This is a genomic window from Actinomycetospora soli, assembly GCF_021026295.1.
GTDB lineage: Bacteria > Actinomycetota > Actinomycetes > Mycobacteriales > Pseudonocardiaceae > Actinomycetospora > Actinomycetospora soli.
Genome location: NZ_JAJNDA010000005.1, coordinates 56694 through 408975, shown reverse-complemented (window position 1 = coordinate 408975; position 352282 = coordinate 56694). Strand labels below are relative to the sequence as shown.

Here is a 352282-nt window from a genome sequence, read left to right as displayed (position 1 = left end):
GCCAGCTGTACTTCCTGCTCGGCGGACTGCTCTCCCGACTGGTCTACCTGCAGTACGGCCTCGGGGTCATCCTCGCCTTCATCGGCGTCAAACTCGTCCTCGAGGCCCTGCACACCAACACGCTGCCGTTCGTCAACGCCGGCCGTCCGGTGCCGGTGCCGCTGATCGGGATCGAGCTCTCGCTGGGTGTGATCATCGGCGTCCTGGCCGTCACCACCGTCGCCAGCCTCCTGCGCACCCGCGGGCGGTCGACCGCGGCGGAGGAGGAGCGCGAGACGGTGCCGTCGGGGCGCTGAGCCCCTCCACGAGCGGCCCTGCCCGTCCGGCGAGTGCGGCGATGTGCACCACCGGTGACGCACACCGCCGCACTCGGCCGAGCGGCACCGGTCCCGCGCCGACCGTCTCCGCGAGTGCCCCGTCGGGCTGGTTTCCGGGCTCGGCTGGATGCGTCACGTGCCACTCGCGGGCCGGCGCCGGCGCGCAGGGCGGCCCCACCTCAGGGCGTCGCGGCCAGCAACCCCCGCACCCGGGCGCGCTCCGCGTCCAGGAACGCTCCGAAGGCCGGGCCGGACAGCGGGGCGTCGGTCCAGCCGTTGCGCGCGACGGCGGCCCGCCACGCCGCGGTCGAGCGCACCCCCTCGGCGAGCGTGACGAGCCGGTCGAGGTCGGCGGGGGCGAGGTCGGGCGGGGCGAGCAGCCCGCGCCAGTTCTCGAAGACGACGTCGACACCGGCCTCGCGCAGCGTCGGCGCGTCCACCCGCGGCGAGCGGGCCGCGGACGAGACGGCGAGGGTGCGCACGGTGCCGAGGTCGACCTGCGGGGCCGTCTCCCCGAGCCCGGTCACCGCGGCCGCCACGTCGCCGCGCAGGACCGCCGGCAGCAGCGCGTCGCCCGGCAGCGCCGCGTACCGGACGGCCGCGGCCGGGATGCCGGCGGCGGCGGCGAGCTGGGTGGTCACCAGCCAGTCGGGCCCGCCACGGGCGGAGATCCCACCGACGACGACGCGGGACGGGTCGGCCCGCCAGGCCGCCACGAGGTCGGACAGCGTCCGGTAGGGGGACCCGGCCGGGACGGCGACGAGCTCCGGCTCGGTGATCAGCCGGGCGACCGGCGTCGCGCGCAGCCCACCCGGCCCACCCCCGTCGTCGGGAACGGCCCCGAGCAGGCCGAGCCCCATGACCATCAGCAGGTCCGGGCGTGCGCGCTCCGCCGCGAGGCGCGCGAGGGCCGCCCGGCCACCGTCACCCGGCACGACGACGACCGCGGGACCGGGCTCGCCCTCCTGCTCGGCGAGGGCGGCGGCGACGGTGCGGGCGGTGAGGTCGTAGCCGCCGCCGACCTCGGTGGGGACGAGCAGGCGCAGGTCGCCGGTGCCGGTGCCGCAGCCCGCGAGGAGCGCCACCAGCACGGCGAGGACCAGGCCCGCTCGTCGCACGACGATCACTGTCCCATCCGCCGCGCGTGAATCTCGCGGGCCGAGGCGCCAGACTGCAGGGCGTGACCGATCCGCCCGCGACCCGCCGGTGGTCGCGGATCGGCCGGCGCACCCTCGCCGGGCAGGCGCTCGCCCTGCAGCTCGGGGTGGTCGCCCTCGTGCTCGTCGCGGTGGCCGCCGTGAGCGTCACGCAGTCGCTCGCCGCGTTCACGCGCACCGAGAGCCGGCGGGTGCTCGCGGTCGCCGAGGACGTCGCCGTCGACGGGGTGGTGCGCCAGGCGCTGGCGGCGCCGACGGTCTCGCCCCGCAACCCGGTCACGGCCGTGGCCGACGGCGCGCGGGCCGTGTCGGGCACCACGGCGGTGGTCGTCGCCGACGCGGACCTCGTCGTGGTCACCGCCACCGACCTGGCCCTCGTGGGCACCACGCTGCCCACCGCCGACGCCGACGGCGGGGACCCGAGCCGGGTCGCGGAGGGACGCAGCTGGACCGGCTACCTCCGGCTGACCCCGGACGGACCGCTCGCCGTCGCCGCGCAGGTGCCGGTCCTCGCCGCCGACGGCCGCCGCCTCGGGGCGGTCGCGGTGACGAGCAACCTGCCGGACGTCCTCACCCGGCTGGCCGCGTCGGCGCCGGACCTGCTCACCTACCTCGGGCTGGCGACCGCGCTCGGCGTCGTCGGGTCGTTGCTGCTGGCCCGGCGGGTGAAGCGGCAGACGCTCGGGTTGGAACCGCGCGAGATCACCGCCCTGGTGCAGCAGCGCGAGGCCATGCTGCTCGGGATCCGCGAGGGGGTGCTCGGCGTCGACGCGGACGGGCGGGTGGTGCTGGTCAACGACACCGCGCGGCGGCTCCTGGGCCTCCCGGAGCGCGCGGTCGGGCGCACCCTCGCGGAGCTCGGCCTCGACCCGGAGGTCCGGGCCGTGCTGACCGGTCCCGACCGGGCGGAGGACGCCGTGATCCCGCGCGCCGACGCGGTCGTCGTCGCGAACCGGCGGCCCTTCCTCGTCGACGGGACGGTGCGGGGATGGGTGACCACCCTGCGCGACCGCACCGAGCTCGCCGCCCTGCAGCGCGAGCTCGGCACCACCCGCGGCACCACCGAGACGCTGCGCGCGCAGGCGCACGAGTTCTCCAACCGGCTCCACACGATCTCCGGGCTGATCGAGATCGGGGAGTACGACGAGGTCGTGCGCTACGTCGGGACGCTGCAGGGCTCCGCGGAGGACGACGCGGCCGTGACCGGTCGGGTGGGGGACCCCTCGCTCGCGGCCCTGCTCGTCGCGAAGGCCCGCCTGGCCCGGGAGCGCGGTGTCGTCCTCGAGGTGACCGGGTCGCTCGGGCGGGTGTCGGACGACCTGTCGGCCGACCTCGTCACGGTCGTCGGCAACCTCGTCGACAACGCGCTCGACGTGCTGAGCGGCGGCACGGTCACGGTCGACCTCGCCGATCCCGACGGCGACGTCCACGTCGCGGTCCGCGACACCGGGCCCGGGGTCAGCACCGAGCCGCCGGACGCGGTGTTCGGCCGCGGCGTGTCGACCAAGGGCGACGGGCGCGGCATCGGGCTGGCGCTGGTCCGGGCGGTGTGCGTGCGCCGCGGGGGCGAGGTCGCGGTCGCGTCGCGGCCGGGGGAGGGTGCGGTGTTCACGGCACGACTGCCGAGGGAGAGGACAGCGGATGACCGGCGGGTCGGCGTCGGGCGGTGACGGCACCGAGGCCCTGCGCGTCCTGGTCGTCGACGACGACTTCATGGTCGCGAAGGTCCACGGCGGCTTCGTCGCGCGCACCCCGGGGTTCAGCCCGGTCGGGGTGGCGCACACGGGGGCGGAGGCCCTGACCCGGGCGGTCGAGCTGCGCCCCGACCTCGTGCTGCTCGACCTCTACCTGCCCGACCGCGGCGGCCTCGACGTCCTCGCCGACCTGCGGGCCGCGCTGCCGGAGGTCGACGTCCTCATGGTGACGGCGGCCCGCGACGCCGAGACGGTGCGGGCCGCGGTCCGGGGCGGGGTCGTGCACTACCTGATCAAGCCGTTCGGCTTCGAGGACCTGCGCGACCGGCTCCTGCAGTACGCCGCCGGGCGGCGGGCGCTGCCGGCCGAGCAGGAGGCCGACCAGTCGGCGGTCGACCGGCTCTTCGGCGGCGGCCCGCCGTCCGCCCCTGCCGCGCCGACCCCCGGGACGCGGACGGGCCCCCGGGCGTCGTTGCCCAAGGGCCTGTCGGGGGAGACCGCCGACCTCGTCGCGGCCGCGCTCCGCGGCGCCGACGGCGACCTGTCGGCGGCGGAGACCGCGGAGCGGGTCGGGATCTCGCGGGTGAGCGCCCGGCGCTACCTGGAGTACTTCACCGACGCCGGGCGGGCCGAGGTGCGGCTGCGCTACGGCACCGCCGGCCGACCCGAGCGCCGGTACCGCGCGCTCTGAGCCGCATCAGGCCAGGAACGGGATCGCCCCGACCAGCACGCCGACCACGAGCATCGCCAGCGACGCGAGGCCCGCCATCCACAGCGCCTTGCGGTGGTGGTCGCCGAGGTCGACCTTCGCGAGCGCGACCAGCAGCAGGATCGCCGGCACCAGCGGGCTCTGCATGTGCACCGGCTGCCCGACGATGGAGGCGCGGGCCATCTCGGCGGGGGAGATGCCGTAGTTCGCGGCCGTCTCGGCGAGGACCGGCAGCACGCCGAAGTAGAAGGCGTCGTTGGACATCAGGAACGTCAGCGGCATCGAGACGAGCGCGGTGACCACGCCCATGAACGGCCCGAACGAGGCGGGGATGACCGAGACCATCCACCGCGCCATCGCGTCGACCATGCCGGTGCCGTCGAGGACGCCGATGAGCACCGCGGCCGCGAGGACCATCGAGACGACCGCGACGACCGAGCTCGCGTGCGCCTTCAGCTCGGCGGCCTGCTCGTCGACCGTCCGGAAGTTCACGACGAGCGCGATCCCGCAGCCGATCATGAAGAGCACGGCGATCGGCAGCACGTCGAGGATCAGCAGCCCGAGCATGGCGACGGTCAGACCGGCGTTGAACCAGTACAGCCGCGGCCGCAGGGTGGGACGGTCCGGGTCCAGGGCGCCCTCGAGGCCGCCCCCGGTCGAGCCGGTCGAGCCCGTCGAGCCCGTCGGGTCGGTCCCCCCGGTGCCCACCGCGGGCGCGCCCGACGGCGGGGTGAGGACCGCCGTCGAGGTGCCGGTCCCGCCGGCGACCCGCTCCGCGCCGACCGACGCACGCACCTCGGCGAAGGCGTCCGCGCCCAGACGCGTGCGCTCCCGGCGGCCCAGCACGTACGCGAGCACGAGGACCGTCGCGATGCCGCCCAGCAGCGACGGGATCATCGGCACGAAGACCTCGGACGGCGAGAGCTTCAGGGCACTCGCCGCGCGGGCGGTCGGGCCGCCCCACGGCACGATGTTCATGACTCCGTTCGCGACGCCGGCCACCGCGGTCAGCACCACGGGCGAGAGCCCGAGCCGCCGGTACACCGGGAGCATCGCGGCCACCGTGATGATGAACGTGGTGGACCCGTCCCCGTCGAGCGAGACGACGGCGGCCAGCACCGCGGTGCCGACGACGACCTTCGCCGGGTCGTCGCCCACCACCCGCAGGATGCCGCGCACGATCGGGTCGAAGAGCCCGACGTCGATCATGGTCCCGAAGTAGATGATCGCGAACATGAGCAGGGCGGCCGTCGGCGCGAGGTCCTTCACCGAGTCGATGACCATGTCCCCGAGGCCGAGCCCGGCGCCCGCGAAGAGCCCGAAGATCGTCGGCACCAGCACGAGGGCGACGACCGGGGTGAGCTTCTTCGTCATGATCAAGGTCATGAAGACCCCGATCATGGCGAAGCCGAGGATGACGAGCACGGGGTTCCTCCTGGGGATCGACGGCGATCGCTCCGGCGTGACGGCGACCACCGTGCGGTCCGACCGACCGTGAGGTCGACGTTGGGAAAGCGAACCGCGTAGTGGTCGTAGTGGTCACGGGCGCGACCGTTCTGGTCACGCCCGCGATCGACGAGGCTCGACCCCGTGCGACGCGTCCCCCCGTGGTTCCTGGGCCTGCTGGTCTGTGTGCTCGCCACGCAGACCGCGCTCAACCTGGCGCGTCCGCTGGTCTCCTACCGGGCGATCGGGCTCGGCGCCGACGCCACGGCGGTCGGGATCGTCACCGCCGCCTACGCGCTGCTGCCGATCGTGGTGGCGGTCCCGCTGGGCCGGGCGACCGACCGGCTCGGACGCTCGGCGGAGGTGCTGCTGCTCGGCGTGCTCCTGCTCGGGGCGGCACCGCTGCTGCTCGCGGGCGCGGACGCGCTGTGGTCGGTGGGGCTCGCCTCGACCGCGCTCGGCTTCGGCCACCTCGCCTTCATGATCGCCGCGCAGGGCCTCGTCGCGGCCCGCAGCCCGTCCGGCGACCTCGACCGCGCCTTCGGCGTGTTCACCGCCGTCACCTCCGCGGGCCAGCTCGTCGGCCCGCTGCTCGCCGGCGCCCTGCTCGGCGACGCGAGCGGGGCCGCCCTGCTCCCCGCGAGCCGCACGGCGCTGCTCGTGGCGGGGGCCTGCGTGCTCCCGGCGCTGCCGGTCGCGGTCGTCATGGCCTGGCGTCGGCTCCGGCGCGCGATCCCCGTTCCCGACGGCGCTCCGGGGCCGGACGGCGGGCGCGCGGGCATCCCCGCACTCCTGCGCCGCCCGGGGATGCGGCCGGGCCTGCTGGTCAGCCTCGCGCTGCTCGCGACCGTCGACCTCGTCACCGCCTACCTGCCCCTGCTCGCCGAGGAGCGGGGGATCGCGCCGTCGGTGGTCGGTGTGCTGCTCGGGGCACGGGCCGGCGCCTCCCTGGCGTCCCGGTTGCTCCTGGGCCGCCTCGCGGCGCGGTGGGCGCGCTCCACGCTGGTCGTCGCGAGCGCGGCCGGGTCGGCGGTGTCGCTCGTCGTCGCCGCCTGGCCCGGCGCGGGCGTGCCGGTGATGGCGGTCGCCCTGCCGCTGTGCGGGTTCTTCCTCGGCATCGGCCAGCCGCTGACGATGACGCTGACCGTGCGCTCCGCCCCGCCGTCCGCCCGGTCGACCGCGCTCGCCCTGCGCCTGCTCGCCCACCGCGTCGGACAGGTGGCGGTGCCGGCCGGGGCGGGCCTGGTGGCCGGGGCGGCCGGCGCGGCGGGGGCGCTGTGGCTGGCGGGTGGCCTGCTGGCCGGGTCGGCCCTCGCGGCCGCCGACGCCACCCGGCGCGGCGCCTTCGACGACGGGTGAGCCGACGGGGTACTCCGGCGGCATGGACCTCGACCAGGCGCGCACCTACCTGCGCGAGCACCACCACGCCGTGCTCGCCACCACCCGCTCCGACGGCGCACCGCAGCTCTCACCCGTCGTCGTCGGGATCGACGCCGAGGGCGCCGCCGTGATCAGCACCCGCGAGACGGCGATGAAGGCGAAGAACCTGCGGCGGACCCCGCGCGCGTGGGTCTGCGTGTTCCCGGACGGCTTCTTCGGGGAGTGGGCGCAGGTCGAGGGCGACGTCGAGATCGTCGACCTGCCCGCGGCCCACGAGCCGCTGCGGGCGCTCTACCGGCAGGTCACCGGGGGTGAGCACGACGACTGGGACGAGTTCGACGAGGCCATGCGCTCCGAGCGGCGGGTGGCGGTGCGGATCCACCTCGACCGGGCGGGGCCGAGCGTGAGCGGCTAGATAGCCTGGGTGTCTCCCACCCGACGCGACCAGGAGATTCACCGCAGATGATGCGCACGCACCCCGCCGGCACGCTGCGCGCCGAGCACGTCGGCGCCACCGTCACCCTCGCCGGATGGGTGGCCCGCCGCCGGGATCACGGCGGCGTGGTGTTCATCGACCTGCGCGACGCCTCGGGGGTCGTCCAGGTCGTGTTCCGCTCCGGCGAGGTCGCCGAGGCCAGCCACCGGCTGCGCGCGGAGTACTGCGTGCAGGTCGTCGGCGCCGTGGAGGCGCGCCCGGCGGGCAGCGAGAACGCCGACCTGGCCACCGGCGCGGTCGAGATCAGCGCGACCGAGCTGACCGTGCTCTCCGAGTCGGCCCCGCTGCCGTTCCAGATGGACGAGACGCCGGGCGAGGACGTGCGGCTGCGCTACCGCTACCTGGACCTGCGCCGCGAGGGCCCGGCCCACGCGATCCGGATGCGGTCGCGCGCCAACAAGATCGCCCGCGACGTCCTCTCCGACCGCGACTTCGTCGAGGTCGAGACCCCCACGCTCACACGGTCGACACCCGAGGGCGCGCGCGACTTCCTCGTCCCGGCCCGCCTGCGCCCGGGCAGCTGGTACGCGCTGCCGCAGTCGCCGCAGCTGTTCAAGCAGCTGCTGCAGGTCGGCGGCCTGGAGCGGTACTTCCAGATCGCCCGCTGCTACCGCGACGAGGACTTCCGCGCCGACCGGCAGCCGGAGTTCACCCAGCTCGACATCGAGGCGAGCTTCGTCGACCAGGACGACGTCATCGCGCTGGGCGAGGCCATCATCGGCGCCCTGTGGTCGGAGCTGGCCGGGTACGCGCTCCCGTCGCCCGTGCCGCGCATGACCTACGCCGACGCGATGGCGCGCTACGGCTCGGACAAGCCGGACCTGCGCTTCGGCATCGAGCTCACCGAGCTCACCGAGTACTTCGCCGAGACGCCGTTCCGGGTGTTCCGGGCGCCCTACGTCGGCGCGATCGTCATGCCCGGCGGCGCCTCGCAGGCCCGCCGCACGTTCGACGGCTGGCAGGAGTGGGCCAAGCAGCGCGGCGCCCGCGGTCTGGCCTACGTGCTCGTCGGCGACGACGGCGAGGTCGGCATGGGCGGGCCCGTCGCGAAGAACCTGTCGGACGCCGAGCGCGAGGGCCTGGCCAAGGCGGTCGGCGCGAACCCGGGCGACTGCATCTTCTTCGCCGCTGGACCGCGCTCGTCGTCGCGGGCGCTGCTCGGCGCCGCGCGCGGCGAGATCGCCCGGCGCCAGGAGCTGATCGAGCCGGGCTCGTGGTCGTTCGTGTGGATCGTCGACGCCCCGCTGTTCGAGGCCGCGGACGAGGCGACGGCGGCCGGCGACGTGGCCGTCGGCTCGGGCCAGTGGACCGCGGTGCACCACGCCTTCACCTCGCCGACCCCGGAGTGGATCGACCGGTTCGAGGAGGACCCGGCCCACGCGCTGGCCTACGCCTACGACCTCGTCTGCAACGGCAACGAGATCGGCGGCGGGTCCATCCGTATCCACCGGCAGGACGTCCAGGAGCGGGTGTTCGCGCTCATGGGCCTCTCGGCGGAGGAGCAGCGGGAGAAGTTCGGCTTCCTGCTCGACGCGTTCTCCTTCGGACCGCCCCCGCACGGCGGGATCGCGTTCGGCTGGGACCGGATCTGCGCGCTGCTCGCCGGCGTCGACTCGATCCGCGACGTCATCGCGTTCCCCAAGACCGGCGGCGGCTACGACCCGCTCACGGCCGCCCCGGCGCCCATCACGGCGCTGCAGCGCAAGGAGGCGGGGGTGGACGCGAAGCCCGCTCCCGCGAACCCGGTGAAGCCGCAGGAGCGCCCGGTGGACGACCCGGGGGAGACCCCCGGGGACCAGCCTTCCTGACGGCGGGTCGGGCCCCGTCCAGCCGTTCGGTTGCGCGCCGTCGCTCTCACAATCGGTGACGCCGCGCAACCGAATCGTGGTCCTCGGTACACGGTCGTGCATCGATTCCGATGGGTCCGAGTTCGGGTTACTCGCGAGTAGTAGACGTCGCGGACGGTAGGCTCCATCGTCTGATGACCCCGCTGACGGCCGATGACTCAGACACCCCCTCCGTCCTCGACGCCACCGCCGGGCGCCCTGACCGTTCGGTCGAGCGCACCGTCGAGCTGGCCGAGGAGCTCCTCACCCGCCGCGCCGGCGCGCGGGTACGGCTCGCGGATGCGCAGGATCTGGGCGGCAGCACCCGCTCGTGCGTGGTGCGGGTGCGGGTCGCGCAGAACCCGTTCTCGCTCCCGCGCTCCCTCGTCGTGAAGCACTACCTCGGCGAGGCCGCGGCGTCGCCGCGGACCTCGGCGACGGAGCGTGTCGACCCGTTCCCGTACGAGGCCGCGAGCTGCCAGCTGTTCACGGCCATGCCGGCCGACGACCGCGCGACCCCCACCCTCTACGCCAACGACCCGCAGCGGCGACTGCTCGTGCTCGAGGACCTCGGGCGCGGGTCGACGCTGGCCGACAAGCTGCACGGCGACGACCCGAAGTCCGCCGAGCGCGCCCTGCTCGGCGCCACCCGGGCCCTCGGGCGGCTCCAGGCCGCCACGGCCGCCCGCGAGGGCGACTTCGGCGCGCTGCTGCGCCGCTCCGGGGTGAAGCACTGGCGCGACCCGCTGGCCGACGACGCCCGGTCCGCGCTCGCCGAGATCCCCGACCTGCTCGCCGGCCGCCTGCGCGTGGAGGCGGCACCCGCGGCGGTCCAGCACGCCCGCGCGGCCGCGGGCCTGCTCGGCGGCACCCGCTACCGCGCCTTCAGTCCCTCCGAGGTGTCCCCGGAGAACTGCCTGCTCACCGGCGCCGGGGCACGGTTCCTCGACTTCGAGTGGGGCTGCTTCCGCGACGTCGCCTTCACCGCCTCGTCGGTGCGGCTGCCGTTCCCCGGCTGGGCCGCGCCCTACGCGCTGCCGACCGGGATGGCGGAGGCGATGACCGCGTCCTGGCAGTCCGAGGTCGCCGGGGTGTGGCCCGAGCTGGCCGACCCCGCCGTCGCCGGACCCCGCCACCTCGCCGCGACGACCCTGTGGGTCTGGGTGTGCACGCGGTCGCTGCTGCCGACGGTCGTGGGCGACGACCGGGCACCCGAGCAGGTCGTCGTCGGGCGGCCGCCGGAGCGCGCGGCCGCCGTGCTCTCCGGCTACTGGCAGCGCCTGGCCACCGACGCCGCCCGCCAGGACGAGCCCGCCGTGGTCGACCTGGCCGAGGCCGTCGTCGGCGCGCTCGCCCCGTTCGGCGGGAGTCGTCCGTTGCCGTCGTTCCCGGCGTTCGCGGGACGCTGAGGAGCGCCCTCCGCCCGCCCCGACCCGGCCTCAGGCGATGAAGCGGGCGATCCGCTCGAGGGCCTGCTCGAGCTGGGGGAGGGCGGTGGCGTAGGAGCAGCGCACGTGCCCCTCGCCGGAGGGGCCGAACACGGTGCCCGGCACCACCGCGACCTTCTCCTGCGTGAGCAGCCCCTCCGCGAACTGCTCGGACGACATGCCGGTCGAGGCGATCGACGGGAACACGTAGAACGCGCCGCCGGGCACCGGGCAGGTCAGGCCGAGCTCCTCGAGCCCCTTGGAGAACAGGCGGCGACGGCGGTCGTAGTCGGCCACCATCTCGTCGACGTCGTCCTGGGCGGTCCGCATCGCCTCGAGCGCCGCGATCTGCGACATGTGCGGGGCGCACAGCATCGTGTACTGGTGGATGCGGTGCATGAGCTGCGCGAGCGGCTCCGGGGCGCAGACGTAGCCGACGCGCCACCCGGTCATCGCGTAGGACTTCGAGAACCCGCCGAGCGTGACCGTCCGCTCCGGGGCCGCCGCGGCCGCCGGCGTGTGGATGCCGTGGTAGGTCAGCCGGTCGTAGATCTCGTCGGAGAGCAGCCAGAGGTCGTGCTCGCGCGCCAGCGCCGCGAGCGCCTCGAGGTCGGCCGCGCTCTGCGCGCTGCCGGTCGGGTTCGACGGCGAGCCGAACAGGATCGCCTTGGTGTTCTCCGTGATCGCGGCGCCGATGATCGCGGGGTCGAGCCGGTAGGCGTCGCCCGGGTCGAGCGCGACCGGCACGGGGACGCCGCCCGCGAACGCCACGCACGGCTGGTACGCGACGTAGCAGGGCTCCGGGACGATCACCTCGTCGCCGGGGTTGAGCAGGGCGCGCAGCGTGAGGTCGAGCCCCTCGGACACGCCGCTGGTGATCAGGCACTCGTCGGCGGCGCGGTAGCGGACCCCGTAGCGGTCGGCGAGGTCGTCGACGACGGCCTCGCGCAGCTCGAGCAGCCCGCTGTTGCTGGTGTACGTCGTCGCGCCGTGCTCGAGGGCGTGGATCGCGGCCTCGCGGGCGCTCCACGGCGTCGGGAAGTCGGGCTCGCCGACGCCGAGCGAGATGACGCCCTGCATCGACTGCGCGAGGTCGAAGAACTTGCGGATGCCCGACGGCGGGATGGCCGAGACCGTGCGGGAGAACGGCTTGCCGGGCGCGCTCACGGCGTCACCGACAGACGCTGGTCGGGCTCGGGATCGGTGAGCAGCTGGCCGTCGTCCTTGTAGCGGCGCAGCAGGAAGTGGGTGCTGGTCGCCGTGACGCGGTCGATCCCGGAGAGCTTCTGCGCCACGAAGTCGGCGACCTCCTTCATCGACGCGCCCTCGACCTCGACCCGCAGGTCCTGCGCCCCGCTCACCAGGTGCACCGCCCGGATCTCGCGGAACCGGGCGATGCGCTCGGCGACGTCGTCGAACCCGCGGCCCCGCTCGGGCGCGACCGTGACGTCGACGAACGCCGTGACGCGCTGGTCGCCGTAGCGGTCCCAGTCGATCACCGCCTTGTAGCGCCGGATCACGCCGGACGCCTCCCACGCGGCGATGTGCTCGCGCACCGTCGCCTCGTCGATCCCGGTCAGCGTCGCGATGCGCTCAGCGCTCGCGTGCGCGTCGGACTCCAGCACGGTGAGGATCTCCCGCATGGTCACCGACCCTAGTGGGGCCACCCGATCATGCGGGCCTGGCGGTTCCGGGGGAGTGGCAGGCACCCCACCTCTCGTGGCAGGAAAGCGTCGTTGCTGTCGTCGGACGCCAGGAACGCCACTTCGTCGGGTCGTGCAGGGCTCCCCGGAGCCGAGCCGCCGATGTCCGTGGCACGACGGTCCCGTGGGGGCGCTCGTGCCACTGACTCCGCATCCCGGACACTGCCGTGGGCCGGGGTGTCGGGGGTGGGCAGTAGCGTCGGCCGGGTGAGCGAGGAGGGGCTGTTCGACGTGGCGCCGCCGGAGCCCGAGCGGCCCGCCGTCGAGGACCTGCGGCCCGTGACGCGGGGAGTGGTCGAGGACCGGCCCATGCCGGCCGGCAACGACGTCCGCCCGCCGCTCGCGGTGCGGATGCGGCCCGCGTCGCTGGACGAGGTCGTCGGCCAGGACCACCTGCTCGCCCCGGGCGCCCCGCTCCGGCGGCTGGTCGAAGGTGCCGCGCCGGCGTCGGTGCTGCTCCACGGCCCGCCCGGCACCGGCAAGACGACCCTCGCGCGGCTGATCTCCCAGGCCACGGGCCGGGCGTTCGAGGCGCTGTCCGCGCTGTCGGCGGGCGTGAAGGAGGTCCGCGGGGTCATCGAGGTGGCCCGGCGCCGGCTCGCCGCCTCCGACCCCCGGCGCACCGTCCTGTTCATCGACGAGATCCACCGGTTCAGCCGCACGCAGCAGGACGCGCTGCTCGGGGCGGTGGAGGACCGGGTCGTGCTGCTCGTCGGCGCCACCACGGAGAACCCCAGCTTCTCCGTGGTCGCCCCGCTGCTCTCGCGGTCCCTCGTCCTGGGCCTGCACGCGCTGGGGGACGACGCCGTCGCGACGCTGCTCGACCGCGCCGTCGCCGACGACCGCGGGCTGGCCGGCACGGTCACCCTCACCGACGAGGCCCGGGCCCACCTGGTCCGGCTCGCCGCCGGCGACGGCCGCCGCTCGCTCACCGCCCTCGAGGCGGCGGCCGACGCGGTGGGCGACGGCGGGACGATCGACCTGGCCGTGGTCGAGCAGGTCGTCGACGAGGTCGCGGTGCGCTACGACCGGGCCGGCGACCAGCACTACGACGTCATCTCGGCGTTCATCAAGTCCATCCGCGGCTCCGACCCGGACGCGGCCCTGCACTACCTCGCCCGCATGATCGTCGCGGGCGAGGATCCGCGGTTCATCGCGCGCCGGCTCGTGGTGCACGCCAGCGAGGACGTCGGGCTCGCCGACCCGACCGCCCTGCAGGCCGCGACCGCCGCCGCGCAGGCCGTGCAGCTGATCGGTCTTCCGGAGTGCCGCATCGCGCTGGCGCAGGCGACGATCCACCTCGCGACCGCTCCCAAGTCCAACGCCGTGATCACCGCGATCGACGCCGCCATGTCCGACGTGCGCTCCGGCGCCGCCGGACCGGTGCCGCCGCACCTGCGCGACGGGCACTACGCGGGCGCCCAGAAGCTCGGCAACGCGGTCGGCTACCGCTACCCGCACGACGAGCGCTCGGCCGTCGTCACCCAGCAGTACCCGCCCGACGAACTCGTGGGCCGAGACTACTACGCGCCGTCCGGACGGGGCGAGGAGCGGGCGATCGGCGAGCGCCTGGCCCGGCTCCGCGAGGTGATCCGCGGCCGGTAGGCGTCGGCCTCCGCCCGGGCCCGGCGTTGCCGGACGCGCACGGCAGGACGGCGTTCCGTCCGCGCGGAAACCCGTCGCGGCCGACGACGGGCCCCCGGCACCCTCGGGGCCCATGAGACGCACCGTCCTGGTCACCGGCGCGAGCCGTCGCCGCGGCATCGGTCAGGCGATCGTCCGCCGCCTGCACGACGACGGGTGCCGGGTCGCGGCCCACGCCTGGTCGCCCTACGACGCCGCCGAGCCGTGGGGCGGCGACGACGAGCCGCCGCTCACCGACCTGCCCGACGTCCCGGTGCTCGAGGCCGACCTCGCCGACCCCGCCGCCCCGGACCGGCTCGTCGACGAGGCCACGGCGCGCCTCGGGACGCTCGACGCGCTCGTCGTGAACCACGCCCGCTCGCAGCTCGGGTCGTTGGGCGGGCTGGACGCCGACACCCTCGACGCGACCTGGGCCGTCAACGTCCGCGCGACGCTGCTCCTGGTGCAGGCCTTCGCCCGGCGGTGCCCCGACGGCGCCCGGGTCGTCCTCTTCACCTCCGGCGCGCACCGCGGACCGATGCCGACCGAGATCCCCTATGCGACCACGAAGGGTGCGCTCGCCGCGATCACGGCCACGCTCGCCGACGCGCTCGCCGAGCGGTCGGTCACGGTGAACACCGTGAACCCCGGCCCCACCGACACCGGGTGGGCCGATGAGGCGACCACGGCCGCCGTCGGGAAGCACCTGCCCCGCGGGCGGTGGAACTCCGCGGCGGAGGCCGCCGACGTGGTGTCGCTCCTGCTCGACGAACGGTCGGCGACGATCACCGGCCAGGTCGTCGACGCGGAGGGCGGCTTCCGTCGGTACACGCCGTAGCCACGGAGCGCGCCGATCATGGGCTACCGGTAGCCTTCCGCCACCGTCCGGCCCGCGGGCCGGAACCGGACACACGACCACCAGCGATAGGGGAATGACCGTGTCGGTCGGGCAGATCGCGGCCATCATCGCCGCGGTGGCGTTCGTGATCCTGGTGCTGCTGCTGGCCGTTCCCTTGATCAAGCTGGGTCGCACGCTCGACGAGGCGACCATCGCGATCCGCAAGGCGCACGAGGGGTCGGCCCCGCTGCTGGACGACGCCCAGGTCACGCTGACCACGGTGAACACCCAGCTGGAGCGCGTGGACGGCGTCACGGCCAGCGCCCAGGCGGTCGCCGCGAACACACGGGCGCTGAGCTCGCTGTTCACCGCGACCCTCGGCGGGCCGCTGGTGAAGGCGGCCGCCCTGTCCTACGGCCTGCGCAAGGCGAGCCAGGCCCGGAAGCTGAAGAACGCACCGCCCTCGAAGCGGTCCACCAGGAGCAAGCGGAGCGCCCGCGCATGAAGCGTCTGTTCTGGGTGGGGGTCGGCGTCGCGATCGGCGTCAGCGCCACCCGCAAGGTCAACCAGGTCACGCAGAAGGCCACGCCGGCCGGGGTCGGCGCGAGTCTCGGCGAGGGGCTGCGCGAGCTCGGCGCGGGTCTCGGTGCCTTCGGCGCCGAGGTGCGCGCCGGCATGAACGAGCGCGAGCAGGAGCTCTACTCGCTCGTCGAGGACACCACCGAGATCCCGGTGCGCCCGCCGCAGCCGTACGTCGACCCGACGCCGAGCGGCCGGCACGCGCGAGCGCCCCGGCGGGGATCCGCCGGGCGCTGACGCGTCCGCCGTCGAGCAGGCCCCGCACCCGAGCCACCCACCACCGCGGGTGGCACCCGTCGCTGCCCGTCGGGCACGCGGAATGATGGGTGCTGCCCGCCCCACCGACGAGCAGGACTGACGTGCAGACCCACGAGATCCGCCGACGTTTCCTCGCGCACTTCGAGAACGCCGGCCACACCCCCGTCCCCAGCGCCTCGCTGATCCTGGACGACCCCACCCTGCTGTTCGTCAACGCGGGGATGGTGCAGTTCAAGCCGTACTTCCTCGGCGAGGCCCCGCCGCCCTACCGCACGGCGACCTCGATCCAGAAGTGCGTACGCACCGGCGACATCGAGAACGTCGGGGTGACCACCCGCCACAACACGTTCTTCCAGATGGCGGGCAACTTCTCCTTCGGCGACTACTTCAAGGAAGGCGCGATCCGGCACGCCTGGGCGCTCGTCACGGGCTCCCAGGACGACGGCGGGTACGGCTTCGACCCGGAGCGCATCTGGGTCACCGTCTACGAGAACGACGACGAGGCCGAGCGGATCTGGCACGAGGTCGTCGGCCTGCCGTCCGAGCGCATCCAGCGCCGCGACGGCCGGGACAACTACTGGGACATGGGCATCCCCGGCCCCGGTGGCCCGTGCTCGGAGATCTACTACGACCGCGGCCCCGAGTTCGGGATCGAGGGCGGCCCCGTCGCCGACGAGGACCGCTACCTCGAGATCTGGAACCTCGTCTTCATGCAGGACGTCCGGGGCGAGCAGAGCCCCAAGTACGGGGCGTCCCCGATCGGCGAGCTGCCCCAGAAGAACATCGACACCGGCCTCGGCGTCGAGCGCGTCGCGTTCCTGCTGCAGGGCGTCGACAACGTCTACGAGACCGACCTCGTCCGGCCCGTGATCGACCGGGTGCAGGAGCTCTCGGGGCGATCCTACGACGACGGGTCCGACGAGGACGGCGTCCGCTTCCGCGTGATCGCCGACCACGTGCGCACCGGCACCATGCTCATCGGCGACGGCGTCGTCCCCGGCAACGAGGGCCGCGGCTACGTGCTGCGCCGCCTGCTGCGCCGGGTGATCCGCAACGCCCGCCTGCTCGGCATCACCGAGCCGGTGCTGGTGGACCTCGTCGGGATCGTGCGGGACGCCATGGCGCCGTCGTACCCGGAGCTGGAGACCGGCTTCGAGCGGATCGCGGCCGTCGTGCGCCGGGAGGAGGAGGCCTTCCTCGCCACGCTGGCCACCGGCTCGCGCATCTTCGAGTCGGCCGTGGCCGACACCCGTGCCGCCGGGGCCACGACGCTGCCCGGTGAGTCCGCCTTCGCGCTGCACGACACCTACGGCTTCCCGATCGACCTGACGCTCGAGATGGCCGCCGAGGCTGGCCTCGCCGTCGACGAGGGCGCGTTCCGGCTGCTCATGGACGAGCAACGCGCCCGGGCTAAGGCCGACGCCGCCGCCCGCAAGCACGGCGGGGCCGACGCCAGCGCCTACCGGGAGGTCCTGGAGCGCTCCGGGCTCACCGACTTCCTCGGCTACACCGACCAGCGCGCCGACGCCACCGTCGTCGGCCTCGTCGTGGACGGCGTGGGCGTGCCGGCCGCCGCCGAGGGCGACCAGGTCGAGGTGATGCTCGACCGCACGCCGTTCTACGCCGAGGGCGGTGGGCAGCAGGCCGACACCGGTCGGCTGTTCGGCGAGGGATTCACCGTCGAGGTCACCGACGTCCAGACCCCGGTGCCGGGCCTGAGCGTGCACCGCGGCCGCGTCATCCACGGCGAGATCACCCGCGACGCCGCCGTGTCCGCCCAGATCGACATGGAGCGGCGGGCCGCGATCTCCCGGTCGCACACCGCCACCCACCTGGTCCACGCGGGCATGCGCAAGGCCCTCGGCGACTCCGCCGCCCAGGCGGGTTCGCTGAACGCCCCGGGCCGGCTGCGGTTCGACTTCACCTCGCCCGAGGGCGCCGTGCCGACGTCGGTGCTGGCCGACGTCGAGGACGAGGTCAACACGGTGCTGCTCGGCGACGACGAGGTCCGGGCCTTCGTCACGAGCATGGACGAGGCCCGCAAGCTCGGCGCCGTCGCGCTGTTCGGCGAGAAGTACGGCGACGCCGTGCGGATCGTCGAGGTCGGCGACTACTCCCGCGAGCTCTGCGGCGGCACGCACGTCGGCCGCGCGGGCCAGCTCGGCCTGGTGAAGCTGATGGGGGAGGGCTCGGTCGGCTCCGGGGTGCGCCGCGTGGAGGCCCTGGTCGGCATCGACGCGTTCCGGTTCCTCGCCCGCGAGCACGTGCTGGTCAACCAGCTCGCCGAGCAGTTCCGCGCCCAGCCCGAGGAGCTGCCGGAGCGCATCTCCGGCGTCGTCGACCGGCTGCGCGCGGCGGAGAAGGAGCTGGAGTCGATCCGCGCCAAGGAGGTCCTCTCCTCGGCCGGGGCGCTCGCCGACGGTGCCGACGACGTCGCGGGCACGGCCCTCGTGGCCGCCCGGACGCCGGACGGGGTCGGCGGGAACGACCTGCGCACCCTCGCCTCCGACGTCCGCGGGCGCCTCGGCGACCGGCCCGGCGTCGTCGCGCTGTTCGCGCCCGACGGCGACAAGCTCTCCTTCGTCGTGGCGACGACGGCCGCGGCCCGCGACCGCGGTCTCGCCGCGGGCGACCTGGTCAAGGCGTTCGCGCCCGCCGTCGGCGGCCGGGGCGGCGGGAAGGCCGATCTCGCGCAGGGCGGCGGCTCGCCCTCCGGCGGACCGGCCGGGATGGACGCGGGGATCGGGGCCGCGATCGACGCGCTGCGGGCGCAGGTGGCGGCGACCGGGGCGACCGGGGCGAGCGGAGCGACGGGACGAGGGACGGGCCGCTGACGGTGGCCGGTCGTGTGCTGGGGGTCGACGTCGGCGCGGTCCGCGTCGGCGTCGCCCTCTCCGATCCCGCCGGAGTGCTCGCGACGCCGCTCGTTACCCTCGATCGGGACGAGACGACGTGGTCCGACCTGGACCAGCTCACCGATCTCGTCGCGGAGCACGAGGTGGTGGAGGTGGTCGTGGGCCTGCCGCGCACCCTGGCCGGGCGTGAGGGCCCGGCCGCCGAGGCGGCCCTGGGGTACGCCGACGACCTCCGCGAGGTGTTCGACGAACGCGGGGTGTCGGGGGTACCGGTGACCATGGCCGACGAACGGCTCTCCACCGTGACGGCGGGGCGCATGCTCTCCGATCGCGGGGTGAAGGGGCGGGCCCAGCGGCGGGTGATCGACCAGGCCGCGGCCGTGGCGATCCTGCAGACCTGGCTCGACGCCCGGCGCGGGACGGCCCCGTGAGTCGGGAGCCCGGACGTCCGCGGCTGGTCCCGATGTCGTCCTCGGCCGGGGCCGAGCACCGTGAGGGGGCCACCGGCGGCGACGGCGAGGTGCGGATGCCGCGGCGCAGCCGCGGGCTGCGCCGCCCCGGGGAGCCGCCCGCCGACGGCCACCCCACCCGCCGTCGGGAATGGGAGGCGCCGACCACGGCCCTCACCGCACCGGAGCAGGACGACGACGGCGACGCGGTGACCGACACCCTGCGCCGCGGGCACGGCCCCGAGGTGCCCTCGCGGGTCGCGCTCCCGCACGCGACGGAGCGATCCCGCCGCCACGACGGCCACCGCGACCAGCGCACGCACCCCGTTCCGGCGTCGCCGGCCCGCGCGGCGTGGGCCCCGGCCGGGCCGGCCGGGCCGACCGCGCCCACCGCCGCCGACGACGGCCGCCGGGGTTCGACCGGCGACCTCGACGTGCTCGGGGGCCTCGTCCCCGGTACGCCGGAGCGCGCGCCGCAGGAGCGCCCGGCCCGGCGCCGCCTCGTCTGGCCGGCCGTGGCCGCGGTCCTCGTCCTCGCCCTGGCGGGCGGGGCGTTCTTCGCGCGCGACCTGTGGGGCGTCGTGTTCCCGCCGGACTTCGACGGGCCGGGCTCCGGTCACGTCGTCGTGCAGGTGGCCGACGGCGACTCCACCCGCAACATCGGGGCATCGCTCGTGACGGCGGGGGTGGTCGCGTCGGCGCGCGGCTTCGGCCAGGCCGCCGAGGACGACCCGCGCGGGCGCGGCATCCAGCCCGGCTTCTACGACATGGCGCGGCAGATGTCGGCCGCCGGGGCCGTGACCCGGATGCTCGACCCGGCGTCGCGCCTGGGCCGGCTCGAGGTGCGCGGCGGTACCCAGCTCGACGACACGGCCGGCGTCGGCAACGCCCGCGTCCCGGGCGTGCTGAGCCTGATCTCCGAGGCGACCTGCGCGGTCGACGAGGCCGGGACGCGGCGGTGCGTGTCGGTGGACGACCTGCGACGCACCATGGCCGACACCGACCCGGCGCAGCTCGGCGTGCCGGACTGGGCGCTGGAGGGGGCCCGCCGCGCCCCGCCCGAACGGCGCCTCGAGGGCCTCGTCGCGCCCGGGACCTACGACGTGCGGCCCGGCTCCGACGCCGTGTCTGCGCTGACCACCGTCGTGCGGACGTCGGCGGAGACGCTGGAGTCGGCCGGGCTGGTGACGAAGGCGGCCGCCAACGACGTGACGCCCTACCAGGCGCTGATCGTCGGCTCGATCGCCGAGCGCGAGGGCATCGAGTCGGACTTCCGCCGCATCACCCGCGTCGTCTACAACCGCCTGCCGATCCCGATGCGGCTGCAGATGGACTCGACCATCAACTACCCGCTGGACCGGCAGACGCTGCTGACCACGCCGGTCGACCGCGCGGCCCCCGGCCCGTACAACACCTACCTCAACTTCGGGCTGCCGCCCACGCCGATCGGGGCGGTGTCCACCCCGGCGCTGACCGCGGCGCTGAACCCCGAGGTCGGTGCCTGGGTGTACTTCGTGAAGTGCGAGAAGGACGGCGCGTCCTGCTTCGCGGTGACCCCCGAGGAGCACGACGCCAACCGCCGGCTCGCGCAGGCCCGCGGGGTCTACTGATGGCCGGACCCCGGCGGGCCGCGGTCCTCGGGTCGCCGGTGGCCCACTCGCTCTCGCCGGTGCTGCACGGCGCGGCGTACGCGGCGCTCGGCCTGCACGGGTGGACCTACGAGCGCCGCGAGTGCACCGCCGAGGAGCTGCCCGGGCTGGTCGGCGGGCTCGACGCGGCGTGGGTCGGGCTGTCGGTGACGATGCCGGGCAAGAAGGCCGCGCTGGCGTTCGCGACGACCGCGTCCACCCGCGCCCGGCGGCTCGGCGTGGCGAACACGCTCGTCCGCACCGACGGGGGCTGGTCGGCGGACTGCACCGACGTCGACGGGATCGCCGGGGCGCTGCGGGCCGCCGGGATCGTCGAGCCCGCCTCCCCGGCCGCCGGGGGGCACGACGTGGTGGTGCTCGGGGCCGGCGCCACGGCCTCGGCGGCGGTCGGGGCGCTGTCCGGGATCGGGACCGAGGACGTCCAGCTCGTGGTCCGTGACCCCGCCCGCGCGGTCGGGACGGCCGCCGTCGTCGACGCCTACGGCCTGCGCGGGCTGGTGGGCACCTTCGACCGCCTGGGCGAGGTCGACCTGTCCCGCGCGCGGGCCCTCGTGAACACGACGCCCGCGGGCGCGGTCGACGCCGCCACGGCCGACCGGCTGGTCGCCGGTCTCCCGGGTCACGCGGTCGTCCTCGACGCCGTCTACCACCCGTGGCCGACGCCGCTGGCCGCGGCGGCCGGGCGCCGGGGGCTCGCCGTCGCGACGGGGCTGGACATGCTGCTCCACCAGGCGTTCGGTCAGGTCGAGCAGTTCACGGGGTGCAGCGCACCCCGCCGGGAGATGCACCGGGAACTGGTCCGGGCGACCGGCTTCGACGTCCGTCCGGTGTAGCGCGCCGTCCCCAGCGGCACGCCCGGGGCGGCCTGTCCCCAGGCCGGGCCGCGCTGCATGACGGCAGCACGGTCATCGGCGCAGGCTCGGTCGCGTGGCGATGTGGTCGGACGTGGTGCTGGGGGTGCTGGTGCCCCTCGGAGCGGGGGCGGTGGTCGGGGCGGGCGTCCGCCGCGGCCTCGCGTCGCTGCGGCGCGGGGTGGCGGTGGCCCGGGGCTGGTGCGAGGTGGGGGTCGGATCCGCGTGGGCGGCGGTCGCGACGGCGGGGGTGGTCGGCCTGGTCGCGCCCGCAAGGCTCCCGGTGCTGCTCGTGGTGTCGGTCGTGGCCGTGGCGGGCTGCGCGACCGACCTGACGGCGGGCCGGCTGCCCGACGTCCTCACGCTGCCCGCGATCCCGGTGGGCTGGGCCGCGCTCGTGCCGCTCGGCGGGGCGGCCGTGCTCGCCGGGGTGGCCGGGACCCTCGTGCTCGGCGGCCTCCACGCCCTGGTCGCCGTCCTCGCCCCGGGTGCGGTCGGCGGCGGCGACGTGAAGCTCGCGGCCGCCCTCGGGGCGCCGCTCGCGGCGGTCGGGTGGTGGGCCGTCGCCCTCGTGCCGGTGGCCGCCGCGGTGCTCCTGGCCGCGGCCGCGGTGCCGCGGGCCCGGGCGGCGCTGCCGCTCGGGCCACCCCTGCTCGGGGTGAGCTGGGTCGTCCTTCTGGCCGCGGGCTGAGGAGGGGACGGAGGACGTGGAACGATGGCGCGCGTGTTGCGGTGGTTGACGGCAGGTGAGTCGCACGGTCCGGCCCTGATGGCGGTGCTCGAGGGCATGGTCGCGGGGGTGTCGGTGTCGTCGAAGGAGATCTCGGCGGAGCTGGCGCGTCGCCGACTGGGCTACGGGCGCGGCGCGCGGATGAGCTTCGAGGCCGACGAGCTGGAGATCCTGGGCGGGGTCCGGCACGGGCTGACCCAGGGCGGCCCGGTGGCGCTGCGCATCGGCAACACCGAGTGGCCGAAGTGGGAGACGGTGATGGCCGCCGACCCGGTCGACCCGGAGCTGCTCGAGGGCCGCGCCCGCAACGCCCCGCTGACCCGGCCCCGGCCCGGGCACGCGGACCTGGCGGGGATGACCAAGTACGGGTTCGACGAGTCGCGCCCGGTGCTCGAGCGCGCGTCGGCGCGGGAGACCGCGGCCAAGGTCGCGCTCGGCGCGGTGGCCAAGGCGTTCCTGGCGCAGGCGCTCGGCGTCGAGGTGCTCTCGCACGTCATCTCCCTCGGCACCGCGGACGCCACGCCCGACACGATCCCGATGCCCGGCGACGGCGAGCGGATCGACGCCTCCCCGACGCGGGCGGTCGACGAGGCCTCCACCGCGCGGATGGTGGCCGAGGTCGACGCCGCGAAGGAGGAGGGCGACACCCTCGGCGGCGTGGTCGAGGTCGTGGCGCACGGGCTCCCGGTCGGGCTCGGTTCCTACGTGCAGGCCGACCGTCGGCTCGACGCCCGGCTGGCCGGGGCGCTGATGGGCATCCAGGCCATGAAGGGCGTCGAGATCGGCGACGGGTTCACCACCGCCCGCCGCCGCGGGTCGGCCGCCCACGACGAGATCGACGCCGGCGACACGGGCGGCATCGACCGTGCCTCGAACCGGGCCGGTGGCATCGAGGGCGGCATGACCAACGGGGAGCCGCTGCGCGCCCGGGTCGCGATGAAGCCGATCTCGACGGTCCCGCGCGCGCTGCGCACGGTGGACCTCGCCACCGGCGAGGCCGCCACCGCGCACCACCAGCGCTCCGACGTGTGCGCAGTGCCCGCGGCCGGGGTCGTCGCCGAGGCGCTGGTGGCGCTGGTGCTCGCCGACGCGGCCCTGGAGAAGTTCGGCGGGGACTCGCTCGCCGAGACCGCCCGCAACGCCGCCGCCTACCGGGCGACGATCGACCCGCTGCGGGTCGTGGACCGATGAGCCCGGTCGTGGTGCTCGTCGGGCCGCCGGGGGCGGGGAAGTCCACGGTGGGCCGGCTGCTCGCCGGACGGTGGGGCGTGCCGTTCGCCGACACCGACACCCTCGTCGAGCAGAAGGCCGGCCGGACGATCGCCGACATCTTCACCACCGACGGCGAGCCGGCGTTCCGCGCCCTGGAGCGCGAGACCGTCGCCGAGGCGCTGACCACCCACGACGGGGTGCTGGCCCTGGGCGGGGGAGCCGTGCTGGCCGAGGAGACCCGGCAGGCGCTGGTCGGGCACCCGGTGGTGCTGCTCTCGGTCGGGCTCGCCGCCGGGGTTCGGCGCACCGGGCTGTCGACCGCCCGCCCGCTGCTCGCCGGGGTGAACCCGCGGGCCACGTTCGCGGCCCTGCTCGCGGAGCGGCTCCCCGTGTACCGCGGGGTGGCCACCCACGAGCTCGCCACGGACGCCCTGGACCCCGAGGCGGTCGCCGAGCACATCCACACGCTCGTCGGGTCGGAGGTGGCGGGCCGTGGGTGAGACCGTGCACGTCGCCTCCGGGAGCCCGTACGACGTGACCATCGGCCGGGGTGTCACCGGGACGGTGGCCGCGGCCGTCGCCGAGGGCGGCCCGCTGGCGGGCGCCACGAAGGTCGCCGTGCTGCACCAGCCCGCCGTCACGGCGGTCGCCACCGACGTGGCCGACGGGCTCGCGGCCGCCGGGGTCGAGGTGCACCGCGTCGGGCTGCCCGACTCCGAGGACGGCAAGGACCTGGCGACGGCGGGCCGGTGCTGGGAGGAGCTCGGCCGGATCGGGCTGACCCGCTCGGACGCCGTGGTGGCGGTCGGCGGCGGCGCGGCGACCGACCTCGCGGGGTTCGTCGCGGCCGGCTGGATGCGCGGCGTGCGGGTGGTGCACGTCCCCACCACGCTGCTCGCGATGGTCGACGCCGCGGTCGGCGGCAAGACCGGCATCAACACCGCGGCCGGGAAGAACCTGGTCGGGGCCTTCCACGAGCCCGCCGCCGTGGTCGCGGACCTCGACAGCCTGCGGACGGTGGGCGCCGAGGAGATCGCGGCCGGCATGGCCGAGGTGATCAAGACCGGGTTCATCGCCGACCCGCGCATCCTCGAGCTCGTCGAGGCCGACCCGAAGGCGGCGGTGGACCCCGACGGCGACGTCATCGCCGAGCTCGTGACCCGCTCGGTCCGGGTCAAGGCCGAGGTGGTCGCGGCGGACCTCCGGGAGTCGCACCTGCGCGAGATCCTCAACTACGGGCACACCCTCGGGCACGCGGTCGAGCGCCGGGAGCGGTACCGGTGGCGGCACGGTGAGGCGGTCGCCGTCGGGCTGGTGTTCGTCGCCGAGCTCGCGCGCCGCGCCGCGCGGCTCGACGACGCGACCGCGGACCGCCACCGCGACGTCCTCGCCTCCGTCGGCCTGCCGACCCGTTACGACGCCGACGCGCTGCCCGACCTCGTCGAGCACATGAAGGTCGACAAGAAGAGCCGCGGCGCGACGCTGCGGTTCGTCGTCCTCGACGGCCTCGCCCGGCCCGGGCGGCTGGAGGGCCCGTCGCCCGACGAGCTCGCCGCCGCGTACGGGGCCCTGGCGGGCTGAGGAGGGCTGAGGAGGGCCGGGGCGGGCGGGGCGACGGGAGCAGGATGCGGCCCCGCGCCGACGTCGCGACCGCGTTCGCCCGGACCGATCCGGCGCACTACCAGCGCACGGCCGACGGGAGCCGCTACCCGGCGAGCACCCGACCCGACGTCGTGCTGGCGATGCTGCGCCTGCTCGACCTGCCGCGCGGCGCGACCGTGCTCGAGATCGGGACGGGCTCGGGGTTCGCGACGGCCGTGCTGTCCCGGGCGGTCGGCCCGGAGGGCCTCGTGCGCTCCGTCGACGTCGACCCCGCCGTCACGGCCCGCGCGCGCCGGCTCCTCGCCGCGGACGGCCGCACCAACACGCGGCTGAGCACGGCCGACGCGCTCCGGCAGCCCGGACCCGACGAGCCCGTGGACCGCCTGGTCGCGTTCCTCTCGGTCACCGCCGAGGTCCCCGCGCCGTGGACGGCCGCGGTCCGGCCCGGGGGTCTGCTCGTGGTCCCGTTCCGGGGGACCGGGCGCGTCGTCGCCCACCGGCGCGACCCCGTCGACGGCGCACCGCACCCGGGCCGCTCCCTCGACGCCCGGTTCGACGACCCGGGGGACGCGAGCCGGTCCCCGGGGCGCTGACCGGGTGGCCGTCAGCCGACGGCCGGGGACGGCTCCCGCGCGACCCTCGGCCCGTCGTCGGGACGACGATCACCGCCCCGCGCCGCCCCGACGCCCGCCGTGACCACCAGCACGATCCCGGCCACCGCGAGCACCGAGGGCACCTGGCCCAGCACCACGGCACCCACCAGCAGGGCGATCGCGGGCTCGAGCGCCATGAGCGTGCCGAAGGCCCCTGCGGCGAGGCGGCGCAGGGCGAGCAGCTCCAGCGCGAACGGGACCACGGGCAGCAGCAGGGCGAGCGCGAGCCCGACGAGCACCACCGGCCACGTCAGGGACGCGCCGAGGTCGGGCACCAGCGCCGACGCGACGACGGCGCTCACGAGGCCCGCGACCGGCATGGACACCGCCAGGCCCTGCAGGCCGGTCACCGCGTCGCCGACCCGCTGGGTCAGCAGGATGTAGCCCGCCCAGCAGCACGCCGCGCCGAGGGCGAAGGCGACACCGAGGAGGTCGGTGGCCCCCTGCCACGGCTCGGTCAGCAGGAGCACGCCGGCCGCGGCGAGGACCGGCCAGAGCAGCGCCCGGCCGCGGCCGCGCAGCACCGCGACCCCGAGCGGGCCCAGGAACTCGATCGCGCTCGCCGTCCCGAGCGGGATGCGCGCGACCGCCGCCATGAACAGCATCGTCAGACCCGCGGTGACCACCCCGAGCAGCACCGCCGCCCCGAACGAGCCGCGGGTGAACGAGGAGCGGCGGGGCCGGGCGATCACGAGGAGGAGCAGACCCGCCCAGACCAGGCGCAGGGCGGCGACGCCCTCCGGCGGGACCACGGCGAACAGGCCGACCGACGCGGCGAGGCCGAGCTGGACGCAGGACATCGAGCCGAGGGCGAGCAGGGCGCCGGAGCGGGCACGCGGGGTCGTCACGGGGGCCGAGTCAACGCGGCCGGAACCGTCCGTGTCCACGTGAGGATCACGGACGATCCGTTCGTAGAATGAAGACGGTGGACACCCGTCGCCTGCCGCACCTCGTCGAGCTCGACCGGCTCGGGTCGATGCGGGCCGTGGCGGAGGCGCTGGGCACCTCGACCTCGGTCGTGTCGCAGCAGATCGCGGCGCTGGGCCGGGAGGTCGGGGCCCCGCTGGTCGAGCCGGACGGGCGCCGGGTCCGACTCACCCCGGCCGGTCGGCGTCTCGCCGAGCACGGTCGCGGCATCCTCACCGCGGTCGACGCCGCCCGCGCGGATCTCGACCCGGCGGCGGAGCCCGCCGGCCGGGTGCGGGTCGCCGGGTTCGCGTCGGCGGTCCGGCGCTCGCTCATGCCGATCGTGGCCGACGCCGCCGTCCGGCACCCGGCCCTGCGCCTGACCGTCCTCGAGCACGAGCCCGCCGAGGCACTCGCCCTGCTCGAGGCCGACGCCGTCGACCTCGCCCTCGTCTACGACTACGACCTCGCCCCGGCGGCACCGCTGCCCGCGACGCTGCGCGCGGGCCGCCGGCTCTGGGAGACGCGCTGGGGCCTCGGCGTCCCCGACGAGGGGTCGGTGCCGGACGGGCCGACGACCTCGGCGGAGGTCCTCGCCGCGTACGCCGGGCGCACCTGGATCGGGAACTCGCGGAACACGGCCGACGAGGAGGTGCTGCGGCTGCTCGCGTCGCGGGCGGGCTTCGAGCTGCGGATCACGCACGAGGCGGACAGCCTCGACCTGGTCGACGACCTCGTGGTCGCGGGCCTCGGGGTGGGCCTGCTCCCGCTGGAGCGGCCGGCGCGGCCCGGGGTGCGGGTGCTGGACCTGCCCGACCCGCCGGTCCGCCTGCGCGCCCGGCCGGTCGTGCGCCGGGGCCGGGAGAGCTGGCCGCCCCTCGCCGCGGTGCTGCGGGCGCTGGGGTGACCGTCAGGCGTCGTCGTCGGTGGGGCGCCGCAGCCCGAAGCGCCGGCGCGCCGCGGGGCGCTCCTCGGCGGGCTCGTCGTCGGCCGGGCGCGCCGTGTCCGGCAGCGGCGTGACCGGTGGGAGGACCGCGACGACGGGGGAGTAGGACCCCGGCCGCTCCGCGAACGGGCCGGTGCCGAACGGCAGCCGCGTGGGCTCGTCGTCCGGGACGCGTCGCGTCCGCACCGGCGCGGCCGGCTCGGCCTGTTCCGCGGTCGAGGGCTGCGAGGGCTGCGGCGCGAGGCCGCGGCGGGACCGTCGGGACGCGACCTTCTCCGTCGTCGACGCCGGGAGCACGGGCGGCTCCGACGCGACGCCCGCCACCGTCGACGGGGCGTCCGGCGCGTCCTCGGCCGGGAGGTCGACGTCGGCGCCCGGGTCGTCCCCGGCGCGCGGGTCGTCCGCGCGGCGCAGCGAGAGCCAGCCGAAGCGCGCCCCCAGGGACACCGAGGCGAGGACGAGCAGGACGGTGAACGACGCGCGGCCGACCAGGGCCGACCCGAGGTCCTCGACCCCGCTGGCGTCGACGAAGGAGGCGAGCAGCACCCAGCTCAGCAGACCGGCGGCCGGGCCCGTGGCGAGCGAGGCCTTGAGCCACGTCCACTCCGGCGGCATGCGGTCGGCGATGACCTCCGCGCCGCCCCACACGAGCCCGACGAGCAGGAGCACCCCCAGCAGCACGAGGGTCCACACCAGCGAGAGGGACACGTAGCGCGAGGACAGCGCGACGAAGGCGGTCTGACCGACGCCGTAGAGCACGGTCATGACGAGGGCCCGCAGCAGCCAGGGACGCACGGAGGCCACCGTACGGTGCGACAGGTCACGGTCCGGCACTACCCTCGGGTCGGTGAGTGCCCCACACACCACGGCCCGGCCCCGCCCCCATCCCGCGGGGACCCGCCGTCGGGAGACGCTGCGGGAGCTCCTGCGCGCGGCCGGGGTGGACGCGCTGCTGGTCACCGACCTCGTCAACGTCCGCTACCTGACCGGCTTCACCGGCTCGAACGCCGCGCTGGTGGTCCACGCCGCGGACTCCGCGGACGCCGAGGACCGCACGGTGCTCGCCACCGACGGGCGGTACACCACCCAGGCCGCGGCCGAGAGCCCGGACGTCCGGCTGCTCGTCGAGCGGGCCTGCGCGCCGGAGCTGCTGAAGGTGACGACGGCGGAGCGGGTCGGGTTCGACAGCGCCCAGGTCACCGTCGACGCCCACGACGTGCTGCTCGCCGCCGCGGCGGGCGAGCTGGTGCGCGCCCCGGGCCTCGTGGAGCGGCTGCGCGCGGTGAAGGACGCCGCCGAGGTCGACGCGCTGCGCCTGGCCTGCGCGGCCGGCGACGCGGCGCTGGCCGGGGCGATCGCCGACGGCGTGCTCGCGCCGGGCCGCACCGAACGGGAGGTCGCCCACGAGCTCGAGGAGCGCATGGTCGCGGCGGGCGCCACGGGACCGAGCTTCGAGACGATCGTCGCGGCGGGCACGAACTCGGCGATCCCGCACCACCGCCCGTCCGACGCCCCGCTGGCCCCCGGCGACCTGGTGACGATGGACTTCGGGGCGCTCGTCGACGGCTACCACTCCGACATGACCCGCACGGTCCTGCTGGGGCCCGCGCAGGACTGGCAGCGCGAGATCTACTCGCTGGTCGACGCGGCCGCCGCGGCCGGGCGGGCGGCCCTGCGACCCGGCGTCGCGACCAGCGCGATCGACGCCGCAGCCCGGGCCGTGGTGACCGAGGCGGGGTACGGGGAGCACTTCGTCCACCCGGTCGGACACGGGGTCGGACTGGTCATCCACGAGGCTCCGGCGATGTCGTCGAGCGCGACCGCTACCCTGGAGGCGGGCATGACGGTCACCGTCGAGCCGGGCGTGTACCTCCCCGGCCGCGGCGGTGTGCGGATCGAGGACACCCTGGTCGTCACCGATTCCGGCGCCGAACCGCTGACCGCGTCGACGCGGGATCTGGTGGTCCTGGGCTGACGGTGCCCCGGGAAGACCACACGATCACGAGCGCAGGAGACGACGCGGCAGTGGCGACGACGAACGACCTGAAGAACGGCCTGGTGCTGCGGATCGACGGCAACCTCTGGTCCGTCACCGAGTTCCAGCACGTCAAGCCGGGCAAGGGCGGCGCCTTCGTCCGGACGACGCTGAAGAACGTGCTGACCGGCAAGGTGGTCGACAAGACGTTCAACGCGGGCACGAAGGTGGAGACGGCGAACGTCGACCGTCGCGACATGACCTTCCTGTACCGGGACGGCGACGACTTCGTCTTCATGGACGCGGCCGACTACGAGCAGATCCCGGTCCCCTCGACCACCGTGGGCGACAACGCGCGCTTCCTGCTGGAGAACCAGGAGGTGCAGGTCTCCTTCAACGACGGCGTGCCGCTGTTCATCGAGCTGCCGTCCTCGGTCGAGCTGGAGATCACCCACACCGACCCGGGCCTGCAGGGCGACCGCTCGACCGGCGGCACCAAGCCGGCCACGGTGTCCACCGGCGCCGAGATCCAGGTGCCGCTGTTCCTCGAGACCGGGACGGTCGTCAAGGTCGACACCCGTGACGGCCGGTACCTCGGCCGCGTGTCGAACTAGTGCCGGGGGAGACGAAGCGCAGCGGAGCTCGACCCGCCGGGCAGCACGCGACGCGGCGGGGATCGCGGTCCAAGGCCCGGAAACGGGCGTTGGACATCCTCTTCGAGTCCGAGGCGCGCGCCGAGGACCCGCTCGACGTCCTGCGCCGCCGGGTGGCGGGCTCGGACGCGCCGCCGGTGTCGGACTTCGCGGTCACGCTGGTCGAGGGGGTCGTCGAGCACCGCGAACACATCGACGTCTCGCTCGGCGAGCTCGCGCGTGGCTGGTCGGTGGAGCGCATGGCCGCCGTCGACCGGGCGATCCTGCGCATCGGGGCCTTCGAGATCCTGTTCACCGACGACGTGGACGACGCGGTCGCCATCGACGAGGCGATCGGCCTGGCGCGGGAGCTGTCGACCGACGACTCGCCGCGCTTCGTCAACGGCGTGCTCGCCGCCCTCGCCTCGGGGGAGCGGGTGCCCGTGGCGGCGCCGGCCCGCGAGCGCGTGGAGCTGCCGCCGGACGCGGAGCCGGCGGGCGAGCCGGCCGCGTACGAGGACGCCGACGGCCCCACCCCGGAATGAGCGAAGGGCCCCTCCGGTCGACGAGATCGACCGGAGGGGCCCTTCGTTCGGGTCCGGCGGGTGGCGGGACGTCCTGGCGAGGGGCGCCCACGGCCCGTCCGTCCGACCGAGAGTGCCCTTCGCCCGGAGGAGGCGGTGAGCGGCGGCGAGATCAGTCCTCGCGCGACAGTCGCGCCTCGGGCGGCAGCACGCCCCACTCGACGAGCTGCTCGGACAGGTCGCCCGGGGTCATGTCGTAGATGATCGCGAGCGAACGCAGGTCCTCGTTGCGGATCGAGAGCACCTTGCCGTTGTAGTCGCCGCGCTGGCTCTGGATGGCCGCGGCGTAGCGGGCGAGCGGCCCGGCCTTGTCCGCGGGCAGCTGCTGCAGCCGCTCGAGGTTGATGACGATCTTGGCGGCCGGCTCGGAGCCCGACGGGATCCGGCCCTCGGGCAGCAGCTCGGCCACCGGTACGCCGTAGAAGTCGGCCAGCTCGGCGAGCTTCTGCACCGTCACCGCACGGTCGCCGCGCTCGTAGGAGCCGACGACGACCGCCTTCCACCGTCCGCCCGACTTCTGCTCGACGCCGTGCAGCGAGAGCCCCTGCTGCTGGCGAATCCCCCGAAGCTTGGCGCCGAGCGCCTTCGCGTAGTCGCCCATCTGGCGGCACCCCGTTCCCCGCGCGCCGAGCCCTGGGTGCTCCGACGCAGCCATGCTGAAGTCGATACGGAGAGTGATGATGCGCCCTCGGCGATCACGAGGTCAAGCCGGGGTTCCCCGCGGGTCCGTGCGGTGTGTCGCGCGGCACGCCGGTCCGGTCGGGTGGATTCGCTTGCACGCCACCGAACGCCGCCTGTGATCGACCGGCCGCGCTGCGCCCGTCGGGAGGGTGCGAGCGTGGCGCAACCGACGCGATCGGTCGCAGACCGTGGCTGATAGTGTCGTGATCGACCAACCCAGACGTCCTTTAAGAACCGTCCCGCGAGGCGGAGAAGGAGGTCCCCGAGTGCCCACGCGGCGCCGGGGCGGTCCCGTACCGAACGGTGCGTCGAACGCCGAGGGTGAGCGCGAGCTGCTCTCCCCGGCCGACCTCGCCCGGACGGTGGCACGGATCGCCCACGAGATCCTCGAGAAGACCGCGGACTCCGGAGCACCCGTCGTGCTCCTCGGACTCCCCACCCGCGGCATCCATCTGGCCCACCGGCTGGCCGAGCGCATCACCGCGATCGACCCCTCCGTCGGCAGCGTCCGCACGGGGACCCTCGATCCGACGCTCTACCGCGACGACCTCCGCCGCCAGCCGACGCGCCCGCTCGCCGAGACCGACATCCCCGCCGGCGGCATCGACGACGTGATCGTCGTGCTCGTCGACGACGTCCTGATGTCCGGCCGCACGGTGCGCGCGGCCCTCGACGCCCTGCGCGACCACGGCCGGCCCCGCGCGGTGCAGCTCGCCGTGCTCGTCGACCGCGGCCACCGCGAGCTGCCGATCCGCGCGGACTACGTCGGGAAGAACGTCCCGACGAACCGTGCCGAGGACGTGGCGGTCTCCCTCGTGGAGTCCGACGGGGAGGACGGGGTGAGCATCCGATGACGGACGCGACCGGGATCGGACTGCGTCACCTGCTCTCCACCGAGGGCCTGCGCCGCGAGCAGGCCGAGGCGCTGCTCGACACCGCGGCGAGCATGGAGCAGGCGCTCACCGGCCGGGCCGTGCGCAAGCTGCCGACCCTGCGCGGGCGCACCGTGGTCACGCTCTTCTACGAGAACTCGACGCGGACCCGGGTGTCGTTCGAGGTCGCCGGGAAGTGGATGAGCGCGGACACCATCAACGTCTCGGCGAGCGGCTCGAGCGTGGGCAAGGGGGAGTCGCTGCGCGACACCGCCGCCACGCTCGCGGCCGCCGGCGCGGACGCGATCGTCGTGCGCCACCCGGCGTCGGGCGCCCCGCACCGCATCGCGGGCTGGCTCGACCGGGTCGGCCACTCCCACACCGACGGCCACGTCGCCGTGATCAACGCGGGCGACGGGACCCACGAGCACCCCACGCAGGCGCTGCTCGACGCCGCGACGCTGCGGCGGCGGCTCGGCGCGGACCTCGTCGGCCGGCGGGTCGCGATCGTCGGCGACGTGCTGCACAGCCGGGTGGCGCGCTCGAACGCCCACCTGCTGGCGACCCTCGGCGCCGAGGTGACGCTCGTGGCGCCGCCGACGCTGCTGCCCGCGGGGGTCGACGCGTGGCCGGTCACGGTCACCCACGACCTCGACGGCCACCTCGCCACCGGCCCGGACGCGGTGATGATGCTGCGTGTGCAGGCCGAGCGGATGCACGGCGGCTTCTTCCCCAGCGCGCGGGAGTACGCGGTGCGGTTCGGCCTGAGCCAGCGCCGCGCCGACACGCTGCCCGACCACGCGGTCGTCCTGCACCCGGGTCCCGCGGTGCGCGGCATGGAGATCGCCAGCTCCGTCGCCGACTCCGACCGCGCCGCCATCGCCGAGCAGGTCACCGCCGGGGTCCACGTGCGGATGGCCGTGCTCTACCACCTGCTGGCCGGAGAGGACGTCGCGTGAGCACCACCCATGTCCGGAACGTCCGCCCCTACGGCGAGGACCCGACCGACCTGTACGTCCGCGACGGTGTGCTGGTCGACCACGTCGACGACCCCGACCAGGTCGTCGACGCCGACGGGCTGATCGCGCTCCCGGGCCTGGTCGACCTGCACACCCACCTGCGCGAGCCGGGCGGGGAGGAGGCCGAGACGGTCGCCACCGGCTCCGCCGCGGCGGCGCTCGGCGGCTACACCGCGGTGTTCGCGATGCCGAACACGAACCCGACGCAGGACTCGCCGGTCGTCGTCGAGCACGTGTGGCGCCGCGGCCGCGAGGTCGGGCTGGTCGACGTGCACCCGGTCGGGGCGGTCACCGTCGGGCTCGGCGGGGAGCGCCTCGCCGAGATGGGCATGATGGCGGCCTCCGCCGCCGGCGTGCGGATGTTCTCCGACGACGGCCGCTGCGTGAACGACCCGCTGCTCATGCGCCGCGCCCTGGAGTACGCCCGGTCGCTCGACGCGGTGGTGGCCCAGCACGCCGAGGACCACCGGCTCACCGTCGGCGCCCAGGCGCACGAGGGACCGGTCGCGGCCCGGCTCGGCCTCACCGGCTGGCCCGCCACCGCCGAGGAGTCGATCGTCGCCCGCGACGCGATGCTCGCCGCGGCCGCCGGCGCGCGGCTGCACGTCTGCCACCTCTCGACGGCGGGCTCGGTCGAGGTGCTGCGCTGGGCACGGGAGACCCTCCTGCCCGGCACGACGGCGACCGTGAGCGCCGAGGTCACCCCGCACCACCTGCTGCTCACCGACACCGCGGCCGAGGACTACGACCCGGTGCACAAGGTGAACCCGCCGCTGCGCCCGGAGGCCGACACCCGCGCGCTGCGCCGGGCGCTGGCCGACGGGGTCATCGACTGCGTCGCCACCGACCACGCCCCGCACGCGGTGGAGGCCAAGGACTGCGAGTGGTCCCAGGCCCGACCCGGCATGCTGGGACTGCAGACCGCGCTGTCGGTGGTCACGGCCACCATGGTGACGACGGGTCTGCTCGACTGGCGCGGCGTGGCGCGGGTCTGCAGCGAGGTGCCGGCCGCGATCGCCGGGCTGTCCGACCAGGGCCGCCCGCTCACGGCCGGCGAACCGGCGAACCTCGTCCTGGTCGACCCCGACGCCCGCTGGACGGTGCGCGGGGCGGACCTGGCGAGCATCGCCGACAACACCCCCTACGAGGGGATGGAACTACCCGCCTCCGTGGTGCACACGATGCTGCGGGGACGATGGACCGTGCAGGACGGAAAGGTCATGACCCATGAGTGAAGCGCTGCTGGTCCTGGAGGACGGCACCGTGCACCGCGGCGAGTCCTACGGGGCGACCGGCCGCACCCTCGGCGAGGCCGTCTTCACCACCGGGATGACCGGCTACCAGGAGACCCTGACCGACCCGAGCTACCACCGCCAGATCGTCGTCGCGACCGCGCCGCACATCGGCAACACGGGCTGGAACGACGAGGACGACGAGTCGACCCGGATCCACGTCGCCGGCTACGTGGTGCGGGACCCGGCACGGACGCCGTCGAGCTGGCGCTCCCGCCGGTCGCTCGACGACGAGCTCGAGCGCCAGGGGGTCGTCGGGCTCGCGGGCGTGGACACCCGCGCGGTGACGCGGCGGCTGCGCGAGCACGGCTCGATGCGCGCCGGGGTGTTCTCCGGCGACGGCCTGGCCACCGAGCGCGAGATGCTCGAGGCCGTCCGGGACAGCCCGCAGATGGCCGGGGCCGACCTCGCCGGCGCCGTGACCACCGCCGAGCCCTACGTGGTCGCGGCCGAGGGCACCCGCCGCTTCTCGGTCGCCGCGCTCGACCTCGGCATCAAGGCCAACACCCCGCGCATGCTCGCGCAGCGCGGCATCGAGACGCGGGTGCTGCCGAGCACCTCCTCCCTCGACGAGCTCCTCGACGGGTCCCCCGACGGGGTGTTCCTCTCCAACGGCCCCGGCGACCCCGCCACGGCCGACCACGCCGTCGAGCTCACGCGCGGCGTCCTCGAGCGCGGCGTCCCGCTGTTCGGCATCTGCTTCGGCAACCAGATCCTCGGGCGCGCCCTGGGGATGGGGACGTTCAAGCTGCGCTACGGCCACCGCGGGATCAACGTGCCGGTCATCGACCACACCACCGGCACGGTGGCCATCACCAGCCAGAACCACGGGTTCGCGCTCGCCGGCACGCCCGGTGAGCACGTCGACTCGCCGTTCGGCCGGGTGCACCTGTCGCACGGCTGTCCGAATGACGACGTGGTCGAGGGCGTGACCTGCACCTCGATCCCGGCGTTCTCCGTGCAGTACCACCCCGAGGCGGCCGCCGGCCCGCACGACGCCGCGGACCTCTTCGACCGTTTCGCTGCCCTGATGGGAGGGCGCTGAGCCCATGCCGCGCCGCGAGGACATCCACCACGTCCTGGTCATCGGCTCCGGCCCGATCGTGATCGGCCAGGCCTGCGAGTTCGACTACTCGGGCACGCAGGCCTGCCGGGTGCTGCGCGAGGAGGGCCTGCGGGTCTCCCTCGTGAACTCCAACCCGGCGACGATCATGACCGACCCGGAGTACGCGGACGCCACGTACGTCGAGCCGATCGACGTCGAGCACGTCACGAAGGTCATCGAGGCCGAGCGCCCGGACGCGCTGCTCGCCACCCTCGGCGGCCAGACCGCGCTGAACACCGCCATCGCCCTGCACGACGCCGGGGTGCTCGAGCGCTACGGCGTCGAGCTCATCGGTGCCGACGTCGACGCGATCCAGCGCGGCGAGGACCGCCTCAAGTTCAAGGAGATCGTCCGCTCGATCGGCGGCGACGTCCCGCGCTCCGAGGTCTGCCACTCCATGGAGGAGGTCCGCGCGACGGTGGCCGAGGTCGGCCTCCCGGTCGTCATCCGGCCCTCGTTCACCATGGGCGGCCTCGGCTCCGGCCTGGCCTACACCGACGAGGAGCTCGAGCGCCTCGCCGGCACCGGCCTGGCCGCCAGCCCCGTGCACGAGGTCCTCATCGAGGAGTCGGTGCTCGGCTGGAAGGAGTACGAGCTCGAGCTGATGCGCGACGGCAAGGACAACGTCGTCGTCATCTGCTCCATCGAGAACGTCGACCCGATGGGCGTGCACACCGGCGACTCGGTGACCGTCGCCCCGGCGATGACGCTGACCGACCGCGAGTACCAGGTCATGCGCGACACCGGCATCGAGGTGCTGCGCGAGGTCGGCGTCGAGACCGGCGGCTGCAACATCCAGTTCGCGGTGGAGCCGACCACCGGGCGCCTCGTCGTCATCGAGATGAACCCGCGCGTCTCGCGGTCCTCGGCCCTGGCCTCGAAGGCCACCGGCTTCCCGATCGCGAAGATCGCCGCGCGCCTCGCCGTCGGCTACACCCTCGACGAGATCACCAACGACATCACCGGCGAGACCCCGGCGAGCTTCGAGCCCACCCTCGACTACGTGGTGGTCAAGGTGCCGCGGTTCGCCTTCGAGAAGTTCCCCGGCGCCGACCCCACGCTCACGACGACGATGAAGTCGGTCGGCGAGGCGATGGCGCTCGGTCGCAGCTTCCCCGAGGCGCTGAACAAGGCCCTGCGCTCGAGCGAGACGAAGGACGCGAGCTTCGGCACCCGCCCCGACCCGCTGGGCCTGTCCCGGGACGACGCGCTCAAGCAGGCCGCGCTGCCCCGCGACGGCCGGCTCTACGCCGTCGAGCGCGCGCTGCGGCTCGGCGCCACGGTGACCGAGGTGGCCGAGGCCTCCGGCATCGACCCGTGGTTCGTCGAGCAGATCGAGGGCATCGTGGCGCTGCGCCGCGAGATCGCCGACGCCCCGGTGCTCGACGCCGGGCTGCTGCGCCGCGCCAAGCGCGCGGGCCTGTCCGACCTGCAGATCGCGACGACGCGACCCGAGCTCGCCGGCGAGGCGGGGGTGCGGGCACTGCGCCACCGCCTCGGCGTGCGCCCGGTCTACAAGACCGTCGACACCTGCGCGGCGGAGTTCGAGGCACGCACGCCGTACCACTACTCGGCCTACGAGTCCGACCCCGCGGCCGAGTCCGAGGTGGTCGCGCAGACCGAGAAGCCCAAGGTCATCATCCTGGGCTCGGGCCCGAACCGGATCGGGCAGGGCATCGAGTTCGACTACTCGTGCGTCCACGCCGCGACCGCGCTGCGCGCCGCGGGCTTCGAGACGGTCATGCTCAACTGCAACCCGGAGACCGTCTCCACCGACTACGACACCGCCGACCGCCTGTACTTCGAGCCCCTCACCGAGGAGGACGTGCTCGAGGTGGTCCACTCCGAGCGCACGTCCGGCGGGGGCGACGCGCAGCGCCGTCCCGACGGCGGGTACACCGGCGGCCTGGCGGGCGTGGTCGTCCAGCTCGGCGGGCAGACCCCGCTGAAGCTCGCGGCCGCCCTCGAGGCCGCGGGCGTGCCGATCGTGGGCACGCCGCCGGCCGCCATCGACCTCGCCGAGGAGCGCGGCGCGTTCGGGCACGTGCTCGACGACGCCGGCCTGCCCGCGCCGCCCTACGGCACCGCGACCAGCTTCGACGGGGCCCGCGAGATCGCCGCCGAGATCGGCTACCCCGTGCTGGTCCGCCCGTCGTACGTGCTGGGCGGGCGCGGCATGGAGATCGTCTACGACGACGAGACCCTCGCCGACTACATCGCACGGGCCACCGAGGTCACGCCCGACCACCCGGTCCTCGTCGACCGCTTCCTCGACGACGCGATCGAGATCGACGTCGACGCGCTGTGCGACGCCACCGGCGAGGTCTACCTCGGCGGGATCATGGAGCACATCGAGGAGGCGGGGGTCCACTCCGGCGACTCGTCGTGCACCCTGCCGCCGATCACGCTCGGTCTCTCCGACCTCGAGATGGTGCGCGCCTCGACCGTCGCGCTGGCCCGCCGGCTCGGCGTCCTCGGCCTGATGAACGTGCAGTACGCCCTCAAGGACGAGACGCTCTACGTCCTCGAGGCCAACCCGCGTGCCAGCCGCACGGCCCCGTTCGTCTCCAAGGCGACCGGCGTGCCGCTCGCCAGCGCGGCTGCCCGGGTGATGCTCGGTGCGACGATCTCCGACCTGCGCCACGAGGGCCTCCTGCCCGCGAGCGGCGACGGCGGGAACCTGCCCCCGCAGCACCCGGTGGCGGTCAAGGAGGCCGTGCTGCCCTTCCACCGCTTCCGCCGGCCCGACGGCCGCGGGGTGGACTCGCTGCTCGGCCCCGAGATGAAGTCGACGGGCGAGGTCATGGGCATCGACGTGGCCTTCTCGACGGCCTTCGCGAAGGCCCAGGCGGCCGCGTCCGGTCCGCTCCCGACGTCCGGGAAGATCTTCGTGTCGGTCGCGAACCGCGACAAGCGGGCGCTGATCTTTCCCGTGAAGCGCCTCGCCGACCTCGGCTTCGAGATCCTCGCGACGGCGGGCACGGCGAGCGTGCTGGAGCGCAACGGCATCCCCGCGCAGGTGGTGCGAAAGCACTTCGAGGGGCCGGACAACATCGTCGACACGATCCTCGCGGGCGAGGTCGGCATGATCATCAACACCCCGGTCGGGCACACCGGCCCCCGCATCGACGGCTACGAGATCCGCGCGGCGGCCCTCAACGTCGGCGTCCCGTGCATCACGACGGTGCAGGGCGCGGCGGCCGCGGTGCAGGGCATCGAGGCGGTCATCCGGGGGGAGATCACGGTCACCCCGCTGCAGGTGCTGCACGAGCGGCTGGCGAAGGCCCGGGCCACGGAGGGCGTGTGACGGCCGGGCCGACCGGGCGGTCGGCCTTCACCGACCGCCTCACCGCCGCCGTCGCCGCGCACGGCCCGCTGTGCGTCGGGATCGACCCCCACCCGGGCCTGCTCGCGCGGTGGGGCCACGAGGACGACGCGGCGGGCGTGGAGCGCTTCGGACGGGACGCGGTCGCCGCCCTGGCGGGCCACGTCGCCGTCGTGAAGCCGCAGGTGGCGTTGTTCGAGGTGCACGGCAGCGGGGGAGTGCGGGCGCTCGAGCGGGTCCTCGCCGACGCCCGTGACGCCGGCCTGCTCACCGTCGCGGACGCCAAGCGCGGGGACATCGGCTCGACCATGACCGCCTACGCGCGGGCCTGGCTGGCCGACACCTCACCGCTGGCGGCCGACGCGGTGACGCTGTCGCCCTACCTGGGCGTCGGCTCGCTGACCCCCGCCCTCGACCTCGCCGCCGAGACCGGCCGCGGGGTGTTCGTGCTGGCCCGCACCTCGAACCCGGAGGCGTCGGCGGTGCAGTCGGCCCAGTCGTGGACCTCGCTGTCGGACCCGTCGTCGCCGGGGATGCGGGAGGTCGCGCAGAGCGTGGTCGACGCCTGTGCCGCCGCGAACGCGGCGCGGGCCGGCGCGGGCGGCAGCGGGCCCGCGGGCGTCGTCGTCGGTGCCACCGGGGGCACCACCGGCCGGGCCCACGGGCTCGACCTCACGCGGCTGTACGGACCCGTCCTCGTCCCGGGGCTGGGCGCGCAGGGCGCCACCCCGGACGACCTGGCCCGCACGTTCGCCGACGGCACCGGACCCGTCGTCCCGTCCAGCTCGCGGGAGATCCTGTCCGCGGGCCCCGACCCGGAGGCGCTGCGCGACGCGTGTCGGGCGTTGAACGGTGCGCTGCGCTCCCTGGCGCTGCCCGCCGGACCGATCGGCGCGTAGCACCCGCCGACCGGCCCACCGCCTGCGGCCGGGCCGGACGGGACGCGCCCCGAAGCGGCTGCCCGCGGACCGCGACACCGTTCACGCCCCGGACACCCGAGCACTGTGGACTCGCACCCCAGACGGTACGTTCGCTGACGACGAGCGCGCCCCGCCGAGCGTGGGGGCCCGCACCCATCCCAGCACTGATATCGGAGGAGACCGTGGCACTTCCCGAGCTGACCGAGGAGCAGCGGGCGGCCGCGCTGGAGAAGGCCGCCGCTGCCCGCCGCGCCCGGGCCGAGCTCAAGGAGCGGCTCAAGCGCGGCGGTACCACCCTCGGTGACGTGCTCGAGCAGGCCGACTCGGACGAGGTGCTCGGCAAGATGAAGGTCTCGGCCCTGCTCGAGGCCCTCCCGGGCGTCGGCAAGGTCCGCGCCCAGCAGATCATGGAGCGCCTCGAGATCGCCCCCAGCCGCCGCCTGCGCGGCCTCGGAGAGCGCCAGCGCAAGGCGCTGCTCGCGGAGTTCGACGGGGAGTGACCCGGGACGACGGAGGCGCGGGCGGGCGGGGACGTCTGCTCGTCCTCGCCGGCCCGTCCGGCGTCGGCAAGAGCACCGTCGTGGCCGAGCTGCGCCGGATGGAGGCCCCGCTGTGGTTCAGCGTCTCGGCCACCACCCGGGCGGCCCGGCCCGGTGAGCAGGACGGCCGGGAGTACCACTTCGTCTCCGACGCGGACTTCGACCGGATGGTCGCCGAGGGCGAGATGCTCGAGTGGGCCTCCATCCACCGCGGCCTGCACCGCTCCGGCACGCCGGCGCAGCCGGTGGAGGACCACCTCGCCGCCGGGCAGCCGGTCCTCCTGGAGCTCGACCTCGCCGGCGCGCGGGCGGTGCGGCAACGCCGGCCGGACGCGCTGCTGGTGTTCCTGGAGCCGCCGTCGTGGGAGGTCCTGGTGGACCGGCTCACCGGCCGCGGGACCGAACCCCAGGACGTGATCGACCGGCGGCTCGCCACCGCCCGCATCGAACTCGACGCCCGCCGCGAGTTCGACGTCGGGCTGGTGAACCACGACGTCCGGGAGACCGCGCGCCGGTTGGTAGACTTGGCACACCCCTCCGACGAGCCTGCCTGCGGCGATGCCCGGGCCGGGGCGGTCGGACCCCGATCCGCAGGAGCCAGTGAATGAGCATCACCACCAGTCGCGTCACCGGTGGCTTCCACGACGTGCCCGAGGGCATCACCAACCCGCCGATCGACGAGCTGCTGGAGACGGTCAGCTCGAAGTACGCGCTGGTGATCTACGCGGCCAAGCGGGCGCGGCAGATCAACGACTACTACGCCCAGCTCGGCGAGGGCCTGCTCGAGTACGTCGGCCCGCTCGTGGAGCCGGGCCCGCGCGAGAAGCCGCTGTCGATCGCGATGCGCGAGATCCACTCGCACCTGCTCGAGCACACCGAGGGCGAGTAGTCCCGACGATCCGGATCGGGTAGCCGACCGCCATGGCTGAGATCGTCCTCGGCGTCGCCGGCGGCATCGCCGCCTACAAGGCCTGCGAACTGCTCCGCCGGCTGCGCGAGGCCGGCCACCACGTGCAGGTGGTGGCCACCCCGAACGCCCTCGAGTTCATCGGGAAGGCGACCTTCGAGGCCCTCTCCGGCCGCGAGGTCCTCTCGGGGGTGTTCGAGCACGTCCCCGACGTCACGCACGTCGCCCTCGGCCGCCGGGCCGACCTCGTCGTCTGCGCCCCCGCCACCGCCGACCTGCTCGCGCGGATGGCGGCGGGCCGCGCGGACGACCTGCTGACCTCGACGCTGCTCACGGCGCGATGTCCGGTGCTCGCCGCGCCGGCGATGCACACCGAGATGTGGGACCACCCGGCGACGGTGGACAACGTCGCCACGCTCCGCCGCCGCGGCACCGTCGTGCTCGAGCCCGCCTCCGGCCGGCTGACCGGCGCCGACTCCGGGCCCGGCCGCCTGCCCGAGCCCGTCGAGATCGCCGAGTTCGCCCGGCTGCTCCTGGAGAACCCCGCCGCGCTGCCGCGGGACCTCGAGGGCCGCCACGTGGTCGTCTCCGCCGGTGGCACCGCCGAGCCGCTCGACCCGGTGCGCACCCTCGGCAACCGCTCCTCCGGCCGGCAGGGCTACGCGCTCGCCCGCGTCGCCGCCCAGCGCGGCGCCCGGGTCACGCTCGTCGCGGGCACCACCGCCGCCCTCGAGCCGCCCGCCGCGGTCGACGTGGTGGGCGTCCGCACCACCGAGGAGATGCGCACGGCGGTCCTCGACGCCGCGAAGGGCGCCGAGGTGGTCGTCATGGCCGCCGCCGTGGCCGACTTCCGGCCGGTGGACGTGGCCGGTTTCAAGATCAAGAAGGGTCCCGGGGAACCGGACGCGATCCGTCTCACACGCAACCCCGACATCCTCGCCGAGCTCGTGGCCGAGCAGGTGCCCGGCCGGCTCGTGATCGGCTTCGCGGCGGAGACCGGCGACGCCGAGCACGACGTCCTGTCCTTCGGCCGGGCGAAGCTCGAACGCAAGGGGTGCGACTACCTCGTCGTCAACGCCGTCGGCGGCGTCACCGGGCACAACGCCTTCGAGGGCACCGACAACGAGGGCTGGCTGCTCGGGGCCGACGGGTCGTCGGTGCAGCTGCCGATGGGCTCGAAGGCGACGCTCGCGGCGCGCGTCTGGGACACGGTGGCCGATCGCCTGGCGTGAACGCCCAGCCACGCTCCGTGACGAAATCGGGCGTGAATTCCACTCCCACACCTGGTGACCGAGCACAACCGCACTGTGACGCGGTGCGCAGAAGCGCCGGTCAGTGGCCTGCCCGATGGGCCGGATGCCGTTAGTGTTGCCCGGTCCCACTGTCGAGGCAGGGAGAGATTGTGCCCGCTAGGCGTTTGTTCACCTCCGAGTCCGTCACCGAGGGCCACCCGGACAAGATCTGCGACGCCATCTCCGACGGGATTCTGGACGCCTTGCTGGCGCAGGACCCCAAGAGCCGTGTGGCCGTCGAGTCGATGGTGACCACGGGCCAGGTCCACGTGGCCGGCGAGGTCACCACCAACGCCCACGTGAACTACGTGGACATCGTCCGCAAGACCATCCTGGACATCGGCTACGACTCGTCCGCGAAGGGCTTCGACGGCGAGACCTGCGGCGTCTCGATCTCGATCGGCGCGCAGTCCGCCGACATCGCGCAGGGCGTCGACCAGGGCTACGAGTCCCGCGTCGAGGGCTCCGAGGACGAGATCGCCAGGCAGGGCGCCGGCGACCAGGGCCTCATGTTCGGCTACGCCGACGCCGACACCCCCGAGCTCATGCCGCTGCCGATCGGGCTCGCCCACCGGCTCGCGCGCAAGCTGACCAGCGTCCGGCGCGAGGGCGTCCTGCCCTACCTGCGTCCCGACGGCAAGACCCAGGTCACCATCGCCTACGACGGCGACAAGCCGGTCGGCGTGGAGACCGTCGTGCTCTCCACGCAGCACGCGTCGGACATCGACCTCGACGAGATGCTCGCGCCCGACATCCGCTCGAAGGTGATCCAGCCCGTGCTCGAGGGCATCGACCTCGACTCGTCGAACACGCGCGTCCTGGTGAACCCGACCGGCCGCTTCGTCGTCGGTGGCCCCATGGGTGACGCCGGCCTGACCGGCCGCAAGATCATCGTCGACACCTACGGCGGCTACGCCCGCCACGGCGGCGGCGCCTTCTCCGGCAAGGACCCGTCGAAGGTCGACCGCTCCGCCGCGTACGCGGGCCGCTGGGTCGCCAAGAACGTCGTGTCCGCGGGCCTCGCCCGCCGCGCCGAGGTCCAGCTCGCCTACGCCATCGGCAAGGCCGAGCCCGTCGGTGTGTTCCTCGAGACGTTCGGCACCGCGAACGTCGACCCGGCCAAGATCGAGAAGGCCATCGCCGAGGTGTTCGACCTGCGCCCCGGCGCGATCGTGCGCGACCTCGAGCTGCTCCGCCCGATCTACCAGCCGACCGCCGCGTACGGCCACTTCGGCCGCGACGACCTCGACCTGCCCTGGGAGCGCACCGACCGCGCCGACCAGCTGAAGTCGATCGCCGGCTGACGCCTGCACGACCCCACGGCCCGGCCGCCCCTGCAGGGGTGGCCGGGCCGTCGTCGTGCGTGCCCTCGGTGGCAGGAAAGCGTCGTTGCTGTCGTCCAGCAGCAGGAAATCCGCATCGTCGCCCGGGCGGTCGGGGCGCTCTGGTAGACCGGCGGCCGTGAACGGATCACCGGGCGACGAGGCGCTGCTGGCGCTGCCCGGGATGCCCGAGCCGGCACCACCCGCCGTCGCAAAACAGAAGCGGCCGCCGAAGCACAACGAGCGGCTGCCCGCGGAGCAGGACTCGGTCGCGTCGGTGGCGGTCGACGTGCCGCTGCCGCACCTCGACCGGCCGTTCGACTACCGCGTGCCGGTCCAGCTCGACGAGGCCGCCGTGGTCGGGGCGCGCGTGCGGGTGCGCTTCGCCGGGCGCGTGGTCGACGGCTACGTCCTCGCGCGCTCCGACACCACCGAGCACGACGGCCGGCTGCAGTGGCTGGAGAAGGTCGTCTCGCCCGAGCCGGTGCTCTCGCCCGAGCTCGCCGCGCTCTGCCGCACCGTGGCCGACCGCTACGCCGGCACGCTCGCCGACGTCCTGCGCCTCGCGCTGCCGCCGCGGCACGCGCGGGTGGAGAAGGAGACCGTCGCTCCCGACACAGCGACCGAGCACGCCGACAGGGGGTCGGGGCCGGTCCCGCCGCCGGCTCCCGACGACGGGTCGGGCTGGGCGGCCTACCCGCGCGGCCCGGCGTTCCTCGAGGCGCTGGTCGCGCACCGGCCCGCGCACGGGGTGTGGCAGGCGCTGCCCGGGGAGGACTGGGCGCGGCGGCTCGCGGAGGCCGCACGGGCGACGCTCGCCGCGGGTCGGGGCGCCGTGATCGTCGTGCCCGACCGGCGCGACCTGGACCGCCTGCACGCGGCGTGCGTCGAGGTCGTGGGGGAGGAGCAGGTCGCCGCGCTGGCCGCCGACCTCGGACCCGCCGAGCGCTACCGCCGGTGGCTGGCGGTCTCGCGCGGCCGCGCCCGGCTCGCGATCGGCACCCGCGCGGCCGCGTTCGCCCCGGTGTCCGACCCGGGCCTGCTCGCGGTGTGGGACGACGGGGACGACTCGCACACCGAGCCGCGCGCGCCGTACCCGCACACCCGCGACGTCCTCATCGCCCGTGCGCACGGCAGTGGCGCCGCCCTGCTCGTCGCCGGCACCACCCGCACCGCGGAGGCCGAGGTGCTCGTCCGCAGCGGGTGGGCGCACCCGATCGCGGCCGAGCGCTCGACCGTCCGCGAGCACGCCCCGCGCGTCACCGCGATCGGGGAGGACGAGCGGCAGCTGCTGCGCGACCCCACCGCGCGCGCGGCCCGTATCCCCTCGGTGGCGTTCGAGGCCGCACGGGCCGCACTCGGGGCGGGCCGCCCGGTGCTGGTCCAGGTCCCGCGCCGCGGCTACCTCCCCGCCATCGCCTGCGCGCAGTGCCGCGAGCCCGCCCGGTGCCGGCACTGCCACGGGCCGCTCGGCATCCCCGCCGGGACCGAGGACGTCCCCGCCCCGCCGACCTGCCGCTGGTGCGGCCGCCCCGCCACCAACTACCGCTGCCCGGCGTGCGCCTCCCCGCGCGTGCGGGCCACCGTCGTGGGCGCGGGCCGGACCGCCGAGGAGCTCGGGCGGGCCTTCCCGCAGACGGTGGTCCGCAGCTCCGGGGGAGGGGCGACGATCCTGGAGACGGTCGACGCGGCGCCCGCCATCGTCGTCGCCACGCCCGGGGCCGAGCCGGTCGCCGACGGCGGCTACGGCGCGGCGCTGCTGCTGGACGGGGCCGCCCTGCTCGCGCGCCCGGAGCTGCGCGCGGCCGAGGACACGGTCCGGCGCTGGTTCGCCGCCGCGAAGCTCGTGCGCCCGGGCCCGGAGGGCGGGCGCGTGGTCGTGGTGGCCGAGTCGAACCTGCCCGCCGTGCAGGCCCTGATCCGGTGGGACCCGGCCGGGCACGCCGGCGCGGAACTGGACGCCCGCACCGAGCTGGGCCTGCCACCCGCCGTCCGGATGGCCGCCCTGGACGGCGACCCGGAGGCGCTGCGCGACCTCGTCGACACCACCCGGCTCCCGGCGGACGCCGACGTCCTCGGGCCCGTCGAGCTGCCGCCGGGCACGCGGCTGCCGGGCGCCGACGAACGCACCGAGCGGGCCGAACGGATCCTGGTGCGCGTGCCGCGGCCGGTGGGCCGGGAGCTCGCGCGGGCCCTGCAGGAGGCGCAGGCGGTGCGCGGCGCACGGCGCGAACGCGAGCCGGTCCGGGTGCTGCTCGACCCGCACGACCCGCTCTGACCCCGTCCACCCCCGCGCGAGGGGAACCCTCGTGCCACAAGAGCGCTCGAATCCTCCCCTCACGGACCGGGGCGAACACCCCACGACGTGGGTCCCGACGATCCGACGCGCCACGCACACAGATCCGACGCCCCACGACCCGGGTCCCGAGAAACCAGCGCGCCAAGCACACATCCCCGGATACGTGCGGAGTGCGGGGGCTCGTCGTGGCGCCGTGCGGTCGCCGCGGTGTGTGCGCCACGCGCAGGTTCCCCGAGGCGCTGTGCGCGCGCCGGCACGGTGTGTGCGCCTCGCGTAGGTTCTCGTGAAGCCCTGCGCCACAGCCGCCGGAGTGTGTGCGCCCCGCGCGGCGCGGGCGAGGGGTGTGCGCCGACTCGGCCGGATCGGGCACGCGCCTAGACTGGACGACCGTGACCGTCCAGCCCGTCCGCTACTTCGGGGATCCCGTCCTGCGGGAGCGCGCCGCCGAGGTGACCACGTTCGACAAGGAGCTGCGCCAGCTCGTCGCCGACCTCGACGAGACGATGCGGGAGCAGGGCGGGGCCGGTCTCGCGGCGCCGCAGATCGGCGTGGGGCTGCGCGTGTTCACCTACCGCGCCGGCGAGGACATGCACGGCCACCTGGTCAACCCGACCTGGAACGTCCTCGACGACACCGAGCAGACCGGCCCCGAGGGCTGCCTGTCCATCCCGGGCTTCCGCTGGGACTGCACGCGGTACGACCACGTGGTCGCGACCGGCTGGGACATGCACGGCGAGCCGCTGCGGGTCGAGGGCACGGCCATGCTGGCCCGCGCCATCCAGCACGAGACCGACCACCTCGACGGGGTGCTCTTCCTCGACCGGCTGGACGCGGCGACCCGCAAGGAGGCGATGGCGGCGATCCGCCAGGCCGAGTGGTTCGACCCCACGGCGCCGCCGCGCATCAAGCAGAACCCGCACGTGGCCGACCCGTCGCAGAAGGTCAACCCGCTGTTCGGGGGCGTCCGCTAGATGCGGCTCGTCTTCGCCGGCACCCCGGACCCCGCCGTACCCTCGCTGCGCCGCCTGCTGGAGGGCACCGCGCACGAGGTCGTCGCCGTGGTCACCCGCCCCGACGCGCCCGCCGGGCGGAAGCGCCGGCTGCAGCGCTCCCCGGTGGGCCTGCTGGCCGACGAGGCCGGGGTCGAGGTGCTGACCCCGGCGAAGGCGTCGGACCCCGAGTTCCTCGCGCGCCTCACGGCGATCGCACCGGACTGCTGTCCCGTCGTCGCCTACGGGAACCTGCTGCGTCCGGCGGCCCTCGCGATCCCGGCCCACGGCTGGGTCAACCTCCACTTCTCCCTGCTGCCCGCGTGGCGCGGGGCCGCGCCGGTGCAGGCCGCGATCCGCGCCGGGGACGAGATCACCGGCGCCAGCACGTTCCGGCTCGAGGAGGGCATGGACACCGGCCCGGTGTTCGGGACCGTCACCGAGAAGATCGCCGACGACGACACCGCAGGCGCGCTGCTCGAGCGGCTCAGCCACAGCGGGGCGGGCCTGCTCGCGGCGACCCTCGACGGGATCGCCGACGGCTCCCTGCAGCCCGTGCCGCAGCCCGCCGAGGGCGTCTCGGTCGCCCCGAAGGTCACCGTCGACGACGCCCGGGTCCGCTGGACCGACCCGCCGCTCGCGATCGACCGGCACGTCCGGTCGGTCACGCCGGCCCCGGGGGCGTGGACCGAGTTCCGCGGTACCCGGCTCAAGCTGGGCCCGGTCACGACGACGGGCTTCGACGACCTGGCCCCGGGGGAGATCGTCGTGGAGCGCAGGCGGGTCCTCGTCGGGACGGCCGCGGCGCCCGTCGTGCTGGGCAGCGTGCAGCCGGCCGGCAAGCCGATGATGCCCGCGGTCGACTGGAGCCGCGGCGTCCAGCCGACGGCGGGGGAGCGGTTCGAGACGACGGGAACCGGATGACCGACAGCTCCGTCCCGCCCGGCGGCCACCGCTCCGGCAAGGGACCGCGCCGCAAGCCCGACCGACCGCACCGGTCGGGCCCGCCGCGCGGCCGCTCCGGGCCGAACCGTCCGCCGCAGGGCGACGCCGCCCGCGAGGCCGCCCTCGACACCCTGCGGGCCGTCCGCGAGGACGACGCCTACGCCAACCTGACGCTGCCGCGACTGCTGCGCGAGCGCCGCGTCTCCGGCCGCGACGCCGCCCTGGCCACCGACCTCGCCTACGGCGCGTGCCGGGCGCAGGGCCTGCTCGACGCCGTGCTCTCCGCGTGCGTCGACCGACCCCTCGACCGGCTCGACGGCGTCGTCCTCGACGCCCTGCGCCTCGGAGCCCAGCAGCTGCTGCGCACCCGCATCCCCGCACACGCCGCGGTGGGCGCCACGGTGGAGCTCGTGCGCTCGCGGGCGGGCTCGAAGCCGACCGGCTTCGTCAACGCGGTGCTGCGCAAGGTGGCGGAGCGCGACGAGGCCGGGTGGGTCGCCGAGCTCGCGCCGGACGCGGGGACCGACCCGGTCGGGCACCTCGCGTTCGTGCACGCCCACCCGCGCTGGATCGCCGAGGTCTTCGCGGCGGTCCTGCCGGAGTCCGAGCTCGACGCGGCGCTCGCGGCCGACGACGCCCGGCCCGCGGTCCACCTCGCGGCGCGCCCGGGCGAGATCAGCGCCGAGGAACTGGCTGCGATCACCGGGGGCGAGGAGGCGCCGTACTCGCCCTACGGGGTGCTGCTCACCGAGGGCGGCGACCCCGGCGACCTCGAGCCGGTCCGCGAGGGCCTCGCCGCGGTGCAGGACGAGGGCAGCCAGCTGGTCGCGCTCGCCGCCGCCCGTGCCCCGCTCGAGGGCCGCGACGAGCTCTGGCTCGACCTGTGCGCGGGCCCCGGCGGCAAGGCCGCCCTGCTCGGTGCGCTCGCCGCGATCTCCGGCGCCACCCTCGACGCCGTCGACCGCGCCCCGCACCGCGCGGCCCTCGTCGAGAAGGCCACCGCCGGCCTGCCCGTGCGCGTGCACACCGGCGACGCCCGCGAGATCGCGCTGCCCGAGGCGGCCTACGACCGCGTCCTCGTCGACGCACCGTGCACCGGGCTGGGGGCGTTGCGCCGCCGTCCGGAGGCCCGCTGGCGCCGCCGGCCCGAGGACGTCGTCGACCTGACGGCGCTGCAGCGCGACCTGCTCACCCACGCCCTGGAGCGGGTGCGGCCCGGCGGGGTGGTCACCTACGCGACCTGCTCGCCGCACCCGGAGGAGACGGTCGACGTCGTCCGGGCCGTCGCGGCGGCGACCGGCGCCGAGGTGCTCGACACCGCCGCCGCCCTGCCCGAGCTGACCGGGTCCGACGTCGGGACGGGGCCAGGCCTGCAGCTGTGGCCGCACCGGCACGGGACCGACGCCATGTACTGCGCGACCCTGCGGCGCAGCGGCTGATCAGGGGTGCGGGAGACTGGGGCCGTGCCCGCCCCGCTCATCGCACCCAGCATCCTGTCCGCGGACTTCGCCCGGCTCGCCGACGAGGCCGCGGCGGTGCACGGCTCCGACTGGCTACACGTCGACGTCATGGACGCGCACTTCGTGCCCAACCTGACGCTCGGCCTGCCGGTGGTGGAGAGCCTGCTGCGGGCCACCGACATCCCGCTGGACTGCCACCTGATGATCGAGGACCCGGACCGCTGGGCGCCGCCCTACGCGGAGGCCGGGGCCCACAACGTCACCGTGCACGCCGAGGCCGCGCACGACCCGCGCAAGCTCGCGAAGGACCTCCGCGCCGCCGGCGCCCTCGCCGGGCTCTCCATCAAGCCGAGGACGCCGCTCGAGGACTGGATCGAGGTCCTCGCCGACTACGACACGCTGCTCGTCATGAGCGTGGAGCCCGGCTTCGGCGGGCAGAGCTTCATGCCCGAGGTGCTGGACAAGGTCCGCACGGCGCGGCGGCTGGTCGACACCGGGCACCTGCGGGTGCTCGTCGAGATCGACGGCGGGATCAGCGCGGACACCGTGGAGCAGGCCGCCGAGGCCGGGGTCGACTGCTTCGTCGCGGGCAGCGCGGTCTACGGCGCGGACGACCCGGCGCGGGCGGTCGCGGCGCTGCGCGAGCAGGCCGCGGCGGTCTCCCCGCACCGTTCACGGTCTACTCGCGAGTAACCTGAGCAGTGGCGGTTGTCACCGGGAAGGGACCCGGTGAGCGACGGCCGCGCGAGGATGATGCAGGCAGCGTCGATCGTTCACGCGAGCGACGACCGGACGACGGGGCAGGGGAGCCAGGAGTGTTCACGGGGATCGTGGAGGAGGTCGGCGAGATCGTCGACGTCACCCCGCAGGCGGACGCCGCCCGGCTGCGCATCCGCGGCCCGCTGGTGGTCTCCGACGCCCGGCCCGGCGACTCGATCGCGGTCAACGGCGTGTGCCTGACGGTGGTCGACCCGGAGCCGGAGTCGTTCGCCGTCGACGTCATGGGCGAGACCCTGCGCCGCTCGAGCCTCGCGGGCGCGGCCGCCGGAACCCCGGTGAACCTGGAGCGTGCCCTGGCGGCGGGCGCCCGGCTCGGCGGGCACATCGTGCAGGGCCACGTCGACGGCACGGCCACGGTCGCGGCCGTCGAACCGTCCGAGCACTGGACCGCGGTGCGCTTCCGCACCCCGCGCGCGGCAGACGGGAGCGTCGGGATCGCGCGCTACATCGTCGAGAAGGGCTCGATCGCCGTGGACGGCGTGAGCCTCACCGTGACCGAGGTGGACGACGACGGGTTCGCCGTCGGGCTGATCCCCACCACGCTCGCCGAGACCACCCTCGGGTCGCGCGAGGTCGGCGCGACCGTGAACCTGGAGGTCGACGTGGTGGCCAAGTACGTCGAACGGCTGCTCGGCACGGGGTCCGTGCAGCAGCCGGCGGGAACGGAGTCGGGAGCATGAACCACGTGGACGGCTTCGAGCACATCGAGCGGGCCATCGAGGACATCGCCGCGGGCAAGGCCGTCGTCGTGGTCGACGACGAGGACCGCGAGAACGAGGGCGACCTGATCTTCGCCGCCGAGAAGGCGACGCCGGAGCTCGTCTCCTTCATGGTGCGCTACACCTCGGGCTACATCTGCGTGCCGCTGACCGGCGAGGCGTGCGACCGCCTCGACCTGCCGCCCGCGCACTCCATCAACCAGGACCGGCACGGCACCGCCTACACGGTGTCCGTCGACGCCCGCGAGGGCATCGGCACCGGCATCTCCGGCGCCGACCGTGCCCGGACCATCCAGGTCCTCGCCAACCCGGCGTCGGCGGCCACCGACCTCTCCCGCCCCGGGCACGTCGTCCCGCTGCGGGCCCGCGACGGCGGCGTCCTGCGCCGCCCCGGGCACACCGAGGCCGCCGTCGACCTCGCCCGCCTCGCCGGGCTGGAGCCCGCCGGCGCGATCTGCGAGATCGTCTCGCAGAAGGACGACGGCGAGATGGCGCGCTACGAGGAGCTCGCGGTGTTCGCCGACGAGCACGACCTCGCGCTCATCACCATCAAGGACCTGATCGCCTACCGGCGCCGGTCGGAGAAGCAGGTCGCACAGGTCGCCCACGCGCACCTCCCGACCGTCCACGGCGAGTTCGAGGCCTACGGGTACGACTCGCTGCTCGACGGCATCGAGCACCTCGCCCTGGTCTACGGCGACCTCGGCGACGGCGAGGACGTCCTGGTCCGCGTGCACTCCGAGTGCCTCACCGGCGACGTCCTCGGTTCCCGCCGCTGCGACTGCGGCCCGCAGCTCGACGCCGCGATGGCCGCCGTCGCCGCCGAGGGCCGCGGGGTGGTGCTCTACGTGCGCGGCCACGAGGGCCGGGGGATCGGCCTGATCCACAAGCTGCAGGCCTACCAGCTGCAGGACGCCGGGGCCGACACCGTCGACGCGAACCTCGCGCTCGGCATGCCCGCCGACGCGCGGGACTACGGCACCGGTGCCCAGATCCTCGCCGACCTCGGCATCAGGAGCATGCGCCTGCTGACGAACAACCCGGAGAAGCGCGCGGGGCTCGAGGGCTACGGCCTGACGATCCTCGACCGCGTCGCCCTGCCGCTGCGCGCGACCCCGGAGAACCTGCACTACCTGCGCACCAAGCGGGACCGCATGGGGCACGACCTCCAGGGCCTCGACGTCTACGAGGCCGGCCTGGCGAGCAGCGAGTCCGGCGCATGAGCACGCAGGGACGCCCCGACATCGCGGTGCCGGACGCCACGGGCCTGCGCCTGGGGATCGCGGCGACCCGGTGGAACGCCGAGATCGTCGAGACGATGCTCGAGCGGGCGCTGCTCGCGGCCGAGCGCGGCAACGTCGAGCACCCGACGGTGGTGCGGGTGGCGGGCGCGATGGAGCTGCCCGTCGTCTGCCAGGGCCTCGCGGCCGGGCACGACGCGGTCGTCGGGCTCGGCGTGGTGATCCGCGGCGCGACGCCGCACTTCGACTACGTCTGCGACGCCGTGACGGCGGGGCTGCTGCGCGTCGGGCTCGACGAGCGCACGCCGGTCGGCAACGGGGTGCTCACGACGGAGAACCTCGACCAGGCCTGGGAGCGCGCCGGGACCCCGCAGTCGACGGAGGACAAGGGGTTCGAGGCGGTCGTGGCCGCCCTCGACGCCGCGATCACCCTCAAGCAGTTGCGCGACGGGACGCACCGCGCGCCCGTCGGGTTCGCGCGATGAGCGCCGACTCCCCGGTCGTCGTCCCGCCCGAGGGTCTGGACCTCGGCCCGGTCGAGCTGGAGATCCGGCCGCGGCGCATCCGGTGGGTCGCCTGGGTCGTCGCGATCCTGCTGTTCGCGTTCTTCGCCGGCGGCGCGCTGCTGGTGTACGTCGAGTCGGCGGGCTTCAACTTCCGGCCCGCCGACCAGGTCGCCATGGTCGTCCTCGGGCTGATCCTCGCGGGCTGCGCGCTGCTGTTCACCCGGCCCCGGCTGCGCGCGGGCGCCGGCGGGGTGGAGGTCCGCGCGACGATCCTCACGCGACGCGTCGCGTGGGCCGACGTGGTCGGCATCAGCTTCCCCGACGGCGCCCAGTTCGCCCGGATCGACCTGCCCGACGACGAGTACCTGGTCGTCTCCGCGATCCAGGCCGTGGACAAGCTCCACGCCGTCGAGGCCGTGAAGGGTTTGCGGGACCTGCACGCGACGTACGCCCGGTGACGCTGTACGAGTCGCTCTTCCGGCACGTCGCGGTGCGCGTGCCGGCCGAGCGGACCCACCGCATCGGGATCCGCGCCCTCGCCGCGGCCACGCCGGTGATCCCGGAGCGCACCCCGGACCCGTCGCTCGCGGTCACCGCGATGGGCCTGACGTTCCCGTCGCCGCTCGGGGTCGCCGCGGGCTACGACAAGGACGCCGAGGGCATCCGCGGGCTCGCCCGACTCGGGTTCGGCGCCGTCGAGATCGGCACCGTCACCGCCCGGCCGCAGCCCGGCAACCCCCGGCCCCGCCTGTTCCGCCTGCCCGACGACCGCGCGCTGGTCAACCGCATGGGCTTCAACAACGCCGGTGCGGACGCCGTCGCCGAGCGGCTGGCGCAGCTGCGCGACGGCGGGCCGCTCGGCACCGTGCTCGGCGTCAACATCGGCAAGTCGAAGGCCGCCACGGGGCCCGAGCAGACCGTCGCCGACTACCGGTACTCCGCGCGTGCCCTCGGTCCGTACGCCGACTACGTCGTCGTCAACGTGTCCTCCCCGAACACCCCCGGCCTGCGCGACCTCCAGGGCGTCGACGCCCTCGAGCCGCTGCTCGCGGCGGTGCGCGAGGAGATCGGCGCGACGCCGCTGCTCGTCAAGATCACGGCCGATCTCGACGACGACGGGGTCGACGCGGTCGCGGACCTCGCGGTGACCGCGGGCCTGGACGGGATCGTCGCCACCAACACGACGGTCGCGCGGTCCGGGCTGCGCTCCGACCCCGCCGTCGTGGACGCCGCGGGCACCGGCGGCCTGTCCGGCGCCCCGCTCGTCGAGCCCGCCCGCGCGATCCTCGCGCGCCTCGTCGCGCGGGTGGGCGGCCGGTTGACGATCGTCTCCGTCGGCGGCATCGCCGATGCCGCCGAGGCCCGCCGTCGCCTCGACGCCGGCGCCACGCTGGTGCAGTCCTACACCGGGTTCGTCTACGGCGGGCCCGCCTGGCCCGCGCGGGTCAACACCGAGCTCGCACGCCCGCTGTCGACCTGACCTCCGCGCGTCCCGCACACACATCCGCGGGACCACGGCACCCGTCTACTGAACCCCGCGCGTCCCGCACACAACGCCGGGGGGGACCTCGATGCGGCCCGACGGGCTATCTGCCGGACCGAGTGTGGCGCGGGGGTCCCTCGACGACGAGCGTCCCTCCACGCGGAGCGTGTGCGCGACGCGCAGGTTCTTCCACGCGGACGCCCGACCCGCCTGAATATGTGCGCCACGCGCAGAAGTGCCGGACGACGGACGTCTCTCCCGGCCGACTGTGTGCGCCACGCGCAGAAGTCCCCGACCACGAACGTCCCTCCCGGCCGACTGTGTGCGCCACGCGCAGAGATCCCGGACCACGAACGTCCCTCCCAACCGAATGTGTGCGCCGCGCGCGAGCCGGCCGCACCGAGCACCCGGCGACCCGAGCCGATCCCGACTGAACGCGCCGAGCTACGGCACACCCGGCACGATGGGCGCCCGTGACCGCCCCGCAGCCCGCGCCCGCCCGCCGTCCGAAGGTCGTGCTGTTCGACCTCTTCGAGACCTGCCTGCAGCTGGAGGGCCTGCGGCCGCGGTTCGTCGCCCTGGGCCGCCCGGGTCACGAGCTGGAGCTGTTCTTCGCCCGGCTGCTGCACCAGGGCATGGCGATGACGCTCGCGGGCGAGGCGCCGCCGTTCCGGACGGTCGCCACCGACATGCTCCGACGCACCAGCGGACGCGACCTCGACGACGACCAGGTCGCCTCGGTCCTCGACGGCTTCCGCGAACTGCCCGTCCACGACGACGTCCGCGCCGCGTTCACGCTGCTCCGCGACGCCGGCGTGGCCGCCTACGGCTTCACGCACGGCTCGGCCGCCACGGCGAGCGCGGCCCTGGAGAACGCCGGCGTGCGCGACCTGCTCGACGACGTCTTCTCCTGCGAGGAGATCGCCTCGTTCAAGCCGCCGCGGCGGGTGTACGACTTCGCGGTGCAGCGCGTGGGCGGTGAGCCGGGCCGGACGGCCCTGGTCGCGGTGCACTCCTGGGACGTCCACGGTGCCCAGGCGGCCGGGCTCCTCGGCGGCTACTGCGAGCGGCTCGAGGGCCGGGTCCCCGACGCCGTACTCCGGCCGCACGTCGTGGCGGAGAGCCTGGACGACGTCGTCGCCGGGCTGCTCGCCCTGCCCGAGTGACGCCCCGAGTAGGTTCGACGACCAGCCGCGACCACCACCGCGACCCCGACGGAGGCCTCCGCCCGTGACCCTCGAGAACACGCCTGCGACCCCGGGCGGCCTGACCCGCCGTCGCGCCCTGTGCGGCCTCGTCGTCGCCCTCGCCGCACCCGCCGCCCTCGCCGCCTGCTCGTCGGGCGGCGAGAGCACGGCACCCGCCGGCGGCGGCAGCGGGGCGACCGGCGGCGCCACCACCGCCCCGCCCGCGGGCGGCACCCCGGTCTCCGCGGTCCCGGTCGGCGGCGGCGTCGTCGTGGAGGGGCCGAACGGGCCGGTCGTGCTCACCCAGCCCCAGGCCGGCGTCATCAAGGCCTTCGACGCCGCGTGCCCGCACCAGGGCACCCCGGTCGACCCGCCCGAGGGCGGCACCATCACCTGCCCGAACCACGGCAGCCAGTTCGACGCCACGTCGGGCGCCCTCAAGAAGGGCCCGGCGGAGAGTGGGCTCACCCCCGTCGCGACGACCGTCGTGAACGGGCAGGTGCAGTTCGCGTAAGTCTCCCGAGATGCTCGCGCTGCACGCCGCGTGGTCGCCCGGCCGGGGGCTCTGCCTCTGGGCCGAGGACCCGGCGCGCCGCGCGGGCGGGTCGACGCGGAGCCGGGCACGCGGCGCCCGCCCGCACCCGTTCGCGGCCGACCACGAGCAGCTGCGGGCCGTCGCGGCGGCGCTCGGCACCGCCGGCGGGGAGGGGCAGGCGGTCCTGCACCTGCCGTCGACGGCCGGTCCTGCCGGGGCGACGCGCGAACCCGTCCCGTCCGACGGCTCCGACACCCCAGCCGCCCTCGCCCCGTGGACGGTGCCGGTCCTCGAGCTCGACGCGGACGTCCTCCTGCGGTCCGAGCCGCTGCCGGGGGAGGGCGGGGAGTTCGCCGTGCTGCGGGCCCTCGGGCGGCTCGCGGCCGACCTCGTCGCACGCGGCCGGGTCCTGCCCGCCCCGCACCCCGACCACGACGATCCGCTCGGCTGGCGTCCCGTGCTGCAGGGACGCGACCTGGTCGCCGCCGACGCGTTCGCCGCGGCCCTGCCGCCGGCCGTGCGGGCCGAGGCGGTCGACGGGCGACCCGTCGCCGACGGGATCGGTCCCGACCCCGCCGAACTGGTCACCGAGGCGCTCACCGCCCTGGTCGACGCCGAGGCCCGGCACCGGCTCCGCGACGAGCCCGCCGCGCCCGCCCTCCTCGCGGCCACTGCACAGGGCGACCTGGACCCCGGGCTCGCCCGCTGGGAGGTCGTCGGCGCCCCGCACGCCGGCCCCGCCCGCGGGACCTTCCGGTTCACCGAGATCGTCGTCGACGACCTGGGCCATGCGGTCGAGGGCGAGCCCCGGTTCTGGCTCGAGTTCTCCCTGCAGTCCGCGCAGGACGCGAGCCTGCGAGTGACCGCGGAGTCGATCTGGCGCGACGCCGGGTCGCTGCGCCGCTGGCTCGACGACCCCAGCGAGATGCTGCTGGCCGAGCTCGGCCGCGCCGCCGCGATCTACCCGGAGCTGACCGAGGCGCTGCGGGTGCCGCGCCCGACGGGGATGGAGCTCGACCGGGAGGGCGCCCACCACTTCCTGCTCCGGGTCGCCGCGCCGCTCGACCGGGCCGGCTTCGGCGTGCTGCTGCCCAGCTGGTGGTCGCAGCCCGCGCGGCTCGGCGTCACGGCGAACGCCACGGGCGGCGCCGGGCCCGAGGGCGTCGTGGCGCTGCGCGGGCGGCTGCGCAAGGAGGAGCTGGTCGAGTTCTCCTGGAAGCTCGCCGTCGACGGCGACCCGCTCTCCGACGACGAGATGCGCGCGTTGGTCCACGCGAAGGCGCCGCTGGTGTTCCTGCGCGGCCGCTGGGTGGCCGTGGACGCCGAGCGGCTGCGGGCCGGTCTGGAGTTCCTCGACCGCGCTCCGGGCGAGGGCACGGTCGGCGACGTCCTCGCGCTGCACTCGGCCTACCACGACGACCTGCCGCCCGAGTGGGCCGCGCCGCTGCCCGTCGAGGACGTCACGGCGGCCGGCTCGTTGGGCGCGCTGCTCTCCGGCGCGGCGGACGCCCACCTCGAACTGCTCGACGACCCGCCGGCGCTCGAGGCGACCCTGCGGCCCTACCAGCGGCGCGGGGTCTCCTGGTTGGCGTTCCTCGCCGGGCTGCGCGTCGGCGGGCTGCTCGCCGACGACATGGGGCTGGGCAAGACGCTCCAGGTCCTCGCCCTCGAGGCCCACGAGCGGGGCGGCCCCGACGACGGGCCGGAGCGGCCCACCTCCGGGGCCGAGCTCCGTCCCGCCACGTCTCCCACGCTGCTCGTCGCGCCCACGTCCGTCGTCGGGAACTGGCAGAGGGAGGCCGCGCGGTTCACGCCCGGGCTCCGCGTCGTCGTGCACCACGGCGCGGGCCGGGCGACGGGCGACCTCACGGCGACGCTCGCGGCCGCCGACCTCGTCGTGACCTCCTACGGCACGCTGACCCGCGACGTGGCCGAGCTGTCCCGCCACCGCTACCACCGGCTCGTCCTCGACGAGGCGCAGCTGGTGAAGAACAACCGCTCCCGGGCGGCCCGGGCGGTCCGCACCATCGACGCCGGGCACCGCCTCGCCCTCACCGGCACGCCCGTGGAGAACCGCCTCGCCGAGCTGTGGTCGATCATGGACGCGGTCAACCCCGGCCTGCTCGGCACCGTCACCGCGTTCCGCGACCGCTACGCCGTACCGATCGAGCGGCACGGCCGCGAGGACGTCGCACGCCGTCTGCAGACCGCCGTCCGCCCGTTCCTGCTGCGCCGGGTCAAGACCGACCGCACCGTCGTCGACGACCTCCCCGACAAGATCGAGACCGTCGAGCGCTGCAGCCTCACCGCGGAGCAGGCCTCGCTGTACCAGGTGGTCGTCGACGAGATGACCGAGACGCTCTCCGGGCTGGAGACGGCGGGCCGCGAGGGCATCGAGCGGCGCGGCAAGGTGCTCGCGGCGCTGACGAAGCTCAAGCAGGTCTGCGACCACCCCGCGCTGCTGCTCCACGACGGGTCCCCGCTCGCCCGGCGCTCGGGCAAGCTCGCGCGGGTCGAGGAGATCGTCGCCGAGATCCTGGCCGCGGGGGAGAAGGCCCTGCTCTTCACGCAGTTCACCGAGTTCGGCGACGCGCTCGCGCCCTACCTGGCCCGTCGCTTCGGCGTCGAGGTGCTGTGGCTGCACGGCGGGACCTCGCGCAGGGCCCGCGACCGCATGGTCGAGGCGTTCCAGTCCGACGGCGGCCCGCCGCTGTTCCTGCTCTCGCTGAAGGCCGGCGGCACCGGGCTCACCCTCACCGCCGCACAGCACGTGATCCACCTCGACCGTTGGTGGAACCCCGCCGTCGAGGACCAGGCGACCGACCGCGCGTTCCGGATCGGGCAGAAGCGCACCGTCCAGGTCCGCAAGCTGGTCTGCGGCGGCACCGTCGAGGAGCGGATCGACGACCTCATCGAGGGCAAGCGCACCCTCGCCGGCCAGGTGATCGGCGAGGGCGGGGACGACCCGGACTGGCTCACGGGCCTGTCCACCGACGAGCTGCGCCGCGTGGTCGCCCTCGACCCGGGGGCCACCGACGACGGCGGCGACGACGGCGGCGACGACGACGACGACGAACTGGACGACGACGATGCCGCCTAGGCGCCGCCCGAAGGAGCCGTTCCGCGAGAAGTTCCCCGAGCCGGGTCCCGCGACCTTCGCCGAGTACGGCAAGCGGATCGCCGTCGAGGACGGCATCGCCGCGAAGAGCCGTCGCGGGGCGATCGGGGCGTCCTGGTGGTCGGGCCGGTTCCTCGCCGTCCTGGAGAAGCTCGGCGTCGGCGGCCGGCTCGACCGCGGGAAGACCTACGCGCGCGCCGGGCAAGTGATCGACCTGGCGATCGAGCCGGGGGAGGTCGTCGCGACGGTGCAGGGGTCGCGGGCCGAGCCGTACCGCGCGCGGATCGGCATCACCACCTTCGCCGACGAGGCCTGGGACGCCGTCGAGAACGCGTTCGCCGCCGACTCCTGGTACGCCGCCTCGCTGCTCGGCGGCACCGTGCCCGACGACCTCGAGGAGGTCTTCGGCCGCGTCGGTCTCTCGCTCTTCCCGACGGGGGCCCGCGAGATGCCGATGGACTGCTCCTGCCCCGACTGGTCGGTGCCGTGCAAGCACCTCGCGGCGGTGGCGTACCTGGTGGCGGAGCGGTTCGACGAGGACCCGTTCCTCATCCTGCGCTGGCGCGGCCGGGACAGGGCGACGCTGCTCGCGGGAATCCGCGACCGCCGCGACGACACCGGTCCCGCCGTCACCCCGCTCGCCGAGGTCGTCGACCGGTTCTGGACCGCCGGCGGCCCGTTGCCCGACGTCGGCGGGCCCGCGTCGGGCAACTCCGAGGAGCTGCTCGACCAGATGCCGCCGCTCGGCGTGACCGTCGACGGCGTCGATGCCCGGGAGGCGCTGCGCCCCCTCTACCGGCGTCTCGGCGCCTGAGCCGGTAGAACGGTGCGCGTGGCTCGTATCCTCATGATCGTCGCGCACCCCGACGACATCGACTTCGGCAGCGGCGGCTCCGTCGCCCGGTGGATCGCCGAGGGCGACACCGTCGACTACTGCATCGTCACCGACGGCGACGCGGGCGGGTTCGACGAGGCCGTCGGCCGCGTGGAGATGGCCGAGCTGCGCCGCAAGGAGCAGCGCGCCGCGGCCGACGTGTACGGCGTGGGCGAGATCGACTGGCTCGGCTACCCCGACGGTCGGCTCTACGTCACCCACGACCTGCGCCGCGACCTCTCGCGCGTGATCCGGCAGCGCCGCCCCGACCGGTGCGTCGTGCCCTCGCCGACCCGCAACCTGCGCAGCACCTACGGCAGCCACCCCGACCACATCGCCGCCGGTGAGGCCGCCATGTGCGCGATCTACCCCGACGCCCGCAACCCCTTCGCCCACCCCGAGCTCCTCGCCGACGAGGGCCTCGAGGCGTGGACGGTGCCGGAGACGTGGATCGCCAACCCCGGCGACGGCGCCGACCTCTACGTCGACATCACCGACACCCTCGAGCGCAAGATCGAGGCCCTCCGCGCCCACGAGTCGCAGACCGCCCACATGACCGACCTCGCCGAGCGCATGCAGATGTGGGGCTACTCCCAGGCCAAGGCCGCGGGCTGGTGCACCGACGGCACGCCGCCCGAGGAGCGTCGCTACGCCGAGGGCTTCCTCGTCCTCGACACCAAGTAGCCCGTTCCCGACGCCGGGTCGGCACGGGTCCGCGCTGCGCGCCCCGCGCACAACCGGCCCGGTCCGGCACCGAGTCCACCCGACACCCGCGCGCCCCGCACACAACCCACCCGGCCCGGCACCGAGCCCCCGGGACACCCGCGCGCCCCGCACACAACCCACCCGGCCCGACGCCGAACTCGGCTCGACCATGATCACGAGTTCGAGAGCGACGCGCGCAAGCCCTGATGCGACACGCTCACGACGTTGCGATCATGCGCGTCGGGCAGCCGACGTCGTCGTCACGCTCCCCGAGTTGTGTGCGCGGCGCGCAGAACTCGAAGGACCTCCTCGCCCCGGGCGCCCCACCATGTGCACGACGCGCAGCAGCGTCGCGATCTCCCGAACCGCCCCCACCAGGACGCGGAACGACCTGGCGTCCTGTCCGTGTCCGAGGAACACCCACCGCCGAGACCGCCGTGGGGCGCCGAGCTGGAGGCGGAGAATCTCGAGTTCGCGCTGTCGGTCCTCGACCAACTGGTCCCGACGGTCGTGCAGCTGCACCGGGCCGACGCCGCACGGCTCGGGCTCGATCCGACGGAGCTGACGATCCTCGAGGTGCTCCGGGGCGTCGCGCCGCTGTCGATCGCCGCGCTCGCGGGGCGCTGCGCGTTGAGCCACGCCGCCACCGCCCGGGCCGTCGACCGCCTGGTGGCCGCCGACCGCGTGGGTCGCTACGTGGACCCCGACGACGCCCGGGGCTGGCTGGTCGACCTCCCCGACCACACGGTGGCCGCGCTGCGCCACGCCCGGGCGACCCTCCGGCACGACCTCGCCGACCTCGCCGCCGGGCTGACCCCGGCCGGTCGGGTGGCGACGCTCCACGCGCTGGTCCAGGTCACCGGGGTGGTGATGCGGTCGGTGCAGGAGCAGGCCGTCGAGCGGTGCCGGCAGACCCGCCACCGCCGGTGGCTGGAGCACCGGGAACGGGCGGACGGAGGGCGCTGACACCGCAAGCCGACACACCGGAACGCAAGTGTCTCGGGACGGGACACGCCGAACGACACGCCGACACCACCCGCTTGGGTGCACGCCGACACGCTGAGGAGACACGCCTACGCTGGTGCTCGCCATGGCCGATCCGAGCACCTACCGCCCCGCCCCGGGAACCATCCCGGAGGCGCCTGGCGTCTACCGGTTCTCCGACGCGGGCGGCCGCGTGATCTACGTCGGCAAGGCCAAGAGCCTCCGCAGCCGCCTGAACTCCTACTTCGCCGACCTCTCCGGGCTGCACCCGCGGACGCGCCGGATGGTGACCACCGCGGCCGCGGTGCAGTGGACGGTCGTCTCCACCGAGGTCGAGGCCCTCCAGCTCGAGTACAACTGGATCAAGGAGTACGACCCGCAGTTCAACGTCCGCTACCGCGACGACAAGACCTACCCGGTCCTCGCGGTGACGCTGAACGAGGAGTACCCGCAGCTCAAGGTGTACCGCGGCCCCCGTCGCAAGGGCGTGCGCTACTTCGGCCCCTACGCGCACGCCTGGGCCATCCGCGAGACGCTGAAGCTGCTCACCCGCGTGTTCCCCGCGCGGGTGTGCTCGCCGGGCGTCTTCAAGCGGCACGGCCAGATCGGCCGGCCCTGCATGTTCGGCTACATCGGCAAGTGCGCCGCCCCGTGCGTGGGGCGGGTGTCCGCCGAGGAGCACCGCCAGATCGTGCTGGACTTCTGCGACTTCCTCGCGGGCCACACCGACCAGCTGATCAACCGCATCGAGAAGGACATGCAGGCCGCGTCGGCCGAGATGGACTTCGAGCGGGCCGCCCGGCTGCGCGACGACGCCGGGGCCCTCAAGCGGGTCGTCGAGAAGCAGGCCGTGGTGCTCGGCGACGGCACCGACGCCGACGTCGTGGCCTTCGCGCTCGACCCGCTCGAGGCCGCCGTCCAGATCTTCCACGTGCGCGGCGGCCGGGTGCGCGGGCAGCGCGGCTGGGTGGTCGAACGCGGCGAGGAGGACTCCCTGGAGGTCCTCACCGGCCAGTTCCTCTCGCAGTTCTACGGCGAGCAGGCCGCGCTCGCCGGCTCGGCCGACGACGCCGTGCAGCCCGTGCCGCGCGAGGTGCTCGTCCCCGCCCTGCCGGACGACCACGCCGCGCTCGCCCAGTGGCTGACCGGGCTGCGCGGCAGCCGCGTCAGCCTGCGGATCGCGCAGCGCGGCGACAAGCGCACGCTGGCCGAGACCGTGGAGCGCAACGCGAAGGAGGCGCTCACCCAGCACAAGCTGAAGCGGGCGGGCGACCTCACGGCGCGTAGTGCGGCCCTGGAGGAGATCCAGGAGTACCTGGAGCTCGACTCGGCGCCGCTGCGCATCGAGTGCACCGACGTCAGCCACGTGCAGGGCTCCGACGTCGTGGCGAGCCTCGTCGTGTTCGAGGACGGGCTGCCGAAGAAGTCGGACTACCGCCGGTTCGCGATCCGCGGCGGCGCGGAGGGCGGCGACGTCGCGGCGATCGCCGAGGTCGTCCGCCGCCGGTTCCAGCGCTACCTGCGGGAGACCGCGGAGGAGAACGAGCACGACCCGACGACGACGTCGTGCTCGGGCGAGACCCCCGACGGCTCCCCGGCGAGCGGCGAGATCGACCCGGTGGCCATCGACGGGCCGCTGCCGGGCATCGACCCGACGACGGGCCGCCCGCGGAAGTTCGCCTACGCGCCCAACCTGCTCGTCGTCGACGGCGGCGCCCCGCAGGTCGCGGCCGCTCAGGAGGTGCTCTCCGAGCTCGGCATCACCGACGTCGCGGTGTGCGGCCTCGCGAAGCGCCTCGAGGAGGTGTGGCTGCCGGGCGAGGACATGCCGGCGATCCTGCCGCGCACGTCCGAGGCGCTCTACCTGCTGCAGCGCGTGCGCGACGAGGCGCACCGCTTCGCGATCACCTACCACCGCCAGAAGCGCTCGACCCGCATGACGGCCTCCGAGCTCGACGGGGTGCCGGGGCTCGGGTCGGCCCGCAAGACCGCTCTGATCAAGCACTTCGGGTCCGTGAAGAAGCTGCGGGCGGCGACGGTCGAGCAGATCACCGAGGTACCCGGCGTCGGGAAGCGGACCGCGGAAGCGGTGCTCGACGCCCTCAATCACCACCAGGGGGAGGCGTCGTGACCGACGGGGGGAACGCACCCGACGGCGGGGTGGAGGTCGCGATCATCACGGGCGTCTCGGGGGCGGGGCGCAGCACGGCGGCGAAGGTCCTCGAGGACCTGGGGTGGTTCGTCGTCGACAACCTCCCGCCCGAGCTGCTCGAGACCGTGGTCGACCTCGGCGCGCGGTCGCAGGGGCAGGTGACCCGGATCGCCGTCGTGATGGACGTGCGCAGCCGGGCCTTCACCGCCGACCTCGGCGCCGCGATCAAGGAGCTCGACACCCGGGGCGCCCGCCCGCGGGTGGTGTTCCTCGACGCCGACGACAGCGTGCTGATCCGGCGCTTCGAGTCCAACCGCCGCTCGCACCCGCTGCAGGGCGACGGCCGGCTCGTCGACGGGATCGACGCCGAGCGCGAGCTGCTCGCGCCGCTGCGCGACCTCGCCGACCTCGTCGTCGACACCTCGAACCGGTCGGTGCACGAGCTGCGCAAGGCGATCGAGGAGGCGTTCCACGAGAGCGCCGCCGAGGTGACCTCCAGCGTCACCGTGCTCTCGTTCGGCTACAAGCACGGGCTGCCGCAGGACGCCGACCTCGTCGTCGACGTGCGCTTCCTGCCCAACCCGCACTGGATCCCCGAGCTGCGCGAGCACGACGGGCGCGAGGCCGTGGTCAGCGACTACGTGCTCACCCAGGAGGGCGCCGCCGAGTTCGTCGACCGGTACCTGGAGCTGCTGCGCATCGTCGGGGTCGGCTACCGGCGGGAGGGCAAGCGCTACCTGACGGTGGCGATCGGCTGCACGGGCGGCAAGCACCGCAGCGTGGCCATCGCCGAGGAGATCGCCCGGCGCATGGCGGGCGAGGACGGGGTGCGGGTGACCGTCTCGCACCGGGACGTGGGCCGCGAGTGAGCGGCACCAACGGCCGGACCAACGGCGAGGGACCCGGCTCCCCGTTCCGCGCGACCGCGCTCGGCGGCGGCCACGGCCTGCACGCCACGCTCCGGGCGCTGCGCCGGCTCACCGACGACGTGACCGCCGTCGTGACGGTCGGCGACGACGGCGGGTCCTCCGGGCGCATCCGCCGCGAGCTCGACATCCTCCCGCTGGGCGACCTGCGGATGGCCCTGGACGCGCTCGCCGAGCGCGACCACGCCGGCCCGACCGACATGTCCGCCTGGCGCCGGCTCTTCGAGCACCGCTTCGGCGGCTCGGGGGCCCTGGCCGGCCACGCGGTCGGCAACCTCGTGCTCGCCGGGCTGCTCGACGTGCTCGGCGACCCGGTCGCGGCGCTCGACGAGGCGTGCCGGCTGCTCGGGGTGCGTGGGCGGGTGCTACCGATGAGCACCGTGCCGGTGGACATCGAGGCCGACGTGACCGGGCTCGGCATCTCCTCCTCGGCCGCGCGCGACGACGACGTCGCCCACCGGATCCGCGGCCAGGTCGCGGTCGCGACGACGCCCGGCCACGTCCGGCAGGTCCGGCTCGTGCCGCGGCGGCCGAAGGCGTGCGCGGAGGCCGTCGCCGCGATCCGCTCGGCCGACGTCGTGACCCTCGGCCCCGGGTCGTGGTTCACCAGCGTCATGCCGCACCTGCTGGTGCCCGAGCTGTTCGCCGCGCTCACCGAGACCGACGCCCGCCGCGTCCTGGTGCTCAACCTCGCCCCGCAGCCGGGGGAGACCGCGGGCTTCTCGCCCGAGCAGCACCTCGACGCGCTGGCCGAGCACGCCCCGCGGCTGCGGCTCGACGTCGTGATCGCCGACCCCGACGCGACGCCGGAGCCCGACCGGCTCCGCCGCGGCGCCGAGGCGTTCGGCGCGACCACCCTGTTCACCGCCGTCGGCGAACCCGACGGCGCCCCGCGCCACGACGCCGTCGCACTGGCCGGGGCCCTGCGGGAGGCGGCGGGCAGTGCCGCCTCGCGCGAGCGCGTGCCCGACGACGAGTGGGACGCGCGAGTCGAGACCTGGGGGAGAGCGGCACGGCGCCGGTTCGGAGCGGACGTGTTCTTCACGCCCACCGACGGCACCTACCGCCACGACGAGGAGGACCTACGGTGGCCATGACCGCTGCGGTGAAGGACGAACTGAGCCGGCTCGCCGTCACGAAGACCTGCTGCCGGCGGGCCGAGGTGTCGGCCCTGCTGCGGTTCGGGGGTGGCCTGCACATCGTCAACGGCCGCGTCGTCGTGGAGGCCGAGCTCGACACGGGCAACGCCGCACGCCGCCTGCGCCGCGAGATCCACGAGCTCTACGGCCACCAGCCCGAGGTGCACGTGCTCTCGCAGGGCAACCTGCGCAAGGGCACCCGGTACGTGGTCCGCGTCGCGGCCGACGGCGACTCGCTCGCCCGCCAGACCGGCCTGCTCGACCCGCGCGGTCGCCCGGTGCGCGGGCTGCCGCCGCAGGTCGTCTCCGGCGGGGTGTGCGACGCCGAGGCGGCGTGGCGCGGCGCGTTCCTCGCCCACGGCTCGCTGACCGAGCCGGGCCGCTCGTCGGCGCTCGAGATCACCTGCCCGGGCATGGAGGCCGCGATGGCGCTCGTGGGCGCGGCCCGCCGGCTCGGCGTGGCCGCGAAGGCGCGCGAGGTGCGCGGCGCGGACCGTGTCGTGGTCCGCGACGGCGACGCCATCGGCGCGCTGCTCACCCGCATCGGCGCCCACTCCTCGGTGCTGCAGTGGGAGGAGCGCCGGATGCGCCGCGAGGTGCGCGCGACGGCGAACCGCCTGGCGAACTTCGACGACGCGAACCTGCGCCGCTCGGTCAAGGCGGCCGTGACCGCCTCCGCCCGGGTGAACCGCGCCCTCGAGCTGCTCGGCGACGAGGTGCCCGACCACCTGATCACGGCCGGCCGCCTGCGCGTGCAGCACGAGCAGGCCTCGCTGGAGGAGCTCGGCCAGCTCGCCGACCCGCCGATGACGAAGGACGCGGTCGCCGGGCGCATCCGCCGGCTGCTCGCGATGGCCGACAAGAAGGCCAAGGACCTGCGCGTGCCCGACACCTCCGCCGCGGTCACCGCGGACATGGAGGAGGACGACATGGTCGAGGTCCCCGCAGGCCGCGAGCACTGATCCGTCCGCACCCGGACCTGCTGGTCAGCGGCCGGGGTGAGGCGCTCGCGACGATGCGTGCCCCGCGTCGCCTTCGTTAGGGTCGGGCCTGCCAGCACGAACACCCGAAGAGACAGGACTGCGCGTGACCATCAAGATCGGCATCAACGGCTTCGGCCGGATCGGACGCAACGTCTTCCGCGCGCTCGAGGTCCAGCGCGCCGCCGGTACTGCCGACATCGAGGTGCTGGCGGTCAACGACATCACCGACAACAAGACGCTCGCGCACCTGCTCAAGTACGACTCGGTGCACGGTCGCTTCGACGGCACGGTCGAGTACGACGACTCCGCGCTGATCGTCAACGGCACCGAGGTCAAGGCCTTCGCCGAGCGCGACCCGGCCGACCTGCCCTGGGGCGACCTGGGCGTCGACATCGTCATCGAGTCCTCCGGCATCTTCACCGACGCCGACTCGGCCGGGAAGCACCTCAAGGCCGGCGCCAAGAAGGTCGTCATCTCCGCCCCGGCCAAGGGCGAGGACCTGACGGTCGTCATGGGCATCAACGACAAGGCCTACGACGGCTCGCAGAACATCCTCTCCAACGCCTCCTGCACCACGAACTGCGTGGCGCCGATGGCGAAGGTCCTGCACGACGCGTTCGGCCTGCAGACCGGCTTCATGACGACCGTGCACGCCTACACCGGCGACCAGCGCGTCCACGACGCCCCGCACAAGGACCTGCGTCGCGCCCGCGCCGCCGCGGTCAACATCATCCCGACGACGACGGGTGCCGCCCAGGCGACCGCCCTCGCGCTGCCCGAGCTCGAGGGCAAGCTCAACGGTGTCGCGATGCGCGTGCCGGTGCCGGACGGTTCGGTCACCGACCTCACCGCGACGCTCGACCGCGAGGTCACCGCCGAGGAGGTCAACGAGGCCTTCAAGAAGGCGGCCGAGGGCGAGCTCAAGGGCGTGCTGGTCTACACCGAGGACCCGATCGTCTCGACCGACATCGTCGGCACCCCGGCGTCGTGCACCTTCGACTCCGGGATGACGAAGGTCCTCGGCGGCAACACCGTCAAGATCATCGGCTGGTACGACAACGAGTGGGGCTACTCGAACCGCGTCGTGGACCTGACCACGCTCGTGGGCTCGAAGCTCTGATGAAGACCGTCGACGACCTCGTCGCGGAGGGCGTGCAGGACCGCTACGTCCTCCTGCGTGCGGACTTCAACGTCCCGCTCGACGGCTACTCGATCACCGACGACGGCCGCATCCGTGCGGCCCTGCCGACGATCACGAAGCTGCTCGGGGCGGGCGCCAAGCTGCTGGTGACGGCCCACCTGGGCCGGATCAAGGACCCGGAGCCGCTGGGCCGCGACAAGCGGTCCAGCCTCGCGCCGGTGGCCGGGCGGCTCGGGCAGCTGCTGGACCAGCGGGTGTCGCTGGCCGAGGACGTCGTCGGGCAGTCGGCCCGCGACGTCGCCGGCGCGCTGACCGCGGGCGGCGTCGCGATGCTCGCCAACGTGCGGTGCGAGCCGCGCGAGACCGGCTCGGCGTCCGAGCGCGACGCGCTGGCCGCCGAGCTCGCCGAGCTGGTGCCGGGCGGGGCGTTCGTGTCCGACGGGTTCGGCGTGGTGCACCGCGAGCAGGCCTCGGTCTACGAGATCGCCCACAAGCTCCCGGCCTACGGCGGCGACCTGGTCGCCCGCGAGACCGAGGTGCTGCGCCGCCTGACCGGTGACCCGGCGCGGCCGTACGTGGTGATCCTCGGCGGCTCGAAGGTCTCCGACAAGCTCGCGGTGCTGACCAACCTGCTGCCGACGGTCGACACGCTGCTGGTCGGCGGCGCGATGTGCTTCACGTTCCTCGCGGCCGAGGGCCACGACGTGGGCGGGTCGAAGCTCGAGTCCGACCAGATCGAGACCTGCCGGGACCTGCTGTCGCGGTACCCCGACACGCTGGTGCTCCCGGCCGACGTGGTCGTCGCCGACGCCTTCGCGGCCGACGCGGACACCCGCACCGTGCCGGTGAACGAGATCCCCGAGGGCTGGATGGGGCTCGACGTCGGGCCGGAGACGGTCCGCCTGTTCGGCGAGAAGCTCACCGACGCCGCGACCGTGTTCTGGAACGGGCCGATGGGCGTGTTCGAGATGGAGCCGTTCGCCGCCGGGACCACCGGGGTGGCGGAGGCCGTGGCCGACTCGCCCGCGTTCTCCGTGATCGGCGGCGGCGACTCGGCGTCGGCGATCCGCGCCGCCGGGCTCGACGAGGAGCGCTTCGGGCACATCTCCACCGGCGGCGGCGCCTCGCTCGAGTTCCTCGAGGGCAAGGACCTGCCCGGCATCGCCGTGCTCGAGGAGGGCTCCTGAGATGGCACGCACGCCGCTGATCGCCGGCAACTGGAAGATGAACCTCAACCACCTCGAGGCGATCGGGGTGGTCCAGAAGCTCTACTTCGGGCTGCCGACGAAGTACTACGACCACGTCGACGTGGCCGTGTGCCCGCCGTTCACCGACCTGCGCAGCGTGCAGACGGTGATCGACGCGGACTCGATGCCGATCACCTACGGCGGGCAGGACTGCTCGCCCGAGGAGTCCGGCGCGTTCACCGGGGACGTCTCCGCGGCCATGCTGAAGAAGCTGGGCTGCACGTGGGTGGTGCTCGGGCACTCCGAGCGCCGCACGATCCACGGCGAGGACGACGCCCTGGTCGCCCGCAAGGTGGCCAAGGCCCTCGAGCACGACCTGATCCCGATCCTCTGCCTCGGCGAGGGGGAGGACGTCCGCGAGGCCGGGAACCACGTCTCGCACTGCACCGCCCAGCTCGACGGCTCGTTGACGGGCCTGTCGTCGGAGCAGGTCGGCCGCGTGGTGATCGCGTACGAGCCGGTGTGGGCGATCGGCACCGGGAAGACCGCCACCACGCAGGACGCCCAGGAGGTCTGCCGGGCGCTGCGCGAGCGGCTGCGGGAGGTCCACGGCCCGGCGGTGGCCGACGCCGTGCGCATCCTCTACGGCGGGTCGGTCAAGTCCGGCAACGTCAAGGAGCTCGTGGCGCAGGCCGACGTCGACGGCGCGCTCGTCGGCGGCGCGTCCCTGGACCCGGAGGGCTTCGCCGAGCTGTGCGCCCTCGCGGCGGGCGGCCCCCTGTAGGGCCCCGCCGCCGCCCGTCCTGAGCGAAGGGCCCCTTCCGTCGATCTAGTCGACCGAAGGGGCCCTTCGGTCGTTCCGGGCCGTGCCGCCCGTGGACCGCACGGCCCACCTGTTCATGCTCGGACCCGCTCCGGTCGGGCCACGTCGTTTCCGGGCGGCCCGGTGATCGTTGGGAAGAGTGACCCCGGACCCTCCGGTCGGAGGGGCCGGGTAGTGTGACGCACGAACGCCCGCCCCGCATCCGGGGCGAGGAGAGACCTGGAGGTCACGGAGCCCGCGATGCGACTGTTCCTGGAGATCCTGCTCATCGTGTCCAGCGTGCTGCTGGTGCTGCTCGTGCTGCTGCACCGCGGACGGGGCGGTGGTCTCTCGTCGCTCTTCGGCGGTGGGGTGCAGTCGAGCCTCGCCGGCTCCAGCGTGGTCGAGAAGAACCTCGACCGGCTCACCCTGTTCGTCGGTGCGATCTGGTTGATCGCGATCGTCGGGACGGGCCTGCTCATCAAGATCGAAGGTTGACCGACCCGGACCCACACCCCGGGCTCGTGACGATGCGGAGGTAGCGCCGACATGGCCACTGGCAACGCGATCCGGGGGACCCGGGTCGGGTCCGGTCCGATGGGCGAGTCCGAGCGGGGCGAGAGCGCGCAGCGCGTCGTCGTCTCGTTCTGGTGCTCCAACGGCCACGAGACCCGGCCGTCGTTCGCCCACGACGCGGAGCTGCCCGTCACGTGGGACTGCCCGCGCTGCGGCCTGCCCGCCAACACCGACATGAAGAACCCGCCGCCCGCGCGGCGCACCGAGCCGTACAAGACGCACCTCGCGTACGTGAAGGAGCGCCGCAGCGACGCCGACGGCGAGGCGCTCCTCGAGGAGGCGCTCGCGAAGCTCCGCGCCCGTCGCGGGGAGAACTGACGTTCTGACAAGGTGTCCGGTGTGACCGCCGCCGAGATCACCGACACCCGTTTCTCGTTGAGCCAGGCCGAGATCCCCTCGGCCTGGTTCAACGTCGCCCCGCACCTCTCCAGCCCGCTGGACCCGCCGTTGCACCCCGCGACGCGCGAGCCGGTCGGCCCGGACGACCTCGCCCCGCTGTTCGCCGGGGAGCTCATCGGCCAGGAGATGTCGGCCGACCCGTGGATCGACATCCCGGGCGAGGTGCTCGACGTGCTGCGGCTGTGGCGGCCCACACCCCTGATCCGGGCCCGGCGGCTCGAGGCGGCGCTGAAGACCCCCGCCCGCATCTACTTCAAGGACGAGTCGGTCTCGCCCGCCGGCTCGCACAAGCCCAACTCGGCCGTGCCGCAGGCGTTCTACAACGCCCGCGAGGGCATCAAGCGCCTGTCCACCGAGACCGGCGCCGGCCAGTGGGGCACCGCGCTCTCCTTCGCCTGCGCGCAGTACGACCTCGAGTGCGCGGTCTACATGGTGCGCAAGAGCTTCGAGCAGAAGCCGTACCGCAAGGTCATCATGGAGACCTGGGGCGGCACCGTGGTCCCGTCGCCGATCGACGACCCCTCGAACGCCGGCTCCCTGGGCTCGGCGATCTCCGACGCCGTGCGCGACGCGGTCGGCCGCGACGACACCCACTACGCGCTCGGCTCGGTGCTCAACCACGTGCTGCTGCACCAGACCGTGATCGGCCTCGAGGCCCAGCAGCAGCTCGCGCTCGCCGGCGAGACCCGACCCGACGTCGTGATCGCGCCCTGCGGGGGCGGCTCGAACCTCGGCGGGCTCGCCCTGCCGTTCCTGCCCGACCCGTCGGTCCGGCTGCTCGCGGCCGAGCCCGCGTCGTGCCCCACCCTGACCCAGGGCACCTACGAGTACGACTTCGGCGACACGCAGGGCCTGACGCCGATGATGAACATGTACACGCTCGGCCACGACTTCATGCCGCCCGGCATCCACGCCGGCGGGCTGCGCTACCACGGCGACTCCCCGATCATCTCCAAGCTCGTCCACGAGGGGCGGATGGAGGCGGTGGCGCACCGCCAGCGCGCGGTGTTCGAGGCCAACGTGCTGTTCGCCCGCGTCGAGGGCAAGCTGCCCGCGCCGGAGGCCGGGCACGGGATCGCGTCGGCGATCGCCGAGGCGAAGGACGCGGCCGAGAAGAACGAGGAGCGGGTCATCCTCTTCAACTACTGCGGCCACGGCCTGCTCGACCTCAAGGCGTACGAGGACTACCTCGCCGGTGACCTCGGCGAGGAGCCCGAGCAGGCCTGATCCTTCCCGACGTCGGGTCGGTCGGGTCAGGCGCGCGCGGTCACCACCGCGTAGGGCGCCTGCACGTCGACCGGCCCGCCGTCGGGGGCGAACACCCGCTCGATGGCGGTGAACATGTCGTCCGCCCGCTCGCCGGCCGCCGCGGCCGAGGCGATGTGGGCGGGGGAGTGGTGGCGGAAGAACGTCGTGAGCTCGGCGGGGGAGCCGAAGCGCCACGGCAGCGTCCGGGTCTCGGTCGCGACCTCGGTGAACCCCGCCGCCCGGACCGCCTCGCCCGTCGTCCACACCGAGCCGTGGAAGCGCCTCGGGGCCCCGTCGGGCGGTGCCGGCATGAACTCGGCCATCACCGCCCCCATCCGACCGACGACGCCGTCGGGGTCCCAGGCGGTGTAGGCCAGGGTGCCGCCGGGGCGCAGGAGGCGGCGGACCTCGGCGAGGGCGGGCGCGGCGTCGACCGCGAAGATCAGGCCGAAGTTGGAGAGCACGACGTCGGCGGAGCCGTCGTCGAGCGGTACCGCCGCGAGGTCGCCCTCGAGCCACGTGACGGGGAGCCCGGCGGTGCGTGTCCGGCCGGCCGCCACCATCACCGGGGACACGTCGAGCGCCGCCACGGCGATCCCACGCCGTGCCACCTCGACGGCGATGCTGCCGTGGCCGGCCGCCAGGTCCACGACCCGATCGCCGGCCCGCAGGCCCGCCGCGTGGAGGAGGACCGGCCCCGCCGGGGCGAGCAGGTCGCCGAGCGGGCCGTAGTCGCCGCGGTCCCAGACCGCCCGTGCCGCGTCAGTCACGCGCCCTATCGAACATGATTGCCGTTTGCCGGGGAAGCGTCGATCCCGACGGGGCGCGGCTCGACCAGCGAGGTCTTGATCACCGCCGTGACCGTCGACCCCCGCTCGATCCAGAGTTCGAGGACCCGGTCGAGGTCGGCCACGTCGCGGACCTGGATGCGCACCAGCAGGCAGTCCTCGCCGGTGATCCGGTGCGCCTCGACCACCTCGGGCGTGCGGGCCACGATCTGCTCGAGGGCCTTGCCCTGCCCCAGCGCGGGCCGGACCCGCACCCAGGCACCGATCGGGTAGCCGACCGCGGCGGGGTCGACGTCGAGCCGGTACCCGCGGATCACGCCGGCGCGCTCGAGGCGCTGCACCCGCTCGGTGACGGCGGGCGCGGACATCCCGACGACCCGTGCGAGGGCGCTCATGGACAGCCGCGGGTCCTCCGCGAGGGCCCGCAGGATGGCCCGGTTGACGTCGTCGAGGAGGCCCCTGTCGTTCTCCAGGTGAACGCGGGCCCGCGGTTCCAGGGTTGAAGTCACCTGGCCACTATGTCCGTGGATCACCCATGTCGTCCAGCCCCGTGACCTCGCAGGATGGAGGCATGTCAGACGACGGTGGTGAGCGCGGCGGCCGGGGCGGAGCCCAGCGAGGCCCACGCGGCGGCGAGCCGCTCCACGGCGTCGTCGAGCACGTCGACCCGGTGGGTGTACGGCACGCGGAGGAAGCCCTCGAAGGCACCGCCGATGCCGAACCGGGGCCCCGCGGCGAGGTGCAGCCCCTGGCGCGCCGCGGCGTCGACGAGCGCACTGGACCGGGCCGCGCCCAGGTCGATCCAGGTGGAGAGCCCGCCCGTCGGGCTGGGCACCGTCCACTCGGGGACGGCGCGCCGCAGGGCCGCGACCAGGTGGTCGCGCTGCGCGGCCGCCGCCGCCCGGCGCTCGGGCAGCAGGTCGTCGAGGCGCGCGAGCAGCGCGGTCGCCACCAGTTGCTCGAGGACGGGCGAGGCGATGTCGTCGGAGGCCCGGCTGGTGGCGATGCGCCGCAGGACGGCGCGCGGGCCGCGCATCCAGCCCATCCGCAGGCCGCCCCAGACGGTCTTGCTCATCGAGCCGATGGTGAGCACGGGGGCCTCGCCGCCGGTCGTCGCCCAGGCCCCGAGCGGGGGCGGGACCGGCTCGTCGAGCCACATCTCGCGCAGGCAGTCGTCGACCACGAGGGGCACCCCGTGGCGGCGGGCCGCCGCGACGACCGCCCCGCGGGTCTCCGCGTCCATCACGGCGCCGGTCGGGTTGTGGTGGTCGGGCACGAGGTAGGCGAGGGCCGGGGACGACTCGCGCAGACCGGCCGCGAAGGCGGCGACGTCCCAGCGGGTGCGCCCGTGGGCGTCGCGGTCGAGGGCCATCGGGACCGGTCGGGCCGAGGTGTGGCGCACGAGGTCGACCGCGCCCGGGTAGGTGGGCTGCTCGATGAGCACCCGGTCGCCGGGGCGCACGAGGGCCCGGACGGCGAGGGCGTGCGCGTGCTGCGCGCCCGCCGTGACCATGACCTCGTCGGGCGCCGTCGGCAGCCCCTGCGCGGTGAGGCGCTCCGCGATCGCGGCGCGCAGCAGCGGGGTGCCGAGCAGGTCGTAGCCCGGCCCGACGAGGTGGGTGGGCAGCGCGGCCAGGGCCTCGGCGCCGGCCGCGGTCATCGCCTCGATCGGGGCCGCGGGCGCGGCGTGCGCCAGGTCGATCACTCCGCTGGGCAGGTCCGGCGGCACGGCGAAGGCGCCGCTGGGCGCGAACGGGGCGGGCGAGGCGGTCGGCGTCCCGGCCGGGAGCGCCGTCCAGGTGCCGGAGCCACGGCGGCGCAGCAGGTGCCCGCTCTCCCGGAGCTGCTCGTAGGCCGCGGCGACCGTGCCCCGCCCGATCCCGAGGGCGAGGGCCAGCTCCCGCTCGCTCGGCACCCGGGTCCCGACGGCGAGCCGGCCGTCGCCCAGGAGCGTGCGGATCCGGCCCGCGAGCGCGGCGTAGCCCACCGGCCCGTCGGCGAACTCGCCGAGCTGGCGGACGAGCGCGAGCCCCCCGAGGTGCTGTTCCACCGGTCACCTGCCACTTCTGCCACTCGGCCTGCCACTGGCCTGTCAGTGGCCGTGGCAGACCTGTCAATTCCCAGCCACTCTAGATGTACCACCTCCTGACGACGAAGGAAGTCATCATGTTCGAACTGGTCATCGTCCTGGTCGCCCTCGCGGCCGTGGCCGCTCTCGTCAGCCGGTACGGCGCCGACAGCCGCTTGAACGACACCGCGGACCACCGCGACCCCGCCCTGCCCCGGGGCCCGCAGTACAGGCACACCCCGGTCTCCGACCTCCGCCTGGTCGCCGCCTTCGCCCGCCGGGTGGCCGCCCAGCGCCAGGCGTGGGCCGCGTACGACCGGTCGCTGCGGCCGTGGGAGACCCAGCGCAGCTCCGTGCGCCCGGTCGGCTGAGCACGCCCGCCGGGAAGACACGAACGGCACTCCCGCGGCGTCCGGTGCGCGAGAGTGCCGTTCGTCCGTCCCTGGTCCGGCTAGATCGTCGCCGCGGCCGCCTCGTCGAGCAGCCACAGCGTCCGCTCCGTGCCGGCGAGCCCGGCGAGCGGGATCTCCACCTCGCTCGCCCCGTGGGCGGCCTTCGCCAGCGCCTCGGCCTTGCCCTCGCCGGTGGCCACCAGCCACACCTCCCGCGCGGACCGTGCGGCGGCCAGCGTGAGCGAGATGCGGGTCGGCGGCGGCTTCGGACAGTCGCGCACCGCCACCACCCCGGCCGCCGTCGCGTGCACGGCGGGGGAGTCGGGGAACACCGACAGGGTGTGTCCCTCCGGCCCGCAGCCGGCGAGCAGCACGTCGAACGCCGGGATGCCGGGGACGCCCTCACCGAGCCGGGCGGCCGCCTCGGTGAGCACCTGGGCGTAGGCCTGCGCCCCCGCGTCGGGGTCGGCGGAGTCCTCGGACTCCAGCGCCGACGGCCCGGGCGTCGACGACGCCATCGGGTGCACCCGGGCCGGGTCGAGCGCCAGCCGGTCGAGCAGGGCCGCGCGGGCCTGGGCGTCGTTGCGGTCCTCGGACCCGGCGGGGACGAAGCGCTCGTCGCCCCAGAACACCTCGACCTGCGACCAGTCGACGGTGTCGACGTCGGGCGAGGCCGCCACCGCCTCGAGCATCGCGATCCCGATGCCGCCGCCGGTGAGGACCACCGAGGCGACGCCACGGGCGGACTGGGCGGCGGCGAGCGCCGCGAGCAGCCGTGCCGCGCCGTCCGCCGCCACCGACCCGTCGTCGGGAAGGGTGATGACCTGCCGCCCGCTCACGATGGCACCTCCTCGGCCGACGATGCCGGCGTCTCGACGCGCGAGATGGCCTCGAGCGCCTCGTGGAAGATCTCGTCCGGGTCGAGCCGACGGAGCTCCTCGGCCAGACAGTCGCGCGCGGTCCGGCGGGGGAGCGCGACGCGACGGACCGGCTGGCCGGGCTGGGTGAGCTTCGCGGTCTTCGAGTCCTGCCGCGTGAGCTCCACCGTGCCCGACGGACGCTCGAGCCGGACCCCTCCGAGGTGACCGCCCGGGACGTCGACCACGCGACGGGTCACGGGCACGTCGAGCCGCGAGGACAGCCAGCCCGCGAGCAGGTCCGCCGACGCGGACTCCGCGAGCCCGTCGACCTCGGCCCGCGTCACCGCCTCGTACGGCGGCTCGTCGAGCGCGGACGTGATCAGCGCCCGCCACCCGGTGATCCGGCTCCACGCCAGGTCGGTGTCCCCGGCGTGGTAGTTCGCGCCGAGCTCGAGCAGCGTCCGCGCGGGCGACTCCGTCGTGGAGACGTCGGTGATCCGCCGCCCCGCGACCGCACCCACCGGGTCCGCGGACGGGCAGGTCGGTGGCTCGCCGGGCCACCAGGTGACGATCGGCGCGTCGGGCAGCAGCAGCGGGACGATGATCGACCCGCCGTGGTCGGCCAGCGGCCCGTACATCCGCAGCACGATGACCTCGCTGGCGCCGGCGTCCCCGCCGATGCGGATCTGCGCGTCCAGCCGGGTCGCGGCCTGACGCTGCCCGCGGGCCAGCACGAGGACCCGGCAGGGGTGCTCGCGGGAGGCGTCGTTCGCGGCCTGGATGGCCTGCTCGGCCTCCGGGCCGTCGACGGTGGAGATGACGAGGGTGAGCACGCGCCCGAGGGCCACCGCGCCCGCCGACTCGCGCAGCTGCACCATCTTGCGGTTGACCGCCGACGTGTCCGTCGAGGGCAGGTCGACGATCACGGTCGCCTCCAGACACGCCCGGTCCGCGAGAGCAGCTCGTCGGCCGACGGCGGGCCCCAGGTGCCCGCCGCGTAGTGGTCCGGGGAGCCCTCGCGGTGCCACTTGGTGATCACCGGGTCGAGGATGCGCCAGGACAGCTCGACCTCGGTGTTGGTCGGGAACAGCGACGGCTCGCCGAGCAGGACGTCGAGCAGCAGCCGCTCGTAGGCCTCGGGGGAGGCCTCGGTGAACGCGGTGCCGTACCCGAAGTCCATGGTGACGTCGCGGACCTCCATGCCCGAGCCCGGGACCTTCGAGCCGAACCGCAGCGTGACGCCCTCGTCCGGCTGCACGCGCACCACCAGGGCGTTCTGCCCCAGCTCCTCGGTCATCGTCTGGTCGAAGGGCAGGTGCGGCGCCCGCTTGAACACCACGGCGATCTCGGTGACGCGGCGGCCGAGCCGCTTGCCGGTGCGCAGGTAGAACGGCACGCCCGCCCACCGCCGGGTGTTCACGGCGCAGGTGATCGCCGCGTAGGTCTCGGTGACCGAGTCGGGCGGGAAGCCCTCCTCCTGCTGCAGGCCCTTCACCTCGGTGGAGCCCTGCCACCCGCCCGCGTACTGGCCCCGGGCGGTCGTCTCCTCCAACGGCTCCACGAGCGACGTGGCGGAGAGGACCTTGATCTTCTCCTCGCGCAGGTCGTCGGGGGAGAACGACAGCGGCTCCTCCATCGCGGTGAGCGCGAGGAGCTGCAGGAGGTGGTTCTGGATGACGTCCCGGGCCGCGCCGATGCCGTCGTAGTAACCGGCCCGGCCGCCCACGCCGATGTCCTCGGCCATCGTGATCTGCACGTGGTCGACGTGGTGGGCGTTCCAGATCGGCTCGAACAGCTCGTTGGCGAAGCGCAGCGCGAGCAGGTTCTGCACCGTCTCCTTGCCGAGGTAGTGGTCGATGCGGAACACCGACTGCTCGGGGAAGACGTCGTTGACGATCGCGTTCAGCTCCCGGGCCGACGCCAGGTCGTGCCCGAAGGGCTTCTCGATGACGACCCGCCGCCACGCGTCCTCGGTCGAGTCCGCCAGACCGGCCCGGGAGAGCTGCTTGCACACCGTCGGGAACGCGTCGGGCGGGATCGACAGGTAGAACGCGTGGTTGCCGTTCGTGCCGCGCTCGGTGTCCAGCTCGGCGACGGTGTCGGCGAGGCGGTCGAACGCGGCGTCGTCGTCGAAGGTGCCCTGCACGAACCGCAGCCCCTCGGCGAGGCGGTCCCACACCTCGGAGCGGAACGGCGTGCGCGAGTGCTGGCGCACCGCGTCGTAGACGATCTCGGCGAAGTCCTCGTGCGACCAGGCGCGGCGGGCGAAGCCGACCAGCGCGAAGCCGGGCGGCAGCAGCCCCCGGTTCGCGAGGTCGTAGATCGCGGGCATGAGCTTCTTGCGCGCGAGGTCACCGGTGATCCCGAACAGCACGAGGCCGCTCGGGCCGGCGATCCGCGGCAGGCGCTTGTCCCGCTCGTCCCGCAGCGGGTTGCGCCACGAGGCGGGGGCAGTCACCGACCGACCTCGGCGACCGCGTTCGTCAGGGCGACGAGCCCGGCGGCCCGGTCGGCCAGGTGCAGGCGCAGGACGGGGCGGCCGTGCTGCGAGATCACCTGGGCGTCCCCGGCGGCCTGCGCGTGCTGCAGCTCGCCGAAGGTGAACGGCTGGTCCGGGATCGCCAGGTCGTCGGCAACCGACCCCGTGATCTGCAGGAACACGCCGTTCTGGTGCCCGCCCTTGTGGTACTGGCCGGTGGAGTGCAGGAACCGGGGGCCCCACCCGAAGGTGGTCTGCAGCCCCGTGTTCTTCGCGATCTCCGGACGCAGCACCTCGGCCGAGGCGTCGTCGAGCCGGTCGAGATAGGCCTGGACCGCGACGTACCCGCCGTCGGGGGCCTGGTCGATCAGCTGCTGGAGCGCCTCGGTGAGGGTGGCGGGGGAGCGCAGCCACTCGCCGCGGACCTCCACCGCGCCCTCCACGAGCACGGGCGCCTCGTCGGAGCCGGTGGCGCCGTCCCCGCCGAGGAGGTCGCGCGTGGCCTGCTTGGCCGACTCGACGTCGGGCTGGTCGAACGGGTTGATCCCGATCAGGCGGCCCGCCAGGGCCACCGCGGTCTCCCACAGCAGGAACTGCGCCCCGAGCGACCCCTCGGTCGCGATCTTCGCGTTCCCGACGGCGGGTCCGATCGTCACGGTGGTCGCGTCGCGCCCGTGGTCGGCGAAGCCCGGGGCGTCCGGCGACTCGACGACGACGGGGAGCAGCCCGAGGCCCTGCTTGCCGGTGGACTCGGCGATGAGCTGCTCGGCCCAGTCCCCGAACCCGATCAGGCCGGAGCCCGAGTCGGCCAGCACGACCTTCTCCGCGCCCGCGTTGTGCGCGGCCGCCAGGGCGGCGCCCAGCTGGATCGCCGGGTTGTCGGCGGAGTCGCGCTGCAGCTCCGGGGCCGCCGCGGCGGCCTCGTCGAGCAGGCCGCCGACGTCGACGCCCGCGAGCGCGCTCGGCACGAGGCCGAACGCGGTGAGCGCCGAGTAGCGCCCTCCGACGTTGGGGTCCGCCTCCACGGTCGTGCGGTAGCCCTGCTCGGCCGCGAGGTCGCCGAGCTTGGTGCCCGGGTCGGTCACCACGACCATGCGGCTCGCGGCGTCGATCCCGTTCGCCGCGAACTGCTCGGCGAACACGCGACGCTGGCTGTCGGTCTCGACCGTCCCGCCGGACTTCGAGCTGACCACCAGGACGGTGCGCGCGAGGTCGCCGGCGAGGGCGTCGGTGACCTGGCCGGGGTCGGTCGTGTCGAGCACCGTGATCGGGTGCCGGCCGCCGACGGCCGAGCCCGACCGGGTGTGGCAGATGACCTCGGGCGCCAGCGACGAGCCGCCCATGCCGGCGAGGACGACGCGGTCGACACCCTCGGCGTGCAGGTCGCCCCGCAGCGCGGTCAGGCGCTCCACCAGCGGCTTCGACGACTCGTACAGCGTCACCCACGACAGCCGCTTCGACGCCTCGTCGCGCGCGTCGGGCCCCCACAGGGTGTCGTCCTGCCGGGCCAGCTTCGACGCGACCTCGTCGGTCACCAGCTTCTCGACGAGGGCCGACGCGGCCTCCGCGAGCTGCGCGTCGACCACGGAGACCGTCAGCGGGGCCTCGACGGGGGCGCTCACGACTGCTCCGGGCTGCGCCGCGTGAGCTGCTCGGAGATGGTCTCCAGGAGCTCCGTCCAGGCCTTCTCGAACTTGTCGACGCCCTCGTCCTCGAGCACCTGGTAGACGTCGTCGACGTCGATCCCGACGTCGGCGAGCGCGGCGAACACCTCGCCCGCGGCGTCGGCGGTGCCGGAGACGGCGTCGCCGTGCAGCTCGCCGTGGTCGGCGAACGCGTCGAGGGTCGCCTCGGGCATCGTGTTCACGGTGTCCGGGGCCACCAGCTCGGTCACGTAGAGCGTGTCCGGGTAGGCCTTGTTCTTCACGCCCGTCGACGCCCAGAGCGGACGCTGCACGGTCGCGCCGGCGCCCTTGAGGGTCGCCCAGCGCTCGGTGGAGAACGTGTCGAGGTAGGCCTGGTAGGCGAGCCGGGCGTTGGCCACGGCTGCCGTGCCGCGCAGGGCCAGGGCGGCGTCGGTGCCGATCGCCTCGAGCCGCTTGTCCACCTCGGTGTCCACGCGGGAGACGAAGAACGACGCCACGGAGCCCATGGCCGACAGGTCGTGCCCGTTGCTGCGGGCCTGCTCCATGCCGGCGAGGAAGGCGTCCATGACGGCGCGGTGGCGGTCGACCGAGAAGATCAGCGTGACGTTGACGCTGATGCCCTCGGCGAGCACGCGGGTGATCGCCGGGAGCCCCTCGGGGGTGGCCGGGATCTTGATCATCAGGTTGGGGCGGTCGACGGTCTTCCAGAGGTCGACGGCCTCGGCGACGGTCTTCTCGGTGTCGTGCGCGCTGCGCGGGTCGACCTCGAGCGAGACGCGGCCGTCCTTGCCCGCGGTCTCGCTGTAGACGTTGCGGAAGATGTCGCAGGCGTGCCGCACGTCGTCGGTGGTGATCTCGCGGACGGCGTCCTCGACCGAGGCGCCGCGGCGTGCGAGGTCGTCGAGCTGCTCGGCGTAGTGGTCCGCGTCGGCGAGCGCCGCCTGGAAGATCGACGGGTTCGAGGTGACCCCGACGACGTGCTTGCGCTCGATGAGCTCGGCCAGGTTGCCGCTCATGATGCGCTGGCGGGACAGGTCGTCGAGCCAGATGGAGACGCCGGCGGCCGACAGGTCCGCCAGGGGGGTGGAGCTCATGATGTCCTCACTTCGCGTCGCTCCGGAGGTCACTTCGACGCGCGCGCCAGCGAGCGGCGGGCGGCGTCGACGACGGCCTCGGCGGTGAAACCGAACTTCTCGAACAGGGTCTTGTAGTCCGCGCTGGCACCGAAGTGCTCGATGGAGACGGGCTCGCCCGTGGTGCCCAGCAGGCGGTACCAGGGCTGCGCCACGCCGGCCTCGACGGAGACGCGGGCGGTCACCGACGACGGGATGACGCTCTCCTGGTAGTCCGCGTCCTGGTTCTCGAACCAGTCGAGGCAGGGCATGGACACCAAACGGGTGGGAACGCCGTCGGCCTCGAGGGTCTTCCGGGCCTCGACCGCGAGCTGCACCTCCGAGCCGGTGGCCACGATGACGACCTGCGGGTCGCCGGAGGCGTCCTCGAGCACGTAGCCGCCGCGTGCGACGCCCTCGGCCGAGGTGTGCTCCAGCACCGGGAGGTTCTGGCGGGTGAGCGCCAGGCCGGCCGGGCCGGTCGGGTTGTCCAGGACCGCCTTGAACGCGTACGCGGTCTCGTTCGGGTCGGCGGGCCGCACGACCGACATGCGCGGGATGGCCCGCAGGCTCGCGAGCTGCTCGATCGGCTGGTGGGTCGGGCCGTCCTCGCCGAGACCGATCGAGTCGTGGGTCCAGATGTAGGTGGTGTTCAGGTTCATCAGCGCCGCCAGGCGGACCGGGGGCCGCATGTAGTCGGAGAAGATGAGGAAGGTGCCGCCGAACACCCGCGTGCCGCCGTGCAGGGCGATCCCGTTGAGGATCGAGCCCATCGCGTGCTCGCGGACACCGAAGTGCAGGACGCGGCCGTAGGGGCTCATCTGCCCCCAGTTGTTCGTCTCGACGCTCGCGGGCCCGAACGACGGCGAGTCGGGGATCGTCGTGTTGTTGCTCTCGGCGAGGTCGGCCGAGCCGCCCCACAGCTCCGGCAGCTGCGGGCCCACGGCACCGAGGATCTGCTGCAGCGCCTTGCGGGTCGCGAGCGGTTTGTCGTCGGTGGTCCAGGTGGGCAGCGCGTCCGCCCAGCCGGACGGCAGCTCGCGCTTCGCCATCCGGTCGAACAGCTCGCGCCGCTCCGGGTTGGCCTGCGCCCAGTCGTCGAACTTCTTCGTCCAGGCCTCGTGCGCCTGACGACCGCGCTCCTTGACCTCGCGGGCGTGCGCCAGGACCTCGTCCTCGATCTGGAAGGACTTCTCCGGGTCGAAGCCGAGGATCTTCTTGACCTCGGCCACCTCGTCGTCGCCGAGGGCGGCGCCGTGCGCGGCACCGGTGTTCATCTTCTCCGGCGCGGGGTAGCCGATGACCGTGCGCAGCGCGATGAAGCTGGGCCGGCCGGTCTCGGCCTTGGCGTTCTCGATGGCCTCGCGGATGCCGACGACGTTCTCGCCGCCGCGCACCACCTGGGTGTGCCAGCCGTAGGCCTCGTAGCGCCCGACGACGTCCTCGGACAGCGCGACGGACGTGTCGTCCTCGATCGAGATGTGGTTGTCGTCGTAGAAGACGATCAGGTTGCCGAGCTGCTGGCGGCCCGCGATCGAGCTCGCCTCGGCGGTGACGCCCTCCTCGATGTCCCCGTCGGAGGCGATCACGTAGACGAAGTGGTCGAAGGGGCTCTCGCCGGGCGCCGCCTCGGGGTCCCACAGCCCGCGCTCGCGGCGGGCGGCCATCGCCATGCCGACGCTGGAGGCGAGGCCCTGGCCGAGCGGCCCCGTCGTGATCTCGACCCCGGTCGTGTAGCCGTGCTCGGGGTGGCCCGGCGTCTTCGAGCCCCAGGTCCGCAGCTGCTCGAGGTCGGTCATCTCGAGGCCGTAGCCCGAGAGGAAGAGCTGGATGTAGAGCGTGAGGCTGGAGTGGCCCGCGGAGAGCACGAAGCGGTCGCGGCCCGGCCAGTCCGCGTCGGCCGGGTCGTGCGTCATCGTGTGCTGGAACAGCGTGTAGGCGAGCGGCGCCAGCGACATGGCCGTGCCGGGGTGACCGTTGCCGACCTTCTGCACCGCGTCGGCGGCGAGCACGCGGACCGTGTCGACGGCGCGCTGGTCGAGGTCGGACCAGTCGTCGGGACGGTGCGGGGTGGTGAGGGCTTCGATCTCCTCGGGCGACTCGCTCGCCGGGTGGGTGCTCTCGGTCGTGGTCACGAACCTGCTCTCCCTGTGTCTCACGTCGGTGGGCCGCGTTCGGGTGGTCGCGTCCCGGTGGTCCGGGTCGACTCGTCCGCAGGGCGGGCGCCCCGGTGGGCCGGGTCGCGCCGGTGCGATCTGGATCGATCCGGAATGTCCGTCGAGCCCATGCTGTCACGTCGGGGTGGCGCTGCGGTGGACCGTCGGAGTCCCTCACGCGCAGATACCCGCTCGGCGCTGCGCGGACACGCCGCGACGGGCGCCGACCGGGCACGACGCAGCGCCCTCTACGATCACGTCCTGCTCCCGTCACGCGCGTCCGCGCGGGTGACGTGTCCCGCACCACCACCCCCTGCCGGGGGGCGGGCGAGCGCGAGGGACGCCCGGGGTGCAGACTGCAATCCACGACAGCGTGTAGGAGGCGGCCCGCTGGGCCGCCGAACGCCTGAGAGGACCGGGTGATCGGGTGAGCACGGCGGTCGGTCCGACGCCGACGGGGGCGAGGACCAGGCTCGGCGGGTACTGGGCCCGCTCCGCGGCCACCGTCCGCGCGTACCTCGCGCTGACGAAGGCCCGGATCATCGAGCAGCTGCTCGTGGTCACCGTGCCGGCGATGATGCTCGCCCAGCGCGCGGTGCCGTCGCTGTGGTTGGTCCTGGCGGTGCTGCTCGGCGGGGCCGCCGCGGCGGCCAGCGCCCACGCGCTGAACTGCGTGATCGACGCCGACATCGACGCCAAGATGGCGCGCACCCGCAAGCGCCCCCTGGCGCGGGACGCCGTCCCACGCTCGCACGCGCTCGTGTTCGGCCTCGTGCTCGGTGCGCTCTCCGCGGTGTGGCTGGGCCTGACGGCCAACTGGGTCGCCGCGGCCCTGTCCGTCGCCGCGATCGCCTTCTACATCGTGGTCTACACGCTGGTGCTCAAGCGCCGGACCTCGCAGAACATCGTCTGGGGCGGCGCCGCCGGCTGCATGCCCGTGGTGATCGGCTGGGCGGCCGTCACGGGCACCGTGGAGTGGCCCGCGCTGGTGCTGTTCGGGATCATCTTCTTCTGGACGCCCCCGCACTTCTGGGCCCTCGCGATGCGCTACCGCGACGAGTACGCCGCCGCGGGCGTCCCGATGCTCCCGGTCGTCGCCGCGCCGCAGCGGGTCTCGCGCCAGATCGTCCTCTATTCGTGGGCGATGGTGGCGTGGTCGGTGTTGCTGGTGCCCGCGACCTCGTGGATCTACCTCGTGACCGCCGTCGTCGGGGGCGCGTGGTTCCTCGTCGCCGCGCACCGGCTCGACCGGGCCGTGCACCGCGACGAGGTCGTGAACTCGATGCGCCTGTTCCACCTGTCCAACACGTACCTCACGGGTCTGTTCGTCGCGGTGGCCGTGGACTCGGCGTTCGGGTGGCCCGTCTTCGGCTGGCCCTTCTAGCTCGTCCGCCGTCGGTTTCTCCGCGACCGGCACACCACGCAGGTCCGGCACCGCCCGAACCTGCCTGAGTGACCACTCGCGGGACCGGCCCGGGTTGGCTCGCGCACCCGCCGACCTCCACCCCCACGACTGGCACACCACGCAGGTCCAGCACCGCCCGAACCTGCCTGAGCAACCACTCGCGGGACCGGCCCGGGTTGGCTCGCGCACCCGCCGACCCCCACCCCCACGACTGGCACACCACGCAGGCCCGGCACCGCCCGAACCTGCCTCAGCGACCACTCGCGGGACCGGCCCGGGTCGGCTCCGGCGCCCACCGACCTCCACCCCCACGACTGGCACACCACGCAGGCCCGGCACCGCCCGAACCTGCCTCAGCGACCACTCGCGCAGCGGCCCGGGTCGGCTCCGGCGCCCACCGACCTCCACCCCCACGACTGGCACACCACGCAGGCCCGGCACCGCCCGAACCTGCCTCAGCGACCACTCGCGGGCCTCTCAGAGGACGCACCCACGCAGGGCGAGGGTCTTGCACAGTCGGCGGACGAACTGGAGCGGGAACCGCAGGTCGTCCGCCGTGCAGGGCACCACGATCCAGCCGCAGGACGCGAGTTCAGCGAACCGCGACTGATCGCGCCGCCACTGCTCCTGGTCCCGCCGGTGCACGTCACCCTGGTACTCGGCCGCGACTTTGAACTCTTCCCACCCGAAGTCGACGAAGGCGACGAAGAAGTCCTGCGCGTCGCGCACCTCGAACTGCAGGGTCGGGGTCGGGACGCCGAGCTGCGCCATCGCCAGCCGCATCACCGTCTCCGGTCGAGAGCCCGCCCGCGGATCCGACGCCTCCACGGCGGGGGCCACCCGTCGAGCACCCCGGGCGCCGGCAGGGCGGTCCAACAGACGTTCGGGCCTGAAACGACCGACCCGGGCGAGCGCGTCGAGAGCGACCACCCCGTCGACGAATCCGCGCCGCCGGACGAGGTCCCAGGCCGTCCGCTCCGGCGTCGTCACGAGAAGGCCGTCCACCTCGGCGATGTCGGCCGGAGCCAGGACGTCGCGCCGGATCGTCAGGCCCGGTCGTGGTCGGACCCGGCGCAGACCGACGACCAGCTCCACGGGTGTACCGCGCGGGGCGATGTCGGCCCCGTGGAGCTCGGTGGCCGCGTAGCCGCCCACCACGGGTGGCTCGCCGCGGACGTAGAGCACGGCCTCCCGTGTCCGGCCGATGAGGTCGTCGGGCCCGGCCACGCTGTCGGTGAGCTGGTGGACGTTCGGATACAGCCGTGTCGTGCCCAGACCGGCGAGGCGTCCTCGGGTGATCCGCCCGGCCGCCACGGCCTCACTGGCTCGGAAGGGTCCGCTGATGTTCTCCACATCAGCTCGGACTGCGCCGGCCGGCGACCGGTTCCACCTTTCTCGCGACTGGCACACCACGCATGTCGGACAGCCCCGGAACCTGCCTGAGTGACCACTCGCGCACGGCTGTGACGGGCCGGGCGCGCACCTAGGCCCACCGACGCCCCACGACTGGCACACCATGCATGTCGGACAGCCCCAGAACCTGCCTGAGTGACCACTCGCGCACGGAGGTGATGGGCGCATCCCGCGCCCCCTACGGCACCAGCAGCAGCTTCCCCGTGGAGGCCCGCCCCTCGAGGTCCCGGTGGGCGTCCACGGCCGCCTCGAGGGGGTACCGCGCCCCGACCCGCACCGACAGCGACCCGTCCGCCACCGCCGCGAACACCTCCGCCGCGCGGGCGCGCAACGACGCGGTCGTCCGCACGTGCCACCCCAGTGACGGGCGGGTCAGGTACACCGAGCCGGCCGCGTTGAGCCGCTGCGGGTCCACCGGCGGCACGGGCCCGGAGGCCGCGCCGTAGAGCGCCAGCACACCCCGCACCCGCAGCGCGGCCAGCGACCCGTCGAACGTCGTCGCGCCCACCCCGTCGTACACCGCCGCAACGCCGGCACCCGACGTCAGCGACCGGGCCTCCTCGGCGAAGTCCTCGTAGCCGAGCACCGACGACGCCCCCGCCGCCCGGGCGAGCGACGCCTTCTCCGGCGTCGACGTCGTCGCGAGCACCGTCGCACCCAGCGCCGAGGCCATCTGGCACAGCAGCAGCCCCATGCCGCCCGCCCCGGCGTGCACGAGCACGGTGTCCCCGGGCTGCACCGCGTACGTGTCGTGCAGCAGGTAGTGCGCGGTCAGCCCCTGCAGGAGCACGGCCGCCGCGAGGTCCACCGACACGCCGGAGGGCACCGGAACGCACCGCGCCGCCGGGATCGCCGCCGCCTCCGCGTAGGTGCCCGGGCCGTCGCAGAACGCCACGACGTCGCCCACCGCCAGGTCGGTCACCGCCGACCCGACCGCCCGCACCGTCCCGGCACCCTCCAGCCCCGGCACGGCGGGCAGCGTCGCGGGGTAGAGCCCGCTGCGCAGGTAGGTGTCGATGTAGTTCACCCCGGCCGCGGCGACATCGACCAGCACGTCCTCCGCGCCCACCTCGGGCTCGGGCACCTCGGCCGGGACCAGGACCTCGGGCCCGCCGTGGGCCTCCACGCGAACGGCACGCATGGAGATCAATCTAGGACTGCGCCACCGCCATCGCGCGCGAGGACGTTCCCGACGACGGGTCCGCGAGCGCGGGTCGGGTGGTCCCGGCCCACAGCCACGCCGTGGCCGCGACGACGAGCATCGAGCCCAGCACGTGCAGCGCCACGAGCACCTCGGGCACGCCGATCGCGTACTGGACGCCACCGAGCACGCCCTGCGCGAGCGTCACGGCGACGAGCACGCGGAACCGGACCAGCACCGACCGCGGCGCCGCCACGGCGTGCAGCAGGAAGCCCAGGCCCACGAGCAGGCCGAGGAACGCGAACAGCAGGTGCGCGTGAGCCATGGCGAGGTCGGCGACCGAGAACGCCGTCAGGCGCGGCGTGGCCGGGTCGCCCGCGTGCGGGCCGGCCGCCGTGACCAGCGTGCCCACCACCACCAGCGCGACGAGCACGGCCGCGCTCACCCCGACGAGCCCGCGCACCGCCCGCGGGACGACGGTCTCGCGCGCCTCGGTCGGGGACTCGAGGGCCCACGCGTCCCGCGCCAGCAGCACCGCGAGCCAGACGAGCGGCACCGAGACGATGAAGTGCGGCGCCACCGTGTACCAGGCGAGCCCGGTCAGCACGGTGATCCCGCCGATCACGGCCTGGGCGACCACCCCGAGCGGCATGGTGCAGGCCAGCAGGAGCAGCCGACGGCGCCGCGGCCGCACGAACAGGGCCGCGATCACGCAGGCGCCCGTCACGAGCACGAGCGCGATGCCCAGCAGCCGGTTGCCGAACTCGATCCACTGGTGCAGCGCCGAGATCTCGGCGTGCGCGACCGGGACCATGCTGCCGGGGAAGCACTGCGGCCAGGTCGGGCAGCCCAGGCCGGAGCCGGTGACGCGCACGGCGGCGCCGGTCACCGCGATCCCGCCCTGGCCGACCACGGCCGCGACCGCGAGCCCTCGCATCAGCGCCGGGGGAGTCCTCACGACCCCGAGCCTACGACAACGGGTAGTTGAGCACCCATCAGTCCCACTTCAGCGTGCGGCCCGCCACGAGACCCGCCACGACGCCCCACACGAGCAGGACGACGACGTGCCCGAGCCCCGGCGTCCCGCCGAGCAGAACGTCGCGCAGGCCCTCCGCGAGCGCGCCGCTGGGCAGCAGCATGACGAGACTCCCCAGGGCACCGGGGAGCTGGTCGGCCGGCACCACGATGCCGCCGACGAACAGCAGGACGAACCACACGACGTTGGCGATGACGAGCACGAGGTCCGCGCGCACCGACCCGCCGAGCAGCAGCCCGCACGCACCGAAGGCGCCGGCCCCGAGGACGACCAGCAGCAGCGCCCAGCCGAGCGACCCGGCGTCGGGACGCCAGCCCAGGGCCAGCGCGACCCCGCCGAGGACGACGACCTGGATGACGACCACCGCCGCCATGCCGCCCAGGCGTCCGGTGACGACGAGCCAGCGGGGGATCGCCGTCGCGGCGAGCCGCCGCATGAGGCCGTAGCGCCGGTCGAAGCCCAGCGCGATGGCCTGCGAGGTGAAGCCGGTGGACATCATGGCGAGCGCGAGCACGGTGCCGAGCGCGGCGTTCACCCGCGGCTCGGGCAGCTCGACGAGCCCCTGCAGCAGCGTGAGCCCGATCAGCAGGGCGAGCGGGATGACGAGCGTGAGCAGCAGCTGCTCGGAGTGCCGCAGCGCGAGCAGCGTCTCGGTGCGCGTGTGCACGGCGAGCATGCGTCCGCGCGAGCCCGCCCCGGGGTCGGGGGAGAAGGTGCCGGTGTCGAAGCCGGTGCTCACGAGCGCAGCTCCCGCCCGGTGAGGTCGAGGAAGACGTCCTCGAGGCTGCGGCGGCCCACCCGCACGTCGTCGGCGAGCACGCCCTGGCGCGCGCACCAGGCGGTGACGGCGGCGAGGACCTGCGGGTCGATCCGGCCCGACACGGTGTAGTGGCCGGGCGGCCCCTCCTTCGAGAGGTAGCCCTCGGGCAGCACGCCCTCGAGCAGCGTGAGGTCCATGCCGGGCGGCGCGCGGAAGCGCATCGTGTCCTCGGCACCGGAGGTGGTGAGCTCCTCGGGGGAGCCCGCGGCGACGACGCGGCCGTGGTCGACGATCACGACGTCGTCGGCCAGCGCCTCGGCCTCCTGCATGAAGTGCGTGGTCAGCAGGACGGCGACCCCGTCGGTGCGCAGGGCCCGCACGAGGTCCCAGACCAGGTGCCGACCCTGCGGGTCGAGGCTCGAGGTGGGTTCGTCGAGGAACACCAGCTCCGGCCGCCCGACGATCGCGCAGGCGAGGCTGAGCCGCTGCTGCTGGCCGCCGGAGAGCCGCTTGTAGGGCAGCTTCGCGCAGGACTCCAGCCCGAGGGTCTCGATCAGCCAGCCGGTGTCGAGCGGGTGCGCCGAGCAGGCGGCGACGAGGTCGAGCATCTCGCGCACCCGCACCATCGGGTACGCACCACCGCCCTGGGGCATCACCCCGATGCGGGCGCGCAGCGACTCCGGCGCACCCGCCGGGTCCTGCCCGAGCACCCGCACCGCACCTGCCGTCCGGGACCGGAAGCCCTCGCAGACCTCGACGGTCGTCGTCTTGCCGGCGCCGTTCGGCCCCAGCAGCGCGAGGACCCGCCCGTGCCGGAGCTCGAGGTCGAGTCCGTCGACCGCCGTCGTCGTGCTGTAGCGCACGACGAGGTCGTGCACCTCGACGGCCGGTTCCGCACTCACGAGGCCCAGCCTAGGTCTCCGTCCGCGGCGGGACCCGCGGGGTGTTCCCGCGCGCGGCGAGCAGCGGCACGATCGCGACCAGCAGCGCCGCCGTGATCGCCATCGGCAGCTGGTAGGCGCGGAAGGTGAAGTCGTTGCCCGTGGGCGGCACGAGCAGCGAGACGGCGGCGATCACGGCGACCGCGCACCCGCGCACGCGCGGCGCGGTCACCGAGCAGGCCAGCGGCACCATGAGCCACAGCAGGTACCAGGGGTGCAGCACCGGCCCCGCCAGGAACACCGCGCCGAAGCCGTACGCGACGCCCGCCACCGGGTGCAGCCGCCCGCGCAGCACCATGAACACGAGCAGCACGCACACGAGGGCGGCGACGCCGAGCCCGGCCGAGCGGGTGAGCGAGAGCACCGCGTCGGTGTGGTCGCCGAGGCCGAGCCAGATGCCGATCTGGCCGCCGAGCACCCCGAGGTCGGTGGTCACCGACAGCCACGAGCGCAGCAGGTTCGGCACCGACAGGGCGGTGATCCACCCGAAGCCCAGCCCGGAGCCGACGGACACGGCGACCACGACGGCGAGCCCCGTCGCCGCCACGCCCGCGCCGTACCGGACCAGCGCGATCACGCCGTCGCGCCCGGTCGGGTCCTTGCCCGCGGCCAGGCAGCGTTTCCGCGCGACGTGCGCACCCAGGAATGCGAGCGCGAGGATCGCCGGGATCTTCCCGGAGGCGCCGAGGCCGATCAGCAGCGCGCCGACGAACCAGGAGTAGCGGAAGCCGATCTCGAGGCCGAACAGGACGACGCCCATCATGATCGCGTCGTTGTGGATGCCCGAGACGAGGTGGAAGAGCACCAGCGGGCTCACCGCGAGCCACAGCGCCGCGATCGGCTCGACGCCGGCGCGGCGGGCGAGGTGCGGCGCCGCCCAGATCACGAGGCCGAGCCCGATCAGCGCCAGGATCCGGTGCAGGTACACGCCGAGCACGATGTTCTCGCCGGCGATCGCGGTGACCAGCCGCCCGAAGGTGAGGAAGCCCGGGCCGTAGGGCGAGGGCGTCGTCCGCCAGATGGTGGGGATCGAGGCGACCAGCGGGTCGTCGAGCCCGAGGGCCTGCGCGGCGCCGAAGACGTACGGGTCGAAGCCGCGGGAGACGACCTCGGCCTGCGAGAGGTAGCCGTAGACGTCGGTGGAGAACAGCGGCGGCGCCACGGCCAGCGGCGCGCACCACATGACGAGGATGCGGGAGAGCTGTCGCACGGTCAGCCGGACGCGGCCGGGCCAGGCGAGCCGCCCGAGCCAGAGCCAGGCGAGCACGACCATGCCCATGCCGACGTAGGCCATCGCGAGGGACACCGTCGGCAGTCGGCCGGGCAGGCCCAGGACCCGCATCCCCAGCAGGGGGTTGTACGCCGACGCCGGCGTCGCCCCGCACCCGAGCGCCCCGACGGCCATGAGGAGCGCCCCGGTGAAGCCGAACCGCCGGCAGAACCGCAGCCGGCGTCGTTCGTCGGGCGTCGCGGGCGCCTCCGCCGCGGACCGCGACCGGGTCGGCGGCTCGGACCCGGGGGGAGCCGTCGGGGCCGTCGCGGTCACCCCGGGGACGATACCGAGGGCCTTCCCGACGCCGGGTCGGGGCCGGTGGGCGTGACCCGTACCACGCCGGTCCGCCCGGCTTTGCCGGGTCGGGACATATAGGCAAGACTGGTGTTGTCAAAAGCGAGGGCCGATGTGTCATGATCTGCCGGAGTCGATCGATCGGAGGTGGGAGATGAGCCAGGGCGCGCACGACGTGCACCCGGCACACGCTCGCTCCGCCGCCGACGGGCGTACGCGGGACGCGGTGGTCCGCCTCCTCCTCGAGCGCGGACCGACGACCGCCGCGACGCTCGCCGACCAGTTGCAGCTCTCGGGCCCGGGGGTCCGGCGCCACCTCGACGCCCTGTGCGCCGAGGGCACCGTCTCCACCCGGGACGCCCCCGCCTCCGGCAAGCGGGGACGCCCGGCCCGTCAGTTCCTGCTCACCACGTCGGGACGTGCCCGCGCCGGTCGCGGCGAGCACGGTCCGGCCGACCTCGCGGTCGCCGCGCTGCGCCGCCTCGGCGACGCGGCCGGGGAGGACGCGGTCCGCGCGTTCGCCCGCGACCGCGCGCTGGCCATGGTCGGCGCGCACCGCGAGCACATCGAGTCCGGTGCCGACCGGGCCGACAGGGCCCGGCGGCTGGCCGGGGCCCTGACCGCCGAGGGGTACGCGGCCACCAGCCGCGGCGCCACCACGAGCGGTGCGGGCGAGCAGCTGTGCCAGCACCACTGCCCGGTCGCGGACGTCGCGGCCGAGTTCCCCCAGCTCTGCGAGGCGGAGGCCGAGGTCTTCGCCGAGCTGCTGGGCACCCACGTGCAACGGCTGGCCACGATCGCGCGCGGCGACGCCGCGTGCACCACCCACGTGCCGGCCCAGCGCGACCAGCGCACGGGCACCGGTGACTCCACGGAGTCCTCCTCCGCCGCCACCACCACCGGCGGAGCACCCGAGAACCAGGGAAGGCAGGTCGTATGACCACCGCGCCGGAGAAGGAGACGCTGACCCAGGAGGAGACCCTCGCCTCCCTGGGCAGCTACCAGTTCGGCTGGCACGACAGCGACGACGCGGGCGCCAGCGCCCAGCGTGGTCTCAACGAGGCGGTCGTCCGCGACATCTCGGCCAAGAAGAGCGAGCCGGACTGGATGCTCCAGCTGCGCCTGAAGGCGCTCGGCATGTTCGACAAGAAGCCGATGCCGCAGTGGGGTTCCGACCTGTCGGGCATCGACTTCGACAACATCAAGTACTTCGTGCGCTCCACGGAGAAGCAGGCCCAGAGCTGGGAGGACCTGCCCGACGACATCAAGTCGACCTACGACAAGCTCGGCATCCCGGAGGCCGAGAAGGCCCGTCTGGTGGCCGGTGTCGCGGCGCAGTACGAGTCCGAGGTCGTCTACCACCAGATCCGCGAGGACCTGGAGCAGCAGGGTGTCATCTTCATGGACACCGACACCGGGCTGCGTGAGCACCCGGAGCTGTTCGAGGAGTACTTCGGCTCGGTGATCCCGGCCGGCGACAACAAGTTCTCCGCGCTGAACTCGGCGGTCTGGTCCGGCGGCTCGTTCATCTACGTGCCGAAGGGTGTCCACGTCGACATCCCGCTGCAGGCCTACTTCCGGATCAACACCGAGAACATGGGCCAGTTCGAGCGGACGCTGATCATCGTCGACGAGGACGCCTACGTCCACTACGTCGAGGGCTGCACGGCGCCGATCTACTCGAGCGACTCGCTGCACTCCGCGGTCGTCGAGATCGTCGTGAAGAAGGGCGGCCGCTGCCGCTACACGACCATCCAGAACTGGTCGAACAACGTCTACAACCTGGTCACCAAGCGCGCCAAGGCCGAAGAGGGCGCGACCATGGAGTGGGTCGACGGCAACATCGGCTCCAAGGTGACGATGAAGTACCCGGCCGTCTGGCTGACCGGCCCGCACGCCAAGGGCGAGGTGCTCTCGGTGGCGTTCTCCGGCGAGGGTCAGCACCAGGACGCCGGCGCCAAGATGGTGCACCTGGCCCCGCACACGTCGTCGACGATCATCTCGAAGTCGGTGGCGCGCGGCGGCGGTCGGACCTCCTACCGCGGCCTGGTCCGCGTGAACAAGGGGGCGCACCACTCGCGGTCGACGGTGAAGTGCGACGCGCTGCTGGTCGACACGATCAGCCGCTCGGACACCTATCCCTACGTCGACGTCCGCGAGGACGACGTGACGATGGGCCACGAGGCGACCGTCTCGAAGGTCAGCGAGGACCAGCTCTTCTACCTGATGTCCCGCGGCCTCACCGAGGACGAGGCCATGGCGATGATCGTGCGCGGGTTCGTCGAGCCCATCGCGCGCGAGCTGCCCATGGAGTACGCGCTCGAGCTCAACCGCCTGATCGAGCTGCAGATGGAGGGCGCTGTCGGATGACCGACACACCTGTCGCTTCGACCGGGGGCGGTTCGACGACCGCCCCCGGGGCCCCGGTCCTCGACGTGGACCCGGGCATCAAGACCGCCTCGTCGCCGAAGATCGCGCCGTGGGAGGAGCGGTTCACCTCCTACGACGTCGAGGCCTTCGAGGTCCCGCGCGGCCGTGAGGAGCAGTGGCGGTTCACGCCGCTGCGGCGCCTCAACGGCCTGCACGACGGGGCGGCCGCCGACGGCGAGGTCGCCGTCACGGTCCGCTCCGGCTTCGGCGACTCGGCCTCCGACGACCTCGGGGGCGTCCGGGTCGAGCACGTCGGGCGCGACGACGCGCGGATCGGCGAGGGCGGCATCCCCGCCGACCGCGTCGCCGCGCAGGCCTGGTCCGCCTTCCCGACGGCGACCGTGGTCACCGTCGACCAGCCGCGCTCGGACGACGAGCCGCTGACCGTGCAGGTCGAGGGACCCGGCTTCGGGAAGACCGCGTACGCGCACCTGCAGTTGCGCCTGGAGCACCAGGCCGAGGCCGTGGTCGTCGTCGACCACCGCGGCTCCGGCACGGTGGCCGCCAACCTCGAGCTCGTGGTCGGCGACGGCGCCAAGCTGCTGGTCGTCGAGGTCCACGACTGGGCGGACGACGCCGTCTTCGTCGGCGCGCAGCACCTGTCGGTGGGCCGCGACGCGACGATCCGGCACACCTCGGTCACTCTCGGCGGCGACCTCGTGCGGCTCTCGCCGACGGTGAACTACCGCGCGCCCGGCGGCGACGCCGAGCTCGACGGCCTGTACTTCGCCGACGGCGGGCAGCACCTCGAGCAGCGCCTGCTGGTGGACCACACGGCCACCCACTGCCGCTCGCGCGTGATGTACAAGGGCGCGCTGCAGGGCGCCGAGGGCGACAAGGCCGCGCACACGGTGTGGGTCGGCGACGTCCTCATCCGCAAGGAGGCCGAGGGCACCGACAGCTACGAGCTGAACCGGAACCTGCTCCTCACCGACAACGCGCGGGCCGACTCGGTGCCGAACCTCGAGATCGAGACCGGCGAGATCGCCGGCGCCGGTCACGCGTCGGCCACCGGCCGGTTCGACGACGAGCAGCTGTTCTACCTGATGGCCCGCGGGATCCCCGAGGCCCAGGCCCGTCGGCTCGTCGTCCGCGGCTTCTTCGGCGAGGTCATCGCCAAGGTCCGCGTGCCCGCCCTGCGCGACCGGCTCGAGGCGGCCATCGAGGCCGAGCTCGAGGCCGTCGGCGTCTGACCACCACCACGGTTACGTACTGAAAGAGGATTGATGTCCACCCTCGAGATCCGCGACCTGCACGTCGAGGTCGAGACCGAGTCGGGTCCCAAGGAGATCCTGCGCGGCGTCGACCTGACGGTGAACTCGAACGAGACCCACGCGATCATGGGTCCGAACGGCTCCGGCAAGTCGACCCTGGCCTACTCCATCGCCGGCCACCCGAAGTACACGGTGACCCGCGGCGAGGTGCTCCTCGACGGCGAGAACGTCCTGGAGATGGAGGTCGACGAGCGCGCCCGTGCGGGCCTGTTCCTCGCCATGCAGTACCCGGTCGAGGTGCCCGGCGTCTCGATGTCGAACTTCCTGCGCTCCGCGGCCACGGCCGTCCGTGGCGAGGCGCCGAAGGTGCGCCACTGGGTCAAGGAAGTGAAGTCGGCGATGACCGACCTCGAGATCGACCCGGCGTTCGCCGAGCGCAGCGTCAACGAGGGCTTCTCCGGCGGTGAGAAGAAGCGCCACGAGGTGCTGCAGCTCTCGCTGCTCAAGCCCAAGTTCGCGGTTCTCGACGAGACCGACTCCGGCCTCGACGTCGACGCCCTGCGCGTCGTCTCCAAGGGCGTGAACGACTACAAGGCGCAGTCCGACGTGGGCGTCCTGCTCATCACGCACTACACCCGGATCCTGCGCTACATCGCGCCGGACCGCGTCCACGTCTTCGTGAACGGGCGCGTCGCCGAGTCCGGCGGGCCCGAGCTCGCCGAGGAGCTCGAGGCGAACGGCTACGAGCGCTTCACCAGCGCCGCCGCGGAGAAGGAGGGGCAGCCGGCATGACCTCGCTCGCATCCGTCCCCACCACGACGGGTGCGACCCTGGATGTCGAGAAGATCCGCGCGGACTTCCCCATCCTGAGCCGCACCGTCCGGGACGGGAAGCCGCTGATCTACCTGGACTCGGGCGCCACCTCGCAGCGCCCGCGCCAGGTCCTCGACGCCGAGCGGCACTTCCTGGAGACGTCGAACGCCGCGGTCCACCGTGGCGCGCACGCGCTCTCCGAGGAGGCCACCGACGCCTACGAGTCCGCCCGCGAGCGCATCGCGGCGTTCATCGGGGCGGACGACGGCGAGGTCGTGTTCACCAAGAACGCGACCGAGGCGCTCAACCTCGTGGCCTACGGGATGTCGAACGCGCTGACGTCCGACGACCCGAAGGCGGAGCGCTTCCGCGTGGGCCCCGGGGACGAGGTCGTCGTCACCGAGATGGAGCACCACGCGAACCTCGTGCCGTGGCAGGAGTTCTGTCGCCGCACCGGGGCGACGCTGCGCTGGTTCGGCGTCACCGCCGACGGCCGGCTCGACCTCGACCCGTCGGTGATCACCGAGCGCACGAAGATCGTTGCGTTCACCCACCAGTCGAACGTGCTCGGCACGGTCACGCCGGTGGAGCAGATCGTCGCGATGGCCAAGGCGGTCGGGGCGTACACCGTCCTCGACGCCTGCCAGTCGGTGCCGCACGCCCCGGTCGACGTGCACGCGCTCGGCGTCGACTTCGCCGCGTTCTCCGGACACAAGATGCTCGGACCGTCGGGGATCGGCGTGCTCTACGGCCGCCGCGAGCTGCTCGAGGCGCTCCCGCCGTTCCTGACCGGTGGCTCGATGATCGAGCTCGTCCGCACGGAGCGCTCGACCTACGCCGCCCCGCCGGCCCGGTTCGAGGCCGGCGTGCCGATGACCTCGCAGGCCGTCGGCCTCGGTGCGGCCGTGGACTACCTGAACGCGCTGGGCATGGAGAACGTGCACGCCCACGAGAACACGCTGACCGCCGCGGCGCTCGAGGGCCTGCAGGCCGTCGACGGCGTGACGATCATCGGTCCGCGCAACCTGGAGTCGCGCGGGGGAGCGGTGTCGTTCGAGATCGACGGCGTGCACCCGCACGACGCCTCGCAGGTGCTCGACGACTCCGGGATCGCGGTCCGCGTCGGCCACCACTGCGCGTGGCCGCTGCACCGGGCGTTCGGCGTGCAGAGCTCGATCCGCGCGAGCTTCTACGTCTACAACACCCTCGACGAGGTGCAGGCGTTGGTCGACGGCGTGCGCCGGGCCCAGGACTTTTTCGCCCGCGACGGCGTTTCCCTCTAGGAGGAGGTTCCCGCCGTGAAGCTGGAGTCCATGTACCAGGAGATCATCCTGGACCACTACAAGAACCCGCACGGTCGCGGGCTGCGCGAGCCCTACGAGGCCGAGGTCCACCACGTGAACCCGACCTGCGGTGACGAGGTCACCGTGCGGGTGCACCTGGAGGGCTCGGGCGCCGACGCGAAGGTCGTGGACCTGTCCTACGACTCGCTCGGCTGCTCCATCAGCCAGGCGGCCACCTCGGTGGCCTACGACCTCGTCGTCGGGCGGACCGTCGGCGAGGCGTTCGAGGTGCTCGCGGCCTACCAGGAGATGGTGCAGGGCCGCGGCAAGGTCGAGGCCGACGAGGACGTGCTGGACGACGCCGTCGCCTTCGCGGGCGTGGCCGCCTACCCGGCGCGCGTGAAGTGCGCGCTGCTCGGCTGGTTGGCGTTCAAGGACGCGGTGGCCCAGGCTGACGAGAACGCCCCCGAGCTGGAGGGACAGCGATGACGGAGACGACCGAACCCACCCGCGGTGCCGAGGGCATGCCCGCGACGGCCGCGAAGGCCGAGACCCCGTCGATCGACGACCTCGAGGAGGCCATGCGCGACGTGGTCGACCCCGAGCTCGGGATCAACGTCGTGGACCTCGGCCTGCTGTACGGCATCGACGTGCACCACGAGGACGCCGGCACGGTGGCCACGCTCGACCTGACGCTCACGTCGGCCGCGTGCCCGCTGACCGACGTCATCGAGGACCAGTCCCGCGCCGCCCTCACCAAGGGTCCGGGCGGGGGCCTCGTCGACGACGTGCGCATCAACTGGGTCTGGATGCCGCCGTGGGGTCCGGACAAGATCACCGACGACGGTCGCGAGCAGCTGAGGGCGCTCGGCTTCACCGTCTGACCCGGACGATCCCGAAGGCCCCGCCGGTCCCACCGGCGGGGCCTTCGTGCGTCCGGTGGACTGGCGCTCATAGCTCGTCATGCGATATATATCGCCCCATGGCACGGAGATCCCTCTCGGAACAGACGTTCCTGATCCTCACGGCGCTCGCGGCCGAGCCGCTGCACGGCTACGGCATCGTGCAGTCGACGCTCGCCCTCTCCGACGGCGAGGTGACGCTCAAGGTCGGCACGCTCTACGGCGCGCTGGACCGGCTCTGCGCCGACGGGCTCGTCGAGCCCGACCGCGAGGAGACCCACCAGGGCCGCGCGCGGCGCTACTACCGGATCACCGACAGCGGCATGGCCCGACTGGTGGCCGAGGCGAAGCGTCGTTCCCGGCAGGCCGACGCGGCCCTGCGCCGCACCGGCGTCGTGGCGCGGGCGGGGGAGGCGAGCGCATGAGCTACCGACGTCTGCTCCGGGTCCTGCCGACCTGGTACCAGGAGCGCTACGCCGACGAGATGGTCGAGGTGCACCGCGCGACCGGGGCCCGGGTCGGCCCCGGCGAGGTCGCGGCGACCCTGCGCCTCGCCGTGTCGACCCGGCTCGGTCGGGCGGGGCGGCCCTCGACGACGACCCTCTGGTTCGTCGCACTCGCCGCCGTCACCGCGCTGGCGGCCGGTGCGGCGCTCTCCACGGTCTCGGCCCTGCAGGTCCGTCTCGACGACGCGGGCCGGGGGTGGCAGATGGACCCGTCCGGCCGGCTCCGCGAGACCGGGTCCGGGTGGGACGCCTACGAACTGCTCGCCTCCGTCGGCCTCTACCGGGTCGCGTGGATCGTCGTGCTGCTCCTGCTCCTCTGCGGCTCTCGCCGGGCAGCCCTCGTGCTCGGTCTGGTCACCGCCGCGCTCGACCTCAGCGCAGGGCTCGGCCCGCTCCTGTCGCGGGACTCGGCATTCCTCGAGGTGGCCCTGGCCCGCAGCGACGTCCGGGCCGCGCTGTTGCCCGTGCTCGCGCTCGGCGCCCTCGCCCTGGTCGGACGCGAGGCCCCCGCACCCGCGGCCCGACGTCGGGCGGCCGTCTCGGCGGCCACGGTCGTCGCGTTGTACGCCGCGGGCCCGCTGTCCGCGGTGAGCGGCGCGATGCTCGTGTGGGGTGACGGCACGCTGTGGCCGACCACCGCGGTCGCCGTGGCGCTCGCGGCGGTCTTCGTCATCCTCGCAGCGCGGTGCCTCGACCCGGCCTGGGCCGCGACGGTGTTCGTCCTCGCCCTGACCGCGGTGCTCGCGGGCCCCTTGCCCGGCACCCCCGACCGGACGGGCGGCCCGGACGGGATCGCCGGCAACGTGCTCCTCGCCCTCGCGGCCGCGGCGCTGGCGGCCCTGGCGTGGGTCGCGTCCACCGGACGACGCGCGCCGGCGCACCTCGCCGGCGAGTCGTCCCGACGACGGGTCGCGGCAGGCTGAGCCTGCCGCTGACGATGTGGCGTTCCTGGCACTGGGTGCAAGCAATGACGCATTGCTTGCACCCGAGGGGCGCTCAGGACGAACGGCGGACCACGTGCGGCTTGAGGTGCTTGTAGCCGCGCACGTGCAACGGCGGAACCGAACGGAGCTCGACGTCGAGGTCGGCCGCGCGGACGGCGTCGGTCATCTCGTCGTCGAGCAGGGTCGTGCCCGGGCGGGCGTGCGAGGTCAGCCGGCTCGCGATGTTCACCGTCGGGCCGTACACGTCGCCGTAGCGGGGGAGGACGTCGCCGTACGCGAGACCGACGCGCAGGGCGAGGCGGTCGTCGGGATCGGGGACCTCCTCGTGCAGCGCGAACGCGATCATGCACGCGGACGACACGTCGCTGCAGACGAACAGGACCTCGTCGCCGAGGGTCTTCACGATGCGCCCGCCGAAGCGGGAGACGACGTCGTTGGACACGCCCTCGAAGCGCTCGAGCAGCGCCCGCAGTTCGTCGCTGTCGATGCGGCGGGAGAGCGAGGTGAAGCCGACGATGTCGGCGAACCCGACCGCGGCGGTGGCGCGCCGCCCGTCGTCCTCACCCTCCTCGGAGGCGAGGGCGGACATCATCCGGCCGGCGGTCACGAGCAGGTGCCGACGCCAGGTGTAGGCCTGCAGCTTCTCGATCAGCGGCACGAGCGAGCGCACCGACTCGACGACCGCCGCCGGGTCGTCGGCCGACCGGCGTTCGGCGATCACCCGGCGCAGCAGGTTCGCCTGCCACTCCGCGAGGCGAGCCATGCTCTGGCCGAGGGTCCGGGCGATCGCCAGCGCCTCGGCCTCGTCGAACGCGTCCTGCGCGAGCAGGTCCTCGACGTATCCCAGGGCGTCGAGGTCAGACTCGGCGAAGGCCTCGACGTCGTCGGGCACCCGCGGGAAGCCCAGCGCGCTCCACAGGCGGCCGGTCTGCTCGAGCGGGACGCCCGCCCGGTCGGCGACGTCCGCACGCCGCAGCGTGCGGTCACCGCCGATCAGGAAGTCCTCGACCTCCCGGCGCGCGTCGGCCCAGGAGGGATCGCTCACGTGGTGTGGACGATGAGCACGTCGGTCGGCGCCTTGCGCGAGATGCCCTGGGGCACCGAGCCGAGCAGGCGGCCGGAGAGGCTGTTCAGACCACGGTTGCCGATGACGAGCAGGTCGGCCTTGCGGTCGGTGACGACGGACGTGACGACCTCGATCGGGTCGCCCTCCTTGGCCACCGTCTCGACCTCGCCGACGCCCTTGGCGGACGCGCGCTCCTTCGCGGTGCGCAGCGCCTCCTCGGCCGGGGTGGACCCGACGACGTGGTACGCGGCGTCCTCACCAAGGGCCCGCTCGGCCTCCCCGGTGTTCTTGGCGGGGTGGTACGCGCTGATGATCAGCAGGGTGGCCCCGGAGTCCGCGGCGACGGTGGCCGCGCGGTCCACCGCGCGGTAGGAGGAGTCGGATCCGTCCGTGCCGACGGCGACGAGCTGATAGGCGCCCATGGTGGTCTGCTCCGATTTCTGGCGGTCTCATCCCGCCCGTCCACGAAACGAGCGAGAGCCGCGAATGGTCACGCGGTACTCCGTTCGGACGGACTAGTACCCGTCCTCACCGGTTCGATCGCGTCCGGCACCCAGAAGTGATCCGGCGATCAGGTGACGACGCAGGCGCGGCGAGAGGTGCGCGAACACCGAGAGCATCGCGCGGACCGAGCCGCCGACGTCGTCGTGCGCCCCGAGGTACCCGCGCTGGGCCGTCGCGGGAAGGCTGAAGAAGCGCTCGAAGAACTCCGGGACCTCGGCCGGCGGCATCCGGAGCAGCACGTCGAGGCCGCGCCGCCGCATGGCGTGGACGACCCGGCCCGCGGTCGGGCGCACCGCTCGACCGGCCGCGTCGACCCACCCTGCATGGTCGGGTCGAGCGACGAGCACCTCCGCCAGTCGAGTGGCGACCTCGAGCGAGCGTGTCAGCGAGTAGCCGGTGGCCGGGTGCACCAGGGACGCCGCGGCCCCGAGCGGGACCACCCCGGCGGGGGAGCGGTGGGTCGGCGTGTCCACCGCGAAGCGGACGTGCTCGACACGGGTGCGGTCGTCGAGCGGGATCTCGTCCGCGCCCAGCCCACAGGCGACCAGGCGACGACGCAGCCGGGTGGCGAGCTCGGGCAGCGGGAGGCCGGGCCGCCGGGCCAGCGAGGTCTCCTCGAGCAGCCAGTCGTCGCCGCCGAGCGGGATGGCGTAGAGGAAGGTCGGCCAGCCCGGGCAGCCGTGCAGCGGGCGCCAGTCCATGAAGACCAACCGGCCCCCGGTCACCCGTGCGGCGACCGCGGAGGGCACCACCACGCCGACCGCCGTCTGCTCGGCCGGCCGCGGCACCCGTCGTCGGGACCGGGAGAGCACCTGGGCGGCACCGCTGGCGTCGAGGACCAGGCCCGCGGGGAGGCGGGCGCCGCCGTCCAGGACGGCCGCCCCGTCCTCGAGGCCGAGGACCCGCCCGCGGTGCACCGTCACGTCCGGCTCGCGCAGCGCGTCCTGCAGGGCGCCGGTGTCCAGCACGGCGTAGCAGCCGGCGAGGGGGTGGGTGCGCCGGGCGATGGCGAAGCCGGGCCCCGAGGTGGCAACGACGGCACCGGGCAGCGCGTCGGGACCCGTCGTCGGGACCTCGTCGGCCCACGCGCCGTAGGTGTGCCGCCAGCGCCGGTCCGGGTGCGGGTCGACCAGCGTCACCGCGAGCCCCCGCCGGGCGCACGCCCGGGCGGCCGACCACCCCGCCGGACCGCCTCCGGCGACGAGGACGTCGGCCCCGCGTCCGGTCAGTCGTTGATCTCCCGCTCCCACGCGGCGAGTCTTTCGCGATCGGCCTTCGCCCGCGCGTTCCAGTCCCGCATGGCCTGGGGGTAACCGGTCACCTGCACGTCGTAGACCGGCACCTTGCACCGGCGCGCGAGCCGCTCGGCCGCCCGCGGCGTGCCCACCCGACGACGGGTCCACTCGCCGTCCTTGGCCACGGCCACGACGGTGGTGTCGGTCGCCGTGGTCTCCGGCTCGACGAAGAACTCCACGCCGGTGCGGCTCGCCGCGAAGGCACGCAGGTGCTCCAGGTCGGCCGGGCCGCCCTCGCGGTCGAGGACCTGGCGTCGGCCGTCGGCTCCGAGGCCGGACGACCCCGAGCGGCGAAACCAGTTGAACAGGCCCATACGCACCATTATCCGGGGCCGGTGTGAAGCAGCCCTACGACCGGGGCGCTGTCGTGGTCGTCACTCGCGGCGGCGGATCCTCACCGGCCGGGGGATCGGGCGCAACGCCTCGCCTACACTGGACCCCTGTGATCACCGCGTCCGACCTCGAGCTGCGTGCCGGCTCCCGCGTCCTGCTCGCCGGGGTGACCCTGCGCGTGCAGCCGGGGGACCGCATCGCGTTCGTCGGCCGCAACGGCGCCGGGAAGACCACCTCGCTGCGGGCCATCGCCGGGGAGTCGGAGCCGTACGGCGGCACGATCCGCTCCACCGGGCCCGTCGGCTACCTGCCGCAGGACCCCCGCGAGGGCGACCTCTCGGTGCTCGCCCGCGACCGCGTGCTCTCCGCCCGCGGCCTCGACCAGATCCTGCGTGACATGGAGAAGGTCCAGACGGCGATGGCCGAGCTGGCCGACGACGCCGAGCGGGACCGGGCCATCGCGCGCTTCGGCCGCCTGGAGGAGCGCTTCAGCGACCTGGGCGGCTACTCCGCGGAGAGCGAGGCCGGCCGCATCTGCTCGAACCTCGGACTGCCCGACCGCGTGCTCGCCCAGCCGCTGGAGACCCTCTCCGGCGGCCAGCGGCGCCGGGTCGAGCTCGCCCGCATCCTCTTCGCGGCCTCCGGCGACGGCGGCAACTCCGGTACCACCCTGCTGCTGGACGAGCCGACCAACCACCTCGACGCCGACTCCATCTCCTGGCTGCGGACCTTCCTCAAGGCCTACGACGGTGGCGTCGTCGTGATCAGCCACGACACCGACCTGCTCGCGGACGTGGTCAACAAGGTCTGGTTCCTCGACGCGACCCGCGGCGAGCTCGACGTCTACAACATGAACTGGAAGAACTACCTGCAGGCCCGGGCTGACGACGAGGCCCGGCGCAAGCGGGAGCGCGCGAACGCCGAGAAGAAGGCCTCCGCCCTCTCGGCCCAGGCCGCGAAGATGGGCGCGAAGGCCACGAAGGCGGTCGCCGCCAAGCAGATGCAGCGCCGCGCGGACGCGCTGCTGGCCAACCTCGACGAGGAGCGCGTGGCCGACCGGGTCGCCGCGATCCGGTTCCCCACGCCCCAGCCCTGCGGACGGACGCCGCTCACCGCCTCCGGGCTGTCGAAGAGCTACGGCTCGCTCGAGGTCTTCACCGGCGTCGACCTGGCCGTGGACCGCGGCTCCCGGGTGGTCATCCTCGGGCTGAACGGCGCGGGGAAGACGACGCTGCTGCGGATCATGGCGGGCGTGGAGAGCCCCGACACCGGGGGTGTGACGCCCGGGCACGGGCTGCGCACGGGCTACTTCGCCCAGGAGCACGACACGCTCGACATGGACCGCACGGTGTGGCAGAACGCCCGGTCCGCCGCGCCGGACACCCCCGAGCAGCAGCTGCGGACGCTGCTCGGCGCGTTCCAGTTCACCGGCGAGCAGCTCGACCAGCCCGCGGGCACCCTCTCCGGCGGCGAGCGCACCCGGCTGGCCCTGGCCGGCCTGGTCTCCAGCGCCGCGAACGTGCTGCTCCTCGACGAGCCGACGAACAACCTCGACCCTGCCTCGCGGGAGAAGGTGCTCGACGCGCTACGCCACTACGAGGGCGCCGTCGTGCTCGTGACGCACGATCCCGGCGCGGTCGAGGCGCTCGAGCCGGAACGGGTCATCCTGCTCCCGGACGGCACCGAGGACCACTTCAACGTCGAGCACCTGGAGCTCGTCGAACTCGCCTGATCCGGGGCGCCCGACGCGGTTGAGCGTCGAACAGCCTTGCTGAGCAGGAACGATGGTCATTGGTCCCTGCGGAGGCGATCCCGCTCCGATCGGCCCAACCGCTCACCGATCATGTGGATTGTGCCGTGGCGCACACCGCCTCCGGCGATCATCATGGGTCGACCGGGCACCGTCCGGGAGAGGGGTGGATGAACCATGGCCGACCTGAAGAAGGGCGCCCGCATCACGGGCGACCAGCGGGACAAGCTCGCGACGGACCTCAAGAAGAAGTACGAGAAGGGGGCGAGCATCCGCTCGCTCGCGGAGTCCACGGGCCGTTCGTACGGCTTCGTGCACCGGGTGCTCTCCGAGTCCGGGGTCACCCTGCGGGGGCGCGGCGGCGCCACCCGCACCAAGAAGACCTCCTGACGACTCCTCGTCGCGGCGTCTCCCGGGTCCGTCCAGCAGCGGGCGGTTCGGGTCCGCGACGCCACGCACGACGCTCTGCGCGAACACCGGTCCGGTGTCCGCGCATCGGTACGCCCTCCCGCGGATAATCGGGGGCCGGACCGGCGGACCACCACCCGCCGCGGCCGCCGGGACGTCCGCTTGACCTCGACCATGGTCGAGGTCGCACGCTCGGGGCCAGGTCCGAGCGAGGTGGGGAGAGCGGCGTGGAGAACGCCTGGATGTTGATGATGTCGATGTCGCAGGGCGACAAGCTGCCGCGGTCGGTGCCGAAGGGGACCCTGCCGCGGATCTGGCGGTTCGCTTCGCGGCACCACCGGATGCTCTTCGCCTTCCTGGCGCTCACCACGGTCTCCGCCGTGATCGCGGTCGGCGTCCCGGTGCTGGCGGGGCGCGTGGTCGACGCGATCGTCAACCGCACCGGCCTCGCCACGGTCGTCTGGATCGCGGTCGCCATCGCCGGTCTCGCGGTCGCCGACGCCCTCCTCGGGCTCGCCGAGCGCTGGATGAGCTCGCGCATCGGCGAGGGCCTGATCTACGACCTGCGCCGCGCCGTGTTCGGCCACGTGCAGTCGATGCCGGTCGCCTTCTTCACCCGTACCCGCACCGGCTCGCTCGTCAGCCGTCTGAACAACGACGTCATCGGCGCGCAGCGGGCCTTCACCTCGACCCTCTCGGGTCTGGTGACCAACGTGATCCAACTGGTGCTGACCGTCGCCGTGATGATCACGCTCGCGTGGCAGATCACGCTGCTCGCCCTCGTGCTCCTGCCGATCTTCATCCTCCCGGCGCGGCGCATGGGCCGCACCATCGCCGCGCTGCAGCGGGAGTCGGCGAACCTCAACGCCGCGATGACCGGCCAGATGACCGAGCGGTTCTCCGCGGGCGGTGCCACCCTGGTCAAGCTCTTCGGACGCCCGCAGGCCGAGGCCGAGGAGTTCGGCGACCGCGCCGACCGGGTCCGCGCGATCGGCGTCCGCACCGCGATGGCCAACCGCGTCTTCATGACGAGCCTGACGCTGGTCAGCGCCCTCGCGCAGGCGATGGTCTACGGCGTCGGCGGCTGGCTCGCGTTCACCGGGCGCATCGAGGCCGGCACCGTGGTGAGCCTCGCCCTGCTGCTGACCCGCCTCTACGGCCCGCTGACCCAGCTCGCGAACGCGCGGGTGGACGTCATGAGCGCGCTCGTGAGCTTCGAGCGGGTGTTCGAGGTGCTGGACCTGAAGCCCTCGCTGACCGAGCGACCCGACCCCACCCCGCTGCCGGCGACCCCGCTCGGGGTGCGCCTGCGCGACGTGCGCTTCACCTACCCCGACGCGTCGACGATCTCGCTGGCGAGCCTGGAGGAGGTCGCCACCCTGGAGCACACCGAGAACCACGAGGTGCTCCACGGCGTCGACCTCGAGGTGGCGCCGGGGCACATGCTCGCCCTCGTCGGACCATCGGGTGCCGGGAAGTCGACGATCGCGTCGCTGGTGCCGCGGCTCTACGACGTGGACTCCGGCGCGGTGGAGGTGGGCCGCCCCGGGGCGTGGACGGACATCCGGGACGCGAGCTTCGCCGACCTGCGCGGCGCGATCGGCGTGGTCACCCAGGACGGCCACCTCTTCCACGACACCATCGCCGGGAACCTCCGCTACGCGAAGCCCGAGGCCACCGATGCGGAACTGGTCACCGCCCTGCGGCGGGCCCGGCTCGGCTCCCTGCTGGCCGACCTGCCCGACGGGTTGCAGACCGTGGTCGGCGAGCGCGGCTACCGGCTCTCCGGTGGCGAGCGCCAGCGGCTGACGATCGCGCGCCTGCTGCTGGCGGCGCCGCGGGTGGTCATCCTCGACGAGGCCACGGCCCACCTGGACTCCGAGTCCGAGGTGGCGGTCCAGGAGGCGCTCACGGAGGCGCTGGTCGGACGCACCGCGATCGTGATCGCGCACCGGCTCTCCACGATCCGCAGCGCCGACACCATCGCCGTGGTGGAGGACGGTCGGGTCGTCGAGCAGGGTTCGCACGACGTGCTCCTCGCCCGCGCCGGGCGCTACGCGGACCTGCACCACACCCAGTTCGCCGGGGCGGCGTGATCACCGAGGGTGATGTCGTCGGGGGTACGTGATACGCCGAACACCGGCGTTCGTACCCCTGCAGCGGCCGGAACCCGCGTGTAGCGTCGTTCGCCGTGCCTCACGGGACCCGTGGGGCACAGGTGGATCACCTTCGAGCACCGAGGGGAGTGAGACGACATGGCTGCTCCCGCGATCGACCTCGATCCGGCCGCACCGGTGCCCGACCGGGCCGCCGCCGCGGCGTACGTCGCGTCCGTCTGCTTCAAGCACGGCCCGCCCCGACTGCTCGGCGCCGAACTGGAGTGGCTCGTGCGCTCCGCCTGGCGCCCCGCCGACGAGGTCGACCCCGCCCAGCTGCTGCGGGTGCTCGGGCCCCATGCCCCGAACACGCTGCGCACCTCCGTCCCCACCGTCACCGGCGCCCCGCCGTCCTCCCTGGCCCCCTCCGCTCCGGAACCGCTCCCCGCCGGGAGCACCGTCACCGTCGAGCCCGGCGGCCAGGTCGAGATCGCCTCACCGCCCCTGGAGAACCTGTCCACGCTGGTTGCAGCGGTGCAGACCGACGCCGCCGTGATCCGCGAGCGCCTCGCCACCGAGGGCCTCACCCTCGTCGACCGCGCGGCCGACCCGCTCCGCCCGCCGCGCCGCATCCTGCGCGTCCCGCGCTACGCCGCCATGGAGGCGGCCTTCGACCGCGTCGGCCCGCACGGCCGCACCATGATGTGCTCCACCTCGGCGGTCCAGCTCTGCCTCGACGCGGGGGAGGGCGCGCAGGTCGCCGCGCGCTGGCAGGCGCTGCACGAGATCGGCCCGACGCTGGTCGGGATGTTCGCCAACTCGCCCGCCGCGCACGGCCGGCGCACGGGCTGGAAGTCCGCCCGCATGGCCGCGTGGCTCTCGCTGGACCCCGAGCGCACGCGTCCCCCGGTCGGCCTGGGCGACGACCCCGCCGTCGAGTGGGCCGACCGCGCCCTCGGCACGCAGCTGCTGTGCGTGCGGCGCCACGGTCACTGGAACGCGCCGCCGGCCGTCACCTTCGGTGACTGGATCGACGGCCGTGGTGGCCTCGACGTCGCGCCCACCTGGGACGACCTGGATTACCACCTGACGACGCTGTTCCCGCCGGTCCGCCCGCACGGGCACGTCGAGGTCCGCTACGTCGACCAGCAGCCCGGCGGCGAGTGGGCGGTCCCGCTCGCGGTCATCACCGGGCTCCTCGCCGACCCGACCACGCTCGACCGGGCGCGCGACGCCGTCGCGCCGGTCGCCCACCGCTGGGTCGCCGCGGCCCGCCACGGGCTCGACGACGCCGAGCTCCGGCGCTCCGCCGCGCGCGTGGCCGAGCTCGCCGTCGGCGGCCTGCGCGACACCGACCCCGAGCTCGCGGCCCTGGTCGGCGACGTGGCCGAGCGCCGCACGCTGCGCGGTCGCTGCCCCGCCGACGACGCCACCGTCGAGCCCGGCGAGGGCGAGCTCGGACCCGCCGTCGAGAACCCGTACCCGTACCCGCGCGACCCGGACGAACCGGTCCTGCCCGGAGGCGATCCCGCATGACCCGCTTTCCCGACGAGCTCCGTATCCGACTGGCCCAGGAGCTCGCCACGGCCCGGCGCCGCACCCAGGCGCTGACCGACGCCGTGGACGACGTCGAGCTGACCCGCCAGCACTCGCCGCTGATGTCGCCCCTGCACTGGGACGTCGCGCACATCGCGAACATGGAGGACTTCTGGCTGGTCCGGCGGGCCACGCCCGGGGACGCCGTGGGCCCCGGGGTCCGCGAGGACATCGACCACCTCTACGACGCCTTCACCAACCCCCGCGCAGGCCGTCCGCAGCTGCCGCTGCTCGACCCCGTCGAGGCCCGGGCCTACGGGGCGACGGTGCGCGAGCGGACGTTGGAGATCCTCGACGAGGCCGGCCCCGACGGACGCGCCCTGCTCGAGGACGGCTTCGTCTACGGGATGATCGCCCAGCACGAGCAGCAGCACGTGGAGACGATGCTCGCCACGCACCAGCTGCGGGTCGGGCCGCAGGCGCTGCACGCCCCGCCGCCGCCCGCCTCGGAGCTGGCCCGGGAGCTGGTCGGCACCGAGGTGTTCCACCCGGGCGGCCGGTTCACCATGGGCGTCGACGCGACCGGACCCGACGTCTACGCCCTGGACAACGAGCGGCCGGCGCACCCGGTCGACGTCGAGCCCTTCCACCTCGGCGCGGCGCCGGTCACCAACGGCGAGTACGCCCGCTTCGTCGACGACGGCGGCTACACCCGGCGCGAGCTGTGGTCGGACGCGGGCTGGGAGCACATCACCGCCGAGGGCTGGTCCGCCCCGATGACCTGGGAACGGGTCGACGGCGCCTGGCAGCGGACGAGCTTCGGCGAGCGGCAGGCGATCGCCGACGTGGCCGACCAGCCGGTGGTGCACGTCTGCTTCCACGAGGCCGACGCCTACGCGCGCTGGGCCGGGCGACGCCTGCCCACCGAGGTCGAGTGGGAGTACGCCGCCCGGTTCGACCCGGCGACGGGGGAGACCCGGCGCTTCCCGTGGGGCGACGACGACCCGACGCCCGAGCACGCGAACCTCGACCAGCGCCACCTGCAGCCGGCCCCCGTCGGTGCGTACCCGAAGGGCGCCTCGCCGCTCGGGGTGCACCAGCTCGTCGGCGACGTGTGGGAGTGGCTGGACTCGGGCTTCGAGGGGTACCCCGGCTTCGCCCCGTTCCCGTACAAGGAGTACTCCGAGGTGTTCTTCGGCGGGGACTTCAGGATGTTGCGCGGCTCGTCGTTCGGCGTGGGCTCGATCAACGCGCGCACGACCTTCCGGAACTGGGACCTGCCGATCCGGCGCCAGATCTTCTCGGGGTTCCGCCTGGCGCGGTCGGCCGAGGCCTGACCCGCGATGTGCCGACATCTGGGCCACGTGGGCCCGCGCCCGGTCACCCTCGCCTCACGGGTGACCGAGCCGCCGCACTCGCTGCTCGTCCAGTCCTACGCCCCCGCCGACATGCGCGGGGGCGGGACGGTGAACGCCGACGGCTTCGGGGTCGGCTGGTACGGCGCGGACGCGAACACCGCGCACTCCTACCGGCAGCCGGTGCCGATGTGGACCGACGCCTCGTTCCTCGACCTCGCGACCGCCGTGTCCTCGACGGCGTTCGTGGCCGCCGTGCGCTCGGCGACGGTCGGGATGCCCGTGTCCACCGGCGCCTGCGCCCCGTTCCGCGACGGCACCCGCGTGTTCAGCCACAACGGCGTCGTCCGCGGCTGGCCCGGCTCGCTGCGCGACCTCGCCGCCGAGCTCGACCCCGAGACGCTCATGACGCTGGAGGCCCCGACCGACTCGGCGGTGCTCTGGGCACTGGTCCGCCGCCGCCTCCACGCCGGCAAGGACCCGGCCGACGCGGTCGCCGACGTCGTGACCCGCGCGCTCGCCGCGGCGCCGGGCTCCCGGCTCAACCTGCTGCTCCTGACGACGGGTCCGGCCGGGGAACCGGTGCTGGTCGCCACCGCGGTGGACCACGCCCTGTCGTGGCGGTCCGATGCCGACGGCGTCACCGTCGCCTCCGAACCGCTCGACGCGGGGGACTGGACCCCGGTCGAGGACCAGCGCCTGCTCGTTGTCCGCGACACCGCGACGGTCGAGGTCTCCGCCCTGTAGCGACCCGCCCGTCCCGCCCTGATTCCCGATGCCGTGAACCAGGCCCTCCACCGCGGTGGGCCGTGACCGATCGGACGTGAACCCCCGCCGTGAGCACGCATGGCACTCTCCCGACCGTCGACGTCCACCTCACCGAGGCGGACGCCGACGCCGCGCTGCGCGCCGACGCGCACCGCGGGCTGACCTCGACGCCGAAGGTCCTGCGTCCGCAGTGGCTCTACGACGCCCGTGGGTCGGAGCTGTTCGAGCAGATCACCGCGCAGCCCGAGTACTACCCCTTCGTCGCCGAGCGCGAGGCCCTCGCGGCGCACGCCGACGAGATCGCCCGCACGGCCGGGGCCGACACGTTCGTCGAGCTCGGGTCGGGCTCGTCGACGAAGAGCACCCTGCTCCTCGACGCGATGTCGCGGACCGGGCTCCTGCGCCACTACGTCCCGGTGGACGTCTCGGCCGCCGCGCTCGAGGACGCCGTGCCGGCGCTGGTCGCGGGCTACCCCGAACTCGACGTGCACGGGGTCGTCGGCGACTTCATCGCCGACCTGCGCAGCATCCCCGCGGTCGGCCGTCGGCTCGTGGTGCTGCTCGGCGGCACCATCGGCAACTTCGAGCCCGACGACCGCCGCGCCTTCCTCACCGCGCTCTCCGAGACGCTCACCAGTGGTGAGCACTTCCTCGTCGGGACCGACCTGGTCAAGGACGAGGACACGCTGGTCGCCGCCTACGACGACCGCGCCGGCGTCACCGCCGCCTTCGAGCTCAACGCGCTCACGGTGCTCAACCGCGTGCTGGGCGCCGACTTCGACCTCGACGGCTTCGACTACGTCGCCGCGTGGGTGCCGCAGTCGAGCCGCATCGAGATGCGGGTCCGCGCCCGCCGTGACATGACGGTCCGGGTCCCGGCGCTGGACCTGACCGTCGAGTTCGCCGCCGGCGAGGAGATGCGCACCGAGATCTCCACCAAGTTCACGCGGGCGGGCATCGCCGCCGAGCTCGACGCGGCCGGGTTCGACGCGGTCGCGTGGCTGCCCGACCCCGGGGAGCGCTTCGGGCTGACCCTGGCGCGCCGCCGGTAGTGGACTGGAACGACCGTTTCGCGGCGTCCGGGGTCGGGCGCCCCGGGCCGCCGTCGGTGCTCGTCGGTCGGGAGGACCTCCTCCCGACGACGGGTGCGGCGCTCGACGTCGCCTGTGGGCGCGGGACGGTGGCGGTGTGGCTCGCCGCGCGCGGCCTCACCGTCGACGCGGTCGACGCCGCCCCGGCCGGGCTCGCGCTCGGCCGCGAGCTCGCCGACGCCGAGGGGGTGTCGGTGCGCTGGATCGAGGCCGACCTCGACGCGGGGCTCCCGGTCGGCGGCCCGTACGACGTCGTCGTCTGCCAGCGCTTCCGTGACCCGGCGCTCCACCCGGCGCTCGCGGGAGTGCTGCGGCCCGGTGGGGTGTTGGTGGTGACGGTGCTGTCGACGGTCGGCGACACCGGCGGACGATTCCGGGCCGCCCCCGGCGAGCTGCGGGCGGCGTTCGGACACCTCGACGTGCTCGTCGACGAGGAGGGTGACGGTGAGGCCCACCTGGTGGCGCGGCTCCGGTGACCTGACCTGGCTGGTCGCGCTCGGCGCGGCGCTCTGGGGCACCGACGCGCTCCTGCGCACCCCGCTGGCCGGCGCGCTGCCCGCGTCGAGCATCGTGTTCTGGGAACACCTGATCATCGTCGTGGTGCTCCTGCCCTGGCTGCCCCGCGCGTGGCGGGCGTTCCGCGCGATGCACCCGCGCGCCCGGGCCGCGATGGTGGTGATCGGGGCCGGCTCCTCCGCCCTGGCGACCGTGCTGTTCACGCTGGCCCTGATGCTGGGCGACCCGATCACCCCGCTGGTGCTGCAGAAGATCCAGCCCCTCGTCGCCGCGCTCGGCGCCGCCTGGCTGCTCGGCGAGCGCCTGCGCCGCGGGTACTGGGCGTACGCGGTGCCGGCCCTGATCGGGGCGTGGCTGCTCGCGTTCGCCGACCCGCTCGACGTCGGGGTCCGCGCCCTGACCGCCGCCCTGCTCGCCGCGGCCGCGGCCGTGCTGTGGGCGGCGGGCACCGTGCTCGGCCGGTACGTGGGCGCCGCCTCGGCCGCCTCGCCGTGGGAGATCACGGTGCTGCGCTTCGCGATCGGACTGCCGGCGGCGCTCGTGGTGCTGCTCGTCGACGGCGGCCCGATCGCGGTGACGGCCGGACAGCTCCCGCCGCTGGTGGCGCTGGCCCTCGTACCGGGCCTGCTCGGACTGGCCCTCTACTACCCGGGGCTGCGCCGCACGCCGGCGGCGCGGGCCACCCTCGCCGAGCTCGCCTTCCCGGTCACCGCCACCGTCCTCGGCGTGACGCTGCTCGGCGGCACGCTCACGGCGACGCAGGTGGTCGGGCTCGTCGTCGTCGCGGTGTCGGTGACCGCGCTCGGGCTGCGCGAACGGTCGCGGCGACCGGTGGTGGCGGCGGTCGGGGTCAGGGCGCCCGGCAGATGACGTCCTGGCCGGGCACCGTGATCGTCTGCGCGGCGACCGTCTGCCCGTCCACCTGGATGCGGCACGACAGCCGCGACCCCGGCGGAACGCCGACCACGCCCGCCTGCAGCTTCGGCGACGGGTCGTAGGGCACCGTCAGCGTCAGCTCGTACGGCAGGCCGCTGAAGTTGACCTGCTGGTTGGAGCCCAGCTCACCGACCATCACGTAGCGGCCGAAGGCCTGCCCGCCGCCGGTCCCGGTCACCGAGAACTGAACGGTGTACTGCCGCGCCGGTGGTGGCGGCGGCGCGGACGAGCACGCGACCGCACCGACCAGGACGACCGATGCCCCGAGCAGCGCTCCCGCCGCCCGGCTCCACCTCGTGCCCAACATGATCCTCCCCGGGTGAGGGCGGCAGCCTAATCCGTGCTACCCCGCGCCCGGCGACCGAGTGGCGGACACGCCCGGCGGCATCCAGCCGAGCACCCCGTCGAGGGCCCGCACCGCCACCGCGCCCGGGACCAGCCGGCCCACGGCGTCCCGGCCCGCCGTCGGGAACGCCCCGGACAGACCCGCGACGAGACCGGCCAGCCGGGCGCGACGGGTGAGGCGCGCCGTGCGCGGCCGGCGGAGGCGGTCGTAGCGCGCCGGGTCGTCCGCGCAGCGCGACAGCACCGCGGCGTCCTCGAGCGCGAGGCACCCGCCCTGACCGAGATTGGGGGTCATCGCGTGCGCCGCGTCCCCGAGGAGCAGGTGCCGACCGCGCACGAAGCGGGGCAGCGGCGGCAGCCACGACAGACCCGCGACGTGCGCCGACCCCGGGTCCGCCGCGGCGAGCAGGCCGGGGATCGGCTCGTGGAGGTCGGCGAGGCGACGGCGCAGCGCGTCGAGGTCGCGGGCGGCCGGCTCGTCCTCGCGCACGACCGCCCAGAGGTTGACGCGACCGTCGCGCAGCGGGGCCACCCCGGCGTAGCAGCCGTCGGCCCAGGTCTCACCGCCCTCGGCCGGCGGGTCCGGGACGTGCGCGGCGAGGCGCCAGGCCACGGTGCCCGTCGAGCGCGGGCGAGAGTGCGGCGCGACCAGCCGCCGCACCACGGATCCGATGCCGTCGGCGCCGACGACGAGGTCGGCGTCGATCACGCCGGGCCGCACGACCGGCGCGCCGGTTCGCACGACGTCGGGCGGGAGCGCGTCGCGGAGGATCGCGAGCAGCCGGGCGCGGGGGAGCACGGTGATCCCGTCCCCGTGGCGCTCGATCATCCGGCGCTGGTCGGTGCGCACGATCCAGCGTCCGCGCCGGTCGCGGATGCCGCCCGCGGCCTGCACGAGACCCTCGTCGCGCACCGCGTCGCCGAGTCCGAGCACGTCGAGGGCCCGCAGGGCGTTCGGCCAGATCGAGATCCCGCCGCCGAGCCGGCTCGCGCTCCCGTCGCCCGGCGCGTCGTCGGCCAGCCGTTCCCGCACCTCGACGTCCCAACCGGCGAGGAGCAGGCCCCGCGCGGCCGCCAGCCCACCGATCCCGCCGCCGACCACCACCGCGCTGCGCACCCGGGGGACGTCCCCGCCCGCGCGGGGTCCGAATCTCAGGCGGCGGTCGGCCCGTCGATCGCGCGGCCGAACACCCCGCGGATCTCGTCGCGCCCGGGAGGCGGTTCGGCCATCGCGACCTGCATCAGCAGGCCGCAGAACAGGCCCGCCAGGACCCGCCCGGTGACGGGGTCGGTCCGGCGGCCGAACACCTCGACGAGCGCGGCGTCCCAGGCCGCGCCCACCGGGCGCAGCGCGGGGCGGTGCAGGGCCGCGACGTAGAGGTCGTACTCGACGACGGTGCTCGTCCGCGCCCCGACGTAGCCCATGACGAGGTCGGTCATCGCGTCGGCGAACCCGACGTCCGGCGCGAGCTGCTCCTCCCACGCCCGGATCGCCCCGATGTTGTCGTCGGCGGCGTGGCGCAGGGCCTCCTGCAGCAGGTCGTCGAGGGTCTGGAAGTGGTAGGTGGTCGAGCCGAGGGGCACGTCCGCGGCGGCGGCCACGGCCCGGTGGGTCAGGCCGTCGACGCCGCGCTCGGCCACCACGGAGATGGCAGCCCGGGCGATGCGTTCCCGACGGCGGGGGTCGGCGCGCGGGCGGGCCCGGGTGCCCCTGGGTGCTTCCGCCATCCGTCGATCGCTCTCCGTCGCCGTGCCGTCCCGGAGATCCTACCGGCGGTCACCTGTCTGTACAGACGTACACGACGGCGCTACGTTCGGGCCCGACCACACGTCGACCGCACATCGATCGCGACAGGAGGACCGTGGGCCAGCTCTTCATCGACGGGACGTGGACCGACGCCGCGGAGGGCGGCACCCGGGAGATCCGTTGCCCGGCGGACGGACGCCTCGTCGGCGAGGTGAGCGAGGCGACCGCGCAGGACACCGAGCGTGCCGTCGGCGTCGCCCGGGCGGCCTTCGACGACGGCCGCTGGTCCACCGTCCCGCCCGCCGAGCGCGGTGCGCTCCTGCTGCGCGTCGCCGACCTGCTCCAGCGCGACAAGGACCGGCTCGCCCGGGCCGAGACGCTCGACACCGGCAAGCGGATCGTCGAGTCCGAGATCGACATGGACGACATCACGAACTGCTTCCGGTGGTTCGGGCACCTCGCCGCCAGCGACGACGGGCGGCTGGTGGAGACCGGCGTGCCGACCGCGCGCAGCAAGGTCGTCCACGAGCCCGTCGGGGTGTGCGGGCTGATCACGCCGTGGAACTACCCGCTGCTGCAGACCGCCTGGAAGGTCGCACCGGCCGTGGGCGCGGGATGCACGTTCGTGCTCAAGCCGAGCGAACTCACCCCGCACACCTCGATCATCCTCATGGAGCTGCTCGCCGAGGCCGGCCTGCCCGACGGCGTGGCCAACCTCGTGCTCGGCGCGGGCGCGACCGCGGGCGGCCCGCTCTCGACCGACCCCCGCATCGACATGGTCAGCTTCACCGGCGGCCTCGCCACCGGCCGCACGATCATGGCCAACGCCGCCGCCACCGTGAAGAAGGTGGCGCTCGAGCTGGGCGGCAAGAACCCGTTCGTCTGCTTCGCCGACGCCGACCACGAGACGGCCGTCGACAACATCCTCACGGGGATCTTCCTGCACTCCGGGCAGGTGTGCTCCGCGGGCGCCCGGCTCGTGGTCGAGGAGTCCGCCCACGACCGCATCGTCGACGACCTCGTCGAGCGCGCGCAGCGCATCGTGCTCGGCGGACCCGACGACCCCGGCACCGAGACCGGCCCCCTCATCTCGGCCGCGCACCGCGAGAAGGTCGAGGCCTACGTGGCCCGCGGCGTGGAGGAGGGCGCGGTGCTGCGCTGCGGCGGCGCACGGCCCACCGACGAGCGCCTCGCGGACGGCTTCTACTACCCGCCCACGATCCTCGACCGCTGCACCCAGGACATGTCGGTGGTCCACGACGAGTCGTTCGGGCCGGTCCTGACCGTCGAGACCTTCACCGACCTCGACGACGCCGTCCGCATCGCCAACGACACCGAGTACGGCCTCGCGGGCGCGGTGTTCTCCGCCGACCACGGGGTCTGCGAGGAGGTCGCGGGGCGGCTGCGCCACGGCACGGTGTGGATCAACGACTTCGGCCCGTACGTGCCGGCCGCGGAGTGGGGCGGGTTCGGCCACTCCGGCGTCGGGCGCGAGCTGGGCCGCGCCGGCTTCGCGGAGTACCAGGAGACCAAGCACATCTGGACCAACACCCGGCCAGGGCCGACCGGGTGGTTCCCCTCCTCCACACCCGGGAGTGGTTCGTGAGCGCGACCAACGACCAGGACAGCTCGGACATCACCGAGTTCGGCTACAAACCCAGCCTCGTCCGCTCGCTCGGCAGCTTCCACACGTTCGCGGCGGGGATCAGCTACATCTCGATCCTCACCGGGACGTTCCAGCTCTTCTACTTCGGGCTGGGCTCCGGCGGGCCGGCGTACTGGTGGTCGTGGCCGCTGGTGTTCGTCGGCCAGCTGATGGTCGCCCTGTGCTTCTGCGAGCTGGCGGCGCGGTTCCCGGTGGCGGGCTCGATCTACAACTGGACCAAGCGTCTCTCCAGCCCGCACACCGCGTGGCTCGCCGGCTGGACCATGCTCACGGCCTCGATCGTCTCGATCGCCGCCGTCGCGCTCGCGCTGCAGGCGACGCTGCCCGAGCTCTGGTCGGGATTCCAGTTCATCCCCATGTCGGGCGACGACGACACCGGGGCGCAGGCGCTCAACGGCGTCATCCTCGCCGCGCTGCTCATCGTGTTCACGACCGCGGTCAACGCGTTCGGCACGAAGCTCATGGCCCAGATCAACGCCGCCGGTGTGTTCATCGAGCTCATCGCCGCCGTGCTGCTCATCGTCCTGCTGGCGATCAACATCGTGCGCGGGCCGCAGATCGTGTTCGACACCGGCGGCATCGACGCGTCGGGCCGCCCGCTCGGCTACGCCGGCGCCTTCCTCGTCGCGATGTTTGCCTCGCTCTACGTCATGTACGGGTTCGACACCGCGTCCTCGCTGGCCGAGGAGTCCCACGACCCGCGCCGCAACGCCCCGAAGGCGATCCTGCGGGCGCTGTTCTTCTCGTTCCTGCTCGGCGGGCTCATCCTGCTGTTCGCGCTGATGTCGGCGCCCGACCTCGCCGACCCGGCGTTCAGCTCGCTGGGCGGACTGCAGGCCCTGATCCTCGCCGTGCTCGGTCCGGTCGGCGGCTCGGTCATCCTCGTCGCGGTCGTCATCGCCGTGGTGGTCTGCGCCCTCGCCGTGCACGCCGCCGCGATCCGCCTGGCCTTCGCGATGAGCCGGGACAACAACCTGCCCGCCGGCTCGACGCTGTGCACGATCTCGCCGCGCTTCGGCACCCCCGTCGTCGCCTCGGTGGCGATCGGGGTCATCGCGGTCGTGCTCCTGTTCGTGACCTTCAGCCCGCAGATCTACACCGTGGTCACCTCGATCGCGATCATCATGATCTACACCGCATACCTGCTGGTCACGGTGCCGCTGCTGGTCAAGCGCCTGCGCGGGCAGTGGGAGCCGCGCGAGGGCGCGTTCTCCCTCGGGCGCTGGGGCGTGCCGGTCAACGTCCTCGCCGTGCTCTGGGGCGGGTTCATGACGGTGAACCTCGCGTGGCCGCGCAACGAGGTCTACAACGCCACCGAGCCCTTCCACTGGTACCTGCAGTGGGGCGGGGTGCTGCTGCCCGGGGTGATCCTCGGCGTCGGCTTCGTCTACTACTGGACCGTCCAGCGTCACAAGACCGGGGTCGTCGCCGCGCACGCGCGCGAGGCGGACCCCGCCACGTCCGACACCACCACGCCCGCCGTCGGGGAGGCCTGATCCCAGTGCAGACTGAGTTCGACTACGTCATCGTCGGCGGCGGTACCGCCGGCTGCGCCGTGGCCGCGCGGCTCTCCGAGGACGCCGACGTGAGCGTGGCGCTGATCGAGGCGGGGCCCTCCGACGTCGGCGACGACGCCATCCTCGACCTCTCGCGCTGGATGGAGCTCCTCGAGTCCGGCTACGACTGGGACTACCCCATCGAGCCCCAGGAGTCGGGCAACTCCTGGATGCGCCACGCGCGCGCCAAGGTGCTGGGCGGCTGCTCCTCGCACAACTCGGCCATCGCGTTCTGGGCACCGCGGGAGAACCTCGACGACTGGGCGGCCTCCGGCGCCACCGGCTGGTCGGCGGACGAGTGCTACCCCTTCTACCGCAAGCTCGAGACCGCCCTGGACACGATCGACGAGGCCGAGGCGCCCGGGCGCGGCACCGACGGCCCGGTGACCATCCGCACCGTGGGCGACCTCGACCCGTGCGGCGAGGCACTGCTGACCGCGTGCGAGCAGGTCGGGCTGCCGACCACGCCGTTCAACACCGGCCGCACCGTGGTGCGCGGCGCCAACTGGTTCCAGGTCAACGCCAACCCGGACGGCACGCGGTCCTCGGCGTCGACCGCCTACATCCACCCGAACCTCGGTCGCCCCAACCTCACGGTGCTGACGGGGTACCGGGCGGAGAAGCTCACCGTCGACACGTCCGGGCCCCGCCCGCGCATCACCGGGGCGCGCCTGCGCACGCCCGACCAGCGCCGCGCGGTCGAGGTGACCGCACGCCGCGAGACCGTGCTCTCCGCCGGCGCCATCGACGGCCCGAAGCTGCTGATGCTCTCCGGGATCGGCCCGGCCGAGCACCTGCGCGAGGTCGGCATCGAGGTGCTCGTCGACGCGCCGGGCGTGGGGGAGAACCTCCAGGACCACCCCGAGGGCCTCGTGCAGTGGGAGGCCCTGCAGCCGATGCCCACGGCGTCGACGCAGTGGTGGCAGATCGGCATCTTCGCCGGCTCCGAGGGGCGGGCCACGCCGGACCTGATGTTCCACTACGGCTCGGTGCCGTTCGACCTCAACATCGTCCGGTACGGCTACCCGACCGCGGAGAACACCTTCTGCCTCACGCCGAACGTGACGGGGGCGCAGTCGAAGGGCACGGTGCGGCTGTCGTCGCGGGACTTCCACGACAAGCCCAAGGTCGACCCGCGCTACTTCACCCACGAGCACGACCGCGAGGTGATGATCCGCGGCATCCGCGTGGCCCGGGAGATCGCGGCCGCGCCGGCACTGGAGGAGTGGGTGGGCAAGGAGCTGGCGCCGGGGGAGCAGGACTCCACCGACGAGGAGCTCTTCGAGTACATCCGCAAGACCCACAACACCGTCTACCACCCCTCCTGCACGGTGAAGATGGGCGCGGAGGACGACCGCATGGCGCCGGTGACCCCGACCCTGCAGGTCAAGGGGGTCGACGGCCTGCGGGTGGCGGACGGCTCGGTGATGCCGGACCTGATCACCGTGAACCCCTGCATCACCACGATGATGATCGGCGAGCGCTGCGCCGACTTCATCCGCCGCGGGGTGTGAGACCGCGGATGTGAGTCTGCGGGGGTAGGTCCGCCCCGCGGCCCCGGCCGGACCCGGGTGCGCAGCGCCGACGACGTGCTGCCACCCGGCTCCGCCGACCTGGTGGTGCGCCGCGGCCGACGGAAGCACCGCTTCGCCCCGGACGGCCTCTCCGTGCTCGACGAACCCGAGGCCGCGCTCTCGCCACAGGGTGCGATGGCCGCCCTCGCGCGCGTCCACCTCCTCGCGCGGCAGGGCTCCCAGTTCGTCGTCGCCACCCACTCGCCGATCCTGCTGGCCGTGCCCGGCGCGCGGATCCTCGAGGTCGGCGACGACGGGACCCGGCGGCCGGTGGACGTCGACGGGGCGATGCCGGTGGCGCTCATCCGCAGCTTCCTCGCCGACCCCGCCCGCTGCGTCGCCGAACTCGTCGAGGGCCCCGACGACGACCGGGCCACACCCGACGGCAGGTCGGGACGCCGGTGAGCGTCGGTCCGCCCGGGCCGCTGGATCGTCCCCGTCGGCCGCGAGCCGACGGAGCGCTCCGCCGAGGAGCTCCCGCGGCCGGTCGACGAGCTCGCGCACCTGTTCGGGCGTCGCCGGGCCCCCGAGCCGCGCGACCAGCCGCACCTCGACCGGCGGGGCCACCGCCGCTGCGGCGTCCAGCTCGGCGGCGAGCCACGGCTCCTCCGTCAGGCGGCTCCAGCCCGTGGGGGAGAGGACCGCCGCCGCGACGTCGTACGCCACGTCCACGAGGTCCTGCGCCGAGCCGGTCCGGGCGACGTGGAGCAGCAGGCGCTCGACCTCGGCCGTGGGACGGCCCTCCGCCGCGACGGCGCGCAGGGTGGACGCGATCACCACTGCGGCGCTCGATTCGAACACCAGTTCGTCCATGTCGCGACCGTAGCGCGACCCCCCGACAGTCTCGGCGGACGAGCGGTCAGCAGTCCCGGCTCGCGCCCGCGATCGCCGGCATCCCACCGGGGGGCGCCGTCGGATCGGCCTCACCGGAACCGGACAGGACCGTGACCGGACCGCTCGCGGTCCCCACGACCAGCTCGTCCACGTCCGGATCGCGGAACCGCGCGTCCAGCCACGTGACCCGCACCGTCCGCGGGCCGGCCCACGCCACCGTGACGCCCGCGGCCGACGCCGAGCGCCTGGCACCCACCACGCGCAGCACCGGCCGGTCGGAGGCGGGGCACCCCGCGACGGGCAGGTCGAGGACGTAGCCGAAGGGACTCCCCGCGCCGGCCGAACTCTGCACCACCACCGCGTCGAGCGCCCCGTCCGGCGCGGCCACCCGCGCCACCTCGATCCGCTCCACGTCCGGGGCGCACGCGCCCAGCACGAGGAGCGTGAGCACCAGGAGAACGGGTCTCACGGGCGGACCAGCACCCGGACGTCGGCCGCGACGGCGACGGCTTCGAGGAGCATCCGGAGGCGGTTGCGCCGGTACCAGCGCGCGACGGCCGCGTCGCGATCCACGGCGCCCCGACGCAGCGGGAGCACCACCGTCCGGACGAGCGTCGCGGTCACCCCGAGGGCCGCCGCCGTCGACACCGCCGACACCACCTGCGCGGGCCGTCGCGGTCCCAGCACCGTGGCCCCCACGGTCGCCACGACGGTCGGCGGACCCGCGAGCGCGTAGAAGAAGGGCGGCCGCCCCGGCGTGAGCACCGCGGGCGGCGGGTCGTCGGCCCACCGCTCGACCGACCCCACGGCGGCCTCGATGCCGTTGGCCACCAGCCAGGACGCCCGACCCAGCAGACCTGTCGTCACGAGGACCCGGAACACGCACCGATCCTGGCCGGACCGGCGACGGGCGGCACGAGTTAGGGTAGCCTCACCTCGCCGATCGAGGAGGGGTATGACCACCGAGGCCACCCGGACCAGCACGCCGTACGCGCTCCGCCACGCCGAGGTGCGCGATGCCCGACGACTCACCCCCGCGGTCGTGCGCGTGACGCTGGGCGGTCCCGACCTCGCCGACCTGCCGCAGGCCGCGCCCGACGGCTACCTCAAGCTGTTCTTCCCGCTCGTGCGCGGCGAGGTCCCGACGCTGCCCGCGGTCCCCGCCGACGGCGACATCGGGCGCTGGTACCGCACCTACCTCGCCATGCCCGACGGCGAGCGGCCGCCGATGCGCACGTACACGCTGCGCCGACGGCGCGACCACCCCGACGGCGTGGAGATCGACGTCGACCTCGTGCTGCACGGCGACGGTCCCGGCTCGACCTGGGCCCGCGACGCGGCCCCCGGCGACCGGCTCGCGTTCACCGGCCCGTACGGCCTGTACGCGCCGCGCCCCGAGCACGACGCCGTGCTCCTCGTCGGCGACGAGACCGCCGTGCCGGCGATGGGCGCGATCGTCGAGTCCCTGCCCGCGGGCACCCGCGCCGAGGTCGTCGCGGCGGTCTCCTCCGGCGCCGAGGCCACCGCCTTCCCGACGGCGGGTCGGGTCGGGGTGAGCTGGGTCCACGGCGGTCCGACGCTGCTCGACGTGGTCGCGCAGACCGACCTCCCGGGCGAGCGGCCGTACGTCTGGCTCGCCGGCGAGGCCGGCACCGTGCGGGAGCTGCGCCGCCACCTCACCCGCGAGCGGGGTGTGGACCGCCGCGACATCCAGTTCTGCGGCTACTGGCGGCGCGGGAAGAGCGAGGAACAGGCCGCGGCGGAGGCGATGGCCGCCGCGGAGCGGGGCGAGGAACCGGCCGAGTGAGCCGCGTGTCAAGGTGACCCCCGTGCGCGAGCTGCTCTGGTCGACCTTCCTGCCCTGGGCCCGGATCCCCGGCACGCCGTCGTACCGCGCGGTCGAGGCCCCCGCCGACCTCCCCGGCTACCAGCCCTACGCCGGGGACCACGAACTCCCGGGTGCCACGATCGACGACACCCGGTCGCGTCGGGTCTACGCCCGCATCCTCGCCGCCGAGCCCGAGCGGGTCGCCGAGGCGGCCGCCCTGCTCGACCGGCTCGGTATCGGACACGACGCGGACGCCGAGGCCTGGCACGCGGTCGGCGCCTGGTTCGCCGCCCGCGAGCCGGACGCGGCGACGCCCTCGCTCGCCCTCGACCTGGGGCTGCTCCTCGGGCGCCGCATCGTCGACGCCCGCGAGGGGGCCCGCTGGGACGCCGACGCGGACAGCGTGCAGGCCTACCCGCAGGTCGTCCTCGGCGCGACGGTCATCGCGCTCCCGCTGCAGGCCGTGGAGGGGCACGCCGATCTCGGCGAGGTCCTGACGACGGGTCTCGAGGCCACCGAGCACGACGCCGCGGCGGAGTTCACCGCCTGGCTCGACGAGGCCCTCGCCGAGCACGACGGCCCGCTCGACGACGACGAGATCGCCTGGATGCTCTCCGAGTGCGGCCTCGAGGAGCTGCCGGAGGCAGCCCGGGAGAAGCTGGCGGTTCGCGCCGGGGCCGGCACCGACCCGTCGTCGGGAACGGCCTCCTAGAACGACGAACGGGCGGCGCTCCTCGTGGAGGAGCACCGCCCGTCGGGTCGGACGATCAGCCGAGCATCTTGCGGAGCACGAACGGCAGGATCCCGCCGTTGAGGTAGTACTGCGCCTCTCCGGGGGTGTCGATGCGCAGACGCGCGTCGAACTCGATCGGGTCCGAGTCACCCGTCGCCGTGACGTGCACGGTCTCGGGGACGCCGCCCTCGTTGAGCTTCTCGACGCCGGTGATCTCGAAGGTCTCCGTGCCGGTGAGGCCCAGCGAGTCGGCGTTCTCGCCCTGCGGGAACTGCAGCGGCAGGACGCCCATCCCGACGAGGTTCGAGCGGTGGATGCGCTCGTAGGACTCGGCGATGACGGCCTTGACGCCCAGCAGCGTCGTGCCCTTGGCCGCCCAGTCGCGCGACGAGCCGGAGCCGTACTCCTTGCCCGCGAGCACCACCAGCGGGGTCCCCTGCTCGGCGTAGTGCTGCGCCGCGTCGTACACCGCGGCCTGCTTGCCGCCGTCGGTGTAGTCGGCGGTGTAGCCGCCCTGGTCGAGCGACCCGCCGTCGCCGGTGGGCAGGAGGTTGCGCAGCCGGATGTTGGCGAACGTGCCGCGGATCATCACCTCGTGGTTCCCGCGCCGGGAGCCGTAGGAGTTGAAGTCCTTGCGGTCGACGCCGTGCTCCTGCAGGTAGCGCCCGGCGGGGGAGTCGGCCTTGATGGAGCCGGCGGGGGAGATGTGGTCGGTGGTGACCGAGTCGCCCAGCTTCAGCAGCACGCGGGCACCGGAGATGTCCGAGACGGCCGACGGCTCCCGGTCCATGCCCTCGAAGTACGGGGGCTTCCGGACGTAGGTGGAGTCCTCGTCCCAGGTGAAGGTCTCGCCCTCGGGGGTGGGCAGCGAGGTCCAGCGCTCGTCACCGGCGAACACCTCGGCGTAGCGCGAGGTGAACTGCTCGGCGGACAGCGAGGACTCGATGACCTCCTGGATCTCCTGCGGCGACGGCCAGATGTCGGCCAGCGTCACTGGGCTGCCCTGGGCGTCGTGGCCCAGCGGTTCGGTGGCGAGGTCGAGGTCCATCGTCCCGGCGAGCGCGTAGGCGACCACCAGCGGCGGGCTGGCCAGGTAGTTCATCTTGACGTCGGGGTTGATGCGGCCCTCGAAGTTCCGGTTGCCGGAGAGGACCGCGGTGACCGCGAGGTCGTTGTCGTTGATCGCCGCGCTGATCTCCTCGGGCAGCGGGCCCGAGTTGCCGATGCAGGTGGTGCAGCCGTAGCCGACGAGGTTGAAGCCCAGCTTCTCCAGGTAGGGGAGCAGGCCCGAGCGCTCGTAGTAGTCCATGACGACCTTGGACCCCGGTGCGAGGGAGGTCTTCACCCACGGCCGGCGCTCGAGGCCCTTGTCGACGGCGTTCCGCGCGAGCAGGGCCGCGCCGATCATCACCGACGGGTTCGAGGTGTTGGTGCACGAGGTGATCGCGGCAATCGTGACGGCACCGTGGTCGAGCTCGAGCTGCGTGCCGTCCTCGAGGGTGACCGGCACCGGGTTCGTCGGCCGGCCGTCCGGGTCGGCCGGCTGCCGGTGCACGTTCGGACGGTCGTCCTCGTCGTTCAGCTCGTTGGGCGGGTCGGAGGCCGGGAAGGACTCGGCGTCGGACTGCTCCGACTGCGAGCTCGGGGCCCCGTTGCCGTCCTCGACGTAGTCGGGCAGCGACGCGCGGAACGACTCCTTCGCGGCGTCGAGCTGGATGCGGTCCTGCGGGCGCTTCGGGCCGGCGATGCTCGGGACGACCGTCGAGAGGTCGAGCGAGAGCGTCTCGGAGTAGTCGGCCTCGTGCTCCGGGTCGTGCCAGAGGCCCTGCTCCTTCGTGTAGGCCTCGACGAGCTTGACCTGCTCCTCGTCGCGCCCGGTGAAGCGCAGGTAGTTCAGCGTCTCGTCGTCGATCGGGAAGATCGCGCAGGTGGAGCCGAACTCGGGGCTCATGTTGCCGATCGTGGCGCGGTTGGCCAGCGGCACGGCGCCGACACCCTCGCCGTAGAACTCGACGAACTTCCCGACGACGCCGTGCTCGCGGAGCATCTCGGTGATCGTCAGGACGAGGTCGGTGGCGGTGGCGCCCGCGGGCAGCTCGCCGGAGAGCTGGAAGCCCACGACCTTGGGGATGAGCATCGAGACGGGCTGGCCGAGCATGGCCGCCTCGGCCTCGATGCCGCCGACGCCCCAGCCCAGCACGCCCAGGCCGTTGACCATCGTGGTGTGCGAGTCGGTGCCGACGAGGGTGTCGGGGTAGGCCTGGCCGTTGCGGATCATGACCACGCGCGCCAGGTGCTCGATGTTGACCTGGTGGACGATGCCGGTGCCGGGCGGGACGACCTTGAACTCGTTGAAGGCGGTCTGGCCCCAGCGCAGGAACTTGTAGCGCTCCTCGTTGCGCTGGTACTCCAGCTCCACGTTCTTCTCGAACGCGTCCGGGGTGCCGAACAGGTCCGCGACCACCGAGTGGTCGATGACCAGCTCGGCCGGGGCCAGCGGGTTGACGCTGTTCGCGTCGCCGCCGAGCTCGGTCACGGCCTCACGCATGGTCGCGAGGTCGACGATGCAGGGGACGCCGGTGAAGTCCTGCATCACCACGCGGCCCGGCACGTACTGGATCTCGGTGTCCGGCTCGGCCTGCGGGTCCCAGTGCGCCAGGGCGTTGATGGAGTCCTGGGTGGTGACCAGTCCGTCCTCGGTGCGGAGCAGGTTCTCGAGGAGGACCTTGAGGCTGAACGGCAGACGCTCGGCGCCCTCGACCGCACTCAGCCGGAAGATCTCGTACGAGGTGCCGTCGACCTCGAGCGTCCCCCTGGCGCCGAAACTGTCGACGCTTCCGCTGGCCTCTTCGCTCACGCCTTGTCCTCCTCGTTCCCGAGGGCCCGTGGTGGGGGCCCGTCGGTGCTGGCTGCTCTGGCGGCCGGTCCGCGGATGTGGTGCCCAGCGGCGCGGCTGCACAGTCCTGGTCGCCGGTGGGGTCGGCGGCCGCTCGGGAGGGCCGCGTCGATACCCCTCGCGCGGGGAGTCTCGCGCACGCCCCCGGACGGCGCACCCGCACCCCCGGACCTGCTGGGATCCAGGTTACGACGATCACGTCGGACGGGTGGGGTGCCGCCGCTCACGCGGCCGCGGCCCGACACGCCCACGGGCGCGTGGTGCCGCCGTCGTGGCCCGCGGAACTGATCCACTACCGCCGCCGGCGGGTGGACCAGGGGGTGGAGCGTGGTGCGAGCGGCCGTCCTCGCGGGCGTCCTGCTGCTCGCGCTCGCCACCCCGGCCCTCGCGCAGACCCCGCCGCCGCCCGGGGACCCGGGCGGCCCCGCGGCCGAGGTGGGGCGGCTGGTCGGACAGCTGTCCACCCTGCAGACCCGGCTCGACGACCTCGCCGACACCGCCGGGCACCGCCGCGAGCTCGCGAACCGGGCCGTCGCCGACGAGACCGCCGCGCAGGCGCGGGTGACGCGGGCCCGGGCCGAGGCCACCGCCGCGCGGGGGGAGGCCGACCGCGTCGCCGGGGAGGCCGAGGCCGCCCGGGCCCAGGTCGACGCCTGGGTGGCCGCCCAGTTCCAGCAGGCCGACGCCTCCAGCATCGCGGCCGCCCTCGCGGGCACGAACGGCCCGAACGACGTGGCCGAGCGGCTGCAGCTGCAGGGCCTCGTGTCCGCCGAGCAGACGGCCGCGCTCGACGGGTACGAGCAGAAGCGGGTCGACGCCGCCAACGCCGACTCCCGGGCCCGGAAGGCCGCGGCCGACGCCCAGGCCGCCGCCGACACCGCCCGCGACGCCGCCGACGCCGCCCGCGACCAGCTCGCCGCCGCCCGGTCGGCGGTCGCGGCCCAGCAGCAGCGGATCGCGACGGTCACCGCCCAGCGGACGGCCGCCCAGGCCCGGCTCGCCACCCTCGAGGCCTCCGACGCCGCCCTCGCCGCGCAGCGCCGACGCGCCGAGGCCGCGCAGGCCGCCCGGGACCGGGCGCAGAGCGCGAGCGACGCCGCCGCCCGTGCGGCCGCGCAGCAGCGCCTCGCGACCGCGGCGCCGAAGCCGGCCGCGACGACGCCGGACCCGGACCCGCCGTCGGGAACCGGGACCCCGACCCCCGCACCGGGCGCACCCGCGGACCCGGTGGAGATCGTCATCGACCGGGCGCTCTCCGAGCTCGGGACGACGTACGCGTGGGGCGGCGGGGACGCCGACGGACCCACCCGGGGGATCCGCGACGGCGGGGTCGCGGACGCCTTCGGCGACTTCGACAAGGTCGGCTTCGACTGCTCGGGGCTGATGATCTACGCGTTCGCCGGGGTGGGGAAGCAGCTGCCGCACTACTCCGGCTACCAGGCCGACGCCGGGCCGAAGGTCCCGCTCGCGGAGCGCCGACCCGGCGACATGCTGTTCTGGGCCGACGGCGACGGCATCCACCACGTCGCGCTCTACCTCGGCGACGACAGGATGGTCGAGGCGCCGCAGTCGGGGAAGGTCGTGCGGGTGACCGCCGTCCGGTTCGACGACGAGATCCTGCCGACCGTGACCCGTCTGCTGTAGCGGCCCGCCACCTCACCGCACGTTGTCGGTGGGGGTGGGTACCGTCACGCCCGATGTCGGACAAGGGAGAGCCAGTGTCGTCTGCCGGAGGGCCCGCGACGCCCGCGCACGACGCCGAGCAGCTCGAGCGCACGGTCGTCGAGGTCAAGCGGGTCATCGTCGGCCAGGAGCGCCTGGTCGAGCGGATGCTGGTCGGCCTGCTCGCGCGGGGCCACCTGCTGCTCGAGGGCGTGCCCGGCGTCGCGAAGACGCTCGCGGTGGAGACGTTCGCGACGGTCGTCGGCGGCACGTTCGCGCGCATCCAGTTCACGCCCGACCTCGTGCCCTCCGACATCCTCGGCACGCGCATCTACCGCCAGGGCCGGGAGGCCTTCGACGTCGAGCTCGGGCCCGTGGTGTCGAACTTCGTCCTCGCCGACGAGATCAACCGGGCGCCCGCCAAGGTGCAGTCGGCGATGCTCGAGGTGATGGCCGAGCGCAAGGTCTCGATCGGCGGCGTCAGCCACCCGATGCCCGACCCGTTCCTCGTCCTCGCCACGCAGAACCCGATCGAGAACGAGGGCGTCTACCCGCTGCCCGAGGCGCAGCGCGACCGGTTCCTGTTCAAGATCCTCGTCGAGTACCCCACCGCCGAGGAGGAGCGCGAGATCGTCTACCGGATGGGCGTGCGCGCGCCGCAGCCGCACACGGTGCTCGACCCGGCGGAGCTGCGCCGCCTGCAGGACGTCGCCTCGCAGGTGTTCGTGCACCACGCCCTGGTCGACTACGTGGTGCGCCTCGTGGTGGCCACCCGCTCGCCCGCGGAGCACGGGATGTCCGACGTCGCCGGGTGGGTGGCCTACGGCGCCTCACCGCGTGCCTCGCTCGGCATCATCTCCGCCTCGCGCGCGCTCGCCCTGGTCCGCGGCCGGGACTACGTGCTGCCGCAGGACGTCGTGGACATCGCGCCCGACGTGCTGCGCCACCGCCTCGTGCTGTCCTACGACGCCCTGGCCGACGGCGTCCCGGTCGACCACGTGGTCACCCGGCTGCTGCAGACGGTGCCGCTCCCGCAGGTCAGCGCCCGACCGGTCGCGGTCACCGGTCCGGCCGCGCAGGCCCCGCAGCACGGCGCGACGCCCCAGGCGGCGGCCGGCTCGTGAGTCCGGAGCAGCCCCCGGCGCAGGACCCGGCGTCGGCGGGGCCCTCGTGGTGGCCGCGTCTGCTCGGGCGGCTCGGGGTGGCGCCGGAGGAGTCAGCGGCACCGTCGTCGGCCCCGTCCGAGCCGTCGTCGGCCCCGTCCGAACCGTCCTCGGGCGGGTCGGCCCGGCGCGAGGGCGCGGGCGCCGAGCCGCACCCGCCGTCGCTGGCCCCGGACGGCGCCCACCTGCAGGCGGCCCTGCGCACGCTCGAGCTGACCGTGCGGCGGCGTCTGGACGGGCTGCTGCAGGGCAACCACCTCGGGCTCGTGCCGGGGCCCGGGTCGGAGGCCGGCGACGCGCGGGTCTACCAGCCCGGGGACGACGTGCGGCGCATGGACTGGTCGGTCACGGCCCGCACCTCCGAGGCCCACATCCGCGAGACGATCGCCGACCGCGAGCTCGAGACGTGGCTCGTCGTCGACCTCTCGCCCAGCCTCGACTTCGGCACCGGCGGATGCGAGAAGCGCGACCTCGCGGTCGCCGCCTGCGCCGCGGTGGTGCACCTGACCCAGGGCGGCGGCAACCGGATCGGCGCGATCGTCGCGAACGGGACCGGCCTCGTGCGCCTCCCGGCGAGGGGCGGGTCGGCGCACGCCCACGGGTTGATGCGCCGTATCGCCGGCACGCCGCGGGCGCCGGAGGGCACCCGCGGTGACCTCGTCGGCGCTCTGGAAGCGCTGCGGAACCCGCCCCGCCGGCGGGGTCTCGTCGTGGTGGTGTCCGACTTCCTCGGCGACGCCGACTGGAGCCGCGCGCTGCGGGCCCTCGGGGTGCGCCACGACGTGCTCGCCGTCGAGGTGGGGGACCTGCGCGACGAGGAGCTGCCCGATGTGGGGACGGTCGTGCTGGCCGACCCCGAGTCCGGGCACTCCCGCGAGGTGACCACCACGCCCACCCTGCGACGGCGCTTCGCCGCCGAGGCGGCCGCGCACCGCGACCGGGTGGCGACCGCGATCCGCGCTGCCGGGGCGGGACACCTCCGGCTGCGCACGGACCGGGACTGGATCGCCGACGTCGTCCGCTTCGTGGTCGCCCGGAAACGGGGCTGGTCGGGGCAGGGCACGGCCCTGGGCGGGAGGAGAGGCTGATGTTCTCGCACCCGTGGTGGCTGCTGGCCCTGCTGATCGTCGCCGTCCTCACCGCCGCCTACGTCTGGAACGAGCGCCGGCGGCGCCGCAACACCATGCGGTTCACCAACCTCGGCGTGCTCGAGAAGATCGCGCCGAAGCGGCCCGGGCGGCTGCGGCACGCGCCCGTCGCGCTCGTGCTCGTGGCGCTGACCTGTCTCGTGATCGCCCTCGCCGGGCCGCTGGCCACCGAGCAGGTCCCGCGCAACCGGGCGACCGTGATGCTCGCGATCGACGTGTCGCTGTCGATGCGGGCCACCGACGTCTCCCCGAGCCGGCTGCAGACCGCCCAGCAGGCCGCGACCGAGTTCGTCGACCAGCTGCCGCCGGGCATCAACCTCGGGCTGGTGTCCTTCGCGGGCACCGCGACGGTGCTGGTGTCGCCGACCCGCGACCGCGAGACCGTGAAGCGCGGCATCGCGACGCTGCAGCTCGCGGAGTCCACCGCGACGGGCGAGGCGATCCAGGCGTCGTTGGCCTCGATCCGGTCCGTGGCGACCCAGATCCAGGGCCCCGAGGAGCCGCCGCCGGGCCGGGTCATCCTGCTCTCGGACGGCAAGCAGACGATCCCGTCGGACCTCGAGGCCCCGCGCGGCGCCTTCACCGCCGCCGACCAGGCCAAGCAGCAGAACGTGCCGATCTCGGCGATCTCGTTCGGCACCGACTACGGCGAGATCGAGATCGAGGGCCGCCCGGTGCCCGTGCCGGTGGCCGACTCCGACATGCAGGAGATCGCCCGCCGCTCGGGCGGCGACTTCTCCAAGGCGGCGACGCAGCAGGACCTGCGCGCCACCTACGACACCCTGCGCGAGCAGATCGGCTACGAGCCCCAGGAGGTCGACACCGGCGGGGACTGGCTGCTCGCGGGCGCGATCCTCGTCGTGATCGGGCTCGGGACGGCGTTCGCGCTGGGTGCCCGGTTGCCCTGACTCACAGCGGTCGCCCCTACCGGGGGGTAGCCGATAGCGTTCCCGCGGCCGTCGCCGATGACCGTGGGAGGACATGCGTGAGCCGGGTCGTGCTCGTGACCGGAGGCAACCGGGGCATCGGCCTCGCGATCGCGAAGGAGCTCGCCGCGCGGGGTGACACCGTCGTGGTCACCCACCGCAGCGGGGAGCCGCCGGAGGGCCTGCACGGCGTGATCTGCGACGTCACCGACTCCGCGGCCGTCGACGCCGCGTTCTCGCAGGTCGAGTCCGAGCACGGTCCGGTCGAGGTGGTCGTCGCGAACGCCGGCATCACGCAGGACGGGCTGTTGATGCGGATGCCGGAGGACGCGTTCACGGGCGTGCTCGACGCCAACCTGACGGGCGCCTGGCGGGTCACGCAGCGGGCGACGCGCGGGATGATGAAGGCACGCTCCGGCCGGCTGATCTACATCTCCAGCGTCGTCGGCCTGACCGGCGCACCGGGCCAGGTCAACTACGCGGCGTCCAAGGCCGGGCTGGTCGGCATGGCGCGCTCGGTCGCCCGGGAGCTCGGCGGGCGCGGGATCACCGCCAACGTCGTCGCGCCCGGCTACGTCGACACCGACATGACCGCCGACCTCACCGACAAGCGGCGCGAGGAGATGATGGCGGCGATCCCGCTCGGGCGGACCGCCCAGGCCGACGAGATCGCCAAGGCCGTCGCGTTCCTCGCCTCCGACGACGCCGCGTACATCACCGGCGCGGTCCTCCCGGTCGACGGTGGCGTCGGCATGGGCCACTAGAGATGCCTTCGGCATGGGAGCACTGTCCGTCGCCCTGGCCACGGAACGTGCTCGCATGGCTGCAGGCCACCCCACCGGACAAGGAGATTTCGTGGGACTGCTCGACGGCAAGCGCATCCTGATCACCGGGATCATCACCGACGCGTCGATCGCGTTCCACGTCGCGAAGGCGGCGCAGGAGGCGGGTGCGACCGTCATCGTCACCGCTTTCGGCCGGGTGTCGCTGGTCAAGCGGATCGCGCAGCGCCTGCCCGAGCCCGCGCCGGTGATCGAGCTCGACGTCCAGAACCAGGAGCACCTCGACGGGCTGGCCGACGCGGTGCGCGAGCACGTCGACGGCCTCGACGGCGTGCTCCACTCGATCGGCTTCGCCCCGGCCTCGGCGCTGGGGGAGGGGGCGTTCCTCAACGCGCCGTGGTCGGACGTCGCGACCGCCATCGAGGTCTCGGCGTACTCGCTCAAGTCGCTGGCCGTGGCCTGCAAGCCGCTGATGGGGCCCGGGTCGAGCATCGTCGGGATGGACTTCGACAACCGCGTCGCCTGGCCGGCCTACGACTGGATGGGCGTCGCGAAGTCCGCCCTCGAGTCGACCACCCGCTACCTCGCGCGCGACCTCGGCCCCGACGGCATCCGCGTCAACCTCGTCGCCGCCGGTCCGCTCAAGACGATGGCCGCCAAGTCGATCCCCGGCTTCGCCTCGTTCGAGCAGGCCTGGACCGACCGCGCACCCCTGGGCTGGGACCTCTCCGACCCGACGCCGGTGGCGAAGACCGCCTGCGCGCTGCTCTCGGACTGGATGCCCACCACCACCGGCGAGATGGTCCACGCCGACGGCGGGTTCCACGCGGTCGGGGTCTGATCCTTCCCGACGGCGGGCCGGGACCGGTTCGTCCGTCGCCACCGGTCGCGAGTGGTACGTGACGCAGGTCTCGAGGGCCTTCGGCCTGCGTGGCGTACCACTGGGCGGCCGGGTCCGGGCGAGGAGGACGGAAGCCGCCTGTTCATCCGAGTCGTCCCGACTCGCTTGTGCGTCCCCGGTCCCGCGCCCCACGTGCCGAGCACGAGAGATGCGCCGAGTCCATCGGACATGGTCGAGCCGCGAGCCTTCCCACTGCCGGGGCGCGTGATCACGTCGGCGGGACGGTGGTGGCTGCCGGACGTGAGACACAGCAGCCATGGCCGTCCCACCGACGCGATCACGCCTCGGCGGGCACGTCGAACGGCCACACCCCGTCCGGCCACGCGTCGCCGACGAGCAGCAGCCGCCCGCCGGCGTAGAGACAGACCAGCGCGACTGTGATCCAGAACAGTTTCCAAACCGTTCGGGGGATCAGCGTTCCACGCATCATGAAGTAGGCGTCCGATGTGCCCTTGAGTTCCATCCGGAACGCGGACCGGACACCGCCGATAAGAAGCACCCACACTGCGCCTGCTGCGACGGTGAGCTGCAGTATCTCCGACCCGCGCCAGAGAACGAGGGCCACGCCGACCGCGAACAGCGACGTCATGAGAATGGCCAGACCGCCCCGCGCGTACAGGAACGAGAGGACGAGCAGCAGAAGCGTGATGGCCAGACCGCCCCAGGCATTCCCACTCGCGACGACGGCAGCCAGTCCGAGGCCGACGAGCGGCGGACTTAGGTATCCGGCGATGCTGACGATGAGGTCGCCAACGCCCCAGGAGCCGTCATCGACGATCGTTCCGGCGTTGTTGCCGTCTTTCATGCTCCACGACGAGAACCCGCGGAAGGTCAGAACTGCCATCACCATGTGTCCACCCTCGTGGACGATGGTGACGAAGGAACCGGCCCACTGCTGTGCGAACACCACCAGCAACAGCGCGATGAAGCCGGCGCCGTAGACCACCGGTTCGCCCACGATCGACACGTCGATGAGTTCGTCCACCACGCCCCCCGGCGACCCGTCCGGCGATCCCCCTCGCCGTGAGTAGTCAGAAGATAGATCGACTCACCCGTTCGTGGAGATAGGCCGAACGGGCGGGTGTGGGTCACAGGTGGCAGGAGCCGCGAGACGGGGAACGATGGGACTGTGAGCACCACCCCGTACGACGCCGTCCTCGTCCTGTCCTTCGGTGGCCCCGAGGCCCCTGACGAGGTCCGGCCGTTCCTGGAGAACGTCACCCGTGGGCGCGGAGTCCCCCCCGAACGCCTGGACGCGGTCGAGGAGCACTACCAGCACTTCGGCGGCGTCAGCCCGATCAATGCGCTCAACCGCGAGCTGGTGGCGGCCCTGCGCCGGGAGCTCGCGGCGTCGGGGCTCGACCTGCCGGTCTACTTCGGCAACCGCAACTGGCACCCGTTCGCCGAGGACACGGTCACCGAGATGGCCCGGGACGGCATCACGAACGCCCTCGTGTTCGCGACCAGCGCGTACGGCGGCTACTCGGCCTGCCGGCAGTACCACGAGGACATCGCCCGGGCCCGCGAGGCTGCGACCGAACGGACCGGCGGCGCGCCCGACCTGACGAAGCTGCGCCACTTCTACGACCACCCGTTGTTCGTCGAGTCCGTCGCGGACGGGGTGCGGGCCGCGCGCGAGACGCTCGACGCCGGCCACGAGGCGCGGCTCGTCTTCACCGCCCACTCGATCCCGATCTCGGCCGACGAGACGGCGGGTCCGCCCGGGGAGGGCGGCCACCGCTACTCCCGGCAGATGGCCGAGGCCGCGCAGCTCGTCGCCGACGCGGTCGGGGCCGACGACCACGACCTCGTCTGGCAGTCCCGCTCCGGCCCGCCGCAGATCCCGTGGCTCGAGCCCGACATCGTCGACCACCTCGACACGCTGCACGAGAAGGGCGTGCCCGCGGTGATCGTCAGCCCGGTCGGCTTCGTCTCCGACCACCTCGAGGTGGTGTGGGACCTCGACAACGAGGCCTCCGAGCACGCCGACGAGATCGGCATGGGCTTCGCGCGCGCCGCGAGTGCCGGGTCCGATCCGCGGTTCGTGCGGATGGTCGTCGAGCTCATCTCCGAGCAGGTCGGCGACACGGCTCCGCGCGCGCTCGGCGTCGTCCCGCGCGCCGGTGTGGGGTGCAACGGCGCGCTGTGCGCCCCGGGCTGCTGCGAGCCGCCCACCCGACGCCGGCCGACCTCGTCCTGATCCGGACGCACGGGTCGTTCGTCCGGACGGGAGGAGCGCTCAGGCCGCGCTGAGCACCCGCACCGTCTCCGCCACGGCCGCCACCCGGGCCGCTCGCACGGCCGCCGCAAGCGGCCGCAGTGCGTCGGTGCGGGCCACGGCGGCGCCGGAGGTCAGGGCACCGCCCGGGTCGTCCCCGGTGGCCGCGACGAGGATCGCCTCCACCTCGTCGGCGTGCTGGAGCACGCGCAGCGGCCGCCCCGGGGTGCCGGTCGGCCACGACGCCTGCGGCCGCCCGCGCAGCCGGGCCGCGATCTCCTCGCGGACGCCGGCGCGGGGGCGGGCCACGTCCATCTCGGCCAGCGTCGACGCCGCGTCCCGCACCCCGGAGCGCAGGTCGGCCTCGGCGTCGGCCAGCGACGGGTGGGCCTGGGGCGGTACCTCGGCGACCTCGAACACCGTCCAGCGCAGCACCCCGTCGGCGACGACGGACGGCACGACCGCCACGCCCGCCCCGGCGAACACCGCGCACTCGCCGACCTCGAGCGCCGCGGTCCGCAGACCGTCCGGTCCCGGCAGACCGCGCACGTCCCCCGGCGCGGGCAGCACCACCCGGGCGTCGAGCCCGAGGGGCCCGACCCGCTGCCGGAGCAGCACGAGCAGCGCCCCGAGACCGACGCCGGCGTGGTCGGGCGTCGGCAGGTCGGTCGCGACGGCGACGCCGACTTCGGCCGCCACCACGTCGTGCGCCTCCGACCACGGGGTCAGGGCGTCGAGGACGTCGTCGGCGGCCACGGCGCCGGCGATCCACGCCGCGCTCCAGACCGCCAGGGACGCGCTCGCAGCAGGCATGCCGACCAGGGTAAGCACGCGTGTCGGTCGCCGGGTGACGACGTCCGAGCACCTACCGTCACTGCCCGTGGCGAGGACCCAGGGGCGAGGCATGAACGGCTCCGGCGGCGATGCGGGCTTCCGGACGACGGGTGGTGCCGGTCGGGCCCCGATGGGGGCGCGGGCGGGTGGCCCGTCGTCGGGAGCGGGGCGCAGCGGTGGGCTGCCCGGGATGGTGAGCCACCGGCCGAAGGTCGAGATCCTCACCGTCGAGGCCGAGCCCGGGCTCGTCGTCGAGGACGCGACCGGCAGCTTCTGCGGCGCCGTGATCCGCGCCGACGTCCGTGAGGTCGTCCTCGAGGACCGCGAGGGTCGGCGCCGGCTCTTCCCGATGAAGCCCGCGTCGTTCCTCTACGAGGGCCGGCTGGCCACGCTGACGCCGCCGCGGCCCCGGCAGTCGCCGGAGCAGCAGCGCTCGGCGTCGGGATCGGTCCGCGGCGACGACCGCCGTGCGAAGGTGGCCCTGCCGCACCGCATCTGGGTCGAGGGTCTGCACGACGCCGCGATCGTCGAGCGGGTCTGGGGGCACGACCTGCGCGTCGAGGGGGTGGTGGTCGAGCCGCTGCACGGTGCCGACGTGCTCGTCGAGGCCGCGCGGGAGTTCGCGCCGGGCCCGGAGCGCAAGCTCGGCGTCCTGGTCGACCACCTCGTGACCGGCTCGAAGGAGTCGCGGATCGCCGCGGGCCTGCGCCGCGACCTCGGGCCCGCCGCGCAGTACGTCCAGGTGCTGGGCCACCCCTACATCGACATCTGGGAGGCCGTTAAGCCCTCCGTCGTCGGCATCCGGGAGTGGCCGACGATCCCGCGCGGCATCGAGTGGAAGAAGGGCGTCTGCGACGTCCTCGGCTGGGGCGACGAGCGCGACGGGGCCCGCCGGGTGCTGGGCGCGGTGTCGGACTGGAACGACCTGCAGACCCCGTTGATCACCGCGATGGAACAGCTGATCGACTTCGTCACCACGTGAGGAAGATCCAGGGCACACTGGAGCTGTGATCCCGCTCATCTGGGCGATCGCGGGAGTGTTGCTCGTCGTCGCCGAAGTGCTGTCCGGCGAGCTCGTGCTGGTCATGCTCGGCGCCGCCGCCCTGGGGGCGGCCGGCGCCTCGGCGCTCGGGGTGCCCCTCGGCCCGGACGTCGCGGTGTTCGCGGTGCTCGCGGGCCTGCTGGTGCTGCTCGTCCGCCCGCAGGTCAACCGCCGCCTCCGCGTGCACGACCCGGTGAACACCGGCACCCGGGCGCTGCTCGGGGCCGAGGGCGAGGTGGTCGAGCCGATCACCGCCGACGCCGGGACCGTCCGCCTGCGCGGTGCGCTCTGGTCCGCCCGCGCCCTGCACGACGACGAGCTCGCGGCCGGGACCGCGGTCGTCGTCGTCGAGATCTCCGGGGCGACGGCCGTCGTCGCCCCGCACGGAAGGAGCTAGGGATGGGAACCGTCCTGCTCGTGTTCCTGGTGCTCGTGGTGATCCTCGTGATCACCACGGTCGCCAAGAGCGTGACCGTCGTCCGCCAGGCCGAGGCCGCCGTCATCGAGCGCCTCGGCCGCTACCAGCGCACCGCCGAACCGGGCCTGACGTTCCTGGTGCCGTTCATCGACCGCATCCGCGAGCGCGTGGCCCTGTGGGAGCAGGTCGTCTCGTTCCCGCCGCAGCCGGTGATCACCCGCGACAACCTGACGGTCTCGATCGACACCGTCGTCTACTACCAGGTCACCGAGCCCCGCAACGCGGTCTACGAGATCAGCGACTACATCAACGGCGTCCAGCAGCTGACCACGACGACCCTGCGCGACGTGGTCGGCGGGATGAGCCTGGAGGAGGCCCTGACCTCCCGGGAGACGATCAACACCGGGTTGCGCCGGGCCCTGGACGACGCCACCGGCCCGTGGGGGCTGCGGGTGGTCCGCGTGGAGCTCAAGGCGATCGACCCGCCGCCGTCGATCCAGGACTCCATGGAGAAGCAGATGCGCGCCGACCGGGAGAAGCGCGCGATGATCCTCACCGCCGAGGGGCACCGCGAGGCGTCCGTGACCGAGGCGCAGGGCAACAAGCAGGCCGCGATCCTCAACGCCGAGGGCGCCAAGCAGTCCGCGATCCTGGAGGCGGAGGCCGACCGGCAGTCGCGGATGCTGCGCGCCCAGGGTGAGCGGGCCGCGCGGTTCTACCAGGCGCAGGGCCAGGCGAAGGCGATCGAGAAGGTCTTCGCGGCGATCAAGGCCGGGAAGCCGACGCCGGAGCTGCTGGCCTACCAGTACCTGCAGACGCTGCCGCAGATGGCGCAGGGCGACGCGAACAAGATGTGGGTGGTGCCGAGCGACTTCGGCAAGGCCCTCGAGGGCTTCACCCGCATGCTCGGCGCCCCGGGCGAGGACGGCGTGTTCCGCTTCCAGCCCTCGCCGGTCGACGAGGAGACGGCCGCGAAGCGCGCGGGCGACCACGACGAGGACGTCGCCGACTGGTTCGACACCCGCACCGACCCGGAGATCGCCGCCGCCGTCGCGAAGGCCGAGGCCATCGCCACCCAGGGCGCGACCGGGGACGCCGCGTCGAACGGGGGTGCCACTAGGTAGTCCTCCCCATCCCCTTCCCGACGACGGGTCGGGAGACTCCTGCGCGTGCGCTCGGCTGCGGTGGTCGTGGGGGTCGGACTGCTCCTCGTGGGGACGGTGCTCGACCGGACGGGCTGGTGGGGCTGGGCGCGGGAGATCACCGACGCGGCCCTGCCGGTGGTCGGCCTGCTCGTGCTCGCCGCCGCCGGCCTGGTCGCCACCGCCGGGCAGCCGTGGGCACGGCGGACCGGGGCGGTCGTCGCGGTCGTCTCCGGCACCGTCGTCGCGGTGCTGCTCGTGCGGGCCGTGGTCGACGGGCTGCCCGGCCCGGCGGCCGGGGTCCTGCTGGTCGGGGTCGCGGCGGTCGTCGGGGGAGCGGTGGCGCGGACCGGTCGGGTGCCCCGTCGTCGGCGCCCTCTGGGCAGTGCCGCCGTCGTCGTGGTCGTCGTGGCCGCCGCGGTCGGCGCCGGGTCCGTGGTCGACCTGCCGCGGGGCAGCACCACCGACGTGCCCGTCACCGACGCGGCAGTGGTCACGCGGGCGGGCACCGTGCGCTGGTCGTGGTCGGCGGGCGGGCCGGTGGCCGACGTCGTGCCCGTCCGGGGCGGGGTCGCCGTGCTCACCGGGTCCGGGGGCCCGCGGACCGACCGGCCGTACGAGCCGGACGACGACGGTGCGGGCCCGGCCGACGAGGTCGTCGCCCTCGACGGCACCACCGGGACGCCGCGGTGGACGTTCGGGCAGGGGCGGCAGCGCGTGGACGCGCTGGTCCCGGCGCCGGGCGGAGCGGTCCTGGCCGTCACCACCGTGCTGCCCGACGGCGGGGCGCTGGTCACGGCGCTGGACGCGGCCTCGGGGGCGACCCGGTTCACCGTCGTCACCCCGACCCGGCGCGCCGTCCTGCACCTCACCGACCGCGTCCTCACCGTGCTCGAGGAGCTGCCCGCCCCGACGTCCTCCCCGACGTCCTCCCGCCCGGAGACTACGTACCGGCTGGTCGCGCACCGGCTCGAGGACGGTGCGCAGGCGTGGACCTGGAGCCCGCCGCCCGGCTGCACGCTGCCGGAGCAGTGGTCCCCGACGCTCGGGCCACCCGGCCGCTGGACGCTCGCGACCCGGGACATCGCGGTGACGCCCGTCGACTGCGGCCCCGACCGCGTGCTCACCGGGCTCGGGGACCGGGACGGCACCACCCGCTGGAGCGTCCCCGGCGGTCCGCTCGTCACGCCCGACGGCGAGGTCGTCGGCGCGGAGCCGCAGGTCACGGGGCTGCCGGATGGGTCGGGGGTGCTGATCGGGGGCGCGCCGGCCCGGGTGGTCGACGCCGCGACCGGCGCGAGCCGACCCGTGCCCGGGCTCGGCGAGTTCGACCTCGGCGCAGTCCGGCCCGGCCCGGTGCGGGTGATCGCCCTGACCGACGGCGAGCCGAGCGGCACGATCGACCCCCGCACCGGCGTGATCGCGCCGCTGCCGTCCGAGGCGCCGGGGGAGTGCTCGACCCGGGACGGGGCGCTGGCCGTCACCGACACGGCGACGCTGCGGTTCTGCGGCATCGGGCCGGCGTTCGGGCTGCGGGTCGACGCGGGGCCGGTCCTGCCGGTCGACCTCGGCCCGCCCGCGCTCGACGACGAGGGCTCCCGGCGGGAGGGGCTGCTCTACCGGCGCTCCCCGTACGTCCTGGTCCCGGCGCCCGGGGCGCTCGTGCTCACCACGACCCGGACCGACCCCGCGACCGTGGTCGGCGTCGCGTGACCCGGGCCCTGCTCGTCGTCGGTCTGGTGGCCGCGCTCGTCGGGACGGCGACCGTCGTCGCGCCCCGGGAGGAGCCGGACCTGCCGTCGTCGCTCGCCGTCGTCACCGCGGCGGTGCTCGCGGCCGCCGTCGCCCTCGCGTGGACCGGGGGGCGCGGCCGGGCGGCGGCCGTGGTCGCCGCATCGGGTGTGCTCGCGGCGGTGGGGACCGGTGTCGCCGCGGTGGCCTCGGGATGGCCGGGGCCGGGACCGGTGGTGCTCGTCGCCGGGACCCTGCTCGTGCTCGTCGCGCCGGCCCTGCGCCGGATGCGTGCCCGCGTCGCCGCCGTCGTCGCCGCCGTGCTCGTGCTGGGCGCCGCAGGCGCGGCCGCGGTGGCCGCACCCGTCCTCGGGACCCTGCCGCTGTCCGCGCCCGAGGTGCCGGCGGCCCTCGACCCGGCGGGCGCGCGGTGGCGCCTGCCGCTCGGCGAGGTGCGGGCGGCCGTCGTCGCCGGACCGGGCCTCGTGCTCGCGACCGCGCCCGACGGCCGCTCCGCCACCGCGCTCGTCGGCGTGGACACCGCCACCGGCCGCGTCGTCTGGGGGCACGCCCGGACGAACGCCGCCGCGGACCAGGTGGTCGCGGCACCCGACGGGCGCACCGTGGCGCTGCTGGCGCGGTTGCGCGACGGCGGCCGCCCCGACGACGACCGGGTGCTCACGGTGCTCGACGCCGTGTCGGGCCGGCCGGCGTGGTCGGCCCTGGTCCGCGGCAGGACGCTCCGCGTCGCCGACGGGGTCGTCGCGGTGACGGCGCCCGACGGCCACCTCGAGGCGCGCGCCCTCGAGACCGGGGAACCCGTGTGGCGGGCCGGCCCCGCCCCGCGCTGCGCCTTCGCACCGGTCGGGGCGGCCGGGACCGTCGGGGTCCTGCCGGTCGTCCAGGACTGCCCCGGGCCGCTCGGCGGGCCACGGCGGGTCCGGGCCCTCGTCGGGCTGGCGGCGGACTCCGGGCGCCCGGTGTGGGTCGGACCGTCGACGCCGCAGTCGGACGACGGGGTGGACGGACTCCGGGCGCTGCCCGTCACGGCGGGCGGACGGTTCGTCGCGTCCGACACCGGCGCCACGCTCCTCGACGTGCGCGAGGGCAGGCCGGTGACGGCGGCCGGACCGGGGGAGGTGCTGCGGGAGGACGGCGTCGGCATCGTCGTCGTCCGGTCCACCCCCGGCGGGTCGGTGCGGGTCGCGGTGGTCGACCCCACCACGGGCACCGTCGTCCCGGCGCCGCCCTGCCCGACGCCCCGCAGCGCCTCGCCCACGCTCGTCGCGGGCCGCCCCGTCGTCCTGTGCGCCCTGCCGGAGGGTCCGTGGGAGCTCCGCGGGCCGGACGGCGCCCCGGTGCGCCGGATCGCGCCCGGCACGACGACCGACGAGCTCCTCCTGGTCGCCACCCTCGGCGGGCTCGTGGCCGTGCCGGACGCGCTGCGGGCCGGACCCGTCGTCGGGATGTAGCGGCCGACTAGCCTGGTGACCATGCTCGATCGCGCGACCGTCGACTCCCTCTTCCCGGCCGACCTGCCCGAGACCGAGGAGTGGGAGCAGCGGTACCCGCCGCGCGACGTGCCCGAGGGCGCCTTCGTCACCCGCTTCGGGCCCAGCCCCACGGGCTTCGTCCACATCGGCGGGATCTACACGGCGATGGTGTCGCGCGACCTCGCGCACTCGACCGGCGGCACCTACTTCCTGCGCATCGAGGACACCGACCAGGCCCGGGAGGTCGCGGGCGCCGACGTCCAGTTCGCGCGCGCCTTCGACGCCTTCGGGCTCCGTCCCGACGAGGGCCCGCTGTCCGGCCACGAGGACGAGGGCACCTACGGCCCGTACCGGCAGTCGCAGCGCTCGGCGATCTACCTGAGCTTCGTCCGCGAGCTCATGCGCCGCGGGCTGGCGTACCCGGACTTCGCGACGAAGGAGGAGCTCGCCGAGATCTCCGACGCGCAGAAGAAGCTGAAGCTGCCGACCGGCTACTACGGCCGCTGGGCTCCGTGGCGCGACGCGGACGAGGCCGAGGTCACCCGGCGGCTGGAGGCGGGCGACCCGTACGTCGTGCGGTTCCGGTCCGAGGGCAAGGTGGGGGAGCGGGTCGCGTTCACCGACCGGCTGCGCGGCCGGGTCGAGGCCGAGGACAACCACAACGACGTCGTCGTCCTCAAGACCTCGGCGACCGAGCCGCGGCTGCCGACCTACCACTTCGCGCACGTCGTCGACGACCACCTGATGCGGACCTCGCTGGTGGTGCGCGGCGACGAGTGGCTCTCCTCGGTGCCGACGCACCTGCAGCTGTTCACCGCGCTCGGCTTCCCGCAGGTCGAGTACGCCCACCTCGCGCCGCTGATGAAGCAGGAGGGCAGCTCGCGCCGCAAGCTCTCCAAGCGCAAGGACGACGAGGCCTCGGTCGACTTCTACCTGCAGGCCGGCTACCCGACCGACGCGGTCCTGTACTACCTGCGCGGCCTCGCGAACTCGCCGCTGGCCGAGGTGCCGCTCGCCGAGGCCCTGGCCACGCCGCTGCAGCTCGACCGGTTCCAGGCCGCCGGGCCGCTCGTGGACATGGTCAAGCTCGCCGACATCTGCGCCGACCACATCGCGACGCTGCCCGCCGGGGACGTCCTCGCGGGCGTGCGCGGGTGGGCGCAGGAGTACGACTCGGCGCTCGTCGAGGTGCTCGAGGAGAACGAGAAACTGGCGCTCGCGGCGGTCGACGTCGAGCGCGTCGGGGTCGACAACCCCCGCAAGGACCTCTCCTGCTGGTCGGGGTTCCGGGACGCCTACGGGTTCTTCTTCCCCCAGCTGTTCACCGACGTCACCGACCCCGCGGACGAGCGCTTCAACGGCCTCGACGCGGGGCTCGTGGCGCGGCTGGCCGAGGACCTCGCGGCCCGCTACGTCCACGAGGGCGACCAGCCGACCTGGTTCCAGCAGATCCGCGACCTCGCCGAGCGGCACGGCTTCGCGCCGAACCCGAAGACCTACAAGAAGGACCCCGACGCCTACCCCGGCATGCTGCGCGACGCCGCGAACGTCGTGCGGGTGCTCGTCACGGGCGCGCAGCGCAGCCCGGACCTCTACGAGGTGACCCGCGTGCTCGGCGCCGACGAGGTGGTGCGCCGCATCCGCGCGGTGGCCTGAGCCCCGAATCTGCCCCAGGGTGGCCACCGTGTCCGGCTCCGACGTCCCGCTCCGCCCGCCGCGCGAGTCGCTCGACCCGCGGGTGCGGCTGTGGTGGCGGGTGCACGGGCTCGCCTGGCCGGTGCTGGTCGCCGTCGTGCTCGCGGTGCTCGGGTGGCTGATCCGTCCGCTCGGGTGGTTCCTGCCGGTGGCGGGGGCGGCGGTGGTGCTCGGGCTGGTGGTGGCGCTGGTGTTCCCGGCGTACTGGTACCGGATCCACCGCTGGGAGCTCACCGACGACGCCGTCTACACCCGCGCCGGGTTCGTCTGGCAGGAGTGGCGGGCGGCGCCGTTGTCGCGGATCCAGACGGTGGACACCACCCGCGGCCCGCTGCAGCAGGCGCTCGGGCTGGCCACCCTCGTCGTGACGACGGCGTCGGCCAAGGGCGCCGTCCGGGTCGCGGGCCTGGACCACGAGCGGGCGGCGGACATCGCCGAGCGCCTCACCCGGGCGACGCAGGCCGTCCCGGGCGACGCGACGTGAGTGCCCCGGAGACCTGGCGGCGGCTCGACGGGCGCACCGTGCTCGCCTCGGCGGTGCTCGCGCTCGGCGCCTGTCTGGCCGCCGGGGTGCCGGTGCTGCTGGGGCAGCGCGGGCGGGACACCTTCGCGTTCACGCTGGGGTTCGTGGTGACGGCGATGGTCGTGCTCGTCGTCGCGGCGACCGTCATCGAGTACGTCCGCCTGGCCCGCACCCGGTTCCGCGTCGGGCCGGACCGCGTCGAGGTGCACAGCGGCATCCTGGTGCGCTCGCGCCGGGGCCTCGCCCGGGAGCGGGTCCGCAGCGTCGAGGTGACGGCCGACCCGGTGCTGCGGGTGCTCGGGCTCGCGACGGTGCGGATCGGGACCGGGCAGAAGGCGTCGACGACCGACCGCCCGCTCGAACTGCGGGCGCTGCGCCGCCCGGACGCGGAGGGGCTGCGGCGCGACCTGCTGGAGCGACCCGTCGTCGGGACGGTTCCGGCCGACCCGGAGGCGGAGGGGACGGCGCCGCGGGACGAGACCCTCGCCGTCCTCGACCCCGGTTGGGTCCGGTTCGCGCCGCTGTCGGCGCTGACACCCGCGCTCGGCGTCGCGGCGTTCGGGGCGCTGCTGCAGGGCTCGGACTGGTTCGGGCTGCAGCGGGTGGTCATCGACGACGCGGCCCGGGTCGCGCTGGCGCTGGGCGCGGCGGTGTCGCTCGTCGTCGGGCTGGTGGTGGTCGCGGTCGTCGGGACGGTGGCCTCGCTGGCGGTGTTCGTCGAGTCGTGGTGGGGCTACCGGTTGACCCGGGAGCCGCGCACCGGGGCGCTGCACGTGCGGCGGGGCCTGCTGACCCGGCGGTCGACGACCCTCGAGGAGGACCGGCTGCGCGGGGTCGCGGTGATCGAGCCGGCCGCCGTGCGGCTGGTCGGGGCGGCCCGGGTGGACGCGGTCGCGACCGGCCTCTCCAGCGGGCAGGAACAGCGCGCCGACCCGCGGGGACTGCTCCCGGTCGCCCCGCACGCCGTGGCGGACCGCGTCGTGGCCGAGGTGCTCCGCGAGCCGGCCGCGCCGACCACGCAGGTCGCGCTGCGCGCGCACCCGCCCGCCGCCCGGACCCGCCGCGTGCGCTGGGCGACGGCGGTCTGCCTGATCCCGGCGGTGGTGCTCGCGCTGCTGTCGCTGATCGGCCGGACCGGGCTGTGGATCCCGGCGGGGGTGGTGGCGGTCGTCGGGATCGCGGCCGGGACGTGGCTGGGCCGCATGGCGTACCGGAACCTCGGGCACGGGCTCGTCGGGCGGTACGTGGTGACGCGGCACGGGGCGCCCGGGCGGCGCACGGTCGCGCTGCGGCGCGACGGCATCCTCACCTGGACGCTGACCCGCACGCCCTTCCAGCGGCGGGCGGGGCTCGTCACGCTGTGGTTCACCACCGCGGCGGGCGACGGGGCGTACGGCGTGTACGACCTCGGCGTCGAGCAGGCCGTGGCGCTCGCCGCGGAGACCCTGGGCGAGGAGTTCACGCCGTACCTGCGCGAGGCCAGGATGACCGCATGACCACGCGGGCCGTCCTGCACCTCGCCGAGCACACCCACACCTACGGCCTCTCGCTCTCGGGACTGTGCGTGCGCGGGGACCGGATGTTGCTCGCCCCCGACGAGGGCGCGGCCCTGCTCGGCCTCACGCGGCATTCCGAGGAGGACTGGGGCGACCCCGTGGAGCTGGCCCTCGCCGACCTCGTCGACCTGCCCGGCTCCGCCGACGACGAGGTGGACGTCGAGGGCATCGACGTCACCGACGAGTACGTGTGGGTCACCGGGTCGCACTCGGCCAAGCGGAAGAAGGTCAAGGCCGGGACGCCGCCGGAGAAGGTCGGGAAGCGCCTGCGCAAGATCTCGGCGGAGGAACCACGACGCCTGCTCGCCCGGCTGCCGCGCGGGGCGGACGGGTTCCCGACGGCGGGTGGGGTCCGGCTGCCCACGGACGGTCGGGGCCTGTTCGCGGCGCTCGAGGACGACGACCACCTGGGTCCGTTCCTCGGCATCCCGGGCAAGGACAACGGCTTCGACGTCGAGGGGCTCGCGGCGATCGGGGCCGACCGGGTGCTCCTCGGCCTGCGCGGCCCCGTGCTGCGGGGCTGGGCGGTGGTCCTGGAGCTGACGCTCGGCGAGGGGGACGGCGGGCTGGCCCTGCTCGGCGTGCGGAAGCACTTCCTGGATCTGCGCGGCCTCGGGGTGCGCGACCTCGTGCGCGACGGCGACGACCTGCTCGTCCTCGCGGGTCCGACGATGGTGCTCTCCCGCCCCGCGCGCGTGCTGCGGATCCGCGGGGGAGCGCACGGACTGCCGGAGGCCGTGGCGGCCGAGGGAGTCGAGACGGTGTGCGAGCTGGAGACCGGGGACGGGGAGGACCACCCGGAGGCGATCGGTGTCCTGGGGCCGGGATCGCTGCTGGTGCTGCACGACAGCCCGGCCGCCGACCGGCTCGGGGAGCACACCGTGGCCGGGGACGTGCTGCACGGGCTGGACGTGGGCCGCAGCTGAGGCCCGTCTCCGGTCAGAAGGGCGGGTCGTCGCCGGCACAGGTGGTGCTGTCGGGTCGGACGTGCAGGCGCCAGGCGGTGTCGGCGGCGGCATCGGTCACGTGGCCGTGGCGGTTCGGTCGGGGACGGCCGGGTGGTCGTGGTCGAGGGATGCTTCGAACACTGGTACGAACCCCCGACGGTCACGCCCGCGCTACAGCTCCAGCAGGCCCCGCACCACCGTGGCCGCCGCCCCGACCGCGGCGACGGCGAGCATCAGCCGCCGACCGAGGACCGGGTCCAGACGCCGCTGCACCGGGCCGCCGAGCAGCACACCCGCGGTGATGGCGACGAGGCCGGCGATCCAGGTCGTGGTCGTGAGGGCCGGGACGCCCTTCACGACCAGAGCGGTGAGGTTCACCGCGAGCAGCACCGCCTGCGCGGTCGGCACGAACACCCGCGGCTCGATGCGTTGCGAGGCGCCGTAGGCCGAGATCAGCGGCCCCCCGACCCCGGCGGTCGCGTTGACGAATCCCGCCGCCACCCCGGACCCCACCGCCCCGGCCCGCCCGCGGAGAGCGGCCCCGGCGGCCGGGACCACCGACAGCGCGACCCCGAGCAGGGCGAGCAGCCCGACGACCACGAGCAGCGGCGCCTCCGGGAGCGTCGTCGCGACGAGCGCGCCCGTCGGCACCCCGACCGCCGCGCCGAGCAGCAACAACCCGACCGCGGACCAGCGCGCGTCCCGCCAGGTCTGCACCAGCACCAGCGTGCACAGCACGCTCTGCAGCGCGTTGCCGAAGGACACCCCGTCGCGCGGCCCGAGCACGGCGACCAGGAACGGCGCGCCGACGAGGGCGAGCCCGAGCCCGGTGGTGCGCTGCAGGGTGGCGCCCGCCATCACCGGTACCCCCACGAGGAGGGCCACGACGACGGGGCTCATGGGCGCATCCTTGCACTCCGTGGTCGACACGTTGCGTGACTGGATCTGGCGCACGACCGGCGCAACAGGGCACGATACGGCCAGAAGTTGCACCCAGAGTGAGAAGAGGCGCGTCATGACCGCTCATTGGGCCCAGCCGACCACACCCGCTGTCGGGAAGGGGACGGCGGAGCGTCACCGCCCGGGTGGCCAACCCCACGCTCCGCGCCGCGGTGCGCCGCCGGGTCGGCGGTGGGCCGCCGCGCTGGGGGTCGCGGGTCTGCTGGTGCTCGGCGCGTGCGGCTCGGGCGGCGGCAGCGCGGACGTGCGGTGCTCCGCCGGTCAGTGCCGGGCCGTGGTGAGCGGGACGCCGGTCGAGGTCTCGGAGCCGTCGGGCGCGGGGTCGATGGCCCTGGTCATGGGCACGTCGACCAGCCGGCCGAAGCCGACGACGTCGAAGAGCAGCTCCTCGCGACCCACGACCCGCCCGACGACCCGCACGCCGAGCCGGGACCGCGACGACGTCGACTTCGTGGTGCGGGCGGTCGGGCCCGGCTGGGTGGAGGTCGACGACGACGGCGTGCAGCGGCTCGCGGTCGGGCAGGTGTTCGCCGAGGACGACCGGGTGGTCCGGGTCGAGTCCGCGGACGGCCGGACGGCGGTGTTCGTGTGGCCTGCGGCCGTGTGAGCACGTTCGGGGGCTCCCGCCACGGTACGTGCTCACACGGCGGAGCCACCTACACGTTCATCGCGACGTACTTGATCTCCAGGTACTCGTCGATCCCGACGTCGCCGCCCTCGCGGCCGAGCCCGGACTGCTTCACCCCGCCGAAGGGGGCGCCGGCGTTGGAGACCATCCCCTGGTTCAGGCCGACCATGCCGGCCTCGAGGCGCTCGGAGAGCCGGATCGCCCGCTGCAGGTCGCGGGTGTAGAGGTAGCTGACCAGGCCGAACTCGGTGTCGTTGGCCGCGCGGATGGCCTCGTCGTCGTCGGTGAAGGTGAAGATCGGCGCCACCGGGCCGAAGATCTCCTCCTTGACCAGGCGCGCCGAGGTCGGCACGTCGGCGAGGACGGTCGGCGGGTAGAAGTAGCCCGCGCCGTTCGGGATCTCGCCGCCGGTGCGGATCTTCGCGCCCTTCTGCACGGCGTCGTCGACGAGCTCGGCGACCTTGTCGCGCTGGTCGGCCTCGACGAGCGGCCCGACCTCGACGCCCTCCTCGGTGCCGCGGCCGATCGTCATGGCGCCCATGCGGTCGACCAGCTTCTTGGTGAACTCCTCGGCGACGTCGGCGTGGACGTAGAACCGGTTGGCCGCGGTGCACGCCTCGCCGATGTTGCGCATCTTGGCGAGCATCGCGCCCTCGACCGCCGCGTCGACGTCGGCGTCCGCGCACACCACGAACGGCGCGTTGCCGCCGAGCTCCATGGAGGTCTTGAGCACCTGCTTGGCGGACTGCTCGATGAGCTTCTGCCCGACCTCGGTGGACCCGGTGAACGAGAGCTTGCGGATGCGCCCGTCCTCGATGAGCGGGCCCATCACCTTGCCCGTGGACTTGGTGGTGACGACGTTGAGCACGCCCTCGGGCAGCCCCGCCTGCGCGAGGATGTCGGCGAGCTTGAGGATCGTCAGCGGGGTGAGCGACGCCGGCTTGATCACCATTGTGCAACCGGCGGCGATCGCGGGGCCGATCTTGCGGGTGCCCATGGCGAGCGGGAAGTTCCACGGCGTGATCAGCAGGCACGGGCCGATCGGCTGACGCATCACCAGCACCCGCCCGGCGCCCGTGGCGTTGACCTTCCACTCGCCGTTGATCCGCACGGTCTCCTCGGAGAACCAGCGGAAGAACTCGGCCGCGTAGGTGATCTCGGCCTTCGACTCGGCGAGCGGCTTGCCCATCTCGAGGGTCATGAGCATGGCGATGTCGTCGGCCTGCTCGGTGATCATCTCGAAGGCGCGGCGCAGGATCTCGCCCCGCTCGCGGGGGGCCGTGGCCGCCCACTCGGCCTGCTTCTTCGCCGCGGCGTCGAGGGCGGCCATACCGTCCTCGGGGGAGGCGTCGGCGACCTCGCACAGGATCTCACCGGTGGACGGGTCCTCGACGGGGAAGGTCTTCCCCTCCGCGGCGTCCCGCTCCCGGCCGCCGATCAGCAGCTTCTTCGGGACTTCGTCGATGACCCGTCGCTCGCGGTCGGCGTCGCTCATCTGGGTGCTCAGCTCCTTCGCAATGGGCGTGACCCGCCGTAGATGCCCGGACGGCGGGTCACCTACTCACAGCGTCACGGCGACGTACTTCGTCTCCAGGTACTCGTCGATCCCGACGCGGCCGCCCTCGCGCCCGAGGCCGGACTGCTTCACGCCGCCGAACGGCGCCGCGGGGTTGGACACCATGCCCTGGTTGAGCCCGACCATCCCGGCGTCGAGCCGCTCGGAGAGCTCGAAGGCCCTGCGCAGGTCCTGCGTGTAGAGGAAGGCGACCAGCCCGTACTCGGTGTCGTTGGCCAGGCGGATCGCCTCGTCGTCGTCGGCGAACGTGAAGATCGGCGCCACGGGGCCGAAGATCTCCTCGTGGGCCAGCCGGGTCGACGGCGGGACGTCGGCGAGCACCGTCGGCGGGTAGTACCAGCCGGGCCCGTCGGGCACCTCGCCCCCGAGCCGGACCGTCGCCCCGTCCGCCACGGCCTCGGACACCAGCCCGTCGACCTTGTCGCGCTGCACGTCCGAGATGAGCGGCCCGACCTGGACGCCCTCCTCGGTGCCGCGCCCGACCTTCTGCGCGCCCATCCGCTCGGTCATCTTCGCGGTGAACTCCTCCGCGACGTCGGCGTGCACGTAGAAGCGGTTGGCGGCCACGCAGGCCTCGCCGATGATCCGCATCTTGGCCACCATCGCGCCGTCGACGGCCTTGTCGACGTCGGCGTCCGCGCAGACGATGAACGGCGCGTTCCCGCCGAGCTCCATCGACGTCCGCAGCACCGTGTCGGCGGCCTGCGCGAGCAGCTTCCGGCCCACGGCCGTCGAGCCGGTGAAGGAGAGCTTGCGCAGCCGCGGGTCGTGCAGCAGGGGCTCGACGACGCCGCCGGGATCCGTCGTCGTGACGACGTTGAGCACGCCCGCCGGCAGGCCCGCCTCGGCGAGGAGGTCGGCGAGGTAGAGCATGGTCAGCGGCGTCAGGTCGGCGGGCTTGACCACCATCGTGCAGCCGGCCGCGATCGCCGGGCCGATCTTGCGGGTGCCCATCGACAGCGGCATGTTCCAGGGCGTGACGAGCAGGCACGGCCCGACGGGTCGGCGCATGACGAGCATGCGGTTGCCGGCCGGGTCCGTCGCGAAGTCCCCGGAGATCCGCACGGCCTCCTCGGAGAACCAGCGAAAGAACTCGGCGGCGTAGGTGACCTCGGCCGTCGACTCGGTGACCGACTTGCCCATCTCGAGGGTCATGAGCACCGCGAGGTCGTCGCGGCGCTCGATGAGCATCTCGTAGGCCCGGCGGAGGATCTCCGAGCGCTGCCGGGGCGGGGTGGCCGCCCACTCCTCGGCGGCGGCCACGGCCGCGTCGAGCGCCGCGCGGCCCTCCTCGGGCCCGGCGTCGGCGACCTCGGCGATCGTCTCGCCGGTCGAGGGGTCCTCCACCGGGAAGGTCCGGCCGGTGTCCTGGGCCCTGCCGCCGATCCGCAGCCCGGTCCCGACCGCCCCGACGATGGCCTTCTCGTTGTCCTGCACGGCGCCTCCTGCACTCGTCTGCAGATCAGCAGTGCCCCGGCGAGCAGCGCCACAACCGCCAGCGGGGGCGCGTCACCGGGCGGGTCCCTACGCTCACGGGCGTGTTCTCTCCGCACGTCGTGGTCGCTCCCCGCCCGGACCTGCCCCAGCGCGTTCCCGACGGCGAGGGCGGCCCGGTCGTGGTGGTCGGCGGCGGTCTCGCGGGAGTGACAGCCGCAACGGTCCTCGCCGAGCGGGGGATGTCCGTCGAGCTGCTGGAGGCCGCGCCCCGCCTCGGCGGCCGGCTCGGCACGTGGCCGCGGACGCTGCCCGACGGCACCGAGGTCACCGTCGAGCACGGCTACCACGGGTTCTTCCGGCAGTACTACACGCTGCGCGACGTGCTGCGGCGCATCGACCCGGACCTCGCCTTCCTGCGCGACGTCGGCGGCTACCCCGTCGAGAGCCGCGAGTGGGAGTCCGAGGACTTCACCGACCTCCCGACGACGCCGCTGGCGAACCTCGCCGCGCTGGTGTGGAAGTCGCCGAGCTTCCGCCTGCGCGACCTGCGCAAGGTCGACGGACGCGAGGCGCTCGCGATGCTGCGCTACGACCCGGTGCGCACCTTCGCCGAGCACGACCACCGCACCACGGCCGAGCTGCTCGACGCCTTCGGCTTCTCCGAGCGCGGCCGCGCCATGCTCTTCGAGGTCTTCGCGCACTCGTTCTTCAACACCGAGCAGCGCTACTCGGCGGCCGAGTTCCTCGCGATGTGCCACTTCTACTTCACCGGCAACCCCGAGGGCCTCGGGATGGACGTCCCGGTCGACCAGTACGCGGCCACGCTGTGGGAGCCGTTCGCCGCGCTGCTGGACAAGCACGGCGCCACGGTGACGACGGGGGCGCGGGCGACCGTCGTCGTGAACGGCCCCGGCGGCTGGTCGGTGGGCGTCGAGGGCGGGCCGACGCGGACCGCGCGCCACCTCGTCGTCGCCACCGACGTCCCCGGCACCCGCGACCTGTTCGCCCGGTCGCCCGGCTTCGCGACGACCGCGCCGCGACTCGCCGCGCAGGTGGCCGAGCTGCCCGGCGGCGAGCCCTACGTCGTCGCGCGCCTGTGGTGCCGCGGCGACGTCGACGCCCGGCACGCCGACTTCACCGGCGTCACCCGCGAGCGCATCCTCGACTCGGTGACCCTGTTCCACCGCATCGAGGCGGAGTCCGCGGCCTGGGCACGCCGGACGGGCGGCTCCGTGATCGAGCTGCACTCCTACGCCTGCCCGCACGAGGCGACGCGCGACGATCTGGTCGCGCAGATGCGTCGCGAACTCGAGGGCCTGTGGCCGGAGTTCGCCGAGCTGGAGGTGCTCGACGTCGACGCGCACCTCTACACCAACGCCCCGGGCTTCGACCCCGGGTACCACCCGCGGCGGCCCGGCGTCGTGACCGACGCCCGCGGGCTGCGCCTGGCGGGGGACTGGGTGGCCTCCGACGTGCCGTCGGCGCTCATGGAGCGGGCGGCCGTGACCGGGGTGCTCGCCGCGAACGACGTCCTGCGCGAGGAGGGCGTGGCGCCCGAGCCGATCCGGTCGATCACGCCGCGCGGCGTCCTCGCGGGCCGGAGGCGATAGGGTGCGGCGCGTCAGGCGATCAACGTTCGAGGAGAGGGACAGCGTGCAGACCCGACGGGTGGCGTCCTTGCTGGTCATCGCGGCGGCCTCGGCGGCCGTGCTGTCGGGGTGCGTGTACGACGCCGAGCCCGCGCCGGGTTCGCCCTCGAACCCGAACGTGTTCTCGACCGAGGGCTTCCCGCCCCCCGGCCCGCCGCCCGTGCCCGGTCAGATCACGCCCGGCCCGGTCGCCCCGCCGGCCCCGGCGAACGCGCCGCGCCCGGCCACCGGCCCGCAGGGCCCGCAGCCGACCCCGTCGCCGCAGACCTCCGAGGTCGAGCCGCGCCCGACGAGCGCGCCGGCCCCGGCTCCGGGGAGCTAGCACCGCCCCGCTGCGAGCAATGCGTCACTGCCGGCACTGAACGCCGGCGAAGCCACACCGTGGGAGCCGTCCCCGACGGTGTGGCTCTCCTGGCACTGGACGCACGCAGTGACGCATTGCTGTCACCGGCAGTGCTGTCACCGGCAGTGCTGTGACCGGCACTGCCCGCGCGCCGCGCGTGCTACGCCGCGGACCCGTCGTCGGGAAGGGCACGGCGACGCCGGCGGCCGCGCGCCGAGATCAGGATCCCGATCAGGCCCAGCGTGCCGGAGATGCCGAACGCGATGAACGACTGCGGCGAGATCCCGCCGGTCACCGCGTCGCCGAGGAACACCACGGCGGCCGTCCCGGGGACCAGCCCGACGAGCGTGCCGATCAGGTAGGCGTGCCAGCGCACACTGGTCACCCCGAGCGTGTAGTTGAGCGGCGCGAACGGGATGCCGACCAGCCGCGACGAGGTCACGGTCAGCAGTTCGCGCTCGCAGAGCCGTTCCTCGAGGGCCTGCACCCGCTTGGGGCCGAGCCGGTGGATCGCCCGGCCGCCCAGCCGTCGGGCGATCCAGAACCCGATCAGCGCGGACACCATCGACGCCGCGACCGCGATCGCGATGCCCCACACCGGGCCGAACATCAGTCCCGCGGCGAGGGTGAAGGCCGTGCGGGGGATCGGCGTCGTCGTGATGACCGCGTGCACGAGGAAGAAGATCAGCGGCGCCGCGGGCCCGACGGCGAGGACCCACTCGCGCAGTTCGGCGGGCGAGGGCAGGGGCACCACGACCGCCACGACCACGGCGACGGCCAGCAGGCCGAGCGCCAGCAGGCCCCGCGTCCGGTTGCGCACGCCGTCCCTCTCGCTCGCCGGCTCCCGACGGGGCTCCAGACTACTCAGCCGACGCGGGCGAACAGGCCCTGGTACTCCCGGACGAGCCCGAGTGGATCGACGGTGAACGCGAAGGATCCGTACTGCGGATCGGCGTAGGTCCACCGGTCCTCGGCCTCGCGGCGGTAGGTCTGGGCGACCCGCTGCACGGCCAGCGACGGCACGTCGACCCACGCCACGTCCACCGTGCGCTCCTCGCCGACCGCGAGGTCGAGGCGCCGGACCACGAGCGTGTTGGTCAGGGGCGTCACCGAGACGTCGACGTCGTGGCAGCCCTCGAGCTCCGGCCAGTCGCGACCGTCGAGGGTCCAGTGGCCGAGCGCGTCCGCGGTGAGCGTGACCCGGTCCAGCCCGTCCCCGCCGAGCGCCTCGAGGAAGCACGCCCGGGTCTGCCAGCGGGCGTCGACGACCACCGAGAACCGCGCCGACCACGGCTTCGGGGCGGCCTGCTCACCGATGGGTCCGGTGTCGTCGGGCGAGTCCGCCCCGATCGCGGCCCCGTCGAGCAGGAACGCCGCGTCCGGCCGGTCGGGCGTCGGCTCCATCTCCGAGACCGTGCCGTGCACCAGTCCGTGCGGCTCGTCGAGGCGACGCCAGAGTGCGGTCCCGAGGGGCATCGCGACATCGTGGCACGATCGGGAGGGGACGAAGTCGATCAGGTCGGGAGGACCCGGTGAGCGAGCCGCAGGACCAGAGGGGTCCCGACGACCGGTCCGGCTCCGGCTCGGGTCCCGGGTCGGGATCGGGATCGGCCGGGGGAGTGCCGCCCTGGGACCCCGCCGACCGCCCGGCGACGGGTGGCTGGCAGAGCCCGGGACCGTCGCCCACGACGCCGGGGCCCCCGACGGCCGGCACGCCGCGCACCCCGCCTCCCGCGGGCGACCCGTGGGGGTTCGGCGGCCCGGTCACCACCCCGCGGCCGGGGATCGTGCCGCTGCGGCCGCTGGCCCTCGGCGAGGTGCTCGACGGCGCCTTCCAGTACATCCGGGCGCACCCGCGGGTGGTCCTCGGGGTGTCCGCCGTGGTCGCCGTGATCACCACGTTGATCCAGGCTCCGTTCCAGGCCACCTACGGGCAGTCGCTCGAGCCGTTCCTCGTGCCCTCCGGCGGCGCCCAGCCCGACCTCGGCGCGCTTGCCGGGATCCTCGGCGGCGCGTCCGCGCTGCTCGGGGTGAGCGCGGTGGTCGGGCTGCTCGCGAACACCGTGCTGACCGGCCTGCTCGTCGTGGTGCTCTCGCGTTCGGTGCTCGGCGCGCCCGTCGACGCGCGCGAGTGCTGGAACGCGGCGCGGCCCCGCCTGCCCGGGCTGCTCGGCGTCGTGGTGCTCGTGGCCCTGGTGACGCTGCTGGCGCTCGCGGTGTGCCTCGCGCCGGCGGGGATCGCGGCGCTCGTGGGGGCGACCGGCCTCGCCGTCGGGCTCGCGGCGCTCGGCCTGCTCGTCGGCGGCGTCGCGGCCGTGGTGGTCAGCGTGCTGCTCTCCCTCGCCGCGCCCGCCTACGTGCTGGAGGGCATCGGCGTCACCGCCGCCCTGTCCCGCTCCCGCGCGCTCGTGACCGGCCGGTTCTGGCCCGTCCTCGGCATCCTGCTGCTGGCGACGATCATCGTCTCGATCGTCGCCGGGCTCGTCGGCGTGCCGTTCGGCCTGGTGGCCACCGGCGTCGCCTCGGCGACCGGCACCAGCCCGTACTCCCTGCTGCCGCTGCTCGTCTCCTCGATCGGCACCGTGATCGGTGCGGCGCTCACGTCGCCGTTCCAGGCCGGGGTGACGGGGTTGCTCTACATCGACCAGCGCATGCGGCGCGAGGGCTTCGACATCGAGCTGCAGCGGGCCGCTCACGGCCTGGCGTGAGCGCGTGACCCCGCCCCCGCCGCCGTTCACCCCGACCGCCGACCAGGCGCGGGAGCTGGCGGCGCGCGAGCTCGCGGGGGCCGCCTACCGGGCCCGGGAGCCGGGCGTGCTCGAACGGGTCGGGCAGTGGCTGCTCGACCGGCTCGACGAGCTGATCACCCTGCTCACCGCGCAGCGGCTCGGGGGAGCGGGCGGGGTCGTGCTCGTCCTCGTGCTGGTCGCGGTGGTGGTGGTCGTGGTGCGCCTGCGGCTCGGCCGTTCCGCGCGGACCGCGCGCCTCGCCTCCGCCTCGCTCGACGACACCGGGCTCACCGCGGCCGACCACCGCGCCCGCGCCGGGGAGCACGGCGCCGCGGGGCGGCACGACGAGGCGGTGCGCGAGTGGATGCGCGCCCTCGTGCGCGGGCTGGAGGAGCGCGACGTGCTCACCGCGCGCCCGGGGCGGACCGCGGGCGAGGCGGCGCGGGAGGCCGCGGCGGTGCTGCCCGCGGCGGGCGGGGCGCTCGCGGACGCGGCCCGCTGCTTCGACGAGACCGTGTACGGCGGGCGGCCCGCCGACGCCGGGTCGGTGGACCGGATGCGGGCCGCCGACGACGCCGTGCGCGGGGTCCCGGTGACGGCGGGGTGACCCTGCGCCGTCGGCTCCGGCGCGCCCGGGGACCGCTCCTCGTCGGCGCGCTCGTCGTCGTCGCGGGCCTCGTCCTCGCGCTCGCGGGCGCCCGGGCGGGACAGGGGCTGCTGGAGCCCGGCGGGGTCGACCCCGCCGGCAGCGGCGCGCTCGTGGCCGTGCTGCGCGAGCAGGGCGTCCGGGTGGACGTCGCGACCCGGCCCGAGGACGTCGTCGGCGCCGGCCCCGACACGACCGTGCTCGTCGCGTTCCCCGCCCGCCTCGGGCCCACCGGGCGACTCGCCCTCGCGCACGCAGGCGCCGACGTGGTCCTGGTCGCGCCCGACGGCGCCGCCCTCGAGGACCTCGTGCCGGGGGTGCGGGCCGCCCAGGCGCCGCCGGACCTGCTCACCACCGGGGTCGTCCCCGCCCCGGGCTGCCCGCTGCCCGCCGCGCTCGCCGCCGGGCCGCTCGCCCTCGACGGCGCGGTGTACGAGGTCGCCCCGCCCGCGGTCGGGTGCTACGCCGCGGAGGGGGTCGCGCCGCTCGCGGTCAGCGGCCGCACCGTGGTGCTCGGGTCGGCGACGCCGTTCACCAACGAGGCGCTCGACCGGGCCGGCAACGCCGCGCTCACCATGACCCTGCTCGGCGCGCACCCCCGCGTGCTCTGGTACCTCCCCGAGCCCGGCGCCGGCGGCGAGACGTCCCTGGTCGACCTCGTCCCGCGCGGCTGGCTCTGGGGCACCGTGATGCTGCTGCTCGCCGGGGGCGTCACCGCTCTGTGGCGGGGCCGGCGCCTCGGGCCGGTGGTCGCCGAACGGCTCCCGGTGCGCGTGGCCGCGGCGGAGACGACGCGCGGCCGGGCCGCGCTCTACCGGCGACTCGGCGCGCGCGGCCGGGCCGCCGCGATCCTGCGCGCCGACGCGCGGCGACGCCTCGCCGCCCGGCGTGGCCTCCCGCCGGATGCGCCCACCGAGGCCCTCGCAGCAGCGCCTGAGACCCTTCGAGCTGCCGCGAAGGATCTCCTGGAGGGCCCCGACCCGACCGACGACGCCGCGCTCGTGCGGCTGGCCGACGAGCTGGACCGACTGGTGAGGAGCACCCCGTGACCCCCGACGAGGCCCGCGAGGCCCTGACCGCGCTGCGGGGCGAGGTGGCGAAGGTGGTCGTGGGGCACGACGCCGCCGTCACCGGCCTGGTGATCGCCCTGCTCTCCCGGCGGCACGTGCTGCTCGAGGGCGTCCCGGGCGTGGCGAAGACGCTGCTGGTCCGGGCGGTCGCGGCGGCGTGCTCGCTGGAGAACCGCCGGGTGCAGTTCACGCCCGACCTCATGCCCGGCGACGTCACCGGCTCGCTGGTCTACGACGCCGGGACCTCCGCGTTCGACTTCCGCCCCGGGCCGGTGTTCACGAACCTCCTGCTCGCCGACGAGATCAACCGCACGCCGCCGAAGACCCAGGCGTCGCTGCTGGAGGCCATGGAGGAGTTCCAGGTCTCGGTCGACGGCACCCCGCGGCCGCTGCCCGACCCGTTCGTCGTGGCCGCCACCCAGAACCCCGTCGAGTACGAGGGCACCTACCCGCTGCCCGAGGCCCAGCTCGACCGGTTCCTCGTCAAGCTCGTGCTCGACCTGCCCGCCCGCGACGACGAGATCGCCGTGCTCGAGCGGCACGCCGGCGGGTTCGACCCGCGCGACCTCTCGGCGGTCCGCCCGGTCGCCGGGGCCGAGCACCTGACGACGGCGCGGGCGGCGGTCGGGGCGGTCGCGGCGCGGCCCGAGGTGCTGGCCTACGTCGTGGACGTGTGCCGCGCGACGCGCAGCTCGCCGTCGGTCGCGCTCGGTGCCTCCCCGCGCGGGGCGACCGCGCTGCTCGTCGCCGCCCGCGCCTGGGCGTGGCTCTCGGGGCGCGACTACGTGACCCCCGACGACGTCAAGGCCTGGGCCCTCCCCGTCCTGCGCCACCGCCTCGCGCTGCGCCCCGAGGCGGAGCTGGAGGGCGTGACCACGGACGGCGTGGTGCGGGGCGTGCTGGACTCGGTGCCGGTCCCGCGCTGATGGCACTCTCGGGCCGTGCGGCGCTGGCGGCGGTCGTCGGCGCGCTCGTCGTGGGCCTGCTCGTGCCCTCGGTCGCGGGCGTGCTCGGGATCGTCGCGGCGCTGCTGGTCGCGGTGGTGATCGACCTCGTGCGCGCCGGGTCCCCGGCCGCGCTGCACCTGGAGCGGGCCGAGGAGCTCGTCCAGGTGCGACTGTCCGAGGAGGCCGCGACCACGGTCGTCGTCGTCAACCCGTCCCGACGACGGGTGGTGGGGCTCGTGCGCGACGCCTGGCCGCCGTCGTGCGGCGCGGCGGGCGACGTGCACCGGCTCGACGTCCCGGCGGGGGAGCGACGGCGGGTGACGACGACGCTGCGGCCGACGCGGCGGGGCGAGCACGCCGCGGCGACGGTGACGGTGCGGGCGTGGGGCCCGCTCGGGCTCGCGGCCCGGCAGCGGTCCCGCGCCGTGCCCGGGCGCGTGCGCGTGCTGCCCGAGTTCGCGTCGCGGCGGCACCTGCCCTCCCGGCTCGCGCGGCTGCGGGAGCTCGACGGGCGGCGCGCGGTGCAGGTCCGGGAAGCGGGGACCGAGTTCGACTCGCTGCGGGAGTACGTGCGCGGCGACGACGTGCGCTCGATCGACTGGCGCGCGTCGGCGCGGTCGACGGACCTGGTCGTCCGCACCTGGCGTCCGGAGCGGGACCGGCACGTGCTGGTCGTGCTCGACACCGGCCGCACCGCGGCGGGGCTGGTGGGCGAGGGCACCAGCGGGGCCCCGCGGCTGGACGCGTCGCTCGACGCGGCCCTGCTCCTCGCGGCGCTGGCCGCCCGGGGCGGGGACCGGGTGGACCTGCTCGCCGTCGACCGGGCCGTGCGCGCCTCCGTGATCGGGGCCCGCGACCCGCTGCCCGCGATGACGGCGGCCCTCTCCGGGGTGGAGCCCACGCTGGTGGAGACCGACATGCGGCTGCTCGCGGCGACGGTGCTGACCCGGGCGTCGCGGCGGTCGCTGGTGGTGCTGTTCACCGGTCTCGACGACGCGGCCGTGGCCGAGGGCCTGGAGCCCGTGCTGGGCCCGCTGCTGCACCGGCACACGCTGCTGGTGGCCGGGGTGGCCGATCCCGCCGTGGCGTCGCTGGCTCTCGGCCGCGGCTCGGGGGAGGCGGTCTACGGGGCCGTGGCGGCGACCGTGGCGGCCGAGGAACGCCGGGCCGTCGTGGGGCGGCTGCAGCGGCGGGGGGTCGAGGTGGTGGACGCGCCGCCCGACGAACTCGCGCCCGCCGTGGCCGACCGGTACCTGGCGTTGAAGGCGCGGGGGCGGCTGTAGCCCCGCTCCGGGTGCAAGCAATGCGTCACTGCTGGCACTGGACGCCAGGAAAGGCCACATCGTCGGCGGGACGGTCGAGCGTGTCGAGCTGCTGACGTTCAGCGTCCGCCGTGTGCCACCGCTGACGTCGGTGACGACGCGTCGTCCAGGACCCCGGCCCGCGTCCGCAGCACCCGCCGCCCGTGCAGCACGTAGGCCACGAACAGCAGCCACACGGCGACCCCGATGCCGATGCGCGCCCACGTGGGCAACCCCGACGGGGTCACGAACGCCTCGACGATCCCCGACACCAGCAGCACCCCGACGAGGCCGAGCGCGATGCCCACGGTGATCCGTGCCTGCCGGGCGAGCGAGCGCGCGCGGGTGAGCGGGCCCGGGTCGATCCACGACCAGCCCAGCTTCAGCCCCGCCCCGGCCGCGACGAAGACGGCGGTGAGTTCCAGCAGGCCGTGCGGGGTGATGAGCCCGAGGAAGAGGTCGAGGCGGCCGTTCGCGGCGAGGATGCCGCCCGAGATGCCGACGTTCACGACGTTCTGGAACAGCACCCACAGCACCGGCAGCACGAGGACGCCCGTGATCAGGCACGTCGCCGCGACCAGCGCGTTGTTGGTCCACACGCGGGCGGCGAACGACGCCGCGGGGTTCGACGAGTAGTACGCCGCGAACTCCTCGTCGACCAGACGCCGCGTCTCCTCGGGCGAGGCGATCGCACCGGCCACCTCGGGGTTCCGCGCCACCCACGCGCCCACCAGCACCATGACCGCCACCGACAGCAGCGCCGTCGGCACCCACCACCGGGCGCTCGCGGCCAGCGCGGCCGGGAACTCCTCGACCACGAAGCGGCGCACCGACCGCCAGCTCCACGGCGTCGTCCCGAGGACCGCCGAGCGGGCGCGGGCGACGAGCGAGGACAGGCGCGAGACCAGGGCCGGGTCGGGGGAGGAGGAGCGCACGACCGACAGGTGCGTCGCGGTGTGGCGGTACAGGTCGAGCGCCTCGTCGGCCTCCTCCGCGCTCCAGCGCCGCCGGCCGCGCAGCAGCTCCTCGAGGCGGTCCCACTCCGCGCGGTGGGCGTCGGTGTAGGCGTCGACGTCCACTCGCGACGGTCCTTTCACTGGCACCATGTCCGATCATGACCCCACCGGATCCCGGCGTCGTGATCGGCGAGGCGGTCGAACTCGATCTCGCTCCCGCCAAGCTACCGAGCCGCGCGCTCGCGTTCGCCCTGGATCTCGTGATCGTCGGCGCGATCCTGGTGGCGGCGACGATCGGTGTGGTCGTGTCCGGCGTCCAGGTCGACGGGGCGCTCGCGGCGACGCTCGGGGTGGTCCTCGCCGTGCTCGCCTTCGTCGTGTGGCCGACCGCCTGGGAGACGCTGACCCGCGGCCGAACGCCGGGCAAGGCCGCGTTCGGGCTGCGGGTGGTCTCCGACGACGGCGGCCCGATCCGCTTCCGGCAGGCCCTCGTCCGCGCCCTGGCCGGCCTGTTCGTCGACTTCGGGCTCCTGAGCGGGATCGTCGCGATCGTGGTCTCGGCCTGCACCCGCCGCGATCAACGGGTCGGCGACCTCCTCGCCGGCACGATCGTCCTGCGCGACCGCGTACCGCGCTCCACCCGACACCCGACGCTGCCCGCGCCCGATCCCGCGCTCGCCGGCTGGGCGTCGACCCTGCAGCTCGCCGCGCTGCCCGACGACCTCGCGCTCGCGGCCCGCCAGTTCCTCGCCCGCGCGGGCGACCTCGATCCCCAGATCCGTCGCACGCTCGGCGAGCGGCTCGCGACGGACGTCGCGGCCCGGACCGCACCCGACCCGCCGTCGGGAACGGGTGCGGAGGCCTTCCTGACGGCGGTCCTGGCCGAGCGCCGTCGTCGGGCGTCGTAGGGAGTCAGTTCCGCAGCCGCACGCTCGACGAGACGACGAGCACCGACGACAGCGCCATCGCCAGCCCCGCGATCAGCGGGCTGAGCAGGCCGAGCGCGGCCAGGGGGATCGCGGCGACGTTGTAGCCGAACGCCCAGACGAGGTTGCGGCGGATCGTCGTGGCCGTGCGCTTCGCGAGGTCGAGGGCGTCCGGGACGGCCTGCAGGTCATCGCGCACGAGGATGACGTCGGCCGCGTCGAGCGCGACGTCGGTGCCCGCCCCGACCGCGAGGCCGAGGTCCGCGGCGGCGAGCGCCGGGCCGTCGTTGACGCCGTCGCCGACCATCGCGACCCGCCGGCCCCCGGACTGCAGCGAGCGCAGCGCGTCGACCTTGCCCTCGGGCAGCACGTCGGCGACGACCTCGTCCACCCCGACCGCCGTCCCGACCGCCGACGCCGCCTCGGACCGGTCGCCCGAGAGCAGCACCGTCCGGAGCCCCGCGGCGCGCAGCCGCGCGATCGCGGGCGCCGCCGAGGGCTTCACCTCGTCGGCGAGCTCGAACACGGCCACCTCGGCGCCGTCCAGGCGCATCACGACGAGCGTCGAGTCCTGCTCCGGGGCGGGCGCCCAGTCGGGCAGACCGGCGACGGGCTTCTCCAGCCGCACCTCGACGCCGTCCACCATCCCGTGCGCCCCGAGTCCGGGCAGTGCCTCGAAGCCCTCGACGGCCGGGAACGCGTCCACCTCGGCGCGCGCGCACGCGACGACGGCGCGGGCCACGGCGTGCTCGGAGGCGTCCTCGACCGCGCCCGCCGCCGCCAGCACCCGCCGTCGGGAATCCGCATCGGCCAGGTGCACCGACCGCACCGTCATCGCGCCCGTCGTCACCGTGCCGGTCTTGTCGAAGACCACCGTGTCGACCACGCGCGAGGTCTCCAGCGCCTGGTGGCTCTTGAGAAAGATGCCCTCTCGGGCGCCGCGGCCGGAGGCGACGAGCATCGCCGTGGGGGTCGCGAGGCCGAGCGCGCACGGACAGGCGATGACCAGCACGGCGAGCGCGGCGGAGAAGACGTCGCCGGCGCTGCCGCCCACGGCCCACCAGCCGAGCGCGGTGAGCACCGACAGCGTGATGACGATCGGGACGAACACCGAGGAGATGCGGTCGACGAGCCGCTGGACCGACGCCTTCGACGCCTGCGCGGACTCGACGAGCCGGATCATCCCGGCGAGCTGCGTGGCGCCGCCGACGGCCGTGGCGGTGACGACGAGCCGACCGGACACGGCCACGGTCCCGCCGGTGACGGCGTCGCCCGCGGCCACCTCCACGGGCACGGTCTCGCCGGTGAGCATGGACCGGTCGACGGCGGACGCGCCGGACTCGACGGTGCCGTCGGTCGCGATCTTCTCGCCGGGCCGGACGACGAAGCGGGTCCCGACGGCGAGCGCGGCGGCCGGGATGCGCGCCTCGGTCCCGTCGGGGAGCAGCACGGCCACGTCGCGCGCGGCCAGCGCGGCCAGCGACGCGAGCGCGTCCCCGGCGGACCGCTTGGCGCGGGCCTCGACGTAGCGCCCCGCCAGCACGAACGTCGTCACCGCGGCCGCGACCTCGAGGTAGAGCGGTCCGACGGGGTCGAGGAAGACGCTCAGGGCGCCGGCCGAGGGGTCGGGCAGGTGGCCGGTGAGGATCGAGCCCAGCGACCACACGGTCGCGGCGATGATGCCCAGCGAGATCAGGGTGTCCATCGACGAGGCGCCGTGCCGGGCGTTCACGAACGCCGCCCGGTGCAGGGGCCACGCCGACCACCCGACGACGGGTGCCGCCAGCGCGACCACGACCCACTCCCACCCCGGGAACCGCGCCTCCGGCAGCACGGACAGGACCAGCGGCAGGTCGACCATCGGGATGAACAGCACCGCGGCCACGACGAGCCGGCGCCACAGGTCGGCCACGCGGTCGTCGCGGACGGCCTCGACGTCCCCGCGCTCGTCGTCGGGCACCGACAGCGGCGTGGCGCCGTAACCGAGCTTCGCGACGACGTCCACAACGGTGGAGCGCTCGACGTCCGGACGCAGCGTCACGGTGGCCCGCTCCGTCGCGTAGTTCACCTGCGCGACGACGCCGTCGACCTTGTTGAGCCGCCGCTCGATCCGCGAGGCGCAGGCGGCACAGGTCATGCCGGTGAGCAGGAAGTCCTCGCTCTGGTCCGCCCGGGGCGCGGCGACGGTCATGCTCCGATGGTGCGCCCCCCGCGCGGGTGCGCGCACACCGGGTGTCACCATCGTCGGCGTGACCAGCACCGACGAGAGCACGCCGGAGGGTGTCACCGACGGGTCCGCCGACACCGGCGCCGGCGCCACCGGTGCGGCGACGTTCGCGCTGGTCGTGGCCGGGATGGCGCTGGTCAGCGCCTGGACCGGGTGGGGCGGGATGGTGCTGGGGCTGGTCGCCCTGGTCGCCGCGGTGGTCGCGCTGATGCGGGTGCGGTCGGGTCGCGCGTCAGGTCGCGGTAAGCCCCTGGCCGCGCTCGGTGTGGCGCTGATCGCGGTGGTGATCGGCACGACGATCGAGTGGCCGACCCTCGAGTCCGCCGTGACCTACCTGCACGCCTCGCAGGCCCGGACGCTCGACGAGTGCATGCGCCAGGCGATCAACGAGAAGGAACAGCACGTCTGCAAGTCCCAGCACCTCGACGAGTACCGGGCGCGGTTCCCCGGCCGCCTCGACCCGTGAGGCGCCTCGTCCCGGCCGCCGCCGCGGGACTGGTGACGGTCCTCGTCGCCGCGCTGCTGCTCGGCCGGTCGGCCTACCCCGTGCTCGGGCTCGCCGACCCCGGCGAGCTCGTCCATCTCGGGCTGCCGCTGCTCCGGGTCCTGACGGCGGGCGCGGCGGCCGTCGCGCTCGGGGCGCTCGTGCACGGGCTCGTGGTCGTGCCGGGCGGTGTGAGCGGTGTCAGCGGTGGCCCACGGCGGACGCCTGACGTCAGCAGCGCGCCACGCCCGGGCGCGGCGGGGCTCGGGGAGGAGGTGCGGGCGGTCGCGTCGGGCGCCGCGTGGACCTGGGCGGCGCTCGCGGCCGGGACGGCGGTGTTCACGGTCGCCGACGTCTCGGGCGGGTTCGTCGCGCCGGGGCCGGACCTGGTCGTCGGCATGGTCGTGCGCGCGGCCCCGGTGGGATGGCTGGCGTGCGCGATCGGCGCCGCGGTCGTCGCGGTGTGGGTGCGCGAGGCCCGGACGTGGTCCTCGACGCTGGGCGCCGGGGTGCTCGCCTGCGTCGCGCTGCTCGGCCCGGTGATGACCGGACACGCGATCGACGGGGTCGGCAAGGACCTGGGCACACCCGCCGTCGCGCTGCACGTGATCGCGGCGACGGTGTGGCTCGGGACCCTCGGGGCGCTGGTCGTCGCCCCGGTGTCGCCGGCCCGCAGCGGGTCGGTGTCGACGGTGTGCGCGGTGCTGACGGTGGTGAGCGGTGTGCTCGCCTCGGCCGTGCTCGTGCCGTCGTGGGGTGAGCTCGCCACCGCCTACGGGGTGCTGGTCCTGCTCGCCGCGGCCGTGACGGTCGTCGTGCTGGGGCTGCTGGTCCGACGCCGGGTGGCCGGTCGCGCCCTCGTGGTCGTGGAGCTGGCGCTCCTGGCCGTCGTGACGGGCCTGTCCGTGGCGATGACGCGCGCGGTGCCGCCGGTGCAGGCGCCGTTCCACACGACGCCGACGGAGGCGATGCTCGGCTTCGGCATCCCCGACCCGCCGTCGGTCGGCCGGCTGCTCGTGGACTGGCGTCCCGACGTGTGGTTCGCGGCGCTGGCCGTGGTGCTCGCGCTGGTCTACGGCCGGTGGCTGCGCCGGGTCGACGGGTGGCCGCGGGGCCGGGCGGTCTCGTGGTTCGCCGGGTGCGCGCTGCTCGTGGTGGCGACGTCGTCCGGGGTCGGGCGGTACGCCGACGCGCTGTTCAGCGTGCACGTCGCCGAGCACATGGTGATCAGCGTCGTCGTCCCGGTGCTGCTCGTGCTGGGCGGCCCGGTGTCGCTGGCGCGGCGGGCGCTGCCCGAGGAGGGCGACGCCCGGGACCGCCTCGAAGCGGTGCTCGACGCACCGGTGCTGCGGTTCCTGACCCATCCGGCCGTCGCCGCGGTCGTCATGGTCGGATCGCCGTTCGCGTTCTACCTCACCCCGCTGTTCTCGCTGCTCCAGCCGCTGGGCTGGCTCATGCCGGCGATCTCGGCGTGGTTCCTGGCGGCGGGCTACCTGTTCTTCTGGGTGATCATCGGGGTCGACCCGGCGCCCGGGCAGACGCTGCCCCACGTCGCGCGGCTGGCCGTGCTCATCGCCTCGATGCCCTTCCACGCCCTGTTCGGCGTGATCCTGCTGGCCGCCGACCGGCCGGTCGCGCAGACCCCGTCGACCCTCGCGGCCGACGGCGGGGGCGGCCAGGTGTTCGTCACCGACTTCTACTCCCGCCTCCGGCTGCCCTGGGCACCCGACCTGCTCGCCGACCAGCACCTCGCCGCCCTGCTGTCGTGGGGGATGGGCGACCTGCCGCTGGTGGGCGTGCTGGTGATCCTGCTCGTGCAGTGGCAGCGGGCGGGCGCGGCCGAGGACCGGGCCGCCCGGGACCTGCTCGCCGCGCGTCGCTGACCGCGGCACCCGCCGGCTCCCGGCCGACGAACGAGTCGTTCGTGGCCCCTCGCTGCACGGACGAGTCGTCCGTCCCGATACCGGGCCAGCTTGATCTCAACCTGTGAGACGGCGTCTCGCCTGTTGGGCGATCGTGAGGCATGCTGACGACCGTGACCACGGAGACGAGCGCCCCCGCCCGACCACGACGCCGCTGGGCGATCCTCGTGGTCGGCGTGCTCGCCCAGACCGCGGCCTCGTCGTTCGTCTACGGCATCCCGTTCCTGGTGCCGACCCTGCGCGACGAGCGCGGGCTGTCGCTGGCCGAGGTCGGGCTCGTCGTGGCGGCCCCGACGACGGGCCTGCTGCTCGCCCTCGTCGCCTGGGGCTACGTGGTGGACCGCGTGGGGGAGCGGTTCCCGATGGCGATCGGCCTCGCGGTGGCGGGTGTGGTGGTCGGGGGCCTCGCCCTGGAGACGCCGTCGTCGTTGGTGACGATCGTGCTGCTCCTCGGGGTGGGCGGGCTCGGGGCCGCGTCGGTGAACGCGGCGAGCGGACGCCTGATCATGGGCTGGTTCGCCGCCGAGGAGCGCGGCGTCGCGATGGGCATCCGTCAGACCGCGCAGCCGCTCGGGGTCGCGCTCGCCGCCCTGGTCCTGCCGGTCCTGGCCACGACCCAGGGCCCGTTCGTCGCCCTGGGCTGGATGGGACTGACCTGCCTGGTCGCGGCAGGCCTCGTCCTCGGGATCGCGCAGGACGCCCCGCGCCGGGCCCCGCAGCCGCACGAGCCCGTCGGCAACCCGTACCGGACCCCGACCCTGTACCGGCTGCACGCGGCGTCGGCGCTGCTGGTGCTGCCGCAGTTCGCGATCTCGGCGTTCGCGCTGGAGTACCTGGTCCGCGAGCAGGGCTGGTCGCCGGGCGTGGCGGGCGTGTTCGTCGCCGTCTCCCAGATCGCGGGGGCGGCGGGGCGGATCGCGACCGGCTGGTGGTCCGACCGCGTCGGGTCCCGGCTGCGGCCGATGCGTCAGCTCGCCGTCGGGTCGATGCTCGTGATGCTGGGGTTCGCGGCGGGCTCGGTGTGGGTGCCGGTGATCGCGGTGGCCGGGCTCGCGGTCGGGGCGATCGTGACCGTCGCCGACAACGGACTCGCCTTCGTCTCGACCGCCGAGATGGCCGGCCAGGCGTGGTCCGGCCGGGCGCTCGGGGTGCAGAACACCACCCAGAACATCGTCGCCTCGCTCGCCCCGCCGATCCTGGGCGCGATCATCGGCGCGACCAGCTACGGGGTCGGCTTCACCGCGGCCGCCCTGGCGCCGCTGGCGGCGATCGCCGTGACGCCGGTGCGGGCCGAGGTGCCGTCGGCCCGTGAGTAGTTCCGACGGTCATGACCGTCGGAACTGCACACACGTGCTCACACCAGGAAGCGGAAGGCCGGCGACCCCGGCTCGAGCGCCTCGATCTGCAGCGGCGAGCGCGCCATCCGCTCCAGCAGCGGCTCGTAGTCCTCGCGCCGCCCGATCTCGACGCCGACGAGGGCGGGTCCCGACTCCCGGTTGTCGCGCTTGACGTACTCGAACCGCGTCACGTCGTCGTCGGGACCGAGGACCTCGTCGAGGAAGCGCCGCAGCGCGCCGGGCTCCTGCGGGAACTCGACGAGGAAGTAGTGCTTGAGCCCCTGGAAGCGCAGCGAGCGCTCGATGACCTCGGCGTAGCGGGAGACGTCGTTGTTGCCGCCGGAGAGGATGACGACGACGGTCTCGCCCGGCACGAGGTCGAGCTCGGGGCCGTCGGAGCGCACGGCCGCCCCGGCGAGCGCGCCCGCGGGCTCGGCGATGATTCCCTCGGTCTGATAGAGCGCGAGCATCTCGGTGCAGACGAGGCCCTCGTCGACGGCGAGCAGCTGTGCGCCCGAGCGCCGGATGAGCGGGAAGGTGACCGCGCCGGCCTTCCGGACGGCGGCGCCGTCGACGAAGCGGTCGAACCCGTCCTCGTCGAGCACGACCGGGCTGCCCGCGTGCAGGGCGGCCGCGACGTTGCGCGCCCCGGCCGGCTCGACGCCGATCACGCGGGTCCGCGGGTAGGTCGCGGCGAGCCAGGTCGCGGTGCCGGCGAGCAGGCCACCGCCCCCGACCGGCACGACGACGACGTCCGGCGCGTGCCCGAGCTGCTCCACGACCTCCGCGATCACGGTGGCCTGGCCGGCGACGGTGCGGGAGTCGTCGAACGCGGGGACCAGCGTCGCGCCGGTCTCCTCCGCGTACGCCGACGCCGACGCCGAGGCCTCGTCGTAGGTGTCGCCCCGGACGACCAGGTCGACCATGTCCCCGCCGAGGGCGGCGATCCGCTCGCGCTTCTGCCGCGGCGTGGTCGACGGGATGACCACCCGCCCGCGCACACCGTGGGTCCGGCACGCGAACGCGAAGCCCTGGGCGTGGTTGCCGGCGGACGCGCAGACCACCCCGACCGCGCGGGCCTCGTCGTCGAGCTGGGAGATCAGGTTGTACGCGCCGCGCAGCTTGTAGGACCGCCCGACCTGCAGGTCCTCCCGCTTGAACCAGACGTTCGTGCCGGAGTCGGCGGACAGGCGCGGGTTGTACTGCAGCGGTGTCAGCTCGGCAATACCGGTGAGACGCTCCGCGGCCTCGAGTACCTGCTTCTCGAACGCGGTCCCGCCCGTCATCGCCCTGCTCCTCCGTGCTGCTGATCCGAACGGCTCATCGTAGGTCCGCCGTTCCCGACGACGGGTCCTGGGGCTTCCACGACGACGGCGCGGGTGGCGGAGGTGCCGCTGACGGGGGAGCAGGACGCCGAGGCGCTCCGGTCCTCCCCGCTGCACCCATCCTCACCGTCAGGCCGGCGCGACCTCGAGCAGCGGGTCGCCCGGGCCGGCCGCACCCGACGAGAGGACGGAGACGCGGGACGGGTCGACGTCGAGGACGACCACGGGGCAGACGGCCGAGAGCCCCCGGGCACGGACCTCGGCGGGGGACCAACGCACGACCGGGTCGCCGGCCGACACCACGTCGCCCTCGGCGCGCAGCACCTCGAAGCCCTCGCCGCGCAGGCCGACCGTGTCGATGCCGAGGTGGACCAGCACGCCGACCCCCTCGTGGGTGACCAGGGCGAACGCGTGCGGGTGGACCTTGACCAGCGTCCCGGTGGCCGGGGCGGACACCACGAGGGCATCCGTCGCCGGCTCGATCGCGGCGCCCGGGCCCACCATCCCGGCGGCGAACACGACGTCGGGGACCGCCTCGAGGCCGACGACCTCTCCGGCCAGCGGCGCGGTGACGACCACCGCTCGGCTCACGTCCCCGTCGCTTCGCTCGCCTCGAGCAGATCGTGCACGTCGTCCGCGATCACGTCCGCCTGCGGCCCGACGACCACCTGCACCACGCTGCCCTGCACCACGACGCCCGAGGCGCCGAGGGCCTTCAGCGCGGCCTGGTCGACGAGCGCGGGGTCCCGGACCTCGGTGCGCAGGCGGGTGATGCAGGCCTCGAGGTCGTCGATGTTCGCCGCACCGCCCAGACCGGCCACGATCGCCGCTGCGTCCATGCCCGCACCCTTCCTCGACACCGGTTCGTTGCTGCCTGCAACGTCCGCCGCACGGTACTGGAGGTGGGGCCCGATGACCGCGAGCACGGAGACGACGTCCCGGGGAGCCCGCGGGCTGGCCGGCCTGCAGCGACTCGGCCGCAGCCTGATGCTGCCGATCGCCGCGCTGCCCGCGGCGGGACTGCTGCAGCGGCTCGGGCAGGACGACCTGCTCGGCGGGGTCGCCGCGTTGAAGACCGTGGCGACCGTGCTGACCGGCGCGGGCGGCGCGCTGTTCGACAACCTGCCGCTGATCTTCGCCGTCGGCATCGCGATCGGCTGGGCCCGGCGCTCCGACGGCTCCACGGCCCTGGCCGCGGTCGTCGGCTACCTCGTGCTCGCAGGCGTCTTCACCGCCCTCAGCCCGGTCCTGCTTCCCGGGCAGCTCGACTCGGAGGGCGAGCAGGCCACGATCGACTACGGCGTGCTCGGCGGTATCCTCGTCGGGCTCGTCGCCGCCGTGCTCTGGCAGCGCTACCACCGCATCAAGCTGCCGACCTACCTCGCGTTCTTCGGTGGCCGGCGCTTCGTCCCGATCATCACGGCGCTCGCGTCGATGCTGCTGGCCGTCGTCCTGGCCCTGCTCTTCCCGCTGTTCAACGCCGGGCTGACCGCGCTGGGGAACGCGGTCGCGGCGAACGCGGTGGTCGGCGGCGGCATCTTCGGCGCGGCCAACCGCCTGCTCATCCCGCTCGGGCTGCACCACATCCTCAACTCGGTCGTCTGGTTCGTGCTGGGCGACTACAACGGCGCCCACGGCGACATCGCGCGCTTCTTCGCCGGTGACCCGACGGCCGGCACGTTCATGACCGGGTTCTTCCCGATCATGATGTTCGCGCTCCCGGCCGCCGCCCTGGCGATCTGGCACGAGGCGCGTCCGGAGCAGCGCAAGGTCGTCGGCGGGATCATGGCCTCGGTCGCGCTGACCTCGTTCCTCACCGGCATCACCGAGCCGCTGGAGTACGCGTTCGTCTACGTCGCCTGGCCGCTCTACGTGGTGCACGCGGTCCTCACGGGCACCTCGCTCGCCCTGTGCAACGCCCTCGGCATCCACGACGGGTTCACCTTCTCCGCCGGCGCGATCGACTACGTCATCAACTTCGGGCAGGCCACGCGTCCCCTGTGGCTGATCCCGATCGGGCTCGGCTACGCGGTCGTCTACTACGTCGTGTTCCGCGTGGTGATCCGGCGGTTCGACCTCCGCACGCCCGGGCGCGAGGAGGACGGGGAGGCGTCGGTGAGCCCGGACCCGACGCGCGACCCGTCGTCGGGATAGCTGTCGGGGGGTCCGATTATCGTGGGCGGCGATCAGGTCGGAGACCCACGAGAGGACGCAGGACAGCGATGACCGAGACGATCGAGTTCCAGGCCGAGGCCCGTCAGCTGCTGCAGCTGATGATCCACTCGATCTACTCCGACAAGGACGTGTTCCTCCGCGAGTTGATCTCCAACGCCTCCGACGCGCTGGACAAGCTGCGGATGGAGTCCTACCGGGACAAGGACCTCGGGGTGGACACCTCGGACCTGCACGTCGAGCTGCGCACCGACGCCGACGCCCGGACGCTGACGATCACCGACAACGGCATCGGCATGAGCCGCGACGACGTCGTGAACCTGATCGGCACGATCGCGCGCTCGGGCACGGCGGAGACGCTGTCGAAGCTGCGCGAGGCGCAGGCGTCGGGCAGCGAGGAGGCCACCGCCGAGCTCATCGGGCAGTTCGGGATCGGCTTCTACTCCAGCTTCATGGTGGCCGACCGGGTGGAGATGACCACCCGCCGCGCCGGCACCGACGGCGGCGTGCACTGGGAGTCCGCGGGGGAGGGCACCTACGAGCTCTCCGAGGTCGCCGACGCCCCGCAGGGCACGAGCATCACCGTGCACCTCAAGGCCGAGGACGCCGAGGACAACCTGCACGACTACGCGGACCCGTCGGTCGTGCGGCGGATCGTGAAGCGCTACTCGGACTTCATCACCTGGCCGATCCTGCTGAACCCGAGCGGCGTCACCGACACGGTCGTCGAGGGCGCCGAGGAGGACGACGAGGAGTCCGCGCCCGACACCTCGAACGAGCCGATCAACTCCCGCAAGGCCCTGTGGGCGCGGCCGCGCTCGGAGGTCAGCGACGAGGAGTACGCCGAGTTCTACCGCCACGTCTCGCACGACTGGCAGGAGCCGCTCGAGACGATGCGGTTCACCGGCGAGGGCACGTTCGAGTACCAGGCGCTGCTGTTCCTGCCGAGCCACGCGCCGATGGACCTCTACTACCGCGACGCGAAGCGCGGGGTACAGCTCTACGTCAAGCGCGTCTTCGTCATGGAGGACTGCGAGGCGCTCGTCCCCGAGTACCTGCGGTTCGTCAAGGGTGTCGTCGACGCGCAGGACCTCTCGCTCAACGTCTCGCGCGAGATCCTCCAGCAGGACCGCCAGATCCAGCTGATCCGCAAGCGCCTCGTGAAGCGCGTGCTGCAGACGATCACGGGACTGCGCGGCGAGAACGCCGAGAAGTACGACACCTTCTGGCGCGAGTGCGGGCGCGCCCTCAAGGAGGGCCTGCTCTCCGACCAGGACAACACGCAGGCGATCCTCGAGGCGTCCAGCTTCGCCTCGACGCACGACCCGGAGCAGCTCACCACGCTCGCCGACTACGTCGCGCGGATGCCCGAGGGCCAGGAGTCGATCTACTACGTCACGGGCGAGTCCCGGGCGTCGGTGGAGAACTCGCCGCACATCGAGGCGTTCCGCGCCAAGGGCTACGAGGTCCTGCTGCTGACCGACCAGGTCGACGAGGTCTGGGTCGGGATGGTGCCGTCGTACGGCACGGGCGACGACTCGAAGCCCTTCGCCTCGATCGCGCAGGGCGACGTCGACCTCTCCGACGACGCCGAGAAGCCCGAGGGCTTCGACGACCTGCTCGGCTGGATGACGACGACGCTGGCCGACGAGGTCTCCGAGGTCCGGCTCTCCACCCGCCTGACCACGAGCCCGGCCTGCCTGGTCGGCGAGGTGGGCGGCCTCCCGCCGCAGCTCGAGCAGATGATGCGCTCGATGGGCCAGGAGATCCCGGTGCAGAAGCGGGCACTGGAGCTCAACCCGAAGCACCCGCTGGTGGAGAACCTGAAGGCCGCGCACGAGGCCCGGCCCGAGGACGCCGGTGTCGCCGACACCGCGTCGCTGCTCTACGACATGGCGCTGCTCGCCGAGGGCGGGGAGCTCAAGGAGCCGTCGGCGTTCGTCGGGAAGCTCGCGCAGCGGCTCGCCGCCACGCTGGAGACGGAATAGGGTCCCGGACCCGTGGGTTGGTCGTTGAACATGCAACGACCTGGGAGGTAGCCGTGCACATCGGCGTCGACAGCTTCGTCGCGAAGGTCACCGATCCGGACACCGGACACGTGGTCGGGCCGGTCGAGCGGTTCGGGCACCTGCTGGAGGAGATCGAGACCGCCGACCGGGCGGGCCTGTACTCCTACGGCATCGGCGAGCACCACCGCAGCGAGTACTACGACGCCGCGCCGGCGGTGATCCTCGCGGCGGCCGCGGCGCGCACCGAGCAGATCCGGATGCGCTCGGCGGTCACGGTGCTCTCGGCCGCCGACCCGGTGCGGGTATGGCAGGAGTACGCGACGGTCGACCTGATCTCGGGCGGCCGCGTGGAGCTCGTCGTCGGGCGGGGCTCGTTCACCGAGGCGTTCCCGCTGTTCGGGCTCGCCTTCTCCGACTACGACGAGCTCTTCACCTCGAAGCTCGACCTGCTCCTGAAGATCCGCGACAACGAGCGGGTCACCTGGTCCGGTCCGCACCGGCCCGCCCTGAACGACCAGCCGGTGTTCCCCCGCCCCGCTCAGGACCCGTTCCCGATCTGGGTCGGCGTGGGCGGCTCCCCGGAGTCGTTCTACCGGGCCGGCGCGCTCGGGCTGCCGCTCATGGTGGCGATCATCGGCGGGGCGCCCGCGCAGTTCGCGCCGCTGATCGACCTCTACCGGCGGGCCGGCGCGGAGGCCGGGCACGCGCCCGAGCAGCTGAAGGTCGGGCTGCACGTGTTCGGGTTCCTCGGCGACGACGTCGCCCAGGCCACGAACGCGTTCTACCCGGGCTGGGAGGCGATGTTCACGACGATCGCCCGCGAGCGCGGAGGCATGCCGCCGTCGCGGCGCCAGTTCGACGCCACCCGCGGGCCCGACGGCGCCTACTTCATCGGCGACCCCGACACGATCGTCGAGAAGGCGACCCGGGTGGCCGACCAGCTCGGCGGGGTCGACCGCATCAACCTGCAGATGACCAACCCGCGGCTGCGCCACGCGGACCTGCTGCACTCCATCGAGCTGCTGGGGGAGGCCGCGCCGAAGCTCGCCGACGTGTGAGCCGGCGCCACTTCGCGAGTGGCACACCACGCAGGTCCGGCGGCCCCAGAACCTGCCTGAGGTACCACTCGCGGACGGAGCCGGCGGGTCGGCATCCGCGAATGGCACACCACGCAGGTCCGGCCGCCCCGTAACCTGCCTCACGTGCCACTCGCGGCCGGAGACCGACCGGCCCACCACGAGCGAAGGGCCCCTCCGGTCGATCTACTCGACCGGAGGGGCCCTTCGCTCAGTAGGGCTCAGACCAGCTCGTCCTCCCGCTCCGGCTCCGGCGCGGCCCGACGCCGCCGCAGCACCAGCGGGATCACGAACAGCAGCGCGATCACCACGTAGACCGTGATCGACAGCGGCGTCGAGACCAGCGTGGTCACGTCACCGTCGGCGATCTGCAGCGCCCGGCGGAGCTGGAGCTCGGCGTCCGGACCGAGGATCACGCCGATGATCGCCGGCAGCACCGGGAGCCCGAAGCGGCGCATCAGGAACCCGATGGCGCCGATCACGAGCAGGACGACGAGGTCGACCGGCGACCCGGACACCGCGTAGGCCCCGACGCAGGCGAAGAACAGGATGCCGGCGTAGAGGTAGGGCCGCGGGACGCGCAGCAGCTTCGCCCACATCGGCGCGAGCGGCAGGTTCAGCGCCAGCAGCAGGACGAGGCCGATGAACAGGCTCGCGATGAGCGTCCAGACCAGCGACGGCTCCCGCTCGAAGAGCAGCGGACCGGGCTGGATGCCGAACTGCTGGAACGCCGCGAGCATGATCGCCGCGATCGCGGTCGTCGGGAGCCCGAGGGTCAGCATCGTCGCGAGCGTGCCCGCCGAGGACGCCGAGGCGGCGGACTCGGGCGCGGCCAGGCCCTCGATGGCGCCCTTGCCGAAGTTCTTCCGGTTCTTCGACAGCCGGCGCTCGGTCACGTAGGCCATGAAGGTCGACATCTCGGCGCCGCCGGCCGGGATCGAGCCGAACGTGAACCCGATGAACGGGCCGCGCAGCCAGGGCTTCCAGGCGCGGCGGACGTCGTCGCGGGAGAGCCACGGGCGACCGACGGGGATGACCTCCTGCGGCTTGCGCCGCAGGTGCGCGGCCACCCAGAGCGCCTCGCCGACCGCGAAGAGCCCGACGGCCACGATGACGACGTCGATGCCGTCGGCGAGCTGCGGCACCCCGAAGGTCATGCGGGGCTGGCCGGAGATCGGGTCGAGGCCGACCAGGCCGATCGTCAGACCGAGCACCAGCGCCGCGAAGCCGCGGACGCGGGAGGCGCCGAGGACGCCGGTCACGGCGACGAACGCGAGGACCATGATCGCGAAGTAGTCGGGGGCGCCGATGTCGACGGCCACCGAGGCGATCAGCGGCGCGACGAGCACGAGCCCCGTCACGCCGACCATCCCGCCGACGAAGTGCCCGATGGCGGCCGTGGCGAGCGCCTGCGCGCCGCGGCCCTGCTTGGCCATCGGGTTGCCCTCGACCGCCGCCATCACCGACGCGCTCTCGCCGGGGGTGTTGAGCAGGATCGACGTGGTCGAGCCGCCGAACATCGCCCCGAAGTAGATGCCGGCGAACATGATGAAGGCGCCGGTGGGCTCGAAGGCGTACGTGACGGGCAGGAGCAGGGCCACCGCCATGGCGGGCCCGATGCCGGGCAGGACCCCGATCGCCGTGCCGAGCAGCACGCCGATCGCGGCGAAGAGCAGGTGGGGCGGGGTCAGCGCGTTGGCGAACCCGTCGAGCAGGCCGGAGTCGTTCATCCGAGCATCCCCATCAGCGGGCCACCCGGCAGGTCGACGCCCAGCAGGCCGTCGAACACCACCCAGGTGACGAGCGAGACGGTCGCCGCGACCGCCAGGTCGATCTCGAGCCGCCGGGATCCCAGGGCGTAGGCCGCCCCGGCGAACAGGACGGTGCCGGCGATCGGCCAGCCGAGCACCGGGATCAGCGCCGCGGTGGCGATGAGGACGCCGGCGAGCATCCCGACGGTGCGCAGGTCCATCGGGGTGTCGAGGTCGACGTCCTCGCCGGCCTCGGCCTCGCCGTGGCCGCCGCGCAGGACGTCGAGGGTCAGCAGCGCGGCCAGCACGAGCAGCGCCGCGCTGAGCACGAGCGGCACGACGCCCGGTCCGATCGGGTCGGAGTCCGACCCCGCGGTCAGCGTGCCCTCCGCCACGGTGTCGACCGCCACCAGCACCCCGACGGCGCCGAGCAGTGCGGCGACGCCGAGTTCGGCGTGCTCGGACCACCAGCTCCGGGTGGTCTCCTCGGTCCCCGTCGTCATGCCAACCCCAGTTCCCGCAGGACCCCTGCGACCCGCTCGTCCTCGGCTGCGAGGAACGCGCCGAACGCGTCCCCGGGCAGGTAGGCGTCCTGCCAGTCGTTGCGCTCCAGCGCCTCGCGCCACTCCGCGCTCCCGTGCAGGGCGCCGACCGCCGCCACCAGCTCGTCGCGCTGCTCGGCCGTCAGGCCCGGCGGCGCGACGAGTCCGCGCCAGTTGGTGAACTCGACGTCCACCCCGGACTCGCGCAGGGTCGGCGCCTCCACGCCGGGCACCCGCTCGCCGGCGGTGACCGCGAGGACCCGCAGGTCGCCGGACGCGACCTGGTCGGCGAACTCGCCGAGCCCGCTCACCCCGAGCCCGACCTTGCCGCCGAGGACCGCGGCGAGCAGGTCACCCCCGCCGTCGTAGGGCACGTAGTTGACGGTCCGCGGGTCGATGCCCGCCGCCTTCGCCGTGAGCATCGGCGCGAGGTGGTCCGGGCCGCCCGGCGAGGAGCCGCCGCCGACCGGCAGCGCCCCGGGGTTCGCGCGCCACGCGGCGAGGAGCTGGCCGAGGTCGCGGAAGGGCGAGTCGGCCGGCACGACGAGGATCTCGGTCTCCTCGGTGAGTCGCGCGATCGGCGTCGTCTGGCGCAGCGTCACCGGTGAGTCGTTGGAGTAGACGCTGCCGACGACGCCGAGCCCCATCGACATGAGCTCGCGCGTGTCACCTGCGTCGTTGACCAGGCGGCGCAGACCGACCGTGCCGCCGGCGCCGGGGAGGTTGAACACCTCGACCGCGCCGGTCACGCCGGCCTCCTCGGCGGCGCGGGCCGCGGCCCGGGCGGTCACGTCGTAGCCGCCACCGGGGCTGTTGGGCACCATCACCTGCAGGCCCTTGAGCTGCGTGCCGTCCCCACCGCCGGACAGCGACCCGACCGCGGGCGGCACCAGCAGCAGTGCCGCCACGACGGCGACGAGCACGAGGACGGTCCGCGACCGCCGGGTGCGCGGCGGTTCGGGGCGGGGGACGGTCGGCGGGGGGTCGGTGGTCGTGGACGTCACGGGGGCTCCTGGAGCGCGGCTGTGAGCTGGATCGCTCGACAGGGTGCGGCGCCGCTCACCTCCCGCGACAGCATCCGGGCGTAGCGGACGTTGTGTTCGTTGTGGTCGCGGGACCCGACCGGTGTGATCAGATGGGCCCATGGACCCCACGCGGCTGCCGCCCGGCTTCGCCGACCAGCTCGCCGACTTCCGCGCCCGTGCCGCCGACCCCGCCACGCCGAAGGTCGCGGCCTCGACGATCCTGCTGCGCACCGGGGCCACGGGCCCCGAGGCGTTCCTGCTGCGCCGGCGCACGCAGATGGCCTTCGCGGGCGGGATGGTCGTCTTCCCCGGCGGCGGGGTCGACCCGCGCGACGCGGCCGAGGACATCGGGTGGGCCGGGCCCGCCCCGGAGGTCTGGGCGGAGCGGCTCGGGCTCGGCGTCGACGAGGCCCGCGCGGTGGTGTGTGCCGCGGTGCGGGAGACCTTCGAGGAGTCCGGGGTGCTGCTCGCCGGTCCCGACGACGGGTCGGTGGTCCCGTCCACGTCGGGCGAGGAGTGGGCGGAGGCCCGGCGGGCGCTCGAGGCCCGGGAGATCGCGTTCTCGGCGCTGTTGCGCGACCGCGGGCTCGTGCTGCGCACCGACCTGCTGCGGGCCTGGACCTGCTGGATCACCCCGGAGTTCGAGCCGCGCCGCTACCGCACGTTCTTCTTCGTGACGGCGAGCCCCGAGGGGCAGGAGGCCGCGGGCGTCTCCACCGAGTCCGACGCCGCCGCCTGGCTGGGCGTCGACGAGGCGCTCGCCGCGGCGGGGGAGAGCGTGATGATGCTGCCGCCGCAGTACTGCACGTTCCTCGAGCTCGCGCAGTACGGCACCGTCGCGCAGATCCTCGCGGCGTCCGACCGTCCGATCCCGGAGCCGATCATGCCGGGCCTGGAACCGGACGGGTCGGCGCTGACGCTGCCGGAGCGCTACGCCGAGCTGAACGCGGCTACAGCTCCCCGGTGAGGAACTGGGCCCGGCCGTGCCCGAACGACCAGTCCTCGGGCTCGTTGCGCACGAGCGAGACGATCAGGTCGGTCGGGCGCACCAGGCCCTCCTCGTCGAGCCGCCGCGCGAGCGCGGCGTAGAGGGCCTCCTTCTGCTCGCGTCCCCGGCCCTGCTGGGTGACCTGGACGATCGTCACGCCGTCGGTGCGCTCGATCCCCAGCCCGGTGTCCTCGGCGATGATCTCGTCGGCGTCGTGCTGGTGGATCACCTGGTAGCGGTCGCCGGGCGGCGCGGCGAACACGTCGAGCACGACCTCCTGCACGGTGTCGGCGAGGCGGCGGACCTCCTCGGGCGAACGGCCGCGGACGAGATCGATCCGGACGAGAGGCATACCGGCGGGGTGCCCCGACCCGCCGTCGGGAACGCCGCCTCACCACGTGACGGGCAACGCCTCCACCCCGTGGATCAGGTTCTCGTGCCGGAACTCGATCGGCCCCTCGCCGAGGGCCAGGTCGGGGAACCGGCGCAGCAGCGCGCGGAACGCGATCCTCAGTTCGATGCGGGCCAGCGGGGCGCCCAGGCAGTGGTGGATGCCGTAACCGAAGGCGACGTGCGGCACGGGGGCGCGGGTGACGTCGAGGTGGTCGAGCCCCTCCCCGAGCGCCGGGTCACGGTTCGCCGCGCACAGCGAGGCCGTGACGACCGCCCCGGCGGGGAACGTGTGCGTCCCGACCTCGACGTCCCGCTCCGCGACGCGGGGGAACCCCGCCGAGACCGGGGAGACGTGGCGGAGCAGCTCCTCGACGACCCGTGACAGGGCGGCGTCGTCGTCGAGCGCGGCGCGGACGGCCGCCATCTGCGCCGGGTCGCGCAGCAGCTCGTACGTGCCGAGCGCGATGACGTTCGAGGTCGTCTCGTGCCCCGCCACCAGCAGCAGGTTCGCGAGCCCGGCGAGCTCGTCGTCGTCGATCCCGCCCTCGGCGGCGGAGCGGTCGCCGTGCTCGCGGACCAGCATGCCGATCAGGTCGTCCCCCGGGTCGCGCCGGGCGCGCTCGACGAGGGTCGCCATGTACTCCCGCGACTCGCGGACGACCCGGATCCGCTCCTCGACGGGGAGGTCGGAGCGCAGGGTCAGCTCGGCGCGCTCCTGGAACCCGTCGCGGTCGGCGTAGGGCACGCCGAGCAGCTCGCAGATCACCAGCGACGGCACGGGCAGGGCGAAGTCGGCGACGAGGTCGCCCTGCGACCCGGCCTTCTCCATCGCGTCGAGCGCGTCGTCGACGATCGCGACGACGCGCGGCTCGAGCGCCTTCATCGCCCGCACCGTGAACCGTCCGGTGAGCATCCTCCGCAGCCGGGTGTGGTGCGGCGGGTCGAGGGCCAGCAGCATCCCGGCCCGCCGTCGCCGCATGTCCTCCACGTCGACCTCGCCGGGCGGCAGCGGCAGCCACTCGAAGCCGAACGCCGGGTCGCCGTGCACGGCCCGCGCGTCGGCGTGGCCCGCCACGAGCGTCGCGGCGTGCCCGACGAGCGTGCTCACGGGGCACGTCCCGTCCGTCTCGCGCAGGGCCGTGACCTGCGGGTCGGGGTCCAGGCCGTCCCGGCGCAGACCGAGCCGCGGTGCACGCTCCGTCGTCTGATCGATGCCCATGGCAACGACCTTGCCGCACGACCCGTCGTCGCGGAAGTGGTACGGACCTGCTCGTCGTGATCACCGAGCTCCGGCGGTGCCCGCCGGGCAGCGCCGACCACCGCAGGTGCCCGGTCGTCAGCCGCCCGCGAGCAGCCGCCCGTAGGCCGCGGCGGCCTCGTCGATCCGGTCGACCGAGCACGTCTCGTCGACGACGTGCGCCATCTCGGGGTCGCCGGGCCCGCAGATGATCGTGGCGGCCCCGCCGAGGGCGCCGGCGAGCACGGCGGCGTCGGTGAAGTACGTCGCGTAGCCGGGGTCGACGTCGCCCGCATCGCCCGTGAGGAGCCGGCACACCCGGCCGACCGCGGCCGGGTCGGTGTCGACGACCGGCAGGTCGACGAGCCGCTCGATCGTCACGGCGTCGCCGACCAGGCCGGCGACGGTCGCCTCGACGCCGTCCGCGGTGACGCCGGGGACCAGGCGCAGGTCGACGGTGAGCTCGGCGTGGTCGGGCACCAGGTTCGGCTGGACGCCGGCCCGGAAGGTGCCGACGTTCGCCGTCATCGGGCCGTGGGTGTCGCTGGTGGGCCAGCCGTCGTGCTCGTGGACCGCGAGCGCGGCGCGGGCGAGGTCCACGAGCGCGTTGTGGCCGAGCTCGGGCCGTGACCCGTGGGCGGACACCCCGCGGGCCACGAGGCGCAGCCACAGCGCGCCCTTGTGACCGAGGACGGGCCGGTTTCCGGTCATCTCGCCGATCACGAGCAGCGGCGACGGCGCGACGAGGCCCGGGTCGAGCGCCCGCGCCCCGTCGCACCCGGTCTCCTCGCCGAAGGTGAACACGACCTGGAGCCCGCCGCCGCCCGCGCGCCCGTGGGCGGTCGCCGCCGCGACCATCGCCGCCACGCCGCCCTTCATGTCGCTCGACCCCCGGCCCCGCAGCCGGCCGTCGACCACGTCGCCCGCGAGCGGGTCGAACGACCACGCGTCGTCGACCGCGGGGACGGTGTCGAGGTGCCCGCTGAGCGTGACCGGGACGGGCCGGTCGGTGCCCGCGACGTCGGCCGACCGCGCGACGAGGTTCGCGCGGCCCGGCGCCGGCTCGTCGAGCTCGACGCGCAGCCCGGCGTCGGCGAGTCGGTCGGCCAGGAGATCGGCGGCCACCCGTTCCCCGCCGGCGCGGGTGTCGAGGCGGACGAGGTCGCGGGCGAGGTCGACGGCGTCCATCACCGCCCCCGGAACTCCGGGGTGCGCTTCTCCAGGAACGCGGCCCGTCCCTCGGCGAAGTCCTCGGTCTCGAACATCCCGACCTGCGTGACCTCCTCGAGGTGCAGCGTCTCGGCGAGGCTCGCGGGCGGGTGCGCGAGGATGCGCTTCGTCGCCGCGAGGGCCAGCGGGGCGGCCGCGGCCATCTCGCGGGCGCGCTCCACCGCGACGGCCAGCGCGGACCCGTCGTCGACCAGTTCGTCGACGAGGCCGAGCCGCTCGGCCTCCGGGGCGTCGATCAGGTTCCCGCGCAGCAGGAGCCGGCGGGCGGGGCCGGCGCCGACCTTGCGGGGGAGGGTCCAGAAGAGCCCGGAGTCGGCGACCAGCCCGATCCGTCCGAAGATCGCGCCGAAGCGGGCGGCCCGGCCGGCCACCACGTAGTCGCACGCCGCCACCACGGACGTCCCGGCGCCGACGGCCGCGCCCTCCACGGCCGCCACCACCGGCAGCGGGCCCTCCACGAGCAACGAGATCACGTCGGCGACCAGGTGCAGGCGGTCCCGGGCGTCGGCGCGGTCGCCCTGCGGCATCGAGGAGATGTCGCCACCGGAGCTGAAGTGCTTCCCGGCGCCGGTCAGCACCAGCGCTCGGCACCCGTCGTCGGCGTGCGCGGCCTCGAGGGCGGCGCGCAGTTCGCGGCGCAACGGGACGGTCAGGGCGTTCCGCCGCTCGGGGACGTCGAGGGTGAAGACCCGCACCGGCCCGTCGTCGTGCACGTGGAGGGGGGCGTCGCTCATCGCCCGAGTCTGTCCTGCTCGGCCCGCCACTCGGCGAGCGACGTGCCGAACCTCTCCAGGACGGCCTGCCGGAGATCCTCGTCCTCGCGGGGGACCGGCTCCAGGAACACCTGGTCGAGGTCGGTGAAGCGCTCCCGCAGCTCGTCGTCGAGCCGGACGCAGGCCCGCTCGAGGTCGCCGGCGCTCAGCTCGTCCCGGAAGTCGACCCGGGCGCAGAGCAGCACGCTGTCGGTGCCGGTGAGCATGGTCTGCAGGTCGACGACCGCGGTGACCTCCGGCGCGGCGTCGAGGTGGTCGTAGATCGCGCGGGTGACACGCGGCTCCGCGGCCCGGCCGATGAGCAGGTTCTTGTTCGTGCGGCCGAGGATGAAGGCCACGACGGCGAGCAGGAGGCCGATCATGATCGAGGCGATGCCGTCGGGGATCGACGACCCGGTCTGCTGGTGCAGCACCACCCCGACCGCCGCGAAGAGCAGACCGATCAGCGCCGCGGTGTCCTCGAACAGGACGCTCTTGACCGTCGGGTCGTCGGAGAGGCGCAGGTAGCGGCCGAGCGAGAGGTTGAGCTCCCGGCGCTCGCGCAGGCACTGCCGCAGCGCCTGCTGCCACGAGACGCCCTCGATGATCGCCGACAGACCGAGCACCGAGTAGGCGACCCAGGCGTACTGCTCCTCGGCCGGGTCCGGCGCGTTCTCGATGATCGTGGCGATGCCCTCGTAGACCGAGTACGTCGCCCCGACGACGAACACCGAGACCGAGGCGATCATCGCCCAGAAGAAGCGTTCCTTGCCGTAGCCGAACGGGTGCGCGCGGTCGGCCCGCTTGCCCGAGCGGCGCAGCGCGGTGAACAGCAGGACCTCGGTGACGCAGTCGGCCGCCGAGTGGGCCGCCTCGGCGAGCATCGCCGACGAGCCGGTGAGCAGGCCCGCCACGAGCTTGAGCACGCCCACCGCCGCGTTCGCGGCGAAGGCGAGGACCACGGAGAGGGTGCTCTGCCCGGAGGAGGAGTCCTCGGCGTCACGGCCCTCGTCGGTCGGGTCCTCCGGGGGCGGCACGAGTGCCGAGGGCACGTCGTTCCTCGCGGTCATGGGGGAGCTTCCTTCCTGAGGCGAACGAAGCACGCGGTACCCGCTTCACCCGGACCTCACCCGCCGCCGGGCTCCCGTCGACCGTGGTTCGCTCCGTCCGGTCGAGCGGACGCATCCGTCACCTCGCTGCTGCTCGACCTCACTCCGGACGGTCGGCGCGAGGACCGGGAGGACTCGCCGTCCGGGGTGGCCGCAGGGTCCGGTGTGCCCGCAGCCGAACCTGCTCGATCCGCACGACGAGGCCCTGGGCTTCGGCCGCGACCGCCGCGCGTCCACGGCCACGTGATCAGCGCCCACACGGTGAGGACCACGAGCGCCTCGACCAGCAGGTAGACCGGGTACGGGCCGAACAGGTCGAGGATCGACGCGGCGTCCGGCTTCCGGTCGAGGTAGCCGTAGTTGGCGCCGGTGAGCAGGTTGACCGGCTGCGCCACGGCGGCCCAGACCAGCGTCGCGGCGACGGTGCGGCCGTAGTCGGCCCAGGTCGGGCGCCGGCCGGTGCCCCAGGTGAGCAGCACCGCCGCCCAGATCGGCAGCACGTGCGCGGTGAAGAAGGCGAGGAAGCTCGGGGCCGGGAAGTCGGGGCCGCCGAGCGCGGGCGTCGCGATGGCCTGCACCGTGAGCGTCAGCGCCCAGTAGTACGTCATCCCGTAGGCCCACTGCCGGCCGGACCACAGGGCGTACGCCGCGACGTAGGGCACGAGGTCGGAGAGCCACAGCGGCAGCGTCTGGCCCGCCCGGCCGGGCTCGAAGGCGTAGATCTGGTACGCGAGGGTCGTGACGACGAGCAGCACCGCGAGCGTCCGCCCGGTCGTCCCGACGACGGGTGCGGGCGCTCGCCGCGCGAACGGCACCAGGGCGATCGCGCCGACCACGGTGATGATCACGACGACGACGTGCGAGGTCCCCCACGGGACGAAGGTGCTCATGCGGCTGCCTTCTTCCGTCGTGAGGGGAACCCTCGTGCTGCAAGAGCGCTCGGATCCTCCCCTCGCGAACGGCTCAGTGCCCACGCGGCGAAGGGGACCGCGCCCGCCCCGAGCGTGAGGTCGGCCTGCCACACGCTGCCGGTCAGCAGCACCCAGAAGCCCGCCGAGAGCACGGTCGGCGCGACCAGGACGGCCGCACAGCACCACCCGACCGCCGCCTCGCTCGTCGGCCGCAGCCGGACGAGCGCGAGCACCAGCAGCGCCAGGGCCGCGAGGGCGATCCCGACGATGGCCGGGTGCAGGCCGCGCTCGCCGGTCACCTTGGCGCCCACGTGCAGCGGGGAGAACCGGTCGGCCCCGCCGAGCAGGAACGGCACGATCAGCACGGCCCAGGTGAGCGCGGCGACGCCGCCGACGAGCAGCCCCCTCCTCCATGGCAGGACAGCGTCGTTGCTGTCACCGGGCGCCGGCAACGACGCTTTCCTGTCATCGGGCCGGAGCCCCACCGCCACGGCCACGATCACGACGACGAGCGCCAGGTGCGGCCGGGTGCACGTCGCGATCCCGAGGGCGACCGCGCCCGCCGTCAGGAAGGGCACCGACCGCGCCCGCAGGACCCAGGCGGCGGCCGCGACGGCGGGCACGACGCTGGTGACGAGGTCGTCGCCCACCAGGAACTCGCGCAGCGCCTCGGGGGTGATCACGACGAGCACCCACACCAGGGTGGGGGCCGTCCGGAGCCGCCAGCTGCCGTGCAGCACCGGCAGCAGCACGAGGGTCCACGCGAGGTTCTGCCACGCCGCGTGCCCGGTCACCGCCCAGAACGGGGCGGCGAGCACCAGCGAGCCGGGGAGCGGGGTGATCGGGTTCCCGAGGTAGGTCGTGCCGGTGTACGGATAGATACCGCCGGCCAGCCGGGTGAGCGCGACGTCGAGCGCGTCGGCCCGGTCGCTGCCGACGCCCGGCACCCACGCCGGCGGCCCGAGCACGAACGCGAGCACGAGCCCGACGACGACGAGCGCCACCAGGCCCGGCAGGACCCGGCGTCGTACCGGGGTCCGCACCGCGGCGACCGCGAGCAGCCCGAGGACCGCGTAGACCGCGACCACCGCGGGCGGGCCCCCGAGGGTCATCGCCGGGAACGTGGAGACCACGGCGAGGATCGCGCCCAGAGCGAGGGCCCCGACGCTCATCGCCGGCGGGGCGAACGCTTGGCGGGACGGCGACGGTCGGGCCTCGGCGCCGCCGGCTCCTCCCGGCGCGGGGTCCGCGAGCTGTTCACGGTGCGCCCGCGGACGACGCCGATGAACTCCTCCATGTCGTCGGAGTTCTCGGCGTCCGGCCAGGTCAGGACGACCGCCGACTGCGGGACGTCGACCACCGGCCGGTGGGTGAGGTCGCGCCGGTGGTGCAGGCGGGCCAGCGAGAGCGGGAGGACCAGCACCCCGATCCCGGCGGCGACGAGCTCGACCGCGTCGGCGGTCGTCGCGGGGTCGGACACGGCGGCGCGGCCCGGGTGTCCGTCCGTCCAGTCGAGGACGTCGTCCTGCGGGCGGAGGACGATCTCGTCGGCGAGGTCGTCGGGCGCGACCTCCTCGGCCGCCGTGATCACGTGGTCCTTCGGCACGACGACGACGCTCGTCTCGGTGTAGAGCGGGATGGCGTGCAGACCGGACCGGTCGATCGGGAGCCGCACGAGGCCGGCGTCGAGCTCGCCCGCGCGGACGGCGGCCACGATCTCGTCGGTCTCCGCCACGGACAGCTCCAGCGGGACGTGCGGCCGGCGCTCGCCCCACTTCCGCGCCCACTTGTCGGGCGTGGACCCCGGGACGTGGCCGAGCCGGAACGCGGGGCTCTGCTCGGTCACCGGGGGAGGGTAGCGAGCCCGATATCGTGGGCCCATGAGCCGTCAGGTCCAGACGATGAAGCCCGCGACGGCGGCGAAGAAGCTCGGCGTGCTCCTCGACGCCACGCCCGCGGAGTTCCGCGAGGGCGTCGTCTCCCGCGACGAGCTCGACGCCCTGCAGGCCGACCCGCCGCCGTGGCTGCGCGACCTGCGCCGCGACGGCCCGCACCCGCGCCCCGTCGTCGCCGACCGGCTCGGCGTCTCGATCTCCGGGCTCGCGCGCGCCGAGATCACCGAGCCGCTGACGACGGCGCAGATCGCGGCCATCAAGGAGGAGCAGCCGGAGTGGCTGCGCAACGAGCGCAACCTGCGCGCGGAGACCCAGCGCGAGGAGGCCCGGCTCAGGGCCGAGCGGGCCGCGAAGTAGCGACGGCCCGGTCCCGCGCCCTCGACCGGGGGACCACGACCTCCCGGGACCTCAGAGGCGCTCGACGCGGTCGGCCTGCGGGCCCCGGTCGCTCTGCCGCACCTTGTAGCGGACCCGGTCGCCCTTCTCCAGCGACTCCGACCCCACGACCACGGACACGTGGAGGAAGAGGTCGTCGCCGCCCGCGTCCGGGGTGATGAACCCGAACCCGCGCTCGGCGTCGTAGCGCGCGACGACGCCCTCGCCACCGCGTGCGGGCACCCGCGACGCCGACTTCGCGGCCGGTGCCGGCTTCTTCGGCGCGGCCTGGGGTTCGGCGCCCCGGACCAGGCCCACGGCGCGGGCCTGCGGACCCCGGTCCCCGTCGACCACCTCGAACGCGACCCGGTCGCCCTCCGCGAGCCACGTCAACCCCTCGTCCAGGCTCCGGACGTGCACGAAGACGTCCGCGCCGCCGGAGTCGGGGGTGATGAAGCCGAAGCCCTTGTCCTCGTCGTACCAGGCCACCGTGCCGTCGGCCCCGTCCGCGGTGCCGGTCGCGACGGATGGGCCGGCGTCGGCTCCCAGCGGGATCACGTGCCCGGCCTGCGGGCCGCGCTCGCCGTCGACCACCACGAAGGCCACCCGCTGGCCCTCGGCGACCACCCCGCCGGTCACGATCGCGGAGCTGTGCACGAAGACGTCGGGACCCCCGCCGTCCGGCGACGCGAAGCCGTACCCCTTGGCCGGCTCGTACCACTTGACGGTGCCGAGCTGCCCCACGGCGCTGCCGGCGGCCACGTCGCCGGTGACGCGGACCCGGAGCGCCTGGGGCCCGCGCTCGTTCTCGCCGCTCTCGAACTCGACGGCCTGGCCCTCGCGCAGCACCGTCCCGTCCCCGACGACCTCGGAGGCGTGCACGAACACGTCCGGCGAGCCGTCGTCGGGAGCGAGGAAGCCGAAACCCCGCTCCACGTCGAACCAACGGACAGTTCCCTGCGGCATCTCGGAGGCTCCGGTTCGGCGGGTGGACGAGCACGTGCGACCCGTCGTCGGGAACGACAAAAGGGCCGTCGGATCGACGGCCCTTCGTGTGTGTCCGAGGGGGGACTTGAACCCCCACCCCCTACTCGGGGACTAGCACCTCAAGCTAGCGCGTCTGCCATTCCGCCACTCGGACCTGCAGGACGAGAGCTTACGGGACGGCTCTCCCGGCGATCACACGGGGTGCCGCCGTGGCTGGCAGGATGCGCCGCATGGGTGCCGCCGAGGACGAGGTCGTGCAGCTCACGAGCGAGCTGATCCAGATCGACAGCAGCAACACCGGCGAACTGGAGACGACGACGGGGGAGGCCGAGGCCGCCCGGTACGTCGACGCGAAGCTGCGCGAGGTCGGCTACGAGACCGAGATCGTCGAGTCCGGGGCGCCGGGTCGCGACAACGTCTTCTGCCGCCTCGAGGGCGCGGACCGGTCGCGACCCGCGCTGCTCGTGCACGGCCACCTCGACGTGGTGCCGTTCAACGCCGAGGAGTGGTCGGTCCACCCGCTCTCGGGGGCGGTCCAGGAGGGCTACGTCTGGGGCCGCGGCGCGGTCGACATGAAGGACATGGACGCGATGATCCTGGCGCTCGCGCGTCAGTTCAAAGCCGAGGGGATCGTGCCCCCGCGCGACATCGTCTTCGCGTTCCTCGCCGACGAGGAGGCCGGCGGCGCCTACGGGTCGCACTGGCTCGCCGAGCACCGCCCCGACCTGTTCGAGGGCTGCTCCGAGGCGCTCGGCGAGGTCGGCGGCTTCTCGGTGACGCTCGGGGAGGACGTCCGCGTCTACCCCGTCATGACGGCGGAGAAGTCGATCGCGTGGATGAAGCTGCGGGTGCGTTCGCGCCCCGGCCACGGCTCGATGATCCACGACGAGAACGCCGTGACGATCCTGTCCGAGGCGGTCGCGCGCCTGGGCCGCCACCGCTTCCCGCTGACGCTGACCGAGTCGGTGCAGGGCTTCTTCGACGAGGTCACGAAGCTGACCGGCATCGAGTTCCCGACCGACTCCGCGGCCGCCCTCGACGGCGCCGTCGCGAAGCTGGGTGGCGTGGCCCGCGTGGTCGGCGCGACGACCCGCGACACCGCCAACCCGACGATGCTGCAGGCCGGGTACAAGGCCAACGTCATCCCGTCGACCGCCGAGGCCACCGTCGACTGCCGGGTGCTCCCGGGCCGTCAGGAGGCGTTCGAGCGGGAGCTCGACGAGATCCTCGGGCCCGACGTCGAGCGCGAGTGGATCCGCAACCTGCCCGCCGTCGAGACCGAGTTCTCCGGCGAGCTCGTCGACTGCATCACCGCGGCCGTCCAGGCCGAGGACGGCGACGCCCGGACGCTGCCCTACATGATGTCCGGCGGCACCGACGCGAAGGCGTTCGAGCAGCTCGGGATGCGCTGCTTCGGCTTCGCGCCGCTGCGGCTGCCCCCGGACCTCGACTTCACCGCGCTCTTCCACGGCATCGACGAGCGGGTGCCGGTCGACGCGCTGCACTTCGGCGTCCGCGTGCTGGAGAGGATCCTGAGGACGTGCTGACCGCACTGGTGACCGGTGGCGCCTCGGGGATCGGCGAGGCGGTGTCGCGGCGGCTGGCCGCGGCGGGTGCGAAGGTCGGCGTGGTCGACCGGGACGCGGTCGCGGCGTCCCGGGTGGCCGCCGAGATCGACGGGCTGGCCCTGGCCTGCGACGTCAGCTCGGAGTCGGCACTGTCGAGCGCGTTCGCCGAGGTGGAGTCGTGGGGCGGCCGGCTCGACGTCGTGCACCTCAACGCCGGCTCGGTCGGTGGGCAGTCGGGCATCACCGATCTCGACGTCGAGGCCTACCGCCGCGTGCTCGGGGTCAACGTCGACCACGTCGTCTTCGGGCTGAACGCGGCCGTGCCTGCGCTGCGGCGCGCCGGCGGCGGGACGATCATCGCGACGGCGTCCCTGGCCGGGCTGGTCCCGCTGCCCGGCGACGCGATCTACACGCTGACCAAGCACGCCGTCGTCGGGTACGTCCGGTCCGCGGCCGCCACGCTCGCGCCCGAGGGCATCCGCGCGATGGCGCTCTGTCCCGGGTTCGCCGACACGGCGCTCATCGCGCACATCAAGGAGCAGTTCGGCGACTTCCCGCTCCTGACGCCGGGCGACGTCGCCGACGCCGTCGAGGCGATGCTCGACCGCGGCGAGCCGGGGGAGTGCTGGTACGTCCAGCCCGGGCGCGAGCCGGGGCCGTACGGGTTCCGGGGCGTGCCGGGACCGCGGACGGGCGACGCCCCGCCGTCGTTGTCCTGGGAGGGCTGAGGGTGCGCGGCTGGACGGTGGAGGCGTTCGGGGAGCCGCGGTCCGTGCTGTCGCTGCGGCCGGACCTGCCGATGCCTTCCGGACGGCGGGTGGTGCGGGTCGAGGCGTCCTCGGTCAACTTCGCCGACATCCTCTACTGCCGCGGCACCTACCAGGAGCGGCCGCCGCTGCCGTTCACGCCGGGCCTCGAGGTGGCGGGCGTCGACGTCGAGACCGGCGAGCGGGTGTTCGGTCCGGCCGCGATGCCGCACGGCGGATACGCCGAGTACGCGGCCCTGTCGTGGGCCTACCCGTGGCCAGAGGGCATGTCGGCGGGGCAGGCCTCGGGGTTCTGGGTGGCCTACCAGACGGGGTGGTGCGCGCTGCACCACCGGACGACGCTGTCGGCCGGCGAGACCCTGCTCGTGCACGCCGCGGCCGGCGGCGTGGGCGCGGCGGCGGTGCAGCTCGGCAAGGCCGCGGGCGCCCGGGTGATCGCGACGGTGGGGTCGGCGGAGAAAGCCGGGATCGCGCGGGGGCTGGGCGCCGACGAGGTGCTGGTGCTCGACGCCGACGCGGCCGCGCTGATCCCGGCGGTGAAGGAGCTGACCGACGGACGCGGGGTCGACGTCGTCTACGACCCGGTCGGCGGCGACACCTTCGACGCCTCCCGCCGCGTGGTGGCGTGGGAGGGGCGCATCCTCGTCATCGGCTTCGCCGGCGGGCGGATCGCGGACGCACCGACCAACCACGCGCTGGTGAAGAACTACGACGTGGTGGGCGTGCACTGGGCGGCGTACCAGAAGCGCTCGCCCGAGCTGATCGACGCGTGGCAGCGCGAGCTCGAGGCGCTGTGGGCCCGACGGGCGATCGACCCGCTCGTGGGCGCCGAGTACACGCTGGAGCAACTGCCGGAGGCACTGGACGCGATCGCCGCCCGGACGACGACGGGGCGGGTCGTCGTCGTGCCGTAGCCCCGGTTCCGAGCGAAGGGCCCCTTCGGTCGGGTAGGCGGGCCGTGGGCGCCCTTCGCCGGTGGCCGCTCCGCGTCGAGGTGCCCACGAGGCAGGCCAGGCGCGCTCGGAACGTGCCTCAGGTACCTCTCGAGAACGCCGACCCGGTCACCTGTCCGCGAGTGGCACACCACGCAGGTCCGGCGGCCGGGGAACCTGCCTCGGTGACCACTCGCGGCGAGCCACACCCGTCGTCGGGAATGTGGATTTCCTGGCGTCCAGTGCAAGCAGTGACGCATTGCTTGCACCAAAACGGTGCTCAGACCGTCACGGCCTCGCGCATACGCGAGAGCTTCCGGCGGAGCCACACCTTCCGCGTGCCGTCGGCGTAGAGCAGCGTGCGCGCCAGTTCCCACCCGCCGAACTGGGCCCGGAGACCGAGCTCGGCGGTGGCGTTCAGCCGCGACACGTCGCGCGGCAGGCGGATCGGCTGGTACTCCCAGTCGCCGTCGACGATCCCGGCCTCGAGGGTCATGCCGGCGGGGACGGACCGCTGCGGGTCACTCACGTGCAACCTCCTGGTCGACCGCCGACCACCGTACGTCACGTCCAGGGCGCGGGGGCGTCCTCGATCGACTCGCCGCCGCCGACCGGCACGAGCGGCGAGGAGGAGACGTCGTCGAGCGCGCCGCGGATCGCCGGGGGCAGGGTCAGCTCCTCGGCGGCGAGCGAGCCGAGCAGCTGCGCGCCGTCCCGGGCGCCGACGACCGGTGCGACGACGCCGGGCCGGTCCCGCACCCAGGCGAGCGCGACGGCCAGGGGCGAGGTGCCGAGCCCGTGCGCCGCGGTGACCACCGCCTGCACGATCCGCGCGGCCCGGTCGGTGCGACGTTCTCCCACGTAGGAGCCGAGGTGCGGGGAGGCGCCACGCGAGTCGGCCGGCGTGCCGTCGCGGTACTTGCCGGTCAGCACGCCCCGGCCGAGCGGACCCCACGGGAGCAGACCCAGCCCGTGGTACTCCGCCGCGGGGAGCACCTCGGTCTCCACCGAGCGCTCCAGCAGCGAGTACTCCGACTGCACGCTGACGAGCGGCAGCCCCGCCGAGCGGGCCGCCGCCGCGACCTGCCAGCCCGCGTAGTTGGCGACCCCGGCGTAGCGCACCCGGCCCGAGGACACCGCGAGGTCGACCGCCGAGAGCGTCTCGTCGAGCGGCACCTCGGGGTCCCAGGCGTGCAGCTGCCAGAGGTCGACGTAGTCGGTGCCCATCCGGGCGAGCGAGGCGTCGAGGGAGGCGAGCAGCGAGGAGCGGGAGGCCCCGCCGCCGAACGGGCCGTCCTCGCGGCGGGCGCCGGCCTTGGTGGCGACCACCACCTCCGTGCGCGGGATCACGTCCGCGAACAGCCCGCCCAGGATCGCCTCGGCCTCGCCGTCGGCGTAGACGTCGGCGGTGTCGACGAGCGTGCCGCCGGCGTCGAGGAACGCCAGGAGCGCGGCACCGGCCTCGTCCGCGTCGGTGTCCCGGCCCCAGGTCATCGTGCCGAGGGCGAGGCGCGAGACCCGCAGCCCGCTGCCGCCGAGTCGTCGCTGTTCCACGGGTGCGCAGGATAGGGGTCGCGGGCGGGCCCCCCACCGGGGACACACGGACGACCCCGTCCGATAGCGTCCCGGACCCGTGCAGATGAGCTGGCTGGAATCCGTCGTCCTCGGACTCGTCCAGGGGTTGACCGAGTTCCTGCCCGTCTCGTCCTCGGCGCACCTGCGCTTCACGTCGGCGTTCTTCTTCGGTCACGACGCCGGGGCCGCGTTCACCGCGGTCTCCCAGCTCGGCACCGAGCTGGCCGTGCTCATCTACTTCTGGCCGGACATCAAGCGGCTGGTCCTGGCGTGGCTGCGGGGCCTGCGCGACAAGCGCGAGCGCGGCTACGACTACAAGCTCGCCTGGTACGTCGGGCTGGGGTCGCTGCCGATCGGCATCGCGGGCCTGCTCTTCCAGGACCTCATCGACGGCCCGGCCCGCAACCTCGCGCTCAACGCCTCGGTGCTGATCGGGTTCGGCCTCGTCCTCGCCGCGGCCGAGAAGTACGGCCGCCAGCGCCGCGGCGCCGACCAGCTGACCCTGCGCGACGGCGTCCTCATGGGTCTGGGGCAGATGCTGGCGCTCATCCCCGGCGTCTCCCGCTCGGGTGCGACGACGAGCGCGGGCCTGTTCCTCGGGCTGGAGCGCGCCGTCGCCGTCCGCTTCTCGTTCCTGCTCGCCCTGCCCGCCGTGTTCGCCTCGGGCATCTACAAGCTCAAGGACATCGGCGAGCCCGCCCTGCCGGGCCAGGTGACGTCGAGCTGGGGCCAGATCGCGCTCGCCACGCTCATCGCCTTCGGCGTCGGCTACGCCTCGATCGCCTGGCTGCTGCGCTACGTCGAGAACCACACCATCTACGTGTTCGTCTGGTATCGCGTGCTGCTCGGCCTGGTCGTGCTGCTGGCGGTGCTCGGCGGCGTCGTGCCCGCGACCTGACCGGGCGCGAGGCAGGAGACGACGCGCAGCGGAGCTCGACCATCGACCAGGGATAGGGTGGGCGAACGTGACCACGGTGATCCTCCTGCGACACGGACGCTCGACGGCGAACGTCTCGGGGGTCCTGGCCGGCCGCTCGCCCGGCGTCGGGCTCGACGACACGGGCCGCGCCCAGGCCGAGAAGCTCGTCGACCGGCTCGCGCAGCTCCCCATCGCCGCCGCCGTCCGCTCCCCGCTGCAGCGCTGCGAGGAGACGCTCGCTCCGCTGCTCGCCGCCCGCGGGCTCTCGGCGGTCGTCGAGGACGACCTCGCCGAGGTCGACTACGGCGACTGGACCGGCAAGACGCTCGGCGAGCTGGGCAAGGAGGACCTCTGGAAGGTCGTCCAGGCGCACCCCTCGGCGGCGGTCTTCCCGGGCGGGGAGGGGCTCGCGGCGGTGCAGCACCGGTCGGTCGCGGCGATCCGGCGCCACGCGGCGCGGATCGCCGAGGAGCACGGGCCGAAGGCCGTCTGGGTCGCCTGCAGCCATGGCGACGTGATCAAGTCGGTGGTCGCCGACGCCCTCGGGCTGCACCTCGACTCGTTCCAGCGCATCACGGTCGACCCGAGCTCGCTCAGTGTGATCAGCTACACACCGACCCGGCCGTTCGTGGTCCGCGTCAACGACACCGGCGGCGACCTCGCCTCCCTCGTGCCGAAGCCGGATACGGAACCCGGCGACGAGGGGGCCGAGGGCACCTCCGAGGGGTCCGCCGACGCGGTGGTCGGTGGCTCGACCGGCGTAAACTGAGCCCGCGCATGCCGACCACGTCCGCCGGGAATCCACTCCCGGCCCGATCAGCACGACCAATCGAGGGGCCATGCCCAGGGTGATCCACGTCTTCCGCCAGCCCGACCGGTTCGTCGCCGGCACGGTCGGCGAGCCGGGCGACCGCTCGTTCTACCTGCAGGCCACCGAGTCGGCCCGCCGTGTCTCGGTGCTGCTGGAGAAGCAGCAGGTGTCGGTGCTCTCGGAGCGGATCGGCACTTTGCTCGAGGAGGTCTCGCGCCGGTTCGGCGCCGAGGTCCCGCCGACCACGCCGGAGAACGAGGTCGACACCTCGCCGCTCGACGTCCCGGTGGAGGAGGAGTTCCGCGTCGGCACGATGGGGCTGGGCTGGGACGCCGAGTCCCGCAGCGTCGTCGTCGAACTGCTCGCGGTCACCGAGGAGGAGGTCGACGAGTCGGTGGTGCTCGACGACACCGACGAGGGCCCCGACGCGCTGCGCGTCTTCCTCAGCCCGGAGCGGGCCCGCGCGTTCGCGACGCGCGCCGAGCGGGTCGTCTCCGCCGGGCGCCGGCTCTGCCCGCTGTGCACCCAGCCGCTCGACGCCGCCGGCCACGTGTGCCCGCGCCAGAACGGTTTCCGACGCGTCGCGGCCGAGTCCTGAGCTTGACCGACACCCAGAGCACACCGGACCCGGTCGACGTCGACCGCATGGAGGACCTGCTGCGGCGGGGGACCCTCGACGTCGAGGGGCGGTTGACCGACGCGTCGAACACCACGCTGTTCTGCGCGGTCACGCTCGACGGCGTCGAGGAGCACTGCGTCTACAAGCCGGTGCGCGGCGAGCGCCCGCTGTGGGACTTCCCCGACGGCACCCTCGCCGGGCGCGAGGTCGCCACGTACCTGGTCAGCAAGGCGGCCGGCTTCCACGTGGTGCCGCCGACGGTGCTGCGCGACGGCCCGTTCGGCCCCGGCATGGTCCAGCGGTGGATCGAGACCGACGACGAGCGCGAGCTGGTCGACGTCGTCGAGCCGAAGCACGTGCAGCCGGGGTGGCGCACCGTGCTGCGCGCCCGCGGCGCCGACGGCGAGCCCGCGCTGCTCGTGCACGCCGACGACCCGGGGCTGCGCCGGATGGCCGCGCTCGACGTCGTCGTCAACAACGCCGACCGCAAGGGCGGCCACGTGCTCGCCGGCGCCGACGGCCGCACCTACGGCGTCGACCACGGCATCTGCCTGCACCAGGAGACCAAGCTGCGCACCGTGCTGTGGGGCTGGGTCGGCGAGCCGCTCGACGACGACGTCACCGACGGCCTGAAGCGGCTGCGCGCGGCCCTCTCGCCCGGCAACGCCGCGGACCTCGGCGAGGAGCTCAACGACCACATCACCCTGCGCGAGGTGAAGGCGCTGCGCTCGCGCACCGACCGCCTCCTGCACGACGACGAGCTCCCGTCGCCCTCGGGCGGCTGGCCGCCGATCCCGTGGCCGGCGTTCTGACGTGGCGGCGTCCTGACGTGGCTGCGTCCTGACGTGGCTGCACCGGACTTCCGCCACCGCCTGACCTCCGAGCCGCTCGGACCGGCGGGGGCCCTGCGGTTGTGGTGGTCCTACCCCGACGACGCCGACGCGCGCCGCGACGCCGCGCGCGTGCCGGTGATGCCCGAGGCCCCGCTGCCCGACCCGTCGTCGGGCATGCTCGGGGTGACCTGGCTGGGACACGCCTCCGCGCTGCTGTGGGTGGACGGCGTGACCGTGCTCGTCGACCCGGTGCTCTCGCCCGGCATCCCGGGGGCGGCGAAGCGGCTGACCCCGCCCGGGCGGACCGTCGAGACGCTGCCGCGCATCGACGCCGTGCTGATCAGCCACGACCACTACGACCACCTCGACGTGCGCACCCTCGGCGCCCTGCCCCGCAGCACCCGCATCCTCGCCGGCCTGAACTCCGCCGCCTTCTTCCGCGCCCGCGGGTTCACCGACGTCACCGAGCTGGACTGGTGGTCCTCGGTCGGGTTCCCCGGGCTCTCGGGCGAGGTGCGGGTCGAGTTCGTCCCGGCCCGGCACTGGTCGCGGCGGACGGTCACCGACTACTGCCACCGCCTCTGGGGCGGCTGGGTGGTCACCGCCCCCGACGGTCGGGCGGTCCACCACGCCGGGGACACCGCCGCCGGCCCGCACGTCGCGCGCATCGCCGCCCGGCACCGCCGCATCGAGATCGCCGCGCTGCCGGTCGGGGCGTACGCCCCGCGGGAGCTGCTGCGCACGGTGCACATGGACCCCGCCGAGGCGGTGCGCGCCGCGGAGACCCTGGGCGTCCGTCGGGTCGTCCCGATCCACTGGGGCACCTTCGTGCTCTCCGGCGAGCCCGTCCTCGAGCCGATCGAGGCGACCCGCCGTGCGTGGGCCCGCGCCGGCCGTCGTCGGGACGACCTCTGGGACCTCCCGATCGGCGGGTCCCGCACGCTGTGAGGCTGCTCGTCTGGGGCACGGCGATCCTCGCGTACGTCTGCTCGGTCGTGGGCCGCTCCGCGCTGGCCGCGACGGGGCCGGTCGCCGCCGAACGCTTCGACGTCTCCGCCGGGGTGCTCTCCCTGCTCGCCGTGCTCTCGCTCGCGGTGTACGCCGCCCTGCAGATCCCGGCCGGGATGCTCGTCGACCGGTTCGGGCCGCGCCGGCTCGTCGCGGGCGGGGCGGTGCTCGTCGCGGTGGGGCAGGTGCTGCTCGCGGTGGCGCCGTCGTTCCCGGTCGCCGTGATCGGGCGGGTCCTCGCGGGCGCCGGTGACGCGGTGATGTTTGTCAGCGTCCTGCGCCTCGTCCCGACCTGGTTCGCCCCGCGCCGCGTGCCGGTCGTCAACCAGCTCTCCGGCATCCTCGGCCAGTTCGGTCAGGCGGTCTCGGCGATCCCGCTCGCGGGGCTCGTCGTCAGCTCCGGGTGGACGGCCGCCTACCTGGTCGCAGGCGGCGCGACCGGCCTCGTCGCGGTCGCCGCCGCGCTGATCGTCCGACCCGGTCCGCTCGGCGTCGCGGGCCCGGCCGACGAGGGTCGGATGCGGGAGGTGGCCGCCACCCCCGGCGCCCGCCTCGGCTTCTGGTGCCACTTCGCCTCGCCGTTCTCCGCGAACGTCTTCGGCCTGCTCTGGGGCTTCCCCTTCCTGACGGCGGGTGAGGGCGTCCCGGTCGGTCCCGCGCGGGTCCTGACCAGCGGGGTCGTGCTCGTGACGATCCTGTTCGGCCCGCTGTTCGGGCTGCTCTCCGGCCGGTTCCCGCACCACCGGGTGGCGCTGATCGCCGGGTCCGTGCTGGCCCAGGCCCTGGCGTGGTCGGTGGTGCTCGCCTGGCCCGGTCCGGCGCCGGTCGCCCTGCTGGTCGTGCTCGTGGTCGTCGTGGCGAGCGGTGGATCGGCCTCGCTCGTCGCCTTCGACGTCGCCCGCTCCGCCGTCCCGCCGGGCTCGATCGGCCGGGCGTCGGGGATGACGAACGTGGGCGGCTTCGTGTCGTCGCTGCTCGTCGTCGCGCTGGTGGGTGTGCTGCTCGACCTGCAGGGCGCCGGCTCGCCCGCCGCGTGGAGCCCCGACGTCTTCCGGGTCGCCATGGCCGTGCACGTCCCGGTGCTGCTGCTCGGGCTGGTCGGCATGGTGCTCTCGCGACGCCGGACCCTGCGCGACGACTCCTCGCGCGTGCCGGTGGGGGCGTCGGCTCGGGCCACCTGATATCAGCGGTGGCACACGGCTGACGTCCAGCGTCAGCAGCGCGCCACGCTCGTCGGGCGGCGTCACGCCCATGATCACGTCGAGTGGACCGTGGTGGCCGATGTCGATCTCCAGGACGGCCACGAGCGTCCACCCGACGTGATCATGGACCGGGCTCAGGCGTGCGAGCGGGCCCGACGGACCCCGACGAGCCCGCCAGGTCGTCGACCGGGACCCGCATCAGTGGTGGGACATCGTGCGACGGATCCACACCGCGATCCCGGCGAACAGCGCCAGGACGGCGGCACCGCCGAGGGTCATCCCGAGCCCGTCGCCACCGGTCCCGGACACCAGCACCAGGGCGAGCAGCGCCACCCCCGCCACCATCAGCGTCGTCTTCACCCGCGAGCCCCCCGACCCGGTCGAACCCGACGAACCGGTTGATCCGTCGGAGGAGCGGGAGTCAACTCGTGTGGGTGTCGAGAGTCGGGAAGATCCGCCCTCGGCGCGCCGGACCCGATCGGGCGAAGCCGGCCGGAGCGGGCGCCTGACAGCCACAAGATCACATCGAGGGGACCGTCGTGGCTGATGTCGATCTCCACGACCGCCACCACCGTCCCCCCGACGTGATCATGGTCCGCCGGTCCCCGCTCGCTCGATGTGTGAGCGACGCCCGGCAAGCCCGAGAAGCGGACCGGCCCCGCGCCGGCCTGCGGGCGCGAGGCGCGCGGACCCGTCGTCGGGAAGGCCGACGAGGGTGGGACCCGCTGAGCCAGGCAGAGGAACGGATGCCGTCGTAGCGTGGCGGAGGTGAGCACCCCGCGCCCGAACCAGGCCACCGCTCCCGGTACCACCCCGACGGCCCCCGAGGGCCTCCCCACGACCCTGGGTGAGCTCCGCGCGAGCGACCACCCCGCGAAGACCCCGCGCAGCGTCCGTGACGAGCTGCGCGACAACCTGCTGACCACGTTGCGGGCCGGCGGGAACCCCTGGCCCGGCATCGTCGGGTTCGAGCGCACCGTGCTGCCGCAGTTCGAGCGCGCGATCCTCGCCGGGCACGACGTCGTGCTGCTCGGCGAGCGCGGGCAGGGCAAGACCCGCCTGCTGCGCAGCCTCGTCGCGCTGCTCGACGAGTGGACCCCCGTCATCGCCGGCTCCGAGATCGGCGAGCACCCGGAGCAGCCCATCATCCCGGCCAGCATCCGGCGCGCGACGCTCGAGGGGGACGCGCTGGCCATCGGCTGGCGCCACCGCTCCGAGCGCTACGCCGAGAAGCTCGCCACCCCCGACACCTCCGTGGCCGACCTCATCGGCGACGTCGACCCGGTCAAGGTCGCGGAGGGGCGCAGCCTCGGCGACCCGGAGACGATCCACTACGGCCTCGTGCCGCGCGCGCACCGCGGGATCGTCACCGTCAACGAGCTGCCCGACCTCGCCGAGCGCATCCAGGTCGCGCTGCTCAACGTCATGGAGGAGCGCGACATCCAGGTCCGCGGCTACACGCTGCGCCTGCCGCTCGACATCCTCCTCGTCGCGAGCGCGAACCCGGAGGACTACACCAACCGTGGGCGGATCATCACCCCGCTGAAGGACCGCTTCGGCGCCGAGGTGCGCACGCACTACCCGCTGGAGGTGGCCGGCGAGGTCGCGCTCATCCAGCAGGAGGCCGAGGTCGTCGCCGAGGTGCCCGACCACCTGCTCGAGGTCATCGCCCGCTTCACCCGCAACCTGCGCGGGGCCAGCGCCATCGACCAGCGCTCCGGCGTGTCGGCCCGGTTCTCCGTGGCCGCCGCCGAGACGGTGGCCGCGGCCGCGCTGCGTCGCGCCGCGGTGACCGGGGAGGACGCCCCGGTCGCCCGTCCCGTCGACCTCGAGGCGGTGCCGCCGGTGCTGCGCGGCAAGCTCGAGTTCGAGTCCGGCGAGGAGGGCCGCGAGGAGGAGCTCCTGACGCACCTGCTGCGCCGCGCCATCGCCGAGACCGCCCGCAAGCGGCTCTCCGGCGTCGACCTCGGCCCGTTGGCCGACGCCGTCGCCGAGGGACGCCGGGTGGTGACGGGGGAGCGGGTCCCGGCCCGCGAGGTCGTCGCGGCCCTGCCGTCGATCCCCGTCGTCCGCACCGTCGCCGACCGGCTCGGCGCGGGCGACACCGAGGCACCCGGGCCGCTCGCGTCCGCCGTCGAGCTGGCCCTCGAGCACCTCTACCTCACGCGCAAGCTCGCGAAGGACAGCGACTCCGACGAGGACACGGTCACTTATGGCGGCTGAGCTTCCCGACGACGGCGGGTCCGGCCCCCGGCCGCGACCCGGCCGCTACTCCTACGGCCGCTTCTACGACGGCCCCGACCCCCTCGCGCCGCCGTTCGACATCCGCGAGGCGATGGACCAGCTGGGGCGCGACGTCATGGAGGGCACGAGCCCGCGCCAGGCGATGCGCGAGCTCATGCGGCGCGGCCTGCGCGACCAGCAGGGTCTCGACGACCTGCAGCGCCGGCTCCACGAGCAGCGCCGCCGCCTGCAGCGCGAGAACCGGATCGACGGCACGTTGCAGGAGATCCGCGAGCTGCTCGACCGGGCGCTGGAGGCCGAGCGGAACTCGCTGCAGGCCGAGGACTCCGACGACGCCCGGTTCCGGGAGATGTCGCTCGACGCGCTCCCGGACTCCACCGCGGGCGCGGTCAACGAGCTGCAGAACTACGACTGGCGCAACGCCGAGGCGCGCCAGGCCTACCAGCAGATCCAGGACCTCATGGGCCGCGAGGCCCTCGACCAGCGCTTCCAGGGCATGAAGGAGGCGATGCAGAACGCGACCCCCGAGGACGTCGAGGGGGTGCGCGAGATGCTCTCCGACCTCAACGACCTGCTGGAGTCGCACGGTCGGGGCGAGGACACCGCCGAGCAGTTCTCCGAGTTCATGGGCAAGCACGGGCAGTACTTCCCGGAGAACCCGAGGAACGTCGAGGAACTGATCGACATCCTGGCGCAGCGCTCGGCGGCCGCCCAGCGGATGATGAACTCCCTGTCGGCCGAGCAACGGGCCGAGCTCGAGGGGCTCATGCAGTCCGCCTTCGGCGACCCGCGGCTCGCCGAGCAGCTCTCCCGGCTGGACTCGCAGCTGCAGGCGATGCGGCCGGGCGAGGACTGGGACGGCCAGGGCCGGTTCCGGGGCGACAACCCGATGGGCATGGGCGAGGCGACGCGGGCGATGGAGCAGCTCGCACAGCTCGACTCGCTGTCCGAGCAGCTCTCGCAGAGCTACCCGGGCGCGCGCATGGAGGACATCGACCTCGAGGCCCTCGAGGCGTCGCTCGGCCGGCAGGCCCGGGTCGACGCCCAGCGTCTCGCCGAACTCGAACGCGAGCTGGAGCGCCAGGGCGTCTTCGAGCGGGGTCCCGACGGGTCCCTGACCCTGTCGCCGAAGGCGCTGCGGCAGCTCGGGCAGTCCGCGCTGCGCGACGTCGTCGGGTCGCTCTCGACCCGCCGGGGGGAGCGGGAGACGCAGCGCTCCGGGGCGGCGGGGGAGGCGAGCGGGGCGACCCGCCCGTGGGCCTTCGGCGACACCGAGCGCTGGGACACCTCGCGCACGCTGCTCAACGCGGAGCTGCGCAAGGCGGGTGGCGACGACCGGGCGCTGGACGTGACCGACGTGGAGATCGTCGAGACCGAGCAGCGCACGCGGGCGGCGGTCGCGCTGTGCGTGGACACGTCGTGGTCGATGGTGGCCGACGGCCGGTGGGTGCCGATGAAGCGCACCGCCCTCGCGCTGCACCACCTGGTCTCGACGCGCTTCCGCGGGGACGCCCTCCAGATCATCACCTTCGGTCGGCACGCCCAGGCCGTCGACCTCGCACAGCTCACGGGGCTGGAGGGGGTGTGGGAGCAGGGCACCAACCTGCACCACGCGCTGCTGCTCGCGGGTCGGCACCTGCGGCGGCACTCCGACGCCGCCCCCGTGGTGCTGGTGGTCACCGACGGTGAGCCGACCGCGCACCTCGAGCCGGACGGGCACGCCGTCTTCGACTACCCGCCGACCCCGGAGACGTTGCGGGCGACGCTGAACGAGGTGGACGCGATCGCCCGGCTCAAGGCGGCGCTCACGGTCTTCATGCTCGGGGAGGACCCGCGCCTGGAGGCGTTCGTCGACCTGGTGGCCCGCCGCAGCGGCGGCCGGGTGGTGGCGCCGGATCTCGACGGGCTCGGGGCCGCGGTCGTCAGTGACTACCTCCATAGTCGCCGCCGCTGACGGGCGGAGACAAAGGATCATCCGGTGGCTCAACGTCACGGATGTGCCTGAGGTAACCGTTTGACGTGATCCTTGTACCCGAACGGGTCTAGCCCGTCGGTTACTCTGGGAGATGGCAGGAGTCGAACCCCCCCGCGACTCCCGCCATCCCCGGCCGGGTCCCGGTTCCGTCAGGAGGGGCCCGTCGTGCTCGCCCGCGACGGACCCGCACGGGACCCGGCCGGGACCCCCCGGTGGTCATGCGAGTGGTCATGTTCGCCACCGGTGGGCGCACGGGTGGGCATAAGGTCGGCGGCATGCGTTCGTGGTCTGGAGTCGACGTCCCCCAGGTGCCCGGCACCCCGCCCCCGCTGCGGCTGTTCGACACCTCGACCGGCGAGATCCGCCCGACGGCGCCCGGCGCGTCCGGCGCCCGGATGTACGTCTGCGGCATCACCCCCTACGACGCGACGCACCTCGGCCACGCCGCCACCTACCTGGCCTTCGACCTGGTCAACCGCTGCTGGCGCGACGCCGGGCACGACGTGCACTACGTCCAGAACGTCACCGACATCGACGACCCGCTGCTCGAGCGGGCGGAGCGGGACTCCGACGACTGGGTCGTGCTCGGCATGCGCGAGACCGCGCTCTTCCGCGAGGACATGGAGTCGCTGCGCGTGCTGCCGCCGCGCGACTACATCGGCGCGGTCGAGGCGATGGACGAGATCACCGAGCTCGTCGGGAAGCTGCTCGCCTCGGGCGCCGCATACCGTGCGGACGACCCCGAGCACCCCGACGTCTACTTCGACCACACCGCGACGGCCGACTTCGGCTACGTCTCGCGCTACTCCACCGCGGAGATGGAGCGCATCTTCCCCGAGCGCGGCGGCGACCCGGACCGGCGCGGCAAGCGGCACCCGCTCGACGCCCTGCTGTGGCGCACCGCGCGCGAGGGCGAGCCGTCCTGGTCCTCCGACCTCGGCGACGGCCGCCCCGGCTGGCACGTCGAGTGCACCGCCATCGCCATGAACCGGCTCGGCGACGCCTTCGACGTGCAGGGCGGCGGCTCCGACCTCGCCTTCCCGCACCACGAGTTCGGCTCCGCCCACGGCGAGGCCCTCACCGGCATCCACCCGATGGCCCGGCACTACTGCCACGCCGGGATGATCGGGCTCGACGGCGAGAAGATGTCGAAGTCGAAGGGCAACCTCGTCTTCGTCTCCCGCCTGCGCGCCGACCGCGTCGACCCGATGGCCGTGCGCCTCGCGCTGCTCTCCGGCCACTGGCGCACCGACCGCTCCTGGACCGCCGAGCTGCTGACGGGGGGCCAGGCCCGGCTGCACCGCTGGCGCGAGGCCGTCTCGCTCGACGCGGCACCCGACCCCACCGACGTGATCGAGCGGGTCCGCGGTCACCTCGCCGACGACCTCGACAGCCCGGGCGCGCTCGTCGCGGTCGACGCCTGGGTCGACGAGGCGCTCCGGCGGTCCGGGTCCGGGACCGTTCCCGACGGCGGGTCGCGCGCGGCGGGTGCGATCGACGCGCTGCTGGGCATCACCCTGCGCTGAACCCGTCCAGCGAGGAGGACACCATGGCCCGCAACGTGCTCGGCGGCGAGCTTGCCGACTGCAGCCACGACCCCGTCACCGGCTTCTACCGGGACGGTTGCTGCGAGACCGGTCCCGACGACGCCGGCGTGCACACCGTGTGCGCCCGGGTGACCGCGGAGTTCCTCGAGTTCTCGGCGGCGCGCGGCAACGACCTGACGCGTGCCGACGCCGGGTTCCCGGGGTTGTCCCCGGGCGACCGGTGGTGCCTGTGCGCGAGCCGGTGGAAGGAGGCCCTCGACGGCGGGGTCGCCCCGCCGGTGGTCCTCGAGGCCACGCATGCCCGCAGCCTGGAGTGGATCGACCTCGACGACCTGCGCGCCCACGCGGTCGCCGAGTAGCACCTCCCGGCCGATGTCCCGCCCCGCTCCGCCGGCGACCGGAGCCCAGGCCCGTGCCCGGCGGGGCGCGGTGCGGCGGCTGGACCAGGCCCTCGTCGAGCGGGACCCGCACGCCGAGCGCGATCCGGAGCAGAGCCGTCGTCGGGCGGTGGTGGCCGGGGTCGTACTGGCGGTCCTGGGACTGGCCGCGGCCGCCGTCGTCGGGCTGGTGCGGGGCGACGCCGACTGGCGGGCGGCGACGATCGTGCGGGGCGTCCCCAGTGGCGCGCTGTACGTCGTGGCCCGCGAGCCGACGTCGCCGTCGTCCTCCCCGTCGCCGCGCCCGCCCTGGCTCGTGCCCACCACCGACCTCTCCTCGGCCCGGCTGCTGGCCGCGGGCGTGGATCGCCGCCGCGCCGACCCGGCGGCCGGCCTGGCACCCGCGGACCCGACACCCGTCCGCGACGACGCCCTCGTCGGGGTGGAGCGCACGGTGCCGGTGGGGCTCGCGGGCGCGCCGTCCGTGCTGCCCGACACGGCCGCCGCGCCGACGCCCGACGTCTGGGCGGTCTGCGACGTGCCCGCCGGGCCGGGTGTGCGGGCGATCGTGCTGGCCGGCGAGGCGGCGCTCGGACGCCCGCTGGCGACGGGGGAGTCCCTGCTCCTGCGAGGGGACGACGGCCGGACCTGGCTGGTCACCGACGGACGGCGGGCTGCGATCGACCCGGCGGAAGGGGCCGTGGTCCGCGCCCTCGACGTCGCCGGGGTCCCGGCCCGCCCCGCGGGCAGCGCCCTGCTCGGCGCGCTGCCCGAGGCCGCACCGCTCGTCCCGCCGCGCATCGCGGGCGCGGGAGTCGCGCCGACGGATGTCGCGACGCGCACGCTGGGGCTGCCGGTCGGCGCCGTGGCCCGGGTGGCCGGCACCCCGCCCCGGTTCGTCGTGGTCCTCGACCGGGGTGTGCAGGAGGTGCCCGACGTCGTCGCCGAACTGGTGCGCTTCGCCTCGCCGGGCGCCGACCCCCGGGTGGCCGAGGTGCCCGCGGCCGTGGTGGACGGCCTGCCGCGCGCCGTCGGCGTGGACCTCACCGCCTACCCGCGCGCCTTCCCCGGCGTGCTGTCGGTGGAGGACGCGCCGGTCGCCTGCGCGGCGCCGACCGCGAGCGGCGCGACCACGGTCTCCGTCGCCGGCACCCTGCCCTCACCGGTCCCGCCGACGCCGGTCGGCGACCCCGCGACGCCAGGTCCGGTCGGCGCGGTACGCGTGGCCGGTGCCGGGGCCTACGTCGTCCCCGTGGCGCCGGGGGAGCCCGCCGACCCCGACCGCGGTGTGGTCGTCGACCAGGTCGGCCGCGTCTTCCCGGTCGCCGGCCGGGGCGCGGCCGCCGCCCTCGGGCTGGGTGACCCACGACCCGCGCCGCGCAGCGTGGTCGGGCTGCTCCCGCGCGGGCCGGTGCTGTCGCTCGAGGCGGCGCGCACCTTCCGCTGAGGGCCCGCCCTCTCCCGCTCCCGTGACAGCAATGCGTCGCTGCTTGCACCGGACGCCAGTGACGCCCCATCGTCGCGCCGCCGGCCCCGACCGTGCACCGGGACGTGCACCGGCCACCGGGAAAGGGGGCTACCGCTCCCAGGGACCGCCGAAGTTCGACCCGCCGGCGACGTCGCCCGGGCCACCCGGGTCGCGTCGGCGCAGGTAGCGCTCGAAGTCGGCCGCGATCTCGTCGCCCGACGCCTCCTGGAGGTCGGACTCGGCGTCGCCGGCCTCCTCGAGGGCCTTGACGTACTCGCGGACCTCGTCGTCCTCGTCGGCCATCTCGGAGACCGTGCGCTCCCACTTCTCGGCCTGCTCGGGCAGGGCGCCGAGCGGGACCTCGACGTCGAGGACCTCCTCGACACGCTGCAGCAGCGCGATCGTGGCCTTGGGCGCGGGCGGCTGCGACACGTAGTGCGGGACGGCGGCCCAGAAGGAGATGGCGGGGATGCCGGCCTGGACGCAGGCGTCGTTGAGCACGCCCGTGATGCCGGTCGGGCCCTGGTAGCGCGAGCTCGACAGGCCGTACCGCGCCGCCGACTCCTTGTCGAACGACGAGCCGGTCACCGGCACCGGGCGGGTGTGGGGCGTGTCGGCCAGGAGCGCGCCGAGCGTGATCACCGTGGTGACGCCGAGCTCCTCGGCCTTGGCCACGATCTCGCCCACGAACGACCGCCAGCGCATGTTCGGCTCGATGCCGCGCACCAGCACGAGGTCCCGGTCGGATCCCGGCGGGCGGCAGAGCGTGAAGCGGGTGGTCGGCCAGTCGATCGCCCTGCTGATCCCGTCGACCAGACGCACGGTCGGCCGCGAGACCTGGAAATCGTAGTAGTCCTCGGGGTCGATCGCACCCAGTTCCGTGGCATCCCAGTTCAGCGCGAGGTGCTCCACGGCCGTGCTGGCGGCGTCTCCCGCGTCGTTCCAGCCCTCGAACGCACACAGCATGACCGGGTCGTTCAGCTCTCGAGCAGGGATTCCGGCGTCGTCGGAGGCGGGCACCGGGCCAGTTTACGGGTCGTGACGAGGCTCGCAGGGCAGACGGTTGACCCCTACGTCACGTTACGATCGTGTGATGACTACCCCGAGTGAGTCACCTTTCCTGACAGCCCTGCACTCCCGCGTACTCATCGGCGACGGCGCGATGGGAACGGCCCTGCAGGACCAGGATCTGACCCTCGAGGACTTCCAGGATCTCGAGGGTTGCAACGAGATTCTCAACGTCTCCCGACCCGACGCCGTCAAGCAGGTCCACCTCGGCCACCTGGACGCGGGCGCCGACGTCATCGAGAGCAACACCTTCGGCACCAACTGGCCGAACCTCAACGAGTACGACATCCCCGAGCGGATCTACGAGCTGTCGCTCGCCGGGACGAAGATCGCCCGCGAGGCGGCCGACGAGTACTCCACCACCGACCGGCCGCGCTTCGTCTTCGGGTCCAACGGGCCGGGCACGAAGCTGCCGACGCTCGGCCACGCCCCGTACGCGAAGCTGCGCGACGCCTACGTCGAGTCGGTCCTCGGCCAGCTCGAGGGCGGCGCCGACGCGATCCTCGTCGAGACCTGCCAGGACCTCCTGCAGTCGAAGGCCGCCATCCTCGGCGCGTACCGCGCGATGGAGCAGTACGGCCGCCGCATCCCCGTCATCTGCCACGTCACCGTCGAGCTCACCGGCACCATGCTGGTCGGCTCCGAGATCACGGCGGCCCTGACGGCGCTCGAGCCGCTCGGCATCGACGGCATCGGCCTCAACTGCGCGACCGGCCCGGCCGAGATGAGCGAGCACCTGCGGGCCCTGTCCCGCCAGTCGCGCATCCCGGTCACGGTGATGCCGAACGCCGGTCTGCCCGAGCTCGGCCCGAACGGGCCGGAGTACCCGCTGCAGCCCCAGGAGCTCGCGGACTACTGCGCCTCGTTCATCACCGACTACGGCCTGCAGCTCGTCGGCGGCTGCTGCGGTACCACCAACGAGCACGTGCGCGCGCTCGCCGAGACCTGCCGCGACCTCACCCCGGCCGCCCGCGACCCGAAGCCCGAGCCGGGCATCTCGTCGATGTACCACTCGGTGCCGTTCCGCCAGGACACCGGCCTGCTCATGATCGGCGAGCGCTCGAACGCCAACGGCTCGAAGGCCTTCCGCGAGGCCATGGTCGCCGAGGACTACGAGAAGTGCGTCGACATCGCCAAGGCGCAGACCCGCGAGGGCGCGCACTGGATGGACCTCTGCATCGACTACGTCGGCCGTGACGGCACCGCGGACATGGACCGCCTGGCCCACGACGTGTCCACCGCCTCGACCCTGCCGGTGGTGCTCGACTCCACCGAGCCCGAGGTGCTGCAGGCCGGCCTCGAGCAGCTCGGCGGCCGCTCCGCGATCAACTCGGTGAACTACGAGGACGGCGACGGGCCCGACTCGCGGTTCCAGAAGATCATGCGGGTCGCCAAGGAGCACGGCGCCGCGATCGTCGGGCTGTGCATCGACGAGGAGGGCCAGGCCCGCACCGCGGAGTGGAAGACGCGCATCGCCTTCCGCCTCATCGAGGACCTCAACACCAACTGGGGCATCCGCACCGAGGACATCATCATCGACTGCCTCACCTTCCCGATCTCCACCGGTCAGGAGGAGGTCCGCAAGGACGGCATCGAGACGATCAACGCGATCAAGCAGCTCAAGGAGCGCTACCCCGAGGTCCAGACCACGCTCGGGCTGTCGAACATCTCGTTCGGCCTCAACCCCGCCGCGCGCCAGGTGCTGAACTCGGTGTTCCTCTCCGAGTGCGTGGACGCGGGACTCGACACCGCCATCGTGAACTCGGCGAAGATCCTGCCGATGTCCCAGATCCAGGACGACCAGCGCGAGGCCGCGCTGGACCTGGTCTACGACCGTCGCAGCGAGGGCCACGACCCGCTGCAGCACTTCATGAACCTCTTCGAGGGCGTGTCGGCGCAGTCGGCCAAGGACCAGCGCGCCGAGGAGCTCGCGGCCATGCCGCTGTTCGAGCGCCTCGCCCAGCGGATCGTCGACGGGAACCGCAACGGGCTCGAGGAGGACCTCGACGCCGGCATGCAGGAGAAGGACCCGCTCGAGATCATCAACACCGACCTGCTCGGCGGCATGAAGGTCGTCGGTGAGCTGTTCGGCGCCGGCAAGATGCAGCTGCCGTTCGTGCTCGCCTCGGCCGAGGTGATGAAGGCGGCCGTCGCGCACCTCGAGCCGCACATGGAGGCGACCGAAAACTCCGGCAAGGGCAAGATCCTGCTGGCGACGGTCAAGGGCGACGTCCACGACATCGGCAAGAACCTCGTCGACATCATCCTGTCGAACAACGGCTACGACGTCGTGAACATCGGCATCAAGCAGCCGATCAACGCGATCCTCGAGGCCGCCGACGAGAACAAGGTCGACGCCATCGGGATGTCCGGGCTGCTGGTCAAGTCGACCGTGGTCATGAAGGACAACCTCAAGGAGATGAACGACCGCGGGGTCGCGGAGAAGTACCCGGTGCTGCTCGGCGGCGCCGCGCTGACCCGCTCCTACGTCGAGAACGACCTCGGCGAGCTCTACGAGGGCGACGTCCGCTACGCCAAGGACGCCTTCGAGGGCCTGCGTCTCATGGACTCCGTCATGACGGGGGAGGGGCCCTCCGAGGAGGAGAAGGCCAAGGCGGCCGAGCGCAAGGAGCGCCGCGAGCGCTCGGAGCGCATCAAGGCCAAGCGCGAGGCCGAGGCCGGGGACGACAGGCCGGCGTTCGACCCGGACGCGATCTCCGACGTGGCCCGCCGCATCGAGGTCCCGCAGCCGCCGTTCTGGGGCACCCGCGTGGTCCGCGGCATCCGGCTCGCCGACTACTCCGCCCTGCTCGACGAGCGCGCGACGTTCTTCGGGCAGTGGGGCCTGCGCGGCTCCAAGGGCGGCGACGGGCCCTCCTACGAGGAGCTCGTCGAGACCGAGGGCCGGCCGCGTATGCGCTACTGGCTCGACCGGCTCCAGTCCGAGGGCATCCTCGCCCACGCCGCGGTCGTCGCCGGCTACTTCCCGGTGATCTCCGAGGGCCAGGACGTCGTCGTGCTCGACGAGGCCAAGCCGGAGGCGAACGAGCTGCACCGCTTCTCGTTCCCGCGCCAGAAGCGCGACCGCCGCCTGTGCCTCGCCGACTTCTTCCGCACGCGGGAGGAGGCGACCGAGCTCGGCAGCGTCGACGTCATGCCGATGAACCTCGTGACGATGGGACAGCCGATCGCGGACTTCGCGAACACGCTGTTCGCGGACAACTCCTACCGCGACTACCTCGAGGTCCACGGCCTCGGTGTGCAGCTCACCGAGGCGCTGGCGGAGTACTGGCACCGCCGCGTCCGCGAGGAGCTCACGTTCGCCGACGGCTCGACGATGGCCGACCAGGACCCGGCGGACGTCAACGAGTTCTTCAAGCTCGGCTACCGCGGGGCCCGGTACTCCCTCGGCTACGGCGCCTGCCCCAACGTCGAGGACCGGGCGAAGATCGTCGAGCTGCTCGACCCGAGCCGCATCGGCGTCGAGCTCTCCGAGGAGGACCAGCTCCACCCGGAGCAGTCCACGGACGCGCTGGTGGTCCACCACCCGGAGGCCAAGTACTTCAATGCCTGATCTGGCTGCCGTCCTGTGGGACATGGACGGCACGCTGGTCGACTCCGAGGGTCTGTGGTCGATCACGATGACGGAGCTCGCCGCCCACCTGGGCGGCGAGCTGTCCGTCGCGACCCGCGAGGAGCTGACCGGCTCGAGCCTGCGCCGCACCTCGGCGACGGTGCTGCGTGAGGTCGGTCTTCCCGACGACGAGGCCTCGGTCGAGAAGGCCGGTCGGTGGCTCCTCGACCGCACGCACGAGGTCTTCGCGCAGGGTCTGCCGTGGCGGCCCGGCGCGCAGGCGGCCCTGGAGACGGTGCGGTCGGCGGGGCTCGCCACCGCGCTGGTGACGAGCACCTACCGCGAGCTCACCGAGGTCGCGCTGGACCAGATCGGCCGCGAGTGGTTCGACGTGACCGTGTGCGGCGACGAGGTGTCGGCCACCAAGCCCGACCCCGCGCCCTACCGCCGCGCCTGCGAGCTGCTCGGGGTCGATCCCGCGGCGTGCGTCGCGGTGGAGGACTCGCCGACGGGGACCGCCTCGGCGGCCGCCGCCGGCGCGACGGTGCTCGTCGTCCCGGCGGGTCCGCCGGTGCCGGCGGGGGAGCGCCGGGCGTTCCGGGACTCGTTGGAGGGGCTCACGCTGAGCGACCTGCGGCTGCTCCGTTCGGCGAGCGTGGGGTAGCCGGTCCGGGCCCTCCGAGCGAGGTCGGCGGCCTGCGCGTCCGCCGATCGGATTCGGCCGTTCGGAGCAGTACCACCCGTCCATGCACACGGCGGACCCGAAGGATGCAAGCATCGGTGAACGTGAAGACGTTCGACGGGCTCTTCGAGGAGCTCAGCACCAAGGCGCGCGACCGTCCCGAGGGGTCGGGCACCGTCGCCGCCCTCGACGCCGGGGTGCACGCCCAGGGCAAGAAGGTCCTGGAGGAGGCCGGCGAGGTGTGGCTCGCCGCCGAGCACGAGACCGACGACAAGCTCGCCGAGGAGATCTCCCAGCTGCTCTACCGCACGCAGGTGATCATGCTCGGTCGTGGTCTGACGCTCGACGACGTGTACAAGTACCTCTGAACCCATTCGACTCGGGCTCCACGTGCACACGTGGTGCCGCCAGGAGAGAGCCATGCTCCGCGTCGCCGTCCCGAACAAGGGGTCCCTCGCCGAGGAGGCGTCCCGCATGCTGCGCGACGCCGGGTACCGGCAGCGGTCGGACAACCGTGACCTGTCCCTGCACGACCGCCACAACGGCGTGCAGTTCTTCTACCTGCGCCCCAAGGACATCGCGACCTACGTCTCCGAGGGCCAGCTCCACCTGGGGATCACCGGGCACGACCTGACCGAGGAGTCGTCCGCCTCGGTCAACGAGGTGCTCAAGCTCGGGTTCGGCAACTCGGCGTTCCGCTACGCGGCGCCGATCGCCAAGGGCTGGACGGTGCAGGACCTCGCGGGCAAGCGGATCGCGACCTCCTTCCCGCGGCTGGTGCGCGCCAACCTGGCCCAGCAGCGCATCTCGGCGAAGGACGTCATCCGGCTCGACGGGGCGGTCGAGGTCTCGATCGAGCTGGAGGTGGCCGACGCCATCGCCGACGTCGTCTCGACCGGCCGCACCCTCGCCCAGCACGGTCTCGAGCCGATCGGCGACCCGATCCTCGAGTCCGAGGCCGTGATCGTCGACCGCAACGCGAAGTTCGACCAGCAGCCGGACTCGCCGGACATCACGAAGGCCAAGTACCGCTTCATCGAGCGGCTGCGCGGCGTCGTGTTCGCCCGGCAGTACGTGATGCTCGACTACGACTGCCCGCAGTCGGTCCAGGACGACGCCGTCCAGATCACCCCGGGGGTGCAGTCGCCGACCGTCGCGCCGCTCTCCCTCGACGGCTGGGTCGCCGTCCGGTCGATGGTGCGCCGCAGCCGCGTCAACGACGTGATGGACGAGCTCGCCGACCTCGGCTGCACCGGCATCGTCACCTCCTCGCTCCAGTCGTGCCGCGCGGTGCTGCCCGGGGTGGGCGGCGTGAGTTCGATGCCGGGCGCCACGCCGCCGCCCGCGGAGTCGCCCTCCTCGGCCGACCCCGCCGTCGCGCGGATGGGCGTGGCCGGGCGCTGAGCCGCCCTGAACGGGTTCAGCGGGGCCGGACGGTCAGCGCCTGCGCGGCGCGGCCGACCGGCCCGTGCTCGTCGTGCAGCACCGAGTAGGCCGTCCCGGTGCCCTCGGGCCCGATCACGCTGTCCGCGTCCAGCCCCGTCCACTCGCCGCTGGGCACCCGGTGCAGGTGCAGCGTCAGGTCGGTGTTGACGAACAGCCATCGCCGCAGGTCGAGCCGACTCGCGGCGCCGTTGGTCGAGTCGGCGACGGCCGCGAGCCGCTGCGTGGGCGTCGGCTCCTCACCCTCGACCACCTGGCCGCGCAGCCGCCCCCACGCGCGGCCCGGCCCGGTGACGTCGAGGCCGCCCGTGATCCAGCGCCAGTCCACCGAGGTGAGGTAGCCCGGCAGCCAGCCGTCGGGGATGTCGCGCTGCGCCCCGTCCTCGGGTCCGGGCAGTGCCGGCATCGCGGTCCCGGGCACGGTGACGACGTCCGCGGTGTCGCCGACGCCGTGGAACCAGCCGTGCGCCCGGGCGACCGGACGGACGGTGCCCGAGGCCGGGTCCGTCGCCGCGAGCTCGGCGGTGACCAGCTCGATGGTGCGTCCCGGCCGCGTGACCTCCGCGCGCACCACGAGCTCGTCGACCGGCACCTTGCCCAGCACCTCGACGGTCACCCGCGCGAGCCGCACGTCCTCGCGGCCGGAGCGCCGCTCCAGGGCGCGGATCAGCAGCGCGCTGGGCGGGCCCATGTGCTGCGCGTCGGCGAACCACGGGCCGGCGGTGGACCCGGACGCCTCGACCCTCGTGCCCTCGGGCCGGTCGTCGTCGAGCAGGCGGAAGTAGGGCTCGGGCACGGGGGCGGTCATGGGGGAGCGGTCTCCGTGGTGTCGTCGGAGCCCGTGTCGGGGCTCCCGTCGGGCCAGCCGGGATAGTCCGGCGGCGTCCCGCCGAACGCCGGGCAGACTGCCTGGTGCGCGCACCAGCCGCACATCCGACCCGGGTTGGGCCGGAAGTCCCCGGTGGGGGCCGCCCGCAGGATCGCGGCCCACAGCGCGACGACCGTGCGCTCGAAGCGCTCGAGCTCGGCGACCGTGGGGGAGTGGGTCAGGCTCTGTCCGTCGGCGAGGTACATCAGCCGCAGCTGGCGCGGCAGCACGCCGCGGGCCCGCAGCAGCACCAGCGCGTAGAACTTCAGCTGGAAGAGCGCCCGCGCCTCGACGACCTCGCGGGGCGCCGCACCGGTCTTGTAGTCGACGATCCGCACGTCGCCGTCCGGCGACACGTCGAGCCGGTCCACGTAGCCACGTAGCCCGACCCCCGAGGCCAGCTCGGTCTCCAGGAACACCTCGCACGCCTCGGGCCGCAGCCGGCGCGGGTCCTCCATCGCGAAATAGGCGTCGACGAGCGCGCCCGCCGCGGCCGGGTCGCCGAGCAGCTCCCGGTCGGTCGCGTCCAGCTCCGCCACGACCTCCGCGAGCAGCCCGTGCGCCCGCTCCGGGCGCCGCAACGGCGGGTCCAGCGCGAAGAGCCGCTCCAGCACCGCGTGCACCACGATCCCGCGCAGCTGGGCGGGGCTTCGCCGCTCGGGCAGCCGGTCGACCGCCCGGAACCGGTAGAGCAGCGGGCACTGCTTGAAGTCCCCGGCCCGGGACGGCGACAGCGCCGGCCGCCGCCGCGGGCGGTCCTCCGGCGACGTACGGGGCGCGGGGACCGTGGTGGTGCTCGTCTCGATCATGCCGCGGACGCTACGACGGACCCCTGACAACCTCGGTCCGCCTCGAGGTCTGCCTTCGGGCCGGGAGACCCCGTCCTCCGCCACATGATCACGATTTCGTGAGCGACACGCGCAAGCCCTGCTGCGACACGCTCACGACGTCCGGCGGTCGCAGATCCCGTGGATCCGTCGGGGCCGTCGCTGCGTCGGAGCGGATGTGAGCGTCGAGACGAGAGATCGCGCCGTCCGGGCCCGGTTCCGCGACCAGGACGGGCTGCTGAGCACCGCGCAGGCCAAGGAGGCCGGGTACACGCGCGCCCAGATCGCGGCGCGGGTGAAGAAGGGGGAGTGGGTGAAGGACCTGCACGGTGTCCTCCGCGCCGCGGACCACGCCGCCACGCCCCGGTCCCGGGTGCGGGCGGTGGCACTCTCGGTCGGCGAGGTCGGCACCGTCGTCGGGTGCGCGGCCGCATTCTGGTGGCGCCTCACCGACGTCTGTCCCGCCGTGATGGAGGTGGCCGTGCCACACGGCACCCGCCTGAAGCCGCGCTCCGGCGTCCGGTTCGTCCACCGGGCCGTCCCCGACGACGACCGCGTCGTCGTCGACCGGGTGCCGGTGACCAAGAAGCCGGCCACGGTGCTCGCCGCCGCCGTCGGGCTGGGCCTCGTGCTGGGCGCCCGGCTCATGGACCGGGCGCTGCAGACCGGGTCGACCTGGAGGCGATGTGGCGGACGCACCGGCTCGGCACCGGTCCGTACGGAGCAGCCCTCGCCTACCAGCTGCTCGTGCTGGCCGGTGGTGGTGCGCTCGGAGGCGGAGCGGACGGCGCACCGACTGCTCCGGGGTGCGGGCGTCGGCGGCTGGGCGGCGGACCACGAGATCGTGCTCCGGGGCTACGGGAGGGCGGTCCTCGACATCGCGTTCGCCGACCGACGGGTACTCGTCGAGGTCGACGGCTGGGCGTTCCATCGGGACCTGAGGGCGTTCCTCCGGGACGCGCGGCGACAGAACGCCCCATGCTGGACGGCTGGATCGTGATCCGGACGAACTGGTTCGAATTGCGGGACGACCCGGAGGTCTTCGTGCGGAACGTCCGCGAAGCCCTGGTCGCCCGACCCGGTTCGGTCGTACCGACGTCGTGAGCGAGTCGCATCAGATCTTGCGCGTGTCGCCACCGAAGTCGCGATCATGGTCCGGCGAGGGGGCAAGCGGCGGCCCACCACGGGCGCCCGCCTAGGGTGGTCCGTCGTGCAGCACACCACCGAGCCCGCCGACGAGGCGACCACGCCCGACGAGGCGCCGGTGCCGGAGGCGCACGACGAGGCGGGCACCCAGGGAGCGGCGCACGAGGACGACCGGCGCGGGCCGGCACGGTCGGGACCCTTCCTCCCCGGCGACCGGGTGCAGCTGACCGATCCCAAGGGCCGGCACTTCAGCCTCGTCCTGGAGCCCGGGCAGAGCTACCACACCCACCGCGGCGCGATCGCCCACGACAAGCTCATCGGCGCCCCCGAGGGCAGCGTCGTGCACTCCGCCGCGAACACGCCCTACCTCGCGCTGCGGCCGCTGCTGCCCGACTACGTGCTCGCGATGCCCCGCGGCGCCCAGGTGATCTACCCGAAGGACGCCGCGCAGATCGTCATGTGGGGCGACGTGTTCCCGGGCGCGAACGTCCTCGAGGCCGGCGCGGGCAGCGGGGCCCTGACCTGCAGTCTCCTGCGCGCGGTCGGGCCGGAGGGCAGCGTCACCAGCTACGAGATCCGCGACGACCACCTCGAGCACGCCGAGGCCAACGTGGTGCGGTTCTTCGGCGAACACCCGCCGAACTGGCACCTCCACCTCGGTGACATGGCGACGGCCACCGGCACGTTCGACCGCATCGTGCTCGACATGCTGTCACCGTGGGAGGTGCTCGACACCGTCCGGGACGTCCTGGTCCCCGGCGGGGTCCTGGTGGGGTACGTGGCCACCACCACCCAGCTCTCGACCCTCACCGAGGCCCTGCGCGACCAGGCCGGCTGGACCGAGCCCCAGGCGTGGGAATCGCTGGTCAGGCCGTGGCACAGCGTCGGCCTCGCGGTGCGCCCGGAGCACCGGATGATCGCCCACACCGCGTTCCTGGTGACCGCCAGGAGGCTCGCCGACGGGGTCACCCCGCCGCGGGTGCAGCGCCGCCCGACCCGGAGTCGATAGCACACTTCTGAACCCGCAAGCCGCACTCTCGGTGACAAAAGCACGACGACGACGCGAGAAGTCCGTCACCGGCTCGCTACTCCACGGACACCAGGTTTCACGGGTACGGTGACGCCACGGAGTAGCGGGAGGAGGGCGCCGTGAGCATGAACGACGACCCCAGGGGCCGATCCGACCAGGGCCGCGACCGAGGCGCGGCGGACATGGCGGCACAGGTGCGATTCCTCGAAGAAGAGGTCGCCCTGCTGCGTCGGAAGTTGACCGAGTCCCCACGCCACACCCGGATCCTCGAGCAGCGGCTCGCGGACTCGGCGGCGCGGGTGTCCCAACTGACCGAGCGCAACGACAAGCTCACCGACACCCTCAAGGAGGCGCGGGCCCAGCTCGTCGCGCTCCGCGAGGAGGTGGACCGTCTCGCGCAACCGCCGTCGAGCTACGGCGTGTTCCTGACCCTCCACGAGGATCAGACGGTCGACGTCTTCACGTCGGGTCGGAGGATGCGCGTCGCCGTGTCCCCCGCCGTCGAGGCCGCCGAGCTCACGCGCGGCCAGTCGGTCCGGCTCAACGAGGCCCTCACCGTCGTCGAGGGCGGCGACTACGAGCGGATCGGCGAGGTCTGCTCGCTGCGCGAGGTGCTCACCGACGAGGACGGGTCGCGCACGCGCGCCCTGATCATCGGGCACGCCGACGAGGAGCGGGTGATCCACCTCGCCGACTCGCTGTTCGGCCCGGACGCCCCGGAGCTCAAGCCGGGCGACTCGCTGATGGTCGACACCAAGGTGGGCTACGCCTACGAGAAGGTGCCGAAGGCCGAGGTCGAGGAGCTCGTGCTCGAGGAGGTCCCCGACGTCGCCTACACCGACATCGGCGGGCTCTCGCGGCAGATCGACTCCATCCGCGACGCGGTGGAGCTGCCGTTCCTGCACGCGGACCTGTTCCGCGAGTACCAGCTCCGCCCGCCGAAGGGCGTCCTGCTCTACGGCCCGCCCGGCTGCGGCAAGACGCTCATCGCGAAGGCGGTGGCGAACTCGCTGGCGAAGAAGGTCGCCGAGCAGCGCGGTGAGGACAGCCGCGACATCAAGGCGCACTTCCTCAACATCAAGGGCCCCGAGCTGCTCAACAAGTTCGTCGGCGAGACCGAGCGGCACATCCGGATGATCTTCCAGCGGGCGCGCGAGAAGGCGTCCGAGGGCACCCCGGTGATCGTGTTCTTCGACGAGATGGACTCGATCTTCCGCACCCGCGGGTCGGGTGTCAGCTCCGACGTGGAGACGACGATCGTCCCGCAGCTGCTCAGCGAGATCGACGGCGTCGAGGGCCTCGAGAACGTCATCGTGATCGGTGCGTCGAACCGCGAGGACATGATCGACCCCGCGATCCTGCGCCCGGGCCGGCTCGACGTGAAGATCAAGATCGAGCGTCCCGACGCGGAGGCCGCGATCGACATCTTCGGCAAGTACCTCATCGAGGGGCTGCCGGTCCACGAGGACGACGTCGCGGAGTTCGGCGGCAACCGGCAGGCCTGCCTCGACGGCATGATCGAGCGGGTCGTCGAGCGGATGTACGCCGAGACCGACGACAACCGGTTCCTCGAGGTCACCTACGCCAACGGGGACAAGGAGGTCCTGTACTTCAAGGACTTCAACTCCGGCGCGGTGATCGAGAACATCGTCGGGCGCGCCAAGAAGTCCGCGATCAAGTCGCACCTGGAGACCAAGCAGTCCGGTCTGCGGGTGCAACACCTGCTCGACGCCGTGGTGGACGAGTTCGCCGAGTCCGAGGACCTGCCGAACACGACCAACCCGGACGACTGGGCCCGCATCTCCGGCAAGAAGGGCGAGCGGATCGTCTACATCCGCACGCTCGTCACCGGCAAGGGCTCGACGCAGGGCAAGGAGATCGACACCGCCTCCAACACGGGTCAGTACCTGTAGTACCGGGTACCGTCGCACCCATGACGGACGAGCAGCACCGGCCGCTTCCCGCTCCTCGCAACGAGGTCCGGGGGCGCGGGCGGTGTCGCGTCCGAGGCCGTCGACATCATCTCGCGCCCCGTGGAGGGCACCCATCGCGCGGTGTCGGACACGGTGTTCGCCGCGCTCCGCAAGGTCGGCCTCGGCCCCGCCTCGAAGCCGGTGCAGCTGCTCCACGACGGCATCTCCGCCGGCGTCTACTCCGCCGTGCGCGGGATCGGGCACGCGGCGGGTCGGGGCGTCGGCCTCGCCGCCGAGTTCTACCGCGAGGCCTCCGGGCGGGCCGAGTGGACGCCGATCACCTCCCGACCGGCGGGCGCGGTCCTCACCGGGGCGATCAACGGCCTCGTCGGCGACCACATGGTGGCCCTCGACAACGACCTCGCGGTCCCGATGGCCCTGTTCACCTCCACCATCGGTGACGCGGAGGACCCGCACGCCCAGCTGCGCCTCGACGACATCGCCGCCGCGGTCGCCGACCACCCCGAGCGCGACCTCTCCCACGTGGTGCTCTTCGTCCACGGCCTCGGCGAGACCGAGCACGCCTGGCGCCTCGCCGACGAGGACTCCGCGGGGGAGGGCTACGCCGAGCGGATCGCCTCGAGCGTGGGCGCCGTCCCGCTGCTGCTGCGCTACAACACCGGCATGCGCATCGCCCACAACGGCGCGGCGCTCTCCGTGCTGCTCGGCGAGGTGTTCGACGCCTGGCCCGAGCCGATCCGCCGCCTCGACCTCGTCGGCCACTCGATGGGCGGCCTCGTGCTGCGCCACGCCTGCCACGCCGCCGTCCTCGCCGGCGAACCGTGGGTCCACGCGGTGCGCCGCATGGTCTACCTCGGCTCGCCGCACGAGGGCGCCCCGCTGGCCCACCGGGTCGACCAGCTCGCCACCCAGCTCTCGCGTCGGGCCCGCTCGCGCACGTGGGGCGAGTTCCTCGACCGGCGCTCGGCCGGCATCCGCGACCTCGTCGCCGGCGTCTCCGACACCGACGTGCCGCTGCTGGCCTCCTCGACCCACCACGGCGTCGCCGCGTGCCTCACGTCGAGCGCCCACCACCCGCTCGCGAACATCCTCGGCGACCTGCTCGTCCCGGTGGACTCCGCCCGCGGTGCGATCGCCGACGTCGAGACGCTCCCGTCGTCGCACCACTTCCACCTGCTCAACGACCCGCGGATCCACGAGCACCTGCTCCGGTGGCTGAGCGTTCCCGACGCCGGGTCCTCCCCGGCCGCCGTCGACGACCGGCGGTGAGCGGGGCCGTCCGTCCCCGGGGAGGGAACGCCGCCCGCACCGTCGTCCTCGGTGCGCTCACCGCCGCGGCGCCGCTCTCGATCGACACCTACCTCCCCGCCCTGCCGGCGATCGCGGTGGAGCTCGACGCCTCGGCCTCGCTCGTCGCGCTGACCCTCACCGCCTGCGTCGTCGGGCTCGCCGTGGGCCAGCTCGTCGCCGGGCCGCTCTCCGACGTCCTCGGCCGTCGGCGCCCGATGATCGTCGGGGCGGTCGGCTTCGTGGTCCTCTCGGCGGCCTGTGCCGCCGCACCCGACGTCGGGACCCTCGTGGCGCTGCGGCTGGCGCAGGGCCTCGCCGGCGCCGTCGGGATCGTGCTGGCCCGGGCCGTCGTCCGGGACCTGTACGAGGGGCCGCGGGCCGCACGGGCCTTCGCCGCGCTGATGCTGGTCTCGGGGGTCGCGCCGATCGTCGCGCCCGTGCTGGGCGGGCAGCTGCTGCGGGTCACGTCGTGGCGCGGGGTGTTCGTGGTGCTGGCCGTGCTCGGGCTGGTCGTGCTGATCGGTGTCCTGCTGGCGGTGCCCGAGACGCTGCCGCCCGACCGGCGCCGCTCGGGCGGGTGGCGGACCACGAGGCACGCGTTCGGCGTCCTGCTCGCCGACGGACGCGTGCTCGCCTGCGTGTCCGCGGCGGGCTTCGGGTTCGCCGCGATGTTCGCCTACATCTCCGGGTCGACCTTCGTGCTGCAGGGCCTCTACGGGCTCTCGCCCCAGGAGTTCAGCGGCGTGTTCGCGGTCAACTCCGTCGGCATCGTCAGCGCCGTGCAGCTCTCCGGGCGGCTGATCGGCGCCGAGCGGGTCGAGGCCCGACGCATGGTGCCGCTGGGCCTGGCGATCGCGTTCCTCGGCTCGGCGACCGTCCTGGCGGGCGCGCTCGGCCTGGGGGTGTGGGGCGTCGTCGTCGGGCTGTTCGTGACCGTCTGCGGGGTCGGCACCGCCCTGCCCGCCGCCACCACGCTGAGCCTCGCCGACCACCCGGAGCACGCCGGCAGCGCCTCGGCCCTGCTGGGGACCGCCCAGTTCCTCGTGGGCGGGTTCTCGGCGCCGCTGGTCGGGATCGGCGGCGGGACCACCGCGCTGCCGATGGGCCTGACGATGACGGGCGCGACCCTGATCGCGCTCGTGGCCTTCACCGTGCTGTGGCGCAGGGCGGCGGGCGCGGGCGCCAACTAGGGTCGGGGGCATGACCGCGCGCCGCATCATGGGCACCGAGATCGAGTACGGCATCTCCGTGCCGGGCGACCCGACGGCGAACCCCGTCATCACCTCCACCCAGGTCGTGCTCGCCTACGCGGCGGCCGCCGAGGTGCCCCGCGCGCGCCGCGCCCGCTGGGACTACGAGGTGGAGTCCCCGCTGCGCGACGCCCGCGGGTTCGACCTCGGCCCGAGCGCCGGCCCGCCGCCGGACACCGGCGACCTCGACGACCTCGGCGCCGCGAACGTCATCCTCACCAACGGCGCGCGGCTCTACGTCGACCACGCCCACCCCGAGTTCTCCGCCCCCGAGGTCACCACCCCGCGCGGCGCGGTGATCTGGGACAAGGCGGGGGAGCGGGTGATGGAGGACGCCGCCGAGCGGGCCGCCGTCGTCCCCGGCACCGGTCGCATCCAGCTCTACAAGAACAACATCGACGGCAAGGGCGCCTCGTACGGGTCGCACGAGAACTACCTGTGCAACCGGCAGACGCCGTTCCCCAGCATCATCTCCGGGCTCACCCCGTTCTTCGTCACCCGCCAGGTGATGACGGGGGCGGGCCGCGTCGGGCTCGGGGCCTCGGGCGACGAGGTGGGCTACCAGCTCTCGCAGCGCGCGGACTACATCGAGGTCGAGGTCGGGCTGGAGACGACGCTCAAGCGCGGCATCATCAACACCCGCGACGAGCCGCACGCCGACGCCGACAAGTACCGGCGGCTGCACGTGATCATCGGCGACGCGAACCTCTCCGAGTACTCGACGTTCCTCAAGGTCGGGACGACGGCCCTGGTGCTGTCGATGATCGAGGACGGCGTCCGCTTCGACGACCTGCGCCTGCTCGAGCCGGTCCGCTCGGTGCACCGGATCAGCCACGACCCGACGCTGCAGGTCGAGGTCGACCTGGCCAACGGGCGGCGGATGACCGCCCTGCAGATCCAGCGCGAGTACTACGAGCGCGCCTGCAAGCACGAGCAGGAGACCCAGGGCAGGGACGGCGGAGAGATCGACGAGGTCACCCGCGAGACCCTCGAGATCTGGGGCCAGGTCCTCGACGACCTCGAGGCCGACCCGATGCGCTGCGCGGACCGGCTGGACTGGGTGGCCAAGCTCAAGCTGCTGCAGAGCTACCAGGAGCGCGACAACCTGCCCTGGGACTCCCCGAAGCTGCACCTGATCGACCTGCAGTACTCCGACGTGCGGCAGGCCAAGGGCCTCTACAACCGTCTGGTCACCCGCGGGTCGATCAAGCGCCTCGTCACCGAGGAGGAGGTGCGCGCCGCCGTCACCCGGCCCCCGGAGGACACCCGCGCGTACTTCCGCGGCCGGTGCCTGGAGCGCTACCCGAGCGAGGTCGCGGCCGCGTCGTGGGACTCGGTGATCTTCGACCTGGGCCGGGAGTCCCTGGTGCGGATCCCCACGCTGGAGCCGCTGCGGGGCACCCGCGGCCACGTCGGGGAGCTCATCGACAACGCCGAGAACGCCACGGCGCTCGTCGAGGCCCTGACGCGGGGATGATGTTGATGACGTCGGGAGCGGGCTCGGCCAGGTAGGGTTCGGGGACGCAACACCCTTCGGCACCGGGAGGCAGCCATGGCGCAGGAACAGACCCAGCGGCAGGGCGGTGGCGACGACGGCGACGGCGGCGAGGACACCACCGCCGCCGGCCAGGAGCGCCGCGAGAAGCTCGGCGAGGAGACCGACAGCATCCTCGACGAGATCGACGACGTCCTCGAGGAGAACGCCGAGGACTTCGTGCGCGCGTACGTGCAGAAGGGCGGCGAGTAGTCATCCGGTCCGTCGGGTTCGCCACGCGCGAACCCCGGCGGACCACCGTGCGGGAGCGGCGGGCCGGGACTAGCGTTCCGGCCCGCCGCGTGCGTCTGTAGAAGCGACACCACCAGCAGAGGAGCGACGACCGCCGATGGACCCCAGGATGAGCTTCGGGGCGAGTGCAGCGACGGGACGAGGGCAGGGGCTCGCGCCCGCGTACTTCGACTCCGGCACGTCCTCGTTCATCGACTTCCTCTCGACCGTCCGGCCGGACCTGCTGCCCACGGCGCGCGGGGTGACGCCGGAGGTCGCGGGCGGGGTGCCGCACGGCACCACGATCGTCGCCGCGGTCTACGACGGCGGCGTCGTCATCGCGGGCGACCGCCGGGCGACGATGGGCAACCTCATCTCCCAGCGCGACATGCAGAAGGTCTACATCACCGACGACTACTCGGCCGCCGGCATCGCGGGCACCGCCGGGCTGGCGGTGGAGGCCATCCGCCTGTTCGCGGTGGACCTCGAGCACTACGAGAAGCTCGAGGGCGTCGGCCTGACCTTCGACGGCAAGTCGAACCGGCTCGCCTCGATGATCCGCGGCAACCTCGGCGCCGCCATGCAGGGGCTGTCCTACGTCCCGCTCTTCGCGGGCTACGACCTCGACGCCGTCGACCCGGCCCGCGCCGGGCGGATCGTGTCCTACGACGTGGTCGGCGGGCGCTACGAGGAGCACGGCGGCTACGCGGCCGTCGGCTCGGGCTCGCTGTTCGCGCGGTCGTCGCTGAAGAAGCTCCACGACGTCACCGCCGACCGCGACACCACGGTCCGCAACACCGTCGAGGCGCTCTACGACGCGGCCGACGACGACTCGGCGACCGGTGGCCCCGACACCGTCCGCAACATCTTCCCGATCGTCGTGGCGATCGACGCGTCGGGCGCGGTCCAGCTGCCCGCCGACGAGGTCCAGGCGACCGCGGAGGCCGTCATCGCCGGCCGCCGCGAGCGCGCGACCGGCTGACACCCCGGCGCACCGCCCGCACCGCCCCGCCCGACCCCCACCCGGACCGCCCGAGCACCGAAGAGGGAGCCTCCCCGCCATGACGATGCCGTTCTACGCGTCGGTCGACCAGCTGATGCGCGACCGCTCGGAGCTCGCCCGCAAGGGCATCTCCCGCGGTCGCAGCGTGGTGGTGCTGAGCTGCGCGGACGGGGTCCTGTTCGTCGCGGAGAACCGGTCGAAGTCGCTGCGCAAGATCTCCGAGATCTACGACCAGCTCGGGTTCGCCGCGGTCGGCCGCTACAACGAGTTCGAGAACCTCCGCCGCGCCGGCGTCCGCTGGGCCGACGTGCAGGGCTACTCCTACGACCGGCGCGACGTCTCCGGCCGCGCCCTGGCCAACGCGTACTCCAACATCCTCGGTGCGAGCTTCATCGAGCAGCAGAAGCCGTTCGAGGTCGAGCTGTGCGTCGCGGCGCTGGGGGAGACCGCCGAGTCCGACCAGCTCTTCCGCATCACCTACGACGGCTCGATCTCCGACGAGCCGCAGTTCGTCGTCATGGGCGGCACCACCGAGCCCATCTCGACGGCGCTGAAGTCGTCCTACGACGGCACGCTCGACACGCAGGGCGCCCTGCGCACGGCCGTCGAGGCCCTCCTGGCGCAGAACGGGTCGTCCTCCTCGTCGTCGTCCTCGTCGGACGAGCGCACGCTCGGGGTCGACTCGCTCGAGGTCGCCCTGCTCGACCGCGCGCGCCGCCCCCGCCGCTCGTTCCGCCGCATCACCGGCGCCGCCCTGTCCGCGCTCCTGCCCGCCGCCGAGGCGGCCGCGTCGGACGACGCCGCCGGCGACACCGGTGCGGGCGACGAGGTGTCGGGCGCCGGCGGCGCGGACGCCTGAGCGCTCCTCCCGTCCCGGACGAACGGGCCGTCCGTCACACCTCGATCGTGACGGACGGCCCGTTCGCGCGTCCGGGGGTGGGGCCTCACCACACGGTGGCGCGCTCCGGCCAGCGGGTCTCGTCGCGGCGGTAGACCGGCACCGGGTGGTCGGCGACCGAGAAGACCAGCCGCTCGCCCGCGACCATCACCTCGCCGTCGGTGGCCACCTCGAGCGGGCCGTCGAGCAACTCCACGTCCAGCTCGCGGGCGGTGTGCTCGACGTATGTCCGGATGTGGCCGAGGGTGCCGAGCAGCAGCCCCACGATCGCGCGGGCGCGGGAGAAGCGGCGGTCGGCGCGCAGGTAGCGGACCTCGAGCAGGCCGGTGTCCAGGCGCGGACGGTAGGCCGGGGTCATCCCGGCCGGGGCGTACGGCCCGTTGCCGACGAACAGCATCCACACCGAGGTCTCGCGGCCGTCGATGCGGCAGCGGACGGGGCGGGCGGTCCAGAGCACCGCGACGAGGGCGGCCGACGCGGCCGGCCACTTGCCCCAGCGCCTCTCCCACTTCTCCCGCAGCCGCACCATGTCCGGGTAGCCGCCGAACGACGCGGTGTTGACGAAGACGATCCGCTCGCCGCCCTCGGGGCCCGTGGACGACGCGTAGACGCGCAGCTCGCCGACGTCGACCGCGACCGCCTCGCCGGCGCCCGTGGCGTCGACGACCTCCTGCAGGTCGTACACCCCGACGTCGCGGCCGAAGTGGTTGAGCGTGCCCGCGGGCATCACCGCGAGCGGCAGGTCGAGGTCCTCGGCGATCCGCGCGGCCGCCGCGACCGACCCGTCGCCGCCCGCGATCCCCAGCGCCACCGTGCCGGAGGTCGCCGCGGCCTCCTGCAGCCGACCCAGCAGGTCGTCGCCGCGCTCGAGCCGCACGATCGTCGCCTTCGGCAGCGCGGCCGCGATCTCCTCGGCGGGGTCGACCCCCGGGCGCCCGGAGCCCATGTTCACCACCATCGACAGGCCCTCGCCCTCCTCGAGGGCGGGTGCGTCGAGCCAGGGCCGGGCGATGGCCTCGTCGGTCGGGCGGCGCGGCAGCCAGCGCTGGGTGAGCAGGGCCGCGCCGGCCCCGACCGCCGAGCCCACGGCGACGTCGCTGGTCCAGTGCACCCCGACGTGGACCCGCGAGTAGGCGACGGTGGCCGCCAGCGGCGCCAGGACGGCGGCCGCGCGCGGGCTCTCCAGCCCGACCCCGAGGGCGAACGCGAACGCCGACGCCGAGTGCCCGGAGGGGAACGACGACGAGGTCGGGCGGTCGGGCAGGGCCCGGTAGGGCGGCAGCAGGTCCGCGGCCGGGCGCCGGCGGGGCACCAGCGGCTTCAGCACGGCGTTCGAGGCGAAGCTCGCGAGGCCGATCCCGAACACCCCGCGCAGGGCGCCGCGCCGGGTCCGCCGCGTCCCGAGGCCGGCGAGCAGCGAGGCGGCGGCGAACCAGAGCCCGGAGTGGTTGGCCGACTGCGTGAGCGTGAGCAGGGCGGCGTCCAGCCGCGACGGCGGCAGGTCGCCGATCGACTCCGTCACCCGCCGGTCCAGCGCGCCGACCGGCCGCAGCGATCGGCGGCTCTGCCGCAGACCCGTTCGGACCACTGCCTTCGCGCGGCGTGCGCGCCGCCGGGGAAGCATGGGGCCCGACCCTACGGGCAGGTGTCGAAGGGCGCCGCGAGCGCCCTCGGGGGCTTAGGCTGGAGTCCATGCAGCGGCGGATCTACGGCATCGAGACCGAGTTCGGGGTGACCTGCACCTTCCACGGTCAGCGTCGGCTGTCCCCCGACGAGGTCGCTCGTTACCTGTTCCGGCGGGTGGTGTCGTGGGGGCGTTCGTCGAACGTCTTCCTGCGCAACGGCTCGCGGCTCTACCTCGACGTCGGGTCGCACCCGGAGTACGCCACGGCGGAGTGCGACTCGCTCGAGCAGCTCGTCGCCCACGACAAGGCGGGGGAGCGGATCCTCGAGGACCTGCTGCTCGACGCCGAGCGCCGCCTCGCCGACGAGGGCATCGGCGGCGACATCTTCCTGTTCAAGAACAACACCGACTCGGCGGGCAACTCCTACGGCTGCCACGAGAACTACCTCGTGGGCCGCTCCGGCGAGTTCTCCCGCATCGCCGACGTCCTGCTGCCGTTCCTCGTGACCCGCCAGCTCATCGCGGGCGCGGGCAAGGTGCTGCAGACCCCCCGCGGCGCGGTCTTCTGCCTCTCCCAGCGCGCCGAGCACATCTGGGAGGGCGTGTCGTCGGCCACCACCCGCAGCCGGCCGATCATCAACACCCGCGACGAGCCGCACGCCGACGCCGAGCGCTACCGCCGCCTGCACGTCATCGTCGGCGACTCGAACATGAGCGAGGTCACCACCCTGCTCAAGGTGGGCACCACCCACCTGGTGCTCGAGATGATCGAGCAGGGCGTCCAGTTCCGGGACTTCACGCTCGACAACCCGATCCGCGCGATCCGCGAGATCAGCCACGACCTCACCGGTCGTCGCCCCGTCCGCCTCGCGGGCGGGCGCGAGGCGGGTGCCCTGGACATCCAGCGCGAGTACCACCAGCGCGCCGTCGAGCACGTCGCGCGGCGGGGGAGCGACCCCGTCACCGACCGGGTCCTCGAGCTGTGGGGCCGCACCCTCGACGCCGTCGAGCGCCAGGACCTCTCGCTGATCGACCGCGAGATCGACTGGGCCATCAAGCACAAGCTGGTGGAGCGCTACCGCAAGCGCAGCGACCTCGGGCTGTCCAGCCCCCGCATCGCGCAGCTCGACCTCGCCTACCACGACATCCGGCGCGGGCGCGGGGTGTTCGACCTGCTGCAGCGCAAGGACCTCGTCGACCGGGTCACCGACGACGGCGAGATCGAGGCCGCGAAGGACACCCCGCCGCAGACCACCCGGGCCAAGCTCCGCGGGGACTTCATCGCCGCCGCGCAGAACGCCGGCCGTGATTTCACCGTGGACTGGGTGCATCTCAAACTGAACGACCAGGCCCAGCGAACCGTCCTGTGCAAGGACCCGTTCCGCGCGGTGGACGAACGGGTGGACCGGCTGATCGCGACGCTGTGACCGTGTAACAGCGCTCACGCCTCGCGTCGGCCGGTCCGTGGCAACCCCCACGACCGCACCGTGACCGATCGAGCGAGGACGAGGACGGCACACAGCCGATGGAGCACCAGGACCGGACGTCCCGGGTGACGCCCGCGGACCAGCCGAGCACGATGCACGACGCCGCCCCGGTGACCCCGGATCCCGACGTCGAGGGCACCGTGCTGGCCGGGCGCTACCGGGTGGAGGAGTGCCTCGGCGCCGGGGCCATGGGCGTGGTCTGGTCGGCGTGGGACCGGCGGCTGCGCCGGACGGTGGCGGTCAAGCAGCTCACGCCGCCGCGCGACGGCGACGAGACCGAGATCCGGGCCGCCCGCGCCCGGGCCATGCGCGAGGGCCGGATCGCGGCCCGCGTGGTGCACTCCCGCGCGATCGCGGTGTTCGACGTGGTGATGCACGGCTCGATGCCGTGGATCGTCATGGAGTACCTGCCGTCGCGGTCGCTCGCGGCGGTGCTCGCCGAGCGCGGCCCGCTGCCGCCCGCCGAGGTCGCGCGCATCGGCGCGCAGATCGCCGACGCGCTCTCGGCGGTGCACGAGGCCGGGATCGTCCACGGCGACGTGAAGCCCGGCAACGTGCTCATCACCGACGACGGCGTCGCCAAGCTCACCGACTTCGGCGTCTCCCGGGCGTCCTGGGACACCACGGCGACCGGCGGCGGGCTCGTCGCGGGCACCCCGGGCTACTTCGCGCCCGAGGTCGCGCGCGGCGGCGACCCGACGCCCGCCTCCGACGTGTTCTCCCTGGGCGCCACCCTCTACGCCGCGGTCGAGAACGAGCTGGTCTGCGGCCGGCTCGACAACACGCTCGCGGTGCTGCACGCCATGGCCGAGGGACGGCTGCGGCCGGCGGCGCGGGCCGGGGTGCTCGGGCGCCCGCTGTCGGCGATGCTCCGGCTCGACGCCCGGCACCGGCCCGACACGGCCCTGCTGCGCTCCGCCCTCGAGGCCCGCGCGGCCCTGGGCGAGGCCGAGGCGGCCCTCCCGGCGCCCGCGGCCGTGCCCGCACCGGGCCCGACCCCGGCCGAGCCCGGGGACCCCTCCACCGCCGACGTGGCAGGGCGGCGTCCCGGCGCGGGCGGCCCGCCGACCTCGCCCGACGGCTCCGGAGCCGGTGCGCCCGGCACGCCCGACGACGGGACCGCGGACGCGTCCGGGCGCGACTGGTTCCCGCTGGCCCCGCCCACCGGGGCACATACGCCGACCGCGCCGACCCGCCCCCGCCCGCGGCGCCGGCGTCGGGTGCTCGCGGTGGCCGCGGCCTCCGCGGTCGTGCTCGCCGCGGGGGTGGGCGCGGCCCTGGCCGCCGCGGACCATCCCCGCACGCCGGGGCCGCAGGCCACCGTCGCCGCGCCGGCCCCCGTGCCCACCACCGAGGACGCCCCGGTGGCGCCGAGCACCGAGACCGTGCCGCCGGTGGCCGGTGCCCCGCTGTCTCCCGGCAGCCCGAGCGCCGACACGGTGCCCGCGGGCGGGGACCGGGACGCCCCCGTCACCGAGGACGACACCCGCCGCACGGTCACCGCCTACTACGCGAGCCTGCCCGGGAACATCCCCGGCGCGTGGGCGCTGCTCTCCGGCGACGCCCGGCAGGCCTCCGGGGGCTACGGCGGCTACGAGCGCTTCTGGGGCGGGATCACCTCGGTCAGCGCGGACGACGTGCAGGTCGACGGCACGTCCGCGCGCGCGGTGCTCGAGTTCGTGACGTCGAGCGGCCGCACCACGCGCGAGACCTACAGCTTCCAGGTCGACCGCAACGACCAGGGCGCCCTCGAGATCCGGTCGGCCTCCCGGGGCGCCGCCGACTCGGCCTGATCCCCGCCCGTCCCGGCGACCCGGACGCGCCGGGATCCGGGATGTCGAACACAAGATCGAGCGGCGGACGTACCCTCTCAGGCGTGCCCGCCGCCCCGACCGCTCGCGCCGAGCGTCTCGTGAACCTGGTGCTGGCCCTGCTCTCGACCCGGCAGTTCCTCACCGCCGAGCGCATCCGCACCACGGTCGCGGGCTACGAGGAGGCCGCGACCGACGAGGCGTTCTACCGCATGCTCGAGCGGGACAAGGCCGAACTGCGCGAGCTCGGCATCCCGCTGGAGACCGGCAAGCAGTCGATCTTCGACACGGTCGACGGCTACCGGATCGCCCGCGGCGACTACGAGCTCGCCGCCATCGACCTCGCGCCCGACGAGGCGACCGCCGTGGCCCTCGCGGCCCGGCTCTGGGACTCGCCCCAGCTCGCCGGGGCGGCCCGCACCGCGGTGACGAAGCTGCGCGCCGCGGGCGTCGAGGTCGACCCGACGGCGGCCTCCGAGGTGCAGCCACGGGTGCGGACCACGGAGCCCGCGTTCGCCCCGCTGCTCGCCGCCGCCCGGGCCGGGCGCGCGGTGCGGTTCGCCCACCGTGGCCACCCCGCCGCCCCGGCCCGGGACCGCACGGTCGAGCCGTGGGGCGTCGTGTCCTACCGCGGCCGCTGGTACCTCGTCGGGCACGACCGGGACCGCGACGACGTCCGCTGCTTCCGCATCTCGCGCATCGAGGGCGAGGTGACCCCGGTCGGTCCGCGTGGCGCGGTGACCCGGCCCGAGGGCATCGACCTGGTCGACCTGGTCGCCCGCTCGGCCGGACCACCCCCGCCGTCGGGCACGGCGCGGGTGCGGCTCGCCCCCGGGCGCGCGGCCGGCCTGCGGCGCGCCGGGCGACCCGACCCGCAGGGCGACCCCGACGTCGTCGAGCTGGACCTCGCGCGCCTCGAGTCGCTGGCCCGCTGGATCGCGGGACACGGCCCGGACGCGGTGGTGCTGGAGCCGCCGGAGCTGCGCGACGCCGTCGTCGCGACGCTGCGGGCGAGCGCGGACGCCCTCACCGAGGTGCCCTCGTGAGCGCCGAGGGCGTCGCCGAGCGCCTGCCGCGCCTGCTCACGCTGGTGCCGTGGCTGCTCGCCCGGCCCGGGGTACCGGTCGCGGAGGCGGCCGCCGAGTTCGGCATCACCGAGGCCCAGCTGCGCCGCGACCTCGAGCTGCTCTGGATGTGCGGGCTGCCCGGCTACGGACCGGGGGACCTGGTCGACCTGTCCTTCGAGGGCGACACCGTGACGGTGGTCTACGACGCCGGGCTCTCCCGCCCGCTGCGGCTCTCCGGGCCCGAGGCGGCCACCCTCGCGGTCGCGCTGCGCGCGCTCGCCGACGCGCCCGGGGTCGTCGACACGGACGCCGTGCAGCGGGCCCTCGCGAAGATCGAGCAGGCCTCGGGCCGGAGCGACGACCCCTCGGCCGGGACCGTCGCCGTCGGGATGGGGCGCACGCCGGGCAACGCCCGCGCCGAGGCGACCGTGCGCGACGCCGTCGCCCGGCACCGCGCGCTGCGCCTGACCTACTACTCGGCCTCGCGCGACGCGGTCGGGCGCCGCGACGTCGACCCGATGCGGCTGATGATGGTCGACGGGTCGACCTACCTCGAGGCGTGGTGCCGGCGGGCCGAGGGCGTGCGCATGTTCCGGCTCGACCGGGTGGACGACGCCGAGATCCTCGACGAGCCCGCCCGGCCGCCCGCGGACGCCGAGCCGCGCGAGGTCCCGGCCGACGCCACCGGGTTGCTGGCCCCCGACGCAGGCCGCCAGCTCGCCGCGCTGCGCCTCGCTCCGGAGGCCCGCTGGGTGGCGGAGTACTACCCGATGGAGGACGTCGTCGCCGACGAGGACGGCTCCGCCCGGGTCCGCATGCGCTACGGCGACCGCGCGTGGATGGTGCGGCTCCTGCTGGGCCTCGGCGAGACCGTCGAGGTGCTCTGGCCGCCCGAGCTCGCCGCCGAGCGCGCGGACCGGGCGCGCGAGGCGCTGGCGGCGTACGGCGTCGGCTAGGGCGAGCGCAGCGACGGGGAGGGCGCGGTCAGGCTAGGGTCCGGCCGTGGTCGGTCCCATCGTGTGGAGCATCGTCGCCGTCGTCGTGGCCCTCGTGGTCCTCGCCCTGCTGGTCGGGGGCCTGCTGCGCACGCTGCGGCGCACCACGACCGTCTCGTCCGCGTTCGGTGCGCTGGTCGCCGACCGCCTCGGTCTGCTGCGCGCCCGGACGGCCGCGGTGCGCGTCCGGATGGAGCAGCGGCGAGCGCCGGATTCGTCCCCGGTACAGTCGGACGGGAGGACGGAAGGAGCTCTCCCGTGAGCGAATGGATCATCGTCGCCATCGTCGGCGTCGTGCTGCTCTTCAGCGCCAAGAAGCTCCCCGACATGGCCCGCGGCCTCGGGCAGTCGATGCGCATCTTCAAGGCCGAGACCCGGGGCATGAAGGAGGACGACGAGCGCGCCAAGGGCTCCGGCGCCTCCGAGACCCCCGCCCCGAAGCCGGTCGAGGCCTCCCGCGTCGACGCACCCGCCGTCGAGAAGCCGCGTGAGACGGTTCCCGACGAGGCCCGCCGGGCCGACTGAGTCGGCTTCCGCAGCGCGCCCCCACCGATGTGTGACACGGTGGGGGGGTGGCCCGCTCTCCCGCCGAGGCCTACGCCGCAGCGCGCACCCGCGCGGCGCACCCCGAGCTCGGCACCTTCGTCACGTCCCTGAGCTTCGAGCTCGACGACTTCCAGCGGCGCGCCTGCCTCGCGCTGGAGGAGGGACACGGTGTGCTCGTCTGCGCACCCACCGGCGCCGGGAAGACCGTCGTCGGTGAGTTCGCCGTCCATCTCGCGCTCGCGCGAGGTCAGAAGTGCTTCTACACGACGCCGATCAAGGCGTTGTCGAACCAGAAGTACGCCGACCTCGCCGCCCGGCACGGCGCGGACGCCGTCGGTCTGCTGACCGGCGACACCGCCGTCAACGGGTCCGCCCCCGTCGTCGTGATGACGACCGAGGTGCTGCGCAACATGCTCTACGCCGACTCCCCGGCCCTCGACGGTCTCGCCTACGTGGTGATGGACGAGGTGCACTACCTCGCCGACCGCTTCCGCGGCGCCGTGTGGGAGGAGGTCATCCTCCACCTGCCCGACCACGTGCAGCTCGCGTCGCTGTCCGCGACGGTGTCCAACGCCGAGGAGTTCGGCGACTGGCTGGTCGAGGTCCGCGGCGACACCACCGTCGTCGTCGACGAGACCCGCCCGGTGCCGCTGTGGCAGCACATGGTGGTCGGGTCGCGGATGTTCGACCTGTTCGCCGAGGAGTCCCGCGGCAACGGCGACCACCGCGTCAAGGTCGACCCGACGCTGGCCAAGGCCGTCGCCGAGGTCGACCGGGACGGCCCCGGGCACCGTCGCGGCCGGTCCGGGCCGCCACCGCGCGGCGGACGCGACGGGCGTCGTCGGGACGACCGCGGGTCCGGTCCGGGCCGCAACGGTCGCGCGGGCGGACCGGGCTACCGGCCGCCGTCGCGCGTCGACGTCATCGAACGGCTCGACGCGGCGGGGCTGCTCCCGGCCATCACGTTCATCTTCAGCCGCGCCGGCTGCGACGCCGCCGTGACCCAGTGCGTGCGGTCGGGGCTGCGGCTGACCGACCGCGACGAGGTCGACCGCATCCGCGCGATCGTCGACCGCCGCTGCGCCGCCCTGCCCGACGCCGACCTCGACGTGCTCGGCTACTGGGAGTGGCGCGAGGGGCTCGAGCGCGGGGTCGCGGCCCACCACGCGGGCATGCTCCCGGCGTTCAAGGAGACCGTCGAGGAGCTGTTCGTCCAGGGCCTGGTGCGCGCGGTGTTCGCCACGGAGACCCTGGCGCTGGGCATCAACATGCCGGCGCGCACCGTCGTGCTGGAGAAGCTCGTCAAGTACAACGGCGAGTCCCACGTCGAGCTGACCCCGGGCGAGTACACGCAGCTCACCGGGCGTGCGGGCCGGCGCGGGATCGACGTCGAGGGCCACGCGGTGGTGCTGTGGGCCCCGGGGATGGACCCGGCGCAGGTCGCCGGACTCGCGTCCACCCGCACCTATCCGCTGCGCTCGTCCTTCCGGCCGGGCTACAACATGGCCGTCAACCTCGTCGACCGGGTCGGCGTCGTCGAGGCCCGGGAGCTGCTCGAGCAGTCGTTCGCCCAGTTCCAGGCCGACCGCTCGGTGGTCCACCTGGCCAAGCGCGTCGAGCGCAACCGGGAGGCCCTCGAGGGCTACGCCGAGGCGATGGGCGGCGGCGCGGGCGCCTCCGAGGGCTCCGACGACGCCGCGGGGGCGTCCGCCGAGGCGTTCGCCGAGTACATGGACCTGCGGCGACGGCTCTCCGAGCGGGAGAAGCAGCTCGCGCGGCAGGGCCGGTCGGAGCAGAAGGCGGAGGCGACGGCCTCGCTGGAGGCGCTGGGGCGCGGCGACGTCATCGCGGTGCCGTCGGGCAAGCGCGCCGGGCTCGCCGTCGTGCTCGACCCGGGCGTGGACCGCTCCGGCCGCGGGATGCAGCCCCGACCGCTGGTGCTCACCGAGGACCGGTGGGCCGGGCGGCTCTCGGTCGCCGACTTCCCCGACCCGGTGAGCCCCCTGGGCTCGATGAAGCTGCCGAAGCGGGTGGACCACAAGGAACCGCGGGTCCGCCGCGACCTCGCCAACGCGCTGCGGGAGACCGGGATCGAGAACCCGGGGCGGTCCCGACGACGGGGCGGTGCCGGTGCCGGGTCCGAGGACCCGGAGCTCGCGTCGCTGCGCCGCGCGGTGCGCTCCCACCCGTGCCACGGGCGGGCGGACCGCGAGGACCGCGCGCGCTGGGCCGAGCGGCACGCGCGGCTGACCCGGGAGACCGAGCAGCTCGAGCAGCGGGTCCGGTCGACGACCCACTCGCTGGCCCGCACGTTCGACCGCATCCGGGGTCTGCTCGGCGAGCGGGGCTACCTGGAGGGGTCCGCGGGGGAGCAGGACCTGACGCCCGCGGGGCACCGCCTGTCCCGGCTGTGGGGCGAGTCGGACCTGCTGGTGGCCGAGTGCCTGCGCCACGGGGTGTGGGTCGGGCTGAAGCCCGCCGAGCTCGCCGCCGTGGCGTCGTCGCTGGTCTACGACTCGCGGCGCGACGACGGCGGCATCCCGCGGGTGCCCGACTCCGTCGAGGCCGCGGTCACGGCCACGGCGCAGCTGTGGACCGACCTCGTCGCCGACGAGCGCCGGCACCACCTCGACCGCACCCGGGAGCCCGACCTGGGCTTCGCGTGGCCGGTGCACCGGTGGGCACGCGGCGACGCGCTGTCGGTGGTGCTGTCCTCCGCCCGCGCGCACGGGCTGGAGCTCTCGGCGGGCGACTTCGTGCGCTGGTGCCGGCAGGTGCTCGACCTGCTCGACCAGATCCGCGCGGTGTGCGGCAGCGAGGACCCGGTGGGGCGGGCGGCCGCGGAGGCCGGGCGCGCCATCCGTCGGGGTGTGGTGGCGGTGGGGGAGGCCTGATCCTCTCCACGCCGTGAGAGTGTGAGCGGCGTGACCAACACGGCGGGGGAGTCGTCGGCCCGGGGATCCGGGGACGCCCCGGCCCCGCCGGAGGCGGAGCACCCCGCACCGTCGTCGGAGTCGTCATCCACCCCGTCGGCGTCCTCCGTGTCGGACGAGCAGGCCGTTCCGGCGCGCTCCTCCGGCGTGCGGTGGGCCGACGACGCCCACCCCGCCGCGGACGCCGACGCGACCCCGCCGTCGGGCACGACCGTGCCCGGGCCGGGGGAGGCCGTCCCGGCGCGGACGACGGGCCCGGTCCCCGAGCCGACGCCCGCCGCCGCGTGGCCGCCGGGGTTCCGGGGCGGTCCGTGGCAGCAGACGGCACCCGGCTGGGCGCCGCCCCCGTCGGCCCCGCCGCCCGACCCGGCGCGCCGCCGCCGGACCCGCCGGATCGTGCTCGGCGTCGTCCTGGCCGTCGTCGTGCTCGCGCTGGTGGTGGTCGCACTCCTCGCGTTCCTGGTCGGGCCGCGGTTCGCGCGGTACGACGTCCTCGACCGGGCGGCGCTCGAGCGCGGCGTCACCGACGTGGTCACCCGCGACTGGAAGCGCCAGGTCGGCGGGGTCTCCTGTCCCGACGACGAGCGCGTGCGGCCCGGCACGACCTTCACCTGCACGGGCACGGTCGACGGGCGCCCGATGCGGATCCCCGTGGACGTGGTCGACGACGCCGGCACCTACGAGGTCGGCCAGCCGCGCTAGGGCTCTCGTCCCGGACGACAGGACAGCGTCGTTGCTGTCGTCGGGCGCCGGCAACGACGCTCCGCCGCCACCGGGGAGCGCTAGGGTCGGCACGCATGGCGACGTGGGAGGACGTGCGGCGACTCGCCCTGGCCCTGCCGGAGACCGGGGAGCGGTCCTCGTACGGCGCCACCACGTCGTGGACGGTGAAGGGGAAGGCGTTCGTCTGGGAACGGCCGCTGCGCCGGCGCGACCTGGCCGACCTCGGGTGGGCCGAACAGCCGGGCCCGGTGCTCGGCGCCCGCGTGCCCGACCTCGGCGCGAAGGAGGCCCTCGTCGCCGAGGACGGCGTGTACTTCACGACGCCGCACTTCGACGGCCACGCGAGCGTCCTGGTCCACCTCGGGCGCATCGCCGCGGACGAGCTCGCGGAACTGGTCGGCGAGGCCTGGTACGCCGCCGCGCCGCCGATGGTGCGGCGCCGGCACCCGCGTGACACGGGCTGAGCGCGCCTACGCGTCCCGGCCGGCCAGGGCGGACGTCAGCCGGTCGACCGAGCCCGTGAGGCTCCAGCGCTCGGCGAGGGCGGCCAACGCGTCGGGGTCGGCCGGCTCGTGGGGCAGGGAGCGCTCGGACCCGGTCCAGTCGATGGGCGCGTCCTTGGCCACGAGCACCACCTCCGGGGCGACCGTGAGGTACGGCGCGGCCTTGACGAGCTTCTGGCGCACGGCGGAGGAGAGCCGCGCGTCACCGCCGTCCACCACCGCGGTGATCAGTTCGGCCCACGAGTCGAACTTCGACACCACCTGCGACGCCGTCTTCTCGCCCACCCCCGGGACGCCGGGCAGCCCGTCGGAGGGGTCGCCGCGCAGCATCGCCATCTCGGCGTAGCCGTCGCCGGCCCGGCCGAGCGGCACGGCGTACTTCGCCGCGACCTCCTCCGGGCCGTAGACCTCGTACTTCGACACCCCACGCGCGATGTAGACGATCCGGACCGGGGTGGGCTCGTCCCGGACGAGCTGCAGCAGGTCGCGATCGCCGGTCACCACCTCGACCGACCGGGTCGCCTCGCCGGACGCGAGGGTGCCGATGACGTCGTCGGCCTCGAAGCCCTCCGCCCCCGCCGTCGGGATGCCGGCGGCGGCGAGGACGTCGAGGATCACCGGGACCTGGACGCCGAGCTCCGGCGGGGCGGCCTCGGCGTCGGGACCGCCGCCGACGGTCGGGTCGGACGGGTCGATGCCGGACGAGGTGTCGACCCGGTGGGCCTTGTACGACGGCAGGGCGCGCACGCGGAACGCCGGACGCCAGTCGCGGTCGAGGCAGGCCACGACGGCCGAGGGCTGCCGGGCGCGGACGAGGCGGGCGACCATGTCGCAGAAGCCGCGGATCGCGTTCACGGGCGTGCCGTCGTCGGCGGTGATCGACGACGGCACCCCGTAGAAGGCGCGGAACCACAGGCTGGCCGAGTCCAGCAGCAGCACGGGCCCCTCAGCCCTGCCGGGTCGAGCTCCGCCGGGCCGCGTCTCCGTCATGGTGCGCAAGCGTGCCAGGGTCGGCCTCCGCGGACGTCACCAGCCGGGCGTAGCGGGTGCCGGCCACCAGCAGCACGAGCCCCGCCCCGAGGAAGACGATCACCCGGGCGAGGCCGTCGAGGGCCGTCAGGTCGAAGAGGATCAGCTTCGCCACCGCGGCGACGACGAGGACGCCGCCCAGCACCCGGGGGAGCACCGCGCCCACCCCGCGCACGAGCAGCACCAGCGCGAGCGCGGTCCAGGAGATCGTCACGAGCACGTGCCCGGTGAGGAACCCGGTGCGGTTCGGCGCCACGGCCAGCGCGACCGTGACGACCACGCCCGCCGCCCCGTAGAGCCCGACGACGCCGAGCAGGCCGACGACGACGGCCGTCCGGTCGCGCCCGCCGAGCAGGTCCGCCCGGGCGACGGCGTACAGGAGCGCGCCGCAGGCGGCGGCCAGCAGGACCCCGACCGCGGTCATCGAGAGGAGGGTGCCGGTCGACCGGACGTCGCCGTCCACGACGACGTCGAGCGGGAGGTCCCGGACCAGCGCGAGCACACCGCCCACGACGCCGAACGCGGCCGCGACGACGAGCACGACCCTCCGGCCGGTCCGGGCCGCGAGCACCGCCAGCACCGCGGCGGCGGCGAGCAGGACCCCGCCCTGGGCGGCGCCGGTGAGCGCGAGCGGCACGGCCTGCAGCGCGACGACCGCGGCGGCGGCGATCGCGGTGACGGCGACCGCGGGGGTGGCGGGCACGCGGCGGGACCCGCGGTCGGTCGGCACGGCGGCACCGAGGAGCATCAGGATCGCGGCGACGTCGAGGACCGCGCCCCACGGACGGTCGAGGGACGGCGCGACGGCGAGCAGCGGGAGGACCGGCACGGCGAGCGCGAGCCCGGCGACGGCGGTGCTCGCCGCGGCGGCACCCGGCACGGACACCAGCACGAGCGCGGCGGCGACCCCGACGACGAGCAGCGCGGCGACGGCGAGTGCGACCCCGACCGTGGACGCGCCGGCGACGCCGACGGCGCCGGCGCTGATGAGGGCGACGAGGGCCGCGACGGCGGTGGACACGGCGACCAGCACGGGCCAGGTGCGGCGGGCGGCGACGGGGACCGTGGCGGCGGCGACCACGACGAGGAGCACGACGAGCAGCGCCCCGGCCGCGTCGACCACCGCGGGGAGCAGCAGGTCGACGCCGATCACGACGCCGAGGGCGAGGTCGCGCCGCTGCCAGCGGTCGGCGAGCACCAGACCGCCGCCGGCCACGAACAGGGCGAGCACCACGCCGACGACGGCGGGGACGAGGTCGTACAACGAGGTCGCGGCGGCCACGGTGAGGTAGAGCGCGGTGATGCCGGTGGCGGCGAGGGAGACCGGCCCGGGGTCGGCCGTCGGACTCGGGCCGTCCTCGGCGGCCCGGCGCCGCTGCAGCACGAGGCCGGCGCCGAGGAGCCCGAGGCCCACCAGGGCGCCGAGCCCCACACGGGCCTCCGGGCCGAACCACCCGCGCGAGGCGGCGAGCACGAGCAGCAGGACGACGCCGAGCAGGGTCACCCCGGCGCCGGTGGCGGCGAGCAGGCGGGCACCGGACAGCCGGGGCAGCCGGGGGAGCCGGGGGAGCCGCGGGGAGGGGGCCGCGGCGGGCGGCGGCGCCCACACGCCGGCCGGCGTCGGCGTCGGCGTCGGGGCGGGTGCCGGCGGGGCCGTCGGCGCGGGCGGCACCGGGCCCGGGGGCGCCCACGGCGCCAGGCCCGCGGGCGGGGCGGCGGTCGACGCGGGGACGGGACCGCGACCGGACCCGGGGACCGGGGCGGGGCCGGCCGTCGTCGGGGGAGCCGCGCGGAGCACCCCCAGGTCGGAGCGGACGCGGGAGAGGCGGGCGCCGAGCTCGGCGAGCTCCCCGTCGAGGCGCTCGAGCAGGGCCGCGGGGTCACCGGGGGTCGTCATGGCAGACACCCTGGCCGCCGGGGCGTGTGTCCGGGGAGGGGAGAACTACCTAAGGTGGCGTCCATGGGTTCCGCTGACCAGGTCACCGCCCGCCTCGACCGTGCGCGTCGGCTCGCCGCGGACGTCGGCGTCGACGCCCTGGTCGTGACGCCGGGGCCCGACCTGCAGTACCTCGCGGGCGTCGTGAAGCACTCCCACGAGCGGCTGTCCGCGCTGGTGCTGCCCACCCGGGACGAGGCCGCCTTCGTCGTGCCGCGGCTCGAACGGCCGGGGCTCGACGGGACCGGGGTGGACCGGGCCGGGATCCGCGTCCTGGACTGGGTCGACGGCGAGGACCCGCACGGCCTGGTCGCGGCGTGCCTGGACGGGGTCAAGCGGGTCGCGGTCGCCTCCGACATGCCGGCACTGCACGTCCTGGGCCTGCGCGACGCGCTGCCGCTCGCCACCCAGGAGCTCGCGACGCCGGTGCTGCGGGAGCTGCGGATGCGCAAGGACCCCGCCGAGGTCGAGTACCTGCGCCGGGCGGGCGCCGCGATCGACGCCGTCCACGAGCAGGTGCCGGGGCTGCTGCGGGCCGGGCGCACCGAGGCCGAGGTCGGCGCGGACATCACCGCCGCGATCGTCGAGGCCGGGCACGCCGAGGCGGCGTTCGTCATCGTCGGCTCCGGCCCCAACGGCGCGAGCCCGCACCACGAGGTGTCCGACCGGGTCATCGAGGACGGCGACGTCGTCGTGGTCGACATCGGCGGGCCACTCCCGGAGGGCTACAACTCCGACTGCACCCGCACCTACGTCGTGGGCGGGGCGGACGACGAGATCGTGCAGGCCTACGCGGTGCTGCAGCGCGCCCAGGCGGCGGCGGTCGCGGCGGCGCGGCCGGGCGTCACCGCGGAGAGCGTCGACGAGGCGGCCCGCGCGATCATCCGCGACGCCGGGTTCGGGGAGAACTTCGTGCACCGCACGGGGCACGGCATCGGGCTCGAGGTGCACGAGGAGCCCTACATCGTCGCGGGCAACGCGCTGACCCTCGAGCCGGGCATGGCGTTCTCCATCGAGCCGGGCATCTACTTCGAGGGCCGCTGGGGCGCCCGGATCGAGGACATCGTCGTGGTCACCGAGGACGGGTGCGAGGCGGTCAACACCCGCCCCCACGAGCTCCTGTCGTGCTGACGCGCCGGTCGCGAGGGGAGGATCCGAGCGCTCTGGCGGCACGAGGGTTCCCCCCGCGCTCGAGGTGGGCGGGGACGCTCCTGCGCGCCGTCGCGGCGGTCGTCGCCGGCCTCGCCCTCTACGTGTCGTTCCCGCCGCTGGGCTGGTGGTGGGCCGCGCCGCTGGGCATCGCGCTGCTGGTCGGCACGGTCGCCGACCGCTCCTGGAGGGCCGCGTTCGGCTGGGGCGCGCTCGGCGCCGTCGCCTACCAGTACCCGCTGCTCTCGTGGACCGGGACCTACGTGGGCGCGGTCTGGCTGTTCGCCCTGCTCGTGGTGGTGCTGGCCGCCGCCGTCCCGCTCGCGTTCGTGCCGCTGGCCGCCCGCCTGCCCGGCGCCCCGCTGTGGATCGCGTGCCTCTGGGTGGCGGGGGAGGCGCTCATCGAGCGGGTGCCGTTCGGCGGGTTCCCGTGGTCGAAGCTCGCGTTCGGCCAGGCGGGCGGTGCCGACGAGAAACTGGCGTCGCTCGGCGGGGCCCCGCTGGTCAGCTTCGCGGTGGTGCTGTCCGGCGCCGGGCTGTGGGCCCTCGTCGCGGCCCTCCGTTCCCGACGACGGGTCGTGCCCCTGGTCGGGGCGCTCGTCGCGGTCCTCGTGGGGCCCGTCGTCGGGATCGCGGTCCCGGCGCACCCCGCGAGCGCGCCGGGGGACCGGGCGATCACCGTGGCCGCGGTGCAGGGCAACGTGCCCCGCGCCGGGCTGGACTTCGCGAGCCAGCGCCGCGCCGTGCTCGACAACCACGTCCGCGAGACCCGGCTGCTGGCCGCACGGGTCGCCGCCGGCCAGGTGGCGCGGCCGGACCTGGTGATCTGGCCCGAGAACTCCTCGGACATCGACCCGTTCCGCAACCCGGACGCCCGGGCCGAGATCCAGGCGGTGACCGACGAGGTCGGGGTGCCCGTCGTCGTCGGCGCGGTGCTGCGCGGCACCACGAACCCCGAGGGGACGGCCGTGCTGCAGGGTCCGCGCAACGCCGCGGTCGTCTGGACCCCGCGGGTCGGCCCCACCGACCAGTACGTCAAGCGCCACCTCCTGCCGTTCGGGGAGTACATCCCCATCCGCGGCATCGCCTCGCTGTTCTCCGGCGACGTCGCCCGCGTCGTCGACTTCGAACCCGGCACCGGCCCGCCCGTCCTCGACGCCGGTCCGGCCCGGCTCGGCGTCGCCACCTGCTACGAGGTGGTGTTCGACGCCGACGTGCGCGACGCGGTGACGGCGGGCGCGGACCTGCTGACGGTGCCGACGAACAACGCGACGTTCGGCTACACGACCATGACCTACCAGCAGCAGGGGATGAGCCGGCTGCGCGCGGTGGAGCACGACCGGGCCGTCGTGATCGCCGCGACCAGCGGGCAGAGCGCGATCATCGCGCCGGACGGCACCGTGCTGGACCGGACCGGTGAACTCTTCACGCCGGGCGTGCTGGTCGACACCGTCCCGCTGCGCACCACGACTACCCTGGCCACCCGGCTCGGTGCGGGCCCCGAGTGGGTGCTCGCCGGGCTCGGGGTGGCGGCGGTCGTCGTGGGGGGCGTGGTGGCACGGCGTCGGGAGGGGGCGGCATGAGTGCGTCGCGGTCGCAGGAGATCCCGGTGCCGGCAGGGGTCGGGCCCGCCGCCGACGGTCGCGGCGTCCTCGTCGTGGTCCCGACCTACGACGAGCGGGCGAACCTCCCCGGCATCGTCGAGCGGGTGCTCGGCACCGTGCCGGGGGCGCGGCTCCTGGTCGTCGACGACGGCAGCCCCGACGGCACGGGCGAGCTGGCCGACGGGCTCGCGGCGCGCGACGACCGGATCGCGGTGCTGCACCACCGACCCAAGCGGGGCCTGGGCGCCGCCTACGTCGACGCGTTCGCGCACGTCATGGCGACCCACGCGGCGGACGACGTCGGCTGGATCGTGCAGATGGACGCCGACGGCTCACACGCGCCCGAGGACCTGCCGTCCCTGCTCGCCGCCGCCCGCACCGGGGGCGCCGACCTCGTCCTGGGGTCGCGCTACGTGCCGGGCGGGCGGGTCGTGAACTGGCCCTGGTACCGCAACGCGCTGTCCCGGTCGGCCAACGTGTACTCGCGGCGGGCCCTGCGGCTCCCGGTCCGGGACGTCACCGGCGGCTTCCGGCTCTTCCGGCGCGAGGTGCTCGCGGCGGTCACGGCCAGCCCCGTGTCCTCGCAGGGCTACTGCTTCCAGGTCGACCTCGCGTTCCGGGTCCAGCGGGCCGGCTACACCGTGCGCGAGGTGCCGATCGTGTTCACCGAACGCAGCGCGGGCGCCTCGAAGATGAGCGGCGCGGTGGTCCGGGAGGCGCTGTGGCGCATCACGGCGTGGGCGGTGCGGGACCGTCTGACCGCCCTGACCGCCCTGACCCCGCGCGCCCGGAGACGACGAGACCCCGCCACCGGAGGGTGACGGGGTCGTCGGTCGTGCGGGACGCGATCAGGCGCCGCGGCGCTCCTTGAGCAGGTCGAGGCGCTCCTCGAGGAGCTCCTGGAGCTCGGGCTCGGAGCGGCGCTCGAGCAGCATGTCCCAGTGGGTGCGCGGCGGCTTGACCTTCTTCTGCTCGGGCTCGGTGCCGTCGATCCGCTTGCCCTCCTCGCCGTGGAGGCGGCACTCCCAGGTCACGGGGGCCTCGGCGTCGTCGGAGAACGGGACCTCGAAGTCGTGGCCCTTGGGGCAGCGGTAGGCGAAGGCACGGCGGGGGGCGAGGTCGTGGTCGCGGTCGGTCTCGTAGCTGACGGCTCCGAGGCGGCTTCCACGGAGGACGCGGTCGGCCATGAGTGCTGTCCTTTCCTCGACTGCGTGCGTGTCGCCCCTCGTGGGGGCGACCCCGGTCCCAACGCCCGGCGCCGCGTGTTCGTTCCCGCGACACCGGTCGGACACGTCGTCGTGACCCGTCTCACGCCCGGCCCGTGGCGACGGTTCGCGACCCCTGGCACACATCGATGTGTTCACGTCCGTGTTACCCCTGTGCCGGGCAGGTCACACCGCGGTGGGCGCCATCGGGTCGCGGCCCACCCGTCCGGAGTCAGGCCGGGTGCCACTCCCCGCGGACCGCCAGCACGTCGCGCAGCACGTCGGGACGATCGGTCATCAGGCCGTCGACGCCGAGGTCGAGCAGCCGCTGCATCTCCGAGGCCCGGTCGATCGTCCACACGTGGACCTCGATGCCCAGGGCGTGCGCCGCCGCGACGTTGGTCGGGTCGATCACCGGGATCCCCCCGACGTGCGTCGGCAGCTGCGCGAGGTCACCCCCGACCGGGACGCGCCGCGCGAGCGGTCCCGGGAGGACCGACCGCGTGCGCAACGACAGCGCCCCCCGGGCCGACACGCCCGTCACGACCCGGTCGCCGAACCGCAGCCGCACCGCGCGCAGCCGGCCCTCGTCGGTGCTCGCGACGGCCACCCGCTCCGCCACGTCGTCGCGCTCGAGCAGCGCGAGCATCGGCCGCAGCGAGCCCGGCGACTTGATGTCGACGTTGAACCGCAGCCCCGGCTCGGCCTCGAGCACCTCCTCGAGGCGGGGGAGGCGTTCCCGGCCGCGGACCCGGACGTCGGCGAGGTCGGCCCAGTCGAGGGCGCGCAGCACACCGGGGTGCCCGGCGACGCGGCGCAGCGTCGCGTCGTGGTGGACGACGAGCACGCCGTCGCGGGTCGCGTGGACGTCGGTCTCGACGTAGGCGTAGCCCTCCTCGCGGGCCCGCCTGAACGCGGCGAGCGTGTTCTCCAGGCCCGCGAGGTCCCCGACGTGCCAGCCCCGGTGGGCGAACGCCCGGGGTCGGGGGGCGGCGAGGTACGGGTGGGAACGCACGGCCGGCAACACGCGCCGCAGTCTGCCCGACCGGGGCGACCGGCGGGTGGCGTCGGGAGGGCCCGTCCGTGTCGGGCGGGCGCCCGTCGATCAGCCGGTCGTCCGTCACGGTCGTGACACGGCGTGATCACGACCCCGGCACGATGATCAGTGGTCACTCCCTGGCCACCTTGGGGGGATACGTACACATGGAGTAGTGTCACCGACGTCATCACGGATGACGGAGAGTTCGGACTCGGGGGACGAATGACGCGCTCGCGGCACCGCCGCTCGGTGGGACGGGGTTCGGGGGAACCCACCACCGCCCTGCCGTCGTGGGCGCAGCGCCATCTCGACGAGGCCGGCACGGACGCCCCCGCGCCGCCGGTCACCACGCGTCACCGCCGCGGGGCGGGACGCGCCGGGACGGACACCCCGCTGCGCGGCTGGGGCGTCGCCGCCCTCTCGGTCGCCGCCGCCGTCACCGCGGTGCCGCTGGCGATCAGCGCCGTGGCCAACGACCGCTCGGACGACCCGCTGCCGAAGGTCGACACCTTCACCGCCGGCGCGCCGCAGGCGCTGGACGGCGGGCAGGGCGGCACGACCACGCGGCGCGGCGCCACCGACGTGACGGACCCGACGACCGGGGGCATCCTCGGCGGGCCCGGGTTCGCCCCCGGCGCCCCCGCGGCCGCGCCCGCACCCGCCGTCGTGCCGGTGCCGCAGCCCGCCGCCGTGGTGCGCCCGACGACGACCGCGCCGACCACGGTCACGCCGCGCTCCGCCACCCCCACCACCACGAAGCCGACGACCACCACGAGCGACGACGACGAGGGCCGCAGCGCGACCCCGACGAAGAAGCCGACGAGCTCCTCGTCGGGCTCCTCCGGATCGGGCGGCTCGGGCTCCTCGGGGAACTCCTCCGGGAACGGCTCGTCGGGGAAGAGCTCGTCCGGGAGCGGGCAGGAGCAGGACGGCCCGGTCACCGGCCTGGTCAAGGGCGTCGGCAACACCCTCGGCGGCGTCACCGGAGCGCTCGGCCTCTAGTCCGGCAGCGGCGCCCCGTCCCCGAGCGCGCCCGAGTAGAGGTCGCCGTGCGCGGCGATGCGGTCCAGGACCGCGGCGGGGGAGAAGACGAGCGCCTCGGCGTCGTCGGCGGTCTCCACCTCGTCCCACGTCAGCGGCGTCGACACGGTCGGCGCCCCGTGGGCCGCGCGGGCCCGCAGCGAGTACGGGGCGACCGTGGTCTTCGCCGTGTTGTTCTGCGACCAGTCGATGAACACGCGCCCGCCCCGACGGTCCTTGGCCATCACGGCCGTCACGGCGTCGGGGGTCTCGCGGGCGAGCTCCTGCGCGATCGCCCGCGCGTACTCCGAGGTGCGGCCGGGATCGGTCACGACCACGGGCGCGGTCATCTGCATGCCCTTGGAGCCGCTGGTCTTCACGACGGGGACGAGCCCGTCGTCGTGCAGGCGGTCGCGGACGCGGCACGCGACGCGGGCGCACTCGAGCAGCCCGGTGCCCGGCCCGGGGTCGAGGTCGAACACGAGCTCGTCGGGCGGCCGCGGGACGTCCCCGGCATCCACGCGCCACTGCGGGACGTGCAGTTCGAGCACCGCGAGGTTCGCGAGGTAGACCAGCGTCGCGAGCTCCTCCACCACGACGAAGCGGGCGGAGTCCGACCCGCGCGAGGAACCCGGCGTCGGGACGACCACCGTGCGCAGCCAGTCCGGCGCGTTGCGGCCGGCGTTCTTCTCGTAGAAGGACTCGCCGTCGATGCCGTCCGGGAACCGGCGCAGCGTCAGGGGCCGTCCGGCGAGGTGGGGGAGCAGGGTGTCGGCGACGCGGGCGTAGTAGTCGATCACCACGTTCTTCGGGGTGCCCGGGTAGAGCTCCTTGTCGAGGTTCGACAGCTTGAGCGCCCGGCCGCCGACCGACACCCGGGGCGACTGGACGTTCCGCGGGGGCCGGGCCCGCGCCTCGGCCTTGCGCGTGACGAGCCAGTCCTTCTCCTCGGAGTCCCGCTTCGGCCGGAAGAACACGAACCGCCCGTCGGTGCGCTCCCCGCGCAGCGTCACCGCGACCTCGTCGTCGGTCCACTTCTCGGTCTCGTACGTGCCCGCGTCGTGGATCGTCATCGACCCGCCGCCGTACTCGCCGGCCGGGATCTCGCCGTGGAAGTCGAGGTACTCGAGGGGGTGGTCCTCGGTGTGCACGGCCAGGCGGGGCGTCCCCGGCGCGTCCGGCAGGCCCTTGGGCACCGCCCAGCACACGAGCACGCCGCCGCGCTCGAGGCGGACGTCGTAGTGCAGGCGCCGCGCGTGGTGCTCCTGGATGACGAACCGGCCGCCCGCGTCGGTGTCCGCGGCGCCGACGTCACCGAACGGCTCGGGCGTCCGCGCCGGGTCCCGTTTGTCCCGGTAGGTCCGGAGCTCACCCATCGCTGCCCCTCCTCGTGTCGGCTCACCGTGAAGGATCCCACTGGTGAGCCGGGTGCCGCTGGTGCATACCAGGCATAGTCTCCGGGCCGTGAGCCGGGCGGATGCGACGACAGGGTTCTCGACGGCGCACGAGCAGGCGGTCGCCGCCGCCCGGTCGCGGCTCGCCGCGCTCCCGGCCGACGCGCCGGTGCGGCTGCACAAGCGGACGTCGAACCTCTTCCGCTTCCGCGACGGTGCCGGCGGCCTCGAGGTCGACGGCCTCGACCGCGTGCTCCACGTCGATCCCGTGGCGCGCACCGCCGACGTCGGCGGGATGACCACCTACGAGGACCTGGTCGCGGCGACGCTGCCGCACGGCCTGATGCCGCTCGTCGTCCCGCAGCTCAAGACGATCACCCTGGGCGGGGCGGTCGTCGGGCTCGGCATCGAGTCGACGTCGTTCCGCGACGGGCTCCCGCACGAGTCGGTGCTGGCCGCGGACGTGCTCACCGGGGCAGGCGAGATCGTCCGGGCGACCCCGGACAACGACGCCGCCGACCTGCACGCCGCCCTGGCCAACTCCTACGGCACGCTCGGCTACGCCGTCGCCCTGACCATCGAGCTCGCCCCGGTGCGCCCGATCGTCGCCCTGCGCCACCTGCGGTTCGCCGACGCCGCCTCGCTGGCGGAGGCCACGGCCCGGATCACGGCCGAGCGCACGCACGACGGCGAGCACGTCGACTTCCTCGACGGCACCGTCTTCTCCGCGGGAGAGCAGTACCTGACGCTCGGCCGGATGGTCGACGACGCCCCGTACCTCTCCGACTACACCGGGCAGGGCATCTACTACCGCTCGATCCAGCAGCGGACGACCGACTTCCTGTCGATCGCCGACTACCTCTGGCGCTGGGACACCGACTGGTTCTGGTGCTCCCGCGCCCTCGGCGTGCAGCACCCCGCGGTACGCCGCGTGTGGCCCGCCCGCTACCGGCGCAGCGACGTCTACCGCCGGCTGGTCGCCCTCGACCGCCGCTACGGGATCTCCGAGCGCATCCAGATGCGCGCGACGGGAGCGAGCGGCGTCGAGCCGATCATCCAGGACGTCGAGGTGCCGGTGGAGCACCTGGCGGAGTTCCTGGACTTCTTCCACCGCGAGATCGGCATCAGCCCGGTGTGGGTCTGCCCGCTGCAGCTGCGCGGCGACCGCACCTGGCCCCTCTACCCCCTCGAGCCGCACCGGACCTACGTCAACGTCGGATTCTGGTCCGACGCCCTGCTGCGGCCGGGGATGGCGCGCGATCACCACAACCGGCTGATCGAGCGGAAGTTGATGGAGCTCGACGGGCACAAGTCGCTGTACTCGACGGCGAGCTACACCCGCGAGGAGTTCGACGCGCTCTACGGCGGCGCGGCCTACCGGGCGCTCAAGGCCCGCTACGACCCCGCCGGACGCCTGCCGGACCTCTACACCAAGTGCGTGACGAATTCGTAGGAGGAACGATGAGCGCACCAGCCGTGGCCGACCTGTTCCGCCCGGTGCTCGGGGCCGACGCCCCGATCACCGTGCGGGCCTACGACGGCAGCGTCTCGCGCCCCGCCGGCGGCGACCCGGTCGCCGAGGTCGACGTGCGGAGCGAGACCGCGCTGGCCTACCTGGCCGGCTCGCCGAACAGCCTGGGGCTGGCCCGGGCGTTCGTCTCCGGCCACCTCGACGTGGACGGCGACCTCTACACCGCCCTGACCGCGATGAGCGAGCTGACGATCTCCGACGTCCCGGCGCGCACCCTCGCCGAGATGGCGCTGCGCCTCGCCCCGATCCGGCTGCGCCACCGCCATCTCGCCCCGCCGCCGCAGGAGCACCGCCAGCACGGCTGGATGCACTCGAAGTCCCGGGACGCCGAGGCCATCGCGCACCACTACGACGTCTCGAACCGCTTCTACGAGATGGTGCTCGGGCCGTCGATGGCCTACACCTGCGCGGCCTACCCGAGCGAGACGGCCACCCTCGAGGAGGCGCAGTTCGCGAAGCACGCGCTGGTCGCGGACAAGCTCGCGCTCCGGCCCGGGATGCGCCTGCTCGACGTCGGGTGCGGCTGGGGCCAGATGTCGATGCACGCCGCGGAGCACCACGGGGTGCGGGCGCTGGGCGTGACGCTCTCGCGCGACCAGGCGCTGTGGGCGCAGAAGGAGGTCGCGCGCCGCGGCCTGTCCGACCTCGTGGAGATCCGCCACGGCGACTACCGCGACGTCACCGAGACCGAGTTCGACGCCGTCGCCTCGATCGGGCTCACCGAGCACATCGGGCGTGCGCAGCTCAAGCCGTACTTCGCGTTCCTGTACTCGAAGCTCCGGGCGGGCGGCCGACTGCTCAACCACTGCATCACCCGCCCCGACGCCCACCACCGCGCACACGCCGACCCGTTCATCGACCGCTACGTCTTCCCGGACGGCGAGCTCCTGCCGATCGGCTACCTGATCTCGCGGATGAACGGGGCGGGCTTCGAGATCCGCCACGAGGAGAACCTGCGCGAGCACTACTCGAGGACGCTCAAGGCCTGGACCGCCAACCTCGAGGCGAACTGGGACGAGTGCGTCGCCGAGGCGGGGGAGGGCAGCGCCCGGGTGTGGAAGCTCTACATGCCGGCGTGCGCGGTGGGCTTCGACCTCAACAACATCCAGCTCCACCAGGTGCTGGGCGTCAAGCTCGACGACCAGGGCCGGTCCGGCTTCCCGCTGCGGGGGTGGCGTCCCGCCTCGTGAGCACTATCGGTCGCCATAGCGACCGATAGTGCTCACCTGGGCGGAGCCCACCGCGCGGCGGCCGCGGCCATCCGGGCGTCCTCGGCGGCGAGCAGGTCCTGGTGGCCCCGGCGGTCGGCGACGCCCGTCGGGCCGCCGGCGTCGGCGCCGAGCCCGTCGGTGCTCGCGCGCAGCACGTGCGCGTCGGCGGCGTCGAGGAGCCGGTCGAGCAGTTCGTGGCCGGTCCGCGGCGCCGCGTGCCAGTCCAGCGCGGCGGCCGGCGCCACGACCGGCGCCACCGCCGTCGCGTCGGCCCGCTCGGTCGCGGTCCCGCCGCGCCGCCGGGGCCCACGGGCACCCCCGCGCCGCCGGGGCGGGGCCTCGGGCCCGTCGTCGGGACGGGGCGGCGCGTCCCCCCGCTCGACGATCAGCTGGCGCAGCCGGGTCAGCGCGCGGTGCTGCGCCACGCGCACCGCGCCCGCCGTCGAGCCGACCGCCTCGGCGGTCTCCTCCGCGGAGAGCCCGACGACCACGCGCAGCCGCAGCACCTCGCGCTGCTTCTCCGGCAGTTCGGCGAGCAGGGCCGCCATCTCGACGGAGTCCGAGAGGTTCAGCGCGTGCTGCTCCGGGCCGTCGCGGACGTCCTGCTCCTCGGGCAGCTCGTCCACCGGGTCGGAGCGGTCGCGTCCGGCCGAGCGGTGCGCGTCGACGACCTTGTGCTGGGCGATGCCGTAGACGAACGCCAGGAAGGGCCGGCCCTGGTCCTGGTAGGTCGGCAGGGCCCGCAGCACCGCGAGGCAGACCTCCTGGGCGACGTCGTCGGGGGAGGCGTTGACGCGGTCGTAGCCGCCGAGCCGGCTGCGGCAGTACCGGACCACGAGGGGCCGCAGGATGCGCAGCAACGTGTTCATCGCGCTGCGCTCGCCGGTCAGGGCGGACGCCACGAGCCGGTCGAGCTCGCGCGGGTCGCTCAGCGGGTCGGTCACGGCGCCGCCTCCCCGGCCGCGGCCGTGACGGCCTCCCACTGCGCCATCGCCGCGCCGAGCCGCCGGTCGAGGTCCGGCGCCGACAGGCCCAGCTCCGGCGCGGCCTCGCCGACCGGGACGTCCAGCCAGCGCAGCACCGCGAGGTCGCGCGCGAGCGGGTCGAGGTGGGCGAGCGCGCGCAGCGGGCGGGCCGCGCGGACGGCCAGGAGCCGCCACGGGTCGGGGTGGCGCCACGTCGGCTCGAGCGACCGCGCCGCGAGCACGGCCCGCGGCGGGGGAGGGAGGGCCGGCCGCGGCCGGTGGGACCCGGGTGTCGCGTGCCCGCCGACGCTGCGGGCGGTGCGCACGAGCAGCAGCGTCAGCTCCAGGGACCGCACGTCCTCCGGGGCGGCGCCGAACTGCGGCCACCGGTCGAACAGGGCCGCGCGGGTCAGCAGGAAGACGTCGTGGGCGCCGGCGCCGTACGCGTGGCCGAGGATCGCGGCCCGGGGCTGGAGCAGCGCGTCGTGCCGGACGAGGAACGGGGCGAGCTCGACGGCGTCGCGGCCCCGCGCGACGGGACCGGGCGTCACGACGCCCTCCGTCGCACGGCCTGCGGCGCTCGCCCGCCCTGTCGTTCCACTCGTCCGCCCACCCGTGCCCCGAATCCCCCTCTGTGATCGGCCCGGCGGAACCGGGCCTCGCGACCCCCCGTCGCGGTGATCACCCCACGTCGCGGGACGAGACCCGATCAGTGGCTCCGGACCGGCCTCGACCCCACGCCGTCGTGTGATGTCACCGTGACCGATCGGCACCGGCACGTGGAAGCACGCGTCGACCGACGGACGGTCGCGTCGCCTCAGTGGCATCCGTCGCGACGCGCCGGACGCCCCACGGCGCCGTCACCGGTCGTTCCGCCACGACGAACGGCACCACTTGGCCGTCCAGCTCGGACGATCGGCGTCCGAACGGTCGTACTGCTTGGGCCGCACGAATCATTGATCGCTGACTCGATCGGGTGCCGCTCCGGCGTGTCGGTGGTCTGCGTGCCGGATCGTCGGCGTCGCGGCGGTCGTCCTGCGAGGCGTCGCGCCGTACGGGCATGATCGCCCGGGCGGATCCTGGGCGACGGCGGGGGAGCGGGCGGTGGGCAGGGACGTAGGACGACGGCCGGTGCCGACCGTCCTGCTCGTCGTCGGCGCGCTGCTCGCGGTCGCCGCGGTGGTGCTCGGTGTGCTGGACGCGCCCGCGGCCGGTCGCGCGGAGGACCGGACGGCCGCGCTCGCCGCCGCCCGCGGCCATCTGGTGGACCTCGGCGCGGCCTCGGCGGACCCGGCGGCCCGGTCGCGGGCCGTCGACGGCGCCACCGGTGCCTGGCGGGACCGGCTCGCGGCCGCTCCGGCGACCGGATCGACCTCCACCGTCGTGCGCACCGTCGGGATGGAGGACCTCACGGGCGACACCGCACGGGCGCTCGCCGTCGGGCTCCTCGGCGGCGACGGCGGACCCCGGCCGTTCCGGGCGACGCTGGCCCTGGCCCGCGTCGACGGCCGGTGGCTCGTCGCGGACGTCGCGGAGCTCCCGTGACCCGCGCCCGGCTCGCCGTCGTGACCGTCGGGGCGGTGGTGCTGGTGCTCGCCGTCGTCGTCGGGCTGCTGGCCCGCGGCGTGGTCACGGCCACGCGCACCGAGGCCGCCGCGGGGGAGGCGGCGCGGGCCGCGGCCGCCCTGACGCCCGTGCTGCTCGGCTACGACTGGCGCACCCTCGACGCCGACGTGGCCCGCATCGAGACGGCGACGACGGGCCCGTTCGCCGAGCAGAACCGGGCGATCGTGGCGAGCCTCGTGGTGCCGGCCGCCGTCGGCACCCGGGCGAGTTCCTCGGCGACGGTGCAGCGCGTCGCGGTGGTGAGTGCCGCGCCGGAGCGCGTCGAGACCCTCGTCCTCTACGCGCAGACGACGGAGCGCAACGGGGCGGCGGGGGAGACCGTCGCACGCAGCGCCCGGGTGGTGCTCGAACCCGGCGCCGACGACCGCTGGCTCGTCGCCGGCTTCGACGCCTCCTGATTCAGGCGTCGAGGAACCGCGTGACGGCGGCCGCCACCGCCTCCGGCCGCTCGACCGGCAGGAAGTGACCCGCCTCCGGGATCTCGACGCTCGGGCAGAACGACGCGGCGAGCCGGCTCAGCTCGGGCCGGACGCACCCGTCGTCGGCGCCGTACAGGTAGAGCAGCGGGTGGCGCGGCAGCCCGAACACGGCCCGGTCCTCGCGCCGGTAGCGCGCGGACCGGTGCCACGGCTGCAGCCAGGCGCGGTAGTAGCTCAGGGCCGCGGTGCGCCGGCCAGGCGAGTCGAGGGCCGCGCGAACCAGGGCCACGTCGTCGTCGGCCTCGTAGCCGGGCGACCAGTCCGCCCACAGCCGCGCCACGAGCCGGTCGAGCACGGCCTCGGAGGCCCACGGCAGCTGCTGGAAGCCCATGTACCAGCTCGCGCGGAGCTGCTTCCCGACGAGGCCGGGGTCGCGGACCGAGGCCAGCGTCGGCAGGGGCGGCACGGCCAGCGTGACGACGCGGTCCCACAGGTCGGGTGCGAACACGGCGGCGCCGTAGGCGGTGACCGCGCCCCAGTCGTGGCCGACCAGCAGCGCCGGCCGGTGGTCGCCGAGCGCACGCCGCAGCGCGACGGCGTCCGCCACGAGTGCACCGCTCTGGTAGCAGCCGTCGGGGGCGAGACCGGTCGGTGCGTAGCCGCGCAGGAACGGGGCGACGACGCGGTACCCGCGGTCGGCCAGGACCGGCGCGAGGTGGCGCCAGGACCACGCGGTGTCCGGGTAGCCGTGCAGCAGCACCGCGAGCGGCCCCTCCTCGGGCCCGCAGGTCAGGTAGGCCACCTCGAGCTCGCCGAGCCGGATTCGCCGTGTCTCCACGGGGGGGATCATGACGCGGTGGACGTGGTGCGCGCAGGAGTTCTCGACGTGGCCGTCGACCGGCACGGCGACCCGGCCGGCCCGCCGGTGGTGCTGCTGCACGGCTTCCCGTACGACCCGCGCTGCTACGACGCGGTGGCGCCGCGCCTCGTGGCGGCGGGCGCGCACGTCGTGGTGCCGTACCTGCGCGGCTACGGGCCGACGCGCTTCGTCTCGGGGGCGACGGTGCGGTCGGGCCAGCAGGCCGCGCTCGCCGACGACCTGCGCGCCCTGATCGACGCCCTCGGCCTGGACCGGCCCGTCGTCGCGGGCTTCGACTGGGGCGGACGCGCGGCGTGCCTCGTGGCCGCGCTGTGGCCGGAGCGGGTCCGCGGCCTGGTGACCGTGGACGGCTACAACGTCCAGGACATCGCACGCTCGGCCGAGCCGCTCGCGCCCGACGTCGAGCACCGCCTCTGGTACCAGTTCTACCTGCACACCGAGCGGGGCCGGGCCGGGCTCGCGGCCCACCGGCGGGAGTTCGCGCGGTTGCTGTGGTCGCAGTGGTCGCCGACCTGGTCGTCCGCCGGGGAGGCGTTCGACGCGACCGCGCCGTCGTTCGACAACCCGGACTTCGTCGACGTCGTCGTGCACTCCTACCGGCACCGCTTCGGCCTCGTCGCCGGCGACCCCGCCTACGACGCCCTCGAGGCCCGGATCGCCGAGCAGCCGGTGATCGAGGTCCCGACGGTGATCGTCGACCCGATCGCGGACGGGCTCGGCCCGCCCGCGGGGATCGAGGAGCACCGCCGGCACTTCGCGACGATCGTCGGACACCACCTCGTCGACGCCGGGCACGACCCGCCGCAGGAGGTGCCGGCGGCGTTCGCGGACGCCGTGCGCGAGGTGCTGTAGTCACTCCCGCCCGGAGGAGATCCAGTCGTCGGTGGCGAACGAGAAGTTGCGGCTGCCCTCGACGAGGTCCGCCGCCGCGTCGAGCCGGGCCTTCTGCTCCGCGGAGAGCGTCAGCGACACCGCGCCGGCGTTCTCGACGACGCGCGTGGCCGACCGGGTGCCCGGGATCGGCACCGTCGGGACGCCGAACGCCGCGCCCTGGGCGTAGACCCACGCGAGGGCCACCTGCGCCGCGGTCGCGTCCAGCTCGCCCGCGACCTCCCGGACCACGTCGACGACCTTCTGGTTCGCGTCGAGGTGCTCGGAGAACCGCGGCGACTTGCTCAGCAGCGTGCTCGCGACCCGGTCGGCGGTCATCGTGCCGGTGAGGAAGCCGCGCCCGAGCGGGCTGTACGGCACGAAGCCGACGCCCAGCTCGACGGCCTTCGGCACGACGTTGGCCTCGACGTCGCGCGACCAGATGCTCCACTCGCTCTGGACGGCGGCGACGGGGTGGACGGCCGCGGCCTCGGCCAGCTCGGTCGCGGTGACCTCGGACAGGCCCAGGTGGCGGACCTTGCCCTCGGCGACCAGCTCGGCCATCGCCGCCACGGTCTCGGTGATCGGCAGGTCGAGCTGGCGGCGGTGCATGTAGTACAGGTCGATCGTGTCGACCCCGAGGCGGCGCAGCGAGTTCTCGCAGGCCTGTCGGACGTACGCGCGGTCGCCGCGGGTGGGCGTCGCGCCGTTGCCGACCTGCCCGGTGATGCCGAACTTCGTGGCGAGCTGCACCTCGTCGCGGCGGTCGGCCAGCACGCGCGCGATCAGCTCCTCGTTCGTCCCGGAGGGGCCGGTGGTGCCCTCGCGGGCGGTGCCGTAGACGTCGGCGGTGTCGAGGAAGGTGACCCCGGCGTCGAGCGCGGCGTGCAGCGTGCGGACGCCCTCGTCGGGGTCGGTGGCCCCGTAGACGTCGGAGAGCGCCATGCCGCCGAAACCGAGCGCGCTGACCCGGAGTCCGTCGCCGAGGGTGGTCATCGGAAGGCTCATGACGACCACGCTAGGAGTTCGAGCGCACTCGAACGCAAGTCACGGTCCGACGCGGCGGAGGAGGTCGGCGAGCCGGACCCGGTCGTCCCGGGACAGGGCACCGAACGCCTCGCCCTGCGCCTCGTGCACGACGATCGCGAGCTCGGCGAACGCCGCGGCGCCGGCGGGGGAGAGGGCCACCAGGACGCGGCGGGCGTGGTCCGGGTCCGGACGGCGGGTCACGAGGCCCGCGGCCTCCAGCGTCCGCACCGTCGCCGTCACGTCGCTGCGGTCGAGGTCGGCGGCGCGGCCGAGGTCGGCCTGCGTGCGGTGCTCGACCCCCGCGAGCACGGCCAGGACGCGGTACTGGAACGGGCTCGACCCGGCGTCGGTGAGCCGGCGGGTGAGCAGGGACTGGGCGTGTGCGGCCGCCCGGGTGAGGACGGTCGTCTCGAGCTCGGACCAGGAGGTGGGCACGGGTTCCCCTCAATGGTGTTGGCGCGACCAACACCAGCAGTGTACGTTGGTGGCGCCAACATCAGGGGGACCGGCACCTGCTCGAGGTGCACACCAGGCAGCCTCGGCGGCCCGTGGCCCTGCCTCACGGACACCTCGCGCCGGCACGCGGGCAGCCGACCCGCGCGAGAGCGACACCAGGCAGTGCCGGCAGCCCGCGGACCTGCCTCACGGACACCTCGCGACGGCACGCGGGCGGCCGACTCGCGACTGCAGCGGGATCGTCGACGACCGCCGGCCGGGCGCCCGGCCGGCACCGACCCGCCGTCGGGAAGGCACCGACCGCGAGAGGCACACCAGGCAGCTCTAGCCGCCCGTGGACCTGCCTGACGTACACCTCGCGACGGCGCACCAGCGGCCGTCCCACACGAGGAACAACGGACAGCGTCAGCAGCACCTCGCGGCCGAGCACCGCTCCCGCACCCCAGGCACGATCCGATAATCGACATTATGTCAGGTCGGACGGAGAAGCCGCGGGTCGCGGGCTCCCCCCGGGACCTCAGAGTTCCGCGCGGCGGGAGGCGATCGTCGTGGCGATGTCGCGGATCTTGACGTTCAGGTCCTGCGAGGCGCGGCGGAGGATGTCGAACGCCTCGTCGGCGTCGACGCCACGACGCTGCATGAGGATGCCCTTGGCCTGACCGATGACGTCGCGGGACTGCAGCGCGTCGGTGAGCTGCGCCGAGCGCAGCCGTTCGGCCTCGACCATCTGCGCGGACTGCAGCGCCACGGCGGCGTGCGCGGCCAGCAGCAGCATCAGGTCCTCGTCGATGTCGTCGAGGTCCTCGGCGGAGCGGAAGTAGTAGTTCAGCGCGCCCAGGCGGGGCGGGTCGCCCTCGGGGAACATCCCGGTCGCGACGACGGCGGTCAGCCCCAGCCGGGCGACGCGTGGGCCGAAGCGGGGGTAGCGCGGGTCGTGGGCGAGGTCGCGGCAGTAGGTGGAGCCGGAACTCGAGGCGGCGGCGACCTCGACGCAGGGGCCCTCCCCCGTGTCGTACTGGATCTGGTCGGCCTCGGTCGCGAGCGGGTCGGTCTCGACCGGTGTGTGGTAACTGCCGTCGGGCTCGCGCACGGTCACCGACACCATCGCCGCGGCCGGCGCGAGGGCCCGGGCGCGCTCGACGACCTGCTCGAGCACGCCGAGCACGCCGCGCTCGGGCGGCGCCGCGAACAGGTCGCGCGCGAGCGCGTAGAACTGGTCGCCCAGCGGACCGAGGTCCCCGACGGTCGCCTGTCCCCCACGCCCCCCGGCACCGCCCGCGCCGTCGACGAACCGACGCCTGGCCGCCTGCCACTCCCGCTCCGTCGCCATGGGTCATACCTACCCGGACGGCGGGGTCGCGTGCACCCCGGCTCGCTCACCCCTCGGCGGGCGTTAGCGGCGGGATCGCGTCGGGTAGACCTCCGCCGCATCGGTCTGGTTGCCCGGGCGGCCGGCGGGTGCAGGTCCTGGATGGTGCAGACCTTGCTGCCGCCAGGACCGACCTCACGACCGGCACGATCACGACGATCGGGGTGATGGCTCGCTCCCGTCCTGGTCGGTCACGTACCAACGGGCGATGTCGACCAGCTTGACGTTCATGTCCTGCGACGCCTCGACGAGGCGGCTGAAGGCGGTGGCCGCGTCGATGCCGAAGCGGTGCATGAGGATGCCCTTCGCCTGCCCGATGACGTCGCGGCTCGCGACGGCGTTGCGCAGCTGCACGAGCCGGCGGCCGCCCTCGATGACGAGTGCCGCCTGGTGGGCGAACAGCTGGGCGGTGGCCCGGTCCGGTCCGGTGATCTCGCTGCGGCCGTAGAGCGTGACGGCGCCGGCCGCGACCGCCCCGATCACCACCGGCACCGCGAGCACGTGCTCGTACCCGGCGTCCTCCAGGGCCTCCGACCACGCCCGCGGCCAGCGCGCCGTCGGGTCCTGCCCGTCGACGACCCGCACCTCCACCAACGCGCACGCCGTGGGTCCGGCGCCCAGCCGGGCCTCGAGCTGGGCGAGTTCGCGCGCGGGCCGGGCGGTCGCGGCGCGCGCGGTCCGGGCCCGGTCCACCACGACCGTCACGACGGCGTCGTGGTCCGGCAACGTCGCGGCGGCCACGTCGACCAACCCGGACGCGATGCGATCGACCGACGTCGGTTCGTCGTGGACGATCGCGAGCAGCTCGTGCGAGAGTCGCGCGGACGAGGCGATGGGGTCGCTCGAATTCACCTGGTTTCCTCAGCGGGGACGACACGACGACGTGCCTGCCTCACGACTGAACCAGGGGTCCGGGAACCCTATCCCGAGCCCTCACCCGGAGGGGCGACAGGCCCGCCCCGGGTGGCGCGCGTCATGATCCCGCCGCGCCGAGGCACCGCTCGGCGAGCGCGAGGGCGTCGCGCGGGGCGTGCGCGTCGCCGTCGTTGTCGAAGAACACCCAGACGTCGCGGGGCACCGCCGGAGCCCGGTCCCCCGGCGCGATGGTGTCCGCGGTCGCCCGCGCCTCCCCCGACGCCCAGGCCCGGACCCGGTCGGCCCACGTGTCGAGGGCCGTCGCGGAGTAGCCGCTGCGGTAGAGCTCGGTGTCGCCGTGGAGCCGGACGTAGACCGGGTCGGCCGTCACGTCGTCGAACCGCGGGAACTCCCCCGCGCCGTCGGACACCACGAGGGAGACGTCCTGCTCGCGCAGCGCCGCCACGACGGCGGGATCGCGCCAGCTGGGGTGACGGGCCTCGAGCGCGTGCCGGAGCGGCCGGTCGGCGTCGACCTCGACGCAGGGGTCGCGGACGAGTTCCGCGTAGGGCCGGGCGAGCTCGGCGGCGGCGGCCGTGGCACGCGGCAGCCGCTCCAGGAACGGCACGACGAGCCCGGCGTCCCACCGCATCGCGGGCGGCAGCTGCCAGAGCACCGGGCCGAGCTTCTCCCCCAGCGCCAGCGGGCCCGACGCGAGGAAGCGGCCGAGCGCCTGCTCGACGTCCCGCAGCCGCTTCATGTGCGTGATGTAGCGGCTCCCCTTGACCGCGAACCGGAAGTCCTCCCCCGTCGCCGCCGCCCAGCCACGGAACGTCGAGGCCCGCTGCAGCGAGTAGAAGGTGCCGTTGACCTCGGCGGCGTCCAGGCGCGTCGCCAGGTACTCCAGCCGGCGGCGCTTCGCGAGACCGTCGGGGTAGAAGGGCCCCTGCCAGGAGTCGTACGTCCAGCCCGAGGTCCCGATCCGTATCCGGCCCGCGTCCACCCCGGGATGATCCCCCACGGGCTACCGTCGCCGGGTGGGCGTGATCGGGTCGGTGAACGTCGGCGTGGAGCGGGCGATCCTCGCGAGGACCGGGCGTTCGGGCATCGACAAGCGGCCCGTCGCCCACGCCGTCGAGGTCGGCGTGCCGGCCCCCGGGGACAGCGGCCTCGCGGGCGACCCCGTCAGCGACACCGAGCACCACGGCGGCCCGGACCAGGCGGTCCACGCCTACGCCCGGGAGGACCTCGACGCGTGGGAGCCGCTCCTGGGGCCGCTGCGCGACGGCGTGTTCGGCGAGAACCTGACCACCCGCGGGGTGGACGTCACGGGCGCGCGGATCGGCGAGCGCTGGCTCGTCGGCGACCGGCTCGTCCTGCAGGTGACGGGCCCCCGCATCCCCTGCCGCACCTTCGCGGCGTGGCTCGACCGGCGCGGGTGGGTCCGGGAGTTCACGACGGCGGGTGTGCCCGGCGTCTACCTGCGCGTCGTCGAGCCGGGCCCGGTCCGGGCCGGTGACCGCGTCGTCGTCGACCGCCCCGCGCACGACGTGACGATCGGCCTCGCCTTCCGGGCCGTCATGACCGAGCCGGACCTCCTCCCGGACCTGCTGCCCGCCCTCGACGCGCTGCCCGCGGACGTCCGCGAGCGGGTGCTGCGCTGTCTGCCCGATGCGACTGAGCGTTCAACTACCTGAGCCGGTCCATCACTGTCGGTTGTGTTGTGCGCGACAAGATCACGGTACTCACGGGTAGTCGGTCAGACTCGTGGCACAGCCACCAGCGACGGGGAGGAACCGGATGACCACGATCGGGAGCGCCTGGGACATGCCGACGGACGTCGACGGTCAGGTCGGCGCGGTGCGGCCCGACTGGTTCGACGACCTCGTGACGCTGCACGTCCTGACGTCCCACGGCGACTCCGGCGCCGCCGACGACGTCGCCCGCTGGGCGGCCTCGGACCCCGTCGTGGCCCAGCTCTCCGCCCAGCTCCGCGACCTGCACCGCGACCTGCACCGCGACCTGCACCGCGACCTGCACCGCACCGGTCCGGACGCCTGACGGGTCCGTGCCCGCGGGGACGTCGATGCCCGGCCCACGGCGTGGTGGGCCGGACGTCGTCGTGTCGCGGCCGGGACGGGCCTACTCCCCCGGCTTGTGGATGTCGACGGTGACGTTCATGCCCGGGATCAGGTCGGCGCCCTGCATGTCGGTGATGCCGACGCGGACGGGGATGACCTGGGTGACCTTCTGGAAGTTGCCGCCCGAGTTCGACTGCGGGAACGGCGAGAACACCGCGGCCGCGCCGCCCTGGATCTGGTCGACGTAGCCGCGGAAGGTGCGGCCGGGGTAGGCGTCGACGGTGAAGTCCACGGGGCGACCGACCTGGACCTGGTCGATGTCGGTCTCGTCGACCCGGGCCGTGACGTAGACGTCGGCCGGGTCGTAGGCGATCGCGAGCTGGCTGCCGGCCGTGAGGTAGGCGCCCTCGGCGGTGCTCGTCGTGGCGACGGTGGCGTCCGCGGGGGCGCGGATCGGGAGCTGCGGCTGCACGTAGGCGCCCTGCAGCTCGACCCGTCCCACCACCTGGTCCTTGCGCAGGACCGTGCCCACCGTGACGTTCCAGCCGACCAGCGTCCCGCTGGCGGGGGCCACGATCGGGATCTGCGTCCCGTCCACCTGCGCGTTGTCCGTGGAGACGAATCGGCTGGCGTTGAGGAAGTACGACACGGTGAAGGCGATGGCGGCGAGCACCGCGAGGACGACGATCACTGCCAGGGCGATCTTCGTCGACCGCTTGAACGGCCGACGCTTCGGCGCCTCCGCGGTGCCGTTCGCCGGGGTGGCGGTGTCGTCGGTGGAGTCGGTCGGGTCGGTGGTGTCCTGCGGTGTGCTCACGACGCCCCTCCGCCGATGACGACCTGCTGTCCCTCGGTGAGCCCGCTGAGGATCTCCGTGCGGTCCGCGCCCACGAGGCCCGTGGTGACCGGCGTCGGGACCTGGCGGCCGTCGGCCTCCTGCACGGTCGCGACCGTCCGCGGGCCCTCCCGGCGCAGCGCCGAGTTCGGCACCGAGAGCCGGTCGGACTGGGCGGTGACGACGGTGGCACGCGCCGACTGCCCGTCGCGGACGCGCGGGTCGCTGTCGGTCAGGGCCATGGTGACGTAGTACTGGATGCTGCCCCCGATCGCCGTGCCGGAGGGCGCGATCGCGAGCACCGTGCCCGCGAAGGACCGCTCCGGGATCGCGTCGAGGGAGATCACGGTGCGCTGCGCGGGCGCGATCTTCGCCGCGTCGACCTCCTGGAACGGCGCCACCACCTCGAACTGCGCCACGTTCTGCAGGACCAGGAACTGGGTGCCGCCGGGCCGGCTCGGCGAGGCGGCGGCCGCGGCGCCGGCACCGGCCGCGGCCCCGGCCGCCTGGGCAGCACCGGGGATCGTGGCGTCCGACCCGGGCGCGAGGGCCGAGGTCCCGGAGCTCGGCTGGAGGTACTCCCCCACCGCGCCGTTGAGCGCCGACACGGTGCCCGCCGCAGGGGCCCGCAGGGTGGTGTCGGCGAGGTTGCGCCGGGCGATCTCGACCTGCGCGCGGGCGTTGTCGACGGCGGCCTGCGCCGCGTCGAGGCTGTTCGGCCGGGCGGCGCTCGCCGAGTCGAGGCCGTTCTGGGCGCTGACCTGGCCCTGCCGGGCGCTCGCGATCTGCAGGTCACCGGCCGCGGCGTCGACGCTGCGCTTCTGCTGGGCCTGCTGCAGGGCCTGCTGGGCCTGCTGGACGCCCTGCTGCGCGGACTGGACGGCGTACTGGGCGGCCGGGATCGACTGGCAGGGCGCGGCGGGTGCCGTCGGGTAGGCGCCGCCGGACGCACACGCGGTCTGGTAGGCCTGCAGCTGGGCCACCGCCTGCGCGTACCCGGCCTGCGCCTGCGGGAGCGCCGCCTTCGCGGCGCTGATCGCGGCGTCGTCGGCCCGCAGCGTCGCGTCCACCTGGCGCTTCGTCGCCGACACCACCGAGGCGGCGGCGTTCAGCGAGTTCTGCGCTCCGCCGACCTGGGTGCCGTCCTTCGTCTGCTCGTACTGCGCCTCCTGGCCCGCGAGTCCGGCCTGCGCCTGCTTGAGCGCCTGCCGGGCCTGGAAGTCGTCGATCGTCGCGAGCACGTCACCGGGCTCGACCCGGTCGCCCACCTTCACGCGCACGGAGGTGAGCTGACCCGCCGTCGCGAAGCCGAGGTTGGTGGCGCCGAGGGCGGAGACCGACCCGCCGGAGTCGACCCCGGAGCTCACGGACGCCCGCTCCACGCGCACGGTCTGTGGTGGCGCGTTCTCGCCGGCGCCACCGCATGCGGACAGGGTGAGGGTCGCCACCGCCACCAGGGTCGCGAACGCCGTCCGTCGGGTCACGGTTCGTGAACGCACCGGACCCTAACTGGGATACGACTCCCGGCTGGTTATCCACCTCACGGGTTCGTCACCGGTAGCCGCGGCGGACCACGCGCTCCAGGATCCCGAGCGTCCCGCGCAGCGCCTGCCCCGAGATCACCGGGAAGACCCCCTTCTCGCGCCACTCCTGTCGGATGTCGGACCAGTCGTAGTACGAGGTGACGAGGGTGGACCCGTCCTGCGGCTCGAGCCGGTACCCGTAGACGTGGCCGATCGACGGTCGGATCGTGCCCTCGATGGTCCAGGCGATCTCGCGGTCGGGCTCGAACGCGGTGATCGTGACGGTCACGTCGTAGTGGCCGAGCGGCACGTCGCCGAGGGCCTCGCGGTCCATGTGGACCACGAAGGTGTCGCCGGCCGCCGTGACGCGCTCCCCCGTCGCGTCCATGAGCATGCCGGAGCTGTCGATCGCGACGTGGCCGATCGGGTCGGTGAGCACGGCGAAGATCGTCGACGGGTCCGCGGGGATCGTCCGGGAGACCTCGATGCGGTCGGTCATGCGGTGATCATGCGCCACGCGTCCAGCGCGGCCGCGTCGAGATCCCCGCGCGGCCCGACGGCGTCGGCGAGCCCGACGCAGCGGTCGCCGAGGAAGACGCCCAGCCCGTAGGTGACGGTCTCCCCGTCCACCGCCAGGACGGCCACGCCGATCTCGTACTGCGCCGGGTAGCCGACCTCGGCCACGTACTGCACGCGGTAGGTCGACGGGGCGAGCTCCGGCGGCGGGCCGCCCCAGCCCGGCGTCAGGAGCTCGTCGTGCAGGGAGGCGACGCCGTCGGCGTACCAGCTGACCAGGGTGACGTTGTTGACGTGGCGGTTGGTGTCGATGTCCCCGACGCGGGCCCGCAGCGCCACCGCGAACGGGTACGCCGAGCGGTCCCGGCGCTCCGGCCCGGGCTGGTACGGCGCCGCGGCGTCGGGCTCGTCGAGCACCATGCCGCCGAGGTCGGCGCGCAGCGCGTCGGGCAGGTGCGCCGGCCCCGCCTCGGTGGCGAACACGGTCACGGTGCTGCCGAGCGCGACGCACCGGTCGTCGCAGAACACGGCGTAGCCGTACGTGAACGACGAGCCGCCGATCCGCCGGATGCCCAGCCCGATGCGGTACTTGCCGTCGAAGGGCATCCGGTCGAGGCGCTGCACGGTCTGGGCCGCGAGCAGCACCCGGAAGGCGCCGAACTCGCCGTCCTCCACGAGCCGCCGGAACGCGGGCAGCTCGGTGCCGACCCGGACGTCCTCGAACCAGCGCGTCAGGCCCGTCGCCGAGATCGTGCCGTCGGGCCCGAGGTCGGAGTACCGCGGCGAGACGTCCCGCAGCGAGGGGTAGGCCGCCGGGTGGGTCAGCGCCGCCGGGTGGGATTCGGGCATGCGGACCATCGTGGCCGCCCGCGGGCGGTCGGGCCCGCCGGCGTCGGTGCGCGTCACAGGCGGGACGGGTCACACCAGGCGCACCACCCCCGCGGAGGTCGCGGTGAACACGCCGCGCTGGATCACGCCGCGCGCCGCGCACATCGCGACGAGAGCCTCCGCCCAGTCCCGGTCCGCCGGGTGCACGGTGGCCGGGCCGAACCGCTCGAGCACGAAGACGACCGAGCCCGGTCCGGCGTCGGTGGTGAGGGCCGGGAGGAAGCCGGCGATCACCGTGCCCAGCCCGGTCACGAGGTCGCCCGGCAGGTAGGGGACGTCCTCGATCGGGATGAGCATCGGCGGCTGGCGGAGGTCGCCGTCGATCGGGACGAGCCAGAGGGTGCGGTCCGCGCGGGCCGCTCCCACGAGGGACTCGACGCGGTCGCGGACGTCGTCGTCGGTGAGCAGGGGCGGGAGGTCGGGCGCCGGGGGCATCAGATCGGTCATGACGACGAGCGTGACCGGCTCCCGCCGCCGGTGCGGGCGGTTCCGCACAACTCATGGAGCCGGATTCCGCGAGGTGGACAGCAGGCAGGATCCGGGGGCTCGGATCCCGCCTGACGTACACCTCGCGACGGCCTGGGCCGGCACCCGCCGTCGACGATGTGGCGTTCCTGGCGTCCAGTGACAGCAGTGACGCAGTGCTGTCACTCGAGGACGGCCGGCCGACGGAGGCACGTGCCCCGGCGTGCAGGACACCCCTCGTGCCGACCGGGCACTGCCCGAGGGGCCGGGCGGTGGTCGCGTGATCTCGGGAACTCGCATCGCCGACGGAGGTCAGCCTCGCCTGCCCGCGCCGTGCCCCGCCGGGTCGGAGCGTTGCCGGGCGTCCCCGGGGAAAGGCGACGAACACGGAGGAACGGACGTCCGACCGCGCCGTCGGGGCAGCCTCCGAGGCGAGGCTGGGCTCAGCGCACGGGCGAACCAGGCAAGCCTCCCTTGCCTGGCACACCGCGCGCGACGTTGCTTGACTCGACGCGTGAGCGAGGAGAGCGCGGAGGTCCTGCCGACCCACCACGACGAACCGCACGTCGAGCAGAACGAGAACCGGCTCAACCGGCTGCGCGCCGGGGTGCTCGGCGCGAACGACGGGATCGTGTCGGTCGCGGGCATCGTCGTCGGCGTCGCCGGCGCGACGATCGAGAGCGCCCCGATCCTGACGGCGGGTGTGGCCGGTCTCGTCGCCGGTGCGGTGTCGATGGCGCTGGGCGAGTACGTGTCGGTGTCCAGCCAGCGCGACGCCGAGAAGTCGATGCTCGCCAAGGAGGAGCGGGAGCTCCGCGAGGACCCGCAGGACGAGCTCGAGGAGCTGGCCGCGATCTACGCGGCGAAGGGCCTGAGCGAGCAGACCGCGATGCAGGTGGCCCGCGAGCTCACCGCGCACGACGCGTTCGCCGCGCACGTCGAGGCCGAGCTCAGGATCGACCCGGACGACCTCACCAGCCCGACCCAGGCCGCGGTCACCTCGGCGATCGCGTTCACCCTCGGCGGGCTGCTGCCGCTGGTCGCGATCCTGCTGCCGCCCGCGTCCTGGCGGGTGCCGGTGTGCGTGGTCGCGGTGCTGGTCGCGCTCGGGATCGCGGGCTGGGTCGGCGCCCGCCTCGGCGGCGCCGCCCCGCTCAAGGCGATGCTGCGCGTCGTCATCGGGGGTGGGATCGGTCTCGCGGTGACCTACGGGATCGGCATGGCGCTGGGCACCGCGGTGGGCTGAGTCAGCACCCGGCGGGTGTGCTCGTCGGCCGGCACGAACGATTCGATCGACAGTTCGTCGAGCGTGACGTCGAACGCCGCACCGAAGTGCGTGATGGTCGAGTAGAAGCGCAGTTCCCCGTGCTCGGGGTGGCCGAGGTGCAGCGGCAGCATGAGCTGCGCGGCGCGGTCGAGGACCCGCACCGACCCGGCGTCGGGAACGAGCGGGCGGACCTCCGCGCGCAACGCCACCAGCCGCGGGTCGCCGGTGAGGTCGACCAGGCGGTCCAGCCGGTGCAGCAGGTGGGCCGACCACTGGGCGCGGTTGCGGACGTCGAGCACCGCGGGGTGCAGGGCGAGGCGGTAGATGTTCAGCGGCGGCGCGAGCCACCGCTCGTCCACGCCCGCCAGCAGCAGCCCGACGCTGCGGTTGGTGAGCACGACGTCCCCGTGCCGGTCGACGACGAGGGCGGGATACGGCTCGTGCCCGGCGAGCAGGTGGTCCAGCGCCTCCCGCACCGGCGCCAGGTCGCCGAGCGCGGACTCGGCGTAGCTGGGGGCGTAGCCCGCGGCGAGCAGCAGCGCGTTGCGCTCCCGCAGCGGCACGTCGAGCCGCGCCGCCAGGTCCAGCAGCAGCGCCCGGCTGGCCTGCGCCTTCCCGGTCTCGACGAAGCTCAGGTGCCGGGTGGAGACGTTGGCCTCGAGCGCGAGGTCCATCTGGCTGCGGCGCCGGCGGGTGCGCCATCCCCTGAGCATCGCCCCGGCGGTCGTCATGTCCCGGGACGGTAGGAGGGGGCGGTCGCCGGATCCATGACCTCCGAGGTCATGGCGGCACGATCCCGTGCAGGAGCGCGTCGACCAGCCGGGTGGCCAGGGCGGCGTCGACCGGGTCGCGGGTCAGCAGCAGCCGGAAGTGGACCGGCCCGACGAGCATCTCCACCGCGAGCCGCGGGTCGACCGTGTCGGGCAGCTCCCCGCGCGCGACGGCGCGGGTGACCATCGCCGTCGACCCCGCGGCCCGCTCGGCCCAGAAGCGCGCGCGGGCCTCGACCATCGCGGGCCGGTCGTCACCGAGGACGAGCACCTGGTCGAGCGCCCGACCGACCGGGGTCGCCAGGTAGGTCGCGAGCCGGACCGCGTAGGTGACGAGGTCGTCGCGGAGCCGGCCCGTGTCGGGCACCTGCAGCTCGTGGTCGGCGGAGCGCAGGAGGGCGTCGCCGAGCAGGCCCTCACGGCTCCCCCACCGGCGGTAGATCGACGTCTCGTGCACCCCGGCGAGCGCGGCGACCGCCGCGATCCGGAAGTCGGCCAGCCCCCGGGCGAGCAGCACCTCCACCGTCGCGTCGAGGACGGCCTGCCGGACCCGGGCCGACCGGCCGCCCGGTCGCCGCCGGACCTCGCGTTCGGTCACGACGACGACCTTAACGCAAGTCTGCTTGTCTTAGGTGGTGCGTGCTTCGCACACTGCCGGCACCACCCGAGCCGAGGGAGCAGCCGTGCAGATCGACCGTGACGTCCCCGTCCCCACCCGCGACGGGACGCCCGTCCACGTCGACGTCTTCCGCCCGGACGACGACGGGCCGGTGCCGGTGATCGCCTGCATCAGCCCGTACGGCAAGGACGTCCACTGGCCGGAGCGCTACCCGCAGTACGAGCACGTCCCCCACCACGAGCACATGGTCTGGGAGACCCCGGACCCGGTGTGGTGGACCGACCGCGGCTACGCCGTCCTGCGCGCCGACACCCGCGGGACGGGCGCCTCCCCCGGCCGGCTCGACCTCTACGGCCCGCAGGACGCCGAGGACTTCCACGACGTGATCGAGTGGGCGGGCACGCGGCCGTGGTCCACCGGGAAGGTCGCCTCGAGCGGCATCTCATGGCTGGCGATGATGGGCTGGCGGGCTGCGGCCCTCCGGCCGCCGCACCTCGCCGCGCTCGTCGCGTGGGAGGGCTCCACCGACTTCTACCGCGAGGCCGCCTACCAGGGCGGGCTGTACGACCGCGGGTTCCTCGACTTCTGGTGGGCCCGTCAGATCGAGCCGCAGCGCACCGGCCCCGAGGGCGACGACTGGCGCGCGGTCCTCCCCCGCCACCGGCTGCTCGACGACTACCACCGGGCCCGGGCGACCGCCCTGGAGGACATCACGGTCCCGCTGCTCTCGGGCGCGAACTGGGGCGGGGTCCAGCTGCACCTGCGCGGCAACGTCGAGGGGTGGCGCCGGGCGGCGTCCGAGCACAAGTTCCTCGTCGCCTTCACGGGCACCCACATCGACCCCTACTACGAGGACTGGGCGCTCGACCTCCAGCTGCGCTTCCTCGACCGCTTCCTCAAGGGCGAGGACCACCGCACGGACGACGTGGCGCCGGTGCGGCTCGCGATCCGGCACGGGCGCGAGGTCAGGTGGCGCGACACCACCGACCTGCCGCTGCCGGGCACCGACTGGCGGGAGCTCCACCTCGGCGAGGGCACGCTCGGGTTCGACCTCCCGGCGACCGCGACGACGGTGCCGTACCCGGCCACGTTCGACACGGCTCCGCTCACCGCGCCGCTCGAGATCACCGGTCCCGTGGCCCTGCGGCTGTGGCTCACCGCGGCGCAGGACGACCTCGACGTGTTCGCCCGCGTGCACCACCTCGACGCCGACGGCGCGCCGATCCCCGCCGTCGGCCCGCAGGGTCAGGACGTGCCGATGGCGATGGGGTGGCTGAAGGCCTCGCACCGGGAGACCGACCCCGAGCGCTCCGAGCCCTACCGGCCGTGGCACCCCCACGACCGCGAGGTCCCGCTGGTGCCGGGCGAGCCCACGCTGCTCGAGGTCGAGATCTGGCCGACGAGCATCGCGCTCGCGCCGGGGGAACGGCTGCGTCTCGAGCTCGTCGTGGAGGACTCCGAGCTCGGCACGATGGCCCACGACCATCCCGACCTGGCGCGCCCGGCGGTCGGCGCGGTGGTCCACGTCGGCGGCGCGCACGCCTCGCACCTGCTCGTGCCGGTCGTTCCCGACGACGGGTCATGACCCGGGAGGTCATCGGCCCCGCGACCTCCCGCGCGCCACGGTTCTCCCCATGACGAACACGATGACCGCCCCCCGCACCCACGCTCCGCTGCGGCGGGTCCTCCTCCTCGACGCGGTCGCGTCCGGCGCCCTGGGCGTCGCCGCGGCCGCCGGCGCCGGCGTCCTCGACGAGCTGCTCGGCCTGTCCTCCGGGCTGCTCGTCGGCGTCGGGGTCTTCCTCGTCGTCTACGCGGCGGGCCTCGTCGGCCTGGCCCGGCGCACGACGATCCCGCGCGGCGCGACGACGGTGGTGGTGCTCGGCAACGCGACCTGGGTGCTCGCGAGCCTCGCCCTGACGATCGGGGCCCGGGAGCACCTGACGGTCCTCGGCGTGGTGGTCGTGCTCGCGCAGGCGGCGGCCGTCGCGGTGTTCGCGGAGCTCCAGCACACCCACCGCTGAGCCCCGGCCGGGCGCAGGGCAGGGTGGCGCCCGTGACCTCCGTGGACATGGCCGTCGAGATCGCCGCCGACCCGGCCCGGGTGCGCGCCGCCCTGTCCGGTGCGCTGGCGGTGTGGCTGCGTCCCGCCGGGCTCGAGGCCCGGGCGGACGGCGAGCTCGTGGTGGTCACCGCGGACGAGCCGGTGCGGGTCACGGAGCACGACGACGGGCTCGCCACCGAGATCGACGAGGGCCCGGCCACCGTGTTCACGGCGTGGACGGTCGAGGGACGGTCCGACCGGACCGCGGTCGTCACCTGCCGGTCCACCGGCGCGCCGGACCCGGCGGCGTTCGCCGAGCGGATGACGACCGTGCTCGTGGCGCTGGCCGCCCATCTCGAGCACTTCCCCGACCCGCCCGGCACCGAGCTCCACGCCTGGGGCCCGTCGCGTGGCCGGACCCGGGAGTCGACGCAGGAGCAGGCGCACGCCCGGTTCCTCTCGCAGGTCGGCGTGGTCGCCCCGCGGCAGACGTTCCAGACGTTCCGCGGGCTGCCCGCCATGTCGGGGACGTGCCTGGAGCGCCGGGGCGGGCACCACCACAGCGCGGCGGTCCTGCTGCTCGACGACCCGCTGCCCGGCGTCGCCGTGTTCGCCACCAGCGGCACGCCCCCGGTGCACGAGGTGCGCGCGCTGCTGTTCGGCGACGAGACGGTGGCGCAGCGGCTGCAGGCCCAGTGGGCGGCCTGGCTGGCGGCGGCCTGAGCGGCCTGACCCGTCGTCGGGAAGGCGTGAGGGGAGGATCCGAGCGCTCTAGTGGCGCGAGGGTTCCCCTCGCGCGGGGAGGGCGGGCTCCGGGCGTGCCCCGGGCAGACCGAAGCGCACCGACACCCCCGGCGAGTAGTGCACGAGGTCCGGCGCACGCCCCGCGAGCTGCGGGAAGCCGGCCGCGGCGACCAGCTCGTCGTCGAACGCGGTGAGCTCGGCCGTGCGCAGCGGCCACGGCTCGTGGACGTTCGGGACGTAGAGACCCAGCCCGAGGTGGCGTTCGTGCAGGCCCCAGCGGGCGGTGAGGAACGTCGTGAGGTCGTCGGACACCGGCTCACCCGGCCGCACGCGCACGAGGCTGCGGTGCCCGCCGACCCTCGTGGTGGCCCGGTAGGTCAGCTCCCCCTCCGCGTGCCGGAACGCCATCCGCGCCCACCGGTAGGGCAGCCCGAACGCCGCCTGCGCGCCGAGCACCACCGCGAGCCGGTCGGCGTCGAGGGACCGGAAGACGATCCCCCGCCGGCCCCGCTCGTCGACGGTGTAGAGGCGCACGTTGGTCTCGAGGAACGTGCCGAGGAACGGGATCGACGGCCCGCGGGACACCCCGGCACCCACCATGCGGAACGGGATCAGGCCCACGTAGGTGTGCGACCCGCCGTCGGGGACGTCGGGGTGCACGCCCGGCGGCAGGAACGGCGCCACCTCGGCGGGCTCGACGGCCCAGTGCAGGAAGGCGGCGTCCCGCCACGACTGCGTCATCATCGTGGGGCCGTGGAAGGGCGGAGCCGTGGCAGCGACGGGTTCGACGGGTTCCGGGGTCACGGGTCGGGAGTGCCCGCCCCGACGTTCGGGCACATCAGGGTGTGGCCGATACCGACCTGACGTTCCCCCAGGGATTCTTCGACCGCTCCGACGCCCGCGACGACGCCGTCTTCTACGGGCCGCCGCGGCTGGTGCAGCACATCGACGACGCCGCGGTCGCGGCGGTGAGCGCCTACTACGACGAGGTGGGCGTGGACGGCGACGTCCTGGACCTCATGTCGTCGTGGGTCTCGCACCTCTCCACCCCGCCCCGGCACCTCACCGTGCTCGGCATGAACAACGCCGAGCTGCGCGCGAACACCTGGGCGCACGAGCGGGTGGTACACGACCTCAACGCCGATCCCGCCCTCCCGTTCGCCGACGCCTCGTTCGACACCGTGGTCAACACCGTCTCGGTGGACTACCTGACCCGCCCGGTCGAGGTGTTCCGCGAGGTCGCCCGCGTGCTGCGCCCCGGCGGGCAGTTCGCGGTCACCTTCTCCAACCGCTGCTTCCCGACGAAGGCCGTGCACGGCTGGCTCGCCGCCGACGACGCCGGGCACGTGCAGATCGTGCGCGACTACTTCGCCACCTCGGGGGCGTTCGCCGAGCCCGCGGCGGAGCAGCGCCCGTCGGCCGGCGACCCGGTCTTCGCGGTGCGTGCCGCGCGCCTGTGACGAGGTGTACGAAGGACCCATGTCGTTGACGCGCTCCGGCGGCCCGCTCTCGCGGAACCTCCCCGACACCCGCACGTTCACCGTGGAGGGCCCGGCGCACTCCCTGCTGCTGCAGCCCTTCCACCGGCGGGTGCGCGCGCTCGTCGACGACGTGGTCGTCCTGGACTCGGTGGGCGGCTCGCTGCTGTTCGAGACCGGGCTCGGCCCCCAGCTCTACGTGCCCGAGGCCGACGTGCGCGCCGACCTGCTCTCCCCCAGCGACACCAGCACGCACTGCCCGTTCAAGGGGGACGCCACCTACCGGCACCTGACCGTCGGGGACCGGACGATCCCCGACGCCGTCTGGGCCTACCCGGACCCCAAGCCGGACGCGTCCTGGCTCGCCGGGCTCGTGGCGCTGCCGATGTCCGCGGCCGACCGGTGGCTCGACGAGGACGCCGAGGTGCTGGGCCACCTGCCCGACCCCTACCACCGCGTGGACCTGCGCCCGACGAGCCGCCGCGTCACCGTCACCGCGCCCGACGGCCACGTCGTGGCGTCGACGACGTCGTCCGTGCTGCTCGACGAGACCGGGCTCGGCGTCCGTTTCTACCTCTCGCCCGACGACGTGCACGCCGAGCTGGAGCGCACCGACACGACCACCGTCTGCCCCTACAAGGGCACTTCGACGTACTGGACGGTCCGCACCCCCACGACCACCGTCGTCGACGGGGCGTGGTCCTACCAGGCGCCGATCGACGAGTCCCGCGGCATCGCGGGCCGGGTCTGCTTCTCCGACGAGTTCACCGTCACCGTCGACGAGCCCTAGTCCCGGCGCTGGTCCTCGGTCGACAGCAGGAACTCCCGCAACGCCTCGGCCTGCCCCGCGCGGCGGGCGGTCTCGGTGATCAGGTGGAGCAGGATCCAGCGCAGCTCGATGTGGCCGCGGCGGTCGTCCCGGACGGCGTCGTCGAGCGACTCCGCGCCCGCGAGCGCGTCGCGCCCCTTCTCACAGACCTCCTGGTAGGCCCCGACCAGGGCCGCCGGCTCGTCGAGCTCGGAGAACCGGAAGGCGGCATCGGCGTCGTCGACGTAGCTGAACGAGTACGCCGCGCGTCCCCCGCGCTCACCCCAGCGCTCCACGAGCCAGGTGCGCTCGAGATCGGTCACCAGCCGCACGATGCCCACGAGCGAGGGGCCGGACTCGGGGACCCGGCGCCGCAGCGCGCGGTGCGGCAACCCGTCGAGGGCGAGCACGACCTGCGCCCGGAAGTAGTCCAGCCAGCCCTCGAGCGCCTCGCGTTCGTCGGCGACCTGCGGGGGCTGGAGCCGACGCACCGGCGTCCGGAAGACGGCCTCGTCGTCGGAGTCCTGCTGGGGATCGTCGATGCTCACCGTGGTCCCGCCGTCGGGCGCCCCGGGCGGCGGGCGCCGGGACGTGATCGCGGCGACCGAGCATGCCCGGACCGGTCGCGTCCGACAAGACGACCACCGGGTGACACGCGCACGCGGTCAGGTGGAGGGCAGCGCGACGAGGGCCTCGAGCGCCGGCAGTGCCGCGGCGAGCGCCTCGCGCTGGTCCTCCGGCAGCCGCTCGAGCCGCTCGGCGAGCATCGCGGTCCGCTCGGTGCGCAGCCGCTCGATCATCGCCCGGCCGTCGGCGGAGAGCTCGACCAGCGCCGACCGCGCGTCCTGCGGGTCGGGCGTGCGCACGAGCAGACCGGCGTCGTCGAGAGCGGCGAGCACCCGGCTCATCGTGGGCGGGGTGACGGCCTCGCGGCGGGCGAGTTCGGAGAGCCGCAGCGGTTCGTGCTCCTCGAGGGTCACCAGCACGGACGTCTGCAGCGGGGGCAGGACCGCCCCGGAGTCGACGCGGATGCGCCGGTTGAGCCGACCGACGGCGAGCCGGAGCCGCGCCGGGAGCATCGGGTCGTGCGGATCGGTGCGCTCCCCCACACCCATCGGGGAGGCCGCGAGGTCGGACGAGGTCGTTGCCATACCTCATCATCCCATCCCCGACGCCCGGAGGTCACCACCGGGCGCGTGTTTCCTGCCGCTTTCGTCCGTTTCGACGGAGCGTCGATAGCCCGAACGGCGGCGTGGATCAGAGTTTGCGCAACCGAATCCGTCGCACGGCGTGATCAGGTCCCTTGGTGAGCACGAGCCCGGCCCGCGACCGGGTGGGCGCGATGTTCTCCCGCAGGTTCGGCCCGTTGATCTCGTCCCAGATCTGCGAGGCCCGCTCGCGGGCCGCCGGCCCGTCCATCTCGGCGTAGCGGCGGAAGTACGACGCCGGGTCGCGGAACGCCGTCTCGCGCAGCGCGAGGAAGCGCTCGATGTACCAGCGGCGGACGTCGGTGGGGTGCGCGTCGACGTAGATCGAGAAGTCGATGAGGTCGCTGACGGCCAGCGCGCTGGCCCGCTCCCCGGTCTGCGGCGCGGGCTGGAGCACGTTCAGGCCCTCCAGCACGAGGATGTCCGGCCGCGCCACCGGCCGCTGCTCGTCGAGCACGTCGTAGACCAGGTGCGAGTAGACCGGCGCCGGGACCTCGGGCTTGCCCGCCTTGATGTCGGAGACGAACCGCAGCAGCGCCCGCCGGTCGTAGGACTCCGGGAAGCCCTTGCGGTGCATGATCCCGCGCCGCTCGAGCTCGGCGTTCGGGTAGAGGAACCCGTCGGTGGTCACCAGCGCCACGTTCGGGTGGTCCGACCAGCGGGCGAGCAGCAGCCGCAGCAGCCGCGCGGTCGTCGACTTGCCCACCGACACCGAGCCCGCGATCCCGACGACGAACGGCGTGCGCTCCTCGTCCTGGCGCAGGAACGTGCGGTAGGCCTCCAGCAGCCCGGCGCTCGCCCGGACGTGCAGGTCCAGGAGCCGGGAGAGCGGCAGGTAGACGTCCCGGACCTCGTCGAGGTCGACCGGGTCGCCGAGGGAGCGCAGCTCCTCCAGCTCGTCGGCGGTCAGGGGGAGGTCGCCGGACTCGTCCCGCAGGGCCGCCCAGGAGGCGCGGTCGAAGTCGACGAACGGGGACCCGCTCATGAGGCCCCATTCTCGTCACGGTCACCCGGCCGCCCGCCACCGGCTGTCCGCCAGGTCACGGCCTGCATCAATTCCGGTACCCCAGCTGCCGGACGGACTGCACGGCGTACTCGACGACCACGACGGCCGGCGGCAGGCCCAGGACGTGGACCACGCCGGCGGCGACGTCGGACGGGTCGAGGCCCTCGTCGTGCATGCGCGCCCCGAACGCGTCCGCGTTCTCCTGGCCGGCGACCAGGTCGGTCGCGACGAAGCCGGGCGAGACGGTGGTGACCCGCACCCCGCGCGGCCCCACCTCGAGGCGCAGCGTCTCCGCCACGGCGTGCGCGGCGTGCTTCGTGGCGGCGTAGACCCCGCCCGCCGCCGAGGCCACCCGCCGTCCGGACATCGAGGAGATCACGACGACCGTGCTCCCCGGCCCGAGGTGGCCCAGCACGGCGCGCGCCGTGGTGAGCAGGCCGGTGACGTTCGCGTCGAGCACGCCCCGCCACACCTCGGGGTCGGTGTCGCCGACCGCGCCGAGCGCCATCACGCCCGCGGCGAGGACCACGTCGTCGATGCCGCCGAGCTCGCGGGCGACCGTGTCGACCGCGGCGGCGATCGAGGCCGGGTCGGTCACGTCGCCGGTCGCGACCGCCGCGCCGGGCAGCTCCGCCGCGAGCGCCGTCAGCCGGTCCCGACGCCGGGCCACGAGGCCCGGGCGCGCGCCGGCGGCACCCGCGGTCCGCGCGATCGCCGCGCCGATCCCGGACGAGGCGCCGACCACGAGGACCCGCCGGCCGTCGATGCTCTCCACCCGGCCAGCCTAGTGATCACCGCCGGGCACGACGCGCCGTGCACGGGACCACGCCCGTAGGCTGACGGCCGTGGCGAAGACGGCGACGAACGACCGGGTGGGACGCGAGGAGCTCGTCGAGTTCCTGCGCACCCGGCACAAGGCCATCGTGGTGACCCGACGCGGCGACGGCGGGGACCAGACCTCGCCGGTGACGCTCGGGATCGACGCCGACGGGCGCCTGCTGGTCTCGACCTACCCCGAGCGCGCGAAGGTGCACAACATCCGGAAGGAGCCGCGCGTCGCGATGTGCGTGCTCTCCGACGACTTCGACGGGCCCTGGGTGCACGTCGAGGGCACCGCCGAGGTGCTCGACCTGCCCGACGCGCTCGACCCGCTCTGTGAGTACTTCCGCTCCATCTCCGGGGAGCACCCGGACTGGGACGAGTACAAGGAGGCCATGGCGACGCAGGGCAAGTGCGTCATCCGCCTCACGGTCGAGCACTGGGGTCCGATCGCCACCGGGGGCTTCCCGGCCCGGCTGAACAAGGGGTAGCTCTCTCCTCGTGGATGTCCTGCTCTCCGTGCTCGGCCTCGTCGGGGTCGTCGCGGTCACCCTCGGTACCGCGGTGTTCGTCGCGGCCGAGTTCTCGCTGACCACCCTCGAACGCAGCCAGGTCGACCACCACGCGAGCGAGGTGGGCGACCGGCGGGCGAAGGCGGTCGCGAAGGCCCACCGCAACCTGTCGTTCGAGCTGTCGGGCGCCCAGCTCGGCATCACGATCACCACGCTGGTCACCGGCTACCTGGCCCAGCCCGCGATCGCGACGCTGATCTCCCCGCTGCTCGAGGACGTCGGTCTGCCCGCCGGGGCGGCCGGCGGCACCGCGGCGGTGATCGCGCTGGTGCTGGCGACGGCGCTGTCGATGGTGTTCGGGGAGCTGGTGCCGAAGAACCTCGCGATCGCCGCGCCGCTGCGGACGGCCCGCACGGTGGCCGGGGTCCAGGCCGGCTTCTCGAAGGCCCTGTCCTGGTTCATCTCGGGCCTGAACGGGGCGGCGAACTGGATCGTGCGCCGCCTCGGCGTCGAACCGGCCGAGGAGCTGCGGTCCGCGCGCTCGCCGCAGGAGCTGGGCTCCCTGGTGGCCACCAGCGCCGAGCAGGGCACCATCGACGAGGGCACCGCGGCCGTGCTCACGCGCACGCTGCGCGTCGGCGAGCGCACCGCGGACGAGCTGATGACGCCCCGCGTGCGGGTGGAGTCGCTGTCCACCGACGACACGGTCGACGACCTGCTCGCCGCCGCGATCCGCACCGGGTTCTCCCGGTTCCCCGTCATCGACGGCGACCTCGACGACGTCCGGGGGGTGGTCCACGTCAAGCAGGCCTTCGCCGAGCCCCGGGCCCGCCGCGGGCAGCAGTTCCTACGCAACCTGATGCGCACCGCGACCACGGTGCCCGACTCCCTCGACGGCGACGAGCTGCTCGACCGCCTGCGGGGCACCGGCTTCCAGATGGCGGTCGTGGTCGACGAGTACGGCGGCACCGCCGGCATCGTCACGCTCGAGGACCTGGTCGAGGAGATCGTCGGCGACGTCCGCGACGAGCACGACCGCGGGGAGACCGCGCGGTTCCGGGAGACCGGCGACGACACCTGGATCGTCTCCGGCACGCTGCGCCCCGACGAGCTGGCCGACGTGGTCGGCTGGTCGTTCCCCGACTCCGAGGTCTACGAGACCCTCGCGGGCTTCCTGCTCGCCGAGCTGGGGCGCATCCCGGTGGTCGGCGACGCCGTCACCCACGACGGCTGGCGCATGGCGATCACCCGCATGGACCGGCGCCGGATCGCCGACGTGCGGGTCACGCGACCTCCGGACGCCGAGGACCGGGCGCCGGAGCGCGAGACGGCGGGGATGACGCCGTGACCGGGGCGGACGCAGCGAGGACGGATCGATGAACGACTACGTGGCCCTGCTCGCCATGGTCGCGCTGCTGCTGGGCAACGCGTTCTTCGTCGGCGCCGAGTTCGCGCTGATCTCCGCGCGCCGCGACCGGCTCGAGACGATGGTCGACGCCGGGACGTCCGGCGCCGCGACGGTGCTGCGCGCCACCGAGCACCTGTCGATGATGATGGCCGCGGCCCAGCTCGGGATCACCATCTGCTCGCTCGCCCTCGGGTCGCTGGGCGAGCCCGCCCTCGCGCACCTGCTCGAGGCCGTGTTCGAGCCGATCGGCGTGCCCGCCGCGCTGCTGCACCCGATCGCGTTCGTGATCTCGCTGTTGATCGTCACCGTGCTGCACATCGTGATCGGCGAGATGGTCCCGAAGAACATCGCGATCGCCGGCCCGGAGCGGACCTCGGTGTGGCTGGTGCCGCCGCTGGTCGCGTTCCTCAAGGTCGCCCGGCCGGTGATCGGTCTGCTCAACTGGATCGCCAACCACGTGCTGAAGCTGCTCGGGGTGGAGCCGAAGGACGAGCGGGAGTCGGCCTACACGCCGTCGGAGATCGCCGAGATGCTCTCGGAGTCCCGGCGGGAGGGGCTGCTCGACGCCTCGCAGACCCGCCGGCTGACCCAGGCGCTGCACACCGCGGAGCGGACCGTCGCCGACGTGCTGATCCCCCGCGAACGGCTCACCGTGCTCCCCGCCCACCCCACGGTGGGCGCGGTGGAGGAGGCCGTGGCCCGCACCGGGTTCTCGCGCTACCCGGTGCAGGCCCCGGAGGCCCCGGACGCCCACCCGCGGCTCGACGCCAACGCGCTGCAGCCCGGCACCACCCCGCTGCTGCCCGAGCAGACCGGCGTGGCGCCGAGCGTGGAGCTCGACGGCTACCTGCACATCAAGGACGTCCTGGACCTCGGGGGCGGACCCGAGCAGGTGGTCCCGGTCGAGCGGGTGCGGGCGCTCCCCCGGGTCACGGCCACCGCGCCGGTCGACGAGGCGCTGGCCTCGATGCGCCGCGAGGGCTCCCACCTCGCCCGCGCGGTCGCCGACGACGGCACCACGGTCGGCGTCATCGCGCTGGAGGACCTGATCGAGGAGTACGTCGGGACCGTCCGGGACTCGACGCACGCCGCCCGGTCGGGCTCGCGCGGCTGAGCAGTCCCTCCGCGCCTCACTCAACGGCCCGCACAGGCATGACCGACGCGTACGCCGGGGACCTGTCGACCATGGCCGACAGCGCACAGCCCCGCACCGACGTCCTCGTCATCGGCGGGGGGATCAGCGGGATCGCGTGCGCCCTGGCACTCACGGCGGCCGGGGTGCCGGTGCGGGTGCTGGAGCGCAGCGGGCGGGTCGGCGGGCGGCTGTCCAGCCCGCCGTTGCCGCGGGGCGACGCCGACGGGCGCCCCGTCGACCTCGGCGCCGCGTACTTCACCGTCTCCGACGACGAGTTCGCCGACCAGGTCGCCGACTGGGAGCGCCGCGGTCTCGCGCGCCCGTGGACCGACACCATGCAGGCGTACGCCGGGGACGGCTCCGCGGAGCCGAAGCCGGGCCCGCAGCGCTGGGCGGCCCCGGGCGGGCTGCGCTCACTCGTCGCCGACCTCGCCGAGGGGCTCACCGTCGAGACCCACCGCGAGGTCTCCGCCGTCACCCCCGGCCCCGCCGTCGACGGCGAGCCCGCCTGCGCGGTGGTGCTCGCGATGCCCGACCCGCAGGCCGCCCGCCTCGTGTCCGCCCCGCTGCGTGCCGCCACGGCCGTCGCGGACCGGACCTGGGAGCCGGTCATCGCCGTCGCCCTCGGGTACGCGGAGCGCGCGTGGCCCGAGCTGCCCGCCGCGTTCGTCAACGACCACCCCGTCCTCTCGCTGGTCGCCGACGACGGGTCGCGGCGCGGCGACGACGCGCCGGTCCTCGTCGCGCACACCACCGGCGACCTCGCCCGCCGCCACCTCGACGACCCGGCCGCCGTGGTCGACGAGGTGGCCGCGGCGGTCGGCGACCTCCTCGGCCTCGAGGCCGCGCCCCGGTGGACCCACGCGCACCGGTGGACGTTCGCGAGCCCCGCGCAGCCCCACGACACCCCGGCCGACGCGCCCTTCCACCTCGACGACGACCTCGTCGCGGTCGTCGGCGACGGCTGGGGGTCGCCGAAGGTCGAGACGGCGTGGCGTTCCGGGACGCTGCTCGGCCGCGCGCTCGCGACCCGCGTCACGTGCTGAGACCGTTCGCCTCACGTCGCTGAGAGCCTCGCTGAGAAAGCACTCCGCTCGCCGCGTGGGCGGGCCCGGCCGTCGTCGCCGCCTTCCCGACGACGGGTGAGGGCCTACCTTGGGTCAAGGAGAAGTCACGGAAAGGTCACGGCACCGGCTCCCCACCACGCCGTGAGCGGTCCTTCCACGCCGGACCGGCCGACCCCGACGGCCGGTCCGGCGGACGCCTCCGTCGCAGGACCCCGTACGAGACAGCTCCCCGACCCGGAAGGTCCCCGCGTGTCCCGGCATCGCTCCCCGGCGCCGGCGCGTCGCACCTCGCTCCGCTCCCCCGAGCAGCGTGGCGCGGTGACGACCGCCGACGCCCCCACGACCGTGCTCGACCTCGCCGCCCTCGTGGCCGAGCAGACCCGCGCCGGGTTCACGCCCGACCGGCACGGCCGCCCGAGCCGTCCCGTGCGCCGGCAGCGGGCGCACGCCGCCCGCGACGCCCGCCGTCACGGCCTGGTCGCCGCAGGCGTCGCCACGGTGGCGCTGGCCGCCGTCACGCCCGCCGCGCTGCAGCTGCCGACCGACGACACCACGCTGGAGCTGTCTGCCCAGGGCACCAGCCTCGCGCCGGCGCCGGCGGCGGCCGCCCCGGCCGTCGCACCCGTCGTCGTGAACGCCTCGTCCGCCGACCCGGCGACCGCGGACCTGTTCAAGGCGGGCGACCGGGCCCGGCGTCAGGCCGAGCAGGCCGAGCAGGCGGCCGCCGCGGAGCGCACGCGCGCCGCCGAGGCCGAGCGGGCCCGCGCCGAGGCCGACCGGGCCGCGCGGGTGACGAGCTGCGGCGCCGACTCGAGCTACGGCGGGGTCGCGGACTCGGTGCAGACCGTCGGCAACGCGCTGGAGTGCGTGTTCCCCGGACACGACGTGCTCGGCGTCGGCAGCCGCGGGAACGCCTCCGACCACCCCGACGGCTACGCGCTGGACTTCATGACCACCGACGGCGACGCGATCGCCGACTGCGTCATGTCCAACGCCGACGCGCTCGGCGTCTCCTACGCCATCTGGGACCAGCGGATCAACACCGGCTCGGGTTGGAAGGGCATGGAGGACCGGGGCGGCGCGACCGCCAACCACGAGGACCACGTGCACATCTCGTTCGAGCGCGGGGCCGACCCGGACGTCTCCGCGCTGCGTTCCTGCACCTGACCCGGTCGCCCGATTAGGGTGCGCGGATGCCCCTGGCACCGCCCGCCCACGCCTGGCTGCGCCGCAAACCGGTCACCTCGATGGCCGCCGAGACCGGGGCCGACGAGGCCGGCGGCGGCGAGCTGCGCCGCAGCATCACGCTCGTGCAGCTCACGGCGTTCGGCGTCGGGGCGACCGTCGGCACCGGCATCTTCTTCGTGCTCTCCGAGGCGACCCCGGAGGCCGGACCCGCCGTCGTCGTGAGCTTCGTGATCGCCGCGGTCACCGCCGGGCTGACCGCGCTGTGCTACGCCGAGCTCGCGTCCGCGGTGCCGGTGAGCGGCTCGAGCTACTCCTACGCCTACGCGACGCTCGGCGAGGCGCCCGCGATGGCCGTGGCCGCCTGCCTGCTGCTGGAGTACATGGTGTCCTCCGCGGCGGTCGCCGTGGGCTGGTCGGAGTACCTGAACGCGCTGCTCGGCGACACCCTCGGCGTCCGGATCCCCGACGCGCTGTCCGGGGCGCCCGGCGCGGGCGGGGTGGTGAACCTGCCGGCCATGGTGCTCGTCGTGCTCTGCGCGGTGCTGCTGGTGCGCGGCGTCAGTGAGTCCGCGACGGCGAACGCGGTCATGGTCGTGGTCAAGCTCGCGGTGCTGCTCATGTTCGGCGTGATCGCCGCGACCGCGTTCTCCGCCGACCGGTTCGCCGACTTCGCGCCGTTCGGGGCCGCGGGCGTCGGCGCGGCCGCGGGCACCGTGTTCTTCTCGTTCATCGGCCTGGACGCGGTCTCGACGGCGGGTGAGGAGGCCGTCGACCCCCGCCGCACGCTGCCACGGGCGCTCGTGCTCGCCCTGGTGATCGTCACGGTGATCTACCTGCTCGTCGCCGTCACCGCGATCGGCGCCCAGGACTGGCCGCGCTTCGAGGGCCAGGAGGCGGGGCTCGCCGCGATCCTCGCCGACGTCACCGGCTCGACGTGGCCCTCGATCGTCCTCGCGGCGGGCGCGGTCGTCTCGATCTTCTCGATCACGCTCGTGACGATGTACGGCCAGACCCGCATCCTGTTCACGATGAGCCGCGACGGGATGCTCCCGGCGGTGCTGTCGAAGGTCGACCGGCGGACGCTCACCCCGGTCCGCAACACCGTCGTCGTCGCCGTGGTGGTCGGCCTGCTGGCGGGCCTTGTGCCGCTCGACGTGCTCGCCGACCTCGTCTCGATCGGCACGCTCGTGGCGTTCACCGTGGTGTCGGTGGGCGTCATCGTCCTCCGCCGTACCGCCCCCGACCTGCCGCGCGGCTTCCGCGTGCCCGGCTACCCCGTCACCCCGGTGCTCTCCATCCTCGCCTGCCTCTACCTGATCTCCGGGCTGTCGTGGGTGACGATCGTCGTGTTCGCCGTCTGGCTGGTCGTCGCCCTGCTGTTCTGGGCGGTGTACGGCTCGCGGCGCTCGGCGCTGATCGCGGCGGAGGAGGACGGTCGATGACGGTGCTGGTCGGCCTGTCGCCGCGGGCCCGCGACGACGCCGGCGGGGCCGTCGGCCTCGCGGCCCGGCTCGCGCGGGCGTGGGAGGAGGACCTGGCGGTGGCGCTCGTCGTCACGCCGGGCGACTCCGACACCGACGCGGCCCCGGCGTGGACCGCCGTCGAGGGGGTGCTCGCCGCGACCGGCCTCGCGGTGCGGCAGGAGACCGTCCACGGCCGGTCGGTGGCCGAGGCGCTGGTGACGGCCGCGGGCGAGGGCGACGTGTCCGCGCTCGTGCTCGGCACCGACGCCGACCGGTCCGGGCGCATCGCCACCCGCGTGGCGCGCAGCTCCCCGGTGCCGGTGGTCCTCGCCCGCGGCGGCGGCGCCTCCGTGCCGGGCATGCCCGTCGACCGCGTGACCTGCGCCTTCGACGGGACGACGGCGGCCCCGGCCGTGCTGGCGGCCGCGGCGGACCTCGCCCGCCGCTCGGCGGCCTCCCTGCGGGTGGCCTCGTTCGCCGTCCGGCGGAGCGCGGCGATCCCGCCCGAGGTGGGGCTGGACGCCGAGGAGCCGGTCATCGCCGGGTGGACGCAGCAGGTCACCGCGGCCCAGCAGGAGGCCCTCGACGCCCTCGGCCTGGAGGGCACCGACACCGGGGTGCACGTCGGCCCGAGCTGGGACGCCGCCGTGCACGCCGCGGGCTGGTCCGAGTCCGACCTCCTCGTCGTGGGCGGGTCCCCGAACGCCGCGACCCGGTTCTTCCTCGGCGACCGGGTCGGGGCGATCCTCGCGGCGGCCCCCGTCCCCGCGGTGATCGTGCGGTCTTGACGCGGGGCACACCCGACGTATCAGGTGTCCGTCATGTCGACGACGACTCCGGACACCGAGGTCGGGAAGCGGACACTGCGCCGGGTCGCCCGGCGCCTCCTGCCGCTGCTCGTGCTGCTGTACTTCGTGAACTACCTGGACCGGGTCAACATCGGGTTCGCCGGGCCCAACGGCATGAACGCCGAGCTCGGGCTCACCGCGACGATGTTCGGGCTGGCCTCGGGCATCTTCTTCATCGGCTACCTCGTGCTCGAGGTGCCCTCCAACCTGGCGCTGCACCGCTTCGGCGCCCGCATCTGGATCACCCGCATCCTGGTGTCCTGGGGGATCATCGCCACCGCGATGGCGTTCGTCCCCAACGCCACGGTGCTGATCGTGCTGCGCTTCCTGCTCGGCGTGGCGGAGGCCGGGTTCTTCCCCGGGATCATCCTGTACCTGACCTACTGGTTCCCGGCCGAGCAGCGGGCGCGCGCGGTCGCGCTGTTCATGACGGCGGTCCCGGTGTCGGTCGCCGTCGGCTCGGTGGTCTCCAGCCTGCTGATCCGCGCGGGAGACGGGCTCTTCGGGGCGTCCGGCTGGCGGGTCATGTTCGCCGCCGAGGGCATCCCCGCGATCCTGCTCGGGGTGCTCACGTTCTTCGCGCTCACCGACCGCCCGGGTGACGCGCGCTGGCTGCGCGACGACGAGCGGGCCTGGCTCACCGAGAAGCTGGAGGCCGAGGCCCGGGCCACCGAGCGCACCGCCCACTGGCCGCTGCGCCGCGCCCTGACCCACCCCCGGATCCTCGCGCTCGCCTTCGTCTACTTCGGCATCACCTACGGGCTGTACGCGCTGAGCTTCTTCCTCCCGACGATCGTCGCCGGCTTCGAGCAGCAGTTCGGCACGAAGCTCGACGTGCTCGAGCGCGGCTTCGTCACCGCGATCCCGTACGTGGTCGCCGCCGTCGCCATGGTGTTCTGGGGACGGCGGGCCGACGCGGCGCGCTCGATGCGCGGCCGGGCCTGGTTCGTGGCGGCCCCGGCCCTGCTGGGCGGGCTCGCGATCCCGGTCGCCCTCTACCTCGCGAACCCGTGGTTGGCGATGGGCGCGGTGACGCTGTGCGCACTCGGCGTGTGCGGCGCGCTCGCCCCGTTCTGGGCGCTGCCGTCGCAGTTCCTGACCGGCGCCGCCGCGGCGGGCGGCATCGCGCTGATCAACTCGCTGGGCAACCTGTCAGGGTTCACCGCGCCCTACATCACCGGCGCCCTCGCCGACCTGAGCGGTTCCCAGCGCGCCGGCCTGTGGGTGGTGGGCGTGTGCATGGTCGCCGCGTCCGCCGTGGCGATCGCGGTGGGCACCCGGATCGCGCGGGAGCGCGAGTCGGCGCCCGCGGACTCCGCCGGCGTCGCGGCCCCCGCCCCCGACTGAACGAAGGGCACCTTCGGTCGGATAGACGGGCCGTGGGCGCCCACCGCCAGTCCGGCGCCGCACGAGCGAAGGGCCCCTCCGGTCGGTCTACTCGACCGGAGGGGCCCTTCGTTCAACGGGGGGCTGCTACGCCTCCGCCAGCTCCTCCAGGGGCGGGCAGGAGCACACCAGGTGCCGGTCGCCGTGCGCGGAGTCGATGCGCCGGACCGGGACCCAGATCTTGTCGGGACGACCCGCCGTCGGGAAGGCCGCCTCCTCGCGGGTGAACGCGTGGGTCCACTCGTCGACGAGCACCGAGCGGGCCGTGAACGGGGCGTGGACCAGCGGGTTGTCGTCGGCGGGCCACTCCCCCGCCTCGACGCGGGCGATCTCGGCGCGGATCGCGATCATGGCGTCGCAGAACCGGTCGATCTCGGCCAGGTTCTCCGACTCGGTCGGCTCGACCATGAGCGTGCCCGCGACCGGGAACGACATCGTCGGGGCGTGGAACCCGTAGTCGGCGAGCCGCTTGGCGACGTCGTCGACGGTGATGCCCGAGGCCTTCGTCAGGGGTCGCAGGTCGAGGATGCACTCGTGGGCGACGTAGCCGCCCGGACCGGTGTAGAGCACGGGGAACGCGTCGCGGAGCCGGGCCGCCACGTAGTTCGCGGCCGCGACCGCGGTCAGCGTCGCGCGGCGCAGCCCGTCGACGCCCATGAGCCGGATGTAGGCCCACGAGATCGGCAGGATCGACGCCGAACCCCACGGCGCGCCGGCCACCGGGCCGATGCCGGTCTCCGGGCCCGCCGACGGCTGGGCCGGGTGGTTCGGCAGGAACGGCGCGAGGTGCTCGGCCACGCCGATCGGCCCGACGCCGGGTCCGCCGCCGCCGTGCGGGATGCAGAAGGTCTTGTGCAGGTTCAGGTGCGAGACGTCGGCGCCGAAGCGGCCCGGCCGGGCGAGCCCGACCAGCGCGTTGAGGTTGGCACCGTCGACGTAGACCTGGCCGCCCGCGTCGTGCACCGCCGCGAGCACCTTGCGCACGTGCGGCTCGTACACGCCGTGCGTCGACGGGTAGGTGATCATGATGGCGGACAGCGCGTCGCCGACCTGGCCGATGACCTCCTGCAGGTCCTCGAGGTCGACGTCGCCGCGCTCGGTGGTCTTCACGACCTTGACCCGCATGCCCGCCGAGATCGCCGACGCCGCGTTGGTGCCGTGCGCGGAGGACGGGATGACGCAGACGTCGCGGTGGGTGTCGCCCCGCGAGTGGTGGTAGGCCCGGATGGCCAGCAGCCCGGCGAGCTCCCCCTGCGAGCCGGCGTTCGGCTGCAGCGACACCGCGTGGTAACCGGTGAGGTGCACCATCCAGGCCTCGAGGTCGTGGATCACCTGCAGCATCCCGGGTGCGTCCGACTCGGGCGCGAACGGGTGCAGGTCGGCGAAGCCGGGGTAGGTGATCGGCTCCATCTCGGCGGTGGCGTTGAGCTTCATCGTGCACGAGCCGAGCGGGATCATGCTGCGGTCCAGCGCCACGTCCTTGTCCGAGAGCGCGCGCAGGTAGCGCAGCAGCGAGGTCTCGCTGCGGTGCCGGTGGAACACCGGGTTGGTCAGGTAGGCCGAGGAGCGGACCAGCGGGGCCGGGACGGCGTCCTCGGTGGCGGCGTCGAGGTCGGCGATCTCGAGCTCGCCGACGCCGAAGGCCCGCCAGATCGCGGCGAGGTGCTCGCGGGTGGTGACCTCGGAGCAGGCGACGCCGACGTGGTCGGTGTCGACCTCGCGCACCAGGATGCCCTCCCGACGGCAGGCCCCGGTCACCTCCGCGGCCTGCCCCGGCACGCGCACGAGCACGGTGTCGAAGAACTCGCGGTGCACGACCTCCACGCCGCCCTTGACCAGGCCGGCGGCGAGCACGGCGGCCATGCGGTGGGTGCGGCGCGCGATGTCGGTCAGGCCCGCCGGGCCGTGGTAGACGGCGTACATCGACGCGATGACGGCGAGCAGCACCTGCGCGGTGCAGATGTTGCTGGTGGCCTTGTCGCGGCGGATGTGCTGCTCGCGGGTCTGCAGCGCGAGCCGGTGCGCGGGGTTCCCGTCGGCGTCGATCGAGGTGCCGACGAGGCGGCCCGGGAGCTGGCGGGCGAGCTGCTGACGCACGGCGAGGAACCCGGCGTGCGGACCGCCGAAGCCCAGCGGCACGCCGAAGCGCTGCGTGGAGCCCACGGCGACGTCCGCGCCCTGGTCGCCGGGCGGGGTGACCAGGGTGGCCGCGAGCAGGTCGCAGGCCACGACGACCTGGGCGCCGCGCTCGTGGGCGGCGGCGATGACGCCGGTGTGGTCGCGCAGGGCGCCGCTCGCGCCGGGCGCGGCGAGCAGGAGCCCGAAGAAGTCGCCCGTCGGGAGGTCGGCGGTCGCGTCGACCAGCTCGATCGCGATGCCGAGCGAGTCCGCGCGGGTGCGCAGGACGGCGATCGTCTGGGGCAGGGTGTCGGCGTCGACGAGGAAGCGGTCGCCCCGGTTCTTCACGACGCGGCGCAGCAGCATCATCGCCTCGACGGCCGCGGTCGACTCGTCGAGCATGGAGGCGCCGGCGACGTCGAGGGCGGTGAGGTCGCAGACGACGGTCTGGAAGTTCAGCAGCGCCTCGAGCCGGCCCTGGCTGATCTCCGGCTGGTAGGGCGTGTAGGCGGTGTACCAGGCCGGGTCCTCGAGCACGTTGCGGCGGATCACCGGCGGGGTGAGCGTGCCGTGGTACCCGAGCCCGAGCATCGGCACGAGCGTGGTGTCCGACCCGGCGAGGGCCCGCAGCTCGTCGAGGACCTGCGCCTCGGTGGCGGCCGGCGGCGGCACCTGGTCCCGCGTGCCGGCGGACTCCCAGTCGGCCGGGTCGGTGCGGATCGAGGTCGGCATCGCGGCGTCGGCCAGCTCCTCGAGCGAACCGACGCCGATCGTCTCGAGCATGCGGGCCAGCTCGGCGGCGTCCGGGCCGATGTGGCGCTCGGAGAACGGCCGACCGTGCTCGAGGGCGGCGAGGGACAGACGGTCACTGCTGGGGCTCACGGGGGGCCTCCCGGCATCCGGCGGTCAGGGTCACCCCGGCGCGCGCCACGACGGGCACACCGGGATCCCTCCCCCTCTGCCACTGCCCGCTTCGGGTCCAGCGCGGGCGCCTGAGAGCTTCACCGGACCTCAGCCCCGACGTCGGGCGTCGGGCCGGCTTGCACCATCGGCGGGCGGATCCCCGTCATCGCTGACGGAGGCCACCGCTTTCCAGAGGTGGTCTGACCCACGCGGTACGGGATGCCTGAGAGATTCCGGGGAGGAGTTGCTCCTTCGGCGCCTGCGTCCAGAGGCTTCTGACTGCAGGACTCTCCCGCGTGGGGTGAGCGACCAACGGCGGTGACGTTACCGTCACGGCCACGCCGTGTCAGCCCGTCGACGGCGTGAGGTCTACCCCGCCGAGCGGGCGCCGCGGTTGCGGCGGGAGGCCAGCTCGTCCTCCGGGGCGTGCTCGACGACGGCCGCACCGGCGCCGGCGCGCTCGGCCGGGAAGTGCGCGATCGAGCCGGAGAGCTCGCGCATCGCCCCGCCCACGGCGATCCCGAAGACGCCCTGGCCGCCCTGCAGGAGGTCGACGACCTCCTCCGGGGAGGTGCACTCGTAGACGGTGACGCCGTCGGAGAACAGCGTGATGCGGGCGAGGTCGCGCACCCCGTGGCGGCGCAGCTGCTCCACCGCGGTGCGGATGTTGTTCAGCGAGACCCCGGTGTCGAGGAGGTTCTTGACCACCTTGAGCACCGCGAGGTCCTTGAAGGAGTACAGGCGCTGCGAGCCGGACCCGGTGGCGGTGCGGATGCTCGGCACGACGAGCTTGGTGCGCGCCCAGTAGTCCAGCTGCCGGTAGGTGATCCCGACGATCTGGCAGGCGGCCGGTCCCCGGTACCCGAGGACGTCGTCGTTCGGTCCCTCACCGAAGAGTTCGTCGGGGAACAGCGAACCCTGCTCCCCCGCGGGGCCCAGCGGCTGCAACGAGGCACCCTGCTCGGGCCGCTCTCCGGCTCCCGCCACGCTTGCCTCCTCCTACTGCCCCGACCTGGTCAGACGACCGTACGAGGGGTGTCCACGGGGGTCAACGCGACGCGCGGCCAAGTCTCCACCTGAACTTCACGGTGAGACGAGCGGCGCGTCGTGGACGACGCGCCGACCCCGTCTCCGATCACGTGCCGGCGAAGTCCTCGGGCGAGACGGTGTCCAGGAACTCCCGGAACTTCTCGACCTCGTCCTCCTGCTCGTCGGGGATGACGAGCCCGGCCTCGGAGAGCACCCCCTCCTCGGCGTGGATCGGCACCCCCACCCGCAGGGCGAGCGCGACCGAGTCGCTGGGCCGGGCGGACACCCGGACGTCGCCGTCGAAGACGAGTTCGGCGTAGAACGTGCCCTCCTGCAGGTCGGTGATCCGCACCTGCTCCAGGCGCCGGTCCAGAGCGCCCAGGACGTCCTTGAGGAGGTCGTGCGTCAGCGGCCGCGCGGGCTTCACGCCCTGCTGCTCGAGGGCGATCGCGGTGGCCTCGACCGAGCCGATCCAGATCGGCAGGTAGCGGTCACCGTCGGACTCCCGCAGGAGGAGGATCGGCTGGTTCGCAGGCAGTTCGACCCGTACGCCCACGACACGCATCTCACTCATGCGTCTCGCCTCCTGTTCGGCCCTGGCGTGCGGGACACGCCGTGATCTGGAGTCTCGACCCTGGCCACGCGATCAGCCCGTGCGACCGGAGTCGACGAGGGAACGCTACACGCTCCGGGGCGTCTCGGGGCGGTGGCGAGAACCCGCCCGGCGACTCACCGTGAGGCTTCCCGACGGCGGGTCGCGGGGTCGGCGGGCACCGGTCGGGCGGTCGTCCTCGACCCGGCCCTCGAGCTACCTCGTCGCGAGCTGTCGGTCCGGCCGCCGGCAGCTTGTCGCGGCCTGCATCCCCGCCACGGCCACCTTGTCGTTGTGAATCAGAACGACAAGGTGCCGATCGGCTCGCAGGAGCCCGCGACAAGACGCGGGGAGGACCGGAATGAGGCGGCCGCGTCCCGGCGGCCCACCGACTGTCCACCGGCCGCCCGTCCACCGGCCGACCGTCCGCCGGCCGCCCGTCCACCGGCCGGCCCGTCCACCGGCCGCCCGTCCACCGGCCGCCCCGGCACCTTGTCGCGGGCTGCAGCCCGGGCGCCGGCACCTTGTCGTCGTGAGTCCCGACGACAAGGTGGCCGGTGGCCGGCGGGAGAGCACGACAGGGTGGCCGATGGCCGGAGGGAGAGCGCGGCAGGGCGCGCACACACGAACGGGCCGCCGGTCACCAGGGTGACCGACGGCCCGTCGAGGAGAGGTCAGCGACGCAGGCCGTGGCGCAGGCCGGAGCCCACCAGCAGGGCGTGCAGCCGGCCGGACAGCGCGGCGAGCTCGCCGGAGAGGTCGTGGGCGCGGCGGGTGGCCTCGGGGGCCCGGCTGCGCGCCACGGGGGTGACGAGCTGGGTGAGCAGCCCGACCTCGCGGTCGGCGCCGGCCCGCAGCCCGCGCAGCAGGCGCGGCTCGACGCCGAGCGCGGCGAGCGACGCGGCGGTGCGGGCGATGACCGGGGCCTCGGGCTCGTAGCGGCCGGACACGTCCGGGCGCAGGATCCCGTGGTGCTCCAGCGAGGTCAGCAGCGCCTCGTCGACCCCGTCCTCGGCGAGCACGGTGTCGCGGTCCACGCCGTCGGCCGGCGCGTCGGCGCCGAGGGCCCGGTCCGGGTCGTCGTCCGAGGGCAGCACCGTGGTCGTCGGGCCCACGGCGCTCAGCGACCGCGGCCGGGGCACGGTGCCGAGCCCGCCGCCGTCGAACCCGCCACCGGGACCTCCGCCGCCGGGGCCCCCGGTCCGCGGCGCCGCGGTGTCCGCGGTCGACACGACGTCGGGCGGGGCCGTGAGCAGCGGGCCGTCGGGCGTCGGCGAGGCGTCGAACTCCTCGAGCTTCGCCCGGATGACCTTGAGCGGGAGGTAGTGGTCCCGCTGCGCCGAGAGCACGAAGCGGAGCCGCCGGATGTCCGCGTGGGAGAACTGGCGGTAGCCGCTCGGCGTGCGGGCCGGCGAGATCAGGCCCTCGGACTCGAGGAACCGGATCTTGGAGATCGTGATCTCCGGGAAGTCGCTGCGCAGGGCGTCGAGGACCGCCCCGATCGACAGGGCCCCCCGCGAGTCGCCCTGGGGCAGACCCGCCGCCGTCACGCCGGCCCCTTCGCCCCGCCCGCGGGGCTCACGAGTACTCGGCGCCCGGTCCGCCCGAGCCGGCGTCGCGCGGCCCGGTGAGGAAGACCAGCCGGAACTTGCCGATCTGCACCTCGTCGCCGTTGGCGAGCACGGCGGTGTCCACCGGCTCCCGGTTGACGTAGGTGCCGTTGAGGCTGCCCACGTCGACGACCACGAACTCCGCGCCGTCGCGGCGGAACTCCGCGTGCCGCCGGGAGACGGTGACGTCGTCGAGGAAGATGTCGCTGTCGGGGTGCCGACCGGCGCTCGTCGTGTCGCGGTCGAGCAGGAAGCGCGACCCGGCGTTGGGACCGCGCTTGACGACCAGCAGGGCCGAGCCGGCGGGCAGGGAGTCGACCCCGGAGACGCCGCCCCGGGGCTCCTCGCCGGTCTCGGCGAGGAAATCGGCCCGGAAGACCGACGTCGTCTCGCCCTGACGCTCGGGGGGGACCGGACCGCCTGTGCTCACCGTGCTCCTCCGTCGAATTCCGTGGTGCCGTGGATGCTCGCGTGCCGCTGGTGGTGCTGGGCTCGTGCGGCTCCCCGCAGGGACCCTCACCCGGGTGCGTCACCCGGCCGGGCCACCCCCACGGCGCCCGGTCGGGAGCGTGGGGACGAGGCCGTGGTCACGGTACCGTGCGTCACCGTCACGCCGTGGGTCGGTCCCGCTTCGTCCGCACCCACTGATGTCAACGCGGCGTGACCGGATCGGTCACGCATCGTCGGGGGTGAATCACGCCCCGTCGACGACGGCCTGGTAGGCCTCCGCGTCCAGGAGCTCGGAGCGCTCGCCGGCGTCCGAGAGGCGCAGCTCGAACATCCATCCGGAGCCGTAGGGGTCGGAGTTGACCTGCTCCGGGGTGTCGCCGAGATCCCCGTTGACGGCGGTGATCTCGCCCGCGAGCGGCGCGTAGATCTCCGACACCGACTTCGTGGACTCGACCTCGGCGATCGAGTCGCCCGCCGAGACGGTGTCGCCGACGGTCGGCAGCTGGACGAACACCACGTCCCCGAGCTGCTCCTGGGCGAAGTCGGTGATCCCGACCCGCACCACGCCGTCGTCGCCCGCCGACGCGATCCACTCGTGCTCCGCGGTGTACTGCAGACCCTCGGGGACCACGACGACTCCTCCTACGATGATCGGGTGAACGGTCCGGGGGACCCTAGCGTGCGGGTGTCCGGATCAGCTGGACGACGTAGAGCGCGCCCGACCAGAGGTGCAGCGCGATGCCCCACGCCGTGAACGCGTAGGCCACCGGGCGGGCGAGGTCGGCACCCGGCCAGTCCATCTGCGCGAGCAGCAGCAACGGGAACGCGTAGAGCAGGCAGAGCGTCGCGGCCTTGCCGAGGTAGAGCACCGGGAAGGCCAGGTAGCCCTTGCGGCGCAGCAGCGGCAGGGCGGCGGACACCACGACGTCGCGGCCGACGATCAGCACCACGACCCACCACGGCACGATGTCGCGCACGACGAACGCGACCAGCGCCGCGAGCGTGTAGAGCCGGTCGGCCAGCGGGTCGAGGGCCTCCCCCAGCTTGGAGTACTGGTCCAGCCAGCGGGCGAGCTTGCCGTCGAGCCAGTCGGTGACCCCGGAGATCACGAGCACGATCAGCGCCCAGCCGTCGGCCCGCGGCCCGAGCAGCAGCCAGAGGAACACCGGCACGCCGGCGAGCCGGATCACCGACAGCAGGTTCGGGACCGTCAGCCACCGCTCGGACGCGATGCCCCGGATCGTCACGGGCGGAGTCTGGCAGGCCGGACGCGGATCAGCGCGCGGTCCACCCCATGTCCATGGTGACCGGCACCCCGGTGAACGTGGACCCGGCGGGCGTCGTCAGGAACGCGACGACGTCGGCGACCTCGCTCGGCTCGATCAGCCGCTTCAGGGCGTGCGGGGTGAGGATGACCTCCTCGATCACCCGGTCCTCGCTGATGCCGTGGGCCGTGGCCTGGTCGGCGATCTGCTTCTCCACGAGCGGGGTGCGCACGTAGCCCGGGCAGACCGCGGCCGCGGTGAGCCCCTGCGCCGCGCCCTCGAGGGCGAGCGTCTTCACCAGGCCGAGCACGCCGTGCTTGGCCGAGACGTAGCCCGCCTTGAACGGGCTGGCGGCGAGCGCGTGCGCGGAGGCGATCGGGACGAAGCGGCCGCCGCGCGGGGCCTCGACCAGGGACGGCCACGCGTACTTGGCCAGGAGGAACGGGCTGGTCAGCAGGATCTGCAGAAGCGCGTCCCAGCGGTCCTCGGGGAAGTCGGCGACCGGCGAGACGTGCTGGAACCCGGCGTTGGGCACGACGAGGTCGATCCGCCCGAAGGCCTCGAGGGCGGTGTCGACGGCGGCCCGGTTGCCCGCGCGGGTGGTGAGGTCGGCGCCGAGGGTCTCCGCGCCCTTCAGGTCGTCGGCCGCCTCGAGGTCGACACCGAGGACCTGCCAGCCGTCGGAGACGAGACGCTCGACGACGGCGCGGCCGATGCCGCTGGTCGACCCGGTGACGATGGCGGCGCGGTCTTCGGAGGGGGTGCTCACGGACGCGACGGTAGGTGGCGCGCGCCACCGGCGGTAGGTGAGTCCCACACCCTGCCCGCGGCCGGCGATGTGGTCGGCACACAGCACCGGGGGCCGTTCGGCGCTCCCGGGGCGCCATCGGCCGTCCCGACCCATGACGCCGGGGGCCGGGTGGGCACCACGGGCCCGTGACTGCCCTGGTGACCACACCTGCCGTCGGGAAGGCTCCGGCCCTCGGCGTGCCCGCCGACCCCGCCCCGCTCGTGCCGGACGTGCGGCGGCTGGCCATCCTGCGGGCGAACGGCCTCGGGGACCTGGTCGTCTCGGAGCCCGCGCTGTCCGCGGTCCGCGCGGCGTACCCGGACGCCGAGATCACCCTGCTCGGCCAGCCGCACCACGAGGCGCTGCTCGCCGGGCGCCCCTCCCCCGTCGACCGCGTGGTGGCCGTGCCGCCCGTGCCCGGGGTGCGGGTCGGGCCGGGGCCGGACGCACCGGCCGACGTCGTCGAGGCGTGGGCCGCGGAGCAGCGGGCGTACGGCTACGACCTCGCGATCCAGATGCACGGCGGGGGCGGGAACTCCAACCCGCTGGTGGCCCGGCTCGGGGCGCGCGTGACGGCGGGGACGGCCGCGCCGGGGGCGCCGCGGCTCGACCGCTGGGTCCCGTACACGCCGTACCAGCACGACACGCTGCGCTGGAACGAGCTCGCGGCGGCCGTCGGGGCGGCCACGCCGCGGATCGAGCCGCGCCTGGCGGTGACCGACGCCGACCTCGCGGCCTCGCGGGAGGTGGTCGCCGAGTCCGACGAACCGCTCGTCGTCGTGCACCCCGGGGCCACCGACGCGCGCCGCTGCTACCCGGAGGAACGGCTCGGCGCGGTCGCGGCGTCGCTCGAGGGGGCACGCGTGGTCGTCGTCGGCGGGGACGCCGAGGACGAACGGGTGGCCGCGGTGGCGCGCGGGTTCGCGGCCGTGACCGGGCGGGAGCCCGAGACCGTCGTCGGCGGGCTCACCCTGCCCGGACTGGTGGGCCTGCTCGCCCGCGCCCGCCTGATGATCGGCAACGACTCCGGGCCGCGCCACGTCGCCGGGGCCGTCGGCACGCCGACGGTCGCGGTGTTCACCTACGCCAACCTCGCCGACGTCGCACCGCTCACCCGGGTCTGGCACCGCGTGCTCGTGTCGTGGCACGGCGGCTGCGCGGTGTGCGGGCGCCGGGTGCTCGACGGGTGGTGCGGCCACCAGGCGTCCGCGACGCACGACGTGCCGGTGGAGGACGTCGTCGAGGCCGCGCAGGACCTGTGGGCACAGCCCAGGTGAGCACCGCTCTCGCGACCGACGGTGCTCACCTGAGGCGGAGCCGCACCCCGTCGTCGGGGACGAGTTCCCCGATCACCGGGTGGCCGGGGATCTCCCCGACGAGCAGGAGGCCGCCGGAGGTCTGGGCGTCGGCGAGCAGGATGCGGTCCTCCTCGGACGCGCCGTCCAGATCGGACTCCGGCGCGACCCAGTCCAGGTTGCGCCGCGACCCGCCCGGCACGTAGCCCTCGCGCAGCGCCTCCCGGGCGCCCTCCAGGTAGGGCACGGCGGCGGTGTCGATCACCGCGGTCACCCCGGAGGCGCGGGCGAGCTTGAAGGCGTGGCCGAGCAGACCGAACCCGGTCACGTCGGTTCCGGCGACGATGCCCGCCTCGACCGCGGCGCGGGAGGCCGCGGCGTTGAGCGTCGTCATGGTGCCGACCGCCGCCGCGCTCACCTCGCCGGTGACCTTGTGGCGGTTGTTCAGGACGCCGAGCCCGAGCGGCTTGGTGAGCGTGAGCGGCAGCCCGGCCCGCCCGGCGTCGTTGCGGATCAGCTTCGCGGGGTCGGCGGTGCCCGTGACCGCCATGCCGTACTTGGGCTCCGGGTCGTCCACGGAGTGCCCGCCCGCGACGTGGCAGCCCGCCTCGTCGGCCACCGCGAGCCCGCCGCGGAGCACCTCGGCGGCCATCTCGTAGGGCAGCACGTCGCGCGGCCAGCAGAGCAGGTTGAGCGCGACGACCGGCCGCCCGCCCATGGCGTAGACGTCGGAGAGCGCGTTGGCGGCGGCGATGCGGCCCCAGTCGTACGGGTCGTCGACGACGGGGGTGAAGAAGTCGGTGGTGGCGATCAGCGCGAGGCCGTCGCGGATCGTCACCGCGGCCGCGTCGTCGCCGTCCTCCAGCCCGACGACGAGCTCGCCGACCCGCTCGGCCGTCGGTGCCGGGGCGAGCGTGCGCACGAACGACTCCAGCTCGCCCGGCGGGATCTTGCAGGCGCAGCCGCCGCCGTGGGCGTATCCGGTCAACCGCTTGTCCGCCACCGCCGTCATGTCCCCATCCTGCGTCAGACCGGGACGTCCAGCACCACCGGATCTCCGGCCACCACCTCGCCCCGACCGCTCGTCAGGGCGGCCACCAGCGCGGTGACGTCGTCGACGTCCGCGGGCCGGACGTGGACCGTCAGCGTGACCCCCGCGCCGCCGTACCCCACGTCCGCCACGCGGTGGTCGCCCTCGCGCAGCGCGTGCTCGACGCGGGGGGCGGAGGCGTGGTCGGCGGCCACGAGCAGCGTCGCGAACCCGACCCGCTCCACGAGCGTCGCGGTCTCCAGCGCCGCGGCCACCGCGCCGCCGTAGGCGCGCACCAGTCCGCCCGCGCCGAGCAGCACACCGCCGAAGGAGCGGCTGACCACGGCCACCACGTCGGTGAGCCCCCACGCGGTGAGCACCTCGAGCATCGGGACGCCCGTGGTGCCGGCCGGCTCGCCGTCGTCGGAGGAGCGCTGCCGCTCGGCGTGCTCGCCGAGGCGCAGCGCCGTGCCGTGGTGGCGGGCCTGCGGGTGCTCGCGGCGGGCGGCGGCGATCACGGCCTCGGCGTCGTCGAGCGAGGCGACCCGTTCCACCCGGCAGTGGAACCGGCTGCGCCGGATCTCGGTCGTGGCGTCCGCCCGGGCGGCGAGGGTGCGCACCCCTACAGTCCGTGCAGGCCCCGCAGCACGCGCGCCATGACCTCCGGGTCGGGGCCGCGCTGGGCGCCCGCGGCGGCCGTCGGATGGATCCGCACCGTCCCGCCGTCGGCCATGTCGCCGATGAGCACCCGGGCCACCCCGAGCGGCACCTGCATCAGGGCGGCCACCTCCGCGACCGAGCGCGGCGCGTGCTCGCACAGGCCGCCGATCACGACGTGCTCCGGGTCCTCCAGCGGCGGCCGCGGGCTGGGCAGCGAGATCAGGGTCTCGACGAGCAGGTCCGCCCGTGCCCGGGTGCGGCCGCGGGTCCGGACGTATGGGCGCACCGACACCCGCGACTCGAACCCCTCGGCGCGGTCGCGCAGCTCGGCGAGGTGCAGCGGGGCGGTCGGGGCCTCGTCGAGGTGGGGCCCCGCCGGGTCCCGGCGCGGCTCGCGCACCGGCGGCGCCTGCACCGGCACCACGGCGTCCTCCGCGGCCTGCTGCTCGCGTGCCCGGCGGTCGCGGCGACCGCGGGACCCGAAGCGGGCGCCCGTCCGGCCGACCATCGGATCGCCCGACGCCGGGTCGGCGCCGGTCGCGCCCCCGGCCGACGGTTCCTCCGCGGCCTCGCCGGGGGCCGCGTCGAGCGGCTCGTCCGGAGCGGCCTCGACGAGGCGCGGGAAGCGGGCGCCGGTGCGGCCGAGCTGCTGACGACGGCGGAGCCGACCAGGCCGGCCGTCTCCGGCACGCTCCTCGGTCACGCTCCGCACCCGCCTCTCCCGCGCCGCGGGACCGAAAGCCCCGTATCGGACAGGGCGTTCACGCTACGGCACGTCGGCGGGCACGGGAACGTGACGCTCGGTCGGTCGTGTGACGATCATGTGACACGACCTGGCGCGGACGGAGCAACGCGTTGGTCCCGCACCGTGCTCGGAATCCTGACTCGCGAGCCGCCCGCAGACCACCCGCGGCGGGGCGTCGGGCCAGCTCGACACGGTCGGGGTTCGGCCGTTCCGGTGACCCGCGAGGACCTGATCACCCGTCCGGTCGGCGGGGCTCTAAGCTGATGACGGCCCTGCCTTCGACCTCTCGGCAGGGCTCATCTCGGCGGAACCCGGGGGTCGTCGTCGTTCCACCCGGTTCGCCGGGACGGCACCTCCGGGTTTCGTTGCATACGCAAAAGACCGTGTCACTCCGGCGCGATCACCCGGGCCCGGTCTCCGCCGAACGCCACGACGTCACCGCCCGTGAGCTGCCGTCCCCGCCGCGTCTCGGCCCGGCCGTTGACGGTCACCTCGCCCGACGCCACGACGTCCTTCGCGTCGGCCCCGTGCTCCACGAGCCCCGCGAGCTTGAGGAACTGCCCGAGCCGGATGGTGCCGGTCACCTCGACCGGACGGATGCCCCCTGTGCCTGACACCCCGTGATCTGATCACAGCCGTGACGACGACGCTGCTGCTCCTGCTCGCGGGGGTGGCGGCGGGGCTGTCGGGGTCGATGGCCGGGCTCGCCTCATTGTTCTCCTACCCCGCCCTGCTCGCCGCCGGTCTGCCGCCCGTCGTCGCGAACCAGACGAACACGATCGCGCTGGCGATCTCGAGCACGGCCTCGATCGCCTCGTCGCGCCGGGAGCTGCGGGGACAGCGCGACCGGGTGCTGCGCCTCGTCCCGCTGACGGTGCTGGGCGGGGTGGTGGGCGGCGCGCTGGTGCTGGTCACGCCGTCCGAGACCTTCGCGCTGATCGTGCCGTTCCTGGTGGCCTTCGCCTCGCTGGTCCTGCTGCGCCCGCCGCGGCCGGCGGCCCCCGGCGAGGGCCGGCGGGACGGTCGACCGAACGCCCCCACCGTGGTCGGCGCGATCCTCATCGGCGTCTACTCCGGCTACTTCGGCGCGGCCGCCGGGGTGCTCATGCTCGCCCTGCTCTCCCACCTGCTCGCCGACACGCTGGTGCGGGTCAACGCCGTCAAGAACGTCCTGCTCGGCGCCTCGAACGCGGTGGCGGCCATCGGCTTCATCGTCTTCGGCACCGTCGTCTGGTCCGCGGCGCTGCCCCTGATGATCGGCCTGTTCGCCGGGAACTACGCCGGCCCCGCGATCGCGCGCCGCCTGCCACCGACGGTGCTGCGGATCGGGATCGCGGTGGCCGGGCTGGTACTCGCGGTCGTGCTGTTCGTGCAGGCTGTCGGCTAGCCCCGGGCGAAGGCCGCGACGACGGCCGTGACCGCCCGACGACGGCCGGCGGCGTCGCGGACGGTCCGCCCGGCCCCCGCCACCTGGTCGAACGCCAGCCCGTCGAGGCAGGCGACGAGGTCGAACGCCCGCCCCTCGGGATCGTCCACGCCGAACCCGCGCAGCAGCCCCGCGACCGCGGCCCGCACCTGCCCCCCGGCGACCACCAGCGCGGCCTCGAGTTCCGGACGGCGGGTCGACTCGAGCGAGAGCTCCAGGCGCGCCAGGAACCGGTGCCGGTCGGGGCCGATGACGCGCTCGAGGTGGGCGCACGCCCGCTCCGTCAACGCCTCGACCGAACCGCCGCTCGCCGAACCCGCGGTCGCCACGCGGTCGACGACGTCGGTGGCCAACCGGTTCACGCACGCCTCGAGCAGGGCGGCCCGGGTGCGGAAGTAGTACGAGCTCGTGCCCTCGGCCAGTCCGGCCGCGGCGTCGACGGCGCGGTGGGTCAACCCGCGCGTCCCTGCTGTCGCGAGCACCTCGATCGCCGCGTCCGCGAGCAGGTCACGTCGGTCCATCGTCGCCTCTTCCCCCGATCGCCTCTACAGCCGTAGAGTACCGCGCTACTACAGACGTAGAGGAGCGGGTCATGGCACGGGCGGTCGTGGTGGGAGCGGGTCTCGGCGGGCTGGCGGGCGCGATCGCGCTCGCCCGGCGCGGGTGGGAGGTGACGGTGCTGGAACGCCGGGACCGGCCCGGCGAGGTGGGGGCCGGGATCGCGCTCTGGCCGAACGGGCTGCGGGCGCTCGACGCGGTGGGGCTCGGTGCCGCCGTCCGCGCGGCCGGCGCCGTGGAGGGCGACGGCGGGATCCGGGACCGCCGTGGGCGGTGGCTCACCCGCACCGACGCGGCGACGCTGCGCCGGCGGCAGGGCGACGGGATCGTCGTCCTCGAGCGGCCCCGCCTCCACGAGCTGCTCCGGGCCGCCGCCCCGCCGGTCGACGCCGACGCCGCGGTCCGAGCCGTCGACCCCGGCGACGCGACGACACCGGCCGTCGTGCACGACGTCCGCGGGCGCGCCCACGTCGCCGACCTCGTCATCGGCGCGGACGGGCTGGGCAGCACGGTCCGCGCCGCCGTCGACCCGGCCGCCGCACCCCGACCGACGGACCGCACCGCGTTCCGACTGCTCGCCGGGCGTGCGGTGGACGCCGGCGGGGAGAGCTGGGGTCGCGGCGACCTCGTCGGCCTCGCGCCCCTGCCCGGCGGGCGGACCTATCTCTACGCGGTCGTCCGGACCGCGGACGTCCCGGCGGGCGCGCTCGCCGACCCCCTCCCCTGGCTGCGGCGGCGGTTCGCCGGCTGGCACGACCCGATCCCCGCGGTCCTCGACGCCGCGGGCCCGGTCACCGTGCACGAGCTCGCGGACCTCCGCCCCCCGCGCGCGTGGAGCCGGGGCCGGGTGGCGCTGCTCGGCGACGCCGCCCACGCGATGACCCCGTACCTCGGACAGGGGGCGAGCCAGGCGTTCCTCGACGCCGTCGTCCTCGCGGACGAGGCGCGAGCCGACGGCTCCGGCCTCGACCGGTACGAACGGCGGCGGTCACCGTCGGCGCGGGCGCTCGTCGGCCGGTCACGGCGGGCCGGCGCGGTGGCGACCCTGCGGTCCCCGCTCGCCGTCGCCGCGCGGGACGCGCTGCTGGCCGCCCTGCCGGACACGCTGGCCCCGACCGCCCTCGACCGGCTGCTGGCCACGGAGCGCGTCGCGCGGACCGACGGGCCGACCGAGCAGGTCACGGGGGCCCGGCGATGAGCCCGCACGTCGTCGTCGGTGCGTCCGGCGGGATCGGGCGCGCCGTCTGCGCCGAGCTCGCCCGCCGCGGGCTGCCCGTCCGCGCCGTGTCCCGTCGGGATCCCCGGGTGCCCGGGGCCGAGAACGTCGCGGCCGACGCGACCGACGCCGTCGCCATGGTGCGTGCGTGTGCCGGCGCGACCGCCGTCTACCACTGCGTCAACCCGCCGTTCGCGTCCTGGCGCACGGCGTTCCCGGACGCCACCCGGGCGCTGCTCGCCGCGGCGGGCGCCGCCGGTGCGCGGCTCGTGTTCGCCGACGACACGTGGATGTACGGCCGGGTCGACGCGCCGATGCGGGAGGACACCTCGGTGCGCCCGGTCTCGGAGAAGGGCGTGCTCCGGGCGTGGCTCGCCGAGCTGGTGCTCGCGGCCCACGCCCGCGGCGAGGTGGACGCCGTGATCGGGCGCGCGCCGGAGCTGTGGGGGCCGGGGGTCGAGTCGCTGCTGGGCACCGGGCTCTTCCCCGCCGCCCTCCGCGGCGGCACGGCGCGCTGGCCGGGCGACCCGGACCTGCCGATGACCGCGGGGTACGCCCCCGACGTCGGGGCCGCCCTGGTCGACCTGGCGCTCGCTCCGGCCGCGGCCTCCGGCCGGGTCTGGCACACCCCCGTCCCGCCGCCGAGCACGGGACGGGAGTTCGTCGCCCGCCTGGCCGCCGCGACGGGCCGCCCGGTCCGGCTCGGTCGCATCACGCCCGCGATGGTCGCCGCGCTGCGGCTCGTCTCCCCCGTCGCCCGCGAGGGCGCGCAGCTGCTCTACCAGTTCGAGCAGCCGTTCCTGGTCGACGACGCCGCCTTCCGGGCGGTCTTCCCGACGACCGCCACCCCGTGGGACGAGGGCGTCGCCGCCACGCTGGCCTGGTACCGCGCCGAGCCGGAGCGGACCCGTCGTCGGCTGGTGCCGGTCTGATCACCGCAGCCGCGCGGCCCGGACCGCCGCCTGCGTGCGGGACCGCAGGTCGAGCTTCGTCAGGACCCGGGAGACGTGGGTCTTGACGGTCGCCTCCGCCAGGAACAGCCGCGTCCCGATCTCGGCGTTGGACAGGCCCTCGCCGAGGAGGCCGAACACCTCGCGCTCGCGCTCGGTCAGGTCGTCGAGCCCCGGCAGCTCGGGGGCGGGCGCGCCCGCGGCCACGGCCTCGATCACGCGCCGGGTCACCCCGGGCGCGAGCGCGCCCTCCCCCGCCGCGACGCCGCGTACCGCGTCGACGAGGGCGTCGGCGTCGACCGACTTGAGCAGGAAGCCCGCCGCGCCCGCCCGCAGCGCCGCGAACACGTACTCGTCGAGGTCGAAGGTGGTGAGCACCAGGACGCGGCAGACCCGGTCACGCACGAGCTCGGCGGTCGCGGTGATCCCGTCGGTCCCCGGCATCCGGACGTCCATGAGCACGACGTCGGGGCGCAGGTCCCGGGCCCGGCGCACCGCCGTCGCACCGTCCCCCGCCTCCCCGACCACCTCGATGCCGTCGGCGGCGCCGAGGATCATGACGAGCCCCGTGCGCACGGCGTCGTGGTCGTCGGCGACGAGCACCCGGGTCACGGCGCGATCCCGCCGAGCGGGAGGCGCGCGACCACCCGCCACCGGTCGTCGTCGGGACCGGCCTCGAGCTCACCGCCGACGGCGGCCGCCCGCACGCGCATGCCCTCCACCCCGCTCCCGGTGCCGACGTGCGATCCGCCGGCGCCCGACGCCAAGGAGTTGATCACCTCGAGCAGCAGCACGTCCCCGCCCTCCCGACCGACGGCCACCCGGACCGACGACCCCGGCGCGTGGACCGACACGTTCGTCAGCGCCTCCTGCACGATCCGGTAGGCCGTGAGGTCGACCGGACCGGGGACGCCGGGGCCGGCCGGGAGGCCCGTGACCTCGACGGCGAGCCCGCCGGCCCGGGCCGACTCCACCAGCGCGGGCAGGTCGGCGAGGCGCGGTGCGGTGGGCGCCGGGCCGTCGTCGCCGCTCTCGCCGGAGCGCAGCACCCCGATCAGCGCCCGCATCTCCTCGAGGGCGCGCACGCTGTTCTCCCGCACCGACCCGAGCACCCGCTCGCGCGCCGCCGGTTCCTCCGTCCGCAGCGCGGCCTGGGACTGCAGGGCGATCGCGGCGAGGTGCCCGGCGACGGAGTCGTGCAGTTCCCGGGCGATCCGGGCCCGCTCGTCGGCGACGGCCGCCCGGCGGTCCAGCGCGGCGATCCGGGCGGCCTGCTCGGCCGCCTGCCGCCGGGCCAGCGCCTCCTGCGTCGGGCGCCGGACCTCGGCGGCCCACCACACCGGCAGGAGCAGCAGGGCGGCGCCGCTGAGGGCGAGGGCGACCAGGGCCGCCGTCGGGACGCCGGCGAACGCGAGCACCGCGAGGCCGAGCACCCACAGCACGGGGCCCGCGAGCCGTGCGCGGCGGCTGACCGCCCCCGACCCGTGCAGGACCGCGCAGTAGAACAGGTCGCAGAGCACCACCGCGGCGGCCGGGGAGAACCCGGCGGCCACGTCGGCGGCGACGAGCGGGAGCCCGAGCACCAGGGCGAGCCCCGGACGGCGGGTGCGCAGCAGCTGCGGGAGCGCCACCGCCACCACCAGCGTGAGCCGCACGCCGGGCGCGGCGGGCGGGACGTCGACCGCGAGGCGCAGCGGGAGCACCGTCACCGACAGCACGCCGAGCGCGACCGTCGCCAGCGCGACACCGGCGTCCCACCACCACGGCCGGGGCAGGACGTCCCGGACGGTCCGGATCATGCCGCCATCCGACCACGGGCCGCGCCGCCGTCGCATCGGTCGAAGGGACCACCTCCGGCGCGACCTCGGGGCGACGCACGGCGGGGCCCTCGCGGCGAACGCTGTGGTCATGACGACCGACCTGCTGCGGTCCCCCGCCACGCTCGCGATCGTGGTCGGCGAGATCGCGTTCTGGCTGTTCCTGGTGGCCGGGCTCGCCGCCCGCTACGTGCTGCGTGCGCCCCGGCTCGGGCTCGTCCTGCTCGCCGGGACGCTGCTGGTGGACGTCGCCGTCCTGACGACGGCCGTGGTCGACGTCCGCGCGGGCGGCGCCGCGACGTTCGTGCACGGGCTGGCGGCGCTCTACGTCGGGACGTCGGTGGCGTTCGGCCGCTCGATCATCGCCTGGGCCGACGGCCACGCCGCCCACCGCTGGGCCGGGGCTGACCGGCCGCGTCGGGTCCCGCGCCACGGCCGGGAGCGCGCCGCGCACGAGTGGCGGCTCTTCGCGCGGTGGCTCCTGGCGGCGGCGCTGGCCGCCGGCGCGATCGGGCTCGTCGTCGTGCTGGCCGGACCGGGCGCCCGGGTGACGGCCCTGACCGACTGGTTCCCCCGCCTCGGGGTCGTCACGGCCGTCTGGTTCCTCACCGGGCCGGTCTGGCACCTCGGGGGGTCGACCCCGGCCCGTCGTCAGGAACCGGAGAGCTGACGCTTCACCTCGGTCGACACGCGCTTGCCGTCGGCGCGCGAGCCGACCCGGGGCTGCACGACCTTCATGACCTGCCCCATCTGCTTCGGTCCCTCGGCGCCGGTCTCGGCGATGGCGGCGGCCACGATCGAGCCGAGCTCCTCGTCGGTCAGCGGCCGGGGCAGGTACTCGGCGAGCACCTTCTCCTCGGCGCGCTCCCGCTCGGCGAGCTCGGTCCGGCCGGCGCCGTCGAAGGCCTCCGCGGACTCGCGGCGCTTCTTGGTCTCCTTGGTGAGCACGCCGAGGACCTCGTCGTCGGAGAGGTCGTGGTGCTCGGTGCCCGCGGTCTCGGCGTTGGTGACGGCGGTCAGCGCCATGCGCAGGGTCGAGACCCGGACCTCGTCGCGGGCCTTCATGGCGGTGGTCAGGTCGCTGCGGAGCCTCTCCTTGAGCACGTCCCCAGCTTAGGCGCCGACGTCCACCCGGAATCGGTGGTGGGACCGGCAGGACCAGGACACCCACCCGCCGCGGGCGCATGCTGGGCGCATGACCTCCGAGTTCGGGCGGACGCTGCGCCGCTGGCGCGACCGGGTGGAGCCGGCGACGGTGGGTCTGCCCTCCGGGCAGCGCCGCCGGGCCGCGGGCCTGCGCCGCGAGGAGCTCGCCGCGATCGCCGGCATCTCGGCCGACTACCTGACCCGCCTCGAACAGGGCCGCGCGACCTCGCCGTCGGCGCAGGTGGTCGAGGCGCTCGCCCGGGCGCTGCGGGTCTCGGACGCCGAGCGCGACCTGCTGTTCGGGCTGGCGGGTCACGCCACCCCCGGGCGGGACGTGGTGCCCGCGCGCATCACGCGCAGCGTGCAGCGGCTGCTCGACCGGCTCGAGCACACCCCGGTCGCCGTGTTCGACGCGGCGTTGACCCTGTTGGTGGCCAACGCGCCCTACGACGCGCTGATGGGCGACACGACCACGTGGCAGGGCCCGGAGCGCAACGTCCTGTGGCGGCACTTCGTGGGCCCGGGCGGGCGGGTCGCCTACACCTCCGAGGGTGAGGAGGCGTTCGAGGAGACGGTCGTCGCGACGCTGCGCCTGACCGCGAGCCGCTACCCCGCGGACCGCTCGCTGCGCCAGCTCGTCGACCAGCTCACGGCCCGCAGCCCGCGGTTCGCGCAGCTGTGGGACGCCGACCTCCCCGACCCGATGGCGGAGAGCTCGAAGCGCAAGACGATCGAGCACCCGGCGGTCGGACCGGTCACGCTGGACTGCGACACGCTCGTCGTCGCCACCGACGACGTGCGGATCATGGTCTACACCGCCGACCCGGGGACGGCCGACGCCGAGCGCCTCGAGCTCGCCGTCGTGCTGGGGACGCAGGCGCTGGTCGAGTAACTAGGTGAGGGCCCGCACCAGCGGCATCGGCATCAGCCGCAGCGCCGGGCCGAGGAGCGCCCACGGCCAGCGCGGCGCGTAGGCGTGACCGGGTCGGCGCTCGATGGCCTCGACCATCGCCCGCACACCGGTCGGGGCGTCCACCCCGAACGGCATCGACATGCCCTCGTTCAGGTCGGTGCGGATGTAGCCGGGCGCGAGCTCGGTGACGACGATGCCGGTGCCGTGCACGTCGGAGCGCAGGCCCTCGGCGAACGTCGACAGGCCCGCCTTCGCCGCGGCGTACACCGTCTGCGCGCCGCGCAGCCCGCGGTCGGCCGCCACCGAGGTGACGAGCACGAGGTGCCCGGAGCCCTGCGCGCGGAACAGCTCCATCGCCGCCTCGGCCTGGGCGATCGCGGCGACGAAGTTCGTGCGGGCGGTCCGCAGGTTGGCCTCCGGCTTCCCGGAGCCGACCTTCCGTCCCTCCCCGATCCCCGCGTTGACGATCACGCGGTCGAGCCCGCCGAGCTTTCCCGCCACCTCGGGGATCACCCGGGCCACGGCCGCGTCGTCGGTGACGTCGAGTTCCGCGGTGACGACCTGCGCCGCACCCGGCCGGGTGGCGAGCTCCGCCGCCAGCGCCTCGAGCCGCTCCGCGCGCCGCGCGACGAGCGCGAGCTCGTGGCCCCGGGCGGCGAACTCCCGCGCCATGCCCTCGCCCAGTCCGCTCGACGCGCCCGTGATCAGTGTCCGCACGCCGTCCATGCAATCACGCGTCGTGGTGCTCCAGGATGTTCACCACGACACCCCCCGGCGTCCGCACGAAGAACCGCTGCACCCCCCACGGCTCGGTGGTCATCGGGTGCACGATCTCCAGCCCGGCGTCGATCATCCGGCGGTAGAGCGGCTCGTGCTCGGACGGCTCGACCGCGACCGAGAGCACCGGGTCCTCCGGCGCCGTGCGGTCGTGGGTGAGCAGCTGGACCTGCGGGAGCTGGCTGATCCCGACGGCGCTGTGGTTCACCACCCAGCCCTGGTCCATGGGGGTGTCGAGACCGAGCAGCTCGGTCCAGAAGGCGCGGTCGGCGGCGGGGTCGGCCATCGCGACGTCGGCGATGATCCTGCGCACGGGGCTCGTCATGCCCCGAGAGCCTTCCCGACGCCGGGTCGGTCCGGCTTGGACGGATCCGCCCACCTGCCTACGGTGCTCCCTCGTGATCCGGCTCCTGGTGCTCGTCACCGTCGCGGTCTGCTGCGTGGCGTGCGGTTCGTCGCCGTCCCCCGAGCAGCCCGGCGCGTGGGACCCCGTCGTCGAGGTGGTCGCCGACCGGCTCGCCACCGCGGACGCCGTCGCCGCGTCCAAGTACGCCTCGAAGAGCGCCGTGGAGGACCCGGCCCGGGAGCGCGTGGTGCTCGACGCCGCCGCGGCGGCCGCCGCGTCCCGCCGGCTGGACCCCGCGCAGGTCGCCGCCGTGATGGGGGACCAGATCGCGGCGAGCAAGGTGGTCCAGTACGGCCTGCTCGAGGACTGGACCGACCGGCCCGCGACCGCGCCGTCGGGCCCGCCGGACCTGACGGGCGTGCGGACCACGCTCGACGCCGTCACCCCGCGGCTGGTCGACACGCTGGCGGCCGCGCAGCCCGCCCGCGCCGACCCGGTCTGCCGCGGGGCCCTGACCTCCGCGGCCGTCCGCGTCGCCGCGACGCGGATGCTGGACTCCCTGCACCGCCGCGGCCTCGACCGCGCGTTGCGCTCGCTCTGCGGCTGAGCCGTCTCCCCCCACGGGTGGAGACGCGAGATCGTCCCGTGGACCGAGGTGCCGGGAGCGCGTGACGATCACCGTGGACGGCACACGGCACCACCCGGTGCCCGGTCCGAGGAGTTCCTCGTGTCGATCACGTCCGTCCCCCCGCTCGCACCCGCCCCGCCCGCGCCGCTCGCGTCGATCCCCCGTCGGCTCCTGGGGTTCCTGCTCGACGTCGCCCTGGTCGCGGTCCTCGGCCTCGGCGTGTGGTGGCTCGAGCACGGCGGGCACCTCGCCGGGCTGTTCCCGGTGCCGTACCCGCGGGTGCAGAACGTCGCGATCCCGCTGCTCCACGTCCTCGTCCTCGCCGTCGTGCCGATGGTCGCCGGACGGACGCCGGGCATGGCGGTGCTCGGCATGCGGGTCCGGGACGCGGCCGACCGCGGGCGCGTCGGCTTCCTCCGGCAACTCGTGCGCGCCGTGCTCCTGCCCGTCGACCTGATCGCGCTCGGTCTCGTCGGACTCGTCGTCATGTGGCGGACCCCGCAGCGCCAGCGGACGGGCGACGTCGTCGCGCAGACCGTCGTCGTGCGCACCGTGCGGGCCGGGTGAGGCACGATGACCCGGGTCATGATCTCCGTTCCCGAACGACCCACGGCGCTCGACCGGGCCCTCGGCCTCGTCCGACGCCACCCGGTCGTGGCCGACGGTGCGCTGGCCGCGCTCGTCGCCGCCGTCTCGCTGGGCTGGGCGACCGACGGGCACGTGGCGCGGGCCGACCGCGTCGCCGGCATCGTCTGCGCCGTGCTGTTCGCGCTGCCCGTGATCGTGCGGCGCCGGTACCCGCTCCCGGTCGCCGTGGGCGTCGCGGTCGCCGCCGCCCTCGCGACCATCGTCGCGCCCGGGGTCAGCGCGACGATCGTGCTGCCCGTGCTCGTGATCGGCTACTCGGTGGTCGTCCACGGTCCCCGCTGGGCCGGACCGGTCACGGCGGCGGTGCTCGTGCTGGGCGCGGTGCTGCCGCTGGTCCTGCGGCTCGGGGCACCGGGCGTCGGGTCCGCCGCCGGCGTCCTCGCGCTGGTCGGCGCGCTGTTCGGGATCATCGTCTGGCTGCTCGGGGCGCTGCGGCGCGCCCAGCTCCGGTCGGTCGCGCAGCTGCGCGAGCGGGCCCGCCTGCTCGAGGAGGGCCGTCGTCGGGAGGTCCGCCTGGAGCTGCTCGCCGAGCGCTCCCGCATCTCCCGCGAGGTGCACGACATCGTCGGGCACGCGCTCTCCGGGATCATCGCCCAGGCCGACGGCGGGCGGTTCGCCGCCGAGCGGGACCCGCAGAGGGCCGTCGAGGTCCTCGGGGGCATCGCCGACGCGGGCCGCGGCGCCCTCGGCGACATCCGCGGGCTGCTCGGCACCCTGCGCGACGACCGCGTCGACGACCTCGAGGAGGCCGCCCCGCCGACCGTCGACGACGTCCCGGCGCTCGTCGCGCAGGTCCGCGCGGGCGGCCTGCCCGTCACGCTGGAGGTCACCGGCACACCCCGCGCGCTGCCGGCAGCGACCGGACTGACCGTGTACCGCGTCGTCCAGGAGGGACTCACCAACGTGGTCGAGCACGCCGGCGTCGCGACGCCGACCCGCGTCACCCTCGCGTGGGGACCCGAGCTCGAGGTCGCCGTGCGCGACGACGGCCCGCGGGGCGCCCGCCCCGCCGTCACCCGCGGCGGCCACGGCGGCCACGGCGGCCACGGCGGCCACGGCCTCGTCGGCATGCGCGAGCGCGCGGCCCTGCAGGGCGGCTCGCTCGACGCCGGGCCCCGTCCCGAGGGCGGGTTCGCGGTCCGGATGCGCCTGCCGCTGCCGGTCGGGACGGCCTGACCGGTGCTGCGCGTCCTGCTCGTCGACGACCAGCACCTGGTCCGGGCCGGGTTCGCGATGGTCCTGGAGTCGGTCGACGACCTCACCGTCGTCGCGCAGGCCGGCGACGGCCGGGAGGCGCTCGACCTGCTGGCGACCACCGAGGTGGACGTCGTGCTCATGGACGTGCGCATGCCGGTCCTCGACGGGATCGAGGCGACCCGACAGGTCGTCGCAGCCCACCCCGGCGTCCGGGTCGTGGTGCTGACGACCTTCGACCTCGACGAGTCGGTGACCGCCGCGATCGCCGCCGGGGCGAGCGGCTTCCTGCTCAAGGACGCCGCGCCGGCGGACCTGATCGAGGCGGTCCGCACCGTCGCCCGGGGCGACTCCGTGATCGACCCGGTCTCCACCCGCCGGCTCCTCGCGCACGCCGCTCCCCTGCTCGCGGGGTCGTCGCCGGGCGCGGCACCGGAGGCCGGCGGGGCACCCGGGCTCGAGCACCTGACGCCCCGCGAGCGGGAGGTCCTCGTGCTCATGGGCGAGGGCCTCACGAACGCCGAGATCGCCGCACGCCACGTCGTCAGCGAGGCGACCGTGAAGACGCACGTCGGCCACGTCCTCGCGAAGACCGGCTCCCGCGACCGGGTGCAGGCGGTGGCGCTGGCGTTCCGCGCGGGCCTGGTGCGGTGACCCGCACCGGCTCAACCGTCCAGCAGCTCCACCGTCCCGGTCGTCCCGTCGACCCGGATCCGCTGCCCGTCGGTGATCCGCCGCGTGGCGATCCCGACCCCGACGACCGCGGGCAGGCCGTACTCCCGGGCGACGACGGCGCCGTGGGTCATGGCGCCGCCGACCTCGGTGACCAGGCCCGCGACCGCGACGAACGCCGGGGACCAGCTGGGGTCGGTGAATGCCGTGACCAGGATGTCGCCCGGCGCGAACACGGCGTCCGCGAGGTCGAGCACCACCCGGGCACGGCCCTCGACGACGCCCCGTGAGACCGGGAGCCCGGCGAGGGCGCCGGCCGGGAGGTCGTCGCGCCGGAAGGCTCCAGACAGCGCCTCGCCGTCCGAGGTGAGCACCCGCGGCGGGGACAGGGTCCGCGCGACGGCGAGGTCGTGGCGCCGCCGCTCGAGCAGGGCCCGGTCCACCCGGCCCGTGCGGACCACGTCGTGGAGCTCGTCGAAGCGCAGGAGCGCGACGTCGTCGGCCCGGTCCAGCACGCCCGCCCCGACCAGCCGCGCCGCCTCGTCCCACAGCGCGCGGCGGTACAGGGCGTAGCGCCGGATCATCGCGAACTTGGGGTACTCGCGATAACCCATGAAGGCGCGGAGCCGGTCGATCATCGCCGCGGTGTCGGCGGCCTTCCGCTCGCCGTCGGGCAGGTCCCGCAGCCGCGCGAGCACCGCGTCGCGCGTCCGCTGCGCCGCTCGGCGCCCCTCCTCCACCCGACCTGGGCCGGCGCCGGGCTCCGCGTGCTCGACGTGGCCGAGGAGCATCGGGACGAGTGCCGTGGGACGGTCGGCCCACCGCGGACGGCTGACGTCGATCTCGCCGACGCAGCGGGCCCCGTAGGCGTCGAGGAAGTCCTGCAGCGCGGCGTGCGCCGCGGGGCCGCCGTCGACGTGGAGCATCCCGTCGAGCCCGTCGTCGTCCGCGAGCCCCCGGAGGAAGGCCACCACCGCCGGCCGGGCCCGGACGACGTCGGCGACGTCGAGCAGGGCCGTCCCCATCTGCGCGGTCACGTCGTCGGGCACGGCGAGCGTGAGCGTGTCGGAGACGGCGGTCTCCCCCAGCCACGCGCCCACGTGCTCGTCGAGCCAGTACGCCGCCTCCATCGCCGTCGTGAACACGCGGTGGCTGCGCGGGTCGAACAGCAGGCGGCGCAGCTCGTGCAGGTCGGCGAGGACGAACGCGAACAGGTCCGCGCCGTGGTGCGTCGCGATCTCGCGGGCCGCGGTCGCGACGGAGGCCCGGGCCTCGGCGACGAGGTCGGCGACCAGGGCGGGGTCCGCGTCGAGCATCTCCGGCGCCGCGGGCGGCGCACCCCGTCCGTCGTCGGGGGCGGTGGCGACCTCCCCGCGCGCGAGGACGGTCTCCAGCGCGTCGCGGACCAACGGGTCCCCGCGGCCCATGACCGCCAGGAGCGCCGCGCGGGCCGGCGGTGACGCCAACGCGTCGGTCACGTCGACGAACAGGCGGCTGCCGGCCTCCGCCATCGGTCGGGGCGTCGTCAGCTGCCACACCGAGAGCCCGAGCGGCGTCATGGCGTCGGTCATCATCTGCTGGTGTCCGACCGACACGAAGACGTGCAGGCGGTCGTCGTCGACCGGCGGCACCGGGAAGAGCGTGGTGATCGGGCGGCTCTGCACCACCGCGAACCCGCCGTCGGCCAGGCACCACTCGATGTCCTGCGGGCACCCGAGGGCCGCCTCGATCCGCCGGCCCAGCTCGACCAGCGCCACGACCTGTGCCTCGCTCAGGACGCCGCCGGTCCCGGCCGTCTCGAGGACGGCCCCGTCGCGGACGGTCCACCGGTCCGGCTCGGCCGTCCCCGAGACCAAGGCCTCCCCGAGCCCGGCCACGGCCTCGACGGCGGCCACCCGCCGGTGGGAGGTGACCGGGTCGGCCGTGAAGAGCACCCCCGAGGCCTCCGCCGGCACCATCTCCTGCACGACCACGGCCATCGCCACCGCGCGGTGGTCGATGCCCTGCCGGAGCCGGTAGGTGGTGGCGCGGTCGGTGAACAGCGACGCCCAGCACCGGCGGACCCGGTCCGGGACGTCCGCGGCGGCGACGTCGAGGTAGGTGTCCTGCTGGCCCGCGAACGAGGCGGTCGGGAGGTCCTCGGCGGTCGCGCTGGAGCGGACGGCGACCCGCCCGTCCCTCGTGGCGAGGGCGGCGATCGCCGTGGCGACGTCGTCGGGCACGGGCAGGCGGACGATCTCCTCCCGGATCGCGGCGCTCGCCGCCGCGACGGCCCCGCGGTCGTCGGGCGCCAGGTCCCCCAGGCGCGCGATGCGCTCCGCGAGGTGCGGGGATCCCGCCAGCACCCGCCGGAAGGCCGCCGTCGTCACGCAGGACCCCGGCGGCACGCGGACCCCGGGGATCCGCGTCAGCTCCCCCAGGTTCACGGCCTTGCCGCCGACCTCGCCGGCACGGCTCCGGTCGATCTCGTGCAGGTCCAGGACGTAGCTCATCCGCTCCCCCTCCGCGACGTCCCCCGACGTCGAGCGGAGATCGTGGAGTACCGCCCGGGGCTTGCCGCAAGCCCCGTCAGCCGCTATAGCTTGGTGACGGCGGGAGACGTCAGCGGACCCGCTCCGGCGTCGTCGCCGGAACGCCCGGCAGGCTGCGCGCCCGCTGCATCGTCACCAGGGCCTGCGTGCCGAGGCCGACGGCGATGAACAGCACGATGCTCGACGCGTTCACCGTGGCGGCCGACGGTGCGACCACCCGGGCCAGGAGGTCCAGGCCCACGTGCGCCCCCATCCCGACGAGCCAGAGCGCGGCGGTCGCCCAGTGGCCCTGCGTGTACACGGTGCCGTCGGCCACCCACAGGTCCACGGTCGCGGCCCGGAGCAGGCCGAGCGCCGCGCCGACCACGAGACCGGTGATCAGCAGCGCCCACCCGATCGTCGACACCGACTGCCCGGCGGCGGCCTGCACGAGCTGGACCAGGCCGACGAGCCCGAGGATCCCGGCGATCCGCACCCGCCGCGGCGTGAACTCCCGGACCCGCACCTGGTTCCAGATCACCCAGGCCAGCACCGCGATCCCGATGACCACCGAGAACGTCCCGCTCATGATCTCTGCCCCTCTCGCCGCTGGTGATCCCAGCGTCGACGGCGCGGGGCGGCCGGACGTCGGCGCACGGGTGGAGAGGGGGTGGAGGGCCCGGTCGAGATCGCGGCGGGCGGTCAGCCCGCGAGGACGGTCCCGACGCCGGGTCCGTGGAGCCGCGGCGCGACGGTCGCGGTCCGCCCGGTGAGCAGCAGGAGGAGGTCGGCGATGCCGCCCCGCACCTCCTCGCCCTCGCCGCGGGACCACGCGACGTCGGTGGCGGAGAGCCGCAGTCCGCGGAAGCGGCGCCGCGCCCGGAACGGCCATCCCATCCGCCACACCCGGTCGGCGCCGGCCCGGGCGCCCTCGAGCGGCATGACGACCTCCACCCCGAGCGGGACGGCGACGTCCTGCACGTGGACGAGCGTGTCGAACAGCAGGTTGTCCAGGGTGGTGATCACCGGCCGCCGCCGATCGTCGGCGAGCGTGAGAAGCTCGTCGGCCACACCCGCGCCGAGCCGCTCGGCGTGGGCCACCGCGAGGGCCCGGTTCACCTCGTCGAAGCTGCCGCGGGCCCGGACGGCCGCGCCGACCAGCCGCAGGACCCCCGGCGAGCGTGGTGTGAGCGCGACGTGCGCCGCGACGTCCCGCACCCGCCACCGGGAGCACAGCGAGGGGTGATCGAGGTCGTCGGCGGACCGTCCTGCGATCACCCCAGCCATCACCCGTCGCTGGTCCGCGACGACCTGCCACGTCCCCTCGTCGTCCATGCCGACCAATTCCGTCAGAGAGACTGACCAAAATTTCGTCAGATTCTCTGACGAAAGGCTAGCGTCGTCAACGTGCCCTCCGAGATCAACACCGGCCTCCTGCTCCTCATCCCGTACCGGTCGATGGAGTCCCGCGTGTTCGAGGAGCTCGCCGCCGCCGGGTTCGACGACATCACCCCGTCCCAGGCGCGCGTGTTCCAGCGCATCGCCCCCGGGGGCAACCGGCTCGGTGACCTGGCGAGACAGGCCGGGATCACCAAGCAGAGCGCCGGGTTCCTCGTCGACCAGCTGGAGGCGCTCGGCTACGTGCACCGCGTGCCCGATCCCGACGACGGGCGTGCCCGGCTCGTCCGCGTCGGCGAGCGGGGCGCCCTCGCCGTCGAGGCCGCCGCCGTCGTCGTCGCCCGGATCGAGGCCGAGTGGACGGCGCACCTCGGCGCCCGGCGGATGGCACAGCTGCGGCAGATCCTCGGCGACCTGCGCGAGATCACCGACCCCTGGGCCTGAGCACACCACCGCCGGGGTCCGCACGCACCGGGTCGGTCAGGACGCGCCGCCCTCCTCGTCGGACGCCTCCGGCGCGTCAGGGGGACGCACGACGACCACCGTGCACCGGGCGTGGACCACCGCGCTCAGTCCGATCGACCCGATGAGCCGGCTCGCGATCGCGCCGCGTCCGCGGTGGCCGACGACGAGCAGTGCGGCCCCGGCGGAGAGTCGTTCGAGGACGACGGCGGCCGGGCCCGAGGCCGCCACCAGCTCCACCGGCGGCGCCGAGGCACCGCGCCGGGAGCGGCCCGCGAGCACCTCGCCGATCTGGTTCCTCGCGAGGTCGATCGCGGCCGCCTGCAGGTCCCGGGCCGAGGTGATCATCGGGTAGGGCGTCATCCAGGCCTCGGGCGGCGTCCAGGCGACCGCGCCCGCGACCGGGAGGCCGCGCAGCGCCGCCTCGTCGAGCGCGTACTCCAGCGCGGCCCGGCTCCCCGCCGAGCCGTCGAGGCCCACGACGACGGCGTGGGGCGAGGGGACGCGGACGACGTGGACCAGCGTGGTGCCGGCCTCGGGAGCGGTGCTCGTCATGGGTCGACCCTCCCCCGCGACCCGGCCACGCCGGCAGGTCCGGGACGCCCGTGGCCGAGGGCCGCCGGGCCCGGGAACCTCGGGACCCGCGGCCCTGGCGGGATCGCGGGCGGAGCGGTGTCCTGACGGGCGACGGGCCCCCGACCCACCCCCGAGGGCCCGTCCTCGACGCCGGCGACGGCCGCTCCGTCCTCGGGCACCGAGGTCGGGACCAGCCCGACGACCAGGGCCCGCAGCTCCCGCACGGTCTCGTCGAGCTCGTCCACCAGCGGGTCGAGGCGCTCCCGGACCCGGGCATCGGTCGCCGCGACGGCGTCGAGGGCGAGACCGAGCGCGAAGAGCCGCTGCACGGTGTGGTCGTGGACCTCGGCGGCCAGCCGGTCGCGGGCGTCGCGCATCGCGAGCTCCAGCTCGGCCGACACCACCCGCTCGCGGCGCCCGAGCATCGCGGTCCGCAGGGTGTCGACGTCGTCGGCGACGGCCGCGATCTCCCGCGGCCCGGCGACGGTGATGGGCAGGTGCTCCGCGCCGTCGGCCACGGCGCGCGTCCGGCCGGCCAACCGGTCCAGCGGGCGGGTCAACCGCGCCCGCACCACCGCCGGAGCGATCACGGCCACGCCCAGCGCAGCGAGGACGATCGCCACGGCGAGGACGTCGGCGCGCCCCTGGGCCGACGACAGGGCCGCGAGTGCCGCGGTCTCACGGGCGGCGAGACGGTCGTGGAGCTCCGCCATCCGGGCGCGGAGGTCGTCGAAGAGCTCCTTGCCCGTCACGGCTCCCGCCGCCGCGACGCCGGGGTCGAGCGGCCCCGCCCGCCGCGCCGCGATCTGCGGTGCCGCCACCTCGGTCCGCCAGCGCGCGGCCGCCACGGCGACCCGGTCGAGGTCGTCGTGGATCGCGGGGTCGGCGACGAGCAGCCCGCCCAGCACGGTCGCGGCCGCACCGGCGCGCACGTGCCCTCGTCGTAGGGCGCGAGGAAGCGCGGGTCGCCGGTGAGGACGAAGCCGCGCGCGCCCGTCTCCTGGTCGACGAGCGCGGTGCCGAGCTCCTCCGCCGCCGCCCGGGCGGGCTCGACGCGGGACGTGATCTCCTCGATCGCGTCGCGCAGGCCGAGGCGGGCCAGCCCCCCCGGCCACCGCGACCACCACGAGCAGCACGACGGGGACGAGGACCAGCACCCGCACGGTGCTCCGCAGGCTCACCGGGCGCGGTCGGGGACCACCGCGACGGGGCACGGCGGGTCCCGCAGCAGGGCGAGGGCGGGTGAGGGCAGCATCCACTCCCGCCACGGACTCCTCGACGTCTGCCCGACGACGAGCAACGCCGCCGTCCGCGCCCGGTCCCGCAGGGCGGTCGCCGCATCGGCGTCCACGACGTCGACGTCGACCGCCACCTCGGGCCGCACCAGCCGCCAGGCCGCGAGCCCGTCCCGGCAGTCCTGCCGCGCGCCGTCGTCGCCGGCCCGCACCACGCGCAGCGGGACGTCGGCGCCGGCCGCCGCGTCGAACGCCAGCGTCGTCGCGGCGTGCCCGGTGTCCGGGCCGAGGCCCAGGACGACGGGTGCGGGTCCGCGGGAGAGCGGACGGTCGGGGACGACGACGACCGGCTCCGGGGCGGCGGCGACCACCTGCTCCAGGTCGGGCAGCGCCGCGGGCAGGACCAGCAGGCGCGTCCCGGCGGCGGCCCCGGCCAGGCGCGGCGCCAGGCTCCGCGGCGACGGGCGGCCGACGAGCTCCAGCAGGCGCGTCCCGAGGGTCGAGCCGACCTCGACGAGCCGTCCCACGGGGCCGGACACGGGCCGGTCGGGCCGGTCGGCCTCGTCGACGAGGACCTGCAGATCGGCCCCGGTCTGGTGGGCGTGCCGGGCGGCCCAGCGCAGCACCGCCTCCCGGGGGAGGTGGGCCGGCGCGTACGCCCGGATCCCCGTCGACCGGACGTGGCCGACCCGGTCGGGAGCGTGGGGGTCCGAGGGGCCCCGGAGGGCGACGACCTGCAGCACGGGGGACGACGCTCCTCGGGAAGCGACCGGCCCACCAGGGCCGGAGGTCCCGACCTGCACCGCCCCCGTGGTCTACCCGGCCGCGGGCGGGGAGGTGTCCTCGCCGCGGGCGGCCGCGATGTGCTTGGCGGAGTCCCCGTAGTGCCGGAAGCCCGTGATCCGCCCCCGCTCGTCCACGGTCCAGAGGTGGATCTCCTCGTCGACGAGCCGCCCGCCGCCGGGCAGGTCGAAGTCGATGCTGGTCAGGGCGGCCACGTGCGGACCGTCGCCCACGAGCGCCGTGATCTCGAAGTGCCGTGGGGTCCAGGACGCGATGACCTCGAAGAACTCCGCGACCTCCGCCGGGGTGCGGCGTTCGGCGAGGTGGGCGACGCCGGCGCGCTGCCCGTGGTGATCCGGCCAGCGGTCCCAGGCCACCTCGTCCGCGAGCATCGCCAGGATCGCCGGGACGTCGCCGCGTCCGAACGCCTCGTAGACCGCGGCCACGGTGGCCGCGGCACCCGTCGTCGTCGGGGTGGCTCCTGCAGCGTCGAGTGTCGTGGCGTCCTCCGGTCGTCGGCTCGGGCTCCGACCGTCCCGCCGTGCAGAGCGTGCAGCCAGGGCCGGAGGTCCCGTCGGACCCGTGCCGGTCAGCCCTGCGGCGGGGACGAGCCCCGGACGCGGTTCGCGAGGAGGGCCGCCTGGACCCGTCGCTGCATGCCGAGCTTGGCCAGCAGCGCCGAGACGTAGTTCTTCACCGTCTTCTCGGCGAGGAACATGCGCTGCCCGATCTCGCGGTTGGTGAGGCCCTCCCCGATGTACCCGAGCACGTCCCGTTCCCGGGCGGTGAGCTCGGCCAGCGGATCGACGGCCTCCGACCGGTCGCGCAGCCGGCCCATCAGCGCCGTCGCCGCGCGGCCGTCGAGCAGGGACCGCCCCGCGCCGACCTCGCGGACGGCGTTGACGATGTCGTTGCCGCGGACGTCCTTGATGACGAAGCCGCTCGCGCCGGCGAGCACGGCGTCGAACATGGCCTGCTCGTCGGTGTACGACGTGAGCATCAGGCACCGCAGCCCGGGCATGCGCGAGCGCAGCTCCCGGCAGAGCTCCACCCCGCTGCCGTCGGGCAGGCGGACGTCGAGCACCGCGACCTCGGGGGCGAGCGCCGGAATCCGGGCGAGCGCCTCGGCGACGGTGCCCGCGCCGCCGATCACCGTGAGGTCCTCGTGGGCACCGAGCAGGTCGGCCACCCCGCGCCGCACCACCTCGTGGTCGTCGACCAGGAACACGGTCGTCATCGGATCGTCCTCTCGTCCCAGGCGTCGGGAACGACGTCGAGCGGCACCCACCAGGTCAGGCGGGTGCCGGGGCCGACCGCGCGGCGGCCCACCTGGGCGTCGCCCCCCGCCGCCTGCGCCCGGGCGGCGAGGTTGGCGAGGCCGCTGCGCGCCACGGCGTCCGGGATGCCGACCCCGTCGTCGCTCACGTCCACGGTGAGCTGGTCGTCCGCGGCGACGGTCACCGTCACCGTGGACGCGGCGGCGTGGCGGACCGTGTTGCTCACCGCCTCGCGGACCACGGCCTCGACGGCCACTGCGAGCTCCTCGGGCACCCCGCCGACCCGGCCGGACACCCGCACCACCGGATCGACCGCCGCCTGCGCGGTCATCTCGGCGACCACGGCCCGGACCCGCGCCCCGAGGTCGCCCTCCCCGGCCGTGTGCAGGTCGAAGATCGACGTCCGGATGTCGCGGATGATGCCGTCGATCTGGTCCACCGCCTCGTCCACCCGCCGTGCCCCGTCGGACTCGGGCAGCCGGGCGTGCGCGGCCTGCAGCCCCAGACCGAGCGCGAACAGCCGCTGCAGCACGTGGTCGTGCAGGTCGGCGGCGATCCGCTCGCGGTCGGTGACGACGTCGAGCTGACGCCGGGCCCGCTGCGACTCGGCGAGGCGCAGCACGAGGGCGGCCTGGTCGGCGAAGGACGCGACCACGGCGGGTCCGTCGTCGTCGGCGGTCCCGGACCAGGCGTCCACCCCGGCGACCACGAGGACCCCGGTCAGCTCCTCCCCGCTGCGCAACGGGACCGCGAGGCCGGGACCGAGCCCGTCCCCGTCGGGGGCGAGCCGGAGGTCCGCGACGACGTGCGGCCCCCGGGACCGCGCGACCGCGTCGAGCACGGTGCACTCCACCGCGACCCGGCTCCCGGGCGGGTGCCGTTCCTCGAGCCCCACACAGACCGTCACCCGGACCGGCGGTGGGGTGTCGCCGGTGCCGGTCGTCTGCGGCGGCGTCGTGATCAGCGCGCCGGCGGCACCGGTGAGCTCGGCGGCCCGCTGCGCCACGAGCGCCAACGCCTCGCCCGGCTCCGCCCCCGCGAGCAGCCGCGTGGTGATCTCGCCCGCGGCCTCGACCCACTGCTGGCGACGCAACGCCTCCGCGGCGAGCCGCCGGGTCCGGTCGTGCAGCCGGGCGTTCTCCACCGCGACCCCGGCCACCGCGGCCAGCGCGCCGGTGACCTCCTCGTCGTCGACGGTGAAGGGACCGCCCCGCTTGTCGGTCAGGTAGAGGTTGCCGACCACCCGCTCCCGCACCCGCACGGGCACCCCGAGGAACGAGCCCATCGACGGGTGTCCGGCGGGGACACCGACCGACGCGGGGTGGTCACGCAGGTCGTCGAGCCGCAGCGGGCGGGGGTGCCGGATCAGTTCGCCGAGGATGCCGTCCCCTCGCGGCGGTGGCCCGAGCCGGGCGCGGGTCGCCTCGTCGATCCCGACGGTCACGAAGCGCGCCAGCCCGGTCCCGGCCTCGTCGAGCAGGCCCAGTGCCCCGTAGCGGGCGTCGACCAGCTCCACCGCCTCCCGCACGACGCGGACGAGGGTCTCCTCGAGATCGAGCCCGTCGGCCACGGCGACCACCGAGGAGAACAGGTCGTCGGCCCCCCGCGCGACGCCGTGCGGATACGGCGGGCGGTCCACGGTCCGCTCGGCGATGACGGTCCTCCCCGGGCGGTGCGGTCCCGGGAGCGGCCGCACCCGGGACGCCCATCCTCGGATCCCGGGCGCCCGCCGACCAGGGTCGTTGGTCCCCCGGGACCGGATCCGTCCCGGGGGACGGAGCGGTTGACACGCCCGGCGTGGACACCAGGATTGCCGCGGGGGCGGTCCGGGGGAGGTTCGGGTCCATGTCCAGCGAGTACGTCGACGGTCCCCGGCTGTCCTCCGGCCTGGCGTTCCCGGGCGCGGTCCGCCTGGAGCTCGACGAGCTCCTCGACCAGGTGATCGCCCGGGCCGGGGAACTCAAGTCGGTCCAGGGACGGCTCCGCAGTCTGCTCGCCGCGACGCAGTACGTGGCCGAGCGACTCGAGCTCGACGCACTGGTGCAGCGGCTCGTGGACAGTGCCCGCGCGCTGGTGGGCGCGCGCTCCGCCGCGCTCGGCGTCGTCCGCGACGGCCGGGTGGTGACGTTCGTGCACAGCGGCGAGCCCACGTCCGAGGGGGCCGCGGTCGGGGACCTCCTGCAGGGCGACGGCATCCTGGCCACCCTGCTCGCCGACCCGCGTCCCCTCCGCCTGCGGGACCTCACCGAGGACCCCACGTCGATCGGTCTGACGCCGGACCACGGCCTGCTGCGCTCGTTCCTCGGCGCACCGCTGCGCGTCGGCGGCACCGTCTACGGCCTCCTCTACCTGACCGACAAGGAGGGCACCGACGAGTTCGGGCGGGACGACGAGGAGCTCGTGACCGCCCTCGCGGGGGCGGCGGGCGTCGCCGTCGAGAACGCGCTGCTGCTGGACGGGGCCCGCCGCCGCGCGCGCTGGCAGACCGCGTCGGCCGAGCTCGGCCGCGAGCTGCTGAGCGGGTCGCTCGACCCCGCCGACGGCCTGCGGCACCTGCTCGAGGAGGCCCTCGGCCTCGCCGACGCGCAGGGCGCCGCCGTCACCAGCGTGACCACGGCCGGGCCGGACCGCGTCGACGTTCCCTGCGCGGCGGGCGACCTCGCCGCGCTGGAGCGGCGGAGCCTCGACGACGGCGGAACCGTCACCCGGGCGGCCCTCGACGCCGACGGCCCGATCGTCCTGACGGTCACCGACACCGACCCCCGGAGCACCCTGCTCCGCGCGGTGGCACCGCAGGTCGGCAGCGCCCTCGCGACGCGGCTGGCCGACGGCGTCACCGGCGACGGCACGCGCGCGGTGCTCGTCCTCACGCGCGACCACGGCCGCCTCCCCTTCGACGGGACCGACGCCGAGATGGTCGAGGGCCTCGCCGCCCAGGCCTCCGCCACCCTCGCCCTGGCACGCAGCCGCGCCGACCGCGAGGCGCTGCGTCGGGTGGAGGACCGCGAGGCCCTCGTGGCCGACCTGAACGCCCAGGTGCTCCAACGGCTCCTCCGGGTGGGCTCCGGTCTCGCGGGCGCCGCGGCCGCCGCGGACGGTCCGGTGCGGGCCCGGGTGCTCGACCAGATCGACGAGCTCGACGACCTGGTGCGGGAGCTGCGCCGCACGGTCTGGGCGGACGCGGACCGGGGCGCGACGACGCCGCGGCGCCCGTAGCCCGCGGGCGAGGCGCCCCCGGTCCGGGCTCCCCCGCCGTCGCCACCTCGACCCACGGGTGGAGACGGGGTGGAGAACCGTCGTCACCGGGGCGGAGCGGGTCCAGACTCGGGGACGTGACGGCCACGATCAGCGGGCGCCGGGAGCCCGCTCCCCGGACGCCCTTCTCGACGGCGGGTGTGCCGCGCCCGACCGGCCGGACCTCCCGCGCCCGGTTCGCGGAGGGGCTGCGCCCCCTGCTGTGGCTCGGCCTGGCCGCCGGCACGGTGTGGCCGCTGACCGCCGGCTCGCTCGTGGGGGCCGTGCTGGTGCTGACCGGGGCCACCTGCGCCGTCGCCGCCGCCCGGGACCCGCGCATCGCCACCGAGGCCGCCGAGGGCGACCACTGGCGGACCCTGATGCTCTCGCTGTGCGGGATCGCCGCGCTCGTCGCCACGGCGCTCGTCCCGGTCGGGGCGGCGTACGCGGGGCTGTTCGTCGCCGCCGGACTCGTCGGCCGGATCGTGCTCGACCATCGCCTGGTGTGGGGCTACGCGGCGGTGTTCGGCGTCGCGCTGTCCGTCGTCTTCACGCTCGCCGTGGGCTCGATGCTCGGCGCGCTCCTCGGCCTCGTCGTCCCGGTGCTCGCCTCCCAGTCGCTGAACCGGGCGCGGCTGCAGCGCGAGCACGCCCGGGTCGTCGCACTGCTCGCCGAGCGGGACGCGCTGCGCGAGGCCGAACTCGCCGGCGCCGCCGCGCAGGAGCGCGCCCGCATCGCGCGCGACCTGCACGACGTCCTCGCCCACAGCCTCTCCGGCCTCTCCCTGCACCTCCAGGCGATCCGCGCGGTCCTCGCGAAGCGGCTCGGGCCCGGCGACGCCGTGCTCACCTCGGTCGACACCGCGGCCGACCTCGCACGCTCCGGGCTCGCCGAGGCCAAGCAGGCGGTGGCCGCCCTGCGGGAGACCCCTGCCCCGACGACCGCCGACCTGCAGGCCCTCGTCGACGGCCACGACGCCGCCCTCGGGCTCACCGGCGACCTCGACGCCGTGCCGGCGCGGCTGCGCGAGGCGGTCTACGCCACCACCCGCGAGGCCCTCACCAACACCGCTCGCCACGCCCCCGGCACCCCGGCGACCGTCACCCTGGAGGTCGGCGACGACCTCGTCCTCGCCGTGACCAACCCGCGCCCGCACCCGGCGTCGGGATCGAGCTCCGACGGCGGCGGAAACGGGCTGGTCGGGCTGCGGGAACGCGCGGCGCTCGTCGGGGGGTCGCTCGAGGCCGGTCCCGACGACGACGGCGGGTGGCGGGTCACGCTGCGGGCGCCGACCGGGGTGGCAGGGTGACGCCCGTGATCCGGATCGTGCTCGCCGACGACCAGGCCGTGGTCCGGGACGGGCTGGGGATGCTCCTCGGAGCGGCGGACGACCTCGAGGTCGTCGCCACCGCGAAGGACGGGACGGACGCCGTCGCCGCGGTCGTCGACCGGCGTCCCGACGTGGCGCTGGTCGACCTGCGGATGCCCGGGCTCGACGGCGCGGAGGTGACCGCCGAGGTGGGCCGGCAGGCGCCCGAGGTGCGCGTCCTCATCCTGACCACCTTCGCCGACGACGACGCCGTCCTCCCCGCCCTGCGCGCCGGCGCCGCGGGCTACCTGACGAAGGACACGACCGGCGAGGCGCTCTGCGCGGCGATCCGCACCGTGGCCGCCGGCGGGTCGGTGCTCGACGCGACGGTCCAGGCGCGGCTGGTCGCGCTGGCGGGGACCCCCGCGGAGCCACCCCCGATCCCCGACGGGCTGACCGCCCGTGAGGTGGACACGCTGCGCCTCGTCGCGCAGGGCCTGTCGAACCAGCAGGTCGCCTCGCAGCTCTTCGTCAGCGAGGCGACGGTGAAGACGCACGTCAACCACCTGATCTCCAAGCTCGCGGTCGACGGCCGCCCGGCTCTGGTCGCCTGGGCCTGGCGCAACGGCGTGACCTGAGCCGGTGTTCTCCCCCACGTGAACGAACTCCGGACCGCCCTCGTCGTCGACCTCGACGCGGGGTTCGCGGAGGTCGTGCGCACCTACCAGGGCCTCCTGCTGGGCACGGCGATGCGGCTCACCGGCGACCGACCGGCCGCGGAGGACCTCGCCGCCGAGGCGTTCCTCCGGGCGTTCCGGGCGCTGCGCGACTACGACGCCGAGCGCATCGGCGCGCTCGAGCTCCGAGGCTGGCTGGTCACGGTCCTGCTCAACGAGCACCGCAACACGGTGCGGACCGCGACGCGGCGCCCCGCGCTCTCCGGCGCCCCCGTCCCGGACCGGGCGACGCCCGACCCCGGGCCCGCCGACCTCGCCACCCGCGCCGACCCCGACCTCGCCGCGGCCCTCGCGCGCCTGCCGGCCGTGCAGCGCGAGGCCGTCGTCCTGCGCCACGTCGCCGACCTCGACGTGCCGGCGGTCGCGGCCGCGCTCGGCGTCGGCGAGGGCACGGCCCGCTCGCACGTCTCCCGCGGCCTCGCCCGCCTGCGGACCCTCCTCACCTCGCCCGATCGGAGCACCCCGTGAGCGACCCCCTGCTCGCCCGCCTGACCCCACCCGACGTCGGGACCGACCTCGCCCCGCAGCTCGTCGACACCTTCGCGACGACGACCGGCCCCCTCGGGGAGGTCCTCGTCGCGCGGTCGTCCGCGGGCGTGACCTACGTCCGCCCGGTCGACGACGTCGACGGCTTCCGTGCCGAGTACCGGCGCCGGCTCGGCCGCCCGCTGGTCCCCGACGACCGGTCGGTGCCGGCGATCGACGCCAGCACCCGGGTCGACCTGCGGGCCTGCTCGCCGTTCGAGCGCGACGTGCTCGACGCGACCGCCACGATCCCCGCCGGCCAGACGCGGCCCTACGGCTGGGTCGCCCGCGAGGTGGGACGGCCGGCGGCGGTGCGCGCGGTCGGCACCGTGCTCGCCCGCAACCCCGTCCCGCTGATCGTCCCGTGCCACCGGGTGACCCGGTCCGACGGCTCGCTCGGCCGCTACATGCTCGGCGAGCCGGCCAAGGCGCGGCTGCTCGCCGCGGAGGGCGCGGACCTGGACCGTCTCGCCGCCTTCACGACGGCGGGTGTGGTGCTGATCGGCAGCGACACCACCGGCATCGCGTGCCTCCCGTCGTGCCACCACGCGCGACGGATCACCGACGCCCACCGCGTCCCGTTCCGCTCGGCGGCGGCGGCGCGCGACGCGGGCTACCGGGGCTGCCTGGTGTGCCGTCCCGGCATGTGAGCAGAAAGGGTCGCCATAGCGACCCTTTCTGCTCACCTGTGCTCACAACGTCTGGCCCCCGTCGACCGTCAGCGTCTGCCCGGTGATCGCCCGCGAGGTGACCAGCCCGACGACCGCGGCGGCCACGTCCTCCACCGTCGTCTCCCGCCCGGTGATCGCCGCGCTCGCCAGCGCGCGACCCCGCTCCTCCTGGCCCGCCCACCAGCGCGTGAGCACCAGCCCCGGTGCCACCTCGTTGACGCGGACCGGCGCCATCGCGTTGGCCAGGGCGCGGGTCAGGCCGGAGAGCGCCGCCTTCGACACGACGTAGGGCACCGACGAGCCGCGCCCGGCCGCCGCGGCGATGCTCCCGACGTTGACCACGCACCCGTCGTCGGCGGCCCGCAGGTCTGCGCCGCACGCCTTCGCGCAGTGCCAGGCCGAGAGCGTGTTGAGCCGGAAGAGGCGCTCGAAGACCTCGTCGGTGACGGCGTCGAGGTCCGCCATGGGGATGTGCTCGGTGCCGCCCGCGTTGTTGACCAGGACCGTCACCGGTCCGAGCGCCGCGCGCACCTCGGCGGCCAGGGCGGTCACGGCGGCCTCGTCGGTGACGTCGGCCCGGAACGCCCGGGCCGCGCCACCCGCCGTCGTGATGGCGTCGACGGTGGCCTGCGCGTCGTCGGCCGAGCGGCTGTACACCACCGCGACCGGGTGCCCGAGCCGCGCGAGCGCCTCCGAGATCGCACGTCCGATGCCCGTTCCGCCGCCGGTGACCAGTGCCGTCATGGGCTTGGATGGTGGCGTGCCCGTGACGATCCGACCAGCCGAGCCCGCCGACGTCCCGACCCTCGTGCGCTTCGTCCACGAGCTCGCGGCCTACGAGCGCGAACCGGAGTCGTGCCTGCTCACCGACGTCCTGCTGCACGACGCCCTGTTCGCGCCCGCCCCGGCCGTGTTCGCCACGGTCGCGGAGCTCGACGGCGCGCCGGCGGGTGCCGCGATCTGGTTCCGGACCTACAGCACCTGGACCGGGGTGCACGGCATCCACCTGGAGGACCTCTACGTGGACCCGGCCCACCGCCGCCACGGGGTGGCCCGCGCGCTGCTGGCCGACCTCGCCCGCACCTGCCTGGACCGCGGGTGGGCGCGGCTGGAGTGGGCCGTCCTCGACTGGAACACCCCCGCGCTGGACTTCTACGCCACGCTCGCCTCGGAGCCGCTGGACGGGTGGACCACGCATCGCGTGGACGGCGAGGCGCTCGTCGGGCTGGCGGAGCAGGCGGCGCGGGACTAGGCCGACCGCCGGAACCGTCGGCGGCGATCGCCCGCGTCGGGGCGTCCGGTCGTCGGCAACCTGCGGCGTCGGACCACCCACATGGGTTCACGCGAGGAGATCGCGGGCACTGAGATCCCGGCCGGAGAACTCGAGGCGTTGCTCCAGCCCAGGGGCGGCCGGCGCCCGGCGGAGGGAGTCTGTGGTGGACGGGACCGTACTCACGATCGTGATCGTCGCGGCCGTGGTGATCGTGCTCGGGATCGTGCTGATCCTGGTCGCCCGGTACCGCGCGAGGGCCACCACCGCCTCGTTGCGCAGCCGGTTCGGCGAGGAGTACGACCGCGTGGTCGCCGAGTACGGCAAGCGCGACGGCGAGCGGGAGCTGCGCTCCCGCCTCAAGCGCCGCCAGGACCTCGAGCTGCGCGACCTCGGCGCCGACGAGCGCGACCGCTACGCCCGCGCGTGGGAGTCGGCCCAGGCCACCTTCGTCGAGAACCCGCCGACGGGACTGCGCGACGCCGACCTGCTCGTCCAGCAGGTCATGCGCGACCGCGGCTACCCCTCGGAGCGCTTCGAGGAGCGCGAGAAGCTCGTGTCGGTCGACTACCCCGACCTGGTGGAGCACTTCCGGTCCGCGCACGCCGTCGCGGTGGCCGACGAGCAGGCCGACCAGTCCCTCGAGGACCGGCGCCAGGCCATGGTCGACCACCGGTACCTCTTCGACGCGCTGCTCGGCGGCGGTGACGCGCAGCGGACGCGCAGACTGTGACCGTGACCCGGCCCTACACCTCCGCGTTCGACGGCTCCGACGATCCCCGCGGGCCCGCCGGCCCGGTGGTGCTCGGCGACCGCTACGAGCTCGTCGAGCTGCTCGGCCGCGGCGGGATGGCCGAGGTGCACCGGGCGCACGACCGGGACCTCGGCCGGGTGGTCGCGGTCAAGCTGCTGCCCGAGGACCGGCGCGGCGACGACACCGACGCGCGCCGACTGCGCGACGAGGCGCGGGCGGCGGCGGTGCTGAGCCACCCGCACGTGATCGCCGTGCACGACGTCGGGTCCTCCCCGCACGGCGTGTACGTGGTCATGGAGATGATCACCGGTCGGACCTGGGGCGACACGGTCCGGGAACGGGGCCGGCCGGGCCTCGTCGAGACCGCGCGGGTCGGCGCGGCCGTCGCGTCCGCCCTGGCGCACGCCCACGAGCACGGCATCGTGCACCGCGACGTCAACCCGAACAACGTCATGCTGCTGCCCGACGGGACGCCGAAGCTCATGGACTTCGGCATCGCGAAGACCGAGGACGTGCCGGGCCTGACCGAGACGGGGAAGGTCGTCGGCACCGTCGCGTACATGTCGCCCGAGCAGGTCCGCGGCGAGCGGCTCGACGGGAAGTCCGACGTGTACTCGCTGGGCTGCTCGCTCTACGAGGTGCTCACCGGCCGGCCCCCGTTCCGGGGTGTGGGCGCGGCCGAGGTGGCCGCCCAGCGGCTGCGCCAGCCCCCGACCCCGCTGCGCCAGGTCACCCCGACGGTCCCGGTCGCGCTCGAGGACGTCGTGCTCCGGGCGATGTCGCTCGACGCGCGCGACCGGCCCGACGCCGCGTCGCTCGGCCGCGCGCTGCACGACCTCGCCGAGCGCTACGCGGCCCCACCGCCGCAGGAGGCCACGACCGAGGTCGTCGACGCCGAGCCCGGCGTCCGGCCCGACCGCTCCGCGACGTCCGACCGGTCCGCCGGGCCCGACGACGACACCACGCCGTCCTTCGACCCGCCGCCGCGCGGCTCGGGCCTCCGCACGGCGGGTCTGGCCCTCGTCGTGCTGGGCGTTCTCGCGCTGATCGCCGTCGTCGCCCTGCTGACGCTGCGCTGAGCGGCTACGCCGTCCGCAGCCGCCGCACGGCGGGGACGGCGAGCCACAGCAGCATGACCACTCCGGTGAGGAAGCCGGACACGAAGTGCGCGACCGGGGCGGACTCCGGGCCGCCCAGCACCCCGACGACGCCGCCGGCCACGGCGAGGACCACCATCACCGCGCCGAGGACGCGGAAGATCCCCGCCCCGTCCGGCCACCACCGCGCGAACGCGAGGAAGTGCAGCCCGACGACGAGCACGATCCAGGGGACGTTCAGCTGCGGGGCGACCCGCCCGAGGACCGCGAGCCCGCCGAAGAGCGCGACGATCTCGACGCCGACGACGATCCGGTAGGACCGGGTCATCTCGAACGTCCCCGCGGAGCCGGTCGCGCGGCGGCCGCGCAGGTACGCCAGGACCACGAGGACGACCGCCGCGACGGCGAGCACGGCCGCCACGAGGTGCCCGACGCTGCCGAGCAGCCCGCCGTTCAGGACGACGAACAGGGCCCCGAAGAACGCGCCGATCAGCTGCCCGACCCCGAACTCCGACTCCCCCACCGATTCACCGTAGCGAGATCTCCCGGGCGAAGACGACGGTGTTGTCGCGGTAGCTGCGGGCGGCCTCGTCGAAGGACCCGCTGCAGGTGATCAGGCGCAGCTCCGGGCCGACGGTGCCGGAGTAGACGTCGTCGGTGGGGAACGCGTCCTTGGCGAACGAGCGCGTCGCGTAGACGGCGAACGTGACCACGCGGCCGTCCGCCCGCGTCACCTCCACGGTGTCGCCCGGGGCCAGCGCGCCGAGCCGGAAGAACACCGACGGCCCGTTCTCCACCGAGTCGATGTGCCCGATGATCACCGACGGCCCCTGCTGTCCCGGGGTCACCGAGTACCGGTACCAGGCCGCGAGGTCGTACTGCGGTCCCTTGGCCGGGACCTCCATCGTGCGGTCGGGATTGAGCCCGACCGAGCCCACCGCCGAGTCGACGCCGATCTTCCCGACGACGATCCGCGCGGGCGGCGAGGGCGGGGGCCCGGCGGGTGCGGTGGGCGTGGTGGGTGCGGCGCTGCTCGTCGGCGGGGCGCCCGCGTCCTGCTCGGCGGGCGCCCGCTGCTGCGAGACGACGCCGAGCACCACCGCCGCCACGCCCACGACGGCCAGCAGCGCCGCCAGGACGAGCAGCACCACCCGCCGTCGGGACACCGACGGTGCCGATGCCGGGGCGTCGGCACCGTCCGGTCCGCTCGTCAGTGCTCAGTCCTCGGTACGACGACGGGTCGCGGCGACCGCGACACCGCCGGCCGCGAGCAGCGCGAGGCCACCCAGGCCGAACAGCTCGGAGTGCTCGACGCCGGTCGTGCTGCCGCCGCCGGTCTGCACCCCGCCCGACGGGGTCTGGCTCGGCGCGCCGCCGGTGCCGTTCGAGCCGTTCGAGCCGTTGGAGCCGTTGGAGCCCGAGCCGTTCGCGCCCGAGCCCGCCTCGCCGGTACCGGCGCCACCCTGGCCGGTGCCGCCCTGACCGGCCGCACCGCCCTCGGCGCCGGGCTGCCCGGCCGCGCCGCCCTCGGCGCCGGGCTGTCCGGCCGCGCCGCCCGCGGCGCCCCCCGCGGCCCCGCCGGCAGCGCCGCCCTCGGCACCCGGCTGGCCGGGAGCGCCCGGCTGACCCGGGGCCGGCTGACCCGGCTGGCCCGGCTGGCCGCCCTGCCCGGGCACGCCCGGGATGTTCGGCAGGTTCGACGGCACCGCGGTCGGCACCCCCGACGGCAGGTTCGGCGCCTGCGGGGCCTCCCCGCCGCCGGAGCACGCCCCGAGCGTGCCGATCGAGAGCGCCGCGGCGGCCACCGTGTAGCCGACGCGACGTCGCATCGTCCGCGTCATGTCTCCTCCTCGATCTCGGTCAGATCACGATCGAGAGGTTCATACCCGCTTCACACGTCGTCACCCTGACCTCGACACGAATAGTGCACAGCCGATCGTGGGACGCGCTCAGCGGTCGTCGCGCTCCCCCGCCTCGACCGCGACGTCGAGCACGTTCTCGGCGGGCGGCAGCGGGCAGGTGGCGAACGCCGTCAACGCGCACGGCAGGTTGACGGTGCGGTTGAAGTCCAGCGTCAGGGAGCCGTCGTCGGCGGGGTCGCCGGTGCGCAGGATGCGGCCGCCGCCGTAGGTCGACACGCCGCTGGTGGCGTCGCGGAAGTGGAGGGAGAGGCCCTCGCCCTTGCCGGCCAGTGCGATGAGCTGCTGCTCGGTGCCGGCGAGGGTGAACGTCACCGTGCCCACCGCGGTCGGGAAGTGCTGCAGGCCGTCGACCACCGCGCCGACCGTGATCCGCTGCGGCTCGGGGTAGGCCTCGAAGCGTCCGGTGACCACCCAGCGCCCGTCCACCGGGAAGGCCGGGACGCCGCTGAAGGCCCGACGGGTCGGTGCCTGCGGGTCGCGCACGCGCAGGGCGTAGGAGTCGGTGCGGCGGGCCAGCTCCACGACCCGGTCACCGACGCCCACGAGCACCCCGGGCGCCCCGTCGACCGGCCGGACCGTGGCCGTGCCGTCGACCGTCGTCCCGTCCACCACGACCCCGTCGGCCGCGACCGCCGTGATCTCCACGGTGCCGTCGCCGGCCGCGCGCCACGTCCCGGGCAGGTCGGCGATCGGCCGGGCCGTGTCGTCCAGCCACTCCAGGGCGGTCAGCGACAGCCACCCGTGCGGCTCGCGCAACGTGGCCTCGCGCTCGTCGTGCCAGCGCTGCCAGTCGGTGGTCAGGTCCTCTGCGACGCTCGTCATACCGGGTGCAACCTCAGCCCGACGACGACGATTCCTGCCGCTCGCCCCGCAACCGTGCGATCGTCCCGCCCGCCAGCAGCGTCGCGCGTTCGCGCGGTGCCAGGCGCAGGCGCAGGCGGAGCTCCCCCACGTCGGTGCTCGCGGTGAGCTCCTCGGCGCCCGACTCCACCGCATCGCGCAGCCCCTCCACGGTCCAGGTCTGGTCGGTCGCCGCGCGCTCGAGGTCCGCGGCGTCGACGAACTCGAGCGGCACGATCCCCTGGGCGATCAGGTTCGCCCGGTGGATGCGCGCGAAGCTCGCCGCGATCACCGCGCGGGCCCCGAGGTACAGCGCCGCCTGGGCCGCCTGCTCCCGCGACGACCCCTGCCCGTAGTTGTGCCCGCCGACGATGACGCCGTGCTCGCGGGCCAGCGCCCGGTCGTGGAACCCCGGATCCTGGCGGGCGAACATCGAGCGCGCGCACTCCGGGATGTTCGACCAGTCGCTCATGCCCATTCCGTCGGGCGCCATGTCGCCGGTCGAGACGTCGTCGCCGACCACGATCAGCACCGGGTCGGCGAGCCGGTCGGGCACCCGGGCCCCCGCCGGCGGCGACACGATGTTCGGGCCGCGGACCACCTCGACCTGCACCGCCTCGTCGTCGGGCAGGGGCACGAGGATCTGGTCGTCGACCCGGCGCGGGTTCGTCGACGGCGGGTCGAAGGCGGGCACCTCCCCGAGGTCGCGCGGATCGGTGATCACGCCGTGCAGGGCGGTCGCCGCCGCGGTGGGCGGCGAGCACAGGTAGACCTCGTCGCCCGCCGTGCCGCTGCGGCCGGGGAAGTTGCGGTTGAACGTGCGCACCGAGGGCTTGCCGGGGCTCGGCGCCTGGCCGACCCCGATGCACGGGCCGCACACCGGCTCGAGCATGCGGGCCCCGGCGGCGACGAGCTCGCCGTACACCCCGCCGCGCGCGACCCGGTCGAGGATCTGCCGCGACCCCGGCGTCACGGTCATCTCGATCGCGGGGTGGACGATCTCGTCGCGCAGCACCGCGCCGACGATCGCCAGGTCCTCGTAGGAGGAGTTCACCGACGACCCCACGCACACCTGCACCACCTCGGTGCCGGCGACCTCGCGGACCGGGACCACCGACCCCGGCGACGACGGGCACGCGATGAGCGGCTCGAGGTCGCCGAGCTCGATCACCTCGTGCTCGTCGTAGTCCGCGTCCGGGTCGGCGGCGACGCCGGTGACGTCGCCCTCCCGGTCCTGCGCGCGCAGCCACGACCGAACCTGCTCGTCGGCCGGGAACACCGCCGCGAGCGCTCCCAGCTCGGTGATCATGTTGCAGATCGACCCGCGTTCGAGCACCGACAGGGCCGCCGCGCCCGGTCCGGTGAACTCGTACGCGCGGCCCTGCCCGCCCCGCACGCCGTGCCGGCGCAGCAGTTCGAGGATCACGTCCTTCGCCGCCACCCACGGCGGCAGCTCGCCCCGCAGCTCCACGTTCACGACGGCGGGTGCGGTGGTCGCGACGCCGTGCCCCGCCATCGCGACCGCGACGTCGAGCCCGCCGGCGCCGAAGGCGACCATCCCGACCGCGCCCGACATCGTCGAGTGCGAGTCCGCACCGAGCAGCAGCGCCCCGGGCCGCGCGAAGCGCTCGAGGTGAACGTAGTGCGAGATGCCGTTGCCGGGCCGGGAGAAGTGCAGGCCGTAGCGCGCCGCGAAGGTCTGCAGGTAGCGGTGCTCGTCCATGTTGCGGCCGTCGATCTGCAGGACGTTGTGGTCGACGTACATCACCGACGGCGAGACGGCGACCCGGTCCACGCCGAGCTCCTCGAACTGCAGCGCGCACATCGAGCCGGTGGCGTCCTCGATCAGGACCTGGTCGACGTCGAGGACGATCTCGGTCCCCGGCGTCAGCTCCCCCTCGCGCAGGTGGGCCGCGAGGATCCGCCGGATCAGGTTGTCGGGCACGGGGGATCCCCCTCGGTGAGAATGTGGCCGTGAGCGATCCCGCGGCCCGTCGCCTCGTGGTCGCCGGGGCGTTGCGACTGCACCTCGCCCGCCGGCTCGGCACGGGTGTTCCCGCGGACGCCGACGACGACGCCCTGCTGCGCGCAGCAGGATCGCTCGCGACCGACGTGGACCGGGTGGCCGGGCTGCACCGGGTCGCGTTCGACCCGCCCTACCCCGGCGCCGGGGCGGTGCAGCCCGTGCGCCACGGGCGGCGGCTGGTGCTCTCGACCGCCGCCCGGGACGACGACGGCACCGCGCTCGGCGTCGTGCTGACCGTCCTCGTCCCGGGGCGGGAGCCGCAGGTGCAGATCAGCCCAGCGTGAACGGGTCGCGAGTGCCGCCCGTGAGCTCCACCCACACCGACTTCGTCTCGAGGTAGGGCTCGAGCCCGGCGTGCCCGTTCTCCCGGCCGAGGCCCGACATCTTGTAGCCGCCGAACGGCACGCTCGGCGCGACCGCGCGGTACGCGTTGATCCACACCGTGCCGGCCCGGATCCTCCCGGCGACGCGGTGCGCCCGGTGCACGTCCTTGGTCCACACCGCGCCTGCCAAGCCGTAGGGCGTGTCGTTCGCCAGCGTGATGGCCTCCTCCTCGTCGGTGAACGTCACCGCCGAGAGGACCGGACCGAACACCTCCTCGCGGAAGACGGTGTCGCTCGGCTTGACGGTGAGCACCGTCGGCTTCACGAAGTAGCCGCCGAGCGCCTCCTCGGCCGATCCGCCGTACTGGATCGTCGCGCCCTCGTTCCGCGCGGTCTCGAGGTAGCCCAGGACCTTCTCGTACTGCGGTCCGTTCGCCACCGGACCCATCTCGGTGTCCTCGCCGAACGGGTCACCGAGCTTGATCTGCCCGGCCCGCTCGGCGACGAGCCGGACGAGCTCGTCGTGCACGTCGGCGTGGACCACCAGCCGCGAGCCCGCCATGCAGGTCTGCCCGGTCGCGGCGAACACGCCCGCGACGAGGCCGTTGGCGGCGGCCTGCAGGTCGGCGTCGGGGAACACGACCTGCGGGGACTTCCCGCCCAGTTCCAGGGTGACCGGGTTGAGGTTGTCCATCGCGGCGTGGCCGACCTTGATGCCGGTGGCGGTGGAGCCGGTGAACGCGACCTTGTCGACGCCCGGGTGCGCCGCCAGGTGCCCGCCGACCTCGCCCCGCAGCGTGGTGACCACGTTGACCACGCCCGCCGGGATGCCCGCCTGCTCGACGAGCTCCGCGAACCCGAGCGTGGAGCCCGGCGCGTGCTCGCTCGGCTTGATCACCACGGTGCAGCCGGCCGCCAGGGCCGGCGCGACCTTCCAGCTCATCAGCAGCAGCGGGGAGTTCCAGGGGGTGATCGCCGCGACGACGCCCACCGGCTCGCGGCGGGTGTAGACCAGGTAGTTCGGGTTCGGCGACGGCGGCTGCGCGCCCTCGATCGCCGTCGCGAGGCCCGCGTAGTAGTGGTACCAGCCGCCCAGCGCGTTCAGCTGGCCGAGCATCTCGCGGTAGAGCTTCCCCGAGTCGTTCACCTCGAGGCGCGCCAGCCGCTCCGCGTTCTCGGTGATCAGGTCGCCGAGCCGGCGCAGGCAGGCGGCGCGGGCAAAGGGCGTCATCGCACCCCACTCGCCGTCGAACGCCGACCGCGCGGCGGCCACCGCGGTGTCGATGTCGTCGGTGTCGCCGTCCGGCACGACCGCCCAGCTCTGCCCCGTGTACGGGTTCTGCGACTCGAACGTCTTCCCGGAGATCGCGTCGACGGCCTTGCCGCCGATCAGCATGCGCAGGGTCTCGAGCTCGCTCACGGGGACCTCCGGGTCGGCGACGACGTCGGGTCCGGACTCTGCCAGGCCCCACCGACGGCGTCGCCCCGGAACGCGGGACGGGCCGGCGTCCCGCCCGTCCGATCGGGCGGGCCGCCGGCCCGTGGAGGTCGTGACGGTCCTCAGACCTCGGTGACGCTCGCGCCGTCCGCGGCCTTCTGCACCGACTCGCAGCCCTTCCTGGCCGCGGCCCTGGTCTCGTAGGCCTCGCCGCTCGCGACGATCTGGCCGTTGCTCGCCTTGAGCCGGAACCGGAACTTGCCCGACTTGTCCTCGTAGACCTCGAACTTGCCCGCCATGACGGCCTCCCCGTATCAGGCTGGTGCGTGAACCTGCTGGTCAGCGCCGGAGGCTAGCGGCACCCGCCGTCGGGGTGGAACTCCTGCGGGACGCGGCGAGTCGCGATACCTAGAGCGCCGTGCGCACCGCGTAGAGCTCCGGGAAGAACGTCAGTTCGAGGGCCCGGCGCAGGAAGCCCGCGCCGCTCGACCCACCGGTCCCCCGGCGGAACCCGATCGTGCGCTCGACGGTCTTGAGGTGGCGGAACCGCCAGAACTGCATGTTCTCCTCGATGTCGACGAGCTCCTCGCACGTCTCGTAGAGGTCCCAGGCGTTGTCCGGGTCGGCGTAGATGCCGCGGAACACCTCGACGAGGCCCGCGTTCTCGACGTGCGCCCGCGTCACGTCCCGCTCCAGCAGCTCGGGTGGGACCCGGTGGCCGCGGCGGGCGAGCAGGCGCAGGAACTCGTCGTAGAGGCTGGGCCGCTCGAGGGCCTCGGTGAGCACCCGCTGCGCCGTCGGGTCGTCGGCGAACAGCTCCAGCATCGCGGCGTTCTTGTTGCCGAGCAGGAACTCGACGGCGCGGTACTGGTAGCTCTGGAACCCCGACGACGTGCCGAGGAACCCCCGGAACTCGTGGTACTCGCTCGGCGTGAGCGTGGCGAGCACCGACCACTGCTCGATGAGCTGGCGCTGCACGTGCTTGACCCGTGCGAGCCGCTTCAGCGCGAGCGAGAGCTCGTCGCGGGCCAGGTCGTCGCACGCGGTCAGCAGCTCGTGCAGCGCCAGCTTCAGCCACAGCTCCGAGGTCTGGTGCTGGATGACGAACAGCATCTCGTCGTGGTGGTCGCTGCGCGGGTGCTGCGCGTCGAGCAGCTCGTCGAGGTGCAGGTAGCGCCCGTACGAGAGGTTCTCGGTGAAGTCCCGGACGATCTCCTGCTCGAGGTCGCGGGTGTTCTCCGCCGTCATCGCTCGATCTCCTCCCCGCAGCGCGGACATCGTCCCGACGCCGGGTCCTCCGGATCGGGCATGGCCCCGCACGCGGGGCAGAGCAGGTGGGCCCAGCACACGGGGTCGCCACCCTGGTCCTCCGACATGGCACCCAGGGTGCACCAGCACCCGTCGTCGTGAAGGCTCGGACGCGTGCGCCTGGAGACACTGCTGCCCCTCGGCAAGGTCGACCCCGGGCTGCGGGCCCCGGAGGCGCCGCTGGATCTGCACGCGGTCGCCGGGACGGCGCGGCTCCTGGAGGAGATCGGATACGGCGGGCTGGCCGTGGAGGAGACGAAGGACGACCCGTTCGTCGTCCTGGCGCTGGCCGCCGCCGCGACGACGCGGCTGCGCACCACCACCGCCGTCACGATCGCCTTCCCCCGCAGCCCGACGGTCATGGCGCTGCAGGCGTGGACGCAGCAGAAGCTCTCCGGTGGGCGGTTCACCCTCGGGCTCGGGACGCAGGTCCGCGGGCACGTCCGGCGCCGCTACGGCATGGAGTGGCACCCGCCGGCCCCGTGGATGCGGGAGTACGTGCAGGCGATGCGGGCCGTGTGGGACACCTGGCAGCACGGGACCCCGCTCGACTTCTCCGGCGAGCACTACCGCCTCGACCTCATGGTGCCGCTGTTCGACGCCGGGCCGATCGAGCACCCCGACATCCCGGTCCACCTCGCCGCGGTGAACCCGTACATGTGCGCCGTGGCCGGGGAGGTCGCCGACGGCATCCGGCCGCACCCGGTGTGCACGCCGAGCTACATCGCGGAGGTGATGCTGCCGGCGGTCCGTCGCGGCGCCGCGCGCGCCGGCCGGTCCCTCGAGGACTTCCGGGTGTGCATGAAGCCCCTCGTCGCCTCCGCGCGGACCGACGAGGAGCTGGCGCGCAAGGTGGAGGACGCCCGGGCGCGGATCGCGTTCTACGCCTCGACGCCGGGCTATCGCGCCGCGTTCGACCACCTCGGGCTCTCCGACCTCGCCGCGGAGGCCAAGGAGCTGTCGAAGGCGCAGCGGTGGGAGGCCCTGCCGGGCATGATCGACGACGAGACGCTGGACCGGTTCGTCGTGATCGGGCTGCACGACGAGATCGGTCGGCGCCTGCTCGAGCGGTACGCCCCGGTGGTCACCGACGTCGAGTTCTCGATCGCGGTGCGCGACGACGCGGACCGCGAGACGCTGCGCTCGCTGGCCGCCGAGGTGCAGGGCGCGGACGACGCCGCGGCGCGGTCGGAGATTCTCGGGAAGGGGACTGCTGGTGTCCGATGAGGTGCGGGTCGAGACGGCCGACGGGATCACCGTCATCACGCTCGACCGTCCGAAGGCGCTCAACGCGATCAACTCCTCGGTCGCCACGGCGCTCGGGCGGGCGCTGCGGGCCGCGGACGACGACGAGGCGGTCCGCGCGATCGTCGTGACCGGCACCGGCCGGGCGTTCAGCGCGGGCGCCGACCTGAAGGCGGTCGCCCAGGGCGACACGCTCTCCGACGCCGACCACCCGGAGTGGGGCTTCGGCGGCTTCGCCCGGCAGGAGGTGGCCACCCCGACGATCGCCGCCGTCAACGGCCTCGCCTTCGGCGGCGGCTGCGAGCTCATGCTCTCCTGCGACCTCGCGGTCGTCGACGAGAACGCGCAGCTCGGTCTCCCCGAGGTCACCCGCGGGCTGGTCGCGGCAGCCGGCGGCCTGCTCCGGCTGCCGCAGCGCATCCCGCGAGCGGTCGCCCTCGAGATCGCGATGACCGGCGCCCCGATCAGCGCGGCCCGTGCCTATGAGCTGGGCCTCGCCAACCGGGTGGCGCCGGCCGGCACCGCACTGGAGGCGGCCCGGGCGATGGCGGCGACGATCGCCGCGAACGCGCCGGTCGCGGTCCGCGAGTCGAAGGGCCTCATGATCGCGGCGGCCCACCTCGACGAGCTCGGTGACGACGCGTGGGCGGCCAACTCCGAGGTCCGCACCCGCATCTTCGCGAGCGAGGACGCCAGGGAGGGTCCGCGGGCGTTCGCCGAGAAGCGCGCCCCGCAGTGGACCGGTCGCTGAGGTCGCCGACCGCCTTCGGCGCCGACGCCACGTCCACCGGGGGCGTGAGGCGTTCGGCGCCGGGCAGGTGACCGTGGTCGCCGGGCGTCGCGGTGATCGTCGGGCGGGGCTAGCGTCGCCGCCCGTGTCGTCCGACCTGCCGTCGTTCGCCGCGTCGCGGGCGCTCGCCGAGACCCTGCTGGCGGACCACCTCCCGGAGCGGTGGCGCCACACCCAGGGCCGAGCCCGCGAGGCCGTACGACTCGCCGGCCTGCCCGGGGTCGACCGGGAGTGGTTGATCCACGCGGCGGTCCTGCTCGACGTCGGCCGCTCCCCCGTCGCGGTGCGCACCGGGTTCCCGCCGCTCGACGCGGCGCGATTCCTGCGTGCGCGGAGCTACCCGGCGCGCCTGCTGGGTCTCGTCGCCCACCAGCTGGCCGCTGAGGTCGAGGCGGGACAGGTCGGGGTGGATCTCGGCGGCTTCGACCGCGAGGAGTCCGCCACGGTGGACACGCTGTGGTGGTGTGCCCTGGTCGCCGATCTCTCGGCCGCCCCACTCGCCGTCGCCGACGGCCGCGTGGACACCGACGGCCGTCGCCGGGACGCCACGCGCGGCGCCGTCGCCCGGACCCGCGCGCGGATCGCGTCCGCCGGTCTGGCCGTCGTGCTCTGAGGTCGACCGCCGTGACCTGTCCGCCTTCCGGCTGACATCGTCTCGTCATCGCGGCGGCGCAGGCCCCTCCCCATGAGCACCCCTCCCGAGCCGGTCGAGCTCGTCGTCACCGACACCACCACGGCCGAGTGGCAGGACTTCCCGGTCCCGGCGATCGGTGCCGTGCTCGAGCACGTCCCGCTGGTCGACGACCCCGAGACCGGGATGATGATGGTGAAGATGGTCTACCGGGCCGGCTTCGTGAACCCGTAGCACACGCACCCCTGCGGGCACGGGATCTATGTGCTCTCCGGGACCCTGCAGACCCACCAGGGCACCTACGGCCCGGGCAGCTTCGTCTGGTTCCCCGAGGGCGGGTCGATGGAGCACGGCGCGACCGAGGACGGCGACTGCACGTTCCTCTTCGTCACGAACAAGCCGTTCGACATCCACCATCTCCACCCCACGACCTGAGCGAGACGTCAGACCCGCTGCCAGGGCCGGTTGTGTCGGGGTTGTCGGGTGGGGTCGAGCCATGTGGGGGGTCGGAACCAGGGCATGTGGTCGGTCATGTGGACGTCCCAGCCGCTGTGGTGGACCAGGTCGTGGTGATACCGGCAGAGGCAGACGAGGTTGTCGGGTTCGGTGTGTCCGCCGTGGGCCCAGTGGATGATGTGGTGGATCTCGGAGTGCCGGGCGCGTCGGCGGCAGCCGGGGAAGGCGCAGTGCCGGTCGCGGCGGGTGACGGCGCGGGCGGTGGCGGTGGGGATCGAGCGGGTTTTGCGGCCGACGTCGAGGACTTCGCCCTTCGAGCCGAGCAGCATGGGGATGATGTCGGCGTCGCAGGCCAACCGGCGGGCGGTGTCGGGGTGGATCCAGGTGGAGTCGCCGAGCAGGGCCAGTGCGGTGCTGGTGTCGGCGAGTTGTTGGCGCAGCGTCTCGTAGTCCAGCGTCACGGTCAGGGTGACGCGTTCCCGCCCGGGTAGCGCCATGGTGTCGACGTCCGGTGGGGTCCACGGCCGCCGCGGAGGCGGTGGTTCATCGGCCTCGGACTCAGTAGTTGCATCGGATTCGTGGTCCGGCGTGGGCGCGCCGGGGCCGAACATCGAGGGCTCGTCCGCCTCGGGCTCGGGCTCGCGCTCGGAGGTGGCGTCGGATCCGGTGCCGGTGGCACCGGTTCCCGCGTCGTTCTCGGGCGAGGGCTCGTCGGTGGCGGGCTCCGGTGCGCGGTTCGCGTCGGAACCGGTGCCGGTGACATCGGCTCCGGTGTCGCGGCCGGCCGCAGGCTTGTCCGTGGCGGACGTTGCGGACGCGGCGGGCGCGGTGGTGTCGGGGTCGCCGTCGCTGTCGCCGTCGGGGAACGGCATCGCCGCCTGCCCGGTGCCGGGCTCGGGGTCGGGTTCGTTGAGGCCGGCGTGGTGGCTGGCGGAGATCAGGTCCAGCAGCCCGGAGGCCTGCCGGGCCGGGAGGGAGCGGTCGGCCTCGTCGCGCGGGTCGTGCCCACGGTTGCCGTCGGCGGATTCCGGGGCGGCCCCGGTGTCCGGGTCGGCCACCACCGACGACGCCGGAGCAGGCGTGGCGGCGCGGATCGCGTCGTCGAACAACGCCGCCGCGGTCCGTTCCCGCAGCACGAGTTTGGCGTGCAGGTCACCGTTGCGGCGCTTGGTATAGCGCAACTCGTTGCCCGACGCGTCGTCGTCCTTCGGCGCCGCCCCGTCGGGATCGAGCCGATCCGCGATCACCGTCGCCGCCGAGAACAACGCCTTCGGGCTGTGGGTGGTGGCCAGCGCGGCCAACTGCTCCTCCGCCGTCGCCAGCACCGCCGGCTCCAAACCAGGCACCGTGCCGAGACGTTGCATGGTCTTGCGGATGATCTCGACGTGATGCTCGTCGACCAGCCCGTCCTCGACCACCGCCGCCGTCGCCGGCAGATCCGCCGGTGTCCTCGCCCCGGTCGGGGTCACCGTCTCGCGCAGCGCGTCCGCCTGCCGCTCGAGCAGGCGGACCGTGGTGGGGTCCAGGCGCAGGTGGTCCTCGAGCAGCCGCGACATCCGCCGGTACCCGGTCTCGTCGAGCACATCGCTGTCACGGATGGCGTTGATCGCCCGGTACAGCCGGGCCCCCGCCAACCGTCGGGCCCGGACCGCCGCCGCGCCCTCGGCCAACAACGCCAACGACTCCGCCGACACACCCTCCCCGTCCGAGGACGCCTCAGCGTCGGAGACACCCGGAACGGCCCAGGCGGGCTCCGCCGCGAGTGGCGGCTCCTCCTCATCGTGGAAGGAGTACGCCGAGATCGGCGTGAGGGCGTCCTCGACCGCCCACGCCGCGAGCTCCTCCTCCGAGAGCGGCACGAACGGCGGGTCGTCAGGCAGCGGCAGCCCCGTGTCGGGGTCCCACCCTGCCTCGATCGCCATACCCCTACGATCGAACACCAGTTCGAGAAGATCCAGAGTCCGTCCGGAGCAACTTCTCGATCGCGAACGGATCAACCGCGATCAACCCGGCATCCTCACCCCGTGCCCACGACCTCCGCCCGGACGCTGACTCTCCTGTCCCTCCTCGGTACCGGGCGCACGATCCCGGGGCGGGAGCTGCGCGAACGGCTCGAAGTCTCCGACCGCACACTGCGCCGCGACGTCGACACGCTCCGGGAGCTCGGCTACGCGGTCGAACCGGTCAAGGGCGTGCACGGCGGCTACCGGCTCGGACCGGGCGGTGCGGTCCCGCCGATCGTGTTCGACGAGGACCAGGCCGTGGCCACGGTCATCGCGCTCCAGACCTCGACGGCCGTGCTCCGCGGGATCGAGGAGTCGGCGCGGAGAGCCCGGACCACCGTCACGAACGCCCTCCCCCGCCGCCTGCGCCCGACCGCCGACGCCTTCACCGTCACCGTCGTCCCGAACCAGTGGGAGTTCCCCGCCGAGCCCATCGACGCCGCGGTCGTCGAGCAGGTCGGACGGGCCGTGCGGGACACCCAGGTGCTGCGGGTGACCCACAACGAGGAGGAGCTGCGCGTCGAGCCCCACCACCTCGTCGTCTGGGCCGCCCGCTGGTACCTCGTGGCTCACACGGCCGACGAGTGGCGGGTGCTGCGCCTCGACCGCATCCACCTGCACGCCCCGACGCACGCGCGCTTCCGGCCGCGCGCCCTGCCCACCGACCCCGTGAGCCTCGTCCGGACCACGCCCGACCGCGGCGGCCACCCCGCGCCCTGGCCCTGCCTCGGCGAGGCGCACCTCGACCTGCCCGCGGCCATGGTCGCCGAGTTCGCCCCCGGCGGCGCCGTCGTGGACGTCGTCGACGCCACGACCTGCCGCCTGACCATGGGTGCCTGGTCCTGGATCGGGCTGGCCGGGCTCTACCTCACCTTCGGCGCCCGGATGTCGCACATCGGGCCCGCCGCACTGCGCGCGGCGTTCGTCGAGGCCCGCGGCCTCACTCCATGACGGCGGGTCCCGACGACGGGGCCGGCGCCGGCCCGGAGCGCAGGCGGAACGCCAGCAGCACTCCCAGCGCGGTGAGCCCCGCCGTCACCATCATGAGGTCGTCGACCGCGGTGACGAAGGCGTGCGCCTGCACCTGCGAGTAGCTCAGGTACTGCTCGAGCATCGGCGTGTGCGGCGCCATGTGCGTCGCCGCGCCGGTGTCGCTGCCCTCCTGCGCCTGCTGCGCGGAGAGCAGGGCGGTGAGCGCCGCGAGCCCCATGGCCGAGGTGGTCCGCTGCGTGACGTTGTTGAACGCGCTCGCGCCCGAGACGCGGTCGGGCGGGACGGCGGAGATGCCGCCGGTCATGATCGGCATCATCGCGAGGCCCATCCCGACCGCCCGGAACACGAGGATCCACCGCAGCTCGTCCCACGACGTGTCGATCGACAGGTCACGCAGCATCCACGTCCCGAGCGCCAGGATCGTCAGCCCGATCACGGCGGGCCGGCGTGGCCCGATCGTGTCGTACAGCCGCCCCGCCACCGGCATGAGCAGACCCATCACGAGCGCCTGCGGCAACAGCAGCAGCCCCGTGTCGAACGCCCCGAGTCCCTGGCTCTGCTGCAGGAAGAGCGGGATGAAGAACAGCACCCCGAACAGGCCCACCGACAGCACGGCGATCAGCAGCAACGAGTTGGTGAACGGCCAGGACGAGAAGACGCGCACGTCCAGCAGCGGCTGGTCGACCTCGAGCTCGATCACCACGAACAGCGCGAGCGAGAGCAGCCCCACGGTGAGCAGGATCAGCACCGGGTACGAGGTCCAGCCCCACGACTGCCCCTCCGACAGGGCCAGGAGCAGCGAGAACAGGCCCACGGCGATCGTCAGGAAGCCCAGGACGTCGAAGCGGCGGCCGCGCGCCCCGCGCTCCATCGGCAGCCACACCACGGCCGCGACCGCGCCGACGACGCCGATCGGCACGTTGATGAAGAAGATGAGCCGCCAGTCGACGTACTCGACGAGATAGCCGCCGAGGGTCGGCCCGACGGCGGGCGCGAAGACGATCCCCAGCCCGTACATCCCCATGGCCGCGCCGATCCGCTCGCGCGGCACGATCCGGTAGACCATCGACAGCGCGACGACGGGGATGATCCCGCCCGGGACCGCCTGCAGGATGCGGAACGCGATCATCGAGTTGATGTCCCAGGCGAGCCCGCACAGCGCGGAGCCGAGGCCGAACCCGACCAGCGAGAGCACGTAGGCGCGCCCCAGCCCCAGCCGCTCCCCCAGCCACGCGCTCACCGGCACGATCACGCCGAGGGCGAGCGAGTACGCCGTCGACACCCACTGGATCTCGTCGGTGGTGACCCCGAAGTCCTTCTGCATCGACGGGATCGCGACGTTGACGATGCTGACGTCGAGCACCGACATGAACATGCCGGTGACGAGCACCAGCAGCGCCACGATCCAGGGGGTGCTCCGTCCCGACGGCGGGTCCTGCCGCACCGGGGCGGGCGCCGGCGGCGCCGCCGGCTTCTCGACGGCGGGTGCGTCCGCGGTCGTCGTCATGCCCGGAGTGTGGCACTGCGAACGCGCAGGTCAGAGGGGTGAACGGCAGCTCGCCGGCGGATGGTCCCGGTTCGACACGTGATGTCCGTTTCCCGATGATGACCTGATGCCCGGTTGGTACCTCGTCACCGTCACGGCGGTCGTCGTCCTGCTCGCGGTGCTGCTCATCGTGCGGCTCCGGGTGCACCCGGCCGTCGTCCTCGCCCTGGCCGCCACGGCCGTCGGCCTCGCGACCGGTCAGGGCCCCGTCGGCACCGTCGAGGCCCTGACCGACGGCTTCGGCGACATCCTCGCCGAGGCGGGCCTGCTCATCGCCTTCGGCGTGCTCATCGGGTCGCTGCTCCGGGCGATGGGCGCGATCGAGCGTCTCGTCGCGACGCTGCTCCGGTGGTTCGGGCCGCGCCGGATGCCGCAGACGATGGCGGTGGCGTGCGCGACCGTGCTCCAGCCGATCTTCGTCGACGTCCTGCTCGTGATCGCCGCGCCGCTCGCCCGCCGGATCGCCGCCCGGATCGGCCCGGGTGGCGTCCCGCGGATGGCGGCCGCCCTCGCCATCGGGTGCGAGTGCGGGATCGTGATGATGGTGCCCGGCATCGGCACCGTCGCGATCGCCGGTGTCCTCGGCGTCCCCCTCGGGCGCATGCTGCTGTTCGGTGTCCTGGTCCTCGTCCCGACCGTCATCGTCGCCACCGCCGTCACCGGCGCCCTGCTGTCCCGCTGGTGGGACCCGGCGCGCGACGAACCGCCCGCCGTCGAGCCGCCCGCCGTCGATCATCCCGCCGTCGAGCAGCCGGGACCGGCACCCGCGACGGCCACGGAGGCCGCACCCGTCGTCGGGAAGACCTCGCTGCCGGTGATGCTGGCGCCGCTGCTGGGGGCGCTGCTGCTCATCGCGGCCGGGGCCGTGGCCGAGGTCGCCGGGCTCGGACACCCCGTGCTCGCGGTCGTGTCGGCGCCGCCGATCGCCCTGCTCCTCGGCGTGCTCGGCACGATGGTGGTGGCCCGGCGGGTGCTGGGTCGGGAGGGTTCGGAGGAGCCGCTCGCCGAGGGTTTCCGGGAGAGCGGGCTGATCCTCGTCCTGACGGGGGTCGGCGGCTCGCTGGCCGAGGCGATCTCCCGGTCGGGGCTCGGCGACGTCCTCGGCGGCCTGTTCTCGGCGAACACCGCGCTGCCCCTCGCGACCGTGTGGCTCACCGCAGCGGTGCTGCACGTCGCGGTCGGCTCGGTGACGATCTCCGCGATCACCGCGGCCGGCATCCTCGCCCCGGTCGCCCCGGCGATCGGTCTGGACCCGGTGCTCGTCGCCCTCGCCGCGGGCAGCGGCGCGCTCTTCGCGGTGCACGTCACGAGCAACACCTTCTGGCTGCTCCAGTCCCTGCTCGGCCAGAGCGTGCGCGGGGCGTTGAAGACCTGCTCGCTCGGGGTGTCGATCGCGTCGGTCGTCGGCCTCGGCTTCACCCTCGCGCTCGGGCAGGTGCTCTAGGGGGTCATCGGCTCCGGGTGGTCGGGCAGGGCGAGGGTGCGGCGCGGCGACGGGCGGTGACCGAGGAAGTCGGGCCGGTTGGCCGAGCCGAACAGCAGTGGCAGCAGTTCGGCGGCGGTGATCCGGCCGTACCAGCCGGAGGCCGCGGGTGCCTCGCCGAAGGCGGTCACGGGGTCCGGCCGGACGGTCGGGCCGGCGACGACGAGCGGGGTCGGGTCACCGGTGTGCAGCACGCCGTCGACCGACGGCGTCGCGTGGTCGCCGGTCACGGCCACCACCGCGCGCTCGGCGAGCTCCAGCAGCCCGGCCAGCCCGGGGTCGGCCGCCTCCAGCACCTCGAGCTTGGCCCGGGGCCGCTTCGTGTGCCCGGCCTCGTCGGTCGCCTTCGTGTGCACGTGCACGAACCGCGCGCCGCCCGCGATCAGCTCGTCCGCCGCCTCCAGCCGGGCCGCGAGGTCGGTCCCGACGTCGGGTGCGGGGGCCAGGTGCCGCGCGTCCATCCCGAGCAGCGCGGCGATCCCGCGGTAGAGGCCGGTGGACGTGACGGCGGCCCCGTCGACCCCGGTGACCTCGGTGAACGAGGGCAGCGGGTCGCGCCGGCCGGACCACTTCGTCGTCAGGACGTCGAGCGGCGGGCGACCCCAGCGGCGCCGGTTGACCGGGTGCCCGACCAACGTGCGCCGGGCCTCGCGCAGGAACGTCGTGAGCGTCTCCGCCGTCGCGGCCGCCGACGGGGTGCAGGGCTGCACGGCCAACCAGGGGTGCCGGTCCTCGAAGAACGGATCGGAGTCCGTCACGGACCCGTCGTCGTGCCCGGGCAGCGTCAGCAACGCCTCCCCGCGGCGCCCGAGCGGCCGCAGCTCGACCCCGTGGCCGGCGGCCACCGGCCGCACCGCCTCGAACAGCGCGGCCGCGTCGTCGGCGTCGTCGGGAGCGCACCGGCCGGTGATCCACACCCGGCCGTCCTCGACGCGCGAGGCGCGGAGGGCGGCATGGGTGACCGCCGTCCCCGTCGGGACCTCGAGGCCCGCACCGAGCGCCTCCAGCACCGCCCGACCCGGGAACGGCACGTCGCCGAACCCGAACATCGCCCAGTGCGCGAGCTCCGAGGCCGGCGCGCGGCCCCAGCCGAACGGCAGGTGCCACCCGGAGCAGCCGCGGGCGGCGAGCGCGTCGAGGACCGGGGTGTGCGCGGCCTCGGCGGGGGTCCGGTCGCCGAGCTCCGGGACCGGACGGTCGCCGAGCCCGTCGAGGACCACCAGCACGACCGGCAGCCGGTCGTCGACGAGCCGGGGCTGGGTCTCGCCGTACGCGATCAGAGCAGGCTCCTGAGGACGGGGACGGTCGACGCGGGCACCAGCCGCTCCCAGGACCCGTCGTCGAACCCGGCCCGGATGTCGGTCGCGTCGAGCTTCGCCCCCGGGTCGCCGTCGAGCACGGTCACCGCGTAGCCGCCGGCGCGCAGCTGCGCGGCCTTCTCCACCTCCCAGGCCGAGTACGCCCGCACGTAGTGCTGCGCGTCGAGCGGGACGTACTCACCCCAGACCTCGGGACGGGTGAGGTCGAACGGCACCACCGTCGCCGTCAGGCCGGCCCCCGCGAGAGCGGCCGTCAGCAGCCGGACCCGCTGGTGGAACGTGAACGGGTTCGCCGCGTCGGTGTGCCGGTGTTCCGAGGTGGCTTCCCGACGACGGGCCCCGCGGTCGGGGTTGGTCACGGCCACCACGAGCTCGTCGTGGTGGGCGAGCGCGTGGGCGAACAGCTCGAGGTGCTGGTCGTGCACCGGCTGGAAGCGGCCCGTGACGGCGGCGAGGGTCACCGCAGCAGGCCCCGCGCGATCGCGTTGCGCTGGATCTCGTCGGTCCCCGCCGGGATCCTGAGGTTCCGCGCGATGCGGAAGAGCTTCTCCTCCGGCGAGCCCTTCCGGAGTCCCGCGCCGCCGTGGACCTGCATCGCGCGGTCCGCGACCCGGAAGAACGCCTCGTCGTTGACCACCTTGAGCAGGCTCATCAGGCGCGGGCCGGCCGGGTCGAGCGGCACCGCGGCCGGGCCGCCGGGCAACGCCTCCAGGTCGACCTGCAGCTGCAGCGACGCCGCCCGCGCGGTGTACACGTCGGCGTCCATGTCGGCGAGCATGTGCGCGACGACCTGCTGCTCGGCGATCGGCCGACCGCCGACCGTCCGGGTGCGCGCCCGGCCGACGGCGCGCTCCAGCAGCCACTGCCCCCACCCGGCGCACATCCCGCCGCGGATCATCCGTCGCCAGTTGATCCACGTCATCGCCAGCGCGAACCCGTCGCCGGGCTGCCCCACCACGTCCTCGGCCGGGATGCGGACGCCGTCGAAGTGCAGTTCGCCGGTGAGGCCGTCGTCGAGCATCGTCGGGATGTCGCGGCCCCGGGTGACGCCGGGCGCGTTCGCGTCGACGAGGAACATCGTCAGGCTGCGCGTCCCGGCGCCGGGCTCGGTGACGGCGGTGACCTGGATGACGTCGCAGAAGTGCGCGTTGGTGATCCACGCCTTGTGGCCGTCGAGGATCCAGTCGTCGCCGTCCTGGCGCGCCCGCGTGGTGATGGCCAGGACGTCGGTGCCGACGCTCGGCTCGGTGTTCGCGAACGCGGCGGTGATCTCGGCGCGCTTCAGCGGGTCGACCCAGTGCTCGCGCGCGGCGGGCGTGCAGTACTCGATCGCGTCGTTCGGCCCCTCGGTCCATGCCAGGGCGGCGAGCCCGAGGCCGAGCCCGCTGCGGTGGTAGACGAACTCCTCGACGTGCTGCATCTCGGGGCGGGTGAACCGGGTGGTCCCCGGCCCGGGCACGTGCGGGGCGTACAGCCCGGCCGCCGCCGACCGGCGCTGCGCCTCCCGCCGGGCCTCCCACACCGCGGGGTGCATGCGGCCGGCGTCGTCGAGGTGTGGGTTGAACGGGGTGCCGACGTCCTGGCGCGCCAGCTCCTCCTCGAGCGGCCCGACCTCGATCTCCAGGAACGTGCCGAACCGCTCCCGGTAGTGCTGGACCCGCTCGGTCCACCCCGCTGCGACACGCAGCGGAGCGGAGCTGCCGCGCGGGACGCCGGCTGCTGCGGCACGCAGCGGAGCGGAGCTGCCGCGCGGGACGCCGGACGCTGCGGCACGCAGCGGAGCGGAGCTGCCGCGCGGGACGCCGGATGCAGTGGTCATGCCCGGTGATCTACCGCCTCCGGCCCGTGAGCGCCACCTCCACGTCGAGCAAGATCCCGACGCGCGGAGCGAAGTGCTCGCTCAGCGAGCACTTCGCTCCGCAGGTCCGGATCTTGCGCCACCAGCACCTCGCCCATCCCGACGGCGGGTCGACGTCCCGACCCGTCCCCCAAGATCCCAACGCGCCGCGCGAAGTGCTCGCCCAGCGACCACATCGCTCCGCAGGTCCGGATCGTGCGCCGGCGGCCCACGGGACGACCGGTTCGGATCCTGCCGACTCGCGGCTACGTTGGCGGCATGCCGGCGCTCACCGCGGAGGACTCGGTCCTGCTCGTCGTCGACCTGCAGGAGCGGCTGATGCCGGCGATCTCCGGCGCGCCCGAGGTGCTGCGCAACGCCGGGCGGCTCGTCCGCGCGGCGACCCTGCTCGACGTCCCCGTCACCACCACCGAGCAGGAGCCGACGAAGCTCGGGCCCACCGTGGCTGAGATCGCGGACCTGCTGCCCGGACCCGCCGTCACGAAGTCGACCTTCGCGGCGGAGCTGGAGCTGCCCCGGCCACGGGCCGTGGTGTGCGGGTGCGAGGCGCACGTGTGCGTGCTCCAGACCGTGCTCGCGCTGCGCGCCGCGGGGCACGACGTGGCCGTGGTGGCCGACGCGGTCGGCAGCCGGGCGCCGGAGAACCGCGACGCCGCGGTCGCACGGATGCGCGACCACGGCGTCGAGGTGGTGACCACCGAGATGGTGGTGTTCGAGTGGCTCGGTGCCAGCACGAATCCCGCGTTCCGCGAGGTCCAGGCGTTGATCAGGTAGCCGACTGCGGGCGCCGCCGTCACGAGAGGGACCCGCAGGCGTCGTCAGGGCCTGACAGGGGCGCCGCATCGTCGGGTCGAGCGCGGCCGGCGGCGGCTGCGAAGATCGCCCGCGTGACCACCAGACCCACGGCGTTCTTCCGGGCCGACGGCGACGAGCTGACGCCGCTGCGGCGGGCGACGAGCGGGTGGGGCGGGCCGGACGGGCCGGGGCAGGCGCGCGGGACGGCGGTCAGCGGGATCCTGGCCCGCGGCGCCGAGCGCGCCGCCGCGCAGCTCGAGAAGCCCGAACGCTTCCGGCCGGTGCGCTGGAGCGTCGACCTGTTCCGGCCGGGCGGGATGGTGCCGAGCCGGGTCGAGGCGACGGTCGTGCGGGGCGGCCGGCGCCTGCGCCTGATCGACGTGGCCCTGGTGCAGGCGTCCGGGACGGTGGCGCGCGGGTCCCTGCTGCTGCTGGCCACCGGTGGCCCGACGGCGGGGACGACGTGGACGGCGCCGCTGCCCGCGGTGCCCGCGCCGCCGCCCGCCGACCTGGTCCCCGATCCCGACGAGCCGACGCTCTACCGCGCCGACGGGGACTGGACCACCGACCGCCGGCAGGAGAACGCGGCCCGGAAGGCGACCTGGTTCCCGGCCGCGCCGATCGTCGAGGGCGAGGAGCCGAGCGGGTTCGCGCACCTGGCGGCGATCGCCGACGCGGCCAACCTGACGTCGAGCTGGGGCACGCTCGGCGTGGAGTACATCAACGCGGACCTGACGCTGACGATCGCGCGCGTCCCCGACGCCGGGGACGGGGTCGGCGTGTTCGCGGAGTCCCGCGTCGAGTCCGACGGCATCGCCCTCGGCACCGTGACGATGTTCGACCGCCACGGCGCCCTGGGGAGCGTCACGATTGCGACGCTCGCGAACGGCGACCAGGTGGTCCAGCCGTAGCGCCGGCCTCCCCCTCGTCGCTCGCGAGGTAGAGCCGGACGAGCCGCTTCCAGACCCCGAGCAGCGGGTCGGCGGACCGGTCACGGGCCTCGAAGGTGTAGGTCAGCGCGGCGCCCCGCAGGCTGGTGAGCAGCACGGAGACGAAGTCGCCGAACCACGGGCGGCCCGCGAGGTCGGGCCCGAACATCTCCGCGACGGCAGCCCGGATGGCGCGGCCCAGCTCGCGTTCGCGGGGGGCGAGGGCAGCCGCGAGATCGGGGTGGTTCTTCGCGGCCACCCACAGCTCGACGGTCGCGGCGAACAGCGTGCCGTGGTGGGAGTTCCACAACGCGTCGATCGAGGCGTCGACGTCGCCGCGTGCGAAGGGCGGCGCGTCGAGGGTGGCGGTCCGTGCGGCGGCGAGGTGCTGCACGGCCGCGACGAGCAGGTGCTCCCGGGAGGGGAACTGGTGCAGGAGGCTGCCCCGCGAGACCCCGGACCGGCCCTGGATCCGCGCGGTGGTGGCGGCCGCGTAGCCGTCCTCGGCCAGGCAGGCGACCGCGGCCGCGAGGATCCGCTCGCGGGTCTCCCAGGCGCGCTGCTGCACCGGGAGCGGGGCGTTCGGAGAGGCCGGCACGCGCCCACCGTAGGCGGAACCTGCGGCTCGGACTAGTACGCCTTGACTATTTCCTGACGACGGGTGTGAAGTGGGGCACCCCGCACTCGACCCAGAGGTGACCCCGATGCGCCTGACCCAGGGGCCGGCCCGCGCGGCCCAGCAGACCCCCGACCTCGCCGCCACCGTGTTCGGGGGACGCACCCGCACCTGGCGGGAGAGCCTCGACCGGGTCGCCCGGTTCGCCGCGGCACTGCGCTCGCTCGGGGTGCAGGCCGGCGACCGCGTGGCGATCCTGTCGCTCAACCGGGACGACTACCACGAGGTCCAGCTGGCGGTGCCGTGGTCGGGGGGCGTGACGGTCCCGGTCAACACGCGCTGGAGCGTCGAGGAGATCGCCTTCTCCCTCGCCGACTCGGGCACCCGGGTCCTGATCGTCGAGCACACCTTCCGGGACCTGGTCCCCGGCATCCTCGAGCGGGCACCCGTCGTCGGGACCGTGATCCACTGCGGCGAGGGCGTTCCCGACGGCGAGCTCGGGTACGACGACCTGATCGCCCGCCACGACCCGGCGCCGGACGCGCTGCGGGGCGGCGACGACCTGGCGGCGATCTACTACACCGGCGGCACGACGGGGCGCCCCAAGGGCGTCATGCTCAGCCACGCGAACCTGCTCAGCTCGGCGCTGGGCACCGCCGCGACGGAGCACTTCCTGCTGCCCGGCGGGCGGCTGCTGCACGCCGCACCGATGTTCCACCTCGCGGACGGGGCCGCCTGGGTGGCGCGCAACGTCGTCGGCGGGACGCACGTGATCGTGCCCGGGTTCGACCCGGTCGGGGTCGCGGCCGCCGTGGCCGAGCACGAGGTCACCGACGCCCTGCTGGTCCCGACGATGGTGCAGATGCTGGTCGACTCCGCGGACGCCGCGTCCTACGACCTCTCCAGCTTCCAGCGGGTGATCTACGGCGCGAGTCCGATCAGCGAGGCCGTCCTCGACCGGGCGGCGAAGCGGCTGCCCACGGCCGAGTTCACCCAGCTCTACGGCATGACCGAGCTGTCGCCGGTGTGCACGATCCTCACCCCGGACGACCACGGCCACGACGGGCTCCGCCGCTCCGCCGGGCGGGCGGCCCCGCACAGCGAGGTCCGCGTGGTCGACCCCGACGACCGGGAGGTGCCGCCGGGCACGGTCGGCGAGATCGTCTCACGCGGCCCGCACGTGATGCTGGGCTACTGGAACCGCCCCGAGGAGACCGCCACCGCGCTGCGCGGCGGGTGGATGCACACCGGTGACGGCGGGTTCCTCGACGAGCACGGCTACCTGTTCGTCGTCGACCGGATCAAGGACATGATCGTCTCGGGCGGGGAGAACGTGTACTCCGCGGAGGTCGAGAACGCGCTGGCCCGCCACCCCGCGGTCAGCAGCTGCGCGGTGATCGGCGTCCCGGACGAGCAGTGGGGCGAGCGGGTGCACGCGGTCGTCGTCGCCGCTGTCGGGACGTCGACGACCGCGGACGAGCTGCGCGAGCACTGCCGGGCGCTGATCGCCGGCTACAAGTGCCCCCGCAGCGTCGAGTTCGTCGACGCCTTGCCGATGTCCGGCGCCGGGAAGATCCTCAAGCGCGAACTCCGCGCGCCCTACTGGGAGACGGCCGGGCGTGGCGTCTCCTGACCCGGTCCGGCTGACCGTCGACCACCGCCGGGTCGCGGTCGTCGAGCTGCACCGTCCCGACGCGGCCCACAGCATCGACCTCGCGACCGCGACCGCCCTGGCGGAGGCGGTGCACCGGGCCGCCGACGCCCGGGTGATCGTCCTGCGCAGCAGCGGACGGTTCTTCTGCGCCGGGGGCGACCTGTCGTCGTTCACCGGCGACGTCGCTCCGCGCCTGCAGGAGACCGCCGAGGCCTTCCACGGCGCCGTCCGGGCGCTCGCGGCGGCGGACGCCCCGGTGATCGCCCGCGTCCAGGGGACCGCGGCCGGCGCGGGCCTGTCGCTGGTCGCCGGCGCGGACGTCGCGGTCGCCGCCGAGGAGGCGAGCTTCGTGTTCGCCTACGGCGCGGCGGGCCTCTCCCCCGACGGCGGCGCCTCGTACTTCCTGCCCCGCCTCATCGGCGCCCGCCGGACCTACGAGCTCGCCCTGACCAACCGCCGCCTCGACGCCGCGACCGCCGCGGAGTGGGGACTCGTGAACCGGGTCGTGCCGGCAGCGGACCTCGACGACGCCGTCGAGGAGTACGTCGGGGCGGCCCTGCGCGGGTCGGCCGGGTCCCTCGGGGCCGTCAAGCACCTCGTCGCGACGAGCCCGGACGCGACGTTGGACGAGCAGCTCGACCGGGAGTCGGCCGCGCTGTTCGCCCGCGGGGCCTCGGCCGACGGCCGGGAGGGCATCGCGGCCTTCCTCGCGAAGCGGGCGCCCGTCTTCGGAGGCGCGGCCGGGTGACGATCCGGACTACGAGGACGTGATCGCCCCGAGCGTCGCCAGGAGCTCGTCGGCGAGCGCGGGCAGGTCCTCGTCCTCCGTCGCGTCGAGCCAGCGCTCGTAGGCGGTCAGGAACACCTGGACCCCCACCCGGGCGGCCAGCTCGGCGACGGCCCCGTCGACGCCCCGCTGCGCGAGCGCGTCGGCCACGTCGACCGCCATGGCGTGCTGCTTCGTCAGGTCGCGCTCACGGAGCTCCGGGTTGGCGGCGATGACGGCCTGGCGCTCCCGCAGGGAGGAGCGCGGGGCGAGGCCCTCCCAGTCGAACTGCGCCAGCACCCGGACGACGACGCCGAGCGGCTCGGCGACCTCGGGCGCGCGGAGGATCCCCTCCACCAGGGCCGTCCGCACGGCGTCCGCGTCGGCGAACAGGACCTCGCGCTTGTCCGGGAAGTAGCGGAAGAACGTGCGGTTGGTGACGCGGGCCCGGCGCGCGATCTCGACGACGCTCGTCGCGTCGAACCCCTGCTCGCGGAACAGCTGCAGGGCGGCCGCCGTCAGGCGTTCCTCGCTGCCCTGCTCCCACCGCGGCACGATGCCGACGATACCGAGTGATGACACGCCATGACATCAAGGGCTAGCGTGATGTCACACCGTGCCATCACACCCCGGGAGAACACCGTGGACCACCTCGTGACGGCGACCCCGACCGGAGGCCTGCTCGAGCTCGCCGCCGAGGAGCGGGACGCACTGATGACCCGGGAGCGCCAGGTCGCCACGGCGCTCGTCGACGCGGGCGTGATCGTCTGGATGTGGCGGCTCCCGGAGAGCGGGACCAGCGTGACGATCTGG

Annotated in this window: 342 protein-coding genes, 1 tRNA gene, 4 pseudogenes and 1 riboswitch (1 of these 348 running past the window's edge); of the genes and pseudogenes, 213 read left to right on the top strand and 134 right to left on the bottom strand. The window is 74.6% G+C overall.

All coding sequences use genetic code 11. From position 1 onward, the window contains the following. Window positions 1–296: TerC family protein (locus tag LN037_RS11110; RefSeq protein ID WP_504755646.1), on the top strand; the 296-nt coding region annotated here is incomplete at its 5' end. A 200-nt stretch (window positions 297–496) separates the two neighbouring features. Here LN037_RS11110 and LN037_RS11105 read toward each other — a convergent pair. Then, complete coding sequence (locus LN037_RS11105; protein ID WP_230751998.1) at window positions 497–1435, bottom strand: tripartite tricarboxylate transporter substrate-binding protein; 939 nt, start codon at window positions 1433–1435, stop codon at window positions 497–499. A 62-nt stretch (window positions 1436–1497) separates the two neighbouring features. On the opposite strand from LN037_RS11105, the gene LN037_RS11100 reads away from it, so the two are divergent. Both LN037_RS11100 and LN037_RS11095 read left to right on the top strand, forming a co-directional pair. Beyond that, complete coding sequence (locus LN037_RS11100; RefSeq protein ID WP_230751996.1) at window positions 1498–3144, top strand: sensor histidine kinase; 1647 nt, start codon at window positions 1498–1500, stop codon at window positions 3142–3144. Next, a complete protein-coding gene (locus LN037_RS11095; protein WP_230751988.1) occupies window positions 3116–3859 on the top strand; it encodes a response regulator in 744 nt (247 codons plus the stop codon). Before LN037_RS11100 ends, LN037_RS11095 begins: the two co-directional genes overlap by 29 nt. A 6-nt stretch (window positions 3860–3865) precedes the next feature. Here the strand turns inward: LN037_RS11095 and LN037_RS11090 are convergent, their stop codons facing one another. Beyond that, a complete protein-coding gene (locus LN037_RS11090) occupies window positions 3866–5302 on the bottom strand; it encodes a CitMHS family transporter (RefSeq protein ID WP_230751979.1) in 1437 nt (478 codons plus the stop codon). 165 nt (window positions 5303–5467) lie between these two features. Between LN037_RS11090 and LN037_RS11085 the strand changes: the two genes are divergently transcribed. The 4 genes from LN037_RS11085 (at window position 5468) to LN037_RS11070 (ending at window position 10434) form a co-directional block, all read left to right on the top strand. Then, entirely contained in the window at window positions 5468–6682 is a 1215-nt protein-coding gene (locus LN037_RS11085; protein ID WP_230751978.1) for an MFS transporter, read from the top strand. Between the two features lie 22 nt (window positions 6683–6704). Beyond that, entirely contained in the window at window positions 6705–7118 is a 414-nt protein-coding gene (locus tag LN037_RS11080; RefSeq protein WP_230751977.1) for a PPOX class F420-dependent oxidoreductase, read from the top strand. 47 nt (window positions 7119–7165) lie between these two features. Continuing rightward, window positions 7166–9007 carry an aspartate--tRNA ligase gene (gene aspS / locus LN037_RS11075; protein ID WP_230751976.1) on the top strand — a complete coding sequence of 614 codons (1842 nt, stop codon included), beginning with the start codon at window positions 7166–7168 and terminating at the stop codon, window positions 9005–9007. A gap of 173 nt (window positions 9008–9180) precedes the next feature. Further along, window positions 9181–10434 (top strand): hypothetical protein, encoded by a 1254-nt coding sequence (locus LN037_RS11070; protein ID WP_230751975.1) that lies wholly within the window; start codon window positions 9181–9183, stop codon window positions 10432–10434. A gap of 30 nt (window positions 10435–10464) precedes the next feature. Here the strand turns inward: LN037_RS11070 and LN037_RS11065 are convergent, their stop codons facing one another. Together LN037_RS11065 and LN037_RS11060 are read right to left on the bottom strand one after the other, a co-directional pair. Beyond that, window positions 10465–11619 (bottom strand): aminotransferase class I/II-fold pyridoxal phosphate-dependent enzyme, encoded by a 1155-nt coding sequence (locus LN037_RS11065; RefSeq protein ID WP_230751974.1) that lies wholly within the window; start codon window positions 11617–11619, stop codon window positions 10465–10467. Beyond that, window positions 11616–12095 carry an Lrp/AsnC family transcriptional regulator gene (locus tag LN037_RS11060; RefSeq protein ID WP_230751973.1) on the bottom strand — a complete coding sequence of 160 codons (480 nt, stop codon included), beginning with the start codon at window positions 12093–12095 and terminating at the stop codon, window positions 11616–11618. The genes LN037_RS11065 and LN037_RS11060 overlap by 4 nt, the downstream gene beginning before the upstream one ends. 267 nt (window positions 12096–12362) lie before the next feature. Here LN037_RS11060 and LN037_RS11055 point away from each other — a divergent pair, with 267 nt between their 5' ends. The 13 genes from LN037_RS11055 (at window position 12363) to LN037_RS10995 (ending at window position 25394) form a co-directional block, all read left to right on the top strand. Continuing rightward, window positions 12363–13760 (top strand): replication-associated recombination protein A, encoded by a 1398-nt coding sequence (locus LN037_RS11055; protein WP_372460423.1) that lies wholly within the window; start codon window positions 12363–12365, stop codon window positions 13758–13760. Window positions 13761–13872: 112 nt separating this feature from the next. Continuing rightward, complete coding sequence (locus tag LN037_RS11050; protein ID WP_230751972.1) at window positions 13873–14616, top strand: SDR family oxidoreductase; 744 nt, start codon at window positions 13873–13875, stop codon at window positions 14614–14616. Window positions 14617–14716: 100 nt separating this feature from the next. Further along, entirely contained in the window at window positions 14717–15121 is a 405-nt protein-coding gene (locus LN037_RS11045; RefSeq protein ID WP_230752201.1) for a DUF948 domain-containing protein, read from the top strand. Beyond that, on the top strand, window positions 15118–15432 hold the full coding sequence (locus LN037_RS11040) for a hypothetical protein (protein WP_230751971.1): 315 nt from the start codon (window positions 15118–15120) through the stop codon (window positions 15430–15432). The genes LN037_RS11045 and LN037_RS11040 overlap by 4 nt, the downstream gene beginning before the upstream one ends. Window positions 15433–15554: 122 nt before the next feature. Next, window positions 15555–18287 (top strand): alanine--tRNA ligase, encoded by a 2733-nt coding sequence (gene alaS, locus LN037_RS11035; protein ID WP_230751970.1) that lies wholly within the window; start codon window positions 15555–15557, stop codon window positions 18285–18287. Between the two features lie 2 nt (window positions 18288–18289). Next, window positions 18290–18739: a Holliday junction resolvase RuvX gene (ruvX, locus tag LN037_RS11030; RefSeq protein ID WP_230751969.1), complete on the top strand. Its 450-nt coding sequence runs from the start codon at window positions 18290–18292 to the stop codon at window positions 18737–18739. Then, window positions 18736–20367: an endolytic transglycosylase MltG gene (locus tag LN037_RS11025; protein WP_230751968.1), complete on the top strand. Its 1632-nt coding sequence runs from the start codon at window positions 18736–18738 to the stop codon at window positions 20365–20367. Before ruvX ends, LN037_RS11025 begins: the two co-directional genes overlap by 4 nt. Then, window positions 20367–21239: a shikimate dehydrogenase gene (locus tag LN037_RS11020; protein WP_230751967.1), complete on the top strand. Its 873-nt coding sequence runs from the start codon at window positions 20367–20369 to the stop codon at window positions 21237–21239. The genes LN037_RS11025 and LN037_RS11020 overlap by 1 nt, the downstream gene beginning before the upstream one ends. A gap of 100 nt (window positions 21240–21339) precedes the next feature. Then, window positions 21340–21948, top strand: coding sequence for a prepilin peptidase (locus LN037_RS11015; protein WP_230752199.1), 609 nt, complete (start codon window positions 21340–21342; stop codon window positions 21946–21948). Between the two features lie 24 nt (window positions 21949–21972). Next, window positions 21973–23178 carry a chorismate synthase gene (gene aroC, locus LN037_RS11010; RefSeq protein WP_305058245.1) on the top strand — a complete coding sequence of 402 codons (1206 nt, stop codon included), beginning with the start codon at window positions 21973–21975 and terminating at the stop codon, window positions 23176–23178. Next, window positions 23175–23699 carry a shikimate kinase gene (locus LN037_RS11005; protein ID WP_230751966.1) on the top strand — a complete coding sequence of 175 codons (525 nt, stop codon included), beginning with the start codon at window positions 23175–23177 and terminating at the stop codon, window positions 23697–23699. Before aroC ends, LN037_RS11005 begins: the two co-directional genes overlap by 4 nt. Beyond that, window positions 23692–24780, top strand: a complete 1089-nt coding sequence (aroB, locus tag LN037_RS11000) for a 3-dehydroquinate synthase (RefSeq protein WP_230751965.1) — start codon at window positions 23692–23694, stop codon at window positions 24778–24780. The genes LN037_RS11005 and aroB overlap by 8 nt, the downstream gene beginning before the upstream one ends. 44 nt (window positions 24781–24824) lie before the next feature. Beyond that, window positions 24825–25394: a protein-L-isoaspartate O-methyltransferase family protein gene (locus LN037_RS10995; RefSeq protein WP_230751964.1), complete on the top strand. Its 570-nt coding sequence runs from the start codon at window positions 24825–24827 to the stop codon at window positions 25392–25394. Between the two features lie 11 nt (window positions 25395–25405). Here LN037_RS10995 and LN037_RS10990 read toward each other — a convergent pair whose 3' ends face one another. Then, a complete protein-coding gene (locus LN037_RS10990; protein ID WP_230751963.1) occupies window positions 25406–26302 on the bottom strand; it encodes an EamA family transporter in 897 nt (298 codons plus the stop codon). Between the two features lie 77 nt (window positions 26303–26379). Between LN037_RS10990 and LN037_RS10985 the strand changes: the two genes are divergently transcribed. Next, a complete protein-coding gene (locus LN037_RS10985) occupies window positions 26380–27267 on the top strand; it encodes a LysR family transcriptional regulator (protein ID WP_372460422.1) in 888 nt (295 codons plus the stop codon). A 3-nt stretch (window positions 27268–27270) separates the two neighbouring features. On the opposite strand, the gene LN037_RS10980 is transcribed toward LN037_RS10985, so the two are convergent. Next, complete coding sequence (locus LN037_RS10980) at window positions 27271–28101, bottom strand: hypothetical protein (protein ID WP_230751961.1); 831 nt, start codon at window positions 28099–28101, stop codon at window positions 27271–27273. Between the two features lie 52 nt (window positions 28102–28153). On the opposite strand from LN037_RS10980, the gene LN037_RS10975 reads away from it, so the two are divergent. The 3 genes and pseudogenes from LN037_RS10975 to nusB form a co-directional block, all read left to right on the top strand. After that, window positions 28154–29281, top strand: coding sequence for a M24 family metallopeptidase (locus LN037_RS10975; protein ID WP_230751960.1), 1128 nt, complete (start codon window positions 28154–28156; stop codon window positions 29279–29281). 50 nt (window positions 29282–29331) lie between these two features. Then, window positions 29332–29895, top strand: coding sequence for an elongation factor P (efp, locus tag LN037_RS10970; protein ID WP_230751959.1), 564 nt, complete (start codon window positions 29332–29334; stop codon window positions 29893–29895). Continuing rightward, window positions 29895–30353 (top strand): annotated as a pseudogene (gene nusB, locus LN037_RS10965) (transcription antitermination factor NusB); the annotation flags it as partial. The gene efp and the pseudogene nusB, both read left to right, overlap by 1 nt. A gap of 256 nt (window positions 30354–30609) precedes the next feature. Here nusB and bldD read toward each other — a convergent pair. Further along, complete coding sequence (gene bldD / locus LN037_RS10960) at window positions 30610–31098, bottom strand: transcriptional regulator BldD (protein WP_230752171.1); 489 nt, start codon at window positions 31096–31098, stop codon at window positions 30610–30612. 346 nt (window positions 31099–31444) lie between these two features. Between bldD and pyrR the strand changes: the two genes are divergently transcribed. The 37 genes from pyrR (at window position 31445) to LN037_RS10775 (ending at window position 72128) form a co-directional block, all read left to right on the top strand. Continuing rightward, entirely contained in the window at window positions 31445–32032 is a 588-nt protein-coding gene (gene pyrR / locus LN037_RS10955; protein ID WP_308286136.1) for a bifunctional pyr operon transcriptional regulator/uracil phosphoribosyltransferase PyrR, read from the top strand. Window positions 32033–32052: 20 nt separating this feature from the next. Beyond that, the gene (locus LN037_RS10950; protein WP_230752160.1) at window positions 32053–33009 is read left to right on the top strand and encodes an aspartate carbamoyltransferase catalytic subunit; all 957 of its coding nucleotides are present in this window, start codon (window positions 32053–32055) and stop codon (window positions 33007–33009) included. Then, the gene (locus tag LN037_RS10945) at window positions 33006–34304 is read left to right on the top strand and encodes a dihydroorotase (RefSeq protein ID WP_230751957.1); all 1299 of its coding nucleotides are present in this window, start codon (window positions 33006–33008) and stop codon (window positions 34302–34304) included. Before LN037_RS10950 ends, LN037_RS10945 begins: the two co-directional genes overlap by 4 nt. Continuing rightward, window positions 34297–35406 carry a glutamine-hydrolyzing carbamoyl-phosphate synthase small subunit gene (gene carA / locus LN037_RS10940; RefSeq protein ID WP_230751956.1) on the top strand — a complete coding sequence of 370 codons (1110 nt, stop codon included), beginning with the start codon at window positions 34297–34299 and terminating at the stop codon, window positions 35404–35406. The genes LN037_RS10945 and carA overlap by 8 nt, the downstream gene beginning before the upstream one ends. 4 nt (window positions 35407–35410) lie before the next feature. Continuing rightward, window positions 35411–38773: a carbamoyl-phosphate synthase large subunit gene (gene carB, locus LN037_RS10935; protein WP_230751955.1), complete on the top strand. Its 3363-nt coding sequence runs from the start codon at window positions 35411–35413 to the stop codon at window positions 38771–38773. Continuing rightward, entirely contained in the window at window positions 38770–39690 is a 921-nt protein-coding gene (gene pyrF, locus LN037_RS10930) for an orotidine-5'-phosphate decarboxylase (protein ID WP_230751954.1), read from the top strand. Before carB ends, pyrF begins: the two co-directional genes overlap by 4 nt. Window positions 39691–39893: 203 nt before the next feature. Continuing rightward, the gene (mihF, locus tag LN037_RS10925) at window positions 39894–40211 is read left to right on the top strand and encodes an integration host factor, actinobacterial type (protein WP_018333653.1); all 318 of its coding nucleotides are present in this window, start codon (window positions 39894–39896) and stop codon (window positions 40209–40211) included. Next, window positions 40208–40858, top strand: coding sequence for a guanylate kinase (gene gmk, locus LN037_RS10920; RefSeq protein ID WP_230751953.1), 651 nt, complete (start codon window positions 40208–40210; stop codon window positions 40856–40858). Before mihF ends, gmk begins: the two co-directional genes overlap by 4 nt. Then, entirely contained in the window at window positions 40855–41139 is a 285-nt protein-coding gene (gene rpoZ / locus LN037_RS10915) for a DNA-directed RNA polymerase subunit omega (protein ID WP_179793234.1), read from the top strand. Before gmk ends, rpoZ begins: the two co-directional genes overlap by 4 nt. A 32-nt stretch (window positions 41140–41171) precedes the next feature. Continuing rightward, entirely contained in the window at window positions 41172–42389 is a 1218-nt protein-coding gene (coaBC, locus tag LN037_RS10910) for a bifunctional phosphopantothenoylcysteine decarboxylase/phosphopantothenate--cysteine ligase CoaBC (protein WP_230751952.1), read from the top strand. A gap of 167 nt (window positions 42390–42556) precedes the next feature. After that, window positions 42557–43753 carry a methionine adenosyltransferase gene (metK, locus tag LN037_RS10905; RefSeq protein ID WP_230752158.1) on the top strand — a complete coding sequence of 399 codons (1197 nt, stop codon included), beginning with the start codon at window positions 42557–42559 and terminating at the stop codon, window positions 43751–43753. Between the two features lie 202 nt (window positions 43754–43955). Continuing rightward, the gene (locus LN037_RS10900; protein ID WP_230752149.1) at window positions 43956–46049 is read left to right on the top strand and encodes a primosomal protein N'; all 2094 of its coding nucleotides are present in this window, start codon (window positions 43956–43958) and stop codon (window positions 46047–46049) included. A 410-nt stretch (window positions 46050–46459) separates the two neighbouring features. Beyond that, on the top strand, window positions 46460–47041 hold the full coding sequence (def, locus tag LN037_RS10895) for a peptide deformylase (protein ID WP_230751951.1): 582 nt from the start codon (window positions 46460–46462) through the stop codon (window positions 47039–47041). Continuing rightward, complete coding sequence (gene fmt, locus LN037_RS10890) at window positions 47042–47983, top strand: methionyl-tRNA formyltransferase (protein ID WP_230751950.1); 942 nt, start codon at window positions 47042–47044, stop codon at window positions 47981–47983. It abuts the gene before it with no gap. Then, window positions 47980–49443, top strand: coding sequence for an RsmB/NOP family class I SAM-dependent RNA methyltransferase (locus LN037_RS10885; protein ID WP_230751949.1), 1464 nt, complete (start codon window positions 47980–47982; stop codon window positions 49441–49443). Before fmt ends, LN037_RS10885 begins: the two co-directional genes overlap by 4 nt. A 24-nt stretch (window positions 49444–49467) precedes the next feature. Next, window positions 49468–50157 (top strand): ribulose-phosphate 3-epimerase, encoded by a 690-nt coding sequence (rpe, locus tag LN037_RS10880; RefSeq protein WP_230751948.1) that lies wholly within the window; start codon window positions 49468–49470, stop codon window positions 50155–50157. A 122-nt stretch (window positions 50158–50279) separates the two neighbouring features. Then, window positions 50280–50924 (top strand): riboflavin synthase, encoded by a 645-nt coding sequence (locus LN037_RS10875; RefSeq protein WP_230751947.1) that lies wholly within the window; start codon window positions 50280–50282, stop codon window positions 50922–50924. Continuing rightward, entirely contained in the window at window positions 50921–52186 is a 1266-nt protein-coding gene (locus tag LN037_RS10870) for a bifunctional 3,4-dihydroxy-2-butanone-4-phosphate synthase/GTP cyclohydrolase II (RefSeq protein ID WP_230751946.1), read from the top strand. Before LN037_RS10875 ends, LN037_RS10870 begins: the two co-directional genes overlap by 4 nt. After that, window positions 52183–52689: a 6,7-dimethyl-8-ribityllumazine synthase gene (ribH, locus tag LN037_RS10865; RefSeq protein ID WP_230751945.1), complete on the top strand. Its 507-nt coding sequence runs from the start codon at window positions 52183–52185 to the stop codon at window positions 52687–52689. The genes LN037_RS10870 and ribH overlap by 4 nt, the downstream gene beginning before the upstream one ends. Next, window positions 52686–53168 carry a PH domain-containing protein gene (locus LN037_RS10860; RefSeq protein ID WP_230751944.1) on the top strand — a complete coding sequence of 161 codons (483 nt, stop codon included), beginning with the start codon at window positions 52686–52688 and terminating at the stop codon, window positions 53166–53168. The genes ribH and LN037_RS10860 overlap by 4 nt, the downstream gene beginning before the upstream one ends. Continuing rightward, complete coding sequence (locus LN037_RS10855; RefSeq protein ID WP_230751943.1) at window positions 53165–54190, top strand: quinone-dependent dihydroorotate dehydrogenase; 1026 nt, start codon at window positions 53165–53167, stop codon at window positions 54188–54190. Before LN037_RS10860 ends, LN037_RS10855 begins: the two co-directional genes overlap by 4 nt. A 476-nt stretch (window positions 54191–54666) precedes the next feature. Further along, window positions 54667–55359 carry an HAD family hydrolase gene (locus LN037_RS10850; RefSeq protein WP_230751942.1) on the top strand — a complete coding sequence of 231 codons (693 nt, stop codon included), beginning with the start codon at window positions 54667–54669 and terminating at the stop codon, window positions 55357–55359. A gap of 64 nt (window positions 55360–55423) precedes the next feature. Next, window positions 55424–55894: a Rieske (2Fe-2S) protein gene (locus LN037_RS10845; RefSeq protein WP_230751941.1), complete on the top strand. Its 471-nt coding sequence runs from the start codon at window positions 55424–55426 to the stop codon at window positions 55892–55894. Window positions 55895–55904: 10 nt separating this feature from the next. Continuing rightward, window positions 55905–59015, top strand: a complete 3111-nt coding sequence (locus tag LN037_RS10840; protein ID WP_230751940.1) for a DEAD/DEAH box helicase — start codon at window positions 55905–55907, stop codon at window positions 59013–59015. Further along, window positions 59005–59847, top strand: a complete 843-nt coding sequence (locus LN037_RS10835) for an SWIM zinc finger family protein (RefSeq protein ID WP_230751939.1) — start codon at window positions 59005–59007, stop codon at window positions 59845–59847. The genes LN037_RS10840 and LN037_RS10835 overlap by 11 nt, the downstream gene beginning before the upstream one ends. An 18-nt stretch (window positions 59848–59865) precedes the next feature. Beyond that, window positions 59866–60591: a PIG-L deacetylase family protein gene (locus LN037_RS10830; protein WP_230751938.1), complete on the top strand. Its 726-nt coding sequence runs from the start codon at window positions 59866–59868 to the stop codon at window positions 60589–60591. A 426-nt stretch (window positions 60592–61017) separates the two neighbouring features. Then, window positions 61018–61578, top strand: a complete 561-nt coding sequence (locus tag LN037_RS10825) for a MarR family winged helix-turn-helix transcriptional regulator (RefSeq protein WP_230751937.1) — start codon at window positions 61018–61020, stop codon at window positions 61576–61578. 124 nt (window positions 61579–61702) lie between these two features. After that, on the top strand, window positions 61703–63727 hold the full coding sequence (gene uvrC / locus LN037_RS10820) for an excinuclease ABC subunit UvrC (RefSeq protein ID WP_230751936.1): 2025 nt from the start codon (window positions 61703–61705) through the stop codon (window positions 63725–63727). Next, a complete protein-coding gene (gene rapZ / locus LN037_RS10815; protein WP_230751935.1) occupies window positions 63724–64617 on the top strand; it encodes an RNase adapter RapZ in 894 nt (297 codons plus the stop codon). The genes uvrC and rapZ overlap by 4 nt, the downstream gene beginning before the upstream one ends. Next, the gene (locus LN037_RS10810; RefSeq protein WP_230751934.1) at window positions 64614–65771 is read left to right on the top strand and encodes a gluconeogenesis factor YvcK family protein; all 1158 of its coding nucleotides are present in this window, start codon (window positions 64614–64616) and stop codon (window positions 65769–65771) included. The genes rapZ and LN037_RS10810 overlap by 4 nt, the downstream gene beginning before the upstream one ends. Further along, complete coding sequence (whiA, locus tag LN037_RS10805; protein ID WP_230751933.1) at window positions 65762–66775, top strand: DNA-binding protein WhiA; 1014 nt, start codon at window positions 65762–65764, stop codon at window positions 66773–66775. The genes LN037_RS10810 and whiA overlap by 10 nt, the downstream gene beginning before the upstream one ends. 124 nt (window positions 66776–66899) lie before the next feature. Continuing rightward, on the top strand, window positions 66900–67916 hold the full coding sequence (gap, locus tag LN037_RS10800) for a type I glyceraldehyde-3-phosphate dehydrogenase (RefSeq protein ID WP_230751932.1): 1017 nt from the start codon (window positions 66900–66902) through the stop codon (window positions 67914–67916). Then, the gene (locus LN037_RS10795; protein WP_230751931.1) at window positions 67916–69124 is read left to right on the top strand and encodes a phosphoglycerate kinase; all 1209 of its coding nucleotides are present in this window, start codon (window positions 67916–67918) and stop codon (window positions 69122–69124) included. The genes gap and LN037_RS10795 overlap by 1 nt, the downstream gene beginning before the upstream one ends. A 1-nt stretch (window position 69125) precedes the next feature. Then, window positions 69126–69908, top strand: coding sequence for a triose-phosphate isomerase (gene tpiA, locus LN037_RS10790; RefSeq protein WP_230751930.1), 783 nt, complete (start codon window positions 69126–69128; stop codon window positions 69906–69908). Window positions 69909–70187: 279 nt separating this feature from the next. Further along, window positions 70188–70424, top strand: coding sequence for a preprotein translocase subunit SecG (secG, locus tag LN037_RS10785; RefSeq protein ID WP_018333624.1), 237 nt, complete (start codon window positions 70188–70190; stop codon window positions 70422–70424). 51 nt (window positions 70425–70475) lie between these two features. Further along, window positions 70476–70820: an RNA polymerase-binding protein RbpA gene (locus tag LN037_RS10780; RefSeq protein WP_230751929.1), complete on the top strand. Its 345-nt coding sequence runs from the start codon at window positions 70476–70478 to the stop codon at window positions 70818–70820. A 21-nt stretch (window positions 70821–70841) separates the two neighbouring features. Next, window positions 70842–72128, top strand: coding sequence for a TrpB-like pyridoxal phosphate-dependent enzyme (locus LN037_RS10775; protein ID WP_230751928.1), 1287 nt, complete (start codon window positions 70842–70844; stop codon window positions 72126–72128). Window positions 72129–72154: 26 nt separating this feature from the next. Here LN037_RS10775 and LN037_RS10770 read toward each other — a convergent pair whose 3' ends face one another. The 3 genes from LN037_RS10770 to yczR all read right to left on the bottom strand — a co-directional run bounded on the left by LN037_RS10770 (window position 72155) and on the right by yczR (window position 74987). Next, complete coding sequence (locus LN037_RS10770; RefSeq protein ID WP_230751927.1) at window positions 72155–72919, bottom strand: class I SAM-dependent methyltransferase; 765 nt, start codon at window positions 72917–72919, stop codon at window positions 72155–72157. A 5-nt stretch (window positions 72920–72924) separates the two neighbouring features. Beyond that, complete coding sequence (locus LN037_RS10765) at window positions 72925–73446, bottom strand: Lrp/AsnC family transcriptional regulator (protein WP_230751926.1); 522 nt, start codon at window positions 73444–73446, stop codon at window positions 72925–72927. A 65-nt stretch (window positions 73447–73511) separates the two neighbouring features. Next, window positions 73512–74987, bottom strand: a complete 1476-nt coding sequence (gene yczR, locus LN037_RS10760) for a MocR-like transcription factor YczR (protein WP_230751925.1) — start codon at window positions 74985–74987, stop codon at window positions 73512–73514. Between the two features lie 116 nt (window positions 74988–75103). On the opposite strand from yczR, the gene LN037_RS10755 reads away from it, so the two are divergent. Beyond that, complete coding sequence (locus tag LN037_RS10755) at window positions 75104–75376, top strand: hypothetical protein (RefSeq protein ID WP_230751924.1); 273 nt, start codon at window positions 75104–75106, stop codon at window positions 75374–75376. 80 nt (window positions 75377–75456) lie between these two features. On the opposite strand, the gene pgl is transcribed toward LN037_RS10755, so the two are convergent. Genes pgl through tkt form a run of 6 tightly spaced genes read right to left on the bottom strand, consistent with a single transcriptional unit; the run spans window position 75457 to window position 83581 of the window. Then, complete coding sequence (gene pgl / locus LN037_RS10750; RefSeq protein ID WP_230751923.1) at window positions 75457–76236, bottom strand: 6-phosphogluconolactonase; 780 nt, start codon at window positions 76234–76236, stop codon at window positions 75457–75459. Continuing rightward, window positions 76233–77183 (bottom strand): glucose-6-phosphate dehydrogenase assembly protein OpcA, encoded by a 951-nt coding sequence (locus LN037_RS10745; RefSeq protein WP_230751922.1) that lies wholly within the window; start codon window positions 77181–77183, stop codon window positions 76233–76235. The genes pgl and LN037_RS10745 overlap by 4 nt, the downstream gene beginning before the upstream one ends. Continuing rightward, window positions 77180–78715 (bottom strand): glucose-6-phosphate dehydrogenase, encoded by a 1536-nt coding sequence (gene zwf / locus LN037_RS10740; protein WP_230751921.1) that lies wholly within the window; start codon window positions 78713–78715, stop codon window positions 77180–77182. Before zwf ends, LN037_RS10745 begins: the two co-directional genes overlap by 4 nt. After that, window positions 78712–80358: a phosphoglucose isomerase-related protein gene (locus LN037_RS10735; protein WP_230751920.1), complete on the bottom strand. Its 1647-nt coding sequence runs from the start codon at window positions 80356–80358 to the stop codon at window positions 78712–78714. Before LN037_RS10735 ends, zwf begins: the two co-directional genes overlap by 4 nt. After that, window positions 80355–81476 carry a transaldolase gene (gene tal / locus LN037_RS10730; protein WP_230751919.1) on the bottom strand — a complete coding sequence of 374 codons (1122 nt, stop codon included), beginning with the start codon at window positions 81474–81476 and terminating at the stop codon, window positions 80355–80357. Before tal ends, LN037_RS10735 begins: the two co-directional genes overlap by 4 nt. A 29-nt stretch (window positions 81477–81505) precedes the next feature. Then, the gene (tkt, locus tag LN037_RS10725) at window positions 81506–83581 is read right to left on the bottom strand and encodes a transketolase (RefSeq protein WP_230752147.1); all 2076 of its coding nucleotides are present in this window, start codon (window positions 83579–83581) and stop codon (window positions 81506–81508) included. A 496-nt stretch (window positions 83582–84077) separates the two neighbouring features. On the opposite strand from tkt, the gene LN037_RS10720 reads away from it, so the two are divergent. Then, window positions 84078–85034 (top strand): heme o synthase, encoded by a 957-nt coding sequence (locus LN037_RS10720; RefSeq protein ID WP_230751918.1) that lies wholly within the window; start codon window positions 84078–84080, stop codon window positions 85032–85034. A gap of 498 nt (window positions 85035–85532) precedes the next feature. On the opposite strand, the gene LN037_RS10715 is transcribed toward LN037_RS10720, so the two are convergent. The 6 genes from LN037_RS10715 to mptB all read right to left on the bottom strand — a co-directional run bounded on the left by LN037_RS10715 (window position 85533) and on the right by mptB (window position 91892). Continuing rightward, entirely contained in the window at window positions 85533–86369 is an 837-nt protein-coding gene (locus LN037_RS10715; RefSeq protein ID WP_230751917.1) for a type IV toxin-antitoxin system AbiEi family antitoxin, read from the bottom strand. 277 nt (window positions 86370–86646) lie between these two features. After that, entirely contained in the window at window positions 86647–87609 is a 963-nt protein-coding gene (locus LN037_RS10710; RefSeq protein ID WP_230751916.1) for a quinone oxidoreductase family protein, read from the bottom strand. Between the two features lie 10 nt (window positions 87610–87619). Beyond that, window positions 87620–88546 carry a COX15/CtaA family protein gene (locus LN037_RS10705; protein ID WP_255693919.1) on the bottom strand — a complete coding sequence of 309 codons (927 nt, stop codon included), beginning with the start codon at window positions 88544–88546 and terminating at the stop codon, window positions 87620–87622. Between the two features lie 58 nt (window positions 88547–88604). Beyond that, window positions 88605–89384 carry an ABC transporter permease gene (locus LN037_RS10700; protein WP_230751914.1) on the bottom strand — a complete coding sequence of 260 codons (780 nt, stop codon included), beginning with the start codon at window positions 89382–89384 and terminating at the stop codon, window positions 88605–88607. After that, entirely contained in the window at window positions 89381–90316 is a 936-nt protein-coding gene (locus LN037_RS10695) for an ABC transporter ATP-binding protein (protein ID WP_230752138.1), read from the bottom strand. Before LN037_RS10695 ends, LN037_RS10700 begins: the two co-directional genes overlap by 4 nt. Before the next feature lies 1 nt (window position 90317). Further along, window positions 90318–91892 (bottom strand): polyprenol phosphomannose-dependent alpha 1,6 mannosyltransferase MptB, encoded by a 1575-nt coding sequence (gene mptB / locus LN037_RS10690; RefSeq protein WP_230751913.1) that lies wholly within the window; start codon window positions 91890–91892, stop codon window positions 90318–90320. A gap of 175 nt (window positions 91893–92067) precedes the next feature. On the opposite strand from mptB, the gene LN037_RS10685 reads away from it, so the two are divergent. The 9 genes from LN037_RS10685 (at window position 92068) to LN037_RS10645 (ending at window position 99984) form a co-directional block, all read left to right on the top strand. Continuing rightward, window positions 92068–92853 carry a helix-turn-helix transcriptional regulator gene (locus LN037_RS10685; RefSeq protein ID WP_230751912.1) on the top strand — a complete coding sequence of 262 codons (786 nt, stop codon included), beginning with the start codon at window positions 92068–92070 and terminating at the stop codon, window positions 92851–92853. Continuing rightward, entirely contained in the window at window positions 92850–94283 is a 1434-nt protein-coding gene (gene sufB / locus LN037_RS10680) for a Fe-S cluster assembly protein SufB (protein WP_230751911.1), read from the top strand. Before LN037_RS10685 ends, sufB begins: the two co-directional genes overlap by 4 nt. Beyond that, window positions 94280–95536 carry a Fe-S cluster assembly protein SufD gene (sufD, locus tag LN037_RS10675; protein WP_230751910.1) on the top strand — a complete coding sequence of 419 codons (1257 nt, stop codon included), beginning with the start codon at window positions 94280–94282 and terminating at the stop codon, window positions 95534–95536. Before sufB ends, sufD begins: the two co-directional genes overlap by 4 nt. Before the next feature lie 33 nt (window positions 95537–95569). Continuing rightward, a complete protein-coding gene (sufC, locus tag LN037_RS10670) occupies window positions 95570–96349 on the top strand; it encodes a Fe-S cluster assembly ATPase SufC (protein WP_230751909.1) in 780 nt (259 codons plus the stop codon). Beyond that, window positions 96346–97653 carry a cysteine desulfurase gene (locus tag LN037_RS10665; protein WP_230751908.1) on the top strand — a complete coding sequence of 436 codons (1308 nt, stop codon included), beginning with the start codon at window positions 96346–96348 and terminating at the stop codon, window positions 97651–97653. Before sufC ends, LN037_RS10665 begins: the two co-directional genes overlap by 4 nt. Before the next feature lie 15 nt (window positions 97654–97668). Next, on the top strand, window positions 97669–98142 hold the full coding sequence (gene sufU, locus LN037_RS10660; protein WP_230751907.1) for a Fe-S cluster assembly sulfur transfer protein SufU: 474 nt from the start codon (window positions 97669–97671) through the stop codon (window positions 98140–98142). Then, entirely contained in the window at window positions 98139–98537 is a 399-nt protein-coding gene (locus tag LN037_RS10655; RefSeq protein ID WP_230751906.1) for a metal-sulfur cluster assembly factor, read from the top strand. Before sufU ends, LN037_RS10655 begins: the two co-directional genes overlap by 4 nt. 98 nt (window positions 98538–98635) lie before the next feature. Then, window positions 98636–98980: a PadR family transcriptional regulator gene (locus tag LN037_RS10650; RefSeq protein WP_230751905.1), complete on the top strand. Its 345-nt coding sequence runs from the start codon at window positions 98636–98638 to the stop codon at window positions 98978–98980. Beyond that, window positions 98977–99984: a hypothetical protein gene (locus LN037_RS10645; protein ID WP_230751904.1), complete on the top strand. Its 1008-nt coding sequence runs from the start codon at window positions 98977–98979 to the stop codon at window positions 99982–99984. The genes LN037_RS10650 and LN037_RS10645 overlap by 4 nt, the downstream gene beginning before the upstream one ends. Before the next feature lie 73 nt (window positions 99985–100057). On the opposite strand, the gene LN037_RS10640 is transcribed toward LN037_RS10645, so the two are convergent. The 4 genes from LN037_RS10640 to LN037_RS10625 form a co-directional block, all read right to left on the bottom strand. After that, a complete protein-coding gene (locus tag LN037_RS10640) occupies window positions 100058–101050 on the bottom strand; it encodes an adenylate/guanylate cyclase domain-containing protein (protein WP_230751903.1) in 993 nt (330 codons plus the stop codon). Further along, the gene (locus LN037_RS10635) at window positions 101047–101493 is read right to left on the bottom strand and encodes a universal stress protein (RefSeq protein WP_230751902.1); all 447 of its coding nucleotides are present in this window, start codon (window positions 101491–101493) and stop codon (window positions 101047–101049) included. The genes LN037_RS10640 and LN037_RS10635 overlap by 4 nt, the downstream gene beginning before the upstream one ends. A gap of 93 nt (window positions 101494–101586) precedes the next feature. Further along, window positions 101587–102825, bottom strand: coding sequence for a lycopene cyclase family protein (locus LN037_RS10630; protein ID WP_230751901.1), 1239 nt, complete (start codon window positions 102823–102825; stop codon window positions 101587–101589). After that, complete coding sequence (locus LN037_RS10625) at window positions 102801–103184, bottom strand: hypothetical protein (protein WP_230751900.1); 384 nt, start codon at window positions 103182–103184, stop codon at window positions 102801–102803. Before LN037_RS10625 ends, LN037_RS10630 begins: the two co-directional genes overlap by 25 nt. 128 nt (window positions 103185–103312) lie before the next feature. Between LN037_RS10625 and LN037_RS10620 the strand changes: the two genes are divergently transcribed. From LN037_RS10620 to LN037_RS10580, 9 genes are all read left to right on the top strand, one after another. Continuing rightward, window positions 103313–104935 (top strand): ABC-F family ATP-binding cassette domain-containing protein, encoded by a 1623-nt coding sequence (locus tag LN037_RS10620; RefSeq protein WP_230751899.1) that lies wholly within the window; start codon window positions 103313–103315, stop codon window positions 104933–104935. Between the two features lie 195 nt (window positions 104936–105130). Beyond that, window positions 105131–105343, top strand: coding sequence for a helix-turn-helix domain-containing protein (locus LN037_RS10615; RefSeq protein WP_026204731.1), 213 nt, complete (start codon window positions 105131–105133; stop codon window positions 105341–105343). Between the two features lie 266 nt (window positions 105344–105609). Next, window positions 105610–107457, top strand: coding sequence for an ABC transporter ATP-binding protein (locus LN037_RS10610; RefSeq protein WP_372460426.1), 1848 nt, complete (start codon window positions 105610–105612; stop codon window positions 107455–107457). Between the two features lie 159 nt (window positions 107458–107616). After that, the gene (egtA, locus tag LN037_RS10605; RefSeq protein ID WP_230751898.1) at window positions 107617–108993 is read left to right on the top strand and encodes an ergothioneine biosynthesis glutamate--cysteine ligase EgtA; all 1377 of its coding nucleotides are present in this window, start codon (window positions 107617–107619) and stop codon (window positions 108991–108993) included. Continuing rightward, window positions 108990–110330 (top strand): ergothioneine biosynthesis protein EgtB, encoded by a 1341-nt coding sequence (gene egtB / locus LN037_RS10600; protein WP_230751897.1) that lies wholly within the window; start codon window positions 108990–108992, stop codon window positions 110328–110330. Before egtA ends, egtB begins: the two co-directional genes overlap by 4 nt. Window positions 110331–110336: 6 nt before the next feature. Then, window positions 110337–111095, top strand: coding sequence for an ergothioneine biosynthesis protein EgtC (egtC, locus tag LN037_RS10595; RefSeq protein WP_230751896.1), 759 nt, complete (start codon window positions 110337–110339; stop codon window positions 111093–111095). An 89-nt stretch (window positions 111096–111184) separates the two neighbouring features. Next, window positions 111185–112168, top strand: a complete 984-nt coding sequence (gene egtD / locus LN037_RS10590) for an L-histidine N(alpha)-methyltransferase (protein ID WP_230751895.1) — start codon at window positions 111185–111187, stop codon at window positions 112166–112168. Beyond that, window positions 112168–112683: a class I SAM-dependent methyltransferase gene (locus LN037_RS10585; protein ID WP_230751894.1), complete on the top strand. Its 516-nt coding sequence runs from the start codon at window positions 112168–112170 to the stop codon at window positions 112681–112683. The genes egtD and LN037_RS10585 overlap by 1 nt, the downstream gene beginning before the upstream one ends. Then, window positions 112646–113593, top strand: coding sequence for a DMT family transporter (locus LN037_RS10580; RefSeq protein ID WP_230751893.1), 948 nt, complete (start codon window positions 112646–112648; stop codon window positions 113591–113593). Before LN037_RS10585 ends, LN037_RS10580 begins: the two co-directional genes overlap by 38 nt. On the opposite strand, the gene LN037_RS10575 is transcribed toward LN037_RS10580, so the two are convergent. The 3 genes from LN037_RS10575 to LN037_RS10565 are packed head-to-tail and all read right to left on the bottom strand — an operon-like array spanning window position 113574 to window position 115732. Beyond that, entirely contained in the window at window positions 113574–113966 is a 393-nt protein-coding gene (locus LN037_RS10575) for a hypothetical protein (protein WP_230751892.1), read from the bottom strand. The genes LN037_RS10580 and LN037_RS10575 overlap by 20 nt on opposite strands. Window positions 113967–114002: 36 nt before the next feature. Beyond that, the gene (locus LN037_RS10570) at window positions 114003–115121 is read right to left on the bottom strand and encodes an FAD-dependent monooxygenase (protein ID WP_230751891.1); all 1119 of its coding nucleotides are present in this window, start codon (window positions 115119–115121) and stop codon (window positions 114003–114005) included. 35 nt (window positions 115122–115156) lie between these two features. Further along, window positions 115157–115732, bottom strand: coding sequence for a TetR/AcrR family transcriptional regulator (locus tag LN037_RS10565; RefSeq protein WP_230751890.1), 576 nt, complete (start codon window positions 115730–115732; stop codon window positions 115157–115159). A gap of 134 nt (window positions 115733–115866) precedes the next feature. On the opposite strand from LN037_RS10565, the gene LN037_RS10560 reads away from it, so the two are divergent. The 4 genes from LN037_RS10560 to LN037_RS10545 are packed head-to-tail and all read left to right on the top strand — an operon-like array spanning window position 115867 to window position 120952. Further along, on the top strand, window positions 115867–117357 hold the full coding sequence (locus LN037_RS10560) for an aldehyde dehydrogenase family protein (RefSeq protein ID WP_230751889.1): 1491 nt from the start codon (window positions 115867–115869) through the stop codon (window positions 117355–117357). Further along, window positions 117354–118913 (top strand): APC family permease, encoded by a 1560-nt coding sequence (locus tag LN037_RS10555; protein WP_230751888.1) that lies wholly within the window; start codon window positions 117354–117356, stop codon window positions 118911–118913. Before LN037_RS10560 ends, LN037_RS10555 begins: the two co-directional genes overlap by 4 nt. A 5-nt stretch (window positions 118914–118918) precedes the next feature. Next, window positions 118919–120487, top strand: coding sequence for a GMC family oxidoreductase (locus LN037_RS10550; RefSeq protein ID WP_230751887.1), 1569 nt, complete (start codon window positions 118919–118921; stop codon window positions 120485–120487). Window positions 120488–120544: 57 nt separating this feature from the next. Continuing rightward, window positions 120545–120952, top strand: coding sequence for an AAA family ATPase (locus LN037_RS10545; RefSeq protein WP_230751886.1), 408 nt, complete (start codon window positions 120545–120547; stop codon window positions 120950–120952). 454 nt (window positions 120953–121406) lie between these two features. Here LN037_RS10545 and LN037_RS10540 read toward each other — a convergent pair whose 3' ends face one another. Both LN037_RS10540 and LN037_RS10535 read right to left on the bottom strand, forming a co-directional pair. Further along, entirely contained in the window at window positions 121407–121850 is a 444-nt protein-coding gene (locus LN037_RS10540; protein WP_230751885.1) for a hypothetical protein, read from the bottom strand. Then, window positions 121847–122263, bottom strand: a complete 417-nt coding sequence (locus LN037_RS10535) for a hypothetical protein (protein WP_230751884.1) — start codon at window positions 122261–122263, stop codon at window positions 121847–121849. Before LN037_RS10535 ends, LN037_RS10540 begins: the two co-directional genes overlap by 4 nt. A 73-nt stretch (window positions 122264–122336) precedes the next feature. Between LN037_RS10535 and LN037_RS10530 the strand changes: the two genes are divergently transcribed. Both LN037_RS10530 and LN037_RS10525 read left to right on the top strand, forming a co-directional pair. After that, window positions 122337–123188 (top strand): siderophore-interacting protein, encoded by an 852-nt coding sequence (locus LN037_RS10530; RefSeq protein ID WP_230751883.1) that lies wholly within the window; start codon window positions 122337–122339, stop codon window positions 123186–123188. A 22-nt stretch (window positions 123189–123210) separates the two neighbouring features. Then, window positions 123211–123921: a hypothetical protein gene (locus LN037_RS10525; RefSeq protein ID WP_230751882.1), complete on the top strand. Its 711-nt coding sequence runs from the start codon at window positions 123211–123213 to the stop codon at window positions 123919–123921. A 55-nt stretch (window positions 123922–123976) separates the two neighbouring features. Here the strand turns inward: LN037_RS10525 and LN037_RS10520 are convergent, their stop codons facing one another. Beyond that, window positions 123977–126799: an aconitate hydratase gene (locus tag LN037_RS10520; protein ID WP_230751881.1), complete on the bottom strand. Its 2823-nt coding sequence runs from the start codon at window positions 126797–126799 to the stop codon at window positions 123977–123979. Window positions 126800–127168: 369 nt separating this feature from the next. Between LN037_RS10520 and LN037_RS10515 the strand changes: the two genes are divergently transcribed. From LN037_RS10515 to fabI, 6 genes are all read left to right on the top strand, one after another. Then, window positions 127169–128482, top strand: a complete 1314-nt coding sequence (locus LN037_RS10515) for an NlpC/P60 family protein (RefSeq protein WP_230751880.1) — start codon at window positions 127169–127171, stop codon at window positions 128480–128482. A 74-nt stretch (window positions 128483–128556) separates the two neighbouring features. Further along, window positions 128557–129624 carry an AAA family ATPase gene (locus tag LN037_RS10510; RefSeq protein ID WP_372460420.1) on the top strand — a complete coding sequence of 356 codons (1068 nt, stop codon included), beginning with the start codon at window positions 128557–128559 and terminating at the stop codon, window positions 129622–129624. 203 nt (window positions 129625–129827) lie between these two features. Further along, entirely contained in the window at window positions 129828–130751 is a 924-nt protein-coding gene (locus tag LN037_RS10505; RefSeq protein WP_230752117.1) for a DUF58 domain-containing protein, read from the top strand. Beyond that, on the top strand, window positions 130751–131719 hold the full coding sequence (locus LN037_RS10500; protein ID WP_230751878.1) for a VWA domain-containing protein: 969 nt from the start codon (window positions 130751–130753) through the stop codon (window positions 131717–131719). The genes LN037_RS10505 and LN037_RS10500 overlap by 1 nt, the downstream gene beginning before the upstream one ends. Before the next feature lie 77 nt (window positions 131720–131796). Continuing rightward, window positions 131797–132501 (top strand): beta-ketoacyl-ACP reductase, encoded by a 705-nt coding sequence (fabG, locus tag LN037_RS10495; protein ID WP_230751877.1) that lies wholly within the window; start codon window positions 131797–131799, stop codon window positions 132499–132501. Window positions 132502–132592: 91 nt separating this feature from the next. Next, window positions 132593–133360 carry an enoyl-ACP reductase FabI gene (fabI, locus tag LN037_RS10490; RefSeq protein ID WP_230751876.1) on the top strand — a complete coding sequence of 256 codons (768 nt, stop codon included), beginning with the start codon at window positions 132593–132595 and terminating at the stop codon, window positions 133358–133360. A gap of 337 nt (window positions 133361–133697) precedes the next feature. On the opposite strand, the gene LN037_RS10485 is transcribed toward fabI, so the two are convergent. Then, window positions 133698–134405, bottom strand: a complete 708-nt coding sequence (locus LN037_RS10485) for a M50 family metallopeptidase (protein WP_230751875.1) — start codon at window positions 134403–134405, stop codon at window positions 133698–133700. 144 nt (window positions 134406–134549) lie between these two features. Between LN037_RS10485 and LN037_RS10480 the strand changes: the two genes are divergently transcribed. Then, window positions 134550–135620, top strand: coding sequence for a ferrochelatase (locus tag LN037_RS10480; RefSeq protein WP_230751874.1), 1071 nt, complete (start codon window positions 134550–134552; stop codon window positions 135618–135620). A gap of 39 nt (window positions 135621–135659) precedes the next feature. Here the strand turns inward: LN037_RS10480 and LN037_RS10475 are convergent, their stop codons facing one another. Further along, window positions 135660–136451 (bottom strand): Rv1486c family protein, encoded by a 792-nt coding sequence (locus LN037_RS10475; RefSeq protein WP_230751873.1) that lies wholly within the window; start codon window positions 136449–136451, stop codon window positions 135660–135662. Window positions 136452–136662: 211 nt separating this feature from the next. Between LN037_RS10475 and LN037_RS10470 the strand changes: the two genes are divergently transcribed. The 9 genes from LN037_RS10470 to LN037_RS10430 are packed head-to-tail and all read left to right on the top strand — an operon-like array spanning window position 136663 to window position 146998. After that, complete coding sequence (locus LN037_RS10470; RefSeq protein ID WP_230752104.1) at window positions 136663–137454, top strand: DUF3097 family protein; 792 nt, start codon at window positions 136663–136665, stop codon at window positions 137452–137454. Window positions 137455–137479: 25 nt separating this feature from the next. Then, on the top strand, window positions 137480–137911 hold the full coding sequence (locus LN037_RS10465; RefSeq protein ID WP_230751872.1) for an NfeD family protein: 432 nt from the start codon (window positions 137480–137482) through the stop codon (window positions 137909–137911). A gap of 2 nt (window positions 137912–137913) precedes the next feature. Then, window positions 137914–139056 (top strand): SPFH domain-containing protein, encoded by a 1143-nt coding sequence (locus LN037_RS10460; RefSeq protein WP_230751871.1) that lies wholly within the window; start codon window positions 137914–137916, stop codon window positions 139054–139056. A gap of 45 nt (window positions 139057–139101) precedes the next feature. Continuing rightward, window positions 139102–140787 (top strand): hypothetical protein, encoded by a 1686-nt coding sequence (locus LN037_RS10455; RefSeq protein ID WP_230751870.1) that lies wholly within the window; start codon window positions 139102–139104, stop codon window positions 140785–140787. Beyond that, on the top strand, window positions 140784–142277 hold the full coding sequence (locus LN037_RS10450) for a PQQ-binding-like beta-propeller repeat protein (RefSeq protein ID WP_230751869.1): 1494 nt from the start codon (window positions 140784–140786) through the stop codon (window positions 142275–142277). Before LN037_RS10455 ends, LN037_RS10450 begins: the two co-directional genes overlap by 4 nt. 21 nt (window positions 142278–142298) lie before the next feature. Beyond that, window positions 142299–143954, top strand: a complete 1656-nt coding sequence (locus LN037_RS10445) for a glutamate--tRNA ligase (protein ID WP_230751868.1) — start codon at window positions 142299–142301, stop codon at window positions 143952–143954. A gap of 19 nt (window positions 143955–143973) precedes the next feature. Beyond that, window positions 143974–144477, top strand: coding sequence for a PH domain-containing protein (locus LN037_RS10440; RefSeq protein ID WP_372460419.1), 504 nt, complete (start codon window positions 143974–143976; stop codon window positions 144475–144477). Beyond that, a complete protein-coding gene (locus LN037_RS10435; protein ID WP_230751866.1) occupies window positions 144474–146012 on the top strand; it encodes a PH domain-containing protein in 1539 nt (512 codons plus the stop codon). Before LN037_RS10440 ends, LN037_RS10435 begins: the two co-directional genes overlap by 4 nt. Further along, a complete protein-coding gene (locus LN037_RS10430) occupies window positions 146009–146998 on the top strand; it encodes a DUF3616 domain-containing protein (protein ID WP_230751865.1) in 990 nt (329 codons plus the stop codon). The genes LN037_RS10435 and LN037_RS10430 overlap by 4 nt, the downstream gene beginning before the upstream one ends. A 192-nt stretch (window positions 146999–147190) precedes the next feature. Here LN037_RS10430 and LN037_RS10425 read toward each other — a convergent pair whose 3' ends face one another. Next, complete coding sequence (locus LN037_RS10425) at window positions 147191–147919, bottom strand: TSUP family transporter (protein WP_230751864.1); 729 nt, start codon at window positions 147917–147919, stop codon at window positions 147191–147193. A gap of 115 nt (window positions 147920–148034) precedes the next feature. Between LN037_RS10425 and LN037_RS10420 the strand changes: the two genes are divergently transcribed. Further along, window positions 148035–148586 carry a hypothetical protein gene (locus tag LN037_RS10420; RefSeq protein WP_230751863.1) on the top strand — a complete coding sequence of 184 codons (552 nt, stop codon included), beginning with the start codon at window positions 148035–148037 and terminating at the stop codon, window positions 148584–148586. 49 nt (window positions 148587–148635) lie between these two features. On the opposite strand, the gene LN037_RS10415 is transcribed toward LN037_RS10420, so the two are convergent. Both LN037_RS10415 and LN037_RS10410 read right to left on the bottom strand, forming a co-directional pair. Then, complete coding sequence (locus LN037_RS10415) at window positions 148636–150102, bottom strand: NAD-dependent succinate-semialdehyde dehydrogenase (RefSeq protein ID WP_230751862.1); 1467 nt, start codon at window positions 150100–150102, stop codon at window positions 148636–148638. Between the two features lie 66 nt (window positions 150103–150168). Then, window positions 150169–151620 (bottom strand): NAD-dependent succinate-semialdehyde dehydrogenase, encoded by a 1452-nt coding sequence (locus tag LN037_RS10410; RefSeq protein WP_230751861.1) that lies wholly within the window; start codon window positions 151618–151620, stop codon window positions 150169–150171. 101 nt (window positions 151621–151721) lie between these two features. Between LN037_RS10410 and LN037_RS10405 the strand changes: the two genes are divergently transcribed. Further along, window positions 151722–153230, top strand: coding sequence for an FAD-dependent oxidoreductase (locus LN037_RS10405; RefSeq protein WP_230751860.1), 1509 nt, complete (start codon window positions 151722–151724; stop codon window positions 153228–153230). A gap of 43 nt (window positions 153231–153273) precedes the next feature. After that, window positions 153274–153591 carry a hypothetical protein gene (locus tag LN037_RS10400; RefSeq protein ID WP_230751859.1) on the top strand — a complete coding sequence of 106 codons (318 nt, stop codon included), beginning with the start codon at window positions 153274–153276 and terminating at the stop codon, window positions 153589–153591. 181 nt (window positions 153592–153772) lie between these two features. On the opposite strand, the gene LN037_RS10395 is transcribed toward LN037_RS10400, so the two are convergent. Both LN037_RS10395 and LN037_RS10390 read right to left on the bottom strand, forming a co-directional pair. Further along, window positions 153773–154432 (bottom strand): TVP38/TMEM64 family protein, encoded by a 660-nt coding sequence (locus tag LN037_RS10395; RefSeq protein ID WP_230751858.1) that lies wholly within the window; start codon window positions 154430–154432, stop codon window positions 153773–153775. 44 nt (window positions 154433–154476) lie between these two features. Continuing rightward, on the bottom strand, window positions 154477–155088 hold the full coding sequence (locus LN037_RS10390) for a putative glycolipid-binding domain-containing protein (RefSeq protein WP_230751857.1): 612 nt from the start codon (window positions 155086–155088) through the stop codon (window positions 154477–154479). A gap of 56 nt (window positions 155089–155144) precedes the next feature. Here LN037_RS10390 and LN037_RS10385 point away from each other — a divergent pair, with 56 nt between their 5' ends. Genes LN037_RS10385 through LN037_RS10365 form a run of 5 tightly spaced genes read left to right on the top strand, consistent with a single transcriptional unit; the run spans window position 155145 to window position 160287 of the window. Next, on the top strand, window positions 155145–156320 hold the full coding sequence (locus LN037_RS10385; protein WP_230751856.1) for a hypothetical protein: 1176 nt from the start codon (window positions 155145–155147) through the stop codon (window positions 156318–156320). Window positions 156321–156324: 4 nt separating this feature from the next. Then, window positions 156325–156948: a DUF4129 domain-containing protein gene (locus tag LN037_RS33515; RefSeq protein WP_230751855.1), complete on the top strand. Its 624-nt coding sequence runs from the start codon at window positions 156325–156327 to the stop codon at window positions 156946–156948. Further along, entirely contained in the window at window positions 156945–158036 is a 1092-nt protein-coding gene (locus LN037_RS10375; protein WP_230751854.1) for a DUF4350 domain-containing protein, read from the top strand. The genes LN037_RS33515 and LN037_RS10375 overlap by 4 nt, the downstream gene beginning before the upstream one ends. Then, window positions 158033–158983, top strand: a complete 951-nt coding sequence (locus LN037_RS10370; RefSeq protein WP_230751853.1) for an AAA family ATPase — start codon at window positions 158033–158035, stop codon at window positions 158981–158983. Before LN037_RS10375 ends, LN037_RS10370 begins: the two co-directional genes overlap by 4 nt. After that, entirely contained in the window at window positions 158983–160287 is a 1305-nt protein-coding gene (locus tag LN037_RS10365) for a DUF58 domain-containing protein (protein ID WP_230751852.1), read from the top strand. The genes LN037_RS10370 and LN037_RS10365 overlap by 1 nt, the downstream gene beginning before the upstream one ends. Window positions 160288–160385: 98 nt before the next feature. Here LN037_RS10365 and LN037_RS10360 read toward each other — a convergent pair whose 3' ends face one another. After that, entirely contained in the window at window positions 160386–161384 is a 999-nt protein-coding gene (locus tag LN037_RS10360) for a stage II sporulation protein M (RefSeq protein ID WP_230751851.1), read from the bottom strand. Between the two features lie 35 nt (window positions 161385–161419). Between LN037_RS10360 and LN037_RS10355 the strand changes: the two genes are divergently transcribed. Then, on the top strand, window positions 161420–162169 hold the full coding sequence (locus LN037_RS10355; protein ID WP_230751850.1) for an RDD family protein: 750 nt from the start codon (window positions 161420–161422) through the stop codon (window positions 162167–162169). Window positions 162170–162173: 4 nt separating this feature from the next. Here the strand turns inward: LN037_RS10355 and LN037_RS10350 are convergent, their stop codons facing one another. After that, complete coding sequence (locus tag LN037_RS10350; protein ID WP_230751849.1) at window positions 162174–164378, bottom strand: heavy metal translocating P-type ATPase; 2205 nt, start codon at window positions 164376–164378, stop codon at window positions 162174–162176. Window positions 164379–164436: 58 nt separating this feature from the next. Here LN037_RS10350 and LN037_RS10345 point away from each other — a divergent pair, with 58 nt between their 5' ends. The 3 genes from LN037_RS10345 to LN037_RS10335 all read left to right on the top strand — a co-directional run bounded on the left by LN037_RS10345 (window position 164437) and on the right by LN037_RS10335 (window position 168136). Continuing rightward, the gene (locus LN037_RS10345; RefSeq protein ID WP_230751848.1) at window positions 164437–164880 is read left to right on the top strand and encodes a hypothetical protein; all 444 of its coding nucleotides are present in this window, start codon (window positions 164437–164439) and stop codon (window positions 164878–164880) included. Next, window positions 164877–166781 carry a cytochrome c oxidase assembly protein gene (locus tag LN037_RS33510; RefSeq protein WP_230751847.1) on the top strand — a complete coding sequence of 635 codons (1905 nt, stop codon included), beginning with the start codon at window positions 164877–164879 and terminating at the stop codon, window positions 166779–166781. The genes LN037_RS10345 and LN037_RS33510 overlap by 4 nt, the downstream gene beginning before the upstream one ends. Window positions 166782–166933: 152 nt before the next feature. Continuing rightward, complete coding sequence (locus LN037_RS10335) at window positions 166934–168136, top strand: MFS transporter (RefSeq protein WP_230751846.1); 1203 nt, start codon at window positions 166934–166936, stop codon at window positions 168134–168136. Between the two features lie 38 nt (window positions 168137–168174). Here the strand turns inward: LN037_RS10335 and ilvA are convergent, their stop codons facing one another. From ilvA to LN037_RS32410, 3 genes are all read right to left on the bottom strand, one after another. Further along, the gene (gene ilvA, locus LN037_RS10330; RefSeq protein WP_230751845.1) at window positions 168175–169443 is read right to left on the bottom strand and encodes a threonine ammonia-lyase IlvA; all 1269 of its coding nucleotides are present in this window, start codon (window positions 169441–169443) and stop codon (window positions 168175–168177) included. Window positions 169444–169611: 168 nt separating this feature from the next. Beyond that, window positions 169612–170073, bottom strand: coding sequence for a PTS sugar transporter subunit IIA (locus LN037_RS10325; RefSeq protein WP_230751844.1), 462 nt, complete (start codon window positions 170071–170073; stop codon window positions 169612–169614). Next, on the bottom strand, window positions 170070–170342 hold the full coding sequence (locus tag LN037_RS32410; protein ID WP_308286135.1) for a PTS sugar transporter subunit IIB: 273 nt from the start codon (window positions 170340–170342) through the stop codon (window positions 170070–170072). Before LN037_RS32410 ends, LN037_RS10325 begins: the two co-directional genes overlap by 4 nt. Window positions 170343–170394: 52 nt before the next feature. Here LN037_RS32410 and LN037_RS10315 point away from each other — a divergent pair, with 52 nt between their 5' ends. From LN037_RS10315 to LN037_RS10305, 3 genes are all read left to right on the top strand, one after another. Beyond that, on the top strand, window positions 170395–171636 hold the full coding sequence (locus tag LN037_RS10315; RefSeq protein WP_230751842.1) for a PTS transporter subunit EIIC: 1242 nt from the start codon (window positions 170395–170397) through the stop codon (window positions 171634–171636). A 68-nt stretch (window positions 171637–171704) separates the two neighbouring features. After that, a complete protein-coding gene (gene htpG, locus LN037_RS10310) occupies window positions 171705–173642 on the top strand; it encodes a molecular chaperone HtpG (RefSeq protein ID WP_230751841.1) in 1938 nt (645 codons plus the stop codon). 53 nt (window positions 173643–173695) lie between these two features. After that, the gene (locus LN037_RS10305; protein ID WP_230751840.1) at window positions 173696–174721 is read left to right on the top strand and encodes an LLM class flavin-dependent oxidoreductase; all 1026 of its coding nucleotides are present in this window, start codon (window positions 173696–173698) and stop codon (window positions 174719–174721) included. A 239-nt stretch (window positions 174722–174960) separates the two neighbouring features. On the opposite strand, the gene LN037_RS10300 is transcribed toward LN037_RS10305, so the two are convergent. Genes LN037_RS10300 through LN037_RS10290 form a run of 3 tightly spaced genes read right to left on the bottom strand, consistent with a single transcriptional unit; the run spans window position 174961 to window position 177955 of the window. Continuing rightward, entirely contained in the window at window positions 174961–176469 is a 1509-nt protein-coding gene (locus LN037_RS10300; RefSeq protein ID WP_230751839.1) for a tripartite tricarboxylate transporter permease, read from the bottom strand. Beyond that, on the bottom strand, window positions 176466–176993 hold the full coding sequence (locus tag LN037_RS10295; protein WP_230751838.1) for a tripartite tricarboxylate transporter TctB family protein: 528 nt from the start codon (window positions 176991–176993) through the stop codon (window positions 176466–176468). The genes LN037_RS10300 and LN037_RS10295 overlap by 4 nt, the downstream gene beginning before the upstream one ends. Next, window positions 176990–177955, bottom strand: coding sequence for a Bug family tripartite tricarboxylate transporter substrate binding protein (locus LN037_RS10290; protein ID WP_230752102.1), 966 nt, complete (start codon window positions 177953–177955; stop codon window positions 176990–176992). Before LN037_RS10290 ends, LN037_RS10295 begins: the two co-directional genes overlap by 4 nt. Before the next feature lie 220 nt (window positions 177956–178175). On the opposite strand from LN037_RS10290, the gene LN037_RS10285 reads away from it, so the two are divergent. Then, window positions 178176–179024, top strand: coding sequence for an NUDIX hydrolase (locus tag LN037_RS10285; protein ID WP_230751837.1), 849 nt, complete (start codon window positions 178176–178178; stop codon window positions 179022–179024). Here the strand turns inward: LN037_RS10285 and LN037_RS10280 are convergent. The 8 genes from LN037_RS10280 to LN037_RS10245 form a co-directional block, all read right to left on the bottom strand. Continuing rightward, complete coding sequence (locus LN037_RS10280) at window positions 179008–179397, bottom strand: tautomerase family protein (RefSeq protein ID WP_230751836.1); 390 nt, start codon at window positions 179395–179397, stop codon at window positions 179008–179010. The genes LN037_RS10285 and LN037_RS10280 overlap by 17 nt on opposite strands. A 39-nt stretch (window positions 179398–179436) precedes the next feature. Then, window positions 179437–180657 (bottom strand): cytochrome P450, encoded by a 1221-nt coding sequence (locus LN037_RS10275; protein WP_230751835.1) that lies wholly within the window; start codon window positions 180655–180657, stop codon window positions 179437–179439. Between the two features lie 117 nt (window positions 180658–180774). Continuing rightward, the gene (locus tag LN037_RS10270) at window positions 180775–181863 is read right to left on the bottom strand and encodes a M20 family metallopeptidase (RefSeq protein WP_230751834.1); all 1089 of its coding nucleotides are present in this window, start codon (window positions 181861–181863) and stop codon (window positions 180775–180777) included. Continuing rightward, a complete protein-coding gene (locus LN037_RS10265; protein ID WP_230751833.1) occupies window positions 181863–182639 on the bottom strand; it encodes an enoyl-CoA hydratase/isomerase family protein in 777 nt (258 codons plus the stop codon). Before LN037_RS10265 ends, LN037_RS10270 begins: the two co-directional genes overlap by 1 nt. Then, window positions 182636–183727, bottom strand: a complete 1092-nt coding sequence (locus LN037_RS10260; protein WP_230751832.1) for a cation diffusion facilitator family transporter — start codon at window positions 183725–183727, stop codon at window positions 182636–182638. Before LN037_RS10260 ends, LN037_RS10265 begins: the two co-directional genes overlap by 4 nt. 56 nt (window positions 183728–183783) lie before the next feature. Further along, complete coding sequence (locus tag LN037_RS10255) at window positions 183784–184656, bottom strand: YwaF family protein (protein WP_230751831.1); 873 nt, start codon at window positions 184654–184656, stop codon at window positions 183784–183786. Next, window positions 184653–185849 carry a hypothetical protein gene (locus LN037_RS10250; protein ID WP_230751830.1) on the bottom strand — a complete coding sequence of 399 codons (1197 nt, stop codon included), beginning with the start codon at window positions 185847–185849 and terminating at the stop codon, window positions 184653–184655. Before LN037_RS10250 ends, LN037_RS10255 begins: the two co-directional genes overlap by 4 nt. Further along, window positions 185846–186523, bottom strand: a complete 678-nt coding sequence (locus LN037_RS10245) for a LysR family substrate-binding domain-containing protein (RefSeq protein WP_230751829.1) — start codon at window positions 186521–186523, stop codon at window positions 185846–185848. The genes LN037_RS10250 and LN037_RS10245 overlap by 4 nt, the downstream gene beginning before the upstream one ends. A gap of 34 nt (window positions 186524–186557) precedes the next feature. Between LN037_RS10245 and LN037_RS10240 the strand changes: the two genes are divergently transcribed. Then, on the top strand, window positions 186558–186929 hold the full coding sequence (locus LN037_RS10240; protein ID WP_230751828.1) for a DUF5997 family protein: 372 nt from the start codon (window positions 186558–186560) through the stop codon (window positions 186927–186929). A gap of 51 nt (window positions 186930–186980) precedes the next feature. Here LN037_RS10240 and LN037_RS33160 read toward each other — a convergent pair whose 3' ends face one another. Together LN037_RS33160 and LN037_RS10215 are read right to left on the bottom strand one after the other, a co-directional pair. Next, a complete protein-coding gene (locus LN037_RS33160) occupies window positions 186981–187913 on the bottom strand; it encodes a cold-shock protein (protein ID WP_305058227.1) in 933 nt (310 codons plus the stop codon). Between the two features lie 91 nt (window positions 187914–188004). Beyond that, window positions 188005–188088 (bottom strand) — tRNA-Leu (locus LN037_RS10215). A 76-nt stretch (window positions 188089–188164) separates the two neighbouring features. Here LN037_RS10215 and LN037_RS10210 point away from each other — a divergent pair. From LN037_RS10210 to LN037_RS10200, 3 genes are read left to right on the top strand one after another with little or no spacing between them, the layout of a single operon-like run. Then, on the top strand, window positions 188165–189481 hold the full coding sequence (locus LN037_RS10210; protein ID WP_230751827.1) for a M20/M25/M40 family metallo-hydrolase: 1317 nt from the start codon (window positions 188165–188167) through the stop codon (window positions 189479–189481). Continuing rightward, the gene (locus tag LN037_RS10205) at window positions 189475–190230 is read left to right on the top strand and encodes an SDR family oxidoreductase (protein WP_230751826.1); all 756 of its coding nucleotides are present in this window, start codon (window positions 189475–189477) and stop codon (window positions 190228–190230) included. The genes LN037_RS10210 and LN037_RS10205 overlap by 7 nt, the downstream gene beginning before the upstream one ends. A gap of 2 nt (window positions 190231–190232) precedes the next feature. Next, window positions 190233–191183: an NADPH:quinone oxidoreductase family protein gene (locus LN037_RS10200; RefSeq protein WP_230751825.1), complete on the top strand. Its 951-nt coding sequence runs from the start codon at window positions 190233–190235 to the stop codon at window positions 191181–191183. Window positions 191184–191481: 298 nt separating this feature from the next. On the opposite strand, the gene LN037_RS10195 is transcribed toward LN037_RS10200, so the two are convergent. Further along, the gene (locus LN037_RS10195; RefSeq protein ID WP_230752098.1) at window positions 191482–191697 is read right to left on the bottom strand and encodes a DUF5703 family protein; all 216 of its coding nucleotides are present in this window, start codon (window positions 191695–191697) and stop codon (window positions 191482–191484) included. 68 nt (window positions 191698–191765) lie between these two features. Continuing rightward, window positions 191766–192755, bottom strand: a complete 990-nt coding sequence (locus LN037_RS10190) for an aldo/keto reductase (protein WP_230751824.1) — start codon at window positions 192753–192755, stop codon at window positions 191766–191768. 85 nt (window positions 192756–192840) lie between these two features. Here LN037_RS10190 and LN037_RS10185 point away from each other — a divergent pair, with 85 nt between their 5' ends. The 6 genes from LN037_RS10185 to LN037_RS10160 all read left to right on the top strand — a co-directional run bounded on the left by LN037_RS10185 (window position 192841) and on the right by LN037_RS10160 (window position 198147). Then, the gene (locus tag LN037_RS10185) at window positions 192841–193674 is read left to right on the top strand and encodes an undecaprenyl-diphosphate phosphatase (protein WP_230751823.1); all 834 of its coding nucleotides are present in this window, start codon (window positions 192841–192843) and stop codon (window positions 193672–193674) included. Between the two features lie 67 nt (window positions 193675–193741). After that, the gene (locus tag LN037_RS10180) at window positions 193742–194464 is read left to right on the top strand and encodes a histidine phosphatase family protein (protein ID WP_230751822.1); all 723 of its coding nucleotides are present in this window, start codon (window positions 193742–193744) and stop codon (window positions 194462–194464) included. A gap of 70 nt (window positions 194465–194534) precedes the next feature. Further along, window positions 194535–195104, top strand: a complete 570-nt coding sequence (locus LN037_RS10175; protein ID WP_230751821.1) for a DUF3090 domain-containing protein — start codon at window positions 194535–194537, stop codon at window positions 195102–195104. A 2-nt stretch (window positions 195105–195106) separates the two neighbouring features. Continuing rightward, window positions 195107–195937 (top strand): SCO1664 family protein, encoded by an 831-nt coding sequence (locus tag LN037_RS10170; protein ID WP_372460417.1) that lies wholly within the window; start codon window positions 195107–195109, stop codon window positions 195935–195937. A gap of 33 nt (window positions 195938–195970) precedes the next feature. Beyond that, a complete protein-coding gene (locus LN037_RS10165) occupies window positions 195971–196906 on the top strand; it encodes an MBL fold metallo-hydrolase (protein ID WP_230751820.1) in 936 nt (311 codons plus the stop codon). After that, window positions 196903–198147, top strand: a complete 1245-nt coding sequence (locus tag LN037_RS10160) for an MFS transporter (RefSeq protein ID WP_230751819.1) — start codon at window positions 196903–196905, stop codon at window positions 198145–198147. The genes LN037_RS10165 and LN037_RS10160 overlap by 4 nt, the downstream gene beginning before the upstream one ends. Before the next feature lie 219 nt (window positions 198148–198366). Here LN037_RS10160 and LN037_RS10155 read toward each other — a convergent pair whose 3' ends face one another. Next, entirely contained in the window at window positions 198367–198528 is a 162-nt protein-coding gene (locus tag LN037_RS10155; RefSeq protein ID WP_230751818.1) for a hypothetical protein, read from the bottom strand. Between the two features lie 408 nt (window positions 198529–198936). Between LN037_RS10155 and LN037_RS10150 the strand changes: the two genes are divergently transcribed. The 5 genes from LN037_RS10150 (at window position 198937) to eccB (ending at window position 205758) form a co-directional block, all read left to right on the top strand. Beyond that, window positions 198937–200391 (top strand): ATP-binding protein, encoded by a 1455-nt coding sequence (locus LN037_RS10150; RefSeq protein WP_230751817.1) that lies wholly within the window; start codon window positions 198937–198939, stop codon window positions 200389–200391. Next, window positions 200381–202366, top strand: coding sequence for a vWA domain-containing protein (locus LN037_RS10145; RefSeq protein WP_230751816.1), 1986 nt, complete (start codon window positions 200381–200383; stop codon window positions 202364–202366). Before LN037_RS10150 ends, LN037_RS10145 begins: the two co-directional genes overlap by 11 nt. A gap of 296 nt (window positions 202367–202662) precedes the next feature. Further along, complete coding sequence (gene mshC / locus LN037_RS10140; RefSeq protein WP_230751815.1) at window positions 202663–203913, top strand: cysteine--1-D-myo-inosityl 2-amino-2-deoxy-alpha-D-glucopyranoside ligase; 1251 nt, start codon at window positions 202663–202665, stop codon at window positions 203911–203913. Window positions 203914–203936: 23 nt separating this feature from the next. Further along, window positions 203937–204293: a DUF2237 family protein gene (locus LN037_RS10135; RefSeq protein ID WP_230751814.1), complete on the top strand. Its 357-nt coding sequence runs from the start codon at window positions 203937–203939 to the stop codon at window positions 204291–204293. Window positions 204294–204306: 13 nt separating this feature from the next. Beyond that, window positions 204307–205758 carry a type VII secretion protein EccB gene (gene eccB / locus LN037_RS10130; RefSeq protein WP_230751813.1) on the top strand — a complete coding sequence of 484 codons (1452 nt, stop codon included), beginning with the start codon at window positions 204307–204309 and terminating at the stop codon, window positions 205756–205758. A gap of 129 nt (window positions 205759–205887) precedes the next feature. Here eccB and LN037_RS10125 read toward each other — a convergent pair whose 3' ends face one another. Further along, on the bottom strand, window positions 205888–206745 hold the full coding sequence (locus LN037_RS10125) for a PAC2 family protein (RefSeq protein WP_230752095.1): 858 nt from the start codon (window positions 206743–206745) through the stop codon (window positions 205888–205890). A 127-nt stretch (window positions 206746–206872) separates the two neighbouring features. Between LN037_RS10125 and metH the strand changes: the two genes are divergently transcribed. From metH to hisG, 4 genes are all read left to right on the top strand, one after another. Then, window positions 206873–210421, top strand: a complete 3549-nt coding sequence (gene metH, locus LN037_RS10120) for a methionine synthase (protein WP_230751812.1) — start codon at window positions 206873–206875, stop codon at window positions 210419–210421. Then, window positions 210414–211085: an HAD family hydrolase gene (locus LN037_RS10115; RefSeq protein WP_230751811.1), complete on the top strand. Its 672-nt coding sequence runs from the start codon at window positions 210414–210416 to the stop codon at window positions 211083–211085. Before metH ends, LN037_RS10115 begins: the two co-directional genes overlap by 8 nt. 116 nt (window positions 211086–211201) lie before the next feature. Then, a complete protein-coding gene (locus LN037_RS10110) occupies window positions 211202–211471 on the top strand; it encodes a phosphoribosyl-ATP diphosphatase (RefSeq protein ID WP_504755635.1) in 270 nt (89 codons plus the stop codon). 52 nt (window positions 211472–211523) lie between these two features. Beyond that, window positions 211524–212507, top strand: a complete 984-nt coding sequence (gene hisG, locus LN037_RS10105) for an ATP phosphoribosyltransferase (protein WP_230751810.1) — start codon at window positions 211524–211526, stop codon at window positions 212505–212507. 16 nt (window positions 212508–212523) lie between these two features. On the opposite strand, the gene LN037_RS10100 is transcribed toward hisG, so the two are convergent. Then, window positions 212524–213354, bottom strand: a complete 831-nt coding sequence (locus LN037_RS10100; RefSeq protein WP_230751809.1) for a thioesterase family protein — start codon at window positions 213352–213354, stop codon at window positions 212524–212526. Then, complete coding sequence (locus LN037_RS10095) at window positions 213351–214223, bottom strand: RecB family exonuclease (RefSeq protein ID WP_230751808.1); 873 nt, start codon at window positions 214221–214223, stop codon at window positions 213351–213353. Before LN037_RS10095 ends, LN037_RS10100 begins: the two co-directional genes overlap by 4 nt. 196 nt (window positions 214224–214419) lie before the next feature. On the opposite strand from LN037_RS10095, the gene LN037_RS10090 reads away from it, so the two are divergent. From LN037_RS10090 to prcA, 9 genes are all read left to right on the top strand, one after another. Next, entirely contained in the window at window positions 214420–215241 is an 822-nt protein-coding gene (locus LN037_RS10090; RefSeq protein WP_230751807.1) for a type IV toxin-antitoxin system AbiEi family antitoxin domain-containing protein, read from the top strand. 210 nt (window positions 215242–215451) lie between these two features. After that, the gene (locus tag LN037_RS10085; RefSeq protein WP_308286134.1) at window positions 215452–216396 is read left to right on the top strand and encodes a tRNA (adenine-N1)-methyltransferase; all 945 of its coding nucleotides are present in this window, start codon (window positions 215452–215454) and stop codon (window positions 216394–216396) included. 146 nt (window positions 216397–216542) lie between these two features. Continuing rightward, window positions 216543–218330, top strand: a complete 1788-nt coding sequence (gene arc, locus LN037_RS10080) for a proteasome ATPase (protein ID WP_230752076.1) — start codon at window positions 216543–216545, stop codon at window positions 218328–218330. Between the two features lie 120 nt (window positions 218331–218450). Then, window positions 218451–219620, top strand: a complete 1170-nt coding sequence (locus tag LN037_RS10075) for an esterase/lipase family protein (protein WP_230751806.1) — start codon at window positions 218451–218453, stop codon at window positions 219618–219620. Next, window positions 219617–220831 (top strand): multidrug effflux MFS transporter, encoded by a 1215-nt coding sequence (locus LN037_RS10070; protein ID WP_230751805.1) that lies wholly within the window; start codon window positions 219617–219619, stop codon window positions 220829–220831. Before LN037_RS10075 ends, LN037_RS10070 begins: the two co-directional genes overlap by 4 nt. A gap of 10 nt (window positions 220832–220841) precedes the next feature. Then, entirely contained in the window at window positions 220842–222368 is a 1527-nt protein-coding gene (dop, locus tag LN037_RS10065; RefSeq protein ID WP_230751804.1) for a depupylase/deamidase Dop, read from the top strand. Between the two features lie 75 nt (window positions 222369–222443). Beyond that, window positions 222444–222638 carry a ubiquitin-like protein Pup gene (locus tag LN037_RS10060; RefSeq protein WP_179793369.1) on the top strand — a complete coding sequence of 65 codons (195 nt, stop codon included), beginning with the start codon at window positions 222444–222446 and terminating at the stop codon, window positions 222636–222638. A gap of 148 nt (window positions 222639–222786) precedes the next feature. Next, on the top strand, window positions 222787–223638 hold the full coding sequence (gene prcB, locus LN037_RS10055) for a proteasome subunit beta (protein WP_230751803.1): 852 nt from the start codon (window positions 222787–222789) through the stop codon (window positions 223636–223638). 79 nt (window positions 223639–223717) lie between these two features. Then, window positions 223718–224518, top strand: a complete 801-nt coding sequence (prcA, locus tag LN037_RS10050) for a proteasome subunit alpha (RefSeq protein ID WP_230751802.1) — start codon at window positions 223718–223720, stop codon at window positions 224516–224518. An 85-nt stretch (window positions 224519–224603) separates the two neighbouring features. On the opposite strand, the gene LN037_RS10045 is transcribed toward prcA, so the two are convergent. Beyond that, a complete protein-coding gene (locus LN037_RS10045; protein WP_230751801.1) occupies window positions 224604–226079 on the bottom strand; it encodes a bifunctional phosphatase PAP2/diacylglycerol kinase family protein in 1476 nt (491 codons plus the stop codon). Window positions 226080–226249: 170 nt separating this feature from the next. On the opposite strand from LN037_RS10045, the gene pafA reads away from it, so the two are divergent. The 9 genes from pafA (at window position 226250) to LN037_RS10000 (ending at window position 236207) form a co-directional block, all read left to right on the top strand. Further along, a complete protein-coding gene (gene pafA / locus LN037_RS10040; RefSeq protein WP_230751800.1) occupies window positions 226250–227608 on the top strand; it encodes a Pup--protein ligase in 1359 nt (452 codons plus the stop codon). 98 nt (window positions 227609–227706) lie between these two features. Further along, entirely contained in the window at window positions 227707–229461 is a 1755-nt protein-coding gene (locus tag LN037_RS10035; protein ID WP_230751799.1) for a serine/threonine-protein kinase, read from the top strand. Window positions 229462–229544: 83 nt separating this feature from the next. Then, the gene (locus tag LN037_RS10030; RefSeq protein WP_230751798.1) at window positions 229545–230525 is read left to right on the top strand and encodes a helix-turn-helix transcriptional regulator; all 981 of its coding nucleotides are present in this window, start codon (window positions 229545–229547) and stop codon (window positions 230523–230525) included. Continuing rightward, a complete protein-coding gene (locus LN037_RS10025; RefSeq protein ID WP_230751797.1) occupies window positions 230522–231502 on the top strand; it encodes a helix-turn-helix transcriptional regulator in 981 nt (326 codons plus the stop codon). Before LN037_RS10030 ends, LN037_RS10025 begins: the two co-directional genes overlap by 4 nt. A 46-nt stretch (window positions 231503–231548) precedes the next feature. Then, on the top strand, window positions 231549–231803 hold the full coding sequence (locus tag LN037_RS10020) for a hypothetical protein (protein WP_230751796.1): 255 nt from the start codon (window positions 231549–231551) through the stop codon (window positions 231801–231803). After that, window positions 231800–232066, top strand: a complete 267-nt coding sequence (gene tatA / locus LN037_RS10015) for a Sec-independent protein translocase subunit TatA (RefSeq protein WP_308286133.1) — start codon at window positions 231800–231802, stop codon at window positions 232064–232066. Before LN037_RS10020 ends, tatA begins: the two co-directional genes overlap by 4 nt. Before the next feature lie 47 nt (window positions 232067–232113). Beyond that, window positions 232114–234981, top strand: a complete 2868-nt coding sequence (locus LN037_RS10010) for a DEAD/DEAH box helicase (RefSeq protein ID WP_230751795.1) — start codon at window positions 232114–232116, stop codon at window positions 234979–234981. 30 nt (window positions 234982–235011) lie between these two features. Further along, the gene (locus tag LN037_RS33505) at window positions 235012–235722 is read left to right on the top strand and encodes a DUF4333 domain-containing protein (protein WP_230751794.1); all 711 of its coding nucleotides are present in this window, start codon (window positions 235012–235014) and stop codon (window positions 235720–235722) included. A gap of 95 nt (window positions 235723–235817) precedes the next feature. After that, window positions 235818–236207, top strand: a complete 390-nt coding sequence (locus tag LN037_RS10000; RefSeq protein WP_230751793.1) for an MmcQ/YjbR family DNA-binding protein — start codon at window positions 235818–235820, stop codon at window positions 236205–236207. Between the two features lie 6 nt (window positions 236208–236213). Here LN037_RS10000 and LN037_RS09995 read toward each other — a convergent pair whose 3' ends face one another. Both LN037_RS09995 and LN037_RS09990 read right to left on the bottom strand, forming a co-directional pair. Then, window positions 236214–237236 carry a 5'-3' exonuclease gene (locus LN037_RS09995; protein ID WP_230751792.1) on the bottom strand — a complete coding sequence of 341 codons (1023 nt, stop codon included), beginning with the start codon at window positions 237234–237236 and terminating at the stop codon, window positions 236214–236216. After that, entirely contained in the window at window positions 237193–239172 is a 1980-nt protein-coding gene (locus tag LN037_RS09990; RefSeq protein ID WP_230751791.1) for a DUF2339 domain-containing protein, read from the bottom strand. Before LN037_RS09990 ends, LN037_RS09995 begins: the two co-directional genes overlap by 44 nt. Window positions 239173–239235: 63 nt before the next feature. Between LN037_RS09990 and LN037_RS09985 the strand changes: the two genes are divergently transcribed. The 3 genes from LN037_RS09985 to LN037_RS09975 are packed head-to-tail and all read left to right on the top strand — an operon-like array spanning window position 239236 to window position 242785. Further along, entirely contained in the window at window positions 239236–240342 is a 1107-nt protein-coding gene (locus tag LN037_RS09985) for a M24 family metallopeptidase (protein WP_230751790.1), read from the top strand. Beyond that, a complete protein-coding gene (gene lnt / locus LN037_RS09980; RefSeq protein ID WP_230751789.1) occupies window positions 240336–241943 on the top strand; it encodes an apolipoprotein N-acyltransferase in 1608 nt (535 codons plus the stop codon). The genes LN037_RS09985 and lnt overlap by 7 nt, the downstream gene beginning before the upstream one ends. After that, complete coding sequence (locus LN037_RS09975) at window positions 241940–242785, top strand: polyprenol monophosphomannose synthase (protein ID WP_230751788.1); 846 nt, start codon at window positions 241940–241942, stop codon at window positions 242783–242785. The genes lnt and LN037_RS09975 overlap by 4 nt, the downstream gene beginning before the upstream one ends. A 27-nt stretch (window positions 242786–242812) precedes the next feature. Here the strand turns inward: LN037_RS09975 and LN037_RS09970 are convergent, their stop codons facing one another. Together LN037_RS09970 and LN037_RS09965 are read right to left on the bottom strand one after the other, a co-directional pair. After that, window positions 242813–243151 (bottom strand): RNA polymerase-binding protein RbpA, encoded by a 339-nt coding sequence (locus tag LN037_RS09970; protein ID WP_018333474.1) that lies wholly within the window; start codon window positions 243149–243151, stop codon window positions 242813–242815. A 250-nt stretch (window positions 243152–243401) separates the two neighbouring features. Further along, window positions 243402–244196, bottom strand: coding sequence for a glycerophosphodiester phosphodiesterase family protein (locus LN037_RS09965; protein ID WP_230751787.1), 795 nt, complete (start codon window positions 244194–244196; stop codon window positions 243402–243404). Window positions 244197–244457: 261 nt separating this feature from the next. Between LN037_RS09965 and LN037_RS09960 the strand changes: the two genes are divergently transcribed. Then, complete coding sequence (locus LN037_RS09960; RefSeq protein ID WP_230751786.1) at window positions 244458–245210, top strand: hypothetical protein; 753 nt, start codon at window positions 244458–244460, stop codon at window positions 245208–245210. Here LN037_RS09960 and ligD read toward each other — a convergent pair. Beyond that, window positions 245207–246604: a non-homologous end-joining DNA ligase gene (ligD, locus tag LN037_RS09955; protein WP_230751785.1), complete on the bottom strand. Its 1398-nt coding sequence runs from the start codon at window positions 246602–246604 to the stop codon at window positions 245207–245209. The genes LN037_RS09960 and ligD overlap by 4 nt on opposite strands. Before the next feature lie 88 nt (window positions 246605–246692). Here ligD and LN037_RS09950 point away from each other — a divergent pair, with 88 nt between their 5' ends. Further along, window positions 246693–248075, top strand: a complete 1383-nt coding sequence (locus LN037_RS09950) for an FAD-binding oxidoreductase (RefSeq protein ID WP_230751784.1) — start codon at window positions 246693–246695, stop codon at window positions 248073–248075. Between the two features lie 8 nt (window positions 248076–248083). Beyond that, entirely contained in the window at window positions 248084–249343 is a 1260-nt protein-coding gene (locus LN037_RS09945) for an SAM-dependent methyltransferase (RefSeq protein WP_230751783.1), read from the top strand. Between the two features lie 404 nt (window positions 249344–249747). On the opposite strand, the pseudogene LN037_RS09940 reads toward LN037_RS09945, so the two are convergent. Beyond that, window positions 249748–250296: pseudogene (locus LN037_RS09940) on the bottom strand (sigma-70 family RNA polymerase sigma factor); the annotation flags it as partial. An 8-nt stretch (window positions 250297–250304) separates the two neighbouring features. Beyond that, window positions 250305–250880: a hypothetical protein gene (locus LN037_RS09935; RefSeq protein WP_230751782.1), complete on the bottom strand. Its 576-nt coding sequence runs from the start codon at window positions 250878–250880 to the stop codon at window positions 250305–250307. A 580-nt stretch (window positions 250881–251460) separates the two neighbouring features. Here LN037_RS09935 and LN037_RS09930 point away from each other — a divergent pair. Further along, window positions 251461–251874 carry a hypothetical protein gene (locus LN037_RS09930; protein WP_230751781.1) on the top strand — a complete coding sequence of 138 codons (414 nt, stop codon included), beginning with the start codon at window positions 251461–251463 and terminating at the stop codon, window positions 251872–251874. Further along, window positions 251871–252353 carry a hypothetical protein gene (locus LN037_RS09925; protein ID WP_230751780.1) on the top strand — a complete coding sequence of 161 codons (483 nt, stop codon included), beginning with the start codon at window positions 251871–251873 and terminating at the stop codon, window positions 252351–252353. Before LN037_RS09930 ends, LN037_RS09925 begins: the two co-directional genes overlap by 4 nt. Before the next feature lies 1 nt (window position 252354). Here LN037_RS09925 and LN037_RS09920 read toward each other — a convergent pair whose 3' ends face one another. Further along, window positions 252355–253212, bottom strand: coding sequence for an alpha/beta fold hydrolase (locus LN037_RS09920; protein WP_230751779.1), 858 nt, complete (start codon window positions 253210–253212; stop codon window positions 252355–252357). An 18-nt stretch (window positions 253213–253230) separates the two neighbouring features. Here LN037_RS09920 and LN037_RS09915 point away from each other — a divergent pair, with 18 nt between their 5' ends. Continuing rightward, on the top strand, window positions 253231–254106 hold the full coding sequence (locus LN037_RS09915) for an alpha/beta fold hydrolase (RefSeq protein ID WP_230751778.1): 876 nt from the start codon (window positions 253231–253233) through the stop codon (window positions 254104–254106). On the opposite strand, the gene LN037_RS09910 is transcribed toward LN037_RS09915, so the two are convergent. The 5 genes from LN037_RS09910 to LN037_RS09890 form a co-directional block, all read right to left on the bottom strand. After that, the gene (locus tag LN037_RS09910) at window positions 254107–255132 is read right to left on the bottom strand and encodes an aldo/keto reductase (RefSeq protein WP_230751777.1); all 1026 of its coding nucleotides are present in this window, start codon (window positions 255130–255132) and stop codon (window positions 254107–254109) included. A gap of 39 nt (window positions 255133–255171) precedes the next feature. Continuing rightward, window positions 255172–255588: a MarR family winged helix-turn-helix transcriptional regulator gene (locus LN037_RS09905; RefSeq protein WP_230751776.1), complete on the bottom strand. Its 417-nt coding sequence runs from the start codon at window positions 255586–255588 to the stop codon at window positions 255172–255174. A gap of 538 nt (window positions 255589–256126) precedes the next feature. Next, window positions 256127–256939, bottom strand: coding sequence for an ANTAR domain-containing protein (locus tag LN037_RS09900; protein WP_230751775.1), 813 nt, complete (start codon window positions 256937–256939; stop codon window positions 256127–256129). Window positions 256940–257128: 189 nt separating this feature from the next. Further along, window positions 257129–257830: a GAF and ANTAR domain-containing protein gene (locus tag LN037_RS09895; protein ID WP_230751774.1), complete on the bottom strand. Its 702-nt coding sequence runs from the start codon at window positions 257828–257830 to the stop codon at window positions 257129–257131. 121 nt (window positions 257831–257951) lie between these two features. Beyond that, the gene (locus LN037_RS09890; RefSeq protein WP_230751773.1) at window positions 257952–258836 is read right to left on the bottom strand and encodes a DUF72 domain-containing protein; all 885 of its coding nucleotides are present in this window, start codon (window positions 258834–258836) and stop codon (window positions 257952–257954) included. 34 nt (window positions 258837–258870) lie between these two features. Here LN037_RS09890 and LN037_RS09885 point away from each other — a divergent pair, with 34 nt between their 5' ends. Together LN037_RS09885 and LN037_RS09880 are read left to right on the top strand one after the other, a co-directional pair. Further along, entirely contained in the window at window positions 258871–259530 is a 660-nt protein-coding gene (locus LN037_RS09885; RefSeq protein WP_230751772.1) for an MOSC domain-containing protein, read from the top strand. A 103-nt stretch (window positions 259531–259633) separates the two neighbouring features. Then, on the top strand, window positions 259634–259894 hold the full coding sequence (locus tag LN037_RS09880; RefSeq protein ID WP_230751771.1) for a hypothetical protein: 261 nt from the start codon (window positions 259634–259636) through the stop codon (window positions 259892–259894). 81 nt (window positions 259895–259975) lie between these two features. Here the strand turns inward: LN037_RS09880 and LN037_RS09875 are convergent, their stop codons facing one another. The 5 genes from LN037_RS09875 to LN037_RS09855 all read right to left on the bottom strand — a co-directional run bounded on the left by LN037_RS09875 (window position 259976) and on the right by LN037_RS09855 (window position 264123). After that, on the bottom strand, window positions 259976–260731 hold the full coding sequence (locus tag LN037_RS09875; RefSeq protein WP_230751770.1) for an efflux RND transporter periplasmic adaptor subunit: 756 nt from the start codon (window positions 260729–260731) through the stop codon (window positions 259976–259978). Continuing rightward, window positions 260728–262233: an efflux RND transporter periplasmic adaptor subunit gene (locus LN037_RS09870; protein WP_230751769.1), complete on the bottom strand. Its 1506-nt coding sequence runs from the start codon at window positions 262231–262233 to the stop codon at window positions 260728–260730. The genes LN037_RS09875 and LN037_RS09870 overlap by 4 nt, the downstream gene beginning before the upstream one ends. Window positions 262234–262300: 67 nt before the next feature. Continuing rightward, window positions 262301–262771 carry an SRPBCC family protein gene (locus LN037_RS09865; RefSeq protein ID WP_230751768.1) on the bottom strand — a complete coding sequence of 157 codons (471 nt, stop codon included), beginning with the start codon at window positions 262769–262771 and terminating at the stop codon, window positions 262301–262303. Further along, window positions 262768–263637 carry an acyl-ACP thioesterase domain-containing protein gene (locus LN037_RS09860; RefSeq protein ID WP_230751767.1) on the bottom strand — a complete coding sequence of 290 codons (870 nt, stop codon included), beginning with the start codon at window positions 263635–263637 and terminating at the stop codon, window positions 262768–262770. The genes LN037_RS09865 and LN037_RS09860 overlap by 4 nt, the downstream gene beginning before the upstream one ends. Window positions 263638–263706: 69 nt before the next feature. Beyond that, window positions 263707–264123 (bottom strand): hypothetical protein, encoded by a 417-nt coding sequence (locus LN037_RS09855; protein WP_230751766.1) that lies wholly within the window; start codon window positions 264121–264123, stop codon window positions 263707–263709. Window positions 264124–264655: 532 nt separating this feature from the next. Between LN037_RS09855 and LN037_RS09850 the strand changes: the two genes are divergently transcribed. After that, the gene (locus tag LN037_RS09850) at window positions 264656–265387 is read left to right on the top strand and encodes a VIT1/CCC1 transporter family protein (RefSeq protein WP_230751765.1); all 732 of its coding nucleotides are present in this window, start codon (window positions 264656–264658) and stop codon (window positions 265385–265387) included. On the opposite strand, the gene LN037_RS09845 is transcribed toward LN037_RS09850, so the two are convergent. After that, a complete protein-coding gene (locus LN037_RS09845; RefSeq protein ID WP_230751764.1) occupies window positions 265348–266139 on the bottom strand; it encodes an MmyB family transcriptional regulator in 792 nt (263 codons plus the stop codon). The two genes, LN037_RS09850 and LN037_RS09845, sit on opposite strands and share 40 nt — an antisense overlap. Before the next feature lie 49 nt (window positions 266140–266188). Next, window positions 266189–266776 (bottom strand): TetR/AcrR family transcriptional regulator, encoded by a 588-nt coding sequence (locus tag LN037_RS33500; RefSeq protein WP_230751763.1) that lies wholly within the window; start codon window positions 266774–266776, stop codon window positions 266189–266191. Between the two features lie 85 nt (window positions 266777–266861). Here LN037_RS33500 and LN037_RS33495 point away from each other — a divergent pair, with 85 nt between their 5' ends. The 3 genes from LN037_RS33495 to LN037_RS09825 are packed head-to-tail and all read left to right on the top strand — an operon-like array spanning window position 266862 to window position 269564. After that, window positions 266862–268382 (top strand): CocE/NonD family hydrolase, encoded by a 1521-nt coding sequence (locus tag LN037_RS33495; RefSeq protein ID WP_230751762.1) that lies wholly within the window; start codon window positions 266862–266864, stop codon window positions 268380–268382. Window positions 268383–268431: 49 nt separating this feature from the next. Continuing rightward, window positions 268432–268821, top strand: a complete 390-nt coding sequence (locus LN037_RS09830; RefSeq protein WP_230751761.1) for a hypothetical protein — start codon at window positions 268432–268434, stop codon at window positions 268819–268821. A gap of 32 nt (window positions 268822–268853) precedes the next feature. Further along, entirely contained in the window at window positions 268854–269564 is a 711-nt protein-coding gene (locus LN037_RS09825; protein WP_230751760.1) for a hypothetical protein, read from the top strand. A gap of 48 nt (window positions 269565–269612) precedes the next feature. Here LN037_RS09825 and LN037_RS09820 read toward each other — a convergent pair whose 3' ends face one another. Beyond that, a complete protein-coding gene (locus LN037_RS09820) occupies window positions 269613–270389 on the bottom strand; it encodes a YqjF family protein (protein ID WP_230751759.1) in 777 nt (258 codons plus the stop codon). A 41-nt stretch (window positions 270390–270430) separates the two neighbouring features. On the opposite strand from LN037_RS09820, the gene LN037_RS09815 reads away from it, so the two are divergent. Together LN037_RS09815 and LN037_RS09810 are read left to right on the top strand one after the other, a co-directional pair. Then, window positions 270431–271045, top strand: a complete 615-nt coding sequence (locus tag LN037_RS09815; protein WP_230751758.1) for a class I SAM-dependent methyltransferase — start codon at window positions 270431–270433, stop codon at window positions 271043–271045. A gap of 19 nt (window positions 271046–271064) precedes the next feature. Beyond that, window positions 271065–271853, top strand: a complete 789-nt coding sequence (locus tag LN037_RS09810; RefSeq protein WP_230751757.1) for a DUF427 domain-containing protein — start codon at window positions 271065–271067, stop codon at window positions 271851–271853. On the opposite strand, the gene LN037_RS09805 is transcribed toward LN037_RS09810, so the two are convergent. The 4 genes from LN037_RS09805 to LN037_RS09790 all read right to left on the bottom strand — a co-directional run bounded on the left by LN037_RS09805 (window position 271850) and on the right by LN037_RS09790 (window position 274860). Further along, window positions 271850–272419 carry a mycothiol transferase gene (locus LN037_RS09805; protein ID WP_230751756.1) on the bottom strand — a complete coding sequence of 190 codons (570 nt, stop codon included), beginning with the start codon at window positions 272417–272419 and terminating at the stop codon, window positions 271850–271852. The genes LN037_RS09810 and LN037_RS09805 overlap by 4 nt on opposite strands. A 117-nt stretch (window positions 272420–272536) precedes the next feature. Continuing rightward, window positions 272537–273022 carry a MarR family winged helix-turn-helix transcriptional regulator gene (locus tag LN037_RS09800; protein ID WP_230751755.1) on the bottom strand — a complete coding sequence of 162 codons (486 nt, stop codon included), beginning with the start codon at window positions 273020–273022 and terminating at the stop codon, window positions 272537–272539. Window positions 273023–273128: 106 nt separating this feature from the next. Next, window positions 273129–274064, bottom strand: a complete 936-nt coding sequence (gene coaA, locus LN037_RS09795; protein ID WP_230751754.1) for a type I pantothenate kinase — start codon at window positions 274062–274064, stop codon at window positions 273129–273131. 67 nt (window positions 274065–274131) lie between these two features. Further along, the gene (locus LN037_RS09790; protein WP_230751753.1) at window positions 274132–274860 is read right to left on the bottom strand and encodes an SDR family oxidoreductase; all 729 of its coding nucleotides are present in this window, start codon (window positions 274858–274860) and stop codon (window positions 274132–274134) included. Between the two features lie 70 nt (window positions 274861–274930). Here LN037_RS09790 and LN037_RS09785 point away from each other — a divergent pair, with 70 nt between their 5' ends. From LN037_RS09785 to LN037_RS09750, 8 genes are all read left to right on the top strand, one after another. Beyond that, a complete protein-coding gene (locus LN037_RS09785; protein ID WP_230751752.1) occupies window positions 274931–275395 on the top strand; it encodes a PPOX class F420-dependent oxidoreductase in 465 nt (154 codons plus the stop codon). Between the two features lie 10 nt (window positions 275396–275405). Further along, the gene (locus tag LN037_RS09780; protein WP_230751751.1) at window positions 275406–276764 is read left to right on the top strand and encodes a hemolysin family protein; all 1359 of its coding nucleotides are present in this window, start codon (window positions 275406–275408) and stop codon (window positions 276762–276764) included. 28 nt (window positions 276765–276792) lie between these two features. Continuing rightward, entirely contained in the window at window positions 276793–277938 is a 1146-nt protein-coding gene (locus tag LN037_RS09775) for a hemolysin family protein (RefSeq protein ID WP_230751750.1), read from the top strand. Window positions 277939–277976: 38 nt separating this feature from the next. Continuing rightward, the gene (locus LN037_RS09770; protein WP_230751749.1) at window positions 277977–279005 is read left to right on the top strand and encodes an NAD(P)/FAD-dependent oxidoreductase; all 1029 of its coding nucleotides are present in this window, start codon (window positions 277977–277979) and stop codon (window positions 279003–279005) included. Between the two features lie 339 nt (window positions 279006–279344). After that, complete coding sequence (locus LN037_RS09765) at window positions 279345–280193, top strand: VldE C-terminal domain-containing protein (RefSeq protein WP_230751748.1); 849 nt, start codon at window positions 279345–279347, stop codon at window positions 280191–280193. A 26-nt stretch (window positions 280194–280219) separates the two neighbouring features. Continuing rightward, window positions 280220–281656, top strand: coding sequence for an APC family permease (locus tag LN037_RS09760; RefSeq protein WP_230751747.1), 1437 nt, complete (start codon window positions 280220–280222; stop codon window positions 281654–281656). Next, window positions 281653–282465 carry a universal stress protein gene (locus tag LN037_RS09755; RefSeq protein WP_230751746.1) on the top strand — a complete coding sequence of 271 codons (813 nt, stop codon included), beginning with the start codon at window positions 281653–281655 and terminating at the stop codon, window positions 282463–282465. The genes LN037_RS09760 and LN037_RS09755 overlap by 4 nt, the downstream gene beginning before the upstream one ends. Before the next feature lie 33 nt (window positions 282466–282498). Next, window positions 282499–283872 (top strand): MFS transporter, encoded by a 1374-nt coding sequence (locus LN037_RS09750; protein WP_230751745.1) that lies wholly within the window; start codon window positions 282499–282501, stop codon window positions 283870–283872. A gap of 126 nt (window positions 283873–283998) precedes the next feature. Here LN037_RS09750 and gcvP read toward each other — a convergent pair whose 3' ends face one another. The 8 genes from gcvP to LN037_RS09710 form a co-directional block, all read right to left on the bottom strand. Further along, window positions 283999–286911, bottom strand: coding sequence for an aminomethyl-transferring glycine dehydrogenase (gene gcvP / locus LN037_RS09745; RefSeq protein WP_230751744.1), 2913 nt, complete (start codon window positions 286909–286911; stop codon window positions 283999–284001). Window positions 286912–287132: 221 nt separating this feature from the next. After that, a riboswitch (glycine riboswitch) is annotated at window positions 287133–287237 on the bottom strand. Window positions 287238–287301: 64 nt separating this feature from the next. Beyond that, window positions 287302–287919 carry a MerR family transcriptional regulator gene (locus tag LN037_RS09740; RefSeq protein WP_372460414.1) on the bottom strand — a complete coding sequence of 206 codons (618 nt, stop codon included), beginning with the start codon at window positions 287917–287919 and terminating at the stop codon, window positions 287302–287304. A gap of 148 nt (window positions 287920–288067) precedes the next feature. Further along, window positions 288068–288535 (bottom strand): bifunctional nuclease family protein, encoded by a 468-nt coding sequence (locus LN037_RS09735; RefSeq protein WP_026204493.1) that lies wholly within the window; start codon window positions 288533–288535, stop codon window positions 288068–288070. A gap of 692 nt (window positions 288536–289227) precedes the next feature. After that, the gene (locus LN037_RS09730; protein ID WP_230751743.1) at window positions 289228–290103 is read right to left on the bottom strand and encodes a MerR family transcriptional regulator; all 876 of its coding nucleotides are present in this window, start codon (window positions 290101–290103) and stop codon (window positions 289228–289230) included. 28 nt (window positions 290104–290131) lie between these two features. Further along, entirely contained in the window at window positions 290132–290593 is a 462-nt protein-coding gene (garA, locus tag LN037_RS09725) for a glycogen accumulation regulator GarA (protein WP_230751742.1), read from the bottom strand. Window positions 290594–290857: 264 nt separating this feature from the next. Next, complete coding sequence (gcvH, locus tag LN037_RS09720) at window positions 290858–291244, bottom strand: glycine cleavage system protein GcvH (protein WP_230751741.1); 387 nt, start codon at window positions 291242–291244, stop codon at window positions 290858–290860. A gap of 43 nt (window positions 291245–291287) precedes the next feature. After that, complete coding sequence (gene clsA, locus LN037_RS09715) at window positions 291288–291860, bottom strand: cardiolipin synthase ClsA (protein WP_230751740.1); 573 nt, start codon at window positions 291858–291860, stop codon at window positions 291288–291290. 28 nt (window positions 291861–291888) lie between these two features. Then, window positions 291889–292647 carry an SDR family oxidoreductase gene (locus tag LN037_RS09710; protein ID WP_230751739.1) on the bottom strand — a complete coding sequence of 253 codons (759 nt, stop codon included), beginning with the start codon at window positions 292645–292647 and terminating at the stop codon, window positions 291889–291891. Between the two features lie 167 nt (window positions 292648–292814). On the opposite strand from LN037_RS09710, the gene LN037_RS09705 reads away from it, so the two are divergent. Continuing rightward, complete coding sequence (locus LN037_RS09705) at window positions 292815–293945, top strand: glycosyltransferase family 9 protein (RefSeq protein ID WP_230751738.1); 1131 nt, start codon at window positions 292815–292817, stop codon at window positions 293943–293945. A 25-nt stretch (window positions 293946–293970) separates the two neighbouring features. Here the strand turns inward: LN037_RS09705 and selD are convergent, their stop codons facing one another. The 4 genes from selD to LN037_RS09685 all read right to left on the bottom strand — a co-directional run bounded on the left by selD (window position 293971) and on the right by LN037_RS09685 (window position 297015). Further along, the gene (gene selD, locus LN037_RS09700) at window positions 293971–294975 is read right to left on the bottom strand and encodes a selenide, water dikinase SelD (protein ID WP_230751737.1); all 1005 of its coding nucleotides are present in this window, start codon (window positions 294973–294975) and stop codon (window positions 293971–293973) included. 14 nt (window positions 294976–294989) lie between these two features. Continuing rightward, window positions 294990–295613 (bottom strand): IMPACT family protein, encoded by a 624-nt coding sequence (locus LN037_RS33490; RefSeq protein ID WP_230751736.1) that lies wholly within the window; start codon window positions 295611–295613, stop codon window positions 294990–294992. Window positions 295614–295615: 2 nt separating this feature from the next. Beyond that, entirely contained in the window at window positions 295616–296356 is a 741-nt protein-coding gene (locus tag LN037_RS09690; protein WP_230751735.1) for a DUF742 domain-containing protein, read from the bottom strand. Window positions 296357–296784: 428 nt separating this feature from the next. Beyond that, complete coding sequence (locus LN037_RS09685; protein WP_230751734.1) at window positions 296785–297015, bottom strand: RNA-binding S4 domain-containing protein; 231 nt, start codon at window positions 297013–297015, stop codon at window positions 296785–296787. Window positions 297016–297035: 20 nt separating this feature from the next. On the opposite strand from LN037_RS09685, the gene LN037_RS09680 reads away from it, so the two are divergent. Continuing rightward, window positions 297036–297785: a sulfite exporter TauE/SafE family protein gene (locus LN037_RS09680; protein ID WP_230751733.1), complete on the top strand. Its 750-nt coding sequence runs from the start codon at window positions 297036–297038 to the stop codon at window positions 297783–297785. Here LN037_RS09680 and LN037_RS09675 read toward each other — a convergent pair. Then, window positions 297782–298345, bottom strand: coding sequence for a TetR/AcrR family transcriptional regulator (locus LN037_RS09675; protein WP_230751732.1), 564 nt, complete (start codon window positions 298343–298345; stop codon window positions 297782–297784). The two genes, LN037_RS09680 and LN037_RS09675, sit on opposite strands and share 4 nt — an antisense overlap. Before the next feature lie 71 nt (window positions 298346–298416). Between LN037_RS09675 and LN037_RS09670 the strand changes: the two genes are divergently transcribed. After that, window positions 298417–299580, top strand: coding sequence for an FAD-dependent monooxygenase (locus tag LN037_RS09670; protein ID WP_230751731.1), 1164 nt, complete (start codon window positions 298417–298419; stop codon window positions 299578–299580). Then, window positions 299577–300530, top strand: coding sequence for an NAD-dependent epimerase/dehydratase family protein (locus tag LN037_RS09665; RefSeq protein ID WP_230751730.1), 954 nt, complete (start codon window positions 299577–299579; stop codon window positions 300528–300530). Before LN037_RS09670 ends, LN037_RS09665 begins: the two co-directional genes overlap by 4 nt. Here LN037_RS09665 and LN037_RS09660 read toward each other — a convergent pair whose 3' ends face one another. Beyond that, window positions 300531–301160: a response regulator gene (locus tag LN037_RS09660; protein WP_230751729.1), complete on the bottom strand. Its 630-nt coding sequence runs from the start codon at window positions 301158–301160 to the stop codon at window positions 300531–300533. It lies immediately after the preceding gene. Next, the gene (locus LN037_RS33155) at window positions 301157–302347 is read right to left on the bottom strand and encodes a sensor histidine kinase (protein WP_305058226.1); all 1191 of its coding nucleotides are present in this window, start codon (window positions 302345–302347) and stop codon (window positions 301157–301159) included. The genes LN037_RS09660 and LN037_RS33155 overlap by 4 nt, the downstream gene beginning before the upstream one ends. A gap of 109 nt (window positions 302348–302456) precedes the next feature. Between LN037_RS33155 and LN037_RS09650 the strand changes: the two genes are divergently transcribed. After that, window positions 302457–303035 carry a hypothetical protein gene (locus LN037_RS09650; protein WP_230751728.1) on the top strand — a complete coding sequence of 193 codons (579 nt, stop codon included), beginning with the start codon at window positions 302457–302459 and terminating at the stop codon, window positions 303033–303035. On the opposite strand, the gene LN037_RS09645 is transcribed toward LN037_RS09650, so the two are convergent. Further along, window positions 303017–303469 (bottom strand): GatB/YqeY domain-containing protein, encoded by a 453-nt coding sequence (locus tag LN037_RS09645; RefSeq protein WP_230751727.1) that lies wholly within the window; start codon window positions 303467–303469, stop codon window positions 303017–303019. The genes LN037_RS09650 and LN037_RS09645 overlap by 19 nt on opposite strands. A gap of 91 nt (window positions 303470–303560) precedes the next feature. On the opposite strand from LN037_RS09645, the gene LN037_RS09640 reads away from it, so the two are divergent. Next, window positions 303561–304403, top strand: a complete 843-nt coding sequence (locus LN037_RS09640; RefSeq protein WP_230751726.1) for a helix-turn-helix transcriptional regulator — start codon at window positions 303561–303563, stop codon at window positions 304401–304403. On the opposite strand, the gene LN037_RS09635 is transcribed toward LN037_RS09640, so the two are convergent. After that, window positions 304404–305150: an SDR family oxidoreductase gene (locus LN037_RS09635; RefSeq protein ID WP_230751725.1), complete on the bottom strand. Its 747-nt coding sequence runs from the start codon at window positions 305148–305150 to the stop codon at window positions 304404–304406. A 4-nt stretch (window positions 305151–305154) separates the two neighbouring features. Then, window positions 305155–305526, bottom strand: coding sequence for a VOC family protein (locus LN037_RS09630; RefSeq protein ID WP_230751724.1), 372 nt, complete (start codon window positions 305524–305526; stop codon window positions 305155–305157). A gap of 73 nt (window positions 305527–305599) precedes the next feature. Between LN037_RS09630 and LN037_RS09625 the strand changes: the two genes are divergently transcribed. The 4 genes from LN037_RS09625 (at window position 305600) to LN037_RS09610 (ending at window position 308671) form a co-directional block, all read left to right on the top strand. Beyond that, window positions 305600–306154: a chorismate mutase gene (locus LN037_RS09625; protein ID WP_230751723.1), complete on the top strand. Its 555-nt coding sequence runs from the start codon at window positions 305600–305602 to the stop codon at window positions 306152–306154. A gap of 120 nt (window positions 306155–306274) precedes the next feature. After that, the gene (locus LN037_RS09620) at window positions 306275–306742 is read left to right on the top strand and encodes an RDD family protein (RefSeq protein WP_230751722.1); all 468 of its coding nucleotides are present in this window, start codon (window positions 306275–306277) and stop codon (window positions 306740–306742) included. Between the two features lie 6 nt (window positions 306743–306748). Further along, complete coding sequence (locus LN037_RS09615) at window positions 306749–307999, top strand: sensor histidine kinase (RefSeq protein ID WP_230751721.1); 1251 nt, start codon at window positions 306749–306751, stop codon at window positions 307997–307999. A gap of 3 nt (window positions 308000–308002) precedes the next feature. Continuing rightward, the gene (locus LN037_RS09610; protein ID WP_230751720.1) at window positions 308003–308671 is read left to right on the top strand and encodes a response regulator transcription factor; all 669 of its coding nucleotides are present in this window, start codon (window positions 308003–308005) and stop codon (window positions 308669–308671) included. An 11-nt stretch (window positions 308672–308682) separates the two neighbouring features. On the opposite strand, the gene LN037_RS09605 is transcribed toward LN037_RS09610, so the two are convergent. The 3 genes from LN037_RS09605 to LN037_RS09595 all read right to left on the bottom strand — a co-directional run bounded on the left by LN037_RS09605 (window position 308683) and on the right by LN037_RS09595 (window position 312534). Further along, window positions 308683–311181, bottom strand: coding sequence for a phosphoenolpyruvate synthase (locus tag LN037_RS09605; protein WP_230751719.1), 2499 nt, complete (start codon window positions 311179–311181; stop codon window positions 308683–308685). Window positions 311182–311290: 109 nt separating this feature from the next. After that, a complete protein-coding gene (locus LN037_RS09600; RefSeq protein WP_230751718.1) occupies window positions 311291–311788 on the bottom strand; it encodes a hypothetical protein in 498 nt (165 codons plus the stop codon). A gap of 113 nt (window positions 311789–311901) precedes the next feature. Continuing rightward, complete coding sequence (locus LN037_RS09595; protein WP_230751717.1) at window positions 311902–312534, bottom strand: maleylpyruvate isomerase family mycothiol-dependent enzyme; 633 nt, start codon at window positions 312532–312534, stop codon at window positions 311902–311904. A gap of 72 nt (window positions 312535–312606) precedes the next feature. Here LN037_RS09595 and LN037_RS09590 point away from each other — a divergent pair, with 72 nt between their 5' ends. Next, complete coding sequence (locus LN037_RS09590; RefSeq protein ID WP_230751716.1) at window positions 312607–313041, top strand: MarR family winged helix-turn-helix transcriptional regulator; 435 nt, start codon at window positions 312607–312609, stop codon at window positions 313039–313041. A 36-nt stretch (window positions 313042–313077) separates the two neighbouring features. On the opposite strand, the gene LN037_RS09585 is transcribed toward LN037_RS09590, so the two are convergent. From LN037_RS09585 to LN037_RS09555, 7 genes and pseudogenes are all read right to left on the bottom strand, one after another. Further along, on the bottom strand, window positions 313078–313614 hold the full coding sequence (locus tag LN037_RS09585; protein WP_230751715.1) for a universal stress protein: 537 nt from the start codon (window positions 313612–313614) through the stop codon (window positions 313078–313080). Continuing rightward, on the bottom strand, window positions 313611–314567 hold the full coding sequence (locus LN037_RS32370) for a histidine kinase (protein ID WP_308286132.1): 957 nt from the start codon (window positions 314565–314567) through the stop codon (window positions 313611–313613). Before LN037_RS32370 ends, LN037_RS09585 begins: the two co-directional genes overlap by 4 nt. 14 nt (window positions 314568–314581) lie before the next feature. Next, window positions 314582–314701: pseudogene (locus LN037_RS34020) on the bottom strand (CHASE3 domain-containing protein); the annotation flags it as partial. 111 nt (window positions 314702–314812) lie between these two features. Beyond that, entirely contained in the window at window positions 314813–315613 is an 801-nt protein-coding gene (locus tag LN037_RS09570; RefSeq protein ID WP_230751714.1) for a universal stress protein, read from the bottom strand. 72 nt (window positions 315614–315685) lie between these two features. Continuing rightward, entirely contained in the window at window positions 315686–316099 is a 414-nt protein-coding gene (locus LN037_RS09565) for a nuclear transport factor 2 family protein (RefSeq protein WP_230751713.1), read from the bottom strand. Window positions 316100–316242: 143 nt separating this feature from the next. Further along, on the bottom strand, window positions 316243–316890 hold the full coding sequence (locus tag LN037_RS09560; protein ID WP_230751712.1) for a response regulator: 648 nt from the start codon (window positions 316888–316890) through the stop codon (window positions 316243–316245). Continuing rightward, on the bottom strand, window positions 316887–318569 hold the full coding sequence (locus tag LN037_RS09555) for a sensor histidine kinase (RefSeq protein WP_230751711.1): 1683 nt from the start codon (window positions 318567–318569) through the stop codon (window positions 316887–316889). Before LN037_RS09555 ends, LN037_RS09560 begins: the two co-directional genes overlap by 4 nt. 206 nt (window positions 318570–318775) lie before the next feature. Here LN037_RS09555 and LN037_RS09550 point away from each other — a divergent pair, with 206 nt between their 5' ends. The 5 genes from LN037_RS09550 to LN037_RS09530 all read left to right on the top strand — a co-directional run bounded on the left by LN037_RS09550 (window position 318776) and on the right by LN037_RS09530 (window position 323386). Continuing rightward, window positions 318776–320146, top strand: a complete 1371-nt coding sequence (locus tag LN037_RS09550) for a GAF domain-containing protein (RefSeq protein ID WP_230751710.1) — start codon at window positions 318776–318778, stop codon at window positions 320144–320146. Window positions 320147–320262: 116 nt separating this feature from the next. After that, complete coding sequence (locus LN037_RS33485) at window positions 320263–321474, top strand: sensor histidine kinase (protein WP_230751709.1); 1212 nt, start codon at window positions 320263–320265, stop codon at window positions 321472–321474. Beyond that, window positions 321471–322112, top strand: a complete 642-nt coding sequence (locus tag LN037_RS09540; RefSeq protein WP_308286131.1) for a response regulator — start codon at window positions 321471–321473, stop codon at window positions 322110–322112. The genes LN037_RS33485 and LN037_RS09540 overlap by 4 nt, the downstream gene beginning before the upstream one ends. Before the next feature lie 18 nt (window positions 322113–322130). Further along, entirely contained in the window at window positions 322131–322679 is a 549-nt protein-coding gene (locus LN037_RS09535) for an RNA polymerase sigma factor (RefSeq protein ID WP_230751708.1), read from the top strand. Further along, entirely contained in the window at window positions 322676–323386 is a 711-nt protein-coding gene (locus LN037_RS09530) for a methylated-DNA--[protein]-cysteine S-methyltransferase (protein WP_230751707.1), read from the top strand. Before LN037_RS09535 ends, LN037_RS09530 begins: the two co-directional genes overlap by 4 nt. A gap of 42 nt (window positions 323387–323428) precedes the next feature. Here LN037_RS09530 and LN037_RS09525 read toward each other — a convergent pair whose 3' ends face one another. Then, window positions 323429–324151, bottom strand: a complete 723-nt coding sequence (locus LN037_RS09525; RefSeq protein WP_230751706.1) for an SDR family NAD(P)-dependent oxidoreductase — start codon at window positions 324149–324151, stop codon at window positions 323429–323431. 22 nt (window positions 324152–324173) lie between these two features. Between LN037_RS09525 and LN037_RS09520 the strand changes: the two genes are divergently transcribed. From LN037_RS09520 to LN037_RS09510, 3 genes are all read left to right on the top strand, one after another. Then, complete coding sequence (locus tag LN037_RS09520; RefSeq protein ID WP_372460412.1) at window positions 324174–324659, top strand: GNAT family N-acetyltransferase; 486 nt, start codon at window positions 324174–324176, stop codon at window positions 324657–324659. Between the two features lie 184 nt (window positions 324660–324843). Continuing rightward, a complete protein-coding gene (locus LN037_RS09515; protein WP_230751704.1) occupies window positions 324844–325410 on the top strand; it encodes a hypothetical protein in 567 nt (188 codons plus the stop codon). A 2-nt stretch (window positions 325411–325412) separates the two neighbouring features. Beyond that, entirely contained in the window at window positions 325413–326510 is a 1098-nt protein-coding gene (locus LN037_RS09510; protein ID WP_230751703.1) for a protein kinase domain-containing protein, read from the top strand. A gap of 4 nt (window positions 326511–326514) precedes the next feature. Here the strand turns inward: LN037_RS09510 and LN037_RS09505 are convergent, their stop codons facing one another. From LN037_RS09505 to LN037_RS09485, 5 genes are all read right to left on the bottom strand, one after another. Further along, entirely contained in the window at window positions 326515–327051 is a 537-nt protein-coding gene (locus LN037_RS09505) for a hypothetical protein (protein WP_230751702.1), read from the bottom strand. A gap of 4 nt (window positions 327052–327055) precedes the next feature. After that, window positions 327056–327694 carry a class F sortase gene (locus LN037_RS09500; RefSeq protein ID WP_230751701.1) on the bottom strand — a complete coding sequence of 213 codons (639 nt, stop codon included), beginning with the start codon at window positions 327692–327694 and terminating at the stop codon, window positions 327056–327058. A 51-nt stretch (window positions 327695–327745) separates the two neighbouring features. Beyond that, window positions 327746–328369, bottom strand: a complete 624-nt coding sequence (locus LN037_RS09495; protein ID WP_230751700.1) for a hypothetical protein — start codon at window positions 328367–328369, stop codon at window positions 327746–327748. A 108-nt stretch (window positions 328370–328477) separates the two neighbouring features. Further along, window positions 328478–329272, bottom strand: a complete 795-nt coding sequence (locus LN037_RS09490; protein WP_230751699.1) for a DUF1684 domain-containing protein — start codon at window positions 329270–329272, stop codon at window positions 328478–328480. Window positions 329273–329285: 13 nt separating this feature from the next. Continuing rightward, window positions 329286–331235, bottom strand: coding sequence for an aconitate hydratase (locus tag LN037_RS09485; protein ID WP_230751698.1), 1950 nt, complete (start codon window positions 331233–331235; stop codon window positions 329286–329288). A gap of 29 nt (window positions 331236–331264) precedes the next feature. Between LN037_RS09485 and LN037_RS09480 the strand changes: the two genes are divergently transcribed. Then, window positions 331265–331600, top strand: a complete 336-nt coding sequence (locus LN037_RS09480; protein ID WP_230751697.1) for a hypothetical protein — start codon at window positions 331265–331267, stop codon at window positions 331598–331600. Here LN037_RS09480 and LN037_RS09475 read toward each other — a convergent pair. The 4 genes from LN037_RS09475 to LN037_RS32360 form a co-directional block, all read right to left on the bottom strand. Next, window positions 331587–333059 carry an aldehyde dehydrogenase gene (locus tag LN037_RS09475; protein WP_230751696.1) on the bottom strand — a complete coding sequence of 491 codons (1473 nt, stop codon included), beginning with the start codon at window positions 333057–333059 and terminating at the stop codon, window positions 331587–331589. The two genes, LN037_RS09480 and LN037_RS09475, sit on opposite strands and share 14 nt — an antisense overlap. A gap of 140 nt (window positions 333060–333199) precedes the next feature. Further along, window positions 333200–333376: a YegP family protein gene (locus LN037_RS09470; protein WP_230751695.1), complete on the bottom strand. Its 177-nt coding sequence runs from the start codon at window positions 333374–333376 to the stop codon at window positions 333200–333202. Window positions 333377–333485: 109 nt separating this feature from the next. Beyond that, window positions 333486–334325: a tryptophan 2,3-dioxygenase gene (gene kynA / locus LN037_RS09465; RefSeq protein ID WP_230751694.1), complete on the bottom strand. Its 840-nt coding sequence runs from the start codon at window positions 334323–334325 to the stop codon at window positions 333486–333488. Then, on the bottom strand, window positions 334322–334453 hold the full coding sequence (locus tag LN037_RS32360) for a hypothetical protein (protein ID WP_255693720.1): 132 nt from the start codon (window positions 334451–334453) through the stop codon (window positions 334322–334324). Before LN037_RS32360 ends, kynA begins: the two co-directional genes overlap by 4 nt. Before the next feature lie 46 nt (window positions 334454–334499). Between LN037_RS32360 and LN037_RS09460 the strand changes: the two genes are divergently transcribed. From LN037_RS09460 to LN037_RS09440, 5 genes and pseudogenes are all read left to right on the top strand, one after another. Next, window positions 334500–335612 carry a TIGR03617 family F420-dependent LLM class oxidoreductase gene (locus LN037_RS09460; protein WP_230751693.1) on the top strand — a complete coding sequence of 371 codons (1113 nt, stop codon included), beginning with the start codon at window positions 334500–334502 and terminating at the stop codon, window positions 335610–335612. After that, window positions 335602–336381 carry a crotonase/enoyl-CoA hydratase family protein gene (locus LN037_RS09455; RefSeq protein WP_230751692.1) on the top strand — a complete coding sequence of 260 codons (780 nt, stop codon included), beginning with the start codon at window positions 335602–335604 and terminating at the stop codon, window positions 336379–336381. The genes LN037_RS09460 and LN037_RS09455 overlap by 11 nt, the downstream gene beginning before the upstream one ends. Before the next feature lie 124 nt (window positions 336382–336505). Further along, on the top strand, window positions 336506–337033 hold the full coding sequence (locus LN037_RS09450; protein ID WP_230751691.1) for a phosphohydrolase: 528 nt from the start codon (window positions 336506–336508) through the stop codon (window positions 337031–337033). 72 nt (window positions 337034–337105) lie between these two features. Next, window positions 337106–337285, top strand: a complete 180-nt coding sequence (locus LN037_RS09445) for a hypothetical protein (protein ID WP_230751690.1) — start codon at window positions 337106–337108, stop codon at window positions 337283–337285. A gap of 12 nt (window positions 337286–337297) precedes the next feature. After that, window positions 337298–337486: pseudogene (locus LN037_RS09440) on the top strand (cupin domain-containing protein); the annotation flags it as partial. Between the two features lie 8 nt (window positions 337487–337494). Here the strand turns inward: LN037_RS09440 and LN037_RS09435 are convergent. Next, entirely contained in the window at window positions 337495–339429 is a 1935-nt protein-coding gene (locus tag LN037_RS09435; protein WP_230751688.1) for an HNH endonuclease signature motif containing protein, read from the bottom strand. Between the two features lie 102 nt (window positions 339430–339531). On the opposite strand from LN037_RS09435, the gene LN037_RS09430 reads away from it, so the two are divergent. Next, the gene (locus LN037_RS09430; protein WP_230751687.1) at window positions 339532–340461 is read left to right on the top strand and encodes a helix-turn-helix transcriptional regulator; all 930 of its coding nucleotides are present in this window, start codon (window positions 339532–339534) and stop codon (window positions 340459–340461) included. Here the strand turns inward: LN037_RS09430 and LN037_RS09425 are convergent. Continuing rightward, the gene (locus tag LN037_RS09425; protein ID WP_230751686.1) at window positions 340451–342010 is read right to left on the bottom strand and encodes a DHA2 family efflux MFS transporter permease subunit; all 1560 of its coding nucleotides are present in this window, start codon (window positions 342008–342010) and stop codon (window positions 340451–340453) included. The two genes, LN037_RS09430 and LN037_RS09425, sit on opposite strands and share 11 nt — an antisense overlap. Before the next feature lie 106 nt (window positions 342011–342116). Here LN037_RS09425 and LN037_RS09420 point away from each other — a divergent pair, with 106 nt between their 5' ends. Further along, window positions 342117–343493 carry a GntP family permease gene (locus LN037_RS09420; protein WP_230751685.1) on the top strand — a complete coding sequence of 459 codons (1377 nt, stop codon included), beginning with the start codon at window positions 342117–342119 and terminating at the stop codon, window positions 343491–343493. Here LN037_RS09420 and LN037_RS09415 read toward each other — a convergent pair. Genes LN037_RS09415 through LN037_RS09405 form a run of 3 tightly spaced genes read right to left on the bottom strand, consistent with a single transcriptional unit; the run spans window position 343490 to window position 346670 of the window. Next, window positions 343490–344758 (bottom strand): BPG-independent phosphoglycerate mutase family protein, encoded by a 1269-nt coding sequence (locus LN037_RS09415; protein ID WP_230751684.1) that lies wholly within the window; start codon window positions 344756–344758, stop codon window positions 343490–343492. The two genes, LN037_RS09420 and LN037_RS09415, sit on opposite strands and share 4 nt — an antisense overlap. Before the next feature lie 50 nt (window positions 344759–344808). Next, window positions 344809–345312 carry a nucleotidyl transferase family protein gene (locus LN037_RS09410; RefSeq protein ID WP_230751683.1) on the bottom strand — a complete coding sequence of 168 codons (504 nt, stop codon included), beginning with the start codon at window positions 345310–345312 and terminating at the stop codon, window positions 344809–344811. Then, window positions 345309–346670, bottom strand: a complete 1362-nt coding sequence (locus LN037_RS09405) for an acyl-CoA dehydrogenase family protein (protein WP_230751682.1) — start codon at window positions 346668–346670, stop codon at window positions 345309–345311. Before LN037_RS09405 ends, LN037_RS09410 begins: the two co-directional genes overlap by 4 nt. Window positions 346671–346967: 297 nt before the next feature. Between LN037_RS09405 and LN037_RS09400 the strand changes: the two genes are divergently transcribed. Continuing rightward, complete coding sequence (locus LN037_RS09400) at window positions 346968–347483, top strand: isochorismatase family protein (RefSeq protein ID WP_230751681.1); 516 nt, start codon at window positions 346968–346970, stop codon at window positions 347481–347483. 113 nt (window positions 347484–347596) lie between these two features. Further along, entirely contained in the window at window positions 347597–348415 is an 819-nt protein-coding gene (locus tag LN037_RS09395) for an acyl-CoA thioesterase domain-containing protein (RefSeq protein WP_230751680.1), read from the top strand. On the opposite strand, the gene LN037_RS09390 is transcribed toward LN037_RS09395, so the two are convergent. Continuing rightward, a complete protein-coding gene (locus LN037_RS09390) occupies window positions 348369–349031 on the bottom strand; it encodes a TetR/AcrR family transcriptional regulator (protein ID WP_230751679.1) in 663 nt (220 codons plus the stop codon). The two genes, LN037_RS09395 and LN037_RS09390, sit on opposite strands and share 47 nt — an antisense overlap. Window positions 349032–349137: 106 nt before the next feature. On the opposite strand from LN037_RS09390, the gene LN037_RS09385 reads away from it, so the two are divergent. Both LN037_RS09385 and LN037_RS09380 read left to right on the top strand, forming a co-directional pair. Next, window positions 349138–350682, top strand: coding sequence for an acyl-CoA synthetase (locus LN037_RS09385; protein ID WP_230751678.1), 1545 nt, complete (start codon window positions 349138–349140; stop codon window positions 350680–350682). Further along, window positions 350669–351451 carry an enoyl-CoA hydratase/isomerase family protein gene (locus LN037_RS09380; protein WP_230751677.1) on the top strand — a complete coding sequence of 261 codons (783 nt, stop codon included), beginning with the start codon at window positions 350669–350671 and terminating at the stop codon, window positions 351449–351451. The genes LN037_RS09385 and LN037_RS09380 overlap by 14 nt, the downstream gene beginning before the upstream one ends. 9 nt (window positions 351452–351460) lie before the next feature. Here the strand turns inward: LN037_RS09380 and LN037_RS09375 are convergent, their stop codons facing one another. Next, window positions 351461–352024 (bottom strand): TetR family transcriptional regulator, encoded by a 564-nt coding sequence (locus tag LN037_RS09375; RefSeq protein ID WP_230751676.1) that lies wholly within the window; start codon window positions 352022–352024, stop codon window positions 351461–351463. Window positions 352025–352111: 87 nt separating this feature from the next. On the opposite strand from LN037_RS09375, the gene LN037_RS09370 reads away from it, so the two are divergent. Continuing rightward, window positions 352112–352282, top strand: the 5' portion of a protein-coding gene (locus tag LN037_RS09370; RefSeq protein WP_230751675.1) for a muconolactone Delta-isomerase family protein. Its footprint extends 138 nt past the window's final position; the window shows 171 of its 309 coding nt (coding positions 1–171); its start codon is at window positions 352112–352114; its stop codon lies off the right edge, out of view.

What these genes read in the sequence shown, in the direction of transcription:
- LN037_RS11095 (WP_230751988.1), top strand. Translation starts at nt 3,116, where the DNA reads ATGACCGGCGGGTCGGCGTCGGGCGGTGACGGCACCGAGGCCCTGCGC.
- LN037_RS11080 (WP_230751977.1), top strand. Translation starts at nt 6,705, where the DNA reads ATGGACCTCGACCAGGCGCGCACCTACCTGCGCGAGCACCACCACGCC.
- aspS (WP_230751976.1), top strand. Translation starts at nt 7,166, where the DNA reads ATGATGCGCACGCACCCCGCCGGCACGCTGCGCGCCGAGCACGTCGGC.
- LN037_RS11070 (WP_230751975.1), top strand. Translation starts at nt 9,181, where the DNA reads ATGACCCCGCTGACGGCCGATGACTCAGACACCCCCTCCGTCCTCGAC.
- LN037_RS11060 (WP_230751973.1), bottom strand. Translation starts at nt 12,095, where the DNA reads ATGCGGGAGATCCTCACCGTGCTGGAGTCCGACGCGCACGCGAGCGCT.
- LN037_RS11050 (WP_230751972.1), top strand. Translation starts at nt 13,873, where the DNA reads ATGAGACGCACCGTCCTGGTCACCGGCGCGAGCCGTCGCCGCGGCATC.
- LN037_RS11040 (WP_230751971.1), top strand. Translation starts at nt 15,118, where the DNA reads ATGAAGCGTCTGTTCTGGGTGGGGGTCGGCGTCGCGATCGGCGTCAGC.
- LN037_RS11020 (WP_230751967.1), top strand. Translation starts at nt 20,367, where the DNA reads ATGGCCGGACCCCGGCGGGCCGCGGTCCTCGGGTCGCCGGTGGCCCAC.
- LN037_RS11015 (WP_230752199.1), top strand. Translation starts at nt 21,340, where the DNA reads ATGTGGTCGGACGTGGTGCTGGGGGTGCTGGTGCCCCTCGGAGCGGGG.
- aroC (WP_305058245.1), top strand. Translation starts at nt 21,973, where the DNA reads ATGGCGCGCGTGTTGCGGTGGTTGACGGCAGGTGAGTCGCACGGTCCG.
- LN037_RS11005 (WP_230751966.1), top strand. Translation starts at nt 23,175, where the DNA reads ATGAGCCCGGTCGTGGTGCTCGTCGGGCCGCCGGGGGCGGGGAAGTCC.
- LN037_RS10995 (WP_230751964.1), top strand. Translation starts at nt 24,825, where the DNA reads ATGCGGCCCCGCGCCGACGTCGCGACCGCGTTCGCCCGGACCGATCCG.
- bldD (WP_230752171.1), bottom strand. Translation starts at nt 31,098, where the DNA reads ATGGGCGACTACGCGAAGGCGCTCGGCGCCAAGCTTCGGGGGATTCGC.
- carA (WP_230751956.1), top strand. Translation starts at nt 34,297, where the DNA reads ATGAGTGAAGCGCTGCTGGTCCTGGAGGACGGCACCGTGCACCGCGGC.
- carB (WP_230751955.1), top strand. Translation starts at nt 35,411, where the DNA reads ATGCCGCGCCGCGAGGACATCCACCACGTCCTGGTCATCGGCTCCGGC.
- rpoZ (WP_179793234.1), top strand. Translation starts at nt 40,855, where the DNA reads ATGAGCATCACCACCAGTCGCGTCACCGGTGGCTTCCACGACGTGCCC.
- coaBC (WP_230751952.1), top strand. Translation starts at nt 41,172, where the DNA reads ATGGCTGAGATCGTCCTCGGCGTCGCCGGCGGCATCGCCGCCTACAAG.
- LN037_RS10900 (WP_230752149.1), top strand. Translation starts at nt 43,956, where the DNA reads ATGCCCGAGCCGGCACCACCCGCCGTCGCAAAACAGAAGCGGCCGCCG.
- fmt (WP_230751950.1), top strand. Translation starts at nt 47,042, where the DNA reads ATGCGGCTCGTCTTCGCCGGCACCCCGGACCCCGCCGTACCCTCGCTG.
- LN037_RS10885 (WP_230751949.1), top strand. Translation starts at nt 47,980, where the DNA reads ATGACCGACAGCTCCGTCCCGCCCGGCGGCCACCGCTCCGGCAAGGGA.
- LN037_RS10870 (WP_230751946.1), top strand. Translation starts at nt 50,921, where the DNA reads ATGAACCACGTGGACGGCTTCGAGCACATCGAGCGGGCCATCGAGGAC.
- ribH (WP_230751945.1), top strand. Translation starts at nt 52,183, where the DNA reads ATGAGCACGCAGGGACGCCCCGACATCGCGGTGCCGGACGCCACGGGC.
- LN037_RS10860 (WP_230751944.1), top strand. Translation starts at nt 52,686, where the DNA reads ATGAGCGCCGACTCCCCGGTCGTCGTCCCGCCCGAGGGTCTGGACCTC.
- LN037_RS10840 (WP_230751940.1), top strand. Translation starts at nt 55,905, where the DNA reads ATGCTCGCGCTGCACGCCGCGTGGTCGCCCGGCCGGGGGCTCTGCCTC.
- LN037_RS10835 (WP_230751939.1), top strand. Translation starts at nt 59,005, where the DNA reads ATGCCGCCTAGGCGCCGCCCGAAGGAGCCGTTCCGCGAGAAGTTCCCC.
- uvrC (WP_230751936.1), top strand. Translation starts at nt 61,703, where the DNA reads ATGGCCGATCCGAGCACCTACCGCCCCGCCCCGGGAACCATCCCGGAG.
- LN037_RS10795 (WP_230751931.1), top strand. Translation starts at nt 67,916, where the DNA reads ATGAAGACCGTCGACGACCTCGTCGCGGAGGGCGTGCAGGACCGCTAC.
- tpiA (WP_230751930.1), top strand. Translation starts at nt 69,126, where the DNA reads ATGGCACGCACGCCGCTGATCGCCGGCAACTGGAAGATGAACCTCAAC.
- secG (WP_018333624.1), top strand. Translation starts at nt 70,188, where the DNA reads ATGCGACTGTTCCTGGAGATCCTGCTCATCGTGTCCAGCGTGCTGCTG.
- LN037_RS10780 (WP_230751929.1), top strand. Translation starts at nt 70,476, where the DNA reads ATGGCCACTGGCAACGCGATCCGGGGGACCCGGGTCGGGTCCGGTCCG.
- LN037_RS10755 (WP_230751924.1), top strand. Translation starts at nt 75,104, where the DNA reads ATGTTCGAACTGGTCATCGTCCTGGTCGCCCTCGCGGCCGTGGCCGCT.
- tal (WP_230751919.1), bottom strand. Translation starts at nt 81,476, where the DNA reads ATGAGCTCCACCCCCCTGGCGGACCTGTCGGCCGCCGGCGTCTCCATC.
- LN037_RS10710 (WP_230751916.1), bottom strand. Translation starts at nt 87,609, where the DNA reads ATGCGTGCCGTTCGCGTGGAGGCCCACGGCGGGCCCGAGGTCCTGGTC.
- LN037_RS10705 (WP_255693919.1), bottom strand. Translation starts at nt 88,546, where the DNA reads ATGCGAGGGCTCGCGGTCGCGGCCGTGGTCGGCCAGGGCGGGATCGCG.
- LN037_RS10685 (WP_230751912.1), top strand. Translation starts at nt 92,068, where the DNA reads ATGAGCCAGGGCGCGCACGACGTGCACCCGGCACACGCTCGCTCCGCC.
- sufB (WP_230751911.1), top strand. Translation starts at nt 92,850, where the DNA reads ATGACCACCGCGCCGGAGAAGGAGACGCTGACCCAGGAGGAGACCCTC.
- sufD (WP_230751910.1), top strand. Translation starts at nt 94,280, where the DNA reads ATGACCGACACACCTGTCGCTTCGACCGGGGGCGGTTCGACGACCGCC.
- sufC (WP_230751909.1), top strand. Translation starts at nt 95,570, where the DNA reads ATGTCCACCCTCGAGATCCGCGACCTGCACGTCGAGGTCGAGACCGAG.
- LN037_RS10665 (WP_230751908.1), top strand. Translation starts at nt 96,346, where the DNA reads ATGACCTCGCTCGCATCCGTCCCCACCACGACGGGTGCGACCCTGGAT.
- LN037_RS10655 (WP_230751906.1), top strand. Translation starts at nt 98,139, where the DNA reads ATGACGGAGACGACCGAACCCACCCGCGGTGCCGAGGGCATGCCCGCG.
- LN037_RS10650 (WP_230751905.1), top strand. Translation starts at nt 98,636, where the DNA reads ATGGCACGGAGATCCCTCTCGGAACAGACGTTCCTGATCCTCACGGCG.
- LN037_RS10645 (WP_230751904.1), top strand. Translation starts at nt 98,977, where the DNA reads ATGAGCTACCGACGTCTGCTCCGGGTCCTGCCGACCTGGTACCAGGAG.
- LN037_RS10635 (WP_230751902.1), bottom strand. Translation starts at nt 101,493, where the DNA reads ATGGGCGCCTATCAGCTCGTCGCCGTCGGCACGGACGGATCCGACTCC.
- LN037_RS10625 (WP_230751900.1), bottom strand. Translation starts at nt 103,184, where the DNA reads ATGGGCCTGTTCAACTGGTTTCGCCGCTCGGGGTCGTCCGGCCTCGGA.
- LN037_RS10615 (WP_026204731.1), top strand. Translation starts at nt 105,131, where the DNA reads ATGGCCGACCTGAAGAAGGGCGCCCGCATCACGGGCGACCAGCGGGAC.
- LN037_RS10610 (WP_372460426.1), top strand. Translation starts at nt 105,610, where the DNA reads ATGATGTCGATGTCGCAGGGCGACAAGCTGCCGCGGTCGGTGCCGAAG.
- egtA (WP_230751898.1), top strand. Translation starts at nt 107,617, where the DNA reads ATGGCTGCTCCCGCGATCGACCTCGATCCGGCCGCACCGGTGCCCGAC.
- egtB (WP_230751897.1), top strand. Translation starts at nt 108,990, where the DNA reads ATGACCCGCTTTCCCGACGAGCTCCGTATCCGACTGGCCCAGGAGCTC.
- egtC (WP_230751896.1), top strand. Translation starts at nt 110,337, where the DNA reads ATGTGCCGACATCTGGGCCACGTGGGCCCGCGCCCGGTCACCCTCGCC.
- LN037_RS10575 (WP_230751892.1), bottom strand. Translation starts at nt 113,966, where the DNA reads ATGTTGGGCACGAGGTGGAGCCGGGCGGCGGGAGCGCTGCTCGGGGCA.
- LN037_RS10565 (WP_230751890.1), bottom strand. Translation starts at nt 115,732, where the DNA reads ATGGCGGAAGCACCCAGGGGCACCCGGGCCCGCCCGCGCGCCGACCCC.
- LN037_RS10530 (WP_230751883.1), top strand. Translation starts at nt 122,337, where the DNA reads ATGACCACCGAGGCCACCCGGACCAGCACGCCGTACGCGCTCCGCCAC.
- LN037_RS10500 (WP_230751878.1), top strand. Translation starts at nt 130,751, where the DNA reads ATGTTCTCGCACCCGTGGTGGCTGCTGGCCCTGCTGATCGTCGCCGTC.
- LN037_RS10475 (WP_230751873.1), bottom strand. Translation starts at nt 136,451, where the DNA reads ATGCCTGCTGCGAGCGCGTCCCTGGCGGTCTGGAGCGCGGCGTGGATC.
- LN037_RS10470 (WP_230752104.1), top strand. Translation starts at nt 136,663, where the DNA reads ATGGTGAGCCACCGGCCGAAGGTCGAGATCCTCACCGTCGAGGCCGAG.
- LN037_RS10460 (WP_230751871.1), top strand. Translation starts at nt 137,914, where the DNA reads ATGGGAACCGTCCTGCTCGTGTTCCTGGTGCTCGTGGTGATCCTCGTG.
- LN037_RS10445 (WP_230751868.1), top strand. Translation starts at nt 142,299, where the DNA reads ATGCTCGATCGCGCGACCGTCGACTCCCTCTTCCCGGCCGACCTGCCC.
- LN037_RS10430 (WP_230751865.1), top strand. Translation starts at nt 146,009, where the DNA reads ATGACCACGCGGGCCGTCCTGCACCTCGCCGAGCACACCCACACCTAC.
- LN037_RS10425 (WP_230751864.1), bottom strand. Translation starts at nt 147,919, where the DNA reads ATGAGCCCCGTCGTCGTGGCCCTCCTCGTGGGGGTACCGGTGATGGCG.
- LN037_RS10420 (WP_230751863.1), top strand. Translation starts at nt 148,035, where the DNA reads ATGACCGCTCATTGGGCCCAGCCGACCACACCCGCTGTCGGGAAGGGG.
- LN037_RS10415 (WP_230751862.1), bottom strand. Translation starts at nt 150,102, where the DNA reads ATGAGCGACGCCGACCGCGAGCGACGGGTCATCGACGAAGTCCCGAAG.
- LN037_RS10390 (WP_230751857.1), bottom strand. Translation starts at nt 155,088, where the DNA reads ATGCCCCTCGGGACCGCACTCTGGCGTCGCCTCGACGAGCCGCACGGA.
- LN037_RS10365 (WP_230751852.1), top strand. Translation starts at nt 158,983, where the DNA reads ATGGCACTCTCGGGCCGTGCGGCGCTGGCGGCGGTCGTCGGCGCGCTC.
- LN037_RS10355 (WP_230751850.1), top strand. Translation starts at nt 161,420, where the DNA reads ATGACCCCACCGGATCCCGGCGTCGTGATCGGCGAGGCGGTCGAACTC.
- LN037_RS10350 (WP_230751849.1), bottom strand. Translation starts at nt 164,378, where the DNA reads ATGACCGTCGCCGCGCCCCGGGCGGACCAGAGCGAGGACTTCCTGCTC.
- ilvA (WP_230751845.1), bottom strand. Translation starts at nt 169,443, where the DNA reads ATGACGGGCGGGACCGCGTTCGAGAAGCAGGTACTCGAGGCCGCGGAG.
- LN037_RS10315 (WP_230751842.1), top strand. Translation starts at nt 170,395, where the DNA reads ATGACCGCGAGCACGGAGACGACGTCCCGGGGAGCCCGCGGGCTGGCC.
- htpG (WP_230751841.1), top strand. Translation starts at nt 171,705, where the DNA reads ATGACCGAGACGATCGAGTTCCAGGCCGAGGCCCGTCAGCTGCTGCAG.
- LN037_RS10300 (WP_230751839.1), bottom strand. Translation starts at nt 176,469, where the DNA reads ATGAACGACTCCGGCCTGCTCGACGGGTTCGCCAACGCGCTGACCCCG.
- LN037_RS10295 (WP_230751838.1), bottom strand. Translation starts at nt 176,993, where the DNA reads ATGACGACGGGGACCGAGGAGACCACCCGGAGCTGGTGGTCCGAGCAC.
- LN037_RS10285 (WP_230751837.1), top strand. Translation starts at nt 178,176, where the DNA reads ATGGACCCCACGCGGCTGCCGCCCGGCTTCGCCGACCAGCTCGCCGAC.
- LN037_RS10280 (WP_230751836.1), bottom strand. Translation starts at nt 179,397, where the DNA reads ATGCCTCTCGTCCGGATCGATCTCGTCCGCGGCCGTTCGCCCGAGGAG.
- LN037_RS10275 (WP_230751835.1), bottom strand. Translation starts at nt 180,657, where the DNA reads ATGGGCATCGATCAGACGACGGAGCGTGCACCGCGGCTCGGTCTGCGC.
- LN037_RS10270 (WP_230751834.1), bottom strand. Translation starts at nt 181,863, where the DNA reads ATGGACGCCGTCGACCTCGCCCGCGACCTCGTCCGCCTCGACACCCGC.
- LN037_RS10265 (WP_230751833.1), bottom strand. Translation starts at nt 182,639, where the DNA reads ATGAGCGACGCCCCCCTCCACGTGCACGACGACGGGCCGGTGCGGGTC.
- LN037_RS10260 (WP_230751832.1), bottom strand. Translation starts at nt 183,727, where the DNA reads ATGACCGCGAGGAACGACGTGCCCTCGGCACTCGTGCCGCCCCCGGAG.
- LN037_RS10255 (WP_230751831.1), bottom strand. Translation starts at nt 184,656, where the DNA reads ATGAGCACCTTCGTCCCGTGGGGGACCTCGCACGTCGTCGTCGTGATC.
- LN037_RS10250 (WP_230751830.1), bottom strand. Translation starts at nt 185,849, where the DNA reads ATGAGCGTCGGGGCCCTCGCTCTGGGCGCGATCCTCGCCGTGGTCTCC.
- LN037_RS10240 (WP_230751828.1), top strand. Translation starts at nt 186,558, where the DNA reads ATGAGCCGTCAGGTCCAGACGATGAAGCCCGCGACGGCGGCGAAGAAG.
- LN037_RS33160 (WP_305058227.1), bottom strand. Translation starts at nt 187,913, where the DNA reads ATGCCGCAGGGAACTGTCCGTTGGTTCGACGTGGAGCGGGGTTTCGGC.
- LN037_RS10210 (WP_230751827.1), top strand. Translation starts at nt 188,165, where the DNA reads ATGGGTGCCGCCGAGGACGAGGTCGTGCAGCTCACGAGCGAGCTGATC.
- LN037_RS10195 (WP_230752098.1), bottom strand. Translation starts at nt 191,697, where the DNA reads ATGACCCTCGAGGCCGGGATCGTCGACGGCGACTGGGAGTACCAGCCG.
- LN037_RS10185 (WP_230751823.1), top strand. Translation starts at nt 192,841, where the DNA reads ATGAGCTGGCTGGAATCCGTCGTCCTCGGACTCGTCCAGGGGTTGACC.
- LN037_RS10175 (WP_230751821.1), top strand. Translation starts at nt 194,535, where the DNA reads ATGCCCAGGGTGATCCACGTCTTCCGCCAGCCCGACCGGTTCGTCGCC.
- LN037_RS10145 (WP_230751816.1), top strand. Translation starts at nt 200,381, where the DNA reads ATGGCGGCTGAGCTTCCCGACGACGGCGGGTCCGGCCCCCGGCCGCGA.
- mshC (WP_230751815.1), top strand. Translation starts at nt 202,663, where the DNA reads ATGCGTTCGTGGTCTGGAGTCGACGTCCCCCAGGTGCCCGGCACCCCG.
- LN037_RS10135 (WP_230751814.1), top strand. Translation starts at nt 203,937, where the DNA reads ATGGCCCGCAACGTGCTCGGCGGCGAGCTTGCCGACTGCAGCCACGAC.
- eccB (WP_230751813.1), top strand. Translation starts at nt 204,307, where the DNA reads ATGTCCCGCCCCGCTCCGCCGGCGACCGGAGCCCAGGCCCGTGCCCGG.
- LN037_RS10125 (WP_230752095.1), bottom strand. Translation starts at nt 206,745, where the DNA reads ATGCTGTGTGCGTTCGAGGGCTGGAACGACGCGGGAGACGCCGCCAGC.
- metH (WP_230751812.1), top strand. Translation starts at nt 206,873, where the DNA reads ATGACTACCCCGAGTGAGTCACCTTTCCTGACAGCCCTGCACTCCCGC.
- LN037_RS10115 (WP_230751811.1), top strand. Translation starts at nt 210,414, where the DNA reads ATGCCTGATCTGGCTGCCGTCCTGTGGGACATGGACGGCACGCTGGTC.
- hisG (WP_230751810.1), top strand. Translation starts at nt 211,524, where the DNA reads ATGCTCCGCGTCGCCGTCCCGAACAAGGGGTCCCTCGCCGAGGAGGCG.
- LN037_RS10100 (WP_230751809.1), bottom strand. Translation starts at nt 213,354, where the DNA reads ATGACCGCCCCCGTGCCCGAGCCCTACTTCCGCCTGCTCGACGACGAC.
- LN037_RS10095 (WP_230751808.1), bottom strand. Translation starts at nt 214,223, where the DNA reads ATGATCGAGACGAGCACCACCACGGTCCCCGCGCCCCGTACGTCGCCG.
- arc (WP_230752076.1), top strand. Translation starts at nt 216,543, where the DNA reads ATGAACGACGACCCCAGGGGCCGATCCGACCAGGGCCGCGACCGAGGC.
- dop (WP_230751804.1), top strand. Translation starts at nt 220,842, where the DNA reads ATGACCGCGCGCCGCATCATGGGCACCGAGATCGAGTACGGCATCTCC.
- LN037_RS10060 (WP_179793369.1), top strand. Translation starts at nt 222,444, where the DNA reads ATGGCGCAGGAACAGACCCAGCGGCAGGGCGGTGGCGACGACGGCGAC.
- prcB (WP_230751803.1), top strand. Translation starts at nt 222,787, where the DNA reads ATGAGCTTCGGGGCGAGTGCAGCGACGGGACGAGGGCAGGGGCTCGCG.
- prcA (WP_230751802.1), top strand. Translation starts at nt 223,718, where the DNA reads ATGACGATGCCGTTCTACGCGTCGGTCGACCAGCTGATGCGCGACCGC.
- pafA (WP_230751800.1), top strand. Translation starts at nt 226,250, where the DNA reads ATGCAGCGGCGGATCTACGGCATCGAGACCGAGTTCGGGGTGACCTGC.
- LN037_RS10035 (WP_230751799.1), top strand. Translation starts at nt 227,707, where the DNA reads ATGGAGCACCAGGACCGGACGTCCCGGGTGACGCCCGCGGACCAGCCG.
- LN037_RS10000 (WP_230751793.1), top strand. Translation starts at nt 235,818, where the DNA reads ATGGCGACGTGGGAGGACGTGCGGCGACTCGCCCTGGCCCTGCCGGAG.
- LN037_RS09995 (WP_230751792.1), bottom strand. Translation starts at nt 237,236, where the DNA reads ATGACGGAGACGCGGCCCGGCGGAGCTCGACCCGGCAGGGCTGAGGGG.
- LN037_RS09990 (WP_230751791.1), bottom strand. Translation starts at nt 239,172, where the DNA reads ATGACGACCCCCGGTGACCCCGCGGCCCTGCTCGAGCGCCTCGACGGG.
- LN037_RS09985 (WP_230751790.1), top strand. Translation starts at nt 239,236, where the DNA reads ATGGGTTCCGCTGACCAGGTCACCGCCCGCCTCGACCGTGCGCGTCGG.
- LN037_RS09975 (WP_230751788.1), top strand. Translation starts at nt 241,940, where the DNA reads ATGAGTGCGTCGCGGTCGCAGGAGATCCCGGTGCCGGCAGGGGTCGGG.
- LN037_RS09970 (WP_018333474.1), bottom strand. Translation starts at nt 243,151, where the DNA reads ATGGCCGACCGCGTCCTCCGTGGAAGCCGCCTCGGAGCCGTCAGCTAC.
- ligD (WP_230751785.1), bottom strand. Translation starts at nt 246,604, where the DNA reads ATGGGTGAGCTCCGGACCTACCGGGACAAACGGGACCCGGCGCGGACG.
- LN037_RS09945 (WP_230751783.1), top strand. Translation starts at nt 248,084, where the DNA reads ATGAGCGCACCAGCCGTGGCCGACCTGTTCCGCCCGGTGCTCGGGGCC.
- LN037_RS09910 (WP_230751777.1), bottom strand. Translation starts at nt 255,132, where the DNA reads ATGAGCCTTCCGATGACCACCCTCGGCGACGGACTCCGGGTCAGCGCG.
- LN037_RS09900 (WP_230751775.1), bottom strand. Translation starts at nt 256,939, where the DNA reads ATGGCGACGGAGCGGGAGTGGCAGGCGGCCAGGCGTCGGTTCGTCGAC.
- LN037_RS09880 (WP_230751771.1), top strand. Translation starts at nt 259,634, where the DNA reads ATGACCACGATCGGGAGCGCCTGGGACATGCCGACGGACGTCGACGGT.
- LN037_RS09865 (WP_230751768.1), bottom strand. Translation starts at nt 262,771, where the DNA reads ATGACCGACCGCATCGAGGTCTCCCGGACGATCCCCGCGGACCCGTCG.
- LN037_RS09860 (WP_230751767.1), bottom strand. Translation starts at nt 263,637, where the DNA reads ATGCCCGAATCCCACCCGGCGGCGCTGACCCACCCGGCGGCCTACCCC.
- LN037_RS09855 (WP_230751766.1), bottom strand. Translation starts at nt 264,123, where the DNA reads ATGACCGATCTGATGCCCCCGGCGCCCGACCTCCCGCCCCTGCTCACC.
- LN037_RS09845 (WP_230751764.1), bottom strand. Translation starts at nt 266,139, where the DNA reads ATGACGACCGCCGGGGCGATGCTCAGGGGATGGCGCACCCGCCGGCGC.
- LN037_RS09830 (WP_230751761.1), top strand. Translation starts at nt 268,432, where the DNA reads ATGACGAACACGATGACCGCCCCCCGCACCCACGCTCCGCTGCGGCGG.
- LN037_RS09810 (WP_230751757.1), top strand. Translation starts at nt 271,065, where the DNA reads ATGTCGTTGACGCGCTCCGGCGGCCCGCTCTCGCGGAACCTCCCCGAC.
- LN037_RS09800 (WP_230751755.1), bottom strand. Translation starts at nt 273,022, where the DNA reads ATGGCAACGACCTCGTCCGACCTCGCGGCCTCCCCGATGGGTGTGGGG.
- coaA (WP_230751754.1), bottom strand. Translation starts at nt 274,064, where the DNA reads ATGAGCGGGTCCCCGTTCGTCGACTTCGACCGCGCCTCCTGGGCGGCC.
- LN037_RS09775 (WP_230751750.1), top strand. Translation starts at nt 276,793, where the DNA reads ATGAACGACTACGTGGCCCTGCTCGCCATGGTCGCGCTGCTGCTGGGC.
- LN037_RS09770 (WP_230751749.1), top strand. Translation starts at nt 277,977, where the DNA reads ATGACCGACGCGTACGCCGGGGACCTGTCGACCATGGCCGACAGCGCA.
- LN037_RS09760 (WP_230751747.1), top strand. Translation starts at nt 280,220, where the DNA reads ATGCCCCTGGCACCGCCCGCCCACGCCTGGCTGCGCCGCAAACCGGTC.
- LN037_RS09755 (WP_230751746.1), top strand. Translation starts at nt 281,653, where the DNA reads ATGACGGTGCTGGTCGGCCTGTCGCCGCGGGCCCGCGACGACGCCGGC.
- LN037_RS09750 (WP_230751745.1), top strand. Translation starts at nt 282,499, where the DNA reads ATGTCGACGACGACTCCGGACACCGAGGTCGGGAAGCGGACACTGCGC.
- LN037_RS09735 (WP_026204493.1), bottom strand. Translation starts at nt 288,535, where the DNA reads ATGAGTGAGATGCGTGTCGTGGGCGTACGGGTCGAACTGCCTGCGAAC.
- selD (WP_230751737.1), bottom strand. Translation starts at nt 294,975, where the DNA reads ATGACGGCGGTGGCGGACAAGCGGTTGACCGGATACGCCCACGGCGGC.
- LN037_RS09675 (WP_230751732.1), bottom strand. Translation starts at nt 298,345, where the DNA reads ATGGACCGACGTGACCTGCTCGCGGACGCGGCGATCGAGGTGCTCGCG.
- LN037_RS09670 (WP_230751731.1), top strand. Translation starts at nt 298,417, where the DNA reads ATGGCACGGGCGGTCGTGGTGGGAGCGGGTCTCGGCGGGCTGGCGGGC.
- LN037_RS09665 (WP_230751730.1), top strand. Translation starts at nt 299,577, where the DNA reads ATGAGCCCGCACGTCGTCGTCGGTGCGTCCGGCGGGATCGGGCGCGCC.
- LN037_RS33155 (WP_305058226.1), bottom strand. Translation starts at nt 302,347, where the DNA reads ATGATCCGGACCGTCCGGGACGTCCTGCCCCGGCCGTGGTGGTGGGAC.
- LN037_RS09650 (WP_230751728.1), top strand. Translation starts at nt 302,457, where the DNA reads ATGACGACCGACCTGCTGCGGTCCCCCGCCACGCTCGCGATCGTGGTC.
- LN037_RS09640 (WP_230751726.1), top strand. Translation starts at nt 303,561, where the DNA reads ATGACCTCCGAGTTCGGGCGGACGCTGCGCCGCTGGCGCGACCGGGTG.
- LN037_RS09635 (WP_230751725.1), bottom strand. Translation starts at nt 305,150, where the DNA reads ATGGACGGCGTGCGGACACTGATCACGGGCGCGTCGAGCGGACTGGGC.
- LN037_RS09630 (WP_230751724.1), bottom strand. Translation starts at nt 305,526, where the DNA reads ATGACGAGCCCCGTGCGCAGGATCATCGCCGACGTCGCGATGGCCGAC.
- LN037_RS09615 (WP_230751721.1), top strand. Translation starts at nt 306,749, where the DNA reads ATGACCCGGGTCATGATCTCCGTTCCCGAACGACCCACGGCGCTCGAC.
- LN037_RS09605 (WP_230751719.1), bottom strand. Translation starts at nt 311,181, where the DNA reads ATGAGCTACGTCCTGGACCTGCACGAGATCGACCGGAGCCGTGCCGGC.
- LN037_RS09600 (WP_230751718.1), bottom strand. Translation starts at nt 311,788, where the DNA reads ATGAGCGGGACGTTCTCGGTGGTCATCGGGATCGCGGTGCTGGCCTGG.
- LN037_RS09595 (WP_230751717.1), bottom strand. Translation starts at nt 312,534, where the DNA reads ATGGACGACGAGGGGACGTGGCAGGTCGTCGCGGACCAGCGACGGGTG.
- LN037_RS09585 (WP_230751715.1), bottom strand. Translation starts at nt 313,614, where the DNA reads ATGACGAGCACCGCTCCCGAGGCCGGCACCACGCTGGTCCACGTCGTC.
- LN037_RS09560 (WP_230751712.1), bottom strand. Translation starts at nt 316,890, where the DNA reads ATGACGACCGTGTTCCTGGTCGACGACCACGAGGTGGTGCGGCGCGGG.
- LN037_RS09550 (WP_230751710.1), top strand. Translation starts at nt 318,776, where the DNA reads ATGTCCAGCGAGTACGTCGACGGTCCCCGGCTGTCCTCCGGCCTGGCG.
- LN037_RS09525 (WP_230751706.1), bottom strand. Translation starts at nt 324,151, where the DNA reads ATGACGGCACTGGTCACCGGCGGCGGAACGGGCATCGGACGTGCGATC.
- LN037_RS09495 (WP_230751700.1), bottom strand. Translation starts at nt 328,369, where the DNA reads ATGACGCGGACGATGCGACGTCGCGTCGGCTACACGGTGGCCGCCGCG.
- LN037_RS09490 (WP_230751699.1), bottom strand. Translation starts at nt 329,272, where the DNA reads ATGACGAGCGTCGCAGAGGACCTGACCACCGACTGGCAGCGCTGGCAC.
- LN037_RS09470 (WP_230751695.1), bottom strand. Translation starts at nt 333,376, where the DNA reads ATGGCGGGCAAGTTCGAGGTCTACGAGGACAAGTCGGGCAAGTTCCGG.
- kynA (WP_230751694.1), bottom strand. Translation starts at nt 334,325, where the DNA reads ATGACGGCGGAGAACACCCGCGACCTCGAGCAGGAGATCGTCCGGGAC.
- LN037_RS32360 (WP_255693720.1), bottom strand. Translation starts at nt 334,453, where the DNA reads ATGTCGGAGGACCAGGGTGGCGACCCCGTGTGCTGGGCCCACCTGCTC.
- LN037_RS09445 (WP_230751690.1), top strand. Translation starts at nt 337,106, where the DNA reads ATGAGCACCCCTCCCGAGCCGGTCGAGCTCGTCGTCACCGACACCACC.
- LN037_RS09435 (WP_230751688.1), bottom strand. Translation starts at nt 339,429, where the DNA reads ATGGCGATCGAGGCAGGGTGGGACCCCGACACGGGGCTGCCGCTGCCT.
- LN037_RS09425 (WP_230751686.1), bottom strand. Translation starts at nt 342,010, where the DNA reads ATGACGACGACCGCGGACGCACCCGCCGTCGAGAAGCCGGCGGCGCCG.
- LN037_RS09420 (WP_230751685.1), top strand. Translation starts at nt 342,117, where the DNA reads ATGCCCGGTTGGTACCTCGTCACCGTCACGGCGGTCGTCGTCCTGCTC.
- LN037_RS09405 (WP_230751682.1), bottom strand. Translation starts at nt 346,670, where the DNA reads ATGACCACTGCATCCGGCGTCCCGCGCGGCAGCTCCGCTCCGCTGCGT.
- LN037_RS09400 (WP_230751681.1), top strand. Translation starts at nt 346,968, where the DNA reads ATGCCGGCGCTCACCGCGGAGGACTCGGTCCTGCTCGTCGTCGACCTG.
- LN037_RS09385 (WP_230751678.1), top strand. Translation starts at nt 349,138, where the DNA reads ATGCGCCTGACCCAGGGGCCGGCCCGCGCGGCCCAGCAGACCCCCGAC.